Below are 461,373 nucleotides of genomic sequence, written 5' to 3'. Positions count from 1 at the left end.
TTCAGCTTTGCGGATGATGGCCTGTTGTAAGCCATCCCAAAACGCAAAGGACAGCGGGCCATTTTTATGGTTCGCTTTTTTTTTGCCCTTTGAAAAAAATATAGCGGTTTTCCAAAATCACTGGAAATTCCAAAAAAGTGAGGTTGGAATTTTCTTAAAAAATTCCTTTTGGTCCTTGCCAAAAAGCAATGCGTGTACCTTCAGGTACGAGGCTGTGGATTTTTATGCGCCGCATAAAAAGGAATAGCAAGAGGGCAACACGGCTGCGCCATGTTGCATTGATTTTATTGATTCAATCCTTTGAAATTCAATGGATTAAAAGTTGTATAAATCCAAAACATTCAATGAGCTTTACAGTAAAAACGCTCCAAGCCCCAGAAAACACAGTAAAATTTACAGTAACCTATGGGGGATGCACATCAAAAATACCGCTTCAGTGCCATAAGTATCAAAAAAGAGGTGGCCGACCGCTTTCGGGAATTTTCCCGTGAAGTATCCCCTACCCATACGGAGACCCTGGAGGCCATGCTCAACTTTTTCAAATGGAACCAACTCTCCCCCAACGATGATCTTGGGGTGAGGGAGGATGGGACCAAAAAGCGGATCAATGCCCTGATCTCCATTGTCAGGAGCATTGAAAGGGATGGCATCCTTCCCACCAAGGCCATGATGGAAATGCTCTTTGAGCTCCGGCCCAACCAGGATGAATTGGAAGAAAAGGGGAAATTGTCCATGCCCGAACCAGAAAAAATCAAATTGGACATGACCTTCGAACTCCTTCAGGAACGTGAGCGGCGCATCAATCTGGAGGAGGAACTGGATTGCACCAAGACGGCCTTCAATGAGCTGCTGTTCCACCGGATCAAATCGGTACGGACCACCTTGGGACCCAACCGTCTACAGGTGGAGATGACCCCGAAGGAATTTGAAAACCTCAAACAACAATTTAAAACCCAATAATATGTACATCACCATCACACGACAACATATGGGCCAGACCTTTTCACAAAGTTCCGGGGACTTTGTGGAATATCTAGAGAAAGAGAACCAGGGCGTACCCCATGAGCAGAGGGAACCCTTCTTTGATCAACAGCAGGACCGGATTGCCCCGGCGACCGTGGTCAAGGAAATCGATGCCAACACCGACCGTCTCAAGCAGCACGAACCCAAGTTCTATTCCCTGACCATCAACCCCAGTAAACGGGAACTGGCCGCCATCCAGAACAATCCCGCCAAACTCAAACAGTATGTTCGCGAGGTGATGAAGGACTATGCCTCAGCTTTTTACCGAAAACAGCCTGTCCAAGTGGACCAGCTCAAGTACTTTGCCAAGATAGAACATGAACGGACCTACTCTGGACGAGATCGCGAGATCCGGGAAAACCGTCCCTATCGGGGCCAAATCGCCAAACTCCATAATGACCTGGCCAAGGTGGACCGGGGGGAGATCCATGGCAATCCCAAACAAATCCAACGGGACATCGACCGCTTATACAGACAGATGCCACACCAACAAAATGGGAAGCCCATTGAAGAGGGGATGCAAAAACCAGGCTCCCAGATGCACGTGCATATCGTGATGAGCCGTAAGGATGTGACCAACAGACTCAGCCTATCGCCGGGGAGCAGCTATCGGGAATCCGAAGCTACACTCAATGGCCAAAAGGTAAAAAGGGGATTCCGTAGGGACGAGTTCTTTGAAAAAGCGGAAAAGACCTTTGACCGGCTCTTTAAGTACGACCGGAACTATGTGGAATCCTATAACGCCCGAAAGACCCTGGATAAGGATCCTAAACGCTATTTTGCCAACTTGGTGGGCCTACCCACGGGTCAACGCTCCCTGGCCCTCAAATTGTTAGCCAAGACCGGGGTGAAAGTGCCCATCCCGAAGATTCCGACCAGCAAGGCGGCCATGGCCCGGAAGACCATTGTACAGTTGCAAAAATCCCTGGCCCAGGCCAAGAAATCCAGTTCCATTGAAATCTGACCCCATGCCAACGGATACCCTTTCCCAAATGGATACCTTCATGACCGACCACTGGTGGGTCCTTTACCCTTTAATTACAGTGCTCATCTTTGGCTTTCAGTATTTCCACCGTTGGGCCTTTTGGGCGTTGACCGTTCTTTTCCTGGGGGAAGGAGCCACTTTATCGGCACAATTGGGCTGGCCCCGATCGGCACCACTTTGGTTATATGCCGTATTACCGGCCCAGTTCATCAATGCTGTAGTGGTATTGGGCCTGTCCCTACGGGAGGAACATGATCCCATCGATCCCAAATACAAGGTGAGGTTGGCCCTGCGCAACGGCTCCCTGACCCTCAGGAACATTAGACGTGGGGTGTCCATCATTGGGTCGGCCGGAAGCGGAAAGACGGAATCCGTGGTGCATGCCCTGTTGCACCATTTCCAGAAACACAAATTCTGTGGGGTCATCCACGATTACAAGCACTTTGAGATCACCGAACTGGCCTATCCCCTTTTCCATAACAAGGATATCCCCTTCCATATCGTATCCTTCGATACCATCCATAAACGGGTCAACCCCATCGCCCCCCGCTACCTGCCCGATGAGGAAAGCGTGAACGAGGTCTCCCGGGTCCTTTTGGAAAACCTGCTCGAACAACGGGAATCCATCGCCCATGGATCTTCCAAGTTCTTCAACGATGCGGTTGAAGGGCTGCTTGGGGGAATGATCTGGATGCTCAGGACCCATCACCCCCAGTATTGTACCCTTCCCCATCTTATTGCCATCTACCAATACCTCAACCCCTGGCAACTGATCAATTGGCTCAGTGAGGACCTCACCGCCAAGGCCATGGCGGATGCCTTCATTGCGGGAAAGGAATCGGAACGACAGACCGCAGGGGTACTGTCTACCTTGGCCAATGCCCTGAAAAAGATCAGTACCCGGAGAATCTTCATGGCATTGTCCGCCGACGAGATCGATCTGGATGTCAACAATCCCGAACATCCCTCCATTGTCGCCATTGTCAACCATCCCAAGTATGAGACCGCATTTTCGCCCATCATCGCCACCATTCTCCACACCATCACCAAACAGATGAGCATCAGGGGACAACGCCATGCATTTATGCTCATGGAAGAGGCCCCTACCATTCGGTTGCTCAATATGCACCGGATACCCGCCACCCTCCGCAGTTATGACATCACCACGGTCTATGTGATGCAGGACAAGGCCCAGAACGATATGATGTACGGGGAAAAGGCCAGTCGCGCCATTCTTTCCAACCTCTCTTACCAATTCTTTGGGAAGGTCAACGACCCCAGTACTGCACTTTATTATGAGCAGTTCTTTGAACGGATCAAGCGGCCCTTTCGGTCCGTGACACGAAAACAGGATCCCTTTGACCCCGATACCCGGGTGACCAAAGGGGAACGGGAGGTCAGTAAGGTCCGTTCCGATGTCTTTTTTCGGTTGCGCCAAGGCGAGTTCATTGCCTTCTCGGATGGACAGGACCAACGGGTCCGATTCCCCATCCCCCAATGGGAACGGGTACTACCAGTACCCAAATACCCTGGGAACAGTGAAAAGATCGCCCATAACTTCCAAAAGATCCATGCGGAGGCCCAGGCCCTATTTAAAATCGCAAAAGATTAGAAAATCTTTATCCCAACTTGATCCTTATGGAAAATATGGTTCGATGTTGGGTGTGTGCAGAAGCATTTGTTTGACATCAATGAAACATTGTTATCTTGTGGTGACCAAACGAAATTTTGAATGGGATGGTATTCCTGGACTGGAATAGGGCTAGAATCCAATGAATAAAAATCAAGAAAATGGATGACGAACAGAAACATCTTGGAATGGCTGGACATTTGCTTGTTTTAATGGTTTGGGTTCAAAATGTTATGTCCAATCTAATCATACTGAAACAAAACCCGGAAATGCTAAGGGATTTTCAGGAGAAAAAGGCCAATACTGATTATGGCGAGAAGCGCATTGAATATTGGCAGAAAAGTTTTGGGCAAGTAAAGAGAGCCTTTGTTCAAACTTTTCCTGAAATAGCCGAAACCTATGGCAATGACCTGAACCAATTACAACATTTAAGGGACTTTTTCGCCCATGCCAGATATAGCTTAAAGTCAGAAATAATATTCTACCAACCTTCGAAATCTAGACGGGATTTGCAAGAAAAAGTTGAAATACTGACCAAGCATCCTTTCGATGAAGACCAGACCTTTATGAAAGTGAAGATGAACGGTGAAAAGTATCATGAAATATTCCAAGAGCTGATGAAGTTCGAAAATGAAATATTTCCAAAAGTTGCCGAGCAGTTGGATATTGACCTGAATCGTCTCAAGTAAGAAGGAACCGGAGTCCATATCAATTTAGGTTGTATATTCCTACATTTGGATCAAATAATCCATTATCTTTAGGATGTTGAGTCTTCCCCCAGAAATTAATTGATCTTGAATACCACGTAGGACCACTATCATCCATCTGGTGTTAACCGTTTTGAGCATGAGTTTTCCAAAAATGACCATAGAGGACAGATTGGGCACGAAATACACTTCCCATAAAGTGCATGGTGAGTTGCAGAATTATTCCAATTTCTACGATTCATTGTCCTTTTCCATTATGAATTGGATGCCCCAAGGAATCAAAGCTTTCCTCAACCTGGATACCTATGCACTTTCCTCCATTAAGGGAACCGTGAATTCCATTGGTGAACTTTTGCAAAAAGGAAGGATCAATGATGCATATGCCTTGATTCGCAAGTATTACGATTCCACTATCATCAACATATATTCAAACCTATATCTCCAGGACCATTTCAGCATCCAAAACTTCATCGTTGAACAAATTGACAATTGGAGAAAAGGGGAGGAAACCATTCCTGATTTCCGAATAATCTCCAATTATATCAGGGAATCCGATAAGGTAAAATCCATAACCGGATTGCTGCATAAGGACAATCGGTACAAAAAGATCAGGAACAGATGTAATGACCATACCCATTACAATTTCTTTCACAACATGGTCCTGAACGATCCCTTGGTACACAATCCCCATAGGATTAAATATTTGGAGACTATTTCCTTTGACATGGAATCGCTTTTCATCCAACATTTCGCATACCTCTTTTATTTGAATGACCATTATTTCATGTCAAGTGACTATATGGATTACTTGGATGTCGGAATGACCCCAGAGGAAGGGTCCCAATACTGGGTAGCTCCCTTTATTCAGGAAATCTTTAAAGAAACCATATACAAAAAGCGGCCAGATATTGCCACGGAAATAAAGGACAGGTCTGAAATGAAATTGGAATAAATACTTATGATTTGGTCAGGGGAACATATATCCAAGGAAATGTAACCGTTTTTATGAAGTCCATTTGACATGGGAAGAATTTAAAATATACATAATATGGAAGATAGAGTCATGGTCGATGTCTCAATGCTGTTGCATCGAGATAGCTTAAACCAAATGATCGGATTGGCCCAGGCAGGTGCCCTGGGACAGATTGTAGTTTCGGATACCTTTGTCAGGATGTTCGGGGAGGCCTTCAACAATAACAGTGAATTTGGTGAAATTGCCCTATCCAGTCTCTCCTTTCATTTTGAAATTGATGAAAACTTGATTGACATCAATGGCATCCGAACGTTCTTATTTTCAAAAGAATATTCAGAGAACATTGTTAGATATTCAAGTGAAAACTTTAACGAAAATGAAATTTTCACAAACCTCCTGAACCAGACAGAGGATGATTGGATTGCAGAGATTTTATTTGAGGAATGGGAGTTTTTGACCACAAATTCATGGCTTGTCTGTAAATTCCGTGCTGCACTGGACAAAATTGTTGAGGCAGGGGGAACAGCAATCCATGTTTCTAAGAGGGCTTTTGAGACCTTTGTCCGTAAAACCATAAAAAAACCACAAGGTGATCTCAGTCCCAATGATAATATACGGGCGTTTGGCAAATGGATTGCCGTTGGGGGAAGCGTATTGGCCGGCTTTACAATGCCCGTTACCTCGGCAATATTAACCGGTGCCTCTGGAGTATTTTTGATATATGATCCCTAATTAATGGACGGTATTCTGTATTTTCCCTAAAATTCAAAAACAACAACCATTATTAAAATGGATTGACAACAACCCCAACACTAAGATACAATGCCATGGAAAGGTGTATATATCATTGAGAGTGGAACCAAACCCAATTTCCCCGTGGACTACCATTATTTTGTTTCTGTTTGAGGTGGGGCAGTGGCGACGATTGAAAGGGAAAATGATTCAATTCGTATTGGGTCTTACGAAAATCCTTTGATCGAATGGAAAAGGCCCTTTGTCAATAATGGTCACCAGCCTGTTATAATCTGGAAAATGCGGGTTGAGCACATAATTGAAATCACCTTCCACTACAACTGAAGGTACTTTAAGTGCCAAATGGGTATTATCGAGAATGAACTGATCACCGATTGCCTGGGTTTCAGGACCATGGGGCAGGGTCTTCCAGTCGATAGGGTCCAAAAGCTTCATGTCAAGCTCCAATATCTTATCGTCGGGAATCTCCATTTTGACGAAACTGTAATCCTTTGGCACTATTCCCAAGGGTAGATGTACCGAAAGTTCGGACATTGCCAAAGCTTTGGATTCAGAAGTATAGAGCATGTAAACACCCTTGTTGTTCCACCTGCCACCATTCATGTAGGCACCTGACCCGGATAGGTCTTCAATGAATCTTTGTTTTCCCAGACGGTAAACGATCATGCCAAGATACCGTGTTCTATCCTGCCCAGTTCATCCTTGACCATATGGATGCCCACCGAGGTATCCAATAAGGAAACCGGTCTAATGCGACCAAGAGATAAGTTTTCGGTTTCCAACCATGCGTCAAAATTATCTTTGTCCCCGAATACATCAACTCCCTTTTGATAAAGTTGCTTTATTTCAATGATGCGTTCAGTTTGCTGTGATTTAAACGACCTGTGCTCTTTCTTGTAACGGTCCAAGGTTCTGGTGGTGGTATTAAGAATCGTGGCCCACGCCTCCTGTTCAAAGGGCATTGGTTCTGCCATCTTTTCAAAAACACCATAGTCGATACCATGGCGTATGACACGGACCAGCGCATGGCCCCTATAGTCATCGTTCCAGTCAAAGGTGGCAAAATCACCGTGTAAGGCCTCAAGCTGCGGCTGTGCAATAAGAAGCCCATATCTTGCATCCTGTGGTTTTTCCAAAGCTTCCAAATTAGCACTTTTGAGCGCAGCGGCCTTAGTGCCCCGATGTCTGGCTTTTGGGGCTTTTCTAGATCTTGAGCCAGTTCTTGGGCTTGGGGAATCGGAACCCTTGTCCGCGCTCTTCCCCTGTTTTGTAGTGGTTTTTTTCTCCATGGGATATCATTCAATGACGTAATTTACCGTAAATATACAAAATGTCTTAATTATTTCGACAAATGTCCAAAACTTTGCACAAAGTTTTGGGATGGGGTGATGGCTCGTCCACTTTTGCTACATGGTCACACGACGGCTCCCATGCTTTTCCCGAAGCTCCACCAGCAGTTTTTCCCGGTCCCCCAAGGTGAACTTGGGCACCACATACACAAAGCGTTGTTTTTGTCCTATTTTGACGATAGTGGGCATACGATGTTTGTAAACGGGTTCCAAAGGCAGTTTCTGGTAAGAGGACTTTTTTCGCGGGTTCCCGTGTGCCTTGAAGAGCTGTACAAAATCAAGCTCAAAGTCGATAGCGGACCGGTTCTCGATCTCCAGAACGAGATAGGTTTCCCTGCCGTAATAGGCCACGTCCCGAAGCCGAAGGATAATCCCACCCTTCCGTTTGGAACGCAGTACCGTTTGGGCCTTTTCCAAAAAATACATGCTGGCCTTTTGGTACTTGAGGGTATCCGACCCCAAAGAGGGCACGGGATTTTGGACCAAAGAATCCATAGGTTTCTCAGGTGCGATAGTGCCGATACTTTCCCCCACCTTCACGAACCGATGGCCTTCCTGTAGCTTTTTTCGATATGCCAAGGCAAAGGAATAGGCCAATCCATCATCGGTCAAAACCAACAGATTGCTGTCCATACCGCGATGTCCCTGCAACAGTCCCAGCCTTCCAGGCGCAGTGGTATCATAGTCAAAGGAATAGTTGGGATGTCCCGTAACCGCCCGTGCAATGGGTTCGGGAAAGATCAGGGCTAGATTATGGGTGTCGTTGACATAGAGTGTGTCCACTTGGGCATACGTTGTCACATAGATCAAAAGACTGAAAATGAATAGATGGAATGGTTTCATAGGATGGAATGTTATGGTTTGAGTATCAATTGGTATTGGTCATGGATGGTCACTTGGACCGTGCGGTTGGAACGCCGGAACACCTGTTTGATCCCATTTAGCTGGGGCATTCCGGGCAGGTTCACATCTTGGACGGCATCGTCCAGCACTTCCCTCGTGGCCTCTTCCCGATAACTGTTCTCCACATAGATGCCCTCACCGCCGTCCAAAAGGTCATAGGCCATTAGGCTTACGGGATTGGAACCGATATGATCAATGGTCACAAAGACCCTATTGGCCCGAAAACTGACAAAGCCATAGAATAGGGTGTTCCGGCTGAAATAGCTCCCGTTGAGTTCCACCGCCTCCTTCAACCGCAGTTCCAGGCGGTTTTTGGAGCGGACCGTCTGCTCCCCATTGACCATCGCCACTGCCATGGGTGGTTTGGCATTGGTATGTGTTATGTTATGGCCAAAGAAGTCCCGATGGGCTTTGGAGAGATCGATAGGTTCGGTTTCCTGTTTTGGAAATGGATTGGGTTTGGTGTGGAATGCAGCTTCATTTTCCAATGGAATCTTTTTGGATTTTCGATATGTACCCTCCCCATAGTCAATCCGACCAACACGGTAGATGCTATCCACGATACGCTGTCGCTCCTTCTCTTCCCATAGGGAATCTAGATGGCCCTCCCCGTATAGGCTGGGCTTTGTGATATGCCGCTCCTCCTTGATATCATCCACCGCCTCCAGTTTGGAGCCGTACTCCTCAGGTTGATCCTTGAGTTCAGGGACGTTGGGCTGCTTCAGTTCTGGACCCTCCTTGTTTTGCTCCATGGAAACGGCATATAGCACGATAAAAGCGGTAATACAGACTATCAATCCAATAAATATAATTTTGTTTTTTTCCAGTTTCATGATAGTGTGGGTTTACGGTTGTGGTTCCAGTTTGCGCAAGGCATCCTCGAAAAAATGGGTGATCAACAGCCCGTGGGGATTGTTCGGAAAGTTCCTGTCCACCAGGACCAGCTCTCCTGAAGTATCCAGTCGGTAGCGGTCGGTGACAGTCCCCCGGTTAACCTCAAGTACCGTCCTTGCCCGAAATCCATAGGGCTCTTGGTCGAGGTCCAGTTCAATGTCCAATGTGACCACTTCCTGCCGAAGCGAAAACTGCAACAATCGGTTATAGACCCCATCCGATCGTTTTTGCCGATAAATGGCATCCACGGATGCGTCCGCCAGCCAAAGGGCCTTTTCCAAGCGGGTTCTATAGTTGGTACCATCAATCCCATAAAATAGCCGATGGAAGCGGTCAATATGGGCCAAGGCCTCTACTTCACGGTTTTCCTGTTGGTCAACCAGTTCCAAGGGAATAACAGTGCCATCTGTACTCACCACAAAGGCAGAGTTCAGGAATTTCTCCTGATTGTGGTAGAACAGTCCCAGGGAAAGCCCACTGCTCAATAGGCAAAGGACGACGGTGGCCAATACGATAAATCGGTTCAGCCGTAAAATTTCGGTTATGTTTTTATAGGTGTTTTTCATATGCGCTTTAGTCTTTGATAATGAGCTTTGATCCTTTCTAGTTGGTGAACAAGCGGAAGGTAAACGAGGTCGCCCGTTTGTACAGTTTGAACTTCAACAGCACGATGAACCCAATTCCAGCCAGTTCGATCAAGGGGGCGAAAAGTTCGCTCCCGTACCCCGTTCCAAAGAGGTTGGGCCAAAAGTTGACCGTCACCTCTTGGTACAGGGCATTGATGAACACATTGACCAAAAAGAAAGCGGGAACGATCATATACACTGCTGCATAAAGCCGAAAAAAACGATAGCCCATCTCCCTGAACTTTTCGAATACCGCCATGCTGATGACCAGTGGAAAAAATGCCTGCATGACCCCTAGGATAAAATAGCGTTCGGCCAAGAAAAGGGGATAGATGAACAGGTCCAGGACCCAAAGCATCAGTGCCCCGGCCCAGGCCAGGGTGCGGAGACCCAAAAACGGAGTGGCCAGCCATTCGTACAGCAGGGCCATGGCCTTGGTCGCGGCATCAAATAGGCCGGACTCCTCCTCTATCGGCACTTCCTGAAGTCCCAGGGGCAAAAGATTGGGGGCCGTTTCGCGGTACTGGCCCTCTATGGCCACCAAAACACTGTCAAAAGTAGCCAACACTTCCGTGGAGAAAAGCACCACCAGCACCACGGCAAAGTTCTTGATCAGGTCGGTGGGTGTCAATCCCCAGGTCAAGCCAGTCCGGGAGGCTCCGCCCTCATAATACTTTTTAAGGATGTTGACCAGAAAGAACAGCACGGCCAAGGCCTTCATGCCCCCGATGGTGTAGGTGGCAAAACTGCTGTCCTTAATGGTCTGGAAGACCGCGTCCACATATTCGAGTCCCATAACGTACCTTTAATAGTTCAGGTTCCTCTCCTTGATAAGGGCCTGCATTTTCCGGAAGGAAATGACCCTATCGTACCGCCGCTTCTTCAGTTGGATATCGGCCACCATCCCTTGGGATGCCTCCCGTTGGGCCTTCAATATCTCCAGACGTTCCGCATCGGTCATGTTCAAAACGTCGCTGCTGAGAACCTGGTCCATAAATTCCAGTTGGCCCAAGGAATGTTCGATCACACCGTTGAAGGTATTCGAGATGGTCTCCACTTCATCGCCATGGATGTAAGGAGAGTTCAAAATTTCCCTAAGATCATCCCGGACCATCTCAAAGAGTTGTTCGTTGTTGCGAGTGATGTCCCTAACGGCCTGGTACTGCTTGACGGCATTATTGACCTTCTCGATCTTTTCCCGGACAGCGTTCAGTTCGTCCACCATCTTCAACAGTTCCGCGGTCTGTTTGGCGGATTCGATGAGTTGTTTCCCGAGGGAAATAAAATTGGTATTATCATAAACGGGCATTCCCTGGGCCGCAGCACGTCCGTGCAGGTATAGGGCCAAGCCTAGGGTGATGATGAGCGTTTTGGTGATTTTTTTCCTCATGTCTTTTGATTTTGGATTGTTGATCTTTTGGTTGTAGCGATAAATTCCTTGATGGCCTGCTCCATATCCTGGGTTTCCTTAAAATGGTCCATTATAGCTTTATTTTGGGTGCCGTCAGTGAGGTAGGCCGCATAGACCTCCGGGGGCACTTCCAATCGGTAGATGTTGCTCTCAGCACCGATCTTGATAAAGATCTCCGTGTACTTGCGTTCACCCTTCAGGTCATTTTTGATGGAACGGAGTTGGTCCAGGTCATGGGCGCTCAGGTTGAGCCGATGTTTGAGGGCTTCATATCCTTTTTCGTTGCGCAGGCTGTAAATGACCTGGGTATTCTCCAAGATGGTGGCCGAAGCATGGTTTTCGGGCAATTGGTTTATGGACTGTAGAACAATGCCGATGGCACCGTTCTGCTTGCGGATGGCCTGATAATAGAACTCCACACTCTCCAGCACGTTGTCGAACTTGAGCTGCTTGGCAAACTCATCGAAAAGGATGATCCCCCGCTCCGAACGGTTGCGCCAGATGGTCCTTTGGATGGCCGATTTGATGAGCTTGAGCATCACCGAGAGCACCTCCCGGTTGTCCCTGACCTCGTCCAGTTCAATGACGATAAGGCGTTTGTCCTCCAAGCGATGGGATTGGTCTTCCCCGACCTTGAACAGGAAGCTGTAGAGGCCGTCCCCCACATATTCGGAAAGGATATGCAGAAAATGGGTCAGGTTAAAATAGCTCCGGTCGATGCCCAGTTCCCCCAACAGGGATTCCCGGTTTTCCTCGATAAAGGTATACAGCCCGTCCAGACTATGGTCATGCTTGATCTTTCCATAGTAACTGCGCAGGATTTTCTTTAACGCCACTTCCTGGGCCTTGTTCACTTTTTGATGGGAACCATAGAGTTCCATCAAAAAGACGGTCAGGTCCTCCAGCCACTCCGGGGCGATACCTTCGCCAGGGGTTTTATAAAAGGGGTTGATACCGAGATTTTTCCCTTGTTCGTATTTCAGGGTGGTATGTTGATTGGGATAGAGCTGGGCGAACTTGGCATAACTTCCCCCTAGGTCGATGATCACCAAACGGACCCCTTGTTCAAAATATTGTCGCAGGATGTTGTTGGCCAAAAAGGATTTACCCTCTCCGGTAGGTGCAAAAATGGCAAAGTTCCGGGCCTTGATGCGCTTTTTCCCCTCGTCCCATACATCCTTTCGGACCGGGATGTTGTTCAAACGGTCGTTGAAAAGTACCCCTTCATTATCGGAGCGGTAGTTGGTCACATTGACCATCAGGCAGAGGGCATGTTTCAGGTCGGCCACATACAGGTCACTGTCCGAAAAATTGGAGGAGAACAGGGGATAGCTGTTGAGCAGGTAATGGATTCGGGCCAGGCCTTCGGGACAATAGGGTCGGATATCCAGTTCCTTGAACCGCGCCACAAGTTCCGAGACGGTGGCATCCAGTTCCTTTTCTTCTTTTGACCAAAAGATTGTGTTCAACTGGCCTCGTATGATCCGGGAAGAATCGTCTTGGTTTATTGTATCCAAGGTGTCCGAGACCCTGTCGTACAGCACTTTGTTCTGGGAACCGAAATTGCTGCTCTTGGAAAGCTCCTCCAGACGTTTCTCCAACAGTTTCCGCCATTTATGCCGGTCATCGAGATGGATGATCTGGTTGACGATATGGTTCCCCGGAAAGGTCAGGCCAAGGCCATCGATAAAACCCTGGTGGAACAGGAACCCGTCGGCCGTGTATTTCTCATTGGGCCGACTTGTCTTTACCACATCCCCGAAACAGGTCTCATTGTTCACGGCCATGGCCCCGAACCAGTGCCCCCCTATTTGGACCTTGTCCTTGTCAAGCACCATATCGGTATCAAATCCCTTGTTGAACCCGTTGAAATAGTCATCGGTATATTGGATGACGGATGCCTGATTGAAGGGCTGGAGCGATAGATGGGGACCATTGTTCAGGAACATCACGGCATCCCGTACCGCTTTGCCAAACTCCTCTGCTTTTTCCCCAAGTGTCTCGGGCAGCTTTTTGGGGATATGGGCAAAGGGATTGGAAAAGCTTGAACTGTTGACCGTTTTGTTCTTGGGCCAAACAAAGAAGAGCAGGGATTCATGGGAGAGATGTTCCCGGCCCTGAAAATGCTTGGCGGTAGCTTTGGCCAAAAAGGAATCTCCATGTAAGTCCTTGGCATCAAAGGCTATTTTTTTATAAATGTCCTGTTTGTGGACCAGGGTGCCCGCGGGCAGGGATTTGAGTGCCTGGAACCAGAGCCCATGGAAGTCCTCGAAGTCTTTCTCCGAGAGGGAATGTATCTCGGGAAGTTCCAGACGGTAGGCATAGGCCAGGTTCCCATTGTTGGCCATGATCCGGTTTTGGTCCACATCCACGATGGGATATCGTTCATGGAAGTTCATCATATGCTTCATTTAAGGTGATTTTTTTGTTGGAGATCATATGGGGAAATACATTTCCCGTTCGTAACAATTCCGGTCGTTGGACCAATTTGAGGAGGAGACCGTAGAGGATGCCATTGCCCAACATCGCCCCAAAGAGCAATCTTAGGTCAAAGGAGAAGATGACCGCCATCAAGGAGCCGATGACGGAAAGCATCTGGAGGGCAAAAAAGGCCACGGGCAGCCCAAATATCAGGGCACGACTGCGGATATGGCGGTGGATTTTATACGGTTTCATAGCAAGAGGATAAAAACAGGCTCTTTTACGATTAGACCACAATACCGATGAGATAGGTAAATATGCCCACGACCGCCCCAGCGATAAGGACAAAGACCAGGACACGGGTGATCCCTTTTTTGAGATCGGCGTTCTCCCCGAAGAAATGGCCTGCATTGAACAGGAAACCGATAAGGAAGATAACCCCAAGAATGATGGGAAAGATGGTACGGATGGTGTCCGAGATATCGTTGACGGAATCCTCGATGCCCCCGATCTGGGGGTAGATGGGCAGGGATGCCAATAGGCAGGCCCATAGCAACAATGCTCTTTTTTGGTTTTTCATGACTGTTCGACTTTTGGCCTGATCAGGGCCGGTTATTGATGAATGTTTGATTTACGATATGGAATCTCCAACGATTTTATACAATCACTTTAACAATCATATTTTTTAACACTTAAAACTGTTAATTTTTGATGTATTCTCATCTAAAGAAAAGATTCACTGGAAATTGTTCAATCCGAAACATAATAATATGAAACGAAGCATCATCTTGATCCCATTGCTTTTGTCCCTCTCCATGGCCATGGCACAAAAACCCATAGTGGTCATCGATCCCGGTCATGGAGGGGTTGATTCCGGGGCCGTTGGAACGAATGGAATCTTGGAAAAAGAAGTGGTCATGGGGATAGCCACGGAATGTCTCCGCTTGAACCATACCTTGTTCCAGGACAGCTTGGAAATATATCTGACCCGTTATAAGGATACCTTGATATCCTTGGGGGACCGGAGCCGATTGGCCAAGATCCTTATGGCGGACGCCTTTGTATCCATCCACTGCAACCAGGCTCCAAATGACAAGGCACAGGGATTTGAGATATTTGTTGCTGACCGATCGGTGGATCCGATGGCCCAGGAATTGGCCGCTGCGATCGCGGACCGTTTTGGTACTTCTCTTGGAATCGTTGACCGTGGATTGAAACGGGCCAACTTCCAAGTACTACGGGAGACCCATGGGCATTTCCCTTCCCTCCTTTTGGAAACCGGTTTCATATCCAATAGTATTGAGGCGGAGCATACACGAAAAACGGAAAGCAGAACGGCAATCGCATTGGCCATTCTACAATCCCTGACAAAGACTCTGTACCATGATTGAAGTGCTCAAGCAGCTTGGCCAAGTCCTAAAGGAAATCATTAAAGAATCCTTCCTTTTTCTTTGTGCGGAAAGCAAACGTCTTTTTCGAAGAAACCCATGATACAACGGACCATATGGCTCACAATATGCCAAAAACCTAACGAAATCAATTAAACGGGGGATTCATGAAAGGAAATCATTCCTTTTTTCCAATACATCCCTGTCGGAAGGAGTATTGTCATCGCTTGATATGTGCTTTGAGGACATCAAACAACTTATTGAGTGCCACAGCATATTCATTCAGGATGATTGTCCAAGATATTGGATAATTCGTCAAGGGATATTCCAACCCAAAAGAATTTAAGGTTTCAATATAGTTATCCACCTTATCCGTATGGATGGGATATCCTTGACGTATGTGGTTTATGCTCTTAAGGGGAATGATAATCTCATCCGGGTTCGTAACAAGTGTACTGAGGAAGACTTCCAATTGTTTGATGGGTCCAATCTCCTTTTTGGGCAATCCCATCATGGCCAAGACACATTCCTTATTGATCTTTCCCGCAAGATTTGCTAGAGCTGCCATCCCATACCAAAATTCTTCCTTAGTCTTAGGTGACCTATAAAGGTCTTTGAGATTTTGTTCTTGTTCCAATTCCAATAACTGCATACCGGTCCTGTCACGGACCAATACATTGATATGGTCCCTTGTACTGATAATCGTGTCTGCAAGCAAGGTATGGGAAGTGTGTTGGTCACCGGAATCAACAGATATTGTGTTCTCTGCCAAGGTTTCTTCATAACCAACCACCTTAGGAAATTCATCCATATCAAATTCAGGTGCAGACGGTCCATGGATCAATTTGACCACCTCGCTTTCCTTTAAGTCGCCCAAGTCATATTTTTCTTTTACGTGTTCGATGGCATATGGCATAAGCAAGGGTGCCAAATCTTCATATTCTTCCGAGGGCCTCCAAATGGCAAACCCCCAGTCTGCGGCCAGTGTCCCAGAAATAATAACATGGACCACATGTGGAATCTTATGCTCCACTGGCTTTTTTCTTCCTTCCTTTGTTATTGTTACGACATCATAAAAAAATTTGATATCAATACCATCCAACGAGGATGGAACATGTCCTACACCTGTGATCTTAAGTATGGTCTTTTTCATATAATCGATTTTACATGCAATGGTATCACTAGGTCCTTGTCCACTTGATCTTGGGTGCCGTTATCCATCCAATAGCGTAAAGTCCATGGATACAAGGATTTTTCCCAAACAATCCCTTTCCAATGCGAAATAAACGATATCCGTGGTCACAGTATCCAATTTCAAACTGATTTCAGGATCAGGCCCTTCGGGATCATAGGCAAATCCCTTTCGCATCAAAATGCCTATTTCCTCTTTTAACTCCTGCTCTGGTATCCTCAATTTTCTTTTCAGTTCTTGATAATCTACAAGGTAATTGTCAAAGGGTCCATCGGAGCCTATTGAAATCATTATTTCAAGCAACTCCCTGGTGATCCTGGGGAGCTGTCCGAGTTTTTTAAAAGAGACTTCCAAATCCTCCAAGGAATACCCTCCCTCTGGAAACATCTTGAAAAAACCCTTGGCGTTCTCACAAAAGGTGGTCGGGGCAATTTCCAATTTATCAAACAATGAAGTCGGGTATACCCCTTCATTATTAGGGATTTCAAATTCAGTAAGCACAATCTGAAACTCACTTTCAAACAGCTTGTGCAAACTGTAAAGTCTTTCATAATCCAACGCAATCAGGTATTTACCCAAGTCAGCAATGTCCATGATGGCATCCAACTGAAAATTACATTTGTCCATCAAGTCCTGTTTGACCGCAACATAGGAATTCTGTTTTTTACCCAGAATAAATATCCGTATTTCATCATATTGGTCACATTGTATTTCGGTGATACGCTGCAAGGTATCATTGATTTTATCGGATTTGGCGGTCGAAGTTACCTGAAATGCCATCTTACTTTTCAAATCCCCCAAGTCCAGCCCCGGTTCATTGCTCCTTCCCTCATTGAGATTCTTCAATTGAATATCAAAAGTGATATTTAGGACTTCCTTGATAAAATCCTCACTGAATTTATTTAAATCTGTCAATCCTATTTGACACCTTAATTGGATTTGAGACTGTAAAACAGCTAGGTCATCAATCAATTTACCTATGATATGTCCTCTAGTAAGCATTGCCAGACAATTTTTAAGAGACTTGGAAATTCTATGAAGGCAGAACGACATCACGTTGGTTCCAGCGGTCTTTCTATTCCATGGGTACTCCCTTATCACCAAATATAATTGAATTCCCAGAAATCATACGTCAAACTCCGCCCATAGCATGGGATGCGCCATATTATCTGAGTAGCCTTTTGGATTCGAGAAAAGGGATGTGATTCCTTTTTGGCCCTTTTGCGGAAGAGGGACTTGTACCCCACATCGTTGCATCGCTCCATATAGTGCCGGGGAACTCAACAGATAATCGTGCTTGGCCGACCATCCCTTATACGGCTCCCCTCCCACCAAATCCTTCGGACCCTTTCCCATGGCAGCATCAAAATCCAGATGCTGGGGAATGTCCCGCATCCACTTGCCGCCCAACAACGGCCTAAGCGCATCCCCATAGGCCACTTCTCCCAAATATCCGCAAACAACGATCTTATCCTTGCCCTCAGCTTTCAAACGATTACAGTACCAGTGCACCCTTTGGGCCTGTTCCTTTCGTTTGGCATGGAAATCCGTGGAAAGGCCATCCCCTTGGAAACGGGCACTGATGATGGTGATCTCCGTCCCGTTCGGGGTCACAATCGTGAATTCCGGGCAATCCATTCCGAACAGGTCACCATCGGTCGCATCCCGTTCGTGGGCGTGGGTTTGGAAACCTGTGATCCGATAACCGTTACGGGCCAATATGGCATGGCCAAGCCCCCTGGGGTCATTCCCTTCGGCGAAGAGCCACTGATCGAAGGCCCCGCCCAATTTTGGGCCCAGATATTCCCTATTGAAATCGGAAAGGGAGGGTCTATCCTCTACTTCTTGGAGCACCAGGATATCCGGTGCGGCCTGGGCAATACACTCCACCTTGGGCTGGCGGCGCCCTTCATCCAAGGGATAGCTCCTAAGTTCCACCCAACCGTTCCAACCGACCCGTTCGGTGGCCTTGCTCTGGCGTTCACTCCCCAAGGGCTTTACATAAAGATGCCCTCCTTTCCTTCGAAGGGTCAAAAAGGGTTCGGTCGTCTGCGGACTGAAACCCATCAAAAAGGCGAGTTCCCTCATCCGGTTCAGCTCATGCTCCTCCTTTTTAGGGTTTCGCAACAAGTGTTGGAACTCCTCCATCCAATCTTGGAGGTTTTTGGAGGCATTTTGTTTTAAGAACGATAGGTCCCTGTGGAACAGGTTCTGGATGTTTAATGTGGCTATCTTCATTTTTTTTGATGTTTAGCGTTTTCTTTGTTTTTCCTTGACAGGGCCTTCTCCCTTGGGAGGGTGTCCCCTTTTATCCCGGGCATTCTGGTCAAAGGCGATAAGGTTGAACAGTTCGCGCATACGGCTCCGCACCCGTTTGCCATAGCGCTCCTCCAGTTCCTGGGCGTTCAGGTTGGTGGTCCCGTGGGTGCGGAGGCCCGATTCCAAAAAGAGATCGTACCGGGAGAGCAGGATCTCCCCCATTACATTGCAATCCTTGCCAAAGTGCCGACCCATGGGTTCCACCCCGATATCGTCAAAGCAGTAGAAATTGCCATTGCCGTAGTCCTCGATGATCCGATGCCCGATATGGTTGTACCCAAATACGACGTTTCGGGCCGGGATGATCTCATAGGGCCGGTAGTGCGGGGTGATGAACCGGATCAGTTTCATGAGACTGGTCTTGCCACAGCCCACTGGTCCTGACAAAAGAATGCCTTTGTTGGGATCGATGCCTTGTTTGCGACAACTGGCATGGTCCCGGACCATATAGTTGCAGAGCTTTAGCAACACTTCCCTGTCCTCTGGATGGATTTGGAATTTCCGTCCAAAGAGCAGTTTGCCCTTGGCGTCCAGGTAGGTCAGCACCTTGGAAAAGTCGTACCGGACCTGTTTCCCGTCAAAGTGGCCAAGGGAATAGACCACACCGCCTTCGGTTATCTTAGAGGGGTTCGCCATAGTCTTTCTTTGTTTTGACCATCAAGTGATCCGACTTCAGTTCTTTTGCCTTCAGCATCCAATTGTCCGCCGCTGCTTTCCAATCCACAATGGGCACCTTACCGCCCACTTTCCAACCTATGGCCTGGTAATGGTTGAAAAATTTGAAGGCCTCTTCAAGCCTGTATTCTTTTTCCTTAAAAAAATCGAGGACTTCCAGTTGGCTTTTAGGCTTGGCTCCCGTAGAGCGTTTGCTTGTTTGGTATGTTTTCTTATATATGGTAACCGGTACGGATATGGGACGGTAGGCCCCAAAAATGGTACGGGTCCGTTCCAAAAGTGTACCGCTGTCGTCCCAATTTTTGGACAGCTTGACCGTACTGGGCCGTGATGGGCTGTTAGAGGGCGAATAGGCCAGGTATCCCCAATCGTCCAGATTCCGCAACAATCGATGGTAGGTGGACTTGGAACCCATCTTGGCCATTCTCATAAGCTCTTTCCGGTTGACCGGGAACTGTTCTGGAAAGCGGTGCAAGTTCCAATAGAAGAAAAGGGCCAGGTAAAGGCTGACATGGCCGGGGGCCAACCGATCGTCCCCATGGATTTCCACAAGCACTGCATTGAGATGTTTGATATAGTTCATAGGCTCCCATCCATCAATTGGACCCTGTTCTCCAAGATGATCTGATCGATCTCGAGGGCATCATAGTAAAGGATGCCCTCCACCTTATAGCTTGGAATGATGTTCTTGTTACGAAGGTTCTGTAAGGTGCCATGGCTGATCTCCAACCGCTCCAGTACATCGCTGGAACGTAGCCAGGTCTTGGGCCGGGGATGGGTGTGTTCCACCATCAGGTTCTTGAATTCCTTGAGGAGTTCGTCCTTGAACTCCATAAGGTCCTCCGTGGTAATGATCGTTGCTCCCATAGTAATGTGGTTTAATGGATGGGGTGGACCCAATCGGTTTGTTCTTTGGGTCCGCCATCCGGGTTCTTGCCACAAAACTGAAGAGTCTTTTTGGAAAAAATTCCCAAGTTGGTACCAACTTGGGAACGATTTTTTTAAAATTTAATTTATGCTGCTTTGGGTTTGTTTGGCCTTATGCGGGGTTCAAAATTTTGATAAAATCCAAAAATATCGCATCAAAATTGGCCGAAAACCAAAATTCCCAAGTTGGTACCAACTTGGGAAAAATAAAAGCCTCATTCATCCAGGGATTCCATGCGCCGGTTGAGCATTTCGATGAGCTTGTCAAGAAACCTTGTCCGACTACTTTTCCGCGACCTGATATCGATAAAGGTGTGGTAGTAGTTGCCAAGGTCCACATTGTAAAAATGCTCAAAATGTGAGGCCATTTCCTTGATGTCAACGGTTCCGCTATTGATGGAACCACTGGAGTGAAGTGCGTACAAGAGTTCGATCAAATCGGTCTTGCTCCCGGTCCAGAACAGTTTTGAAGGTTTTTCCATAGGTATGTTTTTTTGGGGTTCCAACGTATTGGTCAAGTCATCCACTTCCTTTCTAAGGTAGACGATGAGCATGTCATAGGCCATAATGGTGGCCACGGTCCCATCCTGGCAGGTGGAGAACTGGTCATCGATCAAAAAGTGGAAGGATTCTAGCGGAAGCCGTAGATCTCGGTTGCCGCGCACAAAATACCGATCGTCAAGGGACATGGCCCCGCGTCGATAATAGTTGTAAAATTCCAGGTTGTCATTGAAAAAGGTCTGGAACTTGTCGATCTGGTGCTGTAAGTATTTGATCTGGGCGGCATTGTTTCCCCTTGGCCGCTTGCTCTCGATATTGAAGAGTTTGACATAATAGATCAGCTTGCTGAAAATCTGGGGCTTCACGTGCTTGAAGAAATAGATCTCATCGGCCTGGGTGGCAAACGTCTTGCCCGTGATCTGTTTTTGGAGTTTCCGGATACTCTTCTCCACCAGTGCGATCCCCTTCTCCGCCTTGAACAGTACATCCCCGTTCCCACTTTCCAGATGATCCAATTGACCCTCAAATTCCGATAGCAGTTTCTGATATTTCATGTCCATGATCTTTAATACATATCCAAGGTACCACTTGTGACTTTGGACGGATGGACAAAGGGGCGGTCTGCACCTGTTGGAAAAAACTTGTCCATTTTTTTTTTTTTTTCTTTGGTGAACAACTGGCAATTACCGATCCGATTCAAATGGAACCATTTTTTGACACCAAACCTTAGCTTTTCACCTCATAACCATTCAAATGTTACGGATTCAAACTAATCAAAATCAACAGTATAAGCTTTAAAAGGTGCTGTTGGTCTACAAAATAATCCCTATCAGATACATTTTTTTCCATTTTAGAGCTGATTCTGTTAAATATTAGGATTTTTCCTATTAATGTGAAATTGAAAAATCAGTAATTTAATCCCCGTTTGAAAAAAAAAACGGATGGAACGGCATGTGGAAACAGAGATTGCGACAATGTGGTTGAAGAACGGAATACTCTTCTTCATTTGGAAAGAGCATGCACATATCGACCTTCCCGGGGCAAAAACGGTCGTGGCCAGCCGGATACGTCTGCAGCAAGGAAAACCCAGTCCCATCCTGTGCAGTTTAAAAGGCCTTAAGCATGTGGAGAAGGATGCATGGCGGTATTTGGCAAGTGAAGGGACGGAACTTGTCGAGGTCCTGGCCCTTGTGGCCACCACGCCATTGGAACGGGCCTTCTCCAAATTCATCATGTCAAAAATGCCCACTGTCCCGGTCAGCATCTTTGCGGACCTGCACGAAGCGGAGCAATTCCTTTTGCACGATGGCTGAACCGGAATTGAGGATCACCAGACCATGGGACCAAAACAAATAGAGAACATATGGACCGACCGGAAAACAAAGAAAGACTCGACAGGATATATGCCCAATTGCTGAAGATAGCCAACGGGAACTTCTCTTACCAAATCGAACGATCCGATAAGAATGATGTTTTGGAGGCATTGACTTTCTTGGTCAACAGTGCCACAGAGGAAATCAAGGATGCCTTTATGCACCAAGGGTTCGTGAACATACATGATTCCTATAGGCACATTGTGCAAATGTTCTTTGAACTCGATGGTTCGGGCCGAATACAGCGAACGAACGATACGGTCGTGGAGATGTTGGATCATCCGATTGGCGAACTGGCCGGTCTCCCTTTTACGGCGCTTTTGTCCCCGGACTCGCAGAAGGGCTGGAGCAAGGTGATCAAGGTGTCCCAGAGCCATTCCATTTGGGAGATGACCGTGTCCTTGGACTTTGCAACTCCTTCGGGTCTTACCCTACCTACCCACTGCCACATCATTTGTTTCCCTAAGGCCAATGGGGAAAAACGGAGGATCATCGTGACCTGCTTTGATATGGTACAGAACAAAGGGGTACATGAAAAGCGTCTGAAAAATAACATTGAGCGCAAATTGAGGAGCCATAAACTCTTGCCTAAGACAACAAAAAAGGAGACCGCTATCCTCCATATCATGGATGTTGAGAACTTGAGGACCGCCGAACAGTACATCATGGACAATCTGGACAGGCCCCTACCCCCTATAAAAGTACTGGCCCTTATCTGTGGCACCAATGAATTCAAGTTCAAAAAAGGGTTCAAGGAACTCTACGGAATGACCGTCTTTCAATTTCAAAAAAACGAACGGCTGAGAAAAGCTCATATTCTGATCGAACACTCCAATAGGACCATCAGTGCCATTGCCAAGATGGTCGGGTTCAAAAAGGGCAACCATTTGGCCAGGGAGTTCAGAAAACGGTATGGATATAGTCCCACTGAACTCAGGATGCTCTCAAAATAATCCTTCCCAGAGCCCAAATAATCCCTCATAGAGCCATGGGCCTATGTAACTTTGTCGCTGTAAACCAAAGAATTACGGTTGGCATGAAATGGATAGAAAAATATACAAACACTATTGTGGAGACCGTCAGTCTTCTGTTTGTTGTGCTGTTCATATATGCGGCGACCAGTAAGGTGATGGATTTCCATGGGTTCAAGGTGCAGTTGGGGCAATCGCCCATATTGGAAGAACATGTGGTTTGGGTGGCCTGGTTGGTACCGGTTGTGGAATATGCGCTTGCCCTGCTCTTGTTGGTTGAAGGCTTCAGGACAATGGCTCTGTATGGGAGTTTTGCACTGATGGTAATGTTCACCACCTATATCACATTGCTGCTGAACTTCAGCGACCATATCCCCTGTTCCTGTGGCGGGGTCCTGGAAAGTCTTGGATGGAAGGAGCATCTCATTTTCAATATGTTCTTTGTCCTGGCGGCACTGTTTTCCATTTTGCTCAGTACCGACCGACCCAAAAAGATAAGATTCAAGTAGACAACGATATTTTATTGCGCGATAGGATCAGGGGAACCCGAAAACCTGATAAAAAGAGTAGGGGTAACCTATTAGTATTCATAATATGAAAAAGTCACGTTTAACGATAGCGCTTGCTGTCATCGTATTTGCCGTCGGAAGTGCATTTGTGGCCCAACCCGCAAGGGTCGGGGAATCCCAGATGGCCACTTTCGATACGGAGGAAATGTCACAGATCGGGTATTACAAGATCCCGAACCAGCCCTGTGGCCAGATGCAGGTTGCCTGCAATCCTGTTACACTTACTAATTTGTGCATAATGCCCGTTCCGGGACAATCCGGCCTACATCAAATCTATGATGCGGATTGTACGACCCCATTACGGAGGGATCCATGATCAGCGATTCTAGGCCCCATATCTTGGGGCCTATTCTTTTATCTACCAAAGCCTATTTGATATGAAGACCTATACAAAACAATTGTTGTTTCTTACGGTAAGTTTTCTGGTCGGGGCATCACTGCCTTTGATCTTATTTCTTCAGTCTAGAACGGTTGATTCCACCAAGAACGGTTTTGAACGGGAATATGGAGATTCACGTCCTGTACTTACTAGGTCCAATATCTTGGATTTGAAGTTTGAAGGCTATTATATCGCCGGAAATACCGATCATCACCTATTTTTGGGCCATAGGGAAGCTCCGGCACATCTGTTGATGACGGATACCGAATTGAGGGATACGGTCCATTTTAATTTAAAACTTAACGTTTCAACAGAAAACAAAAGGTTCGATGTAGACCGGCTGAGAGTGAATATTGACTCACCTATAGTATACATGAGCGATGGACCTGCGGGTATGGTGCTAAAGGGAAATTTGTTTTCCGATACCGTTGATGTCAGCGGATATGACAATTTTTCTTTTGACGGTTTCCATGGGATTTCAAAGCACTTGACCGTGTTCAGGACATTGGACGCGGTAAGGGGAAAAACCCAACTTATCCCAAGAAATGCACAGGGGGACACCCTTCCCTCCTACACCTTGCCAAAACAGGTGGATGGCATTTTCTGTTGTGACGGTATGCTTCTTTATGATAGGGCTTTTGAACAACTGTTGTATGTTTTCTATTATAGGAACCAGATCATCAGTTTGGATACCCTTCTTCGGGAACGCTATATGTCCCGTACGATAGATACCGTTTCCAAGGCCCAACTGGAATTGGTGGAAATCAATTCGGGCAGGGAAAGGACCTTTGGAAAAATTCCCACCAAGGTCAATAGGGGAAGCTGTGTCTTTGGCCCCGACCTTTATATCAACTCTTCTATAAGATCGGACAATGAAACGTGGGAGGTGTTCGGTAACAATTCAGTTGTTGACGTTTACCGTACAAAAGACGGAACGTATCGCCATAGTTTCTATCTCCCGAAATATCAGGGTCGGGAACTGCGCTATTTTCAAGTTGTTGGACAAACGGTGTTCGTGCTCTACCAAGATCATTTGGTCACGTATCGCCTAAGACCCTAAATTGATTCATACCCGCCCAGTAGCATTACAGTGAATGCACCGGACAGGTATTTAGCTAAATCAAATACTTATCTTTGATTCTCTCGGCCCTTTTTCATTGGCCCTTGCTCGGGTTTATGGACAACCCCGTTCTTTATCGTGGTTTGGATCGTCAGGGTATTCTTGATGTCCTGCATAGGGTCTTTCTCCAAGATCAACAGGTCCGCTATTTTTCCCTTTTCAAGGGAGCCCAGGTCATTTTGAAGCCCAAGGCCCTCAGCGGCATGGACAGTGGCCATGGAGAGTGCCTCATAGGGTGAAAGTCCACCTTGCTGTAGGAGCCATATTTCCCAATGCAACTGTATCCCGGGATAATCCCCATGCGAACCGGCCGTGATGCGCACACCTTTTTTGATGAGATTGGCAAAATTCCGGGCATAGTACATTCCCCTCGATTCCTTGTGCATCAAGTTTGTATTGGTACTGGCTTTTTTCAATGTACTATCCGGCACATGATCCAAAGATTTGATGGGCGGGTAGTTCAGATGCGATCTGTAGCGATGTTGTATCTCGGCAAATTTGCCCGATGAATTGATAAGGGTCGGGGTATGCCAGATCTTTGCGATTTTGGAAAGCTCCGCTACATCATTGTACAATCGGCCATTGCCAGTGATATGTTCCCGTCCGGTATAACCGTCCAAGATCATCGATAGATTATATATGCCATGAAGGTTTATCGAAGCGGTATGTCCCGTAATGTTCAAGCCCTCCTCTTTTGCGGCAATGGCCATATATTGTCTTTGCCTTCGGGAATATTCGTCATGTACCTTTAGGAACAGGGCTCCATGCGCCTTTTCGGCACGGGCCAAAAACCGGGCATCCTCTTGGGTATCTATTCGGAATTGGTCGGAAGCGTGGGCAATGGCACCAAAGGACCTGGGACCTATCAACTTGCCGGATTCGATCAATTGGACATACCCTAAATTGTTAAAGGTACAGGAAGGATCTCTGGCGGTGGTCACACCAAAGTTCAGGTTTTCCTTCAAGGACCACCATTGTTTTGGGAAATAAAGATCAGGCAAAAGGTTATGGGCGTGCATATCGATAAGGCCCGGAACTATGGTTCTACCCGTCACATCCATTATCCGGGCATCTTCGGGAATGGGGATTTCTCCCGCATGACCAATGTCCCTGATGCGTTTTCCCTCGATCACCAGGGTTCCTTTGCCAATGACCCCCTTTGGGCCCATGGTGATGATCTTTGCCCCTGTCAAGGCCAGTACGCCCTCGCCCTTCTGTTCTTTGAAGGGGAGCGTTATGTGTGCCAAGGTATCGGTGGGAACCACATTCCTGCTTTTTCGGCAGGATGGGTCCTGCAACGTCAATGTTATCGCTGCCAAGGAAACTTCCAGTATATTGGAATTGGATATGTAGTAAAGGCCCTTGCCATCTTTCGTCCAATCTGCCGTATGTCCCCCTTGTACGGGGTTGATCGTTATGATCTGGCCCATATTGGGACCATGGCTCAATATGGGGGTCGATTCCCGGTGAACTGTGATATCGGTCAGATAGATGCTGTTGCCGATACGGTAAAGTACATGTCTTCCATCGGGAGAAAGGGAAACTTCTTTGGCGTAGCGATCCACCAAGGCCAAGGTCGTGGTCTTTCCGGTTTCCAAATGCTTCTTTTGCAGTTTCTTATATTTTGATTTCCTTGGCCGGGTCAACAGGACCAGTTCTTTTCCACTGGGTGCAAACCCTCCGGAATCATCTATTTCCACACTATCCTGTACGTGCTTACTGGTTTTACCGTCACTTGAGATCAATAAAAGGTTGCCCAGATTGGAAAGTGCATTTTTCCATGTATGTGGTTCATGGGCCTTGACAACGGATATCCATTTGCCATTTGGTGACCATACCGGATGTTGGTAATAGCCTGGTGTAGCGGTCAGTTTTTTGGGCACGCCCCCATCCGCGGAAACCACCCAAAGGTTCCCGATGGTATCCCTTTCATAGGTGACATAGGCTATCTTGGAACCATCAGGGGAATACCGGGGTGCGAACTGGCCTGTGGATTGTTCCACCAATACCTTGGGTTTTCCATGGGGCAATTGCATTGTGTACAATTGGGAAAGTGCACTGAAGACATAGTTTATGCCATCCGGGGACAAGTGACCACTCTCCAAGTAGGAGACCTCTGGCACCTTGTCATCCATGGAGAAGGCATGGTATAGGGAAGGTCCCATTTCAACCTGGATGTCCGCGGTGAAGGGCATGATGGTATCCTCGTCCGTATCGATATCGATCTTGTGGACCTTTCCCCCGTATCCAATCCACAAGGACCTTGAGTCCTTAGAGAAGGTGAACTGCTCCCAGTTTTCCCGCCACTGGTCTATGGGGCATACCAAGCAACGCTCCTCACCGGTCCTTAGGTTCCGTAATTTGAGATGGTTGTCCCCATCCTTGCGCTGGTTCCATACTTTTAGGTTGATATGGGCCAACCATTGACCGTCCGGGGACAGAATGGCCTTGCTATAGGGAAGTTCCAAGTGCTTCACAATCGAATCCACGGCGTGAAGGTTGTTCCTTGCCATGGGTTCTTTGTGTCCTTTCAGGTCATGGACATGGCCATTGGCCTCAATCTTGTTTCCTATATCGGACCACCTGAAACCGTTGACAAAGGCATTCAGTCCCTCTTGGGAAATGGCCCTATTATGGGAACCATCGGCGTCCATGATCCAAATGTTCTCGGTTCCAGTACCATCGCTCAGATAGGCCAATTTCTTTCCGTCCGGGGACCATTTGGGGTGCCTGTCCCACGACATTCCCTTGGTCAGTTGCACTGCCTTGCCCCCTGTGGTGGACATGGTGAAAATATTGCCCAACAGTGTGAACACCAATTGCCTTCCGTTGGGTGAAATGTCCAAATCCATACAGGTCCCCTGATCGGTGTGGATGGTAAATGAACGTTCGGCCTTTAGTGGCAGGCCATCGTCTGTGGGATTTATGGAATCTGTCGGTGCACAATTGACGTTCAGAACTCCCAAAAGTAGTATCAGTGTGTGTATCGTTTTCATATGCTTGTCCATCATGGGGTTCAGTAACCTGGGTTTTGTACCAGATTGGGATTGGCTTGGATTTCCTTTTGGGGAATGGGAAATAAGACATCGGTCTGCTGCCAATCCGGTTTTATGGGTCCCAAGACCGCTCCCGCCCTATCTGTCCGCTTAAGGTCCAACCATCGGTGCCCCCATTCCGCGAAGAGTTCATGGTGTCTTTCCCTTATCAGTGCATCGATCACACTGTTTTGGTCGTTTCCTTGGATGTCGGAAAGCCCGGCACGCTCGCGTACGGTGTTCAGGTCCGCCATGGCACCGGAAAGGTTTCCCAGTCGGGCCCGGGCCTCAGCGCGTATCAAATATTGCTCCGCCAGTCGCAGGATCATGGAGTGTTCACTTCCCCCGCCACCTGATTTCAACTTGTATTTAAAGGAGTATTGGTATGATGCATTGCTACCGGTGATTTGGCCCGTCCATTGGAGCAGTCTGGCGTCGTCCACTTCAAAACCTTCCAGAAAATGGTCCGCCAAGGTAATCCCTGTTGGTGGCGTGGCGGTCAGGATAAAATTATTGCCCTCCCAGGTATCAAGGGTAGGCAATACGGGCGCCAGTTGCCAGATGGCCTCTTGACTGTCGGATAGAAAGACATCGTCCAAATTGCCCTCTAGGGAAAATACATCAGATCTCGCTATAAGTTCGGAGGCCTCCCTTTCGGCCAAGGTCCATTCTTCCAAAAAAAGGAAGGTACGTGCCAACATGGCCGAGGCTGCATAACGTGTCGGTCTTGTCCGCTGCCCTGAATAAGGGGCATAGTCCCTGGGCAGGTAGTTTTTTGCATCCCGTAGATCGGCCAAGATCTGTTGATATATCTCCTCGGTGGTGCTCCGGGTGATGGTGCTGTTGAATGCATAGTCCGTGCTGGCCACCAAGGGAATGTCCCCGAAGAGGTTGACGAGGTGGAAATTACAGAAGGCCCTTATAAATTTGGCCTCCCCTTCCAATCGTTGTCCGGTGTCCGTTGGGATGGCGGTGGAACCGGCCAATCCTTCCAGGACACTGTTCGCGGCATAGATATGGTTGTACCCTTGGTTCCACAGGTCCTGTCCCAATGTTGCGTTGGCCGCATTGAGGGCATTGGCGTAAAATTGGTTTTCATCGGCTCGGAAGGAATAATTGGTAAAGGTGTCGGCCGATAGTCCGCAGAGATAGGTGATGCTCTGCCTGCCGCCACTGGCAAAGGAGGTTCCGCCCATGATCTCGCCGTAGATGCCGATCAGTGCGGATTCCGCGGTGGCCCCATCCTGAAAAACGGCTTGGTCCGACAACAGATGGTTCGGTTCGTCCACGGCCACGGATTCACAGGAGGTACAAAGGAACAGGTGACTGGAAATCAGCAACAGTGTGGGTATCAAGGATCGTTTTGATAAAGCTCCCGGTATGGGGGGCACCCTTTCGGTACACTTTTTTTTCCGTAGGGAAGAAAAAGGAAGTTTATATGTGGTAGTCGATGTTTTTTTGAATGTTTTCATGGTCAAAGGATTAAAAGTTCAATTGAAGTCCCAGGGTGTACTGTTTGAGGTTGGGGATTTGGTTGGCCCCTGGGTTTTCCGGGTCAAGCCCCTTATAATTGGTGATGGTCACCAAGTTTTGGCCTTGCAGGTAACAGCGTACCCCAATTTTAGCTCTGCTCGGGAGCGGGATATCGTAGGAAAGGGAAACATTGCGCAACCTGAGGAAGGAAGCATCGACCAGCGGATAGTCGCTCACAAGGAGGTCGTAATAGGTAAAGGCGGCCGCATTGTAGGTGGAGGCATACCTTTGGACATTGGCCATATCCCCTTGTTCCTGCCATCGGTCCAGCACCTCAATGGGCTGGTTGGACAGAAATCCAGGTGGGTCAAAAGTTAACGCGGCGCTGGTGCCCGTCTGTTTGGCGCCTTGGACCAGGAATTCAAGGCCTAGGCCGCCCCATTGAAATGTGTTTTGGACGCCCCCGAAGAAATCGACCGATAGGTCCCCGAGAACCTGGACATCATCGGGAAAGGAAAGGAAACCGTCGCCGTTGACATCCTCGAATTCGTAGACTCCCGTTGTTGGATCTACGCCGGTGTACCTGTAACCGCTAGACACGCTCAGGGGCTCCCCGATGACGTAGGTGGAGGCATAAGGCGAATTCTCCAGGTCGGGGTATTCCAACAACCTGTTCCGTAAGATGGACAGGTTCAGGGAGGTGTTCCATTGAAAGATGTCCGTTTCCACGTTCTTGGTGGTCAACTGGAATTCCCACCCCGTATTTTCCACGGTGGCGGGCAGGTTGGCCTGCACGGAGGTAAACCCTGTGGTCCCGGGCAAGGGCAGTCCCACAAGCTGGTCACTGGACCTGTTTTGGAAATAACCGGTGCTCAGCATGAGCCGATCGTTAAAAAATCCCAGATCGAGTGCGGCTTCCAATTTGGTGTTGGTCTCCCATCCAAAATTGGGGTTGTACAACCGGGATGGGGCAAGCCCGCTTATGTTCTGGTAGGGCTGTGAAACGGGGCTCCAAAGGTTGAGGTATTGGTAGTTCCCGATTTGATCGTTGCCCGTGGTGCCATAACTTCCCCTGAGCTTTCCAAAACTCAGTACGGTGCCGTTGCGAAAGATCCTTTCATTGGTGAAGATCCAAGCGGCGCCAAGGGCCCCAAAGTTTCCGTACTGTCTGCCCGGTCCAAAACGAGAAGATCCGTCCCGTCTCCCGGTGAGATTGAAAAAGTAGGTGCCATCAATGCTCAGGTTGACCCGGGCAAAAATTGCTTGGTATTTGTATTCGGTCCCACTGTCCTCATAAATTTGGAAGGTGGTGGCCGCTTGGAAGTTTTCCATAAGGGCATCGCTGTTGAAGCCCTTGGCATTGACCACGTACCGCTGGGCGGTGGTCTTTTGGAGGGTGGCCCCTGCCATGGTGGTCAGTCGGAACTTTCCCAATGCCGTTTCGTATGTGATTTGTGGTTCCCATATCCAGGTGTCCACGGTACTTGTGTTCCGGTTGGCCGATCTTGGAGTGAAGGCCCTATAGGACGGCCGTATGGAGGCATGGGGGGTATATTGGGATTCCCGTGCGGAAAGGGTGTTGTAGCCCAGGGCGGAACTGAGTTCCAGTCCGGGAAGGGGCCGATAGGCGATGTGGGCATTGGTGATCAGGTTCGCGGTGCTGCTCTTGTATTTCTTTTCCAGCTCTGCCAGGGGATTGCTCCAGGTATTGTCCGCCCAATTAAGGTCTCCGTTCTCATCGTATGGTTCCGGGGCATTGGGGGCCAGCTTGAGTGCAGGGAACAGGAGCAGGCCGGAGAGCATGTCGGATCGGTCGTGGACAAAGTTTGCCGTGACCGTGGCATTGAACCTGCCATCAAGGGACCTATGGTTCAGGTTCAATGAGCCGTTGATCTTTTTGACCCCGAAGCTTCCCGGTAGTATGGTGGTCTCGTTTCGGAAACCGCCCGCCAACCGAAAGGTGGTCTGAGCATTGCCCCCGGAGGCGGACAATTGGACATTGTTCATGTGGGCCGTACCGCCGAGTAGCTCGTCCTGCCAGTCGGTATAACGGTCCCGGTCCCAGACGGTGAGGTCGGGGGCGTTCACCGATGTGGGCACACCGTTGTCGTTGGCAAAGGCCTCCTCGCGCATCTGTAGGTATTGTTGGGTGTCCAGTAGGTCCATCTTATGGGCGATACGTGCGGTTCCCGTCTGCATGTGCACATTGAAGCTCAGCTTTCCAGTGCTGCCCTTTTTTGTGGTGATCAGCACCACGCCATTGGCGCCCCGTGAACCATAGATGGCCGTGGCATCGGCATCCTTGAGGATTTCCATACTGGCGATGTCCATGGGGTTGATGTTGTTCAAGGGACTTGAGTTGACGCTTGCCGAGCCCACTCGGGAATCTGTGATGGAGGTGGATGGAAAGGGCACGCCGTCGATGATGTACAGGGGCTCATTCCCATTGGGGCGCAGGCTGTTGGTGCCGCGAATGCGTATCTTGAAGTCCCCTCCGGGAAGTCCCGTGCTCTGTTGTACATAGACCCCGGGCATGCGTCCCTGAAGGGCGGCAAGTGGGTTTGAAATGGGCTGTTTCTCGATGTCAGCGGAGGTCAGTTTTTCGATACTGCCCGTGCGTTCCCGCTCGGAGACCGTGTAGTAGCCTGCGTTGAGGACCACCTCACCGAGTTGGGTCACCTGCTCTTCCATTTGGACGATGATTCCATCCCTGCCCGCAATGGGAATGGTAAGGGGTTTAAGGCCCACCATGGTAAGGACCAGTGTATCGCTCGGGGTGGCTTGGACAGTGAAGGAGCCGTCCAGTTCGGAAATGGTCCCTTGGTTTGTGGATCCCACCTTGATGTTTACCCCTGCCAAGGGCTGTCCCCCGGTATCGGTGACCTTTCCATGGACCATGGATTGTGGCGGTTCGATGGGTTTGTGCGCGGTGGGTTCCGCTGCGGAAAGGGGCATTGATAATAGGTATAGGAGCAGGAACAATGGTGTCCTATATGTGCGTTTTGTTGATTTCTTCATAATGTTGGGTTCATTTGATTAAAGCGTTGGTCTTAATTGGATTTTCCTGGACATCTTTCATCCTGTCCGGGGTTTTTATGGTCGCTGCCTGCAAGTCACTGTAAAATTGTAACTTACCTAGGCCAAGGTTCGGACATAGGGTTCCCGGTCCAAGTGGCGTGGGCCGTTGGAAATGGGGTTCCTAGTTGGAAATGACTATGGATATGTACTGGGGCCGGATACCCCGTAATGGCTGTCGTCAGTTATGGGACAATTGGATTTCGTTGACCGGAAATAAGGCTTTTGTGCATCCCAAAACTATAGTCAATGGGTCTTTCAAATTGGGTTTTTGGGCTTTTTACGGAACAGGATATCGAACACCGAATGTGATGTCCCAAAAATAGGACAGGAACATGGTGTGAACCCTACGTGAAAAAGTTGCCAAGTGTTTCCCATAACCCTCTGGTTGGGCGAAACCTCGAAAAAATAAAGAAATCAAACGCTGAGAAGAAAGTTGAAAAATATCTAATCACCCAAAAAAAGGCGTGGAACTCAACTTACCCGCTAGCGGTACTGGTATACCTTGCACTGATAAGAGAGCCCACGCCCGGGTCGTGAGCCAATCCACTTATCATCTCTAGTGCAAAAATTACCAGTTTTCTAGCGAGAGATTCAAAGCGATTGCTTCAAATGTTTTATACGAAGAATCGCAAATATATTTCTAATGCCAAACATAGACAATTCAATTTTAAAGACAAAATTATATTATAAGTAATTTTTTGTCTTTTAATCTATTGCTCACTTTGACTTATGTCGAGATATAAGAAAACAAGTGCCCTTAAATCAATAGGTAAACGTTTAAAAAAACAAAGAGAAAGTCAAAAACTACAAATTGAAGATGTTGTTGAGATGACTGGGTTTACCTATAAAAAAATTTCAGATGTAGAGTCTGGTGAAGAAACTTCTTTGTCTTATTTCATCGAAATATGTCTCGCTATTAACATTCTTCCTAAAGAAATATTGGATTTTAATTTAGGAACTAAACCACGGTTTGAACTTTCTTCAACGAGAAAAGAAAAGCCCAGACTAACTCCAAGACTAAATGAATATATCAATGCTGGCTTTTTTAAAACTCCAAGATATACAGGTGAAATAGTAGAAAAGCTAAAAGTTGATTTTGGAATTGTATCTACATCTTCCAATGTTTCAGCAATTTTGAGAAGACTAGTAAATAATGGTTCACTGATAATTGTTAAAAAAAATAATCGCAACAATTATCGCGAAAAATAAGGGTAAATTTCTTGTTAGGTTTTATCTCCATACATTAATTTCTTTCCTGCAATTTTTTACAATGAGAATCTATTGCATAGCAAAAATCCAAACGTTTCATACCTTAGACCGTTAGATCTAACCAGATAATGAACTCATTTAGAAATAAATAAAAACTAAAATACAAATATGGTCTAACAAAGTCCGACTAAACAAATATTTGAGATTATAAAGGACTATAAATTCAGCCCAGAAATGATGTGTTTTTTGTTTACAAATTCTGGAAAAGAATAATCATTGGTTTTGAGGAATACTGGTGATATCTATTATTTTGGCAATTAAAATACACATAGGTGAAAGAAATAACTCATATTGACTGCTTCTCAGGCCCAGGTGGTATATGCACAGGGTTTAAAGCGGCCGGAATTAAAACTCTTGTTGCAATTGAAAAAGTAGAAAGCTGTGTAGAAACTTATTCTCACAATCATCCGGAAGTGCACATGGTCCATAAGGATATTCGGGATGTAACTGTTGAAGACTTAAAGGATAAGTTTTCTGGAGGAATTGACATAGTTACTTCTGGAATGCCTTGTGAAACGTTTAGTACCGCTGGGTCTAAATCAAGAAGCTTTTATGATCACAGACAGCAATTATATTCAGAAGCAATAAGGATTGCCAATATAGTAAACGCAAAGGTTATTCTCTTTGAAAATGTAATAGGTATAAAAAGTAAGAAAGTTGAAAAAGGAGGAAAAAGGCTGATAATTGATGACCTTCTTGATGAGCTTTCGGCAAATGGATATAAATATTATTTGCAAACAACATTACGAGCCGATGATTTTGGTATTCCTCAAAGGAGAGAAAGATTTTTCATAATTGCTACCAAAGATGAAAATTTGGAATTGTTTGTCCCTAGGGCAAAACATAATGGTATTGTAACTGTAAATGATGCTTTTGTCGGATTGCCAAGAGTAAAAGCAAATGAAAAGTCAAATAAAACCAAATACGGTAAAAGCGATAATGATTATACCAAGTTGCTGAAGAATAATCAGTTTTGGAAACTAGGAAATGGTCAAACCCAAAAACTGAGTTATCACATCCCGCCCAACCATAGAGAATCCACAATTGAAAGGTTTAAACTTATTGAGCCGGGCGAAAACTTAAAAGACCTTTTCTTCAAATTTGATGAAGATAGGGTCAAGGATTTGCAAAATAAAAGGATTCTTCCCAAAAAATGGTTCATTCAAAGAAACAACCGCTTGAAATCAAATGACGTCAGTAAAACCGTTACATCCCATTGTTTAGATGAATTGGTGCATCCAAAATTGGATAGGTCTTTGACTGTCAGAGAGGTGGCAAGGTTGCAGAGTTTTCCAGATGCCTATGAGTTTGTAGGAGGGCCCTTTATTTGCCCGCACATATATGAGACTCAGGACAAGTATGAACAGATAGGAGATGCGGTTCCTCCGCTATTGGCCTACAACTGGGGTTTGGTCATAAAAAGAATGCTAAAGAGTTAGTATATGGATGATTTCAAGTCTTTTTGTATAGAAGAATATAACAGGATTTTTACGGAGGAGTACGCTAATAGTGAACTCAAAAAACATAATGATAAAAGAAAGTTTGCTCAAAAGAAAGCAATAAAATTATCTTCAATTAATGCAATGAAGACTTATCCAGAAATTGAACCTTCAGATATTTGGAAAACAATTTATTTATCACACGTTAATAGCTATTCAGGAATATTTGATCAAGAAGTTATTAAGAAGGTTATTTCAGCAGATAATAGTTGGAAAAAGTCAAGTGGCCATGCATTTGAAGAAATGATAAGGGACATTGGTAATTTGCAACTTCATGGAAGCGGAATAAAAATTTTGCTTCAAAAAGAACTTAGCTTTCAATTGCATCAAAATAATATATTAAATGAGGTAAGGGATATAAGTTGGTTGAAAGAACAGATTGGCACTAGTATTTTTGACTTATACCTTGGTATAGAAACAGACTCTAAGTATTTGATTTATGGTTGTCTTCAAACAAAAACTTCAATTAGAGATAGGGTCACAAGGGATAGAGAACCATCCATAAATGCAATGAAAGCATTCTTTGTTTCCTTTGCGTTAGTATTAGATGGAGATTTTCTCAGGTTGCCTAAATTTCAAAACATGGTTAATGGAGATAGTGCCGAATTTGAAATAAATGGTTGGCACAATATGTATGTTTTGACCAACGAAGATATCACAAAGAATCGGATTAAAGCGATTGATATTTCAATGGATGCTTTTGTTGAGGATTGTAAAAAGGGAGCAGAATTTTGGAGCTCCCAAAGACAATGGCTTGATTACAAATGGAAACCATGAATTCAGGCAATTGATGAAAAAAGATTTTTTAAGTCATATTTCACAAGACGAACCTTATTTCAAAAAACTAGTTTCTGATTGTAGATACCCCGATATTTAAGACAGCCATTGATTTTATTATTTAGATTTGGCCAACTCCAATCAATCCCTTTTCTCAAATCTCAACCTTGGGAGAACGATCTTATACTCCTTTTCCTCGTCCTTGTTGTACCAATAGACAATATATTCTGCTGTGGCGCTGGTTATATCATAGCCCTTTTTGATCATTGGATTGTATTGTTCGGTGACGAACTTCTTTGAGAACAACATTAGATTGCCTTGATGTTCCTTGGCCAGTCCAGGGGCTTCGCTGTCTCTAAAGATCTTGATGTCCTTTACAAGTGGGTCGCCTGTTTGGATGGTCCTTAAAATTGATAAGGGTACTTGATATTTAAAGGAACTTAAACTTACGTCCTTGTGGCCCAAGATCATCTCGTATCCCTGTGGTTCGTTCAGTTCCCCTATATAGCTGTTTCTGGTGATGTTCTTGGATTCGATCTTGTCATAGAAGTGGATATTGGTGTGGATATGCAAGGTCTTCTTGGCCCTTGTGCTTGCTACGTATAACAATCTTCTGGATTCATCGGTGGTAGAATCATAATCTGCCAACAATATCAGAACATGGTCGTATTCCTTGCCCTTGGCCTTGTGCATGGTCGATACGACGATACTTTCGGAATCGGGGTTTATGGCGTCCTCCATATTGATTTCCCTACAGAATTCCCTCCAGTCCACGAGAAGTTTTTTGTCGGGGTTTGCATGGTCAAATTTCTTGATCAGGGCCATACAGGTTTCAAAGTGCAGACTCTGTTTGAAAGTTTTTCTGAACCAATCCAAGGCCAGCTCCCATGATGCCTCGAATATGATCCCTGATTCCGCGACCTCACTGTTCAATTTGTGGTCAAGACATCTGATCTCGTACAGATCGGAGATCCGGAACCCGTCAAAACCTGCCATTAGCTTTACCTTGTGTCCCAGCGCCTTCAGCATGGAGCTGACTTGCAGTGCCTCCATATTGGTTCGGGTCAAAACGGCTTTGTTTCCGGGCAGCTGGGTCCCAGTTATGTATTCAACCAAAGGTTTCTCCAAATAGTTACCATTGTATTTAACAATGTCAACACTTCCCCCACCCCTGATTAGACTGGCAATGAGCTTCTGGCTTTTTAATCGGTTTCTGAGATGGCCCAGGACCTGATTGTTGAACTCCACGATCTTGGGACAACTGCGGTAGTTTTTGGGAAGTGTATATAAGGTTGCGGTGTATTTGGTTCTGAACCTGGCCATGAATGCGTTTGAAGACCCTCTAAAGCTGTAGATGTTCTGGTCATCGTCCCCTACTGCGATTACCCGTGGCCTTTCTGCTTTCTCGATGATCAGTTCTATCAACTCCCACTCTTTTTGATTGATATCTTGGAACTCATCGAACATCAAGATACTCTTGTTCTCTAGGGATGAAATATCAATGTCCCCTTCCCTTATGGCCTTGATGCAGTCCTGTATCACGTTTTGGGACTTGTTCAGGTCTCCCAATTGACCCAACAATTGGAAACAGAAGCCATGGAAAGTGGTGATCTTGATGAGCCCGGCATATTCGGGCACGAGGTTTCTCACGCGTTGTTTGAATTCCAGGGAAGCTGCCTTTGAAAAGGTGAGCATCATGAATTGTTCCGGCTTTATGTCCTCGATCAGCAACAGACTCGCTATTTTATGGACCAGGACCTTGGTCTTGCCACTGCCTGGGCCGGCATAGACCAGGATATGGTCTGATTTGTTGTCCTCGATGACCTTGGTCTGGTCGGTGTCCAGGTCTTCGATGATCTCCATAAAGCGTTTGGGGGTAATTGCTCTTTGTATTTCTTTTTTCTTCCTCGGAAAATAGCGGGCCAGGAACTCCTCGTAATCCAATGTGAAGTAATCATTGACATAGGCCAAGGCCGACTCGTAGTTTTGGACACATTTCTTCGCATATTCCCCCACAATATGGATCTGCTCTGTTCTGTGCAGATAAAATTCTTTGATCTTGCTGTAATTATCGGCTGTAAATACTTTTTTGCTCGTATCCACGTCCGATATATTCAGTTTGTTGTAATAGACCATGAACCCTCCTTCCAAGGATATGGCTTTTATATCGTTTAGGAACAACAGGCAGGTTTCGTATTTTTTGGTGCTCTCTTCTACTAGGTTTCCCATGAACTGGTTGGATTCCCTTAACTCCAGCAGGGAGAAGGAAACCGGTACCTGTTCCTTGCCCCCCATATGGTCCTTGTTGTTAACGGCTAGGTTTTCAAGAAAGCCGAATGTTGACAAGGATAGGTCATGGCGCCATTTGATATCTTCAATGAGGTCTTCCCGTTTGATGAATACTATTTCATAAATATCCCTTTCTTTGTCAATTCTGCTCTTTTTGACAAATCGTCTTTTGTCCCAGTATGTCAACAAGGTTCTAATGGATGCTACATTTGACTCGATGACCCCGCTGTCCAACAGCTTTTGGTTCAATTCCCGCAAGGGGACCTGCAGCTTATTTGCCTTGATAATTTTGAGTATGCCCTTTTCGATTTTTAAATTGTCCTCCAATATTCTTTTTGAGCCATTTTTGGATTGGAGCAAGCTCAAGAAAGCGGTCAAATCCTTGGCATCGCCCAATAGTGTATGGTCCCTGAGCATTCGAATGACATCCTGTATCCTTTTCGCGCTCAACTGCGTGGTATCGGCAAGATAATCAACTCTGGTCTCGCCATCGGTGATCAATCGTTTTAAAACGATACCGCAGTCTTTTTTGTCTTGGTCCGTTATTTTTTTACTGTTCCTGAGGATTTCCTGCCCACTGCCAAAACTTTTGACCAATAAACTGTCGGCAAATACCCTGGGTGAATTCAAGGTTCTTACCAAGAACCCTTGGTCCTCCAAAGCTGAGATAGCTGTCTTTACTTTTGTTTCCAAGTCCAACATCTCTGCGTCCCAACCGGATTTCCTGGCAATCTCCAAAGCCGACTGACTGATCTTGTCCCTGAACTTGGCCTGACCTTTGATCGCTCTCCAGATATCCTTTATCTCCTTATGGTTCAATTTGGTCTGCTGTAGCAAACTGAAATGTTTGTTCAAGTCCTCCTCGCTGTACAATATATAGCACTTGGCGTTTATTTTTTCATCCCTGCCGGCCCTGCCCGCTTCTTGGACATAATTTTCGAGGGAATCTGAAATATTGTAATGGATGACGGTCTTAACATTGTCCTTGTCGACTCCCATCCCGAATGCCGAGGTGGCCACGATGATTTCATGATCCTCTCCCATGAAGGCATCCATGTTGGCCTTTTTGGTGTCCTTGTCCAGTTTTCCATGGAAAAAGGTGGTGTTAAAACCGGCTTCATTGAGCAAGGCATAGAGGTTTTCTACCTGTTTGGTCCTGGAGGCGTAGATAATTGTAGGTTTTTCACAGTCTTCAAGTACCCGTAGCAAATGACCCATTTTGCGCTCGGGTTCTTCAATATTGATCACTTCATAGGATAGATTTGACCTTCCCTTATTGGTGATGAACTCATCCAACTCCAGGCCCAATCTTTCTTGGAAATAAAATTTGATGTCCTTGATCACTTGGAGCTTTGCCGTGGCCGTAAAACAGGATACGGGTATCTGCGATACATTTTTTTCGGATTCTATTTTTTTTATAAAATCTGCAATGAACATATAATCGACCCTAAAGTCCTGCCCCCAACTTGAAAAGCAGTGTGCTTCATCAATGACGATCCGGCCCACGGACCGTGTCAATATCAATTTGAAGATTGACGGCGACCTCAATGATTCGGGCGATAGATATAATAGGTCTGCCCTTCCATCCGAAACCATTTCAAAGGCCTCCTGGCGTTCAAGGGGAGAGAGCAAACCATTGATAGCGACCGCCCTTGTGATCCCAAAACGTTCCCTCAAATTGTCTACCTGATCTTTCATCAGGGATATCAAAGGGGAAATAACAATGGTCAAGTGTCTTGTGGAAGCGCCTCGCATCAAGGCAGGCAATTGGAAGGTCAGTGACTTTCCCCCTCCTGTGGGAAATACGGCCACAAAGGATTTCCTTTGTAGTCCCGCCCTTACGGCTTCTTCTTGTAAACTGGTTGATCTGTGTTCTTCGAACTTTCTGAAATCTGTATAGTTAAAGAAGTCAAAGAGGGCTTTTTTTGGGTTCAATTTAGTTGAGCAGTATTCACAGCTCGCATCATTGCAGGTCTTGAAACGAATTTCATTGAGTATGCGCTCTGCTTCTGGGTACTCGTGCCTGACCCATGGAGGCAATACCGCATCGTTGTCCCCTAATTTCAGTAAGGTAAACACATAGGCCATACCAATGGGAAACTGCCTTGAATAGTTTTCAAGATCAACGTTGGAGCATATCTGCGCTCCGATCAACTGGCCAATAGGTGTATGGACTGATTTGGAACCATCGAACCCGGCCATTTCAAAAAAGGTGTTGAAACTGGGGTTGTTTTGAAGCAAGTGATAATATATGCTTCGTTCTTCAATACGCAATCCGTTGAACCTGTTCAATTCCTTGATCAAGTAGTCTTCCGTCAATTTACAGTCTGAAAGTGGGTTGTTGGCCTCTGATGCATTTACAATGCGGTAGCCTTTGGTAAGCTTATGGTTGGGCCGGTTTACAAATAAGATGGGGGACCATAGCAAGGTATCGATGAATTTCTTCCCTATGAAAATTTCTTCCCCTAACCTACTTTTCAGCTTTGGAACATCGTATTTGATAATGTTGTGGCCGCAAATGTATTTGGCCTCCTTTATCCATTGCTCCAGTCTGTTGCTGTTTCTTTCATGCAGTTCTTGGCCCTTGAAAGTTGCCCCATAATCTATGGTGTCGGTTTTTGGATTGACCTCAATGTCTAAAAACAGGATATTGTGCATACCATGGTTTGGTTTCACCTAGTCCGCCCTATCGTACTTGGAAGAATGAACGGGGTCATTTTTTTATCCGTACGTTGTCAAGCGGATTTGAACTGGCCGGTTCAAAACTAGGTCATAGTCTCAACTTTTTGGTTTTGTGCATTTTCCTTCTCTTTGACTTTATTTTTTTATCAATTTACGGTTTTCCAAAATCTTTTTATAATACCTATAAGAAATAGGAAACGAATGTCATGGCACGCCATCCTCTTTGGGGAAACAAGTCCTGTCTTCGGGTTTTGAATCTCTATAGGATGATACTGGGTGTCATTGGTACAGTTGAAGTCCGCCCTGACATTGGATTTTCATCTTGGAAGTTTTACGGTGTTGATTTCAAAGTTTGTCGATATGTGCTTTGATCGTTGTGAGCAATGTTTCAAATTCGGGCTGCCCCTTGTAATAAAGCGAAGCGGTACCAATATATCTTTTTTTGAAGGCTTCCCTTATCTGTGGATCGTTCAGTAGAAATGCTTCGTTCTCGGCGATGGGGATTTTTCGGTCAACTTTGGGGAAGCGTGCCATTTTGTGTGCGGTATAGGCCTCGGTTCCGATGAAATCCTGTACGTCTTTTTTGGCCAGTAGGCAATGGACATCATAGTACTGGCGCATTAAATTGGGCCGTGGGTCAGCGCCACCTTGTTCTTGTCTGTACTTTGTGGCTATGGTCTGTAGCTTTTCGACCAAGGTATGGCCTGGGTGATAACAGGCTATATCGATTGCCCTGTTGTCGATGATGGCCAGGTCGGGATTGCTGACCGCTCTGTCATAGGCCCATGAGCTGATTGTAATTGGTGCGTTGGGGGCAACGGTGTCAAATCCGGCTTCCAGCAATATGCCTTCTTTCATGCCCTCCGCATGGCCGGTCTTGGATTCATAGTGAAGGCGAATGCCCCCGCTTCGGTAATAATCCGTATCATCGAAAGCCGTATCCCTTTCAACGGTAACGATCCCATCGATATGGATATGGCCTGCAAGCCAATCATAGAATTCTTTTCGGGATTGGACGCTCTTGGGCTTGGTGTTCTTGGGGCTTTCGTTGACCTCCATATCTGCTGGGGGCTTGATATGGATATCAATGTCCTCTGAAAAACGGTCGATTATCCCATATCCCTTGGATAGGGAGGTACCGCCTTTGAGCTCGAAGTCCAGACCTTGTCCCTTGAGCCCGTGGAGTACGTGCATAATCCAGTAATCTTTCTCAATCAACTGCACTTGGATGCCGGTTTCCTGTTCCACGATGCGCAAGAGATCGGCAAAGTCGGGATGGTCATGGAGATAATTGGTGGACATGGTACTGTTCTTGCGTTAGTTGATCACGGGACCGAGGACCCGTTTTGCCCTGACCCCACCGTAGGCCTTGACCGCTTGTCCGAGCTTTTTCACATCCATTTCCCGTGCCCTGTCATCGACATTGGCCAATACTTCCTTGGGGTCTTCCGCCAACCCGTCTAGGTTGTTCACCAAATCTACCAATAAAAATTCAGGGGTCAATTTTTTGGGGAAACGGGGTTTGGTGTGAAAGTAGAATGTCCTGCCCCCCAGTTCAAAAACGCCATGGCGTTTGTGGTTGTACACGACCCGTTTGTTGTAAAGCTGGGTAGTGCCCACCCCCAGGGTGTTGTAGGCATTGGGGGATGTAAGGAGAAAGGCATCATCCTTGAGGAAGCTGCGCACCAAGGCTGCTTCGTCCGGTGGGGCATACCCAAATGCGGTTTCCTTTGGGTAATAGTATAGCCCGTGCGAAAGCTTTTGAAGGGTCCCTTCCCTTACAAGCTCCGCGAGATGACGGTCCACCGCATGGGACCATTGCTCAAGGTCGGCCCTGCGATATACCGCTCCCCGTCTGAGATGTTTCTTCAATTCCCTTAATTTGCCCATGTCCTTTGTTTTTATAGGGTATATGATAGCAAAAAATATATCAAATTGCAAGTATTTTCATTTAAAATTCATGCAAATATACAAATAAATGCTTTACATATAGTGTTTTATGGATTTTTAGGGCCATTCCGTCCTTTTTCTATGTGGCTTGGGGGAAGCGCCGGACCCAGTATGCCCACTCCCCTGGATAAAACTGAGCGTCCTTTCTTAAAAAACATTATACCGTTTCCGAATGATACAACCAACTGTGGGATGGCTCAAAATTTCCGTTTTAGGGGTCTCGACCATCCGGCTGATGCGGTCATTTCACATCATCCGGTTTCCTGCTATATGTATGTAATATGTCTGGAATCCCTCATGATTATCCTTTGCCATTTCTCAAGTTCCGTCCCTCCACAACTTGAGTGCATCAGATTGTTTGGATTGTCATGATGTTGCTTCCAATACAGGTAATTGGCATGACCGAGTTCATGGGCAAGACAACCAGAATTTCCAGCTTCAATGGTTACATAATCGGAAAACAGTCCTAACGAGCATCCTCGTTTTCCCTTGATGTCCCTTACTGCAAAAACCACAATGGGGGCGGCAAAGCCCAAAAGACGGCGTCCAACTCCGTCAAAGCAATAGGTGTTGGCAATCAGTTCAAAATTGCTGCCCGTGGCGAGTACATCATCTGTCCATGCACCTGTATCGCATTCCACATCTAGGTTTCTTTTCCGTAGTGCGCCTGGAATTACCGTATGGATATCCTCAACAATGAGTCTGACGTTGGCCGCGTCCCTCCACACATCTATGGCATCATCAATAGTTGGCTGGAGGTTTGCAGGGGTGGTAAGTTCCCTTCCATTTTCGTCCCGAAGGATGATGATGCAGATGCGCATTTTCTTTCTTATGTCAAGTCCGAATAGGTCCAGAATCACACCGACCAATCCTACTATCCGCCAAAATACTTCGATGATAAAGTTCCATAACTGTTTGATGAGCCTGCCAATGACCGGAATCATAAATAAGATACTGATAATTCCAGCCAGTGCGTCTATGATAATATTTACCGTCCAACAAACCACACGCAGCACCCATTTGCCCACCGTAATGACAATGAAGGTAACCACGGCCACCACGACAATTTCAATCCAGCAGAACCATTTGTTGCAGCAAAGGCACCATTTTTTGCATTTTCGTCGTTTGCATTTCTCCACACGTTCTTCCCGCCATTCCGTTACCGGTTTTTCAATTTCTTCTTCTACCCATTCGTGGAACTCGTCACATAGTTGAGCCATGGTTTTCAGTTGTTAAGGTTGATTTAAATGCCTCTGTGCGCTCCAATTGATCAAGGATATTTCCAAGTTTGATATGACTGAGGAGAAGGCCCGCTATCTTGGCCAATGCACTTGCCAAGATTGATGTTCCAAAGGCCCATGGAAGGAATTTCCATTGGAATGGGTACAAAATCGAAAGAACCATAATACTGCTGAAAAAGGTGACTATTAGGGCAATCGAACCCCACTTGCAACCGCACTCATTGAAAAGGTCGAGGATTTTGGCTTCAATTGTTCTTTTCTGTATAGGATTCAGTCCAAGTTCAAGGGCTACCTCTTCAACATAGGGTCTGTTGAAAAGCTTATTGAGCCTTTTTGCGTTCTGGATATCCTGTGTCTTTTTTAGCAGCAGTTTCATTATCAGAAGAATATGATAATTGGCTATACCAATAGTAGGAAATTACTTCCAAATCTTAAATGGATTTTGTATGGATTGCAGGTGAGACTGTTTTATTGGCTTGAAGTTCAGGGTATCTGCTTCCCAGAGGGCACTTTAATCAATGGTAACCAACACTTATAAGGCTTGAATTTGTACTGCAAGGAATACCTGAAAACTCTTTCAACGAAGTCGTGCACGCCCAGTTCTCTGCTTAGACTGGTGCTTGTGCATCTTTAAAAGGTGTCCTTGGCTCCATTTTCTTTTCCATTGGGGTCAACCTATCCGTTCCATCAAGTGCATCAACATATCCTCGCTCATAAAGTCGAGGTCATACTTTGGCGCCCATTGCCAATCGTTGGAGGCCGGGGCATCGTCGACTGCCCGGGGCCAGCCTTCGGCTATCGCCTGCCTGTGGTCCGGTTCATATATCACTTGGAAGTCCGGGCAGAACCGCTGGATGCTCCGCTGGATCTCTTTGGGGGTGACGCTCATCCCTTGGAGGTTGTAGCCTGAACGTACCCGTATCCGTTCTTTGGGGGCCTTCATGAGCTGTAGGGCGGCCTTGATGGCATCGGGCATATAGAGCATGGGCAAGCGGGTGTCGGGGGCCAGATAGCAGGTGTAGGGTTCGCCCCTTACAGCTCGGTGGTAGAAGTCCACGGCGTAGTCCGTGGTACCTCCCCCTGGCAGGGAACGGTGGCCGATAAGTCCGGGATAGCGGAGACAGCGCACGTCCAATCCGTAGCGCTCGTGGTAGTATTGGCACCAGAGTTCCCCGGCGGCCTTGGCGATGCCATAGATGGTCCGGGCATCCCGCATTCCATGCTGTGGGGTGTTTTCAAGGGGACTGTGTTTTCCAAAAACGGCGATGGAGGAGGGCCAAAAGACCCGTTCGACCTTCATTTTGTTGGATACCTCCAAGACCTGTAACAACCCGTCCAAATTCACTTGCCAGGTGGCCATGGGGTGCTTTTCTCCGTGGGCGGACAGTATGGCGGCCAGATGGTAGAGGTGCTTGATGTTGTAATGTTGGACAATCGTCTCCATGTGCTCCGTGGCAAAGACGTTCAGGGGCTCGAAGGGACATTGCTTGAAATATTGGGCCTTTGTACTGTCGATATCGGTGGCCACTACCCTGTCCTCTCCGAAGACGGCCGTCAGGGTGCGGACCAGTTCCTGTCCCAATTGCCCTCCTGCCCCGGTCACCAATATGCGCTGTTTGTCCTTTAACATGGGCTTTTGTTTAGGTGGTGTTGACCTTCAAATCAGGTAAAAATGGGCTCTCGAACCAGTCTTTGATAGGTATCTTTACTTGATCCGCTGGGTTTTTGGGGATATGATCGTCCTTGGTCTTTTTATAGCCCTTGGCCCATCCATGGCCTTTTTGGGCGATAAGCCGAATGGCGTGGCAGACCTGAGCCACCTCTTTATCGGTCTGGGTGGGATGGAAGGAGATCCGGACCCATCCGGGTCTGTCGAGGCTGCAGCCCAACCGGCTCTTTTTCTGGATTTTCTCGGAAGCGCTGGGATCGATGTCCATCAGATAGTGTCCATAGGTGCCCGCACAGGAACAGCCGCCGCGAGCCTGTATGCCGAAACGGTCACTTAGCATTCGGGTCACAAGATCGTAATGGAGCCCTTGGACGGTAAAGGAGAAGATGGAAAGCCGGTACTTGTGCCCGGATGCGAGTATCCTGAGCCCTTCAATTTTGTCCAAGTATGCAAAGACCCGCTGGTTGATCTCCTGTTCGCGCAGGCGCATATTTGCGGTACCCATGGCCTCTTTTAGCTTGATGGCCATTGCCGCGCGGATGGTCTGCAGAAAGCCCGGGGTGCCACCATCCTCCCGCTCTTCGATATTCGGTTTATAACTGTGGTTTCCCCAGGGGTCGGTAAAGGTGACCGTGCCTCCTCCGGGAATGTCCGGGACTTTCTTATGGTAGAGCTTTTTGTTGAAGATCAGGATTCCAGAGCTTCCCGGGCCGCCCAAAAACTTATGGGGGGAGAAGGTGATGGCATCCAGTGCATGGTGGTCCGAGGGATGCATGTCGATATCCACGTAGGGGGCGGAGGCAGCGAAGTCGACAAAACAGAGTCCGCCATGGGCATGGGCCATCCCGGCAATCGTATGGTAGGGGGTCTCCACCCCGGTGACATTGGAACAGGCCGTGATCGATACGATCAGGGGACGTCCCTTAAATTCTCCCAGATAGCGTCCCAGGGTTCTTAAATCCATTTCCCCATCATTGGTCTGGGGTATCAGCACGACGTCACAAATGGTCTCTAGCCAACTGGTGTGGTTGCTGTGGTGCTCCATTTGGCTGATAAATACCACGGGGCGAATGCTAGGGTCGAGTTTTGGGCGTTCCCCATGGTGTTCGGGAACCACCAGTCCCATGATCCGCTGGAGCTTGGCCAAGGCCCCTGTCATTCCAGTGCCGCAGGGTATGAGCACATCATCCCTGTTGGCATTCACATGTGCCTTGATCTGTTGTTTTGCCTCCTTGTAGGCCCTTGTCATAGTGGCGCCGCAGAGGGAGGCCTCGGTATGGGTGTTGGCTACCCATGGATGGACCTTGTAGAGCAGGGTCTCTTCAATGGGCCAGTACATCCGGCCGCTGGCGGTCCAATCGGCATATATCATGGTGGTTCTCCCGTTATTGGTGTGCACTTTCTGGGAACCACCTATAATGTTGCGGCGAAAGGATTCGAAATGGTGCTCCGGGGTCCTGAGGGTCGGGGTTCTATCTTTTTTCTGCCGTTTTATATTATCTGGATGGTCTTTCGCGCTGTTGTCGGGGTTCAATGTATTTGGCTGCATGGTCTTTCTTTGGTTTGCTTTGTTGGTCAAGGTATGCCTGTCAATGGGGCAGCACGTAGTGTTGCCGAGTCGTATGGATCGGAGCGTTGTCGCTTTCAAAAAAGGCCTGCCCTTGAGCAGGCCCTTTAACTCACTAAATCAAGCTAAAAATGAAAGCTTTCGGTTCCGTTGTCCGTGGGCAGTGGGGACCTGTCCGATACATGTCTTTGATGACAGGTCCCTTGCCCGACATTGCAAGGTCTTTGACTTCTTTATTCTTGTCCGTTCATATCTTCGTTCAGTGTTTTTTATGTTCTGTCCCCCATTGGGGCCGTACCCTTTTCTTTTTGGACTTTGCAGTAGGCGGGCCTATCCACTTCTGCCTTCGATAGGCCCTGACCCTACATGAAAGGAATACCTTTTAAATCAAACTAAACTAACTCAACCCTTCCCGATCCTGATCACAGGCGGCATTCCATGGGAATGGGCCATCTTCTTTTCCGCCTTGGGCGGTATATTCGCCTTGCACCTATCTGGGCCCTTACCTTTCTTCACTTCGCTTGTGAGGGCGTTGTGATTTGGGTTCTCTGGGCATCGAGCTCCACCACGGGCAGTCCCAGGTCCCTTAGGCTGTCCCCGTGCCGGGCCATATCGCCCACCACCAGAATAATCATCCCATCGGGACGGATGTACCGCTGGGCCATGCTGTCCAGCTCCCTTTCCGTTATGGACTGGAGCAGTTGACGTTGTTCTTCTTTGTAACCGGCATCCAAATCATAGGTGATGATCTTGTTCAGGAATCCGGCCTTTTGTCCGAGGGTCTCATACTCAAGGGCCTCTCTCCTGCCCATGGCCGCTTGGGTGAACTGTAGTTCATCGGGGTCTGGGCCTTCCTTTTGAAAGGTTTTTAGTTCATTGAGGAATTCCCGGACGGCATCTGCGGTGTGCTCTGCCTTCACACTGGCACTTGCGGTAAAAACTCCGGTCAATCGGTCACTGCTGAACCGTGAACCTGCCCCGTAGGTATAGCCCTTGTCCTCCCGGAGGTTCAGGTTGATACGGCTGTTGAAGGCCCCGCCCAAGGGATAGTTCAACAGGGTGGCCTTATAGTAATCGCCGGTCGGGCCATAGCGAAGGTCGGTCGGGTGGCCCATTCGGATCTCGGACTGTGGTGCCCCAGGCTTGTCCATGACATATAAGGTGGTCTGGCCCACTGTGGGCAGTTCGGGTATGTCCACTTTGGACACACCTTTGGGGGCCCAGTCCTTGAGGAACTGGAGCATCGGTATGATCTCTTTTTCCTTGATGTTGCCCACTACGACGAGCTCCGAGTGGTCAGGTGCATAGTAGTTGTTGTAATGGGCTTGTACGTCTTCCAGGCTGATGGCCTCCAGGGTCTCGGGCAACCCACTGCTGGGCGGTGCCAGGACATGGTCCTTTCCGTACAACAATTGGCCAAAGGCCGAACTTGCCATGCCGCGTGGTTGCTGCTGGCTGGCCCTTGCACTTTCGATGGCCTGCTTCTTCAACCGCTCAAAATCCGATGCTGAGAAAGCGGGGTGGAAGAGCTTTTCTTGTAGGAGGGACAATGTCGGTCCCAGGTTTTTGGTGAGGCTCCATAGTGATACCACTGTGGTTTGGTCGCCTGAGGAGATGGAGATGGAGCTTCCCAGCTTTTCCAGTTCCGCTGCCATTTCGGAGGCACTGTGGTCTTCCGTTGATTCGTTCAAAAGGGCGGCCGTCAGGCTGCCCAGCCCCACCTTGTGAGCGGGGTCGTACAATTGCCCGCCATGGAGTTCCAGACGGATGCTCACCGCTGGGATCTCATCGGTATCGGTGCCGATCAATTCGATGCCGTTGCTCCACTGGCCTTCCCAAAATTCGGGCACCTGTATTGACGGTGCCTCACCGACGGGCGGTAGTGCACTCCGGTCAAAATCGTCCTGTACCGTCCGGGTTTCCACTGGGGTCCTTTTGGTTGGGGTTTGTGCCGAGTCACCTTGCTCCAAAACGAAGTTGTCGGGTCTCGCGGGCTGGGCATCGGCCTGGGCGAGAATGCTCATCACCACGGCTGGCCTGTCCTTGATATACTCTTTGAACACGCGTACCACGTCTGCTTTGGTGATGTCACGGTAGCGCTTTAGCTCCTTTTGCAATTGATTGGGGTTCCCAAGAAAGGTCTCAAAGGCCGCCAGTTGGGATACCTTTCCGGAGACCTTGCCCAGACTCTGGACCACACCGGCCTCGTATTGGGTCTTGAAGGTCTCCAGTTGCTCCTCGGTGATGCTTTCGACATCAAAGGCGTTAAGGGCCGTATCCATCTCGTCCTTCAGCTCGGTGAGGGACGTGCCTGGATAGGGCAGCAGGAAGATGTTGAACTCCCCGGCCAGTTCGCTGCAGGGATGTGAGGTGCTCGCCTGCACTGCTTTTTGTGTTTCGACAAAGGTCTTGTAGAGGTAGCTTGTCTTCCCTTGTCCCAAGATCTTGGAAAGGGCGTCCAGTGCCGGTTCGTCGCTATGGTACCTTGGTACGGTGGGAAAGGCATGTACCAGTGCGGGGAAACGGATGTTCCTGTCATGATAGGACACATAGCGGTCTTCCTCCAGCACTACAGAATCTGTGTGCATCGGCTCCACCGCTGGTCCTTTGGGAATGGGACCGAAATACTTCTCGGACAGGGCCACCACTTGTTCTGGATCCACGTCCCCGCCCACGGTCAGAGTGGCATTGTTCGGTCCGTACCAGCGAAGGAAGAAGTTCTTTAGATCGTCAAGGTCCGCCCGGTCCAGGTCTTCCAGCCTTCCGATGGTGAGCCATGAATAGGGATGGCCCTGGGGGTAGAGCGTTTCCGCCATGAGTTCATAATGGGGTCCATAGGGCCTGTTGTCGTAGTTCTGCCCCTTTTCGTTCTTCACGGTGGCGCGCTGTACCTCGAATTTCTCCTGGGTCACCGCTTCGAGCAAAAAGCCCATCCGGTCGGCCTCGAGCCAGAGCATGCGCTCCAATTGGTCGGAGGGAACGGTCTCATAGTAATTGGTGCGGTCCCGGTTGGTGGTCCCGTTCAGGGTGCCCCCTGCTTCGCTGACGATCTTGAAATGTTGTTCGTCCGCTACGTGGCCTGATCCTTGGAACATCATGTGCTCAAAGAAATGGGCAAAGCCGGAGCGTCCCAACTCCTCCCGGGCGGAGCCGACATGGTAGGTGACGTCCACATGGACCAAGGGATCCGAGTGGTCTTCATGGACGATGACCGTCAGTCCATTGGGCAGTTGGTATTTCTGATAGGGTATGAGGGCACTGTCGTCCTTGGTGGTGTCCTCCACCAATCGGGTCTGTTGCCCGCAGGCCATGGCCAAAAGAAATGTTCCCAATAGGATTATGCTCTTTCCCATGGTCTGCATCTTTATGGCTTTGTGAATGTTCAATGTGTTTCTAAATTTCAAATCAGTTCGTTTTGTTAGTTGTGGTCCGGGACCGTTTTGTTCTTCTTCAAATAAGGGAACCTCCTCCTTCCCCTCTTTTTGGCCCAGTGGACCGCTATTACCCCTTAAGAGGGGAATTCGGAGTTTTTACTTGCCTTGGGACATATCTTGTTGGTCTTTTTTGGTCAATCGCTGCGGTCCTTTGCCCTATTTACTTTCACACATTAGGATAAATTGAAAAGATTCCCCTGCTCCCTAGGGGCAACAGGGGAATGGCCAACTCAAATAAAAATGTATGTATGATCATATGAATTCGGGGGGGTTGTACCGTTTTTTATCTTGTTATATACTCCTAAAACGATTGCGAAATTGGATTCCCTTACGCGGTGGACAAAAAATTAGGATTTGTTGTCAAAGAGGGTGTGTTTTAAATTTTACTCGCTCTTTTTTGGTTGATTTTGCCCATTTCGATATAAAGGAGATATGGCCGAATTGGATTTAAGTAACAACTAACCGTGCAAGGAAGCCGTATGCTTTGTAATAACAAAATTGTTATCTGTATTGAACTTCTCCTTATAGTATTTGGTTCAATTTGTTCAGGCACAATTGCCAATGGCCCAATGAACTGGAGTGTTTGTTCCTTTTTATCTCGTTTTCTATATCCTTTTTGAGGGACATCAATTGTTGTATCATTAAACCTTTTGTATAGGCATCATGAGACCAAGCTTTTTTGTTCGCTTCTGAAAAACCACTTTCTTGTACTATTTTTGAGGTGACTACATCTATGTATGTGAGTTGAATTTCTTGATTTCTCGGTTTTACTTTTGTTCCATTATACAACTCTCTAAACAGCCCTGACTGTAATTTTGATAAATATTTGTTTGCTATTTCCTCATATCCCGCTATAGTTTGCATATGCTCAAACCTTTTCATTCTTTGAGGGCGTAACAATTCCCGCAGCAATTTTTCTTGTAAAAAAACTATCTCATCTGGAAAAGTGGAGTATTTGATACCTGCCAAGAAGTTGGGATTTACAAGCCAGTTTGGTGGATTGAAAGCATTTTCAATTATATATTCAATTGCTTCTTCTTGGGATTCCAATGGAATAGGTGTGTACATGTTACCCTGTTGATCCATTGCTTTGTAGAATATTTCATAACCTCCTATCAAGGATATTACGTGTCTCATGTGTTGGTACCATAGATCGATGGTTTTTTCGTAAAGTCGTTCTAATCTAGCATTGTCTTTTTCCCCTTTGTTTACCTGTGGCAGTATTTTTATAACACGTTCTATATTTTTTAAAGCCAACTCAGTACTTTTTACAGGGTTATTGGATTCAACAACTTCATTGGTCATTGAAGGGCCAATAATTTCGTAGGGGCCATTGTTATATCGATACCAAGGTATGGTATCCTGCAATCGGATGATTTTTTCTAAAGCGGTCTCTTTTTCTTCGGATGATGTTTCGGGTAAGAATTCTGTATACCCCCATTGTATCATATATAGGTCAGCAGGCCCAACTTTTGGCATAAGTAATGAAGGAGGAATGCTATCCTCTGGTTGCGCGATATTGTTGTGACGTGCATAGTTCATAACGGTTGGGGTATGCCCCATTTCTTTTATCCAAGCCGTATCTCCCATTTTTTCAACTGGGTAGGTGTATTCACCAAAGTGCGCATCCTTAATTCCGAAAGCATGGCCAGATTCATGAGCTACAACGTATTGAAGAGTCTCGCCCAGCAGGGTTTCTGGATAAGGATAGCTTAGAGTCCTTTTGTCTAATGGAGCACAACGAATAAAGTATTTTTCTGCCCTACCTTCGTTGGAGGAAGAAATGAGAATATCTGATTTTATAATCTCACCAGACCTTACGTCTACTACTCTGGATACCGTTCCGCCGCCTCCTGAAACATCGTATGTTCTTATGTTATCGCTACCATTGCCCCACCTTACAATCGAGTTACCCATACCATAGTTATCCCAATCGCTTAAACTATCTACTTCCTTAACAACTATGGCATTTTTAAAACCTGCTGCTTCAAAAGCCGGCAACCATTCTTCGATACCTGCTTTAACATAAGGACGCCATTTTTTTGGGATTTTAGGAGATAGAATAAAAGTTATTGGTTTAATAGGTACGCTAACTTTTTGATTCGGGTATTTCTTTTTTAGCTTCCATCTACAAATACTGGCCAAATAGTTTTGGGTACGTGCACTGATTGAATTGACATTTTCATTGTGGTACCCCATTCGATAGTCAAATGGCCTTGGTTCCATTGGCTCTTGCAAATCATAAAAACTATAATAAACGTTCTCTAAATATTCATTATCTCTCCTTATGGAGCTAATTAACGTTTTTACAATATGTTCCTGATCTAAATCTTTGTTGCTTTCAATTCTGGATAAGCTTGCGTTTATGTTACCTGAATCCCATCGCCAAGATACCTTACTGCTTAAAAAAAAATTGGTTACATCAATACTGAAAAAGCCATCACCATACTCACTTTTCACCATTGGGAATATTCCAAGAGTCCTTTTTTCCAATCCAGTATCATCATCTAAAGGAATCCATATGCCAGTCTCAGACCAAGCCATGCGCTCTTCGATTATTATATTTTCATCAGATTTTATAAATACAATTTGCTTTGATTCATATTGATAAAATTTTGTATCTACTTTTGATAATAATATAGGTTTACCTATACTGGATTCCGGTATTTGGAAGTAGATATGACCATCAGAGATTGTGGAGGTGAGGAAGGGTATTTTTTCCGTATTGTATTTTGCTTTGGTATCATCCATTGGGATTGGGGTACCGAAAGTATAGCCCAAGGTGTATACTAGTAAAAGGCATACTGTAATAATATTTTTCATTTTAAATTTTTATTTCTTGTATATACTTTTGACTCTTTTCCAAAATCTAGGAAAAGAGTCAAAAGTGGTATATTATATGATTAGTAACCCGGATTTTGAGGTTTTAGGTTTGGATTGCGTTCTATTTCATTTTCAGGAATTGGAAATAATGTATCTGTGTCCCTCCAATTAGTTTTGATAGAGCTCAATACTTCACTGGCTTTGCCCGTTCTTTTTAAATCGAACCAACGATGGCCCTGCTCTGTAAATAATTCTACATGGCGTTCTTGAAGTATTGCCTCCAATAAATCATTTTCTGTAGCAGCAGTTGTATTCGCTAAACCAGCTCTATTTCTAATAGCATTTAAATCTTGTTGTGCGCCAAAAATATCACCTTGGTGCGCTCTGGCTTCAGCACGAATTAAGTATTGCTCGGCCAATCTAAAAATTATAGAATACTCTAAAGATAGCTCTGTCGTATTAGATAATTCCTTATACTTATATGCATATTGCAAGGTTGTCAACCCATCATCACTAGTTGCACTATTCACCCAATTTGATTGACGTAAGTCTCCAATTTCAAATGCATCCAATAAATTACTTGTTAATGCATAGTTATGACCAGGTAACATTCTAATTATTAGCCAAACGGCATCTCTAGTGTTATTGTTAGGATAGACCCCGGGCTTAAATTGCCATATGGTTTCGGGAGATTCTTTTAAAAAAACTTTAGCTATATCTGACTCCAAATTGTATTTGCCAATAACTTCTGAAGCTATGGCTTCTGCCATTTCCCAGTTTTCAGTATACAAATAGACTCTGGCCAACAAAGCTTCTGCCGCAGATCTATTGGGAATGACATTCTCCCCAGTTGCATCTGTATCATCCAATAGATTGATAGCATCATTCAAGTCTGTGATAATATTTTCATAGACCACATTTTGAGGCATACGCTCTACTACATTATTCTCTAAATAATTGGTTGTTGTTATATATGGTACATCTCCATAAATTGCTACCAATAAACTATGCATGTATCCTCTAACAAATAAGGCTTGACCCTTAAATTCTTCTTGCTCTTCAACCGTTAAAGCATTCGAATTATCTACTCCTTTTATAATATCGTTAACCGAATAAATAATATTATAAGCGTGATACCACCAACTTAATACTGTCTCATCAGAGCTTATTATACTATGATTATATATTCTCATAAAACTTGTATTATTTTGGTAATAATCTAGTTCATCACCATAGGAACTCATCAAAATACCTAGTCCGAAATTACCAGACACCATACCTTCTTCTCTCATTTTGAAATAAACATTGGCTAAAGCTGATTTTATGGTAGAGGCTTCTTTGAAAACGGTTTCTGAAACCAACGTGTTTTTAGGGGGGTCTATTTCTACAAAGTCAGAGCACCCAACAAACACTATAATACTATAAAAAAAGGTAAAGGCTCTCAAGACTTTAAGTTTATATTTTAAATGGCCATTTTGTGACCCTCTTGTACTATTAATATTTATATAGTTATTCATGATAATTTTTTTAAATTAAAAGCCTAATTGAAGCCCAAGCGTTATTTGTCTCAATTGGGGTAACCTAATATCGGTTGGTTGTTCAGGATCAGGACCTGTATAGTTTGTAAATGTTAACAGGTTTTGACCTTGCAAATACACATTAATATCAAGCCCATTATTTAAATTTGGAAGTTTATAATTCAAGGATATGTTACGTAAACGAATAAAAGAGGCATCTGTAAAAGCTGCATTGCTAGATCTTTGAAGACTATTTGTATCTACACCACCACGGATTAAACCAGTAGAAGCCATTTGAATTGGATTTGTGTCGCCAGGTTGCTGCCATCTATCCGATAAACTTACCGATGAATTTCCTTTATACCCTGGTGTAGCCCGAAAACGTAACTCATTATATGCCTTTTGCTTTTTAAATTGGAAGAAGAAATCAAGGCTTAAATTTTTGTAACTTAAGGTATTACCCAAGCCACCATAAAATTTAGGGGCTCTATCTTCAACCCATTGATTATCTTCTGGCCTACTCAACACACCATCGTCATTATAATCTTCAAACTCATATTTACCCGTTTCTGGGTTAACACCTAAAGAATTATACAATTTTATTATTGTTAAAGGTTTCCCAATAACATATTGATTTGCAAACGTGGATGTTTCCAAACCATCGAATTTCACCAATTTGTTTTTTGGCACCGTTATGTTAAAGGTAGTTGTCCATCCAAACTTTCCTTTTTGGATATTGATTGTGCGCAAATCTGCTTCAAACCCGGTGTTCTCAACGGTCGCATTAAAATTCCCTGTCAACTCCGAAAAGCCGGTAGTCACCGCCAATGGAATCCCAACCAACTGATTGGAAGATCGATTTTGATACCAACCGGTGTTGATTAAAATTCGATCATTTAAAAAGCCAAGTTCTAGACCTACTTCCAGTTTTTTGTTCTCTTCCCAAGCAAACAAAGGATTGAATATTCCGGTTGGCTCTAAAATGCTTATACCATCATAATCATCTCCAGTAATACTGTAAGTATCCAAAAACCTATAATCCCCAATATTATCGCTACCGGTAGTACCATAACTGGCCCGTAGCTTTCCAAAGCTGATAATAGAACTATCCTTAAAAAACCCTTCTTCTGAAAACAACCAAGCAAACCCAGCTGCACCAAAATTCCCGAACTGTTTACCTGGGCCAAATCTAGAAGACCCATCCCTTCGACCAGTTACATTCAATATATATTTACCATCCAAATTGAAGTTTAACCTTCCAAAAAAGGCCTGGTAGTTATACTCACTGTCTGTATCCCCAAGAATTTGTAATGTTGTCGCTGCTGACAAATTATTAATAAGATTGTTGCTAGGAAACCCTTGACCTCTTTGAACAAATTGTTGAGAAGTTTCACTTTGAAATGTAGTCCCCACCAATATATCCAGTTTAATATTACTCCATTCCTTTTTCCAATTTAATTGAGGTTCCACTATCCATGACTGACGATCAGCGTTATTTGTATTTATTGAGGAATAATCTTGAGGAGTGAAGTTAAACCTTGGGTTCCTTGCTGAACTTGGAAGTGTCCTATAGGAATCAAATTTGTAGGTGTTGAATCCTAAATTGGACTTTAACTCAAGATTGGGGAATACCATATAAGATACTACGGCATTGGCCATTAAAGTATTTATTTTTGAATGGTACTCTTCTTCTAAGGAGGCTAAAGGGTTATCCCAAGAATTGTTTTCCCAGTTTAAATTTCCTTCATCATCATATAATTCCGGTGCATTAGGTTCCAAAGTGTAAGACTTAAAAGCAAAGTCTGTTCTAGGCAGTTTATTTTTTTCATTACTATAAATTGTAGAAAGATTTATTCTGAACCTATTATCATTGGATTGATGATTGATATTACTATGCACCGTTATCTTTTTATAATTTGCATCACCAGGAAAAACCGTTGTTTCCTTTTGATACGAGCCGCTAATTAAGAATTGGGTTTGTGCATTGCCCCCAGTTACAGATAATTGGGCATTATTTCTGTAAGCCGTTCCTCCTATAAGTTCCTTTTGCCAATCTGTGTAGCGACTGTTATCCCAAACTAGATCAGGAAAATAAAAGTTCAATATACTAGGGTCTTCCAATAATGTACCGATTCCATCATTAGCAACTGCTTCTCTTCTTATTTCAAGGTATTGTTCAGTATTCATCAAATCTAAAAATTTGGATACCTGACCAAGTGTACTACTCAAATTGGCTTGAAACCTTGTCTTCCCTTCCTTACCTTTTTTTGTGGTAATCAACACCACACCATTTGCACCTCGCGATCCATAGATAGCGGTGGCATCGGCATCCTTTAATACTTCCATACTTTCGATATCATTTGGATTAATTGCATTTAAAGGGCTTATGTTTCCATTAAGTATATCCCGAGACACATTATCAGAACCCAATGATTGTGAACCAAACGGAACACCATCTATAATGAACAGGGGGTCGGTAGCACCATTTATAAAATTTTGACCTCGAATATCAATCTCAAAACCTCCACCTGGAACTCCGGTAACCTGCCTAATATTGACTCCCGGCAAATATCCTTGCATTGCTGCAATGGGATTGCTTACGGGCTGTTTTGCTATTGTTTTGGCATCTAGTTTAGCGATACTTCCAGTGGCCTGTCTCTGGGACGTTTTATAGTAACCGGCATTCAACACAACCTCATCCAGTTCCTGTACGCCTTCCTCGAGCTGGACATTGATTGTTGTCCGTTGTCCGGTTGTTATTTCTTGCGTGGCATAGCCAACGCTGGTAAAGACCAGTACATGGTCTGGACTGGGGACCGTGATCAGATAGTTGCCATCAAAGTCCGTTGCCGTGCCCAAGGTGGTCCCTTTTACCATTACGGTGACCCCGGGTATTGGAGTCCCTGCTTCGTCGGTAACGGTTCCAGATACCTGTTGTTGTTCGCTCTTTTTCCGTTCCTTGATCAGGATGGTGTTGTTCTTGGTCACAACTATGTTCAGGTTGGCCGTGGACAGGCTTTTGTTGATGAGCTTGTCCATCCGGATGCTGCCCTTTTTCAACTCAACTTTGGGAAGGTCCTGAAACAGGTCTGCCTTGTAAATGAACATATAGTCCTTGGTCTGGGACTTGATGATCCGAAAGACCTCGTCCACGGACACGGTCTTGTCGGTATCGATCGTGATCCGCTGGGACATGCTTTCCTTGGGGGTCAGGCCAAAGGTGGTGACACAAAACAATAGTATTATCGTTCGCATGATACATTTCAGTGCCCCATCTATATGGACATAAAGGGGAACTCTTTTATTAATTTCCATAAATTTGCGTGTTATTGGTTGGTAAATAATCTGATTAATGACGTTTTAAGGGGGGTATGGTTCGCACTTGTCAGGTAAAGGCCATATTCCTCCTTTTGCTTTTTTCTGAGTCTGAGAGTTCGTTTTTTTCTTTTACATATCGTTTTTGGTTTAATTTGACATTGGGCCAAGTTGTTTTTTGGAATTGGGACGTTTCATACAATTTTATTTCAGTACAATGGTCTTTTTGTCGATTTCATAGGTCCGTATGGTACCTGTTTCCATCAGGGCCGTGAGGATTTCCTCGATTTCATATTTTTTATTGATGGATCCGCTGTATTCCACTTGTTTCAAGTTAGCATCTTCAAAGACTACCTGCATGTCGTACCATCGCTCCAAGACTTTCATGATCTCTTCAAGGGTGGCATGGTCGAAACTGAACACCCCTTCCTTCCAGGAAACCACATCAAAGACGTTCACTTCGGATAGGGATGTAGTCTTATTTTCGGTATTGTACCGGAGTTGTTGGTTGGGTTTTAAGCCTTGGGTGTTCCCTTCGTAGGTCAGGGACACCTTTCCCTCGACCAAGGTGGTGTAGATAATTGATTCGTCCCTGTAGGCCTTGATGTTGAACTCGGTGCCGAGAACCTCCACGGTTTGTTGTGGATGGTCTACTTGGAACCGGGATCCGTTGTGCTCCGCACTGGGAGAGACCTCAAGAAAGGCTTCTCCGTAGATGAGTTCAATGCTCCGGGTCTTTCCTTCGACAAAGGCAATGGGATATTTTAATTGGGATTCCGAGTTAAGCCATACCTTGGTGCCGTCCGCTAGGGTAAGGAAAAATTGGCCTCCTCTGGGGACCGTAAGGTAATTGTATTGGGGTTCCTGGTCGTTGTCGTGGGTTTTTGAGTAGACCAGCTCCTCTCCGTTACTGGTGGCATGGTCGGACCGGAAGGTGGTTCCTTCTTCCAAGACAACCGTGGATCCATCCTCCAAGGTGAGGGTGGCTTTTTCCGATCCCGGTATGATGGCATTGTCCACGATGACCGGTTCGATCTGTATATCTTTGGATTTCTTGGACCAATCCAGCATAAAATATCCTGCTAGGAGCATTCCCGATACGACCAACACCGCTGCATATCGTAAATAAGGGGTTGTTCTGAACCGATGGGCCAATGATTTTGATCTTCGGATCCTTTTCAGGAGCTGCTCAACTTCTTGTTCAGTATCGGGGTCGTTCATAGTGTAATTGATGAAATAGTTCGTTTTTACATACTGCTGAAAGCGTGCCTTCCCTTCCGGGGTATCGATCCATTTTTCCAGGATGTCCATTTCCTCGGCTGTTGCACAATGGCTCAGGTATTTGACAAGGATGCTTTCTATTTTGGGGTCCATAATCCCTGGGTTCTTTATCTATATAACAGGGCAAAAAAGTGAACTACGGGCTTTTTTAATGTTTTTTTTTACATTTAGTTAAATTTTAATTGATGTCGGGGTAACTTGAGGTCAAGTTTTTTAGGTATATATGGATTATTCCCAGATGGACAATGAAAATTTGATAGGCCAGCTGCAACAGGGCTCGGAAGCGGCCTATGCGCACTTGGTACGGGAATACCACCATGTGCTATTCGGCTATGCGGTTTCCCTTTGCGGGGATGGTCACTCGGCGCAGGACATTGTCCAGAATGTATTTTTCAAGACTTGGGAGAAGCGGAAAAAACTCAAACCGCACCTATCGATCAAGAGTTTTTTGCTGAAACTGACCTATAATGAGTTCATCAATTTTTACCATAGGTCAAAGGCCACTTCAAAGCTGGAAATGGCCTATAGGGATGCCCTTGAGCAGGTGGTCGAGGATAGTGACCCCGAACTTTTACGGAAAAAAATGGTGATAGTGACCGAGGCGATTGCCCAATTGCCCCCTAAATGTAAGCAGACCTTCCTGCTCAGTAAAAAGGAGGGGCTCACCAATCTGGAGATAGCGGAATACCTCAATATTTCCCTGAGAACGGTGGAGTGGCACCTGGCCAAGGCCTATGACCTGCTCCGTACTGAGGTGGGCGACAAGCTCAGAACTTTTCTTTTTCTACTATTTCCAATACATCAAAATGTTGTTCCGAAGTATTTGCCTTAATCTGTAAAGTTGGTGCAGTTGGGACTTATGCATTACGCTTTTCGTGCAAAAGAGCATTTTTTGTAAGGAAACCCTGATTACTCATATCTGTCCTAACAATGATTAGGAAGTCTATTTCAAGATGTATTCTTCATTCAACTTGGCCATTGCATCTTCTTAAATGAAAATAAAACAATCAAATTCATAATTTAACTAACGGTCATTGTATTCTCCTAAGCCGCAAGTTCTTTTATAACCAATAGAAATTGCTCCGTTCGATATCACTCGGATACCTCGTTGTCAGCAGATGAACAATCTGGATTGTTATTTGAATGCACCATTAAATGTACAGACTTCCTAACGCTAAGGCGCATATTTGCCAACAAAAAAACCTTGATCTATCAATCAAAAAAAAAGAGCCTTGACTAGGCTCCTTTTTTAACTTCCCATACTCTGTTGCAACATGGCATTAAGCTGATTCAGACAGAGTTGTAAATGGGTGCTTTTTATTGAATCGAAATTTCCTTTATACCCTTTTTTCAATTGTTTTTGGATACGTCGGGCCTCCAAAAAAAATATACTCTTGGCATAACCACTGTATCCATAACTATCTATACTGTAAGTCCCATCAGTACTTAAGCTATTCTTTGGAAGGACTTTGGACAGCATGGATAGATATGCCCATTGAAGATCCATCCTTTTACGGTTCCCTTCTCCCATATCACCGAATAGTTTAGACCCTAGGGTCAGTACCAATCTATTGGTTATTCCTTTATGGATGCCGGAAAATTCCATTTGTTCCAATCGCTTGATGCGAAGTGGATCTATCATATCGGTCAACAGTTTCACTTGATATTCAAGCAATTTGTCAGGATTTGTCGAATAGTGTATTCTTGACAGGAATGATGGGTTGGAAAGCCAATCAGGTGCGTTCAATGCATTTTGCAAAAGAAAGTCCATGGCGTCCAGCTGATCTTCCATGGGAATCGGGTCATAAACAAGGCCTTTCTGACTTCCTGTTTTGTATTGAATCTTGTGCCCTCCTATCATAGATAACACATGAGACATTTGTTGGTACCACAGCTCCAAGCTCCGGTCATACAACCGTTTCAAAAGTTCATCATCCCTTTGGTCTTTGTTAAGGGTGGGCAAGAGTTCTAATACTCTACGGAGGTTTTTTAGGCTTAATTTCGTACTATTTATGGGGTCATCATTTCCCACTACTTCATTTGCACAGCCGGGCCCTAGGGTTTCAAAAGTCCCAAGATTGTAACGCAGCCAAGGCAGGCTATCCTGTTGAGCCACAATCATGTCCAAATAGGGCCTTTCGGCTTCAGGACCTTCCACCCTAGCAATCTGCTGGTACCCCCATTGTATGTGAAAAGCATCCATAGGTCCCACCTTTTGGATCAACAGATCGGGCGGTATGCCATCCTCCGGTTGGGCCACATGGTTATGTCGGCAATAACTCATGACACTTGGTGTATGCCCCATTGTTTCCAACCATTCGGCATCCCTCATTCGGTTAAGCGGATAGGCAAACTCCCCAAAGTTGGCATCCCGGATACCTAGAATATGACCCATTTCATGTGCTGTTACATATTGTATCAATTCTCCTTTAAGATCATCCGGCAAGGGGTATTGCTGTGCTCTTGGATCCAACGGGGCACAACGCACAATATAATCATCAGTAAGGCTGGGGAAGGGATTGGCCAAAAGGATATCCCCCTTCAAGATTTCCCCGGTGCGCTTATCGATAATCTTGCGTACCGAGGATCCTCCCCGCATCTGACTTCCCCTAACATCAACATACTTGGACCAACGGATCATGGAATAATTGACGCTGTTTTCCATGAGGTTACCTATGTCTTTCGGTAATTCACGGACTTCAATGGCATTGCTGAAACCAGCCCTTTCAAATGCGGGCAACCACTCCAGAACCCCCGCTTTGATATACGGTTTCCATTTATCGGGAATCTTGGGGTCAAAATACAGAACAATGGGCTTGATGGGGTTGCTTATGACTGCTCTCGTGTCGCTTTTTTCCAAGCGCCAACGTGCAATACTACCTTGCTCCGTTTTGACTTGTCCATTAAGAATATCATATTGGTCTTCATAGACAAAGGCCATTCTATGGTCGAACAGTCGTGGTTCCATGGTATTCGGCAACTTATAAAAACTAAAGTCCACCGCCTTGGTCCTTCTCGAAGTGCGATAAGCAGTGGTCCGTTTGGTCCGGATAATGGTTTCATTGTCCAAATAGGACACGTCACGTATGTATGATTGGTCGAGAAATACAGTTTCAGAATCATTCGAACCCCATTTTATCGGGGTTTGTAAGAACAGTTCCGTGGCATCGATAAAGACCGAACACCCATTGCTCCTTTCCTTTATGATTGGAAAACGGTCCAGGATATGGGACTCTATGGCATAATTATCATAAAGGGGAAGGGAAAACCCCAATTCAGAACGAATCTGCGACAATGTCAAAAGGACATGGTCCCCTTCCCTCGACCATACTACTTGATGTTGGCCGCTTCCATGCCTAACAAACAGTAACGGGACATCCAATATGTTGTAATCCAGCTCTAATAGGAGGCGATTATTCCCAAAATGGCCCTTGATGCCAAAATTGGTCTGCCCCCTTAGGTGACAGACTGATATCCAAAAAATACATAAAAACAAAAACCGATGCATCATGTGTTTTTTTATGGGATCTTTATATATATCAGTACCCTTCATTCTGTGGCAATAGATTGGGGTTCAACAACAGTTCCGATTCAGGGATGGGCAGTAATTGGTCCGAACTCTCCCACCCAGACTTGAGGTGTGCCAATACGGCATCGGCCCTCCCGGTGCGTTTGAGATCAAAGAACCTATGGCCCTGTTCCGAGAAAAATTCGACTCTTCTCTCCGCTTGAACGGCTTCCAAAAGGGAAGTCTTGTCCAAATTGCCAAGGAGAGGCAAGGAGGCTCTGCTGCGAACAGTGTTCAAAAAAACCAAGGCAGGACCAAGATTTCCCAATTGCGCGTTGGCTTCTGCCAAGATGAGATATTGCTCCGCCAATCGAAAGATGATGGAACATTCCTGGGTAGAAGCCGTCGGGACAAATTGGCGGTACTTGAACGGGAAATACCAAGTTTCCAAGCCATCTGTTGCGGATCCAATCCAATGATCGAAACGTGCATCACCCTCTTCAAAGCTGCCTATCAAGGTTGGCGTCAGTGCTGAATTGGGAGGTGGTCCGTTCACAATGACAAAAGTAAAAGCTTCCTTGGTATTGTTGCCCGGGAGTCCAGGTCCCAGTTGCCATAGGGTCTCTGGACTTTCCTTTAGGAATACCTTGTCCACATCAAGATTCAGGGAATACTCACTATCGCTCAGGATATTCGAAGCCTCATCGATGGCCATTTGCCATTCTTCTCGGTAAAGGTAAACCCGGGCCAACATGGCGGATGCGGTCCAATGATTAGGACGGAACCTTTCCAAATCAGTCGGTGATGAAGCCAGCATTCCTTTGGCCATTAGAAGGTCGTCCTCGATATGTCGGTAAACCTCGGCTATTTTCAATTTGTCAATATCCCTATTTTCATCATATTCCGTGGTCATTATATAGGGAACCTCCCCGAAGATATTAACCAAGTAGAAGTGCAGGAACGCCCTTATAAAGTAGGCCTCTCCAAGGAATCGTTCCTTCTCCACGTCCGATAGGGAACCCGAGCTGGATACACCCTCCAATAGCGCATTGGCCGCATAGATAAGTCCGTACCCTGTGTCCCATAGATTCTTAACGCTATTATCGGATGGCAGTACGGTGTTGTTGGTATAATTGAGCACACCGGGAAGTGTGGAACTATAAAGGTCAAATTCATCCGAATAATGGCCCATAAGGTAGGACAGCCCTTGTGTACCCCCTGTTGTGAAGCCATTTTCCCTCAGTTCCGCGTAAATATACGCAAACGCGGCATCTACCGTTGCGGCATCCTCAAAGACCACCTCCCCGGTCAATTGGTTTTTAGGTGGATCCACTTCCAAATACTGCTCACAGGAACACAGGGTCAAAAGTACCGTGCCTATAAATGCCCTTAGAAAGTTTAGTTGGCGAGTCGTTCTATTATTTGTATGCATATCGATTTGTTTAAAAAGTTATTCTTGTACCCAAGGTTATCACCCTTAAAGGGGGAACGGCCTGATTGCTTCTTGTTTCTGGATCTAGGCCATCATACCCGGTAAGTGTCAACAGGTTCTGTCCCCTGAGGTAGAGCTCACAACCGAATGCATGGTCTTTTGCTTCGGTCAATCGATACGATAGGGACAATGTCTTCAACCGGATATACGAGGCATCGGAAACCGAGGCATTGCTCTGTGTATATTGCCGAAAAGCTTGGGCCGATTCCTGTGATGCACCTGTGGAGAAACGTTGGACCGGTGCCACATCCCCTTCCTGTCGCCAACGCTGTAATACCGACTCTGGCTGATTGGCCAAACCTCCCACAACGATACTGCCAGGGGTCCAATAACCACTGCCTTTTTGTTCGGTAAATTGAAAGAGCATATCCAATGTGAGTTTACCTATGGTGATCGTATTGGTCAAACCGCCATAAAAAGAAGGATTCAGGTCCAACACCAATTGTCGGTCCTCTGGGCCAGAAATGATCCCATCACCATTAAAGTCCTCAAATTCATAAAGCCCTGTTTCGGAATTGACCCCGATTAACCGATATCCCTTGGATATGTTCAACGGTTCGCCTATCACCAATTGGTTGGCATAGGTAGAACCTTCGAGATTGGGAAATGAAACCAACCGGTTCCTTGGAATGGTGAGGTTCAGCCCGGTGGACCAAATAAATTTTTCCTTGTTAAAGTTGACCGTGTTCAGTTCAAACTCCCATCCCGTATTCTCTACCGTTGCATTCAGATTGGCGTTCACCGAAGAAAATCCCGTGGTCGCGGGAAGGGGTATCCCCACCAATTGGTTGGTGGACCGATTCCTATAATAATTGCCACTCAAAAAAATACGGTCCTTAAAAAAGCCGAGTTCCAGGGCCACTTCCAGTTTCTTGTTCGCCTCCCAACTAAAGTCCGGGTTGAACAAACGTGTAGGGAACAGGCCAATGGTATTCTGGTACTGCTGGGTCCCAAAGGAGTAGGTATCCAGATATTGGTAGTCCCCAATTTGGTCACTGCCAGAGGTGCCATAGCTCCCTCTTAGTTTTCCAAAGCTCAGCAAGGGTATGCCATGTTGGATGAACTCTTCCCTTGAAAAAATATAGGCAGCTCCAATGGCCCCAAAATTGGCATAGCGTTTATCGGGCCCAAACCTACTGGAGCCATCGCGACGCCCTGTGAAATTCAAAAAGTACCGGTCCTTTACCGCTAGGTTCACACGACCATAAAATGCCTGATATTGATATTCCTCGGTCAAATCCGCTATGGGAAACTGACTGGATGAAGCCGATAGATTGGCCATCAGGCTATTGTTGGTGAATCCAAAGGCAAATTGGGATAGTCTTTGGGTGGTTTGTCCCTGAAAGGTAAGCCCGGCCAAGGTGGTCAACCGAAGTAAACCAAAGTCATGATCATAGTGAAGTTGTGGCTCTATGATATAGGATGTCCTCTCCCCCGTATTGTGCACGGCATAGGAACTCTCTGGTCCTATGCCATAGGCAGGGTCATAGATAGTGGAAGGAACGGTTGTAAGCTCACGAAGATGGTTTTCTGTATAGCCCAGGTTGGCACTTGCCCTCAAACCATCAAGAACCCGATATTCCAATCGTGCATTTGAGATCAAGGTCGTCCCCTGTGAAGTGTAGTTGCTCTCAAGTTTGGCCAAGGGATTGCTCCAAGTTGAATTCTCCCAGTTCAAGGTACCATTGGTGGAATATAGGTCTGGTGCGTTGGGGGCCAAGTTTAGGGCGTCCAAGACCAACAGTCCATCCCCGGGAAGTCGGTTCTTGTTGGAACTGAAGGTGGTGGACAATTGTATGGAGAATCGTTCATCTGCTGTTTTATGGCTTAGATTACTCGCCACCCCGATCTTATCATTGTGGAAATCCCCATGGAAGACACTGGTCTGTCTATGGTAGTTTCCACTGACCAAGAACTGCGTGGATTCATTTCCTCCGAATATGGATCCCTGGACATCGGTCAGATAGGAGGTATTGCCGAACAATTCCTTTTGCCAATCCGTATTCCTGTCCAGGTCCCATGTCCCGTTCACATCATAGGCATAGGAAGGAATGGGGCCAATGCCGTCATTGGCAAAGGCCTCCCTCCTCATGGTCAAATACTCGGGTGTGTCCAAAAGATTGACCTTATTTGCTATTGTCCCAAGTCCCGTTTGCAAGCCGATCTCAATTTTAGTGGCTCCATGGTTCCCTTTCTTTGTGGTGATGAGCACCACCCCGTTGGCACCACGGGACCCATAGATGGCCGTAGCATCGGCATCCTTTAGGATTTCGATACTTTCAATACTGGAGGGATTGATGTTGTTCAAAGGGTTTATCCCGCCACCTGGCAAGGGTAATGAGGCCTGGGACTCCCCCAGACTTGTGGAGGCAAAGGGAACACCATCGATGATGTACAAGGGTTCGCTGGCCCCTGGACGGATACTGTTTCTGCCCCTGATCTGTATCCTAAAGTTGGAACCCGGCAGACCTGAAACCTGCTCAATGTCCACTCCGGCCACACGTCCTTGAAGCGAGGCAAGGGGATTGGAGATGGGTTGTTTTTCAATATCCACGGCGGACACTTTTTCGATATTACCTGTAAGCTCTTTTTCAGAGACCGTATAATATCCTGCGTTGAGCACCACTTCGTCGAGAGCACTGACACTTTCTTCCAACTGCACATTGATGGTGCTCTGGGTGCCCACTATGATCTCTTGGGGGGTGAAGCCCAGATAGGAGAAGGCCAGGACCTGTTCGGGGTCGACCACCTGTATGGTGTAGTTTCCTTCAAAATCGGTCAGGGTCCCCCGTGTGGTGCCCTTCAATACCACGGTCACGCCTTGGAGGGGTATCCCGTTGGCATCGGTCACGGTCCCGGTTATTTGGCGTTGGAGGGCCTGTTGTTTGGGTCGGATGATGATACGGTCGTTCCGGCCTAGGATAATGTTGAAGGCCTCTCTCTGAACGGCCTGTTGTAAGAGTTGTTCCACGCTGACCCTTCCCTTTTTAAGGTCGATTTTGGGTGCATTAGCGAACAGGTCCTGGGGATAGATGAATCGGTACTTGGTCTGTGTTTTGATCAGGTCGAACACTTCGTCCACGGTCAATGTCCGGTCTGTGGCCACGGTCACCTTCTCTTGGGAAAAGGTGGTCTTGGTCGTGAGTCCGAACATGGTGGTACAGAGCAAGAAGATAAAGGTTCTCATAAGGTACAGGAAAAGCCTTTGGGCCCTTCCATAGGGTTTGGTTGTTCCAATTTCCATAAATTTGTCTTGTGTTAGTTATACAATTCGTTGATTGGCACTGTAGGGACGAAGTCGGCCATCGGCAAAATGTTTGGCTTCGCTCCCTTTTTTTGTGCGTTTTGGGAAGGGGTTTTATCCCCTTGTGTGAAAAAATCCGTGCTTAGCTGCTGTCCATTTCGGTCTATTTTAAGGTTATGGTATTTCCTTTGATCGCATAGTTTTCGATCATATTAAAGTCTTTGATGTTGTCCAGTATCTCGGTGATCTCCTGTTCCCGGCCCAATGCCCCCGTAAATCCTTGTTGGGCCAGTTTGGGGTCTTCGAACACTACCTCCATATCGTACCAGCGTGAGAGCACTTTCATGATCTCCCCAAGGGCCATTCGGTTGAAACTGAACACACCTTCTTTCCAAGAAATCTGGTCGTAGACATCCACTTGGGCTGTGGAGAGAGTTCCCGCTTCCCGGTCCCATACCGCTTGAAAGCCCGGGGCCAATGTACTTGTTTGCCCTTGCGCTTCCAAGGCTACTTGACCCTCTACCAGGGTGGTTCTGACCTTGGTTTCGTCTTTATAGGCCTTGACATTGAACTGGGTGCCGAGGACCTCAATAGTTTGCTGGGAATGGCTGAGTTGGAACCGGGACCCGTTATGTTCCGTACTGGGGGACACCTCTAAATAGGCTTCGCCATAGACCAGTTCCACGGCCCGTACGTGGTCCGCTTGAAAGGATACCGGATATCGCAGTTGGGATTCGGCATTGAGCCATACCTTGGTCCCATCGGAGAGCTGGACAAAGAACTGCCCTCCCCTGGGTACGGTTATGGTGTTGAGGGCCGTTTCGGTCACGGTTTGTGCATAGACAATCTCCTCCCCATTGCTGGTTGCGTTTTGGGATTGGTAGTTGGCCCCTTTTTCAAGGGTGACCTTTGAACCATCTCCAAGGGTCAAGATTGCCCGTTCTCTACCAACTTGGATCTGGTTGTCCACGATCACGGGCTTGCTCTGTTTGCCATTTTCGTCAAACACCTGTTGTGTCAGCACATACCCGAGCCCAAGGGCCAGAATCAACAGGGCTGCATACTTTAAAATGCTCGTACGTTGTTTGCGACGGATGTGTGCCTGCTTCTGGTCGATATGATCCAATAGGACCGTTTTGGCGTGCTGGGTATCATAGCTGTCCATGATTCGGTTCACGGCCACATTGACCTTGATGTGCTCCACAAACTTGGGTGCATCGGGGTCCTTTTTCACCCATTCCTCCAGGGCAAGGAGTTCGTCCCTATTGGCCTCGTTGGCCAAGAATTTTACGATTAGGGTCTCGATAGCTGGATCCATCCGCTTTGTTTTATCCTAAGACGAACCCGGAAAAGGGACACCCTGACGCAAGGTTAAAAAAAATTGATATTTTTGTTAAGGACCTGTTATCGGACACGCCTATGGAAAAGCTTCCCCGACATGACACTGCACTCCTGCCCTCCCTTAGAAAAGGGGACCGGAGGGCCTATGCTACTTTGGTGGAACTGTACTATGTGGAACTCTGCCACTATGCGGCCAATCTATCGCGGGATGCCTATAAGGCGGAGGACATCGTGCAGAACGTATTGATCCGGCTCTGGGAAAAGCGGGAGCGGCTGCATCCGGATCTGGACCTGAAGCGCTACCTCTACCGTGCGGTCTATAATGAGTTCGTGGACCAGTACCGTAAGGAGATGGCCACCACGGCTTTGGAAAAAAAGTATATCGAGGAATTGGATACCTATTTGGAGAAAGAGGATCCTGAGCGAATTGAGCGGCTCATGGAGGTTGTCAATCGGGAAATAGATCGGTTGCCGGCCAAGTGCAGGGAGACCTTTCTATTGAGCCGAAAAGAAGGATTGACCTATGGGGAGATTGCCAAGCACATGGGCGTATCGGTCAAGACCGTGGAGACGCAGATGACCAAGGCCTTTGCCCTGCTGCGGAAAAAAGTGGGCGAAAAGCTCCAATCACTCTTGTTCCTGCTCTTTGGTGGTCAAGGAAGAGTGGCCCTATAATCGGGTTTATCGCTTTTCATTCCTATTCCTGAGAGTATTGGCTTATCTCGTAAAGCTCAAGATTTCCTTAAATAAATACATTCAAAATTATTAAGAATCCATTAAAAAATGAGGACCGAACTTAGTAGGAGCATAGGTTCCATAAAGTCCGGTCCTCATTATTAGCCCACACATTCAAACCAAAATGTAAACATCGAAGTATTATGATTTGGTTGGTGTGTGTTGTGGTTATGGTTGTCCTTTATTGTATTCCGTTCAATTTGTTCAAGCATAATTGCCAATGACCCCAAGTGACCATATCCCACTTCCTTTTCATTGCCTTCTCAATATCCCCTTTCAAAATCATCAATTCCTGTAACATTATTCCCTGGGCATATTCGGTTGGGGCAATAATCCTTTGCTGTGGGTCAAAAATGGGGCGTTCCCTGTTCAGGTTGTCAACCATGGCTTGGATATAAATCTGTTGTAACTCTTGTCGCCTCGGACCGACACCTTCACTCGGTCCTTCCAACTCTCTAAAAAGTCCAGATCGCAATTGGGCCAGATATTTTTGTAAGACGTCCTCAAAACCGGGTAACCGTTCCATATATTCCAACCGCCCGATTCTTAATGAGGACAGTAATTCCATTACCCAGACCCTTTGGTTTTCCATGACCACATCTGGAAAGGTGGAATATCTTGTACCTTCCAGAAAATTGGGATCGGTCAACCACCCTGGAGGATCTAGAGCTTCTGACAATATGAAATCAAGGGCTTCATGCTGCTTCACCCAAGGAATTGGGCTGTACAATTGTCCCGATTGATTGATCGATTTGTAATGGATATCATATCCTCCTATCAAGGTCAAGACATGCTTCATGTGGGCACTCCACAATCCCAAGGTCTTATCATATAAGCGTTCCAACCGGGAATTATCCTTTTGGTCTTTCGTTACTTCGGGCAGTAATCCCATAACCCTTTTTACATTTAGCAATGCCAATGTGGTACTGCGAACCGGGTCATTGGTCTCTACCACCTCATCAGAGTTTGCTGGGCCCGATATATCTGGTCGCGTGGCATTGAACCGATACCATGGCACGGAATCCTGCCATCGGATCATTCGTTCCAATACACTTTCTTCCAATGGGATTGAAGTACCATCAGGGAACTCCGTGTAGGCCCATTGTATTTGATATCTATCGGTTGGGCCTACCTTTTGTAATAATAAGGTTGGGGGAATACTATCCTCGGGTTGTGGAATATTGGAGGTCCTGGAATAGTTCATGATACTTGGGGTATGACCCATATCCTTTAACCAAAGACTATCGTTCATTTTGTCCCAAGGATAGGTGGCTTCCCCAAAGTTTCCATCCATGATCCCCAAAACATGGCCTGCTTCATGGGCAGCCAAAACTTGGTATAATCTTCCCGTAAGTACTTCAGGAAATGGAAATCCTTGCGCTTGTTTGTCCAAAGGAGCAGCCCTAATGAAGTACTGCTCCATTATGGTTTGTTCTGAGGATCCCATAATGATATCCCCCTTCAAGATTTCCCCTGTCCTCAAATCAATCACCTTGGCAACAGTACCGCCATAATCTTCCTCCTCTGATCCTCGAAGGTATTTGCGTTGTGACCATTTGATCAAACTGGAATGGATACTAAAGGGTTGCCACCGTTCTAGGCTATCCATTTCGCGAACCACAATGGCATCCTTGAATCCCGCGGATTCAAAAGCGGGCAACCACTCCTCTATCCCAGCCCTGATGTAGGGTCTCCACTGCTTGGGAACTTCAGGGGATATCCAAAAGGTAATTGGTTTTTTGGGCACACTAACAGTTTGATCCGGGAATTGTTTTTCCAAACGCCATTTGGATATGTTGGCCAGTTTGTTCTTTACCCCTGAATGCCCTGCTGATGTTTCTTCATCGTAGAATCCCATACGATAATCAAACTTCCTTGCTTTCATCGGTTCCGGCAGCACACTGAATCCATAGACCACGGGTACGGCTATTTTGGAATTTCCCAAGACCAATCCTTTTCGAACCTTGATGAGCACCTCATCCGCAAAGTCCTTTCTACCTATCAAAAAACTAAGGTCAGGAACCGGGGTTTCTGTAAAACCAGGTTCCCATGGAATGCCCCTATGAAGGACAAAATCGGTTATGTTTATGGTATACCCGGAACTATCCCTTTTTACCAAGGGAAAAATGGACAATATATTTTCATCTAGGGCCAGTCCCTTTTTGAAAGGCAGGATAATGCCCGAAGTTGAATGGATATTTCGCTGCTTCAATAGGAGCCTATCCCTTTGCAGTGACCAAACCACCTGAAGATACATGTACTGTACATCATGATCATTCCTTACAAATAACAGGGTTTGATCCAAAACTGCTTCGGGTATGTGCAAGTAGAGCTGATCACCTTCAATGTACGAAGTCAAAAAAGGCACAGAAAAGCCAAGAGAATTCCGGACATCGCCCATTCCCAAACCTGGGGGATCCTTCACCACACTCGATCCGAACAAGGCGATCATGTACAAATGAACCAATACTATTAATAGTCTCATTGCATAAAAGTTGTATGGGTATAACCTAGTACCCTTCGTTCTGGGGCAATAAATTAGGGTTGGTTTCCAGTTCGGACTCAGGAAGGGGAAGCAGCACATCCGTGGCCCTCCAATTGGATTTTATGGCACCCAGTACCCCATTGGCACGTCCAGTTCTTTTAAGATCGAACCAGCGATGTCCTTGTTCCGTAAATAGTTCAATCCGGCGTTCCCGCACAATTGCATCCAAAAGATCTCCTTCTGTTAAAGCAGGGGTATTCGGTAGTCCCGCCCTAGTTCGGATCATATTGAGATCGGCCTGCGCACCGCTGATATTTCCCATATGTGCCCTGGCCTCCGCCCGGATCAAAAATTGTTCCGTCAAACGAAAAAGAATGGAGTATTCCAAGGATTCGGATTCGTTGAGATCAGCCTTGTACTTATAAGGATAGTGCAAGGTGATGGTATTCTCTACATCCGATATGCTCCCGATCCAATGTTCAAATCGTAGGTCATCAGGTTCAAAAGCATTCAAAAAATCTTGGGTCAGGGCATAGGTTTGCCCCGGAATGCCCTGAATGATCAATTGAGCTGCTTCTTTGGTATTCTTAGGATTATCCTCATCGGCCTTTAGTTGCCAAATGGTTTCCGAAGATTCTTTGAGGAACACCTGGTCCAGATCCTCCTCCAATGGAAAAACCTCAATAAGTGCTGTAGCCAAGGATGCCGCCCTCTCCCAATTTTCGGTATATAGGTAAATCCTTGCCAATAAAGCATTCACGGTATGCATATCGGGCAAGACCCTTTGGTCCGATCGCGGTTCCATGTTCCTCAATAAATCCTGTGCCTCCAACAAGTCCACAATAATATCATCATATATCTCATTTTCTGTGGAACGAGTAACTTTGTTGTTCTCCATATAATCCGTTGTTTTGATATAGGGCACATCCCCGAATAGGGCTACCAATAGGCTATGGACATATGCCCTAACGAATAGGGCCTGACCCTTGAACCTTCTTTTCTCCACATCGGTCAGATTACCTGAACCTTCAACACCTTTGATAATATCATTGGAACTATAAATCAAATAGTACGCTTGGCTCCACCAACCCATGATAAGCCCGTTCCCGGCCAGCACATTATGTCGATAGATTTGGGAATAGTCCGCACTGGTCCCATAATAATCCAGTTCATCTGTATAAATTCCCAGGGCCGGTGTCACACCAGAGCTTCCCGAGATCATACCCTGTTCCCTCATTTCAAAATAGAGGTTCGCCAAAGCGGATTCCACGGTTGAAGGATTATCAAAAACGGTCTCCGAAATCAAAGTGTTCCTTGGCGGATCCACTTCAACAAAGTCAGAGCATCCTATAAATAACAGACCAAAAAGGATAAGCAAGGGGACAAACCCCAAATAACATGATTTAAACCGTTCGGTTCTTTGAAATAGTGGTTGGAAGTTTATTGAATTAAAAAGTTTCATTGCGCATTTTTTAAGGTTAAAAGCTGAATTGAAGTCCCAAGGTCATTTGCCTCAATGGAGGCAATCGTAGATCTGAGGGCTGCTCGGGATCCGGCCCCAGGTAATTGGACCAGGTCCACATATTCTGACCCTGTAGGTAGACGTTGATATCCAATCCATCACTTGAGATAGGTATCTGATAGTTCAAGGAAACATTGCGCAGGCGCAGAAATGAAGCATCCGATACAGCGGCATTACTTTCCCGTTGGAAGACACCTTGATTGTTATTGAGATCAAAGCCACTGGAAGCCCTTTGGATGGAATTGACATCCCCGGGCTCCTGCCATCTATCGTACAACTCCACTATGGCATTTCTCTGTATTCCTGGAGTGGCATTGAACCGAAATGCATTAAAGCCCTTTTGTTTTTTGAACTGGAAAAATACTTCCAAGGTGAAGTCCCCAACACTCAGGGAATTGCCCAAGCCCCCAAAGAAACTTGGTGAAAAGTCTTCGATCCATTCCCTATCACCAGTACTACTCGTATTCCCATCGCCGTCAAAGTCCTCAAACTGATAGAGCCCTGTTTCAGGGTCAACACCCAAGGACTTATATAGTTTCACGATGGAAAGGGGTTCCCCTATGACATATCTGTTGGCAAAAGTGGATTCTTCCAAGCCATCGAAGGCTACAAGTTTATTGTTCGGAATAGTCAAATTTAAGTTCGTGGACCAGCGGACCTTATCGGACTGAATGTTAACGGTAATGACATCGATCTCAACACCTGTGTTCTGCACAATGGCATCAAAATTCCCGGTGAGTTGGGAAAATCCGGTAGTTGCGGCCAGGGGTATTCCCACCAACTGGTTCGAGGAGCGGTTCCTGTACCATGCCGTATTGACCATCACCCTATCCTTGAAAAAGCCCAATTCGAGGGCTGCCTCCAACTTCCGATTCTCCTCCCAACCAAACTCTGGATTGAAAATACCCGTGGGTTCCACAATGGTGACACCATCGTAACTGTTTCCACTTACGGTATAGGTATCCAAAAACCGGTAATCCCCTATATTGTCACTTCCGGTCGTACCATAACTAGCCCGCAACTTTCCAAAGCTCAATGGGGAATTCTCCCCAAAAACGGATTCCCTTGAAAAAATCCAAGCCAATCCCATGGACCCAAAATTTCCAAACTGCTTGCCTGGACCAAAACGGGAAGAGCCATCCCTTCGTCCGGTAAGATTGATCAAATACCGATCCAAAAACTTCAAATGAAGACGTCCAAAAAGTGCATTGTAATTGTATTCTCCATCCGTATTGGAGTTGACCTCCAATGTTTCCGCAGCTCCCAGATTCCAGATCAGCCCATTATTTGGGAAACCCCTTCCCCGCAGTACCAATTGTTCAGTACTTTCCTTCTGAAAGGTGGTCCCCAAAAGAACATCCATGGACATCCAGCTCCACTTCTTCCGCCAGTTCAGCTGTGGCTCAATGATCCACGATTCCCTCTGTGAAGCATTGGTGAACAGACTGGAATAATTTTGCGGGGTGAGTCCTAAACTTGGATTCCTGGCCGAACTGGGCATGGCCCGATAGGTATCCAGACGATAGCTGGTGAATCCAAGACTTGTCTTCACCTCCAAATTGGGCAACACCGTGTACGAAACCATGGCATTGGATATCAAGGTCTTTGATTTGGATCCATAGGTATCCTCCAGAGCGGCCAATGGATTATCCCATGTATTGTCCTCCCAATTCAGGTTTCCTTCCCCGTCATATAGGGCAGGGGCATTTGGTGGCAACGTGTAGGCCATTCCCGTAAAATCCACACTGGGCATTTGGTTGTCCTCAATGCTGTAGCTCGTGGTGAGATTGAACTTGAAACGATCATTTTCAGATCGATGGTTCAGATTGCTATGTACCGTACCTCTCAAATATTTAAAATCCCCAGGGAACACCGTGGTCTGTTTTTGATAGGAACTGCTAACAAGGAACTGTGTTTGTTGACTTCCCCCAGAGACAGAAAGCTGCGCATTGTTCCGGTATGCCGTCCCCCCAATGAGTTCCTTCTGCCAATCGGTATATCGATTGTTGTCCCATAACGTAATATCGGGCCAAAAAGAATCGAACATCGGCTCATCCAAAAGGTTTTCCAATCCATCATTTGCGAATCCCTCCCTCCTCAGTTCTAAATACTGTTGTGTATTCAATAGGTCCATAAAATTGGAAACCTTGCCAAGGGAAGAACTTAGGTGTGCATCAAACCGGGTCTTACCGGCCTTCCCTTTCTTGGTAGTGATCAGTACCACACCGTTCGCCCCACGTGAACCATAGATGGCAGTGGCATCGGCATCTTTGAGCACCTCTATACTCTCGATGTCATTTGGATTGATGGCATTCAGTGGGCTGACATTCTCCCCTACGATCGCATCCGCCAGCCGTGCCGAACCCAACGATTGTGAACCAAAAGGAACACCATCAACAATGTAGAGTGGATCAGATACACCATTGATAAAATTTCGACCACGCACCTCTATGGAATATCCGCTACCTGGAACCCCAGTGGTCTGGACAATATTGACCCCGGACAAATACCCCTGCATGGCACTCAAGGGATTTGATACAGGCTGCTTTTCCATGGTCTTTCCATCGATCACGGCAATGCTTCCGGTCCTTTCTTTCTCGGATACCTTATAATAGCCCGCATTGAGCACCACTTCGTCTAGTTCCTGAACGCCTTCTTTGAGCTGAACATTAATCATTGTCCGCTGTCCGACTGTTATTTCTTGAGTATCATAACCAACACTGGTAAATACCAGTACATGGTCGGGGCTGGGGATGGTGATTTGATAGTTGCCGTCGAAATCCGTTGCCGTGCCCAAGGTGGTTCCCTTTACCAATACGGTGACCCCGGGTATGGGGGTTCCTGCTTCGTCGGTGACGGTTCCGCTTACCTGTTGTTGTTCGTTCTTTTTTCGCTCCTTGATCAAGATGGTGTTGTTCTTGGTCACTACCACATTGAGGTTGGCTTTGGACAGACTTTTGTTGATGAGCTTGTCCATTCGGATGGTGCCTTTCTTCAACTCGACTTTGGGCAGGTCCTTCAACAGTCCTTCATGGTAGATGAACATATACTGCTTGGTCTGGGACTTGATGATCCGAAAAACTTCCTCGACGGATACGGTCTTGTCGGCATCGATCATGATGCGTTGGGACATGCTTTCCTTGGGGGTCAATCCGAATGTGGCTACACAAAATAAGAGTACTAGTGTCCGCATAATGCATTTAAGTATCCCATCTATTTTATGATAGCGGGGATCTCTTTTATTAATTTCCATAAATTTGAGTGTTACTTGTTAGTTATTTAACTGATAATGACGTTAGGGGGGTATAGTCTGAACTGTCCAGGTGCCGGCTATATTCCTCCTTTTCCACTTGCCGTGGAGGCAATTATTTCTTACGCTGTTAGGTTTTTGGTTTCATACAGTTGTGGTTTTTAAAGGTTTTCATTATTAAAAGCTATGGTTGGGCAGTCATGTGCTGCTATTGTTGTTTTTCCGGTCATTTAAGGACAATCGTGTTCCCGTGAATCTCGTAGGTCTGGATGATGTTGGTTTCCATCAGGGCGGCTAAAACCTCCTCGATGGTATATTTTTTATTGATGGAGCCGATAAAGCGTTCTTTTCGCAAGGTGTTGTTTTCAAAGACCACCTGCATATCGTACCATCGTTCCAATACCTTCATGATATCTTCCAGCGGGGTGTAGTCAAAACTGAATATGCCTTCCTTCCAAGAAACTACATCCGATATGTTCACCTTGGTAATTGATACGGTTTTGTCTTGGACATTGTATTGGAACTGCTGGTCGGGCAACAGGTTTTGCCTGCCTACTGGCGAGGCAGGGGTGTTCCCCTCATAAGACAGGGTCACCGTTCCCTCAACAAGGGTCGTATATATAACAGTTTCACCTTTGTAGGCGTTGATGTTGAACTCGGTGCCCAGTACCTCCACGGTTTGGTGCTTGTTATGTACTTGAAACCGTGAACCTTCGTGTTCGTAACTTGGGGACACATCAAAATAGCCCTCGCCGTACACCAATTCAATTATCCTTGGTTCTCCATTTTTGAAGGTCACGGGATATTTCAATTGGGATTCCGAGTTGAGCCATACCTTGGTCCCGTCTGCTAGGGTCAGGAAGAATTGGCCTCCCCTTGGAACGGTCAGCGTGTTGGTCGCTGGTCTGTCATTTTTCGTTTTTGGTGCTGGGTTGGAACCATAGACGATTTCCTCTCCGTTACTTGTGGCATTCGCTGATTGGTAATTCATGCCTTTTTCGAGGATTATCGTACTACCGTCCTCCAGGGTCAGGGTGGCCTTGTCCGTACCGGGACGTATCGTGTTGTCCACGATAATAGGTGCTTTAGAAATTGGAGCTGTGCCCTTTTGGCCCATGTACAGACCGAGGGACACGATTACTAGGATAGAAGCGGCAGCGGCCGTTGTGCGTATCCATAATCTTCTGACCTTTTTTTGCTTTTCGGCTTTTCGGATGTTGATAAGGAGTTTTGTTTTCTCCTGCTCAGTGTCAAAATCTTTCATGATATGGTCAATGGCATAGTGGGTACGTACAAATGATTGGAACTCCTCGGTATGGCCCGGTGCTTTGATCCAATGTGTCAACTCGTCCATATCTTGGGATGAGGCTGATTGGTTCAGGTACTTTACAATGATTTGCCGTATTTGGGAGGTCATGGAACATGTATTTTACATAAGCTAATAAGAACCTCAAATCAAACTCCCCTAACAGTTTTATAATTTTTTTTTCATATTTACCTAACTATTGGGTGAAAATCTAGGTATATGCAAGGACTATCTGACAAAGATTATGGGAATGAGGCCGTTTTGGTGTCCGATTTGCAGCAAGGCGAGGAAGCGGCGTATGCTTTTTTGATGGATCGTTACCATCATAAACTATGTCTCTATGCCCATAGCCTGTGCAAGGACCATGACCTGGCCGCAGATATGGTCCAGAACGTGATGCTCCGCATTTGGAAAAAACGGGATCGACTTCGCACTGATTCCAGTGTCCGAAGCCTGCTCTATCGCTCGGTGTACAATGAGTTCCTGGACCAATACAAGCACCGCAAGTTCATCCTGAACCTGGAGAAGGAGTATATGACCGCTATAAATACCCTTGTGGAGGAGGATGAAACGAGTCTGGACCGCTTGATACAGCATGTCCGGCGGGAAATCGAGGACCTGAGCCCCAAGTGCAGGGAAATCTTTCTGCTGAGCAAAAAGGAGGGACTGACCAATAATGAGATCGCGGAACATCTTAACCTTTCGGTCAAGACGGTGGAGAGCCAGATGACCCGTGCTTATGCCCAGATCCGTAAAAAGGTGGGGGAAAAACTGCAGGGGATTTTGTTCTTTATGTTCGGTTTGCCTATCCGGGTACAGGCAACCTAGGGAAATTCCTTAAGGGTTCCCCGAAACCTGCCATCGGTGATCTTCAGAAAATATTCGATGCTTTTACCTCCCTGGGCTTTTGGAAACAGTTCTATCGCAAAATTTCCGCTCACCGTTCCGTTGGATTCGTTGTGGGATTCCACCACAAAAGTGGCTTTTTCCTGTTCCTGTAAAGTATATTGGGCCACGATGGCATCCCCGCCTAGGGTATCATAATAAAGCGCCTTTTCTTTTTCTACTGTATAGGTTCCCACCCCTTTAAATTTTGTCTTTACCATCAACACTCCATTGTCGAGTCCTTTTCCTACGGCAAGGAAGACGAGCGTATCGTTCTCCGTCAACTGTAGTTCAGTGGTCCCCTCCCAAAGGTATTCATCCTTTTGGGCCACAAAAGTGTTCTCCTGCAAAGGGGGTATGGAATTGTCGTCGGAATTACATCCAGTTATGACCAGAAGGGACAAAATGAACAGCTTTTGAAAACGTATGTGTTCCATGGGACTTTTCCCTTAAGATGGACAGGGCTCGAATGGGTTGCTTTGGAATCCCATAACCGGTGAAAAACGGATATATACGAATATTTTCCTACTTCCCGTGGTGTTTTGCTCAATTTGTCTACATGGCAAATTAGCCTGTTCAAAACATTTATTCCATGCTACAAAAAAAATCCGCCATCAAGGAATGGGGCTTTACCGAGCGGCCTCGGGAAAAAATGCTGCTCTTCGGGGCCGATGCTCTTACCAATGCGGAATTGCTTGCCATTTTCATAGGATCTGGAACACCAAGGGAATCTGCGGTCGGGCTGGCCCAACGTATCCTAGATCATTATAATGGTAATCTGAATCTATTGTCCCGGGTGCCTACACACGAGCTTTACCATTTCAACGGTATAGGTCCCGCCAAGGCCACGATTCTCAAGGCTGTCTTTGAACTGCAGCGTCGTAAAGGACTCCCGGTACAGGAAGATTATTCCCTGTTTGTATTGAACGGAAGTGAAGATTGTGTGCGTCTCTTCAGGGAATATCATAATGGGCGGAGCGATAGTACATCCTGGTTCCTCTTGGCCAATTCCAACAGACGGTTCCTTGGTCTTATTGAATTTGCCTCCTATGTCAATGGACCCGATATCCCAAATCTCGGAGACTTGCTCGATACCATTCAGGACCATTGTGCCTCCAAGTTAGTCTTTATCAGGAAAGTTAACCGAAGAGCTACCATTCCCACTATCAGTGACATCGAGTTTTATGAACAGCTTCACGTCACCTCCCAACAATTGGGTTTAGATCTGATGGATTTTCTGATGGTCTCAGAAACTTCACATTGCAGCTTTGCCGATTTAAATCTGGTCCCGAGCCTTCCGTACCGCTAGGTTTCGCTTTCCTGTAGGGGATGATTGTCCTTGATGACCAATAAGAAGGTATCATCATCTATTTTGAGATAGCCCATCTCGAAGCAGAATACATATTCGTCACCGGCTCGGGTTCGGTAGATGTTGGTATAATAATTGAAGTCAAATCCCTTTATCAAAAGCTCCTCCCGTTTTACTTTGGTGGTCCCGGAACTCCGCCAATTGAGTTCCTTGATAATCTGTCGGTTTTTTTTCAAAATGCTCACAATCTTGCGGACCAATTGGGAATGTCCTGCATTTTTGTTGTAGTTAAAGCTACTGCGGCAGTTGTCATCACAGAACTTTTTGTCCGAGCGTCCCCGTATGGGTTCGTTGCAATATAGACAATGCCTTTCCATAAAAATGCCTTCAACCAAAAATAGGGATTTTCAAGAACTGTGTCCCGTCCATTCCATTTGGACCGTTTTCTTTGGAAATAATAGCCTTGCAATGTCCTCAGAATTAACACTAGGTTGAATTCAATAGAAAATCGGCCAAAAAACCTAGATATCCACTCAAATATGTTAAAAATTGTTAAAATTAAGGCCTGTGTGCGTAAAGTGTGCGTTTTTGAAAAGAAAAAAGCCTCCAATTTCTTGGAGGCCCTATGTTTACTGGTGATCGCGGAAGGATTCGAACCTTCGACCGTCTGCTTAGAAGGCAGTTTTATTTTATTGTATTTCAGTTGTTTAAATACTTTTGTTTCGGAAATAATACGAAAAATATTGGTTTTTCTCCAGCCTTTTTTGTATTTTAGATGCATAATAGCCCGCCCCTGAATGCCGTCCAGTCGGTATGGGGTTCGACGTTTTCCGAAAGGAATCTGTTTCTTTAGGGTGATGCTTTTGGAATACTGGCAATCACGTGAAAGTCCAAAAGCTTGACATCTAAACCGCACAAGGAGTGCAAAACTTGCCCAATCTTTCGGGGTTGGGCTTTTTTAAATCAATATTTCCAAATAAATCAAAAATTAGGATAAAATGAAAAGAGATATTATTGCAAAAGGAGGTGGCGTTGATATGGATAAGGTCGGAGATCAAATTCTTTGGACAAAGACAGGGATTTAAGAGGTTGGTTATCTAGAATATCCCTTATTCTAACAAAAATGTCAAAATAAGGTCAAATGAATGACTCTATTTTTAAATCAAGGGTTGTGAAAAAAGATATTTATATTTTTGGTGAAGATGGATATTGGCAATGACGGTAAAAGACGTTAAATTATTGGAAGATGAGATACAAAAGGCACTTGCCTCGTGTGTAAATGCAGCGGTAGGAGATACTGATATTGTTGCTGTAAAACACTTTTCTAGAAAATATTTTTTACTTAAAAGTCTTTATGATGATTTCGCTAAAAAATATGCCAGCTAAGTTTAACCCCCACCATATACATAGATGAGATTATGGAAGATAATAAGTATGTTTATTTGGTTCAGTCAGACCATAATGGAGCTATATATGGCACTTTTTCGACAGAACAAAAAGCTGAACAATATAGAAACGGAAATAAAAGTTGCTCTGTATATAAATATAAAATAGACTAAAACAACTTCCTCCCCCTAGCCTTAAGATAAAGAACACCTATTAGGATGCCCCCTATTATTATCACCCATTGCCACCATAATACTTGTACTTTCTTTTCCTTGTCTATGTTCTTGGTCTTGGTTGAGCTATAAACCTCTCCTTTATCCTTCACCTTCACCGTACTTGAATCCCTGTTTATTACCGTTGAATCAGTCTTTTTTACACTTATCACCACCCTAGCGTTGCTTATGGAGGTGGAATCGTTTATTTTTATCGGTATAGCGGTATTTATTGGCTCGAACACAATCTGTGTGTCCAGTTTATTGACTAAAATACTGGACAAAATATCGTTCTGTTGGAACACGCTCAAGTCCTTGTTCTCCCTATAAGTGGATTTGCTCACTTCTACGGTTTTTTTCTTTGAGCCGCAACCAAAGAATATTAAAATAAGAAGTATGCTTAATAAAGTTTTCATCCTTTTTCTTAAATATGAATATCTGTAAATCAACCGATATTCTTAAATATCCCCGCTAGAACAGATATTAATTAGGAGTAAGTGTAGGAGTGAACTCTACCCCGTTTTTGGTGACATTGAACTCCGTGAAACACCCTCCTAAATATTTAGGCATAGCTATCCTTTCCACGGCCCAACCGCTACCGCTTCCAAATTCCTCCTTATACGTTCCAGTCTTAATGTGCCATTGGTTCACAACGTCAACAGTCTTCTTATGCGTATTCTTCCTTAACCTTGGATGCGTCACTATCCAACCATCATGGGTATGTCCTGAAAACATCAAATCGCAGTCTGGCATATAGCTTGCATAACGCACAACGGATAAAGTTCCCTTAGTTATTACACCTCCCCAATTACCGTGTGAATACCCTACATCAACACTGTGTCTATGCCCGGAAGTTGAATACTGAAAGGATAATGTATAATAACCCGTGTACCCCCCAACCTGTATTTTAGACCCTGCCAAAAGGTTAAGCCTCTCCACAAACCTTTCCATCACATCGGTTTCCATCCGTTTTGAAACGCTAGTTTCATGGTTTCCCCTGCTTATCAAAATGATGTTCTTGGCGTATGGGATGAACTTTTCTGCTGTGTCGTTAATGACCATATCAAGATAATTGTCCTTGTTATGTTCAGGCCTAACATTTGATTTACTCCCCCTGGGGTCGTACTTGCCCTGCATCAAACAGAACAGATCCCCGGTTATCGCTATCATTGCCCCTCTCTTTACCGCCAAGTCCATGTGTTTGAAGAACAGTTTGCGGTCACATTTAGGGTTGTCAAAATGGATGTCCGAACAAGTGAACAACCAAGCTTTTTTGTTTTCCGTGGGTTCTACCTCAAATCTGTGATAGTTCCCTTGGTACTTCTCTGCTTTTACAATCATTTTCCGTCCATTGCGTACAAAAGGCTGCAACCAAGTTGCCAATCTATTCCTTTTATAGCGTTGTATATCTTTCGTGAGGTCTTTTTGACCGTTTCCCTTTCCTTCTTTGTGGAATCCGTCCCAAGATTGGTGTAGTTGACCGCATCCATTTCAAGGAGCGAATCCACCTTTCTTTTGTTGGAATACGTCTTGTAGGAAAGTATCTTTTCAATCGATTCCATGTCAACTCTTCGTCATTATCTCATCAATAGCTATTTGAATGCAATAACCTCCTGCTTCATCACCCTCTAGGTAGGACTGCCATTTGATATCCTCAAGCTCTTCAATCATTCCACGTCCTATTTTGAAGAATATGATAAATTGTTCCCGATGATACGTTGTACATTTCTGCCACTTTATATCCAGAAATAGATCTGCCAATTTTTCTTATTTCTTCAACCTGTTCTTTTGAAAGCTTAGCGTTATTATTTTTACCGCCCTTCTTCCCTGTGTTCTTGGGTATGCTTATTATTCTTAAATTATCTATACAGTTATTAAAAGTATTTCCATCAATGTGGTCAACATGATGTGTTTTTGGAATTTCACCAATAAATGTTTCGGCCACCATCCTATGAATGTATTTATTAACGGTCTTACCATTAATTCTGACTGATGTTTTTAAATATCCGGGCTGCCCCTTTGTTGGATTTTGGCGATTGTTGAATTGCTTGATAATTTTATGCAATTTAAATCCTGTTCCGTCAACTCTTTTAGCGCTATTTGAAACCCCCTTTAATCTTCCTAGGTTGGACAACAGGTATTGCTTTGGATTTTTTGGATAAGGAAACCAAAACTCATCTTTGAGATTTTCAATTGAAGTGTTTTGCCAAATATTGGCTACTTTTGAAGAAGTATTCATATTACCTGTTTTAATTTGAATATTAGGAGTTTCTTTGGTCTGCAAACCATTGAAACTCCGTATTTTATATGAATTAAAGATAAGCATTTATTATTCTATTTCATATTGTCTTATCCACTTTCCATTAACATTTTTAAACATCCATCTCTCATCCGATAAAGCATAATCAACATGGTAAAATGTTTCATACTCGCATATTCTAGTGTACTCCGTTTCACTAATCAAAACCCCTAAAAGAGCGTCCTTGTTCGTTTTAAAATCATCGCACGTTACATCGGTCGCGCCTTTCCCGTAGAAACAATGCTGTGAATTGCCGCTCCTACCTTTATTGAGTTCCCACCACCTTGGCCTATACCCTGATTTTTGGGAAACGGATATTTTGAAGGAAACGCACTCCTGCACCCTCTCCAACGGCCTTAAATGATAATCCAATATCTTATCGGCCACATCCTGCGGAATGTCCTTTCCTGATATGTTGAAATCTGATATTTTCATCTACCAAAAAATTGCGTGAAGGGCAGCGCCCAACACCAACCAAAACAAAACCTTCATGGGTTCTGGAATCTTTCTGTACCAATTCATTTTCCTCTTTTTTTCTGCCTCCATTGCCAAAGTATAAACGCTATTGAAAGCAATCCGGGAAGCCATCTGAACCACTTAAAAAGGATATCGTTGTTATCCATCGCGAAACTGAACAAAGTCCCTAAAATGCCCGCCAATGCTATACTTAATTTGTGTTCCATTACTTAGCCTTTCTTTGCGCGAAAAAATTCTTTATGGTGTCGAAAATGTCCAAAAGAAGGGTCGGTTTGAAAATGAACGCAGAGAAGACGGAGCATATGCCCAACCATTCCCAAAAACCATATTTATCAGTTGCGAAAAACTGATAGGTGAACAATATCACCCCAACAAATCCGGCCACCAAAAAGAACCAGTACGCTATCTTTTTTCTTAAATCTGTGCTCATGTCAATTCCTTCCTTTTAATTTTCTTTGATCCTTAGTTGTCTGAACCTCTATTATCGTTCCGTCGGCTGTTGCATCGTCAGGCGTGTTGGTCTGGTCGGTCGGCTCGAACGTAATGGTAAAGTCCCCAAGTGCAACGGCCGTCACCAATCCACTTGAACTCACCGTTGCCACACTTTCATTTGAACTAGACCATGTTCCCGTTGTGTCGTCTGGGTTCAATGGGTCGAATGTCAATGTCAACTGAAGGGTACTGCCAAGTTCTATATCGAAGTTGTTCTGGTTTATGGAAACCCCGTCAACATTTACCGTTCCCGCATCATCGTCCTCGTTCACCAAACTCACCAACGTGTCCGCTAGTCCGTCAAAATCATCATCGGAGCTTGCATCGTCAACACTTACGGTAACCGTATAGGCATCGTCCCCGTCCGCTGCCCCGGCATCATCTACACCCGTTACCGTTATGGTCTGCGGTGTGTCCCAGTTACCAGTTGTGAAAGTAAGCGTGGCCGCACTTACTGTTCCCTCAAAAACGTTGTTGCTCGTTATATCGAAAACCACATTGGAAGATGGTTGGATATCCAGTACCACATCAAACGTATCGGAACCTCCCGCCTCCGTTGTCACAAGTCCAGAAGTTGGTGTAACGGTATATCCGGCCGCCTGTGTGTTCTCTGCACTTACTAGGTCTGCGGCCCACTCCTCAACGTTCAGATAACCGTCAGAATCATGGTCACCGTTCCAAGTCTCGTCCAGATCACCGAAATATGCCATTTCCCAATTATCGTCCATTCCGTCCGAATCCGTATCGGGCCAAGGCGTCCCCGCAGCGGCCTGTGTAAAGCCCCCGACCTCGTGTTGTGTGTCGATTATCCCGAAGTTCCCTATGCCGTAGTCATTGATGACCTGATTATGGATGGTGGCCTTATGGATTCTCGGCCCTACGTTGGCCAGTACCGAATCCTGCACCTGTGCGGATGTCCAAATAGGTGGGAATGTCGTAAAAGTGTCCGATTGGTTGTTTACTATCACCCCTTGGTTCGTATAATCCGTATCGTAAAAGGCATTTGTGCTGTGGTTACGCGTATTGTCATAGAAGTACACATCACCGCCGTAACCGTGTGTCGCGTCACTTGACTGCGCAACGGTCTGCCCGTTGTAAAGTTCTTGATTGGGGCTTTTCTCCCAATGGTTGCCGATAAGACTGAAAGATTGCCCTGAGCTGAACGTACATTGTCCAAAGAACCCGAAGAAAACATTGTTGACCATTTCATAAATGGATTTTGCACTTCTGTAGTTCCTGTCACGGCAATAAGCGACATAGTTCCTATAAAGGGAATATCTACCCCCGGACGGCGAACCGTCATCGGAACGGTCAAGTATCCCACCCATTGAGTGTACGCCCCCGTCGCCATGCCCTGCATCTGCCAAGGCGTGGTGTACCAAGTTGTATTGAAAAGTCACATTTGTAGCGTTGGAAGCGGTCATGGATTCATCGACCCCGAAAGCGACCCTGCAATGGTCGAATATCACATTATTGCCTAAATAAACACTTAATGCATCGGATTGTGTGTTCGGGTCAAATCCTGTCAATGACCCATCAGGGTTTCTATACCCCCTATCACCTGCCTCAAATTGCATATCTTGGCCGATTATATCATCCCCCCTCCAATCAGGTGTTCCATTGGATATAACAAAGCCACCGCTATCCGCAGGGGCCGTTTGTCCGAATATTGTAATATTGTCCCCGGTAAAGGCTGGATGGATTCCATTAAAACTAACAGTTCCACCTGTTTGGAATACCACAAAAACATCCCCACCAGAGGCGGTTGAAGAGGAACCGTCCCATCCAACAGAGTTTCCAATAGACCCCGCGCCTGTTGTGTTTGTGTTTGTGACCACATACAATGTAGGGGTGGTCGCCCCTCTTGCTCCTTCTGAATATTTTCCTGCACCTTCCGCGCCGGGGAAAGCCTTTAAAGCTGCCCCACCAACACAATCACGTCCAGTAGAGCCGCCGCAATCGATTCCCGTTTCATCGCCGTTCTGAATCCCGTCAAGGTCTGTGGGAAGTGTTGAAACGTCAGTTTGCCCGATTGCCATTATCGGAACTAGAAAAAGTATGTAGAATAGTCTTTTCATTGCGCTATAATTGATATGGATTCTATTTCCCCCCAATCCCCGGAGGTTTCACCGTTGAAATCAAACCAAACCCTATATGTCTCTGTCACGGAAGGGCTTACCGTTAAATTGTACGTGGCCCATGAGGTCGTTAGAAAGGGCTGCGAACTTATACTCGCGTAATCCCCTGTATTTGGTGATTGCCAGTCTATGAGCCTTACTTTAGATGCCGCCGATGCCCTGCCCCTTATCACCACGTCATAGGTCACCCCGCTCGAAAGGTCAACATACCACTCTGCCCTCGCCGCATTGGAGCCTGAAAGTTCCATGTGCATGGCGTAACTTGTGGCATCGCCCGCAACGGATGTAAAGGTTATATCAGCGCCGGAATTGTCGTGCCATCCCGTGGCCCCTGAGCCTTCCTGTACGGTGTTCGTCTCGCTGTTCGGGTCTGCCGCGTCCCCAAGGGTGTATAGTTCCGATGGTGTAACGGAATTTGCCGACTGCTGTATACTTGCGTACAATAAATGGTTGGCAATCGCCCCAGAGGGTGCGGCCCTGTCCAATTGTATCTTGCGCTGTGCATTAAGGCCAACGGAAACAAGAAGAAGTATGTAAAGTATCTTTCTCATTGCTTTTCCACGAACCAATAATGTACAAGGGTATCGGTTACCGCCCATACGCACATGTACATATCCTCATTGTTTATAAATGCCGTTGTATTGGGAAATTTCTCCACCGTTATCCCTGTTCCCGATACGGTCGGTTCACTCGCCGCATTTACATAGAAATAGGAAAATCCGCCCTCAACAACGTTCTGTATGGTGTATGATGTCCCTGAGCCTGCCGTTCCCGTATTGTAGCCCATGTAATCGTCCATGTCAGCGGTTGTCCCCGTTCCCAATATGGCAGGGGGAACTTCATATTCAAGTATAAGGGTTCCGGCGGGGGGAGCGCCGTCAGAAACGGAATCATCGTATGGCTGCCCGATTACATTACTGTATGTTTCCTCGTTTGTCCTGCTCGCTGAAATGGAGGCCAGTTTCTCTGATTCAAGTTCCGCTATTGCGTCATCAACGTTGGTGGCGGCAATGTTCCCTGTCGCGCTGGAGGTTACCTCTGCGGCTGTTTGGTCGCCATAATTTGCGTCTGCGTAACTTTTAGGAATTAAATCTGTTGATCCTGACGGGGTTCCGCTTTCGTCCAATGTATAAAAAGCCGTATATGTCCCTCCTGTTGAAGTTGTCTGGTCTGATTGTTGGTACGAAAAAACATACTTTTCCGTTGCTTGACTCTTTTCTACAGACCACCTTCTTCCGCTAACTCCTTCATCTTCGCCCATATAAAACCTTGAATCCCCTAAATTCATATTTCCAGCAGAGTAATATGTTCCTCCTGGAAATGTAACAAGATCAGTATCGCTTATGGTTATCCCGCTGGATTGCACCCCCTTACCTGTTCCATCAGACCTAATCAGAACATTGTCAGTACCAAAGTTGGAGGCCGCCGTTACGTCGCCGGAACCACTACTATAATTTGCATCTGCATATGATTTAGTTATCAAGTCCGTGGAGTTTGTTGGCGTTCCTGTGAAATTCAACGAATACAAAAGCTGCTGTGTTACCCCATCATGGGACGAAAATGAAAATGACGGCGATTCTCCAGCCGATATACCAGTTATCCAATAGTCGGATGTAAGTCCAATATACCGCGTCCCAAATTCAAAATCCACATACGTTGCGAAAGTATGTTGCCCACTGCCCCAATCATAGCTATCCTCTAAGTTGATTTCATCTGACCCAACAACGTTATCGTCTATCGTCCAAACGGCTCCTGATGAGGACACTGTAATATCCCCCTTATCCCCATCAGATACCCCGCTGCCCAAAACACCATCTACATATGATTTAGTTGCTACATCGGTGGAATTTACTGGCGCCCCTGTTTTATTAAATGTATACGAAGGGGTGAAAACAGCCGTTGGCCCTGATGAATGATCAATCCCAAAATGGTCATCAACAGTGGTGTCCATTATCCACCAATCTTCACTCGTAATATCTTGGGTCGCATATCTTTCAAAATGGGCTATATTGAATTGGGATGTTATACTTCCCAAATCATAGATTGAGTCAGTATCAACAAGTATATCGGAGTCTACTGTATCACTCCATAAATCACCGCTTACCCCCATCAATGATGAAAGGGAAACCCATCCAGTATTTTTGATGTTCACCTCAAACTGGCCCGTTGTCTCGTTCCATATAAATCCGGCCCTGTCGCTTGGAATGGTCATTGCGTTCCTTTCCGTGGATGTTATCGTATCATATAAAACGGCCCTTACCTTTTGTGATTGGGAAAACCCTAATGTTGCAAAAAGCAACATCCCTAATAAAACTACATTCTTCATCTTCATTATTTTACGGGGTGGCATCTATGAACTTTATGAATTTTGCTCCGTCATCCAAGTCTGTTGGCATACTGGCTATGTCGTCCTTTGCCTTTCCTATGACAAGTCTTGTGTCACTCATGAAAATCACCCAATCATTGAGTTGTGGCTCGGTGCTCAATGTTCCCGCGTTGGCAGGGGACTTAAACACCATTGCATTGGTACTGTATATAAAAGTCCGCTTCAACAGTAGGTTGAAAATTGTTGTCTTGAACGATGTCCCCGCCGCGTTACTGGTCGTGTCGCTCACATCGACAAGATGTAGTACATCCAATAAGCTTATGGTGCTTGCGTCAATAGCATCCTTGTCCGTTAATCTCTCTCCTGCCATCAGTTGAATAATATTTCGTTACCATCTTGGAACAGCATCACGGAACCGTCTTGGAACAGGTCGCCCTCCAATGTTATCACTATCGGCACACCGTACCCTCTTACATTTCCTGAAAACGAAAGGAACTCCCCAACCGAATTACCTTCACGTAAATCGGTGATATACCCTTCTCCTTGATCCCTTAAACTGCTGTTGTCGCTTATCTGCCACTCAATGCGTGTCCTTGCCCGTTTAAGGGTCTTTAGGTAATCATAGGAAAGCACGGAGGAATCGGTAAGCACTTGTATGCCCTCAAAAGGGATGTTGTATTCTTGAGTCGTCGGTACGCTTGTACGCCATCCGTTGGATGCCCTTGTGGTCGTGTTGAGCATTTCAACGCTTTCCTCTATGTCGTTGGAAATAAGACAGCCCACGGGAATGTAATCCTCATCTACCTTTATCGAAAAAATCCTGACATCCCCCTTGAAAAAACTCATAGAACAAATTTATGAAATTTTAATTTGACATAGATAAAATCTATTTAATGGTAGGTTTTACGGTTTCAGCATAGATATTCGAAGTTGAGACGGTTGCCGATACCGTGTCCGTGTTATTTTCCTCCAGCTTTACCGTGCCTTGGTTGGCGGCTGTGTCAAAAGAATATTCCAATACCCTGAAATCGTTCTCGTTCAGGTCTGGGATGTTCACTAACTGGTGCGGCTCGAAGAAGTTCCAGAAATCCCCTGTAAAGAATATCTTGAGCTTGTTGTTTATGATGTCGTTATGTGACTTTATGTAATTCAGTCGGAACCAAGAAGATGCATCATAAAGAACGTCCCTGACGTGGGTTATGGATGGACTGCCCGAAAACTCATGCCTCAATACGTTGTGAGTTACCGTATCCTCCCCCGTGTTAAGGTATGTTTCAGCCTTATCCGATTTGTAACCGTCAGTCCTTTCGGCTATTGCCGATGTTCCTGTTATTTCCTGCGTATTTGGAACTAGGTCAATGGAATGTATTGTTATATAGTCCGTTGTGTTCGCAGGGGAAACGCTAGGGCTCGCCTCGTACAGTTTTACCGTTACCGCCCAAGTTCCAGAACCGGGGATGGGTGGAAGCTCCTGCTCGAACAATATCTCCGAATCCAAAACGGGGTCGTCCCCTTGTGTTGGGAAGTTGAAGTTAACTGGGTCTGTAATGGATGGTAACCATGCAAATTCAATGGCCCCGCCACTTCCTGTATAGCTTAACGCCCAAACCGAGGCCGTGTTCACGTTCTCTATAAAAACCTGATACAGTATTATAGGGACACTTACTCCGCCTGGGTCATAGTTTGCTTCTGCCGAAATCTGTAGTTTGAGTGTTTGGTACTCGAACACAAACATATTTGTAAGGGATTCCGCAACTTCGTTGAAAGCCGTTGATGTAACGTTTCGATATATCCTAAAAGTACCATCGTTGTTGGGGTATGCATAAGAGGTATCTATATCCCAACTTGGTATGGAAACGCCAACTGTGCCACCGTCCAACTCCGCATTGTCCAATAAAGTGGATTTATAACTGTATTTATGATCTATTACCTTTTTCCCCAACGCATAATTATAATAATACTGTTGGTTCTCGTTACAATGCATTATGTCATCTGGGTCGTTGGTGGTCGAGTCCGTCTTTATCTCCGCAACCGTCCAAGGTGAAGTGACCGCCCCTGCGGTTGTTATCCAGTCACTATCGTAATGCTCTATGTATTTCGATGCAATGCCCGAAACATCGTATAGATAATGGCTTATGAGCCATGTATCCCCGTTTATCTGTGTTATGGTAAGCTGTAGCGATTCAAGTACCTTTTGAAGCACTTCTTGACAACTCAGAACCTCGTCGCTGTCCTCGTCTATGAAGTCATCCTGTGAAAGTGTTACCGCCGTCATAAAAGTGCCCGATGTGTACTCGTTGTACGTCACGGAGTCAATCCTAGTCCTAAAATCGTAAGGGATATATCCAAGTATATTGAAACGCTCCGAACTATCCTCGAAACCACGTTTAAGGCAGTTGGCGATCACCCTGCCAAGTCTCTCGTCACCGTTGTACTCGCTTCCGGCATTGTCCACATAGGCAAGGTCTTCAAGAAAAGCCAAAGGGTCTAGCGCATCAACGCTCAACGTCCATTTATCCTCCACGAAACTCTGCGGGGAGCTTTCACTGGTCAAGTACCCAAAGAAAATCTTGTTACTGTCCCTATAAAGCTCCACCCTCCAATATCTTTCACCTTGGGTAAGCAAATCCTCCAAAGGCTGCGCCAAGGTTGCTGTGACGTTTATATTTAGGTATTTGGAGCGTATGGGGTGGGATAATGAGTCAACGTTGTTGAGTCCGTATATAACATTCCCTTCAAGTTCTATGATGTCCCCTGAATAGTCAGGGTTTGAAATATCGCAACGGTATTCCACATCGTTAACAGAAGTGTAGTCTATCCTATATTTTACAGCCATTATCCTAGACTTATATTGCCCCCTAACCTTTGGTTTGCTGAAAGCGAATTATTAAGAACGCCTATCAGTTTCTGTCCGCTTATCTCAAACACCACCCTTCCGTTGAAGCCGCTACTACTGAACGACGAAACGCTGCTTCCTGAAAAACTCGAACCTCCCGAACCTGAAAATCCCCCTGCACCAGAAAACCCGCCGCGCAATGTTGATTGTAAGGCTGCGCCTGCCGCTGTCAATGCTATCCCTGCCGCTATTGCTGCCCCCGCTGCCGGGCCTGCGGTTATCGGATTGGTAAGGGCCTTTGTTACCTTTGAAAACGCCAAGGCAGCAATACCGTATGATATAAGCTGCTTACCAAACTGTGAAAGAAAACCTCCCATTGCGGACAATATCCCGCTTCCAACTGCACTTATGACGCTTGCTCCTTGACCCAACGCACTCCCCAATGTATCGGCGAATGTTGTAAGACCTTGTACAGGGCCTGTGGCGAACAGTTCGTTAAGGTTGCTCCTAAATCCCAACCACGCCTCGGTTATCCCTATTTGGGCCTCCGAAAGATTGGCCTGTACCCCCCTTGTTAATATGGGTGCGCTTACTATTGAATTGGACGGGGTGGCTGTTACTCCGCTTGTTGAAAGAACGTTCTGCGCTGCCCCACCCTGTCTAGCGGCAATCTCTTTTTTAGCTGCCTCTAATTGTTTGTCAGATTCTTTGGTCTGTTTCTTTTTTGTGCTTAAAATGTTGTTTTCAATCTCCAAAAGTTGCGCACGGAGATTGTTGAGCTTAGTTGTAAGTTCTTGCTCCTTTTGTTTGTCTTCTAGGGTTGCCGCTGAATATTTAGACCTATCGATTTCAATATTCAAAGCTTCGGCCAATGGCTGCTTCAATAACGAAAGGCCCCCACTTCCAACAATGTCGCCAATGGTCTTTCCTTGCCCAATCAAAAACTTCCAAAGGGTCAATGCCTCCTGTTTCAATATTTCCATATTGGAAACCCTCTGGTTCTCCAATTTCTGTATATTCAACAGTTCCTGCTGCTGCTGGATAAGCCCTTGCAAGTTCTTGACCTGTTCTCTTTGTAGTTCCCTCCTGCTTTCAAGGATGTCATCGGTGGATTGCCCTTGAAGGGTCAAACTCTTCTCTATTGCCTTTGATAGCCTTAATTCAGAGTCAAATAAGTCGTTTATCCCTTCTAAGCTCTTTGATAGTTCTTCGGCCTTATCTTTGGATTTACTTAGTTTGTCCCCAAACGCAACCAATAAGGATGTTATAGCGGAAATAGCGAACAGAATACCCGCAGGGCCACTCAAAGAACCCAATAAAAGCTTAAGGGCCGCCCTTGTTCCTCCGGCCTGTTGTCTTAAGTGTCCGAAGTTCTGCGTAAGTTGGGTAAGGTTGTTTGCGACACCTTGGATACCGAAAGGGGCATCCTGTATTACCCTGTTGAATTCCAACATTGTTGGTGTTACATTGGCCGCTCCTTTTTTAAATTTAGCGAACCCTCTGGCCCCACGACCGCCTTGTCTGTCGGTTTCATCTCCAAACCCTTTGATTAGCTTCTCCGCTTCTAGGATCTGCTTTTTCAGGTTCTTTATGTTTGCCGTCAACTGTACTTCTAACTGCGTCATTTCTTCACCTTGTTATATTCCTCCAATGCAGCTTTGAACGCTTCTATCTTAACTTCGTCAATAGTGGATTCGTTCTCGTCTATCTTCCAGAACGCATCCTTTGACTTCGGTTTTTCCTTTGACCATGCGAAAAGGTTGCAATACCCCATGTAAGCGACCTCTCTTACCAACCTCATTTCATGTTTACGGTCTTCCCAATACTGAAAAGAGCGGAGTTGAAAATCCGCCCAAGTCATATCCTTTACTTCTTCAACGGGCATCTTGAAGGCCCTTGCTCCGAAACCGATTATATCAATGTTCCAGTCTATTTTTTTTTTGCACCCTTCTTTACCTCCTGTTTTGGTAAATAGCTTGCCGTTGTTTCATTGAACTTGTTCCAAAGCCCCACAACATCTTCATGGTATATTCCTTTGTCCAAAAGCCATTGCTCCACATCGTCATAGGTGTAATCAATCCTTTTCCCTTCTTTCTCGACCTCCCTTTTGTTCCCTAAAAGGATAAGTGGTTTTATAAGTATGAAATAAAGACTGGTGTCCGATGTCCCTTCATTTAGGTTGGTAAGGTCGATTCCTGCCTCTGCTTGTATCCATCCCAAAACCTCTAGGCCGAAACTGAACTTTCTGACCTTTCCTCCTATCTCAAATTCAATCATATTAAGTTTATGCTTCTGGGTCAGTTGTTACGATTGCCCCATCGCCTGAAATAGTGAAAGAAAACGTGGCGTTTTGTCCAGCTTCCCCCGTAAGTTCCAAGGCGGTAATGTATCCATATCCATACTCCATTGTGGGAGATGTAATGCCTGTGGCCATTCTCCACGTGATACGGGTCTTCGCTCTCATATATCCTTTTAATGAATTGTGTGATTGCCTACCCGTATCCTCGGCCTCATCGATATAAATTCCTTCTCCGGTGATTTCATAGGAATACGCCCCTGCACTTTTTACTATATTTCCGGGGTCACACTTAGTCAACACCTCGTCGATTTCGACACTCTCGCTTATAGCACTTGTTGTGATGCATCCTATTGGCTCATACGCACTTGTGTCATACACGCTAAAAATGACAACATCCCCACTTATAAAAGTCTCATTAGCCATTATAAATAATTTCTATTGTTATTCAAATATACGATAAATAATATTTATGGTCACCTGATGCTGGTCTCCATGCGTATTATCTTTTGGTAAACTATCTCGCTGTCCCTTTCATCAACTATTTCGTTGGCTATGCTCAAGGCTACATTGTTCACTTTCAACCCCGTTGCACTAGGTAATGAAAAATCCTCCAATTCCGCCAAAACCTCCTGTGTTGCGTTGTTCATCAACACCTTTGAACCTTCGTTCTTCTTGAGCCTTACTATTACCTGTATCTCCGTGGAGTTTGTCCAGCCATTACCGCATTTATTATACTCCTGGTCGTTCAGTTGTGTGTTGATGAGAAAATACTGTTTAGGATTACCGTTGGTCACCCTTGACACGTACAAAGGGAACGTTTCCCCGTCAACCACAGAATTGTGGAGCCTATCATAGACTTCTTTGTTGATGTGGTTGTCCGGGAGTACTGCGTTCATGCCTTTGATAATTTTTTATATTCTGGATCACTTATGTTGTACCACATTTTATCTTGGCCACCAGATATATATGTTTTAATGCTATCGTCACTCAAACAATATCCATTATAAGAAAGGTTTGCCCTTCCTATCATAAAATCGGTTCCGTACCATCCGCTTGCGCCATCATAACAATCAATAGCTTGTACTTTTTTTCTTTTCCTTTTTAGGGACTTGCACAATTCATCTAATATCTTCGGGGATATTTTTATAAATCTTTCTTTTAGCAAATTTGCATCCCTCCACTCATATTCGATGTGCTTCAACTTCCTTCCTTTAACACTCCATTCTCTGATTAACCTCATATCTTATCAAATGTGTTGTCCAATAAATTTTCCAAGTCTTTTAAGAACCTCTTTCTTCCCTTAAAAAATGCAGGAAATAAAAATGGCTTAGGCCCACCATTAGGCCCTGTTCCGATTGGTTCTCCATACTCGACATGAACCGCATAAGGAGCGTTTGCCGTGATTACCCTTGATTTATTGGTTCCTTTGTCCGAAATGGGTACGGATGTTGCAATTGTCCTTGCTAAATAACCTGTATCTTTTGGGGCTTCTCTTTTAGCCTCCAACTCTATTTCTTGGGCATTTGCCTCAACAATAGCGGAAACATCCCCGTCCAACTTCTTTGGTATCTTCTCCAATGTCGATAACAGTTTCTTAAGACCTTTTACGCTTTCCATTACAGTTGGTTTCTGTGCGTCCTATGTATCACAAATCGAATATCGTACAGGTCTGCCGTTCCATTCGCCCTTACATAGACAGCCCCGCCATTTGAGGCCCATGTATCCAATGTATAGGCCATTGTGGTAAAGTTTATAGGTCTTTCAACACCATTTCCTTTGGGAAATGTGATTATACGTTTATAAAGGCTTGAAAGTGCGGCAGGCGTTCCTGTTCCGCCTGTAATATCCACCCACACCTCTATGTATGTTGTCGCGCCCTCTGTTGGCTTTGCCTTGAAGTCTATGGTAATGGCCAACCCGTCGCCTTGTCTTCCTGTTATCAATCCACCTGAATAAAGGGCAATATCAGTATCCCCGTTCTTTGGGGCGTGGTCATCTACAACTGTTCCGGCATTGTTCGGTAAAAGAGTGTCGGTGTCCGCTGAAAGTTCAAAAGGACTACCCTCTGAATATTGGGTGTCCACATAATCAATCCATCCAGTTCTGCCGGCCAAGGACTCCAATAGGCCCCCTACCCTCGCGGCCGTGTTCTGTGATGCTTCCGTTTCCGTCTTTATAACCTGTGCTTCTGAAATCTGGCTCATCTAAATGTCGTATCAAATGTTAAATCAAACGTGTCGACCAATGGTGTGACCACTTCGACCAATGAGGTGAAATGGGCGATTATCTCAACTTCCTGTTTGTCTATGTCAACAGGTGTGACGCTATCTGGATAGAACTCTTTTCCTTTGTACACGAAATAGATTCCCTCCTGTTCGTAGTCCAAATCTTCCCTGTATCTTGTCCGTATCCTTATGGCATTACTGCCCACATCAAGGCCGTAGTCCGTGTTTTTGTCTTTGGGTAGTGTCTTCACGTTGCACCAACTGGAAGCAAGCTGTTCGGATGAATTCAGGTTGCCCCCGAAACTGTCCGAAACGGATTCGTTCTTCCATACCGCTATCCTATTGATGTACCTCCTTCTCAAATCAAAAACCTTCTGTTGTTCTCTATAATGTTCATGGCCGCAATCGGAAACCTAGTGGTATCCAATGTATAGAGCCTGTTTCCTGTTTCCTTTTCATTGAAAAAGAACTCTATCAATAAAAACCCTGCCTGCTTCAAATCCTCTGGAATTGTCGTTGAGCCCACGTTCAATGTAATGGTCTTGTTCTCTGTATTGGAATCCTCATATACAGAGTATAGGTCATATTCCGTGCGAGTGACGGTACTTGCCAAACTTGAATCCAAGGTGTTTATAGGGTAATCATAGATGCGTTTGCACCCATCCCTGAAACGATAGGTTTTGTCCGCAGCCGTCATGATATAATTGGTATTCCTTTCGATTATGGAAAGGGCAGACTTTATCATTTGCGTGATCTCGCTGTCCCTACTGGAATCATCAACCCCTAGATATGCCTTTGCTGCGTCAAGTGATATTATATCGGTATAAGCCATCTAATGAGCCTAATCAGCTTTTTTTTTTGGATTTATCCTCTAAATCCTTTGGTCTTCCGTTCTTGGTGGAAATCTTGGCGACCACCTTGTCCGCTTTTTTTGCCGTCACCTTATCGCTTGTGACAAAGCTTTTAGGGGCGTGCTTCTGGTCATCGTTGAGCAATTCGTCACCCACATCGTACCATCTTCCACTTTTCCCGTAAAATCTCTTTACTGCTTTCATTCCTTATATTAAGAAAGCCCCGCCCGGTATGGGTCAGGGCTTAGTTCACTAACTCAAAAAACAACAACTATGCGGTTGCGTCGGTATCGCCTATGATGATACTGGCAGGCTGTTTTACCGCTAAACCAACTTGCGCCTCTACTCTAGCAACGATTTCGTTCTTAGAGAATCTTTCATCATAACTGAATTCCAAACTCAATCCTTCAGTGATCACTCGCTCAATCATGTTCCAATCGCCAACATAATATTTTGTGGCTGCTACCCAATCAGCTTTGAATACTGGAATACCCAAACACCTTAGCGTGTTGCTAGCGGTGTCGTAGGTAAACCCAAATGGCAAACCGTATCCGGCACCAGTTGATTTTTCAGTCTTTAGGATTGCATACCAATCAGAAATGTTCATCACAATGCCGTTGGCGGAATATTTTGCCACATCCAAAGACTCAACATCTGCCATGATAAGCTCTGAAATATTGTCAAAACTTGCAATGAAGTTTGTTGAAACTGTGGCTGCTGCGGCAATTGTGGAATTAAATTGAGAGTTTTCCGTTAGGAAATATTTTCTACGTAATGCCTCTGGCAAATATGACTGTAGGTACTGAAGATTGTTTCTCATCTTCTTGGAGTAAACGGTACGACCTGCAATAAAATCAGTATTAAGGTCGATATGGCTGAAATCAGCATCTACCAAAGCCTTATCACTTCCTTCCGTTTGGGTCGCAACAGCTCCCTCGCCCCCTGTTTCACGGATGTAGGTGTAAGTACCACCATCAATACTGATACTCGGTATCAGGTCTGCAACATTTATCCTATCCCCTGGCAACGTGATAACATTTCTGTTATAATCACGTATATAATCACCTGTTACATGGTCGCCAGTGGTCAACATATTTGCAACAGCCTTTGTTTCTTCGCCTGTAAAGGAGACTATCCCTGATTTTTCTACCTGACCAATGTTTTTTATGTTCTCAGAGATAAGGTCTCTCATGCTTTTATGATACCCTGCCCTATCCTGATTCTGAGTAAACTGCTTTTCATTCAGTTTAGCGGAATACTCATTAAAGTTCTTTTGAAGCTTCTCCTCGGCCTGCTCAATCAAATTGTTCACAAGCTGTTTTACTTCATCTGAAGAATCCTTCAATTTCTGATCAACTGCCAACCCTTCGATTGCCTTTTCTATCAATTCTTTGTTATCCGCCTTGATGTTCGTTTCTAAGGCTTCTAACTGCTCTTTTAATTCCATTTTGTCAAATACTCGTTTAAAATTTCGACTTCCTTTTCTTCTCCATCGGCTCCTTCATGAGTGTCGTTAAACGGCTCTTTGAGTGATATTTTTCCTAATTCAAAAGACTGCTTTTGCAACTGCTTTATGGCAATCTCCATCAATATAAATGTGTCGTCCGTATAATCTCCGTTTCGGTACGCTTTCAATAACTTCTTTGTTTCAGCCTCAAGCCTCTTCTGCTCTTTATCAAAATCCTCTATAGTGAGGGCCTTGAAGCCTGTGAACGGGGTGCTGCTGTTTGCTCCCAGCGTCACAACACTTCCCTCGTATAGTTTTATTTCCTTGATATGCCTGATGTCCGTGTCACGGTCATAATCCGCTTTTATGACATTGAAACCTATTGAGTGTTCGTTTAGGATTCCAGCCTCATAAAGCTTCATCACATCATTTGCGTAAGAAGTGTCTGGCAATGGCCTGCTCTCGAAGTAAAGCCCCTTTTCATCTTCTCGCAAGACTTGGAACTTTGTCAATGGCTGTTGCCAATTGTGTTGGTTAAGGAAAAAGATTTGGTTTTTCCTTTCGTTTATGGATTTTGTGAACGCTCCCTTCTCGATAATGTCCCCGTCAAAGTCCTTATTTCCAAAAGCGGAAAGATACCCGGTTATCACACGTCCTTTTGCGTCAACATCCTTTACACCACCCAAAAAATCCTTATACTCTATCATAGATAAAATCTATACAGTACAAATATAGTGATAATTTTTATTTATTGTTTGCATAGGTTTTGATAAGTGTCAGTTATTGAAAACTACCTGTCTGTTCGTGAAGATTATCCTTCCACTTTCGTCTCTCTTAGGGACTACGGCAACCGTACACCTACAATTGATTACGTTCCCTGGTTGTCCCTTTGGGTCGCCCGGATAATCGAGTAAATCCCCCTGTACATTGAACTTTTCTTCCTTGCCCACCCTAAGACCATCTATATCAAAGTGGTCGAATTGGTCTTCGGGCCTTCTCCGTGTCCTTGCGTCCTTGGAGCTTATCCACTCTTTTTCCCAGATTATATTCGAGGATTCCCCAGCCCTTATCGCTCCTTGATTGGCGGCTGCGGTGGTTTCCGTCCTTACGATGCGCTCAATCTGCCACCTGTAGAAGCCTCTTGATAGGATGTGTTTTTGTAGTTCACGGGATATTGTCCTTATATCCTTTCCTTCCTCAATTCCGTTGGCAATGAACTTTACCAGATATTCAATAAGTTCCTCCCTTACGCTTGTTATCCGTGTCCCTGCATTGTTTATGAGCCATCGGGCAATAAATTCCCTATAACTGCCCTCAAATCCATTGGGGTCGAAGTTCTTGAGTGTTTCTTCTTTGTTTATGGCCCTGCCCACTTTTTTGCCGTGCTGTACTCCTATTGCTGTGTAGAAATCAACATAGGTTTCCATTAGTTCACCCACATTGAAAGGAATTGAAATCGTGTACCCCTCTTTGGATAGTGAGTCGAATTTTATTTTAAGGGCTGCGGAGCGTATGCCCTTCCTGAACACCCTTAACCCTAAACGCTCATATCTTGCATGAAGTCTAAGCCACGCTTTCCTATATTGCCTGCGTGTCATTGAGTCCGAAATTTTCTTCTATTGCCTCTGATAGCGGTATCACGTCCTGTTGTACCGTGTAAGCCTCCATTTCAGGTGTTCCAAGTGCAGGGGCTTTTAGGTATACTCTTGATTCGTCCCTGTTGTACACGCCTTTATCGATTGCCATTCCCAGCCATTCCATCAATGACTTCATATCCTGTTGCATTTCTGGCAAATCACTTGGGTCGTGTTCCAATATGGTATTTTGATAGGTTTTGAACAATGGCAAAAACTGGTCGCTCATTGCCTCGTCGAACAGTTGTAACGATGGCATTGTGGTATTTACCACCACCCTTTGTTCTGCGGATGCCACGTTATCGTATTTCGCCCCGTCGTCATTGTTCAATAGCTTATCGTCCCAACCAAGTACATTGCAAATCTGCTTTTGGTCGAAACTGAAATAGCTGAACAATTCCATTTCTTTTGCGGACAATCTTATCTGCGTGAAGCCGAGTTCACCGCTTGCCCCGCTAATCTTCCCAAGAACATCTTTGGATGCCCTCATTTCCTTGAGCCTGTCCTTTATGGAGTCCGCTTGGTCATTGGTCAAAGGATTTGCGTTCTTACCGTGTATGAAGCCGAAAGCCCCGCCATTGAGCATGGTGTCGACGTTAAGGTCAAGACCTAGATTTGAACTCTGGATGTTTCTTAATGCAGAACGTAAAGGGGAAAGCCCGTAAAGGTGCGCTCCGTTCATGTCATACTCTGGATTGGGATATTTTATATGTATGACTTCCTCTACATTGAACTTCACGAACTTATCCCCTTGGATCAACATATAATAATCGATAGGGTTCTCCGTTCCCAATAGGCTTGCATCCTTCTTAAGTACAATCTCTATCATGTGGGACGGTAACACATACACCGCCAAAGGCTCTGGTTTGAACTCCCCTTTTAGCATATACAGATAGAAATTCCCGTTATAGGACATATTCGTCTCGTAAAGCCCTATGATGTCACCCCAAGTCTGTAACGGGTTGGGCCTTTCAAGCGGGAAATCAAGATATTCCTCGTCAAATGCCTTTTTCTTTAATGAAATCTGTCTTACGTACTGCTCCGGCCTTGGGTTCCACTTTACCGCCTTGGTGAAGGAATCGAATTGTTTCTTTGCCGTTTCGTCCTTTATCTTCTTGACATAGAAAGGTATCTGCCTTGCCTTTTCCGTTCTCTGCTTCACAACGGAATAGACCATCGGGTTCCTTAGAAATCCCTTCTCAAGATAAACGTCCTTGGAATTGGGGTCGTATGAAGTTGCGTGAGTCCCTATGGTTCCATAGAACGCCCTGTTGAATTGATTGAGAATAGCCCTTTCTATTTGCGGTCTGAACAACCTTTCTATAAGGTTCGCCATTATAAGATATATCTATTGTAGATAACAAATTTAATAAATAAAAATTATTGTTGTGGCTTTATTGATAAGTGGGGCTTATCAGAAGAAGAACATGGATGGTGCAATCTTAAAATAGTATCTCATCATAATGGTGTCCCAATCATCAGGGCTTCGTCCTAATTTCTCAACCATCAATTCTTTTGGGACTATTGCTAGTTTGCCGTCTTTATCAATATCCTTTATTTTGACCTGCTCCATTTCCTCAGAGGTCAAATCCTTTATATCTGCATCTTCACATATTTCACCCGCGCCACGCAATTGGATGAGTTTCCCCATTTCAATAGAACATTGGCTTTTAAGGTTGGCATAGTTCTCGCCGTTCAATGGTGATGAATTGTTCACAAACCCTTTACACCCGGGGAGATAATCTACAACGCCACCCCCTACACCATCCTCATCTACGGCTACATTGGATGTTGCGATTCCGTGTGCCTGTTGAATCCATTTTGCCTTATCCACAACCTCATTTACCTTGCTTTTTGGCATACTGTAACGCTTTGTGCATACCCATCCCTCCCAAACACGGAAAACCGTCTTATCCTTTCCTTTACGGGCAACATCTATAGTTAAATATTTATCCTCTCCCTTCTTAAGGTGTATGGGGCTAAAGTAATCTTGTATGGAATCATAGTCCATAATGGTTGCCGGGTCATCATCATATTCCCAATTACCATAGTAAAGCCGTTCCTTACTGTTCTTGTCAAGACTTAGAAGTGCCTGTAGGTATGATTCTGGTAAGTGGATATTATCCTTTGGTAGTGCTTGGATGAACTTTTTTGATTGTTCAAGTTCGCCTGATTTATGTTTTCTATAAAATTCTTTATAGACCCAATTCTTTGATGGGTTGCAGGTTCCAAGAATCTTAGGCTTTAGTCCGTTTTCCTTTAATTTGTAACGAATACGGGACTTTACAATCTGCCACGCTTTGTTTACTATTTGATTGCACTCATCAATGAAAGCCCCTGTTATTTCTAAAGAGCCTAAACTATCAAATTCAGGGTCAGAAGGATATAGGAAAAGGTCTTTTAATAATATTTGACTCCCGTTTGACCAAAGAATAGTGTTTGTCTGGGAATTGTACCTAAACTGCTCAAGAATATCAAGTTTCTTGGCGAGATCAAAAAAGGTGTTCAATGTTGTCTCACGGAGGTTCTTAAGTTTAGACCTTCCCATCAACCAACGTGTACCCGGATAGTTTTGGCATTGTTCGATAAGCCAAAGGCATCCTAAAGCAGACTTTCCACCCCCTGCCGCGCCCCCGTATATAAGCTCTTGGGTCGTGTCGTCCTTAAGGTAATAAACTGCGTTATTCTGCTTCGGGAGAAGTCTTATCTGGGTCGATTCCATTGCCCAATGATATTATCTTTAATGGCTTTCCGTCTGTGGTGTGGTCTTGGAAAACCTTATCCCCATATTTTTTAGGGTTCATTTTAGCAAGCATCCATTTACGGGCATCGACCTGTAGGCGTCTATGCTCAATCATATCGCCCTCCATTGTTTCAATTCCCTTTTCTGTGGTCTTGGTCTTTATGCCTATTTTAGGTGTGTCGGCTATATTTAGAATGTCCTCGAATATCAAATCTTGCCGATGCTCTGTCGCGCGCGCGTACTGTTGGAGTTTTTCCTCATCATCATCAATCCAAGAATAAAATGTTTTAGTATCAGGAAGTTCTTCATTCTCTTTAAAAACCTGCCTAAGCGATTTACCCTCCGCTATCTCGTTGCAGATAAAATCAACTATCTCCTTTTTATTTTCTTTGCTATAAGCCATACTTATCACAAAGATAGGGATTAATAAGTTTTGGTTATCGAACGCAGATGCTTAATAGCCTTCTTCATTTTATAGCGAATTGATTTTTCATTAAAGCACTCCATTGGGATAAGGTCAAGATCTCCCGGTATCAAAACTTCTTTTACTCCTTTTATCTTTTTTGCCATATCACTTATAATAATGTTCAAACTGTTCCTTCGTTACCTCTTCTATGCTTGTTATCGCAACGTATTTCAGTCCTAGTTCTTCCTTTAGTTCGGTTATGGTGGTTCTTTTGTTGGGGTAGGTCTTTGACCTTATTCCCTTGTCGTCGTTTATGAAAACGGATTCATCGGCGCTCCTGGATGAATACATTCCCCTGTAGTAGACTATGAAATATCGCATTCGCTAATTTAATCATTCCTTCTTGGTTTCCTTCTTTGGATGCACGTAGTCGTGTATCATGCTTTCAATGTCTTCATCTGAAAGTTTTTCCCCTCGTAGTTCCACCGCTACGAATTGTATCAGATCTCCAGTCTTTTTCATTTCTTTCTCCAACTCTTTTGACATTTGGTGTTTAGAATATCCCTGCATCAATTCAATTATATGTGAATATGGGATTTGTATGGTTTCGGTTAAATCATACTTTCTTGTAACCTCTCCATATTCCTTGAAAAATTGTTCCGCTGTCTTTACCTTATCGCTCATTGTGTTGGTTTTGATTGTTCTTCGTGATACTTTATTAGGGTGTTGGTGGCGTATAACAAGCCCTCTAATTTTGACCTTTCCATTATTAAGCTTTCAAGAAAGCTGTTTTTCACTTCCTTTACTTCTGGCTTATAATCTTTTAGAGTGAGATATACATTGGAATGTCCCCTGTTAAAAATCTTGCCAATCTTACCATATGTGAATCCATACCTTTGCCTAAGAAGATAGAACGCATGGTGTCTAGCCTCAACTATATGGCCTTCCCTTGAACGGCTTTTAAGTGCAGCATGATCAAGTCCGTACTTTTCATTAATCTCTTTCAGAACATTGTTGATTCTAATATCCATGATTTTTCATTTTTATTTCCCTGCTCATGTTATTAAATCTTTAGAATATTTCTGTTTGGGTTCAATTCTTTATATTCCTCTATCTCGATTTGATCCTTCAAAGTTTTCATGTCTTCCAATGATGATTTTAGCGTTTCTTCGCATTCGTCTAAATCTGCTCTTGCTGACTCAACTTGTGATAGTCCATCGTTGCATTGCCATATAATATGGTCGACATCTTTGATTGTGTTTAATGGGTTTTCTTTGTCTTGCCAATCCCACCCCAACGACTTAAGAGCCTTTTTTATAAGTCTGTGCCTTTTTGCCATTCCATCTTATACTTTGTTATTGGTTCTCTAAGTCACTATTTAGTTCGTTGATATACTTGTGTTTTTTTGAAATCATTTCTTGAATCCTGTCCTTAGTGAGATTCAAATACTCAAGTCTTTTGGGCCAGTTTTTTATTTCATTGTCAATCTTTGCCTGTTTCCTATTAAGATGTTCGATGTCAGATTCACACCTGCCGATTTGCTTTAATAAATCTTGAGGGTTGTTTCTATTTATGGGATTCTTTTCCATTATAAACCTCCTTTGCTGTTTTAAAACATGATTGTCTTGCTTCTTGACGGGTTAAAATCTTTCCCATGCATATCCTTTATAGGATGGTTTTTCATTTCTTATAGCTTTTCCAATACCTCTTTGTTCGAAGCCTAAAACTAAAGCAGCTTCTTTTGCGGATTTCCATATTTTCAATACAATACCATCCTTTGTTTTTTGTATCAGAGGTCTTGAATTATCTGGCACAACCACTTCTCTTAATCCATTTTCAATTGCGTGCTTATTGTTGTGGGAGTACGTACACCACTCCAAGTTGTCTAATGAATTATTCAGCTTATTTCCGTCCTTATGATTTATACATCTTAAGTTGTTTGGGTTAGGAATAAATGCCTTGGCTAAAAGTCTATGAACCAGAAAACAATGACTTATTCCTTCTTTGTAAAAACTAACAGATAAATATCCTGTGTTGGCAACAAATGGGGTGTAAATAAATCCATTTTTTAGAATCACGCCTTTGCGGCTTATTTCAAGATCTTCAAACCCTTTAACTGCCTTAAAATCTTTATCAAAGTCTCTCATTGCTCTTTCTTTCAACCCTATATTTACTTTAATTTACTGATTTTTAGTGATTTACACAAGTTTTTACACCTATTTCATCACATAATAATCAACATCTTTTCCCAACCATTCCACCAGTTTGAAGTAGGTGGAGATATGTATGTCGCAATAGCTTCTCACGCTGTTGAAGATGCTTGGGGCGACCCCTATTCTTTTCGCTTCCTTGGCCTGTGAACTTTCCCTGTCCCTTACCATTTTGTACATGTCGTTTTCCAGTTTTTCGTAGTCGAGTGTCATAGAATGTCCTTTATATGTTTTTTCTGTTCCTTTATTTTTTTGAAATACCTTGACAATAGTTCGCACTTCCCGTAGTTGATGACCCATTGCCTTTCCTCTTTTGTGTTCAATACCTTTCTGATGGCGTCCTTGAATTCCCTGCTCGTTGCGGATTCCCTCAACAACCTACTTTTGGCGAGTTCCATTATCCTGTCGGATTCATCCTTTTTAGGAACCTCCATCAATCCCCTGGATTTGAGTTCGTCATATGCGGTGTGGTACTCATAGGATACTTCTTGCCTTGGCAACCAATCGTCAAATGCATACACGCAGTTCAGAAATGCGTTCCTTTCCTTTTCGTCTTCGGATATTTCGGTATTGATTTCTTGCTTTATCGGTTTCTTCTGTTCCTTATATGCCGTTACCACCTTGTTGAAAAGAATAGGGGTCAGGTGGTTGTCCATCGGTTCAAGTCCGGGAAGTTTTCCTAGAACGTAAAGTTTGAACGCCTTTTCTATTTCCACAGGGCTTATCCTGTTTGCGGATTCCTTTATCATCATTTCGGTTGCCGCTATCCTTTCAGGGTTCTTTTCCAAGTTTATGGACAACATCATCATCAACCTAGGAATAAGGCCTTTGCAGATTGTTTCGTCCCAAGATGAATCGGGCAATGTATGGATGGGCATGTTGTACCCTTTTATTTCAACCAGTTCCATATCTTTTCTTTAAAAAGTCGGCTTGTATCACTTTTGGTTCGTTCACTTTAAAATCTTCGGCCCTCCAATAGCCTATTGCGGTGGTCAGTTTTCGTTTCCAGTTCTGTATTGGTTTTCCGTTTCCGTCCTCCCAATCCCCATCTTCCCAATAACCAAACTTGTTTATTATCCTTCTGCGACATTTTTCGGGATCTAACCCCTCGATTTCGCAGCGATAAAGCCCGTGGGACAAAAACTCTTCAAGTGTCGGTGGTGTCATTCCAAATCAATTTTTTGGGTCATTTGATATTCTCTGTGTATATCTACCATCTCTGCCATTGTCAGATAGGACTTGTCGCTTGTCTCGAATTTTACGAACCTTCCGTTACGGTTTATCTTTACCTCCACCTCCTGACCGTCATCCCGTATTATGAAGCACCTCTTGTCGGGCCTTATCAATGATTTTACTATCCATGATCTCATCCAATCTTATAACTATCGGTAAGTTCCCATAGCAATGGGCGGTTCTTGATGTTGGGGCACCTTCCTACTACCTTTACCATTCCTCGCTTCTCCATTTCGGGCAATCTTCTGGCCACTTGATATCTGTCCAAGGGGCAGGATTTCAAATTGCCTATCTGCTTGGATATTACAGGCATTCCTATAAGCCTCATCGCATCCACTATCTCGCTCCAATGTCTTTCCTTTGAGGGTTTGACTTCCTCGTGCGCCTCTAAACTCGATAGGGCGAACCTATTTTCTGTTCTTACTTGTGTGTTCATGATGCAGCGTGATATTGTTTTTTCTTTTTGGACTCTTCTTCTTCCTTGGCTCTCAACATGCCCTCCACCCTTGATTCAGTCCTACTGCTCAATTTGCCAATGTACTTTTGTGCGGAAGCATATTTAAAAGCCGTTTGCAAGGTGTAATAGGTATAACCTTTAAGTGAAGAGGGCCTTGACTCGATTATCTTTTCGATGGTAAATTCAGAAAACTGGATGTCCATTTTCAAGTCTCCAAGTATCACATCACCAACATTAATCTCAACCTTGGAGTTGACTTTTATGACATTGTTTTCGTTTCTTTTTCTAGGGTTCATCTCCCAGACCATCATGGTCACTTGATTGTAATTCTCGTATACTTTCATTGCTCAAATAGTTCTAGTTGTTCTACCAAATATTTTGTGTACTGTTCCGCTATTGCTTCTGCAATTCCTGGATATGTTTTGCTCCTTAATTTTTGTCTGTCACTTCCCGGGGGCATTTTCCATATTTTATTCTCCCTTCCATCAACAATATTGGTTGGCTCCAATTTTGGGAATCCCTTTAACCAAAGCCATGTTTCCTTTGTTTCTCCATGCCCAAACTGCCAAGGCTGTATGACCTGTGATTTAGGCCCAATATATCGTTGCATGATGGTCATTGGCTGCTCCAAAAGAACATTGTCGCATACGTTGCAGGATGTTTCCCATGCAGATTTACATAATTGCGCCCCTTCTTCTCTTAATGGGCTGTTGTAATACCATCGGTTGCCGGAAAGTGCCGTGTAGGTGCATGGGGGATGTATAATTATCCCATCCCACTTCCTACTATGAACCACATTGAAAAAATCATCTTGGAAATGTATCTCCGGGTGTCCACCAGAGCATGGCTGTAGGTCACAGCTATATGCATTATGGCCTCGCTTTCTAAACTCTAGAGTAGTTGCCTGGGATTCCTCAAACCCAAGTAAAATTTCCAACGGCTTCATCATCTTGGCTTTTTAAGTAGTCTTTGGTATTTCAAATCTCATAGGCGTATTGAGCCATTCTTTCTTCAAACCATTCATTATCAAATGGTACGTTGTTCATCTTCAAAAAAGACCTATGAACAGAAAGGAGCGTCCACATATACCGCTTCTTGTCACCATAATCAATATGCTCCTGTCTGCTCAAGGCCATTAAGTTTTCTATCCTGTCAAGGTTTTCTTTTGTGCCGCCCATTCCCCTGTTGAATATGTGGTGGATGTCGCACGCTTGGGCCGTTCCCAGTTCACTTGGTATTCTTTGGCTGTGGTCGTGGATGTCATAGCCTAAAGCCTGTAGATATATTTTCTTGTACTTCTTCAAAATGGGAGGTTGTCATCTTCTTCCATTAATTCAGCTTCATGTGTTTGGGTTTGTTGCGTAGCTTCGCTCTCCCAAAACACCTTTCCGTTGCCTAAATAATTTTTTTGCTGTCCACGTTCATCTGCGGATTGTTCCTCCCAACAGGAAACGTTGTTTCCAAAATCATCCGCGCTGTCATTGAGTGCCACGGTCAATTTTAGGTAAGTTCCCTTTTTGCCTTTGTAGAGTTTTCCTTTGGTGATTTTGTTCACGTCAATTGATAGACTGATTAACTTGCTCATTACTTTAATTTTTCGTTCTCGATTATTTCTAAAATTTTGTTCTTTACCTCCTTCATGACGGTTTCAATACCTTTGATCATTTCCTCGTCACGGCCCACTTCAATGATGTTCAATTGCAGTTCCTCAATCAAATCAGGGTCATAGGTGACGAAGTAGCATGTTTTCCTTCCCGTTATCCATAGATAGCCCTGCATTTGATACATGTGGTCGTCATTGTACACAACCCCGTTTAAAAGGCTGTAAAGGTGGTTTCCCCCATTCCAGGGACATTTTACCTCTACTATTGCATCTTCACCAACAAAGGCGTCTGGCGTGCCCCCAATCCATTCATCCAATTGATGAAATCCAGTGTTTGGGTTTACCTCCAATCCTGTTGATTCTTGGAACTTCAAAAGCGCAGCCCCTTCGTAGTCGTTGCCGTGCTGCATTTCACGGGAAGAAACATTGAGCCTGCCAAGTCCGTTGGATATGTTCCCTTTCTTCAAAAGCCTTTCCCATGCTATTTTGTAGATAAGGTCGCTTGCTGTCTTTGAATCGGATAGCTGATAACTTTTCTTGTCCCTTGACTTCTTAACAAGCTTTGAGAAGTTTGAACCAGTCACCATTCCAAGGCGTTGGGTTTCCCATTCATTGTCCTTGAACGGCTCCATTACGTCCATTGATTCATCGTATGGGGTGTCCGCCCCTATTTGCTCCATCCAGTCCATTAGTACATGCTTTCTTTAGAGTTCAAATGACTTCCGAACAATCGTCCTATTTTTTTTGCTGCGTTGTTCACGGCAAACGATAGTGCGGCCGGAACGTTCTTATGTAGCGCCTTTGGCTTTAGTTTTGTAAAATCGGTTGGTTCAGCCCCCTTTTCCAATTCTATTGGAACCGCACCCACTCCTGCATAACTCAACCATTGGTTTATAAGGGGGTTGAACACTCTCAACTGAACACTGATCACAACCGAATTGCCCAATATCTTTGGTTCGCCAATCTGCTCGACTTGCCAAAACGGGAACATTTCCGAAAGAAGTTCCTCGACTATCCTTATTGGAAGGTACTTGGCGTTATCGCTGAATTTGTTTATCGCTATCCATTCCTTTCTAGGATTGGTATTCAATATCTTTTTGAACTCACTTAATGAGTTGTATTTTGGATTCCCGTCTTTATCCAAAGGGATAATCTCGGTACTAGGTTCCAGGATTGCTATTTGTCCCATTCTATTTGGTTTTTAGTTTCACATACAACCACACCAACAAATCCAATAGTGCATATAAAAGCATTATCAATATTCCTTTGGTGTTGTAGTCCATTTTATACTATTTTACAGTTCAGCTTTTCCTCCGCTTCCTTCTTGGTCATTGTTTTGATGATTTCTGCCCATTTGCCTTTTTCGTAGACTATTTTACCACCACGCATTTCTGGATCTGAATAAAGTCTATCCTCACGTTTATCGTAGTACCATTCATGTACATCCTCAACATTTTGCTTAGAATCACAAATAATTGATTTAAAGCAATTTTTGTCATACCCCTTTTTCTTGGCTTCTTGGATAAGTACTTTCTCTTTTAAAGATGTATACTTTTGTTCGTCGTACCTTTTAAGTTCACCCAATAGCTGTATTTGTTTTTCAAATGTTTCCATATTTCCAGTTGTATTTTCTTGGTTTCACTTTGCCTTTTAACGCTCTTATAATAACAGACCTATCTATTCCCGTTGTTTCAGAGGCTTCTTTAATTGATGGGAACCACTTAATTTCATTTCCATCTAAATCAAGTTGAACAACCTCCTTTTTTTGTGTCTCTGACCTTGATGTGTATTTAGGGACATATCCTAGGTCATAATCCAATTTCTTAACCCATAAAAAACCATAAGCACTATTCTTATATCCGTTTATTACCGAAGAGATATTTCCCTGTGTCCCGTTTACGGATTCAGCCGCAGCACTAGAACTCTTAAAGGTGTTCAAGTACTTACCATTCTTTGTTAGCTGGACAACTTCTTCTGAAAGTGGATGCGGTGTAGTCCTTTGAAAAGGATGATCAAACCCAGAAATATTAACTGAATTTGGGGAGTAGTGGTTTATAACGGCATTTTCGACAACACTTGCGATTTCATTTAAGGCAACGGAACAAACAATTTCCTTTTCAATGTTATCCCAACCAAACTTTTCTATTAGTGATGTTAGATATTCAGGATGATTTTTTGAGCAATTCTTATGTTGTCTAAACCTGTCTTGTGGGTTGGATGTTTGTCCAACATACACTTTCCCGTCTGGATATTTTAATAGATATATGAATATCATTACATCAATCTTAAAATTTCAACCTCTAAATGAGAAACTATTTCTTTTGTGGTGGCTTTTCTAAACCAACTACTTCCGTTAGCACCAACTATGTGGTCTGGATTGCCAGATTCATTTGTAAACGCGCCTCTAATTATATAGTAGCACTTGCCTTTTTTAGCGTTAACAGTACCATCTGATTTCATTACTAAATCGGTATGACAATAAGCCCATCCATTTTCAGGGCATTTATAAACAAACTCTGGATAGTGTTCCAATATCCTTTCCTTCCATTCTTGGCACATGGTTCCGTGCTTTCCTTCGTAACAGTCCTTTATGAATTTTTTGTGCTTGTTCATCGTTTCTTGTGTTTATCGGTTTCTCTTTTCATTAAGTATACCATACAGGTGAGTAGGAAACTTGGTATCAATAAGATCATGGGAATACTGTTTGAAGTTCTTTCTTTACCCCTTTTTCGTCGTATTCAAAAAGACTTGAATAATCCATGACATTAGGTATGTTGTCAAGTTCGCATAGGTATTCCACTACTGCGCAGAGGCCTTTGAATTGAAGTTCTTTGTTGCGACCATCTGGATTTTTAGCATCTTCCCAAACGGTTAAAAATCTCAATTCAACTTGATATAGCGCACTTGGAGAATATTCTAGCCCTTCAGGATAATTATAATCGTCAATATCTCCCCCCTTATTCACTATCTGCATATAATCATGCTTTAGTACATTAACTCTTTCTGGAACAGCTAGGCCAGACCACCCCTTTCCACCAGCTATATTTCCTACGGCACAAGCTTCACAACTAAATGCGTTAAGCGTCCCTTCGTGAAAAGCCCTATAAAGCTTGGTCACCGCTTTTTCAAATCTTTCTGTACTCATTTCAAATGTTTTTTAGATGTTCTGATTCTATCTTAGATTGGCCTTGTGATTGAGTTTTGCCAATTTCCTTTCCTCCTTTGTAAAGTATGAATGCGCCTTGGTCAAATAGTTCGTGTTGTCATCGTTGATGAAATAGTTTCGGACTATCTTACCACCGTTTGCGAGTTTCTCTATTTCGTGGGTTATCAACCTTTCCATAATCACAGATTTTTAATGGTTTCTGATTCTATTGCTATCACTGTTCCGAAGTTCAATGATGTGTGTATCACTCCGAATTGGTTATTGTGCATCCACTTTACCAAGTTCTTTTTCCGTTTCGGTTTTACCACCGATTGTACTCTCGGTGTAGTCTTTTGTGAAGTCATATAAAAAGTCGATTTTGATTTTTTCGTTGGGCAATCTCTTCCTACAGATGTAGTTGGTGTAAAAGGAAAAACCGTCCATTGCATTGAATCCCTGCTCTTCCAAATAGGCCATTGCATCATTACAATAGGCCGCTTTGTTCTTCAACTTCCCTACCTTTCTCCATATCGATTTCTCCTTTTCCCTTCGTGTCATAGCTCCTTTATCATCAGTATTGTTTTCTCTTGGTAGTTCTTTTGCTCCAATTTTTCCTTGTCGCACGTTACCTCTACCCTTCCGTTCACCGTTTCAATCTTTAAGGGTATCATGCCGCTTCTGTTACTTTTGGTTCTTTCATGGCGTTTATGGCCTGACGGTAAAAACCTATTTGCCTGTAACACCCCTGTAGGTTCTTCTCAAGGCTCTTTATGTAAAAAATCTTGATATGCCCGTTTGTGGAGTTTACGGTACGCTTCTCGGCATCAATACTCTCTTTATAGTATTGGATGTCCTCGTTAAGCTCGTTTATCCTTTCGTTGAAAAATTCTATGGCTTCCATCTTATTTGGCGTTTAGTGATTTCCTTACTTTTTGCTCTATCATATAGGCCTGTTCATTTGTCAATTCGATTTCGTCCTCCAATCCCCATAACTCCAATCTCTCCACCGAAAAATCTGGCCTCTCGTCGTTCATTGCATCCAACTTGAACCCAAAACACCTTACCATATAGTCCCCGTAGTCGATGTCGTATACATCTGCATGAAGTTGATATTCGGTCCCGTCCTTTACATTGTCGAAATGGTCAAGCTCTATTTCCATTTGCGGAAACTCCAGCCCCGTTACTTCTTTTTCTGTGATTTGTGCTACTGTATTCATATCTTTGAATGTTACTGTAATAAAACAACAGTGTAAATATATGTACAATATTGTACACTTACAAATAAATATGTACATTTGTTGCAAATTTTAACATTTATAACGTCCAATAATGGATAAAAAGGAGTTTAGGGAATTGTTTGCTAAAAGCGGATTGACCAAGAAAGAGGCTATGATAGTTCTAGCTTGTAGTCGCCAGACCATATATAATTACCTCAAGGGAGGTGATATTCCGGAATCAAGGGTTGATTTTATACGGAGTATGCTTTCTAGGCCAAAAGAAGAACTTAAGAAAATGGCCAAAAGTGGTGATACTTATACGGTGGAATCAGTTATGCCGTTCGTCGTGAAGAATTTTGACGAGTTCATGACATTTGAGGATTTCCATAGGAAGGTATATATAAAGGGATATGATATTGCCCAAGAGATTATAGAAAAGAAAAAGCAGGAATGATCATATTGGGCCAAGCTTACTGACCATCCCCATCCGCTTTAAATCTTCAAAGCTTTTATTGAATCTGTTCTTTGCCTTTTCCAGTTCCTTTTTATCGTTGTCTACGATAAGGTCGTACAGTTCGTCCCTGACAGAATCCTTTAAAAGGCCATTGTCCCTTAATTTATCAAGTACCTCTTTTTTATCAATTTCATTTTTAGAATTCATCGCTCACCTTTTTTAATGTGGGCCAAACCACTTCTTCTTGATATACCTCTATCGATTTCGTGTCCAAATACTTTTCAGGGATGTTCAGGGCAATGACTTGGATAAGTTCCCTTACGGACACTTTAAGGCCCTTTAGGTAGGCCAATATGAATTTATACATTTCCATTGCGATCTTTGCGGAGAAAAGCCCCGTTGCGATGGAGAAGTATATTTCCAATGTGTTGGTTATTCCTGTGTCGTCAAATAAAATCCAGGATAGGAAAAAGAAACCTATTGCGACTAAGAAAAACGCCACCCGCCTAAACATCTTGACCACTTCCTTTTCCATAAAAAGCGTACCATAGTACATTAGGAATCCAATGTTGATGGTGAATATTTCAACGCCGGTGTTCCAAAAAGCGGTGGACAACCACCTGAAACCAAGGTATGGGCCTTCGGAATCAAAGAACTTGTCCACCACAATGTAAGTAAAACGGCTTATGCCGATAAGGATAATGTTAATTGTCACCGTTGTCGCAACCAGTGCATTCCTGTTTATCCTTGTCCGTTGCCAGAAAATCGAATTTGTCATCGTCTTGGTCATTAGTGCATGAGGCCAACGCTCCCATTGTCAATACGCCCACAAAAAGGGCAAAAAGTACTTTTTTCATCTTAAGATAATTTAACGTTATACACTATTAAATTACCTCATAATCAATGTTTTGAGTGTTGTTTTGGAGGGAACTTATCAAGGTTTTATCAACGTTGAAAGCCTTACAATATACACTACTTTTTCTTTAGAACATTGCATAAAAACCTTAAAAAATGTGCGGTTTTCGTGCAATTCTTGACATTTGTCAATTTTACCCCATCATTACCAATGTAAAAGATATGATAATGGAGAAAATAATACCTAGAACGATAAGGTTTATCAATTTCGAGGTATTCTGTCTAGTCCTTTCAGCGGTCTTATATCCTATGTAACAGGCATACAATATTTCCATCTGTATTTCCCTGTCGGATAAATCTTTCCTGTCTTCCTCAAATTTCAATTGTCCTTTTGATTTCATGTTTTTTGGTTTTTGGTTTGGACTACAAGATATGTTTTATTTAATTGATTTTCTGTAGTCCCTCCTTACTTCCATTTCCTTATCCCCTATATCAAAGTGCGTATAAAGCCCGGAGGCTTTCTGTTCCTGTAGTTCTTTTGGGCTTGCGTTCAAGAATTCAACCATTTGTGTCAACCTTCCCATTACACAGCTTCTTTATATGTTGCCAGTTCATCGGCTAGTTCATTTAATCTTTGTCCGGCATGGCCCTTTGTCCATTTTAGTTCGGTATTGTCCTTTAGGTCAAAAACCTCTTTCCATATCCCTAAGTTGGCAATCGGCCCTTTTTTCTTTTTCCAGCCTTTTTTTTGCCAATTATGCATCCATGAATTAAAACCGTCCACACAATATTTGGAATCACTCACTACCACGAGTTTTTTTTGTGGGTGGTATTTGTTCCTGTAAAGAATGGCATTTCTTATTGCCAGTAGTTCCATTTCGTTGTTCGTGGTCATTTTTTTTTGGCCCCTATAGTGTTCAATTTCACTTATCACTATTGACCAAGCCCCTTTCCCTGGGTTCGGGGAACATCCCCCATCTGTGTAAATTGTTAATTCATCCATATTATCAATATTACTGTTTCACGTACTCCTTAGCCCGCTAGGGCGTTAACTTCATTGCTCAGGAAATGGCTGGAAGGTGGGGAAAGCAAGTCAAAAAACCCCCTCCCCTAAAAAAAATGACCTGCCTTCCCACACCTTCAAAGCATACGAGGTATCCGTTTGTATGGCTCTGGATTCACACAGTCAGGCTATCCAGATTTAAGGGAAAGAAAAAACATCCGCTACATCCCCATAGCAGTCCTAGACCATCATCCGTTTACCGATGTACAATAAATGAAGGGTATTAAAAAAGCCCCTTAACAATGGATGAGATTGTCAGGGGCTTTCTATTTCGTGTGACCCGCACACCGTAGTATTTTCCCATCGCTCTCATCCAACGACAAAACAAATGTACATTATTATACTTTATATACAAACTTTTTTACATTTTTATTTGGATTGTATTGTACATTATTGTACATTAGCATCAGAATCAATCCTAAAAGGGGCCGTTAGGCGGGATTGTAATGAGGAAAAGTTTTTCATAGTAGTATTTGGTTAGTTTAATTGGTTTTGCCCCTTGCCGCCCTTTGGTAAGGGGTTTTTTATTGGAGTGGTGGCCTAAGCGCTAAAAAGCGAAAAGTAAGGCCCGGCCTTTTAAGCCGGAGAATGCAAGAATCGAACCTTGCCCGCTCCAATTTTTTTAACAGAAAAGATAAATACACCCGTACAGGTGCAAAACAAGAGAGCAATACAAGATTGCCACCGATAGGGTATAAGAATTTGATTTTTAAAGAAGTAAAACATAAAACTGAATATCATGGAAAAAATAAGTTTTCAATGGGTAAATCCAATTTCAAAAGATTTTGAGAATGTTCACCAAACAATAATGGCGCTCGGGAGTAGGGCTATTCCTGTTCCAGCTAAAGGCCGTTTTTGGAACACAGGCCCAACGGCATTTGACAAAAAAAAGGCATGGAAAATAATGGATCGTAGTGGGCGCTATTATGTTCAAGTAATTGAGATTTGGTACAGGAATGACGGATTCCATAACAGAGCTTTTAAATATGAATCAGAGGCTGCTTACAACAATTATGTCGGGGATGATACTACTCATCACGCAATTGCCAAAGAAATAGGGTATTAAAAACCTTTTTAAAATAACACCATGCCTGACATAAGCAAATGCGCAAATGAAAACTGCCCTAGCAAAATGAAGTGTTACAGGTATATGGTAAAACCTAATAAATATAGGCAGTCATACGCTGATTTTTCACCCAATGAAGGTGAGGACAGGTGCGAATATTTTTGGAACAATTAAAACCACATATCATGCCAAGAAGAAGATTTTTCACAAGCGAAAGGAATGCAAGAAGTTTTGCAAAGAAAGTTGATGGGCAAGTAAATGACCTTAGAAATGATGATGCAGCAAGGGCCGACTTTTCCGTAACGTACTCCCCAAGCGATAAGACAAGGGCGCACGGTCAAGCAGTCTCATTTCACGACATGGCGCCAGAAGAAAACAGGGATTTTGGATACCCGAACGAATTTGGAACTAAAAACAACAATACAATGGAAACCATAAAAAAGGAATTTAAGGGAACCAAAGACTGGGAGGTATCAAAATACGAAAATGATAGCTCTGGAAGAAGCTGTTACAGAATTAACGAATCAAAAGGTATGGCAACAATTGAGGAACTTGAAGCCAACGCGAAGTTAATAGAGGCAGCACCAGACTTATTGGAGGCTTTACAGCAGATTAACATCGACTTGAATATTTTAAAGAAAAACATTCTGTATGAGTCAGAAAGACTTGAGAACACAAGATTTGATGGTTATGCAGATGTTATTGGGTCTTGGATAAGCTTAAACGAACAAGCCATAGAAAAGGCACTTTAAAATGGAAAGGATAATACTCTTAACTGTAATAGTAACAGTTGTCATATGGGCCGCTAGGATACTATGGAAGAACAATAAGAACCAATAAAGGAATAGTGATGAAAACCCTTATATACATATTGATGGTGTTCCCTTTCATTGGGTTCTGCCAGTTCCATATCACAGGTGGGGTGGTCGATGTATCGGAAAGAAGGGATGGCAACACAATGGCATGGGAAGTGGGCTATACCCAAATCTTTGAATCCCAAATGGGGATAACTGGGAACTTTAGAAGCACCACAATGAACCTTGACAACTACTATACCGTAGAACTCCTTTTGAAGAACAGGATAGAACAGAAAGGGTATAGACTTGATTTGGGAGTGGGTGGCGGTTACAACTTTGACGACTACGACATACATCCCGTGGCAACGATTGAAAACCAGTTTAGATTGGACGAAGGGGTGTGGCTGATGGTGGCACTCGATGGGGCTTATAGGGATTCAAAGGATATTTTAAAGGAAGGATACAGATTCGAGACATATCTCATGGTAGGATTGGTCTTGGATGTGAAGTGGCAGAGGAAATTAAGGAAAATGAAAAGGTTTTTTTGATATGAAAAAGATATTCAAATACGAACTATGCATCAAAGAAAAGCAGGAAATAGAACTTCCTATATCGGCACAAATAATAAGAGTTGATGATGTCGATGGAAAATTCTTCTTATGGGCCATAGTGGATGTTTCCGAAGAAATTGAGATTGAAACCGAAACAAGGTTTTTAGAATTCTACAAGACAGGTCAGCCTATAGAAACTCCTATTGAACATTTGCAATATTTAGGGTTTTGTAAACTGTTTATTATGCAGGAACTAGGATTATATGTATTTGAAAATATTGCATCATGAAATACGGAAAACTCCCAAAATACATAGGTTTATTTGATGTTGACATAAATGAAATGATGTTTTATCAATATCTACCTATAAAGCTACAAGGCATGGTAGAGCCTGTTTTGGAGCAGCGATTAAAGCCATTCTCGGAATTGATTGGCGCTGCCCTTTGTGATTTTGTTGCAGACTATGGACTTGAAAGATTCCACAAAAGCTATGTGTATCTAACCGCTAAATATATGTATGAATCTAAAGGTTGTTCGTTTAACAGGAAGGGATACCATTCAGATGGGTTTTTAACAGACGACATCAACTATATATGGAGTGATTGCAAGCCTACAGTTTTTAATTTCTCAAAGTTCAATTTAACATTGGATGACCATTTATCCATGAAGGAAATGGACGAACAGGCCGATGAGGAAAAAATAGAAACCTATCCTGACAATTCACTTTTGCGGTTAGATCAATTTGTGATACATAGATGCTCAAACATAGAGCGTGAGGGAATGAGAAAGTTCCTTAAAATATCTGTGAGCAAGGATAGATATGATCTTAAAGGAAATGCTATAAACCCATTGTTAAAATACAAATGGGAATACAGGGATAGGAAAAAAGAAAGAAATATTCCTCAAAAACTAGAGGTTTAAAAAGACAATAACAGAAAGAGGATGAAGTTCACCACGGACATACCGCCACTTCATAGGGTCAGAATGGAAAAGATGTTCGTTTCCAGTTCTAGGGCCGCACGTATTATCGGAAAGTCAGAAAGGTGGATTCGTCTCAACAGGGAACTTTTCATAGTGGATGATTCCAAACGAAACCTTAAGTTCGAATTGTCATCCGTACTCGAATACCACTTTAAAGAGCTATTATCTTAGCATGGGCCTCGTCCTGAACACTTCTGGGAAACTCATTTGTGTATATACTTGTAGTTGTACGTATCTTATGCCCTACTATCTGTGCTGTTACCCTTTCATCGATTAAAAGCTGCTGTGCCCTATCTATGAACGTATGTCTTACGTTTTTAGGGGTCAACTGTGCCGTAAGGGCCATTTTCTTGCAAACCTCCTTAAAACGCCTTGAAAAGTTGCTCCTGAACTCCCTGTAATTGTATTTGTGGATGGGGACAAAATAATCTTCCATGTATTTGTCGATTATCTTTTGGGCCTCTGGAAGTATGATATTCGAGCAGAACGTTTCCGAATTTCCTTTTGACCTGTTGAAATTTACCCTATCCCCTACTATATTGTCTTTCTTCAATCTTGCCAATACCTCCAAATCTATCCCTCCTAAGTAGAACATCAAAAGCCAACAGTCACGATAAAAAGCTGCCATCCCCTCTAGTTTGGCCTTTTTCATTTTCTTTAAATCCTTCGTGGTGGCTACACGTTGTTCTTTGTCGGGAATGCTGATGGGGAACTTGAACGGGTTGGGCTCTGTGCTGAGTGTGTTCCACAGGGCTTTTAACGAACGTCTATATGAATCCACGCCTCCAGGGGAATGCTTTTTGATTCTTTGCGCCACGTATTTTTTGGCAAGTTTCATATCCAGCTCGTCCATTCGGATATTGGGTGCAAACTCATTGAATGAATTCAGGGCGCTCATTTTGGTGGAGAACTTTGGTAATCCCTCTTTTGCGAGGTCATAGAATCTATCGCTGTTTTTCCGAAACAACATATCCACGGAATCCTGTATGCTCAATCTTTTTTTGGTGGACTCGTATATCACATCGTTTATCCTTGACTTCAATTTTGTGATGTACCTATGGAGGTTTATGTAATCCGAGTGTTTTTTGGTGGGTTCTGACAGTTTTTCGTTCCACTCGTTTTTTTTGGCCCTATACTCGGTTCTTATCTTTTTTTCTCCGTAATTTGCAGTGATATAGACTATTACGGGATGGCCTTGGTTGTTCGACGCTCTTTTTGATTTGTCCAGTTTGATTGTGATGTTCATAGTGGTTTCGAAATTGTTTCGGAAAAGTTGCCGAAAAAGTACGGTTTTTAGAACATGGACGCAAAAACGGAAAGTGTTAAAAAAACAAAACCCCCGTAAATACAGGGGCTTCTGGCGGTGATCGCGGAAGGATTCGAACCTTCGACCGTCTGCTTAGAAGGCAGATGCTCTATCCAGCTGAGCTACGCGACCTAAGTTTGCGGGTGCAAAGATACTAATGTCTTCGGTTGTAAAAAATATTTTTTTGATTTCTTATACCCTTCACCCCCATTTCTGCCAATTCTCTAATGAAAGCCTATTTCTTTCAGTCCTTCATGGCTTATTTTTATGACTTCCATGGGTTTTTTGTCCCAGGTCATATCCTGTTCCACAAAATATTTCATCATCCCTGAAGCTTCTTTTTGAGCCAAAATCCGTTTAAAATCGATGGTACCTTCACCGACTGGGGCAAACTTTCCCTCTTTATCCATATCCTTGACATGCCATGCCTTAAATCGACCTGGGTATTTTTCAAAATAGGCAAGGGGGTCGGCACCGGCCTTGGTCACCCAATACAGGTCCATTTGAAAGTTTACATATTTTGGGTCTGTATGCTCCAAAAGATAGTCAATGGGTACAATACCCTCTTCATTTACTTTGTATTCAAAATCGTGGTTATGGTACAATAACTTTAAACCAACGGCCTGGCACTTTTTGCCCATTTGGGTAAGTATTTCAGCCAAATCGGATATAGGACCTTTCATTCCCATACTCTTGGTCTCCGAGTTATACGTGAAGAGTCCCATTGGAGGTATTGGAATGACAAAGTACTCAAATCCAGCTTTTTTTGCAGCTGCCAGTTCAGTGTCAATATTATCCAAAGTAGCCGAGGCTTGATGGGTACTTACGGGCTGTAGCCCCAGACCATTCAAATACACCTTAAAATCCTCAGGAGCCATTCCATAGTACTTCCCATCATTGTAACCAGCGGCCTCAACATAGGCGTAGCCTGCCTCCTTTACCTTCTCCAAGGTAGCCTTGGCATCATCTCCCATATTATCCCTGACCGTATACAGGGCCAACCCCCCAAAGTTCTCTTGGGCATTTACGGTTACCGCTAAAAACAGCACAAAAAACGTAGATAGAATACCTTTGGCTGATTTTAAATCTGTTTTCATCATTGTATGTATAGATTAATTTCTGTTCAATATAGGGTTTTCCTGGGATTATTCCTGCCCCTGAATACTACGGTTGATTACCCAGGGTTCCCAATGTTTTCAAACGCTAAATGTTATTCAAAAAGAAAGCCAATAACAAAATTCTTTGCTATTGGCCTTACAGACTTATAGTAAGCTTATCCCTAAATTCAGAGTCCGTTCCGGATTTCCTTGATGTTCTTTAAGGTATCACTGACCAATGCTTCCAGTCCGGCATAATCTTGGTTCGCCAAAATTTGTTTGCTTATCAGCTGAGATCCCATGCCCACGCAAGTGACCCCAGAAACAAACCATGCTTTCAGATTGTCGGTTTCCGTACTTACCCCTCCGGTAGGCATAATGCTGGTCCAAGGTTGTGGTCCCTTTATGGCCTTCACGAAGCCGGGGCCATAGGTTGATCCCGGGAACAGTTTAATGATTTCCACACCAAGCTCTTCAGCCCGGTTGATCTCCGTTAGACTTCCACAGCCTGGTGAATACATTATTTTTCTACGGTTACAGGTTACTGCAATGTCCTCTCGCAATGATGGGGTCACAATAAAGTTTGCCCCCATCTGTATAAAAAGTGAAGCTGCCGCTGCATCCGTAATAGACCCCACTCCCATAATCATACCCGGGAGTTCGGCCAAAGCGTACTTGTTGAGTTCTGAAAAGACCTCGTAAGCAAAATCGCCACGGGCCGTGAATTCCAATAAACGTGCGCCTCCATCATAACAGGCTTTGAGCACTTTTTTTCCAAGTTCCACATCTGGGTGATAGAACAACGGGACCATGCCGGTTTCCTGCATGACCTGTGCTACTTCCAATCTACTGTACCTTGCCATATATCTTCTATTCTAAATATTAATTATCGCGCAACTCGTCCGGAAGCATCTCCTCCCATGAGTTTTTCCACTTCATCTACGGTTACCAAGTTCGCATCTCCTTTAATAGTATGTTTAAGGCAAGAAGCCGCTACCGCAAAGTCCAATGCGTTCTGATCATCTTCAGGATACTTAAGGAGTCCATAAATAAGACCTCCCATAAACGAATCCCCACCCCCTACGCGGTCCACAATATGGGTAATCTGATACTCACTGGATTTGTACATGGTTTTTCCGTCGTACAAAACTCCTGCCCACGTGTTGTGCGAGGCAGATATTGATCCCCTTAGGGTAGTGATTACTTTTTTGGCATTGGGGAAACGCTCCATCATTTGCTTACAAACCGACAAAAAGGCTTCGGCCTTTACATGTTCGCCCTGGGTAGTGATGTCCAATCCTTCTGGTTTGATTCCAAAGTGCTTCTCGGCATCTTCCTCGTTGCCCAGTACAACATCGCAATATGAGGTCAGTTCGGACATGATTTCCTCACGCTTGGCATCGTCGCAGTACTTCCAAAGTTTTGCTCTGTAGTTCAAGTCTGTGGAAACCGTTAGTCCCAATTTTTTTGCGGCTTTAACGGCTTCAATACAAGCATCGGCAGCTCCTTGGGAAATAGCGGGGGTAATACCTGTCCAGTGAAACCATTCGGCTCCTTCAAAAACAGCATCCCAATCCACCATGCCTTTGGTAATCTCGGCCATGGCCGAATGGGCACGGTCATAGACCACTTTACTTCCCCTGCTCACCGCTCCGGTTTCCAAGAAGTAAATCCCAAGACGGTCTCCACCAAACACAATATGCTCGGTGCCAACGCCTCTTTTTCGCATCTCCATAAGGGCACATTCCCCTATATCGTTTTTGGGAAGCCGTGTCACAAAATCCACGGGCACCCCATAATTGGCCAAGGAAACGGCCACATTGGACTCTCCTCCACCATACACCACATCAAAACTACTTGCTTGCGAAAACCTTAAAAACCCTTCAGGGGCCAATCGCAGCATAATTTCACCAAATGTCACAACTCTTTTCATTCCTTCTACTAATCGTATTATTTGTTTGTTATTGTTTAATTTAATCTGATTTCTTACTCTTTATCTTCCTCAACTTCTTCACCTTCCGGAAGTCTTTTGTGCCAGTACGAGGCCAATATAGATCCCGTGATGTTCATTAACGGACCAAATACGGCAGGTGCAAGTCCCATGGTGGCAATTTTGCCCAAGGAGTTTGCAATACCCGAAGCCAGTCCGCCATTCTGCATTCCCACTTCTATGGATATGGTTCTGGAATCCCTCTCGGACATGCCCACAAGTCGTGCGAACCAATAGCCCAAGGTATATCCAAAAAGGTTATGCACCAATACCAATAGCATCAGCACACCACCTATATCCAATAGACTGTCCCTTCCGGCAGCAGTGATCACCACAATGATCAATCCTATACCCAACATGGAAATTATGGGCATGGCCTTATCCAACCATTTGGCTCCATCGCCTCTTAGTTTGTTGAACAACAAACCAGCCCCAATGGGCAAGATGATCATTTTAACAATGCTCCACATCATACCCAATACATCTATTTCGATGAATTCCCCTGCCAATAATTTCATCAACAAAGGAGTTACAAATGGGGCCAAAAGTGTAGCTATGGATGTAATAGTAATGGAAAGTGCCAAATTTGCTTTGGCCAAATAGGCCATTACATTGGATGCCACCCCACTGGGCGAACAGCCGATCAATACAATACCCGCGGCAATCTCAGGTGGAAAATCACTGATTGTGGCCAACAGGAAACCCATAACCGGCATAATGGCCAATTGGGCGGTTACCCCCACCAAAACCCCTTTTGGAGTTTTAATGATTCCCACAAAATCGTTGACGCTCATGGAGGTTCCCATACCAAACATGATTATCTGGATCAGAGGAATGATCAATCCTGTTAGCTTGAAGTCTCCTATATAAGTGAAATATTGGGGATAGTACAATGCCAATGTTACCCCGGCAAATATCAAGGCCGTGAACACATTGCCATTCAAAGATTCGTACCCGCTGAAACCATAGGCGCAAAAAACAAATACGCCAATGATCACGAGACCTGCACTAGGTAAATTACCCGTTGCGGCCATGCCTATGGCAATAACCAGCAAAAGCAGGGAAATCCCCAAGGAAATTGAGTGTTTATTTAATTTTTTCAAAAGTCAAGTTTGTTTTGGTTATTCTTATGTACAGTTGTTGTTCCCTTTGGGAACCTTTGGCTATAATTTAAAGGCCTGTCTGGCCAATAATTGCCATTCCCCGTTTTCGGAGAGTTCATAAATCTGCATGTTCCCTATCTTGATTTCCAAGGGTTCACCATCTTTGGTGGCACTGGCCAAAAAGATGTTCCGTACCACTGCGGTATTGCCCGATAAGGTTATGCTCTGCTCTGGTCCGGTCACTGATTGAAAATCGAAGGGGCCATTGAGCACATCATCGATAAAGGTTTCTTTGTCCTGTACCAATCCGCTGGAATGGCCATAGGTCATTTTATCTGAACAAAGCTTTTCCAACACTTCACGGGTTGGATTTTCCAATGCCTTGTTAAATTCCAAAACCACAGCTTCCACGTCCGATACTTTAGGCGCAGGGGCTGCGGATTCAACCACTGTTGTTGTCTCTTCCGGTTTCTGTTTGGCATCCCCGCAGGAAGCTAGGGATAGCAACAGGGCCATTGCCGAAAGGGCAATGGCCGTACTATTTTTTACAGTCATAAATGTTTATTAGTCTTTTATCTTCTCTACCAGGTCCTTTTGCTCAAGACCTTGTCCAGTTCTTCCCTGGTCATTTTGCCAAGTTCAGGTTTTCCTTTTAGCCATGTGATAAAATCATTTTTGATCTTATCAGTCCATTGGCTATCAATTTCACCTGTGGTGTATTTTTTGGTTTTTATCATCTCAAAACCGAATACATCCTTTAGGGCCACAAACTCTGCAGTGGCCACAACTTGTTCGGCCAAATGGGCGGGCACAAAAAGGACACCTTCTTGTTTGGCAATCACCAAATCACCGGGAAGTACTATGGCAGCTCCCATGCGGATGGGCACATTGAGTCCCATGGTCACCATTTCCTCCAAAAAGGAAGGATGGAAATCCCGTACAAAAGCATTGAAACCTTCCAATTCCTTGACAGTTTCCAAATCCCTTGCACTCCCGTTGAAGACCACACCATTGCCAGACTTGCTGAAAATTGAAGTGGCCAAGGTAGCTCCCATGAGCGTACCGGCATCAATTTTACCGAAGCCATCCGCAACATAAACGTCACCTTGGGAAAGCATTTCGATGGGCCAGGAATTGGTATTCCCTTTTCTGCCCTCGGCATGTCCACGCGCTTTGATGTTAGTTTCAACATCGGGTCGGCTTGGCATATACATGGCCGTTAGCGCACGGCCCACTACTGGAACATCGTCATGGATCATTTTCCAATTCCCTTCGAACTGGTTGGTATACCCCTCGTTATTGAGTACGGTCCAAGCGTCGTCTATGCCAATTTTTTTAGCACGTTCCAAAAGGCCATCCGGAATCCGTGGACGTCCGTCATCAAAACGTTCACCCTTCCATTCCGAAGTCAAGAAAATCAACTCCTGTTTTGGGATTGTCTGACCTTTCAGACCTATTGAGATAAAAAATAAAAATACTATGGCAATGTTCAGTTTGAACATATGTTTCATCATGTTTAAGTTAATCGTTTGTACTATTTGTTTAGTCCAAAGCAGCTATACAATCAATCTCCACCAAGGAATCCCCAGGAACACCACCATAGGTAGCGACAGTAGTTCTTACAGGAGGGTTTTTACCGAAACGTCCACGGTACACTTCATTCATGGCGTGGTAATCGTTAAGATCCGCCAAATATACATTCACTTTTAGCACTTTATCCATGGAGGAACCGTTCTTTTCCAATTCCTTTTGGATGTTGTCCAATACAATTTTGGTATGTGCTTTTATTTCGAAAGGTTCAACGTGAGCCCCTTTACCAGCAATATACAAAGTGTTTCCATGTTTTACGGCTCCAGAGAACAAAGGAACATCTTGGTCGGTCACAATATCTCCAACTATTTCCTTTTTGGCTTTTTCCCCACCGGTCATGGCTTTTGCCGCAGCAGTTGCCCCAACTCCAAATAGAGCTGCCAATCCTACTCCAATTCGTTTGAAAGATGATCTTCTTGATGTTTGATTTTCCATATTACAATGTTTAAAAATGATTTAAGGTTTGTTTATTTTTCTATTGTATACATTTTTTTGAAGACTAGGTAGCCAATGGTGGGCCTCCCGGTACATTCAATTTTTTACGATTTTGCCTGTAAGATACCTTTTTGGCAGAAAACTTGGCTGTTAAATATTCCCCAAGGAATACGGAACCGCTCAGCTCTCCATTGGAAATCTTACCAATGAACCAAAAATTGACACCATTTCCTGGAATCCTAAAACTGCTTCGGAGTACCACTTCGTCCCCTTCGATCATACCGATCATATCCTGACTGCCATTTTCACTGGTGTGCGTACCTGATATCCAGTTACCATCCTGCTCCAAATAAAATTTATGGGTACTATTGCTTGTAAAGTATTTTACGTCTGCTTCCCAATGACCAGAGATATCCTCACTTGGTGCTGCCATTTCATCAGAAATTGGCTCTCTCTTTTGCGAAAGGAAATCATACAATCTGTCCGCAACCACTTTTGCATTTCCAGGACGCATCTGGCTTGGGGTGATGGTGATGGAAGTACTGTCTCCCCTACTCCAACCTCCAATGGCTATCCTTGGTTTGTTACGGGCTACTTCCTCGGCCACTTCCTCCCCAGTAATGTGAAGTTTGTCCGGGTCCCATTTCAAGATTAACCTAGGGGTCCTGTTGTTCAAGCCTTTGGGCAAGGTCACTTCTGAAGTGATTCCATCAATTTTGGTCAACTTGGAAGAAATCTCATCCAACCAACCCAACCAGGTCTGCCACTCCTTATCGTGATCTCTGGTCGTCCAAGCCTCAACTGCGGCCAACATTCCCAACATCTCCTCTTTTCCTACTTTGTTGTCCCTTCCAGGTCCATGGTGTGGCGAACTGGCCTGCCATGCTGCCATAAGAAGGTCTTTGTCTCCCAATAACAATCCTGCACACTGTGGTCCACAAATGGCCTTTCCTCCACTATAGGCAACCACGGTGGCACCACGCTCCAAGTGAACGCAAGGGATGCTTAAATCTTCCGCGGCCGCATCGGCCAAGACCGGAATGTTCTTTGGCTTGGCAATTTCACTGATCACTTCCAATGAAAGTGGTTTTCCTGTTTCATTGTCATCCCCGGTCATGATATAGATCATGGCCGTTCTTGGGTTAATGGCCTCCCGCATTTCTTCGGGCGAATCCACGGTGATCACTTTTACCCCAATATTTCGGATAGCGTGATCGTAGTAGTTTCGTGAACTTCTTGGGATGATGACTTCGTTCTTCTCAAAATCATCAATATGGGGTATTCTGATCAGTTTTTCTGGGTTTCCACCGGTCACACAGGCAGCTGTAACGTGTTTCATGCCTGCGGCGCAACCTGCGGAGACCATTCCCCAATCCGCCTTGGTGATTTCCGCTAAACGACGGCCAATCCCTTCGGCCAACTCATCGTATTGTACAAAGTACCCAGACGCGGCTTCTATGGCCTCTATCACCTCGGGACGTTCTGTGGAGCCCCCCAATATGGTAAAGGTGCCTCTACAGTTTATAATGGTGTCTATCCCCAAGGATTCATAAATACTGGGGCCTTTGGATGACTTGGTCATCAATGGACCTGTAACACTTCCCAATGTACCACCAAGCATTGATTGGCTGGCCATTAGGCTTCCCGCTACAGGAACAACGCCCAATTGTTTGATTATTTCCCTTCGTTTCATGCTCATGTTTTTAAGTATTAGTTTGTTTTAGTTTGGTCATTTTTATTTGTCCCATTCTTTGCTGGACAATCCGTTAAGGTCATACACTACCCTACCGTCCTTCAGGGTAACCTCGCACTGAAACTTTTGATCTCCCATCATCTTTTCATTCTTGGTGTCCACAAAGCCAAATTCTCCTTTTTCAATGCTAAGAATGGCCACATCGGCAATGGCACCAACACTCAAATGCCCCAAATCGGTCCTCTTGATGTATTGGGCAGGGTTCCATGTGGAAATGGCAATTACTTCCGCTACGGACATGTCCATGTTCAAAAATTTGGACATGATGTTCGTCATATCCTTCATACCACCGTTCATACTTCCTATGTGCAGGTCTGTACTGATGGAATTGGGTTTAAATCCTTGCTGCATGGAAGGAACTGCTTGTGAAAAAGCAAAGCTTCCTCCTCCATGGCCTACATCAAAAACAATCCCTCTTTTTTGGGCTTCAAAAACAAAAGGCTTCACTTTTCCTTGGTCATCAACCACTCGCTCCCTGCTACCCAATGAGGCATAGGCATGTGTGAAGATATCCCCTGGCCTTAACTTTTCCATGAACAGGGTCTCTATGGACAACATAGGTCTACTTCCTCCAAAATCGATCATTACGGGGACTTCGGCCAATTTACCCGCTTCAACAGCTCTTTCTGTTGGGGTCCATTCGAATCCTGAATAGTGGGCCAACTTTACCCCTACCAACTCCTTGTATCTTCCTACGGTCAAGGCAGTCATTTTTGGATCCATATCGTTAACGTTCTGCTCGATCACACCACCTTTCATACCGGAGCCCACAATGTTCAAAAATGCCAATACCCGAGTCTTGGATTCATCGATCACGTTTTTCTTAAAAACCTGAAAATTACGCCATCCTGCACTACCGGCGTCCACGATGGTGGTCACACCACTTCGGAAGGTAAAGTTATCAGGGGCAACACTGTGCGACCCTCCGCTGTACATTGAATTCTCTTCAGTTCCGAAGAAAACGTGTCCGTGAAGGTCTATAAGTCCCGGAGTAACCAATTTATCTTGGGCGTCGATAACTTTCTTACCCTTCTTGGCCGATATGTTACTGGCAACCTCAGCAATTTTCCCTTCTGAAATGGCCACATCCATTTTCTTGTTAATGCCATTTTTGGCATCGATAAGTGTTCCGTTCTTGATCACCAAATCATATTCCTGTGCTTGAACGGCCTTTGAACAGAATAAGACTGCCAAAGCAATAAGTGCGTACTTTAATTTATGTATTTTCATTGTATTATGAGATTATGTTATTCTTTTCTTTCTTTTATCATTTGGAATGCCCTACCTGGACTCTCCACAGTGAAGGTCTCCACATTGCCATTATCCTGAAGGGTAATGAATGCCTGGGTTCCCTCCTCACCGCCAAATGCAATATTGGAAGCTTTTTTACCTGTTAAAGGAATCTCTTCAAGGATTTCCCCACTTGTTGTGGATATCTTGGCAATGGTTCCTTTTCCGTGACGGGTCACATACAAATTCCCATCCGCATCGGTACGCATACCGTCCATTCCAAAATCTTCAAATTTGGTCAGCAAACGTTTGTTGCTGATTTCCCCTTCGGGGGAAAGGTCGTAGGCCCATATATTGCGTTGGACGGATTCGTTCACATAAAGTGTTTTGTTGTCCGGGCTTACCTCTATACCGTTGGTGGTTCCCATATCTCCTTCGAGCAAGGTAAAGGTCCCCTCTTCCACTCTCCAAATCTGTCCTTTTGAATTGGCCCAATCAGGATCGCTGGCAAAGATGATATCATTGTCCATAATGGCGATATCATTGGGCTGGTTCAGTTCGTCATTGTGGGCATAAACACTGATTTCCTTGGTATCCATATCCACTTTTAGCACATTATGCATGGTATAATCCGCAATGAACATATCCCCATTGCTGTTAAACCGAATGCCGTTCCCAATACTTCCTTCGGGAAGGGTGACAAAGAGGGAGGCATTCCCCGCAGCATCCACTTGACCAATGGTACCCTGCTTTTCAAAATTCACCACATAAAGAATACCGTTTGCGTCAACAGCAGGTCCTTCTATTCCTCCGGTAAAACCTGATGGTTCAGTAAAAACGCTGCTCTGATACAAGGTGGATTCTTCTTTAGTGCTATTTTCCTGTGCTTCGGACGTTGACTGGTTGTTTGATTTTTGCTTGCATGCCGTGGACAGCAACACGAAGCATACGGTCATCAGCCTAAAGTTACGGAAGCAATTGCAAACGCCCATATTCTTAATAGCCATTGTTATACGATATACAGATTTCATAAAAAAAGTGGTTTAATTGGTTATCCCTATGGTGTTTCGTTCGCCTTTCTCACTTTAGCCACCTCTTCTGGGGTTATTTTTGAGCCCTTGTTTCCAAAATTTCCGCGCACATAGGTCAATATACCCGCTATCTCCTCATCTGTAAGTCTGTCCAACTTGGGCATTACGTTGTTATAGGACTTTTCGTGTACAAATATTTCTCCACTAAGACCTTGAAGCACTACATTGATCAAGCGTGTTTTATCACCCAATATCCACTCGGCATCGTCCAAGGGAGGGAAACGATCGTTGCCCAAACCATTTCGTTGATGACATACCGAACAATAGGTATTGAAAAGCTTTCCACCTTCACCTATATTTTCATCACTGTACTTGCTTTTTTCATCTTTATCCCGAACAACTATATCCTCAAACTCAACAGGGGTTTTAATGTTGGAAGCCGTTCTTTTGCGCTCTTCCATCCCAGCCAGTTCAGCTTCACCAAATTCGTCCTTATCCCCTTTGTACATGATTCTCCAAATCTTACCTTTTTCGGAATCCGACACATATAAAGAACCATCAGGCCCAACTGCCAATCCCATGGGACGGTACATTGCATCACTGGTGTTCTTGATGATTTCCTGCTCTGCGAAACCATCGGCAAATACTTCCCAAGGTCCTGTTGGAATTCCATTTTCCATTGGAACAAAACCTATAAAGTAGCCGGTTTGCGGGTATGGGGCACTACTGGTAGAACCATGAAAAGCTATAAAGGCCCCATTCTTATATCGCTCTGGGAATTGATCTCCTTCATAGAACATAATATCGTTGGGTGCAAAATGTCCAAGAAACCCAACAACGGGATCGGTCAATTTGTCCACATCCTCTCCTTGTTTTTCGCCATCACCACCATATTCGGGATTAAGGAAATAGTCTCCTTTGATTTGGTCATAGTAGTGGTATGGCCATCCGGCATCATCCCCATCCTTAAGCCTCACAAATACTTCCGAAGGCAATACGGAACCTTCCCAAGGTGTAAATTCGGTTGGCCATGTGGGATGCATATAATCCCTTCCGTGCACCACGGCATATAAGTTGTTGTCTTGGTCGTTCCAATCCATTCCCACAACGCTTCGTAGACCTGTAGCAAATTTCTCCCCATCTTCCTGAAACTGGTTCAGTTTGTTGGCATCAAACTTCCAAACCCCAGCCCTATCTTCCAATATGGGACAAGGGAACATTCCCGGGGACAATGGTGATCTATCATCCACTTGGCAAACATCGGAGGGAGCGCCATACACGGTATACAAATTTCCTTCATTATCAAAGGCTATAGGCTTGGTATCGTGCTGTCTTGGAGGTTGTCTGTCCGTCAAGATCAATTCCAGCTCGGTATCGGGCACCAATTGGTCCGTTAATTTTTGTCTGTAGATCCGTGTTACCGAACTGAAGTATAGATATCCATTGTGGATACGCATTTCGGTTCCGTAACTACTGCGGTCTATATAATCATCAAATGTTTCAATGATATCGGCCTTACCGTCATTATCGGTATCCCGAAGTGCTGCATTCCCGCCTTCATCATTTGGGAATCTCAACTTTACGTAAATATCGCCATTGGTATTCACGGTAAGGTGCCTGGCTCTTCCTTTCAAGCTGTCCACAACGGCCACAACCTCAAATCCATCTGGGACAAAAAGACCTGCGTTGTCCGGGTCTCCGGGGGGCAATCCATTGTCCTTTGAGGTACATTGTACAAGAAAAATTGCGGCAATCATACAAAGTAAGGGATACGTAAAAACACGCCTTAGGTTAGCGCATTTAAAGTTTGATTGGCTAGTTTGGTTCAAAAAATTACTCATTTTAGTCAAGGGTATTACTCTATTGTTTGGTTTTAGTTTAGTTCTTTATCTCTTGTGTTGCGGCAATCATTGCTTTTAGGGTATTTACCACTCCTGCGGTGGCCTCATCCGGTTTTTCACTGTAATAGTTCTCCATAAATGAATCAGCGGATGACCACACTGTATGCATTACCCCCAAATATTTTTCAGCCATTTCAGGGGTTGAATTTTCTTTGAAGGAGTGCATCATTTCCACTTGTTGTTCTGCTACATTGGGCCTACGCCATGGACAGGCAATAACCTGCAATCCGTTCATGGCAAAATAGGCTGGTGTGGGAATGGCCTTTTCATAATGCCAATCACAAATGACGACGGATTTTGAAATCATCCCCACTGCACTGGCGGTATCGTTATAGCTTCCCTCCCACATTCCTATTCCTGAATCCGTTCCATCTATGAGACGATCGCCCCAGATCCATAGTTCTTTACCATTCTTCTGTAAATGATCGCTTATTTTGTTCACTTCCCCTGCAAAAAGCATGGCAGGATCCTTTCCTTGGCATCGCGGGCAATCTGGATGGGCCAGATAAAACACCTCATCCATACCGGCATGAAAAGCGTTGGCCTCGAAAACCTCCATAATCTCATCCACTATATCAAAAACAACATCATGTACTTTGGGATGCAACGGACAATAGCTTTTACAATAAAGTCTATCGGCATTGGGCCATTCGTATGTTTCCGGAAGTTTTACATTTGGGGTCTCGTCAAAATCTGGGTAGGCCTCCAAAAGTTTGCTCAAATCACTATGCCAGGATTGGTGTCCCAAAAGATTGACCTGTGGAATCAAATTGATGTTGTGCTTTCTGCTCACCGCAAGCAATTTCTTTACATCTTCCTTGCTCAACGGATTCTCATCCCTAAGCTCTGGCCTGGACTCATAGGCATAATTGTAATCGACCCTCAGAACAAGGGTGTTGATTCCACCGGGAGCCAGTTCATTTTCAATGAATTTTACAAAATCGTTTACTTTGTCCTTGGATGGGGCGGCTATACAAAAGCCTCTCACCGCAAATGAAGATTGACCAAAACCTAAGGTGGTGGCAAGTAGCAAAATCAGCAATGTTATTTTTCTCCCCATAATCCTGTTTTTATAGCTTGAGTTTAATTCCTTTCTTCTCCAACCATCCCGTAATCGCAACTACGAGCAGGGCAAATACCATGGAACCCAAAAGCCCTATTACCCCGGTGTTCAGAACATCTGGCAATGTGAAGCCCACAAATGTTCGCATTGGGTAAATAATATACGGCAACATATAGCAGGTCAATGTAGCCGTTCCTGCCGGGGCGATGATCTTGGCCCATTTTGTAATTTTCTTCTTATCTGCGATAAAGTGCAGAAGGGCAAAAAGGAAAAAACCCATGGCAGAGCACACGGCCAGCCATGAGGGTGTTGCCCTTAACTTGGAGATTCCCCATAATGGGCGAGTCCCCAATGCATAAACAAGACATACAATCCCCAAAACCGCAAGAATACTATACACTTGCTTCAGGCTGATTTTGGCATATCTTTCAAAAATCAATGAAGCCAAAATCCCTGCCGAGGTCAATCCGGGTATAGTACCCCCGATCAAAGTTGAGAAGTATCTGAATGGACCATTCAATTCCAAAGAGAAATCGGTTTGGGCCAACACTGAAAGCAGATTGAAAAGAATCCAAACTACAATCATTATAGCAAAATTCCCCCTTGCATATAGAAAAATCAAGGCGTTTGCCAAATAGGCCCACCCAATCAATCCCAAAATACCCCACCATTGTGGACGCATCCAATGCTCTCCAGCAGCACCTCCTTTGTAGATCAAGGCCAAAAACAAGAATATGAGCATCCCCAAAACCTGAAGTGGGAGATGCCATTTTTTAGGAATTGGGCTTCTTTTATAATGGGTCCATATCAAAAATACAGCAAGGGCCATCAACAGACACCAAAGATATTTTCCAATCATCATGCCTTCACTAAATGCGGTTTCGTAGTTCACCATGAAGACCCCTATGAAAAGTAGGGAAAATGACCTTATCAAAATATGCTTTGCAATGGATGCACGCGTGTCCCCTTTTTCCAATCGATTTTTGATCGCAAAAGGAATACTGAGACCCACAATAAAAAGAAACAAGGGAAAAATAATATCGGAAAAGCCCAAATAGTCTTCACTTGCCTTGGCATGCAAAAGCCATTTTGGCACATTATCCAATGTCCAAAAGTCGTTTACCCATATCATAAAAACCATGGTCAACGCCCTCAGAATGTCTATTGAATTAAGCCGCATATCAGTTTCCGTTGGCCTTATATCCCTTTGAAAGATTCCCCAAGTTTATTACACTCATATTATAAGTACGCACGAAACTTTAATAACCCTATATTTTTTTGTGACTTTTAGTAAAAAATCTTCATATAGATAATACTGCAAGCTATTAAATTTTCGATTTCCTTGGGTTTAAATTGCAAACAATTGCTATTTTTTCAAAAGAAAGCCTTCAAAAAAAGAATACTCTTTGAAAGCTCTTAATATCTTATGAATCCATTTGCATTCCAATTGCATTATTTAGGGTATAAAGCAAAAAAGCGGGTGGAAAAACTGGCTTTCCCACCCGCGGCTTCAAACTTAACTCAACTTAAACATGTAAACCCTAAAAGTTAGGGGCGCCAGTATCCCACCAAAGTCTAGTGCCTCCATTGTCGGGGCCGCCCAATTTGGAAACGGCTCCGGCAACACCTTCGGCATTGGTAGAAAGTTCACTATCCACAAAAGGGATCCTTCGTATTTGAATATCCGTATCTATGGTTCCGGGGCTTTGATTGCTCACTACCGGGAAAATTTTGGGGTATCCCGTACGGCGGAACTCGCTCCACGCCTCTTGTCCATCAGGGAATACCGCTATCCATTTTTGAGTGATGATCTTTTCCAATTTGGTCTCATTGTCATCGACCCCATCCCAAGCAATGGTTGCATCGGTAAGGGCATTGATGTTGTTGGACGGGTATACGGGATCCACATAATCCGCAGGTACGGAAGTATTGTCCGATATATAATCGTCCGCACTGCCCACGCCTCTCTGTTCAAAAGAAAGTGCAATTCCCATTTCATAATTGGCCTGGGCATCACCAGCACCACTCCATCCCCTCAAAGCGGCTTCTGCTTTCAGGAAAGCTACCTCAGCAGCCGTCATTAGTTGTGCCGTGTACTGGGTCAAATCGTCATTGATTACCGCAAATCTCACATAGTCGGCCTTTTGGGCCGATGCATCTGCATATCCATCCAATAAGGGCAATCCATTCCTGATTCCTTTAAGTGTTCCGGGCACAATGGGCTCGGTTTCCGAATCCCCTGGGTTCACTTCCGAAAAATAAGCACTGATTCGAGGATCGTTATACCCTCCCATAATGGACTCCATGGATGCGTTCATACGGGTATCCCCCCAAGAATTATCAATCTGGGCCAATGGATGGCTGTTGGTACTGGTCACAAAGAATCCATCGTCATTGCTGGCCATCACACCCAGAGGATGACTCAAGGCCTTTTCACCTTGCAACTTGGCCTTTTCAGGGGCTACTTTGGAAATTCGGATAGCCAATCTCAATCGCAAGGAGTTGGCAAATCTAACCCACTTTGAATAATCCCCTCCGTAAGCGAGGTCGAACGCCGAAAATCTTGGGCTATCGATATCCGCCATAAGATTATCCACGGCGGTATCCAAATCAGCAAAAAATGCATCATAGGCCTCTTCTTGTGAGTCATATACCCCTGCGTTATCCAAATCACCAAAATTGGTGTATACAATAGGACCGAAAACATCTGAAACCCTATGCATGGCCTCCACTTTCAAAATCAGGGACACCGCATACAGGGTAGGATATTCCCCTTGGGTCAAACTCTCAATGTCTTTTACATTGTTCATGACATTGGAGTAAGGAACGGACCAGATGGTATTGTTCCAACCGCTCACCAAGTTATAGGTCGTGTTGTTGGATCCGTTCTGGAAAGGGTTTGGAGGGGTCAAATATCCTGCGTAGGCATCCGCGTTCAAGTTCTGCTGAAGTTGGTACTGCCATCCGGGATTGAAAATATAGATACTTTCAAACACGGGCTTATATTTGGATCCCACATGTTGAAAATCCCCTTCGAGCTGTTCTTGGGTGATTTCCCTTGGGTTTTTATTGAGTTCTTCAAAATTCTCAGTACAGGACGTTGCCAAAAACCCTAAAGTAGCTGCCAAAACGCCCAATCTATATATATTTTTCATGAGTTTTTTTTAAAAAGTTAGTTTTACGTTTAGACCTGTGCTCCTTGTGGAGGGAAGACCTAGAACATCCACTCCCTGTAGTGCATTGCCCGTACTTAAACTGACATTGGGGTCATGTGGGGCATCTTTGTAGAAGAAGAACAGATTGCTTCCCACCAAGGAGGCGCTCACATTGCTGAAGAAAGATTCTTCTCCCAAATCAAAGGTGTAGCCCAACGCCAATTCGGCCAACCGTACATTGGTGGCACTATAGACGTATTCACCCGTAAAACCATTCCTTCCTCCTGCTGCACCATAGTATTGTTGTGCCGTCCAAGTTTCCGGATTACCATTGATATCAACCACTTCGATGGCTCCATTGGCTGTCTCACGCGCTGTGTTGTTGCTCAAGCCTTCCACAGCGGCCTGGGTCATACTCATGGTCTCACCACCAAACTTACCATCGATCAAAAAGTCAACACTAAAATTTTTGTAGCTAAAGGAGTTGTTCCATCCCAAAGTAAAGTCTGGATTGGCATTACCCACTTTTTCCAAACCTTCGATAACATTGTCGGGGTTTTGGTCATTTTCCACCAAACCACCATCAACTACAACAGGTCTACCCTGCTCATCCCTTTTTACCACCCGGCCATAGATGTCCCCAAAGGAACCTCCTTCTACCAAATAGGAAGCAAAGGAATTGTTCCCTGCCCCGGAAAGAGTAAAGTATGTAGGCTCAATAAGTCCATCGGCAACCGTGCCATCATAGATGCTTTCCACTACGTTCTTGTTTCGTGCAAAGTTCAATGTGGTCTTCCAACGGAAATCCTCACTCTGGATAGGCGTGGCAAAAACCGTGGCCTCAATACCCCTGTTAACAATCTCCCCTGAGTTTAAACCTGCATTGGGTGCCCCAATAACCGCAACGGAAGTTGGGAAGGGGAAATACTGGTTAACCGTCTTGGTGTTGTAGTACCCTACATCAAAGCCCAAACGATTACTGAAAAACCTCCACTCGGTACCCAATTCAAAAGACTTCTGCTTTTCTGGCTTAGGTGTGGTTCCGGGGAAAGGTCTGATAGGATCGGTAGGACTGATTCCATTTCCAAACAGAATGGTTCTGTTGGGGTTGATCTGGTTCGGGGAGAAATCATTCCCCACCTCGGCGTAAGAACCTCGTACTTTGGCAAAAGAAATCTTCTCGCCAAAATCAAACATCTCTGTTAAAACCCCGGTTAGACCCACAGAAGGGTAGAAAAATGAGTTGTTCTCCGGTGGCAAGGTCGATGACCAGTCATTTCTGGCCGTAAGATCAATAAAAATCTTTTCATCATACCCAAAAGTAGTGCTCGCAAAAACAGAGTTTATCTGCCTGTTCAATGACGTTTGCGATAGTGCTACCTGTGAATTGGCATTAAAGTTTTGAAGGGTAAACACATTTGCAAATTGAAGCCCTCCCTGTGATCCAGAGTCCGCATTAAGGATTTCAGTGGTATTTCGCTTTACACTACCCCCAACATTCGCGGTAAAGGAAAGGGTTTCCGTGATATCGTAATTGATATTGGCGATAACATCACCATACAACTGACGGATATCTTGTTTATTAAAGGTGTAGCTCCCGTTCTCATGGGCCAACGTGGCTTGTGTGGAAGCATAGGCCTTACGCTCAAAATCCAATAAGGATTGATCATAGGTGCCCCTGGTCTGGATGGACAACCAATCATTCACCTTGAAATTCAAGTTCAAGGAGGCCAACAATTTTCTGTTCGTGTCCTCCCTTGGGTTCCTGTAGACAATCCAATACGGGTTTTGTTCAATATCGGACAATGGCCTTACCCAACGCTGCACCTGAATGTTCCTGTCTGGGTTGTACTCCTCAAAATCGGCGTAATCCGATAGGCGTCCATCGGCAGTTGGAAACACATAAGTCCCTACCAAAGGATTGAAATAAAATCCTGAAACAGCCCTATTGCGTATTTGCTGGGTAGATGCCATAATACTGGCATTCATGGTCAACACATCATCAAAAAACTTGGCAGTTTCCCTTAAGTTAATGGTATGCTGCTTTAGAGTATTATCTGGAAGAATCCCCGAAGCAAAGCTATTGCTATACGAGAAATACGTCTGTGCCTTTTCTGTTCCACCGGACAAGGACACGGAATTGATGTTGTTTACACCTGTTTCCAGAAAATCATCAACATTCTGCTGTGCCGCATCACTGAAATCAATCATGTAAGCAGCCCTATCCACCGTAATGTTGGATGAAAAATCCACTTTAAAGGTACCGTCTCGGCCTTTCTTGGTAGTAATCAATATTACCCCATTAAGACCGGCATTTCCATAAAGTGCCGATGCGGAAGCACCTTTCAATACGGTCAAGGATTCAATATCGTCCGGATTGATCAAGGAAAGGGCATCTCCACCGTCCCTACCTCCACCAAAGGTACTTGTGGGCTGTGACGCCGTTGGGTTGGATAAAGGCACACCATCTACCACATACAAGGGCTGGTTGTTGCCAAAAGAGTTGTTCCCTCGCAAGGTCACTTTTACCGAACCCCCTACACCAGATGAACTCCTGGTAATGGCCACACCGGCCACCTTACCGGACAAGCTGTTCATAGGGTTGGTCTGTTTTACCCGGTTCAATTCGTCAGAATCGATATCCTGGGCCGCATAAGTCAAAGACTTTCTGGTCTTTTGGATACCAAGGGCGGTTACGATCACTTCGCTAAGCTGATTGGCATCTTCCACCAAGGTAATATCGATGGTTGATTGTCCATTGACAGGAATCTCTTGGGTTTGAAAGCCAATATAGCTAATGACCAAAACGGCATTGTCATCCACTGAGATGGCATAATTCCCATCAAAATCGGTCTGGGTACCATTGGTCGTTCCTTTTTCAATAATATTCGCGCCGGCCAATGGAATTCCCTGTTGGTCCAGAATAGTACCGCTCACTTGCTGTTGCAAACGTTCTACGGTCTCTACTTTTGATTCCTCGGATTTTACCTCGGATTTCACCCTCTTTCTGACCACTATGGTATTGTTTGTGGTGAATTCATATGTGAAATCTATAGGGGTAAGCAGCATATCAAGAAGTTGTTTTGCTTTTACAACACCTTGTTTTACCGGAACTTCCGGCGCATCTTCCAACAAGTCGTTCCTATAAATAAATTTATAGTCGGCCTGTTTGTTCATAAGTTTAAAAACCTGTTTTGCACTGAGCACTCGATCCTTGGCGATCAAAATATCGGCATCTTGGGAAAACCCTTCTTTGGGTCCCAAGGCAAAAGCCAGCGTGCAAAATAAAAAGGTAAAAGTTTTCATCAGAAACTTTAGGAGCCGAAAACCTGTTTTAGATCGGCCCAAATTCAAGTTAATTTTCATAAATTAGCAATTGGTTTAGTTAGACATAGTTTTAATTAATCCGCTGAGGACAAAGGCTATTACGGTGGAATGTGTTAGCCTTTTCCTTTTTTTATGCAATCAGCATTTCCTTATTTACTGTCCTATTTTATATGTACAGTTTTATTTTTCACTTCAAATTTGACCTCGCCTTGGCTCGCCACACCAATCAATGCCAAAATATCGTCAAATGATTTGGTCCTTTCCAATATTCCGGTAAAATTAAAATCCTTACGTTGGGCCGACTCGAATATTACATCTATGTCATACCACCGTGAGAGCACTTTCATGATTTCGTCCAAGGACTCCCCATCAAAGATAAACACCCCATTTACCCAAGAGATGGCTTGGGAGGCATCTATATCAACGACCTCTATTTGGTCCATGTTCTTTAGGATTCGTGATTGTTGGTTGGGGCGAAGTGTTTTTCTGGAATTGCCTTTTTCCAATGCAATCCTGCCCCCTACCAAGGTGGTCACGATCGCATCGTCATCTTTGTAAGCACTCACATTGAATTCGGTGCCCAAGACACTTATCTTCTGATCATTGGATATTACACTAAAGTCCGTACCCTCGTTCTGGGTACTTGGTGTGACCTCAAAATAGGCCTCTCCGTACACAAGTTCTACCTCGCGGGTCTGTCCCTCGTAAAACGTTACCGGATATTTTAGCTTGGTCTCAGCGTTCAACCATACTTTTGTGCCATCGGACAATTGAAGGTAAAACTGACCTCCCCTAGGTATGGTCAGGTAATTGTATAAAACATCGACTTCATCGTCTGTGCGCCCATGGATGCCATAAACAATCTGCTCCCCATTGCTCCGGATGGTCCCTTTTTGAAAACTCTTGCCTTTCTCAAGCGCCACCTGATCACCATTTTCCAAAGTGAGCACCGCCTTATCGGAGCCGATGACAATTTTATTGGGGATACTTTCGGTATCCTTCTGAAAATAGCGGCCACCAAAAATCAACCCGATCACCAACAATATGGATGCGGCAATAGAGATCTTGGTGTACGTATGAAGTCTGCTCTTTCTTTTGTTGGACTTCACTTTCTGTTTTATGGATTCCTTGGCTTTATGTAGGTCGTAGTCTGCCATGCAACTCGTTGTTAGGTAGTGGATTCTAACTAAATTATTAAAGATCGTGATATTGTTTTGGTCACTCAACCAATCATCCAACTCCTCCAATTCCCTGCGATTGGCCTCCTTGTTGAGGAACTTGATGATTAGGTTATGCCCTTGGGTCGAATTCATACTTTGCAATTACTCTTAAATACGTGTGAAAGTTTTTTGACCCTGTATTTTTTTATGATTTTTTTTATAATTTTTCGGGCGAAAACGATAAAGTAGATGGAAAATCATCAACCTCTAAATGGACTATACCAACAATAATTACTTTTTGACCAAAAGGTTGATCAAGGGTGACGAAAAGGCTTATGAATACTTGATGGACGCCTATTACCAAAGACTTTGTGCCTATGCCTATACCCTGACCAGCGACCATGGTAAAGCAGAGGATATTGTACAAAACGTCTTTGTAAGGGTTTGGACAAAACGAAAAAAGCTCAATCCAAATTTTTTGATCAAAAACTTTTTATACAAATCCGTATACAACGAATTCATTGATGAATACCGCAAGAACAAATCTGTTCTATATCTGGAAAAAAAATATCTGGAGGCCATAGATATTGTCGTGGAAAAAGAGGAAGATAATCTTGAGGAAATCATTAGATTGGTAAATCTGGAAATCAATAATCTCCCCACAAAGTGTAGACATATTTTTCTGCTCAACAAAAAAGAAGGGCTCACACATACTGAAATTGCAGATCATCTTGGAATTTCCACCAAGACCATTGAGGCACATATGACCCGTGCCTTTAAAATCCTTGAGAAAAAACTGGGGCATAAATATGAGACCATTTTCTTTCTCATGTACAATGCCTAGAGTACACTTAAACAGCGAATATCCTGTTATCCCAGATTTTTCGATTCTGGAAAGCCGGGAACATCTGCACTACCGAACTTGAACCGAATAATTAATCAAAACCGAATAACATCCCTATAAACCATGAAAAACGCAAAACCCATTGCACTTCTGTTCTGCTCTCTTTTATACCTATCCTGTAACCAGAAGAAAAAGGAGGAGAAAAGTACCGTGCCAACTGAAACAATCCAAACCATGACTGAGAACAAAACTGAAGAATTACCAACACTTACCATAAACAAGGAATCCTTTACCCCATTGGGGGACCTTCATTTTAAACACAGCGTTGGAGGGGCGCCCATTGAAGAGGAAACCTTGGTCATGGTGAAATACGATGATGAATTTCTGGAAATAAAATTTGAATGCAGGGACAACCCTAGAATGGACCAGAACCATTTTACCGAAGATAACACCCCCATGTTCACGCAAGAGGTATTTGAGCTTTTTATCAGCAAAGGAAAAGAACCCATGGAAGACTACGTGGAGATTCAATTAAACCCCAACAACGCCATGTTTTTGGCCACCATACACAACAACTTTAAAGGTGACGGGAAATTCAGCTCGGAACATTTGGACCCCAACGCCATGGGTGTGGAACATAGCGCTTTTAAAGACCAAAACACCAATACATGGGGTGGACATATGAAACTCCCATTAAAGTTGCTACAATACCCTGAAAACACGCCGGACAATGTATATCGATTAAATTTTTACCGAATCATTTCCCAAGAAGACCATACCGAGAAAGATTGGAGGAACAATGCCGAAAACTCGACCTTTGCCTGTTGGAGTTCCACTATGGCAAAAAGACCAGCTTTCCACAGACCTGAATACTTTGGCTACATGGTTCTGGAATAAGATGGCGTAAAAATCTTAACACGCTCATTTTAAAACAAAAAAGGGGCGCTGGTTGTCACCTGCGCCCCATACAATCTAAAAAACTAACCAAACAATTCCAATGATTGCTCGATTTTACACGCCACTACAAGAGCGGCGGGGTCATTGCATTGGATATACAATGGCCAAATATCTTAAAGCCTTAAACGGCTTTACTCAATACGTCGGCCAAACGTTCGGCCACGTAGTCTACCTGTTCGGGTTTAAGTAGTACAACACCCACACTCAGTTGATCCTCGGCTCCATCTCTCCCACGTCTTACATTGGTAAATATGCAAGGGTTCTCTGCTTTTAGGGCATCGCTTACTTCTTTAGGGCTCATTTTCACTTTTTCTTGATCCCAGCTCACCAACATACTTGGAAAGGCATTTGCTGGTCCAGGACTGATATGGGTCTCTCCCTTAACCGTTTCAACGGCAGTTATCTTTGATTTAATGTTCTCAATACGATCCAACCAATCCTGCCATTCCTTTTCATGATCCATTTCCAAATAGGCCTTAAGGGCTGCGTACATTCCAAAAATCTCCTCTTTGTTGACCTTCATTGGCCTACCTATTGGAGCCTCATGGGGGCTATGGTTGAACTTGGCCGCTTCAATAAGGTCTTTTCTACCAAAAAGAAGTCCGGCGCTCTGAGGTCCCCTGATCATTTTTCCTCCTGAGAAAGTAATCAGGTCGAAACCTATTTTTTGAAACTTGAACAAGTTTTCCTTTGGGGGTACATCAGCAGCGGCATCAATAAACGTAGGTACATTATGGCGCTTGGCTATTGCTACAAACTCTTCGTGTGAAATGGGGCCTCTTGCCGCATTAAAGAACAAAGCCATCACTGTATTTTCATTGATAGCGGCTTCCATTTCTTCCGCGCCATCAACCTCTACAATCCGGGCCCCTGCCGTAGGGATTGCTTGATCAAATACGTATCTATGGCTTTTCTGCATAATAACTTCCGGACGTGGATCGGGAAGGTCCGGCAATTGCCTTCTCTTCTTCAGGTCCATACCTGTTATGGTCGCAGCGGTACCCAATACCATGGCGCAGGCTGCTCCCGAGGTCACCATAGCGGCTTCCACGTTAAGCATTTCGGCTATCTTTTCCCCTACCTTGTCCTGTAGTTGGTACATATTGGCAAAATCATGGGCGGTGGAGTTAATGGCTGCCATAACCTCTGGACGCATCAATGAGCCCGATAAAAAGGTCATGGTAACCCCCGCATTGATTACCGGGGTCACGCCCAGTTCCTCGAAAAAGTTCCTGGTCGGTTCCTCTGTTCCAGCTCCCGGGTCGGTCTTGTTGAATTCACAGGCCGATACCATTCCGGTACCTACCAATCCGCCTACTACCGGAACAGCCGATAAGTTTTTCAATAATTTTCTCCTTGTAATCATCTGTTATTGTTTTTGGGTTATTCCAATTCCATGATACCGTCCATTTCCTCCCAATTGTACTGAAAAGACAGTGACCGAGTGCCACAGAACTCACTCATGTGGCACCCTTCACTGTTCAACTTATTTTAAATTTCCCCTGTCATTAAAAATGAACCAATTACCATCCTTGTCTTTGAACAAGGTTTTCATTGGTATCTATTTCTTCCTGAGGTAATGGATAATATCTGTTTCGTTCTGCATAACCGTTGGGTCCCAAGACAGTTTGGGCCAATCCCCATCTTCTCAAATCATTGAAACGATGGTATTCAAAGGCCAACTCCACTTGTCTTTCGTGCACAATGGCATCGAACAAAGCTTCTTTGGTCCCTGTGGTTCCTGCATCCAACAAGGGCATTCCCACACGATCACGAACCTCGTTCACCGCATCACGGGCAACATCCCTCATATCCAATTCATTGGCAGCCTCTGCATACATCAACAATACATCTGCATATCTGATGGCCGGGAAGTTGGTACCTCTGTTGTTCACATACATTACGGGAAACAAGCCTTTCTTTAGGTTGTACCCTGTTGCGGACCATACGGATTGATAGGTGTCCAAGTTCAAACTCTCCGTGCTCAGTTCAGGAGCAAAAACTTCCCCATCAATAAAGATGGATTCATTGAGTCTTGGGTCACCATCTTCAAAAGCATCAACAATGGTCTGTGTGGGCAAATTGTTTCCAAAACCTCCATTTACCTGTGGGTTGTTGTAAGATACCCTTAAGGTACCAACGTCTCCTTCACCTACTTCGGCAAACTGGATTTCAAAAATGGACTCCACGTTGTTCTCACTGTTGATATTGATAACATCCCCAAAGTTCTCCACCAAATCATACAGCTCTGAATCGATTACCTCACCAAGCCAAGCTTCGGCCTGCTCATAGTTTTCATCATACAGATAGACTTTTCCCAAAAGGGCCTGTGCGGCTCCTTTGGTGGCCCTACCCAAATCTGAAGCTCCGTACACCTCTGGAAGCACTGCTTCCGCATCGATCAAATCCTGGATCATCACTTCATAGATGGCAGCTCTGGTGGATTTGGCCACAAGGGCATCAGAAGGTACCTCAAAAGGCTCTGTGAACAGGGGCACATCGCTCCACAAGGTGGTCAGGTGCCAATAATAGAATGCACGTAGGAACTTAGCTTCTCCCACCAACCTACTCTGAAGGCCAGCATCGATGTCTTCCATCAAAGGTACTTCCTTGATTACTGTATTGGCCCTAAATACGCCTTCATACAGTTTTCCGTACACATCCATTAGGATACCATCGGCAGCTGAATAGGTAAAATCATTGAATCCATAACCACCAGTATTGGTAAGCACCACCTCACCCGTGGGTGGAGTGTACAATTTTGACATGGTGTTTGAATACAATTCAGTGGTCTGTAGGGTTGCATAAATGGCATTTACCCCTTGCTCCGCACGCTCGGCCGAGTTAAAAAACCCGTCTACCGGAATGGCATCTGGCGGAGTTTTATCCAAAAAATCTTTGTCGCAACTGCCTAGAGATAAGGCCAAGCAGCTAAGAGTAAGTATTTTATATATATATTTCATGATCTCTATTTTTTTCGATTTATTTTCCTCGGTTTCCTACAATCCTATTTGCACGCCCATTTGTATGGTTCTTGGCAAAGGATAAGTTCCCGTATCAACCCCTACTGCTAGAGGATTCAAATCGTTGGTTGCCCAACCAGATCCACCAAGTACATCAGGGTTATATCCTGAGTAATCGGTAATGGTGAACACATTTTGGGCACTCACATAAACCCTGGCATTGGTCAGTCCAACAGAATCCAAGATCGTTTTTGGGAATCTATACCCTACTTGGATGTTACGCAATTTCAAGAAAGAAGCATTTTCAAGAAAACGTGTTGAAGGACGCGTGTTGTCGTTAGGATTTCCACGTACCGCTCTTGGGAACGTATTTGTGGAACCTTCCCCGGTCCAGCGGTTCAATGTAGTGGCCATTTGCTCGTGCTCACCGTCCATACTTTCCAAATAGGCTCTCTGGCTATTGTAAAGTTCCTTTCCGGCAACACCTTGGAAGCTCAAGCTCAAATCAAAGTTCTTGTAAGACATGCTTCCGTTGATTCCATAGCTGAAATCTGGGAATGGATCTCCTATCACCTTTCTATCTGCATCCGTGATGGCCCCATCTCCGTTAAGGTCTCTAAATCTTACGTCTCCAGGTGCGGCACCAGGCTGTGTGGCATGGCTGGCCACCTCTTGATCGTTCTGGAAGATCCCATCGGCAACATAACCATAGAAACTGGACATGCTCTCTCCTACTGTGGTACGGGTAAAGGTTCCGTAGTTATAGGCATTGTTCACCAAGTTGATGATGGATGCTGTTCCATCTCCCAAGCTAGTGACCTCGTTCTTAACCGTGGATAAGTTAACCGATACCTCATAGTTGAAATCCTCACGATCTTTTCTATATCCCAACAAGAACTCGAAACCTGAGTTTTTGATCCCTGCAGAGTTCTCGTATGGGCCCAAGGATCTTTCAATACCAGTGGCCACGGAAATCGGGGTACGCAATAAAACACCATCAGTATCCTTAACCCAGTAATCTGCGGTGAAGAATATAGATCCATCCAACAATCCTAGATCAACACCTACGTTGGTCTGTGTTGTGGATTCCCATTTCAAGGCAGGGTTACCCAAACTGGTTACCGCCGCAGCGGCAGCTATGCCTTGGCCTGACCCTAAAATATATCTTGGTGTGGTATTGATAGTGGTCTGGTTCACATAATTGTCATTGGTATCCTGGTTACCCAATTTACCCCAGCTTCCCCTTAACTTTAGGTTGCTGATGGCTGGTATGGCAGACATGAAGTTTTCCCTGGAAATGTTCCATCCCAAAGCTACGGATGGGAAATTACCATATCTGTTCTGGCTACCAAATCTTGAGGAACCGTCACGACGGAAGGTCGCTGTGAACAAGTACTTGTCCAAAACAGTAATATTGGCCCTTCCCAAGTAAGACCTCAAAGCCCACTCAGACTCATTTCCTTGAATGGTGAAGCTTCCTGTTCCCGCGTCAATTACCTGTAGCTCATTGCTAGGAAATTCACGAATGGATCCTCCTAGGTTGCTATAAAAAGCATTCTGCTCTGTATAACCTCCCAAAAGGGATAGGGAGAAATCTTCAAATTGCTTGTCGTAGGTCAAAATATTTTCAACCAAATATTCGTAAGACTCGTTCTTGCTCTCGGTCAATTGCTGAACAAGGTTGGTCCTGTTCTCCATCTCAAATTTGGGCACATACAATTTAGAGGTATTGAAACCGGCATTGATACCCAAGTTCAAACGATACTTCAAATTAGGAATGATCTGATACTCGGCATACAAGCTTCCCAAAATCTTATTGATCGTGGTATAGGTACGTCTAAAGTTCCTTCTACCCACAATATTTTCACGGTTGTTCCTTCCTGTTTCAGCCGCATTTGGACCGGCATACCCTCCAAGGTTTCCTTCCCTGAAAATGGGCATGGTTGGTGAAGCTCCCAATAGGTAGGCAAAATCCAAGTTGTTTCCTTGACCCATATTGAGTCCCAATCCCCTACTAAGGTTAATGGACTCCCCAATAGTCAATTTTTCCCCAATCTTGAATTCACTCTTAACACGTGCAGTATACCTTTTAAAGTTACTGAACACCATGATACCTTCCTGGTCAAAATAGCCCCCAGAAGCCGAGTACTTGGCATTTTCACTACCTCCTGAAATAGATACATTGTAGTTTTGGATAGGAGCCGCCTGATAGGCTGCCTTTTGCCAATCTGTATCTACTGTGATGCTTTCAGGATTTGCAAATGCGGGTTCTACCGTAGCTCCGGCCGCAGCAGAAGCATCAATGTTCAATTGTGCATATTCCCTAGAGTTCAACAAAGGAATGAAATCCGTAAACTCCTGAATACCGTAGTAGCTGTCTATCGTTACTTTAGGCTTGCCACTTTTCCCTGCTTTAGTGGTAATCAAAACCACCCCGTTGGCAGCTCTGGAACCATAAATGGCAGAAGCAGAGGCATCTTTCAAGATGTCCATGGACTCAATTGAATTTGGGTCAATGGAGTTCACATCGGTAACGTTTACCGGCATACCATCCACAACATATAGTGGACCGGTATTTCCAAAAGTACCCATACCACGAACCCTGATCTGTAGGGGGGCTCCAGGTTCACCTGAACTGGAAGTGATCTCTACACCGGGGATTCTTCCCTGAACGGCTTCGTTGATATTGGCAACAGGCTGTCCTTGTACGTCATCCGAAGAAACCGATGAAATGGCACCGGTCAAGTCACTTTTACGCTGGGTACCGTACCCCACAATGACCACTTCATCAAGACTCTGTGCATCTTCCATCAAGGTCACGTTTAAGGTAGTGGCGGTTCCTACGGCAATCTCTTGGGTAGAGAATCCCAATGAACTGAACACCAATACGGCGTCAGGACCGGAAACCTGTAGCACATAGTTCCCATCAAAGTCGGCCGCGGTACCATTAGTGGTTCCTTTTTCTATGACCGAGGCTCCAAGAATAGGGACTCCGTTGCTGTCCACAATGGTCCCGCTAATGGAAATCTGGGGAGCAGGTTGCTCCCTATCAGCCATAGGGGTTTTTCCAGAAAAGACAGGCTGTGCGGGTCTGTTGCTCTTCAGGACAATCTGGTTCTTTACGGTTACAAAAGAGATATTGTCCCCAACAAAGATTTTGTGTAACAAATCTTTTATAGGGATGTTCTTTACGTTGATGGTCACCTTTTTGTTCACATCAACTTCACCTGTTTTATAAAAGAATTTGAATTTGCTTTGGTTCTCTATCTGGCCCAATACCATTTCAATAGGGGCGTTGTTCACACTCACCGTCACTTTTGTGTTCTGGGAATATGAACTCGCATGGAGATTGAACAAGACACATATAAATAATAAGATCGAAACCTTCAATGTTCGGTTCTTGTTTAAAATGTTTTCCAAAAAACAGGAAAACCAATGGTTGTTTTTCATAATTTTGAGAGATTTTGATTGATTAACAATCCTTCAGTTAAAATCATTTGTTTAGGGGAACGTGGCCGCGTTCCCTTTTTTTGAGTCAGTTTGTTTTAATTCATTGGCAAGTGGTTTTTAGTTGGGTTGATTAATTATCACTTTATTATCTTCAATATAGTAGTCAAATCCGGCACTTTCCTTGAACGTATCCAATAGATCAATAATGGTTTCGTTTCCAAACTTACCATTGAACTTTATGGGATCTAGCTCTGTATAGGAGTTGTTGATCTCTACATTATATCTTCTTTCAATTTTGTAGACAATCTCTTGGAAAGACTCGTTATTGAATATCAATCTTCCTTGTCTCCATTCCAAGTAATCGTTCACATCCACTTCCTCAACAGCAAACCCATTCGAGGTCAACGATGCTTTTTGCCCGGGTACAATGACCTGGGAAGCCCTAGAGCTTTCTCCCTCATGTTTATCCGATACCGAAACACTCCCTTCCACCAATACAGCAAAAGGTTCGGTGCCTTTATAGGAACTTACATTAAAATGTGTTCCCAAAACCTGGACATCAATATTGTTGGCCTCGACCAAAAAGGGACGCTTTTTGTCCTTCGCTACCTCAAAATAGGCTTCTCCGTCCAAGTACACCCTTCTTTCTTGATCTGGTAAAAAGTTGACCGGGAATTTCATGGAAGTTCCCGAATTAAGATGCACCAAGGACCCATCCGAAAGTACCAACTGGAATGTTTTTCCATGGGGTACCTTTATCTCATTATATACCAACTCCTTTATAGACTCATTGGCGTTGTACACAATTTTGTTCCCCACTTGGGTAGCAAATACTTTTCCTCCTTGGGTCGAGAAGTTCTGCTCTGAGTTCACATTGAGTTTCTCTGTGGTATTGTCACCCGTACTAAGGACTACGGCACTGTCCTCAATGATCAATCCTGGATTTTCCACAGGTTCTTGGGACAACCAAACGTAGGCTCCCGCAACCAGTCCAATAAAGATGGCCGCATATTTAAGGATATTGGTTCTTTTTCTTCTACGCGAAATGATCTTGAGGCGCTCTTGGATTTCATACCAAGCTTTTTCAATGTCCTCATCGCCTTTGGTGCCCAAGGCCCAGATTTTCTTTATTTCCATGAAGGCCTCCTTGTTACTGGGAGAGGCTTCAATCCATTGGAAAATTTGCGCCACCTCGGCTTCGGAAGCTGCTTCTGATAGGTATTTGGTTATCAAACGATATTCCATTGAAAGTCTTTGGTGTTTGTAGTAGGTACACCTCAAAGACTTGCTACCCTATATGCGAGTTAAGTTTTTTTTAAAAAAGCGTTAAAAAAATTAAAATCAGGATGTAGGGAATGTAGCTGGCGAGTCTCAATTTGAGAAATTTGAGTGCCCGGGTCATGTTGGCCTCCACGGCTTTGAGAGTAATGTCCATTTCTTCGGCTATCTCCTTGTTCTTCTTGTTCTCCATGCGCTTCTTCATAAAGATCTGCCTACATTTTTCAGGCATCTCGGCAATGGATTTTTCCACCAATTCCTCAAGTTCGGAAAAGGTCATGGAATCAAACCTTAAAGAATCAAGGATTTCCATGTCCAATAATCTTTCTTTTTCCTGAAGTTTCAAGGATTCATATCTTCTCTTGACTTTTTTATGACGAAGCAGGTTCAAACAATCGGTTTTGGCCGAAGTGAACAAAAAAGAACGGATGCCTCCTATCTTACGGATTTTATCCCGGTTGGTCCATAATTTGATAAAAGCATCTTGGGATACGCTTCTGGCCTTATCCCGATCACCAATGAACTTTTGACTGAACCCTACGATATCATTGAAGTACTTATTGAAAAAAAACTCAAAAGCGCGGTTGTCCCCTTTTTTAAATTGGGAAAACTGAAAGTCCTCTGCGCTATAAAAATCTTTATTCATTTTCTGGCGATAGAAAAAATAGGGGGAAATACTTTTAATCTCGCTTACCCGAACTGTTGCCTTTGGATGCCTTCAAATGCGTTCCATACGCATCCATTTTTTTTCTATATTAAGCGTATCATCAAGTACATCACCGCCAATTCTTGAAAATTCCTGTAAATTTTCAAATTTTTAACGATATTCTTTGGGTAAAATCCTAAAATTACAATGTTTTTTTGTGATATTTCAAAACAGTCGTGTTTCTGGATTCCTCTTTAACCGCTTTTCTCTAATAAAATCAAGAATTTCGCTAATATAACTTATTGTTGACCATTTTTTTATCAATGAAGGTGCTAAATAATCTGTCACACTTTATTTATTTGATTTACAACAACATACAATATGTTAAAAGCAAGACATGCTCTGGATTCCAAAAAAAGTCTGGTTTGAAGAAGCGGTTCCAAACCATCCCGCCCCAATTAATTGTACATTATCATTATATCACCCTAGTGTTACCATCTTACGCTTTTGATGCTGGGCAAAGTGGCCTCTCCATCATCATAAACCCATCACAAATCAAGAAAGCCAAAGAAACGGCATAAGTGATATATCATGTAAAATCAGGAGCATTATGTGCTATTTTTACGGAAGACCTTTAATCCTAACGCTACATCAATATGATCATCAACCGTTTTGATACGTCCCCTTCTCTACTGAACGCCTTTATTGCTGAAATACGGGACGTAGAGATTCAGAAAGACGCCATGCGGTTCAGAAGGAACATTGAACGGATTGGTGAGGTCTTGGGCTATGAGATGAGCAAGACCCTTACCTATCAGGAAAAAGAGGTCACTACGCCATTGGGTTCCAAAAAAATCCGGAGCTGTACCGATCAATTGGTCCTTTGTTCTGTACTCAGAGCCGGTTTACCCTTACATCATGGTATCTTGAATTACTTTGATGCAGCTGAAAATGCGTTCATTTCCGCATACCGGCACCATCCCAACAATTCGGATGATTTTGAAGTGGTGGTCAAGTACTTTGCCGCGCCTTCCCTGGAGAACAAGATCTTGGTACTAACGGACCCCATGTTGGCCACAGGAAAGACCTTGGAAAATGTGCTCAATGTTTTAAAAGACCACGGTACACCCAAAAAAATCCATATCATTTCCGTAATCGGTTCCCAACCAGGGGTTGAAAAAGTACAAAAAGTATTTCCAGAGGACACACAGTTATGGATAGCGGCCGTAGACGATAAACTTTCCAGTAAGGGATACATTATTCCCGGTTTAGGTGATGCGGGTGATCTGAGTTATGGAATCAAATTATGATGTCCCCACCCAAGGCGTCAAAGTAAAATCTCAACGGTTTCATGGAGTTTAGGAATATGGGTGTGCCATCCGAACACCTCTTGAATCTTGTCCTTAAAAACGGCCATGGCCTCGGTTTCCCCATGTATAAGGAACACTTTTTCCGGTACGTTGTCCACACTTTCAAGCCAATACAATAGTTCCTTTTGGTCTGCATGGGCCGATAAACTTTCCAAGTGCTGTACATTGGCCTTGATCGGCACATACTTTCCGAACATTTTCAATTCCTGTGCGCCATCCAACAATTGTCTGCCCCGGGTCCCCTCGGCTTGGTAACCCACCAGTAATATGGAGGTGGATTCCATATCCGCCAGCTGCTTGATATAAGTGAGCACCCTCCCCCCTGTGACCATACCACTGCCCGCAATGACAATCTTGGGCCTGGGATCATCAATGGTTTCCCATGTTTCCCGGTACGAACTCACCAAAGTAACATGGTTGCACATATTATGGTATTCTTCCGGGGCGAGCTTATGCCATTTGGGAAATCGGCCAAAGACCTCCAGTACGTTTATTCCCATTGGACTGTCCACAAATATGGGAATGTTGGGGATTTTATTCTTACTGTAGAGCTTCCATAATAGATACATGAGCGATTGTAATCGTTCCACTGCAAAAGATGGGATAATCAAAGTGCCCCTTCTTTGAATGGTTCTTTGGGTAAGTTCCCGTAAAATGGACTCAAGGTCTTCTTCTGGATGCTCTCTATCCCCGTAGGTACTTTCCACAAAAAGATAGTCGGCCCATTGTGGCCGTTTGGGCGGATCTAGCAAATCGTCCTGTAGGCGCCCCACATCCCCAGAGAAAACCAACTTTTTACCAAAAAGGTCTATTTCAATAAAGGTTGAACCAATGATATGGCCATTATACCTAAAACGTACCGAACAATGGGGTGAAAGTCCTATATTTTCCTCTTCCTCTATACTTTTAAAGCGTTTCAAGGTGGTCACCACATCGTGTTGGTCAAACAGCGGAAGTGCCGGGTCGTGCTTACTGTATCCTTCCTTATTGGCCCTTTCGGCTTCTTCTTCCAGGATTTTGGCACTGTCCTCAAGAATGATCTTGGCAATCTCCAAGGTGGGTGCCGTTCCCATAATGCTTCCTTGAAACCCCTGTTTCACCAAAAGGGGAAGATATCCACAGTGATCTAAGTGACCATGGGTCAATAGGACCACATCAATCTGCGAAACCTCAATGGGCAAAGGTTCCCAGTTCTGTATCCGAAGTTCCTTGTTCCCTTGGAACATGCCACAGTCTACCAGTATCTTGACCTCATTGGTTTCCAGATAAAACTTGGAACCTGTTACCGTGCCCGCAGCACCCAAAAAATGAACTTTAAGTCTTTCCATACATCAAATCTGCATATGACACAGGGACTGCATTTCTTTAATGATCCTGCTCTTCCTACCATTGGAAACCCCCAAGTGGTCCAAATAGAAACTATCTTCCAACAATTGCCGGCACAGCACAACCTCCCTGTTCAACAAGAACTGTTTTTCCCTTCCCGATAGCAAAGTGGAGACCGTGATGGGATATAACCTCAACCTATCTATCCTATCCTTCAGCCCATTCCCGGAGGGATGGTCCCAACTCAACAAGTTCAATCCTGCACACTGTCCGTATTGAAGTGCATCCATGGTGAATCGGGTGTTGGTGACCACCCATCCTGCGGTCTTTTCATATTCCTTTTCCTTTTCCGATTCAAGCGGTCCTTTGACATCATTGTATCTCGAAGCAATATACAGCGGCACCTTTACATTGCACTTAAGGCCATCCTCACCATGAAACTTACATTCAATGATATTCAAGATCCCATCTTTACGGGCCAATACATCTATTTCGTGGGACACACAGGTGCCCTGCACCATCTGCCCCACTTGGGTGGTGTATCCCGAATAATACAAAATGCCACTTATAAAGCGCTCAAAGGGAAATCCCGTGGGACCCAGCTCATAAATGGCCTTCTTCAATTTATATTTTGAAGCACAAACCGATTTAGCCTTTTTGAGCATGGCAAATGCCCTGTTGTAGATTTCCTTGGTGGAAATTCCCGGATAGAGTTCATCCATGACCACATTGACGATTTTTTTCACCAAGGCATCGTCCGCTCCACTGGCTTTTAGTGAATTTTCCAGCTTTGTAACGGAAAACTTGGTCTTCTCCCCTGTGGATTTTATAATATCGAACTCCTGTTTTTGCATACTTTTTTTGATATGGGACAAGCTTCCATAAATATCTTGAAAATATCCGTATCCGTCAATGCAATTGGAGTCTAATTCCGTTACGAATTGGGCATCAATTTTTGGATCAGCTCTTCTTTCCGTCTCACAGCGACTTCAACCTTGTTGCCATCGGATAAGACCACATACCCCCCCTTGCCCTTGATATAATTGTCCACAAAAGAAAGGTTGACCAAATGGGACTTGTGGGTCCTGAAAAATGCATCCGTATCCAACAGCCCCTCAAAATGTTTCAGGGTCCTTGCCGCGGTTATCCGTTTGTTTGAGGTGGTATATATATGAGTATAATTGCCGTCTGACTGCAACCTTATGATATCTTTCACATCTACCATGGCGAACCCATCCATGGTGGGCACCGCTATTCTTTTGGATGTTCCGGCCCCGTCCTTGAAGTTATGGAAGAGCACATCGATTTTCTGGGAAGTCTCCTTTAGTTTTTTGGACTGCTGTACCCTTTTGACAGCTTCTTTCAAATCATCCTTGTCTATAGGTTTTAACAGATAATCCAATGCTGAAAATTTAAACGCTTGCAGGGCATAGCTATCGAAGGACGTGGTGAATATCAGTTCAAAATCTATGTGATCCAACTGGGAAAGTAGATCAAACCCCGTCACATCTCCCAAATGCACATCCAGAAACAGGATGTCGGGTCCAAGGTTCCCAATCTGCCTTTTGGCTTCCTCCAACGTTTTGCAACATGATACGATTTGGATTTGCTCTTTATGTTCCTGCAAAAGTTCTTCCAAACGGTTGATGCAATGTTGTTCGTCGTCAACGATAATGGCCTTTAGCATACTTTTTAAAATTGAAGTTCCAAGGGCAGTTTCAGCTCTACCCGAAGTCCCATTTCCTTATCAATCATGGCAATGGAACCCTTAGTGTTCTTAAGATGGTTGATAATATCGATACGGTTCTTGGTAATCTTCACCCCCAAAGAACTTTTATGCTCCTCTTGAGGCACCTTCTTGGAACGCCCTACTCCATTGTCCTCCACTACGCATAACAACATATCCCCCTCATTCTTGATCGTAATGTCAATGGTTCCGTCCGTGGTTCGCTTGGCAATCCCATGCCAAATACTGTTTTCCACAAAAGGCTGCAAAATCATTGGGGGTACCAAGGTATTGTCTGGGTCAATGCTTTCATCCACCACAATGCTGTAATGAAGTTTGTTTTCCAGTCGTAGCGACTCCAACTGCATGTACAGCTCCATCAATTCCAGATCTTCTTCAAGACTGATCCATTTTTTCTCTGAATTCTCCAAAATGGAACGGGTGAGCTTGGCAAATTTTACCAGATAGTCATCGGCTTGCTTCACATCCTTTTTTGAAATGAAATCACTTATGGAATTCAACGAATTGAAAATAAAATGTGGGTTCATTTGACTCCTCAGTGCTTTTAGCTCTGTTTCGGCCACCTTGGCATTGAATTCCGCCACCTTCTTTTTCTCAAGGGCGTCCCGTCTGCGCTTATAGACAAAATAACCCCCAACCGAAATCAGTGCCAAGATCAAAGCACCTGCTAGATACCCGTTCTTTACCAGTTGCTGACGCTTGATTTCCTCATCGGCCACCGCTTGCTGTCTTTCCATCTGAAACTGCATTTCCTTTCGGGTCAGTTCCATTTTCTTTTCCTCACTCAAAACACTGTCCTGTAACCGGACATGATTCTTGTATGCCCCCAAGGCCTCCTCCATTTTCCCTTCGTGTTCATAGATTTCGCTGAGCACCTTCCACGAATCGGCCTGCCATTCCACCGCCTCAATTTCCTGCGACAATTCCAACGCTTTCTGTCCCACCTCACTGGCCGCATCATAATTTCCCACGAGTATGTTCACTATCCCGATACTGTTCAAGGCAGACGCCTCAATATATTTATTGCCAATCGTATGGGCCAGGACAGCTGCATCTTGATAGTGCTCCAATGCCTTTGGGTACTGTTCCAATTTTTTATACGCCAAGGCCAAATTATTGGTAATGGCGGCTACAAAAAGTTCATTCCCTTCCTCTTTGGCCAATGCCAAGGCTTTTTCCAGATAAGCCACTCCTTCGGTGTATCGTTCCGTATCGTTATAGACGATGGCAATGTTGGAAAGTCCTTTGATCTGTTCATTGACATTCCCCGTGGATTCCGCAAAGGCAAGATAGCTTTCATAGTTTTCCAAGGCCTTGTCATACTGTTTCAAATCGGCATAAATGTTCCCAATATTGCTTATCAAAGTCGACTCCAACTCTTTGTCCTGCATAACATGACTCAACTGTAAAGCGCTTTGATAGGCATCCAAGGCATTGAGTTCATCGGCCATGACATAGTGTAGGTGTCCTTTTTGCCGAAGCGCCAAGGCTTCACCTTTGGTCCAATCCAGTGCCTTGGATATACTTATGGCCTCTTCCACATAGGGAAAAGCTCCTTGTGGTTCGGAATAGGTCATGCTCCCTGCAATTTTGATGAGCAAATTGGCCCTGACCGAATCTTTGACGGTATGGGAAGCCAATTCCTGTTGTAACGAATCCGCTGGGTTTTCTTGGGAAATTCCCCAAAGGGGAACAAAACAAATCAAAAAAAGGGTAATGGCTCTTTTGAAGGGTACTGGCATGTTTGGAAATTGGTGTAGTTCCAAATTTAACGGTTTTGCCCCATTATACCGCTTTAGTTTCCCCACAATACGAATATTGCACAAACCACAACGATAATCCTAACATATGTAACGATAACTAAATGGTCGTGGTGTATGGCCCGGGAATCCCATAGTTTAGAGGTTCATCAAGACCAAATCCTTGTTATAATGCTAAAAACACCTCTATTTTTTCTATTTGTCCTATCGATTTCCATTTTTGCCAACTGTGCTTCAGATGATGGCGATTCACCCGAAAATGAGTCTACAGGAAAAGCAAGCGGAACCATACAATTGTCCGGTGAAGAAACCTCTGAATTTGGAAACTCCCTTACCGTGGCCAACATAGCCGTGGCCCAAGTGGGACTTACGGGAACAGATAAATCCGTAATGCTGCTCTCCGAAAACATCCGAGTGGAAAACAACGAATTGGTCTATACCAATGACCAGAATGGTTTTGTAATCGTTGCTGCTGATTTTTCAACCGGGGGATCTCCGGATATTGAAAAGACCATCTCCATGACCATCGTGAAGAACGGTGAAGAATTCCGGCATGCCTGCTCATCACCCTACCAAGGCTTTTTTACCGCCTGCGGCGATGGATACAGCGTTGATTTCAATGCCAAGAAAGTTGTTTTTAATGGCACGACCGTAATCAACACGGACAGCGATGTGGTTTTGACCATGGATGGTGTCGTTACGTGGGAATAACTGCTCAACATGAAAAAACTATCACTAAAATACTACCTCTGGACCATCACCTTGGTTTTTGCTGTACATATCCATGCTCAGCAAGAATCTGATGGTTTATTGGTTTTTGACCCGCCATCGGACCAATTTATCCCCATTGTGCTGCAATCCCATAAAGGATTACCAAGATTTGGCGCAAGGGACAACTACAAAATCCAAAACAACACGGGGAAAGCTCCCGTGCGAACCGTAAGGCCGGTACGGGGCTCCTACGATACCGAAAAAAGCAAAGAGGTTGGTTTAGGCTACAGAAACTTCTCCCTCCTCCTAGGGCTCAAGTATAGGACACCCTTTATGGGTGATCTTGATCGGGAACGTTTGACCACGGTTTCGGGAAATATGTCGCAAGAGCAACGCAACTCGGCCTACCTGCAAAATTATCTCCGTAACCAAATAGCGCAAAGTGTTGGTACAGGTCAGGTTTGCGAAAATGCCAATCGTGGGGCCAACGAGTTTGAACGAATCCGGAATTATAAGGCTTTTATAGATCAATGCTTAGACCCCTTGGTGCAGTGGAGCCAAAGTTTCTTCAAAAATGATGAAATGGTGGGCTATCACGTTTCCACCCTGCACATTGGCAGGAACTACGATTTTGACCAAAAGGGGTATTGGTTGGTACATCCGCTCCAATTAAACGATATCTTTTCCTTAAAATCCAGTGATATCCATTCGGTGACCTTCCTGCCGTCAGCCTTCTTTGAAACCGAACTGATTAAAAAAAGTAACTCAAAAAACCATGTGGACTTCTTCCTTCAAATGGATGAAGGGACTGCAGAGCGATTAATGAAAGAAGGCATTAGTAAACTGTACTTGGTAAAGAAAATAAAGATGGTGTACTCGGGCAAGCCCTTATCTCGACCAAATGACCGCTTGGAATTCAGTTACTCCCATGTGAACAAGGAAATGGATGTGTATCTGGATGAAGCCCTGACCCAACACTTCACCACCTTGTCCATGGACAACCTTATTTTAAAAACGCCTTAGCAAATGAAAAAAATCGTATATGTGCTTCTGACCTTGGCCGTATTGCCCAGCTTAAAATCTCAAGAGGAGAAGGTCTTTACATCGCCATCGCCCAATTTTATATCCCTTTCATTGCAGACCCATAACAACAAGCTTCGCTTTGGGATACAGGACGAGTATTTTGTAAAATCCGATGGCACCTATGTAAGTTCCAAAGCTGAAAATTACTTTGAGGTGGACAAAAAATCCAGCCACAACCGGGCCAGTAGGCACGCTTTGCTGGAACTTTTGAAAATCCGTTTTAAAGCTGACATGTTCAGTGCCATGGACCGCGATCTTTTTACGGAACGCACCCAATCCATGTTTGAAAAGGATTTGAAATCCTACACGGCCCAACAACATGTGCTGGCCTTGGCCAATGCCCTATCCTCCAAGAGTGAACTAAAACGGTTTTTCTGCAATGAAAAGGAGGAAGATTGTGCTTCCATCTTCAAAGAAGATGGGTACTATAACGAACCGAGGAACATCCGCTCCTGGGGTGGTCGGGGAGCTTCCGAGTTCCAACAATTGAGGGCCTACACAGCTTTTGTGAATGAACTGTTCCCAAAATTGGAAAAATGGGGCAACTCACTATACCCCAACAACACCATTGACGGGTATTATGTGGCAAAGACACAACTTGGCACATACAGTTTTAAGGATGGCGGATATTGGTTACACACCCACCAAATGCACCAAAACGATTTTTTATTGCGATGGTGGGAGCTTCAACCTTCCAATTCCGCAGAGCGAAAACTGGTGCATCCCAACGGCTCATCGATCTTGCTTAAAATGGCACCGGAAAAAGCAGAAGCCTTTTCGGAAAACCATCAAACCATATTTCTGGTGCTTGATATTACTGCATCCCTCAACGGATTGGAAAACTATAGGGCAGACCAATTGAAAACCACATTTACCTTGAACAGCCCCACGATCATGATCTATTCCGATGACAGTCTCACCCAAAAAGTAGGTGAAATCGATATCAACACCATGGTATCCAAAACCAGATAATCCAAAAAAGCATGAAAAAGATGAACATCAAAATACACTATATCCTGTTCGTTATCCTGTTGGGGATGGCTGCCCCTACCCATGTGCAGGGACAGTTCCTGAAAAAATTAAAGAAAAGTGTTGAGGAAAAGATTGCCCAAAAAGCGGACGAAAAGACCGATGAGATCCTGAATGGCACAAACGGGAATACCTCATCAACCAAAAAAGAAACGGAAAAGTCCACCAATACCCAAAGTGAAACAAAGACACCGCCATCGGTACCCAATCAAAAGAAAGCCTCCACAACCTATCCTGTTGGCACGGAAGGTTCCGTAATCACCTATACATCGCCCAGTTCGGATTTTATTGATATCACCATACAGTCCCATAAGGGACTTCCTAGGTATGGGGCGCTTTATTTTGTGCGGGGGACTACAAAACCTACCGACAACAAAGCGTATGAAAAACTCATGGAACTTCAATTTCTAGAACAAACCTATGCCGATATCAATCGCTCCAAATTGACAAAGTCCAACTCTTCCCAACAAGAAAAGGGGCAGGAATTCAAAAATTCCGAGTTTGCCCAACACCATTTGCTACAACTTGCCGGATATGCTTCTTCGGATAAGGTGCTCAAGGAATATTTTTGCGATCCAGAGGCAAAATCGCCATGCAATTTCTATAATCCTGCCGGGGAAAGAAAACACATAGCCTATTGGGGCGGGGCCGGAAAAAATGAATTTGCCCAAAACCGTAGCTATACAAGTTTCGTCAAGAACTATTTGGAGCCTTTACAAGAATGGAGCCGAACGTTTTATGCCAACGGCAGTGAAACGGTCTATTATGTGAACAGGGCACTCGTTTCGGAGAAATACGATTTTAAAAACAAGGGGTACTGGATAAACAATATCTTCTCCTTGGTGGGTAGCAGTTTTATGCTCCATCATTCCGAGTTTTTACCCTTCACTGAAAATGAAAAGGCATTGGCCAACAATGCCAAGAAACACTTTGTACCCATTGATCCTTCCATGGCGAAGACCTTGAACCTTCAACAAAGGTCCCCAGTATTTGCCGTTCTTAAGGTAAAGGTATCCCCAAAACTCAGCAATCCAACCCATGTGGCTTGGGAGTATGAGCTGGAAGATTCGATCATTGAAATTTATCGCGATGCTGCCCTTACCAATAAAATGGGGGAAATCGACCTAAAGACATTGCAATCCAAATACTAGAAACCATGCGAACCACATATATTCTTCTTGTAATAATTCTCTGTTTCTTTTCCCAGACCACGGATGCAAATGCCCAATTTTTAAAAAAATTGAAGCAAAAAGCCGAAGAAAAACTATTGAAAAAGGCCGATGAGCAAGTGGATGCTGTTTTTGAGGGCACAGATCCACAACCCGAAAAACCAAATAAAGACAACGTGCCTTCAACTGGGAAAGAATCCTCCCAACAAAAACAGAGCACCCCAAAAAAACAGACATCTCCTTCTCCTGACATTTCTGAATTTATGGTATTGCCGTCCCCAAACCCTGCTTTCAAGGATATTGTCCTCCAAAAACATAAAGATCTTCCCCGGTTTGGGGCCATAGATTTTTATATGATGCGCGACAATCCGAAAAAAGTGGACCTTTCCAAAGAGGCAGCCGAGAAAAGAAATTTGACTGGTTTGGGATATACGGGTTTTGCCCATCTGGCCCGTATCCATATTTTAAAAGATCATTTTAAGGTAATGGACCGGACCGCCCTTACCCAAAGAACCAAAGGAACCATTGTGGAAGAGGAAGCCAAATCGAGTCTCGCCCAAAAAACCTTGTTGGAATTTGCATTCAGCATGGGGACCGATGCTTTGAAAAAAGAGTATTTTATGAACGATTGGAGTGGTGACGGTAAAAGTCCATTTGTAAGAAAATGGGGGGGACACCAATCTGATGACTTCACTGAAAATGAGCGATACGTGTCCTTTGTTGAGAAATACTTGGATATCATCCTAAAATGGAGCGAAGATTTTTTTGCTGATGGCACCCATGATTTCCAGCTTGTGTATGCTGTTAAATTTCAAGGTCAATATGATTTTGATCATGGAGGTTTTTGGTTACGACTTCCCATAAAGAGACCTCCTTTAGGGGTTTCAGCTTTGGAATACTTCAACACCTTTTCACCAGAAACCACATACGGGAATCAATTCTATGGTAAAACGGAGCAAGTGGACTACATCAATGCCGAAGTACTCTTCAAAATGAATCCGGAAAAGGCAGAGGCCCTTATCAATGACAAAAGTGTTCTGCTACAACTGACCATGAAGGTAAAGTCTGTTTTCAAGGACTTTGATACTGCCAACCCTTTTGTTTACAATCCAAACTTCACCTACCATTTCTTGGATCCCGTTATGGAGTTATATACAGACGCCCAATTGACCAGAAAACTGGGTGAAATCCGGTTGGACCAACTCATCTACAAGGGACCCCAATAAAATCCAACAGTGGATAATAGGTAGTTATTAAAACAAATTTTATAAGTTTGCTTCATGTCTGAACAAAAGAACATGGACAACCTTAAGTCCCTAAGCATAGACCATGACAGCCCTGTGCCCTTACATCTACAGGTTGAGGAGATACTCCGTGACATGATCAATGACCCGGAATACCAGAATGGAAAATTCTTGCCCAAAGAGGTAGATCTGTCCAAAAGGCTTGGTATTTCACGGAACACTATCCGGCAGGCCACCAATAGATTGGTCCAGGAAAAGCTTTTGATCAGAAAAAAAGGGGTTGGTACCAAAGTGGCCAAAAAACAGGTCGAGACCAAACTGTCCAATTGGGTAAGTTTCAGTCAGGAGATGCATGCCCAGGGGATTGATTTCAGAAATTATGAGATCAAGGTTTCCAAGATCATGGCCGATATTGAAATTGCCGGGGAACTGGAAATCAAGGAAGGCCAGGAAGTTTTTAAATTGGAAAGGCTCAGGGGATTGGACAATGGGCCCTTTGTGTATTTCATAAGTTATTTTCACCCCAGAATTGGCATCACGGGAAATGAGGATTTTGGACGCCACCTCTACGATATTTTGGAGCATGAATACCATACTGTTCCAGTACTTTCAAGGGAACAGATAAGTGCCATTTTAGCCAACAAACCCCTTTCAGAAAAATTGGGAGTACCCGTAAACTCGGCCATTCTCCAGAGAAAACGGGTAGTCTACGACCCCGGTAACAGGCCCATAGAATACAACATTGGGTATTACAGGGCCGATCAGTTCACCTACAGTATAGACATTAAACGTTGAGACCCTATTCCAAAGGAATCTCAAGGAATCTAGGTCGATAAAGGTTGGGGTCCTTTAAAATATCTGCCCAAAAATCGAATGAATTTACATTGTAACTGGCCAAGAGGCTTCCCGGTTTGGAAAGATGCGGGTAGGCCTTGGCATTATAGGTAAAATACGTTTTGTTCGTGTTGTTTTCAGTGGTGTTATAAACAATTTTGGGTTCGGCAAATGGTCCTACAAGGGACTCCCCAACTTGTATGGCAACTTCCGGTCCCATGGTGTAACGCTGGTAGGTAAGTATAATGCTGCCATCCGATAGCGGAGAAACACTCATTTCGTTGGAAACATCCCTGGCAATCAATGCCGCATCTGCCATATTGACCACCCAATCGGTCCCATTCCAAAATTTCCATTGTCCAAAATTGACAAAATCCTTCGGTAAGGCCCTGGCCACCAATAGTCCCTTTGTCCCGTCCTGGTTGGAAACTGCATAAGTATAGATATATCCATCAGGGTTAGGTGCTCCTGCCGACGCTGTATTCACGTAAATGGCACTACCAAATGAGGTTTGGGTTTCCGAATCAAAAAATGGGGTCTCCAATTGCTTATGCTCCACATATGGAGGTTGACTGCTCTTTGGAATTTGCAATAGGTTCACCCCTACCTGCTCAAACGTGAACCCACCAATCCCGGTGGTGTCTTTTTCCCTTACAGGATACGCGTAAATATACAGGTTGCCATCCCCTTCCGTATTGACAAAGCCATCCCCCAACCAATAATAATCATGTGGTCTTGCGTTTGGCGTATTGGGTTTGAAAAGGCCCTCGGCCTTACCTTCACTGCTTTGTTTCCAGTGAAAGGTGATCTTTTCCGAATCCGGTTCTTTTCCTGTAAGGATACCCACCGAATTATTGATCATCAAAAAGTCTTCCGGCAAGAGGGTTTCCCCATCATGGTGGCCAATCATAGTATCCCCAAAAGTAAACAGCGTCACCGTACTCTCCGTCGCCGGAACAAACTCCTTACCATCCATAGGAATTCCAAAAATGCCATCTCCTCCAAACCATCCTTCATTTTTAATGAAGAGTTCACTCCACTCTGTTGATTCGCCTGCCATGGCAATATTTACTTCCGGTGCACTGTCCTTGTCGTTCTTTTTTGTCTCTTTTTTGTCAACGCAGGAGGTGCACAACAATGTAATCGCCGCAACGCCCATCCATTGTTGCTTAAAAGAACGTATTGATTTTATGTATTCCATATGTCATCTTTTTAGGCTCCAAGACCCGTTATTTATTCATTTTACCATTACAATCCATCACTAAAATGCATGGGGATCGTAGCTATATCTATTCTTTTCTGTACTCAACTCAAAATCATCGGTTCTAAAAGGAAAGACCGGGAGTCCATCCGCATTTACCAAATCCAATGGTCCAGGGTTATCAGACCAAGCATACCTGACATACATTGGCTTTTTAATATCCCCATGATATACCGCCACTTGGGTATCATTCAAAACCTTGGCTTTGGCCCAATAAAACTTTCCATCTGCTCCCGCCATGGCAAAACCTCTTACATAGCCATGCTTATCCATACTTTTCAATGGACTGCCATAGGTCTCAAACTCAATGGTGATAATAGAATCCGACAGGGTGCTGCCTTTAAAAACAGGACTTTTTTTAAGGGTTTTACCATAGGTATGGTGTTGTGCCAAAAGGGCCAATCGCCTACCCACTTCTTTTTTGTTGTAAGGGTGGATATCATTGGCATCCCCAATGTCTATTGCATTCACTATATCCACATGCTCCAGTTCGGTGGCCTTCATTTGGGACTCCCGCAATTCGGCCCACTGACTATTCTTAGGTTCAGCATCCTCTTGCCTATAGTTTGCCAATTGAACAACCAAAAAAGGCATTTTAGGATTGTTCCATTGCTTCCGCCAATCTTGTATCATGGCCGGTAACAAGGAGCCATATTCCACAGCCCTGGATTCATTGGATTCCCCTTGATACCAGATTACTCCGGTTATGGGTATTTTATGCAATGGAGCTATGCTGGCATTATACAAGAGCATGGGGTGCGAAAATGGACTGCCATTGGCCACTTCGGGTTGGGGAAACCGACTGCTATCTATACGTACGCCTTTTTTATATTTCCAAGTCCCATTAAGGATGGAATTGCCCCAAAAAGCATTGGTATAGATTCCTCCTTTCCCGCCAACATCAAAGACACGTACCGTAAGTATATTCCCTTTTTCCCGAAGGATGTCCTTGGGTGCGGAATAATTCCTGAAATTACTTTTTCCAAAGGACTCCCCTATTTGCACCCCATTGACCCAAACCCTGTCGTAGTCATCAATTTGGTTGAGTACTATGTTGAAATCGTTTTCCATTTGAACGGAGTCCAAATCAAAGGTTCGCTTAAACCACATGCTGCCGTCATGTGAAGCGTACCCAAAATCATCCCAGAAAGCGGGCAAGGTACATTCTTCCCAATTGGAATAATCATACCCTTCTTCGTACCATTTTCCCTCAATTCCAGGTCCTTTTAAATAATATTTATCATCCCATTTCTTTCTGAACTTTTCCAATTCAGTATCCAGGGTTTTAAAACTTTTGTTGATTTTACCCACCTTCTGCGTAACCTCAGCAAACTGCGGAAATGTCTTGAGAACGTCCATACCCATCCAGGTTTCTATGGCCGTAGCCCCCAAATTACTACTGATGAGACCTATGGGAACTTCTTGTTCCCCAGCTAGGTTTTTCCCGAAAAAGTATCCAACGGCACTAAAGTTCCGGGCGGTTTCCTTGGACACCTCCTGCCATACAGCATTGCGTACATCCTTTCTTGGAAGATAATCCCGGTCTACCCATACCGAGCACAACCGAAGGTTGGGAGAATCATAGTTGTCATCCGGGGTTTCCTTATACCGCAGCATGTTCAGGGTGTACTGCATATTGGATTGCCCTGCACATAACCATAGGTCCCCGACCAATAGGTTGTCCAATGTCAATTCCCTCCCTTGATCATCTTCAATTTGAAGAACGAAAGGTCCTCCGGCAACCATGGGTTGCAGATTCACTTTCCAAACTCCATTTTTATCCGCTTTCGCCGTATGGCTTTGGCTTCCAATGGTAATGGTCAATGTAGTCCTTGGCTCTGCCTTCCCTTCAAGAGGAATTTGCTTATTCCTTGGCAATACCATATGGGAAGAAAAAATGGGAGGCAACTCTATCTGCCCGCACACCAACATGGGTACAAGTACTATAAAGGAACATAAGAGCTTTAAAGCTATTTTCTTCATGATTAGATTTATTTTTTCCATCCCATTTCAATTTCCTCCAAGGTCTTGCCCTTGGTCTCAGGAATCATCCTATACGTGAAAACCCACAGGAAAATGGCATTTAACATAAACAACCAAAATGTATAGGAGGGTCCAAGGTCACTCAATAATACGGGAGTGAATTGTGATATTAGCATAACCCCTACCCATAAGACCATGATGCATATGGACATGGCCACTCCCCGTACTTTTGTTGGAAAAATTTCAGAAATCAACACCCACGGAATAGGTCCTAAGGAAGAGGCAAAACAAGCCACAAATCCCAAGATGAAAATCAGTAGCCAAGGTCCTTCAAGGGCATCGAACTGATATAAGGCCCCAATGACCAACAGGCAAACGATCATTCCAAAAATTCCCCATAACAATAGTTTTTTCCGACCTGCCTTATCAATGTACTTAATGGCCACAAAGGTGAAAATTGAATTGATCACTCCTATCAGAACGGTCTGCATAAGGGCTGAATCCACCCCAAACCCTGCCGATTTCAAAATTTCAGGGGCGTAATACATGATGGCGTTGATACCTGTAATCTGTGAAAAAAGAGCCAATACCACCCCAATGATGATCGCAGTCCGGAACCCTTTTTCAAAGAGTTCGGATAGTTTGCCTTTTTCTTGCTGCAACGCTTTTTGGATGCCTTGATGGATTTCCATGGCTTTCTCCTTCGGATTCAGCTTTTCCAGAATGTGAAGGGCCGCCGCATTGTTCCCGTTCTTGGACAACCACCGAGGGCTCTCGGGAACCAAGAACAGGGCGCCCAAAAACAATAGGGCTGGCAAAGCCTCTGACCCTAACATATAGCGCCACCCATATGCAACGTTCCAAGCTTCATCCCCTGCCTGTGCCACCAAATAATTGCAGAAATACACAATAATTATCCCCAACACTATCCCTAATTGATATAGGGAGACCAGAGACCCTCTTTTTTCCGCCGGAGAAATCTCCGATATATACAATGGCGAAAGCATGGAAGCAGCACCAACACCTACACCCCCAATAATCCGCGCAATGACCAAAAGGGTAAAACTTGGGGCCAACAGACAACCAATGGCCGATATGGCGAACAGCAAAGCTGTTATGATGAGGGCCTTTTTCCGACCGATCCGGTCGGCCACATACCCAGCGGTCAGCGCGCCTAAGATGCAACCCAAAATGGCACTGGATACGGCCCAACCTTTTAGTGAAGGGGTCAAGGAAAACTTGGTTTCCATAAAACCAATGGCTCCCGAAATCACGGCTGTGTCGTAACCAAACAAAAATCCCCCCAATGCTCCAATGGCGGTAATCTTAAAAAGGTAGCTGTTCTTTTGTGCTTCCATGCTTTTATCAATGATTAAAATCCGGTTTTACAGAATTCTGGTTTTACATTGGATTGGATCACTTTTGCCTCTCCCTCACCCAAATTTTCAATCTTGTAACGTCCTACCGCGGCAGGGACCACAAAGGTTTCGGCGTAGTGGATGTCCATACTCCTGTTTTGGGCCACCACACGTATTTTAGTGCCTTCCACCAAATTGAGGATGTGGCATTGTTCTTCTGTATCAATGATCATTTCGTCAGTGAACTCAAATCTATGGATTTCATAAAAATGCTTTGGATGTGTGGGTAACTTTACCTTCTTCCAATGATTACCGGATTGGACCACTTGTGGTTTGGAAATATACTCCGCTTCTACCCTATCTCCCTGACATTCCATATTCAGGTTGGCCACTCCGCGTTCAATATTCAATGGTCTTGGTTTTCCATCCAGATCCATGCGCATCCAATCGTACATCTTAAAAGTGAATATGTAAGGAGTACTGCTAATTTCCAAGACCAAGTTCCCAATACCGGAACAATGCACAGTTCCATTTGGAATAAGAAAAAGGTCATGTTTTTTTGCATCGAACGTTTGCACATAATTCTCCACCTGCATGGGCTTTGCTTGGGCATGGCTCTGCTCCAAGGCCTCTTGGAATTCCTCTTTTTGCACCCCTTCCTTAAATCCAAGATACACCTGGGCACCGGCGTCGGCATCCAAAATATAATAGGTTTCATCTTGGGTAAAGTTTTCCCCAAAATTTTCCCGCATGTATTCCAAGGTGGGATGGCATTGTACGGATAGGTTCTGTCCATTCACGGTATCCAGATAATCGAACCGTATGGGAAAATCCGTTCCAAAAATATCTGCTGCTTTGCCCAGAATGGCCTGATTATCCTGGAACATCAAAAAATCAAAGGAAACCTCCAACCGTGCACCGTTCTTTGAAATCACAATCCCGTTTTCTGGTGCAATGAGCTCAAAGGACCATGCATAGTTGGGCACATTCTGTGCCAAGCCATCAAATTTTTCCTTCATCCAATCCCCTCCCCAAATCCCGGGTGAGAACCAAGGTCTTGGCCTAAAGGCATGGGCAGTCATTTCCTGAAGTGCTGTTCGCAAGGTATCTCCCGAACACCATGAGACATCACCTTCAAACTGCCCGTCCACAACATAGTCCATATCCTTCAGCAGTTGGTGTTTATGTCTGTTCAAGACTGGCCAATCAATAAAGTACATGCGCTTGTATTGATGTTTTTTATCAGCCACCATAATATCGCCCAAATTGGTAACCTGCCCTGCCCTGGAACGAAACTGTATCTCATTTTTTGGAATATCCATATAAATCACGGCCCCTTCCCAACCACTCAAGGCTGCCCCAGGTCCATAGATAATATTGAGGACGCCCTCCTCCGGTTTAATGGATTGCAATTTTTCCTCATCGAAAAAATCCTTTAGATCTCCGGGAAATATCTTTCCAAAGACAGGGTCGTCGCCTCCCAAATAGGGAGCCACCATCTCCTCTATGACCGAAACCTCCTTGTACGCAGAAGCCATAGCATAATTGATATGCTTTACATTTCTTTTTTGGAGTTCACTGGACAAACGGGCCATAAATTCTTCCCAGTATCCCCCCATATAACCGTCTATGAGAACACATCCTGTTTTGGGAAGTTCATCCACGAGGCTCTCCACGCCCATGGAAACAGTCCCCGTAGAAATCTCAAAAGAGGGGTACACCGTATAGCCTTCACCTGTTCTTGACCCATCTGCCTGCATTGGCATCACATACTGCTCCGTGTTTCTTTTTGTGCTCAATTTATTCTGTTTAATGGTTAAATGTATGACGGCACCTAAAATGGCCGCATGGGCCGTGCCTTTAGTAATATGAATATTGGGGAGGACGGGGAAACAAGCTTCAAAAGCTTCGTTGAAAAGGTGATAGCTCTTGGATATGCTTCCTCCAATAACAAGGGCATCTGGTTTGAACACTTCCGAAAGAGAAGTCATCACTTCACCCAAATGCTGTCCGTATTGTTCAAAAATTTCCTTGGCCTTTTCCAAGGTTTCCGCATGCTCGGCAATTTCCTTCACATTGCCCACAGTAATGCCCGTGGTCTTGGTAAAAGTTTCCAGAAACCATTGGGTGGAAATCCAATCCTCCACTCTTCTGTTTTTAAAGGGAAGGTTATAAATATTGCCTTCATTGGGTATGTTGGCATGTTCGGTGACCACATTTCCATCAATGACAAAGCCCGAGCCTATTCCGGTTCCCAAGGTTACCCCCAAAACCTTTCCCTTATCGAGATTGTTGGTATAGGCCTCCCCTAGAACAAAACTGTCCGCATCATTAATGAAGACAATGTTATCTGGGGACGCCAAGGCATCCTGTAAGTGAGTCCACAGAAAGAGTTTCAGGTTGACCCCAAACAGTGCATCGTATTTGTTGAGTCCACGGATATGGGAAACCCCATTGGCATAGTCAAATGGACCGGGCACGGACAGACCAATGCCCTTTATGGGCTTTTTGAACTTTTGAATGGATTCCCTTATGGCAGAAAGCAATTGGTCCAAAAAATCCTGAGCCGGCAGATTACCGTCCACTGGATAACGTTCCACCGTTTCCATGAGCAATCCCATTTGCGATGCATCCACCATACCAAGGGCAAAATGGCTACCTCCTATATCAATCCCCAGATAATATTTGTTTTGGTCCTGCATGGACTTTACTTCTGTTTTGTGTTAAACTTAATCTTGGCATTCTTGGGCAATTGCACCTTTCTGGTGGATTGGGACAAATACCCCTCGCCATTATAGAATTCCATTTTTCGTTGCTTTCCATTTTCCAAGGTGATGATGCCCGATTGCGCATCCTGTGGGACCATTATCATGTTTTCCAAACCTTGGTTTATTCGATGTATCTTAAGGCTATCATTGTTGATGGAAGAAACCAACAGTTCCCCCTCTTTCCCCAGTACCCGGACCAAGGCACGGGCATTTCCATTGACAATAAAGCCAGTATTTTTTTGATTTTTTGGTTTGAAGTTTCCCCTACCATCCCCTTTTAGGACAAGTCCCAAAAAGGCATCGTTCTGTCCATAGCCCACCTCGAACTCGTAAAAGTTGCCTATAAGGATGACGTCCAAGTTCCCATCCAAGTCCACATCTGTGATGGTAGTGCCCATAATTGGCGCCCATTGGGCCTCCATGGGCAAGGGCTTTACATTGAACTTGCCCCCTCCTTTGTTTTCAATATATAGGCTCTCCAAGTTTTCTACAGTTCTCTTGATAGGGTTATCGGCCATATTGTTCAAAAGGAGGTCCTCAATCTGGACATCGGCATAGGAACGATAATTTTTATATCTACTTTTAATGGAAACCATTTGTTCTGCCAATAAATCCCTTGATGCCAGCGGGTAGCTCATCATAGCCCCATCGGGACTTAGACCGTATTGCGTGATCAAGGGGTCCACTCTGCCATCCTTGTCAAAATCCCCAACATGCAGTTCCATGGGGTATTCCCCTGATGCCCTATACACGCTATTGGTTCCTTGGTTCCCGACGATATAGTCCATATCCCCGTCATTGTCAAAATCCCCACCATTGATGCTGTTCCACCAACCCGATGAATTGGGCAATACAACCCTTTGAAAACTTCCTTTTTGATTTTTGTACAGGGTTACCGGCATCCATTTCCCCACAACCACTAAATCTACCCAACCATCATTGTCCACATCGGTCCAAAGGGCAGCGGTAACCATTCCCAATTCCTGTTCACCCAATTTTGAGCGGGTGACATCGATGAACCTCCCTTGGTTGTTTTCCAATACATAGCTTTTAGGTGACACCCCATAGCTTCCGGGAACAACCATTCCGCCTACAAAAAGGTCCAAATCCCCATCTTGATCATAGTCCGAAGCAATTACACAACCCCCACTCGTGTTCATGTTGGGCAAAGCATCTTCGGCCATGGTTAAATTCCCCTGACCATCGTTTATATACAATCTATCCTGATAATGTCCTGGCTTCATCAGCGAGAATTCGGACCCTCCACTGACCACATATAAGTCATTGTCCCCATCGCCGTCCGCATCAAACCATATGGCCCCAACATCTTCATGCTCTGCATTACTTTCAAAGGTTTTATTTTCAAAGCGTCCATCTTTGCGTTGGATATACAACTGACCTGAAAAACCATGCGAGCCTCCAATGAAAAGGTCATCCAGACCATCACCATTGGCATCGGCAACTGCAAGGGAAGGTCCATTGCTGGAAAACTTTTGCGGAATGAGTGGCTCTATATCAAAATCTGAAAAAGGGATTTCCTGATGTTCAAAAGGAATCATCTTATCAACCTTGGAAAACATTTGATTTTTTTCAACCGTACGAATCCGCTCAGATACCTCAGAAGCATCGGAATACTCTAGTGTCAATGTAGTGTCCATCCCGCCATTGGAATAGGTCTTTCCTTTTCCATCTGGCCAAACTACGATAAGGCTGTCCATTTTTTGATTTTCCGGAAATGCAAAATATAGTGAGGGTGCCACGCTGGATTGAAACCCTCTGGTGGTATAGTTCTCTGAAAACTGAACCGTACTCCCGGCATAGGCCCATACTTTTGCCCCTATCCCATTTGGATTGGTCTTTGGGCCTTTAAAAATGAGTTTTAAGGAATGTCCTCCATTATGGGAAGAGGTGTTCTCCAGTACACTGCCCTTCTCATTGATGTTGTTGGTGACAATGTCAAGGTCTCCATCATTGTCCAGATCTGCGTACACCGCCCCATTTGAAAAACCTGGGGATTCAGGGGCCCATGTAGATGAAGTGTTCATGAACTTCAACCCGTCATTGTTCTTATAAAAATAGTTTTGGAGCTTTACCTCGGGTAGCTTATTGATACTGGCCAAGTATATACTGTCCGCTTCCTCCCTAGTCCTAAACTTGAACTGCTTTCTGCGATACACGATGAAATCTAAATCGGTCATATCCTTGAGGTAGCCCGTGGTGATGAACATATCCTTTAGACCATCGCGGTCATAATCAGCCATCAATCCACCCCAACTCCAGTCCGTACTGCTAATACCCATAAGTTGGCCCACCTCACTGAACGGGGCTTGGCTTCCATTGTTCAATTGGAAGGTGTTCCGCATATATTGGGGTTGATAGCCTACACTTTTGCTGAATTCAAAAAGGTTGTGGTTGGGTTTGTTCAGCATCAGTTTCCTACGACGATTATCCGAAGGCAGCATATCCAATACCAAAACATCGGTAAGACCGTCATTGTTGATATCGGCAATGTCATTGCCCATACCATTATGGCTTTGGTGATTGAGAAGCTCCTTGGATCTGTCCTTAAAAGTTCCGTCCCCTTGGTTGATATATAGGATATCATTGGAAATAAAATCGTTGGACACGTAAATATCCGGATACCCATCTTGATTAAGGTCGCTTATCCCTACCCCAAGACCAAACCCTTCAATCGTAATACCAGCTTCATCAGAAACATCCGTAAAGACCGGGTGCCCCAATGGACCAACACCATCGTTGCGGTACAGATTGTCATTGCTTTCGGATTCCCCATTCAGTTTTCGTGGCACAGGATTGTTCATCCCGGTCATTTGGTGCATATGGTTGAGCAGGTACATGTCCAAATCACCATCCTTGTCATAATCCAAAAAAGCGGATTGTGTGGAATACGAAGCATCTGCCAACCCGTATTCCTGGGCCATTTCCTCGAAGGTTCCATCACCTTGGTTAATGTAGAGTAGGTTTTTTCGTTGTTCTGGATCTAAATGTCCAGATCTGGACACATAAATATCCAACCAACCATCTGTATTGATATCCACCATGCTCACTCCAGAAGACCATCCTTTGGACTCCAAACCTGCTTCTTCGGTGATATCCTTGAACCTTAGATTGCCTTGGTTCAGGTATAATTTGTTGGAAACTTGGTTTCCCGTAAAGAAAAGATCGTCCCATCCGTCATTATTGATGTCGCCTACCGCAACACCTCCACCATTGAAGTAGTAGATGTAGTTGAGGATATTCAAATCGTCATCCAAGGGAAGGTCATTGGAAAAATGGATCCCAGAGGCTTTGGCCGCCACTGGCTGGAAGAGGTATTCCCCCCGCTTTGTACCCTCTGTGCACGACGCACCCAAAATCAAGAGTACAAAAGACCAAATCCCAGATGTTACAATCCCTTTTTTCATTGCTGATTCCTTCTGTTTATGGAAGGTTCCTTTTTGCTATACGTTCAATCTTGAATTCCCCAATTGGTATTGGGTTCAGGCCCAAGTTGCAGGATAAGCTCCCCTCCCTTTTGAAAAACATCATGGGTAAACCAAAATGTTTGGAGCGGCTCATTGTTCAACCTTGCCTTTTGGATATAACTGTTCTCTTTACTGTTGTCCAAGGTTTTGATGGTAAACTCTTTTCCTTGGTAATAGGTTGGGTTGAGTTTTATGGTTATCTCGTCAAAAACCGGACTGGTAATTTCATATTTGGGGGTGATGGAATTGTTCCCCGTCAAGCTAAAAAGTCCCATGGACATCAACGCACTTACGCCACTCATCTGGCCTTGATCTTCATCATGTCCGCCATAGCCTTGGTCCACGGTCGTGGCACCGTAAGCCTGTTCGTTCACCCTTCTCACCCAATATTGTGTAAGCCATGGCTTTTGCACATGGTTAAAGACATGGGCGTTGGAACAGCCCGGCTGGTTGGCATAACTGACATATCCATCCGAATATCCAAATACAAAATCCTGGGGAGCTGCTTGCTCAAAAGCAAAGTTGAGTTTGTCCGATAATACATCGTTTCCACCCATAAGCTTAGACAATTCCGTAATACCGTGGGACACCGACCAGGTTCCTTGCCACGCGTTGGATTCTACCCAACCCTGACCGGATAGCAAATCCGTATGAAGCCAATTCCCCGATCGGTCTTTGGGCAATACCAGCTTTAAGTCGGGATGGAACAATTTGGACCACCCTTCAGCTCTTTTTGAAAAATAGGCATAATCCTTTGTCTTCCCCATCTTCTTTGCCATTTGGGAAAGCGACCAATCCTGAAAAGCCCACTCTAGGGTCTTTCCGGCATTATCGGGGCAGTATCCATTGGCCATATAAAACTCAAGGTCCTCTGCTGAATCGCTCATCATGCCACCGGGCATGTGATTGCGTTTCATCACTTGGAAGGCATGTTTGGGATTTGTTTTTGTCATCAAATCCTTCATGTAGGTGCTCACCAACATATTCGTTGCCGGGTTTCCTGTCATGATATAGGAATATCCGCCTGCTATGGCACCTCTGGGCAACAGTCCGCCATTATCGGCATATTGTACCAAGGAAGCCGAGAAATCATCCAAAATTTCCGGCCAAGCCAACCCCCAAACAATGTTCAGGTTCCATTGGGTAAGCCAAAGTGCATCAAAATTGTACATATTGAACCTTGACTTGCCATCCTTATCCTTGGGTAGCGTTCTTACTTTCAGGCTGGCTTTTGTGAAGGTTCCTTGGCGCTCTCCCTGGGTATAATCGGGATAATCCCCGCTGACATCGTTCAGAATTCTTCTTCCCAACAAAATGTGCCATAGGTCTGTGTAGAATTTTACCCGTTGTTGTTCTGTTCCTCCCTTGACTTCAATCTTTCCCAACTGCTCTTCCCATACCTTAAAGGCATCTTCCTTATAGCGGTCAAAGTCCCAATGGGGTGCTTCGGTTTGAAGATTTTTACGGGCGTTTTCCACGGAGGTGTACGAAATAGCCACTTTCATCTGAACCTCATCCCCTGCATTTACATCATAGGTAGCAGCAACACCGGTAGTGGGCGCATTCCAATAACTCTGGGTGATTCCAGCAAAAACGACCGAATCCCTACGGGTCATGGTATCGGAGCCTTTCATAGTGGTAATATCGCTGAATCTCTCCTTATCCTTCCATCCGTCCAAGGTCTGGAAAGGTTTATCAAACTGGATAACAAAAAACACTTTGACTTTCTCCGGTCCGCCCCAAAACCTTCCAGCTGAATCAAACGAGCCTTCCAGTTCATTTTGGCTGACTTTACGGACATCTGCATTGATCATGGTTGAATTTCCCAAATACCCTCCCAAATTGGTCAATATACTGGCCTTTTCCGCTTGGGTATATGTAAAGCGATATAGGGTAGTACGCTTGGTACTGGTCAGTTCTGTCCAAACATGATGCTTCTTTAGATACAAACGTTGATATCCCGGCATGGCCACTTCATCGTCATGGCTAAAACTGGATTTCCAACCTTGATCTCCCAAGGTAGGGTCTATGTTCCCCAACGTGGGCATGATCTGTATTCCTGAAAGGCACCAACCGTGAATCTGTCCGAAACCCAATACTTCCGTGGAATTGTAACTGTACCCTCCACCATATTGATTTTTATTGCGGGTCACGGGTGCCGCAGCTACCATTCCCATGGGGTGTGCACCGGGAGTGAAGAAAAAATACCGGCCTTTGGCCGACTCCACAAACGGATTCACCCAATGCAATGGGTTTGTGCTATCAGTGGGCGAAGCAAACACTTCCATTTCGGATAGACCAAGATGTAGCCCTTCCCCATCGGTGACCTCAAAGCGGACCCATTCCACTGTTTTTGTTGGGAACTCCACTTTCTTGGCATCGCCATTGTTGGGAATGGTGTTTACCCGAATCAGGGAACCATCGCTGAACCTTAAAACCCCTCCAGCGGTGTGCTCCTCCAAACCGGGACGATCATAAATGACAATGCTGTTGATGCTCCGTGGTCCGTCCCAATCCATTTGCAGCCAAGGTAATGTATTGGCTCCCCATGCCTTGCGCTCCCCGATGCAGGCCCATTCGCCCTGCCCATCCAAGCGGATCAATCCATCAATTAAATTAGAGGCTTCATTTCCTTCCAACTGGGATGAGACTCTCACAGTGGCTTGCTTGGCAATGTTTTCAGACGCCCAGCCCGAAAAACCACCCAAGGTCACCAACATTATGCAAACTACCTTAAGGGCCTTAAAAAAAGTGTTGTTCATATCAATAGCCTGTGTTCTGTGTCAGGTTTTGGTTAATATCCCTTTCTCTTTGGGGTATGGGAAGCAGGTTATGTCTTGCTGCCACGGGAACCCCGGGCTTGGCCTCGGTAACCTTTTCTTCCAGTTTGCCAAATCGAACCAAATCGAACCAACGATGGCCTTCCCACGTAAGTTCTTTTTTTCGTTCTTCCAGTATGGCTTCTTTGAAAGCTTCGTATCCCATTGCGGATAAATCGGGAAGAATATTGCGCTCCACCCCATCGGCAAATCTTGCCCTTTTCCGCACTTCATTGATGGCATCCAATGCAGCGGGAGTGCTTCCATTGTTCTGCTCATTCAACACTTCGGCATACATAAGTAATATATCCGCATAACGGATGAGCTGAAGGTCATTGGCCGTATTGTTCACCAGAGGCTCGGCTACCCGGTCCCAATATTTTACGATATGGGGCGCATCAAATTCCACCAACTCCCCGTTGATGACATCTTCGGTCATAAAAGTCACTTCTTTTCTTCTATCCTCATCATCAAAGGAATTGTACAGGGCCATGGTAGGTATCTCCAAGCCTCCACCATTGGGCCTACCGCCATATACCCCGCCTGGGAGTGTCCTGTAGACCAAATGTCCACCTTCCCACAGGGTGGTGAACAAATCCGTACCCTCCAAAAAGCTTATGGCAAACAAGACTTCCTTGCCATTATTGTTGGCAATTTTGAAAACGTCCGCGTAGTCCTCCCAAAGCTCAAAACGTCCACTGGTCATGATTTCTTCCAGCTTACTTTTTGCCAATTGAAGGTTTTCCCCTTGCTGAAGGGCTGCTTTGGCCATATAAGCCTTGGCCGACCAGCTGGTGGGCCGACCATTGTCCACCCCAATCTGTTCGGAGGGAAGGCTGCTTTCTGCCATGGACAGATCTTCAAAAATCTGGGTGTAGACTTCGGAAACGGATGCCCTACCCAAGAAAGCACTTGAAGTAAATACTTTTTGGGGTTCCAATTGCAACGGTACATCGCCAAAGAAACGCACCAATTCAAAATAGAGAAGCCCTCTCAAGAAATGGGCTTCGCCCAACAAATCATCTTTGGTATCCCCATCCATCTCAACGTCCGGGATATTAACGATGGCCATGTTGGCCGCGTTGATGCCCAAGTAAAGATTGGACCAAATTTCCAATGCTATGGTATTCTCTGGTGTATGGGCCATTGCAGAGAGCTGGTTGTATCCATCCCCTCTATTGAAACTGGTTTCCCCTTCATCCGACAGCAAAGCATTTGCCGTCCAATAGTTGGCAAAATATAGCCCCTTGGCGTTCAATGTTTCATCAAAAGTGGCCCCCAAATGTCCATAAATCCCATTAATGGCCAATTTGACGTCCTGCTCTGTTTGGTAAAATGTATCCTCGGTATAAAAGGTCTTCACTTCCTCTTCCAAGGCACTTTCACAACCCAAGATCAAAATCAGGGCAGCGAAGTACATTCTATATTTTTTGAATTGTTTCATGATTTTGACTTTTAAAAGTTTACGTTAAGACCCAAGAGAAAGGTCCTTGAGGTAGGATATCCCCCAAAATCCGCTCCTGCACTAAGGTTGTTGTTCTGTCCTCCAAAGCTGACTTCAGGGTCCACTCCGCTATAATCGGTAAGGGTGAACAGGTTCTTTCCCGTGAGATAAAATCTAAGTTTGTTGATTTTCATCCTGGACAAAAATTTACCCGGTATGGAATACCCCAAAGTGGCCGATTTTAATCTCAAGTAAGAGCCATCCTCTACATAATGGTCGGAAAACACAATGTTCCGAGGACCATCCGCGGCCCTAGTGTAGGTATTGCTGGGGTTGTTCGGGGTCCATCTGTTTGAAAAAGCCTCCAACAATACATTTCCTTGACCATTTAAATTTTCAAGGTTGATCCTGTTGAAGTTGGCTATTTCATTGCCATATACCCCTTGCATGAATATATTAAGATCCCAGTTTTTCCAAGTAATGGTATTGTTTATCCCAAAGGTGTATTCTGGAATGGGATTTCCGATGAAGGTCCTGTCATTATCGGCATCGATGACCCCATCTCCATTTAAATCCTTATACTTTCGCTCTCCGGGGGTAAAGGTGTCCGTTGCAAACCTTGGGGTTGTAGCAGGGTCATCATCCAATTGAACGATGCCATCCGAAACATAACCGTAGAATGCTCCAATCTCGCCACCTTCCACAAGCAACTGCCAATTGGTAATACCCAGAATCCCAAAGCCTGTTGGAATATTATCCAAGCCGGCCAAATCCAAAATCTTGTTCTTGTTATAGGCCCCGGTCAGGTTAACGTCCCAATTGAACTTCCCCTTGAACATTTGTGCATTGATGCCCAATTCAATTCCTTCGTTACGCACACTTCCGGCATTGACCACACTTTGGATATATCCGGTTTGTGAGGGTACTTGGAGGTTCAGCAACAAATCTTCCGTATTTTTTCGGTATCCGTCAATAGTGAATCCCAATCGGTCATTGAAAAATCCAAGGTCCAGACCAATATTGTATTGCTCGGTACGCTCCCATTTAAGGGCACTGTTGGCCGGTGTACTGGGCAATTGCCCCACCACCTCATTATCATTAAAGGAATGATAGGTAGGCTTGAATGTGGATTGCGCGGAATAGGGTGCAATGGACTCATTACCTATGATTCCGTACCCCAAACGCAGTTTTAGATAGAGTCCCGAGTCCTGAAGAAAATCTTCTTCCGAAACATTCCATGCGAAAGCTCCTGATGGGAAAAATCCATATTTATTGCCATCCCCAAATTTGGAGGAGCCATCAACCCGCGAAGTGGCCGTAAAGATGTACTTGTTGTCCAAAATATAGTTGACCCTTCCAAAATAGGAAATCAATCTGGATTCTATGATGTTGGAACTGACCCCAGGGTTCAATCCAAGTCCCAAGTTGTTGGAACCAAAATTTTCCGTTGGGAATCCCAAGGCATTCCCTGAAAGGGATTCAATGGTGAAATCTTGCCACGAAGCCCCTACCAAGGCATTCACACGATGTCTATTGTTGAAGGTATTGGTGTAATTCAACGTGGATTCCGCCAAATAGCTGGTGGCCGTATTCTTGGCTTGGGCCGCAAAAGCCCCTGGTGAATTTCCAAAATCGATTTCCTCGGTCCTAAAATAAAACTGTTCGTTGATGTTTAAATCCACACCCAAAGTAGTCTTCAACTGTAGATTTTTGGCCACATCCCATTTAATGGCCAAATTGTCCAATATCCTTGTGGCCTTACCCTTGCTTTCCGATAGATTTTGATAAGCCACTGGGCTTGGAAAATTAGGAATCTGTTCTTGGATGTTGCTTACTTCGTTCACAAAGGTTCCATCGTCCTGAACAATGAAATTTCCTTTGGTATAATTCCCTTCGGGATCGAAAACAGGCAATAGGGGATTGAATTGATATGCCCCCGTAATGGCACTACTGGCAACCTCTACCCCTCCTGTGGTCTCGGTCCTGGCCGTATTGAAGTTGGTCCTGTTCAAACTCAAGGAGTTCTCAATGGACAATTTTTCCGTAGCCTTAAAATCGAGGTTTACCCGAAAATTGTACCGTTTAAAATCGGTTTCAATAACCACTCCTTCCTGATCTAAATACGACCCGGAAACAGCATACTTGATATCTTGGTTCCCTCCCTTTATGGAAAGGTCATGGCTTTTGGTAATGGCCGTCCTAAAAATTTCATCCTGCCAATCGGTACCCACTCCAAAAGAGGTTGGGTTTGTATAAAACCTAGGGTCTCCCGAACCATTGTACCTGGACTCATTCACGTAAAATGCAAATTGTGATGCATTGAGCACATCCAGCTTTTTTATAACCTCACTGACCCCTAAATAGGTGTCGTAATTGATTTGGGCATCCCCGTTCAATCCTCTTTTGGTGGTAATTATGATGACCCCATTGGCCCCACGGGAACCATAAATGGCGGTAGCGGAAGCATCCTTCAACACATCTATGGAGGCAATATCGTTGGCACTCAAGGTAGAAAGGGCATTGATGGAAGGCCCCTCGGCCACACCTGCTGAAAGGTTGTCACTGTTGTTGTCCACAGGAAAACCATCGATTACATATAAAGGTTCATTACTGGCATTGATGGAACTACTTCCTCGAATCCGGACAGAAGTGGCACCCCCGGGTTGACCCGAAGTTTGGGTCAATAACAGTCCCGAGACCCTTCCTTGTACAAAGTCATCGGCGGTAGTGGAACGTACCGACTCCAAATCCTCGGATTTAATGGTGGCAATAGACCCCGTAAGATCTTTCTTGGTCGTGCTTCCATAACCAATGATGACCACCTCGTCCAATTCGTTCACATCCGTTTTCAAGGCCACATTGATGGTTCGTTGTCCGCCCACCGGAACTTCTTGGGAACTAAACCCCTGATAGCTGAAAACCAAGGTTACATCCCCACTCGGGACTTCCAAGGTATATTCTCCATCAAAGTTGGCGGAGGCACCAATGGCCATTCCCTTCACCACTACATTGGCCCCGGGTAGCGGAAGACCATCGTCCTCTGCGGTGATCACCCCTTGAATGGTAATATTTTGTGCAAAGGCCATAAGATTGCCAAGCACCAAAAAAATGACAACAAGGCCTTTTGTTCTGTTTTTCATAATCGTCATGTTTTTAATTCGTACAGTTGGCTATTAGTTGAAAGTCTTCCCCGGTATCTGGATTCTTGACCTCGACATCTCCATTTTCATTGATAAAACTGAAGGTGATATCCGCAATTTCCTGACTTGGCAAAGCATTGAAAAGTTGTCTGGGCCATATGGATATTTCCCATTGGTCATTGCCGGTACTGCGCATTTTGGTGATACTGGCGTTATCGCACACCTCAACAGCTTGTCCGTCTATAACAGCTTTGGCACAGAGATATACATCAGTAGCCCCTGAAAGCGCTGTTGGTGATCCTTCGGGTCCCTTTGTGGCATCAAACCCAATATGGATAATGTCATCATACGTATATTCCGCCGGTTGAAAGGTCACTGGAAAGGGAAGTGGACCACAGAGGTCTATCAATGGATTGGACCCTCCGGTCACTTCCATGCAAGGGGTGAACCTTATATCGGTCTCTCCCGCAGTGATGCCGTACCCTGAAGTTCCCACAATATATCCCAGTTGTGTTTTAAGGTTATCGGTCCCGACATCCATGGAAAGTTGGATCTGTCCGGAAAAGTTTACGCCATTTGCACCGGATACCGTTTCATCGGAGATGAACACCACCCACTCTACCAGACCATAATTTTCACCGATTCCGGCAAGATCCATAATGGGAGTAGCATAATCCGGGTCGGCACCATTGGCCAGTCGCATGGTCCCATTGCCATTATCAGAAGTATAGGAAGCCGTGGCATTGGAAGCTATGTCCCAAGCCTCAGGAGCCAAAACGCCAAATATAATGTTGTGGGCCGCATCTTCGGCAGGGGCAACATCAACATCTATAGTGATGTCCATTCTCTCTCCAATACCCATGGAAGAGGGTTGATTTACATTATTGATGGTAATGCACATGCTCAACAACAAAAACAGTAGAAACAGTGCTTTTGGCTGAAACAGGATGCGTTTTAGTTTGTATAGTTTGTTTTTCATTTCAGTGCATGTTAGTTTCTGGTTATTTGCTCAATCGGTATGTATATGTATTAGAGGTACAGCCCATTGGAACTGTCACTGTAAGCTCATCCCCACCAGAAAGCACTGCTCCCTGAATATCCAGGCTTGTACCATCCGAAAAATTGATTTTGGTAGGATATACAGGATCATCAAATGACCAGCTCCCACTCGCCTGCTCCAAAGCAAAAGGTGTTGTTAGATTGGAAAGGGTATACGAAGATGGTATCCCGTTTTCATACGATAATTGCAGGGAAAAGGATTGAAAATCCATAAGATCGGTGATATCGTTCCCATTCTGGAGCACTTGGTCAATCTTCCAGTCACCATCAATGTTGGTGACGAACTCGGTAAACCCTTCGGGGTTTTGTTCTGGGTCGTCATCACAACTTAATACAGCCATGACCGACAGTAATAAAATCAATCGCAAACATTTCATAAATACATAGTTTGAAGGATAGTTTAGTTAACGGTACACTTTGTTGAACAAGTCATCAAATGAAAATGGGAAGACCGAAAGCATTGAATCGACACTTCCTTCTTCCCATCATCCATTTTTAGAACTAAACACAACAACTCAAATAATTCTATTAAAATATCATCTCTTTTACCCAACCCGGCCCATCTTTGGCCAATCAAAAATCAGGTACATTATGTTCATATGTTCATACATATATTCAAATATAGATATTTATTGCATGTTGCCAAAAAAAATGTTTCTTTTTTGTCAATTCATTATTATAGTAACCCTTGAATTATTGATAGCCCAAATATGGCACTTATAGCAAACTCTCGTTGGTACGCCCCAATAGAACCAATAAAACGTTTTCGTAAACCGTTTACTTATACACATGTTCATATGTTCATACATAAAAATAGTATATTTGAACAAAGTGAAATACGACCAACTTATGGATTTCTTGAATGCAGTTTTTGAGGAAATAATGAACTTTTTGGGCTTCACCAGCATACTGGAAGCCTTAAAAACAGAAAACTACGCCTTTTTCAAAAGTTTTGATGGTATCATGTCCTGTGTCTTCCTAGCGCTTCCCATTTTACTTTTTGTTGAGTTCTTCATTGTTTTTTTCAGGGAAAGGGAACAATTAAAGACGTACAAAGTAAACTTCTTCATCATTGTCTTTAATAGGGTGATTGGCCGTATTCTTTCATTGGGCACCATTGTGTGGTGTATCGGTTTCTTTCAAGAATATGCACCTTTTCAGACCTCTTACACTTGGTATTGGTTCATTTATGGATATGTAGTCTGGGAATTGGGCAGTTTTATCTATCACTATTTTGGCCACAAAGTTCGTTTGCTCTGGTGCCTCCACTCCCCGCACCATGCGGCGGAGACCATGAACTTATCCGTAAACCATGCGCATTTTTTTCTCGAGTTCCCGTATGCTGATTTTATCCGCACCGCAACATGCATGCTCCTTGGAGTTGACCCAAAGCTGTTCTTTTCCATTCTTTTGCTGGATATTACCTATGCCACTTTTATCCATGTTGGTGAGCATGTACTGCAAAAAGGACGTTTAGGGTTCCTTGGAAAACTTATTTTAACTCCTTCACATCATCGGGTTCACCACGGTAGAAATCCCCTGTATATGGACACCAACTTCTGTAATCTCTTGAACATTTGGGATAGGGTTTTTGGAACCTATCAAGATGAGGAAGACCATCTTCCCATCCAATATGGCATAACCCGTGAGATGGATTCAGGAAGTTTCTTTGATGTATATTTTGGTGAATTCAAAGCACTCTACAAAGATGTGATCAATGCTCCAGGCCTAAAAAACAAAATATTATATCTGTTCATGCCCCCGGGATGGAGTCATACGGGTGAACATCAAACCGCTAAACTCGTGCGCAAAAAATATTTGGACCTTCAAAAAGAAACCTTCCATATACGCTAAGCTATGAGAGGTTCAATTTTCCCCACCTTCGCTTTCAGGTAATGCAAAAGCCATGATATACCCTCCTGGCTCATCCTCGTTTCCTGCCAGGGAAATGACCAAATATTGCTTTCCATCCATCATATAGGTACTGGGAGTGGCCGTTCCCGATGCGGGAAGCAAGGTTTCCCAAAGCAGTTCCCCACTATCCTTGTCGAAAGCAAATAGTTTTTGATCGTGGGTTCCCGTCACAAACACAATTCCACCAGCGGTCACAATGGGTCCGGCCGAACCTCCCGTTCCCGTTATGGGTGCTCCTTCCTCTTGCAGGTCAGGATAGTTTCCCACCGGAATTTTCCACTCATACTCACCAGTGTTCAGGTTAATGGCGTTCAACATACCCCATGGTGGCTTAATCCCAGGTCTGCCTTCGCTGTCCCTGAAATACCCATAGGCCCGAATGTTCAAATATCTTGGTAGGGTATCCTGCTGTTCCTCAGTATTGGCCTTTTCATTGGCCTGCACTTCCTTAAGCCAACGATCCTCCCGTCTGGACCTTGCATTTTTTTGCTCGAACAGATACGCCAAAATAGCTTCTTCCTCTCCGGGAAGTACACTGGAAAACGAAGGCATTTTCCCGGCACCGTCCTCGATTTTTTTCAAGACTTCCCCACGATCCATCTTCATTTTCAAGCCCAAAAGTGATGGATAGTCGGGTTCCTGTCCATTTTTATCGGCTCCATGGCAACTCAAACAAAAATTCTTGTAAAACTGTTCCCCTTTTTCATACAGTGAAGCGTTTTCATCTTCGCTTTTCGTTTTTTCCACTCTTTTCAACATACTGATTTCAGGGGAATCATTGGATTTTACGTACAGTACACCCGTATTTGGGTCGTAAGCGCCACCGCCCCAGCTTGAACCTCCCCTGCTGCCCGGAAACATAAAGGTTCCTACGGTATCGGGCGGTGTGAAGAGTCCTTCATAACGATATGAATTGAATTCTTTCAACAAGGAATCGTGGGATGCTTGGGAGTAAAAACTTAAATCGTCCACGGTGATGGATTGCCTCGCATAGGGTGCGGGCTTAAGCGGAAAGGGCTGGGTGGGCCACGCGTATTCCCCCGGTATATTGGATGCCGGAACCTCCCTCTCTTCCACGGGATACAAAGGCTCTCCAGTTTCCCTATCCAACACATACAGAAACCCCACCTTGGAAGTTTGTGCTACGGCATCCACTTTTTTTCCGTCCCGCTCCAAGGTCACCAAATTTGGAGGTGCCGCCAAATCGTAATCCCATAGATCATGATGAATGGTCTGAAAGTGCCATATATACTCCCCAGTTCCCGCATCAAGGGCAACCACACAATTACCAAACAAGTTCATACCCACCCGGTCGGCACCATAATAATCATAGGTGGGAGATCCCAAGGAAACGAAGACCATGCCCCGCTTTTCATCCACACTCATACCGCCCCAATTGTTGGCACCGCCTGCATACTTATAGGCATCTTTGGGCCACGTATCATAGCCGACTTCTCCAGGCTTGGGAATGGTATGAAACTTCCATTTTAAAGCGCCAGTCCTGATATTATATGCCCTAATATATCCAGGTTCAGCGCCATACAGCTCAGAGACCTCGGTCCCCATGATCAACAGGTCACCATAGACAATTCCGGGCGATGTTGGGATAACCGAAATGGCGTCTGGGTCGCCCCTGAGTCCAACATTCATACTGGCCTTACCTTCTTCTCCAAAGGACAGAACAGGCTTTCCTGTCTTTGCATCCACAGCAAAAAGCTGGTCGCCCGCGGTAAACAATATCCTTTTATCGTCGCCATCTTCCCAATAGGTCACTCCCCTACTCACCCCTCCACCAGTTCCTCCATAGAAAGGGTCAAAAGACCACACCATTTTTCCCGTGTCAGCTGCGAGTGCATACAAACGGTGTCTGGCCGAAGTGGTATACATGACCCCATCCACTACAATAGGATTGGATTCATTCCTGGAGAATCTGGTACCCTCCTGGGCATCCATGGGTCTAAATGTCCATGCCGGGTTCAACTTTGAAACATTTTCCTTATGTATCTGTTTCAATGGAGAATAACTGGTACTGGCATTATCCGCCTTGTACATACTCCATGTCCTTTCCGTATTGGTGTTTTCCCCACATCCCACACCCAACAACTGCAAGAAAAGGGTAAATCCAATGATTTTTTTAGTTCTCAATTTTACGCTTGTTAAAATGGTTGCTTAAAGATAGAGTTCATATCTTCAACATTAGTTATTTTTTATGTACTGATGCCATTACGACCTTCAAATATGCATCTTGTTTCCAACGACATAGCAAAACAAGAGTATAGGGTAATGCCCTTTTCAAGTGTACTATTATATGAGCTGGAAAAGCAAAAGAACCTTTTTGTCCTCAAACGCTTTCCCAAGCTGCAAAGCCATATATCAACAGATTCACTAAACCAACTAAACCACATGAATTTCCACACCAACCTAAACCGACTGCGTTTCTTACTTCCCATATTTTTATTTGCCATCAGCTTGGGGCTGCATGCCCAAGAATATGATCTACTTCTGAAAGGAGGTCACCTTATTGATACGAAAAATAACATCAATACCCCTATGGATATAGGTATCAAGGATGGAAAAATAAAAAGTGTAACCAAGAGCATATCAGGGAAAAAGGCTGAAAAAACCATAGATATTTCGGGGTATTATGTCACTCCTGGCCTTATAGACATGCATGTCCATGTATTTATGGGCAACCAGTTGGATGACTATATTGCCAATGCCCAGACCAGTGTAATGCCAGATGGGTTTACCTTCAGGTCCGGGGTAACCACGGTCGTGGATGCAGGTTCATCAGGTTGGCGAAATTTCCCTTTGTTCAAAGAACAGACCATAGACAAGGCCAAAACACGGGTATTGGCGCTTCTCAACATTGTAGGCCATGGCATGAAAAGTAGGTTTGATGAGCAAAACTTAAGCGACATGAACCCTGAGATGACGGCTTATTCCATCACAAAACTCTATCCCGAAATTTTAGTTGGCATAAAAGCGGCCCACTATTGGGGCGGTTTTGATCAAGTGGATTTAGCGGTCGAAGCCGGTAAAAGGGCCAACGTCCCCGTAATGGTCGATTTTGGTGAGCATGACCCACCCAACTCCATAGAATCTCTGTTCATGGAGCATCTCCGTCCTGGGGATATCTTTACCCATACCTATTCGTATGGACCAACACAACGTGAAACCATAGTGGACGAAAATGACAAGGTGAAACCTTTTGTCTTTAAGGCTCAGGAGAGGGGTATTGTTTTTGACGTGGGCCATGGAGGCGGTGCATTTTCTTGGCGTCAGGCTGTACCTGCATCCCAACAAGGGTTTAAGGCCAATGTGATCAGTACCGACCTACATACCCAGAGTATGAATGCCGGGATGAAGGACCTCAGCAATGTTCTTTCTAAATTTATGGCCATGGGATTCTCATTGGAAGATGTTATTGCCCGAGCCACTTGGGCACCTGCCCAGGTCATCGGAAGGACAGACTTGGGGCATTTGGATGTTGGGGCCGAAGCCGATATAGCCGTGTTTAGCTTACGGGAGGGCGATTTTGGCTTTTTGGATGTGCGTAGAAATACCCTCAAAGGAAATAAGAAACTGGAGACCCAACTTACCCTTCGAGCAGGTAAAGTTGTTTGGGACCTTAACGGATTGGCTGGAACGGATTTTAGCAATAAGTAGTATGGACAGCTATTTCAAGGTCATCTTCGGGCTTATTACAACTCTGCTGATTTCCAACATATATGCCCAAGAGGTTGATTTACTACTTAAAAACGGACATGTTTTTGATCCAGCGAACCAGGTGGACACCATTGCCGATGTTTCCATTTTAAATGGACGAATCGCGGAAGTTTCCCAAAATATTTCCAGCGAAACGGCCAAAGTGGTCGTGGATGCGACTGGGCTGTTTGTAGTCCCTGGTTTGATTGATACGCACACCCACGTTTTTGTTGGCCCCGAGGCGAAAAAATTTGCCAATGGAATCTACAGTCTATCCCCTGACGATTTCAGTTTTAAGGCAGGGGTCACCACGGTAGTGGATGCCGGAACCTCCGGTTGGCGAAATTTCCCCCAATTCAAGCAACAGGTCATTGACCATGCGAAGACCCGCATACTGGCCTTTCTCAATATTGCAGGTCATGGTATGACCGGAGATGAACTTGAAAGCGACATCAGTGAAATGAATGTGGCCAAGACGGTGGAAATGATCAACCAATATCCCAACACCATCGTTGGCATCAAGATTGGGCATTACAATGGTAAGGATTGGACTCCCTTTGAACGTACTATTGAGGCTGGGGAAAAAACCAATCGCCCCATTTTTGTGGAGTGCCATCTCCCCGAATATACCTTGGAAGATCAGTTGGCCCATATGCGGCCCGGGGATATCATCACCCATACTTTTGAACACATCTCGGAACGTAAGCCCATTGTAGATCAAAATGGTACCGTTTTGCCTGTGGTAATGGAAGCCAAGGAACGCGGTATTCTCTTTGATGTGGGACACGGAGGTGCCGGCTTTTGGTTTGATCAAGGTATTCCGGCCATAGAACAGGGCTTTTGGCCCAATTCATTTGGTACGGACCTACACAGGTTCAGCATGAATGCAGGAATGAAGGATTTCCTCAACGTCATGTCCAAGTTCCTGAATATGGGGATTCCTTTAAAAGAAGTGTTTAAACGTGGGTCCTGGTACCCTGCCAAAGCCATTGGACGCAACGATTTGGGTCATTTGGGTGTGGGCGCTGTGGCCGATATAGCCGTACTCCGACTTAGAAAAGGCTCGTTTGGCTATATCGATGCCCGCAACAATTTGCTTAAAGGCGACCAAAAACTGGAAGCGGAACTCACCATAAAAGATGGCAAAATTGTATGGGATTTAAATGGACTGTCCGCAAAACCTATCGATTAGGTTATTGAAACCGTATACCATTCCATCATTTTAAAGTTACTTTCTACGGCTTTATTTTCCATTTTCAGCAGCAATGCCCAAAGCCTCCAAAATTTTATGATGGATGTCCGTATTCTCATAAACCCCGCTAAAATTTTGTGATTGGGGACCATATGCAAATAGAGGTACCAAGATTCCCGTATGATCAATGGTCAAGAAATCCCCTTGGACCCTTCCTTCTTTCATATTTCCTCCCACAATTCCAAGACCGGAGGTTTCATGATCCGCGGTGATGACCACCAAGGTGTTCCCATGGGTATCGGCAAACTCCAAGGCCTCGGCAATGGCTTGGTCAAAATCCAACATTTCCTCCACAATATCCCCAATATTGTTGGAGTGTCCGCCATTATCAATTTGGGCACCTTCCACCATTAGAAAAAAGGGCTGTTCCTTAGCACTTAATGCATCAAGAGCTTTTTTAACTGCCTTGGGAAAAATAGCTCCTCTGCCTGAGGTAGCAGAAGGTACTTTATTGCTTCCCAAATAGATTGCTGTTGGTTCATGCAGAGTTTCAAAACTTTCCAGGGATTGGGTCTTAAACTTTTTTTGGATGGTATTTTCTTGATTTTGCCCTCCAGAAATAAAGAGATCAAGTGGGCTCTCATTTAAATCAGCTACCAAACCTTCGGTATCGTCCCGCTCAACCCGATGGGCAAAAAAGGAAGACGGGGTTGCCCCATAAATGGCATCGGTAGTTACAATGGCTGTATTAAAACCTGCGGTACTTACCTTATCCACAAGATTGGTAAGAACATCTCCATTGGAATCGACCCCAATGGCCCTGTTATTTGTCTTTACCCCAGTTGCCATGGCTGTTGCCCCCGCCGCGGAATCGGTGATCAAATCGTCATGGGAAGCGGTCTTTACCAAGCCAATCTCCTTGATTCCTGTCAGTGTTAAGTTTCCTTGGTTAGCCACCATGGCGGCTGTTATTTGCGCCAATCCATTACCATCGCCAATCATCAAGATCACATTGGTGGGTTTTGCCCCTGTTGTGTACCCATACTTGGGTCGGTACACCGAAATGGGCGTTTTCTTGTTGTAGGTGTTGGCTTCCAGATTGGTCAAATATTGTTGGGCCAAAGCAGGTTGATCGGTGTTGATGTAATCCACCCCTAGTCTCGCCAATCGAGCCCAACCCGTCTTGGTATCGGGTGAAGCCCAAAAACGGAACGGTTTGCCCACTTTTTTGGCTTTATTGATGGCTGCTTTCACGGCTTCCAAATCAGGTTCTGTCATTCTTCCATACCCATTCCAAACCGAATAGTTCTTGAAGCTCGTGCTGACCAAGGCCACTTTATTTAAATCAATATGGTCCAATTCATCCAGATTCTGATGATCAAACCAAATGAAACTGGGATACTTCCCATAATCTTCTGGTTTGGGTCTATTCCCAGAAATCACAAAACGAACCTTGTCCGCTTTAAGGAGTTGCGGATAGCCCTCCAAGACTTCCACCAGTCTCTGCAAGGTGGCGTAGGCTTCAGATTTTAAATCGATGAGCAATTGAACATCTCTTAAATTCCCTGATTCCTGCAGTTTTTGAAGTCTATCCAGATAAAGTGTTTGAAAAGTTCTTCCTTCCACAATTTCAGCTTCGGCATGGGTCACGTAAAGGCTATTGTTCTTTAAGAACAAATCGGTCTCAATGGATGCCGCGCCGTTGGCATAGGCATACCAGAAAGGCAATTCTTGGGCATAATCGTTGTGCGAATGTACTTTGTAGGTGGTTTGGGCCTTTATCGTGGTGTTCAGAAACACCAAAATGAGAACAAGAATTGCCCGTGTTATTTTTTTCATTGCGTTATTGGTTTTTGGTGTAATGCCTGCTGAATCTTATGAAAAATCTCATTGTTTTCGTAGATGCCCTGAAAGTTTTCGGAACCCTTGCCCTTGGCAAATACGGGAATCAATTCCCCGCTATGTTGGTCCGAGTTGAAGTACACAGTGACTTTTTCGGGAACTTCTTTCTTTTCTCCTGTACTTTCGTCGATGTCATAAAACTTACCGATGCTTACTCCTCCAGTTTCATGGTCTGCGGTGACCACCAACAAGGTGTTGGGGTGCTTTTCCACAAAATCCAAAACGGTACCCAAGGTCTTATCAAAATCCAAAACTTCGGAAACCATCATTTCGGCATCTTTGGCGTGTCCTCCCCAATCAATGTACGATCCTTCCACCATCAGGAAAAAGGGTTTTTTCTTCTTTTCAAAATAGTCCAAAGCCATGGAAGTGGCATCGGTCAAAAACTCTTTCCGTCCTTCAATTTTGGATGGAATCCCTTCTTCGGCCAGAATATAGGCATTGGGTTGGTCCAGAACCACCTCCGAAAGTTGAAGGGTGTCCAAATGGTAACCTTGCTCCTCAAAAGCAGTAAAAAGCTCTTTTCCATCCACACGGTCACGGAAAAACTTCTTTCCTCCCCCTGCAATAAAATCCACCTTGGCCCCAACCAACTGTTCGGCAATTTCCTCATGCATATCCCGATCTTTTACATGGGCATAGAAACTGGCCGGAGTGGCATGGGTTATGGTGGTCAAACTGATAAGTCCGGTCTGGTAGCCTTGCTTTTGTAACTGTTCCAACAAGGTTTCCTGAGGAATGGTGTCAACAGAGACCCCAATGGCCCTTTTATAGGTTTTCTGCCCTATGGCAAAAGCAGTGGCCCCAGCTGCTGAATCGGTTATACGATAGCTCTTATCCGAGGTCTTATGAAAACCGATCTGCTTAAACCTAGAAAAATTAGGCGTGTCCTCCCCAAAATAATAGGCTGTGGATACTTGCGGAACTCCCATTCCATCACCAATCATTAAAATAACATTTAGGGGCTCTTCCTGTTCCGTACTCTTGGCTTCCTGTTTGTCCGTTTCTGTTTTGCAAGCCATGCCCATCATCAGCATGCCCAACAATACTCCTCCTTGAACTGAAAATCTCATCTTCACATTTTTTAATTCTTACAAAATGGGAGCGGCAAGAGGTAACCCATCTTGCCGCATTCCCTAAAAAACACTGCTGATATCAATAACCTTGGTTCTGTTCCAAATATCCGGGTGCATTGGATGCCCCATCTATGGCATCTTGTGGGATAGGGAACAATCTGTGATTCACATCACTATCTGTTTTCTCTGTCCAAGAATCCTCATAACGACCAAAGCGGATTTGATCGGTACGTCTAAATCCTTCCCAGTATAATTCAAAACCGCGCTCACGGAAAAGTATGTCCAAATCCATGGAGCCCAATGCTTCCGGTGTTTGCTCTGGGCGGGCAGTTCTGGAAGTCCTTACCATATTCACATCGGCCAGGGCACCGGCACTGTCACCTTTTCTCAATTTGGCCTCGGCGCGCATCAAATAGATCTCTGCCAAACGCATCAATACCAAATCCACGCTGCTGTAGTTGTTTCCATTGGGAGAAGTATGGCTAAATTGATACTTGGACACTCGATATCCATTACGGTGCAGTCTACCTTCGTTTGAAAAGTCGACCTCCAAGGTATGGCTTACGTAGTCCACATCCTTATCGGGTCCGTTTCCTTTGGTTTGGATGACGGGGTAGATCCTATAACCTTCATCGCAGGTATAAAACGAACCATTTTCATCTTTTCTTGGACCCCAAATCACACCGCGGACAATTCCTCGGTTGATTTCAAAATCCTCGGCAGAAATGCAATAATAATGATCTTCATCATTCTCTGGGCTAACCCCGGTAAGGTCTTGCAACGCTTCTGGAATCATCTGGTTCATTTGATAAAAACGTGCATCTGCCTCCGCAGGGTCGACATCTCCATAGGCATCTACCCAGGTTTGGTAAAAATCAGAGGTGATGGCCGGACCATCGGTACCATCTGCGCTGGGATGCTCCGGTCTTGGAAACCAAGATCCCGCCAACGACCAATAGGCCCATCTGCTGTGCTCATTCTTCATGACGCCTCTTTGGTCCAAGGCAAAAATCAACTCGGGATTATCATGGTTGTCATCATTGAAAAGATCAAAATATTCAGGTGACAATGAGAATGCCCCAGAATTGATGATATTGTTGGTATAGGTAATGACCTTGTCCATATCTTCATTCGTGAAGCTCGGGGTACCGTAAGGATCACGATATACGGCAGAATTGAGGTTCAAGCGGGCCAAAAATCCCCAAACGGCCGCTTGGGTAATGCGTCCCGGTCCTTTGCTAGTATCAATGACATCCACCACGGAAAGAAATTCACTCTCAATGTAGTCAAGGGCTTCCTGCCCCCTTAAAATCTCGGAAAGTTCCTCGGAGGTTTCTTTTTTGAACACCAATCCCCAGCTGTCCAGGGTAAGCATGTTCAAATACGCCCTTAGGGCGATCATCTCATTAAGGGCGCCTTGGGCCTCGGTATCTCCGGCTTCGGCAAGCGGGCGCAATACTTCCATAGCGGATAGGGTTCGTGAAATATTCTTGGTCACCTCGTTCCATGAGCTGCCCACCAAATCATTGCTCGGTGCAATATCATGGGCATGGGTCTCGATGAACTTCCCACCATCATACCAGTCGGTTCCACCACGGTATGGCAATATGGCCTCATCTGCAGCAATCAATTGTAGCCCATAGTAGTTGGTATGCCTCCAGGTCCAGGCAATTTGTCCATAGGCCGGTGCTATGGCCCCACTGATCAACTCTGCCTGTCCACTTCCCTCAAGGGATTCGTCAATGACATCTTCCTCCAAATCGGTGCAGTTCACATTGGCGAACAAGCCAATTCCAAAAAGTGCGATTATAATTTTATTCTTCATCTTGAAGTGTGTTTTTAAATTAGAATGATACGTTTAGGCCAAATACAAGAGTCCTTGCCTTGGGGTAATTGAAGTAATCTATCCCGAAAGTCTGGATGCCGTCAATGGTCAAGTTGGAATTGATTTCTGGGTCAAATCCACTGTAGTCCGTGATCACAAACAGATTCTGTCCTGTAATGGTGAAGCGGATGGAATTGATCAAGTGGTCCATTCCTATCAATCCAGGTTTTAGATTGTACCCCAAAGTGGCGTTGTTCAACCTAAGGAAATCACCATCTTCCAAGTATCTGGTAGATACCGTATTGGAGTTGGTAATGTCTTCATTGGAGAACTGGGCGGCCAAACTTGTTGTATTGAAGTTTGATGCCAACAAACCTTTTGTGAACATGGACATGGCCGTATGGTTGTACACCTTGTTCCCGGAAACTCCGTTGAAGTTCAACCCTAGATCAAAATCCTTGTATTGGAAGTTCAAGTAGAACGCATACACAATGTCTGGAAGGGCACTGCCCACAACGGTACGCTCATCGGACAAAATACTCAAACCATCAGCACCTATTCCCATAAACTCTTGCATATAAAATGATCCTATGGATTCCCCATTGATATTTCCATTGATTGTCGCATCGGTCTGCCCTGCACCTTGTGCAGCCCCTGTGGTCAACACTTTATAGGGCGAATTCTCCACTTTATTGTTGGTATAGGCAATGTTACCTCCAATGTTATAGGAGAAGTCCCTGTCCCTATCGCTGCTATAATCCAAGGCAAACTCCAAACCGTTGTTCTTGATTTCCATATCAGGAATATTGGTCCAGTATTTATCCGTAGGCTGTACTGGATCTGCAGGAGTTACCTCAAGCAAAATATTCTCAGAAACCTTATTGAAATAATCCAAGGTACCGGACAATCTGTTGTTAAACAGACCGAAATCTAGACCTATGTTGGTTTGGGCCGAAACTTCCCATTGAATATCCGGGTTGGCCAAACGGGTAAAGATGGTTCCATATGGATAATCCTCCAAGGAACCCTCATCCCCGTTGATGGGATAGGAATCATTATCATCCTTACTATCCGTATAGCTCAACTTGGTAATCTTGGAAGGAATCTCCTGATTTCCTGTTTTACCCCAACTGGCCCTTAGTTTTAGATTATTGATAGCGCTATTGGTACTCAAAAATTCCTCGTTCATGATGTTCCAACCCAAGGCTACCGAAGGGAAATAACCGTACTTGTTATTGCCCCCAAACTTGGAAGAACCGTCTGCCCTCATGGTCGCTGTCAATAAATATTTGTTGTCAAAACCATAATTGATACGACCAAAGAACGACTGGAGTTCATTCTTGGTGGCATACGTATATAAATAGGTCTGGGTGCTTTCCCCGCTGATTTGATCTTGGTATTTTGGATCAATGCCATTATCGGCAAAACCTTCCAAATCAAATCTTTTTTGATGAACAAAGGTTTCTTGATAGGTCTGCCCAGCCAAAAATGTTAGGTTATGCTTTTCCGTAGCATAGTTGTAGGTCAGGGTATTTTCCACCAAAACATTCTTGTTGGTGGTGTAATACGAGCTTAATCCTCCATTGATGTAATCTTCCAACAAGGAATATGGTCTTTGCTGCACATCCCTCTCAGTGGAAGAATAATCAACCCCCAAATTCAACTTATAGGTAAGTCCATCAATAATTTCAAACGATGGGGCAATATTGGTCAAGATACGGTGGTTGACCGCATCATCGCTATAGATTCTTTCGCGCGTCAGCGGATTCAACCTATTTTCCAACAACGTGGGTTCCCCATTGGTATATACGGGTAAAGTAGGGTTCAACTGGAGCATATCGCCCACAATTGACCTTGCATCGGGTCTTAGGTTTTCCGTTCTACTGGCGGTCATGTTGAATTCTATTTTCAACCGATCGTCCAATGCCCTTTGGGTAAGGTTCAAACGCCCAGAGTAGCGTTTAAGATTGCTGCCTCTCAAGATCCCTTCCTGATCGTTCACCCCAAGTGAAGTATGGTACGAAAACTTTTCATTGGCCCCACTCATGGAGAAATTGATGTTCTTGGAAACCCCGGTCCGGGTAAGCTCATCCTGCCAGTTGGTATTGGCTCCTCCATCATCCAAGTTTCCACCAGCAGCCACCACTTGTCTGCGGAACTCATCGGCCCCAAAGACGTCTACCTCGTTGGCCAATGTGGAGAATCCTGTGGATACACTCAAGTCCATTTGGGTTCTTCCCGCTTTTCCTTTTTTGGTGGTGATCACAATTACCCCATTGGCCGCCCTGGCACCGTAAATGGCCGCTGCGGAAGCATCTTTCAGTACATCAATGCTCTCAATATCTTGGGGGTTGATAAAGTTTAAAGGGTTAGAAGCAATTCCAGTTCCCGAATTGTCCAGCGCAAAACCATCGATTACATAAAGTGGTGTTGTACCGGAACGGAGACTACCCACACCTCGGATGATCACATCCTGCGCTGCACCGGGTTCGCCACTGGTGTTGGATACATTCACCCCTACCACCTTACCTTGTAGCAATTGCCCAGGGTTGGCTACGATTCCTTTATTGAATCCTTCGCTATCCACAGAGGCAATGGAGCCCGTAACATCCGTCTTTCTCTGGGTACCGTACCCTACCACCACCACGGCTTCCAACTCTGTGGCATCCGGGCTTAATTGAATATTGATGGCAGTACGGCCATTGACGGCCACCTCTTGGGGTTTGTACCCCAAATAGGAAACCTCTAGGGTGGCATCGCCCTCTACATCTATGGAATAGTTACCGTCAAAGTCTGTAATGGTACCATTGGCGGAACCTTTTTCAACCACGGAAGCCCCTGCCAAGGGAACTCCATTTTCATCCATGACCGTACCGGTTACCGTAATGAATTCCACCTCAATCACCCTCTTTGGGGCTTGGGGTTTCACATCAATGGAAATGGTATGGTTTATCCTTCTAAAGGTAAGGTTGGCGTCTTTCGCCATCAACTCCAGCACAGAACGCAACGAAACGCCCCGATAGGCAATATCATAGGTTTTTTGCAACCTTTTTACCTTTCTGTCGTACACAAAGGTAAATTGGGTCTGTTCCTCAATCTGTTTCAACACTTCAATGACCGATGCATTGTCTACAGCAAGGTCCACCTTAAAATCAGACAATTCTTGCCCTCTGGCATCCGCCGCCAGCACCGGATTCAACAGTGCCAGTACAATCAGAAAGCAAAATGTGTGGAATGTCAACTTGATAAATTGTTTAATAGTTAGTGAATTCATAATTTCACATCATGTTTAATGGTTATTAGTATTTGTAATTATTGAACTTCCGGCAGTCTGTCGCCGCTCGCCAAAGTGTTGCAGACTGCTTTTTTTATTTTTTATGTCATAGGCTTTTCATTTTTGGTTACGTCAGCTTTAGTCTGTGCATGTTCCGTTGATACGTATTTTTTTGTCTCCGAGGAAATCATATCGAAGTCCCTTTTTTGTATAGACAATACTTTCCAGTACCTCTCCCAGTGTTTCGTTTGTATAAGTGGCTGTTAAATGGCAATCCCCTAGACTGTCATTTTCAAACATAAGGGTTACCCCGTACCAACGCTCCAAAGAGGCAGTTACCTCTGTCAAGGCGGCATCTTCAAAGGATAGGATTCCTTCTTTCCAGTTGAGATAGGCGGATATATCCGTTTGTTCCTTGGAAATGGCTTTGGTGTTTCGATTAAAAACCCCTTGTTCATTTGGCCCCAAGAAAATCTTATCGTCCCTGGAGGCCACCTCAACCTTGCCGGTGGCAACGGTGACTGCAATATGTTGGTTGTGCGAATAGGTATTCACATTGAATGAGGTACCCAACACTGTGGTTCGTACTTCATCCGATTTAATGACAAAGGGCTTGTCTGGATTTCTGGCCACATCAAAAAAGGCTTCACCCTCAAGCTCCACCTCCCTCGTATTTCCCTCAAACCTATCCGGAAATTTTAAAGAACTGCCCGAGTTTAATCGGACCAAGGTGCCATCGGAAAGGGTCAACTCCAATTTTTGACCCCAATCCGTGGTGCGCACCACCTCCAGAACAGCTTCCTGGACCGGTTCTTGATCAAACTTGGTAAAAGCCAAATATCCAAACCCCAACAGTATCGCCACCGAAGCCGCTACCCGTATCCAACCAAAGTTTGTTCCTCTGTTCTTTGGTTTGTTTATCGCTTTGGACAATCTCTGTTCAATACGCCTTTTGTCCGATGGGTCCTTGAACACGCCATCCATATTTCTGTGCAAAAGATTCTTGTCAAATTCTTCCAATACAGATTCTTCCTTTTCGGTAATGGTACCGTCCAGGTATTTTTGCATCAATCTTTTGATCTTATTTTCAGTCATTGTACGCTCGTTACACTATAGAGTACCAAGAGCACACATGAACGCACATAAAAAATCAGGATGTTGACGTTTCCTTAATATGGTTAACCTTTTGGTAAAGAAAGAGAGGCTTAGAAAGAAAAAAACTTAACAATGGAGAGTTCCTTCCGAAGCTTTCGGAGGGCAAAAGAAATCTGATTTTCAACCGATCGTTGGGAAATATTGAGTTTTTCCGCTATCTCTTTATTGGTGATATTGTTGATCCGACTCAATCTAAATACTTCTTGACATCTACTGGGCAAACTGGACAGGGTATCGTGTATCCTATTGGTCAACTCGGTCACATCTTCTTCAAGTTCCATTTCCGAAACCACATAAACCGCATTGGCCGCTTCAATTTGTGTCTCGTTGAACTTTGTATTCCGTAATGCGTTATAGCATTTATAACGAACGGCTTTATACAGGTATGGTTTAATACTGACAATTTGCAGCTCTTCCCGGCGCTGCCAATAATCCATCCAGACTTCCTGGACCAAATCCTTTGCCACGGAATCGTCCATAACCACGGAAGCAGCATAGGTGTACATGGGTTCCCACAACAAACCGAACAGGGTGTTGAATGCATCCCTATTTGATTTTGCAATACGACTGGCGAGCTCCTCCAGGGAAGCTTTTTTGGTATGGCTTTCTCCCATCAGGGACAAATTTCATAAAAAACCTGCTTGGGAAATATTACCATATTGTAAACTTTACAAGCTATAAAACCTGTATCATGGAAATTATTTGGACTGTTCTGGACCGAAGTCCAATCGCGCAAATACCGGTAAGTGATCGGATGGATACCTAAGGTCTTTTGAATCGCTTAAAATGGCACTTTTGACCACCTTGATCCCGTCGGAAACAAAAATGTAATCGATTCTTTTGTCCACAGGTTTGCCAAAATCAAACCCATTGAAGGTGCCCTCGGGACCAAAGGCATTGGGACCAGCCTCAATATGGGTATCTTTCATCTGCTGAACAATCAGTTGGATGCCTTTACTGTTGCTTTCCAGGTTAAAATCACCCATCAACACTGTTGGATGATTCCCTGGATTCAACTCTTTTACCTTTTGCAGGATGAGTTTGGCACTTTCCTCCCGCGCCTGTACACCCACATGATCAAAGTGGGTATTGAACACGAAAAACCGGGCTCCACTCCCTTTATCTTTAAAAAAGCCGTAGGTACAAATTCTGGGCAAGGCCGCATCCCAATCCTTGGAAGGGACTTCTGGTGTAGTGGACAACCAAAATGTACCTTCTTTCAACAGTTCAATGTTCTTCTGATTGTAAAAAACAGCGGTAAACTCCCCTCTTTCGTCCCCATGGTCACGTCCTATACCAAAATAGGTGTAGTCTTCAAGGCCGCTATCCATATCCTTTAGTTGGTTGATAAGCCCTTCCTGTACCCCAAAAACATCAGGAGCATAAAAATTCAGTTGGGAAATGAGAAAATCCTTTCGGTTCTCCCAGTGGTTGGGGTTGTCATTGGGATTATCGTAGCGGATGTTATAGGAAATGACATCTATGGTCTGACCATGGCCCACATATATGGTGGCACAAAGGAAAAGGAAGAGAATGCTTTTTTTCATCGGAAAGGTTGTTCTTTATTTTTAGTTGGGTTTCTGTCCAAAAAATATTGTTCCGCAAGCTACCTATTTTTTCAGTGTATGGCATTATATTCCATGTTGCCAAAACGATAAGGTTGGCTCACAATCCTTTCAAAGTCTTATCCACTTCCTCAAAGATTTCAGGTCGATCGGCAAGGACCACCAATTTATCCCAAGCTTCAATTATTGTGGAACCATTGGGGGTTACATAACTATCATCCCGTTTGATCATGGCAATGATGGCATTTCTTGGAAAGCCCAACTCCACAATCTTTTTATCCGTGGCAAAACAGTCAGGGGTCACCAAAATCTCTTTCATTTCCGCTTTTGGATTTTCTGACAGCAGTAAATCGGTAGCACTTGCTTTCTTTACCTTTTCCGGTAATGCCACATGCAACCATTTCGCCACAATGGACAGTGTGGTCCCTTGGATGAGTATGGAGGTCACCGAAATAAAGAAAACAATGTTGAAAATCATATTGGCCTTATCGATTCCTGCTAGCAGCGGATACGTTGCGAACACAATGGGCACTGCTCCCCTTAGGCCCACCCATGAAATATAGAACCGCCTTCTGAGCTTCATTCTGTAGGGCAAAAGGCTCAGGAAAACTCCCACCGGACGGGCCACCAAAATCAAGAAAAGTGAAATAAGCAGACCTATACCCATAAAAGGAATCACCTGTTTTGGAAAAACAAGCAGTCCCAAGGTCAAGAAGAGTACAATTTCCATCAACCACGCCAAACCATCGTACATTTTTAAGATGGTCTTCTTGTGGATCAAATCTTGGTTACCCAAGTACACGGCACAGATATAAATAGCCAAAAACCCATTTCCGCCCACAAAATCCGTTGCGGAGAAGGTGGTGAACATCAAAGCGATGACCAACACGGGATACAACCCTTCAAAATCCAGCTTAATCTTATTGATGATGAACTTACTGAGCTTTCCAAAGGCAAAACCACCTAACCCACCCAAAACCATCTGTAGCAGGAACATGGGGACAACAGACATAAAGCTTTGGTCTTGGTTGACCACTAAGGTCAAAAAAGCGATGGTAAGCACATAGGCCATGGGGTCGTTACTTCCACTTTCCAACTCCAATGTGGGTCTCAGGTTGGCCTTTAATGCCAAGCTTTTGGACCTTAAGATGGAGAATACCGCAGCCGCATCGGTGGAGGACACAATGGAACCCAACAACATACTTTCATAAAATGTAAAATCGGTAATATACCATACGAACAGCCCCAAGGTCAGCGCAGTCAATAAAACTCCCAAGGTAGATAGGGTCACTCCTTCCTTGAGTATGGGTTTTACGGCTTTCCAATTGGTATCCAGCCCTCCGGAGAACAGAATGAAGTTAAGGGACACGATACCTATGAACTGGGCTATCTTGGGATCATCAAATTGAATTCCTCCTATCCCATCCGATCCAGCCAACATCCCCACGGCCAAAAAAAGCAACAAGGTGGGGACGCCAAATTTATAGGAGGTCTTTCCGGCAAATATGCTCAAAAGGAGCAATAGGGAGCCTACCAATAAAATGTTCTCAATGGTCAAGTTCATTTGCGATCATTCAAAAAAAACGTGCTTAACAAAGGTATTGCTTCATCCCCTGAAAACAGCTAGAGCAAACTATATTTTTTGGATAAAGTAGGTTTTTGAACAGCCTACAATATTTTAGGGTTGATGGCCAAGTTCTTGAACAATTTTGCCTTGGTATGGAAGAATTTGTTCTCCATTTCATTGCGTTTTAAATAGGTGTCGATGAGTTTACTCTCCCTTGAATTGATCAAGAAGAGGGAACTTTCCCCAAAACTGAACTTGCGCTCCTCTGCCTTTAACAAGGTAGTGTAGTCCGTTACGATATCGACAATCAATTGGTTTTGGACTTCGTAGGATTCCAATTCCCCATAAATGGCAATTATCTTGTTTTGAAGTGCCACCTGTGCATTGTCCCGCTCAAACTCTGCATCCATAAGCTTAAACTTGGCCAATTTTAAATCGCCCCTTTCCTTTCGTAAAAACAATGGAAACTGAAATGTAACACCTCCCTTAAAATTATCCACGATAAGGGAGTTTATCCGATCTGGCGTTTCTGTGATAAAATTATACTCTACATCCAGTTTAGGAAGCAGCTTATTGGCTTTGAGTCTTTTATCCACCAAAAGCTGTTCTATTTTAAATTCCAAGGAGCGTAGCTTGGGATGTTTCTCCATACTGAAACTATCCAGGGGCTTTCCCAAAATCTCCAGTGTACCATCTATTCGTCCTGCAGTATCCAAATCGGGTGTTACGCCGGGCTGTAACTCCACGGGCACATCATCTATCCATAAAAAATTGGACAGTTCAAGGGATTTCTTCAATACGTCCACCTTACTCTGCTCGTACCCCAACGCACGGTTTCTTACCGCTATTTTTGCTTCCACGGTATCGATCATGGCCACATCCCCAGCCAGAGCACTCTGCCTCACCCCTTGGAACCGGGTTTGGGCATTGCCCAAAAAATCCTTGAATACCAGTGCATCGCGATACGCCTTCAACCAATCAAAATAAGCCACAGACGCACGATACAGCACCTCATTGACCATTAGGTCTTGGTCCGCTTTGGTCTGTTCCCTATACAGTTTGGCCTTTCGCAAGGTGGCCATACGCTCATTTATCCAAAATCCTTTTCCCAAGGACATGGATATGCCCGCACTGTATAAGCCATCTTCAGGAAGAGACTCGTCTGGGTTGAGGTACGTACCTTCCCGTTGATCAAAACTCCCCTTTAACTCAATACCAAACCACGTAGGTATCTTGAAGGTTGTATTGAGGCGGTCCCAATATTCGGTTCCCTTGAACTCTTTTCGGTCATAATCTACCTCGATCTTTGGGTCAAAACCTCCCCTCGCCTTCATTAAATTAGCCTGACCTACGTTCAATGTCAATTGGGCCTGTTTTGCAATGGGATGGTACTTTTTCACATACCCTAAATATTCTTTAAACCCAAGCACCAAGCTATCCTGCTGCGCATAGGTTCCCCAAACCATGAAGAGACAAATACCTATAAAAGTCCGTATTTCACTTCTTTTTACCATCCGTGTTTGCGTTTTGGGGTTGATAGTAATTGGGCGGGAAGCCATTGAGCTGCCTCCACAGTTCAAACCAAATGGGAACGTCTTCCAAGAGTGCCATGGTCATAGCGCCTGATCCCACCCTAATGTCCTTGGGCCATGGAACATCTTCCTCATCCGGGGCCAATAACACGCGATACTTTCCATTGGTGCTTATAAAAGTCTCTATGGCCACTATTTTTCCCCCGAAAGTACCATAGGATACATTGGGCCATCCACTGAAAACCAAGGCGGGCCAACCATCAAACTGGATTCGTACTTTTTCTCCCAAATTGATCAAGGGCAAATCTATAGGGTTCACATAGGTTTCAACGGCCAAATCGTATTCCGAAGGCATGATTCCCACCAAATGATCACCTTCCTTGAAAGTTTCCCCGATTCCGGATTGAATGGCTTTGTTGATATACCCACTTTGTGGCGCCCGTATGTACAATAAACTGTTTCGCATCTCATAATTGGTGTAGGCATTTTCCAGTTTTGTCACTTGGGCCTCGGAGTCAAACTGATTGGACTGGGCCGTGAACAAATCACTTTGGGCCTTGGAAATCTTGTCGGTATACTCTGCCTGCACCCTATTGATCTCCACCTGGGCATTGATGACCTCGTTCTTGCTTGCCAGCCATTTATTTTCCTGTGAAACCAACTTTGCCTGGGTTTCTTGGAGCTTCAATCGCTTTTCCTCCAAGTCGGTCACCGCCTTTAAGCCTTCATTTTCCAATTGGACCACCCGATCATATTGCCGTTGGGCAATGGTGATATTGGTCTTGGCCGCTTCAAGGTCAATGCTATCGCTTTTCACCTTTAGTTTGGATTGCTCCCATTTGTTCTTGGCTTGTTGCAGTTTTAACCCCCGTTCCTGGGTCAAAGCCTTGATCTGTGTTTCCAACGCCTTTACTTTTTCTTGGTAGGAGGTCACGGCCATTGACTTTGCCTTGATCTGTTTTCCGGTGCGTTCCACCAAACTAGGGTCAAAATATTCGCTCTTCACTTCAGAAATGTGGAGGATCGTGTCTCCCTTTTCCACATAATCCCCTTCCCGAACATACCATTTTTCAATCCGTCCCGGGATTGGGGACTGAATGGTCTGCGGACGTTGATCCGGGGTCAATGTGGTTAAATACCCTCTACCCGATATATTCTGGGTCCATGGCAAAAAGAGGATCACCAAAAGGATTATGGAAAACGCTGCCAAAAACCGATTGAACTGTTTGTAATGGCGCTTTTGAAAAACCTTGGTGCCAGCCTTATAGCGGGAAAGATCCACTTTCTTATTTAGCTTGTTATGTGAGATGTTCAGCATGGTCTTTAACTTGGGTTAATCAATTTTCCTTTTTCTATGGTCAGTATTCTGTTGCAGCGATCTACCCATTTGCGGTTCTCACTGACAACTACTAAGGCCCATCCATTGGAAGAATCGGAAAGGAAATCCATTACTTCTTCCGCTTCTTTCTCCTCAAATTGATCTAACGGGTCCTTGAGGATCAAGAGCTTCGGACGGTGTACAACACTTCGGGCCAAAACAATTTTCTTGGATATGGTATAGGGAATCTTTTTCCCTTCGGGGTAAAGCATGGTCTGCAGTCCATGGGGCTGTTCCTTTACAAACTGTGTAAGGCCCGTTTTCTCCAATGCCCAGTACACATCTTCCATGGGAATGTTCTTGTCCCCAAAGGTCACATTCTCCAATATGGTGCCTTCAAATGGGTACTCCTCCGTCAACGATTGCCCCAAAAGTGAACGGTATTCGTTAAGGTATATCCCTTGGAGGGCCACATTATTTACATAGATCTTTCCCTCACTGGGCTCATGGATCCCCGCAATCAAGCGAAGTAAGGTAGATCGCCCTGAACCGCTTGTACCTTTCAATAAAATGGAGCATTGTGGAGTAATCGTAAATGTTATGTCTTCCAAAATCTTCTTGCCCCTTCCCGGCACCACATATGTCACATCCTGAAGCTCTATGGTCAATCCATTGGTTCCTTCAAAGGGTGTTTCCCCTTGTTGAGGTTCCATTTCCTTATCCACTACCTGTCCCATTTTTTCCAAGGAGGTCAAGAGGTCATAAAAGGTCTCCAGCCCCAAAATGAGTTTCTCCACGGAACCGATCACCAAAAGAATAATGATTTCCGCAGCAACAAACTGGCCTATGTTCATTTGTTGGTCCAATACCAAAAGTCCACCGATCAACAGTAAACCAGCCGTGACCAGTACCTTAAAGCCGATCATCTGGATAAACTGTATGACCAATACCCTAAAGTGTCCTTCCCTGGCATCCAAATAATGGGCCACCAGGTAATCATTCCTATCCATGGCATGTGAGGTCTTACCGGAAAGTTTAAAACTGATGATAGATCTGGAAATTTCCTGTATCCAATGGGCCACTTTATACTTGTTCTTGGATTCCTCCAAACTGGTCTCCAATCCCTTTTGGGCCGTAAACTTGAGCACCACATAGATCAAGAGCACCAACAGCAATCCATAAAGAATAAAGAATGGGTGATAAAAGGAAAGCAGCAAAAGTCCAAACACAATCTGCAACAAGGCCGCCGGAAAATCAATCAGTATTTTGGATAGCGACTTTTGGATTGTGAGGGTATCAAAAAAACGGTTGGCCAATTCTGGCGGATAATGGTTGCTGAATTGGCTCATCTTGATTTTTGGAAATCGATAGGCAAATTCAAACGAAGATCTTGTAAATATTTTTTGTTGGACATTTTCTATGATCCTGATCTGCATGAGTTGCAGCGCACCGGCAAAGGCCACCCCTACGGTCACCAAAACCACAAGGACCACCCATGAGGCGCTTATCTGCGCACCTTGAATAAGGTTAATGATCGCTTGGATACCCAAAGGAAGGGAAAGATTGACCAGTCCGGCAAAAATTGCATAGTAAAATACCTGAAAGATATCCTTCTTATCCAAGGTAAGCATGCCCATCAATCGTTGCCATGCCGTTAAAATGTTCTTAGCCATTGGGCTTTGTTTTTAAGGTTCGGAAAATTAAATCCACAAAATATTCGGCGGGAGCCACCTTATCATTGCAGTTGGTAAGGGCCGGGAAGTGCTCTTTTAAAAAAAACTGGTGCAGGGTCCCTTCCATGACCATACTGGCCAAGCTGAGTGGATATGGATATTTTGGGTCCACGGCCGCAATCATCTCGCTAAGCCTGTCCACCAACCGCTTGTAAATTGTGAAATACCCCTCTTTATTTTCATTATCCACTTCTTTGGTCAGGTATGATTTGGAATACTCACTGATTACAATCTTGTTCAATAGCACTTCATTGACGTGGGTAAAGGATTTATCCTCCTCAACGGTCTGGGCAAGTATTTCCACTGCTTTCTTCAGCTTTTCTTTACTGTCCGAAATACTATGGGTTGCAAATACCAACTTGTACTCGGTCCACCCCCAATACCAAGATGCCAAATACAGCAACATTTTGTGTTTGTTCTCAAAATAGCGATAGATTGAACTTTCATTGGAACCAATCTTTGTTCCCAGCTTTTTAAAGGTGAAGCATTCAAAACCTATCTCGTAAATCAAGAGAATGCCTTGCTCAACAATTTTTTTCCCCAATGTGGATGATTCAGGATCTTTCACATAGAGTTTTTCATTGATATCCATCTTAATGGACTGCATCAACCTATCCATAATCGAAGACTTTGAAATTAAGAATTGCAAAAATAATAGTATTACTATTATATTATAATAGTTTAACTTTCAATTAACGCAATATGACTTTAGGGGTGTGAACAAAATCTTAAACTATATTCATTCCTATCAAAGAAGATCATTATGATGACTTTTGCCAACATGAGAAGGGCTCTAAAGGTAATTTTGCATCAAAAACTGACCACTTTCTTCTCAATCAACAAGACAAAAACCCAATACACTTTTAAGTAGCATGTGCTCCTGTCATGGAAGGATTTACCTATTGGAAAATCGATAACAGCTCCCTGTTTCAATACCTTAAGGAGCAAAAATTCTGGAACCGTTCGGCAATACTACCTTACAACCCTCCCATTTGCCCCATTTTAATTTAAAACATCTTAATCGTTGATTAACTGATAGTTAAGTCCATTGTTGATAAAAGTGTTGAGAACCTAAATCGGTTAACATAAAATCAAACTAAAGAAAATGTGAATTTTACATGTAGTTCATCGAGAACAAATCCAAACACATTTTTTCATGCATATTTCTCATATTACTAAAAGGGATTTTAGTACACAGCCCTTCGATTTGCACAAAATAACCAACGCAATTTTAAAGGCCATGACCGCAGTGGACCATGGTCAGATAAATGATGCGCAGAGCATAGCCAATCGCGTCCATGAGACCCTATTGGAACGAATGCAAAAGGATACACATTACGTGCCCACTGTGGAGGAGGTACAGGATGTTGTGGAAAATGAGTTAATGGACAGTGAGTTCCATGATGTGGCCAAAGCCTACATCATTTACAGGAACAAGAGGGCCCAAATGCGCGAGACGGATATCTTTGAAAAGCGCATCAACCTAAAGCCCTACGAGTATCCACAATTGTATGAATATGTACCCGCCATTCGGCACTCGTATTGGATCCATACCGAATTCAACTTTACCAGTGACATCCAAGATTTCAAATCGGGATTGAGCGATGTGGAGCGCAGCGCCATTAAAAATACCATGTTGGCCATTTCCCAAATTGAAGTGGCGGTAAAAACGTTTTGGGGCGATATCTACCACCGCATGCCCAAGCCAGAAATAGGCTCTGTGGGCGCCACTTTTGCCGAAAGTGAGGTAAGGCACCACGACGCTTATTCGCACCTATTGGAAATTTTGGGGCTCAACCAAGAGTTTGAAAACCTGAAGAAAAAACCGGTGATCATGAAACGGGTGCAGTATTTGGAAACAGCTCTGAAAAATGCCAAGAGTGAAAACAATAAGGAGTATGCAGAGTCCATTCTACTCTTTTCCCTGTTTATAGAACACGTTTCACTCTTCTCCCAGTTTTTGATCATCATGGCCTTTAACAAGCATAAAAATGTGCTCAAGGGAATTTCCAACGTAGTGGAGGCCACTTCCAAGGAAGAACAGATCCACGGCGATTTTGGAATTGACGTGATCAATATCATCAAAAAAGAACATCCAGAGTGGTTTGACGAGGCTTACAAGAGCATGATCCAGGAAATCTGTGAAAAAGCCTTTGAAGCAGAGAGCAAAATTGTGGATTGGATCTTTGAGGAAGGGGAACTGGATTTCCTTCCCAAGGCAGTGGTGAACGAATTCATCAAGAACCGATTCAACAACTCTTTGGAAAGCATTGGCATTGCCAAAATATTCGATGTGGACCAAAAGCTCTTGGAGCAGACCGAATGGTTTGATGATGAGATCATTGGAACCAAACATGGTGACTTTTTTGTAAAACGATCCATCAACTATAGCAAAAGAACACAAAGTATAACCAGCGACGACCTTTTTTAAATTATGGAGAACAAAACCCAAGCCACCCACATTGTTGAACAAAGTCAAGACAACAGTACCCAAGAACTTGTAAATGCCAGAAAAAGCACCCTAACCAAGCTCAAGACCCAAGAAGAACAACAAGGGTTTGAATGGTTAAACGAATACAGTCGCCAGTTTTTGGCGTCGGGGTATCTTACGGAGGGCGTAACTCCTGAGGGCCGTATTCGGGAAATTGCCGAAAGGGCCGAGGATATCTTGGGTATTCCAGGCTATGCAGACAAGTTCTATAACTATATGTCCGAAGGGTTCTTCTCCTTGGCTTCTCCGGTTTGGTCCAATTTTGGAAAAAGACGGGGATTGCCCATAAGCTGTTTTGGTTCCCACATTGATGATGATATGGGGAATATCCTGTACACCCAGTCCGAAGTGGGCATGATGTCCAAATTGGGTGGTGGTACTTCGGGGTATTTTGGGAAGATCAGACACAGGGGTGCGCCGGTTAAGAACAATGGGCAGGCTTCGGGGGCCGTGCACATTATGCAATTGTTCGAGTCCATGGTGGATGTGGTAAGCCAAGGGTCGGTTCGTCGTGGGCGTTTTTCACCGTATTTGCCCATAGAGCATAATGATATCATGGAGTTTTTGGAAATCGGTACCGAAGGGAACCCTATCCAACAACTTACCCACGGGGTTACCGTTACCAACCAATGGATGCAGGAAATGATCGATGGTGATGTGGACAAAAGAACGGTTTGGGCCAAAGTATTGCAACGAAGGGGCGAAATGGGCTATCCGTATGTGTTCTTCTCCGACAATGCCAACAATGGTGCTGCAGATGTTTATAAGGACAAAGAGCACCGTATCCATGCCAGTAACCTTTGTACCGAAATCATGTTGCCTTCCAACGATGATTGGTCCTTTGTCTGTGTATTGTCCAGCATCAACGTATTGCATTACGACAAATGGAAGAACACCGATGCCGTGGAAACCATGGTCCACTTCTTGGATGCCGTGATCACGGAGTTTGTTGAAAAGTTGGAAGCCTATCGGGATTCATCCGATCGTGATGACCGCCAAACCTTCCTTTTTATGGAGCGGGCCTACAACTTTGCCAAGGAAAATAGGGCTTTGGGCTTGGGTGTGCTGGGATGGCACTCTCTGTTGCAATCCAAAAGATTGGCCTTTGACAGTCAAGAAGCCTATAACCTGAACAGTGAAATTTTCAAAACCATCAAAGAGCGTTCCTATAGCGCTTCCGAGGCATTGGCCGAACGTTTTGGAGAGCCCGAGGTACTGAAAGGCTACGGAAGGCGAAACGCCACATTGAACGCCATAGCGCCCACCACTTCCTCTGCGTTTATCTTGGGGCAGGTTTCCCAAGGAATTGAACCCATCTGGTCCAATTGCTACGTGAAGGATATCGCCAAGATCAAGGTGACCATTAAAAATCCATTTCTCATGGAACTTTTGGAAGAAAAAGGCCAAAATACCACTGAGGTGTGGAAAAGCATTAGGGATATGGATGGATCGGTACAGCACTTGGATTTCTTGTCCGAAGAAGAAAAAGCCGTATTCAAGACCTATTCCGAGTTGGACCAATTGGATATTATCTACCAAGCGGCCAACCGACAGAACCATATTGACCAAGGTCAGTCCGTGAACATCATCGTGCACCCGGACATGCCCACAAAGGAAATCAACAAAATCCATGTAACCGCCTGGAAATTGGGGCTAAAATCCCTGTATTACCAACATAGCATGAATGCTGCACAAAAATTCAAGCAGAAAAAAGAATGTGCCAGTTGTGAGGCGTAGTGGATACCTCCATATGACATAAACTTGTATGCAATCCCGTTTGGATTTTCCTTACAGTATTAAAAAAGCATTGTTAAAACAATGCTTTTTTTTATACGAAAACATCCCTATTATTGTATTTGTGTATTTTTAACACAAAACAACCAAACAAAACCATATGCATATAAAAAGCTTAACCAAGAAGAATATTTTAGGTGCTTTCAAACCTACCTTACTTAATGGAAAAAGAAGCGGATTGCTACTCTGCATGCTATGCTTTGCTCCCTTTTTGGTTTGGTGCCAAGATGCTCCTTCCAAAAAGTTACTTGTTTTCTCGAAGACCAAAGGGTTTCGACATGAGTCCATTGAGGTAGGCGTCGAGGCCTTAAAAAAACTAGGTGCCGAGAATGGCATTGAGGTAGAAACCACTGAAAAATCCAGATGGTTCAACACCAAAAAACTCAAGGAGTATGATGCCGTCCTTTTCCTGAGCACCAGCGGAAATGTATTTAACCGAAAACAAGAGGCCGCTTTCAAGAATTTCATACAATCCGGGGGAGGTTTTATGGGTATCCATGGGGCATCCACAACAGAGTATGAATGGGAATGGTATGGCAGAATGATCGGTGGTTATTTTGATGGACATCCAGAGCCGCAGGAAGCCACCCTCATTGTACACGATAACACGCATCTGTCCACCCAGCATTTGTCCCAACCCTGGAAACGTTTTGACGAGTGGTACAACTTTAGATGGATGGATGAGAATTTCAATCTTCTTATTTCTGTGGATGAGTCCACTTACAAAGGAGGAAAGCATAAGAACGGACATCCCATTTCGTGGTACAAACCTTTTGAGGGTGGACGAATGTTCTATACCGCTTTGGGCCACACCAAGGAGTCCTATTCCGATGAACGTTTTCTGAACCATGTTTTAGGAGGTATCCTTTACGTTTTGGACAGATCCAAAAGTGAATAACCAACACCCCCGTATGTCAATCCAAACGCATCCACTACGCAAAAAAGATAGACGCACCATTCCATGGATTGCTTTTGCAATGCTCATCGGAATCATTTTTGCCTCGGGGTGCCAAACCAAAAAAGAATCAAAATGGACCGGGGATGCCGTCCAAGGCAAAGCCTTATATAATCAATATTGTGCTTCGTGCCATGACCTAAAGATGAATGGCATGGGACCTAAATTGGGAGGAATCACAACTCAAATTGAAAAAGATTGGTTGCTTCAATTTGTACAGAATCCTGAAAAGCTGATCAAAGATAAAGATGAACGGGCAACTCTGCTTTTCGAGCAGTACAAAAGCTATATGCCCTCGTTTGCATTCCTGTCCCAAGAGGAGGTTGAATCCATATTCACCTATATCCATAAAACATCGGATAGTTTGGGATTATCATTTGACGACCATGAAACAGGGATTGGGAAAAGTAAGGATTCCATCGAAAGAACCAAACCGGACCTCAGCACGATTCCCAAGGTACATCACTCCCAATTATCCGTTGTGCTGGAGGACTTTATCAAGATGCCCAAAACCGGGGAAAACCCACCTTCCCGAGTGGCCAGCATGCGATCTGTTCCCTTAAAAAATGGCAAGTCGCTCCTCTTTGTCCACGATCAGAGAGGGAGTATCTACCAATTGCAAAACGGAAAGGCCAACGTTTTTCTCAATCTGAAGGAAAGAACGGAGAACTTTATCGATGGTCCGGGACTCGCATCGGGACTCGGTAACTTTATCTTTCATCCAGAGTATGTAAAAAATGGGAAAATCTATACCATCCATACTGAAAAACCACAAGGTATCGAGTCTGACTTTACTTTAGGGGAAGGTATTGAAGTGGCTATGCAATGGATTCTTACCGAATGGGTGAGCAGCGATCCCATGCAATCTGTTTTCAATGGGAGCAGGAAAGAACTTCTCCGAATTGATGTCCCTACCCGATTACATGGTATGCAGGATATCATCTTCTCAAACGTCACGGATAAAAACAACCCGGATTATGGCATGTTATATCTGGGTATCGGGGATGGCGGCTGCACCATTGCAGGGTATCCAGAGTTATGTCATAGTATCCAATCCCCACTTGGCACCATCCTTAGATTGGACCCCATGGGGAACAATTCCAGAAATGGGAAATATGGGATTCCCAAGAACAATCCTTATGCCACGAGTAGCGACAAAGGTGTGTGGAAAGAAATATATGCCTACGGGTTTAGAAATCCACATCGGATCACATGGGTCGGGAAGGGAGAAAATGCTCGCCTTGTCACGGGAGATGTGGGAGAACTGACCGTGGAAGAAATCAATCTGGTCAAGCCCGGCAGCGATTATGGATGGAATGAGCGCGAAGGGTACTTTGGAATCAATCCAAAACAACTAAAAGAAACCTACAGTCTCACCCCAAACGATATACCTTATGAACTTCCTTTTGCACTATTTGGCCATGAAACCGGGAATGCCATTTCTGGAGGATATGTCTATGAAGGCCCGATCAAGGAACTCAACCATCAATATGTTTTTGGGGACATTGTACGGGGGAAACTCTTTTTCCTAAACGGTTTTTCAATGGAACCACAGCCCGTTCCCATCCAAGAGCTTGGTGTTTTTTATAAGGGGGAACATACCGATATGAAAAAAATCGTCGGAAAATCCCGAACAGATCTTCGCATAGGAAAAGATGGCGAGGGAAATCTCTATACGATGAACAAGGCAGATGGCATCATCCGAAAAATTATTGGTATAATTCCTATTGAACAACCTTAATTCTTGAATCTGTAGGGTTCAACAAAATTAATTTAAGAAAAAAAATAGTTTAGGCAACTAAAAGGCGTCATTATAGATTCTTTCCATTCCGTCGATCATATCTCCATACTATCAATAACGACGTTTGGCCTGCCATTTTCCATTTCCGTATTCGCTAAAACTGACATCACCTCCCATCAACTGTCCATTCTGGATTTTCCCTTTGAAGGTAAAATTAAGACGAACCCCATCCAAGGTATGGGAACTGCGTATAAGCACTTCATCTCCATGAACACTACCCTGCAACGCCCGGGAAGCATAACTACCGTAATGGGTCCCTTTTACGTCTTCCCCGTTTTGTGCAATGACAAAGGTTTGATCCGAAGCGGTGGCTGCAAACTCTATGGCAACGTCCCACTCCCCACTTAAATCGAAAGAGGCAGCATCCAGGTTTTTCTCTATTTTGGGCGGATTGGACAAAACCTCGAATACGCGGTCGGCAATTATCTTTTCCTCGCCCTCCCTAAGCTGTGACGTATTGATTCGGATGTTGGGTTCCATATTGGGGGGAAAGGGCAAAAAGCTACCCGCTCCACTAACGGCTACTCTTGGTGTACCATCCCACAATATTTGCTCTACATCATATCCGGTCAAGGGTATTTTCTTCATATCCCACTGTACCTTAAGTGAGGGACTGGGATTGGATAGTTGCTCCGGTGGGGGTTGTCTGATGGAGGTCTCCAATCCGGGAATTTTGTTGAGTTTGTCCGCAATGTATTCCAAGGTACTGGTCCATATTTCCCTTTCCTTGGCATGGTCTCTTTTCATCCACATTTCAACGGCGGTAAGCATGCCCATGATTTCTTCCCGGCCAACCTTATATCCTCTTGCAAACCCATGATGGGGTGCACTGGTCACCCAGGCTGCCTTGATCAAATCTTTACGCCCGATCAACAATCCAGCACACTGGGGACCCCCTAAATATTTTCCTCCGCTATAGGCTACCAAATCGGCTCCTTGTGAAATATGGGGATTGGGTACCGGCAATCCTTCCGCTGCGGCATCCACCATAATTGGGACACCCAGTGGCTTGGTAACACTTGCTATCTCTTTTACGGAAAGTGGTCCGTTCATGGATTTCGACCCGGCCAAAACCAAAACCATTGCTGTACGGGGGCCCAAAGCGGCCTTAAGTTCTTCCTTATTGTCCACGGTGATCATGCGAACACCGACTCCCCTGACTGCAGACTCATATGCCGTCCATGAATATCGAGGGATAATGACCTCATCCTTCATTCCATCCAGGTTGGGGAGCTGCCACAATTTGTCCGGATCACCTCCGGTCACTATTCCAGTGGTTCCGATCATCATGGCCCCTGTGGCTCCTGTGGAGACCACGCCAAACTCTGTCCCTGTCAGTTCCCCCAGTCGTTGGCCCACACCATCCATCAATTCATCGAACTCAACATAATCCAAGGTGGCTTCTTGCATTGCCTGCTCTACCTCAGGAAGTACCCGGCAGCCTCCTATGACCGTGATGGTGCCCCGCCCATTGATTACCGGACGGACTCCCAACTTCTCATAAATACTCTTGCCTTTGGCGGCTTTCTTTAGTACATCTGCTTTGTCAATGGTTTTTTCCGTGCCCCATCCCGCATATACGCTGGACGGTAGCAATTGTGCAAAAACTCCGGTCAAGGGAACAAGTCCCAATTTTCTGATCAGTGCCCTTCTTTTCATATGGTATCCCCTAGGTTTTGTTTTTGGGCACACTCGTCAACCATGCCCCAATTTTATCGAATTGACTAAAGATAAACCGTTTGCACTGCATTTTCAATGAGTTCAAACAAAAATGTCCCACTTAAGCCTGTTTTTGGGGATATGAACAAAACCCATATGCTTTGTGATGTATTTTACAGAATCATCCACATAAATAGTATGCCATTAACCTCAGGCATAAAACGTCTGGACTGATCCGCATCATTTATCCCAAAGGGAAATCGGATTATTTTCACTTACAATATCTATTTTCGTGAAGTACGGTTTGTCCTGCCCATCATTATGGGCCTGCGAGCCCTCTATATTTGTATTGGTTTGGATATTTTTGATAACACCATGGTAGTGACCATACTCATAATCGCCTACATCATCATTGGATTGATCATCGTGGTGAGCCTACTTCTCAATGGGGTACGCCCCAGCAAAACACTGGCTTGGCTTTTGGCCATATTCACCATTCCCGTTGGAGGGGTCTTACTCTACCTCTTGCTTGGTAGAAATCGAAGAAAAAGTAAGTTGTTCTCCCTAAACAATCATGCTGGCGTTAGAAAGCATCCTCAAGATGGCACTGACATGGTAAAAGTCTCCGAATACTACAGAAAAATCTCTAAACTCATCTACAGGACTTCAAAATGTCCGGTCACCGACCATAATGAGCTGACCCTCCTAAAAGATGGCAAAAATACCTTTGAAAGTATTTTTGAGGCTTTGGAAAATGCCCAAGAACACATCCATTTGCAATATTACATCTATGAGGATGGTATTTTGGCGGAAAAACTTTTGGAAATCTTTGAACGAAAAGTCGCGGAAAACGTTACCGTTCGGGTACTGTACGATGGTATAGGCAGCTACTCCTTGAGCAAGCAATACCTTAACAGACTTCGAAAATGCAAGGTTGAAGTGGCCCAGTTCCTCCCTTTTCGATTTGGAAAATTTTTATCCTCCCTAAACTATAGAAACCATAGGAAAATCATTGTTGTCGATAATAAAATAGGCTTCACAGGGGGCATCAACATCTCGGACAAATATCTGAAGGGAGACCCCCAATTGGGCAAATGGCACGATACCCATTTAAGGATTGAAGGAGAGGCCGTGGATTATTTGAACGGACTTTTTATCTCCGATTGGTATTTGGCCAGCAATAAGAAAGTGGACACCACATCCTTTACCATCCATAAAACGGAAAAAAAAGGATCATCCATGCAAATAGTCCCCAGCGGGCCGGATGATGATTTTGCTGCCATAGAGCAGGTATATTTCTCCATTATGAACAATGCGGAAAACTATGTCTACATCGTAAACCCTTACGTGATCCCAAACCATGCCATCCTCCAAAGTATGCAAACAGCCGCCTTAAGCGGTGTAGATGTAAGGCTATTGATGTCCTCGACCACCGATATGAAATTGGTGGATTGGTGCGTCCGTTCCTACTTTGAATCATATCTGAAATCTGGCATCAAGGTATACCTGCATCCGGACGGGTTCCTTCACAGCAAGGTCATGCTATGTGATGACAAAGTCGCTAGTATTGGAACCGCCAACCTGGACAACCGTAGCCTACAGCAAAACTACGAGGCCAATGCCATTGTCTATGACGCTGCATTGTGCAAGAAAATGAAAAACAATTTTCTACGGGATTGCTCCAAGTCCATTATGCTGGACGATTATCAAGCTTTCAGCAATCGTCCTTGGATCAATAAATTGATCGAGGGCATGGCCAAACTCTTGAGCCCAATTTTATGAACAAAACACAGGAATGCCACTGATCAATCTATGGGCTTTCTTCTCTTCAACACCAACCCCGCATAACCGTATACATCGGCCTTGATCTTTTGGTAGTCCCCAAAATATTGTCCAACCTCGTTCCGCAACCGATCATGTTTCTTACAGTAGCCCGTGTCGTCCATTTTGGAAGTACACTCCGAAATACCTCCCAAATGCCTTTCTTGTTCCAAAACCTTTTTTTGAAGCTGTTCCTTTTTTTGATTTGATTCTGCGAACTCTTGCTTGAACTGTTCCAAGCGTTCAAACAGATTTGGTGTGGTAGGCTCAAAAACATAGGAGTTGAGTAATTTTTCAATGAAGGATATCTCATCATCAATGAACTGAAAATAGGATTTCCATCTTTGAAGCTCATACCGAAAGTCTTCTACTTTATTTTCGCTGCTCATGACCTATTCTATTTATGGTGTTTAATCAATCAGTCCTTTTTTGCATTTTTTCAATTATCATTCAGTTCCAAAATGGGTATCTTGGGATCATACCCTATTTCCTTGACCAAGGGATTGGACAAGATGCTTCCAAAAAACAGATGTTTTCTGTTCATAAAGGCGATCATATCACAATTTGTACTCTCAATAAAAAGGTTGATGCCCTTGCTTACTTTTACGGCAGACAAAAAATGCAGCTCATAATCGGTTCCTTCCAAGATATCCTGTAACAATTGCTTATGGGTTTCCTCTTGCTTGCTCAACTTTCCATCCTTGTCCTTATCAATATGGATCACATTTATTTTTGATCCGTGCAGTTTTGCAATTTCAACCAATTGGGTCATTTCAGATTTTTTAAAGTCTGTTTTGTAATCCGTTGGGAAAGCGATCTCTTTGGGCGGAACGTACATATAATCGCTGGGTACGGCTATAACGGGGCATTTTTTTACGCTTTCCATAACAGATACCGTGTTGGTGCCAAAAATGCGTGCCTTGGATTCGGTAAGGCCTTTGGTCCCCATAACGATTACATCGATATCTTTCTTCGCTATCTCATTCTTGATGGCTTCCACCAAACTGTTGAAGGTGGAAATGGTATGGAACCGATGTTTTGGGTTTTCAGGATGAAGCTTAACCATCCCCATAAGCCGTTCCATTCCTGCTTCCGATGCTTCCTTCGCCATATCATACAGGCGTTCACCGGGTTCGGGGACCATCATACTATCCAAGGTATAACCCGAAGCCTGAAAGGCATTCAGGATATAAAAATCGCACTGTACATTTTTATACAGGTCCAACGCATATCTAATGGCGTTCAATGCATTTTTTGAATAATCGGTAGGCAACAAGACTCTTTTGTCCATGGCTGTTCAGGTTTTTTCCTAAAATTACATGGGACTGTTGTCCTGTGCCATGATTTAGGTCAATTTGCCGTATGGGGCAACACCAAAAAAGGCACTTTGCAATGCAACCCAATATTCCTGATCACAGGTTCCACAAAAAGGCGCTCCAAAAACGAATGTTTATTTTTCACCATCACCAATAAGTCTACAGGCATCTCTTGCTGAAATGCGTTGATGGCTTCCACCAATTCTTGATCGGGGAGGTCATGAAACTGGCAGGGCTGGCCTTGCATCAGTTTTTCAAGCTTTGATTTGTTTTTCTTTTGCTGTGGTGTGAGTCCTTCTGGGGTTGAAACATGCATGATATGCACTATGGATTCCCCTGGTTTTGACAATTCCAACAAACACTCCAAATCCCTTTTTGAGAAGTCGATTTCATAATCGGTGGGGAACAATATATTCCGAAGTGGAATACTTTTCAAATTGGATGGAATGGCCATAACCGGAACGATGGCCTTATTGACAACATGTACCGTATGCGAACCAAACAAGATTTCCTTGGCCCCCGTTGCTCCTTGGGTGCCCATGATCACCAAATCTATATTTTCATTATTGACCACGGTATTGATTTCATCTTCCAAGGTATTAAAGGCGGCATGTACCACGTATTCGTGCTTTGGGATATCAAACTCTGCCTTGATTCGTTTTCTGGTTTTCTCCAATTCGGCCTCCGCACTGTATTTATAGTCATCGGGAAGTCCAAGTTCACCCGGACTGCCCAACGTATAGTCCACACGGTAAATGGGTGGTGTATAGGCATGCAGTAGATAAAATACACAGGTGGTGTCTTCCAATAACCTTGCCGCATAGGCAATGGCATTGAACGCGTTCCCTGAAAAATCCGTGGGCAATACTATCCGCATCATATCCTTCCAATTTAATCAAACCTACATGCTTTTACCATCTTAAACCATGATATCCATCAATTCCCAAAAAAATCGGATTTCATAAATTGCATCTTATAAATCAGTGCATCCATGAAAGGAAATTTTAACGCTTTGATAGACTCCGATCAATTGGTACTTATCGATTTTTCTGCGGAGTGGTGTGGTCCATGTAAAATGTTGGCCCCCATTCTTAAGGATGTCAAGGCCGAATTGGGGGATTCAGTGAAAATCGTAAAAATTGATGTGGACAAAAATCAGCCCTTGGCCAGCAAATACCAAGTAAGGGGCGTACCTACCATGCTGCTTTTCAAAAAAGGTCAACAATTGTGGCGGCAATCCGGTGTACTACAAAAGTCAGAGATTGTCCAAGTGGTGAAATCTTATATGTAAATTGATTTTACTCAAATAAGTGCACGACCAAAAAGGGTACTTGGGTGTTAAAGGAGACTTTTTTGATTACGGCTTCATGGGTAAGTTTTTCAAAAAAACCATGTGCATAATTGATCATGGCCACCATATCCACTCCTTTATTTTCTTCCACCGTTTTTTGAATGGCACTTTGTATGGAACTTCCCTTTTCCACTTCAAGGAACTTGTGCCTTGTGCCCAACAGATGTTTTTCCAAAGTGTCTTTCGATTCAATTTGTGAGGGAGTGAGCCCATCCGGATTTCCAGCATACGTCACCCATATTTCTGAATTATAAAGTTGGGCGAGCTTTAAAAGTGGATGGAGTTCGTAGGTCTCAAAAACATGTTCATATCCCGTAGCCAAGAGAATATCCCCAATGGAATCCTTGACGTTGTACTCCTCGGGAACGGCTATTACAGGGCAAAAATCAATCTCATTGATGATCTTATAGGTATTGCTCCCCATGAATACCTCTTTGAGTCCGGTAGCGCCTTTGGTCCCCATAATAATATAGTCTATCTCCTTATTGTATACAGTCTTACCAACCGCATTGATCAAATGGTCCGCAACGGATAAAGTCTTAAAATGATGCTTTGGATCAGTATCGATTTCAACTACCTTCTCCAAAACCTCCTGGAGTTCGCGCTCCGATTGTTCTTTCATCAACCGGAACAGGCGGGTATCATTGGCGCCGCCCATTTTGGTGGACAAACCGGACGCACCAACTTGGTAAGCATTCAGGATGACAAACTCACACTCCACATCCTTAAAGATGGAAAATGCATAAATAATGGCATTCCAAGCATTCTTGGAAAAGTCAGTGGGTAGTACTATCCGTATCATATTCGTTGTATTTCTATGCTATCCTTCAAAATCTGGAAGCACCATCAGTGGGATTTCGGTTCTAAAAGTTACTTTTTTTACCACGGGTTCCTGCGTCAATCCATCAAAAAAATCATGGGAATAGTTGGTGAGTACAATGAGGTCGGCCTTTTCCTCTTCAGCAAATTGCCGTATGGCCTCGGCCACCGTGGTCTTGATAATGACCCTATGAAATGAGGTGGTATCCCCTTCAAACCGTTTTTTTAGGATTTCCTTGTTGGCCTTCTGGATATCCAACAGACTGAACGTCTGTGCCACGTGGAAAATCTTGACCTCGGAGTTCCATAGTTTGATCAATTTCAATAAAGGCCTCAGTACATTCTTTGGAAAAAAGTGGGCATATTCGGTTGGAAAGACCAATGATCCCAACCTTTGGAAATCATACGATTCCGGAACCACTACAATAGCACAGTTCTTTATGTGCTTTATGACCTTTACCGCATTGCTGCCCATAAAAATTTCCTTGGCCCCTGTGGAACCTTTGGTTCCCATAAAAATAGTGTCAAGGTCATAGCGAGGTAAAAGGTCCTTGATGGTTTCCACCAGTCCTCCGGCTATGGACAGCTTTTCAAAACTATGTTTGGGGTTCTTATGATTTTCTTCCAAGTATTCCAGTACCTCCCCAAGCTGGCCCACAGATGCCTCCGATAGGGATTGGTAGACCACTCCCGCCCTAGTACTGCTTTTAAACCCAGTGATATTTTCTTGTTTGGGCTCATAGGTATGCAACACATAGAATTTGCATTCCATGTCTGCGTAGAGCTTAACCGCCATAAAAATGGCGTTCCAAGCATCCTTGGAAAAATCGGTAAGCAAGAGTACGTTTTTCATCGCCTTCTTTTTAAAATGTTCATCTATTGAGATTCTGCATCACCAAAAATGGAATCCCCATTTTTAGTCCAAGCAGGTCCACTGTGGAACGATAGAGCATGTCCTCAAAAAAGGAATGTCTTGAGTTTACCATGACCAGCATTCCAACCTCATTTTTCTCTACGTACTCCATGATACCTTCGGCCTTATTTTTGACCGAGGTGGTCCCAAAGGACAAATACGTACCGGAAAGGGAACCTTCCAGAAATTTCTTGTTGTCCATTTGTCTCATGCTGAGTTCTTCAAAATCCGTGAAGTAAAGACAATGCACCTCAGATTTGAACTTACGGGCCAAGTTCCCCAAAAGTTTGAGCTCCCTGCGTTTATAGGGCAGCATATAGTCCGTTGGGAAAAGAATTACCTTGGGTTGTCTGTATTCAAAACCTTCCGGAACGGCCAATACAGGGCATTTTAAATATTTGAACACTTCTATGGTATAGCTGCCAAAGGTGGTCTTGTGGTCACTGGTCTCCCCTTTGGTCCCCATGATGACCATGTCTATGTTCATCTCGTTCACAAAATCATTGATGCCATCCACAAGACTGTCAAAAACGGCAACGGTCTCAAAATTATGCAACGGGTTGGGCGGGTTTCCTAAAACGGTCCCTACCAAATGGTCCAACTGTTTTTCGGACTCTTCTTTCTTTATCTGTTTCCGTGCTTCCAAGTCTTCAGGAGAAGCGGTCTTGTATTCCCCATACACCTCATCCATATAGGCATGAAGGATAAAAAAACAGCTACGCTCACATTTATACAGTTCCTGGGCATACTGCAGTGCATGTAGGGCATTCTTAGAAAAATCGGTAGGAATAAGTATAGTGCGCATGGTAAGCTCTTTTCCCAAAGATAGGACAGCGAAAAAAGGTAGAATATGATTTTGGTCAATATCGGTATATGGATAAAACCTTATTCGTGGATAACGTAAAAGGGCACCCTTGTATGAAAGCTTATTTTTTCCACTATGGAATCGAACAGGATTTGTTGAATGAAGTTCAGGTTCTTGGCCACCATGACTATCATATTGACCGATTGGTTCTCTACAAAGGATTGTATGGCAGTTTTTACACTTTTGTTGGTAATGGTATGGAAACTGTATCGGTCAGGGAAGGTCTCCTCCATATAATCAAACAAGTATTCCTTGTTCGTTTTTTGTTCCAAAGTCAGCGTTTCCCCTTTTTTGATGACATTCATGATCCTGAGCTTGCTTGCGGACAAATTCAACATTTCTGCCATGGAGCTTAAAATTCCGTGGGTGTAGAAAATATTGAAATCGGTGGGAAAAGCAATTTCTTTGGGTTTGGATAACACAACCGCATCCGGAATCACCAATGTATTGCACTGTACCTTGGTGATCACATCACCTGCGTTGCTCCCTACAACCCTTTCCTTTAATCCGGAAGCACCTTTGGTGCCCATCACAATTAAATCGATTTGATGTTCCTCCAGGTTCTTTTTAATGCTCTGAATAAAAAAACCATAGTCTTGCAGTGTATAAAAGTGATGGTTGGCATCCCCAACATTCCCTCTACACCCATCCACAAAATCTGCCAGCATATGCTTTATATTGTCTATTGAAAGGTCTTTTCCAGTTGGACGGGAAACTCCAAAAGTGTCCGTTTGCGAATCCACCAATGCCCCTACATAGAGCACATAAAAGCTACACTCCATGGTACTGAACATTACTTGGGCATACCTAAGCGCGTTCTTGGAATTCTCTGAAAAATCGGTAGGGATTAAAATATTTTTCATAATCCACTCAATGACACTGCAAGTTTGCCATTCCACCAAAAAGATGGAATGATATATGTCATTTTCGGCTAGTGGACATGTTTTAAGGCCTCTTTGTCCAAGACCCTTATATCGCGGTTTTCTATAACGATAAGTCCTTCGTCCTTAAAATCGGATAAGGTTCTGATCAGACTTTCTGTAGCAATTCCCGCAACGCCTGCCAAGTCGCTCCGGGCAATTTTTAAAGGGGTATCCTTTCCTTTGTTCATCGCTTGGGAATACAGAAGCAGGGTTTGGGCCGTTTTTTTTCGTACCGAGCTATACGCCATCTGCAACAATTGCTTTTTGATCTGCACCAAATCTTCAGCCATAATATTGATGAGCTCCAAAGAAACGTTCTGGTTTTCTTCGAGTATGGCCTTTACCTGGGTTTTGGAAATTCCGGCCAGTTCCAGATTCTCCATGGCTATGGCATATTCGCGATAGGGATAGTTTTCCGTCAAAGAGGTAAACCCCAAAAAATCATCTTCCGAATATATAGAAGTAATGAGCTCTTTTCCTTCCTCATCCAAACCACAACACTTTACCACTCCTTTTAAAATAAGGTACACCATGTTGGAGTGTTCGCCCATGGCATAAACCGTCTCATCCTTTTTAAAGGAAAACAATTGACCATGATCATCAAAAAAGTTCTTCAGTTCGTGCAACGACCTAATGTCGTGCTCTTTGATATGCTCCCCCCGTTTCAAAAAAACACTCTCCAACTGTTTGGACTTCTCCAAACGGGAATGTATGGCATTCAAAAGCTCCTCTTCCTCAAAAGGTTTGGTCAAATAGTCATCCGCACCAAGTTCCATTCCCTTTCTTACCTCATGGCGCTCGGTTTTGGCCGAAACAAAAATAAAGGGGATGTGTTTGGTCTTCTCACAGGATGAAAACTGCTCCAGCACCTCATATCCGTCCACTTGGGGCATCATGATGTCGCACAATACAATATCCGGGCTTTCCTTTTTGGCTATTTCAATGGCCATCCTCCCATCTGGGGTTGAGTACACCTGAAACCCGGATAGATCCAAAAGCTCTTCTATATTTTCCCGTAATGAGGGGTCATCCTCAACCAACAGAATCTTCTTCATCCTTGTAGTTCTTAAGTGGTATGGTCAATGTAAATGTTGAGCCCTTGCCCAAGCTACTCTTAAAATCGATTTCAGCCCCAAGGTTGAACATATGCTGTTTTACAATGTTCAGTCCTATCCCGGTACCCTGGCTCGTCAACACATTACTGGCCCTAAAATACCGTTCAAAAATAAAGGGCTGGTCCTCATCTGGAATTCCCAGTCCCCCGTCCATGACCTCTATTAGGAGGTTCTCTTCCTGTTCCTTGACCCGAAGTTCTATCTGGGTACCTTCGTGGGAATATTTAATGGCATTATGCAATAAATTGGACAGGGCCAATGCTAAAATTTTTTCATCAAAAAATACGTTAATGCCATCAATATCCTTGGGGTATTGAATCCGCTGTCCTTCCTTTAAAAGTGTATTGGAGTTATAGACCACTTCATTGATGAGCTTGCTCAAGGGAAAAAAGGTAATGTTATACTTGACTTTCCCCGTGTCCAAACGTTCTATGGAGAGAAAATCAGTAAGGATATTATCCAAATACTTTACCTTTTCCCTAATGGTGTTGATATGTTTATCGCGTTTCTCCTGTTGCTCGGTCTCCGTATATTTTGAGAGCAAGGAAGCAGAGGTCAATATACTGGTCAATGGGGTCTTGAATTCATGCGAGACCAAGGACAGGAACTTTGTCTTTAATTCGTTCAGTTGCTTCTCCGCTTTCAAGGCCTCCCTAAGCTGCAGGGTACGTTCCTCAACCTTGTTCTCCAGATGTTGGGTATAATTTTTCCGCTCGGTTATGTCCAACACAATGGCCAAGCAGACCTCTTTTTTCCCTATGGATGACAGTTGCAAGTGTACCTCTACGGGATATATGGAACCGTCCTTTCTTCTATGGATGGTCTCAAAATCGACCTTTTCCCGTTTCTTGTTGACCAATGGAGCTATCAATCTCTTTAAACTTTTCTCGGAAAGGTCGGTCTTGATATCAAGAACGGACATCTGGTTCAATTCTTCCATGGTATATCCCAAATTGAGCTGGGCACCCCGGTTTACATTGATGAACACAAAGGTCTCCACATCAAAAACATAGATCTCGTTGAGCGACTCATTAAAAATCTGGAACCAGTGATCTATGGTCTGTTCCGTCCTTTTCCGTTCCGAAATGTCCACGATAATGGCCATTACGTAATTTTTCTGCAACAGGGTAAATGGGTTAAGTCCAATTTCAATGGGAAATTCACTACCATCTTTCAGAAGCCCCACAAGATCCAGACCTTGCCCCATACTTCTTTGGCGGCCTTTTTGAAGAAACGCCCCAGCATCCATCTTATGCTGCTCCCTCACGCTTTGGGGAAGCAAAGCTTCCAAGGGCATGCCGCTAAGCTCCCCTTTTTGATAGCCGAACATACGGTTGGCCACTACATTACTGGCCACAATGATCTGTTGATCGTTAACGATGAGAATCCCTTCCGAAATGACTTCCGTTAGGATCCTGAACACATTGTTTTTCTCGAACAGCTTCACCCACTAAAGTTAGCAAATAACTGATTTACATCATAAGCGATGGCCCCTTCCTTGTTTATCTTTATTCAAAGCATAAAAACAATCAAAATGATGGATTCAAAAAAGAAACTGGGAAATGAATTGTACCAAAACTTGGGAAGACTTTTCTATGCCGTGGCCATGGCGGACCATAGTATCCATGCAAAGGAGATGGATCGGTTAAAGGAAGTGGTACGTGACCATTGGCTGGAAGTGGACGATATTGAGGATGAGTATGGAACCGACGCGGCCTTTCAAATTGAGACCGTTTTTGATTGGTTGGTGGAATACGAAAAGGACAGTGATGAAATCTATGAAGAGTTCGAAGCTTTTTACACCGAACACACAATCCTGTTCCCCGACCGGATAAAACAGCTCATCATGTCAACGGCCCGAGCCATAACTTCGGCCTTTGCCGGCAGTAATAAGTCCGAACTGATTGTACTGGGACGAATTGAATTGCTTTTTAGGTCTTGATTCCCAAAAGTTTTGTGATAAGTACATATAGGGTACTTAAATAAATCGAATACTGACATTACTCATAGTACCCATACAATTTTTATTGGTAATTTGGAGATTGTTTGACAAAACCCACTATGAGAAAGACACTTCTGTTCATTTTTGGTTCCGCCCTTCTTTTTTCATGTAACCATACTTCAGATAAAACCTATCCCAAAAAAATGTCCCTCACCGAATCCGTATATGCATCGGCAACGGTACAGCCTGATAGTCTTTACCAAGCTTATTCCATTGTTATGGGGATCTTGGACAAGGTCTGGGTAGAAGAGGGTGACACTGTGGCCAAAGGGGACCGGATTCTTCAAATCACTAATACCTCTCCCGAACTCAATAGAAAAAATGCGGAGTTGTCATTGCGTCTGGCGCGTGAAAATTATAGCGGAAGTGCCGCGGTGCTCAACGGCATCAAGGACGAAATCCAAGCAGCCGAACTGAAATTGAAAAATGATTCCATAAATTATTTCAGGCAAAAAAACCTGTGGGACCAAAACATTGGCTCCAAAGTGGAATACGATAACCGCAAACTGGCCTATGAACTTTCCCAAAACAACTTGAGCTTGTTAAATCAAAAATACGACCGGACCAAAAATGAGCTCGCCACTCAAGTTCAACAAGCCGAAAACACCTATAAATCCTCCCTCACTACCTCTGAGGATTTTACCGTGGTGAGTAAAATAGACGGTAAAGTATATGCCATTTACAAAAACCCCGGTGAAATCATCAATACGGTTGAGCCTGTTGCTGCCGTGGGAAGAAGCGATAAATTTATGGTGGAACTATTGGTCGATGAAGTGGATATCGTAAAGGTGAAAAACGACCAAAAAGTCTATATTACCTTGGACTCCTATGGGGAGGATGTATTTGAGGCCAAAGTGGACAAAATATATCCCAGAAAGGATGAAAGTTCGCAAACCTTTATGGTCGAGGCCATTTTTGTGAATTCGCCACCCACTTTGTATCCTGGCCTTTCCGGCGAAGGAAACATTGTCATTGCCCAAAAGGAAGAAGCCCTTACCATTCCCAAGGAGTATCTCATTGGGGCCTCCAGTGTGCTTACCGATGATGGCGAAAAAGATATCACCATAGGCCTCCAAAACATGGAAATGGTTGAAGTCTTGGATGGAATTACTGAAAAAACGGCCATTTATATCCCTGAAGAATGACCAACTGGCCCGTAATACTTGGAATTGCCAAAACACATCTTATCTCCAAGATGAAATCCACCGTCACGGCCACCCTCGGTGTTACTTTTGGAATTGGGGCCTATATTACCTTGGTGAGTTTTATGACCGGGCTCAATGCCATGCTGGACGATTTGGTGTTGAACCAAACGCCACACATCCATCTGTACAATGAAATACGGCCTTCTGAAAAACAACCCGTTGACCTTTTTGGAGACTTCAAGAACTCTTTTAATGTGGTCCGTTCCATAAAACCAAAACAGAGCCAGAAAAAGATACACAATGCCCTGCCTATTTTGGATTATCTGAAAAAACATCCCAATGTAAAGGGTGCCACCCCCCAACTCAAGGCCCAAATATTTTATTTATCGGGCAATATTGAGCTTGGTGGCAACTTAGTGGGTGTGGACATCATGGAAGAGGTTCGGCTGTCCAACATTCAGGATAACATCATTGAGGGTTCTCCCAAAGCCTTAAAAAATAATGATAATGGGATTTTGCTCGGGGCCGGACTGGCCGAAAAAATGTCGTTGTCCCTGGGCGACCGGGTACAGATAAGCACCGTAACAGGGAACATTTTCCCCTTGAAGATCGTAGGGATATACCAAAGTGGAATCGCTGAAATTGATAACGTCCAGAGTTTTGCCAACCTTAAGACCGTACAGCGTATTTTGGGTGAGACGGAGAATTATGTTACGGACATCAACATTAAACTATTGAATCTGGACGAAGCAGCATTGATGGCGCAACGCTTGGAAAGACAGTTCAATACCAAGGCCGTGGATATCAATGAGGCCAATGCCCAATTTGAAACCGGTTCGGACATACGGAATTTGATCACGTATGCGGTATCCATAACCCTGCTCATTGTAGCCGGGTTCGGCATCTACAATATCCTGAACATGCTCATCTACGAAAAAATGAAGGATATTGCCATTCTCAAGGCCACCGGGTTTTCCGGTAAGGATGTACAATACATTTTTATGAGTCAGGCCATGATCATTGGCGCCGTTGGGGGTGTCTTTGGACTGCTGATTGGTCTTGCGCTATCAAAAATCATTGACCAAACCCCATTTCATACTGAAGCCCTGCCCACCATAAGCACGTTTCCTGTCAATTACAATATGGCCTATTATATCATTGGTATCACCTTTGCGTTGATTTCCACATTCATTGCAGGGTATCTTCCCTCAAAAAAAGCCAAGAAAATTGACCCGGTTCGAATCATAAGAGGTACTTAACCAAAAAAACACACTTGGTACTAGAAGCAAAAAATATCAATAAACACTTTCATTTGCCCAAGGATTTTCATGTGTTGAAAGACATTTCCTTTGGAGTGAAACAGGGAGAGTTCGCCTCGATCATGGGAAAATCGGGCTCTGGAAAATCAACCTTACTCTATATTCTGTCCACAATGGATACGGATTACACGGGAGAGTTGTATCTGAACAGACAACTGATCACGGGCAAATCGCACAACGAACTCTCCAGAATCCGAAACAAATCCATTGGTTTTGTGTTTCAGTTCCACTATTTGCTTTCCGAATTCAGTGTTTTGGAAAATGTGATGTTGCCCGCAAAAAAATTGGCGGAAAAGTCCTTGGCCGAAATAGAGCACGATGCCCATGAGAAATTGTCCATGCTCCATATTGGACATTTGGCCCAGCAAAAAGCATCCCGGATTTCAGGGGGCGAAAAGCAACGGGTGGCCATTGCGCGGGCATTGATCAATGACCCTGCCATATTAATGGGTGACGAACCCACCGGGAACCTGGACAGTCACAACTCGGAAAATGTGTTCAACATCTTTAAACGGTTGAAGGAAGAACAGGGGCTATCCTTATTGGTGGTAACCCATGATGAGGACTTTGCAAAGAGAACGGACCGTATCATTGAAATGGAAGACGGGATGATCATTAAGCATTGATACCTGCTTAGAAGTCAAACCTATCCAGCTTTCTTTTAAGTGCCGCCACTTCTTCTTGCAAACCTTCAACCTGTTGCAAAAGGTGGTATACTGCCTGCACTCCTTCAGGGTTGATGTCCAATTCCTTGTGAAGACGGACCATTTTTTCAAGAATCGGCAATTCGTCGGTTGAAAGCAAAGCTTCCTCTTTTGAGTCATCTATTTGCAACAGTTCAAACTCATACATGGAATACACAAAAGATTCCTTTACGCCATGATGTTGGCAAAATGTCTTTACTGATATGTAGTTTTCCTGTTTCATTTTACGCTAGGTTGGTTTTTTCCAAGGCCTCAAATAGGGATTTCTGCTCCTCAGTCAGATTTTTGGGGATGTCCACCGTATAGGTCAGAAACAAATCTCCAAATTCTCCTTCTTTTTTATACTTGGGAAAACCCTTTCCCTTCAATTTTACCTTGGTGCCATTGTTGGTTCCCGGGGCAACTTTCAGCTTGACCTTTCCGGTGAGGGTCTCCACCAAAATCTCACCTCCCAGAACGGCCTTGGTCAAGGGTATTTGAACAGCTTTGTACAAATCGGCTCCATCTCTTTTGAATGCCGTGTTGTTGGTAATGGAAAAGGTAATGTAGAGGTCTCCGGCCGGGCCACCTTGGATTCCCGGCCCACCATGTCCTTTTACTTTTATGGTCTGTTCATCTTCTATCCCTGCGGGAATGGTCAATCGGATGTTTTTCCCGTTCACGGTCAAGGTCTGCTTTTGGGTAGTATACACGTCCATCAAGGACAATTGTAACTTGGCATGATAATCCTCTCCCCTAAAACGAACTTTTTGCCCCCTTCCACCAAAACTGGAAGCACCACCGAACATGGATTCAAAAAAATCTGAAAAATCCTGTTCAGAGCCACCGGCATGGGAATAGGTATATCCGGAAGAACTTCTGGAACGACCTTGTGAATTGGCCCTTTTGGCCTTTTCAAACTCGTCGGCATGTTGCCAATCTTTTCCGTACTGATCGTACTTTTTCCTTTTTTCAGGGTCGGACAGTACTTCATTGGCCTCGTTCACCTTTTTAAAGTTGAGTTCGGCTTCCTTATCGTTGGGGTTAAGGTCAGGGTGATACTTTCTGGCCAATTTCCGATAGGCTTTTTTAATTGCATCTGCGGTTGCGCTTTTATCAATACCCAGAACTTTATAATAATCTATAAACTCCATGTGTCAATTCAATAAATATAGATTTATGACCTTTTGCAGTTTCCTGTTCAACCTAAATGGACAGGCACCTTCAAAATAAGCAAAAGTTGTTTAACAAATACATGATGTTTGTCATTGACCCGTCCCACGGTACCGTTTACATTATATTGAAGCCCATAGCTTCACTCCTTTTCTTTTTTCAAAACGGTAAGGGGTGAATTTCGGATCACTCCTATACTGTTACCCACTCCCAAAGCAAATACCAATAGGGTAATTGCCGGAAGAATAATGGCAAACGGTATCCATGAAGGTGCAAAGGTGGTATCAAACAGTATATAGGCCAATAGGGAACTGCCCAACACGGCCAACACCACACCCATAAAGGCTCCCAAAAATCCTAAAATGGCATATTCAATCGCAATCATTTGTAAAATCTGATGCCCTTGGGCCCCCAAGGTCCTGAGCAAGGCACTTTGTTTTACGCGTTGGTGCTTACTGCTATATATTGCTCCCATGAGCACGGCTACTCCCACAAAAATGCTAAAGAATGCCATGAAGTTGATTACCCAACCGATTTTACCCAAAATATCTTCCAATAGGTTTAGAATGCGCTTTAAATCCAAAATGGAAACATTGGGGAACTGGGCCACCAACTGTTGCTGTAGTTGTGCCGAGCCCAAATCGTCCTTTGTCCTGGTGGTCATTACCCCAAACTGCGGGGCCTTTTCCAACACTCCTGCTGGAAATACAACGGAAAAATTGGGTTGCAATCGATTCCAATCCACTTCCCGGACACTCTGCACAACAGTATTCATCAACCTTCCTTGCACATTGAATACAACAGGATCCCCAACGGTAACCTTGGCCATATCGGCAAAACTGTTACTCACGGAAATGGGCACGTCAGTATCCGAATCTACCTTGCCTACCCAATCCCCGGCAATAATCCGTTCGGACCGGATAAGACTGTCCCGGTACGTAACCCTGAACTCATGGTTCAAAATCCATCTACTTACTTGGGAGGTGGTATCTTTCCGAATGGCTTCTACTGGTTTGCCATTCAAGGCGGCAACGCGCATGGTCACAATCGGAATCTTATCGATTACGGGTATTCCCGATGCTTCAATGGTCTGGGAAACTGCCTCCACTTGTTGACTTTGGATGTCCATTAGGATCATATTGGCGCTATTGGCGCTATCCTCAATGGCAGCCTTTTCCAGCAGCATGTCTTTTGTAAAATAGAGTGTGCTGATCAGAAAGGTTCCTATTCCTACGGACAGTACCAATACCAAGGTCTGGTTTTGCGGTCGGAATAAATTCCGAAGACTTTGGCGTGGAATAAAGCTCCAAGAATGTGGGAAGAATTTTTTAAGCATTCCCATAAATAGTCGGGCAATTCCCGTAAGAACCAAAAAGACCACCAACAGCCCCAGTACAAAAAACAGGGACCGCATAAAATCCCCCAACAGCCAAAAGGAAAAACAGAACACGAACAGCACAATGCCCAATCCAACAGCTGTGGTGGCCCATTTGGAACGGGATTGGGGTTCTTGCACCACCCGTAAGGTCTGTAATGGTGAAACGTAAAGCGTTTTCATGAGAGGATATAGGGCAAACAAAATGGACATGGCCAATCCCAAGGAGATTCCCAATACCATACTTTGGAAAGACAGTGTGATTCCTACTTCAACGGGCAGCAAATCCCCCAATAAAAGGGGAAATAGCTGTTGTAGAAAATACGCCAGGGTCGTACCCAAAAGCCCGCCAATAATCCCCATGCAGGCAATTTGCACGAAAAATATCAAATAACTTTGCCGTTTGGTGGCACCCAAACATTTGAGCACTGCAATGGATTTTACTTTCATTTGGACATAGATTCCCATTCCGCTGGCAATCCCCACACAGCCTAAAAGCAGGGCAATAAATCCTACTAGATTGAGGAACTTTCCAAAGTTTTCATAACGTCGTCCCAAGCGTCTTGCTTCGGATAGGTGCGTATCCAAATCTGCATCTTCGGCATCAAGGACAGGCTCCAACGTTTCGTTCAACAAGGTCAAATCTTGACTTTCATCTGCTTTAAAATAGTACTTATAATCAATGCGACTCCCTGTCTGGACCAGTCCTGTAGCTTCAATATACCTAAATGGAATAAGCACCGGAGGGGCTATAGCCCCAAAGACCGAGGTACTCCCCGGCACATTCTCCAAGGCTCCTCCAATGGGCAGCGTTACAGCACCCAATTTTATACTGTCGCCCACCTTTAAATTGAATTGAAGCATGGTTGTGGCATCCACTAAGGCTCTTCCTGTACTAAGATTATGAGCAGCGGAAACTGGTTTGGTCTCCAACGCTCCATAAAAAGGGAAACCATCATCAACGCCCCTTACCTCTACCAGTTTGGTCCCATTATGTCCTGGAAAAGCAGCCATAGAGGAGAAATTGATTTCTCGCGCATCGGCTCCTCCCAAGGAGTCCATAATGCCCATGACCTTATCGTTGACAGGTTTATTGCTTTCAATCACGTAGTCGGCACCCAATAAGGCTTTGGATTGCGAGGCAATGTTTTCTTTCAACAACCTACTGAACGAATGCACACTGACCACAGCGGCCACACCCAAGGTTATGGAAAAGACAAACAACAACAGTTTGCCATAACTTGCCTTCCCATCCCGCCAGGCCATTTTTAACAGCCAAGAGAACCCAGTATTGTTCTTTCCCATGATCAAGCTACCGTTTCTTCTATTTTACCCGACCTTAACCGTATGCTCTTGTCCGTTTTTTTGGCCAAATCCAGATCATGGGTCACAATCACCAGTGCGGTACCTTGTTCCTTATTAAGTTCAAAAAGCAAATCCTCAATTTTGGTCCCGGTTTCATCATCCAGGTTCCCGGTAGGTTCGTCCGCAAAAAGTATGGATGGTTTATTGGCGAAAGCGCGTGCCAAGGCAACACGTTGTTGCTCTCCCCCAGACAATTGGGAGGGGTAATGCCCTGATCTTTCTTTCAGGCCTACTTTGGCCAATAGTTCCCTGCCCTGCTCCGATGCATTTTTAACTCCACGGAGTTCCAAGGGAACAATCACATTTTCCAAGGCCGTGAGTGTGGGCAACAATTGAAAGTCCTGAAAAACGAAGCCCACATTTTCATTTCTTAAGCGTGCCCTACCATCTTCGTCCAAATCGAACAAGTTGTGGTCACAGAGCCATATTTCACCCGCGTCTGTGGTGTCAAGTCCTGCACACAACCCCAATAAGGTCGTTTTTCCACTTCCCGAAGGCCCCACAATGGCAAAGGTTTCACCACGGTCGACTTCAAAAGAAACATTATTGAGTACATTGAGGTCATGTTCACCGCTCCGATAGGTTTTAGAGAGGTTTTGAACTTTTAATATCTTTGACATACACACTTTTGGTTAAAACTCTCAAAATACTAAAATTGACCATGACCAAGAAAACCCCATGCTCCCCCAGGTCGTTAATGTTTTGTTATTTTTTAGCGCTGTTATTGGTTGGCTGTGGAGGAAAGACCGCTGGCAACAAAACACAGGATGCCAATGCTGAAGTCGAATCCGAAACCCAAGCATCCGAAACCCCCAGTTCCAAAAAGAAGATTCTGTTTTTTGGCGATAGCCTCACTGCGGGCTATGGTCTGGAGGTAAGCCAAGCTTTTCCTGCCTTGATCCAACAAAGAATTGATTCACTTGGGTTGGACTATACCGTAATCAACGCCGGGTTGAGCGGTGAAACCACTGCAAGTGGCAAAAATCGATTGGAATGGGTCCTGGAGGATGATGTGGATATCGTTATCATAGAACTCGGTGCCAATGATGGACTGCGGGGCATTCCATTGACGGAAACAGAAGCCAATTTACAAACCATGGTAGACCATGTGCAAAGAGAATTACCTAATGCCAAAATCATTTTGGCCGGTATGATGATTCCACCCAACATGGGGCCCGAATACACCGGGACATTTGAGCGCATTTTTCCCAAGTTGGCAACATCCGAAGGCATCAATTTAATCCCTTTTCTATTGGAGAACGTGGCCGGAATCCCAGAACTCAACCAAGGTGATGGCATCCATCCTACCGTGAAAGGACAGAAATTGGTTGCCGACAATGTTTGGGAAGTACTAGCGCCCTTGCTCTAAATATATGCTTTTGATGGCAGAGGTACATTCCTCAAAACTGTTGAATATTTGGTTTTCGGAAACCAAGGATGGTATCAACTTTACCCGTTCCATCATGTATTTGGGTTGTTCCAAAACCCCGACAAAGAGTACTTTGATATCGGATTTTTTAAGATCCATCACAACATCTTCCAGGGTATAGAGCCCGGATTGGTCCAAATACTGCATACGATCCATGCGAATGACCACTGTTGAAGCGGTTTTGGGAATCTGTTTGGCCAATTGTTGAAATTCACTGGTAAACCCAAAAAACAAGGGACCTTTCAAATGTTTGATAAAAACTTCCTTTTTGAGATTTTCCGGAAAGTTGACTTCGTCCGCCCAACCTTTTTCTTCCTCCAAGGTTTTTACATCCGACCATTTGGCCGTGAGATCACCCATTTTCTTCATGAACATCAGTGAGGCAATCACCAGACCCACTCCCACTGCATATACGAGGTTCCAAATTGAGGACAATACCATTACCACCAACATGATAATCACCTCGGAGCTGACCTTAAAGGGACCAATTTTGGCATCCCTGGGCAAAAATGGTATGGCCCTTAGCCCTCTATAATCTATTACCCCAATACCGACAGTTACCAAGATTCCTGCCAATACTGCCGCCGGTATTTTTGAGGCTACTGGCCCCAAGGCCAACAATACCACCAACAAAAGAATCCCGGCCATCATTCCTGATAATTTGGTTTTACCTCCTGCATTGATGTTCACCACCGTACGAATGGTAGCACCTGCACCTGGAAGACCCCCAAATAGTGCTGCCACACTGTTTCCTACTCCTTGTCCGATCAATTCCTTGTTGGGCTTATGTTGGGTCTTGGTCATATTATCCGCGACCACAGAGGTCAAAAGGGAATCTATGGCCCCTAATAACGCCAGTGTCAATGCCGTGAAAATATAGGGAGTCACTGAATCTAATTTAAACTGCGTGAACATATCCAAATGAATCACAGGGAAACCTCCGGGTATCTGTTCAATGGGTCTATACTCCAAATCCATCCCATAGGCAAAACCCGAAACGACCAGCAAGGCCACCAAAGCACTGGGAATTGCTGTTGTAATCTTCTTAAAGCCATATATAATGGCAATTGTGGCCAAGGCCAAGGCCAATTCCAGCCAATTGATATTTTGAAGTGCCCTTGGGATTATTTTGAGGGTACCCATTACACCTGAGGTATCCTTACCCACCAAGGCCTTGGCCTCTTTTAAGATATGCTCCTCCGAGACTTCCCCTGATCGGTCAATGGTTTCCTGAAAATCATCAAGCACCAACATTCCTTCATCCGATTCCTCTTTGAGGATTTTTCTCAGCAGGGTTTCTTGGGCCGCAGGTCTATACTGATCAATAAGTCCTATGTCTTCCTTTGGGTAGTACCCTACTGAAGGTAAAATCTGCGTGACAAGGATGATCACCCCAATGGCTGTCATAAAACCGGAAACAACCGGATAAGGAATATACCTGATATACTTTCCGATACCTACAAGTCCCAATCCAATTTGGATGAGACCCGCCATTAAAAAGACCATCAATATGGCGGGCAAGGCTTTCTCTAAGTTACCATCATTCAATGCCAGAATCCCCGTAACCACCACCATACTCACTGCGGTCATAGGGGCCGTGGGACCTGAAATCTGGGTGTTGGTCCCACCAAAAAGTGCAGCAAAAAAACTGATGAAAATAGCACCATAGAGTCCGGCACTGGGTCCCATTCCAGAACTGACACCAAATGCCAGTGCCAAGGGAAGGGCCACTATCCCTGCGGTAACCCCGCCAAATATATCTCCTCTCAAATTGGAAAAAAATTTCCTCATAGTATTTTATATGTTTTTAGATCATCATGTTTAGGTTGATGGATTCGTTCTCCTGCTCCACATTTTCAATGGTCAGTTTCTGATTGCCCGATGGAAATTCCCATACGAGCGAATCGCCTTTGGCATATCCCATGACAGCGGACCCCATAGGGGTCAAAATTGAAATATGGGTGTTTTTTACATCACTTTTGCTGGGAACCACCAACTTGAACCTTTTATGCCATCCATTTTCGGAGAGTATGGTAACGGTTGTATTGAACCGAATGACATCATCCGGCATATTGGCTTCGTCCAAAATCTTAGCGGTTTCTAATTCACCCACGAGCTTCTGCACGGAACTCTTGAGTGTTGTGTCCTTATAATATCCCGAAACGTTCATCAACCTTTTCAAAAGGACATATTCTTTTTTTTCTATTACCAAACTCCTGTATTTCATTGCATTTCTTTTAAAACATTATAGGTACTTACATTTCTTCTCTCTATGGAAAAATACCTCTTTGGACATAGGTTTCTTCGAGTCGTTCAATAGCAATGACAAAGGCTGCTGTTCGCATATCCAAGTTTTTGGATTTTGCTTTATGGACCACCTTGGTGAAGGATTCCCTCATTTTTCTTTCCAGTTTTTCCATTACCTCATCCAAATGCCATATTTCACCATTTCTATTTTGCAACCATTCAAAATAACTTCCTATGACACCACCTGAATTACAGAGAATGTCGGGGATGATGTCCACCCCCCGTTTCAACAAAATTTCTTCGGCTTTTACATCCGTTGGGCCATTGGCACCCTCTGCAATCAGACTCGCTTTTATGTTCGGTGCATTTTCCACGGTGATTTGATTTCCTAGTGCGGCAGGAATACAGATATCGCAATCCAAATCAAAAAATTCGGCGTTCTCTATTGGGCGAGCATCCGCAAAACCCAAAATACTTCCTTTATTGGCCTTTGAATAGTCCAAAAGTTTTTCCGTGGAGATTCCTGTGTCATTATGTATGCTGCCGTAGGCATCCTGCACTGCAGTAAGTATGGCACCTTCTTTTTCCAGAAAGTAGGCCGCCCAATATCCCACATTACCAAAACCTTGAACGATAAACTTTTTATTCTTCAGGTTTACATTTTTATGTTCGGCCCAAAACTTGATGGTCAAGAAAACCCCATAACCGGTTGCCCTGTCCCTTCCTTCCGAACCTCCTGTACCAATAGGCTTTCCGGTAACCACATGCAAATTCTTTGAACGCTCGTTGGGAGATTTGGTAGACATGTAGGTATCCAAGATCCAAGCCATGGTCTGTGAATTGGTGTTCACATCCGGTGCCGGGATATCCAGTTCCGGACCAATATTGTCACCAAGCGCGTAGGTAAATCTTCTGGTGATGCGCTGCAGTTCGTCTTGGGAGTATTTTGTAGGGTCCAATTGAATACCTCCTTTGGCCCCGCCATAGGGCAATCCTGCCAAAGAAGTCTTCCAGGTCATCCACATGGCCAAGGCCCTTGCTGCATCAATATCCACAGTATGGTGGTACCGTAATCCTCCTTTGTAAGGACCAAGGGCATTGTTATGCTGTACGCGGTACCCTGTAAATATTTTCACCTCGCCATTATCCATTCGGACCGGGAAGTGGACAATGAACTCATTGTTGGTCACTTCCAGAATCTTACGAATGTTCTTGTTCAATTCTATAATGTCCGCAGCGTTGTTGAACTGCCTCATGACATTATCCAACATCCCTTGTTTCGGCTGCTTTTTTTTCGATGTTATTGTTGCTGTCATTTGATGAATTTTAATTGAGTGGGACACTCTTAACTATTACACATTTCATTTGTGACCGTAACGGTCAGTCCAGTGCCATTGCACCGATGGACGTATTCATTGCAGAGTTGGATATTGGCCCTATCCCGACTTAAGGAACAATAGACCGCATACCGACACGTAGAGCATAAACTCCTTGCCAATTCTTTCATGGATTATATAAACTTTGGTGATTTAAAGCTGGAATTTCAATGGATGGTATCCAAAACCTTGACCGGATAGAATACCAATATTAAAATGGACACGCCAATAATGGCCAAGAATGCTATCTCAAGGTTTGATAACATTCTATTGACCCGTAAGTTCTTTTCGGAAAGCTGGGTCAACACCCCGCCTTGTTCCAATTGAATCTTTTCAAGGCCATCCAAGGTGTTGTGTATTCGATCTAATTGATCCAATGCCTTGACTTTAGTGGCTTGCGAAACGTCTTTGGTAGCAATGGCCAGTTCCATGGGTTCCAATCCTGCGAATTGATGGTCCAATTGTTTCAGTAATCTAGCCTCATCCCGAGTTAACTTGGTTTTGGAAAAATCGTTCAACAAAACTTTGATGTCCTCATTCTCCTCTAAATTTTCCCCTTTTATAAAGGCTATTTCCTTTTCATGGGCCATATCCTGTAATTGATAGATATAGTCCTGCACCACTATCCGGTCATCATATATGGATTTAACAGTTTCCTGGATGGTGGAGAAATATTTCCTGTCCAACAAATTGGAAGCCAAGACCAGCAAAAAAGCGGTTGCCAGTACAAATCCCACCTGTATCCGTTGTCGTATTGAAAGTTTACCTACCATATTTCCATTTTAAGTTCCACTCCATATTTGTTCACTCCCTTGGAGTTTCTAGCATTGGCCATCGTCAGATTCCCATTTGGATATTATCGAAATTGTTTCTTCAAATCATCCAAAATTGCTGGAACAATCAGGCCTCGAAATGCTTGGTAGTCCAATGAGCAAAGTCTATGCCTTAAAAAGCTAAAAACGATAAATCAAATTAAAATACTGAAAATCAAACATATATGAAAAATAAAAAATATAGGGTTCAGAAGGATTCGGGGAGAAATTCCCCAGTTGGGAGAATTTTAACCTATTTAGTAACGCTTACCCAATTTCAAAATACATGTAGCTACCTAAAACTGGAGCTCTATTTTTTCGCTGTGGTTTCCTTTCGAACTTTTTCAACAACAAGGGCGCTCACCGGAGGTGATTCATTACCAAAAGCTTTACGCACGTAGGTAAGGATCGAGGCAATGGCATGATCGTCCAAATGACTATTGGCAGGCATGAGGCCATCGTATGATTTTCCGTTCACCTCTATTCTGCCTTGGATACCGTTGAGGACCACATCGATAAGTTTATGCTCGTCACCCATTACCCATTCCGAATCACGAAGGGGCGGAAAACGATTGTTATCCCCTTTGCCATCACCTTGGTGACAAGCGGCACAATAGGTATTGTACAGTATCCTTCCACTATGAAGGTCCCCTTGGGAAATAACATCCTTCACGGGGTCCGGGTCCCTGATGTAAGACTTGGTTTGCTTTATTTCTTCCATTGATGCCAACTGTTCTCTTCCAAAACCAGACTTGTCACCATGGTACATGATCCTCCAAATCTTTCCCTTGTTGGATTCACTTATATAAAGTGACCCATCAGGGCCTATGGAAAGTCCCATGGGTCTATATATGGCATCGCTGGTATTGGCAACCACTTCCAAATTGGCAAAACCATCTGCAAAAACCTCCCATTCTCCTGTTGATTCGCCATTTTCATCAAAGGGAACAAAACAAACCACAAACCCGGCTTGGGGATATGGGGCACGATCCGTAGAGCCGTGGAAAGCAATAAATGCCCCATTTTTATAGCGATCGGGAAATTGGTCCCCATCGTAGAACAAAACATCCATAGGGGCCCAGTGTCCCGGAAAACCTATTACGGGCTCATCAAACTGGGCGGCCCTACCAATGGTTTCCCCATCACCACCATATCCTGGTTGCAAGACGTTTTTTTTCTGAATATGATCATAGTAGGCATAGGGCCATCCATAATTAGATCCTTTAGTTACTCTCATAAGCTTTTCAGAAGGAAGCACAGCAGCCTGCCATTTGGAATAGATATCTGGGAACATGGTATGGAAGTTATCAATTCCATTGCCCACGGCATACAGACTTTTGTCTTTTGGGTTCCACTTCATGCCCACTACACTTCTGATCCCTGTGGCAAACTTTGTTCCGTCTTCTTGGGTGAGTCCTATTTTATTGGCATCGAATTGCCATATCCCGGCATGCTTTTCCAGTTCAGGGCAAGGTTCCAATCCTTTTCCATTGGGGATGCCTACCGGTCCGTAAAGTTCCATATCCTGACATGCGTCGGAGGGGCTTCCAAAAGGAACGTACATATGTCCCTCATCATCAAACGCGACCGGCTTGGTGGTATGCCAATTTCTTCCCACGTTAGGGTCCATATCCGTAAGTACCAGCTCGGTCTCACTTGTTGGAACCAATTCCCCTTCTCTAATCTTGTTTCTGTAAATGAATTTTCGTGTACTGGTATATAAATATCCGTCATGTATGGTAATCCCGGTAGCTCCCCTACCCTTTTCAATAAAATTCCCAAAGTGCACAATACTATCCGCTTTCCCATCTTGGTCCAGATCTCGCAAGGCAATGGTTCCCTTCCCGTCCTTGGAATTGCTCAATTGCGCATAAATGTCTCCCGTTTCATTGACTGTAATATGTCTTGTACGTCCAATACTATCAACCACTACCAATGCTTCAAATCCCTGCGGAAGGAACAGTCCACCATTATCCGGGTCTCCTTTTAGGGTAACTTCACTGGTTTTTGGTGTACACTGGAACAGGGTCAGTGAAAGAAATCCAAGGGCCGCCATCGGAGCCATCCTTCCCATCATTCTACTTTTCGAATTCATTTTAGTTTTGATGTTATATTAGTCATTTAGTCAATCCATTTTGCATGCAATCCACTAGTTAGCGCTCATTAACAAGGTAGTTTTGAAACCATCCGGGACAGGTTTATATTTCAATAGAAACAGGTTACCATAACAAAACCCCTTGCACTTACCATGTTGGAACAATCCACTTAACCACATATGCCTGTCCCAAAGTAATCAAGCAAATCAGTAGGAGCATTATCAAACTATGTTTTAGCGTATACCTAAAAAGTTGGGCTTCCTTACCGATCAATCCCACAGCAGCAGTACCTACAGCGATGGATTGCGGGGATATCATCTTTCCTACCACACCTCCGGAAGTATTTGAAGCTACGGTCACCAAGGGATCAACCCCGATTGTTTTTGCCGTTTCATACTGAAGCTTACCGAACAATGCGTTTGAAGATGTATCCGAACCGGTCACAAAAACACCCAACCAGCCAAGTATCGGCGCAAAGAATGGATATAAAAACCCGGTGTTCGCCAATACCAAGGCAATTGTGATCACAATCCCCGAATCATTCACCACATAGGCAAACCCCAAAATGGCCGAAACGGTAATGATGGGCAACTTTAATTGCTTTAGGGTTTCAACAAAAAGTTTTAGGCCCTCCCTGAATTTCATCCCCGATATGGGTATGGACAATAGTGCGGTGATCAAAATAGCGGTTCCGGCTGCCGATAAATAGTTGAATTTGTACGAATGGGGTATCCTGTTTCCCTGGTCATCCACAATTACATTATGCAATCCCTTGATATCAAACTTGAACGTACCGATCAAATCCAGTTTTTCCTTGACCGGGCCCAATCCCCAAATGATTATCAATATGGCCAGTATCACAAACGGCGACCAGGCCCTAGCAATCTGTTTCTTGGAAAAGATCCCTTCCTGAGCTTGTGTATCTGGGTCTTCATTGGCAAATCTCCATATATTCTTGGGCTTCCAAAACTTCAAAAAAACAATAAGACAGATAATGGAACCCAGTCCAGCAATAATATCTGGAAGTTCCGGACCCAGAAAATTGGAGGAGAACCATTGTAAAAAAGCAAAGGATACCCCGCAAACCAATATGGCAGGAAAAACCTCCTTGGATTTTTTAAACCCGCATACCAGCATCGTCAGATAAAATGGAAGCACCAAGGAAAGGATTGGCAACGTTCGCCCAACCATTTGGGAAATGGCCATTTCAGGTATCCCGGAAACCTGTGAAGCCACTGTTATGGGAATACCAATAGCGCCAAATGCAACCGGGGCTGTATTGGCAATCAAACAAATGCCTGCCGCATAGAAAGCATTGAACCCAAGACTTACCAACATGGCAGCCGTAATGGCCACTGGCGCACCAAATCCTGCAGTTCCCTCCAAAAAAGAACCAAAGGCAAAGGCTATCAACAAAGCCTGCAATCTCCGGTCCGAAGTAATCGAGGCCATGGAGTGTTTTATAATCTCAAACTGACCACTCTTTACAATGATGTTGAACAGGTATATCGTGGTCACCACGATCCAGCAAATGGGAAACAAGCCATATAAGACACCATGTCCAAAGGACAACAATGCCAACTTTACCGGCATGCCATATATGAACACCGCAACTAAGATTGCCATTAAGGCGGCATATAAACTGGCCTTATGCCCTTTCATCTTTTTCACGGCCAAAGCCCAAAAAATGGTGCCGATGGGTACGAGGGCAATTAACAAAGACCAAACAATATTGTCAAACGGGTCTACAACTTGGTTCCAGTTCATGGGTCAAAACTTAAGGTTATGGATCATTTTTCCAAGTTTTACATTCTTGGAACCCCACTGATCACCCTTGGAAGTGGTGAAGTAAGTCCGTTCAAGTCATAAAAGACCCTGCCACCTTTTATGGTCACTTCACATTCAAACTTTTTGGTGCCCGACATTTTTTTCCCTTGCTGATCGTAAAAGCCGAACTTACCCTCACGGATGTTGAAGATGGCCACATCGCCTTCAGACCCTACGGAAAGATTCCCCAATTGAGGTCTTTTTATGGTTTCTGCAGGTTTCCAGGTCACAGCGGTAATGATATCTTCCAGACCCATACCCAAAGCCATAAACTTTGACATAATACTCATGATATCCTTCATTGCGGCATTCATGCTCCCGCCATGGAGGTCGGTACTGATGACATCTGGGAAAAAGCCGTCCTTGGTTCCTGGAATGGCATTGGCGTACATGAAACTTGCACCTCCATACCCCACATCAAATATGAGACCTCTTTGGCGCGCTTCCCTCACAAAAGGTTTTACCTTGTTGGTCACAGTATCAATAATGGGCCGGCCATAGGTATGTGTGAAAATATCTCCGGGTCGGAAACGGCGTAAAACCTCATCTTCCAATTTACCATCCAACATCACGGGAATGTTTCCTGCCATGTTCCCAGCTTCAATGGCCCGATCTATGGGCACAAAATAATCTTCGCCATCCCCTCTAAAATGGGCCACCTTGAACCCCACGATCAAATCTGGATAGGTTTTGGCCATCAGGGCACTTAGTTTTGCATCCATATCATAGGTATCCTGTTCCCATGCCCCACCTTTCATTCCTTCTCCCACAATATTGAGAAAAGCCAGAACCCGTGTATGCGATCGATCAATGGTCTGTTCCTTGAACGTTTTAAAAGATTTCCATCCCGAACTTCCCGCATCGACCATGGTGGTCACCCCATTTCGAAAAGTAAATCCATCAGGAGATACTGCATAAAAGCTATTTCTAAGATAGTGGCCATCCTCCACACCAAAGAATCCATGCGCATGCATGTCCACAAGTCCCGGAACCACGTATAGTCCCTTGGCATCCACAGTTCTCTTGGCCCGCTTTCCATTGATCTTTTTGGAAACCATGGCAATCTTGCCATCTTTTATGGCAACATCCATTGGTTCGTCGATATCATTTTTTGGGTCGATCACATGCCCTCCAAGTACGGCAATATCAAATTCTTGGGCGTTGATACCATGGCTGGCATACATACAAAAAAGTAGAAGTACAATGATTTTTCCTCTCATTCTTAAATGGGTTGTTTGATGGGGTAACTTAAAATTCATTCCTGTTCAAGATACTACATGTCCTTGATCTACAGCATCTTTTTTTCCAATTCCATTCGTTTTGAAGAAGTCTTTTTTGAGGTTATGCCTCCCTGATAACATTTTTGGTCATCATTGTTGAAACCATAACCAAACTTTGGCCCGGACGGCTGTAATTTCCGTGGAATGAGATACAAATGTCATTATATTTATCACGCACATAAAATGACAACAGATTGGAAAACACGAAACCTGGGAGCAACCCCACCCGGAAAACCTCTATTATTTATAAACTTTGGGCCATCCTATTATCTGTAGGACCCGGTATTTTTTGCATTGGGTATACCATAGGAACAGGAAGTGTAACGGCCATGATCAAGGCTGGCAGCATGTATGGTATGCAATTGCTGTGGGTGTTATGCCTGAGTGCCTTTTTCTCATGGATATTGATGGATGCGTATGGCCGTTTTGCCGTTGTTACGGGGAAAACCGCCATAAATGCCTTTAAAAACTACCTGAAATGGGGTAAACCCCTTGCCATATTGACCATTGCAGGGGTTGTCATGGGGCAGTGGAGTTCCCTTTCCGGGATATTGGGACTCACCAGTAACGCCCTTTATGAATTTATGCGTATGTTTTTTCCCAGCTTGAACGAGGAAAACTATTGGGCCGTACTGGGCATATCCATTTTGATCATTATCATCATGTATATTTTTCTACTGGTTGGGAAATACTCATTCTTCGAAAAAATATTGGTCATTTTCGTGACCCTGATGGGCTTATCCTTCATCCTTTCCATGTTTATGGTCTTGCCATCCACGGAGGATATCGTAAAGGGACTGATTCCCCGAATTCCGCCTGGAGGAAATTTAATGGTGGCCGCCTTTGTTGGAACCACCATGGCTGCCCCAACATTTGTGGTACGTCCTATCTTATTGAAGGAAAAGGGATGGGGCATTTCCAATTTGAGTGACCAGCGTAAAGATGCCATGGTCTCTGCGATTTTTCTTTTGACCATTTCCGCAACCATAATGATCGCTGCCACAGGAGCCTTGTTCTATGATGGAAAAGTGGTTACCAATGTACTGGACATGGTTCAGGCCTTGGAACCGGTAGCGGGTAAAATGGCCGTGGCCGTTTTCATGATGGGCGCCATGAGCGCCGGGATATCTTCCATATTTCCAATTTTGATGGTACTGCCTCTATTGATCAGTGACTACAAGAGTGGAAAAATGGAGACCAATACCCCTACTTTTAAGATTTTGGTAGCGGTAGCCTGTTTGGTCGGACTGATTGTCCCTATACTGGGGGCCAATCCCATCATTGCCCAAATTACCACCCAAGTTGCCAACGTTTTTGTGCTTCCCTTGGTCATAGGTGGGATTATTGTATTGATCAATAGCAAAAAACTTATGGGAACACAACGTGCGAGTGTGTTGATGAACATCGGTCTGGTCACCGCATTCTGTTTTTCATTGATCATCTCCTATAAAGCGGTCATTGCACTGAACGATTTCTTTTGACATTATTCAGGGAAAGAGAGAATATATCATTGACAGGCTTCAATCTGCCGTATAAAGCTTTGGGCTTTTTCCGTTATTCCATTTGGGTTGTCTGGGTCGGCCATTTTGGTAAGCTCGCTGCCAATACCAAAACCATCGGCACCAGCCAACATCCATTCCTTGATGTTATCTGTGCTTATACCGCCCACCACAAAAAATTTCAGGGTACTCAATGGTCCTTTTATGGCCTTGAAATAATCCAGCCCAAAAATCCCTGCCGGGAATAGTTTAATAATGTCGGCTCCATGTTCATTGGCCATGCATATTTCTGAAGGCGTCAATGCCCCCATTATCACGGGAACACCATGGGAGTGTGCGAGTGGAATAATGGACACCTCTACGTTTGGCGTCACCAAAAACTGGGCTCCCGCCTCTATGGCTTCCTGGGCCAGCTTCTTATTCGTCACTGTTCCCGCCCCAATCAAAATATTGGGATATAAGGTTCTAGCATTCCGGATCTCCTCTAAAAAACCCGGGGTATTGGAGGTGATTTCCAATGCTTTGACGCCACCTTCCACCAATGCTCGTAGTATAGGTTGAATTTCTTGCTGATTTTTTTGCCGAATGATGGCTACCAATTTCACCTTTTCAAGAAAGGAAGTGATTTCTTCTTTGTTCATCGCAGTACGTGTCCTTGTATGTTCCCGTTCATTATGGAGGTTATTTCTGCCTCACTACTGGTGTGCTGGTCTCCCTTAATGGTATGTTTAAGGGCAAAGGCCGCTGTGGCAAAATCAAGGGATTTTTGGGCATCCCACTGATTCCCAAAACCATGTAAAAGTCCGGCAGCAAACGAGTCACCCGTACCAAAACGATCGGTAATGGCCACCTCATAGCTGGGTCCCGACAGTATTTCTCCATTATCCCTGCGCAGCAATCCCGATAAACGGTTTTTACTCGCAGAAAAATGATCCCGAACGGTAAAGGCAATATTGGAGACTCCCAACAGCCCCACAGCCTCTTCTATGGCATCCAAGGATTTTTCCATGGTATCCTTTCCTTTGGGTTGATATCCAAATACATCCTGTAACATGCCGTAATTGCCTAAAAGCAAATCGGTATTCTCCAGTATGGGCAAATACACTTTTCTGGCCTCTGAAGATGAAGACCAAAGCGTTCTTCTGAAATTAGGGTCGAAAGCAACTTTGACACCAAGTTTATGCGCCGTTTCTGCTACTTTGATGGTTTCCAATGCGCAGTTTTCGGAAAGTGCAGGTGTAATCCCTGAAATAAAGAGCCATTCTTTGTCTGTCAGGATTTGGGTCCAATCAAACTCCTGATTGGAAATTGTGCTGATTGCGGAATCCTTCCGGTCGTAAATGACCTTGGAAGGTCTAATGGAGCTTCCCACTTCTATAAAATAAATTCCTATCCTATTTCCCCCAAAGCGAATGTTGTCAACATTAACACCATAAGACAAGAGAGAGCCACTCGCAGCCCTTCCCAAATCGTTATCGGGCAGCTTGGTCACAAACTGGACAGAATTTCCCAAAACACCCAATGAAGAGGCTACATTGGACTCGGAACCTGCAAAGTTCATCTCCATATAATTGGAAGAACCTATTTTACATCCCCTTTCGGAAGGGGTAAGTCGTAATAAAATTTCACCAAATGTTACAAAACCCATAGTCTTGGTTTAATGGTCAGTACAAATCCCAATAAAAATGTTTCTGTGAAAGTAGCTTTAGTTTTAGTGTATCGCATAGAAATTACATTGAATGCTTAAAATTATGAATCTATCCCATAGATGCCAACAAATTAGGCACATCTAACACTCCTACAATTTTTGGTTATTGTTTCTTTACAAAAAACCTCAAAAATTTGGGTTCTCCATATCCAACTTCACATGGCACAAGGCCCACTAGAATACAATACAACCCCAAATCGTTAAATCTTTTTGGACATATTTCCGTACTGGTCAGTTTTGCATAATTTTAATGCGGATAAAATAAAATGATTCCAAAACTGTTTTATCCATGCGACAAGTATTTTTAATCGAGTTTGGTACCCTTGCCATTGCTCTTGACATCATCCAATCAATCCAAAAGATTTATTTGGCCAATCCATTCAAGTAATTCCACATAGAAACCAGCAACCAACTACAGATGAATCCAACACTAGAGCCATTCTTTAATCAGTCTTTGGATGGTCTTTGCATTGCCGATTACGATGGATATTTCGTAAAGGTAAACCCCTCGTTCAAATCGCTTTTGGGATATTCGGAAAAGGAATTGAAATCAAGGTTAATCTCCAGTTTCATCCATCCCAAGGATAGAGAGGCCACTGCCGGTCACCGAGAAAAATTACTGAAAAACAAACCCCTTACCAACTTTGAAAACAGATATATAACCAAATCAGGAGAACATATTTGGCTCCATTGGACCTCAATTCCCGTATCAAAAAAAGGGTTGATCTATGCCATAGCCAGGGATGTTACCCATACCAAGAAATTAGAGCAGGAGCGTATCAACCATCTGGAACAGCTTTCAAAAGTGAATAAGATCCTTAGGCAACAAAATTATGCCACACCCCATGATCTAAGATCTCCCCTCAACAATCTATTGTCCCTCCTTACCTTGATAGACCTTTCCAAAATTGATGATAAGGACACCGTTGAAATACTGGATTTGATATCACTTTCCGCGGAGGGTCTTAAGAACTCCCTCAACTCTTATTTGGATGCATTGAAGCAAAGGGAGGTCCCCACAGAAAAACTGGAAGAAGTTGACCTTGACCGAACACTCCAAAAGGTCAAAAGCTCCATTGGTTCATTGATACAAAAAGAAGGTGTGGTCTTCCATACCGATTTTTCAGAAATGGAACATGTTGCATTCAAGGAACGGTTCTTGGAAAGTATTTTTCTTAATCTCATAACCAATTCCATAAAATATACACAACCAAGTGTCTCCCCTATCATTTCAATTGTTGCCAAGGAAGTCCTTGGTAAAAAGACAATTACCTACACGGACAATGGCATAGGAATGGATTTGGAGAAGATGGGCGGTTCTATTTTTGAAATACGTGATAAGGATAGCGGCAACCAAGAAAGTAAGGGTGTGGGACTCTATTTGGTAAAAAGTCACATGACCAGCATTGGGGGCAGCATTGAAGTTAACAGCAAGGTCAACAAAGGCACTACTTTTACCCTGATTTTTAAATAATTGAATTTTCTTTGACAAATGCCTGTCAAGAAAAAACCACCAACTAAATTAAGTTGGTGGTTTTTATTTTTTTATCCATCCATTTCCCGGGAAGCTTGATGCCGGCAACACCTATATCGGTCGAGCAACCTATGGCACCATAGTATAGGTAAAGGTAATATCGGTCTGCACAGTGTTACCATCTACCTCGGTAACCGTATAGTTATCCGAAAAATAAAAAGTGGTCTCATCCGCACTGAAGTTGATCACTATATTTTGTAGTATGCAATTCCTTAACAAACCCAAAGTCTGCGAGCTCAATTGCCAAGTTCCCTCAGTTGTGAGCACGTTTTCACAATCTTCAAAACTTTGACTCTGCCCAATTTGATATGTCCGATCGGAATTAAAAGTATAGAAGGTACTCTTTTGACAATCCGAATACTGGGTATATATGTCATTGCTGGGATTGTCCTCGCCATCATCAGTTATATCAACTTCCTGCATTGCAACTATAGCTGAGAGCGTCCATGTCCCAATCAATTTTTGCTCATTTGCGGTAAGCGCACCCGTAAAATCCCCTGGGCAACTTGCCCCATCATCAGAATTGCAAGAAGTGATAAAAATTCCCGTAACCAGTGCCACAAGGCACCTAAAAGCATTCTTTTTCATAAAGTAAGGTTATATCATTTATAGATTGATGACATAAATGTATTAAGGTTGCATTAAAATGTGATGGAATTTAATATTTACCTTTTATCACATTCAATATTACTCTGGAAAATATGGGCCAAACTGAGTCCAAAAAAAATGATACTTTTCCAAAAGCAAACCTATCAGCCAAAATGGAAGTAAAACTTTCCGAAATCTTTATCTTCAAAACCAATGGGGCGCGCTACAGTAAAGAATCCTTGATGGCATTGGACATCAACATGGAACTTACCGAACGTTTGTCCGAATACTTGGGGTTAACCTATCTAGAAAGTAATGAAGTAGAAGGCAATCTGTGTTATGCCCAAAATAAAAATATCCGATCTGGCTATAGGATGGTGTTTTCAAAACCGGACATTCTAAATTATTTGGACCGTCAATTAAAACCCGGCACATATTACATTGAAACGGACACTATTGTTTTTCCTAGAACCATGGATTTTGGTAATATCGATTAGCTGTAGGGTCCTGACACAAAAAGGTCTTGAATGGATTGGCTGATTGAATATACCCATATCCAAAAATTATAATATAAACAGTTACGGGTGTTGATCTTTAGAGGCTGGATTTTACCAAAATCACTTTCAAAAATGTGGTTTGTGCCTCTCCATTCACCTGGCTTTACCCAACAATTCCCCATTGAATTAAAATAATTTCTCATACATCAAGGTTTCCCAAAAACTAGGTATCAAAATGATTTTAAATGTACCATTGAAAGGTCTAGAATGAAGCCGGGACCAAAACAAAACAGAAAGACAAGCATTAGTTATATCAATGTTACAGGCACTGCTGCCAATGCAAGGCTTGAAATAGCCTATCCCGATTTTCCTTTATCGATTATATGAATCTTCTTAAGGTAGATGGGGAATGGAAGATTGTAAGTAAAATATTTTATAAAAAGACAAAAGAAGAAAAATAGCTGTTAAGGCGTAGGTTCTTTTTTAAATTAGCCAGCCTTTGTTGTGCTTTGCATTGTAATGTAAGGCACAGCAAGTTTTATAAATCTCTTTATTATTTATGAAGGAACTGCCTGAGGTAATAAACGCTAGAATAAGAAGTTCTTGTTTTTCAAGCGATAATTAGTGTTAACCTCAAAAATTCTAATCTTTTCTGTTCCTTAGTTACGCTAAGCTAAACTAAGGAGAACGAGGATTTCCCGTACAGTGTTAGAAATGCTATTCCAATCAACTCTTGTTAGGTAAATGAGGACTAACTGGAACTTTTAACGTTAATAAACTTCAATTAATTGAACTCAATACCTAATACTCTTTCTGCATTTAATAATTCTTCCATAATGTTATAAATATCTTCACTTACATCTAAGAAATAAGAAAATTCACCTCCTTTATGTGAGTAATAGAGTTTTTTATCTTTAATATGAAAACTTTTTAATTTGATTCTTTTAAAAGGCTCGTATTCAATTAATATAAAACCATTATCTTCTTTAGTGATTGTGATGGAAGATTTATTACCTGATTGATATTCAGAAATAAAATCCAATTCTATAATTTTTCCTTTATCAAAAATCATATTGACCTTTGTAGCATCTTTTTTATTCAATTTTATGGTTTTAGTTTTGTTATTTATAGATGTAATAAATTGATAGGCTATTCTATTACATTCATAGATTGATTCTTCTTTTACAAAGTATCTATTACTTTTATGATCATCCCATGCTATGTATGTTACGTCTTCAGACATGTAGCGAGACGGATCATCAATAATGTGAAATGAAATTTCCTTACTATTTTCATTAATATGAATATCCAATATATCTTGGAGGCTTTCTTCTCTAAAAGGAGTGGTATTTAAAGAAAAACTTTTTTCAAAATCACTGTACCAAAAAGCTAATTTAGAAGTTATAGTTAATTTACTTGGATATGGACGATATTCAAAAACTAAATTAGTGGCAATAAATTCCTTTATTTTTTCCATAATATCTTTATTTTATTTTATGAGGGTTTTCAAGTACTTCCCAAATTTTATTAGAACGTTGTTTTAATTGATTACCATTTAATTTTTTACCTTGATTAATTTTTATTTTCTCAAAATCATCTAAGACTTTTTGAACTGCTTTTTGAACTTTTGAAAAGTCTTTAGGCCTAGATTTTTTCCTCCTACGGTTTTGGGTAATGTAATGCATTTTGCCTTGCCGTTTATTAAAATATCAAAAATGTTACCACGACATTCAGCACATACAGGGTCAGGAAAGTCAGTTTCTACCTTACTTCCTTTTTTTTGGTAATGTCCTTCGGAACTGCTATTCCCAATTGGAGGAATTTTACTTACTTTGATATTCCCATTAGCATAACAATCGAAGGCCAAAATCCATACCTTCAATTAGGAACCCATACATAAAGGCAATGAACCCGGATTTTTATAAAAGTCTAATTGAAAACAATAAAAAATGGGTAGAGTCCAAATTGGCCTTTGATCCAGAATTCTTCAAGAAACTCGAAAGTGGCCAGCAACCCCCGCTGCTGTGGATAGGTTGCTCGGACAGTCGGGTCCCTGCCAATGAGATTATCGGCGCACAGCCCGGCGAGGTCTTTGTTCACCGTAACATTGCCAATATGGTCGTACATTCGGATATGAACATGCTCAGCGTTCTTGATTACGCGGTCAATGCCCTTAAAATAACACATATCATCGTATGTGGCCATTATGGATGTGGGGGTGTAAAAGCCGCCATGGAAAACCACTCCTATGGATTAGTGGATAATTGGATCAGGCATATTCGAGATGTGTACAGGCTCCACCAAAAGGTCTTGGAGGAAATCCCTGAACCACAACAACGATTTGACCGTTTTGTTGAATTCAACACGAGGGAGCAGGTACTTGATCTAGCCAAAACCTCCATTGTGCAGACGGCATGGAAAAAAGGCCAGGTCCTTCACCTACATGGTTGGGTATATGGGGTAGGAACAGGAATCATCAAAGACCTCAACGTAAACATGAACTGTAATTCCCAATTGGAGGAATTCTATAGGTTGGAAATCAAAGATTAAAAGTTTTCCTATCGTTTGTGTTTAGGGTATAAAACCAATCAAAACATAAAAAACTCTTCCGTCTTTTGTTTTCCCTTGATAAGGTCCAAAATAGTTGTGATTTCCAATACCTTAATTAAGTTGGACTTGTTTACACCAACCAATGTATGGAGCGCACAAGGATTCTGCATATCTCAATTTTCAAGGCCCATAACACATAAATTTACCCTTCTTTCACCATCTATGACCTTTACAATATCCATTAATGTCCGGCTTCTGTCTTCAGCATTTAAATAGAATCCTCCTTTGGGACCTCTTGTGGACGAAATGATATTGTGACGGGAAAGTTCTTATAATAATTTGGCCAAATAAGCTTCCGGTACGTGAATCACTCTATAAATGTCCCTTATCATGATTTTATGATCCTCATTGGAATGTAAGGCCAGATACAGCACCCCCTTTGATTGCATATTTGAAAGAATTGGAAAACATATCTCATTTACACCAAACAAAGATTAAAGGGTATTTTTATCCTTTTTATGACTTATATCATGTTATGGGCGCGTGGCCCTATATACATTTGAACCAGAATTATAACCCATAATCATATGAAAACAATAGTTAAAAGTATAGCCCTGCTCTTTGCAATAATCATGATTGGATGTGGAGGAAAAAAAGAAGGGAAAAAAGAAGAGGGCTTTAGCGTACAACGGAAAAAAACTCCAACCGAACAGCCTGTTGAAACCAGCACCTCTAACGACAAAGCATCAGAGCGTGTGGATTTAACCTCAAAAGGTGTGGGCCCGATCAAATCCGTAACCTTGGACCCGGAAATTGATCGGACAATGGCCGCAAAGGGCAAGGAAGTGTATGATCAAATGTGTTTGGCCTGTCACAGGGTGGATAAAAAATTCATAGGACCGCCACCCAATGGAATATTGGATAGGAGAACCCCAGAGTGGGTCATGAATATGATTTTGAATCCTCAGGAAATGGTTCAACAAGACCCACTCGCAAAAGATTTATTGCAAGAGTTCAACGGATCACCCATGTCTAACCAAGGGTTGACCGAAGACCAGGCCCGGGCCATTTTAGAATACTTCAGGACGTTAAAATAAAATATATGAAATCAACCATCAAACTCAGTATGATGGGGCTAGTTTTATCACTCGCTCTCAACAGCAGTTGTAAAAACGGAGCCCAGAACGACACCACAGTTTCTGGCCAAAATGATACCGAGGCCATTCTGGAAAACAATAAAGGTCAGGCCTTTATTGAAGACGATGAATCCACCCCCAATGTATTACAGATAGCCATTGGATCATCTGACCACAGCACGTTGGTCGCCGCAGTACAGGCAGCAGAGCTTGAAAATGCCCTGGTCAACGCGGGGCCTCTTATGGTTTTTGCCCCCACAAACAGTGCTTTTGACGCCCTGCCCGAAGGTACCGTGGAAGACCTGTTAAAGCCCGAGAACAAGGGTGCCTTGGCCAATATTCTCAAGTATCATGTCACCCCGGGCAACTACTCCAAGGACTTTTTGAAAAACTTCAAAAAACTGGGGCAGGCCAATGACCAAAATGTCCCTGTGGAAATCAAAGGGGATGATGTCTTTGTTGGCGGTGCCAAAATAATCGCCAGTATCCCTGCAGGAAATGGGATTGTACATGTAGTGGACAAAGTCATCCTACCCCCTACTCAATGATATAATCAATAAAGAACGAATAAAACCTAATACAATGAAAATCTATAAACAATTGACCATGTGCCTGGGAGCCGTCTTAATACTGGTTTCCTGTGGCCAACAAAACAAGAGTTCCAATGGGGCGCTATCGTCGAGTGCCGCCGAAAAAGTGTATGTTGCCCCCGGGGAGCAAGATGAATACTATGCTTTCCTTTCTGGTGGATACAGCGGTAACCTTACCGTGTACGGATTGCCTTCTGGAAGGATGTTCAAGGAGATTCCGGTTTTCTCCCAGTTCCCAACATCAGGATATGGATATTCTGAAGAAACGAAGCCCATGCTGACCACCTCCCACGGTTTTGTGCCTTGGGACGATGCCCACCACCCTGATATTTCACAGACCAATGGCGAGTTGGATGGTCGTTGGATATTCATCAACGGTAACAACACCCCAAGGATTGCCCGTATCAGTTTGAGCACCTTTGAAACGGAAGAAATCATCGAGGTACCCAATAGTGCCGGGAATCACAGTTCTTCCTTCATCACCGAGAATACGGAGTATGTAGTGGCAGGAACCCGCTTCTCTGTTCCCATTCCACAAAGGGATATCCCCATCAATGAATACAAAAGCAATTTTAAGGGATCTCTATCCTTTATCAGCGTAGATCCAGAACACGGTCACATGGACCTAAAGTTTCAATTGTTGATGCCCGGGTTCAACTATGACCTTTCACACCCCGGTCGTGGAAAATCCCATGGATGGTTCTTCTTTACCACATACAATACGGAAGAGGCCCACACATTGCAAGAGGTGAACGCTTCACAAAATGACAAGGATTTTATTGCCGCGGTCAACTGGAAGAAAATCGAGGAATACGTAAACAATGGTGGGGGTACCAAAATGCCCACCAATTATGCCCATAATGTTTATGATGAAGGTACCCATATGGCAACCACCACCATGAAAAAAGAGGTGTTGACCGTTGATCCTTTAAAGGTGCCCGGTGCCGTATTCTTCTTGCCCACTCCAAAATCGCCACATGGTTGTGATGTGGACCCAACAGGACAGTACATCATTGGAAACGGGAAACTCTCTGCCGACTTGACCGTTCACTCTTTTGACAAGATGATAGCAGCCATTGAAGGCGAAAAATTTGATGGTGAGGCCTATGGCATTCCTATCCTTAAGTTTGAGGATGTATTGGCCGGACAGGTAAAAAGTGGTGGCCTTGGTCCATTGCATACCGAGTTCGACGGTAAAGGAAATGCCTATACCACTTTCTTTATCTCTTCTGAAGTAGTAAAATGGAAATTGGGCACATGGGAGGTCATCGACAGAAAACCCACCTACTATTCGGTAGGTCACTTGATGATTCCCGGAGGAAACTCCAGAAAACCCTTTGGCAAATACGTAGTGGCCATGAACAAGATCACCAAAGACCGTTATTTGCCCACTGGACCTGAGATGGAGCACTCCGCACAGATCTATGATATCTCCGGGGAGAAAATGGAACTGATCTATGATTTTCCAACACACGGTGAGCCCCACTACGCTGCGGGTTGCCCAGCTGAACTGTTGGCACCGAAATCAAAGAAAATCTATCGCTTGGATGAAAACAAACACCCATACGCTGTAACATCGCCCACTGGCTCAAAAGTGGTACGTGAAGGCAACGAGGTCCATGTGTATATGTCCACCATCCGAAGCCACTTTACCCCCGATAATATTGAAGGTGTTAAAGTGGGTGACAAAGTGTATTTCCACATCACCAACCACGAACAGGATTTTGATGTACCGCACGGTTTCTCTATCCTAGGTCAAAACACCTCCGAGCTTTTGATCATGCCCGGGCAGACCAAGACCTCGGTCTGGGAACCCAAACAAGTTGGGGTATGGCCGTTCTATTGCACGGATTTCTGTTCTGCATTGCACCAAGAAATGCAGGGATATGTTAGGGTCTCCCCTGCCAATTCCAACATAGAACTCAAATGGTCACTTGGTGAATAATTCGGATTGAGTCACCATTGAACAAAGCGGGCCGTGTCCGTGACCTGCCCGCTTTTCCTTACAAATTGAAGTTCATCAACCCTTCTGAAAAAACCACTCTCAGTTTGTAACCCTTAAATCAAAAAAATGAAAAAGGCGAGTATAATAATGATGGTTGGCCCTCTTTTCTTATTGGGATTGTACATTTTCCCACTTTGGAATATCATGTTGGGAGCCCCCCAGTATCCAGACCCCCTAGGTTTGAACATTCATATAAACGGTCTAAAAGGTGTCAATGAGTTTGACATTCAAAATATAGATGGCCTCAACCACTATATCGGTATGCACACACTCCCTAAAGCAGAGGATATGTGGGAGTTTGGAACATTCCCCACTATTATCGGAATCATGGTGGCGATTGGAGTGGTGATTGGTATGCTGGGATACTTCAACAAAGTGGGGCACAAATGGTTTTGGGGATGGTTTGTACTTATGTCCATTCTGGGTATGCTGGGCATGTACGATTTCAATGAATGGTTGATGGATTATGGCACCAATTTAGATCCTAATGCCATTATGAAATTATCCCACCCCGATGGTACCCCGATGACCTATAAACCACCCTTGTTGGGACATGTGAAAATGCTCAATTTTGATGTGACCTCCCTACCTTCCACCGGGGCCTGGCTCATGTTTGCAGGTATGATGCTCACCTTAGCTGCTGGCTTTTTGGGTTGGAAGAGTACAAAAAAACAATAATCCCTATCACTATGAAATACCTTATCATACCTTCATTTACCATCCTCTGTTTAATCATTGGATGTTCCGTAGGCCCCAAACCTATTGATTATGGCCACGTGGGCTGCCACTATTGCAGCATGACCATTGTAGACAAACAACACGCCGCACAATTGGTCACCAAGAAAGGGAAAGTCTTCAACTTTGATGCCATTGAGTGCATGATCAACCACTTGAAAGATGAGGATGAATCCACCATGGCCCTGTTCTTGGTCAATGATTTTGACCAACCCGGTGAACTGGCCGATGCCACAAAGACCTCCTACTTGATCAGCGAGAACATTCCCAGTCCCATGGGAGCTTTTCTGAGTGCATTCTCCGTAGAGCAAGCTGCCCAACATGCTTTGGATGAAAACGGCGGAGAACTTTACACATGGGCAGAAATAAAAGAAAGGTTTAAACATTAACACGAGTACAATGACAGATTTGGAGCCCTTAAAATGCGAACAGCTTTTGGCCGACAATTATGTGGGTCGTTTGGCGTACATAGCCAACAACGAACCGTATGTGGTCCCGTCTACCTATTATTTTCTCAAGGATGAAAAAAGTATTTTATGTTTCGCCTCCAATGGACATAGGATCAATGCCTTAAGAAAACACGACAAAGTCTCTTTTCAGGTTGATAGAATCGAGTCTTTCCGTCATTGGGAATCTGTGCAGGTACATGGTTGTTTTCATGAACTTACGGGTAATCGTGCCAAACAATATTTAAAATATTTTGCGGAAGGTGTACAGGAAACCATAGACCATAAAAATGCGGAGCGTCCCCATTTTTTAAGTCACTTTTCCGGTAGGTTGCAAGAAGAGGAAATGCCTGTGGTATACTGCATTGCAATAACTCAGATGACCGGAAAGTCAGTTAAGGATTTTACCTAAAACAGACCCAATTCAAATTAACAAAGAAGACGCTTTAAATCCCGCGGATCCCATGTTTTTATCCCATCCAAATCATAAATACATTTTAGGGTTACTCTTGTTCTTAATAGGGTTGCCCATCTGGGCAAGTACATGGAACATCTGCAGCGATTGCAAACACAGTTCCATCAAAAAAACCATAGCGATCGCCAATGCCTATGATACCTTGCTCATTCAAAAAGGGACATACCGGGAATTTGAAATATTGGTGGACAAACCCTTGGTGATAAAAGGAATTGATTATCCCATTGTTGATGGAGAAAAGAAAGGGGAAATCTTTAGGGTACAATCAGATGATGTAACCTTGGATGGTCTGTTCATCATCAATGTTGGGGTCAGTTACACCAAAGATAATGCGGCCATACGGGTGGTGCAGAGCAAGAACTTCCTCATTCAGAATATGGTACTGGAACAATTGTTTTTTGGCATCTATCTGGAAAAGTCTTCACACGGCAAGGTATACCATAATAGAATCATTGGCGATGCCGTGGACGAATACAATTCCGGCAATGGTATACAGCTTTGGTATTCTTCGGACATTGAAGTGCTCAAAAACCATGTCCAGGGTACCAGGGATGGTATCTATCTTGAGTTTTCCGACCGTATCACCATTACAGACAATGTAAGTATGGATAATCTCCGGTATGGACTCCACTTTATGTTCTCAAATAATGACCTGTACTCCAACAACACTTTTGAAAACAACGGTGCCGGAGTCGCGGTGATGTTCTCCAAGTTCATCACCATGAAGAACAATGTATTTCGAAAAAATTGGGGAACAGCCGCTTATGGGATGCTGCTGAAGGAAATCAACGATGCGGAGATTATTGGGAATACGTTTGAGGAAAACACCATCGGTATTAATATTGAAGGATCTAACCGCATCAAGTACAACAACAATGACTTTATTGGCAATGGTTGGGCCATTAGAGTTGTTGGGGCCTGCTACACCAATAGTTTTAAGGCCAATAATTTTTTGTACAACTCCTTTGATATCTCCTATAACAGTAAACTCAATGATAATGTCTTTGAGGGTAATTTTTGGAGCAGTTATACGGGCTACGATCTGGACAAAGACGGTATTGGTGATGTGCCTTATCGCCCTGTAAAACTATTTTCCTATGTGGTAAACCGCACTCCTGAGACCATTGTCCTGTTGCGAAGCCTATTTATGGATATCATTGATTTCTCTGAACGGGTCTCCCCTGTGTTCACGCCAGATAACTTAAAAGATGCCCAACCTCTAATGAAAACGCGACCATGACCATTGAAATAACAGATCTCTACAAGAAATTTGGAAAGAACCAAGTATTGAAAGGTGTGGACCTGACCATTGATGAAGGCCATATTTATGCGATTCTGGGACCCAATGGTTCGGGAAAGACCACCCTGATCAAGAGTATTCTGGGCATGGTTATTCCGGACAAGGGACACATTTCCATTCTGGATAAGCCCATAAAGAAGGATTGGAAGTATCGAAAACAAATCAATTACCTTCCGCAGATTGCCAACTTTCCCCCAAATATCAAGGTAAAGGAACTGATCCATATGATCAAGGACCTAAGGAACAGTCCCAGTGCAGAAAAAGAACTCATTGAACACTTTGGTCTGGAACCCTTTCTGAACAAAAAATTATCCACGCTATCGGGGGGTACCAAGCAAAAAGTGAACATTGTGTTGACCTTTATGTTCAACAGTCCCCTGATTATTCTGGACGAGCCCACAACAGGTCTAGACCCAAGGGCATTGATTCATTTAAAGGAATTGATACAAAAAGAAAAGGCAAGGGGAAAGACCATTTTGATTACCTCCCACATCATGCAGTTTGTTCAGGAGATGGCAGATGAAATCCTATATCTACTCGAAGGAGAAATCTATTTTAAAGGGAGCATTGAAAAGCTTTTGGAGCAGACCGGACAAAATAACTTTGAACACGCCATCGCGGCCATAACCACCACAGGGAACCATGTTTAAAATACTGAAATACAGCTTTTACGACCTCATACGCAGCCGCTGGAGCTACGTATACTTTTTGTTTTACCTTGCCCTTGGATTTGTGCTACTGTTCCTGAACAACGATGTTTCCAAGGCCGTGATCACCTTAATGAACGTCATCATTGTACTGATTCCATTGATAGGGACCATATTTGGGGTGATGTACTACTACAATTCCCGTGAATTCACCGAACTTTTATTGGCGCAGCCCATCAACCGAAGATCTATTTTTATGGGCCAATATTTTGGCGTGGCTGGTTCGTTGACCTTGAGTCTGGTGCTGGGCTTGGGTATTCCATTTGTTCTGTATGGTCTTTTGCGGAGCAATGCCATTTTTGATTTTACCTTACTACTGGTAACCGGGGCTTTCCTGACCTTCATATTTGTGGGGCTATCCTTTGTGATTGCCATATCCAACGAAAACAAGATAAAGGGGTTTGGCTACGCGGTACTGCTATGGCTTTTCTTGGCCGTGGTCTATGATGGGCTGTTCCTCATGTCCCTCATTATTTTTGAGGAGTACCCTTTGGATACGTTTTCTTTGGTGGCCACTGCCCTCAACCCTATTGATCTTTCCCGAATTTTGATTCTACTCAAATTGGACATCTCCGCCCTACTGGGGTACACAGGGGCCATTTTTAAAAAGTTCTTCGGTACCGATCTGGGCTTTTTGGTCTCCATGGCCATTCTTTTACTTTGGACTATATTGCCCATACTTGGTTTGGGCCATAAAGCAAAAAGAAAGGACTTTTAATAGGGCTGTAGCATAATTTCCATAAGAACATGAAAGAGAGCCTACACAAGCGGCAGCTTCAAATTGCCTTACTATATTTCTGCATAGCCGCAGTCTTGGGCCTATTGCTCCGCTCCTTTTCCATGCTCTCTTTTGATTTCAACTATAGGTACGTGGTCCATGCCCATTCACACATTGCCCTTTTGGGTTGGGTATATGTGGCCTTGACCACTTTACTCCACTATTGTTTTGCAAAGGATACATCCAAAAACACCTATAACTGGATTTTTTGGTGCACCCAGATTACTTTGGTAGGGATGCTGCTGACCTTCCCCTTCCAAGGTTATGCCTTGTTTTCCATTATTTTTTCCACGTTGTTCCTAATCGTATCCTATATTTTCACCTACCATTTCTGGAAGAACATTGCTCCTACCCATAAAAAAAGTAATGCTTTAAAATGCGTAAAAGCTTCACTGGTATATATGGTGGTTTCAAGTTTGGGGCCGTGGGCTTTGGGAGCCATCATGAGTACTTTGGGCACCCAATCCATCTGGTACCGTTTGTCCATATATTTTTACCTACACTTTCAGTATAATGGTTGGATGCTATTGGCGTTGCTAGGATTGTTCTTGTTTGTTTTGGAGCAACGGGGCCACATCATCCCCCAAAAAAGCTTTGTCCTTTTTTTTAAAGCAATCCATATAGGCATCATCCTTACATTCTTCCTATCCACCTTATGGACAGAACCATCACCATGGCTATATGTTCTTGGAGGCATTGGGGCGATGGTCCAGATTGGTGCTTTTCTATTTTTTTGGAAGCTCACCAAAAACGGGGTTGGCGCATTGTTTCTTTCAAATCTGCAAAACCGATTATTACGGACCGTCGTGGTGCTCATCAGTATTAAAATTGTATTGCAATTCCTTACCGTCATGCCTTATTTTGCCCAAATGGCGGCAAGATACCTCGACTTCACCATTGGCTACTTACATTTGACCTTTTTGGGGGTCGTAAGTCTTGGGTTGTTCTTTCTCTTGGACCATTTTGGTCAATTTCGCTTATCGCATACGTCTTATCTATTGTATTTTTTGGGATTCATACTCACGGAAGTCCTACTTTTCCTCAAAGGCCTTACTGCATGGCAGCAATGGGGAATTTTTAGCGGATATGCCACAGCATTGGTTCTTTGTTCCCTACTCATCTTTTTGGGCTTAATCATTATATTACATCAGAATCGAGGTAAACCTTGATTTTTTTAAAATAATCCATAGGGTTCCTATTGGTAATGGTTTAAATTTGATATGTCCTATGGCAAATTTCGACATAAAAATAATAAAGGACAATTTTGTCTTATTTAATGTTAAGCACTATCTTTGTGCTGATTCAAGTTCTCTATGATGTTTTCAAAAGCTTGTGAATACGGTATTCGGGCGGCGGTTTACATTACGCTGCAATCCTTGGAGGGCAGACGTGTAAGCGTTACTGAAATTGCCGAAGAAATTGATTCCCCCGTTGCCTTCACCGCGAAAATCCTGCAACAGCTCACCCGGAACAATATTGTCCATTCGGTAAAAGGACCAACGGGTGGATTTGAGATTGATCGTGAGGATATGGATGACGTAAAGCTGAATATGATCGTAAAAGCCATTGATGGAGATAAAATCTATGTAGGTTGTGGACTTGGCCTCAAGGAATGTAATGCAAACAAGCCCTGCCCTCTACATGACAAGTTTGTAGATATCCGAACCAATCTACGGACCATGTTACAAAGTACAAGCCTGTACGAACTTGCCACAGGTTTGGAAGTGGGACTGACCTATTTAAAACGTTAAAAAAATTTAACCAAATAAAGGACAATTTTATCCGAATTATAAAGCTAGATATTATGCACAATACCACAGAGAAAACAATTGGACAAATGGTGGCGGACGACTACCGTACCGCCCAAGTATTTAAAAACCATAGAATAGATTTTTGCTGCAAAGGCAACAGAACCCTCCAAGAGGTTGTGGACAAAAAGGGGCTGGATTTTGAAAGCTTGATAAAAGAGCTTGAGGAGGTCCAGAACCAGGACCAAAGTGAACAACCCAATTTCTCAACCTGGCCCTTGGACCTGTTGGTTGACTATATTGAGAAAAAGCATCATCGTTATGTGGAGCGGCAAATCCCCATACTGAACCAATATTTGGACAAGCTTTGCAGGGTACATGGAGAACGCCACCCAGAACTGCTTGAAATATCCGAACAGTTCAAAGCTTCCGGTGGTGAGTTGGCCATGCACATGAAAAAAGAAGAATTGGTGCTGTTTCCCTGGATCCGTAAAATGGTTGAAGGTATCGCTGATCGCGAAATATTGGAGCGACCTCATTTTGGGACGGTTCATAACCCCATTCAAATGATGATGAAGGAGCATGACCATGAAGGTGAACGATTTCGAAAAATTGCTGCATTGAGCAACGATTACACTCCCCCAGCAGATGCCTGCAACACCTATAGGGTAACATATTCCCTATTGCAGGAATTTGAGGAAGATCTCCATAGACATATCCATCTGGAGAACAATATTCTTTTTCCAAAAGCTGAAACGTTGGAAAAGCGAACTGTTCAATAATCAAAATTGCTATTTCGGAACAAAAGCCAAAATGAACAAAATGACACGTATATACAACACGCTGTTGATGGAATTCAAGAAAAGACAGCTGGGCTACTCCTCCATTGCCATAATCGGGCAGAGTTGTTTAGGGTCCGCAGCGGCAATGGTATTGTTAATGGGTGAAACGGCTGCGCTTCTTAAAATGACTTTGCTCTTTTTTGTCACCATTTTCTGCATGGCATTCAACGGAGCGGTACTGGCCCAACTGAAGCCTATAATCACGTTTAATCTTTTAATTTTGAGCATTGCCTTCAGTGCCATAGTCATTCTAGTCCATATTTTATAAGATATTATTCAGATACGACAACCCACATAAACCTTATAAGTAAGGAATGGAGAGTACAATTAAAGTAAATCCATGAGTTCTCGGGTTCAGGTTCCCCTTTGATTTAATTTTTTCCAATTCAAAGGATTTTGATACCGCTCTTTAAAATAGGGCGTAAAACAAAAAATGATGACCAGAGGACCATCGATGTTAAAATGTCAACGTTGGAGTTCCAGAATTAACGAATCACCTATATCAAACTATAAATCGGATAGATAGCGCCATTTTTTTTAAATTGGCAGCCTTTTTGGTCTCCTTTTTTAGGAGCTTTTAGCTTTCTTAAATTCAAAAGCAGCAAATAGAGACAAACAGGATGATAATAGATTTTTCTACAAAACCAAACCATAGGGTTACTTGTACCTAATGGATAACTGCCCCAATTGCCATATTATCTTGATAGAATCCTTCATGGATAATTTTGAACCATCAGCATGGATCCATCTTTTCAATGGTTGCTCGCAAATAAGGGAAGTAGCTTTTTCCTTACCATAGATCTTACCCATCCGGATAAAAATCTCAACATCGAACAGCCAGCGTGTCTTAAAAGGCTTATCAAAAACAGCAATTACAGTACTAGGTCTCATTACCTTAGCTCCACATTGGGTATCCTTAAACGGCATTCCCAATATTTTTTGGATAGCAAGGTTTATGATTTTGCTTATGATCTTTCTTGCTGATTCCTTTGTGATATCAGCTCCCATTCTGCTTATCCTGGAACCACTCACAATATCAAACGTTGATTTTTCGATGGTACGCACCAATTCATCAAAATCGGTGAAGTCGGTAGAAAGATCAGCATCTAAATACCCCATATAATCGAACTGTCCATCTTTGGCCAAGTGAAGGATACCCTGCCTTACCGCTTCCGCCTTGCCTCCATTTTTTTCGCAATCGTATATACTAATGCTATCTTCATTCCCTTTTCTAATCTCTTCAAGAACCTCTAGTGTATTATCCGTGCTACCATCATTTACAAAACACAGGTGATACCCTGGATGTTTCCGTGCAAAGTCCTGGAACTCCTTTCCGCTAAGACGATCAGCTTCATTATAACAAGGGATGACCACGCCTACACAATGTTTTTGAATCAGTCGTGTTTCTTTTTTTACGGACAACTTTTCCAAAATTGGGGGTCCAATGGTTCGTTTTACTCGGGCCACCACCTCATCCAAACCAATAGGCTTTTTCATGTAATCCGCAATTCCCAATTCAAATCCATGAAGAATAACATCTTCCTCATAGTTGCCAGACATGACCATAATAGGGGTTTGGGGGTTCTCTTCCTTTAATTTTTGAATGACTTGCAAGCCATTCATTTCGGGCATATTCATATCCATAATTACCAAGCTGGGCTTAAACTCTTTAAAGATTTCTATCCCCTCCCGTCCCTTGGTTGCAATTTTCACCAAATAGCCAATCTCTTTGAGTTTTCTCTGTACGGACAACAGTATCAACTGTTGGTCATCTATCACTAAAATTTTCATAGGTTAAGGTTTACGTTTTTGAACATCATTTGACACAAATCTAGACTCTCTTCGCACTCGTCTGTTCCCAAAAAAGTTGGAAATCAAGTAAGTGTAGACGAATGGTAAAACTGCATCGATGGATAGTACAGCATTTTTTTGACAATATTCCGACCTTTAAACTGTTATATTTTCTTACAGGATGTAATGCAAAAACAAACCAACATAACACTGGCAATCGCTTTGGTTTTTGGGCTGATTTTCCATGGGGCTACCATCTTTTTCACTTTGGAATCCACCTACGATGCGCTCATACACCTTTTCTTTGCCGATCATTATGCCAACAGCTGGTTTGAACCATGGGACTACCGCTGGTATACTGGGTTCACGGTTCAGGGGTATCCTCCATTGGTGCACCAGTGTATTGCACTTTTGTCATACATCGGTGGCTTAAAGTTTGGTCTGTTCTCCATGGCCCTTATCATCATTGCCCTGTTCATCACCGGAACATATCGATTTGCCCTGGTTATCACGGGAAATCAAAAAATAGCAGGATATACAGCGCTTCTTGCAGCTTTTTCCTCCATGTTTTTGGAAACCTTGCACATATTTGGGCAATTGCCGAGTTTAATGGGCATATCTATTTTGATGCATGCCCTTCCCGAGATCTATATGTGGATCAAGACAGGAAAAAAATATAAGCTGATATCGTCACTTTCCCTGATTGCGGTAACGGTGACCTCCCATCACGTCACCCCGATTTTTGGCATGGTGTTTTTTATCTTTCCCCTGATCGGTCTAGTCATCATGGATGCTTCCAAAGAAGCGGTGGAAACAAACACCAAGATTACCTTCAAGGTGTTCCTGTATCAATTCAAACGACTTTTTTGGCGCATTGTAGTGTTTGGGGGAGGTTCATTGGTAGCCATTGTGGGTTGTATTTTGCCCTATTGGATCAATTCCAAAAAAAATCCGATTACCCAAGTTCCCATTCCGCATGGTTCACGTGATAATTTTTTGGAAGTCACTTCTTCTGGTTTAGTGTTCTTTCTAATTCCTTGGGGGATATTACTTTTTTTACTACCCTATTTGTTCTACCGTTTTTATAGTAAACGATTGCTTTTCTTCGGCCTTTCGTTTTCCATGTTGACCTTATTGGGTTCTGGAGGCACAACTCCCTTACCCAAAATGATATTGGGTGATACTGCCTTCAACATACTTACCTTGGACCGATTTACGCTTTGGGCCACCATTATGGCATTGCCCATTTTTGGCGAGTTTGTCTACAGATTGGTGGAGGGCGATATACGGGAACAACTTCTTAAAGCGTTTAAGAAACCGCTACACTATATTTTGGCGGGTGGATTGGGAATCTGTTTTGTTGCCATGGCCATTTTTACAATGAGCCTTAACTATTTTAGACCTTCCCAGCCACAAAAAATCAACATGTTGCCCATCGTCAATTTTCTCAACAGGGATCAACATGACCAATGGCGTTATCTACCCTTGGGATTCGGCGATCAAATGGCATGGCTGTCCGCACAGACCAGGGCCATGACCGTGGACGGCAACTATCACTCAGCCCGAAGATTGCCAGAACTGACCACAAGAGCCATTGAACGCTTGGAAAACTCAAAGTTCAGGGGTGTGGAGGGCATTGGATCCCTGCAACAGTTTCTGACCGTTCCCGAAAAATACAATCTCAAATACATTTTTTCCAACGATAAGTTCTACGACCCCATCCTGTATTTCTGTGGATGGCAGCGCTTACAGCAATTGGAAAATGGCATCATGGTCTGGGAGCGACTCAACATTTCACCATTACCCAAGCTGATTCCCAAAGAGGACGTCCCCAATTTCTTGAAACTGATGTGGGGGTTGATTCCCGTTGGGACTTTAATTTTGGCCTTCATCGTAACCCTACAATTGCCTTGGTATTGGAAACTAAAGGGTAGGTCTGCTAAAATCGATGATTACCTTTATCACGCACCCAAGTTCAATGGAATTTCCAAGGGTCTTGCACTGACCAATGGGGCTTGGACTATTGGGATGATAGGCATTTTTATTTTTGGCATCTATCATTTTTATCTGGACAACGCCACCCAAATCAGCCCTGTAAATGTGGTGAAAGCGTATTATGATGCATTGGATTATAAAGAATTTGAACGTGCCCATTCCTACCTAGACCCAGAAGAAGGAGTAAGCCTCTCCCAATACATGCTGGAAGTATCGGTAACAGACGGGTTGTTGAGTTCCTATGCCAAAATGGATTCCATTGGCATTATCAAAATAAGGGAAACTGAAAGTACCATAGAAATGGAAGTGGCCACCAAATGGGTCACCCCTTTGGAAAAAGTGAACCGCAACTATCAACACACAGTGGTCAAAAAGAATGGGCAATGGTACATTAAACCCAAAAAGGTGGACAACGATATTCCGCCCAACCAATTGATTGCTTCCAACCAAACCCAATACTACAATCACGGTCGCAGGCGTATCACCACGCAGCAAACCTATCATGAGGATATTCTCCGACAGCCCCTTCTGGAAGTTTTGTCCGCAAAACTAGTCAAGTACCAAGGTAGTTATAGCATTGTTGGGGAGCTTCAGAACATTGACAACGTGCCTGCGGATGTATCCATAAAGGGTACGTTGTACAATCAAAATGACAAACAGCTGGCCCAACACGATGTTAAATTCCATACAAAGCACAAACTGATGCCCATGGAAACCACTACGTTCCGCATAGACTTTGAAGGAATTGCCTGGTCGTCCACCAAGGATACCTTACCACCAACTTTTAATCCCGATCAATTTACCCCGATCGGCTTGGAAGAACGGCCTTTTACTTTTGACCTGCAATGTGCCGGCAATGTAGCCACAACGGACCTTTATAAATCCATAGCACTCCAAAAGTGGAAGTTGGACCAAGAAGTTTTGACCGGAACCCTTTTTAACTATGGCACACAAGAGGTGACCGTTCCACAGATCTTGACATCCTACTACAATGAAGATGGGGACATTTTGTGGGTGCAGCACCATTTTATGTTGGATGGCATCCGAATTCAGCGCAAACAGACTTTTGAAATTCCAATGATGAATCTGCAGGAACTTGAAATCATTGCAGACGGATTGGAGAACTGCTATGTGAACGGCTTGCCCAATTCAGAAATTTCAGAACGATACTTTTCAGATAGGAACGAACAAATGAAATGGGAGTTGAGGCACCCCTTTGATGGAAAAGGATATCAATATTTTCAGGTAGAGTTGAACAATTATATCGGGAATCCCAAATAGATGAAATTAAGGCATTACATATGGTTTCTAGGTCTTGGAGTGATCGGTTGCGCCAAATCTGTTGATGCGCCTCAGGAAAAAACCACGGATACCGTAAAACTCATCTCAATGGCAACGGAGTTTAGCGCAGGCGAATCCATTACCCTTCTATTTGAGGAAAAGGCAGAGGACCAATTGCTATTGGTTCAAAATGGATGGGGGACCTTTGCCCTAAAGCCCGATTCCGCCAATACGGCCCTGTCCTTTACCTTGCCCCAATCCATTTCACAAAAAAGCGGTTTGGTACATTGGACTTTGCTCCATCAAAAAAACAAGGTCAATGAAGGTGACATTTCCATATTGCCCAGTAAAATGGTATCGGATACCATGGAATCCTATATTGGTCCTACCAGTATCTTTGCCAACAATCAAGATCAGGCAATGATCGTGTCACTTCCCCAAGATGAATTTGGAAATCCTTTGCCCGAAGAAACCATCATACAGCTGACCGAAAAATTCAAGGACTTCCAAAAAAGCAAATCGGTACCCATACACGATATGATCACTCATTCCTATGTAGGGGGAGTTCGTGTTGTTGGGGAAATTTTTTTGGGCACAAGCTTAGAAAATCAAGTGTCAAAAGAATTCACTGTAAGCGTTCTACCCACAAAATCGGCCGACTTCAACATAACAGCAGTTAGACAGCACCATTTTGCCGATGGCAATCAAACCGTATCCTTTACCACATCAACGATTAAAGATCAAAATGGAAATATAATTGCCGATGGTACTTTGGTCAATTTTGTAATTGGGGACAGTTCCGGAAACCGTTATCAGACCTACGGTCTAACCTTCCATGGAACTGCCGTTGGTAAAATGCTACATCCGGAAGAGCCAACGGAGTGGAACATAAAAGCACACATCAGTGGTGTATCACAAAGCAACAGTTTAAAATTGATTTTTGATGCAGCAGTCTTGGATTATGCGATCCAAATTTCCAAAGACGGAAAAACCATCACCATAGGCCCCATTCTTAGTTATATGAAACAATGGGTTCCCGATGGTATGGGCATCCATCTGGAGGTTCAAAGTCCAGAAGGTAGGTCATTGGTGAGGAACAATACTACTTCCCGAAAAGGTATGGGCAAGTTTGAGCTGCCCGAAGGTATCAATGCAAACCAAAATATTGTACGGATCACCGTAGCCGGTATTCAAAAAACCATAAATGGAGAATAGACCCATGGTACGAAAGAATTTATATCGTGCGTTGCTCTTATTGAGCTTTTTGGCCATAAATGCTGCCATCATTTATGGCTTGGCTGCGGCATGGGGCTTTCTGAATACCGGGGCCGACAAGTCTTCCATTCTTCATGTAGGTGGTACGCTGGAAAAGGCCTATCAACCTAGCATAACATGGACCACTGAAGGCCAACGCGGACGAAAAATATCCAAACAAGCTCTTGGGGAACTAGAAAAGGATTACCTGAATGCCTGGTATGTGAAAAATATTGCCCTTGCTAATTATGATCCGTTGGGTATAGAGGACTATTACACAGAAGATGCAAGAAAGCAATTGAAGATGCTGGTCAAAAACAATCAGGAAAACCATATACAAATTGAGGCCACTACCCTATCCCACCATCCCCGGTTGGAGTTCTATAGTTTGGATGGTAAATTGGCCGTGCTCACTGACAACAACGTAGTTCAGTTTGAAAACATTTATGTCAATGGGGAATTGATCCATCAAGAAAAAACGATTTATAGCTATCAGGTAATCCTGATGTTGGAAGATGGGTTTTGGCGTATCCGCCAAATAGTGAAAATCCCCAATCAACCTGAAGTGAAAAAACCATTACAACAGTTATCGTTTGATGTAAAAAACTGGAAGGGTATCAACTATTATCCAAAGGATAATCCTTGGGATATGTTTGGCGACACCTTTGATGAAACAGTTATCCATACTGATTTTGCAACCATTGCCGAAATGGGACTCAATTCTATCCGGGTATTTGTTCCGTATGAAAAATTTGGTGGTGCTTCGGTTGATGAAATGTATCTACAACAATTGGAAACACTCCTGGACATTGCCCAAAATAATGACCTGAAGGTTCTGGTAACTCTTTTTGACTTTTACGGTAATTATGACCTCTTGGATTGGACCTTGACCCAGCGACATGCCCAAACCATCGTTTCCCGTTTAAAAAACCAAGAAGCTTTGCTGGGCTGGGACGTTAAAAATGAACCTGATCTAGATTTTGAAAGTCGAGGTAAAGACCGTGTGCTGGCATGGTTGGCTGAAATGGCAAAACAAATTAAAGAACATGACAGCGTTCACCCTGTAACCATAGGTTGGTCAACCCCCGAAGCTGCGCTCGACTTATCCAATGAAGTAGATTTTGTTTCTTTCCATTACTATGAAGACCCGAAAGATTTGAAAAAACATTACTTGGCTTTGAAAGATGCAATCGGCAGCAAACCACTTGTTCTGGAAGAGTATGGAAAATCGAGCTATAGTGGTATTTGGAATTTGTTCTCCAATTCACAAAAGGCCCAAGCTTCCTATATTGAAGAAATCCAAACTGTTTTGGACGAGGAAGAGCTTCCCTCCTTTATTTGGACCCTACACGATTTTGAATTGGTTCCAACTCCTGTGGTAGGCAGAAAACCGTGGCGCAAAGCACCTCAAAAATATTTTGGTTTGATCGATACCGAGGGTACACAAAAGCCAGCCTATCAGAAAATCAACACAAAAGAAAAAGGGATAACCAACTAAAGTCATCCCCTTTTCACACTTAACCTAAAACCTATGCGATACTAGTTTCTTCAATACACTGCGGTTTTTGGGTTTTGGATGGTTTCACCCTCTTTTTTGAACGTATCGCATTAAAATGGTCCAGATACATTTCTGTTATTATGGACATTGGCAGCGAGCAGGCCGCTTTATAATTCTGTTTACCCAAATGGATTCGGTAGCTCCCATTGGTCAATATGTTTTCCAAAGCATTTGCCAATGACGATACGTTTTCGGGTTCAAAGAATTCGCCACGGTATCCTTCTTCCCTTACCAAGATGCCCAAGTCTCCCAAATCGGGCAGTACAACCGCTTTCCCATAACTCCCAGCTTGGTGCAATACCCCAGAGCTCCCCGTTGTGGAGGTATATGGAAAAACCACCACGGCACTATCACCAAAAATTTTTGGGACATCTTGCTCTGCTACATAACCGGTAAAGCGGATATTGCCAACATGGCTGTAGACTTCCTTGATATTTTCCAAATATCCAGGCGTATTCGGGCTATCGGTTCCGGCAATTACTATTTCAATATCCAAATTGGATTTTTTGCGCAATATCTCCACAGCCTCAATCATTGGTTCCACCTTTTTATAGGTCCCAAATTTTCCAAAGGCCATGACTTGCATGGGTCCTTTGGGCAAATCATAGTTGGGTGCAGGTGGTGTTTCAAAAGACCCATGAGGAACCAAAGCCACATTTTTGGCTTTATATTTTTTTTCCAGAATAGTTTTATACTTGCTTATGGTAACCGCCAACACATCAGAGGCCAACACAAAGCGGGTCAATGTGGTCCCAATTAGATTGTATATTCTCTGAAGGAATCCGTTTTGGGTGATTCCTGCCTTTTCCAAATCTACCTGCTCCAAAATATTGTGGAGCAAAGCAATGGTTGGAATCCCCATTATTCTACAAACAAAGGGTAACAACAAACCGAGTGCGGCAGGAATCTTTTTGTCCCCAAACTTCAAAAATTGAAGATTGAAAAATACCGCATCAGGTTTTTCTGCTTTAATGGCCTTGGCCACATTATAAAGATTCTTTAAATCGTTGAAGCTCCAACATTCCTTTACGGTGATGGGACATCCTTCTTCCTCAAAAGTTAGGTCCTTGGGCGCTTCTGTTCTGTCTGTAAGCAAACTGATTTCACTCACTTCTTCTTGAAGTCTAAAGTGCTTTACCAAATGGTACCCATACTCGGTCAGGGTGACCTTACTTGGCGGGTAAGCCGTTATAATTGCTAGTTTCATAAGGTTAAGTTTTATTCTGTTATTTATGACACAAATGTCCTCATAACATACTATAAAAAGGCTCTTTACAAGATGGTTGAACCTAAAGTGTAGATGAATGGAAAAGCTGTGGAGATAAGGTAAAACATCAAAAAGGGCCGGAAGACAATCATTGCTTCCGGCCCATTCGCCCACCCTCTATTTTTAGGAAACACTATACTTTCTTGGATAAAAAATAGAGTATTTGAACGGCGAGCAAAACCAACATCACCAAAATTTGTAACTGTACCACAAGGGCCAGACTACCATGAAAAAACACTATCAAAACTATTTGGGCCATCCCCAAAATGGCCGAAAACCATATGGGTCCATATTCATCTAAAGACAAAAAGTAATACGTGAAAATATTGGCAATCGCGAACAGGGAAGTAGCCAAGGCGTATTGCCACAACAACGTTGCCATGGAAAGATAGTCTGTGCCAAAAAGCAGTGCAATGATCCTTTGGGGGAACAACGCACAAGACGCCACAATCATCAAGGAAAGTAAACCAATATACCCTATATACTTAAAAAGGATATGTCGCGTAGGTTTCCCTTCTTTTTTTAACCGGACCACGGTGGGCAACAACAACATGACAAACATCCAAGCCACAAAATACACCACACGCCCGATTAGGGCCAAAGAAGCATAAAGCCCAGCCTCCCGCGCCTGAAAAAAGTGCTTTACCAAGATGATATCACTATTATTGATAATGATCTGGGTCAACTCATAACAGGCTGTGATCCACATGAAGGTTCTCACGTTCTTCCATTCTAAATCGGCCATTGTTGTGCCCAAGTTCAACCGCAACTTTTTATATGGAAACAATCCCAATGCCAATGAGACCAAAATTCCGAAAGAGACCAATGCCCCAAAATGGTCCCGTATGAGCAAAAAAGCCAAAAGGGTAATCCCCAAACGCCCCCACATCTCCAACTGATAAGAGATGGAAAGTTTCACAAAAGATGCCTCCCCTTGGTATTGGCCACGATTGACGCTCATTACAAAATAAACGGGTACTCCCAAGGCAAAGATTCGGAACATCAAAGCGTTTTCAGTTTGTAAAAGCGATTGTAAAAAAGGAGCTGCAAGGAATACCAATGCACCCAATACACTTCCTATCAAAAAGGCAAAAGTGCCAATTCGGTTTCTAAAAGACTCCCACTGCCCCGATGGTAACTCCGCAACAAATTTGGCCGTCACCAATTGGAAAGTCATGCCCAAAAAGGAAAGTACCAGCAATAGGGTCACCAACAAAGCTGCATCCGCAAAAGCCTCTGGCCCAAGAATTCTACCTAAAAGCAAATTGTAAATATAGTTTCCCCCATTCACCACCAATGCACTCAGCATAAATAGTTGTTGTGGTGAGACTCTTCTTTTTACAATACTAAGCACGGTCATTGCTAAGGATGTATGAGGTTTTTGTTTGTTTCAATACCTGTAGGACATTCCTGTTTTGCCACCCAACAATGGAAAGTATACTGTTGCCCTTTATTGCCCTAACGTACATCTTTTGTAAAACCCGTGCTGCCGTTGAATCCATGGATTTAACCCGTTCCAAGTTTAAAATTATTGGTCTTTTGGGGCTGATAAACCGATCCATATGACGCTCTAATATATTCACGTTCATACTGTTCAATTCTCCATTTACTGAAAAAACCCCTCTTACTTCTGTTATTTGTAAAGCCATGATTTGTAGATTTTTAAGGTTAAGATTTTGACTTGTCATAACAAATATCAGCTGGTCTGACGTCTTAAACAGCCCTGTGTAGGCGGATGGTAGGTTACTGTAGATGAACGGAAAGGTTCACCCTTCGGCTGCGGGTGAACTCGATTTAACTTTATAACATCAAAAAAACTTTAAAAGCTTAACCTATGAAACGCTTTATCAACATCATCATTCTTGGGGTAGTTGCAAATGGAATTTTTGCACAATCTTCCATGGATGCCGGATTCGAACTCCTGGAAAAGGGCGACTTTTCCAAAGCGGAAAATTATTTTGGGGATTTCCTCAAAGACAATCCAAACAACAAGACTGCACAAATCTGCTACGGTAGGGCGGTTGGTCTTAATGGAAACCCAAACAAGGCCAATACCCTATTTAATGGTATGATGATGAAAAATCCGGATGATTATGAAGTGCGCATCAATTACTATGAGTCGTTTTTATGGGAAAAGCGATACAAGGAGGCCGAAAAATTGTATGCCGGTCTGGTGATAGACCATCCCAATACGTTCGGGGCCATTTTGGGATATGCCAATACGTTGAGCAATCTTCAAAAATATAAAGAGGCTTTGGTCTGGATTGAAAAAGCATTGGCCATCCAACCTGAAAACCCAAGTGCCCTGATCTCCAAAAAATACATGAATCTTGGATTGGCCAACACTTTGGTCCAGGCTCAAAACTATGATGGGGCCAAAATGAAACTGAAATCCATTTTTAAAGATTTTCCAAATGACAGGGAAGCCCTACTCAATCTGGCCAATGTGTATTTGATCACCAAGGAGGTGGATAGTGCCAAAACTTCATACCGCGAACTTGCAATCAATGCAAAGGATTCCATTGTAGCCCTAAACGGCATAGCCCTGGCCGAACATATCGGGGAAAACGACAAGCAAGCTCTAAAAGTTTCCGTAAGTGCAAAAAGCAAGGTAAGTGCTTTTGACGATGATGAGCTAAAAGAAAGAACCTATGGGCGCTATGCCCAAGCCCTAATCTGGAACCGTAAGTTTGTGACCGCCAAAAAATACATTGATAGCCTTTCCAACCAATATGGGGATAGCGACTGGATCTTGGCCTTAAGAGCTACTTTGGGCATGTACACGGGAAACATCAAAAAAAGTTTACAACAGTACGGTGCCATTTTAGAAAGTGACAGTACTTCTTTCGATGGAAACTTGGGTAGAGCCAATGCTCTTTTTGCTCTTGGCAGAATTGAGGAGGCTTACAAAGCCACCTACAAGACCTTGGAAATTTTTACAAACCAAAAAGATGCTCAAGGACTTATTGAAAAAATCAATGGGCAGTACAGTCCATTCCTGCAGGAGAGGGCATCGTACAGTTTCGACAATGGGAACAATGTAGCGTACGCCACTACCACCACAATTCATTTGCCATTGTCCACCAAGTTTCAATCTACGTTCAATTACCAATACCGATTCACTGAAAATATGGTAACCTTGGCCAAGGCCAATACCCAAACAGCCACGACAGGGCTTACATATGCGATGTTACCAAAGTTAAAATTGATGGGGATGGTTGGTCTGAACAATGCCCAATTTGAAGGAAATGGGTATACCCAACCTATTTTGAGTACAAAATTGATTACCGAGCCTTATCGCTTACAGAATTTGGAATTGGGCTACCAACGTGAGGTACAGAACTTCAACACCGATTTGATAGAGCGTGAGATCGTAATGCAACATTATGGCCTCAACTATAATTTGGGATCCAATTTTGGTATGGGCTGGTACACCCAGCTCATCCATACCCAACAGAGCGATGACAACCAACGTGATCTCTTGTTCACTTCTTTGTACTATACGGCCCTGAGGAAACCTAATTTAAAGTTGGGGCTCAACTACCAATATTTGGCCTTCACGGAGCAAGTACCCACTATTTACTTTAGCCCTGAGCAGTACCAGGCAGGTGAATTCTTTACTGAATTGGGTGGGAGATTCGCCAAGGACTCCTCATACCGAATCCATGTAGCAACCGGATTACAACAAGTGGAAGAGGATGATATGACCTCCATTTTTAGGGTGGAAATGGACCTAAAGCATCAATTCTCCAAAAGATTGAGCGGTGGTTTCTATGGCAAGTACAGCAATATTGCCTCCGCAACGGCCACTGGCTTCCAGTTTACCGAAATGGGGATTCAGCTAAAATGGTCATTGAAAAAGCAGCCTTTTTTCTATGAAAAAGTGGCTTCGAGGTAACACCAACATCTTAACATTTACTCCTCTATACCAAAAATGTTTTTGATGATTCTTTCAACAGCCTTTCGTGTTCTTGGTACGTTATCCGTTTTTAAAAACTCTTGTAATCTTACAGCAATGGTACCCCTTTCGATATGTCCTTCCAATTGTGGTTGGAATTGCACATAAAACAATCCTATATTTGAACTTTGGTAACGGTTTCCACTATGGTTTCGGCCTTGAAAATCCGTTAGGATTTTTCGGTTAAGAAATCGGACCGTATGAAAAGTAGGAAATATTCTTTGTGTTGGATTGCCAAGGCTGAAATATAGCCATTGTTACCTTCTGGTTTTTTTCCATTAAAGCTGTAATCCTATGCATCAATTAACTTTATGAACTTATCAAATAAATCCTCTGATTCGAATTAGGTCGTTTTAGATAGGTCTCACTTGAAGGCTACCCTGTTAAGATTCTCTATTTTCTGCCGAAATAATGATTGAGTCATATTGACTCTTATCTTCCTCTTGCCTAAGAAACTTCACAGTTTGACTGTAGTTATTTTTTTTGACGTCTTGGTAAGTAATTATCAAATACATTTGGGCTTTTGGATAGCCTTCAATCTCAAAATATGATTTTTCGTTTCTTCTTGGAACTACTTCGTATCCTAGCTCTTTTTGCTGGATTAAATTTTGATTTTCATCCATAAGTCGTACGCTTTTCATAAATGCTGGTAGCGAGCTTGTAGAGATTAGAAAGGAAACCCTAGACATCGTTTTTGAGGGGTACCTATAGTTTGTAACTTCTAGTTTGATATTGTCGAAGTCTAGTTTTAGATTTGGAGCAAACTGGTTAAGCTGTAAGTCCTTTTCAAAATCAAATTGGTTTCGAAGAATTTCAGCTTGTAATTTTTGAGCTTGGACCATTTCTTCATATTGTTTTCTGGACTCCCTTAATTCTTCTCTTTGCAACTTTAATTCTTCCGTTTGCAATAGCGAAGTATAAATCAAAAAAGCAAAAGCCAATGCAGAGAAAAGTGCGTTGATTATTCCGAAAGCATCTCCTACTACTCCAGGATTATCCGGTGGTAGAAATATAAAAATCACAAATGTTAGAGCCCACAGAAATACTACTAGAACAAGTGAAAAAATGACAATTTTAGGCATGTTAAGCCTTTCTTTCCCCCTATCATCTTTTTTGGTGAATCGTTTAAACATTAGGCGGAATTATCAGAAATCTTTAGGAATAGCAACTAAAATGTAACTTGAAATTTGTTGATTGTAAAGTACAAAAAATAATATCCGGATTCCGCAGTTTAATTGTATTTATTCTTTTCCAATTAACAAAGAACTAGATATTATACATTTTTCTTTAATTCCTAATTAAATAGATTTGAATATGGCTCAGGAAGTGAAATAACAATTCGGTTGCCGTCCAATAAAAAATTGAAAATCCTTTTTTTGAACTTTAGTCGAAATCCCCCTTCTCAAAGTAATTCCACAAATCATTTCCAAGTACCACACCATTGTCTGAGTTAGTAAATTTGACATATCCCCAGGCTTGCACGAATAAATCCCAACTTATTTTGACTTTATCAATTCAATAAACTTTGATATGATTTGGCACAAAAAAACTCCCCTAAAAGGGGAGTCTCCATCAAAAAAACAACCTATCCAACCGCATTATTGCCGTATGATCTTTCCATCGTAAATCTTGTTGTTGATGATATCCCCTATCCGATAGAGGTACATTCCCTTGGGCAAATGGCCCAACTCCAAACGTATGCTGTTCCCGTAACCTGCTGGAGTCTGGGTAGCTGCATAAACCATCTGGCCACTTAAATTCACCACGCGCACATATACCATTCCCGTTTCTTCCGGAATTGAAATGTCTGTATAGTTCACAAAAGGATTGGGATAACATTTTAGTGTCAACACAGTTTCAACCTCATCAAAAGATGTCAACGCTTCTTCTTCCAAATCCGGGCCATTCACGTCTTCGGGAACTATCTCGGTTCTTGGTTCGGGTACTGCTGTTTCTGTCAAAACCATCTGGTTGACCGCCACTTCAAAAGGAATGTAGCTCTCATAATCACCTTGGACCGAAATCACTATCGTCCGGATTTCATCAAAAGTGATATGCTTGCCCTCATGATTTTTAAACGCTGAAAAGGCCAAACTATATGGTTTTGTTTCGGTATTGGCCTCCAATCTATACCGAAGTCTCTCGGACCACTCCTTGGTGGCATTGGTTACCAGACTTATCTCTACGGGGTTTTCATTTTTTATGTTGAATTGCAGGTACTCAAAGTCACCAACAGGCAGTTGAAGATCTCCTGCCATCAAGTTTCTAAAAATATTGATGGTTTCTTTCACCTGTCCTTTTGCCACAACACCCCGTTCCACAATGTGCCCCTTTATATCAATGGTTTCATGTGGGGTTATTTCAAACGTATCCAGACTATCCATTTGGGTATTAAAATCAACGCCCCAAGGACCATCGGCCAAATAAATGGCGTCGTATTGGTATGAGTTTTCCGCAATGATGGACAGTCCCACGTCAAAAATGTATCCGGAATCCACGATGATCTGTTGTTCCCATTCCCCATTTAGATCAATAACGGTATTGAGGTTCTGGAGCATTTCCTGTTCGGTAGTCTTATAATTGGCATCCAACAACAACCACCTTGCCTTACTCTTATTAATGATGTTCAAATGCAGTCTTCCATTTTGATAGTACCCATTTTGGATAAAAACAGTGGGCAGGACATCCTCAGCTTTATGGGACTGCAAAGACGTTTCTTCCTTCAAATTGGATAGAATTTGGTTGACCACGGTACTTACCTGCCCCATACTGTTGCCCCATACTTGAAAGTTCATATAATCGCCTGCGGGATATTCTTCCAGGTTCCAAAGACTGTAAACGGTTCTGTTCACTCCTTCCTCCCGTACTGAGAAAACTACAGCGTACTCCACACTCCCGTTTGCCCTTTCCAGTTCGGAATACACCAATTGGTGCCCTTGGAGCTCTATGGTTCTCAAATCCTTTAATTTGGAATTATTTAAACGATCGCAAATGGTCTTGGTATGGTTGTACACCTTGCCTTTTGTCTGCAATGCCAGGGCGGCTGAAACCCGTTCCCCTCCTTGGTAATAGTCAATCCCAAAAACCTTATCCGCATTGGTGATGCCCAATAAATCTTCAGGGCTTGATACGTACGGGATTTCATTACCAAACATCCCGGTATCTGGAAAATAGGCGTCCAAATTACCTGATTTGGCCATTACGGATTTGTAGCTCTTCTTGTCATATTTGCTCTGAAGGCCACGCTTGTTCTTGAACGAATTGGCCTTGTTCCGATCAAAATTGCGCTTGGCGATCAAACTGGCCAGGTCTCCGTTGCTTTCCAAACCTCCATCATTCCCGGAGCTTACAGGGGCATGATCGGTAATTTTATTGTAATTGGTGGTTTTTACCGCCGTATAAGGGTTAGCGGTAATGTAGAAGAGGGCATCGTTGAAATCATTGTCACAACTGGCATAATCCCTACGGATGTCCTCAAACCCCAAGATGATACGTTCGTTGTCCGGGTCGTTCAACAATACATTATGGTAGCGTAGGTACTGATCAGCTTCTGGATTAAAGTCAGGGTTGGAAAACAATTGCCAATTCCCAGGGGTTACATATCCTTTCCAACCGTTGGCCAGCAAAACCCAACCTATACCGGTTCCTGCTGGGAAATCCCCAATTTTCACCCGATGGCCCGTTTCCAAGCTTCCACCACTATTAAGGGCGGACACATTGGGAAATATAATGGTGATATCCTCTTCTTGTGGGATTCCGGTCATGGGTTGATCCGCTTCATAGGTGTAATAGCCCAAAATGTTCTTAAAACCAGCACCTTCAGCCACAAAGGTGACCCATACCTCAGCATCTTCCACAAGAATCACATCAGTGTCGTACCCTGAGGTTATGTATTGTGGATTATAGTCCGGTACCGGATACCCTTCGGGCAATGCATTATTGATCATATCCAAGGTTTCTTGGGACACATCGTCCTTGCCATCCAAATACAATGGAGTGCCATCAGAAGTATAATCCCCCAAGAATTTGTAATTGTATTGTTGGGAGCTTGCCCATGAAAAGGTAAGCATCGTTGCCAATAGAAGTAATAATTGTTTCATAATCGTAGGTTTGGAATACAGACCAAAATTGATGATTTCAGCCTTAAAATAGGAAGCAGCTTCGGTGAATGAATTTTTTCTGTAGACGGATGAATTCAACAAAGGGACAAGCATAAAAAAACACCCTTATAGGGTGTCTCTTTATCTATCCACGGCCAATTTCACAGTAAATTAAAATGGTATACGATACCCAATACCACCAAATACAATATGCCCATCTTGGCCAAGGTCAATGCTTTTAGTATATTACTTAAGTGTAAAGAATTTCTCATATTTAAAGATTTAGGATTAGTACTTCTACAAATCTATCCCTCACCTATCAAAGAAATTTATATGAGACGGCGAACCCAAAAAAAGTGTAGGCCAATTGAAACTTTGCAAAGGTCAACCTCATAGAAGGTTCAAACGCCGCATCAACTCAGGACGGTTGGATCTGCTAATGGGCACCACGCTCTTCTCGATAAGGACGCTGTTGTCCTCTATATCAATGATCTTACTGAAATTGATGATATAGGAACGATGGATCTGTAAAAACTTTTCCTCTGGGAGTTTGTCATGGATTTTCTTCAAGGTGGTGTGTACCAAATAATCCTTGTTCTCTGTTTTTATATTGATGTAGTCCCCTTTGGCCTCAATAAGCAATATTTCATTGTACTTTAGCTTGATGAGCCTGCGATCAATATTGATGTACAGGTCTTCGCCAACCGTATTTTCCGGGTCCACATTCTCCCCGCCTTGAGGCCGTACGGCGATACTGTTCTTCACTTTTTGAATACATTTCTCAAATCTTTCCGGAGTAATGGGCTTAACCAAATAATCCACAATAGCCTCGTATTCATAGGATGCAATGGCAAAATCCGTATCGGAGGTAGTCATTACAATTTTGGTCGGATTCTTCAGGGTCTGTACAAAATCTATTCCCGTAAAGCCCGGCATATGGATGTCCAAAAAAATAATGTCCACCTCATGTTGATTTAAAAACTTAATGGCCTCAATGGCGTTGTCAAATTCTTCAACAACATCCAATTCAGGAACCTTTGAGCACAGCTGGGACACAATAACCCTGGCTGCGGCTTCGTCATCAACTATGATACAATTCATATTCAAATGGTTTTTAGGTATGATTCTATGCCTTTAAGGGCCATCATGAATTCATCATGATGGAAGTTTTCCCCTTTACGAAGTTCCGCTTCATGTACAACGGCAAGTTGATGTGTGCCGTTAAGCCCAAGAACATTGATTTTGTGTTTGATTTTATGAACATCCAGAGAAGCTTCCTTAAAACATGATGCCTTAATATTACCTACATATTGATGAACTTCTCTAGGAAATTCTTCCTTCAATATACCAATAAATTTCTTACGAAAGATTTCATCATTGCCAGCCAGCTCATCCAAATACTTCAAGTTGGGTACCTCTTTCATTGTTTTGATTTTTTAAGGGTAAAGTGGAATGTGCTTCCCATTCCTTCCACACTTTCCACCCATATATTACCATTGTACTGCTCAATAATCTTCTTTACCAAGGCAAGGCCAATGCCTGTGGCCATGGCATCATTCTCCAGTTTATTGAACATTTCAAAAATGTCCGTTCGGTGTTTTGTTGGAATCCCCTTACCATTGTCCGCAACGGCAAAGTACCAGTAGTCTCCTTTATCGGTAAAGTCAATTCGAATGATCCCTTTTTTCCTCGCCTCTATGGCAGCAACCGCGTTGGTCATCAAATTCATGAAAAGCTGCTCAATTCTGTATTTGTCGTAGTACAGCTTTGGGAGGTCCTCAGGGATTTGAAATGCAATGTTATCGGGAACATAAATGGTCCTTTGAATATCATTTACCACTTCTCCCAAATCAAAAATCACCGAAGAGGCACTCTTGTTTTCCAGCGTTGCGTGTTTTAATATGCCCGAAATGAGTTTGTCCATCTTTTCCAAATTCTGAAGAGCCAACACAAGGTTTTGCTGGCTTTGCTTGGAAAGGGTTTCCTTTTCATCTTCACTGATCCAAGAAATCAGGGCACTAATATTTCTTATGGGGGACTTTAAGTCGTGGGATACCACATGGGCATAACTGTTCAACGACTCGTTCTGATTTTCAAGGCTTTTCAGCAATCTATCTTTTTCCATACCCATTTCGGTCACCTGTTGTGCCAGTTCACCGATATGCTTGGCCAATCTTTCGGCATCAAAGTCCTTGTCCGTTAAGTTGTTCGATTCTTCTCCTTCAAAGTTGGCCTGTAATGCGGTCAGGGCGTCTTCCAATGATTTTAGTACCTGTTGCTGCCTGAGGGTTTCCTTTTCCAGTTCGCGGTTGGCATCATAGAGTTCCTCGGAACTAATAGTAGTGGCCCGTTGGAGCATCTGTAACTTTTCATCATAATTCCCATACGACTTTCCAATGGCCTCAAAAAGTTCCTGCAAGGAGGTATCCCCGGATAAGGATTCCGGTAAAAATTTATTGAGTTGTCTTTTGAGGAGACTATGCATCATTCACTGAATAAGGTAAGTGTCATGGTTTGATTATGGAGTTTGCAGGAGCTTTGTCCTGCAAAAGGAGCCATTTCGCCATAGGAATAAAAGCCTGAGACCACCGCGGTATCCCCAATCACATGGACCACTTCCTCTATTTCTTCCTCGGTACGCTGATCCATCACCAATTTCCTTCCCACACAACTTATCAGTAATGCCAACTGGGTATCGGTATTTCTACCCTCTATGGCCAATTTTGCTGCTGATTTGGCGCCACTGGCAATATCATCCACGGTTGCCATCATCAACTGTACTTTGGAGCCTTCCGGTACATCACCAGCCAATATCATGGCATTCCTTTCCTCGTCAATGTTCAAAATGGTTCTAACAATGGCCTGTCCGTCATGGGTCCGCACACTTAAGGGATACAGTAGGGCGGACTTGGGCAGTTCGTCCGACTTATCCCCCAGATACCTTTTGTAGAGATCCAATGCCGGCTTTCCGTCCAACTCGAACAGCACATTTTTTTGTGATTTGGTAATCAGTCGCTCCGGTCCAAAAGGAATCCAACCCCCATAATTGGCACAGGTAACCTCCAAGGATTCCCCATAAAAGCCAATGGCGATCACTTCCCCTTCCTTTGGGGGTTCGTTGTAGGAGGACAGGGTAACTTCAAAACGGTCGTCATCCCCACAAAGCCCCCCGGAAAGTCCCGTGATACCACTTCCTCCTTCTTCCAAACCGGTTATAAGATCACTACCATTGACATTACTTCCTTCCGAAACCACAAAAATATGTTTTAACCCTTCGATTGGGAGCTCTTTGGAAAGGCTCTCACCCAAAGCAATAGCATTATTGTTGAATTCGGATACGTTTTTGTTTTTTATCAAAAAATGCCCTTTTTCAAATTCAATGGCCGTAAGTGTTACGGTTCCATCCAATACCCTATGTCCCATGATCTCCCCAGAGGTCGAACCAAAAACAATATGTCCGTCCGGGAATAAGTTCCTTATCTCATCAAACAGCTTTGTGTCCTCGAGCATAAACCTATTACCAAACACCAATACCAAAGGTTCTTTTAGGTCTTCCTTTTGGGAAGTGAAGACAAATTCAGCATCAACCGACTTTTTCGCTTGCAGTATCTTCATGATAATTGGTTTGTACGGTTTGTTTTTCTATGGTAAAGTAAAAATCGGTTCCCTTTCCTTCCTCACTCTCTATCCAAACATTGCCATTATAGCGATCAATGATCTTCTTGACAATGGATAGCCCAATTCCTGTTGATTTTTTGTCATTGCTGGCCGATTGGAAAATGTCAAAGATTTTCTCGTGATACTTTTTGGGAATCCCTACACCGTTATCCTTGATGCAAAATTCCCAATAGTCCATTCGATCATGGAACAAGACCTCCACAACTCCCTTTCTCTTTTCAATATGTACCGCTGCATTGGAGATGATATTCTGGAAGAGCTGGTGCATTTTGGTTCTATCCGCAATGATCTGTGGCAATCTTTTTGGTGACACTACTTTGACATGGTCGGGAATATAGATACTGTCCAAAACTTCCATAACCACCTCGTGTAGGTCTATTTTTGTATTGTTGAGTTCTGAAGTATTGGCTGTGGAATAAGCCAAAATTCCACTGATCAGGTTTTCCATGGATTCAATCTTATCTTGAATATGTCCCAAGTATTCCTTCCCTTGATCTCCCAAGGTATCGCCATAATCGTTGCTAAGCCAACTGGCCAAGGCCTCAATACTGCGCAATGGGGATTTTAAATCATGGGACACTACATAGGCATATTCCTTAAGACTTTGGTTGCTGGATTCTAATTTGGACAGCAATTTTTCCTTCTCGAGCTGTAACTTTTTGTGCTCGGTGATATCCAAATGGATGCCAATGGAACCAATATGTTCCTCTGTATCGTCAAACCTAGGGGCGGCACTGACCAACCAAAATCTAGGCTCCCCTTCTTTGCTCAAGACACATACCTCTGTTGATTCATGTCCCTTCTTTAATTCTTGCAAGCTTTTTTGGTCAATTACCGGTTCATTGTCCAGAGTCCTTAAATCCATGACACTTTTCCCCAGCAACTCGTTTTCACTGAACCCACTCATGGCACAAAAGCTTTGGTTTACCATTTGAATACGGTCATCGATGCCCACTTCAATGAGCCCAAGGTTCATATTGGCAATGATTCCACTGTATTTGTCTTTTTCTGCCTGAAGGTTCCTTTTAAATGTTCTTTTTAAGGTCACATCCCTGTAGGTCCATAAATGACCTTTGTAAACTCCTTCACTGACCACAGGTATATAATCACGTTCCAAAATTCTACCATCCACCATCTCGAGTTCATCGGCGAGTACGGTTTTCTTATTTTTCAGGACTTCGGCTATCCGCCCTACAAAGTGATCTGGGTTTTTAAAGTAACCTTTGGTCTGCTCCGCAGTATTGGCGCAATCCACTCCGATCATATCTTCGGGAGGAACTGGAATGCCAAACATCTCACAGAACTTTTTATTGGTGAGCGCTATGTTTCTATCCTCATCTTCCAATAAAACGGCCATCTCCAAATTTTTGATAAGGGTGGCCAGCCTATTTTCTGACTCTTTTAACTGGAGTTTGGCTTGGAGCTCTTTAGTGATATCCTCAACGATGGCCACTTGGTATGATATCTCACCTTCTGGTGTCCTTACGGCATTCACCGTGGTCTTTGCCATTAATTTGGTGCCATCTTTTCTCACATAACTTTTGTTCAGTGCATAATGATCCAGCTCCCCGGCATCCATTGCCTGCATCAACGATTTTGATTTTTCCACATCTTGCCAAAGCGATAAATCCTCCATCTTGAGATTTTTCAACTCTTCCAGATCGTACCCCAACATTTCCTGTATGGCCTTGTTGCACTTGACCACCTTTTCCTGCTCCAGAAGCACAATGCCCAAAGGAGAGTTCTCCACGATGATATCCAGTTGTTTTCGCTGTTTACCCAGCAGACTTTCTATTTCTTTTTCTTGCGTGATATCCCTAATGATTCCTTGGGCAGCTATGGGAGCACCTTTTCTATCATGGATAAGACTGGCATTGATCTGAACATACTTTTGGGTTCCATTGGGCAAAATTATTTTGGCCCTATAGTTTTTAAGCATCCCCGTTTCCAAAAGAGATTGTATAGACTCGGAGGTATATTGAAGAAAATCAGAATGCACAAAATTGGATAGGTTCACGTTTTCTTTAGTGTAATCGAAACCTAGAAAGTCCTTGGCGGATTCGTTGGTTCGGATAACGTTAAACTCCAAATCCATGACCACATAGGGATCAATGATGTTGAGAAAAGCAGTGTCAACATCGTCTACCTTTTCATCCAATAAATTTTCCAGTCTAGCATTGGCTCGTTTTAAATGCTCTGCGGTATCATACAGTTCCTTGGATTTTTCCTCCAGTATTTTTTCTGCCTGAACCCTTGCTTTTTTTTGACGCTCCAGTGCCCTTTTTAAAACTTCAATCTCATTATTCTCCATTTTGCACCACATCAAATTTGACTTCAGTTCCATCTTCTTTCAACAATTCAAACGCAACCGTTGAAGAAGCGTTGAAATGCTCGAAACACTTTTCAATAAGACCATGCGCCAATCGATAAAGCCCACGGGAAGAAACATAGACCATAGAGATAGAGGTATCTGTTTTGTCCAAAATCTTGAAAGTGGGCAATTCAGCATCTGGATAGAGTTTTTGCACATGCACATGGATATGATCCTCAATGGAGTACAATAAACCAATTGGGGAGGTATAACTTTTAATGACCTCAGGGTGTGCTTTTCCCAAACTATTGAACAGATAATGCCCAAAGGCATACAGAAGATCATCTATGGGTACATTGACTCTCCTGTTCAAGCTTTGTAACAACAAAACCATTTCATTGAATTCGTACGTCCCCACGGAGGTATAAATACCCTCAGAAGGCAAATCTGATGCTTCGATGATTGCATCAACCGTCTCGAGACCATATTGATCCTCGACCATTTCCAAAAACTCGGCAAAAACTATTCCCTTCATAATCTGGCTAATATGATTTAAAAGTAGGAAAATGTCTACCTAACTGGTAAGTTTTGTTGTGAAATACGGATTTTGGTTAGGCTTTCACCAATTCATTGATGTTCCAATACTCAAGAACTGTCTTGAGTTTTTCCTCATAATCTTCGTATTTCAAAGGCTTTATGATATAACCTGCTATCCCAATTTTGTAACATTCCAGCAAGTCGTCCCTATTTTCTGATGTGGTCAACACGATAGTGGGCAAATACTTTATCTTGTCGTGCTGTTTTAGGATTTCCAGAAACTCGATCCCATTCATTCTGGGCATATTCAAATCAAGTAATATGATATCGGGCAAAGATCTTCCGGATTGCAGAATTTCCAGGGCTTCTTCCCCATTTTTAGCTTCGATTAGGGTATGCTTGGATTCCAATTTAGCCAATGTTCGTTGAAACTTCATGGTCTCAATGGCATCATCCTCTATAAATAAAATGTACATTTCTATTCAATTTAGCAGTATACAAAAAAATGTATTTCAGCTTTGGAAAGATACAATCCATGGTCGAAATAAGGTTTAGTATAGACGAATGGAAAAAATGTGTCGGTGAGTATCCAAAAAAGGAGTCCGATTGATAGGGCAATAGAAAGTCTAAGGTCCATATGATCGTAAGGCCATCAATCTTAAAATGTCAACGTCGGAGTTCCAGAATCCACGAATCACCTCTAGCCAATTATAAATCAGACAGATAGTGCCATTTTTTTTAAATTGGGGCCTTGGAGGTCTCTTCGTATCATTCTTCGACCTTCATCTATTTGAAATCAATAAATTATATGATTTCTTGTAACAAAGTCAATCTTGGCCAGTAATCTTTACTTTAACCTTAAATGTGGACGCTGGTAGTTTTTCAGAATTGATAAGATTGGCTTCCGTCCACGGTTGCCAGCCATAGTACAAAAAATCCGGTCTTTCGGAAACTGGAACCACAATCTTATCATCCACAATAAAAGCTTCTATCGGGCTTTTTCCATCTACTGAAAAACCTTTAATGGTTTCACTGCCGCTTACAGAAAGTCCATGGCCATATTTGAACGACACGATAACCTGGCCATTTTTATAAATGGCTTTTTTGGGAAGCGGTCCCGAAGGTATTACATCATGGCCATACACATCTTTTAAGGCCCATCTGGCCAAACGCTCCCCCACATCTTTCTTATTGGTGGGATGAACATCGTTCCTCGCCCCAATGTCACTGGACACAGCCATTCCACCATGTTTAATTCGGACCAATAGGTTACGTTGCGCATCACGAAAATGGGGCCAGTATTGTGATCTGTACTGTATTGAATCTATGGAAGATAATTGAACCCAATAGAAGGGCAAATCGGGTATTCTCCATTTTTCCCGATAATCCAAAATCATTAGTTCTTGCAAATCGGCATATTCCTGAACCCGCTCAATTTCTTGGGCATTACTTTCTCCTTGATACCAAATTATGCCCTTTATGGGCATGCGCAACATGGGTTCTATTCCTGCGGAATACGCAAACCCTGGTTTGAAGGCATGGTTAGGCCCCAAACTATCGGAAGGTATATTTGCTGCGGTCTTGGTATTTTGAGTTGCCCTTTCCCGCACCCAAATAGGTAGGTTGTTGTTGTGTATCCAATCTTTTCTGGCCTTCCCGGAAAAGCGAACATCATTTTTTAAGGTCGTTAGGCTGATGAAGGTTTCCAAAGGGGCTCCCCCAATGGCCAAATTGATCAACCCAATGGGTATTTTTTCTTCTTTACCTATCTTTTTTCCAAAATAATAGCCTACCGCACTCATTGTTTTTACAGTGCTGCTGTTGCTCAATTGCCAGTTGCCCTCAAAAAACCTATCAATCTGTAACCTTTTTCCAATGGAATCGCTAAAAACCCTACCATAAACATTCTTCCCCGCATACGTAGGATTGTAGAACCGTAACGAAGTTTGGCCAATATTTTTGAGTTCTTCCTCAAAGTGCATCTCCTTTTCCATGGGCCATTCCATATTGGATTGTCCTATGCAAAGCCACACATCGCCAATCAACATATTGGATAGAACAATTTTCTCCTGTCCTTGGTAAAAATGAACGGTACCAGGTATACTGATTGCATCCCTTGCCTCAAAATGGACACTCCATGTTGAGTCCTTGGCCACTCGTACTTGTTTCACTTCACCGAAGAACTTTACACTCACCAACCTATCGGGTTTACCCTTGCCCCAAAAATGAATGGGTTTATCCCTTTGAAGGACCATATGGTCACTAAAGAAATGTGGTAAACTCAATTGGGCAACAATCAGGTTGATTCCAAAAAGACAATACACAAATGCCAACAAAAACTTCATCCTTCAATTCTCTTCTTTGAACACCAAACTAAAAATGTAGCCCAAAACGAAACAGGACACCATACCAAAAAAAGCATACATTAAGAAGCTGATTTCGGTATATGCGCTTATGTACCATATCAATACGGCGCTGGATACCAATCCAAGGAGGGTGCCAACACCATTGGCCCTTTTGGTAAGAATCCCCAAGAGAAACATCCCCCCTAAACCTCCAGTAAACAACCCTAGATAGCGATAGAATTCATCCCAAAGGGATTTGATATTGGAATTGGCCATCCAAAGGGCCAATACCATGCCCACAAGACCGGTGAGCACGGTTGCAATACGTGCAATCTTCAGTAGTTTTCTGTCAGGAACGTCATTGTTGAAACGTTTATAGAAATCATTACAAAAAGCAGTGGATACTGAATTAAGACTACTGCTTATGCTGCTCATTGCTGCAGAAAAAATACCTGCCACCAACAGCCCTGATACCCCAACGGGAAGTTCCCTGACAATATACCATGGAAAAATGGAGTCATTGTTTGAAATGCTAGGGGACAATCGTTCCGGGGCTTCCGAGTAAAAAATGAAGAGTAAGGTTCCCAATCCAAAGAAAATAATGGTTGCCGGAAGGGTCAATACCGCATTGGTATACAGGGTTTTCTTGGAATTTTTTACATCGCTACTGGTCAAATAGCGCTGTACTATGGTCTGATCGGTTCCTTGGGTGACCAAAGCCGACGCCAATCCACCAATGGTAACGACCCAAAAGGTAGCGGTCGTAAAATCAAAATCCATATTGGCTATATTGAACTTGTTCCTTTCCGAAGCATAGGAAACCATCTCCCCAAAAGAAGCCTCGGTATTCAGCAGTATCCAGACCACAGCCAAAATACTTCCCCCCAAAAGAACAATGACCTGCATCACATCCGTCCAAATCACAGCTTCGATACCTCCAAAAGCCGTATACACGATACAAAGCAAACTCATGATGAGAATACAGGTTTCCACAGGGATTCCCGTTACAATGGTTATCGCCAACGAAGGCAATAAAAGTACAATCCCTATTCTCCCAAACTGGAATAGAATGAACGATAGACTACCAAAGGCCCTTGCCAAGTAGTTAAAACGCTCTTCCAGAAATTCATAGGCCGTGGTAATCTTAAGTCGATTGAAAAAAGGAATGAACACCATTGCTATTACCGGTGTGATGATGATTGCTGTCATATTCAGCATAAAAAATGACCAATCCGTGACAAATGCTTTTGCCGGTATGGCCATAAACGTAATGGCGCTCAACAGCGTTCCAAAAACACTGAGTCCACTGGCCCACCAAGGAATACGTCCTCCACCAATAAAATAGTCGTTGGTCGACTTTTGTTTATAGGAAAAATACACCCCTATCAATAAGGATAACATTAAATAGGCTATCAGTACTATATAATTTGTGGTCCCAAATGGATTGGCAGCTTCGCCCAATCTCAGGGTTTGCACCTTTGGTGTCCTGATGCCCGGGGAAACTTCGCCCGAAACAATTCTAAGCCCCTGATTTTCGGTCATTGGGAAAGAAAGGGCCGTTACAGGAAGGGGTCGGGGCAACGTATCGTACACAAACCACGTTTGGGTTATGGTGTTATAGGCCAATATCTCTTTTGAAAATCCAGGGTGGTTGTTCAAAATGGAGTCTCTTTTTCGAATCATTCCTCTAGCAATGGAATCGTTTTGTTCCGAAGGAACCTGCAAGGCAATCTCTTCCAACTTGTTGAATAGGAGTTCATCCGACCCCCCATAGATCAAAAGATGCATGGAACCTATTGCTTGCCCTGATGCGCCCATGACAACCCTTGGCTTTCCATCAATGGCAATATTGCCTTCTTCCTGCCATGTACCACTACCAAGGTCATAAGAGACAAAAGAGGTCAATGGCGTTGATTTTTGACCTGAAATTTGGTTTCGGCCTCCAATGAGAAAGAGTTTTCGGGAGTGCTGGGTTTCTTGAACCAATGCCACATGCAGTGCACGTGGTTCCCCCGGAAAGTCAGGCAGCTTTTCCCACTTTTCTGATTCCAATGACATACGGTAAAAAGCATTGGTACTTCTGTCATCGTTTTTCCCTCCAGCTACATACACATATCCTCCTTCAAAGACTGCTGCGGTATAGGACAGGGGTTCAGGAAGAGGTGGATAATCCGCAAAAGTGATTTTTCTGCTATCTGGGTCATATCCCATCAGAAAAACCAAATTACTGGTATTACTTGCATTTTCGCCGCCAATGCATAAGATACCACTGGGCAATTGTACCGATGCCCCATATGCCAATGGTTTTGGCAATTTCTCTTCAGCAATATGCCAAACTCCGTTTTCAAAAAGGTAGATGTCATCGCTCCATACTTTCTCACCTCCCTCCCACGGTCGTCCATTGGGAAAATTGGCCCCACCAGCGGCCAAAATCACATCATCCAGTTGGCCTCCCAACATTCCAGCGTATCCCAAAGCGGTTTCACCTTGCAATGTTGAGGGCAATGCAACTCCTTCTTCAATTTTGACCTTATCCGCTAACTGCTGTGCCCTGACATTACTTCCAAACAATAAAACGGTTGCAATCAATACATGGACGACTATTCTTTTCATTCGGTAACCGGTTTAGTGGAAAATTTTATTCCTTGTTCCAATATGGCAAAAGTGAACATCCAGTTTTGATATGAATTGGTCCCAGGCACTTTTATCTTCACTTCGTTCCATCCTTTTTTTAAATGCACTTTGGTGGGCTCCCTAGTCCAATACAGTTCTTCTTTTTCCCATGGTGTTTCCTGATCTTGGGATGTGCCCCAACCTTCCGTCTTGGATGGTTTCCATCCGGGATTCTTCCATTCTGGTGATGGCAGAGGCTGTCCATTCAACAAAACTGTACCCCCATTCGCATCCCATTTTCCCCTTTGGGGAATACCCGAATATACCCTATTGGCCCTATATGGAGTTTCAAAACTTATCCAGGCATCTACTTCCTGTTCTTTACTGGAGTGAACATATGTTTTTGCAACATAGGTTTCCCCGGGTTGGGCCTCTGGAAACTGGCCTCCCTGTTTAAAACGATCGCGGATATAGACCGTATTTCCGGATGCCAGCTTCTTGACCTTACTTTTTTGGGCAGTCTCCATGGGTCCCGATAGTTCCCAAACCGTATTGGCCTGTGACACATAGGGAAAGGGCTTATCCTTAAAATAAGCTTCCTTGTGGTGCATCAAGAATTTCTCGAACGCATCAAAATACTCATTTTCAACCGTTCCTTTTGTAGGTACCATGGTCAAATACTCCTTTGAGGCTTTCTGTACATCGGAGGTCCAAGTGGTCCATGCGTAGGTGAGCAGGGAAGGATACAATGGATTGGTAGTGATGGCCTCTTGCTCTTCATTGAGATTGACATCGGGCCATAAGCAAATGATTCCTCCCAATATTTTATTTTTTGAACCATTTCCGATGGGCTTAAAGAAAAGTTTTGGGATATGGATGAACGGATCGCCATTATTGATGTAATTGTTCCAAGAATCTACTTCCCTGTATCCCTTTTCATCTACAAAATCAGGTTTCCAAGTTTGACGGATAACATCATTATCGGCTTCCAGTCCCGGGTTCCAAACCATGACCTCCCTGTCATGGTTCCGAACAAAGTTCACCATGTGGTCCATAAATCCTTTGGGGTCCTCTATCTCAACTTCATCAGAACCAATGTGTAGGATTGGACAGTAGCTTTTGGGAACCTCATTAAAGAATTCCTCCAAAATCCTTTCAAGAATTTTAATCCCTTCCCTTGACTCCATTTTATGTCCGGTAGCCGTTGTGAAGGCATCACTATGCCCAGGCATATCTATTTCCGGTATAACCTGTATCTGTCGTTCAGCGGCATATTCAATAAGATCTCGTATTTCAGCATAGGTATAGAACATGCCGGGGTCTCGCGAAGGTCTATGGTTTTTGGGGTCATTGAGTTCTGGATGGACCTTACTTTCAACGCGCCATGCCGGTCTATCGGTCAAATGCCATTGGAAGGTATTCAATTTGTACCTCGCCATCACATCCAATTGTTCCTTGAGCGATTGGATACTTTGAAAATTTCTACCCACATCCAACATATAGCCCCTTATGGAAAAGGCAGGCCAATCTGAGATAGCACATTGCTTGAGCAAAATGTCGCCATCGACATGGGAAATTAATTGTCTTAGGGTCTGTAGGGCATAAAACTGGCCTTTTTCTGTAGCAGCGGTAATATGAATTGCCTTTTCCGTAACAGTGAGATCATATCCTTCATCTGGAAGGGAAGGGTCTTTATGGAAATGTATTACGTTCTTGGCCTTGCTATCCCTCAGGATTCCCGTGTCATTACAAATAGATTCCAACTCTGACTGAATGGATTTAGGCAAAATCGAATCGGCCTCCACTCGAAAAGATGAAATCGTTCGTACTGCTTTACCCCATTCGACCTTCTGCGGAAAGGGAATCAATTTTACAGGAGCATTATTCAGTGTTTCAACGGTGAACTTAGACTGAAAACTCTGTGAACATACTACGTTGGTAGTCAATAAGGAAGTTAATATCCAACACAGGGTATAACCTTTTTTCAATCGCTCCATGGTTTATTGTATCAAATCCGAAATCGGAATCTTTTGGAAATACAGCTCCTTGACTCCTTCATAAAGAATTCCGATATGGTCTTCATCAACCATGGTAAGACAAGAATAACCATATGTTCCCTCTTCATAAAGCTCTAGTTGGTTCTTCTCGGGCCAGCTCATTCCTCCATCGAAACTGGTCTTTATGGTGATATGGTTCCGTTTGGTCTTTGAATTGGGGTTTGAAAAGAATAGGATTTTTCCCCGTTCAGGGTGTTCGTATGCCAAGATACTTGCCATACAATTGGGTTCAATCAATGCTTCTCGGGAAGTGGGGTGTTCTTCCCATGTTTTACCCATGTCAGTACTTATGGCCACGGAACGACCATTGATGGAATCGTTTCGATTGGCCCGATTTCTATCGTCCCTCATGTTCAGCATAAGAACCCCATTGGAGATTTCCACCACTTGCGCTTCGGTAGTTTCTGATTTTGCCCCTGTTCCAACAATCCAAGATTGACCACCATCTTCACTGTAGATGATAGTGGAATGCGGTATCCTATCCTTGTCCTTGTACTGTGCGGCAAAGACCAACGTCCCGTTCTCCATCGTTATACCAGAGCCCGGCCCATTGAAAAACAATTGCCATTCTGGTTTCTTGGTCATGGATGTGATATTGATGGGCTTGGACCAAGTAACCCCATCATCTTCACTTTTTACCAAAATCAATTGGCCTGTCTCCTTTGGTGACATTCCAGGCTGGGAAGCATTCCACGCACGCTCTCCCGGATGACCATGGAGCCAAAGGGCCGCCACCCAAATGGTATTTGTGTTTTTGTCTACAAGCACTGCGGGATCTCCAATACCGTTCTGATCTTCGGATAGACCTCCGTACTCTCCCATATCCATGATAACTTTCATAGGTTCCCACGTTTGCCCTCCATCCGTGCTTCGGCTCATACCAACATCAATATCTTCCTGAAGATCCACTGGGTCATTATACCTATTATCGTACACCGCAATCAAGGTTCCCTTATTCGTGGTGGCCAGACCGGGAATGCGGTAAGTGTCAATATTGTCCTCACCTGCTTGCTTAAGGGCAATTCCTATACGCTGGGGGCCCATCCCAGAAGTAATTTTAGGGCTTACCTCTGTTCCGTCGGCAAGCTTAATAGATACAAGCCCAGCATTTATTTTATGGGTCAATTCCGGGGTGTCCTTCAATTCAACAGATAACCAAAAATTATGTTCACCGGACCGTATGGGACTACTCCCGGTGATGGTAAATGTTGCTTTTGGTTTTGCGATCGTACCAAAAACAGTTTCCTCTTCCTTGTTACCGGTTTCACTGTATAAAACTCTTGCCTCGGCAATATCATTGATATCCGTGATACCTTCCAATGAAAATGTAAAGGCTTCCAGCTGCCTACTTTCCAAAGTATCGGTCAAGCTTATGCCCATACGTAAAATCGCATTCCGTTCCTTCTTGGCCAAGACAGGCATAGTTGGCTGCAGTGTTTCTATTTGGATTCCGGCATCCTTTTTTTGTCCACATGATATAATACCTGCCAATGCAAGGGCCGTAACTGTCATCCCGAGTTTATTCTTCACCAATCCCATTGATTATTTATTTTCTTTGTTTTCTATTCTTTCAAATGTTTTCCAGCATTGATACAGGGCCCTCGGTACATGAAAACAACCTTTCCACTTTCCTCCCTTGGGCATTATATGAGGTTTTCCCTGCCGGTTTAAATATCCGAACTACTCTCCAAAAAGTGCATTTTTATAAGTCTCTGAATATTTCATAATATGTATGACATAATACAAATATACAATATATTTTAAATATCTTTGCCACTATAGCGGGAAAAGATGTTATGTTTATATCGTGGCGAGTTATGGAAATTCGCCAATTGTTTGAATTCCCGTTACCGTTAACCAAAAGCTTTATGGAGCGATTAAAGAAGTTAAAGCCAGTAGACACCCTTTCATTAGTTGATAAGGTAGAACTAAGGCTTTTGGAATTTTTCAAAGAAAATAATCTTGGCCCTGGCGATCCCATTCCCAAGGAATTGGATTTTGCCACCAACCTTGGGGTCAGCAGAACCGTTGTTCGGGAAGCTCTGTTGCGATTACGAACCTTGGGATTGATCGAATCCAAAAAGCATCGGGGAATGATTTTAAAGCAACCCGATATCATCAACAATTTTGAGCGGATCATGGACCCTACCCTATTGGGCACGAAGACCTTAAAAAATCTGTTTGAGCTTCGGATGATCCTTGAAATGGGTATGGCCGACTTTCTTTTTGAGCACAAGACCCAGAAAGAACTTGATGAACTGGAGGAAATAGTGGAAGCGGAAGAAGCCACCAGTACAGGGAAGGCCAGATTTTCTTTGGACAAGGAAGTTGCCTTTCATGGGAAACTTTATCAGATTTCCAAAAATGATACGCTGCAAAGGTTCCAAGGTCTACTGTTACCTGTTTTTGAATATGTTTATTTGAAAGAGACCAAGGATCGCGATTTGGACGAGTATCACTACACAAAGGGTACATTCGTGACCCATAGAATGCTTTTGGACAATCTGAAAGTGGGTACTCCCGAAACGTTTAGAAATGCCATGCGAAGACATTTAGAGCCCCATTTTGACCATATTTTCAAAAACGGAAAAAAGTAACACCTCTTCTAAAAAACAGAGGGCCAAGAAAACTGGAGACCATTGATATCCCGTTGGGATTTAAATCATAAAACACAAAAAGGCCCGACTACTATCGGGCCTTTTCTCTTGAACTAAACTAACTAACTCAAAACAATCAATTAGATTTTACTGCCATCCAGGTGTTTGATCCAACAATGGATTCCTACCTATCATATCTTCAGAAATGGGCAATATTAATTTATACTCATCGCCAGAGTTAAGAAAACTTACATTGTCTATCACGAAGCTGTCTCCTGCTCGCCTTAGATCCCACCAACGTTTTCCCTCACCTATAAACTCCTTATAACGCTCGTTCAAAATAGCATTGGCATTATCGGTTTGGGAGCCATTCACATAGGCATGGGTACCAGGTTCATAATTTTCGCCATAAGCTCTTTGACGTATTTGGTTGATTTCCCCAGAGGGGTCTTCCCCAAGGAGGTTCTTGGCTTCGGCCAATAATAAGAGTACATCGGCATATCTGTACAATGGCACATCATTTTCAAAAATTCGTTCAGAGCCATCTACTTGGCCCAAAAACTTTTTAAATATGGACCCAAAATATGTTGGTTCGCTATAGGTGGGATAACCGGCTCCGCCATTGTCATCTGTATACAATCTAATGAACGTTGCATCCTTTCGGGCATCATCATTGTCATCCAACAACAAAATGGTTTTCTCGGATTGTCCATATCTATTGGCCCCAGCAATAATAAAATCGGCCATGGATTCTCCCGCAGCGTTGAACTGGGGGTTGATTTCCGTACTTCTCCCTGTAAAACTGTTATAAATGTTGGAGGCTTCATCGCGTTGGTACTGAACAGCAAAAATAAACTCACTGTTTCCTTCGTTTGGCACCCCCCACAGATTATCAATGCTGGGTTCCAGACTTATTCCAAAAGAGGCGATTTGCTGTAAAGCCGTTTTGGCCTCGGTAAGGTCGGCATTTCCACCTCCCATTAAATTCCCGGACCATATATACACATCGCCTTTGAGCGCCAAGGTGGCCGCCTTGCTCCAAAAATTCTTGTTGCCCGCCCAAAAACTATTGTCCGAACCAAAAGCGTTCAACGAAGCTTCAATATCGGATTTTATTTGGGCCATAACATCACTTTGAGACGACCTTTCCCTACTTAATCCGGCTGGATCAACGGTTGCCAAAGGTTCCAAAATGATAGGTACATCACCCCAGGCTTTCAATAAAGCATAGTAATACAATGCCCTTAATCCATAGGCTTGACCAATTAGATGATCTTTATCGGATTCATTGACAAAATCTATTCCCGGCACATTGATCAAAAAGTCATTGATCCGATGAATCTGGGTGTATAGCCCCGCCCAACCTCCAAAAGGAGCGGTTGAGACCGTAAAGCTCGATTCTATCAATGACACGTTTGCCGGTGACTCATAGGTCCTACCGCCCCAGACATCGCTTCGTATTTCTCCAAGCAACCATAGCGTTCCGGTCGCATCCCTTAAATCTGCAAACATTCCCGTATGGGCCGTTCTAGCACCTTCTTCGGTATCCCAAAATCCAGCCACTGTCAGTTCACTTGGTGCTACCAGTTCCAATTCGCTTTCACAAGCAAAGAGGCCCAACACCACTGTTAATATTATGATATACTTTTTCATTTCTGTCTTTTTTAAAATGTTACGTTAAGTCCAATGGTAATGGTTTTGGGTACTGGAAATTCACCGTACTGCACGCCACCAACCTCAGGGGTATCCCCGCTCATGCTCTTGAAATAATGTAGGTTGGTCCCTGTTACGTTGATGCTCAACCTTTTGATCACATCATTAAAATACTCAGTAGGGACATTGTACGTCAACGTTACCTCCCTTAAGGCCAAATAATCTCCTTTTTCCCAAAACTTTTCGTTGCCTTCGGTCTGTAAACTTCCTACGCTCTCGCTTCCTCTCCAAACGTTCTTGGTACCATTTACAAAAACAAAACGGGGCCAGTCGGTATCGGTATTGTTAGGTGTCCATGAATCCAAGACCTCGATGGGTTGTTCCAAGTTACCCTGCGTCTGTGCATACCCTTTGTTCCTGATATGGTTCCACACTAAGTGTCCTGTGGCAAAATCCGTTTGTACGAACAGGCTAAAGTTTTTGTAAGTAAGACTGGTGTTGAATCCTCCGATAAAATCTGGTGTGGTACGCCCTATTACCTTTCTGTCAAGGTTATTGATTACACCATCCCCATTTTGATCGACCCACTTTACATCACCTGCCCATCTTTGGTTGCGGCTGGCCCCGGGCACATACTCGTCGGTAATGCCATTATCGGCATCCGCCTCGGCCTGATTGGCGTAAATGGACTCCTGTTCGAAGGCCACTACCAAATCACCCCCATAACGTTGCCCTTCCTGAAGTCCACCGACCCATTCTTCCTGACCTGTTTCAGGATTCCAAATCAAGGTTCCTCCCTGTCTGTTCAGATCATTGTCATTTTCAGGTAACTCCACCACATAATTTTTGTTGGACGTGATGGTAGCCCCTAAATTCCAAGTAAAATCATCTTTTCTGATGACATCTCCATTTATCTGAAGCTCTATCCCTTTGTTTCTGTAAGTTCCATTGTTGGTTCTTATGGAACTGAAACCTGTATAATAGGGCAAGGTCAAGTTTGCAATCTTATCCTTGATATCCCTGGAATAGACATCCATGATCAAGTTTAAACGACTGTTGAACAAGGATAAATCCAAACCTGCGTTTAAAGTAGTGGAACGCTCCCAAGCTAAATCAAGGGTTGGCAAACCTGAATTGGCATAACCTGTTTGCCCATTGTAGACACCTTGGCCACTATATGACCCAAAAACCACATAGTTTCCTGTATAATCGCGTTGACCAGGAGGGGTCAGGGAGCTAACATTTCCATTGACACCATAGCTTAATCTTGGTTTTAATACAGATATGGTCTTGCCCAGTCCCGAATTTTGAAAGAAGTCTTCGTTGTGTACGTTCCAACCAAGGGATGCTCCAGGGAAGAACCCAAATTTATTGTTCCCCAATCTTGAGGCCCCATCATTTCTGAATGTAAAGCCGACCAAGTATTTATTGTCATAATCGTACAACAACCTTCCAAAAGTCGATACAATAACTTGCTCCGATTCAAAGGTTGAAGGTATTCCATTCGCCTCTGCCCCTGCATTGAGTGTTTGGATCAAATCCGTTGGGGAATTCCTTGTCCCCGCCCCGGAAAGGAAAATATTGTCCTTATAATATTCCGCCCCAACCAAAGCATTGACATTATGGTTCCCAAAGCTTTCGATATAGTTTAAAGTACCTGTCAGCTGATTCCTCAAGGTCCTATTCAAACTAACGCTGGCTTCTCTACCGGTACGTAAAGGTCCTGTGTTGCTACCAACCCTGTAGGCCTTGTTAAAACTCTCGTTGTGATCATTTATGGTAAAGTGGCTTCCGTTCAAAGAGAGCTTCAATTCATCCAAAGGATTCCAATCGAGGCCTACTGAAGCTGTTAAACGCTGTTCCAAGTTCTTTCTGACAAACTTATCCTGATAATACAAAGGGTTTCCAAAGCCTTGGTTCTGCCCTGGCGCATACTGATCAGACCAGGTTCCATCAGGGTTACTATCATAGGTCCTGGAAGTTGCAGCCTGTCCTTGGAACCTTCTGAACACGGTATCTTCATTACCTAATCCTCCTAGGCTTAAATTGGAGTGTGAATATAAAATGTTGGAGTTTATCTTTACCCTGTCACTGATCTTATAGGATCCACTAAACTTTCCGGAATACCTTTTAAAACCTGTGCCCAATGTAAGTCCATCGTTGTCCAAAAGACCCAATCCTAAATAGTATGTGCCCTTTTCGTTGCCTCCATCAAAGGATATATAATGATCCTTGGATTCACTGGTTTGATAAATCCGGTCCCCTACTTCCTTATTGTCATAAAACAGAATCTGTTGACCAGGATTTAAAATATCCGGAATGGATTGCCATCCTGGCTGATTAAGGAGGTATTGATTATCTGAGGTCAACAATTGTGTGGTAAAGGGGTCATTTGTGGCATTGTTCCCTGTGGCCGCACTATGGTTACCGTCCAAAAAGGCACTGAATGCCCCGGGATCACCCGTCGCCTCCCTATACCAAGCCACTGATTGCCTATTGTAATTGATATGATCTGCCGCACCAATATACTTTTGGTCGTTCCGCTCCTTGTTTATACTGTATCTGTACTTATAATTAATGGAGGACTTACCTGATTTACCCGACTTGGTGGTGATCAAAATAACCCCGTTGGCCGATCGTGCACCATAAATGGCCGTGGCCGCCGCATCTTTTAAGACCTCCATCGACTCAATATCATCTGAGTTTAAGGCATAAAAAGAACTGGGAACTCCATCGACCAAAATAAGTGGTGAGTCACTACCACTAAAATTGGTTCCTCCACGTAGTACAATTTCTGGAGTAGATCCAGGTTGCCCCGTGGTATTGGTCACCCGTAAACCGGCAATAGTTCCTTGTAAGGCCGTGGCCGGATTGGAACGTGTGGCACTTTCCAAAACTTGGGTGTCCAACTTTGCCACAGACGAGGTTAATGTAGACCTTGACTGGCTACCATATCCTGTCACCACCACTTCATCCAGCATAGCTGTGTTCTCCGCTAGAATCACATCGATGTTGGTTTGGTTGGCAACCGTAATTTCTTGGGTAGTAAACCCAATATAACTAAACACCAAAATATCACCAGAACTTGCTTCAATGACGTAATTTCCATCGAAGTCTGTTTGGGTACCATTTGAAGTGTTCTTCACCAAAACGGTGGCTCCCGGCAAGGGAACACCATCCGTACCTGTTACATTACCGGTTACCCGTACTTCCTGACCGTACATAGTGGACGAAAACAGGCTTAACAAAGTAAAAAGGAAAAAATGAGTAAGTCTTCCCTTTTTCCAAGGGCACTCCCACAAATTGCTCCTTGTGCATTTTTCTACATAGTTTGAGAGTTTCATAGATTTTAAAGTTTGATTATCTAAGTGTTATGAAGGCGAATATATTAATTTTTGTATTATGTATAACATAATTCATGAAAAAAAGTTTGACTAAAGTACTGGGTCATGGTAAAATGGCTTGGACATGTACCCAATAATGTCCATTTCTTCAAAAAGGTGCATTGCCTTGGAAAGCTTTTCTTCATTAAAGGCCTTATGTGGAAAACGACTGGGGCCCATATCCAATCCAAAGTGTTTCATAAAGCTCTTGCTTCCACCATGAAACCCGCCTAAGGATTCAAGGGTCTCTACAAAAGCGATTGCCTTTTTCTGCAGATGTTCCGCTCTTTCCATTTTACCCTGGGATACACTGGAAGCAATCTCAATATATAATGGAGCCAAATGATTATAGGTACTACCCACCCATCCTGTGGCTCCAGCTATCAGGCTATCCAAAAATTTTTCGTCTATCCCGAAGAAGAGTTTTATTTTTTGGGAATCAAACTTTAAGCATTTACCGAAATCTTGTATATGATCATTGGTGTATTTGATTCCTGCAAAATTTGGGATATTGGTCGTTGCCTTTTCCAAAAAATCGGCCATTAAAAAATCTACCCTTGTCAATACCGGTATGTGATAATAATAGAAGGGAATATTGGGAGCGGATAGTGCTACTTCTTCGCAATAATGAAGCAAATCATCCATTGTTTTAGGCCTAAAGTAAAAAGGAGGTAAAGCCGCAATGGCATCCACCATTTCAGATGAATGTTCGGCCAATTCCTTGGATTCACGTAAATTGGTATGCCCCACATGGTTGATCAGATAAAATCCTTCTGGCTTATTTTTGGCCCAGGCTTCTATTAATTGTTTGCGCTCCATGGTGCTCAATGATGTAAAATCACCGGTTGAACCATTGACAAATGCTCCGCTCACCCCATTATTCCTTAAATATTTTGCATACTCTTTTGTGATATCCAAGCTCAAAGATTTATCCTTCTGCATCGGAGCGTAAGTAGCTGCTATTAAATTCTTCATATGTATTATGTATTACATATGCTAAATAACGTAATTTTTATAATCTATCAAATAAAAAGTTAGATTATCTTACTACTCAGTTATTCAATTACCATACAGATATAGCGCAAAAATGGTCTATATGAATAAAGCCCCTGAAGAAAATCAGAGGCCCTACTCATTAAACTAACTCAAACAATTAAAAAATAAATCACCTTTTTTAAATTCTGTATATCAAGGGAGTTCCAAGTTTGAAAAGTCAATATTGGGAGCTTCTTGGGAAGAAGTACGGACAAATGATGTGCCCACTCCCACACTGCCATTAAAAAAGCCACAGTTCTTCAAGAAAAAATGGTCTCCTTGAGTTCCTCCAATATAGTCCAATCTATGGCCTTGGGAAGCTGTTGCATCTGCGGTAAAGGTTGCCTTAGCCAATTCAATCCAATCCCCTTCCGTGGTATATACCCATTGATTCCCAAACTGCACTTCCCTGGCAATGAACCCCGTACTGGGCACAAAGTTTTCCAAAAAAGAGTGTGGTCGTTTTAAGAAAGTTGATGTTTTGGGTCTTCGCAAGCTGGCAATCAATTGCCACTCCCCTATCTCCGGGGCATAAAAATATGCCGTGTAGTCCGTTGAATTATCCGTGGAGGGCTCCCCTTTCAACAAAAACTTGTAGGTAGTCCCTGCCTTCCAATCAAACGCCTTAAAACTTTGTTTTCCCGATCCTTCATTTCCAAAATCCTGAACAGTGACCCCACTACCGTTTCCAAGGTTTATCACCTTATAATCTTCCGGTATCTGGTTAGGGTCGTCGGTGCTGAAAGCACTCCATATAGAGAATAAAATCCTTCTTTCCGATTCTGAGTTCACCTGCATGCCAAAGTAGCCCTGGGCATGGCCATTGGCCATAAAAAACGACCCTAATATATCCTCTCCCTCTGGAACGGTAACCTCATTGTAGAACCACTGTATGTTCTTTCCCTCTGGTTCTTCATAACTCATATGCACCGATGGTCCTCTTCTGCCGAAGTATTGATTTTCCGTAGGAACAAAGGTTATGGAGCTTACCGCCGGACCTCCGATCAAAATGTCACTAATATCCCCAATATAAGTCCCTGATTTACTGATTCCCTGAATTTCTATGTAGTGGTATCCAGAAGACGCCAACTCAAACTTACCTACTTCAATGGTTTTGTATTCGTTATTGGAGATAACCACTTCTTTGGACTTGGTCCCGACTGTTACCTTTATCTTGGATTCGCCTTGGGGCGATTTTATGTTAAGCCCCAGATGCAACTCTCCTTGAGATTCCGTTTTAAAGTAGGTACGGATCACATCGTCAAGACTGGTCCAGTTATGTATTCCTGTATCATATATGACCTCAGCATCCCTTTCGGTATCATTGATCACCCAACTATTGGCACCTGCCGGAATGGTTACGGAAAAATCAAGGCCTTGTTCAGGTGGATCAACGGAGACTGCCCCATTATCTGATTGGCATGCAAAAACCGTCATTCCAAAAAATGAAAAAAGGCAGTAATAGATTAGGGTTATTTTTTTAGGGATGCTCACAATTAGTTACTTTTTATTTTATAATACTGATGGCCTGCATTGTTATTGGCAATTAGAATAGCTTCTTGGGTTCCATGGTGTATCAGTTGCACATCCTTAACATCACCACTTGCAAAGAATCCTGTTTTCAAATTGTTCCGATAGGCAAATTTGTTGTCTCCCAGTCCACTCAAAAACACTCCAATACCAGCATCTGCCCTAGTGGTTTCCACTTCCGACCCATAATTGTTCCCGGCCAGTAGCAAATCTTTGATGGAGTCCTTATTAAAATCATGGTAAACTATACTGTTGATCGGACTCAATTGAGCTTCAATAGGAAAGGGAACAAATTGGAACTGTTCATCATTATTGATAAAGTAGCCTGATCTAAACTCAATTGCTTGCAAATGCATTGCCTTGGTGATGTCTTCCCCTAAAATGTGCTGTAAATCGCTACTTGCAAACTCTTGGTAGGTCTTTATTCTTTCTTTCAAATAGGGCATTTGTTGAGAGGTACAGTTTTTACCCCGAACAGGTACCAGTTTTTCGTTGTAATACTTTGCCAGCATAATGTCTTCCACGCCATTCTCATCAAAATCGTTCGTGTAGACATGAAATGGCTTTTCCGAAGATGCATGAAACTTATAGTTAAGCCCCAAATTCCCGGCAATAATGTCCAAATCGCCATCATTGTCCAAATCTTCCAAGGCAATCTTGTTCCACCAACCTGTTTGACCTGAGAGGTTTGCGTATTTTTCGTTCTTGGAAAGTCGCCCTTGGTCATTTAAAAAGACTTCCAGACCCATCCATTCTCCCGACACCACTAAATCTTGGTCCCCATCATTATCAATATCTCCCCATTGGGCAGTGGTGACTAATCCTATTTCTTCCAAATCCGGGGCCAATTCCGAAATGGCATTCCTAAATTGCCCACCCTCATTGATCAGTAAAATACTCTTTGGGGCATAGGGATACTTTCCGGGAATTACCCGGCTGCCCACAAACAAATCCTCATCCCCATCCCCATCATAGTCCGAAGCAATAACCACAGCTGCGGCAGAACTTATTTTGGGGAGTTTTGAATTTGCTCGTTTAAAGTTGCCCTTATCATTTATATAGAGTCGGTCTTGCAGTTGTTCTGCATTTTCTGTGAACTCATAACTTCCACTTGCCACGTACAGGTCTTTGTCCCCATCATTATCGGCATCAAAAAAGCAAGCAGATACATCTTCATATGATCTATCCTCCACAAAATCTTGGATTCGCTGTGGAGTATACTTCCCTTCGGTATTGGAAATTAACAATTGTGCTATTTTGTTATGGGAAGCTCCCAGAAAAATATCATCAATACCATCCCCGTTCAAATCTGCTTTGGCAATCGCTGGCCCCAACTGTGAGAGTTTGTGTGGCAGCAACAATTGCACATCAAAATCATTGAACTCATTTTCCTCATGGGAATATGGAAAGGGTTCTTCAAGAAAAAATGTGTCATCATTCCCGGCCACAGGACTATGTGTAGGGTCTTTCGCATTGGTATAATCTACATGCAAGAGTTGATTGGCTTTAACTCCATCTATTTTTTGTTCCTTACCATCCAACCAAGTAATCTTAACGGAGTCCAACTCGGCAATCGGTCCAAGTCCAAAATGCAATTTGTTCGAGGTTGAAGAAAGATAACCCCTGGCATTAATGAGCTGTTTTACCCTATGCTTGCCATCTTGCCCATAAAGGGTCACCTTCGTTCCTGCTCCAAAACGGTTCTTGGGGGCTCCATTAAAAGTAACTTGTAGGTAGTTGCCCTTACCTTGCTCCCTGCTGTTATTTCTTAAAAGTGTGGCCTTCTCATCCAAGTTATTGGTCACAATATCCAAGTCCCCGTCATTGTCCAAATCTACATATACGGCACCGTTGGAGAATGTACCTTTCATATCCGACCAGTCTTCAGTTTTATTGTTGAAGGTTAAATTACCCTCATTTTTAAAGAGGTAATTGGTCAGTTTTTGTTGAGGCAGTTTTTGGGTAAACTTGTAAAAATCCTCTTCTTTTAGGTTTTGCCTGTTTTGGTTGATGTATTTGTTGATTTCATTGTTGACATCCCTATCAACCACATCCCTATAAATCCCATTTGTAACATAAAGGTCATCATACCCATCCAAGTCAAAGTCTGCAAACAAAGCGGACCAACTCCAATCTGTTTTGGCGACTCCGGATAGTTGTGCGATCTCACTGAAATTTCCTTTTCCGTTATTCAGCTGAAGTACATTGTGCATATATTGGTAATGATGGTCATTGGCTATCATGGTATAAAACCGATCTATGGACATCATTGACATGGTGGTCTTGGACCTTACATAATCTTCAGGGCTCATATCCAAAACCAAGAGGTCCTGCAAACCATCATTGTTGACATCTGCAATATCTGCCCCCATGCTGTAATAGGACATGTGTTTGAACAGTTCATCCTTTTTATCGGTAAAGGTGCCATCACCATTGTTGATGTATGCAAAATCGGGCATTATAAAGTCGTTGCTCACATAAATATCCAGCAAGCCATCATTGTTCAAATCTCCGACTTGGGCGTTAAGACCAAATCCAACTTCGGGCAGGATACCTGCCTCTTCGGATACATTGGTAAAATGACCATTCCCGTCATTATTGTATAATCTATCGCTACTTTTAAAGGTTTCCGTTTCCTTGCTCTTCTGTATTTTTTCCAAATCCAACACCTTACCTGTATGCCCTATTCCAGAAGGCGCATTGGCTATGTACACGTCCAAATCCCCATCATTGTCATAATCAAAAAACGTAGAGGAAATAGATCGGTTGGTATCTGCCAATCCAAACTCTTCAGCCTTTTCAGTGAAGGTGAGGTCTCCATTGTTTATGTAGAGCATATTGGCCAGTTTTTGCTCGCCATTGTACCAGCCTGCCCTATTGATATAGATATCCAAGAAACCATCGTTGTTCACATCCGCTACCGAAACTCCAGTGTCAAAACCGACTCTTTTTTCAATTCCTGCCTCAATGGTGATATCCTCAAACTTAAAATTCCCTTTATTAAGAAACAGTTTGTTGTGATAAATGTTGGAAGTGAAGAAAAGGTCTTGTAAGCCATCATTGTTGAAGTCTGCAGCGGCCACTCCTCCCCCAATATAGATATACAGGTATTTGTAGTAATGCAGTTTTTCCGACTCCATTACCTTATTGGTAAAGGTTATACCGGAAACTTCCGATGGGATTTCGGAAAAGAGTTTTCCTTGTGGTATATCCTTAATTGATTTGGAACAGGACAGTACTGTCATGAAACCAATGACCAGACCACAATATTTTAGACTTTTGACCTTCATGGGCTTTTAAAAAAACTCCTAGGAAAGGAGACAAGGTTCCTTTCCTGGGAGTTGCATTTTATCATGGATTTTGTTCCAATGATGGTTGTAGAATAATCTGTTGCTCGGGTATAAATTCGATTACCCTTGGGTGGGTCGCCGGTATTTCCAAAAATGGGTTTGCATTGTTCAAGTGTGTCCCTGGATATCTTCTATTGAGGGTACGTCCATTTCTGTACACATCGTATCTTCTATGGCCTTCAAAGGCCAATTCCAACCTACGTTCATCCAAAACCACATCCAATACGGTCTTGCCATCGGGAAGGTTGCCCAATGTATATTCCGGTACTCCGGCTCTTTGCCTTAAGATGTTGATGTTATCCAAAGCATCTTGATCGGCACTGCGCTTGGCCAAGGATTCCGCCTTGTTCAAGTACATTTCCGCAAATCTGGATACCGTAGGCGACCACATATGCAAATCGTCTTCCTGAAGGGAGGCTTTGAGAATAAAGAATTTGGGATGCCCGTTCCGTTTCTCCAAATCAAAATCAAAAATTACATCTTGACGACCACTTGGACCGTTAAAATAGTATACTGTCTCGCCATCTACATCCTCAGATTGCAAGGTGTAATTGCTGTCCTCATAATCAAATGTTATGGTTCCACCAGTATCCGTGGTCTGTGCAAATTGGTATACATAGTCTTCATTTACCCAATACACTGCCGGTATCCTGTCCTCTTCATCATCAGTTAGATATTGAGGTTCAATAAATGATTTTCTAGCATCTTCGGGATTTTCATCAATCAAGTCCAAGTATGATCTTGAGGCATACATTTCTCCCCAACCGGTACCTTCAACCGTGGCATAGAACGAACCAATGGTGTACCAATCGTCCCACTGTCCCAACAAATCGGACGAACTGCTCAAGGTAACCGCAAAAATTGCTTCCGGATTTTGGTCAGGTTTTAATCTGTTCATTTCGGAAAATTCCGATGTGGGCAATAGGGAATAGAATCCAGAGTTGATTACCTTATCGGCATATTCCTCTGCCTTGGCGTTGTCCTCCATATATAAATAGACTCTTGACAGTAGTGCTTGTGCCGCTTCCTTGGACGCAAAGGATGCTCCTTTGTTTTCGGTCATCAAGGATTCTGCTTTCAACAAATCGCTGATGACTTGGTCATAGACCTCTTGAACCGTACTCCTGTCAGGTCTATCTTCCGTATCGGATGTAAGTTTCAAAGGAATGGAAGGGTTTGCCCCACCTTGGTTATATGGTCTTCCAAAAACATTTCCCATTTGAAAGAACACCAATGCCCTCAAATAATAATTCTCGCCCAACAACTGATCTCCTTCAACAGATTCGCCTTCGGCTATTTTTTCAATCATTAGGTTTGTGCCCACAACAATCTTGTAGGAGTTTCTCCAAAACCTATCAACCCTGGAGTTTGTGGCAATGGATTGGTAGTTGTAGAGGAAAAACAGATGGTCTGTTGTACCTCCGCTCAAGGTTATATTATCACCGGCATATTCTGAGATCCTATGTAGGTCATCTACCCATCCATCGTAGCCAACATCACCTTTCAACAAGGCATAATTGCCTATTGTGGCGGTTGTAACGGACCCTGGGTCACTAAAAAGATCATCAACTGCTATTTGATCATATGGGTTTCGCTCTATATCGCAAGAGTAAAACACAAATGCGGTAACGGATAAAATAGTATATATTATTCTTTTCATTACGTTGCAATTAAGTTTTTTAAAAAGTTACGCTTAGTCCCAATACATATCTTCTTGGAACGGGGTAGGTTAAACTTACCGAGCCAGATAATCCTGGAATGGCATCATCGGGATTACCACGGACCACTGGATCTACCCCAGTAAAGTCAGTAATGGTAAATAGATTGTCCCCTGCCAAATAGATGTTGGCATTGCTTACACCCAACTTGGTCAGGATGTTTTGGGGCAAACTATACGAGAGCGTTACATTGTTCAGCCTTAGGTAGCTCGCATCTTCCAAATATCTGGAAGAGCGCTTATTGGAATTGTTGTTTCCTCCTTCTATGGCTTGGGGATGTGTTGCAATATCGCCCGGTTGTTGCCATCTGGACCAACCATCGGCCAGTACCATTTGATTGAACGTTGAATAAAATCCATCAGAATCAAACAGTTCACGGGAAGCATTGTACAAAGTTCCTCCTTTGGAGAAACTAAAGTTGGAGGTCAAAGACATATTCTTATACCTGAGACTGGTATTAAACCCTCCAATGAAATCGGGTGTTGAAGTGCCCACTGTTTGCAAGGTAGCCTCATTCCAATCGCTTGTTTCCGACTTTGCCCCAGTATCCGGGTCCACCACTTCCCATAATGGCTGACCATTATCCGGGTCTACACCCAACCATTTTCTGATGTACCAAGTGTCCGCATCTTCCCCTATCTTGAAGATTTTTGAACCTACCGGTATCTCTTCTTGTTCATCATAAAGCTCTGTAATCTCATTTCTATTGACCCCAATATTGAAACCAACATTGAAATTAAAGTCTTGTTTTGATACAATATCGGCAGAAACCGAAGCCTCAAAACCTTTATTGGTCAACCCCCCTACATTTTCCCAGAATCCTTGAAATCCGGTAAGATCGGGGAGACTCACAAAATAGAGTAGATCTGATGTATTCTTGTTGTAATATTCAAACGTTAGGCTTACAACATCCAAAATCCTTGTATCCAAGGCCAAGTTGGTCTCATAGGACTTCTCCCACCCCAAATCTGGATTTCCAAATTGGTCCAATATGGCCCCTGGGGTTCCAATATACTGGGTATTTACCCTATATGTTCCTTGGTAAGGGTATAATGATGATGGCCTGTTACCCACCGAACCATAACTGGCCCTAAGTTTTAACTGGTTGAAAACATCGGTATTAAAGAAATCCTCTTTATGAACGTTCCAACCCAAACCTATGGAAAAGAAATTACCGTATTGATTGTCCAATCCAAAGTTTGAGGCACCATCCCTTCTAATGGAAGCTTTTGCAAAATACTTGCTCTGGTAGTCATACTCTGCAGCCAAGAAAAAGGATTGCAGGGCATATTCATTCTTACGACCTTCTACCTCTCCTGTCTCACTGGCTGCATTGAGAATCTCACCTCCCGCAATGATTCCATTTCCAGAGGCGCCGAAGTCTTCGTATTCATAATCGTTGTATTCATATCCGCCCAAAACACTTACCGTATGGTTGTCATTGAAAACATTGCTGTATTTCAACATCTGTGTTGTTAATCGGGTATTTCTATTGGCCGAAAAATTTCGGATTGTACCGCCATTGGCCAAACCTGAATTGGACCTTGGGTCTGTATACTGAAGGTCTTTTCTTCTGTAAAGCGTAAAGTTGTTGGTCGAATGAAGGACTAAATTTGGTACAATCTGGTATTCAAAGTCAAAGTTTGTACTGAAGTTAAAGTCATTCCTGGAAGAGTAGTTCCACTGTTGGTCATAGAAGTAGTTTCTTTGGTCCCTTCCCAACCAGTCTTGGGAATCCTGCGCATTTACGGGAATTCCTTCACTATCAAAAGGTATATCCCAAGGTAAGTTTAGATATAGCTCATACAACGGAGCTTCAGCAATGCGGTCCCTATTATCAAAACTAAACGCCAACTTGGGTTTTATGGTCAGTTTTTTGTTGATTTTATAATCCAAATTAGTACGGAAGGTATACCTATCCAGTTCATTTCCTCTTACAGTGCCCTCTTCATTGTAATATCCCATGTTCAAGAACAAGTTCAAAGATTCTGTGGCAGAAGTGAAGGATACATTGGCATCCCTCACCAAGGCATTCCTTGTGCCCCCTTTTACCCAATCTGTGTCCCTGCCCAACAAGCTTTCATCAAACCATGGTTGTGAATTTTCAAATTGAGTGTGGTAATCATACAACTGCTGTGAGTCCATTACCTCAAACTGGCCGCTATTGAATTGATTGATGGCCAATTTGGTACTTACTTGAATCTGTGGTTTTTCTCCCAAAGGAGCCCTTCTGGTGGTTACCACTACCACACCGTTGGCACCTCTGGACCCATACAATGCCGTTGCCGAAGCATCCTTCAGCACGGATATGTTGGCCACATCATTTGGGTTTATAACAGGAACCCCATGCTGGATCACCCCATCCACAACCCATAAGGGAGTAATGTTTCCGTTCAAGGATGCAACACCCCGTATCAGTATATTTGGAGCAGAACCAGGAGACCCACTGGAGGCGGCCACTTGAACGCCCGCGGCTTTTCCTTGTAGCATGGAGGAAACCTCGGGAGTGGTTATATCTTTTAGTTTTTCAGAGTCAATACTGACCAAAGACGAAGTCACCGTCTCTCTTTTCTGTGTCCCATAAGCCACTACGACCACCTCTTCCAATTGACTCACATCTTCTTGTAGCGTAACAGTGATGTTGGTCCGGTTTCCTACTGGTGTTTCTTGAGTGGTAAATCCTATGGAAGATATTACCAAAACATCATCGGAGGTTACATTGTCTATAGTAAACATTCCATCAAAATCCGTTACGGCGCCTTTCGCTTGGTCCTTGACCAATACGTTGGCACCAACAACAGGCTGTCCTGTACCGTCAACAACAGTACCGGTAATTGGCTTCTCTTGTGACCATGAAACCATGGCAAAGAGAAATAGCGGAATTAATAAAATTAATTTGCGGTTTTTCATAAAGAGTTATTTAGTTAGTAAACAGATGATTGTTAAGTTCAAAAGGTTTCTTTAATCCAATTATAAGGTTTGCGCTTGATCCACATACCTCTGGTGAAATCAGGGAAATCCTGCGGTTCCCCGTTATTTTCAATTGATGCTTCAGATAATGGAGTCACTGCACTCCAAGCGGCTGCATCATAGGCATCCATTGGTGGTGCTATGTTTTGCTTTGCAGATTCAACAAAGGCATTCATTACAAAGAAATCCATCCCTCCGTGTCCTGATCCCATGGCATATTCCCCATATTTTTTCCAAAGCGGATGATCGTACTTCTTAAGCCAAGTATCCATCTCTTCCCAAGAATGACTTTTTGAGACTCCTTCTACATAAATTCTACGGGTGTGATAGTCAAAATCCGTGATTCCTTTAGACCCTTGGACTGTAAACCCTAATGAATAGGGTCTTGGTGAGTTTACATCGTGCGTTACAATAATCGTCTCTCCGTTTGCGGTCTCAATGGTGGAGGTTATCACATCTCCTTGTTTCCATTTTAATTTGGCATTTGGGTGGCTCTCCCCACCGTTGTCCACAATATATTTGTGAAGTCCAACACCTTTCGTTGCATGCGATGTCATGGACACAAAGCGGTTCCCTCGATTGACATCTGCCATTACGGCAATGGGACCCAAACCATGGGTTGGGTATACATCTGCATTTCTTAGCAAAGAGTGTTGTGTTCTCCATTTGGATTCAGATATACCCTTTTCCCCAAATTCAACACCCTTGCCATATGCAGTTTGACCATCATTGAATTTAACACCTCTAAGGTCGTGTTTGTAGCCACAGGTAAAGTGCAACATTTCTCCAAACACATCCTTTTTCACCATATTAAGAACCGCCAGAATATCTCTTCTATAGCACACATTTTCCAATATCATCAGATGGCTTCCTGTCCTTTCATGCGTGTTCACCAAATCCCAACATTCTTCAAGCGTATTGGCAGCCGATACTTCTAGGCCCGTATACTTACCCGCCTCCATGGCATCAACGGCCATTTTGGTGTGCCATAGCCACGGGGTTGAAATTATCACGGCATCCACTTCCTGTAATTCCAGTAAGTTTTTATAATCGAGTGTGTTTTCCCCAAAAACCTTTGGCTTTTTAAACCCTGCTTCAGACAATTTTCCCAATGCAATCTCAACACGCTTGGGGTCTATATCACAAATGGCGGTAATCTCAACATCTTTCCTCTGAAGGGCATTGTTCAAGTGGTTGGCACCCCTAAGGCCCACCCCAATGAAAGCCAGCCGTAATTTGCCGTCATAGATATTTAACTTTTTCCCAAAAACCGTCTCTGGAACCATGGCCATACCGGCCGAAGCCAAAGCAGCTGTCTTAACAAAGCCTCTTCTTGAATTCATGTTTTAATTTAGTTTGACCCAAATTTGGCGGTTTAAATGGATAAAGTTTTTATGGTTTTCAATCAAAAACAGGGTGTATTTCTTCCTTTTTATGGAGGATGACGAAATACTACACCTTTATGACTGATTTTACACAAGTGAGGGAAAGATCCCTTGATACACTGCAACTGCCTGATTGATAACAGTAAGAGCAAATGTGGTTATTCGACCAGGAAAAGCTTGACAACAAGGTGTTCTTATTTTATGTATATTTTTGAATATGTAATGACCCCTTGCATTGTATTGGGTTGGAAATGTACCCCTTGAAGCCCCATCTGATCATATTTTCCACCTTTTTAGTGGAAATGTCCAATCAATATTGAGGGGAAATGACAAAATTTGTGTCTATGTTGCTCATTTACCCTATAAAATGAATTGCGTGACGTGCTCCTATAAGAAAACGATTATCCTATTGACCCTTTTCCTATTTCATCTAGCAGGGGGGTATATTCTTGGGCAGGATCAGGTGTACTTTAAATCCTTGACCCCAACGCACAACAACAAACAGCAATTTGTCAGCAATGTCGCCCAAGATTCATTGGGCAATATCTGGATGTCTTCTTCCCAGGGAGTATTGATATACAATGGCTATACCTTTTCCCTGATTGACAAGGAGAGTATCTTTCCTATCATTGACGGGCAAGATAGGATTGAGTATATCATAAATGATGAATCAAAAAATATTTGGATCAATACACGCAACGGTCTTTTGGCAAAATATGAAACGAGGCGTGGCCAATTTGAAAGTTTTGATCACAAGTTGGGCAAAAAAATGATTCGGAGGGTTCGCCCCAATGGCAAGCAGGTATGGATGGCCACCAAAAGTGGTGACATTTACATCTACTCCAAGCAAAAGTTTGACAGTATCACCACCATCCCAAATATCAACATGGCGGACAACATGGTGAACAATTTGGATTTTGATAAGAATGACAATGTTTATGTAGGAACCACCCAAGGCAAAATCTACAAATACTCCGTACAGTCCGGAAGACAGACCGAAATCGTTGGGCCTTTCACTGACTATCCCGGTGGTATCGTGTTAAGAATGGACAAGGAAAATAGGCTTTGGATTGGAACTGAAGGGAATGGGTTGCACATTTATGATATTGCCCAACAAAAAATCATATCAAAAGACTTCTTAAAAGGTGATACAGGGAATATTGAATCCTCTCTTTTCTTAAGCCTATTTTTGGACAGTGATGAAAATATTTGGGCAGGAACCGATGGCAACGGGGTCTACAAGATAAACAGCAAGACAGGACATGTCCAAAGCTATAAAAAAAGATATCTTGATGAATTTTCCATTGAGAGCAACACCATATTGGATATCAACGAGGATGATCATAAAAATATATGGCTCACCAACAAGTATGGAACGTTGAATATTATCCCCAAAACCAACAAAGATGTAAATTATCATACTGGGTCTGACAATACCATTCCGATGAGGGTATTGAGTATTTTTAAAGCCTCGGACCAGACGCTTTGGATCGGGACCGATGGCAACGGACTAACCAGAATACTTGATAATGGTACATCAAAACAATATTTCAATGATGCAGAAAACTCGTTTTACGTCCAATCCATAATCGAAGATCAAGGGCACAATCTCTGGTTTGGAACCTACAGAAATGGTCTCTGGCACTACAACCCAGGAACAAAAACTTTCAAATCCCTATCCGTTGTAAACGAGAAAGGGCAGATGGCCCAGGACATTAGGGAATTGTTCAAAGATTCAAAAGGCAGGGTATGGGTTGGATCCAATGTATCACTCAATGTTTATAATTCCGAGCAAAAGCTATTGGCTTCATTCGGTAACAATAAAAATGGGCTACATGGTGTAATCGTTGAAAAAATAATAGAGGATTTTCAAGGAAACATTTGGGTTGGACAAATTGGTGGCGGTTTATTCAAGTTTGTGGAGAACAACCAAAACATCAACCATTCGCTTTTTGAAAATTATCCTTCCCCTTCAGGGGAAATCGTACCTCGCATCATTTCAATGATATGCAGTTCCGATGATAAGATTTGGCTCATCAATGAACAGTTTAAATTGAATGTCTTTGATATAAAAAACAAAACATTCACTGAGTTTGAAAATCTTAAAACCATCAAAGACTTAACTTTTAAGGCCATTAACCTAGTTGACAAGGACAATATTTGGGCCAGTACAGGAAATGCAATCGTTCATTTAAATGCAAAGACCTGTACAACCAAAATGTACTATTCTTCAGATGGCCTGCCAGATGGCTCCTTCATGTTAAAAAGTACATTTAAGGATAAGGATGGACAACTCTATTTTGGCAGCACAAAAGGAGTTGCCCATTTTTTCCCTGAAAAATTGAAAAAGGAACCTTTGAACCCCAAATTAGTGGTCCATGATGTCCAAGTTCTGAACAAACCTGCCAAAGACCTACTCCCCGATCAGATAAAATCTGAAGTGTTCAACCTTGACCACCTAAATCTGGGATACAACCAATCTTCTTTTTCGATTCGGTTTTCGGCCATCGACAATATTCTAAACCCCAATTATTTTTATTCGTATAGATTAATGGGTTTTGATGATGAATGGAAAAGTACTTATACAGAAGGCTTTGCATCATATACCAATGTGCCTCCAGGTGGCTATACCCTTGAGATAAAAGCACATGGGATGAACGATTTATCATCAAGCGTTGAAAAGAGGATAAACATTACGATTCAGCAACCCTTTTGGAACAAGCCATTGGCATATGTCATCTATTTTGCGCTTCTATCCTTATTGGTCTTTATCATCGTAAAATGGTATAGGGTTAGAAAGAAGCTATTTATCAATAGGGTCATTCATGCCAAGGAACATGATCTGCACAACACGAAAATGGACTTTTTCACCAAAATGTCCCATGAAATACAAACCCCTATCACCTTAATACTGGGGCCCATAGATGACATGCTCAAAAGAGCGGAGCTTAATGGGAACATGCTCCTGAAGGAAAGGCTGAACATTATAGCCAATAATGCAAAGAAACTTAGCCGGATTGCACGGGAACTTACCTTGGCCAGGAACAGTGATTCCAACAGGCTCAATCTGCTCGTTAGTCAGAATAACCTACACAGTGACATATTGGATATTTGTTCCTCGTTCAAGGAACTTGCACGAAATAAGCAAATCGACTTTTCCATAAGCTGCCCAAAAAACCTGGACCATACATGGTACGACAAAGAAAAATTGGAACACATCCTGTACAATCTACTTTCAAATGCCTTTAAATATACACCTACGGAAGGTAACGTTCAATTACACGTGTCGCCCATAAACAAAAAAAGTTTTGTGAAGATTTCTGTATCCGATTCTGGTCTTGGCATTGAAAAGGAGGAACTGGACAAGATTTTTGAAATTTTCTATCGGTCCAGTACCAACAAACAATTCAAAGGGGCAGGAATTGGTTTGGCCTTGACCAAGGACTTGGTGACGTTACATAAGGGAAAAATTAAAGTGAAAAGTGTTCCGCATGAAGGGACAACTTTTGCCGTAAAGATTCCTGTTGCCGAAAAATTCTATGATGATTCGGAAAAAATTGCAATAAATCATTTTACACCAAAGAAAGTACAGGTAGAAAGCATCCAACCACAAGAAGAACCCCAAAATACCCAACACAAGAAAAGTATCTTGGTGGTTGAGGACAACTATGAATTACAGCAACTTTTAAAGGATCTGTTGTCTCCCCAGTATAACATTTTGCTTGCAGATAATGGAGAAGAAGGCTTCTATCACGCAAAAAACAATATTCCCGATTTGATCATAAGTGATATTATGATGCCTCAAATGGATGGTATAGTCATGAGCAAAGAGCTTAAAAAGCATAATTTGACCAAACACATCCCCATTGTGTTGTTGACAGCAAAGAACTCCACCAAGGCCAAGATTGAGGGGCTCAAAACAGGGGCCATTGAGTTTATAAACAAACCATTCAATACCAATGAGTTACTATTGAAAGTAAATAACTTGCTTTTATCCAAAGAACATATCATTTCAAAATATCGGAAAGAACTGATCAATCGCCCCCAATTTGTCCAAAACCAGTCTCAAGACGAGATTTTTTTGGAGAATTTGGTGGACCATATCAACAGAAATATGGCAGATCCTGATTTTAAGGTGCAACAATTGGCGCAGTCATTGAATATGAGTTATTCCAGCTTGTACAGAAAATGTCTCAATGTTACAGGGTTGAGTGTAATTGATTTCACTAGGGATATGCGCTTAAAAAAAGGAGCCGTACTCTTGACCAAATTCGGGTATTCCATCTCGGAAGCGGCTCATTTGGTAGGATTTAACGACTCCAAATATTTTTCCAAAAGCTTTAAAGGACAATTTGGAACTACTCCAAAAGATTTTAAGAAGCGGGCCAATACAGCTGAAAACATAGAATACTATCTTTCAATTCACCAAATAAACAATACGGATTTTGATTTTGGATCTTAGGCTGGGTTTCATTCACAACCGAAACCCTTTTTAAGATCAATCAATTACAGACGGTAAGCTTACAACTCCAAAAACCTCTCCTTTTTGACAATTATGTAATGCCATTCAACTGTAGTGGAAGTAGAAAAGCCATAAATAAAAACTGTGTTTACAGGAGTTTTTAATTCATCGGGGCGGCAGGAATGCATCCATAACCCTTTATATACCAAGACTCTATAATCCAATATTTGAAATAGGACATCGTCTTGTGAAAATTGACTTTCACATAGTGATATAGCGGATTCAAAGCAAAACCAACCAATTATGTGTAAAAATCGCTCATCATCACCTTCTTTACAGAAACAAATAGATTCTAATTATTGCAGATGTAAAGATGGTTTTCACCGGTCTCCACGGTGTCAATATTTCCAAGTCCCAAGGTATTTACCGTACCACGGAATGTATTGGCCATCATGTTCTTTACCCCAGTAGTGTTCATCAAGCGTTTGGCTTGGGCTTCAACGGCACTCATGATCTGTCGTTCAAAATAGGTGGTAAGACCGGGTAAAAAAGCCTGTACGGGACCGTTTATGGTAAAATGCCCCTTCAATTCGGCCCCTGTGGCCTCAAAAGCAATGGAATTGTTGTGGACGATGGGCTTTAATTCAATGATAAGCTCCCGATTTCCCAACCAGTTGATATCAGGGGCGCGACTGTCCTCATATCGGTTTATACACCCTGGGCATTTTCCTTTTATCTCGCTACGATCCCCTTCAAAGGTGATCTTCAAATAAAACCTTCTGTTCTGTTCATCAAAGGTAGCAACAGCTTTGGTTGAGTTTACATCATTCATGAAGTATACCCAATCATGGGCTGGTTTTTTAACCTTGTAATCAGAGATTGACAGTCTTTGCGTTTGACCGTTAAAACGGATATACGAATCTTCCCTGTCCAATTTTACGCTGAGGGTATGGGCAAGGACCTTGGTAAGGATGGTATTGACACTGGCAGCCGCTAATGGCCTACAACCCTTCGTCTCCCTAATTTGTACCACTGCCGTTTGTGTATTGGCAGGAATTGCCCTTACCTCAGGGGTCTTCTTTACAGGCTTCTTAACCTTGGTGGTCGTAGCGGGTTTTTTGGGCACAAATTGGGCCTGAGCCAAACATGGACCAAGGAGCAGCATTTGTACAAAGAATATTTTTAGAGTTTTCATAATAAGCCCCTGTCCCAAGAAAGGAATACCTATCAGGGGTGAATAGGGTTTTTAATGGTTAATGTATGGCGATGATCCCCTTTCGTGGGAACCGTACCTTGATGATATTATTTTGAGAATGCCATTAACACAGTGGTACCCTGCAGTTTTCCATTGGCATTGTAATATTCGTTCTTTACCATTCCCACACCTTCGGCCAGCCAAGTTTTTTGAATTCCTTTTTGATTGGCCACCATCATTTTAACCTGTGAGGTCTGTGTAATGGCCACGCACTTAAATGTACCAGCAGGGGTGGTTATGGTTTCCATGCCGATTACCTTTCTATCGGTTATCCGGGTCTCCATGTTCATTTTCATGCCCCCCATGTCCATGGTAATGTTCACCGAAGCATCTGCTAGGGTCTGCTCAGGTGTTAGTGTATTGGGAATCTCAACATTGGTACCGGTAATCGTTGCTTCCCCGTTTTGAAACTGCTGCATCCTTGCAGAGTTCATCAACGATTTGAAGTCCATGGTCACAGTGGAACCGTCACATCCCATATCGAATTCGTTTGTCATTATGAGTTGTCCTTTCTTGTCAAACAGCTCTGAATTGACCGTTGCCGTTGTGGCCCCTCCAGTATGGGACACATTGTTCACGGTATACTTCATTTTGGCCTCTAACTTGCCCTTTCTGTCATAGGATTCAAATTCGGAGACAGTACCCTCACCAAAAGGGTAATATTTACTGCAATCGCCCTGCCCAAAAATGGTCAAAGCAAACAATAGCATTACTGTGGTAATCCAAGTTTTCATTTTTTCTGATTTTTTGATTTATACTATTTCAACCCTCTACCGGTCTATTTGGGCAAAACCAATAGTTCTACCCTACGATTTTTTTGCCGGTTTTCATCATTATCATTGGGAGCTATGGGTTGGGTATCTCCAAGGCCCCTTATTTCCCAGCTAAAATGGTCTGCCGATGCTGACATCAAACTTTTTAATAAGATACTTACGCTATTGGCCCGCTGTTCAGAAAGTTGTTTATTGGCTTGGGCACTGCCCACGTTGTCCGTGTGGCCCTCCACCACAATGGTTCCCTTGCCCATACCCTCTATCTGTGGAATCAGTTCCATAAGCAATGTTTCTGCTTCCGGTCTTAGGTCGTACTTCCCAAATTCAAACAATACAGAACTATCCAGATTCAACCGAAGCGCCCCGCCAATGGCTGCCACGGCATCCACATCCGCACCGGGAACGCCACTTCTGGTTTCCAAATCGGTCAGGCGGACGTAGGTAAAGGTTTCTCCTGGTCTTACAAAATCATGGATATCCACCATAGCCGTACCCCCCTCGATTTTGCCTACCTCAAGCCAATTACTTCCGTCTTTGGACAACTCCAGAACCGTAGGTTCTATGGCTCCGGCTTCAAATACATACAGGTCTGGGCCATTCACATCAGTAATGGCATTGTCCAAGAATTGCAACGTAAGCACTCCTTTCAATCCAATGCTGCACATTTCCGGCTTTGCTTGGTTAAGCCGGGCAAGTTCCACGGTCAAATCGGGTTCGTGTAGGGCCCCTTCTGGATATTGACCGCCATTTCCGGGGTCAAAATCAACCACCGCATCCGCAAAGGAACGCTTGCCCAAGGGCAGATATATTTGCTTGTTTCGGGTATCGGCATAAGTATTTCCAATTTCATCCGACGTCTCTGAGTACCATCCCGGATTAAGCTTGTAAAAGGCTTCACGGGCACTGGATGATTTTTTTAGGAACTTGTCCGCACTTCGTTTTTGCATTTCCTTGTTCTCGTTGATCAATGCCTTGAAGTTTGAAGATGTTTTCGGATCATCGAGTGCCATCTCCACTGCATTGCTATAAACAGGATCGGTAAGATTTTGGGCCTGCTTCTCATTCAGGATGCCAGATTGCTTTTCAATACTATTTAAGAGCTCTACTTCTTCAAGGTCAATGCCATAATGATCGGCCAATAGTTGTTTGGCCTCCTCCGGACTGGCATCCCTGAGATTTTGGTACAATCTTTTGTTCTCCACCCTTTTTTGTATGCTTCCACTGGAAATTTCCTTGAGGTCCTGCTCAAAAAAAGTACCGGCAAACGGATGATCCGGCCTCCCTGAACCAGCGGCTGCTGAACTTGTAATCTTGGGAAGGATGCCATTTAGTGTATTGAGGTCTTGTGGCTCCATTTCGGACATAGCCTCTAAAAGTTTTGAAAAGTCTACATCCACCGTGTTTTCTTCAATGGCGATGGCTTGGCTTAAGTTGGGATGCTGTTCCAAAAGGCTTTTTAAAGAGTCGATATCGGTTTGGATAAGCCTTTTTTTCTCAATGGAGACCGTTCCCATCATTTGGGAAAAGACCATGGCCGCACCTTCAATATCCACATCCCCTTTGAACATATCCTCTAGGTTCAAATCTGAAAGACCATCATCATTTTTTTTACTGTTGGTGATTTCAGCCTCTGATGCTCCTGTTCCCTTTTCATTGGATTGGGTGCCCTTTTTGTCCTGTTCTTGATCTTTACATGAAAAATTAAAGACCACCAAGACCATCGCTATGTAGATCCATCTTTCCATCACGGTATAATGCGTTTCATGTTTTTGCTGCAACCATCCGAGCTATCATCCTTGTAAGTATCTCCTTCAATCGTGATGGTCACTTTTTTCCAGGTCTCAGCACCTGTGGTACTACGCCATTTTACCGATCCTGTGTAAGTTCCCAAACCTTGTTTCACCACTTGATACCCTATTTCGTCTTGGGAGAAGTTGTATTTTTTAAGTCCGCCCAATTGGGTATAGCGACCATATATCTCGCCATTTTCTTCCTTGGTGAAGGTTACCACACGTCCATCGCATCCTTCCCAAGAACCAACAATGTCCGTGTTGATGTTGGAAATGCCCGTTCCCACAGATTGGGTTTTGCAGCCGGACCAAAGGGTTATGCAAAAGGCAAAAATCAGTATCGGCACAAAAGGTTTCATGGCTCAGTCTTTTCTTGCGTACTTCTCTTTCATGAATTCAAAATACATATAGCCAAAGCGATCGTACCAATCCTCCACGCCATATTTGGCCTCGCATACGTTGAGTTCCATCATGGCATCGGCTAGGTCCTGCAGCATTTCGGCATACTTGTTATCGTATGCTTTCTCAAGGTCTTCCACGGATTTTAGTATTTTGATGCGTTCGCCCTGCCAGGCCAAACCGGCCACACCGTGCACTCCAGAGGCATTGTCGCCAAATGCTATGGCCGCATTGGTGAACTTTTTAGTGCATTTATAGATGGTGGCCAAACGTTCAAAAAGATAGCGTCTCTCATTGAACTTCTGCCGAGCTTCCACAAAACAGCTCGCGCAGCCCTCGTCCTCATCCTCCAATATTTTACCATCTTCGCCCATTGAGATTTCGGTACAGATGGATGGAATACTAGGTGCGCCGGATGGGGGTGTGGAATTGATACAAGAACTCAATCCCGTATACGAGCTGTACAGGTTTTTAACCGTGGTCCATGTGGACCGTATATTGGAAAGGGTCTTATTTAGGTTTTCAATTCCCTTTTTCATACCGGCCCTTTCACTTTTGAGCACCTCCAATTCGGTTTTCAACATATCCTGATCATGCTCAAACTGGGTTTTCCAATTTTCAAATTGCTCCATGGTCATGACATTTCCTTCCCAATAGTTTTGGGCTTTTGTGCCAAGGGGAACCAAGAAGATGAAGAGCAATAGTATTGTAGTGTTCTTTCCCTTTTTACCCATTAATTTTCCAACAAGCACCCCAATGACCAGAAGTGCTACACCCAATGCAATGTAGAGCCAAGTACCACCGCCTTTGTCGCTGTTGTCATTTCCATCTGATGATATGGCCCCTGTACTTGTATTGACCTTTGCATCACCTCCTGATTTCATCTCACTCTGTTTGATTTTTCTAAAAGCGCTGCCCAGATAACTCTTTTCTTCAGGGCTTGCCAATACAGTAATATTGTAGAGTGAGTTGGTGGGATTGTCCGTCTCTATTTTGATACCGAACTTGCCCTCCGCCCGGAGTTGAAACCGGACCATTCCGTCCGGGGACGAGCCTGTACTTTTTTTGTTGTATTCATCGTTCCAAATGTCCTGGTTTAAACTGACCTCCAAAGGGCTTCCATCCAAGCTGGTGACCAAAACATCCAAAAACTGGAACATTGAATGTCCCGTCACGAAATGGTACATGGTGGAATCAGTCATACGATTGAAGAACACCATCCCTTTCTCCCCTTCATGCCCATCTCGGGTATCTTCCGAAAGCAATAATTCAATGGGCCTTATGGCTTTGTCCAAGGTGTAGGGTTGTGCAAATGCTTGAAGGCATCCCATGAAGATAAATCCGAACAACAATATGATCTTTGACTGTTTCATGATATTAGTTCTTGTATTTTTCGATTAAGTAATCAATTGCCTGAATACCTTTTTGTTCCAGATATTCGCTTTGGGTCTTGTCCACCTTGAACATGGTTCTATACCGGATTTGGATTCCATTGGCGTAGTTTGGATTTTGAAGGATGAAATAACCCTGATTGGGATGTTTCCAGATATAGTGATCGCCTGAATTGCTTATCCTTAGAAACTTTTTCTCATAGGAGCCCGACTGCCAGCTCGAGATTTCCGACTGTACATCGGACATAGGTTTTTGGAAGAATGTGAGGCCAAAAACGGATTGACTGCCATCCCTGAGCGTTAGATTGTAACTGCATAAATATCCTTGACCACTGGGACCATTGGAGGTCTCCTTCATGTCCGCAACGGTAATACCGTACAGGGTGGCCACTTCTTCAGCCGTTAACTTACATTGGGAGCTGGAGGCATAAAGGTTGGTGTAATCCCCATGTTGCTCAAGGTCAATTCCGTTTGTGTTTGCTTTACTCTTGGCGGTAGTCTCCACCTTTCCCTCCGAACTGGCCTCCCCTCTTTTTTTGTTTGACTGCCCGCAGGCCATCAAGAGCACTACTGCAAAAAAAATGATTGAAATCTTTTTGGTTTCCATACTGATTCTGATTGATTATTCCTTTTCCCTTACCAATGTCACCACAGCCCCACTCATATCATCTTTCATGACCAACCGGTTTTGGGTCTGTTCCATAATGGTCTGGGTGGTGGTTATCTTGGTTGTGCTCATCTCATCCTTTGCCTCGGCAGTAACTTTCATGATGTTGTCCTCCAACTCAAAAGTGCCTCCACTATCGGTAAGTAGATTACAGTCATTATCATAAAACTGGACATGATAGTTGTTGGCCGAATAGGTGATGTTGGATTTCTTGCCACAATCGTTCAGGTTTTCGTATCCGGGCACCCCTTCAAGGGATTCATAGTACCAAATACCCTCAAGGCCATCCCCCTCGTTATCTTCCTTTTTGTCCATCACACTTTTGGGAACGCCAAAAACGGTTTCAATGGCTTTTTCCGTACTCTCTTCAGCTTTTTGTTCCGCCTTGCGTTCCACGGTTCGTTCCACCCCACGTTCAGCACCTTCTTTGGCTTTTTTGCCCAACTTTTTAAGAAACTGCGCCTCGGTGTGCTGTAAAGGAATCAGCAATGTTCCTCCCAGAAGAATAAGCATGATTGTCTTTGTTTTCATGATTTCTTATTTTTTGTTGAAATGTATCTTCTTGATCAACTTGTGTTTGTTGATGATGTTCAGTTCATAATGGCCCTTCTCCAAATACTTTATGTTCAAATAGATCCTGGTATTGGGGAGATGGTCCATTTCCCCTCTATAGTGCAGGGGTTTGCCGTTGCGTGACTTCATTGTTCCAAAGCTATGGGATGCTTTTGGACAGCATCATGTAATTATGTAACAGATACCATGGGTATATGTAACATAGGGAACGCTCCCTTTAAAAGGGCATGCTATGGGATTAAGAAATAAGGGAAATCAGGTAGTCTTCCTAAAGTCGGATGGGGAAAGACCGTAAACATCCTTAAAGCATTTCGAGAAATAGGTGGCTTCGTTGAAACCTGAACTATAGGCCACCTCGGCAATACTGAGTTTAGGGTTTTTCAGAAGCTCCGCGGCTGCTTTCAATCGTTCGTTACGGACAAACTCTGTGGCGGAGACTCCCAATAGGGATTTTAGTTTTCTATGCAGTTGCATCCGGCTCAGGTTCATCCGCGAAGCAAAATCATCAGTGGTAAAATCGGGATTGGTCAATTCGGCATCCATAACGGTTTCCAATCGTTGTATAAATCTTTCATCAGCTGTATTGATGGCAATATCCACAGGTCTTAAAATGAGTTCTCGGCTATACCTTTCCTGTAGTTTTTTGCGTTCATGGAGAAGCTGATGAACCGTTGCCTTTACAATTTTGTGATTGAAGGGCTTGGTAAGATACCCATCGGCTTGGGTCAGTAAACCTTTCAATCTGGCTTCATCCCCTGCCTTGGCGGTGAGCAACACTATCGGAACAGAAGACGTGAGCTCATTTTCCTTTAGTGACTTTACCAATGCATACCCGTCCTTTTTGGGCATCATGATATCTGAAATTATCATATCAGGAATTTCCTTTTGGGCCAATTCAAAAGCTTCTTCCCCATTACTGGCTTCAAGTATGGTGAAATCTTCCTTGAAAATATCCTTGAGCACGGTCCGAATATCCGGATGATCGTCCGCAATGAGCAAAACGGGAACCTCATCACTTTCAATTTTAATGACCTGTTCCTGTTGATTGGAATGTGAATCATTGTTTTCCTCTATCAAAATGGCATCTTTCAAATCCTTTTTCAACGGCATTTCAACGGAGATCATCACTTTTCCATTATCCAAACCCGCATAGATGGAACCTTCACAAATAGTCACCAGATTCTTCACCAAGGCCAGCCCTATTCCAAAACCGACCGCAGTGCCATCCTTTTGGTAAAAGCGCTCAAAAAATTTAGGCAGGTCTTTCTCTTTCACTTGACCATTGTGGTTTTCAATTTCTAACTCAAGCCTTTCATTGTGTATCCTTGAAACAAAGGAAACAGGCCCACCTTCCCTATATTTAAAGGCATTGGAAAGTAAATTGACAACGATTTTCGCCAGAATATCCCTATCGAAGTAATGAGGCTCCTCTGAAACCTGTACATTAACTTCGAATGGGACCCCTTCTTCTTTGGCCCTAAACTGAAACGGCTCCAAAAGGGTATTTAAAAAAGAGGAAACATTCCCCTTTTTCAGGATGATCTTCAATTGGCCTCCCTCTATTTTTGAAAGCTCCAAAAGCTGGTCCACAAGTTCCAACATCCGATCGGCATTGTTGTCGATCAGGTCCAATTGTTTTTGGTTCGTTCCATCCGAAATGGACCTTAATTGCTGCACTGGACTCTTGATCAGGGTCAATGGGGTCCTAAATTCGTGTGAGACGTTGGCAAAGAAACGGGATTTGAGCGTGTCGAGTTCCTTTATCCTTTCGGCCGTCCTTAGCTTGTTCCTATATCCATAAAACAAAAGGCTCGCAATGGCCAAGAACAGCCCCAATAGTCCAATATATAGGATTTTTTGATTTTTCCTGCGTTGTTCAGAGAGTTTGTTCCGGGTAGAGAGCAGGCTTATCTCCTGCTCTTTTTTTTCGGTTTGGTATTTGGCTTCCAGTTCGTAGAACTTTTCGGCTTCCATCCTATCCGTAAGAATGGCTTCAAGGGAGTCTTTTTCCCTGAGCAAGGGAACGGCCTTTTCCAAAGCCCCATTTTCAATCAATACGTCAATATGGTTCTTTAAAACCTCTATCTGTATAGGGGAGAACTCCCGGTGCTTTATCAAATCATAAGCTTTGTCCGATTGGTCCAAAGCGGTCGTATTGTTTCCCAAGGCCAAGTTGTTGGTTGCCTTGGCCGAGAGTGTTTCGGCCAGACTGAGACTATCGCCCAATTCTGTATAAATGGTCTCGGCACTGTCCAAATAAACTATGGAGGATTGCAGACTATCCTGTTTCTGGAATCCGATTCCCAAGAACAGCGCGCTGCTTCCTTGGAAGTATTTCTCCCCAATATCCGTAAAGTACCCATATGTACTTTTCAAATGCCCTGTACCTTTCGATGGATCTCCCAAAACAACCTCGGTGATTCCCTTATTGAGCAACAGGTTCATCACATTAAAGGTATCTTTCTTCTTTCTGGCCATCTCCAGACCTGCATCAATGTACTCCAGTGAACTCCCATACTTTTTTAGTTCGCGGTAGCATTGCGCTATGTTGTTGTACACCTTGAACCTGTATACATCTGCAAGGGGATTATCCGGTTGTATGTTCTTTTCGACATTGATATAGTTCTCGATCGAGCGATTTAAAAAGCCTCTTTCGTAATCCAAAATGGCCAACAGGAAATAATTATCCTCTATTCCTGTTTTATCCTCGTCTTCCTCGACTTCTGCAATGAGGTTGGTAAGCACTTTCTCCGTCTCATCAAACATTTTGTTGCTCAGGTACTCCTGGGCAATCCATGCCCTGGATTTTCTATATAAAAAAGTATCCCCAGCTTTTTGGGCCAGTTCGGAAGCTTTCTCATAGTAAGCAATGGCATTTTTCAAGTCCCCACCAGATGCATGGTAATGCCCATAAAAAAAATGACCAAGCGCCAAGCATTCCAAACAATCCCCATCATTGTCCAGTGCCAGTACGCTTTCAATTTCAGTTTTTGCTTTTTGCCTATCGATGGTCAAGTAGATATCCACCATCTTTACCTTTATCCTTGCCTTTTCTTTGATATCTGTGGTGCCTTCATATACTTTGTTGAGCGAATCAAGTTTGGAATCGTACTGGGCAAAGACCAGAGCGGGTAAGAAAAATAATGTAGCTAATAACCTTTTCATCTCAAACTAAAGCTTAGGACAACCAATAGTACAATATTTTAACCGGGGGGCTGGATAGTGTGGTAACAACTAAAGTTACATAATTTAATCCATGTTCTATACTCCGGTAACCGTCATTTTATTCTCAAAAATGCGTTCTATATGTCCAATCTCACCAGAATAAAGGGTATTCTTGCGCATGGCGAAGTACAGGGTGTTCTCCAAGACATCAAATCCCTCCCATAGCAACTTTATATTTCCCTTGTACATTTCTTCCCTGCACAAGAAATCGGGAAGAACGGAAACCCCACTGGCATTTCTTAGGCACCGTACGATGGAAGTCTTGTTGGGAACGATATAGTTGCACTTAAAATCTGGATGCTTTTTAAAATTGGTCTGCCAAAACTTACGTAAATGCTCCATGTCCCCTGTGGTTCCATACCAAATCTGTTGTTTGAGCCAATGGAGCAGTTCTTTTTTATCCTTTCTTGGAAGTATTTCGTCAAAGGCGGACGTATCGGTATCCCTTCCGGCCACCAGTACGATCCTTTCCTTGGAAAATGCGCGGTAGTCAATGTTCTTTTCACTTCCCTTTTGAGAACTTATCACCAGGTCAAGGATACCCTTCTCCAAATCGGCAAGAGCCTCGGTATATTCCACAAACTTCACGACAATATCAAAAGGAAGGCTAGAGATATAGGGTTCCAAAGTATACTGGAAGGTTTCCATGCACATGCCCACATTGATCGTTGGTGTATTATTTAGGGCATTTTTCTTAAAACATTGTTCGGCATCCTCAAGTTTTGTGATAGCGTCCTTCACATGATTGTACAGCACCTTGCCCCTTTCCGTGGGTACCATTCTTCTGGAGGACCTATCAAAGAGCTTATAACCGGTATAGGTCTCCAAAGCCCCCAAGTGCAGGCTGACCCCAGGCTGTGAGACATACAGCGATTGGGCGGCACCAGTCAGGGTACCCGCCTCATAGATGGCGATAAATGTTCTGAACCATTCCAGATTGACCATAGCGAATCATTATAATATTTATACAAAGGTATGATTTATATTATTTTTATAATATTTCTATGCCCAATACTTTTGTACCAAACAAAATCATGATATGAAAAAAAGTTTGGTTGCATTGGCCCTTGGCGGATTGGGCATAGGGGTTGCGGAGTTTACCATAATGGGTATGCTGCCGGATGTCGCCCTAGATCTTGGCATCAACATTCCCGAGGCAGGCCATTTGATTTCGGCCTATGCCATTGGGGTGGTTATCGGGGCTCCGTTGTTTGTAACAGGTATGGCCAGAATGTCCCCCAATAGGACCTTGATGGCACTTATGGCACTCTTTACCATTTTCAACGCACTTTCCATTATAGCACCCTCTTATGGGTCATTGATGGTTTCCCGCTTCGTTTCGGGATTGCCTCATGGGGCCTTTTTTGGTGTTGGGGCGGTGGTGGCCAGCCAATTGGCCGATAAGGGAAAAGAAGCCCAGGCCGTGGCCTTTATGTTTTCAGGACTGACCATTGCCAATCTTCTGGGCGTACCCATCGGGACCTATATCGGTCATGCCTTCTCTTGGCGGTATACCTTTTTGTTGATTGCCCTAATCGGGGGACTAACCGTTTTGGTACTCCATCTCTGGGTCCCGAAAATGGCTTCCCGAAAACTTGTTGGAAGCCCATGGAGGGATTTCAGGATTTTCAAGGAACCCAACATCTGGTTCATGGTCCTAATCATTTCCATAGCGCCAGGGGCTCTTTTCGCATGGATCAGCTATATCGCTCCGTTAATGACCGAAGTATCGGGTATAGCCCCAAGTAATATGCCCTTCATCATGGTATTGGCGGGTCTTGGCATGGTGGTTGGCAACCTCGTCGGCGGTAAAATGTCCGATAAATTGGGGCCTTCCACCACGATCATTCTTGCCTTGGCATTCCAAGTAATCTGTATGCTCGTTATTTATTTTACGGCATCGCATACGGGCATGTCCATCCTTATGACATTTCTGACGGGAGCGGCCACCTTTGCAATCGTACCTCCACTACAGGTCCAACTCATCAACAGTGTTCAAAGTGACGCCAAAATGCTTGTCGCCTCCTTGGGCCCCTCATGCTTTAACATAGCCAATGCCCTTGGGGCCTTTCTGGGGGGTGTACCGATCGAGTTGGGTTATGGCTATACGTCCCCTGTATGGGTAGGTGCCATAATGGGCATCATCGGGGTCATTGTTTCCTTGTTGTTCATTCGAAGAAACAGAAAGATGGCCATGGCCAAATGTTAACACACATCATTTAAGCACTTTATAATGGAAGAAGAAAACAGACTATCCGAACCTCATATTCTGGGGAACCTTAGATTAAAAAACCGTATTGTAATGCCTCCAATGACACGCTCAAGGGCAGGAAAGGGAGATGTCCCCACAGAACTGATGGCCTCTTATTATGCGCAGCGGGCCAGTGCGGGACTGATCATCTCGGAAGGGACACAGATAAGCAGGCAGGGACAGGGATATGCATGGACCCCTGGGATTTACAGTAACGAACAGGTAGCAGGTTGGAAAAAAGTGACCGACGCCGTTCATCAAAACAAGGGTACCATATTTGCCCAATTGTGGCATGTAGGAAGGGTTTCCCATTTCTCTTTACAACCGGACCATCAAGCTCCCGTATCCTCTTCCGCACTGAGTGCAGAGGGGGTAAAGGTCTTTATAGACCCCAAAGGAAAAGGTCCTGAATCCGGTGTGGGGGAAATGGTGCAGCACTCACCTCCAAGGGCATTGACCACTTCGGAAATCAAAGCTGTGGTCACTGATTTTTTGCAGGCTGCCATAAATGCCATGAGGGCAGGTTTTGACGGAGTGGAACTCCATGGCGCCAATGGCTACCTGATCAATCAGTTTCTAGATTCTCAAGCGAACCTTCGGACCGATGCATATGGAGGTTCCTTGGAGAACCGTTTGCGTTTTCTCCAGGAAGTTACCGAAACCGTAACACAGGCCATCGGCGCCGACAGGGTCGGAGTGCGATTGGCACCCCTTACCACCCTGCAGGGAACGGTCGATGACTGTCCAGAGGAAACTTATTTGGCCGCTGCAAAGCTCTTGGACAACTTGGGAATTGCCTATATCCATATTGCGGAAGCAGATTGGGACGACGCCCCTAGCATGCCCATAGCGTTCAAACAACAATTGCGGGAAGCCTTTTCAGGAAGCCTTATCTACGCTGGTAAGTACGATAAGTACAAAGCGGAAAGAGCTATTAGGGAAGGATGGGCTGATATGATCGGGTTTGGAAGGCCCTTCATCGCAAATCCCGACCTACCATTTCGACTGGCCCATGGCCATCCACTGGCCGAAGGGGATGCAACCAAGTATTTTGGTGGCGGTGCCAAAGGATACACCGACTATCCAACGGTAGTACAGAACGGTCACATCAACCATAAAGAATCAAAAAAGTAACCTATGAGCCCAACACCAAACACATACCTAAGATGGGGTATTTTAACCCTTTTACTTGTTTTGTACAACCCTAACACCCTTTTGGGCCAGAACCTTCATGGTATGGACACTGAACGGCTTTCAAAGATCGATGGTCTTGTCGAAAGACATATCCAAGAGCAACATATCCCTGGAGCGGTGGCCTTGATCATTAGGGACGGAAAAACAGTTTTCAACAAAGCCTATGGTCATGCCGATAAAGAGAATGGAATCCCCATGAAAACCAATCACATTTTCAGGATTGCCTCCCAATCCAAAGCGATAACCAGTTTGGCCGTTATGATGCTTTGGGAAGAGGGAGAATTCCTTTTGGACGACCCGGTTTCCAGATACATTCCGGCATTCAAGGAGACAGGTGTCCTAGCAACTTTTAATGCTACCGATAGTACATTCACCACGGTCCCGGCACAAAGGGAGATTACCATTCGTGATCTGCTAAGACATACCTCGGGTATTGCCTATCCTGCCATATTCAGCGACCCCACAATGTGGGCCATTTATAAAAAGAACCATATCCCGAGCGGCATAGGAACCATGAACGGGACCCTAAAGGATAAGATGTCATTGTTGGGCAAAATGCCCTTGCAACATCAACCAGGAGAGGCCTTCACCTACGGCATTAACACTGACCTATTGGGCTACTTGGTGGAGTTATGGTCAGGTAGACCGTTTGATGTGTTTTTAAGAGAGCGCGTATTTGGTCCTCTGGAAATGGAGGATACCTATTTCCATGTACCCTCGGAGAAACACCATCGTGTGGTAGCTCTATATGAAAGTATTGAGGGTAGACTGAAAAAATTGGACCACCCCATATATGAAGGTGTGGAAGTGGATTTCCCTAAAAAAAAGGGCACCTATCTTTCGGGTGGGGCCGGTTTGAGCACGACGGTGTCCGATTATGCCAATTTCCTTTCCATGTTCCTGAATAAGGGCACCTATAAAAACAAGAGGATACTCGGTAGGATGACGGTAGAACTTATGTTAACCAATCAGTTGACGCCTGATATGGCCATATCCCCATATCCCCCTCAACCCGATGATTTTCAGTTCGGCCTGGGGTTTGCATTGGAAACCGAAAAAAATGATTATCTCTCCCCTTTTAGCACAGGTACCTTTAGTTGGGGCGGTGCTTTCAACACGCATTATTGGGCAGATCCCAAGGAGAAGTTGATAGGATTGTTGTTCACCCAAGAGTACTTGTCACCCTATTGGAGGATAGGCGATGAATTTGAAACATTGATCTATCAGGCTATAGATTAATGAGATAATAGGTCATAGTATACCACTCAGAATAGAAAAAAGTGAGTATGGTGAAATTACGAATATGTCACTACCCACTTTTATTTAAAGTAAAATACAAGAGGTTCAAATCCATGATCGATTTGAACCATAATACTTGATTCCTTTACTGACCGGCGCTATGAAGATATCCAATAAAAATAGGACACCTAACATTACGTTTTGGTGCGTTTTGAATTGATTTGGGGTTTTGCCCTAAAAACAAAAAACACTGTTAATCATATGATTGACAGTGTTTTGATTTTACTTAAATAAGTTAAGTCGGGGTGGCAGGATTCGAACCTGCGACCTCCTGCTCCCAAAGCAGGCGCGATAACCGGGCTACGCTACACCCCGAACATAATTTAATTCCAAATATCTTAGGAAAAAGCGGAGAGACTGGGACTCGAACCCAGGCAGCACTTACGCGCTGACAGATTAGCAATCTGCTCCGTTACCACTCCGGCACCTCTCCCAATACTTCTTATGAACTTGCACTTTAAAAATGCGGATGCAAATGTACCTTTTCATCCGAAAGAACGCAACTATTTTCCGTTTTTTTTAATTAGGAACTGATTTTATGAACCTTACTCCGGATACTCGACCCTTAGATGGTAGATATTGGTCAGTTTTTGCTTCAATACTTTCTTGACCATCTCAATTTCCTTTAGGGTGATATTGGCATTTAAAAACTGATTGGCCTGCATCTGCCCCTTCACAATTTTCTCCACAAACTCGTCTATGACCAAAAAAGTGGGGTTCTTTAAGCTTTTGGACGCGGCTTCAACTGCATCTGACATCATCAAGATCGCGGTTTCCTTCGAAAAGGGAATTGGGCCTGGATATCTGAAATCATTTTCATCAACCTCTGCTTCCAGTTCTTGTTGTTTCTTATAAAAATAGTACACCAATGTGGTACCATGATGGGTCCTAATAAAATCAATGATCCGATCCGGGAGATTATTCTTTCTCGCAATCTCTATTCCCTGAATCACGTGGTCTATTATAATCTTGGCACTCTCCCTTGGCGGTAGATCATCATGTGGATTTACATTGGTGACCTGATTCTCGGTAAAGAAGGTCGGTTTTTCCATTTTCCCAATATCATGGTACAGGGCTCCCACCCGAACCAACATGGCATTGGCCCCAATCTCATTTGCGGCGGCTTCGGCAAGGTTGGCCACCTGTAATGAATGATGGAACGTTCCCGGTGCCTTGTCCGATAGCTTCTTCAACAACTTGGAATTGGTATCTGAAAGTTCCAACAGGGATACATCGGATATCAACCCGAACAATTTCTCGAACATATAGATCAAAGGTTGGGCAAAAAGTGTCAAAAGTCCATTCAGAACAAATACCCCGAACAATATCCACTCAATGTTCTCTAGGTTTCCCTCATGGATGGCGTGGAAAGCAAAATAGCCTATAATGTATATCAAGGTAATCTGCCCTACCGAAATAAAGAGATTGGCCCGCTTATACAGTTCTGAGGCCGTTAAAATGGTAACAATACCCGCAATGATCTGTAGAAAAATATACTCAAAGCTGTTGGGTACCACAAAACCAAGGATCAATACGGTAAGCACATGGACGAAAAGCCCCAACCGGGCATCAAAAAAGTTCTTCAGTACCAAGGGTAGGATACACAGCGGAACCCCATACACATAACTCTCATTGTTCTTTACCATGAGTGTTGTGGCCAACACCATGAGCAATATGTTGAAAAAGATAAAGGTGACCTTATTGTTGTTTTTAAAAATTTCATTCCGATACCGCTTGAGAAAAAGAAACAGCATGATCAATACCAGTGCCACCAAAATGGTATAGCCCAACATGATGTAATAGTAATTGTTCCCTTGCCAAAGCTCGGATTCATATTCTTCCTTCAAAGAATTGAGAATCTTAAAGTTTTCAGCCTCTACCACTTCGCCCTTGGCAATGATCAATCTCCCCTCCGACACTTCCCCCCTTGTATAGGATATCTTGGATAGCTCTTGTTGCAGGGCGCTTTCCGTCAAGGTTTCATCATAGAAAAGATTGGGCTTTATATGGGATTGAACCGTATTTTCCAACCCTGCCTTATCCACCACATTGGAACGGGAAACATGTAACGACACCCGCCTTTTTGCTCCTTCCAAATCAATAAAATCATTGGGCGCCATGGGTATGGCCTCATTGTTCCGCACCAAAACAATGGTATTGGAACCCGGTTTATTTTCAAAAACACCTTTGGCATAAATGCTGTCGATTACCGCCATCCCTGTATTGAGCATGTTTCGTTGCTGCCGGGCAGAATACGCATTGGAAGTGGCCAACTGTTCCAGTTCCTTCTGTACATTGCTCTTTAGCGTAGCGACTATGGATGCATCAAAATTGTAATAGTCCGTTTTGGTATTGCGAATGGAGAGCTGTTCCTGGGCTATTTCATCTCCACTTTTTTGGATGGAAAAATCAATGGGAGCATATAAGTTTTCATACTGCCATGGCTTTCCTTTTTGAAACTCGTACTTGAATTTTCCGCCCTTAGGGAAAAAGAAAACGATGAGGGCTACAGATATCAGATAGAGAAAATACTTGTAGGCAAGTGATTGATGTTTATATACATTGTCTAAAGCTTTTCCCATATCGTATGCTGATATCCCAAAAATAGAAAATATATATTAAGGAGTATGGCACAATCACGTCTTACCCTTTGGATTTAATTTTAGTATTTTCGTAACCGTAAAAATGCACATATGAACAAAGTTGTCATCGTTTCAGCTGTTAGAACGCCCATAGGAAGTTTTATGGGAGCATTGTCCACCATACCGGCACCCAAATTGGGAGCTGTTGCCATTAAAGGGGCACTGGACAAAATCGGACTTTCTCCAGAAAAGGTCGAAGAAGTTTTAATGGGGAATGTAGTACAGGCCGGCACGGGTCAGGCTCCTGCCCGACAGGCCGCCATTTATGCCGGTATTCCCGACACGGTCCCATGTACAACGGTGAACAAAGTATGTGCATCTGGAATGAAAGCCATTATGCAAGGCGCCCAATCCATTGCATTGGGAGAAAACTCCATTGTAGTGGCGGGAGGCATGGAAAATATGAGCCTTATCCCACATTATGCCTATATGCGCAATGGGTTGAAATTTGGCCCCGCCACCCTGCTGGACGGAATGCAAAAAGATGGTTTGGTGGATGCCTATGATCAAAATGCCATGGGTGTCTGTGCCGATGCTTGTGCCGCAGAATATGAATTCAGTAGAGAGGACCAAGACGCCTTTGCCATACAATCCTACCAGCGTTCTGCAGAGGCGTGGAAAGCTGGAAAATTCAAAAATGAAGTAGTGCCCGTTGAAGTACCTCAACGTCGTGGAGAACCCATTGTGGTGAGCGAGGATGAAGAATACACCAATGTAAAAATCGATAAAATACCGGCATTGCGACCTGCCTTTACCAAAGAGGGCACGGTTACTGCTGCCAATGCCTCCACCATCAATGATGGAGCTGCCGCGGTGGTGCTGATGAGTGAGGATAAAGCAAAAGAGCTTGGATTGAAACCCTTGGCCTACATAAAAGGATATGCCGACGCGGCCCAAGAACCCAAATGGTTTACTACCGCACCTGCAAAAGCACTTCCCAAAGCATTGGACCGTGCAGGGGTATCTTTGGAGGACATCGACTTCTTTGAGTTCAACGAAGCCTTTTCTGTTGTGGGCCTTGCCAATATGAAGATTTTGGGACTACAGGATTCCAACGTGAATGTAAACGGTGGCGCGGTTTCTTTGGGACACCCATTGGGCTGTTCTGGTGCGCGGATTACCATAACGTTGCTCAATGTCCTTGAACAGAACAATGCCAAATTAGGTGCTGCCGCTATCTGCAATGGCGGTGGTGGTGCATCAGCCTTAATTTTGGAAAGAATTTAGCCATCCAATATCATCCGTAAATGCAATATGGAATTTGCCCACTGAGCATTGTGCCCATTAGAACACTTCCCGAGGATAGTTCCGAAATGACTTCCCAGCTCTTGTATGGAGAACATTTCAAGGTTTTGGAAAGTCGGAAAAAATGGAGCCGCATCAGGGTGGCGCATGACAAATGCGAAGGATGGGTTTCCAATCATCAATTTAAATTCATCACCGAGGAGGATTACGAACAGTTAGATCGTCCCGAAAACCAACAACTTTCCCCGGATATCGTTTCCCATGTCTGCAGCCAAGATGGTATGCTGCTCCCCATTGTTTTGGGTTCCATGGTTTCTTCATCAACATTTTTGGACCATACTTTTGAAGGCAGCTCTGTTACCGGTCATGCCCAAAAAAATGAACTGGTGGATGTGGCTTTTCTTTACCTAAAGGCCCCTTTTCTTTGGGGAGGCAAAACGCCTTTTGGTATAGACAGTGCAGGGTTCACCCAAATGGTCTATAAAATCAACGGGGTTGCCCTTTGCCGGGATGCGGAAGGACAATCCAAGCAAGGAGAGCCTTTAAGTTTTATTGAGGAAAGCGAACCGGGCGACCTTGCCTTTTTTGATAACAACGAAGGGGTCATAGACCATGTTGGCATTATTTTAAAGGACAATTACATTATCCATACCTACGGACATGTGCGAATTGACCGTTTGGACCACACGGGTATTTTCAATACCGAGGAAAAGTTGTATACCCATCAACTTAGGGTAATCAAGAAAATCATATGACAAAAAAAGGGACCAAAATGGTCCCTTTTTATTTATTCAAATTGGAGCGGTTTACTCTCCCAAAAGCTTTTTGATACGCATAAAGTTCTCGGTATCTCCCAAAGCTCCGTAAATGTTTTTCAATTGGGATAGGATACTTTGGTTATCAGGATTGGTCTTTACGGCATTTTCCAAAACCGTGGCACCTTCCTTAAACAAACTATCCTTCTTATCCTTCAACTCGTCGTATTTGGCAATATCGGCCTTTGAGCTTCCCAACGCATTCATTTCGTCGATAAGTCCGTTCCCCTCGTTCACATAGGTAGTGGAAAGGTTCAAAAGGGCATTGATATATCCTGGGTCGATGGCCAATGTCTTTTTGTAGGCATCCCGTGCATCTTCCAAGTTTCCTTGTTCCATATTGATCACTCCAATATTGTACAACAAGTCTGGGTTGTCTGGAGCCATTTCTGAGGCTTTTGCCATCAACTTCTTGAAATTTTCCTTATCTCCCATGGAGTAGTGAAGATTGGCCTCTCCCAAAACCAAGTTTACATCATCTGGGTTTTCTGCCCTAGCCTCGGAATATGCGGCAAGTGCTTTCTCATTATCTCCCAATTGTTGGTAGATCAAAGCGATATTTTTTACAATCTCTGGTTTTTTGGAAGGGCTTCTTTCCTCATTTGGATCTTTGTGCGTATTGGCCTTTACATATAGATCACGAGTTGCCTTATCCATAGTCTCCACTTCACCGGTCTCAATGTTTACCGCCGTATAGGTAACCCCGCTACCATCATAACCCATCTCTTTCAACTCATTGTAATAGTTCAATGCGTTGTCGTAGTCTTGACCGTTAACGGCACTACTGGCCGCATAATAAAGGTAAATGGTATCGGCTGGACTTAATTTGTAGCTCATGTACAATTTTTCCGCAGCTTCTTTAAACTTCTGGTTGTTGTTGTCCTCAACGGCAGCATTTACCAAATCACCTGTGATCTGTGCCAATTTCTGCTTCGCCACAGTGGTATATTTTTCCTTACCACTGGCCTCTTCAACTGAAATCACTTTGTTGTAGGCATCAATAGCGGGCTGAAATGCGGTTTCATCCCCTTTTTGGGCCAAATCGGAATACACATTTCCTTTTACGGCATAATACTGGGCCTGAAGTTTTTCATCAGCAGCATCAATCGTGGATGCAGCCGCTTCCAAAGCTGTCTTGGCCGCTGCGGCATCTCCGCCTTTCAGGGCTTTTTCCGCATCCTTGATCTCATTCTTTTGGGAGTAACCCATAACTGAAACCCCCATGGCAATTAGTATCAAAAATTTAGTCTTCATGTCAAAAATGTAATTATTTAGTGTTTATCGATTATTTATTTTCCTCGTTGTCATTATCAATAGCCGTGCCATCTTCCCCCTTGACCTCTATATCCATGATATTGGTTTCATCCAAGGGACCATCTTCTTTCATGACTTTGGCTACCGCAGCAATGGAGTCCGAATCCTTCAGGTTGATAAGACGCACACCTTGTGTTGCCCTTCCCATGACCCTAAGATCCTCGACACTCATTCGAATGGCAATTCCAGACTTGTTGATGATCATGAGATCATCCGTGTCCGAAACATTTTTAATGGCTACAAGCCCCCCGGTCTTATCGGTAATGGAGATTGTCTTGACCCCTTTACCACCTCTATTGGTAACCCTGTAATCCTCAAGAGAGGAACGTTTTCCGTATCCATTTTCAGAAACTACCAGAATATCGTCCTCAAAATTATGGACGGAGACCATTCCAATCACTTCATCATTGTCATCGGCCAAGGTAATACCTCGTACACCAGATGCGTTTCTTCCCATTGGGCGGGTCTTGCCTTCCTCGAATCGAATGGCTTTACCGGATTTCAACCCTAGGAATATCTGACTTGTCCCCGTAGTTAATTTAGCTTCAAGAAGCTCATCACCATCTTTTATGGTAATGGCATTGATTCCATTTTGACGAGGTCGTGAGTATTGCTCCAATGAGGTTTTCTTCACAGTTCCCTTCTTAGTGGCCATGATCACATAATGGCTGTTCACGTAATCTTCGTCCTTAAGGTCTTGGGTACAGATAAAGGCCTTTACCTTATCGTCCTGTTCTATATTGATCAAATTCTGGATAGCCCTACCTTTTGAGGTTCTAGATCCTTCCGGAATCTCAAAGACACGCATCCAGAAGCATTTTCCGTTTTGGGTAAAGAACAACATATACTGATGGTTGGTTCCCACAAATAGGTGCTCCAAAAAGTCTTCATTTCGGGTAGAGGACGCTTTCTGGCCAACACCTCCCCTATTTTGGGTCTTATATTCGGTGAGCGGTGTCCTCTTGATATAACCGGCATGTGAAATGGTAATGACCACTTGCTCATCGGGAATCATATCCTCAATGCTAAGGTCTCCCCCCGCAAAGTTGATTTCAGACCTTCTTTCGTCACCATATTTCTCCTTGACTTCAAGAAGCTCATCCTTGATGATCTGCATCCTGCGCTCTTTTTTGGCCAGAATGTCCTTCAAATCCTCAATGGTCTTCAACAGCTCGGCATGCTCATCACGCAATTTATCTTGCTCCAGACCGGTAAGTTGACGCAAACGCATCTCCACAATGGCCTTGGCTTGTATTTCAGTGAGTTTGAAACGCTCCATTAAACTGTTACGCGCTTCATCCACATTGGCAGAGCCTCGGATAATGGCAATTACCTCATCGATATTGTCCGATGCGATGATAAGTCCCTCCAAGATGTGGGCCCGATCTTCTGCTTTTTGCAGCTCGTACTTTGTACGGCGTACTACCACTTCGTGTCGGTGCTCCACAAAGTAATGTATGATTTCCTTAAGGTTCAACAACTGCGGTCTTCCATTGACCAAGGCAATGTTATTGACACTGAAGGAAGACTGCAATGCCGTATACTTGTACAGCATGTTCAGCACAATGTTGGGGATGGCATCCCGCTTAAGGATATAAACGATACGCATTCCCTTTCTATCCGATTCATCACGGATGGATGCGATGCCCTCAATTTTCTTTTCATTGACCAGATCGGCGGTCTTCTTGATCATGTCCGCCTTGTTCACCTGATAGGGAATCTCAGTGACAATGATACACTCCCTTCCTTGGACTTCCTCGAAAGAGGCCTTGGCCCTCATGACCACCCGACCTCTACCGGTATGGAATGCCTCCTTTACCCCATCATACCCATATATGATACCTCCAGTTGGAAAATCAGGGGCTTTGATGTGTGTTATAAGTTCATCGATTTCTATATCGCTGTTATCAATATAGGCCACGGTCCCGTCCACCACTTCAGAAAGGTTATGGGGTGGCATATTGGTGGCCATACCCACGGCAATACCGGAAGCCCCGTTCACCAAAAGATTGGGAACACGGGTGGGCAATACGGTTGGTTCTTGTAGTGAATCGTCAAAATTAAGCTGGTGATCAACGGTGTCCTTGTCAATATCGGCCAACATCTCATCTGCGATCTTGCGCATCCTTGCCTCGGTATAACGCATGGCCGCTGGACTATCACCGTCCACGGAACCAAAGTTACCCTGACCATCGATCAGCATGTACCTAAGACTCCACTCTTGGGCCATACGCACCATAGTATCATAAACCGAAGTATCCCCGTGCGGGTGATACTTACCCAAGACCTCCCCAACGATACGGGCCGATTTCTTGTGGGAACTGGTTGATCTAACTCCCAATTCATGCATTCCAAAAAGCACTCTTCTGTGAACTGGTTTGAGTCCATCACGAACATCTGGCAGGGCACGTGACACAATGACCGACATTGAATAATCAATGTAGGCAGATTTCATCTCATCCTCAATATTGATAGGAATTAACTTTTCTCCTTCCGCCATGCTAAAATCTTATAGTTTTTTTGTGGTTAAAATATCATGGCAATATACGGAAAATAGGCCCTTTCCAAACCATTGGATTCTACTTTATTAAAAAAATTATCAACAGTTATCCAAGTGCTCTTTTCTTTTGATAAAGCTTTGTTAAACTGTTAAAAAAAGACCTTTATTTCGACATTTACCACTAGTTTATCGATAATGGGTATGGTATTTGACCACAGTAACAATACTTTTATTAATTTTAGTTGCGAAAAAGAAAGGTATGGACGATAATTTTTCCCCCAGAGTAAAAGATGTTATAGCTTATAGCAAGGAGGAGGCCCTACGTTTGGGCCATGATTTTATTGGTACGGAACATCTGATGCTCGGTCTTTTAAGAGATGGAAACGGCAAGGCCATTAGTATTTTGGATGCCCTTGATGTGGATCTGGACCACCTACGCAGAAAAGTGGAAATTCTTAGTCCTGCAAATCCCACCTCGGGAACCATGCAAAAAGACAAGAAAAACCTGCATCTGACCCGTCAGGCGGAACGTGCATTGAAAACCACTTTCCTAGAGGCCAAACTGTTCCAGAGTTCCTCTATAAACACAGCACACCTGTTGCTCTGCATCCTTAGAAACGAAAACGACCCCACCACAAAATTGCTGCACAAGCTAAAGGTGGACTACGATAATGTAAAAGAGCAGTTCAAATCCATGATTACCAGCGATGATGATTACATAGATTCCCCACAGGCCGAATCCTTTCCCAGCGATCCTGATGAAGGAGGGGATTCCAAGGAAAGTACATTCGGTTCCAGCTCATCCCAAAAGGGAAGCAAAAAATCCAAAACCCCGGTTCTGGACAATTTTGGAAGGGACCTTACCCGTTTGGCCGAGGAAAATAAATTGGACCCGGTTGTGGGAAGGGAAAAGGAAATTGAGCGTGTATCCCAGATTTTGAGCCGTAGGAAAAAGAACAACCCCCTACTCATTGGAGAACCGGGAGTGGGAAAAAGTGCCATTGCCGAAGGTTTGGCCCTGCGCATCATCAACAAAAAAGTATCCCGTATCCTGTACAACAAGCGTGTTGTGACCTTGGATTTGGCATCATTGGTAGCAGGAACCAAATACCGCGGACAGTTTGAAGAACGTATGAAGGCGGTAATGAACGAGCTTGAAAAAAATGACGACATTATCCTCTTCATAGACGAGATCCACACCATTGTAGGTGCCGGTGGCGCTACAGGAAGTTTGGATGCCTCGAACATGTTCAAGCCTGCTTTGGCCCGAGGAGAAATTCAATGTATCGGGGCCACCACCCTTGATGAGTATAGACAATATATTGAAAAGGATGGCGCCTTAGAACGTCGTTTCCAAAAGGTAATGGTAGAGCCCACAAGCGTTGAGGAGACCATTGAAATCCTGATGAACATCAAAGGCAAGTACGAGGACCACCATAATGTAAACTATACCGATGAGGCCATTGTGGCCTGCGTTAAGTTGACCAATAGGTACATGACGGACCGTTTCTTGCCGGACAAGGCTATAGATGCCTTGGATGAGGCTGGTTCCCGTGTGCACATTGTAAATATGGATGTGCCCAAACAGATTTTGGAACTGGAAAGTCAACTGGAAGACGTTCGTGAGTTGAAGAACAGCGTCGTCAAAAAACAAAAATACGAAGAGGCCGCCAAGCTCCGGGATGACGAGAAACGTCTCGAAAAAGAATTGGCTTCTGCCCAAGAACGTTGGGAAGAAGAAAGCAAACTCCACAGAGAGACCGTAAGTGAGGACAATGTAGCCGATGTGGTTTCCATGATGAGTGGCATTCCCGTGAACCGAATAGCACAGACCGAGAGCAACAAATTGGCCAAATTGCCCGATTTGATCAAAGGTTTTGTTATTGGACAGGATGAGGCCGTTGCCAAAGTGGCCAAGGCCATCCAACGTAACCGCGCCGGGTTGAAAGACCCCAACAAACCCATTGGCTCATTTATTTTCTTGGGTCAGACAGGGGTTGGTAAAACCCAATTGGCCAAAATTCTTGCCAAGGAACTCTTTGATTCCGAGGATGCGCTTATCCGAATAGACATGAGCGAATACATGGAAAAATTCGCCATTTCCCGATTGGTGGGAGCACCTCCCGGGTATGTAGGATACGAAGAAGGTGGTCAGTTGACCGAAAAAGTACGTCGTAAGCCATATTCCGTTATTCTCTTGGATGAGGTTGAAAAGGCCCACCCAGATGTCTTTAATATGCTGTTGCAAGTATTGGACGATGGTTTCTTGACGGACAGTCTCGGTAGAAAAATCGATTTTAGGAATACCATCATCATCATGACCTCCAATATTGGCGCTCGCCAGTTGAAGGACTTTGGACAAGGTGTCGGTTTTGGTACTGCTGCCAAAAAAGCGCAGGAAGACAGCCATCAGAAAAGCGTTATCGAAAGCGCACTGAAAAAGGCTTTTGCCCCCGAGTTCCTTAACCGTATTGATGATGTAATTGTCTTCAATCCTTTGGAAAAAGAGGATATCCACAAAATCATTGATATTGAATTGGACAAGCTGTACAAGCGAATCAAGGATATTGGTTACGTATTGAGTCTTACGGACAAAGCCAAGGATTATATAGCCGATAAAGGTTTTGACAAGCAGTATGGGGCCAGACCTCTTAAACGGGCCATCCAAAAATATATTGAGGACGCCCTTGCAGAGGAAATCGTAAACTCCAAACTGGAAGAAGGAGACAGCATCTTTATGGATTTGGATGAAAAGAAAGAAGAACTCACCATCAAAATAAAGAAAACGGAAAAATCTCCGGAAGCCGAAAAATAAAATGAAAGTTACAAATCAAAAAAAGCTGACAATTGTCAGCTTTTTTTATACCCCAATATTACCATACAAACGATATTTGCGCTTTTAATCTAATATTTTTCACCCCCCCTCCCTTTCAATATATTTTCGCCTTGAGACACTATAACTTTTTGGGGAATGAAATTTACTTCTACAAAGAAGACCATAGTGGTACGAGAGTACCAATTGGACATAGGATCGGTACAGGTCTTTGACAACTACATGGTCGCAACCTTTGACGAAGGTGCCACGGTTACGCTGGAACGTGCCTATCAAATCATCGGGATTTCTGAAATACATTTCAGGGACAGGGAATTTGGCTATATCAGCCTTCGGAAAAATTCCTATGCCGTGGATCCCACCATCTACAATTACTTAAGGGGATTGGAAAACCTAAAGGCCTTTGCCATCGTTTCCAAAAAAGAGATAGATATGCACAACTTCAAAATAGAAAAGCTTTTCTATAAGAAGCCTATGGAGTTCTTCATTGAGTTTGAAAATGCCTTGGCATGGGTGAAGAAAAGAATCAAACCAAAAAAAATAAAGGATTCCTAATTTACCCTTGATCTTTTTCTTCCGCTTCTGGAGGGCTCAAAATTTCCACATAGGCCCTGCCAATTGAGTCTACCATATCCGATGCCTTTAGGGCCTCATACCCTTTTTGCGAAGCACTGATGTCGCCCGCCAAGCCATGCAGATAAACCCCAAAAATAGCGGCTTCCAACGATGTATAGCCCTGGGCCATTAGCCCTGTTACCATTCCCGTAAGGACATCTCCACTGCCCGCAGTGGCCATTCCCGGGTTGCCCGTAGTATTCACATACCCCTTCCCTTTGTACAGGGTTATGGTATGCGCCCCTTTGATTACCAGAACAATATCATGGTCGATTGAAAATGCCTTTGCTTTTTCCAATTTTTCAAAATCATCCTTCCAAGTACCGATCAACCGCTCCAACTCTTTGGGATGTGGTGTAAAGATGGACTGTGGGGGAACATCCTTTAACATGCCTGGGTTAACCGCCAAAATATTGAGCCCATCAGCATCCACCACCAAAGGAGCCTCCACTTTTTTCAAAAAATCTTTGAACGCCTTTACCGTCTGTTCCTGCGCTCCCAGCCCCATCCCTATTCCGATTACTTTAGGTGTAAATGGCATATTGATTTCGGTAATGCAATGCTCATCAATATCCGTTAAGACCATTACCTCGGGCACTGCCGTTTGAAGGGAATGATAACCACATTGCGGCACAAAGGCCGTTACCAATCCCGCACCAGAGGACAAACAAGCATTACTGGCCAATTGTACCGCTCCAATTTTACCATAACTACCTCCAATAATCATGGCATGACCATAAGTTCCCTTATGGGAAAATTTTAATCTAGGTCGATATAGCGACACTATTTGATGCCTCCCAACCAATTCATAATCAGCCTCTTCGCGGGTTAAAAATTCAGGATCCAATCCAATATCCAGAATTTCCCACTGGTTCAGATAAACACCCGTGTCTGGTAGAAAAAAAGCCAATTTAGGCACTTGAAAACTAAGGACATAACTCGCCTCTATAACATACTTTGGGTTCCATGGCGCCCTATCCATCGGTAATCCTGAAGGAACATCCACGGACAATACAAAGGCTTGGGACGCATTTATATGCCCAATCAATCGGCCTACCCAATCATCTGGTGAGCGATTCAAACCAATTCCAAAAATAGCATCCACCACAATGTCGTTTGGTGAGATTTCGGGCAAATCACTTTCTGCATTGATGAAATCCGGCCAAATCTTCCGGTCTTTTAACCGTTCCAAGTTCAACAGAAAATCCTTGGACCGTTTTTCACTGTAATTCACCACATGCACTGTAATGGCATATCCATGTTCTTGAAGATGCCTGGCCAAGGCTATTCCATCCCCTCCATTATTGCCTATCCCACAAAACAATTGAATGTTCACACTGGTGCCCCGTAATCGGGCATGTATCCATTCAAAAATTTTGGTGGCAGCCTGCTCCATGAGAACATCGCTGGTAATTTGCTGTTTTTCTATTGTGAATTTATCAGCTTGATAGATTTGCTGGGCAGAAAAAATTTTCATTCAACACAAAAATTTGATTATTTGTACGGATTTCGCAAAAACGACCAGAATCATTTGACGAAGTTCCCAAAAGTACTACTTTTATCACCTCATTATTGAACAATGCAAATTAAACAAACGGATAGTAATCTTATTACAATGGAAACCACTCCATCTATCTTCACTTTGATTACCACCACCCCTTTGGGGTAAATCTGCTATATATCATCCGTCCGTTTTTTTAATCCATTTTACAACGTTTTACATTTTTTTTCATCATGAAAGTCTTAAAATTTGGTGGCACTTCAGTAGCCAATCCAGAAAATATACGCAAGGTCAAGTCCATCGTACAGAACCTTGAGGGCCGTAATTCCGCAGTAGTGGTATCCGCATTTGGCGGGATTACAGACCTACTCCTAAATACCTTAAAATTGGCCTCGGACCAAGATGTGGCCTACAAGGAGTCCCTGCAAGAAATAGAAAACCGGCACCTCAATGCCATTAAGGAACTCATTCCCGTGCAACATCAAAGTGCGGTTTTGAGCAAGGTTAAAAGCGACCTCAACGTATTGGAAACGCTATTGGAAGGTTCCTTTTTAATTGGGGAGGTCACCCAAAAACTCTCTGATAAAATTGTAAGTTATGGCGAATTGCTTTCTGCTTACATCATCAGTGAATTCTTTAAGGCAGAGGGGCTGGATGCCATTTTTAAGGATAGCCGTGAGCTTATCATTACGGATGATAATTACGGTAAGGCCAATGTTGATTTTGAAAAGACCCATGCCAATTGCCACGCCTTCTTTAAAGCTAACAATCATAAGGTAGTTTTACTCCCTGGATTTGTGGCTTCAAGTGATTCTGGGGACTCAACTACTTTGGGCAGGGGTGGTTCGGATTATACCGCTGCCATCATTGCTGCGGCGGAACAAGTGGACCTTCTTGAAATCTGGACTGATGTGAGTGGAATGTATACCGCCAACCCAAAATTGGTGAAACAGGCCAAGTGCATTTCGCATATCAGTTATGAGGAGGCCATGGAACTTTCCCATTTTGGGGCAAAAGTCCTCTATCCCCCAACCATTCAACCCGTGTTGGGCAAGGGCATCCCTATTGCCATCAAAAACACGTTTGATCCTGAAAACCCTGGAACACTCATTGCCAAAAACAACAATGGCAATGGCAAGACGGTTCGGGGCATCAGCCATGTGGGCAATATTTGCCTGCTCTCTTTGGAGGGCTCCGGTATGATCGGTATCCCAGGAATCTCCAAACGCTTTTTTGAGACCCTGTCCCTTAAAAACATCAGTGTTGTCCTGATTACCCAAGCCTCATCGGAACATTCCATATGCGTGGGTATTTCGGACGAAGACGCCCAAAAAGCGGAAAAGGCCGTCAATGAAGCTTTTGAATATGAGATGGCCACCAAAAAGATAAAGCCCGTGATTGTTGAGAAAGACCTTACCATTGTGGCTTTGGTGGGCGACAATATGAAAAGTCATCAAGGGTTGAGCGGAAAAATGTTCAGCACTTTGGGCAAAAACAACGTAAATATCAGGGCGATTGCACAAGGTGCATCAGAACGAAATATTTCTGCGGTAATCCGAAAAGAAGATGTAAAAAAAGCCCTAAACTCTTTGCACGAGACCTTTTTCGAGGAAAACACCAAACAGCTCAATCTATTTGTCATGGGAGTGGGAAATGTAGGCTCCAAATTCCTGGAGCAAATCCAGCAACAGAAAAAATACCTGAAAGATGAGCTTAAACTCAATGTTCGGGTCATTGGTATCAGCAACTCCAGAAACATGGTTTTCGATGAAGGTGGAATTGCCCTAAAAGATTGGAAAAACCTTTTGGACCAAGGCGAGAAAGCGGACAAGCAAGCATTTTTTGACCGTGTAAAATCCCTGAACTATCGCAATAGTGTCTTTGTGGACAATACGGCCAATGCCGAGGTATCCAAAAGCTATCCCGACTATTTGCGGAACAGCATCTCCGTGGTTACCTGCAACAAGATTGCCTGTTCTTCCGACTATGCCTATTACAAGGATTTAAAACAGCTTGCCAAAAAGTATAACGCTCCATTTTTGTTTGAGACCAATGTAGGGGCCGGTCTTCCCATTATTGATACCCTAAAGCATTTAATTGCCTCTGGGGATAAAGTGAAAAAGATACAAGCCGTACTTTCAGGGAGTCTCAACTTTGTGTTCAACACCTTCAACGATACGGTCACGTTCCACGACGTAGTACTAGAGGCACAGGAACAAGGGTACACAGAGCCCGACCCTACCATTGACCTCAGCGGAATCGATGTAATGCGAAAAATCTTGATCTTGGCGCGGGAGAGTGGGTATCAATTGGATATTGAGGATATCGAAAACGAAGCCTTTTTGCCCAAGGAAAGCTTGGAGACCAATTCCAATGAGGCATTTTTTGAGTCCTTGAAAAAGTACGAAGCAGATTTTCAAAAAATGTATAAGGACGCAGCGGATGCGGACTGTAAGCTCAAATATGTGGCCCAGTTTGAAGAAGGTAAGGCCAAGGTAGGTCTTCAAAAAATACCAAAGGGACACGATTTTTATAATTTGGAAGGAAGTGACAACATTGTATTGTTCTTTACGGAACGATATCCCAACCAACCTTTGATCATAAAAGGGGCCGGAGCAGGTGCAGATGTTACCGCTTCAGGTATCTTTGCGGATATTATCAGAATTGGAAACTATTGATCATGGAAGAAATCAAAGTTTTTTGTCCGGCCACCATTGCCAATGTTTCCTGTGGTTTTGACGTACTTGGTCTGGCCCTGGATTCGGTTGGGGATGAAATGGTAGTTCGGAAAATCCCTGAAAAGGAAATCCGTATTACCAAGATCATCGGTCAGGATTTACCCTTGGAGACCGAGAAAAATGTTTCTGGTGTAGCGGGTTTGGCCCTTTTGGAGAAGAGTGATTATGAAGGTGGTTTTGAGATTGAAATCGACAAACGCATAAAACCGGGCAGTGGCATTGGAAGTAGTGCAGCCAGTTCGGCAGGTGCCGTTTGGGCCATGAACGAGCTCTTGGGAAGACCCTTTTCCAAATTGGAATTGGTACAATTTGCCATGGAAGGTGAAAAATTGGCCAGTGATGTGGCCCACGCAGACAATGTGGCTCCTGCCATTTATGGCGGTTTTACCTTGGTGCGGAGTTATGCCCCTTTGGACATTGTTCCCATTCCCACCCCGGATGAACTTTTTGCCACGGTGATCCATCCGCAGATTGAAATAAAGACTTCGGATTCCAGAAAAATATTGAAGACCACTATTTCCCTCGAAAAGGGAATCAAACAATGGGGCAATTTGGGCGGGTTGGTTGCCGGACTGTTTCAGAATGATTATGATCTCATCGGGCGTTCCCTTGAGGACCATATTGTGGAACCCATCCGATCTATATTGATCCCCGCTTTTGACGATATCAAAACCAATGCGATGGATGCCGGGGCATTGGGATGTGGTATCTCTGGATCGGGCCCTTCCATCTTTGCCTTGAGCCAAGGGGAAAACACTGCCCAAAATGTTGCAAAATCCATGGAGGAAACCTACCAAACCATTGGGGTTCCATTTGACATCCATATCTCAAAGGTCAATATCCATGGCGTAAAAAAATTAGGATAGAACATGAAATTTTATAGTTTAAACGACTCCCAAATAAAGGCCACTTTCAAAGAAGCCGTGATAGCAGGCATTGCCCCGGACAAAGGATTATACTTTCCGGAACGCATAACGCCCCTACCGACGGATTTTTTTGAACATATCGATGAACTTTCCCATCATGAAATCGCATTCCGGGCCATCCATCAATTTGTAAGTGATGATATTCCGGATACGATCTTAAAGGAAATCATTGCCAATACTTTGGATTTTGATTTTCCCGTGGTGGATATCGAAGAAAATGTGGGTACACTTGAACTGTTCCATGGCCCCACCATGGCTTTCAAGGATGTGGGTGCACGGTTCATGGCCAACTGTTTGGGGTATTTTTCCCAAGGTGAAACCACAGAAGTCACTGTATTGGTAGCTACCTCTGGGGATACCGGTGGAGCCGTGGCCAATGGCTTCTTGGGGGTTGATGGTGTAAACGTGGTCATCTTATACCCAAGCGGTAAGGTAAGTGACATTCAGGAAAAGCAATTGACCACTCTAGGGCAGAACATTGTAGCCATGGAAGTAAATGGCACTTTTGATGATTGCCAGCGTATGGTAAAGACAGCCTTTTTGGATGCTGGAATCACCGATCATAAAAAACTTACATCGGCCAATAGTATCAATATAGCCCGATGGTTGCCCCAACTGTTCTACTTCCTGTTTGCTTACAAAGAAGCCAAATCCAAAGGGAATGAAATTGTATTTTCAGTACCTTCTGGAAACTTTGGAAATATATGCGCAGGAATGGTCGCTCAAAAACTGGGGATGCCCGTTAAGCATTTTGTGGCCTCGACCAATGTGAACAATGTAGTGCCTAAATTCATGCAAAAAGGGGTATATGAACCCATGCCTTCCATTGCCACCATATCCAATGCCATGGATGTGGGAGACCCCAGCAATTTTGTCCGTATCCGGCATTTGTATCAAGACGATTTAGCCACGCTTCAGGAATATCTTTCTTCCTACTCCTTTACCGATCAAGAGACCAAAACAGCCATGAAAGAAGTGCATGCCCAAACGGGATATGTTATGGACCCGCATGGGGCCGTTGGCTATTTGGGATTGAAGGAATTTCAAAAAACCCATCCGAATACCTTTGGTATTTTCTTGGAAACGGCACACCCGGTAAAGTTCTTGGACGTAGTTGAGGAAACGCTTGGGTTAAGTCCAGAAATTCCTGCCCAAATCCAAAAAGTTATGGACAAGGAAAAGCATTCCATCCTCATAAAAACATACGAAGACCTTAAAAGCTATTTGTTGGGTGAAAACTAATCCAACTCCGGAAGTTTAAAATCATCCAAGGGACTGGGTTGTTTCATCATGGCCTCGATGGCCTCCGTGGTTCTTGGCGCCATTGCCGATAGATTGACCGGGCCATTTTCGGTGATCAGAATATCATCTTCTATGCGCACGGCGATGCCCCACCATTTTTTGTCGCACTTGCTTCCTTCTGGAATATAAACCCCGGGCTCAACCGTAATGACCGAGTTGGGCCTAAGGGCTCCGTAAGTGCCCGCATCGTGGACATCCAATCCAAGGTAATGTGATGTCCCATGCGGAAAATAAATCCTAGCTTCATTTTCGTCTTTGGTAATCCCCAAATCCATTAAGCGTTGCGCCACTACTTCATATGACGCCAAATGTGGTTCGCGAAAAGAAGCTCCCACCATACTGGCTTTTATGCCCGCTTCTTGGGCATCATAGACGATGTCATAAATTGCTTTTTGTTCCGGTGTGAATTTTCCATTGGCAGGAATGGTACGGGTCACATCGGCGGTATAGCCGTGATATTCCGCACCCAAATCCATCAACACCAAATCATTGCCCACCTTAGTCTTGTTGTTTTCAATATAATGAAGAATACAACCATTGTTTCCACCTCCCACGATGGAAGGATAGCCTTCGTACTCCGCACCGTACTTCTTGTACACGTACTCGTGAACGCCTTGAATCTCGGTTTCGGACATATTGGGGTGCATGGCCTTCATCACCTCAATTTGGCCCACCGATGAAATTTCAACGGCCTTCTTTAAAAGTTTGATCTCCTCAGGGGTCTTTACCTCCCTTAGTTTAGCCATGGCCATGGACAGTACCCTGGAATCCAAATTGCTTTCGCTTTGGACCACCAAAACCGTATTCTTGATTTCTTTACGTAAATCATCATTTGCGGCATTCACGTAACCATTCAACAAGGCATCATCCTTTAACTCGGGGTCCCGTGCCAAGGCCCTTTTAATGGTCGCAGCCAAATTTCTACTGTTGGCATCATCCGCATCAGATATCATGGCGTACAATTGATTTCTGGTAGGATTGTAATTGGAGGGATAATTGGCCTTTTCCTTGAAGGTCTTAATAAGGTCGAACAAATCCGCATTGCCCGATTTATCCCGATAATCGTTATGAAAATCTTCAAAGGAAACCATATCAAACTTTGAAAAATCCAACGGGAACTCCTCAAATTCCTTCCCATTAAAAACCATATCAAAACCCAGCTTTTCCTTTACACCTTCAACGCCCAAACGCTTTCCTGTCCATTGCTCGGCCTGCGGGTCCCGCTCCTGGACATAGATGATCTCATCAAACTTTTTTCCTGAGGCACCTGTCTGTGTTTCAGAAAAAAGCACGAGTACCGCATTGGGCTCGTGATATCCTGTGAGGTAGTAAAAGTTAGGGTCTTGGTGGTACACATAATCCACATCATTGGCCCGATTCCGCTCTGCATTGGCAAAAAGTACCACAGCTGTATTGGGCGGTAACAATTTCCTCAACTCATCCCTTCGTTGTTTATGAAAATCGGCCTGTAAAAAATCCTTGGGGGTATCCTGAGAGGTCATTCCCCACACAAATAGGAGTGCGGAGAGAAAAGTCAATACGGTCTTTTGCATGTAATTATGTTTCGTCCAAAATACAAATATTTATAAAAATCATAAGATTGGAATGCAAGAGTATCCCTAATTAATTCTATACATTTGCCATGCAAAAAATGACGTCCATGAAAAATACCGCACTTACCAAAACGCATGAAGCACTAGGGGCGAAAATGGTCCCTTTTGCGGGGTACAACATGCCTGTCTCTTACGAAGGAGTCAATATTGAACACCAAACCGTTCGGGAGAGCGTAGGGGTATTTGACGTCTCCCATATGGGTGAGTTTTTGATCGAAGGACCCAAAGCTTTGGACCTTATCCAAAAAGTAAGCTCCAATGATGCTTCCAAGCTCACCATTGGCAAAGCACAATATAGCTGTATGCCCAATGAGACCGGTGGCATTGTGGACGATTTGATCGTATACCGCATCAAGGAGGAAACCTATCTTTTGGTGGTCAATGCTTCCAATATTCAAAAGGATTGGAACCATATTTCAAAATACAACGAAGCCATAGGAGCGGATATGCGCGATCTTTCGGACGACTATTCGCTTTTGGCCATTCAAGGACCTAAAGCCGTGGAGGCCATGCAATCGCTATCTTCCGTAGACCTCTCTGCCATTAACTTTTACAATTTTGTGGTAGGTGACTTTGCCGGGATAGAACATGTGATCATTTCGGCTACGGGATATACCGGTTCCGGCGGATTTGAAATCTACTGCAAGAATTCCGAAGTACAACAGGTGTGGGACCAAGTGTTGGAAGCGGGAGCCGCTTATGGCATCAAACCCATAGGTTTGGCTGCACGTGATACCCTTCGGTTGGAAATGGGGTATTGCCTCTATGGCAATGATATTGATGACACCACCTCCCCACTCGAGGCCGGACTGGGCTGGATCACCAAATTCACCAAGGATTTTGTGAACAGCGAGGCCCTTGCCAAAGAAAAGGAAGAGGGGTCGAAACGAAAACTCATCGCTTTTCAAATGGAGGAAAGGGGAATTCCCAGAAACGGATACCCCATTTTGGATGCCGATGGCAATGAAATAGGAAAAGTGACCTCGGGCACCATGTCCCCTTCCCTATCCAAAGGAATAGGTTTGGGCTATGTTCCTGTTGAACATTCCAAAATAGACCAACCCATCCATATTCAAATCCGCATCAACAAGGTGCCGGCTACCATTGTAAAGTTGCCTTTTTATAAACCCTCATCATAACGTTTGGACAAAAAGAAGATACTCATATTGGGAGCAAGCGGTTTTGTGGGCAATGCCATCTATAAGGAACTCTGCTCCTATTTTGATACGTATGGCACCTATTGCTCCAATACTTCCTTTGCCTCCAACAAACAATTTTATAAGTATGATCTGCAGGAGGACGATATTTTCAGGGTGCTTGAGAAAGTACATCCAGATGTGATCATTTCCGCATTGAGAGGAAACTTTGGGGCACAGGTCCAAGCGCATCAACACCTCATGGAGTATCTGATGAACAGCAAGGCCAAGCTGTACTTTATTTCATCGGCCAATGTTTTTGATGCTTACAGTAAGTTTCCTTCCTATGAATTTGACAAGACGCTTTCCGTAAGTGTTTATGGCCGCCTTAAAATAAAGATCGAAAACATGATGATGCGATTGCCCAAACAGAAAACCGCCATATTGAGGGTTCCCATGGTGTTTGGCAATACCTCTCCCCGAGTCAGGGAAATTAAAACGAACTTGGAGAACCATGAGGCCATTGAAGTATTCCCCAACCTCATCATCAATGTGACCAATGACGACCGATTGACCCAACAAATCCATTATCTCATCAACAGGAACAAAACCGGGATTTTTCATTTGGGCAGTAGGGACCTTATCCACCATGAAGAATTCGTTAGGGACATTATAAAGCGTATGGGAAATTACCACCCGTTGATCAAGCGGGTGTACACCACCAATGAAGATCGCTATTTGGCCGCCCTTCCGAAGGACAATCCATTACCCAAGAATCTGATGGTGAGTTGTCAGGAAATCATTGACCACCACATTCCAGTGGACTGATAAAGCTTTCTTTTTCTTTGGTTATTTTTTGAATAAACTATAAAACGCAAAAAAATATGCTTATTTTTAAGTGCGTCAATAGTGACCTTCCAACCTAAATAACCAACACTGTGAGTAAACGTAATTTTTTTGCCGTTCTGGCCCTGATAGGGGTTTTCAGTGCTATTGGGCAGAAATCCAAAGAAAATAAAAAATACCCCCCTTGCGATGTATCAGAAATCCCAAGGTATACGGCACAAAAAATAAAAAGTCTAATTACACTGGACGGGAAGCCCGATGAGGAAGTCTGGCAAAAGGCAAAAAAATCAGGAAACTTCAAAGACCTTATTTATGGCAATGAGACCATCCATGAAACCAAAGCTGCAGTGGTTTGGGACGATGAGTATCTGTACGTGGCCTATTGGGTCACCGAACCGGATGTGACCGCCACCTTGACCGAAAGGGACTCGCCCATTTACCAAAATAATGACGTGGAACTATTCGTTGCCGGTGAGGATGCGTACTATGAGTTTGAAATAAATTCGTTCGGCACCATTTACGAGGTGTTCTTTGTTTGGGAAGATGCCTATCTCCCCCAAGGGTATGACAAAGTGCCCAACCTTGGCCCCAACGAAGAGAAAAAAAGGGATTTCAAAGGGGTTGGCTACAGACATCCCAGAGGCAATCGCTATGGCTTTTGGAACTGGGACCTCCAAGGGCTTAAAACTGCCGTGCATGTGGATGGGACCATCAACAAATCTGATGACAGGGACCGGGGATGGACCGTTGAGCTTGCGCTTCCGTGGAGCAGTCTGGACATTTTGACCCGGAACAGTGATAAGACCACCCCTCCAAAAAACGGTGATGAATGGCGAATGGATTTCTCACGCTTCAACCAGTATAAAGAGGCAGAACCGGCTGTGGACTCAGGGGGTTGGGCATGGAGCAGTCATGGTGTGTGGGACTCGCACGTCCCTGAATGTTTTACCTTTATTCAATTTTCAGATACCTATGTCGAAACGCCTTGAACCATCAGAAATTGAGGAACGTCTTGCACAGCTGCAGGGTTGGGAACTTGTGGACGGCTCTATCAGAAAATCGTTCACATTCAAGGATTTCAAAGAAGCCTTTGCAACCATGACCCGTATTGCTTTTGAGTGTGAAAAGATGAACCATCACCCTGATTGGGAAAATGTGTACAATACCCTTGTCATAAAATTGAATACCCATGATGCCGGTGGGGTCACCGAGAAGGATTTTAAACTGGCGCATGCCATTGAGGCTATTTTTGCTTCTTGATCACTGAACTACATTCAACTACTTGACAAGGCTTCTTTTTTTGCTAAATTTGCCACCATCCATAATCAAAATCATATATGGGAAGAGCATTTGAATTTAGAAAAGCACGAAAAATGAAACGTTGGGCAGCAATGTCCAAAGCATTTACCCGAATTGGAAAGGATATTGTCATGGCGGTCAAAGAAGGTGGCCCAGATCCCGATGCCAATTCAAAATTGCGTGCGGTAATTCAGAATGCCAAGGCAGTGAACATGCCCAAGGACAATATTGAACGGGCCATTAAAAGGGCTACCGATAAAAACCAAGGCGATTACAAAGAGGTTTTGTTCGAAGGCTATGCCCCCCATGGGATTGCAATATTGATAGAGACCGCTACGGACAACAATACCCGTACCGTGGCCAACATCCGAAGCTATTTTAATAAATGCAATGGTAGTCTTGGCACTTCGGGTTCGGTGGAGTTCATGTTTGACCACACCTGCAACTTTACCATCAATGGAGAGGGGCTAGATCCAGAGGAACTGGAACTGGAACTGATAGATTTTGGTGCCGAAGAGGTTTTTGTGGATGAGGACGGGATTCATATTTACGCTCCCTTTGAAAATTTTGGGTCCATTCAAAAAGAATTGGAGTCAAGGGAAATCGAAATAATTTCCTCGGGTTTTGAGCGTATTCCGCAAGTGACCAAGGAGCTTTCCGAGGAAGAAGTTGCCGATGTGGAAAAACTATTGGAGAAAATTGAGGAGGACGATGACGTACAGAACGTCTTCCACAGTATGCAGGAATAACTTCAAAAGCTATACTCAGGCACCTTGCCTGTTACTCCTTTGTAGAATTTATGGATTTTCTCAAAATCCTGTTCCTGATTTTCCGTTGGATGGAAGGGTTCGGCAATTTTCACTTCCTTTTTTCCAAAATCAAAGGCCACCATTAGAATCGGGACTTTAGCTTTCTGGGCTATGTGATAAAAACCTGTCCGTAATTTGTCCACTTTTTTTCGGGTGCCTTCCGGGGCAAGGGCAAATCTAAAAACACTTCTCTCGTTAAAAATCTGAACCACTGCGTCCACCGTATTGGAACTTTTGGAACGGTCCACGGGCGCACCTCCTGTCCACCTAAAAAACCATCCAAAAGGTGGCTTGAACAGACTTTTTTTTCCGATATAGTTGATTTCTTGGTTGACTACCTTTCGTACCAACAGTCCCAAGAAAAAGTCCAACCAATGGGTGTGTGGCACTACAATGACCACACATTTATCCAAATCTGGAAACGAACCGTTGAGTTTCCATCCCAAAATCTTGAAGTATATGAATTTGGACAGTTTATGCATTCTTCTTTTAAAGACCCTTGATAGGTATCCAAGGTGTCCTATATTTTTTGATACAAAGCCTGAAGACGTTCCGGGGTCATGATTTTTTTCCAGTCCTCCCCAAGTGCATTTTCCCATAGAGGTTCCATTCCCAAGGAAACATTTACCATGATATCAAAATCATCCTGGGTTAAGTTGGAACACACTCCTTGAGGAAGTTCTATTTGATGTTTTTCCAACATTTGCTTAAAAAGGGCCACTCCCTCTGGATAATATTCTTCCAAGTGTTGAAAGACCAAACAATTTCCTATACCGTGCTTGGTTCCCAAAAGATAGGATAGTCCATAGCTCATGGCATGTGCAATCCCCACTTGGGAGTAGGCAATACTCATTCCTCCGTGCCAAGAGGCCATCATTAACTTGTCCCGTGACTCAGTTTCTGGAATATCTCCCAAAAAGACCTCCTTGCAAAGTTCCATGGCCTTTTCGCCATAACTTTGGCTAAAGGCATTTAAATAGCTTCCGGTCAGCGATTCCACGCAATGAATAAAACAGTCCATCCCCGTATAGAACCATTGTTCCTTGGGTACGGTAACGGCAAGGTCTGGGTCCAAAATCACCTGATCATAGGTGGTATGATCCGAATTGATCCCCAACTTTTTCTCAGGGCCCAATAAAACCGTAGTCCTGGAAACTTCCGCTCCTGTTCCGCTAATGGTCGGAATGCCCACGTGGTAGACCGCTGGCCTACTCACCAAATCCCATCCTTGGTAATCCTTGGCCAATCCTGTATTGTTCAACAAGATGGCCACTGCCTTGGCCAAATCCAAAAGTGTACCCCCTCCTATTCCGATTATCCCGGAAGGAGATTCATCAAATTGTTCCTTTATCCGCGACACCAAGGCATCCACTTGGGCTGTTTTGGGTTCTTCATCCGCAGAAACAAAAATGACTTGGTCGTTGAACATCAAAGGAATGCGCGATACAAAATCCTTATCCTCAAAAAAATCATCCACTAAAAAGATAAAGGGTGCATCTGCATTTTTCCGTTTGGGCAATAAAATATCCTTCAACTGTGAAAAACTACCCTGCCCAAAAACAACCCGGGGTACCATGGGAAAATTTTTATAGGTCTTTATTTTATGTGTTGAAATCGCTTCTTTCTTCAAATCGCTGCTTATCTTCAATATTCTACAAATACTTTAAAATATCCTTGAGACCATTAAGCTTCAAATGGTCGTTCACCTGTTCCGTTTCCGATACCATCTCATGTATCCATGTGGTATGGAAAGGCACATGTACTGCCTTTGCCCCAATATTCAATATAGGCAATACATCGGATTTCAGGGAGTTCCCTATCATCAAAAATTCGTTGACATCAATGTTCAGATGCTCCAACAAATTGCTATAATTAGTTTCCTTTTTCTCACTCAACACCTCCACGTGATGAAAATATTTGGAGAGTCCGGATTTTTCCAATTTTCTTTCTTGATCCAAAAGGTCGCCCTTGGTCAAGACAATCAATCTATACCTTCCCGCGAGTTGGGAAAGCACTTCTTCCACCCCATCCAACAGTTCCACCGGTCTAGCAATCATATTTTTACCCAGATCCAATATTTCCGAAATCGTCCCTTGGGAAATCTTTCCGTTGGACAGGTCCAAAGCGGATTCTATCATGGAAAGCATAAATCCTTTTATACCATATCCGTACAACTCTAGATTATCCATTTCCATTTTGAACAATTCTTGATCCACCTTGTTCTTGGTCTCATACTCTTCCAACAACTCGGCAAAACGCTCCTCGGTTTCCCTAAAATAGGTTTCGTTCACCCAAAGGGTGTCATCCGCGTCAAAACCTATGACCTTTATATTGCTAAAATCTACTTCCATGCTTTATTGGCTCGCTCCAAGTCTTCAGGGGTATCAATTTCTATACCGGTTACATGGGTTTCCACCATTTTTATTTTTTTACCATATTCCAAAAATCGGATGGCCTCTATTTTTTCTTTGGCTTCCAAAGGCAACATGGGCAACCGTTGAAAATCCATCAAAGCTCTTTTTCTAAAGGCATAAATACCCTTGTGTTTGTAATAGGTGGCCTCCACCACTTGGTCCCTTGGATAGGGAATGGGGGAACGGGAAAAATACAGTGCACAATTTTGATTGTCCACAATGACCTTTACCGTGTTGGGGTTAGAAATTTCCTCCCAATCCGTGATTGGTGTCATTAGCGAAGCTAAATCTATTTCTTTTTTTTCATCCTTCCTGAACACGGCAATGATTTTTTCCAAGCTTTCCCCATCTATAAAGGGTTCATCGCCCTGCACATTGATCACGATGTCCACTTCCATATCCACCACAGCCTCTGCTATCCTATCGCTCCCACTTTCGTGCTTTTGTTTGCTCATGATGACCTTACCTCCTATCCCGGAGATAACCTTGGAGATAATGTCGCTATCGGTTACTACATACACTTCATCAAAAAGCCCTGTTTTCACCGCAGCTTCATAGGTTCTAACAATAACCGGCTTGCCCTGGAGGTCCTGCATTAGTTTTGCAGGGAATCTTGAGGCCTGGTACCGGGCCGGTATCATGGAAATTATCTTCACTTCTCTAAAAAATTATTGATTGAGGTTACTTTTTCGGTCGTATTCTTCGGTAGATCCTAAAAATGATCACCAAAATAATGATGACCAGAATGGCCGCAATGGGTGGTGCCAATATGGAGGCGGTTGAAACAGCCACTGCTGCCCCTGTTTCCACTGTGGAGACTACTGGGTTGGCCACTCCACCAGTCGTTGCGGTCGAGGTCATCCTACCGGCTGCATTGGCCCCTTTAATGGCCGTGGCGGTTCCACCTCCAGCAATGATGGCCAAGGTCCAAGTAGTCATTGGGTCCAAGTTGGCCACTGTGGATACCATTACCGCCGTACCGGCAATTCCGGCCAAGGGAACGGCCAAACTGTCCAAGGCATTGTCCACCCACGGAATGAAATATGCAAAAATTTCAACCAAGGTCGCCACCCCTAAGGTGATCAATGCCGCCAAACTGCCGATCCATTGCCAGCTGGCATTGAGTTCCCAAACGTCCAAATAGGCCGCCAAACTAAGGGCAAAAAGGGGTAAAAACACCCTAAACCCAACGGAAGCCGCCAAGCCTATGCCCAAGAAAATACTAATAATGGTATTCGGTTCAATATTCATGTTCTTGTCTAAAATAGGCTATTCCTAGTCAAGAAAAAAATCATCTTTGAATCCGATCAGATAGAGTTGTCGCTTGGCCCTAGTCACTGCCGTATACAACCATCTCAAATAATCTTTGTCCACCCCATTGGGCAAATAGGGTTGTTCCACAAAAACGGTCTCCCACTGCCCTCCTTGGGATTTATGACAGGTAATGGCATAGGAGAACTTTACTTGCAGCGCATTGAAAAACTTATTGTTCTTTACTCCCAAGAACTTTTTGTATTTGGACTTTTCATGGGCATAGTCCTTTAGTACTTCTTGATACAGTCTATTACCATCTTCATAGGAAAGTGATGGGGTTTCCGAATCGATGGTATCCAATAACAGAACAGTCTCAAAAGGTTTCTGATTGGGATAGTCCACCATCTTCACCTTTACTTCGGCAAACCTGAAACCGTAGAGTTCCTTTATGGCAAAAAGTTCCAGCACTTCAATGATATCGCCATTGGCGATAAATCCCGCTTCGGAATTGGGCCTAAGCCAAAAATAATTGTTCTTCACTACCATCATATAATCTCCCACGGCGATGTCATTGTCCAGAAAAAGAATGCGCTCCCGTATATTTTTGTTGTACAGATTGGCGCGTTTGTTGGAACGGACAATGATGGCGGTCTCTTCTTTTCCATTCTGATGGTACGAACTATCTATGGCCTCTTGTATTTCCGTTCCGTCGATAAGGCGAACGATATCGGTAAAAGAGCCCAGTTCAAATTTGAAGCCGTCAAAAAAATGGGTCTGTAATTGCTCCCTTAAATTGGTAGCGTTGTACAGGATTCCCGAATCATCGGTCTGGCGCATGACCTCGTCCAGTTCCATAAAATTTACTTCCTTATTATAATTAAGGGACAGTCGGTCTTCATCCAACGCCGGACTCAACTCCAATTTCACGGGAGGCAACTGGGCCGTATCCCCGATCAGTACCAGTTTACAATTATGCCCGGAATGCACATAAAAGATAAGGTCGTCCAGCAGGGAGCCATTTTCAAAAAGTTTGGAATCAGCAGGGCTATCCGGAATCATGGAAGCCTCATCCACAATAAATAGTGTGTTTCTATGCTTGTTCGGTGCCAGGACAAATTGTACCCCTCCCCCGGATTGTTTTTTGGGAAAGTAAATCTTCTTGTGGATCGTGAAGGCTTGGTTGCCAGAATAGACCGACATGACTTTGGCTGCTCTTCCGGTCGGGGCCATGAGCACTGCGCTCATCTTTACCTTCCAAAGACTGCTTACCAAGGTGGCCACAATAGTGGTCTTTCCTGTTCCGGCAAACCCCTTTAAGAGAAATATCTCGTCCTTTTTGCCATTCAATACAAATTGGGCCAATTTTGTTAAGGCCACCTCCTGTTTTTCGGTAGGGAGATGGGGAAACTTTTCGGCTAAAATGCTTAAAAATTTAGGTGCTGTGGGATGGTCCATGAGCCTCTAAAGTAAGCATGGATTTTTAAAGCAAAAAGTTTCGTGATTAAAAAAAAATTGTAGATTTGTCTGTAACCACTAAATTAACTTAGAAAGACAGTAGCAGATATGTTAAACTTAATCCTTATCGTTGTATTGATTGCCCTTTTGACCATAGGGCTTGTATTCCTGATTGACAGATTTTTACCTCAAAAAATAAAGCCTGTACTTGTAATTGCCTTTGGTCTTTTGAGCATTTTCCTTGGATATAAAATTTACCAATCCATCAATGCCCCTATAGAATTTAACAAAGTAAGAAAAGAAAGATTTTCACAAGTAATTGCCAAACTTAAAGACATTAGGGATTCACAAGAAGCCTATAAAACCGTAAATGGAAGGTACGCTGGCAATTTCAATAGCCTAATACAGTTTATCGATACTGGAAACTACACCATCACCTCTCAAAAGGATTCTTCTTTTATGAGATATGACAAAGTATACCAGATTGAACTCCAACAAGACACCGTCATCATTGATACCCTTGGACAGGTAAAAGTGAAAGATTCCTTGTTTGGAGCCGATAATCGTTACAAAACCATGATGAATGTTCCATATGCCCAGAATGGTGAGAAATTTGAAATGAAGGCAGACATTATCGATAAAAGCGGGTATAAAGCTCCTGTTTTTGAAGCCAAGGTGAAGAAGAACGTTGTTCTATATGACCAACCCAAAGATTTATTGGATAGGGAAAACGCACATCAAAGTGTGGAAGAGGTCAATGGGACCGAAATCAAAGTGGGCTCACTTACCGACGTAAGTACAAATGGTAACTGGCCTCCTATCTATGACAGAAAAAACAACTGATATAGCACAGTCAAAGACAAATAACACTTTTAGAAAATTGTCCATTCAAGTCGGCTTGAATGGACTTTCTTTTTGTGTACTGGACACGGTTTCCAATAAAATACTCGCTTTTGAGAAAATAGCGTTCAAGGCTCCTTCCACGCCTTATCTAATGCTCAAGGAACTCAAGAATATGTTGGGTCAAAAAAGCAATATTGGAAATGAGTTTTCAGAAGTTTTGGTCATTCATAAAAACAACATGTTCAGCTTGGTACCCAAGCCCCTCTTCAATGTCGAGGAACTTCCCAACTATTTAAAGTTCAATGCCAAGATCATGGCAAATGACCTTATTGCCCATGATGAAATACCCAATCAGGATATCATCAATGTATATGTACCCTATACCAATGTCAACAACTACATTTTTGATCTTTTTGGTGAATTTGAGTTCAAACATAGCGGCACGGTCCTCATCAGTACATTGTTGAACCAAAATAGGATTTCGGACCAAACTGTATGTTACATCCAAGTGTCTGAAAAAGATATGGAAATGATGGTGGTTTCCAACAAGAAACTGCTTTTCTACAACCAGTTTGAATATCAGACCAAGGAAGATTTCCTATACTACCTCCTTTTCAGTATGGAACAGTTGCAGTTGGATTCTCGAAAAGTACAACTAAAATTATTCGGGAACATAGAGGAAGGTGATGCCATCTATGAACTTTGTCGTGGATATATAGAGCATGTTTCCGTCTTTATTCCAGGTAACCTTCCTTTTCCTTATGAGGAGTTAGAGGACGAGACTATAGATTTTTCCATACTCAGTACCCTATAATGCGCATCATTTCTGGAAAATATAAGGGAAAGCGCATCACGGCACCCAAAAAACTTCCTGTACGTCCTACCACAGATATGGCCAAGGAGGGGCTCTTCAATATCCTCAACAACCGTTTTTACTTTGACGGACTCAAGGTGTTGGACCTATTTTCCGGAACGGGGAATATCAGCTTTGAATTTGCATCACGGGATGCAGGGGAAATCATGGCCGTGGACAGTTTTGCAGGCTGCGTGCATTTTATCTCCAAAATGGCCCAAGAAATGGATTTTCCCATCACCACGACCAAGTCCGATGTATTCAAATTTTTGGAGCGTAGCCCAGAAAAGTTCAACATTGTGTTTGCAGACCCTCCCTACAACTTTGATCAGAATCAATTTTTAAAAATTGCGGATTTGGTGTTTGAAAGGCAATTGCTGCTGGATGACGGTCTTTTGATCATTGAACATTCGGACAAGACCGACTTGTCCGAACACCCAAAATTTTCGGAAAACCGTAAATACGGCGGCAGTGTGTTCAGTTTTTTTGAAGCATAAAAAAGCAGGCCATAAGCCGGATTCTGTCGAGCCTTACCATTTATCTAGGCTTTTGGTTGCCCAAAAGCTCCAACCGCCTACCCTCCAATTTGGACGTGCAGTCCTCAAACATTGGTTTACGTGGCGTTTCACCGCATAGAGTTTACCTGATTTCACTACAGCCGAACTGTACTTGCTTTCTGTTGCACTGGTCCTCGCCTTTCAACGGACGGGCGTTACCCGCTATGCTGCACTATGGTGTCCGGACTTTCCTCCCTGTCCTGAACTTGATTCAGGATCCATAATGGATGCCGAAACTAGTTCGGCACACGGCGGTAAGGTGGCCTGCTGGCGGCAAAGGTAACGCAATTGTTAATAAAAAAAGGGTTACATCAGCACTCATGTACTACTTTCACGGCTCCTATTTTTATATTTGTAGGAACGCAATTGTATCATTGATTTTGGAACCCTTTATTGTATCGGCAAGGAAATATCGCCCACAGACTTTTAAGGATGTGGTGGGCCAGGGTGCCATTACCAATACATTGCTGAATGCCATAGAGAACAACCACCTGGCACAAGCGCTTTTATTCTGTGGACCAAGGGGTGTGGGTAAAACCACCTGTGCACGGATATTGGCTAAAAAAATCAATCAGGATGGCACCGAACGGGACGATGAGGATTTTGCCTTCAATATCTTTGAGCTCGATGCCGCCTCCAATAATTCCGTGGACGATATCCGGAGTCTGATCGACCAAGTACGGATACCTCCCCAAGTAGGCAAATACAAGGTCTACATCATTGACGAGGTACACATGCTCTCCCAATCGGCGTTCAATGCTTTTTTAAAGACGTTGGAAGAGCCACCAAAGCACGCCATCTTTATCTTGGCCACCACGGAAAAACACAAAATAATCCCAACCATTCTATCCCGATGCCAAATTTTTGATTTTAAGCGCATCACGGTAAAGGATGCTACGGAGTACCTTAAATACATCGCGGAGCAACAAGGGATTGAGGCAGAGGAAAGTGCCCTTCACATCATAGCCCAAAAGGCAGATGGTGCCATGCGCGATGCCCTCTCCATTTTTGACCGGGTAGTAAGTTTTTCGGGCAAGGAATTGACCCGTAAAGCCGTGACAGAAAATTTAAACGTGTTGGATTATGACACTTATTTTTCTGCAACGGACCTTATCTTGGAAAACAAGATTCCAGAGCTCCTGATACTTTTGAACGATACCTTGTCCTATGGATTTGATGGCCATCATTTTATCACAGGCCTAGCGTCCCATTTCAGGGATTTAATGGTATGCCAACATCCCGAGACCATAGCCCTTTTGGAAGTAGGCGAAGATGTCAAGAATCAATATAAGGAGCAGGCTGCAAAAGCCTCCAAGGATTTCCTTTTAAAAGCCATTGATTTGGCCAATGACTGCGACCTCAAGTACAAATCCAGTAAAAACCAACGCCTGTTGGTTGAACTTACCCTTATGAAATTGGCCTCCATCACTTATGATGGAGAAAAAAAAAAGTCTGATTTTATAATCCCTGCCTCATTTTTTTCTGGAAGGCCCAAAACCCATGGAGCTGCTCCCCCAAAAACCAACGGTTCACCCAAAACGGCGACCCATACGGTAACAGAAACTGTTCATGAGACAACCGAGCCTCAACCCGTATTGGCACAAGAGCCCCAGGAAGAATATCAACCCGCAAAAAAGATCCAGATAAAGTCTTCGGAGAAAAGGGTGTCCGGACTATCGCTATCCAGTATCAAGGCCAAAAAGGCCCACGAAAACACCAAAACGTCAGAGGTTGATCAAGAGGAACTCCCCAAAGAGCCGTTTACCGAAGCAGAAATGCAAACCCATTGGGACGATTTTGTAGATCAATTGGAAGACAAAGGCCGAAAAATCCTGGCCAGTAACCTCCAAACCGATGTTCCCAAATTAAAAAATGACCATACCATTTGGATAGAGCTTCCCAACAGTACCATGAAAAAGGAGGTGGAACGGGAACAAAGCCTAATGCTCAACTACCTCAAGGAAAAGCTGAACAACCATTCCATCACCCTTCACATTACCGTGAATGAGGAAGTAGCCAAAAAGTTTGCCTTTACCCCAGAAGAAAAGTATGAGAAATTACGGGAAAAGAATCCCGCCATAGATCTCTTGCGCAAGGAGTTCGACCTAGATTTTTAGTCATACCAACCCATTCCATTATCTTTGCACCTGAATCTTGAAAAGTACCATTATGCTAGGGCTTAAACTACCGACCGACCCCAGATGGGTGAACATTGTTGAAAAGAATATTGAGGAAATCCTTACCGATCATGCCTATTGTGAGCAAAAAGCGGCCAGTACCGCCATTTCACTGATTATTGGTTTTCCAGAAAAATCTGAATTGGTCAAGGAAATGACCGCCTTGGCGCGTGAGGAAATGGGGCACTTTAACATGGTCCATGACAAAATCTTGAAACGGGGTTGGGTCTTGGGTCGAGAGCGAAAAGACGAATATGTAATCGAGTTGATGAAGTTTTTCCCAAAGGGAGGTAGCAAAGAAACCCATTTGGTGCATAAGCTGCTCTATGCGGCTTTGATTGAAGCGCGAAGCTGTGAACGTTTCCGTTTACTTTCCGAAGAAATTGCAGATGAGGAACTCTCCGAATTCTACCGCAATCTTATGGTCAGTGAGGCCAACCATTATACCATGTTCCTAACTTTTGCCCGAAAATATGGCAAAAAGGAAGAGGTGGACCAAAAATGGCAGGACCTATTGGACTATGAGGCCAGTCTTATGAAAGACTTGGGCAAAAGGGAAACCATGCACGGATAATCAATGTTAACCGTTACAAGATTTCTTTTTTCACAACAAAAATAAAACCGCCAAGTTTTTTGATTTGGCGGTTTACTTCTTTATTAAAGTATATTTTTCTACAATGGACAGTTTGGATCAATGCCCTCATCATCGATGGTCCAACCATGGTCTGATTCCAATGTATTGATTATATCCGCTGACTCACATTGATAAATACCTGAAGCCCCTAGATCAACACCGTCCTGAAAATTTTCCGATTTGTACCATTCTATAAGGGTCTTGTCGAAATTGGCTGTAGAAAGCCCAGAAGCAGAAAACATGCCACTCATGGTGGTTACCTGGCCAATATTCCAATCACCAAGGTCTTTATCAAAGGATTCTGCGTCATAGAACATGTTGCTCATTGCTGTTACCTTCCCAACCTTCCAATCACCAATATCAACATTAAAAGCGGTAGCAAAAGCGAACATACCGCTCATGTTCTCCACATTATCCACCTCCCATTCACTGATATCTGAATTAAACTCAATAGCCTCACTGAACATATCCGACATATCGGTCACGCTTTTTACATCCCAGTTAGATAAATCTTCATTGAAAAGATAGATTCCTTGAAACATAGAACTCATATCGGTCACTTTGCTTACGTCCCAAGCATTGAAGTTGGTTTCATAAATATTTTCAGCATAAGAGAACATTTTGGACATATTCGTTACATCTCTAAGATCGGGAACATCTATAGCGTTATATACCATATTAAAACACCCTGAGAAAGCACTTTGGAAAGACCTCCACTCAATAGTCCCCCACTGGTCTAGACTGAAAAGCTCTTGAGTAGAGGCATATTCCCAACCCATACGTATCGCTGGGAATACATTGATAATCGATATTTGATAAGTCCCTGGATCATCATAAGTATGCGATATTGAGTACTCAATATCGGTTATGTCTTCAATGGTGCCATCACCCCAGTTAATCGTAAAATCATATGAATAATTATCGTCCAAAACCATTATCAAAGTTAAATCCTCCAAATCTATCCCTCCCATTATCCAAGTGGTCACAAAAGCGTTCTTATCGTTGGGGAAAGGTTCCGGAACGTCCGCAACAGTAATGGAAACAGTGGTTTCCGTAGTTTTGTCCCCATCACTTACGCTAATAGTGATGCTATGCTGTTCCAAGGTCTCAAAGTCCAGGGTCATACCATCCTTTACAGTCACTTCCCCATTTGATGATATATCAAACAGTTCACCGCTATTTCCGGTTATGGAATAGGTCAGATTATCTTGATCGGGATCGGTTGCCGAAACCTGCCCAATGGAACCACTGTCTTCGGATACCGTGAACGTATACCCTTCATTGTTGAATGTAGGGGCTTGATTTGAAGGTACCGGTGGTTCTGGGGTGTCCTCTTTGCTACAGGAAACCACTAAGAGAACTATCCCAATGATACTAAGAATTTTAATTAATTTCATGATAAGATGTCTTTTATTACATCTCAATTTCAACAATTAAAGACTTATAAGAGAGGGACAATTGACGAACGGCATATTTGGATTGACGGATATAGTATTATAATTGATGTATAGGGTTTAAAAGCCATAAGAACAGTGCTTCTATGGACCTTAAAAATGGAAAACGCATGAGCAACCTTACTGGTAGTACAACGTCTTGATCATACCATCGGCCAACCCTATCTTTGGCACATGGATTTTTTTGGCCTTGCTCCATTTGGCTGCATTCAAGAATATTTTGGTAGCGGGTATGATTACATCGGCCCGGTCTTGGTTAAGCCCCAGCTCGGCAATCCGGTCTTCATATTCCATACTGTTCAAAAAGTGGTATTGGGCATTCAACCAGATATAGGACAAAGGTTGTCCAATTTTCCGCCCCGACATTTTGTGTAGCTTATTGATGTTTCCTCCCGAGCCAATGATTTCCACCAACCTATCCTGCCCTACGTATGAGGCTATCCAAACTTTAATGTCGTCCCAAACGGTATCCTTGACCAAATTGTTGAGGATACGAACGGTCCCTATTTCAAAAGAACGGGACACTATAGGTGCTCCTTTGTCAAAAACGGTGAATTCGGTGCTTCCACCTCCTACATCGACATAGAGATAGAATCGGTCCGTTTTTATCACATCCTTTAAATCTGTGGATGCTATGATGGCCGCTTCACGTTTGCCATCAATAATTTCTATGTTGATGTTGGATTCTCGCTGTATTTTTTCAATGACCTCCTGACCATTTTTTGCATCGCGCAGCGCTGAAGTGGCACAGGCCATATATTTTTCCACGCCATAGACCTGCATCAACAGGTCAAAGGATTGCATAGTTTTAATGAGACGTTTAAGACTGGAGTCCGAGATTTCACCCCGCAAAAAAGAATCTTCCCCCAAACGAACGGGCACCCGTACCAGCTCACTCTTTTTGAACAAGGTAGGCTTGTCTTTCTGCTCAATCACGTTGTTGATGAGCAATCGTATGGCATTGGACCCAATGTCTATGGCCGCAAACTTTCGTATTAGCAAATGTGTAGGGTATTACGATTCCAACTTCTTCTGATAATAATGATAGAGCTCAAACTGCGATCTCAGCTCAGGCTCACCTTTGGCACGCTGCCGATAGGCATTGTCCTGCTTTTCCGAAAATACCCGGGCTTTTAGGTTATCCTTCCAAGATATCTCGAAAGTATCCAAAAGCTCCTGTTTGATTTCCGGGTCATAAATGGGGCACCCCACTTCAACCCTAAAATCAAGGTTTCGCGTCATCCAATCTGCAGAGGAGATATAAATCTTGGGATCACCATTATTTCCAAAGATGAACAATCTAGGATGCTCCAAAAACTTGTCCACAATACTAATGGCCTCAATATTCTCGCTCATGCCCGGTACTCCCGGAATAAGGCAACAGATTCCCCGGACCACCATCTGAATCTTTACGCCTGCCCTACTGGCTTCATACAGTTTGTCCACCATTTTGTACGAAGTGAGGCTGTTCATCTTTATTTTGATATAGGCCTCCCTACCCGCTTTGGCATTGACGATCTCCCTATCAATGAGCTTAATAAAGGTAGATTTGGTGTAGTGTGGCGAAACGATCAGGTGCTTGTACTTGTTGATCTTGTAATTGGTCTCAAAGAACCCAAAGACCTTGCTCATATCCTTTAGGATTCCTTGGTGGGCCGTAAAAAGGGTATAATCGGTGTAAATCTTTGCTGTGGATTCATTAAAGTTTCCGGTGCTTATAAAGCCATAGCGTTTGATTCCTTCGGCTTCTTCCCGCTCGATCATACAAATCTTACTGTGCACTTTTAGACCCGGAACGCCAAAAATCAAGTTGATGCCCTCCGCCTGTAATTGGTTGGCATACTCAATATTGGCCTGCTCATCAAATCGGGCCTGCAATTCTATCTGTACCGTGACATGCTTTCCATTTTTTACGGCATTGATCAATGAGGAGGCTATCTGACTATCATTGGCCAATCGGTATACCGTGATCAATATGGTCCTTACCTTGGGGTCCAGTGCGGCTTCCCTTAAAAATTTGGTGATATAGCTAAAGGTATGGTAGGGCGCATAGATCATATAATCCTTGTGCGCTATCATTTCCAATAGACTTCCTTCCATGCTGAGCCCTTTTACGGGAAGCGGATCTATCTTGTCATACATCAAATCATACCTTCCCAAGCTGGGAAAGCCCATATAGTCCCTTCTGTTATGGTAACGTCCTCCCGGAATCACACTATCCGTCCCCATAATGTCCATCTTTTCCTTGAGGAACTGAAGGGTGTCCTTATCAATATTCTTATCATATACAAAACGGACCGGATCACTGATCTTTCTATGCTCCACACTGGAGGATATCTTCTCGATGAAGCTTTTGCTCAGATCGTTATCAATGTCCAATTCGGCATCCCGGGTGATCTTGATCATGTGGGCCGAGATGGATTCAAACTCGAACATGGTGAAGACACTATCCAAACAGAACCGGATCAAGTCGTCCAGAATGATGATATAATTCTTGTCCCCCTCCTTGGGAAGCACCACAAAGCGGTCAATTCCCTTGGGAATCTCGATTAGGGCGTACCGGTTGTGCTTTCGTTCCCCTGAACCGTTTTTCATCACGATTTTCACGGCCAAATAGGCCGCGGTATCCTTCAACAACGGGAATTCGGTGAGGTCGTTCAGGATGATGGTCATCAGCTCTTGATTGACCTTATGAAAGAAATAATCCCGGATAAACTCGGCCTGGCTATCGTTTACTTCATTCTCATCAATAATGAAAATATTTTCTTCCTTGAGTTCCTTTTCAATCTCATTGAAAATTTCCAGACTCCGGGCCTGTTGGGCAATCACGATCTTGGTGATTTCTTCCAGCAAATCCTTCGCCCTTTCACCTCCCAATACGCTTTTTCCCGTTTTTCCAGCATCCACAATACGTTTTACCGTGGCATATCTCACCTTGAAAAACTCATCCAGGTTATTACTGAAAATTCCCAAAAACCGAAGTCGGTCAATCAGGGGTACTTTCTTGTCCGCACTCTCTTGAAGCACCCGGGCATTGAAATGTAACCAACTGATTTCCCTATTTATATATTCATTCTTTGTTTTGACCATTCTTTATTTTAAGTGTTTTGGAAAGATTGTTCGCTCAGTGGTTCCCTTGGAAACCTTGGACCAATCGTCCACATTGAATCTAATGTGCACAAGTCCTGCTGTGGGAACGTTTTCAATATACTGATCTCCCCAAGTATTTGCAAGCGAAGTGAAGGCATAATTATGTCCGAAAATCGCAACGGTTTGAAGGTCATTGTCCAGTTTGCCCACAAATCGTTGGACACTGTCACCGGAAAAGTCATAGAGTGCCTTATCCACCTTGAACCGATTCAAGTCAAAATCAAGGTTCCTTAGGCAAATCATACTGGTGTGCAAGGCCCTATTTGCCGGGCTGGAATAGGCAAAATCTATTTTCGGCGCGTGGTTCCCAAAGGTTTTGGACACCAGATGGGCATCGTTGATCCCTCTTTGAAGCAAGGGTCTATCCTTATCGGACACTTCGTAATCCCAAGAGGATTTTCCATGTCTCATGAGTATCAGTTGTTTCATGTTCAATTGCGTTATGGTGCCAATCGTTCTATCTTCCAGTCGTAATCTTCCTGAAGTGTATATCTGATCCTATCGTGCAGTCGGTTGGGCCTGCCCTGCCAAAATTCTATGGAGACGGGGCGTACCAAAAATCCTCCCCAATTGGAAGGTCTGGGGATTTCCTTCCCTTCATATTTTTTTTCCAAGGCTTCCAATTCCTTTTCCAGAACCTCGCGTGACCCTATGACCTCACTTTGGTTGGAAACCACGGCTCCCAATTGGCTGCCTACGGGTCTGGACTCAAAATACCCGTCCGAGAGGTTTTCGGGGAGTTTCTCGGCAGTACCCTTTATGATTACCTGTCTTTCCAAATTGGGCCAAAAAAAGGAGAGACATAAGGAAGGATTGGCCGCTATGGCCCTACCTTTTTCACTATCATAATTCGTATAAAAAATAAAGCCTTCATGGGTGTACTTTTTCATGAGGACCACCCTATTCTTGGGAAAACCATCCAACCCAATGGTGGAAACCGTCATGGCATTGGGTTCATCCAATCCATCCGTGGCCTCCACTTCATAGAACCATTTTTGGAATTGCTCCATGGGGTTTTCCTTGATGGTCGTTTCCAACAAGGCACTTTTCTCGTAGGATTTTCTGTAATCGCTCAAATCTTTCTGCATACTGTGAATTTCGTTAAAATTCAAATCTCAGCAAAGCATCGCGGTTGGAAAAGTTGTTTTATTTATGTTAAGGTCTCCCCTTAGATTTCAAAGGTTTTGCCATCATCGGCCAAAGCCACATTGGGAAACACCTCCATGGCCTCCTCCCTAAAAAGTTCCAAGGATTTATACCTTGTGGAATAATGCCCCAAGATCAATTTTCCCACGTTGGCCTGTTGGGCTATTTGGGCGGCTTGCTTGGCCGTGGAATGCTTGGTTTTGGCACAAAGATGGGATTCGGTCTCCAAAAAAGTGGATTCATGATAAAGGGCATCTACCCCCTCAATAAGAGGAACTATGGGCTCATGATAGCTTGTATCGCTGCAAAAGGCATAGCTTTTGGGTTTAGGCGGGTCCGAGGTAAGTTTGACATTGGGAATGGTATCCCCATTATTGGAAACGCCATCTGCACCATTTTTGATATGGTTGAATTGACTCCGATCCACACCCAGCCTTTTGGCCGCTTCCACATCCAAGGTCCTTGGGGCCGGTTTTTCTTCAAACACAAACCCGTTGGTGTACACGCGATGGTCTAATGGTACGGTACGGACACTGACCTTCTCATCCTCAAACAAGAGTTCCGATTCCTTGGATTCCAATTCATGGAAAATAAGTGGGAAATTGGTCCAGGAATCACCTAGTTTCAACAATAATGTCACGGCCTGCTTGATTCCTTTTGGGCCATATATGTGCATTTCGCTGTCCCTGCCTAAAAGCCTGAATGTTGAGATCAAGCCTGGCAAGCCAAAAAAATGGTCGCCATGCAAATGCGATATAAAAATGTGCTTGATCCTGGAGAATTTAAGTTTGTACTTTCTGAGTTGTACTTGGGTACCTTCCCCGCAATCGATTAAAAAAAGATGGTTCTTGATTTCCAGCACCTGCGAAGTTGGATTGGTAAACGTTCTTGGAGTTGCGGAATAACATCCTAGAATGGTCAACTTCATAGATCCAAGTCACGTTCAATTTCTTCCATTTCAATCAAATCCTTGGCTTCTTGAACGGTGGGCACCACACTGATTTCATCAGGAACATCGTCATACGATACGGTATTGGTGACCAGCACAAAAGACTTCCCTGAGCCTTTGTGTGTGTTGGATATCTCCAAAAACTCCAACACATCATCTGATGTCAAAGCACTGAAAGAAAACAGATTGACAATGATATTGTCGTGCTTGATCTTGGGGTACGCTTTGTTCAGATTGCCCATGAAGGTGGAAAGCGAGGTCTTTTCTTGAAAAACGATGGTAGTCGTACCTTCTTTGTCGAAAATCATCTTACTGAATTTTTGATGCCAATAAATATAATACTGCCATACGGATGGCCACTCCATTTTCTACTTGGTGCAGAATAATGGACTGATCGGAATCCGCTACATCACTTGTAATCTCAACACCTCTATTGATAGGTCCGGGGTGCATGATCACAATTTCTTTGTCCAAGCTGTTCAACAGCTGTTTATTTACCCCAAATTGTTGGGTGTATTCCCTGATGGAGGGGAAATAGCTAATATCCATACGCTCATGCTGTACACGAAGCATATTGGCCACATCGCACCACTCCAGTGCTTTCCTCAAATTGGTTTCCACAGACACTCCAAGCGATTCTATATACTTTGGAATCAAGGTCTTTGGGCCACATACTTTTACATTGGCCCCTTGCAATTTTAGGGCAAAAATATTGGAAAGGGCCACACGCGAATGGAGAATGTCCCCTACAATGACAATGTTCTTTCCGGCCACGTCACCCAATTTTTCCCGAATGGAATACGAATCCAAAAGGGCTTGGGTAGGATGTTCGTGTGCTCCATCACCGGCATTGACAATGGCTGCCTTCACATGTTTGGACAGAAAAATTCCCGCTCCCGGGTTGGGGTGGCGCATCACTACCAAGTCCACTTTCATGGATAGGATATTGTTTACGGTATCAATAAGGGTCTCCCCTTTCTTTACCGAAGATTGGCCCGCAGAAAAATTGACCACATCCGCTGAAAGTCGCTTTTCGGCCAATTCAAAAGATAGCCGGGTTCGGGTACTGTTTTCAAAAAAGATATTGGCAATGGTAGTATCCCGTAAGGTAGGAACTTTCTTTATCGATCGGTTGATCACTTCCTTAAAATGGTCCGCCGTTTCAAAAATGAGCGTTATATCTTTTTTGTTCAGATATTTTATTCCCAGCAAGTGATTTACACTCAGTTCACTCATTTTAATCTATTTGCTTACTAAATATACCATATCCTCCCCGTCATTTTCCTCCCACATCACCTTAACTTTTTCATCATTGATGGCATCTACCTGCCGTCCCCTATAATTGGGTTGTATGGGCAAGTGTCTGCTAAAACGCCTGTCGATCAACGTCAACAATTCAATACTCTGTGGCCTGCCAAAGGATTGGATGGCCGTTAATGCTGCCCGGATACTTCGTCCCGTATAGAGTACGTCGTCTATGAAGACCACTTTTTTGTCCTCTACCAAAAAGTTCATTTTGGTGGAATTGGCCTTAAGGATCTCCCCTCTTCCAAAATCATCCCGAAAAAATGTGATATCCAAGAAGCCCAAGGCGATATCCTTGATCTTGTATTCCTGTTTGAGGATCTTGGCCAAACGTTCGGCCAAAAAGACACCTCTAGGCTGAATGCCAATCAGGGCTGTATTCGTAAAATCCAAATGGTTTTCTAAAAGCTGACAGGCCAGCCGGTGCAGTATGATATTTATTTCCTTTGAAGTAAGCAGTACTTTTTGACTCATATGCTTTGCGACCGACTCATTTGTATGCAAAAGTAAGCAATTCTTTAAAATGCCAACACTATAAAAAAAGCCCCGCTGTTTCCAGCAGGGCTTTCGCTATATTCAGGATGGTCTGATTACTTCTTCTTGGAATCAGCTTCCATTTTATCCTTAAGTGCTTGCAATTGTGCGTTGGCATCACCAAGGGTTGGTGCAGCTTCGTCAGACGAAGTAGACCTTTTCTTGGCAGCTCTTACATTCTTCTCTTCTTGCTCTCTAAAGATAGCGGTGTGGCTGGCCACAACTCGTTTGAAATCTTTGTTGAACTCGATGATCTTGAATTCTGCCTCTTCACCTTTTACAAGTTTCTTACCATCTTCTTTCTCCAAGTGTCTTGATGGAACAAATCCAACAATATCCTCATTGAAGTCAATGGTTGCTCCTTTGTCCACGATCTCTGCAATGGCAGCTTTGTGAATTGTACCTTCAGCAAACTCCTCGGAGTACTTGTCCCAAGGGTTCTCTGTGGTCTGCTTGTGACCCAAGCTCAACTTGCGTCCTTCCACGTCCAATTCCAAAACTTCCACTTCCAAGGTATCACCAACGGCAACAAACTCGGATGGGTGCTTGATCTTCTTGGTCCAAGAAAGGTCGGAGATATAGATAAGTCCATCGATACCTTCTTCCATTTCCACAAATACACCAAAGTTGGTAAAGTTCCTTACAATTCCTTTGTGCTTGGAACCAACAGGATATTTGGTAGTGATATCGGTCCATGGGTCTGGAGTCAATTGCTTGATACCCAAAGACATTTTACGGTCTTCACGGTCCAAGGTAAGAACAACAGCCTCAACCTCATCACCAACGTTTACGAAATCCTGGGCAGAACGCAAGTGCGTAGACCAAGACATTTCAGAAACGTGGATCAATCCTTCCACACCTTCGGCTACTTCGATAAAGGCACCGTAATCAGCGATCACAACAACTTTACCTTTTACCTTGTCACCTACTTTGATCTCATCACCTAGGGCATCCCATGGGTGTTTCTCCAATTGTTTAAGACCCAATTGGATTCTTGATTTGTTATCATCAAAATCAAGGATAACCACGTTCAATTTCTGATCCAACTCCACAACTTCGTTGGGGTGGTTGATACGGCTCCAAGAAAGGTCGGTAATGTGGATCAATCCATCTACACCTCCAAGGTCGATAAATACCCCATAAGACGTGATGTTTTTCACTACACCTTCCAATACCTGGCCTTTTTCCAATTGACCAATGATCTCTTTTTTCTGCTCTTCAATATCCGCTTCGATCAAAGCTTTGTGCGAAACCACTACGTTCTTGAACTCGTGGTTGATCTTCACTACCTTGAACTCCATGGTCTTACCTACATACTGATCGTAATCACGGATAGGCTTCACATCGATTTGCGAACCGGGCAAGAACGCCTCAATTCCAAATACATCAACGATCATACCTCCTTTGGTACGACATTTAACAAAACCGGTAACGATTTCTTCTTTGTCGTGGGCCGCATTTACGCGATCCCAAGCCATGATGGTCCTGGCCTTTCTGTGAGAAAGTACCAATTGACCTGTCTTGTCCTCACGGATGTCTATAAGGACCTCAACCTTGTCACCTACTTTAAGGTCTGGGTTGTAACGGAACTCGTTCAACGAGATAACCCCTTCAGACTTCGCATTGATGTCGATGATGGCCTCGCGATCGGTCATGTGGACCACGGTTCCCTCTACAACTTCCTCATCTGCGGTGTCCACAAAGTTTTCCTCAACAAGCGTTTCAAATTCCTTGAGCTTTGTATCGTCTACGCGCTCAATTCCTTCTTCATACTTGTCCCAATCAAAATTCTCAAGGTACTCCTTGGGGTCCTGTTGGGTCTGAACTTCTTCTTTTACTTCTGGTGCCACGGTAGTTTCTTCTACGGCAGCGCTTGTTTTTTCTTCAGCCATGTGCTGATTTAAATTTGTATTCCACGTTTTACAGGAGCGGGGCGATTCCGTGAAAGTGATTTATACTTGTTTTTTCCTAATTCCTTTTATCTCCTGATATTCGCCAAAAAGGAGTGCAAAATTACAATTAATCTTTTGATTTACAAAGTATCCGGGCCAAAGGTTTGTCCTAAAAAAGTATTACAAAAATTTAATGGTAAAATGTTGGCATAATGGTTATCTTGAAACCTCTAATTGTTAACTAAAAAAATACCATTATGAGTGTAAAAGCAAAGTACCAACCGGTTTTGGACCTTGGTCTTAAATTGGGCATCAAGGACGGTGATGTTTCTGAGGAAAGCGGTATCCTTAAAATAAAGGGAATGGCCTCAACACAGTATGAAAAGAACATCCTTTGGGACAAAATAAAGGAGATCGGTGGGGAAAAACCTTCCGATATCAAGGCCAATATCACTGTGGAGGATGATTCCGTATACCACAGACATACGGTAAAGAGTGGGGAATCCTTGAGCAAGATAGCCAAGCACTATTACGGCGACCCCATGAAGTATACCAAGATCTTTGATGCAAACACCAATATTTTAAAAAATCCGGATGTGATCCACCCCGATCAAGTATTGGTGATTCCGAATTTGTAGAACAAGTGTCAGTTCGAGCGCAGTCGAGAACATACAACTAACCAAAAAAAGACGCCCAAAAGGGCGTCTTTTTTATTGATATCTGTTTTGTCCGTCAACTGAAAATCGTGTTCTATCAATCCAAAGTAGGTATCCATCCATTTCCAGTGGCATCTTCAATGAAAAAAGCCCAACTTCACTTACCTATGCCGAACTTGTTTCGGTATCGGTCGATATAATGCATTAAACGTTGGGTATAATTAAAACCTAAAAATGGCAGTCTGGCAATATCCATTGATCATTATTCCCAAAAAAGCAGTATTTGAAAAATTTGGTGATATCCCCGAACGTCTGTTCATTGACAATAAGGGATGGAAAAAATATTGGGAGAATATCAATTTAAGCAAAGCGTTTCCAGAGCCTGATTTTGAAGATGCCAAAACAATTACGTGGTGGAAAAACATTGACTTGAATATTCAGGAGACCGCAAATCAAATCGATAAATTAGTAAAAAGAGGTGACTGGAGCAATGACAAAGATTTCATTGGGTGGAAAGGTGATTCGGAAAAACAAGAAGACAATGATTGTCACATAGCGTATGACGAGAAAACAAATGAAATAACTGAATTTCAATTTCGGACTGACTTGCGAAATATGGAAAAAGCGACTAGATTTCTGATGGGAATGTTAGAAATTTGCTCGAATAACAACTTGCTCTTGATGAATACAGAGGGGCTTTTGTTTGAACCAAAAAAGGAATTGATTTTTAATGACTTGAAAGAATCAGATGCAATCAAGTTTCTTACTGAACCAGAAAAATTTTTGGAGGAAATATCCAATGATGAGGAATATAGAATTCAATTCTATCCTATAAAACAAAGTTTTTGGGATAGAATAAAAAATCTATTCAATTAACTATATCTACCAATGACTATAATCCATTGCTAAGATGGGAACAACAGGATAAATTTTTTCTCTTAAAATACTACAATTCCAACTCCAAAAATTGTTTTCTTACCCTTGCTTCGCGATCACACGTTGGGAAAATTCGAGAAATATTTTAACCTATGATGATTTACGTATCAATTGGAAACCGTGTTCTATCAATCCAAACAATAGATCCATCCATTTCCAATGGCATCTTCAATGAAAAAAGCCCAACTTCACTTACCTATGCCGAACTTGTTTCGGTATCGGTCGATATAATTCATTTTTAAACGAATCCTATCTTAAACGTTGTAAAACATTTGACCAAAAAATGAGAATATATTTAATATTCGCCTTTTTGACGTTGACACAAATGAGTTGTGCCCAAAAATCAGAAAAGTCCAAAAACGCAAACACTAATAACGAACCTGAAATGGGATATGCTTCAAGTTATAGACTTTCACTAGTAAATTTAATTGCAACACCAGAAAAATACCACGGAAAGAAGGTTCAAATAATCGGGTTTTTAAACATTGAATTTGAGGGGCATGGAATTTATCTGCATAAAGATGACTATGAACACGAAATTTATAGCAACGGATTTTGGATTTCTATTGACCCAAAAACCGGAAAAACAATAGCTGACGACAAGCTAAATAAAAGTTACGTCCTAATTGAAGGAACTTTCAATATGGAACAAAGAGGACATAGGGGGCTTTGGAGTGGAGAAATTGAAAATATTACTCGAATTATTAAATGGAATTAAAAAACGTTTTACAAAAATGGCTATAAGTGCCCCTCAAAAAATTGCTTTCTTACCCCTGCTTCGCAATCACGCGTTGGGAAAAATCATAAATACGTTCAAACTGTTCTTCCAAGCCCATATCGCTATTGTCAAACTCAATGGCATCCTTGGCTTTTTGTAGTGGGGATATGCTCCGGGTAGAGTCTATGCGGTCCCGTTCCTGTACATTTTTCAATACCTCCTCAAAGGTCACCTGCTCCCCTTTGTCCAATAATTCCTTGTAGCGTCGGGTGGCCCTGATCTCTGGAGAGGCGGTCATAAACAGTTTTAGCTCGGCATCCGGGAAGACCACGGTACCAATATCACGGCCATCCATAACAATGCCCTTGTCCTTGCCCATCTGCTGTTGCATTTCCACCAACTTGGCACGTACCTCACCAATGGCGGCCACTTTGCTTACCTGCCCGGATACCCTCATGGTCCGGATTTCCTCTTCCACATTTTGGCCGTTCAAGTACATATCGGATTTTCCAGAATCCGGGTTGGGCACAAACTTCAACTCCATTTCGGGCAAATGCGCAATCAATTCCGGGATATTGTCCTCCCCATCCACAAATCCATGGTCAAGGGCAAACAAGGCCACGGCCCGGTACATGGCACCAGTATCCACATAAATATAGTTCAAGGCTTTGGCCAAACGCTTGGCTAGGGTACTTTTCCCAGTGGAAGAATAGCCATCAATGGCTATGGTGATTTTTTTCATGCCGCAAAAATAGGTAGAAAAGGTTTTATGAGATCATGACATCCGTCATTCCATTATAGGGTTTTGGCATTTTTCACCTTTTGCTTGGTGATGGCAATGTCGATCACCTCGCTCATATCGGTTACATAATGGAATGTCAACCCCTTGAGATAGTCGGCTTTGATTTCCTCGATATCCTTTCGGTTATCCGCGCAAAGAATAATTTCCTTGATCCGTGCCCGTTTTGCCGCCAAAATCTTTTCTTTGATTCCGCCTACGGGCAACACTTTGCCCCTCAGGGTAATCTCGCCGGTCATGGCCAAACTTTTCTTCACCTTACGTTGGGTGAACAGCGACACCAAGGATGTTAACATGGTAATCCCCGCACTGGGGCCATCCTTTGGGGTTGCCCCTTCGGGAACGTGGATGTGCACATTGTACTTTTCAAATACATTGGGATCTATACCAAAGGCCTCGGCATTGGATTTTATGTATTCCATGGCAATGGTGGCCGATTCCTTCATCACCTTGCCCAGGTTCCCTGTAATGTTCAAGGCACCTTTTCCTTTGGACAAAATGGATTCTATAAAGAGGATATCGCCCCCAACACTGGTCCATGCCAATCCCGTGACCACCCCGGCCACATCGTTGTTCTCATATTTATCGCGTTCCAATCGTGCAGGGCCCAGAATTTTTTCCACATCCTCACTGGTGACCTTCACGTTGTATTCTTCCTCTATGGCGATGGACTTTGCGGCATACCGTACCATTTTGGCCAGTTGCTTTTCCAATCCACGCACCCCGGATTCGCGGGTATAGCCCTCCACGATTTTCTCCAACTGGCGTTTGCCGATTTTCAAATCGTTGGTGGATAACCCATGTTCCTTTAACTGTTTGGGTAGCAAATGCCTTTTGGCGATTTCCACCTTTTCTTCAATGGTATAACCAGTCACGTTGATGATCTCCATTCGGTCGCGCAACGCAGGCTGAATAGTGGATAAATTGTTCGCCGTGGCAATGAACATCACTTTGGATAGGTCATAGCCCATCTCCAAGAAATTATCGTGGAACTCGGCGTTCTGCTCCGGGTCCAATACCTCCAACATGGCAGAAGACGGGTCCCCCTGATGACTATTGGAAAGCTTATCGATCTCATCCAATATAAAAACTGGGTTCGATGTCCCGGCTTTCTTCAAGCTTTGGATGATACGACCGGGCATGGCCCCGATATAGGTTTTTCGGTGACCGCGAATCTCCGCTTCGTCCCGAAGTCCGCCCAAGGACATGCGCACATATTCCCGACCCAACGCCTCGGCCACGGATTTGCCCAAGGAGGTCTTTCCTACCCCGGGAGGGCCGTACAGACAAAGGATGGGCGATTTCATATCGTTTCTGAGTTTCAACACCGCCAAATACTCAATGATCCTACGTTTTACATCCTCAAGGCCGTAATGGTCGCGGTCCAAAATCTGTTGGGCACGCTTTAGGTCGAACTTATCCTTGGAGAATTCGTTCCAAGGCAGGTCCAATATCAAATCCAGATAATTCCGTTGGATGGAATACTCGGCTACCTGAGGGTTCATGCGTTGCATTTTGGCCAATTCCTTCTCAAAATGCTCCTTGACCTTTTTGCTCCATTTTTTCTTTTTGGCCTTAACCCGCATTTCCTCCACTTCCTCTTCATAGGACATGCCACCCAACTCTTCTTGAATGGTCTTCATTTGTTGGTGAAGGAAATATTCGCGCTGCTGTTGGTCCATATCGCTACGAACCTTGGACTGGATATCGTTCTTCAGCTCCAGTTTTTGAAGCTCCATGTTCATATAGCGCAAGGTGGCCAAGGCCCTATCCTGCAAATTCGGGATTTCCAGAAGTTGTTGTTTTTCGGCAACCGTTAAATTAAGGTTGGACGATACAAAATTGATCAAGAACGAATTACTCTGGATGTTCTTGATCGCAAAAGTGGCCTCGCTGGGAATATTGGGGTTGTCCTTAATGATCTTAAAGGCCAATTCCTTGATGGAATCAATGATGGCCCCAAACTCCTTATTGCCCTCTTCGGGCCGCACTTCCTCAGCCTCCTTTACCGTTGCGGTCATATAGGGCTTTTCAGAAATGACCTGCTCTATCTGAAAACGCTTTTTCCCTTGAATAATGACCGTGGTGTTGCCATCGGGCATTTGTAGTACACGCAATATGCGCGCAACTGTTCCCAAGGTATTGATGTCGTCCACCCCTGGGTTTTCGGTTTCCTCATCTTTTTGGGAAACCACCCCTATGGTCTTGGAGCCATTGTTGGCATCGCGGATCAGGCTAATGGATTTATCCCTACCGGCCGTTATTGGAATGACCACGCCAGGAAACAATACAGTATTCCGAAGCGGCAACACCGGTAAGGTTTCCGGTAGGCTCTCCCGGTTCATCTGCTCCTCGTCCTCTGGGGTGAGCAATGGAATCAATTCCGCATCCTCATCCAAGCCTTGAAAGTCTATATTGTCAAAATTTGAAATTTTCATCTCTCCCATATCATCTTTTCGGTCATTTTGTCATAATCAACAAAATGACAATGTCTTTTATTCTTTTGCAAAACTGTTTTAACTCTTTTAAAATCAATACTTATAGCCAACAAACAGCTTTTTTGTATTTGTTAAAAGGCAATTCCTGTGCCATTAAAAATTAAAAATTCCAAAAAAAGTGTAACAATTGATAAATTCATACCTCTATAAGACAAACCATTCATTTTTTGAGCCACCAAAATGAACATATTGACGCACTGCTGGAGCTGTGCCTAAAAGGCAAACAAAGTGCACAAATGGAGGTTTACAATCGGTATTACAGGGCCATGTTCAACACGGCCTACCGAATTGTAAAAGACTCGGCCGAAGCGGAAGATGTAATGCAGGAATCGTTCTTGAGCGCGTTCACGAAACTGCACACATTTAAAGGGGAGGTCACTTTTGGCGCATGGTTAAAGCGGATCGTGATCAATAACAGCATTTATCAGTACAAAAAGCAGCAGAAAACAAGGGCTGTGGACTTGGATGACATAATGTACAAGGTCGAAGATAATGATGAAGTTGCTCCAGACCACAATGGTTACACAGAACTGAAGGCTCAAAAAGTGATGGAGACCATGAAAAGTTTGAAAGACAATTACAGAGTTTCTTTGACCTTACATTTAATTGAAGGTTACGATTACGAAGAAATCAGTGATATTATGAATATAAGCTACGCTAATTGCAGGACCACCATATCACGGGCCAAGGAAAGCTTACGAAAAAAATTGAACCAAAACGTTTTGCCATGAAAGAGGATAATTTAGACCAACTGTTTGAGAGGCTGCACGGACAATTTGACCTTGAAGAGCCTCAAAGTGGGCACCAAGGGCGCTTTTTGGAGAAATTGAACCAAGACAAAGGCACAATTTCCCTCAACAAAAAGAAGATGAACTGGTGGAAGCCCTTATCCATTGCAGCATCCATTGCGCTGATCGGCGTACTGTCCTTCCAGGCATTGGGACCAAAACCCAGCTTGAAAGAACAAGTGGTCAAGATCGCTCCAGAGGTTTCCCAGACCGAGTTTTACTTTGCCAACCTTATTGAACAACAGGTACAGCAATTGGAGAGTGAAAAATCGCCCGAAACGGCACAATTGGTGGATGACACCTTATTTCAGTTGCAAAAACTAAAAAATGACTATGAATCCCTGGAAGAGGATTTGGTCAACGGCGGTGACAGTAAAATTATTTTGAATGCCATGATCACCAACTTCCAGACCCGAATAGATTTATTAAAAGAGGTATTGAACCAAATAGAAAACATCAAAAACTTAAAATCATTCAATGATGAAAACATTACGATATAAAATCACCCTTTTGGCCTTGGCCCTACTTCCCTTTGCACTAAGTGCAGGTACGGGGAAGATGGGAGGCAAATACACCAAGGAAAAGACCATTAAAAAAGAGTTCAACGTAAACTCCGATGCGCTCTTTAAAGTGAACAACAGTTATGGCAACCTCAACATTACCTCATGGAATGAAAACCGGGTGGTCATTGAGGTCAACATCAAGACCAATGGCAATGATGAGGACCGCGTACAGGAGCGCTTGGACGAGATTGATGTGGATTTTGAGAATAGCTCCAGCATGGTATCGGCCCGCACCCTTTTTGGGGATCGTGGCAGCAGCTGGGGATGGAACTGGGGCAAGCGCAGAAATGTAAATGTCCAAGTGAACTATACCATCAAGCTCCCTGTAAAGAACAGCGTAAACCTGAGCAATGACTATGGAAACATCTTCTTGGACCGCATAGACGGACACGCCAAGATAAAATGTGATTATGGAAAAATTGATGTGGGTGAATTGCGCGGCAGGAACAACGAACTTAAGTTCGACTATACTTCTAGATCTACCTTTGACTACATCAATAGTGGTGAAATTGTGGCCGATTACTCAGGGTTCACCATCCAAAAAGCCGGTAACTTGCGTGTCAGGGCCGACTATACCAACGCGATCATAGAAGAAATGGGAGATTTGGACTATTTCAGTGATTATGGCTCCATAGAAGTGAACAATGCCAAAAACGTAACCGGAAACGGGGATTATATTGGCGTTAAATTAGGAGAAATCCATGGTAACGTTTCCATAACCGGGGATTATGGCTCCTTAAAAATAAATCAACTGGCCCCTGATGCCGGTGATGTAACCATCAGAACGGACTACACCGGAATAAAAATAGGATACCATCCCGAGTATGCTTTTGATTTTGAGATCAGGACGGAATATGCCGGCGTAAGCGGCAAGGATGATTTTGAACTGAATATCAGCATAGAAAAATCACATGAAAAATATTTCAAGGGATATTACGGAAAAGAAAACTCCGGTAACATGGTAAACATTACCAGTGACTATGGAGGTATCACTTTCTATCAGAATTAATAAATCGAATCAAAAAACAAAACTAAAAACACGATCATGAAAAAACTCATCACACTAACACTGGCATTTTGTGCCGTAATCACCACCAACGCCCAATGGGGAAAACGCATCCATGGGGATGGCAATATCGTAACCATTGAACGTTCCGTGGGCGATTATGACGAAGTGGCCTTGGCCGGTTGGTTCGACGTGGACCTGGTATCCGGAAATGAGGGGGAACTTACCCTTGAAGGAGAATCCAATCTATTGGAACACATTAAAACCGAAGTCAAGAACGGAACTTTACTGATCAAAGTGGAAAAAGGAGTCAATCTTAAGCCATCTTCCTGGGGCAAGGGAATTCGTATCACCGTACCCGTTGAATCCATAAGCTCGGTATCCCTATCCGGTTCTGGGGATATTTCGGGTAAAACCACTTTGGTCGCCAATGATTTCAGTACTAGAATTTCGGGGTCTGGTGATGTTTCACTAACTGTTGATGCCAAAAGCGTGAACGCTGCACTATCCGGTTCTGGGGACATCAACCTATCCGGTAAAACCACTGATCTGGACATTCAAGTATCGGGTTCGGGGGATGTAAAGGCTTATGAACTTGATGCCGATTTTGTAACCATTGCCGTATCCGGTTCTGCCGATGTGAGGGTTACCGCCAATCAGTCCATTGATGCCCGGGTATCGGGCTCTGGGGATATCAGTTACCGAGGCAATCCCAAAAAAATCAATAGCAAATCATCAGGCTCCGGAGATATTTCAAAAGGATAACGGAGTTTAGCCATCAATCAAGAAACCAAAAGGCCCTGACATTGATCAGGGCCTTTTGTGTATGGTGTGGTGTTTTCTATTTTTTGATACTATTGACCCGGGTCAGTAAGTAAATCCCGATTAAAAAGAACAAGCCCAAAAAGATGGTACTGTTCCGCATACTTCCCGTGAGTTGGGCCACGGCCCCGTATAAAAAAGTACCTATGATGATCCCTATTTTTTCGGCCACGTCATAAAAACTGAAAAAGGAAGTGGTATCGGTGGTTTCGGGCAAAAACTTGGAATAGGTGGATCGGGACAGGGCTTGGATTCCACCCATGACCACCCCTACAAAACTTGCCGCTATGTAAAAATCCATCGGTGTTTGCAGGAAATAGGCGTACACACACAAGGCCACCCAAATGCAATTGATCACCATAAGGGTATTGATGTTTCCATACTTTTTTGATACCCTCGCCGTGATGGTAGCCCCAAAAATGGCCACAATTTGAATCACCAGAATACTGATGATCAACCCTGTGGTACGCTCACTATCGGTCCCCCAACTAATTTCCTCTTCCCCAAAATAGGTAGCGATGAGCATAATGGTCTGAACGGCCATGCTATAGACAAAAAAAGCACCCAAATACCGCTTTAGCCTTACATTCTCACCCAATTGGTGCCAAACACTCTTCAATTCCCTAAAACCGTTGAGTACTATATTTTTTCGTTCCCCTTCCCGTTTATATCCTTTTGGCAGGTGGGCAAAGGTGTACTGACTGAAAAGTATCCACCATATCCCTACAGAAATGAAGGAATATTTCATTGCCTTGATTTCGGCCACTTCGCCACCATTGTCCGTAATACCGAACACATCGGGTTGCATTACCATGGCCAAATTGAAGATCAACAAAATAACACTGCCCACATACCCCAATGAAAATCCTTTGGCACTGATTCCATCCTGTTGTTCAGGAAAGGCAATATCTGGCAAGTAGGAATTGTTGATGGCAAAACTCACCCAAAATCCGACCAAGCCAAAGAAATAGCATACCAGTCCGAAATAGATGTTCTCCAAGGAAAACCAGTACAATCCGATACACGACAAGGCACCGAGGTAACAGAAAAATTTTAGGAACAATCGCTTGTTCCCCAAATAATCCGCAATTCCCGAAACCAATGGGGTTACAATAGCAATGAACACAAAAGCGAGGGAGGTCACATAACTGATCAAGGGGGCTCTGGCTATCTCTCCACCGAATATGACCACTCTCTCTATGCCTGCCACTCGAAACAGGGCTCCGTAGAAAATGGGAAAAATGGCCGAGGAAATGACCAAACTGTATACCGAATTGGCCCAATCGTAGAAAGCCCAAGCGTTCAATAGTTTTTTACTTCCTTTTAATGCCAATGCTTGTGCCATGTATAGTGTGTCTAAAAAAAGAAGATGTCATCCCGAGGGTTAAGAGACCCATCGCAGATAAAAATAGGTCTTTTAACGAATTCGAAATGACATCTTTATGTTATCAATCAATTTACTTAAATGATGTTACCCCAAACTTCCTTGCTTCTTGCTTGGCTGCTGGTGCCCAAGCGGTCAAATTTTGGATTCTGGTATCGTTGGAGGGGTGTGTACTCATAAATTCCGGAGGGGCCTGTCCACCTGATTTTGCCTTCATCCGTCTCCAAAGATTGGCAGCCTCATCAGGATTATAACCCGCAATGGCCATAATCTGTAGTCCAATCCTATCGGCTTCGGTTTCATGGCCTCTACTAAAGGGGAGCATAACCCCCAAGGTAGACCCCAACCCATAGGCCTGGTTGAACATGTTTCGTTTTTCGGGGTCCTGTATGGCCACATTCCCAGCCACAGCTCCAATTTGCTGTAACATACCGGCACTCATCCGTTGGGCCCCATGGTCTGCCAAGGCATGCGCCACTTCGTGACCCATCACCACCGCCACTCCGGTTTCCCCTTGGGCTATGGGCAAAATTCCGGTATAGAATACAATTTTGCCTCCAGGCATACACCAGGCATTGACGGTTTCATCCTGTACTAAATTGTATTCCCATTTATAGTCTTTAAGGTATCCCGGATGGCCATTGGCATCCAACCAGCGCTCTGCAGCCGAAGCAATCCGCTGCCCTACCCTAATGATCATTTGGGCATCCGATGTTCCCGTAATCACTTTGTTCTCTCCCAGAAACTGATCGTACTGGGCAAAGGCCATGGGAAATATTTGACTATTGGGATAAAAGTTCAATGTGCTTTTTCCCGTAAATGGATTTGTCTTACATGCTGCTACCGCTAAAAAAATGGAGGCGGTAAGAATAAATCGTTTCATAATATATGATAGTGTTTAGTCTAGGGAAATTACAAAAAATTATTTTCCGATCAGGTGGAGTTCCGTGAAATCCTTGGTCACTTCTATGGAGTTGTTGCCGTTCAATTTTATTTCTGAAAAGTCAACTTCCTCATTATCCACCTCTACGGTTCCAATGGTAAAGGGCAGACCGTGAAAATTCAGTTTAAAGGTATCGTAGGAGGTCGTAAAGTTTCCATCCTTGAACTGTTGAATGATCAACTCGTTCTCTTTGCCCCTCAACCTGAACTTTCTAAGACTGAAACGTCCTTTCTTGTAATCATATCCGTCTTGCTGGTCCTCATACACACTGGAATTCTCTATCCCTTCCTTGTAATAGACATCAATCCTCAATTCTTTGATTTCCTTTTCGCCCACATATTGCTGCACCGGATATTTTGGAATCATGGCCCCTTCTTTTACGTAAAGAGGAATCTTATAGATTTCTGCAGGTACCCATCTTTCAACGCCCCCTTCAATCATTTCATCTGTCCAGTAGCTGTACCAATTTCCCCTTGGGAAGTACATTCTTCTACCTTGTGCATTGGGTTCCTGTACCGGACATACCAACATATGTTCCCCAAACAGGAACTCATCGGTTCTAAAATGGGTCTGGGAATCCTCTTGATCATAAAAAACCAAGGATTGCAGCATAGGCATACCATTATTGATATACTTATAGAACATGGTATAGAGATAGGGCAACAATTGATAGCGAAGCTCTATATACTTTCTAACAATATTGGTGATTTCCTCTCCAAAGGACCAAGGTTCCTGGTCTCCGTGGTCCCCGCTTGAATGCACCCGACAGAAGGGATGGAAAATGGCCAACTGTACCCATCGGGCAAACAATTCTCCATTGGGTTGTTCCGCAAAACCTCCAATATCCGACCCTACAAAGGAATACCCGCTCATACACATCCGTTGCATTTGCACGTTGGCGATCCATAAGTGTTCCCAAGTCGCCACATTGTCCCCGGTCCATGTAGCACAGTAACGCTGTGTTCCAGAATATGCGGCCCGCGTCAATACAAAAGGTCTTCTTGGAAAGGTATATTTCTTGATACCTTCATAGGTGGCCCTCACCATTTGCATACCATACACATTGTGTGCCTTTCTATGACTACAGGGATGGCCATCATAATCGTGGCGTACATCCAAATTGGCCGTTTTGGAAGGAACTTCCATAATGGCAGGTTCGTTCATATCGTTCCAAACCCCTCGAACCCCTATTTCAGAAATCATTTCCTTGTACAGACCTGCCCACCATTCCCTAACTTCTGGATTGGTGAAATCGGGAAATTTACATTCCCCCGGCCATACTTTCCCCTTAAAGTGGGGGCCATCTGCCCTTCGGCAGAAAAAGCCATGGTCCATGGCCTGTTGGTACACCCAATAATCCCGATCAATCTTGATTCCGGGGTCTATCATGGTAACTACCTTGAAACCATCCTTTTCCAAGTCTTGTACCATTTTTTTGGGATTGGGGAAATATCGGTTGTTCCAAGTAAAGCACCTGAATCCTTCCATATAATCAATATCCAGATAAATGGCATCGCAGGGAATATTGAGTTTTCTAAAGGTAGAGGCTATTTTTTTTACGTTTCGTTCCGGATAATAGCTCCATTTGGATTGATGGAAACCCAAGGCCCAAAGGGGAGGTAGTTCTGGAACACCGGTCAAGTCGGTATAGGCTTCCACCACTTGGCTCATTTTGGGACCGTAGAAAAAGTAATAGTTCATCTCTCCCCCATCGGCCCAAAAACTGGTCACGCTCCTTTTTTCATTGGCAAAATCAAAATAGGTACTGAAGGAGTTATCAAAAAAGATACCGTAAGCCATGCTTTCCTTGAGTCCCACATAAAAGGGAATGGCTTTGTACAAAGGCTCTTGGTCCTTACCATAGGCATAGGAATCCGTTACCCAATTGTTCAACCGCTTGCCTTTTAAATTGGTATGCGAGGCCTTGTCCCCCATGCCGTAATAGCTTTCACCGGAATGACATATTTTACTCATTTTGACCACGTTACCTCCGTAATCATAGTTCTCTTCCCAATGAAATCCCAGCTCATCCTCGTTGAGCACATTGTCTTCCAAATCTGTTATCTGGACCTTGAGATTGGATTTGTTGATGTAGATCTTGATTTTATTGGTGGTGACCACATATTCAGGAATCTCGTCCTGAACCTCAAGTTGATTGAATCCCGTGTTTACATCATCGCTAATGGCGTATGAAAAATCCGGCTCAAAAACATGCTCCGTGGCATACCGAAACCGTACCACACTATCCCGTAAAATGGATACTTCCAAAATAACCCCGTTCTGGGTGGTAAAAAGAAGTTTTCGGTTCTCCTGTTTAAAGTCTACTATATGATTGGGGTGCTGATTGCCCCGTTTCTCTATTTCCGTGTTGGTTATCATCTTCAGTTTGTTGAGACTAACAAAAGAAATACTTTAGACGGACAAAATAAAAAGATGTTTTGAACAACACGCCACTATATCGTTATAGTTTGGCCGCTATTTGTAGACAACGATGGATAAGGGCGGAAGTGTCATCAAAACGGATTGTAAATGTCCATTCCATGATGTTTTTCCCGGCTTAAGGGTTTTTTTGCCCATTCCACTGCCCGAATACTTGGCATCATCGCTATTGAAAACCAATTTCAATTGGGAGTTCTTGGGAACCCCAACCCTATAGTTTTCACGGGGAACAGGGGTAAAATTGCAGACCACGATCATATCGTCCTTGGGGTCGTTCCCTTTTCGGATGTAGCTCACCACCGTATTCTCCTGATCATTGTATTCTATCCATTGAAATCCATCACTGCTGAACTGTTTGTCGTACAGTGCAGGGTTGGTTTTGTACATTTTGTTCAAATCCTTGATAACTTTCTGTATTCCAGAGTGGAAATCGTATTGGGTAAGGTGCCAATCCAGACTTTCCTGAAAATTCCACTCCGAAGATTGCCCAAACTCACCACCCATGAACAGTAGATTTCCCCCGGGATGGGTGAACATGTATCCAAACAGCAACCTCAAATTGGCAAAACGCTGCCATTCGTCCCCCGGCATACGGTACAATAGGGACTGCTTGCCATAGACCACCTCATCATGGGAAAAGGGAAGCATAAAATTTTCGGTGAAGGCATAGGTCAAACTAAACGTAATCTCGTTAAGATCATAAGATCGGTGGATGGGGTCTTTTTTAAAAAACTCCAAGGTATCGTGCATCCAACCCATCATCCATTTCATACCAAAACCAAGTCCACCAAAATGTACCGGTTTGGTTACCCCGGAAAAGGCTGTGGACTCCTCGGCTATGGTCTGCACACCTTTAAAACTTCCGTATACTTCTTGGTTCATTTCCCGTAAAAAGGAAATCGCCTCCAAATTTTCATTGTTGCCATAGATATTGGGCTCCCACTCCCCATCTTCGCGGGAATAGTCCAAATACAGCATTGAGGCCACGGCATCCACCCGGAGCCCGTCCATATGGTATTGATCCAACCAAAAAACGGCATTACTGATCAAGAAGGCCCTGACCTCATTCCTTCCGTAATTGAAAATAAGGCTCTTCCAATCTGGGTGATAGCCGCGTCTACGGTCTGGGTGTTCGTATAGGTGGGAACCGTCAAAGAAGCCAAGCCCGTGCGCATCTTCAGGAAAATGGGACGGTACCCAATCCAAGATTACCCCAATGCCCTTCTGATGGAATTTATCTACCAACAGCTTAAAATCCTCTGGTTTTCCAAATCGGGAGGTCGGGGCAAAATACCCCGTTAATTGATACCCCCAAGAGGGATCATAGGGATATTCCATGACCGGCATGAACTCCACATGGGTAAACCCCATCTCGTCCACGTAGTCCACAAGCTCATCGGCCAATTCCATATAGGAAAGATACTCCCATCCATTCTTCTTCCTCCAAGACCCCAAATGCACTTCATACACGGAATAAGGTCTGTCCAACCCATTGTGTCTTTCCCGTTCGTCCATCCATTTTTTATCCTTCCAGCTGTGTTCTGCATTCCAGACCATGGAAGCCGTTTTGGGTGGTTGCTCACAATACCGGGCAAACGGATCGGCCTTTTCGGTCGAAATGTCATTGCTGTGCGATTGTATTTTGTATTTGTATTTGCTGCCTTGGTCAACCCCGGGAATAAACCCTTCCCAAATACCACTGGAATCCCAGCGGACATTGAGTTTATGCTCATCGGCATTCCAATGGTTGAAATCCCCGATTACGGATACTGATTTTGCCGAAGGTGCCCAAACCGCAAAGTAAGTACCCTTTTCACCACCCACCTCGGTAAGGTGAGATCCTAATTTTTCATACAATCGAAAATGTTTTCCCGCCTTAAAAAGGTCAATATCAAACTCCGTGAACAAACTATGGGCAACTACCTTGGACATATTTGTGTTTTAGTATTCACAATATAATACTTCTTGGCCAAGATTACGATTTTCATCAAATCCTTTCAAAGAAAATTGTACTTGGTAAAAAAATGGAATGCTTTTTGATTTTGATGAGAAAAGAAACCTGATGAATACAAATCAAAAACCAAGAATCATGAATAAATTCAACACAATTATCGGCGCTTTTACAGTCTTGTTCACCGTTGCCTGCGAAGGCCCAGAAGGCCCTCCTGGCCGGGATGGATTTGATGGACTGGACGGTTTGGACGGCCTTGATGGCATCCAAGGACAGGTAGTGGAAGTGGATGGGATAAATTTTGACTATGATGGCGATGCCAATCTCTTCAGCACCTTGATCAATTATGGTGATGTCACCGATTTTGAAACCATTCCTGAAGATGCTGTTTTGGTCTATCGATATACTGGAACCGTGGATTTGGATGATGGCAGCACTGCCGATGTTTGGAGCCAAATCCCTCAAAATTACTTTTTACCCGAAGGTACCATCCAATATGTTTTTGAACATACCTACGTAGATGTGGAACTGTTCATCGATGGAAATTTTGACCTTTCCACCCTGAGCACCGATTTTACAGACAACCAACTTTTCAGGATTGTCTTTGTCCCCAGCGAATATGCCGATGCCTCAAAAATGGATACCTCCAACATTGAAAACGTAATGTCTTCTTTGGGTATTGGCGAAGACCAGGTGAAGAAATTGGAACTGCAATAATTTTCCAGTCCACAATATGAACAAAAGTCCCTTTCCCTGAAGGGACTTTTTGTTTTTATGGTATTTTTGAAAGGATACTGCCAAAACTGCGTCTATTCATAAAAAGAGTCGAACAATGGGAAAAAAATTGTTTTTGATGGCCTTTCTTGCCTGTATAGGGTGTAATGGCATATCGCAGGAAAAGAAAAATGAATCTGAAAAAGAGGTGGCCTATAAGGTGACCAAAACCGATGCGGAGTGGAAAGCAGAACTTACTGAAGTGGAATATTACGTGCTCCGCAAAGCGGCTACCGAAAATCCGTTTACCAGTGATCTTCTGGAAAACAAAGAAAAAGGGACTTATGTCTGCGCAGGTTGCGGCACCCCGGTTTTCCGAAGCGAAAACAAATATAGGTCTGGCACCGGTTGGCCCAGTTTTGACCGTGAGATTGAAGGAAATGTGGCCTATGAAGAAGACAATTCATACGGCGTTACCCGTATAGAGGAACATTGTGCCACCTGTGGCGGACATTTAGGCCATGTTTTTAATGATGGACCTAAAAAGACCACGGGAAAAAGACACTGTATCAATGGAATTGCCCTGGATTTTATTCCTGATGGCAAGTAATCAACCTTATCCTATGGACCAGAAATACGGCATGGAAAAAACCGAAGAGGAATGGCAACAATCCCTTTCCCCTGAAGAATATTATGTTTTACGGCAAAAAGGCACCGAACGCCCATTTACTGGGCAATACAACCTCCATTTTGAAAATGGGGACTACCATTGCAAAGCATGCCATGCCAAACTGTTCGAGAGCGAACACAAGTTTGAAAGCGGCTGTGGATGGCCTTCTTTTGACCAAGCGGTGGAAGGGGCCATTGAATATATCCGTGACACTTCCCATGGTATGATCCGCACCGAAACCATCTGTGCCAATTGTGGTGGCCATTTGGGGCATGTGTTCAATGACGGCCCCCAAGAGACCACGGGGCAGCGGTACTGTATCAATTCCGTGAGCATTGGTTTCAATCCTTCTGAAGAATAATGGATTTTCAAGAAAACTATATCTCAAGCGTGTTGTTCGAATTCCATCGATACAAAACCATGGGCGACAAAACCTTTGCCCAACTTTCCGACAGTGACATTCTGTGGAAGTATAGCGAAACGGACAACTCCATTGCCATCATTGTAAAGCATATGGTGGGCAATATGTTGAGTAGATGGACCAATTTCCTGACCGAGGATGGTGAGAAAACTTGGCGTAACAGGGAACTGGAGTTTGAAGAGCCCTACACCTCCAAAGCTGAACTATTGGCCGCCTGGGAAAAAGGATGGCAGTGTTTGTTCCAAGCCCTGGAAAGCATCAACACTTCCAATTTCAACAGTAAAATAAAGATTCGTGACGAAGAGCATTCCATTCCAGCGGCCATTAACCGACAATTGGCCCATTATGCCAGTCATGTAGGACAGATTGTCTTTGTGGGAAGAATGATAAAAGGAGACGAATGGGTGTCACTTTCCATCCCAAAAGGGGGCTCCCAAGCCTTCAATCAAAAGATGTTCGGCAAGGACCCGAACTGATTTCACAAACAAAGCCAATTTTGCCTTTTTCAAGCTTGGGATTTGGGGATTGAATTCCGTACTTTTGCACCTGCCCGCCCAAAGGCTGGCTTCCAATTTAACAACTAAAATCAAGATCTAATGAGCAAGTTCGATGTAATTGTTCTGGGCAGTGGTCCCGGTGGATATGTTACCGCAATCAGGGCCTCACAGCTAGGATTCAAAACCGCCATTGTGGAAAAGGAAAGTTTGGGAGGCGTTTGTCTCAATTGGGGCTGTATCCCCACCAAAGCCCTTTTAAAGTCCGCCCAGGTCTTTGAGTATCTGAAGCATGCCGAAGACTACGGACTTAGTGCAAAGGATGTGGATTACGATTTTGGTGCCGTGGTAAAGCGAAGCCGTGGCGTAGCCGAAGGCATGAGCAAAGGCATCCAGTTCTTGATGAAAAAAAATAAAATCGAGGTCCTTAACGGATATGGCAAGGTGCAACCTGGCAAGAAAGTCTTGGTAAAAGGCGAACACGGTGATACTGCCGAATACTCCGCAGACCATATCATCATCGCCACAGGGGCCAGAAGCCGCGAATTGCCCAGCCTACCCCAAGATGGCAAAAAGGTGATCGGTTACCGTGAGGCCATGTCCTTGGAAAAACAACCTAAAAAAATGATTGTAGTAGGTAGTGGTGCCATTGGTATCGAGTTTGCCTATTTCTATAACTCCTTGGGCACGGAAGTGACCGTAGTGGAGTACTTACCCAATATTGTCCCTGTAGAGGACGAGGACGTATCCAAGCAGTTGGAGCGCAGCTTCAAAAAAGCCGGGGTGAAAATCAAGACTTCCGCGGAAGTGACCAAAGTGGACACTTCAGGCGATGGTGTAAAAGCCACCGTAAAAACGTCCAAAGGTGAAGAGGTTTTGGAAGCCGATATCGTTCTTTCGGCCGTGGGTATCAAAACGAATATTGAAAACATTGGTCTTGAAGATGTAGGAATCGCTGTGGACCGAGATAAAATCTTGGTGAACGATTATTACCAGACCAATATTCCAGGATATTATGCCATTGGCGATGTAACTCCCGGCCAGGCATTGGCCCACGTAGCCTCTGCCGAAGGTATTCTTTGTGTTGAAAAGATTGCAGGGATGCATGTAGAGCCCTTGGATTATGGAAACATCCCTGGATGTACCTACTGTATCCCCGAAGTGGCCTCAGTGGGTCTGACCGAAAAGCAGGCCAAGGAACAAGGGTACGACATCAAAATTGGAAAATTCCCATTTTCTGCCAGTGGTAAAGCCAAGGCCAGTGGAAATGCAGATGGGTTTGTAAAAGTCATTTTTGACGCCAAATATGGTGAATGGTTGGGTTGCCATATGATCGGGGTCGGCGTTACCGATATGATCGCCGAAGCGGTCGTGGCCCGAAAACTGGAAACCACAGGCCATGAAATCCTTAAGGCCGTTCACCCTCACCCCACCATGAGTGAAGCCGTTATGGAAGCTGTAGCGGCCGCCTATGATGAAGTGATCCACATTTAATCCAAAGAATATGCTTAAACTTTTTAGGGCCACGGCCATTCTGGAGGGCATTTCCTATATCGCTTTATTTGGGATGACCATGCCCTTGAAGTATTGGGCCGATATCATGGAACCCAATAAAATTGTAGGATATGCCCATGGGGTTCTCTTTATTCTGTATGTAGTCTTGGCCGTAGCATTTTGTTGGCAGCGCAAATGGGGCATCAAAAAATTTGTGATGCTCTTTATTGCCTCCCTATTGCCTTTTGGGACCTTTTATGCGGATGAAAAGTATCTGAAGGAACTAGCCTAGGAAACTCTGGATGGCCAAATCATAGCTTTGTAATCCAAAACCAAGGATAACTCCTTTGGCTCCCGGTGATATGTAGGAGACATGCCTGTATTCCTCCCGTTGATGGGTATTGGATATATGTACTTCGACCACTGGGGTGGAAACCGCTTTTACCGCATCCCCCATTCCCACCGAAGTATGGGTATATGCCGCAGCATTTAGGACAATTCCATCATAATCAAAACCCACTTCCTGTATTTTGCCAATAAGCTCCCCTTCAATATTGGACTGAAAATATTCCAGTTCCACTTGCGGAAATTTTTGTTGTAATTCGGCGAAATAGTCTTCAAAAGTGGTGCTGCCATACACTTCGGGCTCCCGTTTTCCCAACAGGTTTAGATTGGGCCCATTGATGATCATTAGTTTCATAATGTAAAAGTACCAATTATTTTAAGGCATAAAAAAAGCGGAAGTGAAGACTCCCGCTTTTTGTGCTTTGTTAGACTTGACTAGTTAAATCTATATCCAGCTCCAAAAGTTAGGGTGTTGATGTCCACGACATCACCAAAATCTCCTCCCCTGGATACTTGAAGACCATATCTTGCTTCAACAAACCAGTTGTCATCGATTTGGTATCCACCACCAAAGGCGATATCGAGACCAAACTCACCATCAGGAATATCTTCCAACAGATAATTGATTTGTGGGCCAGCCTGAATGTTGAAGTTGTTTATTTTGTACTTCGCCATAATAGGAATGTACAAAGAGGTCAAATCATCTACAAAACTAAAAAGGACGGAAGGCTCAATGTCAAACTCTTCGGATGCCACAAAATTATAGCTACCCCCTAGATAAAATCCAAGTTCACTGTCGCTTACACTTCCAAAGAAATCATCTCCCGTATCCACTTTCATGGATACATTGTTAAGACCTGCCTTGACCGCGAACCCTTCTTGCCCGTAGGTGTTTGAAACGATTACACTAGTAAAAAATACTGCTAAAACAATTAATTTTCTCACGATGTATAAATTTTAGTTGAGGGCACAAATATAGCAATGCCACAAGGTTAAGAATAGTAGGAAATTTAGAATGTTTTTGTTATATGAACATTGAAATCCTACATTTTATTGCAAAAGGAACAGGGTTTCACTGCTCCTTTTGCTTAATCATAAAAAATTGAATATCAATTAGTTGAATGCAAATTGCAATCCAAACCCGAAGGCACCCACTTCATTGTCCCCATCACTGAGCACAATGGCCGGTCTCCAATCAAAATTGGCCACAAAGGGCACCCCGTTCACTTTAAAATCCAGTCCTAAGTGGGGACGCAGCGCAAAAACATTGTCCACATTGTCCACTAGGATAATACTTGGTCCTGCTCCTGCATACCAGCGCAAGCCTCCAGCCCCAACGAATCTTTTGTGGTAGGAATACAGGATGGTGATCATGGTTGCCCCATCCTCAAATCCCAAATCGGCCTGACCCACATGGTGGCTGGTAAAGAAGTACTTTCCAGTGGCCCCAATAAAGGTTGCACTATCAACCGCATCAACACCAAGCCCCAAAGCCGCTTTGTAACTCGTTTGGGATTTCACAGTCACCGTACCCAAAAGGGCAAGGCCAAAAACAACTAGTAATTTTTTCATTTTTTTAAGTTTATGGTTCATACTAATTCAACTGTGCGATTTTGAGGCTGTGCCCAGTTTTTCTTTTGATCTCTTTTTGTATCAGAACAGGAATAGCACCCCGAGGGCCACTATGGAAAAATTCCCGTCATTGCTGATATTGATATAGGATACATTGAGTTCCGTGTTCCCGGTAATGTTATATCCCATTGAAGGTCTTACATAAAACCCTCCTTCGTTCCCTTCATTAATGCCCACGGCATAGCCCACATCGGCACCAAAATTAAAATCATATGTAGGATAAAGTCGTAATGCCCCGGCCAAAGGGACAAACTGAAAATCTTCAAACTCGTTTTCCACGACAACATTGCCCACGGTAACCGTAGTGGTTTCCCCAAAGGCATTAAAAAACCCAGTTGCCAATCCTGCATCAATAAGTTCCGATACACCCCAATGGTGGGCTATATCCAAACCAATGCTGAACTTTGATATATCAGCAGCGTCCGCAACGGGAATACCCGCATGCAATCCTGCTTTAATCCTACTTCGGTCTACCTGTTGTGCCATTGCTGAAAAAGTCAACACCAATAGCCCAAGTGTCAATAAAAATGTTTTCTTCATTATGGTTATTTTTTTGTACTGGCTAAAACGTAGCAATACGGGATATAGTGTATTTGCGTAGTAAAAACCCTACAAAAATATTTTTATATCAAACAAAAATTCTTTGTGAAAAATATCCAAACTTGCGGTAACACATGCCTCCCATTTGATCAAAGGCCCTTTTCAATTGACCAATCGTCCAATAGCATCCATATTTCCACTGATTATTGTTTTTATATTTAGACCATGAACTGGCAACAGGCAATACAGGATTACCAAAACTATCTGAAGATTGAGCGTGGTCTCAGTAAAAACTCCATAACCAATTATTCCCTTGACCTCCAAAAATTGGCCAACTATCTTCTTGACCATGACATGGAAATATCCCCTATCCAGATTGATATGGAGACCGTCCAAGGTTTTGTCTACGCCATTGCCAAAACGGTAAATCCAAGGACTCAGGCCAGGGTCATTTCGGGCTTAAAAGGTTTTTTTAACTACCTTATTTTTGAGGATTACAGGACAGACAATCCCATGGACCTCATCGAGACTCCCAAAATAGGCCGTAAACTCCCGGATACCTTATCCATTGATGAAATCAACACCCTTATCTCCAACATAGACCTGTCCAAACCTGAAGGGGAACGGAACCGTGCCATCCTCGAGACCCTTTATGGATGCGGCCTACGGGTTTCAGAATTGTTGAATCTAAAACTTTCCGACCTTTATTTTGATGAGGACTTTATCAAGGTCACAGGGAAGGGCAACAAACAGCGGTTCGTGCCCATCAGTGATATCAACAAAAAATACATAAATATTTACCGGAACGAAATACGGGTGCATCTACCCATTCAAAAAGAGCATGAGGACATTCTTTTTTTAAACCGAAGGGGAAAGCAACTTACCCGGGCCATGGTCTTTACCATAATTAAACGTTTGGCAGAAAAAACCGGACTGAAAAAGAGCATCAGTCCGCACACCTTTAGACATTCCTTTGCCACCCATCTTTTGGAAAATGGGGCTGATTTAAGGGCCATACAGCAAATGTTGGGTCATGAAAGCATTACCACCACAGAAGTGTATATGCACGTGAACCGTGCCCATTTGGCCAAGGTACTGAATGAGTATCACCCTAGAAAATAGGGTTTAAAAGAACAAGACAATCGTTAGTATCAACTCCCCTTTTTCAGCTGATTTTTCAATCCTTGGTTTTGCTTTTTATAGGGCCTGATGATCAATCGAGCTTCGCGGTCGAACCGGATATAATTATAGACCCAGTTGATGAATACCACTACCCTATTCCTAAAGCCAATGAGGAAATACAGATGCACGAACATCCACACAAACCAAGCAAACACACCTTGGAACCTGAACTTTGGAAGGTCTACCACAGCTTTATTCCGTCCAACTGTGGCCATACTGCCCTTGTCCTTGTAGACAAAGGGTTTCATAGGCTTCCCATCAATCAACCTCACTAAATTATCCCCTAAGTTCCTACCTTGTTGTATAGCAGGTTGGGCCATCATAGGGTGGCCATGGGGAAAGGTTTCGGTCTCCATCTGGGCCACATCACCAATGGCAAATATGTTCTGGAACCCTTCCAACTGGTGGAACTCATTCACTTTAAGTCTATTTCCCCTACACAATACCTCTTTGGCATCCAGCCCTTTGATACTGACTGCCTGAACACCTGCTGCCCAGACCAATGTGGCCGATTCAAAGGATGTTTCCGTGTTGGTGGTTACCTTATTTCCATCATAATCGGTTACCCTGATGTTCTTCCACACATTTACGCCCAAGCGTTCCAAAAAATGCTCCGCCTTTCGTGAGGCCTGCCCACTCATGGCCGGTAAAATACGCTCCCCACTCTGGATCAGGTTTATTTGGGCCCTTCGCGTATCCAAATCTGGATAATCCTTGGGCAAAATCCCTTTTTTTATCTCGGCCAGTGCCCCGGCCAGCTCAACCCCTGTAGGTCCTCCTCCCACTATCACAAAGTTCATAAGGGCATCCCTTTCATGAAGGTCATCCGTAAGCAAGGCCTGTTCAAAATTTTCCAAGATAAGGCTCCTGAGATTCAATGACTGTGGAATGGTTTTCATGGCCATACCCTTGGTCTCGATATTCTCATTTCCAAAAAAATTGGTCTCGGAACCCGCAGCCACTACCAAATAATCAAAATTGATCTCGCCAATATTGGTCTTTACCTTGCGTGACGTAGGGTCTATGGCCATGACCTTGGCCAAGCGGAAGTAAAAATTGGGATAGCCCTGCAATACTTTTCGAATGGGGTAGGCAATGGAATCCGGCTCCAGTCCTCCTGTGGAAACCTGATACAACAAAGGTTGAAAGTTGTGGTAATTGTGCTTGTCAAGCAAAACTACCTGCATTTCCTTTTTACTGAGTTTTTTAGCTAGCGCGATGCCCCCAAAACCGCCGCCAATGATTACGACCCTTGGGAAACTGGATTGTGGAATATTCATTGTGGACATGGATGTAAATGTACACATTCCCCTGCAGGCAACTCTCCATAAAAGAGGCTTTTTTTAGTATATTTAAAGCCTGACCAAAAACTTCAACAAAATGAAAAATGCGCTCCTTATCGGCATGGCACTTGTTCTTTGTGCTGCCATGGGCTTTTCCCAGAAAAGCCAAAAGACCATATTGAACGAACTGGACACAAAAACCCAGGAATACGGTGATATCGCCCATCAAATCTGGGACCTTGCCGAGATGGGGTATTTGGAAGAGAAAAGTTCCGCTTTACTGCAAAAAACGTTATCCGATGCCGGTTTTTCCATTGAGAAAGGAATCGCCGGTATACCCACGGCCTTTAAGGCAGAATATGGCTCCGGTTATCCAGTAATTGCCATTTTAGGGGAGTATGATGCCCTCCCTGGATTGTCCCAACAGGCCGTTCCAGAGAAAAAATCAGCCGATAAAGCCGCAGGGCATGCTTGCGGACACCACCTTTTTGGAACCGCTTCCACAGCAGCTGCCATTGCCGTAAAGGACTGGTTGCAATCCAACAAGATACAAGGAACCATTCGGTTTTATGGATGTCCTGCCGAGGAAGGCGGGTCAGGAAAAGTATATATGGTACGGGAAGGGGTCTTTAATGATGTGGATATTGCCCTTCACTGGCATCCAGGATCACAGAATGCCGCCAGTGCCGGAGCTGCCTTGGCCAATAAGTCGGCCAAATTCAGGTTTCATGGAATTTCGGCCCATGCCGCAGGAGCCCCGGAAAGAGGTCGGTCCGCATTGGATGGTGTTGAAGCCATGGACCATATGGTCAATATGATGCGGGAACACATTCCCCAAGATGCCCGTATCCATTACGTAATCACCAATGGTGGAAAGGCACCCAACGTGGTACCGGACTTTGCCGAAGTCTATTATTACGCCCGGCATGGTAAAAGAGATGTGGTCATTGATATTTTTGACCGGATTGTAAAGGCTGCCGAAGGAGCTGCATTGGGAACGGGTACTACTATGGATTATGAGATGATCGGGGGTACCCACGAGCTTTTGCCCAATCTGACCCTTCAAAAAATGATGTATGACAACCTCACCAAAGTGGGTGGGGTAACCTATACGGATGAAGAAAAAGCTTTTGCCGAAAAAATTTCCGAGACCTTGGGAGCAAAAACTTTGGATATGAAGACGGCGGAAGCCATACAGCCTTACCAAGAAGAAGCCAGGGCCTATGGCTCTACGGATGTGGGCGATGTGAGTTTTACCGTACCCACTGCAGGTCTGGGGACCGCCACTTGGGTTCCTGGAACCCCAGCGCACAGCTGGCAAGCCGTTGCGGCAGGGGGAACTTCCATAGGCACCAAAGGAATGATGGTCGCTGCAAAGACCCTTACCCTGACCGCCATGGACATTTTTAAAAACCCAAAAACCGTTGAAGCCGCCAAGGCCGAGCTTATTGAAAGACGTGGGGAAGATTTTAAATACATCCCTTTATTGGGCAACAGACCCCCAGCATTGGATTACCGAAAATAAACTCATTTTTGGGGTAGTGTAACAAAATCGGTTTTATTGCTACAAATAAGCAAATCACTTACCAACCATTGAACAAAGAACTGGAACATCGTTTTGTGACGGAGCTTGAGGACAATCAGAATATTGTCCACAAAGTATGCAGCCTCTATACCAACGACAGGGACTCCCACAATGATCTCTTTCAAGAGATTACCATACAACTGTGGAAAGCCTATCCGAAGTTTAGGGGAGACTCCAAATTCAGCACATGGATGTACCGAGTGGCCCTGAACACGGCCATTACCGTGTATCGAAAATCAAAAAGAAGGGTACAGACCCAAGATTATGATTCGGTCGTACACAAAATCAAGGCCGATGCCTATGATGATACGGAAGAACGACAGTTGAAATTGATGTATGATGCTGTGAAACAGCTTGGGGATATTGACAAAGCGTTGGTATTTCTGTACCTTGAAGACAAAGATTATTCCGAAATAGCGGAAACCTTGGGGATTACCGAGGTAAATGCAAGGGTTAAAATGAACCGGGTGAAAAACAAATTAAGAACCATATTAAATCCGTAGACCATGGTGGATGAATTGGAACTCTTGAAAAAAGACTGGCAAAAGAAGGAGGCTCAGCTTCCTAAACTTACCTATGACGAAATCTACAAGATGATATGGAAAAAATCATCTTCCATCGTAAAATGGATTTTTTACATCAGCCTAATAGAATTTGTATTCTGGGCCGGGCTCAACATCATGTTCAGTGATGCCGAGTCCATGGAGGAACTCAAGGCAATGCACATCCATACTGCCATCATCGTACTTAACCTGATCAATTACGGCATCATTTTATATTTTATCTATAAGTTCTATACCAACTACCGTAAAATATCCTTCACTGACTCTTCCAAAAAACTGATGAAGACCATCCTGGATGTCAAAAGAACCGTTACCCAGTATGTCTGGTTCAACCTGGCCATTTTTACCATATCCATGATCATCAGTATTTACGGAGTCCTTATCTATGACTCCAAGGGGCAACAAATTGTTGAAAATGCCGTGCAAAATGGGGACACCACCATTTTTTGGGTCATGGTCGTCATCATATCCATAGTGCTCATTGCACTACTCTTACTATTGATATGGTTGTTCTACAGACTGCTCTATGGCATTCTTTTAAAACGACTCAAACAAAATTATAGGGAACTGGAGCAATTGGAGGTTTAATCGCCCCGATAGCTGTATCTTCTTTTTTGATTTTCGGCTTCGTAGGCCGCCAACTCTTGTTTGGAGATGACCTTTAAGAAAGAAGGATGCTGCTCAATGGCGTATTCCAATTTTTCCAAGATGGAATCAATGGATTCGTTGTCATAATCAATATCCAAAGGTGGTTTGATCTGCATGGACTGCAAAATGCCTTTCTTTTTCACCCGAAGTCCTTTTTTATCGAACGAACGTCTAAACCCATCGATGACCACGGGTACCACCACTGGTTTATACCGCTTTATAATATGGGCCGTTCCCTTTCGTAAGGGTTTCCACGGGGTTGTGGTACCTTGGGGAAAGGTGATCACCCACCCATCATCCAAGGCCTTGGCAATATTGCTGATGTCACTGAACTTCACCTGTCGGTTCACATCCTGCCCATCGGCACGCCATGTACGCTCAATACTAATGGATCCCGCATAAGCCAAAATCTTGGTAAGCAGGCTTTTCTTCATGGTTTCCTTTGCCGCCACATAGTAGATATTGAGCTTGGGGTTCCAGAGATAGGCCAAATTTTTAATGGAATCGTCCCTTCCCTTCAAACTGGCATTGAACACATGGAACATAGCCACCACATCGGCAAAATAGGTCTGGTGATTGCTCACAAAAAGTACATTGGTCTCCGGTAGGTCCCGTATCACCTGGGACCCTTCTATTTCAAGGGTGTTGAATCCTTTATAGCGTTGATGGGTCATGGCACCTGCAACGCGTATCAACCAGCGTTTTAAAAACAGGATATGACCAAAAGGATTTTTCTTGAATAGACCCATAGTACAATTCTTGGGGGCAAATTTACAAAATCGCGGTCAAAGCACTTGCCGTAAAAGTTCCCTAATCTCGCTCAGCATCATGGCTGTGGCGCCCCATACGGTATAACCATTTAATTTATAAGCGGGTACACGTATGTTTTTTGCGTAAGAAGTGGTGAGGATTTCCTCAATCAGGTTGGCATCGTCCAAAAAATCCTTTACATACACCTCCACCAAACGTTCCACTTCGGTTTCCTGGAGTACAAAAGGTTTTGGTTCTGGATACATCCCAATGAAGGGTGTTACCATAAAATTGCTAGGGGGAATGTACACATTGCTGAGTTCCTTGATCACCTCAACAGCCGTGGGGACCACCCCAACCTCCTCATGGGTCTCGCGAAGTGCTGTGTCCAAAAGATTCCTGTCTGCCTGTTCCACCTTCCCTCCCGGAAATCCTATTTGGTTGGAATGCACTCCTTCATAGGCTTTTCGAAGAATGAGCAGCAACCTTGTCTCTTGTTCCATATCCGGGTAAAACAGGGCCATGACTCCTGCCTTCTTGGTATTCATTTCCTCTACCCGATTGGATTTTAACCATTGTACCCGAAGCTCTGGGGACATTTTATAGTGGGATTCCTCTCCGGGAAGGGGAAGATCTTTTATTTTTAGGGCTATTTCACTAAAATCGATAAAATTCATGGTATTGAAAGCATCGGCTTTGGCCACAAGTATACTATTATTTTTTCTGGTATCCTGTGGAGAAAACCCTAAAAAAGAAACCATAAAAACAACGGAAACCGTCTTAAAGAAGGATTCCATCCCTGCTGAAAGCAACAAACTCCCTGAGCCCGAAGAGGAAAAAGAAGAAGCCTTTGTACTGGATGAGGAAAATGCCATCGACTTCTTTTTTGACTATGCCAAAGAACTCAAAAAGAACAAGGTGAAACTCACCACCAACATGGGAAGCTTTACCATTGAGCTTTTTGACAATGTTCCTTATCACAAAGCAAACTTTATTTATCTGGCCCGCAAGAAGTATTTTGATAGCACCCAATTTCATAGAGTCGTGAAGGATTTTATTATCCAAGGAGGAAATTCCGATGATAAAAAAACGGCCCAAAAGCGAGGAAAAATAGGAAGATACCTGCTTCCGCCCGATACCCAAAAAGGGCACAGGCACCATAGAGGTACCATATCCATGCCCAGTAGCGAGCGGGACAATCCCCACAAACTGGCCTCCCCATATGAGTTTTTTATTGTGGTCACCAAACCGGGATCGTACCATTTGGATGGTTCCTACACGCCATTTGGCCACGTCATTGAAGGAATGGATGTAGTGGACGCCATAAACCAAGTCCCAGTTGGAGATGGGGACTGGCCTTGGAAAAGTGTGTATATCCTAAAAGCGGAAGTGCTGTAACCCTACACTGGAAAGATTAAAAGGCTGGCTTATATTTTTAGGTTGATTCCGAATATGATCTGCCGGAATCCTCCTGCAAAAACCCCTGAAGTAGCCCTGTTCAGCCGTGATGCCCGGTACACCCGATCCGTGATGTTCTTCCCGTTCACAAAAACTGTGGCGTCCGTTTTGTCGCCTATCTTAAAATCGTAGTTGACAAAGGCGTCCACTGTGGTAAACGATGGTAATTTTCCTATGGCGCCATCTGCCGATTCCCGCTCAAAATTGTGGAATTCGGTAAACTGTTCGCCTACATAATGCATGTTGATACCGCTTGACCATCCCTTCCAATCATGGTTTAGGCCAATGCTCATGTTGATTTTGGGTGTGTAAGGCGCTTCAGCATTTGTAATGCCCCCATCCCCAAAAGTGATGATGCTCTTGGTAATGTTGGGGAAATCTGAAGCCTCCAAAGTCGCATCCATCAGTAAGACCTCCCCTCCTCCATTATCCACATAAACCTCATAGGCATTCCGGTTCGCATTCACTTTTTGGATATACTCATTTTGGGTCGCCGTGCTATGCACCACTTGGGAAAAAAGATCCTTGTCTTCCAACCTACCTCCTTTTACCTTGGAATGCATATAGGTAAGGTTACCCAACAAATGGAGTTGATGTCCATCCTTATTGAAAACTTCGGCATTAAAGGCCATCTCAACTCCTTGCACATTGATCCTGCCCAACTCTTGGAACACCTCATTACGTCCCCCGGCATAAAAATTTCGACTGGCATTGTGGAAATAGGTCAGTTGCCCATTGATACAATTATCAAAAAGACTGCCACGCCATCCCACTTCCTTGTTCCAACTCAATTCCGGGTCAATGTTTATGCTCTGTCCCTCAAGCGGGTTGGTCACCACGCCATCCTGCTCCACCAAAAAACCAAATACTTTGGATGGGGCGATCATTCCCTGATAGATACTCCCGAAGAACTCTCCATTTTCATACTGATGATTGATGGTGAGTCCCGGTAAAAACTGATCATACACATTGGGTTCCCTACCTTCCGTTGTACCTTGAAGGGTTGGGTCCTGGGCCTGAGCAATCAAATCTTGACGGTACATGTCTACATGCTCAAAGCGCAAAATGGGAGTGATGCCTATTTTACCTATATGAAACTCATTCCGAACATAGCCATTGACCGACCATAGACGGTACCAAAGGTCCTTGGTTGCGGTGCCGTAGCGTGCCCAACGGGTATTATCAGCCTCTAGGAACACATCTTTAAAGGTTTCCCTGTGCAGGTTGATACTAGCTTCAAAATGACTCGGGGCATTGAAGGCCTCCCACGCAGTCTTGAAGGTTTCCTTAATTCCGGATACCTTGTAAATCCAACGGCTATCGGTTGTACTTTCCAATCCGTCCACCACACGGCCCACGATGACATAATCTTCATCATCAAAGGATTTTCCATTTAGATAGCCATACCGTTGGTTAAAAATATCCGGGCCCACATAATCTTGCACCTCAGAGGCCCTGACCTTGGTCGTGACCTGTCGCCACCAATCCCTTTCAAAATCGGAAGCATACACCTTGGTCGTAAAACTGGACTGCTCCGTGGGCAACCATTTGTGGATGATGTCCACCCCATACCGCCTCATGGTAAACTGATCGGCGTCCAATGGATTTTGGGTGGGGTCGGTTTCAAAGGTAAATGGGGTTTGTGAGCTCAAAGACGCCTGGTTATCTTCAAATTGCCCGCTCACCTTAAAATACAGGGATTGATTTTCGGATAATTTGGCAAAAATCTTGGCGTTCAGATTCAATATCTCCACAGAGGAATTGTCCGTAAATCCATCGAACTTCTTATAAACGCCTTCCACCAATCCGCCAATATTATTCCAAGTACCTCCGTAGGAGAACAGTCCTGAGGTATAATTGCGTTGGCCGCCCGTAAGCTTTAACCGCAATGTGGGTTTTTGGGGTGGCAATGCGGTAATATAGTTTACCGCCCCGTACATGTTATTGGGTCCGTATTTGAGCATGTCCGCCCCCTTGTACACCTCTATGGAAGCGATTCGGTCACTTACAGGATTATAATAAGCCCCTGGAGCTATATACGGTGCCGGGGCAGATGGCGTCCCGTCCTCCATGAGCAATACCTTTTTTGATCTTCGCCCCCATGATCCTCGAATACTGATGTTAGGTCTATTGGACAATCCCATGTCCCCAACAATGTTGACCCCGGGAATGGTACGCAATACCTCTTCCGTACTCAATGGGTTCATTCTTTTTAACACAACTGGATTAATCCTAAAATTGCTGCCTTTAAACTCCTTTTTAAAGTTTTCGGGCGAAGCGCTCACAATGACCTCATCCAAAGTGGTATTGGCCCTGTTCAGTTCCAGGGTTCCCAAATCACTGGTGGTAGAGGTTATGGCAATCTGCTTTTCTTCATATCCCAAATACTTTATCAGGATGCTTTGTGTTTCTGTATCGACATTGAATTCGAAGTATCCGCTTTCATTGGTGACACCTCCCAACTCCCCATCCTGCAAGATAATTTGTGCTCCGATCAAGGGTTGTGAATCGGTAGCATCGACCACCCTACCGGTGAGTTTGGTTTGTGAAAAAGATGAAATACTTATGAATAGAAAGCACAGGAGGGTTCCCAAAACCTGGGATGGCCTTTGTTGTATCATTTATTTTTTTTCAGATTTTTTTGATGGATCCTTTCACCGATCAAGCCTAATCGGTGTAGACCTACAGGTGATAGAATGGGATATTTAAGTTTGTTTTTGATGTTCTCCGCACTAAAATCAACAAGATTTAAAAGTGCCGCGATGATAATGAGGTTCTTAATAATGTACTGGCCCACCAAGGTTAGGTAGAGTGGCCCCTCACCAAAGGCTTGATCAGGAAAGAAAAGCAAGGGCGAAAAGGTGAATACCATATGCACCAAGGCCAATACCACTATGGTTCTGCGCCATAGGTTGAAAATTAGAAATACCCCAACAATGGTTTCCCAAAGGGCCAATACTATTATGGATACGGCATCTGGAATAAGCCCAAATGTGAGCATATGGATGGTACTCTTGGCCAAGCCTTCGGCCGGACTGAGATCCGGAAAAAACTTCAGGGCACCAAACCACAGATATACCACCCCTATGGCAATTGCCAGAACATTGTGCTTTGTGGTCTGCTTCATAACGTCTTCTAATTTTTGAATTCATTCATTAAGGCTGGATCTACCTTTACTTTTTTGTTGGAAAACCGGTAGGACACCCCAACATTGATCAAATAGTCCGCAAAAGCGGCGTCCCCGTTCCTCGGGTTTCCGGTGGCTTCCTCGGTTTGTTTATCGGTGACACTTTGGGGACGATCTCTCCGTACTGCAAAGGGTACATTCAGATTCAATGAGAAATTATCCTTCATGAAAGCAATTCCTGGGTCAATGGAAAGTACATTCCCTGGTCTCCTGAACCCTTCATTGCCACCTATAAGGTCTTTTACGGGAACGCCTTCATATCGGGCTCCCAAAGACCCAGAGATGGTGTTGGAGAAGCTCTGGCTCACACCGGCCCGTACCGAGAATTGGTCTGGAACCGCCATGATGGCCTCATTTTCAAGAATGGGGCTCAAGGTTTCCCGAAACGTTCGGGTTCCGTTGGTTTCCCTAGGGTTGAGCAAGTAAAACCCTCCCCCATAGGCAAAAAGTTTTTCGGCTATCTTTTGGTAAAATTGAAAATCCAAGGTAATCCCAAAGCCACCATCGCCGGGTTGGATACTTTGATCCACAGGCCTTACCTGAGGACTTTCTTCTGGGCCCACATTGTAAAATATATCCGAAGCGTTGTAATTTCCGGTGGGCAATTTCAATCCCAATCCCAAAGCCAAGTTTCCGTTCTGGTTTTTTTCCAAATCGAACAACCAATAGCCCACACCGACCCTTATGTCTGCCAGACCTCTGGAGTATGTGGTGTTCCGTTCCTCCCTGCCATGTTCGTACAAAGAAGACCTTGTATTGATCACCGTAGGAATGGTGATGCTGGTATACAACCGATCCGTAATGCCATACGTGAGGAAAAAATCCCATGAATGGGAATGGTTGATCACCTCGGACCCGTTGGCCACCCTATCCGGTTCTTCCTCTGTTCCCCTAAAATGCCTGAACGATTTAAAATAGCGATAGTTACTTCCAATTTGGATGTCACCCGGGCCCAACAAATTGCTTTCCAAAGTATTGCCCACACATGAGGAAAAGTGCCTAATGGCCACACATCCTTGCGCCTGAACGCTTTTTGTCCCTATCAAGAAAAGGAACGAACCACATAGGATGTAAAGTAGTTTTTGAGATTTCATAATACTGATTGATTGGTTGAAGGGTTAGCTAAAAAGGCCGACCTAAGTAGGACGGCCTTGCTAGTATTTATAAAGACAACTAAACTTGGCACCAAAGTAGGACTATATGGCACAAGGGAGGATTAACAAGAAAGTAAGAAAGCTTAACAAAGGGTTAATTCCATTAACCAAAGGTTAATGCTGGCAGACGATGGTACATCAATCTACAGAAATGTATTGGAACTATGCTTCCTTGCCATAGATGTTGGGCAAACGTATATCAAACTTAACGGCCAAGAGCCGTAGGCCTATCACGACCAAGATGGCCGCGATATAGGCATAGTCTTCTGGAATGGGAATACCAACAAATAAAAAATAACTTGCCCCACCCAAAATACAGGTAGTGGCATAAATTTCCTTTCGTCTAAAGATGATGGGGATCTCGTTACAAAGCATATCCCTGATAACTCCCCCAAAACAGGCGGTCATGGTTCCCAAAGCAATGCACATTACCGGTAAAAGTTCAGCTTGCAGCCCTTTTTCTATACCCAACATGGTGTAAAGCCCAATACCAATGGTATCAAACAAAAACAAGGAACGCCTTAAATATTTAAGTTGATTGACAAAAATAATGGCCAAGACCACCGTGATAAATATGGTGGTCACATAGGTGAGGTCGCGCATCCAGACCACTGGCGTATTTCCAATGAGAAGATCGCGCAAGGTCCCTCCTCCAATAGAGGTGACAAATGCGATGATGAGTACCCCAAAAAGGTCCAATTTCTTTTCCATGGCCACCAAGACCCCAGATATGGCAAAGGCCACCGTACCCAAAATATCTATCATCTGATACAGCATACTTACATGTTTTGGGTATAGTAGTTGTAATCCTTTAGAACGGTATCCAAATACGGAACATCATAGAGCTGCGAATTGGTTTGGAGGATGCTTTCCACTTTTACCCGAAGCGCCGTCAATGTCTTAAAATCCCCACTCTTTTTAGCGATGTGAAAGGTTTCCTTGATCAAACGCACATCTTTGTCCGTAAGCAAGGTAACATTAGTAAACTGGGGAATATATTCGTCATGGACCTCCTCTAAAATGGTATGGGAGACCTTGGTCTTCTTTTTGGTACTGATGACCACCGTGCCCGCTGCTGCATCCCCCACCCGCTGCCTTTTTTCTGAAAACAGGATACTCAATATGCCTATGGATCCCAAGAAAATCCAAATGTCCACCAATCGAAGCATCCATCGCACCAAAAGATTACTCCAGTGTACCGGGGTGCCATCTAAACGGACCACCCGCATTTTCATCAACATTTTGCCTACGGTCTGTCCGTTGAACAGACTGTGCATCAACAACGAATAAAACATGGCCGGTAAAAAAATAAGGGCGGCCAACCCACGCTGGGTCCAGGTATCCTCATAGATATAACCCAGGGCATCACTTACAAGGTTCACCAGAAACGCATACATGTACAGGATGAGTCCATCGATGAGGAAAGCCACGATTCTCTCTCCAATACCAACGATTTTATAATCTAAGTTGACATTTTGCGTTGTATTGATTTGGAGGTTATCCATATAACCGTAATTTTAACTGATAGGAATTTTCCACGTATGCGCGAGGCTGCTTTTGTGAAACAAAATAAGGAAAAATGGATTGCTTTTGAAAAAGCAATTTCCATGGGTTCCCATACCGACCCCGATGCCCTAGTGGATGGCTACATCCAACTCACAAACGATTTGGCCTACGCACAAACGTATTACGCTGAAAGCAAGACTTTATTGTACTTGAATTCCCTGGCCTCACAGGCGCATCAAAAAATTTATAGGAACAAAAAGGAATCCGGCAACCGCATCATCGAATTTTGGGCCAAGGAATTTCCGCTGTTCTTTAAACAATATCATGGCACTTTAGGGGTCGCTTTCTTGATTTTTGCAGTGGCCACGGCCATTGGATGTATTTCCGCCATCAATGATTCTTCCTTTCTACGGCTCATTTTAGGCGATGCCTACGTGAACGAAACCTTGAACAATATTGCCAAAGGGGAGCCAACCGCCATTTATAAAAGTGGAAGTGAAATCGGAACTTTTTTGGGCATTACCATCAATAATATCCGAGTAGCCTTTTTGGCCTTTGCCTTTGGAGTGATCACCAGTATTGGGACGGCCTATATTTTATTCAGCAATGGAGTTATGTTGGGGGCCTTTGTCACCTTTTTTTACACCAAAGGGGTGTTTTTTGAGGCCAACCGACAAATTTGGCTACATGGCACCATTGAGATTTCGGTTATCATTATTGCAGGTTGTGCCGGACTCATTATGGGCAACAGTATTTTGTTTCCCAAAACATTTTCCAGGCGGGTTTCCTTTATGAAAGGGGCCAAAGATGGTTTAAAGGTGGTGGTGAGTACCATTCCCTTCTTTATCATTGCTGGTTTCATTGAAGGCTTTATTACCCGCTACGCCCATATGCCGGACTGGCTGGCATTTTTGATCATTGGGGGATCGTTGTTCCTCATTGTGTATTACTATATCATTTATCCAATTGTACTTAACCGAACATATGAAAGACAAATACATAGAACTTAGGATCAACCGTGATTTTGGGGACATCCTTACCACCTACTTTGAATTTTTACGGCAGAACATCAAGAAATTCACCAATGTTTTTCTCAGTTATAATGGCGTGTTTCTTATCGGTCTTTTGATCACCAGTTATCTATTGGTTTCGGGTTTTGTGGGGTTGATTTCTGAAAGTTCCGGTATGTATGGAATCAGCAGTGGTCAAAGCTCTGACGACACCTACTGGTATTATATCATTGCCGGAGGTATCCTGTTCTTTTTGATTTTTTTAGTGGTGGGGGGGCTAAACTTTAGTTTAAGTTCTTCTTACTTGATCAAGTACGAGGAAAACAAGGGAATGCATTTTGACAAGACCGCGGTCTGGGAACTCACCAAAGACAAATTGGGCAATACCCTATTATTCATTTTGTTACTCATTCCCATTTACTTGGGCTTTATGATTGCCTCGGTAATCTTTGCCTTTATTCCGCTGTTGGGAATGTTTGCCCAGTATATCCTTCAGTTTTTTATCGCTGCTTGGGTGGGGGTTTCCTATTTCAGCATGCTTTCAGAAAACAAAGGGGTCACGGAAGGTTTTGGTGAGGGTTGGAACCTCATCAGCAAAAACTTTTGGAGGGCTATAGGGGTCAACTTTATTCTGGGACTGCTCAACGGTCTATTGTTTTTCATCATTTTGTTGATTCCCATGATCATAATTGGGGTATATACCTTCCATGTTGTGGAAAACAATGTTGATGTGGGAGCTTCCATAGTTTCGACCGTAGTGTACACCTTGGGGCTTTGCCTATTGCTCATCCTTATGATCTATGCGCAATGCCTATCGCAATTCGTGAATGGCATCCTTTTTTATGCCCTGCACGAGAAGACCTATAATGTGAATACCCGAAGTAAAATTGAACAAATAGGACAATCCGATCAGTGATCCAACGCATTGCCACCATATTCTTCTTGATATGGACCATGTTTTCCATGGCCCAAAATGACAGTATTCCCATTCCTGTTGATGAGGCATCGGTACTCACCGACCGGCAAATCGGCGAAGACCTTTCCCAAAAATATACGGGTGATGAGTTCAACTACGAAGTCAAAACAGGGGAATCTTCCAATTTATTGGCCCGATTCATCCGATGGGTCCTTAACAGCCTTGGGGAAACCTTTGGTCTTGATATTCCTCCAGAAACCCTATTGATTTTGGAATATATTATCTACGGCTTGATGGGGCTTTTGGCCATTTATCTGCTTGTCCGTATGTTCATCAACGAAAAGTTCAATGCCATTTTTTCCAAAAAGGCCAAATCCATTGTGGATATAGACCTTTCCGAACACCATATCGAGGCCATAGACCTGGATGCCCTGATGAATGCTGCCCTAAAACAAAAGGATTACCGATTGGCGGTGCGTTACCAATTCCTAAGAGTCCTGAAACTCCTCTCCCAAAAGAGCATTATTGAGTGGCATTTTGACAAGACCAATCTGGACTATGGCAGGGAGATTAAGGAAGTACGCCTGCAAGAAGAGTTCAAAAAAGCATCCTATCTCTATGAAAATATTTGGTATGGCGAGCAACCCATTGATGAACACGGTTACGCCAAGACCAGTTCCCGATTTGACACCCTGAACCTTTTAATCCCGCAATGACCATGGACCGGAAATCGAAAATAGTCATTGCTCTATTTGCCTTGGTGGTTCTGGGAATCATCATCACGGAAATGGTACGGCCCAAACCCATCAACTGGAGGCCTTCCTACACCGCTGTGGACAAAATTCCTTTTGGGTGCTACGTCCTTTATTCCGAACTGCCCAACATTTTTCCCAACAGCAGCATTGAAACCGTTCAGGAAAGTGTGTACGACGTCTTGGTGGAAAGGGATACCCTATTGTCGTCCAATTATATCCTCATCAACGAATATGTGGACTTGGACGAACAGGAAACCCATCAACTTTTGGACTACGTACACCAAGGGAACACGGTCTTTATGGCAGCCACGGGTTTTGGTTGGCCCTTGATGGATACCCTGAATATTGGCATTGGTTCCGATTACTCCCTCAAAGAGGGAACCGCTGTGCTCAATTTGACCCATTCCAACTTCAACACCAAGAAATTTGAATTGTCCAGAGGTATCTTCAATTCCCATTTTACCAGTGTGGATTCCATCAACACCACCATCTTGGGGCATATCACCTACACCAAGGAAAACTTTTTGGAAGGACAACCCGATGAAAAGGTCACCAAGCCTAATTTCATCAAAACCCAATTTGGGAAGGGCAACTTTATCATCAACACCACCCCGCAGGCCTACTCCAATTACTATATGCTAAAAGGGAACCAAGACTATGCCTCCTACACCTTCTCGTATTTGGGTGATAACGAGCAACTCTTTTGGGACAACTATAAAAAAGCAGGCCGTATCATCATTGATTCCCCCATGCGCTTTGTGCTGACACAGGCCTCGCTGAAATGGGCCTACTATTTGTCCATTTTGGGCATTTTGGTTTTTGTACTGTTTCGCGGAAAACGGGAACAACGCATCATTCCGGTCATTGAACCTTTAAAAAACTCCTCGGTGGAGTTTGCCCAAGCGATTGGGTCATTATATCATCAAAACAAGGATTACACGGACCTGGTCCACAAAAAAATAAACTATTTTCTAGCCCATTTGAGAAGTCGATACCATATCGATACAAGTACACTCAGCGAAAAAACCATTCAGGTTTTGGCATCCCGGGCCGGAAAAAGCATGGAGGAGACCAAGGGTTTGATTGAATTTATCCTCCATCTGAAACAAAAGAAAGCCCATACTGAGCAAGATAGCATAGAACTCAATAAAAAAATAAACGCATTTAAGCTGTAACCATGGAAGAAAACGAACAACAAGACGACGCCTTACAATTCAGCAATCGGGTAGATCTTACCCAGCTGCAGAAAGCCGTTTCTGGCATAAAATCCGAATTGGGTAAGGTCATCATCGGACAACAGGACATGATCGAACTGCTCATCATTTCCATTTTGGCCAATGGGCATTCCCTGATCGAGGGGGTTCCCGGCGTGGCCAAGACCGTTACCGCAAAACTGCTGGCCAAGACCATGGATGTGGATTTTAGCCGGATACAGTTTACCCCGGACCTTATGCCCAGTGATATTTTGGGGACTTCCATCTTTAACCTCAAATCCTCGGAGTTTGAGTTTAAAAAAGGGCCTTTGTTCTCCAACATCATCTTGATCGATGAAATCAACCGCGCCCCGGCCAAGACCCAAGCCGCCCTTTTTGAGGCCATGGCGGAGCGTCAGATTACCATGGACGGTGTGGAATATGCCATGGAACCTCCTTTTTTGGTATTCGCCACCCAAAATCCCATTGAGCAGGAAGGCACCTATCGCCTGCCCGAAGCCCAATTGGACCGTTTTCTATTTAAGATCAAGGTCAACTACCCATCCCTTGAGGAAGAAATACAGATTTTGGAAAGCAAGCACGAGCAAAAGACCCGAATTGAGGAAGACTTGGTCAGTGCCTTGCTATCGGCCCAACAGATAGCGGGTTACCAGAGCACCATCAAAGAGATTGTGGTGGAAAAGAACCTATTAAAATATATCGCCTCCATTGTGGACAATACCCGGACCAATGCCAACCTCTATTTAGGGGCATCGCCACGGGCTTCCATTGCCATTATGGATGCCTCCAAGGCCTTGGCCGCTATCAACGGTAGGGATTTTATTACCCCGGACGACATCAAAAAAGTGGCCGGTCCAGTATTGGGACACCGCATTATGCTTACCCCCGAACGGGAAATGGAAGGCCTGACTTCGGAACAGGTGGTGAAACAAATTGTGGACAGTATAGAAATCCCCAGATAGACGAATTGTGAGGAAACTTTTTAGGCCCATATACCTGCAAAAACGATTTTTTATAGCCTTGACCGCTATCATCGTTGGTTTTTTGGTATCCTTCATGGTACCCAATCTGTATGGCGCCGTAAAGGTTTTATTCTATCTATTGGTTCTCTTTGTTATTGTTGATGTATTGTTGCTGTTCGCTTCCAAAGGAAGAATTGAAGGGAAACGTGTGCTCCCCGATAAACTTTCCAATGGGGACGAAAACCCCATTCTTTTGAAAGTCACCAACACCTATCTTTTTCAGGTAGTGGTAAAAATCATTGATGAGATTCCCTTTCAGTTCCAGAAAAGGGATTTTGGGCTTGTCAGCAAAATAGCTTCCGGCAAAAGCAAGACATACGATTACCAACTACGACCTACCGAAAGGGGCGTATATGCCTTTGGTAGCCTGAATCTCTTTGCCAGTTCGCCTATTGGGTTGCTGGCCAGAAAATATGGTTTTGACCAAGCCCAAGAGGTACCGGTTTATCCCTCTTTTTTGCAACTGCAGAAATACGACCTTATTGCATTTACCAATCGACTTCATGAGTATGGGTTGAAAAAAATAAGACGTATCGGCCACACCATGGAGTTTGAACAGATCAAGGATTATGTCTTGGGTGATGATATACGCAACATCAATTGGAAAGCCACGGCGAAACGGGGACAGTTGATGGTGAACCAGTTCCAGGATGAAAAGTCGCAGCCCATTTATTCGGTCATCGATAAGGGAAGGGTAATGAAGATGCCCTTCAATGGATTAAGTCTTTTGGATTATGCCATCAATGCCACCTTGGTCATCAGCAATATTGCGTTAAAAAAACAGGACAAAGCAGGCATGTTCTCCTTTAGTAACAAGATAGAAAATCGAGTTGTGGCCGAACGGAGAAGCTCACAGATGAACCTCATCCTGGAAACGCTGTACAATCTGGAAACCAATTTTATTGAAAGTGATTTTAGCCGATTGTATGTGGATGTAAAACGAAACCTGAACCAGCGTAGCCTACTCTTACTTTACACCAATTTTGAAACGCTGGATGCCCTTCACCGACAATTGCCCTATTTGTTGGCCATGGCCAAGCAGCATTTATTGGTGGTCATTTTCTTTGAAAATACGGAGCTTAACGAATTTGCAGATAAAAAGGCGGAAACCGTCCGTCAAATTTTTGATAAGACCATGGCGGAAAAGTTTATCTACGAAAAAAAGTTGATCGTGAACGAGCTGCGCAAACACGGTATCCAAACCATTTTGACCAAACCTGAAAATTTGACCATCAGCACCATCAACAAATACTTGGAAATAAAAGCTCGGGGACTTATTTAATTTCAAATTCCTTACTCTTCCATTGCTGGAAAAAGGGCCAGGGAGTTCAGGGATAGTGGCATGGTCTGTAACACCAATGCCTCGGAATTCTTTGTACGGCTGGGGAAACTCAACTTTCTTTTGGGAGCGGATGCATAATTGCCCCTTAGCCTTTTCTTGTCACTCTTCTTGGAAAAAAGGTCGATGGTAACCCCTACCGTGACCCCTCCGAGTACGGTGGCGGCCAAGTCGTCATTGTCCCAACCGTTCTCGCGCTGTCCAGCATCCACAGCTTCTTTGGCCACCCCAACGAGGGCGCTTCCGGCTACGGAACCGACAAAGGTCCACACCCTGCTGCCCTCAGACATTTGTTTGGCTATACCGGCTCCTGCCAGACCAAATAGGTTACCTCCTAAAAAATGAAGTGCTTTGTCTCGCTCCACTTGACTATATCCATGCGAAACGAGCATAAAAAGGACCAATGTGGGGATTAGTGTTCTCATGAGCGGTTAAAAGTATGAAAAGTTGCGCATTTAAGCCGCTAAACTTCTAATACTCTTGTGTTTTTTGTTTGGCAAGGTTGAATTCCGCCATCATTTCCCGGACAATTTCCGCAGCGGGGGTAATGTCATGTATCAAACCGGACACTTGGCCTATTTCCAACTCCCCTTCCTCCATATCGCCTTCAAACATCCCTCGTTTGGCCCTAGCCCTACCCAACAGTGTTTTTAATTCCTCTGCCGAAGCCCCTTGGGCATACGCTTGTTGTACATCTTGGAAAAATTTGTTCTTCAACAGTCGTACCGGGGCCAGTTCCTTCAAGGTCAGTTGGGTATCACCTTCCTGCGCCTTTACCACCCATTGTTTAAAAAGTTCATGGGATGAGGCTTCAGGACTGGCTACAAAACGACTGCCTATCTGGACCCCATCCGCACCCAAAACCATGGCCGCCAACATGGCTTTTCCGCTAGCAATACCTCCGGCAGCAATGAGTGGAATCTCTATTTTCTCCTTGACCGAAGGAATCAGTACCATGGTCGTGGTCTCGTCCCTACCGTTGTGGCCTCCTGCTTCAAAGCCTTCGGCCACTATGGCGTCCACGCCAGCTTCTTGTGCCTTGAGGGCAAACTTCACACTGCTCACCACATGTACCACTGTAATTCCTCTTTCTTTGAGAAAACTGGTCCATGTCTTTGGGTTTCCTGCGGAAGTGAACACAATTTTCACCCCATGGTCCACAATGATCTGCATCAATCTGTCGATATCGGGGTACAGCATGGGAACATTGACCCCAAAAGGTTTATCTGTTGCCTTCTTACATTTTATGATGTGCTCTTCCAAAACATCAGGGTACATACTCCCGGCCCCCAATAACCCCAGACCTCCTGCATTGGAAACCGCGGAGGCCAAACGCCAACCGCTGGCCCAGACCATCCCTGCTTGGACGATTGGATATTCAATTCCGAAAAGTTCAGTGATTCTGTTGCTCATCCAATATTCGGTATTAGGGCTCTTTTCCAGTCAATCAAATAAAATCAATAGAGGGCGAATATACAAGAAATTCAAACCTATGAAATCACACCTGACCCCACCAATTCATCATTGATGTACCAAGCCACAAACTGACCTTCGGTAATGGCGGATTGTTTTTCTTCAAAATCTACGTAAAGTCCAGTTTCCGTTTTGTACAAAGTGGCCTTTTGCAGGGGTTGCCGGTACCGTATCCTCGCCATGACTTCCATGGTCCCATCTTCCTCCAAGGTCAAATCTGGGCGTACCCAATGCAATTCGTCCTCTTTTACAAACAAGGTATGACGGTACAATCCAGGATGGGTTTTCCCCTGCCCGGTGTAAATAATGTTCTTGTCCACATCGGTCTCAATCACAAACAAAGGTTCCTTGGTACCTCCCACATTTAAACCTTTTCGTTGTCCGATGGTAAAATAATGGGCGCCTTGATGTTCTCCCACTACCTTTCCATCAGTTTGGGCATATATGGGCTTTTCTGCATTAAATGCCAGCTCTTCTTGCTTGTTTTGAAAGCTTGGGGCCGTTACCGAAAACTGTGAGGCCGTATGGGGGACCTCAACGATTACCCCTTTTTTGGGTTTGAGTTTTTGTTGTAGAAATTCGGGCAGATGCACCTTGCCCACAAAGCAAAGGCCTTGGGAATCTTTTTTATCTGCCGTGATCAAATCGTTCTCATTGGCAATTTTTCGCACCTCGGGCTTGGTCAGTTCCCCAATGGGAAACAGGGTTTTGGAAAGTTGTTCCTGCGAAAGTTGACACAAAAAATAGGACTGGTCCTTGTTTGCGTCCTTCCCTGCCAATAATTGGTAAGTTTCGGTACCATCCGCATTTTTTAGAGTGCCCTTTCTGCAATAATGGCCCGTGGCCACATAGTCGGCACCCAACTGTAGTGCGATTTTCAGGAAGACATCAAACTTTATCTCGCGATTGCACAGCACATCAGGATTGGGAGTTCTTCCCTTTTCGTATTCACTGAACATATAATCCACAATACGCTCCTTGTACTCTGCACTCAAATCTACCGTTTGAAATGGAATCCCCAACTTTTCAGCAACAATGAGTGCATCATTGCTATCCTCTACCCATGGGCATTCCTCAGATAGGATTACGGAATCATCGACCCAATTCTTCATAAAAAGGCCAATAACCTCATAGCCTTGCTCTTTTAAGAGATAGGCCGAGACACTTGAATCCACTCCGCCGGAAAGTCCGATAACCACCTTTTTCATAGCATGATAATAAGATGCAAAATTACAAAATAACAGGCATTTAAACTACTGTAGGGTACGTTCACAAAATCCGAACAACAGTTTTCAAGCTAAAATCAAAATTCATTTTGTTAAACTTTTTATAAATATTGTTAAACGGAATTGATTTATTTTGTTTAACTTTATATTCGTAATGTTAAACACTTTTAAACAACAATCCCATGACAGCACTAATTAAACGCATTCGATTACCCTTAATGATTCTTACCTTATTGTTCGTATCCTGTTCGGACGATGATAATGGAATGACCCCTCCTGAAGAAACCACAACAACCATTGTGGAAGCCGCACAAGCCACCGCAGAACTGAGCAGCTTGGTAAGTGCCCTACAAAAAGCCGATGAAAGCGCCAACAATGACTTGGTTAGTGCTTTGAGTGGTGAAGGGCCTTTCACGGTCTTTGCACCTACCAATGCTGCTTTTTCAGATTTGCTGGCCCAACTGGACGGCTTTGATTCCTTGGATGACTTTAGCTCAGAGCAGCTCCAAGACTTATTGGCTGTGATTCTTACTTATCATGTAGTAAGTGGAACCGCAGCAATGTCCACCGACCTGAGCAATGGACAGACCATTACCACGCTTCAAGGGTCTACCTTGACCGTAAGCACCGATGGAGGTGTGTTCATCTCCGATGCCACCAGCACAGCTGCCCAAGTGACTACTGCAGATGTGGAGACTTCCAATGGAGTGGTACATATTATAGATAAGGTATTACTGCCTCAAGCCATCTTGGATGAATTGGCGGACATTATTTTGGTTCCCATCACGGATTTGGCCATAGGCAATGAAAATCTTGAAAATCTTGTGGCTGCCCTTATGGCGGCAGATGGTGATTTGCCCAATGCGCTTAGGGGAGACGGTCCTTTTACCGTACTCGCCCCAACCGATGAGGCCTTTGAAACTTTCTTGGATGGCGCTTCATTGGAAGATGTCCCTGTGGAAGTACTTACCCAGATATTATTGAACCACGTTATTGAGGGTACTTTGTACAGTACAGACCTCACAGGTCTTGGTTCTGGATACACCACCACCTTGGCAAGAGGAGCCCAAGATGCCAATATCAGTATTTTCTTTGACACATCGGATGGTGTAACCTTTAATGGGGTATCCTCCGTGGTCACTCCAGATGTGAAAGCCTTGAACGGAGTGGTTCATGTAGTGGATGCCGTTATTGATCTACCCAATATTGTAGACCATGCCGTGGCCAATCCAAACCTTACTTCTCTTGTGGCCGCCCTAACGGATGGTGGAAACACCACCTTTACGGATTTGCTGTCCGACGAAGAAGAAGAATTTACCGTTTTTGCACCGGTCAATGATGCTTTTGCAGCATTTACCAATCCCAACTCCAACGATTTGAACGCTATTCTTTCCAATCACGTGATTGTGGGAGCTTCGGCCTTCTCTTCCGGATTGACCAACTCCTATGTGAACACCGCTGCAGAATTTGATACGGATGAAAATTTAAGCTTGTACATCAATACGGATGATGGGGTGACCTTAAATGGAGTGAGTAATGTTGCTATCGCCGACATTGTGGCCACCAACGGGGTAATCCATGCCGTGGATGCGGTAATCGACCTTCCAACTGTGGTGACTTTTGCCGTGGCAGACCCTAATTTCTCTACTTTGGTACAGGCACTGACCGAGCTTACTCCCAGTACGGATTTTGTGAGTGTTCTCTCGGCACAAGATGGAGCTGGAGATGACCCCTTCACCGTATTTGCCCCAACCAATGATGCTTTTGCCGCACTACCAGCGATTCCGGCCGAAGCGGATTTGATTCCAATTCTACAGCACCACGTTGTTGCAGGCGCTAATGTACGTTCCGGGGATTTAACCGATGGTATCATGGCCACAACTCTGGAGGGTGATGCCATTACCATCAACCTGCCTGGAACAGGAGACAATATAGCCGATGTGACCGATGGTTCAGGAAATATGGGCATAGGTATTGATGCCGTTGACGTACAGGCCATCAATGGTGTGATCCATGTCTTGGACGGCGTACTTGTCCCAGATACGAGCAACTAATATTCAAGCAGGCTGGTTACTACGAAAAAGCTCCCAAGGAACTGTTCTTGGGAGCTTTTTATCGATACATATATACCGTTCATCGATGACACATCAAAAGGGATTCTTTTACCATACAAAACCCCCGTTTTTACAACTATTTATTTTTTTCCCGATAGCAATGCCGCATCTTTGAAGTCCCAAATCTTTCCAAACTACACCTACAAGTGGAAACTCCCCCAAAGTTTTTGAGGGAGTTTTTTTTTGACTTTCTCCAAAGCTCCAAAACTAATCTTGGCGCTCCTCTTCCAGAACATCGATTACTTCATAGCCATCTTCAATGGCCTTATAAACAGCCTCGTTAAGTTCATAGGCCGATACCCCATCAAAATCTATTTCCCGGGCATCTTCGGGTAATTCTTCCAAAACGGCACCAATGGGAGGTTGCGTCACCTCATATTCATCCTCGACCTTGCGGTAATAGACCCCATCCGCATAACTGTATGCCATACCTCTCACGGTAAGGGCCACAGCGGTTGCGGGCAACAACCGTAAGCGAAATCCACGAGGTGGAAAAGCCCTTACATACACTCCTTTTCGCTGGATGTAGTACATGCCCCGAACGGGATAATAGGTAACTTTTCTAAATACAATGGGGCGAGTGTTGGCGGGCAAACGTCTCAAAGTCCTTCGCACCACCCTGCGGTTATGCCTACGAATCTTTCGTTTGATGACACGCCTTTCCTGAGGGGTTCTTCGAACCTGGGCCTCTGCATATTCCACAGAACCCAAGGAGAACAATGCCAAGAAGAACAGAGCTACTCGAAAATATTTCATATGTACTAAAGTTTATGGTTAGATGTCTTTATGACTACCCTAAACCCAAAAGGTTTAATGGAGCATCCCATAAACTTCAATACGGATATCTATCGCTTTCCTGCCTTTTTCTGCTCTTCGGCCTGTTCCATCATTTCACGCATCTTGCGTTGGAACTTGTTTTCCTTTTTGGGCTTCTTTTTGTTTTCCTGAATCTGCGCATGGATCTTGTCCTCGTCCAAGATGTAGTTCTTAATGGCCAACATGATAAAGATGGTGATCAGGTTGGAAATAAAGTAATACAAACTCAAACCACTGGCGTAGTTGTTGAAGAAAATCAACATGATCAGTGGAGACAGATACATAATGAACTTCATGTTGGGCATACCGGGCTGCTGCTGCATCTGCATGCTCTGTCCCGTGGTCATCATCATATAGAAGAAGATGGCAATCGAGGCCAAAATCGGGAACAGACTCACATGGTTTCCATAAAAACTGGATATGACCGGAATATTCGTGGTCCATTCAAAAATGGAATCATAGGACGATAAATCCTCTGCCCATAGGAAAGATTTTTGCCTCAAGGTAAATGAGGTCGGGAAAAACATGAACAACGCATAGAAAATAGGCAACTGCAGCAACGCTGGAATACAGCCGCTCATAGGGCTGACCCCTGCCTTGTTGTACAGCTTCATGGTCTCTTGCTGCTTTTTCATGGCATTATCCTTGTACTTCTCGTTGATCTCCGTGATCTCTGGTTTCAAAACCTTCATCTTGGCCTGAGAGAGGTAGGACTTATAGGTAACGGGCGATAGAGCCAAACGCACCAAAATGGTCATTACGATTATCGCGATTCCAAACGGAAGGAACGAGCTTAAAAAGTCATAGAAAGGTGTAAAGACATATCGGTTGATCCATCCAAAAATTCCCCATCCAAAGGGTATGGAATCCACAAGTCCCAACTCTTTATAATCATCCAGCACCTTTACATCCGTTGGACCATAATACCAATACATGTTCTGTGAAAGCTCACCACCCTGCAACTCCAAAGGAGCCTTGGTACTGTATGCCTTGGTGAACATTACGTCCTTGCCCTCTTCCTCCACTAAGTTTTTGGAGCTGAGTTCCGCGGTCTTAAAATGGTCCTTTGTCGCTAAAATGGAGCTGAAAAAGTGCTGACGGTAGGAAAGCCACTTGATATCTTCCTCGGTCTCTTCATCCAAGTCACTGCTCTCGGAAAGTTTACTGATCTTACCATCTTCATGGTTGTACGTCAAACGGGTGTAACGGTTCTCGTATTTAACACTCTTATTGTGCCGAATCCCCTTCATGTCCCAATCCAAGGTAACCGGTTTACTGCTGTTGATTACCCCGTTCAACCCTTGGGAACGGATGGTGAAATCCACCAAATAATCATTGGGCTTTATTTCATACCGATATTCCAAAAAGCGGTTCTCGGCAACCTTGGCCTTCATGGAAAGCACCTGATTGTCCCCACTTTTGGAAAGGGAAGGTTCAAAATACAGGTCTGCCGTGTTGAGCACCCTATTGTCATTGGCCGAAAAGTTAAGCGCAAAACTGGCATTGCCATCCTTTACCAGATAAACGGGAACGGAGTCATATGTGACAAAGTTCTTCATTCTGGCCTCCACGATTTGTCCCCCTTTATTGGATACCTCCAAGTAAAGCACTTCATTCTCCAGCTTGGTGGTCCCTTCGGCAGCTTGGGTAAATCCAAACGCCCCAACAGAGCCCTTGTAATTGGCCACTGCGGTGGAATCGTTCAAATCCAAGGTCTGGGCTTGCTGTACAGGGGTTGTGGTGGTTTCGGCCTCTTCGGCTTGTTTTGCCGCAGCTTCAATCTGTTCTTGCTCTGCTTTCTGCGCTTCCAGCTCTTCTGGGGTAGGCTGATTTTGGTAAAACATAAAAATCAATATCCCAAAAATCAATACAAATCCAATTATGGAATTGATATCCAGCTTCTTTTCTTCCATGAAAATTATTTAGTAGAAATCTTCTTTATCGGTATTCAGCTCGCAAATATATGCCCAAAACCGCAGTTTATGCCAAACTGGCATTCTTTTGTTTCTGTTTCTGTTCCAGTACGGCCTTTACAAATCCTACGAACAAGGGATGTGGGCTGGCCACCGTACTCTTGTACTCTGGGTGGTACTGCACACCAATAAACCATGGATGCGAAGGTATTTCCACAACCTCCACCAAACCGGTCTTGGGGTTGAACCCGGTGGGTACCAATCCGGCTTCTTCCATTTGCTGTTTGTAAGCGTTGTTAAACTCGTAACGGTGACGGTGGCGTTCCGCTATATCCGAGGTACCATACACCTCATGTACTTGGCTCCCTTCGGTAAGATGGCAATCCCAGGCACCCAAACGCATGGTCCCGCCCATATCGGTCACGGATTTCTGTTCTTCCATCAAACTGATGACAGGATAGGCGGTTTCCTTGTCCATTTCGGTGGAGTTGGCGCCTTTCATATCCAAAACGTTGCGGGCAAACTCGATCACGGCCATCTGCATGCCTAGACAGATGCCCAAAAAGGGCATATCGTTCTCACGGGCATACCGCACGGCCATCACTTTCCCCTCAATACCACGTTCCCCAAATCCGGGTGCCACCAAAAGACCATCCAGTCCCATCAGTTTTTTGTCGATGTTCTTGGCGGTAAGGTGTTCCGAATGAATGGAACGTACCTCAACCTGCACTTCATTGGCCGCTCCGGCATGGATGAATGCCTCTTGAATGGACTTATAGGAATCCGGAAGCTCCACATATTTTCCGATCAACCCGATGACCACTTTGTGTTTCGGGTTTTTGTGTCGATTCAAGAACTCTTTCCACTGGTCCAGATTGGGCTGGGTATCATTGGGCAATGCCAATTTTTCCAAAGCCACGGTATCCAGACCTTCTTCCTGCATCAACAAGGGCACATCGTATATGGTACTGGCATCTATGGACTGTACCACGGCCTCTTTCCTCACATTACAGAAGAGGGCCAGTTTTTCTTTGATGTCCTCGGAAATATTGTGCTCGGTACGGCAGACCAAGATATCGGCCTTAATACCACTTTCCATCAAGGTTTTTACGGAGTGCTGCGTGGGCTTGGTCTTCAACTCACCAGCAGCCGACAAGAATGGCACCAAGGTAAGGTGTACCACAATACCGTTGTGCTCACCCAGTTCCCAAAGCAACTGACGCACGGCTTCGATATAAGGTAGGGACTCAATATCCCCCACGGTACCTCCAATTTCGGTGATGACGATATCATAATCGCCACTTTTACCCAAAATCTGGATACGCTCTTTGATTTCATTGGTAATATGGGGTACCACTTGAACGGTCTTCCCCAAAAACTCCCCTCTTCGCTCCTTCTCGATCACACTTTGGTAGATACGCCCCGTGGTAACATTATTGGCCTGGGAAGTGCGTACGTTCAAAAAACGCTCGTAGTGCCCCAAGTCCAAGTCGGTCTCTGCACCATCATCGGTCACATAACACTCGCCATGCTCGTAAGGATTCAGGGTCCCTGGATCTACGTTGATATAGGGATCTAATTTTTGAATGGTGGTCCGGTAACCCCTGGCCTGTAGCAATTTGGCCAAGGATGCGGCGATGATTCCTTTACCCAAGGATGAAGTTACGCCTCCCGTAACGAAAATGTACTTGGTCTGTGACATATTAATCTTTCTATTACGGGGCGTAAAGGTACAAATTGCAGCGCAGAAATCAGGAGGATTCCTTCGGAAATTCTTTTTGAAGTTTTCTGATAAGCGGTTCCAGGTTGTTGTCCTTGATTGTCAGCATGGTGTTCAGGTAGTTGCCCAGTTTCCCTTCGGGAAAGCCTTTTTGCCTGAACCACACCAAATAAGGCAGTGGCAAGTCCACCAAATACCGTCCCTTAAACTTACCAAAGGGCATTCTGTAATGGGCCATTTCCAACAGCTGTTCTCTATCCGGTCGCATTTCCATTTGTAGGGGCAATGTACTATCTTTCCCGGAACAATCACTCCGAAAACATGAAGCGAAGAAATTTTATTGCCACGGCGGCCGCTGGTTCAGCGGGTTTGGCATCGGTTTCCGGCCTTGCGCACGACCAAACGCCACAGAAAGAATTCAAACTGAAGAACAACATCAACCATAGTGTGTGCCACTGGTGTTTTTCCGATATTCCCTTGGAGGATTTTCTAAAGACCTTGAACAGTTTGGGCGTAAAAGCCGTTGACCTGATCGGTCCCAAGGATTGGCCCTTATTGAAAAAATACGACATCCACTGCTCCATGTGCAACGGGGCCGAGATAAGTCTTACCGAAGGGTGGAACGACCCCAAATACCACGAACAGCTCATTAAAAATTATACGGAGATGATCCCCAAGGTGGCCGAGGCCGGTTACACCAACCTCATCTGCTTTAGTGGCAACCGCAGGGGCATGAACGATTATGTGGGGCTGCAAAACTGTGTGGACGGACTGTCACAGATCATCCCCTTGGCCGAAGAGCACGGGGTGGTCATCCAGATGGAGCTGTTCAACCAAGTGGACCATAAGGATTATATGTGCGACAACTCCCTTTGGGGCGTGGAACTCTGCAAGCATTTGGGCAGCGACAACTTTAAGTTGTTGTTCGATATTTACCATATGCAGATCCAAGAAGGCGATATTATCCGAAGCATACGCAACTACCATCCCTATTTTGGGCACTACCATACCGCAGGGGTTCCCGGTCGTAATGAGATCGATGAGACCCAAGAGCTCTACTACCCCGCCATTATCAAGGCCATCCATGAAACCGGGTTTACAGGCTATGTGGCCCAAGAGTTCATCACCACTTGGGAGGACAAGATCGCCGCCTTGAAGGATGGGTTTTTGCGATGTGATATTTAGCAATACCAATTCATCGATACATGGAACTCAAACCTAAAATTGGGATAGACAATTTAAAATTTGGAATGACCCAAAAGGAAGTCATTGAAATTTTGGGCAACCCTGATCGGATTTTTCATTTGGATGACCATGGAGACAGTGAAACGATTTTTGAATGGCATGAAAAATTGCTTCGCTTAACTTTTTATAAAGACGAAAATGACCGCCTTGGATATATCCGAACAATGCACCCTGAACTAAATTATAAGGGCAATCCGATCATACGGGCAAAATCTGAACTTGTCATGGAACAGGGTTTCCCCGAAGTACAGGAATGGGAAAAAGACGAGTTTGAATTTCTGACCATGTACTTCAACGAAGCGTATTGGCTAAGCCTAAATTGTGAGTATGGTGTAGTTCTGGATGTGGAAATGGGAGTTCCATTTAAAGATGATGAAACCTATGATTGGCCATGAGCCTTGTAAACGTTCAACACTATCCATAAAAGCTTCTTTGTGGAAATGCCGCAAAAAAGTCGCAAACAGACCATCTGGTTTTTAAGCATGCGGACATACTTTTGACCTGAACTTCAAAAATTTAAAAATGGATGATCTAGGCCAGAGTATCTGCGTGCTCAGAAAATCAAAAGGATTGACCCAAGAAAAACTGGCAGACAGTGCCCAAATTAATCTACGGACGCTACAAAGGATAGAAAAAGGGCATACCAATCCCCATGGTGAAACCCTCAAAAGAATTGCGGACGCTCTAGAAGTTCCGATGGATGAGCTTATGGAACATGGGCCCAAAAGCAATATGGGATATATAAAGGCGATGCATTTTTCCACCTTGGCCTTTGTTGTACTGCCTCTGGGAAACATTATTCTCCCCTTGATTTTATGGTTGATGCGTAAGAACAACGTCAAACACATTGATTTTTATGCCAAAAACCTATTGAATTTTCAGATCACTTGGACCATAGTGTTTGCGCTCCCCTATGTTTGGTTCATCATAAACCGGTTTTTCGACTTTTCCATTTCAACCAGCAACACCTATCTTAGCCCTTGGACCGTATTGATCACTTATGTCCTTAGCCTCTATATGTTGAATATCATTTATGTATTGGTCGTGGCGATTACCCTAAAGGACAGGATGAAAAACCATTTCCCGATTGCATTGCAATTTATCCGATAGCACCTCTCTCTGATTCTAAGATTTCCGCAACACCCTAACCACACCCTTGAGGGCCGAAGCCACTTCCTGCAGTTCCCTTCGGGAAAAGGTGTCTTCTTCCACATAAAACAACATTTCCACCGCAAGATCTAACTGTTGGGCCAAAGCTTCGGGAGTACCATAGGCATCCTCTATAAAATCGGACAGTTGGATTATTGGATTGTTGGATGGCATATTTGTTCATATTGATTTGTTTCTGCAAGTTCTCGAATTGTTTTCAAAACAGTAGCCCTATCTATCGTACCAAACATGAACTTGGTATTTAATGATCCAAATCTTTCTCTATCTTTAAACCTCACGGATTGAAAAACTTCAGAACTAATCACAAACCAACCTTTGTCCACACCTTATGAAAAAAATATTATTTGTTTCAATACTACTTCTGACTTCATACCTGACCCAAGCACAATTCATCAAAGAAAAATCAATAAATGCCCAAATAGGATATGGAATCAGTGTACCATATAACAGTGTTGGAAATGTAGCGGATGGTGGTTTTTTCCTTCAAGGTGAACTCATATTGAAAGCAGCTTCTTGGGTGGAATTGAGACCCTATGCCGGTGTCATATTTACGAACTCAAACGGAAAGGACTTGAATAACAATCCAACCAGTGAAAAAGCAGAGTCCAAAGCCTTTAATCTTGGAGGAAAAGCAAGAGTTCGGGCACCAATTCCTTGGGTGGCTCCCTATTTAGAAGGAGGAATTGGGGTTTCCCTTGGAAAATTTGAAACATCCACCGTTTTTAAATATATCAGTAAAAGTGGGATTATTTACCATATACCTTTCTCCCTCGGATTGGAATTGGGTAGGAATAATAATGTTGATCTTGGATTGACCTATTTTTATCAGCCCACTGTTGAGCAGTATTCGGGCGCGTTTGCCGTTGGATTGACATTTCCATTGAATTGATATAGAAAGACATTGCATATCTGCCTTGACCTATGATAAAATTCTTTAGAAAAGAATTAACCGTAAAGGCGATTTTACCATAATAAGTAACCCATTCTATATAATACGCAAAGACATTCACAAAATGAATTTGCTACCTTTAAATTTTCAAACCCATCCAACACCATGAGGTCTAAACCAGTATTTATGTTACCCCTTCTCCTTATCTCCTTCCTTATTGGATGTAAGGACACCCCAAAAGAACAAGCAGAAACCACCAAGGCCCGGCCCAACATCCTGTTCATCATGAGCGATGACCATGCCTACCAAGCCATCAGCGCCTATGACACCACCTTGATACAGACCCCCAACATAGACCGTTTGGCCAAGGAAGGGATGTTGTTCACCAATGCCTCGGTCACCAACTCCATCTGTGCCCCTTCGCGGGCCACCATTTTAACTGGGAAGCATACCCATATCAATGGCAAAATAGACAACATCTCCCCTTTTGATACTACCCAAGTCACTTTTCCACAACTATTGCAAAAGGCGGGGTACCAAACGGCCATGTTCGGCAAGTTGCATTTTGGCAACAGTCCCAAGGGTTTTGATGAGTTTATGATCGTGCCCGGGCAGGGACGCTACATGAACCCGGACTTTATCACGCCCAAGGGTGATACCATCCAAAAAATAGGTTATGCCTCGGACATTATCACCGATATGACCTTGGAGTGGCTGAACCAAAAACGGGACCCTGAAAAGCCATTTTTGATGATGTACCTGCACAAGGCACCGCACCGCCCATGGTGGCCCAAAGCGGACAAGTTCAAGGCCTATCTGGAAAAGGAAATCCTGGAACCTGCCTCCCTTTTTGATGATTATTCAGGTAGGGGCACCGCGGCCCGTACCGCCGAGATGAACATTTTTAAGCACATGCTCCTCAGCTACGACTGCAAGGTCTATCCCGAGCTTGCCGATGAGCTGGGCATGAACACCGACCCTAGGAACGGACCGCTTTTTAGTCGTGGGGAAGTGGCACGCCTCACTGAGGAACAACAAGCAGAATACCTCCCCATTTTGGATGCCATTGCCGAAGATTTCAAGGCCAAGTGGCCAAACATGGACGATACCGAAAAGACCCGCTGGAAATACCAACGCTATATGCAGGATTATCTGGCCACCATCGCCTCCGTGGATGATAATGTGGGTCGGGTGCTGGACTATTTGGATGAAACCGATTTGGCCGAGAATACCTTGGTGGTCTATACCTCGGACCAAGGGTTTTACCTAGGTGAGCATGGTTGGTTCGATAAGCGGTTTATGTACCAAGAATCCTTTGGAACGCCCTTGTTGATTCGTTGGCCCAACACCATAAAACCGGGAATCACCAGTGATGAAATGGTACAGAACCTTGACTTTGCCCAAACCTTCTTGGAAGCTGCCGGGGCCGCTATCCCGGATGATATGCAAGGCGAAAGCCTAATGCCCATCTTGACCGGGAATTTGGAACAGTGGGATAGGGAAAATGTGTATTACCATTATTACGAATATCCTGCCGAGCATGCCGTAAAAAGGCATTATGGTATGGCCAATAAACAATATAAGTTGATTCATTTCTATCATGATGTGGACGAATGGGAGCTGTACGACCTTGACAAAGACCCGCATGAAATGCAAAATGTGTACGATGACCCGGCCTATGCCGAAATTCGGGAGGAATTGAAAGAAGAGTTAAAGGCCCTGCGGGTGAAGTACAAGGATTCCGAGGAACTGGACCAGAAGTTTATCGATAAATACAAGAAATAAAACCAAACGTTTGCTCGTCAGTTCGAGTGATTTTTGACGTGCAACGAAAAAATCGTATCGAGAATTGGAAACAAGTTCTCGATACATTTTCCTTCGGAAAATACTCGAACCCTCGTTGGGAAATTATTCCACTGCCTGAAGTTCCTTGGCGATTTTGGCGTTCCACTCCAATTGCTTTTCAACGTTTCGGGAAAAGTTGGTCTCCCAATCGTAGGCTTCCTGAAACTCTTTGAGTTCCTGTAAAATCTCTTGGTAGATTTTCCTAACCTCAGCCTTTACATTATCGGAAAAGGAAGTGCGATCCAATCGGTTGCGCATCTTGCGGGCAAAGAGCTCGGCAATATCAAAATGCAACTGTTCATGGCTTAATATGGTATCGTTGGCCAGCTCATGCTTATACCAAGATTCGTTGGGATAGAAATAGGCGGTTACTTCATAATCCAGTTCCACCTCATGGTGCATCAAATTGGCAGAGTAGGTATAACTAATGCCACTGGCCGTTGTGGCCGCAGGAACGGCTGCCGGGGGTACTTTCCCCTTAAAATCGGCCCAAACAAGGCGTTTACTGGCATCCCAAGGGACACCCTCCTCAATTTCCTGTGCAAAACCCAAAAAACCAAGGAGCAACAAACATCCTATGGCTGTTATTTTACCCAATGAAAATCGATTACACGTTCAATATCGGGATGCAGACTGTAATGTACAGGACATGTATTGGCGGTATGTACCAAAATTTTCCGATGTTTTTCCGAAACATGGGCAGGCAGCTCCAATTTCACCTCAATCTTTGAAATGCGCCTTGGATTGGCGGCCATATGCTTGGTCACCTCAGCCGTGGAACCTGTTAAATCCACCTCCATATCCCTAGCCTTGATGCCCATCATGGTCATCATACAATTGGCCAATCCCGTGGCTACGGTATCTGTGGGTGAAAAGGCCTCTCCCTTCCCATTATTGTCTATGGGAGCATCTGTAATATATTCACTTCCGGACCTGATGTGCGTACAAGTGGTCCGAAGATTTCCATTATAGGTTACTTTTGAGGTCATCCAACTTTACTTCTTTGATTTGTAGATTATTGTACTCCATGATATAACAGGCCCTGTTGAAATATCCGGAGGACCAATCATTGATATAATCAAAACTGTTCCCTGTATATTCCGTTTGGCCTATGATCTTGGAGGTTTCAAAAAGATTGTTCTTGTGCGCCAGTTTCAACAATACGTCATAGGTCACATCAAACCCACGGACCGCATAGCGATCGGGACGTAAACCATTATAGCGTTTCTGATAGGCCTTGGTAAAGAAATCGTTCCCTGCCTCCCTATAAAATGAAGGGTAGGTAAACCTTAAATTGGACAAATGGGTGTTGGACACTGCATCGTCCTCATAAGCATTGTTGTTATAGCTGGTGGTGAACATACGCACCTTAACGTCTTCCGTAATGGCCGAGTTAAGGATGGAGGTCACACTGGAAATCATATTGGGTTGGTCGGTTTCCAAGAACACCCAGTTTTCCTTGGTTTCAGATAATTTTAATAGAAACCTATCTAAATGCAAGGATTTATTGTCGATGATTTTTGCAATCTGTGCTGCTGGAAACTTGCTCAAAATAGAATCATGGGCTACCTGATGTTCTGCATCCGCGATAATGATGACATTTTCGTTGTTATGGATTTTCTTCATGTAGGAAAGCATCTTCTCTCGAAGTATTGCCTCCCTAGGCACTGAAAAGAACACATTACTATGGCTCAGCTCACTGTCTGAAGCTACTGGGGCGATCACCGGTATATTCTTGGCAGCGGCCACAACGGCAACTTCGTTCAGGGCACCAGAGGCCACTGGACCTATAATGGCATTTACGCCCTGTAGGTTTTCCCTAAAAAGGATTTCCTTTACCTTGGCTTGGCTCAGTTCGGTGTCATAGGTTTTCACATCCACGGAAATCCCCAACTTTTTAATGGAATCCAAGGCAACCAAGGCTCCCGTATAAAATCCATAGCTCAGGGCCATATCCCGTCTGGTCTTAATCTGACTTTCAGTTTTTTCCCTATTGTTCACATCAACCCGGTCCAATCGAAACGGCAACATAAAGACCAATTTGGGCTTGTTTTCAATGTTGATGCTGTCCAACAGGTTCACCTTATCCAATACCAGTGCATTTTTTACTTGGAGTCCAGCTGCTTTTTCCTTTGGAAGCTTAAGCACCATCCCGGCCTTTAGACCGTTCTCCAAATCTGGGTTCAAACGGAAAAGTTCCTCACGGGAAATCTTTAGGTTTTGGGTCAGTCTGAAAATATTTTGCTTGGGTTTTACCTCATAAAAAATGAAGTTATCCGTGTTCACCTCCCCAGAAGTATCCCGTTTTTTGGGAAGTCGGATGACCATTCCTTCTTTCAAGCCACCTTGCGCCATGATCTCTGGGTTCAACTTGACTATGGAATCCGAGGGAACTCCATACTCCCTGCCTAAACTGTACAAGGTCATTTTTGGTGGTACGGTATAGGATGTGAATAGTTCCACTTGTTGTTCCTTGAGGCTGTCCCCTTTGGGGCGGGGCAACTTTAATTCTTGCCCGGCAGCCAAATAATTGGACGTCTTGCTCAAATCGGGATTAAGGACCAATAAACTGTCCACAGTGATTCCGTATTTGTGGGCAATGCTCCATCGGGTCTCTTTGGGCTGAACGGTATAGGTCTCAAAATCCAATTCGCGTTCATCTTCCGGGTCCACTTCTGGAAACTCAGGAATCTGCAACACCATTCCTTTTTTTAAGGGCTCGGAATACAGCTCACGATTGTAGCGTTTCAACTGTTCCTCTGTGATCTCGTATTTCTGTGTGAGTCCAAAAAGGGTTTCTTTCCTTCGTACCCGGTGGCGGGTAAACCCTATGGGTTTAATTTCTTCCTGTTCCTCTTCCTTGGGTTTTTCTTTTTGAACAATAGGGCCCTTCAATGGTATCACCAAAATCGTATTCGGTTTTACATCGGAAGCACTCTTGATCTCCTTGTTGGCCTGTAAAATGCTATAGGGCGTAACCCTATATTGCTGGGAGATACTCTGTAAGGTCTCTCCTTCTTTTACGGCGTGTGTGGCATATTCTTGCGCGAAAGCTTGGAAAGAGGCCATAAAAATGACCGCCAAGCCCAATTGTAAGATATATTTTTTCATTCCCATTCTATAGTTGCAGGTGGCTTAGAGCTAATGTCATACACTACTCTATTAACGCCCTTGACCTTATTTATTATATCATTTGAGGTCTTTTGTAAAAATTCATAGGGTAAATTCACCCAATCTGCCGTCATTCCGTCCGTACTTTCCACCGCTCGTAAGGCCACACATTTTTCATAGGTACGCTCATCTCCCATGACCCCTACACTATCTACGGGCAAAAGCATGGCTCCGGCCTGCCAGACCTTATCATAAAGTCCCCATTTTTTGAGTCCATCAATAAAAATGGCATCCACTTCTTGTAGAATGGCCACTTTTTCGGCGGTAATGTCCCCCAAGATACGGATTCCCAATCCAGGGCCGGGGAAAGGGTGTCTCCCCAAAATAAAATCTTCCATTCCCATGCTCGCCCCCACTCTTCTTACCTCATCCTTGAACAACATCTTTAAGGGCTCCACAATCTTCAACTTCATGTAATCCGGCAGCCCCCCAACGTTATGGTGACTTTTTATGACCGCGGAGGGTCCACCACTGGCCGAAACAGATTCAATCCGATCGGGATAAATGGTCCCTTGGGCCAACCATTTTGCGTTTTCCACTTTGTGGGATTCATCATCAAAGACCTCAATAAAGACCCTTCCGATGATCTTTCGTTTCTTCTCTGGGTCCGATTCTCCTTTCAACGCCTCCAAAAAACGTGCCGAAGCATCCACTCCCTTCACATTGAGTCCCATGTGCTCGTATTGGTCCAACACACTTTCAAACTCATTTTTGCGCAACAATCCGTTGTTCACAAAAATGCAATGGAGGTGGCTACCAATGGCCTTGTGCAACAACATGGCCGCTACGCTGGAATCCACACCCCCAGAAAGTCCAAGGATTACCTTTTCGTCACCAATTTCTTTTTTTAGCTCTGCAACAGTGGTTTCTACAAAGGCATCGGGGGTCCAATCTTGTTTTAATCCTGCGATGTTCACCAAAAAGTTTTCCAACAGTTTGGCCCCATCAGTGGTATGGTATACCTCAGGATGGAATTGGATTCCGTAGGTGGTCTCCCCTTCAATTTTATAGGCGGCATTCTCCACATCATGGGTACTGGCCAATCGGATAGCCCCATCAGGGAGTTCCTTAATGGTATCACTATGGCTCATCCACACTTGGCTTCCTTCTCCCAGACCTTCCAAAAAGTCTTCCCCTTGCTTTACAAACGAAAGATTGGCCCTGCCATACTCCCGTGTAGCGGAAGGTGCCACATTTCCCCCATTGAAATGGGACAGGTATTGGGCCCCATAACAGATGCCCAACAATGGTTTCTTGCCCTTGATCTCTGATAAATCAGGGTGTGGGGCATTCTCTGCCCTCACGGATGATGGAGATCCCGATAGGATAACGGCCTTGTATCCCGATAAATCCTCGGGAAGCTTGTTATAGGGTTTTATTTCTGAGTAAATGTTGAGTTCCCTAACGCGTCTTGCGATCAATTGTGTGTACTGGGAACCAAAGTCTAGGATGAGTACGTTGTTATGCATGGGCAAAAATAGCAATTTGGTTTTTCTGGAAAAGGATCTTTTAAGGGATATTTATGACAACTTTTCAAAAGTTATGCAGAGCGAATCCTTTGTTACAGGTTTTCAGGAAAGTGGAGACCTACTTTTAAAATACAAACCTATTGTACCTCAAAAAATGAGTATCTTTTGAACTGAACATAACGTTTTGTAGTTTTTTTCTTAACACTTTTAGTCATTTCTTTGCGTTTGCAAAATAACCAAACCATGATCAAAGGATTCATTTTCGATTTGGATGGCGTGATCACCGACACTGCCGAGCTACATTTTGAAGCTTGGAAAAAACTAGCCGATGAAATGGGCTGGGAGTTTGATCGCGATGTCAATGATAAGCTTCGCGGAATATCGCGAATGGATTCCATCAAAGTCATTATGGACCATAACAAGGTTTCATTGGACGAGAAAACCATCATTGGCCTGGCCACCAAAAAAAACGACCTCTATGTAGCGAGTCTGGATCATATGACCCCTGAGGATTATTTGCCGGGGGCCAGGGAGCTATTGACACATCTGCGGACAGAAGGCTTTAGCGTTGCCTTGGGGAGTGCCAGCAAAAATGCCCTAAAAGTTTTACAGCAATTGAATGCCATGCCTTATTTTGATGTGATCGGTGATGGCAACAGTGTATCCAAAAGCAAACCTGAGCCTGATATTTTCCTTTATGCCGCCGAAAAACTACGGCTTCCCCCCAACAACTGCATCGTGGTAGAGGATGCCGAAAAAGGTGTTGATGCCGCTAAAACAGGAGGGTTCCATAGCGTAGGCATTGGACCAAAGGACCGTGTGGGCCATGCAGACCTCAGATTTGACACCATGAAGGAAGCAACCTTGTTTGAGATAAAGTCACACTTTGCAGACTTGTTCTGACCGTACAAAAGTATTGAAAAGCAAAAAGCCCCGGGAACCACTCCGGGGCTTTTCAATAAAATCAAAACCAACCTAAACATATGAGTTAACCAACTCATGTATTTAAATTCTTCATAGCAATTTTCAATAGTAAAACAACTACAAAGAAAAATACCCTACCCTCTTTTTGATTTTTTTACTAATTTCTAGATTCCCTCTGGGAACCACTAGTATTTCAAAATTGAAAATGCTCCAGAAAATGGATCAAGAGAATCCAAAAGGCTTGGTATGAGACCTTCACCTAGTTCCAGATATAGTTCAGAAAAATTAAGCTGCCGCTCCTGTAGGGACTTATTCGGAAACAACTCATTTTGAATATCGGTCATGCGTATGACCTGATCTTTCAGTTTTCGCTTTTGTGCCTTTAGAAGTCTTTTTTCCAAAGCGTCCAAGCCTTTTTTCTGCTTGACCTCCTGGGCCTTTACAGCTCCCAAGAAACTTTTATCGGTTTCGGCTGCCAACTGGTACAGGTGTTGGAACTGTTCTTCCAAGAGCTTTTTCTGTGGGGAAAAATCAATATCAATATTGGAGATTTCCCTGATCTTTTTGTTGATGAACGTATTCTGTTTTAGAAAAAGGTGGGCCACTTTCAGATCCAACCTTTTAATCTTCTCTGCTTGCTTTTCTGTGATGACCAAGGCCGAGTTGCGAAGCAACAACATGGGAAAAGTGATATCCATGGCATTAAAGTAAGATTTCAATTCCAGCCAGTAGGCCAATTCCCCTCCACCACCAATGTAGGTAAGGTTGGGCAGTATTACTTCTTGGTACAAAGGTCTTGCGATCACATTGGGGGAAAACCGTTCGGGGTGTGCGTGTAGCTCCTCAAGCAGTTCCTCTTCTGAAAACTTTAAGTCGGTGTTCAGCACTTGGTACGTGCCCCCTTCTTCCACGATTCGCTCGCGGAGTCCCTCCTTAAGATAAAAATAGTTGATTTCACGCGGATTCACCTGTACCTTATATGCTGTGGAAACTTGTTCCAAGGCCCCGATTGATTCGGCTACCTTTTGGAAGGGAATCTGCTCAAAAATATCTTTTTCCGCATAGGGAACCAGTAACCTCTTCAGGGCAACATCATCCCCATCAATAATCACCAAACCGTATTCCCCGAAAAGTTCGTTCACCAAATAGCGGGTAGCCTCCGTTAAATTGGAATGCTCCAGATACGCCTGTTTGAAAAGCGTTTTCAAGGTTTCCGCATTTCCTGTTTTTCCCAATTCGGCTGATAAGGTTTCAAAGACCACATCCAAGCCCTTGGTGTCCAACATACCCACGGCCCCGGATGCGGAGCGGTTCCATTGCACCTTTTTTCCGTTCAGGTTGAAATAATTGATCTCATCAAAATCATGGTCCTCGGTGGCCATCCAATACACCGGAACAAATTGATGATCGGGATATGTCCGACCCAATTCCTTGGTCAGATTAATGGTAGATACAATTTTGTGCAAAAAGTACAAAGGTCCCGTAAACAGGTTCAACTGATGCCCTGTCACCACGGTAAACGTATTTTTCGCTTCCAAAGCGGTCAGATTGGCATTGGTATGTTCAGAAATTGTGATGCCCTTATACTGCTTGCGCAAGGATTGCACCAAGGTTGCCCTATGGGCAAAAGCATAATTGGCTTCCTTTTCCTTGATCTGTTCCGCAAAATTTTCAGGTAGGGGAAATCGGTTATAGAATGGCTGCAAGTCTTTCCGTTGGTCCAAATAATCACAAATGAGCTTGGAGAAATAACCGGTTTCCTTAAAGGGTATACAATCTACTTCCATTAAAACTGAAATGAGGTGATCAAAGATAGCCCTCTTCTTTTTTTCTCATCCTAAAAATACGTTAATTACATTTTTTGCCCCTTCAAATCCCCAGGGCAACAAAAAAATATGACTGCCAATCAATTTATTGTTAGATTTGATTACGACTAATTGACCCTTACATGACAAGATTTTTATTTTCCCTCACTGTACTATTCACTTTTTCCGTAACGGCCCAACAACTAAAATCCCCTTCGGAATTCTTGGGGTATGAACTGGGCACGGAATTTACCCGTCACCACGAAGTGGTGGATTACTACCAATATCTGGCCAATGAGGCACCGGACCGGGTAAAGCTCACCGTTTATGGCCAAACCAATGAGCGAAGGCCGTTATTATTGGTCTATGTTTCATCGGCCCAGAATATGGCCGATCTGGAAAACATCAGACAAGAACATTTAAAGAGTACCCAAGGTTCGGGCAGCAATTCCAAGGCGATTGTTTGGTTGAGCTACAATGTACACGGTAATGAAAGTGTGAGCACGGAAGCTTCCATGAAGACCATTTATGAACTTTTGACCGTCAAAAGTGCTTATCTGGAAAATACCGTGGTGATCATGGACCCATGTATCAACCCAGATGGTCGTGATCGATACAGCAATTGGTACAATCAATATAAGAACACACCGCACCAGGTAGACCCCAATAGCAAGGAACACCATGAAGGTTGGTGGAATGGGAGAAGCAACCACTATATGTTCGATTTGAACCGTGATTGGGCTTGGTTGACGCAGGTTGAAAGTCAGCAGCGCATTAAAGTCTATAACGATTGGCTGCCCCACGTTCATGTGGATTTTCACGAACAGGGAGTGGACAACCCCTATTATTTTGCCCCGGCGGCAGAACCTTATCATGAAGTGATCACCGACTTTCAACGGAATTTTCAAACCATTTTGGGGCGAAACCATGCCAAATATTTTGATGCCAATGGTTGGTTTTATTTCACCAAGGAGGTTTTCGACCTTTTTTATCCAAGTTACGGCGACACCTATCCCACCTACAATGGCGCCATTGGCATGACCTATGAACAAGGAGGCAGTGGCCGTGCCGGACTGGGCATTATTACCCGGATCGGGGACACCCTGACCCTGAAAGACCGTATTGCCCATCACTTTACCACTGGGCTTTCCACCGTGGAGGTTTCTTCGCAAAATGCCGAAAAACTGAACTCCGAGTTTCAAAAGTTCTATCAAAATCAGAATTTCAAATACAAAAGTTACGTCCTCAATGGAAACAAGGACAAAATCGATGCCTTGAAAACGTTGCTGGACAAGCACAAGATTGCATATGGCCGTCCTTCCAACAGTTCGGTCAAAGGTTTTGACTACAATACCGGAAGCAATGGAAGTATGTCTACCTCAGGGAACAGTTTGGTAGTTTCAACCAATCAAACCAAGGGTACCTTGGTCAAAGTATTGTTTGAACCCAACGCCAAACTCAGCGATTCGCTTACCTATGATATTACTGCATGGTCCCTACCCTATGCTTACGGATTGGATGCCATCGCCTCCACTTCCTTGGTCAACACCACTCCCGCCAACCAAGCCCAAGATGCTGTGGTAAGCTCATCCATTGGAAAACCCAATGACCAGGCCTATGCCTATCTTTTTGATTGGAACAGCATGAAGGATGCCCGTTTTTTGGCCGAGCTTTTGACCCAAGGCATCCGTGTCAGGAAAGCAGATCATCCTTTTACCATGGAAGGAAAATCCTATGACCGCGGCACTTTGATTGTCACCAAAGGGGACAATGAGCACCAACCTGATTTTTACACTTCCTTATTGGATGTGGCCTACAAACATCAAATGGACTTTACCCCAGCACATACGGGTTTTGTGGACTCGGGCAAGGATTTTGGTTCGGGATATGTTACCATGATCTCCAAACCAAAGGTCGCCATTTTGTCCGGAGGGCCCACCTCTACCCTTCGCTTTGGGGAAATCTGGCATTTCTTTGAACAACAGTTACACTATCCTCTAACGGTAATTGATGACTCCTATGCCCAAACGGTGGATTTGGACGAGTACCATATTTTGATCTTGCCCGGTGGACGGTACAACGATCATTTTGATGGAAAACAGCTCAAAAAGCTTCGGGATTGGGTTAGAAAAGGAGGGAAACTCATTGCCATGGGGGGTTCCATTGACGCTATTGACGGAGAGGATGGATTCGGAATTGTAAAAAAAGAAGTTGAGGGCGATTCCACAGGAAATAGACCCAGCCCCCATAAGAATATGGAAAGGGAACGGATCAAAACGGCTATCACAGGAGCCATTTTCAAGACCAAGGTAGACAACACCCATCCTTTGGCCTATGGGTATGGCAATGACTATTTTACCTTAAAATTGGGCAATTCGGGTTATAACTATCTAAAAAATGGCAATGCCGTTTACATTGACCGATCTACCAAACCGTTTTCGGGATTCGCAGGAAGCAAAGCCCAGGAAAGTATAGGCGAATCTTTGGTATATGGTGTGGAAAATTTTGGCAGGGGCCAGGTCGTATACATGGTGGACAATCCTCTTTTTAGAGGGTTTTGGGAAAACGGAAAGTTGTTCTTCGCCAACGCCCTTTTTATGGTGGACTAAGCTGCTTTTTACCTGATTATCAAACTAAAAAGTCTATTATTTTAAGATTTTCCACCATTAGTGGAATTTCAAAATTTTGTACCTTTAAAAGTAAATCTTTAGGTAAATAGGTATGGCTTCCCAACACTTCACAAATGTTCTTTCCAAAGGAAAAATCATCATATCAGGAATGGTTTTACTATGGGCCTGCGTGTTATTGACTCCTTCAAAAGCACTGGCTTTTCAGGATGACCCTTCAGTCGATTTCAATCAGTATCAAGGCGAAGTGGTCGATGAATCCACCAACAGGCCTTTGGTATTTGCCACACTTTCCGTGGAGGGCACCAACATCAGTACCATTACCAATACGGAGGGAAACTTTCTGCTCAAGGTCCCCAAAGACATCACCAACGCCAATGTCATCGTATCTTTTTTGGGGTACAAGAGCAAGACCCTACCGCTTCCCACCCTTGAACCTGAAAAGAACAAGATTTCATTGCTGATTTCGATCACCGAGCTTTCCGAAATCAACATCAATGCACCCAAGGACGCTACCGCCCTGGTCAAGGAAACTTTGGCCAGAAAAGACGAAAACTATTTTGACGACCCCACATTGATGACCGCATTTTACAGGGAGACCATACGCAAACGCCGAAAAAATGTATCCCTTTCCGAAGCTGTTGTCAGTATCTATAAGTCGCCTTACAACTCCTTTCGCAAAGATGCCGTTGAACTCTACAAGGCTCGAAAAAGCACGGATTACAGTAAACTGGACACCGTGGCGTTAAAACTTCAGGGAGGGCCGTACAATGCCCTTTATGTGGATATCATGAAATATCCGGAATTTCTTTTTGACGATGGCTCTGTTTCAAATTATAAATTTTCATTTGACCGGTCCACCAGAATCAACGACCGTCTGATCTATGTTATCAAATTCGACCAACGGGAAACCGTTTTGGACCCTTTGTACTACGGGGAACTTTTTATTGATGTGGAAAACAAAACCCTGACCAGCGCCACCTATTCCCTGAATATTACGGATAGGGATTTGGCCTCCCAGCTTTTTGTCCGAAGAAAACCCGTAGGTGTGGATGTCTGGCCCACCGAAGTATCTTACCGGGTTGATTATCGTGAAAAAAACGGGAAATGGTATTATGGATACAGCAGTGTTATGCTAGAGTTTAAAGTAGATTGGGAAGACCGTCTGTTCAATTCCGTGTACAGCATGACCGCCGAAATGGCCGTTACCGACTGGGAACCCAATATTACCGGGAAATTGCCCAAAAATCGCGAACGCATCAGAAAATCCATAATTCTGAGCGATGAGGCCATTGGTTTTTCCGACCCTGACTTTTGGGGCGAATACAACATTATAGAACCTGAAAGATCCATTGAATCGGCCATCAAGAAAATCCAAAGACAGCTTCGTCGCATAGAGCGCCGGGGCAAATAGTTGGTAAAATCATACTTTCAGTTTATTTTTATGGCACATCCTTGGCCACGCCAAGGTTCCTTGTATACTTTAATCTGAACACATGTCCAAAAGAAGAACCTTCTTAAAATCGGCCTCTGCGGTAGGGGCTACATTGCTGCTGCCCAAAATTGGAATGGGAAATGAGATCCAGCCTACCCTGCCATTAAAAATCAAACCCAAAAAACTACGGAAAGGAGATACCATAGGTTTGGTGGCACCTGGTTATGCCATAAAGCCCGAAGTATTGCAAAGAGCACTGGACACGCTTCAAAAAATGGGTTTCAAAACCTATCATACTACAAGAATTCTCGGGAATTATGGGTATTTCAGCAATACGGATGAAGAGCGGGTAAAGGACCTGCACGAAATGTTCGCCAACCCAGAAATAGATGGTATTCTTTGTGCCCGGGGCGGATATGGGTGCACCCGAATCCTTAACCACTTGGACTACGATATCATTAGGAACAATCCCAAAGCCTTGATCGGCTTTAGTGACATTACCGCGTTGATTCAGGGCATTTACAAGGAAACCGGACTGATTTGCTTTCACGGACCCGTAGGCAGCACCATTGACGATTCGTATAGTCAAAAATACTTCCGAAAGGTGTTGATGAAAGGAAAGGATTCCCAGGTCATAGAAAATGTGAAACTGAAAGACCCCGAATTTCTGGACAATAGCGAGTACGAACGATACACCGTTACACCTGGCACATGCCAAGGGGAATTGGCAGGAGGAAGCCTTACTTTGGTCAATGCGTTGATAGGGACTCCCCACGAAATTGATTTTACGGACAAACTTGTTTTTTTGGAAGATGTGGAAGAAGCTCCTTACCGTATAGACCGTATGCTCACCCAACTCATAGAAGGACCAACTTTTTCAAAGGCCAAGGGAATTGTTTTTGGGGTATGCAAGGGCTGTGACAGGGAAAAGAAAACAGATAATTTGACGCTTAAAGAAGTCATCATGGACCGCATTGCACCATTGGGATTGCCCGCAGCCTATGGTATGAGCTTTGGGCATGTCCCCAATAATTTTACGGTTCCCGTGGGTATCCAAGCGGCATTCAATGCAACCGAAATGACCATGGAATTGTTGGAATCCGCAGTTTCTTGATTCCAATTACTTTTTAAACTCCTTGAACGTTTTGATGATGATGGAAACACACTCCATCAATTGTTCACGGTTCATGACCAAAGGTGGTGCAAACCGTATGATATTTCCGTGGGTGGGTTTGGCCAAAAGACCGTTTTCCTTCAGGGCCATACATAGGTCCCATGCGGTGGAGCTTTCTTCGGTATCATTAATCAAAATAGCATTCAAAAGTCCTTTTCCACGAACCTTCACCACCAAATCCGAAGTGAGGATAAACTTGTTGAGTTCTTCCCGGAACAACGCCCCCAATTCCTCCGCGTTCTGGGCCAGTCCCTCCTCTTTGACCACTTCCAAAGCAGCCATGCCCACTGCAGCGGCAACCGGATTGCCTCCAAAAGTACTTCCATGGCTTCCCGGGGTAATCACTTCCATGATGCCGTCATTGGCCAAAACAGCGGAAACCGGATAGGCACCCCCTGAAAGGGCCTTGCCTAAAATCAAGATATCGGGTTTTACATTTTCATGGTCAACGGCCAAAAGTTTTCCGGTACGCGCAATACCTGTCTGCACTTCATCAGCAATAAAAAGGACATTGTGCTTTTCGCAAAGGCTCTTGGCAGCGGCCAAATAGCCTTCTGAGGGTACATAAACCCCTGCTTCCCCTTGAATGGGTTCCACCAAAAAGCCCGCCACATGTGGATTGCTTTCCAAGGTGTTTTCCAGTGCGGTTAGGTTATCGTATTCAATTTTTATGAATCCCTCCGTGTATGGTCCGTAGTCCGTGTTGGCCACAGGGTCATTGGAGAATGAAATAATGGTCGTTGTCCTTCCGTGAAAATTGTTCTCACAGACCACGATCTTGGCTTGGTTCTCAGGGATACCTTTTTTCTGATAGGCCCATCTCCTACAAATCTTTAAGGCAGTTTCCACGGCTTCGGCCCCGGTATTCATGGGCAAAAGCTTGTCAAAACCAAATGTAGAGGTAGCATACTCCTCGAACCTTCCCAACATATCGTTATAAAACGCTCGTGAGGTCAAGGTAAGGGTCTTGGCCTGCTCCACCATGGCCCCAACGATCTTGGGGTGGCAGTGCCCTTGGTTCACCGCTGAGTAGGCCGATAAAAAATCGTAGTATTTTTTACCTTCCACATCCCAGACATAAACGCCCTCTCCCCTACTCAAAACCACCGGAAGCGGATGGTAGTTGTGGGCTCCGTACTTGTTTTCCAAATCTATCGCTTGCTGCGACGTTAAATGCTCTAAAACAGCCATTTTAGTTCTTATTAAAATTTATAAAACAACCATTCCTACAATACCTTTTTTCTTTCGAAGACTCGAAAAAGCAGCGTGGGAGAGAAATCATCCCTTGAAGTGCCCGCAAATTACAAATTATTGCGCAAAACAAGTGCTTGTCAAATCCAATTTCGCCATAAAGTTTAGGGGTAATTTAAGACCTTGGGCAATGTCAAATACCAAAAAGAAGTTACTTTTGCCCCATGCGTAGAAAAAGTAGGCGACAGACCTTTGAACAGGTCGAAGTAGTTGATGCGGGAGCCAAGGGAAAAACCGTGGGCAAGGCCCCGGACGGACGGGTGATTTTTTTGTCCAATGCCGTTCCCGGTGATGTGGTCGATGTAATGACCACCAAAAAACGAAAGGCTTATTTTGAGGGAGTGGCCACCCATTTCCATACACTTTCCAACAAACGAACAACGCCCCAATGTCAGCATTTTGGAGTCTGTGGAGGATGCAAATGGCAACACATGGGCTATGAGCACCAACTCCATTTTAAACAAAAGGAAGTGGAAAACAACCTCAAGCGCATTGGCCACCTTGAACTTCCCGAAATCAGTCCTATTCTAGGTTCGGAAAAACAGTATTTCTATCGGAACAAAATGGAATTTTCCTTTTCCAACAGCCGATGGCTCACCCAAGAAGAAATTGATTCCAACACGGATTTTGAGCATAGAAACGCCCTCGGATTCCATATTCCGGGCATGTGGGACAAGATTTTGGACATTGAAAAATGCCACCTGCAAGAAGACCCTTCCAACGCCATCCGATTGGAAGTAAAACACTTTGCCATTGCACATGATATGGCCTTTTTTAACCCCAGAAAACAAGAAGGTCTACTACGGACCATGATGATACGGACCGCCTCGACAGGGGAGATCATGGTGCTGTTCCAATTTTTCGAAGACGATTTGGAACAACGCGAACTGCTTTTGAACCACATCCAACAAAAATTTCCGGAAATCACCGCCCTACTCTACGTCATCAATTCCAAACAAAATGACACCATCTATGACCAAGAAGTCATTTGCTTTGCTGGCAGGGACCACATCTTTGAGGAAATGGAAGGGTTGCAATTTAAAATCAATGCAAAATCCTTCTACCAGACCAATTCGGAGCAGGCTTACGAACTTTATAAAGTAACCCGGGATTTTGCCAACCTGAGCGGAAATGAACTGATCTATGACCTGTATACCGGAACCGGAACCATTGCCCAGTTTGTGGCCAAGCAAGCCAAAAAGGTAATTGGAGTGGAGTCTGTTCCGGAAGCCATTGCAGACGCCAAGGCCAATGCAGCACACAACCAAATTTCCAATGTGGAATTCTTTGTGGGGGACATGAAAAATGTGTTCAATTCAGAGTTTATAGCACAGCATGGCCACCCTGATGTGATCATTACAGACCCACCAAGGGACGGAATGCACAAACTGGTCGTGGAGCAACTTTTGCAAGTAGCCCCAAAAAAGATTGTATATGTGAGCTGCAACAGCGCCACCCAAGCGCGTGACTTGGAATTGATGAAGGAAAAATACGAGCTTGTACAAGTTCAGCCCGTGGATATGTTCCCACAGACCCATCACGTTGAAAATGTTGTACTTTTGGAAAAACGGGTATAATCTTTGATGAAAAATCTGCTTTATACAGGAATGAAAAAAATTCTCCCCATTGCATTGATCACCGCCATGCTCGTTTATGTTTCCTCTTGTGAAAAGGATGATATTTGTGTGGAAGGCGACACACCCCTCCTAGTCGTTGGTTTTTTTGATATTGAGGATACCACCGAAACCAAGGATGTTCCCTCCCTTCGCATCAAGGAAGTGATTTTGGATGAATCAGTGAATACCTTTACCGACCGCTCCGACAATTTGGATTCCATAGGGATTCCACTTCGTGGGGATGCCGTCAGTACCCAATTTGCCTTCATCACCAACTCTGCAGATGATGGGGAGACCGGGGAAGAAATAGGCAGTATCGATACATTGACCGTTTCCTATACCACTAATGAGACTTTTGTCTCCAGAGCTTGTGGTTTTGTGATAAATTATGAAGGTATCTCCGTGACCTTGCCTGAAAGTGCCGAAAATTGGATTCAGGACATCCGTATTGTCCAACAAAACATAGAAAATTCCAACAACGTCCATGTCAAGATATTCCATTAGTCTTTTTATCATTCTGCTGCCCTTGCTGGTCATGGGGCAGAGCAAGCCCATAGACCTTCAGGCCAAGGATACTGTGGAGTACAAGCAGGAGTACGGTTTGCGTGTTGGTGCGGACCTCAGTAGACTTATTTTTTCCTTTGCGGACGAGGACTACACCGGATTGGAACTGGTGGGCGACTATCGACTTACCCAAAAACTTTACCTGGCTGCTGAAATAGGGAATGAGACCAAAACCCAAAACGAGGATTTGGGCGGTACGGACCTGTACAGCTATAAAACGGCAGGCAGCTATATCAAGGCAGGGCTAGATATAAACACCTATGAAAATTGGTTTGGAATGAACAATGCCATCACTATTGGGGGAAGGTATGCCGTAGCCAGTTTTAGCCAGACCTTGAACGACTACCAGATTTTTGACAGTAACCGTTACTACAATCCTGGGTTTTTGCCCGGTTCGGAACCCAATGTGGAATATAGTGGACTTAGTGCCTCTTGGTTGGAATTCGTAGTTGGGGTCAAAGCAGAGCTTTTTGCCAATATCTTCATTGGCATGAGTGCCCGTATGGGATTTTTGGTCACGAACAAAGAAGATGAGCGCTTCCCCAACCTTTGGATTCCCGGGTTCAACAAAGTGACCGACGGCAGCAACTTTGGGGTGAGCTACAGCTACACCCTTTCCTATTTTATTCCGCTCTACAAAAAGTCGAACAAGAAGAAAACCGATAACGAAATCCAAGAACCTTAAAAGAGGGGGTTACAAAATAAAAGAAGCCTGAATCATCAGGCTCCTTTTGGTAATTGAATTGAGTTAGTCTAGAATAATCCTTCTATTCTTTTGAGTCAATTAGCTTTGGTGTTAACAAAGACCTAAGCCAATGGTTAGGGTAAAGTTAATCAATTTATAATTGAGGTGGAAAAATCCTCATTTACACTCCCTGATCCTCTTTATTGTATTTTGCTTTTTTACTGCCTTCGTACATCTCGTAATACACCAATCTCGCTTCCAATTTTCCGTTAAAGGCCTTGATTTTTCTTGAAGGTCTTAGCCCCACATACTTCAATGCTTCCAAATTGGAGGTAATCATCCAGACATCCGTTCCCGGATATTGTTGTTTTAACGTATCCCCTATTTTGGCATAAAACTCATCCACCTCTATGGGCAACCGTTCGCCATAAGGGGGATTAAAGACCATATGCAATTTTGTGTCCACTGGTTTTTCCGTTCTAAAAAAGTCCTTTCGTTCCACAGTGATATATTCCGAGAGGTTGGCATTCTCTACATTTTCTTGGGTTTTCCGAACCGCAGAGGGGGCCTTGTCATACCCCAATATCTTATGACGGAACTCACGGACTTTGTTCAAGCTGGCATCAACAATTTTTTGGTGCAGTTCCGCATCATAATCCTTCCAATTCATAAAGGCATAGGATTCCCGATTGATGTTGGCCGGGATATTGCAGGCAATCATGGCGGCTTCGATCAAGAAAGTGCCACTCCCACACATGGGATCCAAAAAGTCGGTAAGGCCATCCCATCCGCTCTTCAGCAAAAGACCTGCCGCCAATACTTCATTGATGGGTGCAATATTGGTCAACATGCGATAGCCGCGTTGGTGCAATGAGTTTCCAGAGCTGTCCAAGGATACGGTACAGGTGTTATCATGAATATGGATATGGATCCGTACATCGGGGTCCTGGGTACTCACATTGGGCCGTTCGCGTTCCACCCGTCTGAACTTGTCCACGATGGCATCCTTCGCCTTGAGCGAAACAAACATGGAATTGTTGAAAATCTCGGTGTTCATGTTGGTATCCACCGCAAAAGTCTGGTCCGGGCCAAAGATGGAGGACCAGTTGATGTCATACACCGCTTTATACAGATCCTTCTCATTATACACCTTAAAGGTTTGCAAAGGCTTATAGATCTTCAATGCGGTCCTAAGGCACAGATTGGCCTTGTACATAAAACCCGTATCCCCTTCAAAGGATACATTGCGCACACCTTCCTCAACATTCCCCGCCCCCAAGTTCCGAAGCTCCTTGGCCAAAAGGGGCTCAAAGCCAAAAAGGGTCTTTGCCAACATTTTAAAATTTCCTGCCATATTTTCCTAAAATCTTTCCGCAAAAATAGGCTATTTTTGACCCTTCAACCCTATTTATGGATTTTCCCGTCTACGTCATTTACATTGTTCCCATATTGGCCGTTTGGGCTAGTTTTGCCTTTGCGTACATAGCACGGCCCAAGAATATCAAGAACATAAACCTCTTGCTCGCCTTTAGTGGGGCATTTTTGTTGTCGCTCACCTTCTTGGAACTGTTGCCCGAAGTGTACGAAGGACACGACCCCAAGACCATAGCGCTTTACATATTGGCCGGTATCCTGCTCCAGATTTTTTTGGAGTTTTTCTCGAAAGGAGCCGAACATGGGCACATGCATATCGACATTAAGGAAAACCGCTTTCCTATTCTACTATTTTTGAGCTTGTCCATCCATTCCTTGGTGGAGGGAGTACCCATCCATAACAATAATTCTATTTTGTATGGCATCATCATTCACAAAATTCCGGTTGCCATCATTCTCAGTATCTTTTTGATCAATTCCAAAATGAAACTGGCATGGGCCATTCTTTTTATGGTGGTCTTTTCCCTCATGACGCCTTTAGGCAGCTTTTTGTCCGCCCAATTGCCAAAACTCCAAGGATACGGGCATATGTTAACGGCCTTGGCCATTGGGGTGTTTTTTCATATTTCCACCATTATCCTTTTTGAAAGTTCAAAGGGACACTCCTTTAACCTTCAAAAACTGTTGGTGATCATCTTGGGAATTGCCACCGCCTACTTTACCCTCCATATGTAGTACTCCTGACAGCTTTTTAGACCCTATTTTCCTTTTTCCCCTGATTGCCCGTCAATCCATATCCCCATTCCATGAATCCAAACATGGCATTCGTCAATTGGGGATATTTTTCATGGTTCCCATACTATACTTTGGTCTTTACAACATAACTCCATAACACTAGAAATTATGAAAAAAGTAAGTATTGTATTGAGCGTTTTTTTGATAACGCTACATTTTGGATGTCGCAAGGATGATGGCCCTGAAGTTTTGGACCCAGAAATCACCATTTCCAATTTTGAGACCTCTGTTGAGGAAAATCCAGTGGAAAACCAAGTATTGGGCACTGTATCGGCCAGTACCAACACGGGCACCTTGGTCTTTAGCTTAACGGGGCAAACCCCATCAGGGGCCTTGAGCATCAATGCCAGTTCGGGGCAGTTGACCGTTGCCGACCCTTCTGTTTTTGTTTTTGAAACCAATCCCACAATCACAGCTACCGTACAGGCCAAGGTTGAGGATGTCACCAAAACGGCCAACATTACCATCAACGTGACCGAAGAAACTCTAGACGTGGCCAATGCTGTGATAGACAAGGCCGGATATACCGCCCCGGAAGATCTAATTTTTCTATACTCAACGGATGGGGGCGATTCCTATTCTGCGGACAAACCCACCAACCTTACCGAAGGCGATGAGATTTTGGTAAAGATCAGCAATGGCATCATGGACATTTCCAAGGATGATTTTTCATTTACTTGGATAACCTCCAATCCCGTGCCTCAAACCTCGGATATTGCCTTGGCCAAGTTTGTGGTGGGCAGTACCGATCTAGATATTAAGGTTGCTGTGGTGGATAAAGTGGAAATTTTGGTTTCCGATAGAAACACAGGGCAATTTTACTCCCTTGACCCCAGTACGGGTGATAAGACCGATGCCTTCAAGGTGCTCTTGGATGGGGAAGACCTTGTACGAGTGCGTGGTGCCATTTACAACTATGTAGATCGGAAATTGTACGTTTCCACCGCAAAATTTGCTGCCACAAAATCCATGCTCCACTCTGTGGATTTGGCTACACTTCAAGCAACCACCATCAACAGCAATCCCGATGACACTTGGGCTGGATTGGCCGATTTGATCATTACACCAGAAGGAAATATCTTGGCCACAATGTCACAAGGGCAATTAGAAGGAGAATCTTTAATAACCTTTGGTACGGATGGAACAGCTTCTGCTCCCGTTGCCTTTACAGGTGCTGATCTTTGCTGTGGTCTGGGTCTTACGTATGGGGATACAACCAATGAAGTATGGGTTGGTGATAGTGCTGCCACTATTCATAAATCCAGCTTTAATGGGGAAATCAGTGAGACCATCAATTTAACACTAGAGAATTTTGAATACAACATGCCCAATGCATATATAATCAAAAACTTGGTCCAAATTGATGGGGCCTTATATGCTCTTTGCTATGAAAATGACAATGCTATCACTCATATTGCCAAAGTAGATTTGGAAAACAACACCTTGGTCCATATTGCCCAACTTTCAAATAGTGATGCAACCCAAGTAAATGCTTTGGTATTTGTTCCAGCTTATCTGTTCTAAAAAAACAACCAACCTAACCATTAACTTTGGAGGGGGCGAACATGTTCGCCCCTTTTGTATTCTTTATTTGGTGTAAATCCGGGTAACGTGGTTTTCAAAAAGGGCTTTCTGTTCCTGTACCAAATGAAACTGTTCCAAGGCATCAAGATCTTCCTGATTTCGGGTATTGGTAATTACGTAGGTCTTGGGGTACTTTTCCAAATAGGTATTCAATTCGTCCACTGTATCAAATACTGGGAAGGTTTGCTTAAAGTTAATGGGGAATGCACTATCAAAGCGTTTAAAAGCAACTATGGTTGATTCTTCGGGTATGCGCTCCAAAGCCAAGGAAACAGGACTTTTCTGCGTCAAAATGGGATAAATCAACCCAAAAAGGCAAAATCCCATAACCATCCATCCTCCTGCCATACTCCAAAAGGCTTTGGCCAAAGCATCCTTCCTGTAAAAATAAAGCGCCAAAAATCCCGCCGCAGTGGTAATGAGCAACAAAAGACCCACAGAACGTACTTCCAAAAACTGCTGTTCCACCCCAAGGGCCACATATCCCCCTATGGGTAGGACGATTCCAACAACGGACAAAAAAACAAGGCTCCACAAGACTGATTTGGGCTTGGTCAGCGAATGATACAATTGGTAGAGATAAAAGGCAATCATAACACCGATAAACGGATAACACGGCATGGGGTAATTGGGCAATTTGGTGCTGGAGACACTAAAAAATAGAATGGTAATGGCAGAAACCAAAAATGAAAACAGCATAAAGTCGTTTATCTTTCGCACCTTCCAAGCCCGCTGAAATCCTTGGATGATAAACACGGAAAAGGGCAACATTCCCAAAACAACAAACAAAGGGGTGAGGATAAGCAAACCACCGTGCCCTTCCTTTTCTGAGCCAAAACGGGAAAGATTATGATCCAAAAAGAAACCTTTGGTCCACTCCCCATCGGTGGCCGTATGCACCAGATAGAACCACGGAGCGGAAATTAAAAAGAACAGTCCCAATCCCAAAAGGGGCCTAAGCTTTAGAATAGTGTTTCGATTAAAATCCGACCTAAACCACAAAAAGCAGGAAATAATCAGGCCTGGCAAAACCAATGCTATAGGACCTTTGGAAAGCACACCCAATGCCATTCCCCCATAAAAAGGGACAAGCCATCCCACACTTCCCATTTTGTAATGGTTGTAAAAAGAGAATAAAGAAAGTGTGAAAAAAAAGATAAGATAAGGGTCGGGTACGGCCAGATGAAACTCTTGAACAAAAAACAGTGACGAAGCCAAAATCACCACGGTCATCACAGCCAAGGTTTTATTCTGCCACTGTTTTACATTCCTATAGGTAAACCAAATGGTAAGTGCTCCAAAAACCCCAGAGAAAAAACGGGCTCCAAAGGCATTTACCCCAAACAGTTTATACCCCAACATCATAAAAAAATAATGCAACGGGGGCTTATCGGTACGTAATTGTCCGTTAAAATACGGTACTATGATATCTCCCGTGACGAACATTTCCCGAGCCGCTTCAGAATTTCTGGCCTCGTCCAAAATATAAATGGGGTATGCGCCAATGAAAGAGGTACAAATGGCCAATGCCAACAAAAATACCAAGAGAGCGTCATATTTTCTTAAAGCATCCATGAAACGGAACTATAATCAGCCATTAAAAATCTGTCTGAGGACATGTTGGGGGTTGAATTGAATTTGTTTGGCATGCCATTTTTTGGGAAACCTTCTCACAGTCAAATACGCAAAAATGGAAGAAGCTGTTCCAAAAAGAATCCCAAAATACACATCAATAAAAAAGTGTTGTACCAAGTATATACGGGAAAGGCCCACAAATACACCCAAAAACATTAAAACCCAGCTGGCCGTTGTGTTACGGGACAATAGGGCAAAGAAAGTCACCAAGAAAAAAATCGTTGCGGTATGCCCAGATGGAAATGAATTGACATATCTGATTTTGACTCCTTCCACCAAATGGATAAGCTCTCCCATACCCGAGCGATAGAAATACAGATAGGGTCGGAGCTCCCCACTATAAAATCCTTTTTTAAAAAGTAATACCAAAACCACTTGGACCGCAAAAGCCAGTAGGAATACGGCCAACCATTTTAACTTAAACCGGAGCACCAATAATAGGGCAAAAGGAACAATGATGGCATTGCCCAATGAGCTTGACCTAATAAAAAAAGCATCCCAAAAGGGAGTTCTAAGCCTATTGACCCACAAAAGCAATTCACCCTTGTGTGCAAATGTCAGGGGCAAAAGAAGAACAATAAGCAAGAAGAACGGTAGTAATCTTTTGAGTACGATACGCATGCCTGGAGGTTTATACTCAAAATTATTGAGATAACATTCTTTAAGAGTTAACTAAGGATTACCCATTCTTTATAAATTGCTTTACAAAATGTAAATAAAAATCCACCCCATCTTTAATGTAAAAGCAACACAGTTAGTATGCTTTTTTTATAAAACTATCTTAGGCTTTAAAAAATAATCTTTTTCTCACAAAAAAATCATTAGATTTATATTTACCAAACCTCCATTTATGAACAGATATTTACTCTGTGCCCTTTCTGGCCTAATGCTATTTCTTGTCATTTCATGCTCCTCGGATTCAGAAGACCCTACTCCAGAACTAGATGTTACTGCTCCAACAGCAAATTTCAACATAGCAGGAACATCTAGCGGAAGTTCAACTGAGCCTGTAGTGGTCAGTAATCAAATTCAAATCAACATCAACGCCCAAGATGCTGGGGGCATTGCCAAAGTTGAAGCTTTTATTGATGACCAAAAAGTTGGAGAGGATACCACGGCACCCTATCAAATTACCATTGACATTTCGGGCTATGCATCAAAAAACTCGTTGACGGGAAAGTTTACGGATTACGTACTCAAAGTTACCGTAACCGATACCTCTGGAAACAAGACTTCCAAAGAACAGGTAATCAATATTGACAATGAGCTTCCCACAATATCGGAGGTATCCCTGATACAAGGAACCATAATAAATGGTGATACCAATACCGTGACTTTTAACATTACGGAAAATGAGGGTCTAAATGGGGTAAAGGTCTATTTGGACAATGCATTGCTGTCTGAAATAACAGATGCCAATTATGAAGTCAACATCAATACCCTTAACCTATCGGATGGTGAAAATACCCTGAAAATTGAAGCTATAGACTTGGCCGAAAACCTCGCTATCCACGAGGTAGTGTTTATTTCAGATAATACCGGGCCAGAGATTGCCATAATGAATCCAGGGGCAAACGAGATTTTGGACGAACCTTTTCTATTTGCCCCCCAAGTCCAGGACGCTTTTTCCGAGGTGGTTTCCTTTGTGGCTAAATTGAATGATGAAACTATATTGGATTCTTCAATCAATGAAACATGGGAAATACTTCTCAACCCTGACCTATTTCCTGTTGGAGAGGCTAATTTTGAGCTCGTTGCGACTGATGCTGTAGGAAATGAAACCACATTAAATTTCACCAACCAGATTTTACGCAAACTTTTTGAAGTTCAAATGGAAAATGGCTTCTTCGAAAACAGTTGGTTTGGGTTCCATATTCTAATTTCCGAAATGGATGGGTCTTTTATTATGCTTGAAACGGTTGAAATTACCGATACAGAGTTGGTAATCTATGCTCCAGACGAATTTGCAGTAGATAAAGAATACATGGTCTCATTCATTGCAGAAGAAAACCAATCAAGTTGGGTCAAGACGCACATGACCATTGTACAAAACCTAACACGTTCTAATTTCACGCATATAAATTTTACTGCCGCTCTTGGAGAATCATTGAACCAACAGACCATTCCGATGTCAGGATTTTTTGGCGTAGAAAGTGTGATTAGCCGCGGAAATGGATTTCAAACCACACAACATGACCCAAATCTTGAGGAACTCGGTTTGGCATCTTATGAAGGAAACGGTTATAATCCATATGAAAATTATTACTTGATAGGATATCATATGGGTGAAGACCCATCTTTTTATGGGTATTTAAAAATTGACAATCCCTGGGATCCAGATTTCGTTATCAACAGATCTGACTTTAGCTTTGACGATATCAATCAAGGTACCACCACATTTAGCGGGAATAGTTTGCCCGGATATAATCATAATCTAAATATTTGGGGATTCGAGAAAGCTGAAGATGTTGGTAACAAACTCCCACACTTGATTTATGATTCCAACATTACATTTAGCCCAGAGGGATCGGATAATTATTATTATCCAACAGTTTTTGAAAAATACCAACATCGTTTTAAACTTAACAATTATAACACCTATAGAGATGGCCTACCGGCTACCGAATATTTGCTCCCGGATTGGACCATTGAGCACAATCAAAATGGAAACGAAGTCAATATTACCAAAACTGGTACTGGACATAATGTAGGTAGACTAATGGTTGAGATAGGAAGTGAAGGCCAAGGCAGTCAATTGATGCCAGTACTCTTTGATAGTTCGAAAGATGGACCAATTTATCTTCCCATATTGCCAGAAGAATTATCAAGTCTAAATGTATACTCAATTTTTGAGAATCAGACTTACTCTGTTGAGTATAGTGAATTGATTTCTTTTGATATCATATCCACCTATTCAGACTATCTCAATAAGGTAATAAGTGAATACAAAGAGCATACTGAAGTTTCCCCAATAATGGAGAGTATAACCAATCAAGATGCTTTTATATTCGATAATTGGAGCTTTAAATATCAATAAAGTGGGGTCATAAAGTTCCGGTTAAATAGGTGCATCCAACTTGGAAACCATCAACCAATGACTAACAGCTCCTCCAAGCACAAAAAAGTGCCAAATCAAATGGTTAAACGGTATTTTTTTAACGGCATAAAAGACAATGCCCAAGGTATAAAAGGCTCCACCAAGTGATAAATAAAGTAATCCAGTTCCCGATAAGTGCTCCACCAAATAAGAAACATCAATGACAATGAGCCAACCCATAACACCATAAAGCACTAAGGAGAACACTTCAAACTTGCCCGTAAAGAACAGTTTCAACACGGTTCCAAACAAGGCTATACCCCAAACCAAAAAGAATAGGAGCCACCCTTTTGAAGGTAAAAGTACAGTGAGACAAACTGGGGTATAGGTTCCAGCAATCAGATAGTAAATGCTGATATGGTCCAAAATCCTCAGCTTCTTTTTCAATCTGGGATCCTGTACGGAATGATATACCGTAGATGCTGTAAATAGTAATACCAGCGAAATACAATACACCAAAACACTTCCGAAAAGGTACGGTGTATCCTTGATATCTTTTTGAAGAAGAATTACACTCCCCAAAAGGGCCAGCACAATACCAATGGCATGCGAGTACGCATTCCATTTTTCCTCTAATAAAACCGGATTTGATTTTTGGGGCAAGAATAAACGCTTTACTGAAATTATAGTACAAATATAATCACCGAAGAAAATATACAATAAAAAAAGCCCTCTACATACGTAAAGGGCTTTGAGGAAGGCGGCGACCTACTCTCCCACCTGGTGTGGCAGTACCATCGGCGCAAACGGGCTTAACTTCCCTGTTCGGAATGGAAAGGGGTGGGCC

General features: G+C 43.9%; 401 protein-coding genes, 4 tRNA genes, 1 rRNA gene, 1 other RNA gene and 2 pseudogenes (1 of these 409 only partly in view). 136 read left to right on the top strand and 273 right to left on the bottom strand.

Features of this window, described 5'->3' with window-relative positions; translation table 11 throughout:
* The 7 genes from ACPD8L_RS02045 to ACPD8L_RS02015 all read left to right on the top strand — a co-directional run.
* A protein-coding gene (locus ACPD8L_RS02045; RefSeq protein ID WP_423941613.1) for a JAB domain-containing protein crosses the window boundary here: on the top strand, positions 1-30 show its end. Its footprint begins 420 nt before the window's first position; the window shows 30 of its 450 coding nt (coding positions 421-450); its start codon lies off the left edge, out of view; its stop codon occupies positions 28-30.
* Positions 31-405: 375 nt separating this feature from the next.
* On the top strand, positions 406-960 hold the full coding sequence (locus ACPD8L_RS02040; RefSeq protein WP_423941611.1) for a BfmA/BtgA family mobilization protein: 555 nt from the start codon (positions 406-408) through the stop codon (positions 958-960).
* A gap of 1 nt (position 961) precedes the next feature.
* The gene (gene mobB / locus ACPD8L_RS02035) at positions 962-1,987 is read left to right on the top strand and encodes a MobB family relaxase (protein WP_423941609.1); all 1,026 of its coding nucleotides are present in this window, start codon (positions 962-964) and stop codon (positions 1,985-1,987) included.
* 4 nt (positions 1,988-1,991) lie between these two features.
* Entirely contained in the window at positions 1,992-3,620 is a 1,629-nt protein-coding gene (locus ACPD8L_RS02030; protein ID WP_481129034.1) for a type IV secretory system conjugative DNA transfer family protein, read from the top strand.
* 251 nt (positions 3,621-3,871) lie between these two features.
* On the top strand, positions 3,872-4,327 hold the full coding sequence (locus tag ACPD8L_RS02025; protein WP_423941607.1) for a hypothetical protein: 456 nt from the start codon (positions 3,872-3,874) through the stop codon (positions 4,325-4,327).
* A 157-nt stretch (positions 4,328-4,484) separates the two neighbouring features.
* Positions 4,485-5,297, top strand: coding sequence for a hypothetical protein (locus ACPD8L_RS02020; RefSeq protein WP_423941606.1), 813 nt, complete (start codon positions 4,485-4,487; stop codon positions 5,295-5,297).
* 96 nt (positions 5,298-5,393) lie between these two features.
* Positions 5,394-6,050, top strand: a complete 657-nt coding sequence (locus tag ACPD8L_RS02015; RefSeq protein ID WP_129655994.1) for a hypothetical protein — start codon at positions 5,394-5,396, stop codon at positions 6,048-6,050.
* Between the two features lie 210 nt (positions 6,051-6,260).
* Here the strand turns inward: ACPD8L_RS02015 and ACPD8L_RS02010 are convergent, their stop codons facing one another.
* The 10 genes from ACPD8L_RS02010 to ACPD8L_RS01965 all read right to left on the bottom strand — a co-directional run bounded on the left by ACPD8L_RS02010 (position 6,261) and on the right by ACPD8L_RS01965 (position 14,255).
* Entirely contained in the window at positions 6,261-6,737 is a 477-nt protein-coding gene (locus tag ACPD8L_RS02010) for an RES family NAD+ phosphorylase (protein WP_129655993.1), read from the bottom strand.
* A complete protein-coding gene (gene parS, locus ACPD8L_RS02005) occupies positions 6,734-7,360 on the bottom strand; it encodes a type II RES/Xre toxin-antitoxin system antitoxin (RefSeq protein ID WP_423941605.1) in 627 nt (208 codons plus the stop codon). The genes ACPD8L_RS02010 and parS overlap by 4 nt, the downstream gene beginning before the upstream one ends.
* A gap of 117 nt (positions 7,361-7,477) precedes the next feature.
* Positions 7,478-8,263, bottom strand: coding sequence for a DUF4138 domain-containing protein (locus ACPD8L_RS02000; protein ID WP_423941604.1), 786 nt, complete (start codon positions 8,261-8,263; stop codon positions 7,478-7,480).
* Positions 8,264-8,274: 11 nt separating this feature from the next.
* On the bottom strand, positions 8,275-9,156 hold the full coding sequence (traM, locus tag ACPD8L_RS01995; RefSeq protein WP_129655990.1) for a conjugative transposon protein TraM: 882 nt from the start codon (positions 9,154-9,156) through the stop codon (positions 8,275-8,277).
* Positions 9,157-9,168: 12 nt separating this feature from the next.
* Positions 9,169-9,783 carry a conjugal transfer protein TraK gene (locus ACPD8L_RS01990; RefSeq protein WP_129655989.1) on the bottom strand — a complete coding sequence of 205 codons (615 nt, stop codon included), beginning with the start codon at positions 9,781-9,783 and terminating at the stop codon, positions 9,169-9,171.
* A 37-nt stretch (positions 9,784-9,820) separates the two neighbouring features.
* Positions 9,821-10,639, bottom strand: a complete 819-nt coding sequence (locus ACPD8L_RS01985; RefSeq protein WP_129655988.1) for a hypothetical protein — start codon at positions 10,637-10,639, stop codon at positions 9,821-9,823.
* 9 nt (positions 10,640-10,648) lie between these two features.
* Positions 10,649-11,233, bottom strand: a complete 585-nt coding sequence (locus ACPD8L_RS01980) for a conjugal transfer protein (protein ID WP_423941603.1) — start codon at positions 11,231-11,233, stop codon at positions 10,649-10,651.
* Complete coding sequence (locus ACPD8L_RS01975; RefSeq protein ID WP_423941602.1) at positions 11,230-13,665, bottom strand: TraG family conjugative transposon ATPase; 2,436 nt, start codon at positions 13,663-13,665, stop codon at positions 11,230-11,232. Before ACPD8L_RS01975 ends, ACPD8L_RS01980 begins: the two co-directional genes overlap by 4 nt.
* On the bottom strand, positions 13,640-13,930 hold the full coding sequence (locus tag ACPD8L_RS01970; RefSeq protein ID WP_423941600.1) for a hypothetical protein: 291 nt from the start codon (positions 13,928-13,930) through the stop codon (positions 13,640-13,642). The genes ACPD8L_RS01975 and ACPD8L_RS01970 overlap by 26 nt, the downstream gene beginning before the upstream one ends.
* A 31-nt stretch (positions 13,931-13,961) precedes the next feature.
* Complete coding sequence (locus ACPD8L_RS01965; protein WP_129655986.1) at positions 13,962-14,255, bottom strand: hypothetical protein; 294 nt, start codon at positions 14,253-14,255, stop codon at positions 13,962-13,964.
* Positions 14,256-14,445: 190 nt separating this feature from the next.
* Here ACPD8L_RS01965 and ACPD8L_RS01960 point away from each other — a divergent pair, with 190 nt between their 5' ends.
* Positions 14,446-15,066, top strand: a complete 621-nt coding sequence (locus ACPD8L_RS01960) for an N-acetylmuramoyl-L-alanine amidase family protein (RefSeq protein ID WP_423941598.1) — start codon at positions 14,446-14,448, stop codon at positions 15,064-15,066.
* Positions 15,067-15,283: 217 nt separating this feature from the next.
* On the opposite strand, the gene ACPD8L_RS01955 is transcribed toward ACPD8L_RS01960, so the two are convergent.
* From ACPD8L_RS01955 to ACPD8L_RS01925, 7 genes are all read right to left on the bottom strand, one after another.
* Entirely contained in the window at positions 15,284-16,216 is a 933-nt protein-coding gene (locus ACPD8L_RS01955) for a hypothetical protein (protein WP_423941597.1), read from the bottom strand.
* Positions 16,217-16,276: 60 nt separating this feature from the next.
* Complete coding sequence (locus ACPD8L_RS01950) at positions 16,277-17,257, bottom strand: SMEK domain-containing protein (protein ID WP_423941595.1); 981 nt, start codon at positions 17,255-17,257, stop codon at positions 16,277-16,279.
* Between the two features lie 123 nt (positions 17,258-17,380).
* A complete protein-coding gene (locus tag ACPD8L_RS01945) occupies positions 17,381-18,493 on the bottom strand; it encodes a hypothetical protein (RefSeq protein WP_423941593.1) in 1,113 nt (370 codons plus the stop codon).
* 12 nt (positions 18,494-18,505) lie between these two features.
* Entirely contained in the window at positions 18,506-19,210 is a 705-nt protein-coding gene (locus ACPD8L_RS01940; protein WP_423941591.1) for an ATPase, read from the bottom strand.
* Positions 19,194-19,832 (bottom strand): hypothetical protein, encoded by a 639-nt coding sequence (locus ACPD8L_RS01935; RefSeq protein WP_129655980.1) that lies wholly within the window; start codon positions 19,830-19,832, stop codon positions 19,194-19,196. The genes ACPD8L_RS01940 and ACPD8L_RS01935 overlap by 17 nt, the downstream gene beginning before the upstream one ends.
* Positions 19,829-20,116 (bottom strand): helix-turn-helix domain-containing protein, encoded by a 288-nt coding sequence (locus ACPD8L_RS01930; protein ID WP_129655979.1) that lies wholly within the window; start codon positions 20,114-20,116, stop codon positions 19,829-19,831. The genes ACPD8L_RS01935 and ACPD8L_RS01930 overlap by 4 nt, the downstream gene beginning before the upstream one ends.
* Before the next feature lie 275 nt (positions 20,117-20,391).
* Complete coding sequence (locus tag ACPD8L_RS01925) at positions 20,392-21,231, bottom strand: RteC domain-containing protein (RefSeq protein ID WP_129655978.1); 840 nt, start codon at positions 21,229-21,231, stop codon at positions 20,392-20,394.
* Between the two features lie 387 nt (positions 21,232-21,618).
* Here ACPD8L_RS01925 and ACPD8L_RS01920 point away from each other — a divergent pair, with 387 nt between their 5' ends.
* The 5 genes from ACPD8L_RS01920 to ACPD8L_RS01900 all read left to right on the top strand — a co-directional run bounded on the left by ACPD8L_RS01920 (position 21,619) and on the right by ACPD8L_RS01900 (position 25,029).
* On the top strand, positions 21,619-21,990 hold the full coding sequence (locus ACPD8L_RS01920; RefSeq protein ID WP_129655977.1) for a DUF7793 family protein: 372 nt from the start codon (positions 21,619-21,621) through the stop codon (positions 21,988-21,990).
* 50 nt (positions 21,991-22,040) lie between these two features.
* Complete coding sequence (locus ACPD8L_RS01915; protein ID WP_129655976.1) at positions 22,041-23,003, top strand: helix-turn-helix domain-containing protein; 963 nt, start codon at positions 22,041-22,043, stop codon at positions 23,001-23,003.
* 83 nt (positions 23,004-23,086) lie between these two features.
* Complete coding sequence (locus ACPD8L_RS01910; protein ID WP_242502202.1) at positions 23,087-23,530, top strand: MauE/DoxX family redox-associated membrane protein; 444 nt, start codon at positions 23,087-23,089, stop codon at positions 23,528-23,530.
* An 85-nt stretch (positions 23,531-23,615) separates the two neighbouring features.
* Complete coding sequence (locus ACPD8L_RS01905) at positions 23,616-23,906, top strand: DUF6520 family protein (protein WP_129655974.1); 291 nt, start codon at positions 23,616-23,618, stop codon at positions 23,904-23,906.
* 61 nt (positions 23,907-23,967) lie between these two features.
* Entirely contained in the window at positions 23,968-25,029 is a 1,062-nt protein-coding gene (locus ACPD8L_RS01900) for a hypothetical protein (protein WP_129655973.1), read from the top strand.
* A 68-nt stretch (positions 25,030-25,097) separates the two neighbouring features.
* Here ACPD8L_RS01900 and ACPD8L_RS01895 read toward each other — a convergent pair whose 3' ends face one another.
* The 3 genes from ACPD8L_RS01895 to ACPD8L_RS01885 are packed head-to-tail and all read right to left on the bottom strand — an operon-like array spanning position 25,098 to position 32,615.
* The gene (locus ACPD8L_RS01895; RefSeq protein ID WP_423941584.1) at positions 25,098-28,085 is read right to left on the bottom strand and encodes an amidohydrolase family protein; all 2,988 of its coding nucleotides are present in this window, start codon (positions 28,083-28,085) and stop codon (positions 25,098-25,100) included.
* A gap of 20 nt (positions 28,086-28,105) precedes the next feature.
* A complete protein-coding gene (locus tag ACPD8L_RS01890; RefSeq protein WP_423941581.1) occupies positions 28,106-29,596 on the bottom strand; it encodes a RagB/SusD family nutrient uptake outer membrane protein in 1,491 nt (496 codons plus the stop codon).
* A gap of 10 nt (positions 29,597-29,606) precedes the next feature.
* Positions 29,607-32,615, bottom strand: a complete 3,009-nt coding sequence (locus tag ACPD8L_RS01885; RefSeq protein ID WP_423941578.1) for a SusC/RagA family TonB-linked outer membrane protein — start codon at positions 32,613-32,615, stop codon at positions 29,607-29,609.
* A gap of 789 nt (positions 32,616-33,404) precedes the next feature.
* Here ACPD8L_RS01885 and ACPD8L_RS01880 point away from each other — a divergent pair.
* From ACPD8L_RS01880 to ACPD8L_RS01870, 3 genes are all read left to right on the top strand, one after another.
* Positions 33,405-33,884: a helix-turn-helix domain-containing protein gene (locus ACPD8L_RS01880; protein ID WP_423941576.1), complete on the top strand. Its 480-nt coding sequence runs from the start codon at positions 33,405-33,407 to the stop codon at positions 33,882-33,884.
* A 332-nt stretch (positions 33,885-34,216) separates the two neighbouring features.
* Positions 34,217-35,383, top strand: coding sequence for a DNA cytosine methyltransferase (locus ACPD8L_RS01875; RefSeq protein WP_423941573.1), 1,167 nt, complete (start codon positions 34,217-34,219; stop codon positions 35,381-35,383).
* Positions 35,384-35,386: 3 nt separating this feature from the next.
* Positions 35,387-36,220 carry a BsaWI family type II restriction enzyme gene (locus tag ACPD8L_RS01870; protein WP_423941571.1) on the top strand — a complete coding sequence of 278 codons (834 nt, stop codon included), beginning with the start codon at positions 35,387-35,389 and terminating at the stop codon, positions 36,218-36,220.
* Positions 36,221-36,361: 141 nt separating this feature from the next.
* On the opposite strand, the gene ACPD8L_RS01865 is transcribed toward ACPD8L_RS01870, so the two are convergent.
* The 12 genes from ACPD8L_RS01865 to ACPD8L_RS01810 all read right to left on the bottom strand — a co-directional run bounded on the left by ACPD8L_RS01865 (position 36,362) and on the right by ACPD8L_RS01810 (position 60,081).
* Positions 36,362-41,167 (bottom strand): RecQ family ATP-dependent DNA helicase, encoded by a 4,806-nt coding sequence (locus ACPD8L_RS01865; protein ID WP_423941568.1) that lies wholly within the window; start codon positions 41,165-41,167, stop codon positions 36,362-36,364.
* Positions 41,168-41,536: 369 nt separating this feature from the next.
* Positions 41,537-42,493, bottom strand: a complete 957-nt coding sequence (locus ACPD8L_RS01860) for a nucleotidyl transferase AbiEii/AbiGii toxin family protein (protein WP_423941565.1) — start codon at positions 42,491-42,493, stop codon at positions 41,537-41,539.
* Positions 42,494-42,508: 15 nt separating this feature from the next.
* Positions 42,509-43,081, bottom strand: a complete 573-nt coding sequence (locus tag ACPD8L_RS01855) for a hypothetical protein (RefSeq protein WP_423941562.1) — start codon at positions 43,079-43,081, stop codon at positions 42,509-42,511.
* A gap of 326 nt (positions 43,082-43,407) precedes the next feature.
* Positions 43,408-44,361 carry a hypothetical protein gene (locus ACPD8L_RS01850; protein WP_423941559.1) on the bottom strand — a complete coding sequence of 318 codons (954 nt, stop codon included), beginning with the start codon at positions 44,359-44,361 and terminating at the stop codon, positions 43,408-43,410.
* Positions 44,345-44,758, bottom strand: a complete 414-nt coding sequence (locus tag ACPD8L_RS01845) for a hypothetical protein (protein ID WP_423941557.1) — start codon at positions 44,756-44,758, stop codon at positions 44,345-44,347. Before ACPD8L_RS01845 ends, ACPD8L_RS01850 begins: the two co-directional genes overlap by 17 nt.
* Before the next feature lie 294 nt (positions 44,759-45,052).
* Positions 45,053-46,012 carry an NAD-dependent epimerase/dehydratase family protein gene (locus ACPD8L_RS01840; protein ID WP_423941554.1) on the bottom strand — a complete coding sequence of 320 codons (960 nt, stop codon included), beginning with the start codon at positions 46,010-46,012 and terminating at the stop codon, positions 45,053-45,055.
* A gap of 10 nt (positions 46,013-46,022) precedes the next feature.
* The gene (locus ACPD8L_RS01835) at positions 46,023-47,600 is read right to left on the bottom strand and encodes an aminotransferase class V-fold PLP-dependent enzyme (protein WP_423941552.1); all 1,578 of its coding nucleotides are present in this window, start codon (positions 47,598-47,600) and stop codon (positions 46,023-46,025) included.
* Positions 47,601-48,130: 530 nt separating this feature from the next.
* Positions 48,131-51,022, bottom strand: a complete 2,892-nt coding sequence (locus ACPD8L_RS01830; RefSeq protein WP_423941550.1) for a M16 family metallopeptidase — start codon at positions 51,020-51,022, stop codon at positions 48,131-48,133.
* A 552-nt stretch (positions 51,023-51,574) separates the two neighbouring features.
* Positions 51,575-53,875, bottom strand: coding sequence for a zinc-dependent metalloprotease (locus ACPD8L_RS01825; RefSeq protein ID WP_423941548.1), 2,301 nt, complete (start codon positions 53,873-53,875; stop codon positions 51,575-51,577).
* An 80-nt stretch (positions 53,876-53,955) separates the two neighbouring features.
* The gene (locus tag ACPD8L_RS01820; protein ID WP_423941545.1) at positions 53,956-55,392 is read right to left on the bottom strand and encodes a RagB/SusD family nutrient uptake outer membrane protein; all 1,437 of its coding nucleotides are present in this window, start codon (positions 55,390-55,392) and stop codon (positions 53,956-53,958) included.
* Between the two features lie 15 nt (positions 55,393-55,407).
* The gene (locus ACPD8L_RS01815) at positions 55,408-58,707 is read right to left on the bottom strand and encodes a SusC/RagA family TonB-linked outer membrane protein (RefSeq protein ID WP_423941543.1); all 3,300 of its coding nucleotides are present in this window, start codon (positions 58,705-58,707) and stop codon (positions 55,408-55,410) included.
* Between the two features lie 204 nt (positions 58,708-58,911).
* Positions 58,912-60,081 (bottom strand): FecR family protein, encoded by a 1,170-nt coding sequence (locus ACPD8L_RS01810; protein ID WP_423941541.1) that lies wholly within the window; start codon positions 60,079-60,081, stop codon positions 58,912-58,914.
* 130 nt (positions 60,082-60,211) lie between these two features.
* Here ACPD8L_RS01810 and ACPD8L_RS01805 point away from each other — a divergent pair, with 130 nt between their 5' ends.
* Entirely contained in the window at positions 60,212-60,820 is a 609-nt protein-coding gene (locus ACPD8L_RS01805; protein ID WP_423941539.1) for an RNA polymerase sigma factor, read from the top strand.
* A 417-nt stretch (positions 60,821-61,237) separates the two neighbouring features.
* Here ACPD8L_RS01805 and ACPD8L_RS01800 read toward each other — a convergent pair whose 3' ends face one another.
* The 4 genes from ACPD8L_RS01800 to ACPD8L_RS01785 all read right to left on the bottom strand — a co-directional run bounded on the left by ACPD8L_RS01800 (position 61,238) and on the right by ACPD8L_RS01785 (position 69,550).
* Positions 61,238-63,499 carry a zinc-dependent metalloprotease gene (locus tag ACPD8L_RS01800; protein ID WP_423941537.1) on the bottom strand — a complete coding sequence of 754 codons (2,262 nt, stop codon included), beginning with the start codon at positions 63,497-63,499 and terminating at the stop codon, positions 61,238-61,240.
* Positions 63,500-63,527: 28 nt separating this feature from the next.
* Positions 63,528-64,928, bottom strand: coding sequence for a RagB/SusD family nutrient uptake outer membrane protein (locus ACPD8L_RS01795; protein WP_423941535.1), 1,401 nt, complete (start codon positions 64,926-64,928; stop codon positions 63,528-63,530).
* A gap of 10 nt (positions 64,929-64,938) precedes the next feature.
* Positions 64,939-68,232 (bottom strand): SusC/RagA family TonB-linked outer membrane protein, encoded by a 3,294-nt coding sequence (locus ACPD8L_RS01790; protein ID WP_423941533.1) that lies wholly within the window; start codon positions 68,230-68,232, stop codon positions 64,939-64,941.
* 163 nt (positions 68,233-68,395) lie between these two features.
* Positions 68,396-69,550, bottom strand: a complete 1,155-nt coding sequence (locus ACPD8L_RS01785; RefSeq protein WP_423941530.1) for a FecR family protein — start codon at positions 69,548-69,550, stop codon at positions 68,396-68,398.
* Positions 69,551-69,651: 101 nt separating this feature from the next.
* On the opposite strand from ACPD8L_RS01785, the gene ACPD8L_RS01780 reads away from it, so the two are divergent.
* Complete coding sequence (locus ACPD8L_RS01780) at positions 69,652-70,248, top strand: RNA polymerase sigma-70 factor (RefSeq protein ID WP_423941527.1); 597 nt, start codon at positions 69,652-69,654, stop codon at positions 70,246-70,248.
* Between the two features lie 241 nt (positions 70,249-70,489).
* Here the strand turns inward: ACPD8L_RS01780 and ACPD8L_RS01775 are convergent, their stop codons facing one another.
* From ACPD8L_RS01775 to ACPD8L_RS01760, 4 genes are all read right to left on the bottom strand, one after another.
* Entirely contained in the window at positions 70,490-72,793 is a 2,304-nt protein-coding gene (locus ACPD8L_RS01775; protein WP_423941525.1) for a zinc-dependent metalloprotease, read from the bottom strand.
* Between the two features lie 25 nt (positions 72,794-72,818).
* Positions 72,819-74,255: a RagB/SusD family nutrient uptake outer membrane protein gene (locus ACPD8L_RS01770; RefSeq protein ID WP_423941523.1), complete on the bottom strand. Its 1,437-nt coding sequence runs from the start codon at positions 74,253-74,255 to the stop codon at positions 72,819-72,821.
* A 16-nt stretch (positions 74,256-74,271) separates the two neighbouring features.
* Positions 74,272-77,508 carry a SusC/RagA family TonB-linked outer membrane protein gene (locus tag ACPD8L_RS01765; RefSeq protein WP_423941522.1) on the bottom strand — a complete coding sequence of 1,079 codons (3,237 nt, stop codon included), beginning with the start codon at positions 77,506-77,508 and terminating at the stop codon, positions 74,272-74,274.
* Between the two features lie 283 nt (positions 77,509-77,791).
* Positions 77,792-78,982 carry a FecR family protein gene (locus ACPD8L_RS01760; RefSeq protein WP_423941520.1) on the bottom strand — a complete coding sequence of 397 codons (1,191 nt, stop codon included), beginning with the start codon at positions 78,980-78,982 and terminating at the stop codon, positions 77,792-77,794.
* 108 nt (positions 78,983-79,090) lie between these two features.
* Here ACPD8L_RS01760 and ACPD8L_RS01755 point away from each other — a divergent pair, with 108 nt between their 5' ends.
* Entirely contained in the window at positions 79,091-79,699 is a 609-nt protein-coding gene (locus ACPD8L_RS01755; protein WP_423941519.1) for an RNA polymerase sigma factor, read from the top strand.
* Here the strand turns inward: ACPD8L_RS01755 and ACPD8L_RS01750 are convergent.
* The gene (locus tag ACPD8L_RS01750; RefSeq protein ID WP_423941517.1) at positions 79,696-80,193 is read right to left on the bottom strand and encodes a hypothetical protein; all 498 of its coding nucleotides are present in this window, start codon (positions 80,191-80,193) and stop codon (positions 79,696-79,698) included. The genes ACPD8L_RS01755 and ACPD8L_RS01750 overlap by 4 nt on opposite strands.
* Before the next feature lie 155 nt (positions 80,194-80,348).
* Between ACPD8L_RS01750 and ACPD8L_RS01745 the strand changes: the two genes are divergently transcribed.
* The gene (locus tag ACPD8L_RS01745; protein ID WP_423941515.1) at positions 80,349-81,065 is read left to right on the top strand and encodes a UPF0758 domain-containing protein; all 717 of its coding nucleotides are present in this window, start codon (positions 80,349-80,351) and stop codon (positions 81,063-81,065) included.
* Here ACPD8L_RS01745 and ACPD8L_RS01740 read toward each other — a convergent pair.
* Complete coding sequence (locus ACPD8L_RS01740; RefSeq protein ID WP_423941513.1) at positions 81,062-81,442, bottom strand: DUF2116 family Zn-ribbon domain-containing protein; 381 nt, start codon at positions 81,440-81,442, stop codon at positions 81,062-81,064. The genes ACPD8L_RS01745 and ACPD8L_RS01740 overlap by 4 nt on opposite strands.
* An 838-nt stretch (positions 81,443-82,280) precedes the next feature.
* Here ACPD8L_RS01740 and ACPD8L_RS01735 point away from each other — a divergent pair.
* A complete protein-coding gene (locus tag ACPD8L_RS01735) occupies positions 82,281-82,451 on the top strand; it encodes a hypothetical protein (RefSeq protein ID WP_423941512.1) in 171 nt (56 codons plus the stop codon).
* A gap of 169 nt (positions 82,452-82,620) precedes the next feature.
* On the opposite strand, the gene ACPD8L_RS01730 is transcribed toward ACPD8L_RS01735, so the two are convergent.
* The 52 genes from ACPD8L_RS01730 to ACPD8L_RS01475 all read right to left on the bottom strand — a co-directional run bounded on the left by ACPD8L_RS01730 (position 82,621) and on the right by ACPD8L_RS01475 (position 114,701).
* Positions 82,621-83,007: a hypothetical protein gene (locus tag ACPD8L_RS01730; protein ID WP_423941510.1), complete on the bottom strand. Its 387-nt coding sequence runs from the start codon at positions 83,005-83,007 to the stop codon at positions 82,621-82,623.
* A 139-nt stretch (positions 83,008-83,146) separates the two neighbouring features.
* On the bottom strand, positions 83,147-84,004 hold the full coding sequence (locus tag ACPD8L_RS01725) for a metallophosphoesterase family protein (RefSeq protein ID WP_423941509.1): 858 nt from the start codon (positions 84,002-84,004) through the stop codon (positions 83,147-83,149).
* The gene (locus ACPD8L_RS01720; protein WP_423941507.1) at positions 84,001-84,225 is read right to left on the bottom strand and encodes a hypothetical protein; all 225 of its coding nucleotides are present in this window, start codon (positions 84,223-84,225) and stop codon (positions 84,001-84,003) included. Before ACPD8L_RS01720 ends, ACPD8L_RS01725 begins: the two co-directional genes overlap by 4 nt.
* 101 nt (positions 84,226-84,326) lie before the next feature.
* A complete protein-coding gene (locus ACPD8L_RS01715; protein WP_423941506.1) occupies positions 84,327-84,947 on the bottom strand; it encodes an HNH endonuclease in 621 nt (206 codons plus the stop codon).
* Between the two features lie 45 nt (positions 84,948-84,992).
* Positions 84,993-85,397 (bottom strand): hypothetical protein, encoded by a 405-nt coding sequence (locus tag ACPD8L_RS01710; RefSeq protein WP_423941504.1) that lies wholly within the window; start codon positions 85,395-85,397, stop codon positions 84,993-84,995.
* A gap of 247 nt (positions 85,398-85,644) precedes the next feature.
* Positions 85,645-85,869, bottom strand: a complete 225-nt coding sequence (locus tag ACPD8L_RS01705) for a hypothetical protein (protein WP_423941502.1) — start codon at positions 85,867-85,869, stop codon at positions 85,645-85,647.
* Between the two features lies 1 nt (position 85,870).
* Entirely contained in the window at positions 85,871-88,009 is a 2,139-nt protein-coding gene (locus ACPD8L_RS01700) for an Ig-like domain-containing protein (protein ID WP_423941500.1), read from the bottom strand.
* Positions 88,006-88,620 (bottom strand): hypothetical protein, encoded by a 615-nt coding sequence (locus tag ACPD8L_RS01695; RefSeq protein WP_423941498.1) that lies wholly within the window; start codon positions 88,618-88,620, stop codon positions 88,006-88,008. The genes ACPD8L_RS01700 and ACPD8L_RS01695 overlap by 4 nt, the downstream gene beginning before the upstream one ends.
* Complete coding sequence (locus tag ACPD8L_RS01690) at positions 88,617-90,395, bottom strand: hypothetical protein (RefSeq protein WP_423941497.1); 1,779 nt, start codon at positions 90,393-90,395, stop codon at positions 88,617-88,619. Before ACPD8L_RS01690 ends, ACPD8L_RS01695 begins: the two co-directional genes overlap by 4 nt.
* A gap of 10 nt (positions 90,396-90,405) precedes the next feature.
* Positions 90,406-90,765, bottom strand: a complete 360-nt coding sequence (locus ACPD8L_RS01685; protein WP_423941496.1) for a hypothetical protein — start codon at positions 90,763-90,765, stop codon at positions 90,406-90,408.
* Positions 90,765-91,241: a hypothetical protein gene (locus ACPD8L_RS01680; protein ID WP_423941495.1), complete on the bottom strand. Its 477-nt coding sequence runs from the start codon at positions 91,239-91,241 to the stop codon at positions 90,765-90,767. Before ACPD8L_RS01680 ends, ACPD8L_RS01685 begins: the two co-directional genes overlap by 1 nt.
* 40 nt (positions 91,242-91,281) lie before the next feature.
* On the bottom strand, positions 91,282-93,231 hold the full coding sequence (locus tag ACPD8L_RS01675; protein WP_423941494.1) for a hypothetical protein: 1,950 nt from the start codon (positions 93,229-93,231) through the stop codon (positions 91,282-91,284).
* Positions 93,231-94,856 carry a hypothetical protein gene (locus tag ACPD8L_RS01670; RefSeq protein ID WP_423941493.1) on the bottom strand — a complete coding sequence of 542 codons (1,626 nt, stop codon included), beginning with the start codon at positions 94,854-94,856 and terminating at the stop codon, positions 93,231-93,233. Before ACPD8L_RS01670 ends, ACPD8L_RS01675 begins: the two co-directional genes overlap by 1 nt.
* On the bottom strand, positions 94,853-95,116 hold the full coding sequence (locus ACPD8L_RS01665; RefSeq protein WP_423941492.1) for a hypothetical protein: 264 nt from the start codon (positions 95,114-95,116) through the stop codon (positions 94,853-94,855). Before ACPD8L_RS01665 ends, ACPD8L_RS01670 begins: the two co-directional genes overlap by 4 nt.
* Positions 95,117-95,160: 44 nt before the next feature.
* Positions 95,161-95,508 (bottom strand): hypothetical protein, encoded by a 348-nt coding sequence (locus ACPD8L_RS01660; protein ID WP_423941490.1) that lies wholly within the window; start codon positions 95,506-95,508, stop codon positions 95,161-95,163.
* Positions 95,509-95,515: 7 nt separating this feature from the next.
* Complete coding sequence (locus tag ACPD8L_RS01655) at positions 95,516-95,953, bottom strand: phage tail tube protein (protein WP_423941488.1); 438 nt, start codon at positions 95,951-95,953, stop codon at positions 95,516-95,518.
* 50 nt (positions 95,954-96,003) lie between these two features.
* Entirely contained in the window at positions 96,004-96,426 is a 423-nt protein-coding gene (locus tag ACPD8L_RS01650; RefSeq protein WP_423941487.1) for a hypothetical protein, read from the bottom strand.
* Positions 96,423-96,770 (bottom strand): hypothetical protein, encoded by a 348-nt coding sequence (locus tag ACPD8L_RS01645; protein WP_423941485.1) that lies wholly within the window; start codon positions 96,768-96,770, stop codon positions 96,423-96,425. Before ACPD8L_RS01645 ends, ACPD8L_RS01650 begins: the two co-directional genes overlap by 4 nt.
* Complete coding sequence (locus tag ACPD8L_RS01640) at positions 96,767-97,147, bottom strand: HK97-gp10 family putative phage morphogenesis protein (protein ID WP_423941484.1); 381 nt, start codon at positions 97,145-97,147, stop codon at positions 96,767-96,769. The genes ACPD8L_RS01645 and ACPD8L_RS01640 overlap by 4 nt, the downstream gene beginning before the upstream one ends.
* On the bottom strand, positions 97,147-97,734 hold the full coding sequence (locus ACPD8L_RS01635; RefSeq protein WP_423941483.1) for a hypothetical protein: 588 nt from the start codon (positions 97,732-97,734) through the stop codon (positions 97,147-97,149). The genes ACPD8L_RS01640 and ACPD8L_RS01635 overlap by 1 nt, the downstream gene beginning before the upstream one ends.
* The gene (locus tag ACPD8L_RS01630; RefSeq protein WP_423941481.1) at positions 97,731-98,117 is read right to left on the bottom strand and encodes a phage head completion protein; all 387 of its coding nucleotides are present in this window, start codon (positions 98,115-98,117) and stop codon (positions 97,731-97,733) included. The genes ACPD8L_RS01635 and ACPD8L_RS01630 overlap by 4 nt, the downstream gene beginning before the upstream one ends.
* Positions 98,114-98,587: a head-tail connector protein gene (locus ACPD8L_RS01625; RefSeq protein WP_423941479.1), complete on the bottom strand. Its 474-nt coding sequence runs from the start codon at positions 98,585-98,587 to the stop codon at positions 98,114-98,116. The genes ACPD8L_RS01630 and ACPD8L_RS01625 overlap by 4 nt, the downstream gene beginning before the upstream one ends.
* 13 nt (positions 98,588-98,600) lie before the next feature.
* Complete coding sequence (locus ACPD8L_RS01620; RefSeq protein WP_423941477.1) at positions 98,601-98,810, bottom strand: hypothetical protein; 210 nt, start codon at positions 98,808-98,810, stop codon at positions 98,601-98,603.
* Positions 98,811-98,877: 67 nt separating this feature from the next.
* A complete protein-coding gene (locus ACPD8L_RS01615) occupies positions 98,878-100,053 on the bottom strand; it encodes a phage major capsid protein (RefSeq protein WP_423941475.1) in 1,176 nt (391 codons plus the stop codon).
* Positions 100,044-100,760: an HK97 family phage prohead protease gene (locus tag ACPD8L_RS01610; RefSeq protein WP_423941472.1), complete on the bottom strand. Its 717-nt coding sequence runs from the start codon at positions 100,758-100,760 to the stop codon at positions 100,044-100,046. The genes ACPD8L_RS01615 and ACPD8L_RS01610 overlap by 10 nt, the downstream gene beginning before the upstream one ends.
* Positions 100,761-100,829: 69 nt before the next feature.
* On the bottom strand, positions 100,830-101,651 hold the full coding sequence (locus ACPD8L_RS01605) for a phage minor head protein (protein WP_423941469.1): 822 nt from the start codon (positions 101,649-101,651) through the stop codon (positions 100,830-100,832).
* Positions 101,632-103,023 (bottom strand): phage portal protein, encoded by a 1,392-nt coding sequence (locus tag ACPD8L_RS01600; RefSeq protein WP_423941467.1) that lies wholly within the window; start codon positions 103,021-103,023, stop codon positions 101,632-101,634. Before ACPD8L_RS01600 ends, ACPD8L_RS01605 begins: the two co-directional genes overlap by 20 nt.
* 78 nt (positions 103,024-103,101) lie before the next feature.
* Complete coding sequence (locus ACPD8L_RS01595) at positions 103,102-104,409, bottom strand: phage terminase large subunit (protein WP_423941464.1); 1,308 nt, start codon at positions 104,407-104,409, stop codon at positions 103,102-103,104.
* Positions 104,369-104,833, bottom strand: a complete 465-nt coding sequence (locus tag ACPD8L_RS01590; RefSeq protein ID WP_423941462.1) for a terminase small subunit-like protein — start codon at positions 104,831-104,833, stop codon at positions 104,369-104,371. The genes ACPD8L_RS01595 and ACPD8L_RS01590 overlap by 41 nt, the downstream gene beginning before the upstream one ends.
* 168 nt (positions 104,834-105,001) lie before the next feature.
* A complete protein-coding gene (locus ACPD8L_RS01585; protein ID WP_423941460.1) occupies positions 105,002-105,217 on the bottom strand; it encodes a hypothetical protein in 216 nt (71 codons plus the stop codon).
* Positions 105,218-105,229: 12 nt separating this feature from the next.
* Complete coding sequence (locus ACPD8L_RS01580; RefSeq protein WP_423941457.1) at positions 105,230-105,520, bottom strand: hypothetical protein; 291 nt, start codon at positions 105,518-105,520, stop codon at positions 105,230-105,232.
* Positions 105,517-105,867, bottom strand: coding sequence for a helix-turn-helix domain-containing protein (locus ACPD8L_RS01575; protein ID WP_423941454.1), 351 nt, complete (start codon positions 105,865-105,867; stop codon positions 105,517-105,519). Before ACPD8L_RS01575 ends, ACPD8L_RS01580 begins: the two co-directional genes overlap by 4 nt.
* 32 nt (positions 105,868-105,899) lie before the next feature.
* On the bottom strand, positions 105,900-106,175 hold the full coding sequence (locus ACPD8L_RS01570; RefSeq protein WP_423941452.1) for a hypothetical protein: 276 nt from the start codon (positions 106,173-106,175) through the stop codon (positions 105,900-105,902).
* 301 nt (positions 106,176-106,476) lie between these two features.
* On the bottom strand, positions 106,477-106,998 hold the full coding sequence (locus ACPD8L_RS01565; protein ID WP_423941449.1) for an HNH endonuclease: 522 nt from the start codon (positions 106,996-106,998) through the stop codon (positions 106,477-106,479).
* Between the two features lie 54 nt (positions 106,999-107,052).
* A complete protein-coding gene (locus ACPD8L_RS01560; RefSeq protein WP_423941447.1) occupies positions 107,053-107,259 on the bottom strand; it encodes a hypothetical protein in 207 nt (68 codons plus the stop codon).
* Entirely contained in the window at positions 107,256-107,954 is a 699-nt protein-coding gene (locus ACPD8L_RS01555) for a hypothetical protein (protein WP_423941444.1), read from the bottom strand. The genes ACPD8L_RS01560 and ACPD8L_RS01555 overlap by 4 nt, the downstream gene beginning before the upstream one ends.
* On the bottom strand, positions 107,941-108,213 hold the full coding sequence (locus ACPD8L_RS01550) for a hypothetical protein (protein ID WP_423941442.1): 273 nt from the start codon (positions 108,211-108,213) through the stop codon (positions 107,941-107,943). The genes ACPD8L_RS01555 and ACPD8L_RS01550 overlap by 14 nt, the downstream gene beginning before the upstream one ends.
* A 199-nt stretch (positions 108,214-108,412) precedes the next feature.
* Positions 108,413-108,715 (bottom strand): hypothetical protein, encoded by a 303-nt coding sequence (locus ACPD8L_RS01545; RefSeq protein ID WP_423941439.1) that lies wholly within the window; start codon positions 108,713-108,715, stop codon positions 108,413-108,415.
* Positions 108,712-109,080 (bottom strand): hypothetical protein, encoded by a 369-nt coding sequence (locus ACPD8L_RS01540; RefSeq protein WP_423941436.1) that lies wholly within the window; start codon positions 109,078-109,080, stop codon positions 108,712-108,714. Before ACPD8L_RS01540 ends, ACPD8L_RS01545 begins: the two co-directional genes overlap by 4 nt.
* Positions 109,077-109,685 (bottom strand): hypothetical protein, encoded by a 609-nt coding sequence (locus ACPD8L_RS01535; protein ID WP_423941434.1) that lies wholly within the window; start codon positions 109,683-109,685, stop codon positions 109,077-109,079. Before ACPD8L_RS01535 ends, ACPD8L_RS01540 begins: the two co-directional genes overlap by 4 nt.
* A gap of 28 nt (positions 109,686-109,713) precedes the next feature.
* A complete protein-coding gene (locus ACPD8L_RS01530) occupies positions 109,714-110,040 on the bottom strand; it encodes a hypothetical protein (protein WP_423941431.1) in 327 nt (108 codons plus the stop codon).
* Positions 110,037-110,321, bottom strand: a complete 285-nt coding sequence (locus ACPD8L_RS01525) for a hypothetical protein (RefSeq protein ID WP_423941428.1) — start codon at positions 110,319-110,321, stop codon at positions 110,037-110,039. Before ACPD8L_RS01525 ends, ACPD8L_RS01530 begins: the two co-directional genes overlap by 4 nt.
* Positions 110,321-111,028 (bottom strand): lambda exonuclease family protein, encoded by a 708-nt coding sequence (locus ACPD8L_RS01520; protein WP_423941426.1) that lies wholly within the window; start codon positions 111,026-111,028, stop codon positions 110,321-110,323. The genes ACPD8L_RS01525 and ACPD8L_RS01520 overlap by 1 nt, the downstream gene beginning before the upstream one ends.
* Positions 111,028-111,528 (bottom strand): hypothetical protein, encoded by a 501-nt coding sequence (locus ACPD8L_RS01515; RefSeq protein ID WP_423941423.1) that lies wholly within the window; start codon positions 111,526-111,528, stop codon positions 111,028-111,030. Before ACPD8L_RS01515 ends, ACPD8L_RS01520 begins: the two co-directional genes overlap by 1 nt.
* A 95-nt stretch (positions 111,529-111,623) precedes the next feature.
* Entirely contained in the window at positions 111,624-111,953 is a 330-nt protein-coding gene (locus ACPD8L_RS01510; protein ID WP_423941421.1) for a hypothetical protein, read from the bottom strand.
* Positions 111,940-112,614, bottom strand: coding sequence for an NUMOD1 domain-containing DNA-binding protein (locus tag ACPD8L_RS01505; RefSeq protein WP_423941418.1), 675 nt, complete (start codon positions 112,612-112,614; stop codon positions 111,940-111,942). The genes ACPD8L_RS01510 and ACPD8L_RS01505 overlap by 14 nt, the downstream gene beginning before the upstream one ends.
* A complete protein-coding gene (locus tag ACPD8L_RS01500; RefSeq protein ID WP_423941416.1) occupies positions 112,614-112,952 on the bottom strand; it encodes a hypothetical protein in 339 nt (112 codons plus the stop codon). The genes ACPD8L_RS01505 and ACPD8L_RS01500 overlap by 1 nt, the downstream gene beginning before the upstream one ends.
* A gap of 76 nt (positions 112,953-113,028) precedes the next feature.
* Positions 113,029-113,484 carry a Na(+)-translocating NADH-quinone reductase subunit F gene (locus ACPD8L_RS01495; protein ID WP_423941414.1) on the bottom strand — a complete coding sequence of 152 codons (456 nt, stop codon included), beginning with the start codon at positions 113,482-113,484 and terminating at the stop codon, positions 113,029-113,031.
* A gap of 27 nt (positions 113,485-113,511) precedes the next feature.
* Positions 113,512-113,682, bottom strand: coding sequence for a hypothetical protein (locus ACPD8L_RS01490; protein ID WP_423941412.1), 171 nt, complete (start codon positions 113,680-113,682; stop codon positions 113,512-113,514).
* Positions 113,683-113,763: 81 nt separating this feature from the next.
* A complete protein-coding gene (locus ACPD8L_RS01485) occupies positions 113,764-114,042 on the bottom strand; it encodes a hypothetical protein (RefSeq protein ID WP_423941411.1) in 279 nt (92 codons plus the stop codon).
* A 109-nt stretch (positions 114,043-114,151) separates the two neighbouring features.
* Positions 114,152-114,385 carry a hypothetical protein gene (locus ACPD8L_RS01480; protein WP_423941410.1) on the bottom strand — a complete coding sequence of 78 codons (234 nt, stop codon included), beginning with the start codon at positions 114,383-114,385 and terminating at the stop codon, positions 114,152-114,154.
* Position 114,386: 1 nt separating this feature from the next.
* Positions 114,387-114,701 carry a hypothetical protein gene (locus ACPD8L_RS01475; RefSeq protein ID WP_423941408.1) on the bottom strand — a complete coding sequence of 105 codons (315 nt, stop codon included), beginning with the start codon at positions 114,699-114,701 and terminating at the stop codon, positions 114,387-114,389.
* A gap of 112 nt (positions 114,702-114,813) precedes the next feature.
* Between ACPD8L_RS01475 and ACPD8L_RS01470 the strand changes: the two genes are divergently transcribed.
* Positions 114,814-115,155 (top strand): hypothetical protein, encoded by a 342-nt coding sequence (locus ACPD8L_RS01470; protein ID WP_423941407.1) that lies wholly within the window; start codon positions 114,814-114,816, stop codon positions 115,153-115,155.
* On the opposite strand, the gene ACPD8L_RS01465 is transcribed toward ACPD8L_RS01470, so the two are convergent.
* The 5 genes from ACPD8L_RS01465 to ACPD8L_RS01445 form a co-directional block, all read right to left on the bottom strand.
* Positions 115,156-115,362, bottom strand: a complete 207-nt coding sequence (locus ACPD8L_RS01465; protein WP_423941405.1) for a hypothetical protein — start codon at positions 115,360-115,362, stop codon at positions 115,156-115,158. It lies immediately after the preceding gene.
* Complete coding sequence (locus tag ACPD8L_RS01460; RefSeq protein WP_423941404.1) at positions 115,352-115,870, bottom strand: hypothetical protein; 519 nt, start codon at positions 115,868-115,870, stop codon at positions 115,352-115,354. Before ACPD8L_RS01460 ends, ACPD8L_RS01465 begins: the two co-directional genes overlap by 11 nt.
* Positions 115,860-116,012 (bottom strand): hypothetical protein, encoded by a 153-nt coding sequence (locus tag ACPD8L_RS01455; RefSeq protein WP_423941402.1) that lies wholly within the window; start codon positions 116,010-116,012, stop codon positions 115,860-115,862. The genes ACPD8L_RS01460 and ACPD8L_RS01455 overlap by 11 nt, the downstream gene beginning before the upstream one ends.
* A gap of 192 nt (positions 116,013-116,204) precedes the next feature.
* Positions 116,205-116,411 (bottom strand): hypothetical protein, encoded by a 207-nt coding sequence (locus tag ACPD8L_RS01450; protein WP_423941400.1) that lies wholly within the window; start codon positions 116,409-116,411, stop codon positions 116,205-116,207.
* A gap of 182 nt (positions 116,412-116,593) precedes the next feature.
* The gene (locus tag ACPD8L_RS01445) at positions 116,594-117,013 is read right to left on the bottom strand and encodes a ribonuclease H family protein (protein ID WP_423941399.1); all 420 of its coding nucleotides are present in this window, start codon (positions 117,011-117,013) and stop codon (positions 116,594-116,596) included.
* A gap of 589 nt (positions 117,014-117,602) precedes the next feature.
* Between ACPD8L_RS01445 and ACPD8L_RS01440 the strand changes: the two genes are divergently transcribed.
* The 7 genes from ACPD8L_RS01440 (at position 117,603) to ACPD8L_RS01410 (ending at position 120,639) form a co-directional block, all read left to right on the top strand.
* Positions 117,603-117,689: transfer RNA gene (locus ACPD8L_RS01440), tRNA-Lys, on the top strand.
* 123 nt (positions 117,690-117,812) lie between these two features.
* Positions 117,813-118,139, top strand: coding sequence for a hypothetical protein (locus ACPD8L_RS01435; protein WP_423941398.1), 327 nt, complete (start codon positions 117,813-117,815; stop codon positions 118,137-118,139).
* A 185-nt stretch (positions 118,140-118,324) separates the two neighbouring features.
* The gene (locus tag ACPD8L_RS01430) at positions 118,325-118,891 is read left to right on the top strand and encodes a hypothetical protein (protein WP_423941397.1); all 567 of its coding nucleotides are present in this window, start codon (positions 118,325-118,327) and stop codon (positions 118,889-118,891) included.
* Between the two features lie 98 nt (positions 118,892-118,989).
* Positions 118,990-119,484 (top strand): hypothetical protein, encoded by a 495-nt coding sequence (locus ACPD8L_RS01425; RefSeq protein WP_423941395.1) that lies wholly within the window; start codon positions 118,990-118,992, stop codon positions 119,482-119,484.
* 1 nt (position 119,485) lies between these two features.
* The gene (locus tag ACPD8L_RS01420; protein ID WP_423941394.1) at positions 119,486-119,776 is read left to right on the top strand and encodes a DUF7352 domain-containing protein; all 291 of its coding nucleotides are present in this window, start codon (positions 119,486-119,488) and stop codon (positions 119,774-119,776) included.
* Positions 119,773-120,408: a hypothetical protein gene (locus ACPD8L_RS01415; RefSeq protein ID WP_423941393.1), complete on the top strand. Its 636-nt coding sequence runs from the start codon at positions 119,773-119,775 to the stop codon at positions 120,406-120,408. Before ACPD8L_RS01420 ends, ACPD8L_RS01415 begins: the two co-directional genes overlap by 4 nt.
* A gap of 21 nt (positions 120,409-120,429) precedes the next feature.
* Positions 120,430-120,639 (top strand): hypothetical protein, encoded by a 210-nt coding sequence (locus tag ACPD8L_RS01410; protein WP_423941391.1) that lies wholly within the window; start codon positions 120,430-120,432, stop codon positions 120,637-120,639.
* On the opposite strand, the gene ACPD8L_RS01405 is transcribed toward ACPD8L_RS01410, so the two are convergent.
* The 18 genes from ACPD8L_RS01405 to ACPD8L_RS01320 all read right to left on the bottom strand — a co-directional run bounded on the left by ACPD8L_RS01405 (position 120,620) and on the right by ACPD8L_RS01320 (position 142,762).
* Entirely contained in the window at positions 120,620-121,714 is a 1,095-nt protein-coding gene (locus ACPD8L_RS01405; RefSeq protein ID WP_423941389.1) for a tyrosine-type recombinase/integrase, read from the bottom strand. The genes ACPD8L_RS01410 and ACPD8L_RS01405 overlap by 20 nt on opposite strands.
* Before the next feature lie 118 nt (positions 121,715-121,832).
* Positions 121,833-121,906, bottom strand: a tRNA-Arg gene (locus ACPD8L_RS01400).
* 92 nt (positions 121,907-121,998) lie between these two features.
* Positions 121,999-122,871 (bottom strand): sugar phosphate isomerase/epimerase family protein, encoded by an 873-nt coding sequence (locus tag ACPD8L_RS01395; RefSeq protein WP_423941387.1) that lies wholly within the window; start codon positions 122,869-122,871, stop codon positions 121,999-122,001.
* Between the two features lie 188 nt (positions 122,872-123,059).
* Positions 123,060-123,734, bottom strand: a complete 675-nt coding sequence (locus tag ACPD8L_RS01390) for a bifunctional 4-hydroxy-2-oxoglutarate aldolase/2-dehydro-3-deoxy-phosphogluconate aldolase (RefSeq protein WP_423941385.1) — start codon at positions 123,732-123,734, stop codon at positions 123,060-123,062.
* A gap of 23 nt (positions 123,735-123,757) precedes the next feature.
* Positions 123,758-124,804 carry a PfkB family carbohydrate kinase gene (locus ACPD8L_RS01385; RefSeq protein WP_421809185.1) on the bottom strand — a complete coding sequence of 349 codons (1,047 nt, stop codon included), beginning with the start codon at positions 124,802-124,804 and terminating at the stop codon, positions 123,758-123,760.
* Between the two features lie 53 nt (positions 124,805-124,857).
* Positions 124,858-125,964: a bile acid:sodium symporter family protein gene (locus ACPD8L_RS01380; RefSeq protein ID WP_423941383.1), complete on the bottom strand. Its 1,107-nt coding sequence runs from the start codon at positions 125,962-125,964 to the stop codon at positions 124,858-124,860.
* Positions 125,965-126,024: 60 nt separating this feature from the next.
* Positions 126,025-126,519 carry a nuclear transport factor 2 family protein gene (locus tag ACPD8L_RS01375; RefSeq protein ID WP_116219072.1) on the bottom strand — a complete coding sequence of 165 codons (495 nt, stop codon included), beginning with the start codon at positions 126,517-126,519 and terminating at the stop codon, positions 126,025-126,027.
* A gap of 26 nt (positions 126,520-126,545) precedes the next feature.
* On the bottom strand, positions 126,546-127,466 hold the full coding sequence (locus tag ACPD8L_RS01370; protein WP_423941381.1) for an RraA family protein: 921 nt from the start codon (positions 127,464-127,466) through the stop codon (positions 126,546-126,548).
* A 40-nt stretch (positions 127,467-127,506) separates the two neighbouring features.
* Entirely contained in the window at positions 127,507-127,989 is a 483-nt protein-coding gene (locus tag ACPD8L_RS01365) for a RidA family protein (RefSeq protein ID WP_116219073.1), read from the bottom strand.
* Between the two features lie 64 nt (positions 127,990-128,053).
* Positions 128,054-129,682: an aminotransferase class V-fold PLP-dependent enzyme gene (locus tag ACPD8L_RS01360; protein ID WP_116219346.1), complete on the bottom strand. Its 1,629-nt coding sequence runs from the start codon at positions 129,680-129,682 to the stop codon at positions 128,054-128,056.
* 42 nt (positions 129,683-129,724) lie between these two features.
* Positions 129,725-130,972: an amidohydrolase/deacetylase family metallohydrolase gene (locus ACPD8L_RS01355; protein ID WP_116219074.1), complete on the bottom strand. Its 1,248-nt coding sequence runs from the start codon at positions 130,970-130,972 to the stop codon at positions 129,725-129,727.
* Between the two features lie 17 nt (positions 130,973-130,989).
* Complete coding sequence (locus ACPD8L_RS01350; RefSeq protein WP_421809182.1) at positions 130,990-131,928, bottom strand: SMP-30/gluconolactonase/LRE family protein; 939 nt, start codon at positions 131,926-131,928, stop codon at positions 130,990-130,992.
* Positions 131,929-132,029: 101 nt separating this feature from the next.
* A complete protein-coding gene (locus tag ACPD8L_RS01345; protein ID WP_293299974.1) occupies positions 132,030-133,760 on the bottom strand; it encodes a PQQ-dependent sugar dehydrogenase in 1,731 nt (576 codons plus the stop codon).
* 121 nt (positions 133,761-133,881) lie between these two features.
* Positions 133,882-134,964, bottom strand: a complete 1,083-nt coding sequence (locus tag ACPD8L_RS01340; protein ID WP_116219077.1) for a family 20 glycosylhydrolase — start codon at positions 134,962-134,964, stop codon at positions 133,882-133,884.
* Between the two features lie 10 nt (positions 134,965-134,974).
* Positions 134,975-136,147 (bottom strand): heparan-alpha-glucosaminide N-acetyltransferase domain-containing protein, encoded by a 1,173-nt coding sequence (locus tag ACPD8L_RS01335; protein ID WP_421809179.1) that lies wholly within the window; start codon positions 136,145-136,147, stop codon positions 134,975-134,977.
* Between the two features lie 361 nt (positions 136,148-136,508).
* A complete protein-coding gene (locus tag ACPD8L_RS01330; RefSeq protein ID WP_421809178.1) occupies positions 136,509-138,122 on the bottom strand; it encodes a RagB/SusD family nutrient uptake outer membrane protein in 1,614 nt (537 codons plus the stop codon).
* A gap of 9 nt (positions 138,123-138,131) precedes the next feature.
* A complete protein-coding gene (locus tag ACPD8L_RS01325) occupies positions 138,132-141,428 on the bottom strand; it encodes a TonB-dependent receptor domain-containing protein (protein ID WP_423941377.1) in 3,297 nt (1,098 codons plus the stop codon).
* A gap of 182 nt (positions 141,429-141,610) precedes the next feature.
* On the bottom strand, positions 141,611-142,762 hold the full coding sequence (locus tag ACPD8L_RS01320; RefSeq protein WP_423941375.1) for a FecR family protein: 1,152 nt from the start codon (positions 142,760-142,762) through the stop codon (positions 141,611-141,613).
* Positions 142,763-142,880: 118 nt separating this feature from the next.
* Here ACPD8L_RS01320 and ACPD8L_RS01315 point away from each other — a divergent pair, with 118 nt between their 5' ends.
* Together ACPD8L_RS01315 and ACPD8L_RS01310 are read left to right on the top strand one after the other, a co-directional pair.
* A complete protein-coding gene (locus ACPD8L_RS01315) occupies positions 142,881-143,453 on the top strand; it encodes an RNA polymerase sigma factor (protein WP_116219081.1) in 573 nt (190 codons plus the stop codon).
* 123 nt (positions 143,454-143,576) lie between these two features.
* The gene (locus ACPD8L_RS01310) at positions 143,577-144,350 is read left to right on the top strand and encodes a carbohydrate-binding family 9-like protein (RefSeq protein WP_116219082.1); all 774 of its coding nucleotides are present in this window, start codon (positions 143,577-143,579) and stop codon (positions 144,348-144,350) included.
* A gap of 181 nt (positions 144,351-144,531) precedes the next feature.
* Here ACPD8L_RS01310 and ACPD8L_RS01305 read toward each other — a convergent pair whose 3' ends face one another.
* The 5 genes from ACPD8L_RS01305 to ACPD8L_RS01285 all read right to left on the bottom strand — a co-directional run bounded on the left by ACPD8L_RS01305 (position 144,532) and on the right by ACPD8L_RS01285 (position 152,747).
* The gene (locus ACPD8L_RS01305; RefSeq protein ID WP_116219083.1) at positions 144,532-145,776 is read right to left on the bottom strand and encodes an aminotransferase class V-fold PLP-dependent enzyme; all 1,245 of its coding nucleotides are present in this window, start codon (positions 145,774-145,776) and stop codon (positions 144,532-144,534) included.
* 157 nt (positions 145,777-145,933) lie between these two features.
* Positions 145,934-147,373 (bottom strand): RagB/SusD family nutrient uptake outer membrane protein, encoded by a 1,440-nt coding sequence (locus ACPD8L_RS01300; protein WP_293299961.1) that lies wholly within the window; start codon positions 147,371-147,373, stop codon positions 145,934-145,936.
* A 36-nt stretch (positions 147,374-147,409) separates the two neighbouring features.
* Positions 147,410-150,676: a TonB-dependent receptor gene (locus ACPD8L_RS01295; RefSeq protein WP_181898282.1), complete on the bottom strand. Its 3,267-nt coding sequence runs from the start codon at positions 150,674-150,676 to the stop codon at positions 147,410-147,412.
* A gap of 264 nt (positions 150,677-150,940) precedes the next feature.
* Positions 150,941-152,068 carry a FecR family protein gene (locus tag ACPD8L_RS01290; RefSeq protein WP_293299957.1) on the bottom strand — a complete coding sequence of 376 codons (1,128 nt, stop codon included), beginning with the start codon at positions 152,066-152,068 and terminating at the stop codon, positions 150,941-150,943.
* A 70-nt stretch (positions 152,069-152,138) separates the two neighbouring features.
* The gene (locus tag ACPD8L_RS01285) at positions 152,139-152,747 is read right to left on the bottom strand and encodes an RNA polymerase sigma-70 factor (RefSeq protein WP_116219087.1); all 609 of its coding nucleotides are present in this window, start codon (positions 152,745-152,747) and stop codon (positions 152,139-152,141) included.
* Between the two features lie 656 nt (positions 152,748-153,403).
* Between ACPD8L_RS01285 and upp the strand changes: the two genes are divergently transcribed.
* Entirely contained in the window at positions 153,404-154,057 is a 654-nt protein-coding gene (gene upp / locus ACPD8L_RS01280) for a uracil phosphoribosyltransferase (protein ID WP_293299955.1), read from the top strand.
* A gap of 17 nt (positions 154,058-154,074) precedes the next feature.
* On the opposite strand, the gene ACPD8L_RS01275 is transcribed toward upp, so the two are convergent.
* From ACPD8L_RS01275 to ACPD8L_RS01260, 4 genes are all read right to left on the bottom strand, one after another.
* Positions 154,075-155,445, bottom strand: coding sequence for an MBL fold metallo-hydrolase RNA specificity domain-containing protein (locus ACPD8L_RS01275; protein WP_423941373.1), 1,371 nt, complete (start codon positions 155,443-155,445; stop codon positions 154,075-154,077).
* Between the two features lie 3 nt (positions 155,446-155,448).
* Positions 155,449-156,297 (bottom strand): ATPase, encoded by an 849-nt coding sequence (locus ACPD8L_RS01270; protein ID WP_423941372.1) that lies wholly within the window; start codon positions 156,295-156,297, stop codon positions 155,449-155,451.
* Between the two features lie 80 nt (positions 156,298-156,377).
* Positions 156,378-157,130 (bottom strand): LytR/AlgR family response regulator transcription factor, encoded by a 753-nt coding sequence (locus ACPD8L_RS01265; RefSeq protein ID WP_423941371.1) that lies wholly within the window; start codon positions 157,128-157,130, stop codon positions 156,378-156,380.
* 5 nt (positions 157,131-157,135) lie between these two features.
* Positions 157,136-158,932, bottom strand: coding sequence for a tetratricopeptide repeat-containing sensor histidine kinase (locus ACPD8L_RS01260; RefSeq protein ID WP_423941369.1), 1,797 nt, complete (start codon positions 158,930-158,932; stop codon positions 157,136-157,138).
* A 189-nt stretch (positions 158,933-159,121) separates the two neighbouring features.
* Here ACPD8L_RS01260 and ACPD8L_RS01255 point away from each other — a divergent pair, with 189 nt between their 5' ends.
* Genes ACPD8L_RS01255 through ACPD8L_RS01230 form a run of 6 tightly spaced genes read left to right on the top strand, consistent with a single transcriptional unit; the run spans position 159,122 to position 164,981 of the window.
* Complete coding sequence (locus tag ACPD8L_RS01255) at positions 159,122-159,661, top strand: hypothetical protein (RefSeq protein ID WP_423941367.1); 540 nt, start codon at positions 159,122-159,124, stop codon at positions 159,659-159,661.
* Positions 159,662-159,670: 9 nt separating this feature from the next.
* Positions 159,671-160,684, top strand: coding sequence for a hypothetical protein (locus tag ACPD8L_RS01250; RefSeq protein WP_423941366.1), 1,014 nt, complete (start codon positions 159,671-159,673; stop codon positions 160,682-160,684).
* 3 nt (positions 160,685-160,687) lie between these two features.
* Complete coding sequence (locus tag ACPD8L_RS01245; protein ID WP_423941365.1) at positions 160,688-161,716, top strand: hypothetical protein; 1,029 nt, start codon at positions 160,688-160,690, stop codon at positions 161,714-161,716.
* An 11-nt stretch (positions 161,717-161,727) separates the two neighbouring features.
* Complete coding sequence (locus ACPD8L_RS01240; protein WP_423941364.1) at positions 161,728-162,924, top strand: hypothetical protein; 1,197 nt, start codon at positions 161,728-161,730, stop codon at positions 162,922-162,924.
* A 5-nt stretch (positions 162,925-162,929) separates the two neighbouring features.
* A complete protein-coding gene (locus tag ACPD8L_RS01235; protein ID WP_423941363.1) occupies positions 162,930-164,168 on the top strand; it encodes a hypothetical protein in 1,239 nt (412 codons plus the stop codon).
* Positions 164,169-164,222: 54 nt separating this feature from the next.
* The gene (locus ACPD8L_RS01230) at positions 164,223-164,981 is read left to right on the top strand and encodes a GntR family transcriptional regulator (RefSeq protein ID WP_293299938.1); all 759 of its coding nucleotides are present in this window, start codon (positions 164,223-164,225) and stop codon (positions 164,979-164,981) included.
* A gap of 4 nt (positions 164,982-164,985) precedes the next feature.
* Here ACPD8L_RS01230 and ACPD8L_RS01225 read toward each other — a convergent pair whose 3' ends face one another.
* The 10 genes from ACPD8L_RS01225 to ACPD8L_RS01180 are packed head-to-tail and all read right to left on the bottom strand — an operon-like array spanning position 164,986 to position 184,714.
* Positions 164,986-166,221: a DUF4185 domain-containing protein gene (locus tag ACPD8L_RS01225; protein WP_423941361.1), complete on the bottom strand. Its 1,236-nt coding sequence runs from the start codon at positions 166,219-166,221 to the stop codon at positions 164,986-164,988.
* Between the two features lie 60 nt (positions 166,222-166,281).
* The gene (locus ACPD8L_RS01220; protein WP_423941360.1) at positions 166,282-168,264 is read right to left on the bottom strand and encodes a sialate O-acetylesterase; all 1,983 of its coding nucleotides are present in this window, start codon (positions 168,262-168,264) and stop codon (positions 166,282-166,284) included.
* Between the two features lie 8 nt (positions 168,265-168,272).
* Complete coding sequence (locus ACPD8L_RS01215) at positions 168,273-169,622, bottom strand: sugar porter family MFS transporter (protein ID WP_116219100.1); 1,350 nt, start codon at positions 169,620-169,622, stop codon at positions 168,273-168,275.
* Positions 169,623-169,636: 14 nt separating this feature from the next.
* A complete protein-coding gene (locus tag ACPD8L_RS01210; protein ID WP_423941358.1) occupies positions 169,637-172,324 on the bottom strand; it encodes an ROK family protein in 2,688 nt (895 codons plus the stop codon).
* A 5-nt stretch (positions 172,325-172,329) separates the two neighbouring features.
* Positions 172,330-175,815, bottom strand: a complete 3,486-nt coding sequence (locus ACPD8L_RS01205; RefSeq protein WP_423941356.1) for a VCBS repeat-containing protein — start codon at positions 175,813-175,815, stop codon at positions 172,330-172,332.
* Between the two features lie 44 nt (positions 175,816-175,859).
* Entirely contained in the window at positions 175,860-178,637 is a 2,778-nt protein-coding gene (locus ACPD8L_RS01200; RefSeq protein WP_423941355.1) for a GH92 family glycosyl hydrolase, read from the bottom strand.
* Position 178,638: 1 nt separating this feature from the next.
* Positions 178,639-180,138, bottom strand: coding sequence for a RagB/SusD family nutrient uptake outer membrane protein (locus ACPD8L_RS01195; protein WP_423941353.1), 1,500 nt, complete (start codon positions 180,136-180,138; stop codon positions 178,639-178,641).
* 11 nt (positions 180,139-180,149) lie between these two features.
* Positions 180,150-183,278, bottom strand: a complete 3,129-nt coding sequence (locus tag ACPD8L_RS01190; RefSeq protein WP_423941351.1) for a SusC/RagA family TonB-linked outer membrane protein — start codon at positions 183,276-183,278, stop codon at positions 180,150-180,152.
* A gap of 13 nt (positions 183,279-183,291) precedes the next feature.
* Complete coding sequence (locus tag ACPD8L_RS01185) at positions 183,292-184,257, bottom strand: DUF4961 domain-containing protein (protein WP_423941350.1); 966 nt, start codon at positions 184,255-184,257, stop codon at positions 183,292-183,294.
* Positions 184,258-184,279: 22 nt separating this feature from the next.
* Entirely contained in the window at positions 184,280-184,714 is a 435-nt protein-coding gene (locus ACPD8L_RS01180) for a DUF5004 domain-containing protein (protein WP_293299920.1), read from the bottom strand.
* A 454-nt stretch (positions 184,715-185,168) separates the two neighbouring features.
* Here ACPD8L_RS01180 and ACPD8L_RS01175 point away from each other — a divergent pair, with 454 nt between their 5' ends.
* Positions 185,169-186,191, top strand: coding sequence for a sterol desaturase family protein (locus tag ACPD8L_RS01175; RefSeq protein ID WP_423942960.1), 1,023 nt, complete (start codon positions 185,169-185,171; stop codon positions 186,189-186,191).
* Positions 186,192-186,203: 12 nt separating this feature from the next.
* Here ACPD8L_RS01175 and ACPD8L_RS01170 read toward each other — a convergent pair whose 3' ends face one another.
* Entirely contained in the window at positions 186,204-188,396 is a 2,193-nt protein-coding gene (locus ACPD8L_RS01170; protein WP_423941348.1) for an outer membrane protein assembly factor BamB family protein, read from the bottom strand.
* Positions 188,397-188,654: 258 nt separating this feature from the next.
* Between ACPD8L_RS01170 and ACPD8L_RS01165 the strand changes: the two genes are divergently transcribed.
* Positions 188,655-189,920: an amidohydrolase/deacetylase family metallohydrolase gene (locus tag ACPD8L_RS01165; protein WP_423941346.1), complete on the top strand. Its 1,266-nt coding sequence runs from the start codon at positions 188,655-188,657 to the stop codon at positions 189,918-189,920.
* Position 189,921: 1 nt separating this feature from the next.
* Positions 189,922-191,151 carry an amidohydrolase/deacetylase family metallohydrolase gene (locus ACPD8L_RS01160; RefSeq protein WP_116219111.1) on the top strand — a complete coding sequence of 410 codons (1,230 nt, stop codon included), beginning with the start codon at positions 189,922-189,924 and terminating at the stop codon, positions 191,149-191,151.
* Positions 191,152-191,202: 51 nt separating this feature from the next.
* Here ACPD8L_RS01160 and ACPD8L_RS01155 read toward each other — a convergent pair whose 3' ends face one another.
* The 12 genes from ACPD8L_RS01155 to ACPD8L_RS01100 form a co-directional block, all read right to left on the bottom strand.
* A complete protein-coding gene (locus tag ACPD8L_RS01155) occupies positions 191,203-192,990 on the bottom strand; it encodes an alkaline phosphatase (protein ID WP_116219112.1) in 1,788 nt (595 codons plus the stop codon).
* Positions 192,987-194,126, bottom strand: a complete 1,140-nt coding sequence (locus ACPD8L_RS01150) for an alkaline phosphatase (RefSeq protein ID WP_423941343.1) — start codon at positions 194,124-194,126, stop codon at positions 192,987-192,989. Before ACPD8L_RS01150 ends, ACPD8L_RS01155 begins: the two co-directional genes overlap by 4 nt.
* Before the next feature lie 82 nt (positions 194,127-194,208).
* Complete coding sequence (locus tag ACPD8L_RS01145) at positions 194,209-195,954, bottom strand: RagB/SusD family nutrient uptake outer membrane protein (RefSeq protein ID WP_423941341.1); 1,746 nt, start codon at positions 195,952-195,954, stop codon at positions 194,209-194,211.
* A 19-nt stretch (positions 195,955-195,973) separates the two neighbouring features.
* Positions 195,974-199,228 (bottom strand): SusC/RagA family TonB-linked outer membrane protein, encoded by a 3,255-nt coding sequence (locus tag ACPD8L_RS01140; RefSeq protein WP_423941338.1) that lies wholly within the window; start codon positions 199,226-199,228, stop codon positions 195,974-195,976.
* A gap of 138 nt (positions 199,229-199,366) precedes the next feature.
* Entirely contained in the window at positions 199,367-200,323 is a 957-nt protein-coding gene (locus tag ACPD8L_RS01135) for a FecR family protein (protein ID WP_423941335.1), read from the bottom strand.
* 110 nt (positions 200,324-200,433) lie between these two features.
* Positions 200,434-200,997 (bottom strand): RNA polymerase sigma-70 factor, encoded by a 564-nt coding sequence (locus ACPD8L_RS01130; RefSeq protein ID WP_423941332.1) that lies wholly within the window; start codon positions 200,995-200,997, stop codon positions 200,434-200,436.
* 84 nt (positions 200,998-201,081) lie between these two features.
* Positions 201,082-201,930, bottom strand: a complete 849-nt coding sequence (locus tag ACPD8L_RS01125; RefSeq protein ID WP_421809149.1) for an endonuclease/exonuclease/phosphatase family protein — start codon at positions 201,928-201,930, stop codon at positions 201,082-201,084.
* Between the two features lie 118 nt (positions 201,931-202,048).
* Positions 202,049-203,512 carry a potassium/proton antiporter gene (locus ACPD8L_RS01120; RefSeq protein WP_421809148.1) on the bottom strand — a complete coding sequence of 488 codons (1,464 nt, stop codon included), beginning with the start codon at positions 203,510-203,512 and terminating at the stop codon, positions 202,049-202,051.
* 104 nt (positions 203,513-203,616) lie between these two features.
* Positions 203,617-205,029 (bottom strand): TolC family protein, encoded by a 1,413-nt coding sequence (locus ACPD8L_RS01115; RefSeq protein WP_423941328.1) that lies wholly within the window; start codon positions 205,027-205,029, stop codon positions 203,617-203,619.
* A complete protein-coding gene (locus ACPD8L_RS01110; protein ID WP_116219121.1) occupies positions 205,013-206,365 on the bottom strand; it encodes an HlyD family secretion protein in 1,353 nt (450 codons plus the stop codon). Before ACPD8L_RS01110 ends, ACPD8L_RS01115 begins: the two co-directional genes overlap by 17 nt.
* A 5-nt stretch (positions 206,366-206,370) precedes the next feature.
* Positions 206,371-208,038 (bottom strand): peptidase domain-containing ABC transporter, encoded by a 1,668-nt coding sequence (locus tag ACPD8L_RS01105; protein ID WP_293299894.1) that lies wholly within the window; start codon positions 208,036-208,038, stop codon positions 206,371-206,373.
* Positions 208,031-208,717, bottom strand: coding sequence for a TetR/AcrR family transcriptional regulator (locus ACPD8L_RS01100; protein WP_423941324.1), 687 nt, complete (start codon positions 208,715-208,717; stop codon positions 208,031-208,033). The genes ACPD8L_RS01105 and ACPD8L_RS01100 overlap by 8 nt, the downstream gene beginning before the upstream one ends.
* A 537-nt stretch (positions 208,718-209,254) precedes the next feature.
* Between ACPD8L_RS01100 and ACPD8L_RS01095 the strand changes: the two genes are divergently transcribed.
* The 4 genes from ACPD8L_RS01095 to ACPD8L_RS01080 all read left to right on the top strand — a co-directional run bounded on the left by ACPD8L_RS01095 (position 209,255) and on the right by ACPD8L_RS01080 (position 215,079).
* Entirely contained in the window at positions 209,255-210,529 is a 1,275-nt protein-coding gene (locus ACPD8L_RS01095; protein ID WP_421809145.1) for a ribonucleotide-diphosphate reductase subunit beta, read from the top strand.
* Positions 210,530-210,532: 3 nt separating this feature from the next.
* Positions 210,533-212,326 carry a ribonucleoside-diphosphate reductase subunit alpha gene (locus tag ACPD8L_RS01090; RefSeq protein ID WP_421809144.1) on the top strand — a complete coding sequence of 598 codons (1,794 nt, stop codon included), beginning with the start codon at positions 210,533-210,535 and terminating at the stop codon, positions 212,324-212,326.
* A gap of 157 nt (positions 212,327-212,483) precedes the next feature.
* Positions 212,484-213,281 carry a ThuA domain-containing protein gene (locus tag ACPD8L_RS01085; RefSeq protein ID WP_293299887.1) on the top strand — a complete coding sequence of 266 codons (798 nt, stop codon included), beginning with the start codon at positions 212,484-212,486 and terminating at the stop codon, positions 213,279-213,281.
* Positions 213,282-213,294: 13 nt separating this feature from the next.
* A complete protein-coding gene (locus ACPD8L_RS01080) occupies positions 213,295-215,079 on the top strand; it encodes a PQQ-dependent sugar dehydrogenase (protein ID WP_423941322.1) in 1,785 nt (594 codons plus the stop codon).
* A 111-nt stretch (positions 215,080-215,190) separates the two neighbouring features.
* Here ACPD8L_RS01080 and ACPD8L_RS01075 read toward each other — a convergent pair whose 3' ends face one another.
* Positions 215,191-216,798 (bottom strand): aminotransferase class V-fold PLP-dependent enzyme, encoded by a 1,608-nt coding sequence (locus ACPD8L_RS01075; RefSeq protein ID WP_423941321.1) that lies wholly within the window; start codon positions 216,796-216,798, stop codon positions 215,191-215,193.
* 375 nt (positions 216,799-217,173) lie between these two features.
* Between ACPD8L_RS01075 and cls the strand changes: the two genes are divergently transcribed.
* The gene (gene cls / locus ACPD8L_RS01070) at positions 217,174-218,580 is read left to right on the top strand and encodes a cardiolipin synthase (RefSeq protein ID WP_423941318.1); all 1,407 of its coding nucleotides are present in this window, start codon (positions 217,174-217,176) and stop codon (positions 218,578-218,580) included.
* Between the two features lie 23 nt (positions 218,581-218,603).
* On the opposite strand, the gene ACPD8L_RS01065 is transcribed toward cls, so the two are convergent.
* The 3 genes from ACPD8L_RS01065 to ACPD8L_RS01055 are packed head-to-tail and all read right to left on the bottom strand — an operon-like array spanning position 218,604 to position 220,815.
* The gene (locus tag ACPD8L_RS01065) at positions 218,604-219,008 is read right to left on the bottom strand and encodes a hypothetical protein (RefSeq protein WP_423941315.1); all 405 of its coding nucleotides are present in this window, start codon (positions 219,006-219,008) and stop codon (positions 218,604-218,606) included.
* Between the two features lie 50 nt (positions 219,009-219,058).
* Positions 219,059-219,910, bottom strand: coding sequence for a universal stress protein (locus ACPD8L_RS01060; protein ID WP_423941312.1), 852 nt, complete (start codon positions 219,908-219,910; stop codon positions 219,059-219,061).
* Between the two features lie 59 nt (positions 219,911-219,969).
* The gene (locus tag ACPD8L_RS01055; protein ID WP_423941309.1) at positions 219,970-220,815 is read right to left on the bottom strand and encodes a universal stress protein; all 846 of its coding nucleotides are present in this window, start codon (positions 220,813-220,815) and stop codon (positions 219,970-219,972) included.
* A gap of 111 nt (positions 220,816-220,926) precedes the next feature.
* Between ACPD8L_RS01055 and trxA the strand changes: the two genes are divergently transcribed.
* On the top strand, positions 220,927-221,226 hold the full coding sequence (gene trxA / locus ACPD8L_RS01050; protein WP_116219132.1) for a thioredoxin: 300 nt from the start codon (positions 220,927-220,929) through the stop codon (positions 221,224-221,226).
* A 7-nt stretch (positions 221,227-221,233) separates the two neighbouring features.
* On the opposite strand, the gene ACPD8L_RS01045 is transcribed toward trxA, so the two are convergent.
* The 6 genes from ACPD8L_RS01045 to ACPD8L_RS01020 all read right to left on the bottom strand — a co-directional run bounded on the left by ACPD8L_RS01045 (position 221,234) and on the right by ACPD8L_RS01020 (position 227,368).
* The gene (locus ACPD8L_RS01045; protein ID WP_423941305.1) at positions 221,234-222,088 is read right to left on the bottom strand and encodes a universal stress protein; all 855 of its coding nucleotides are present in this window, start codon (positions 222,086-222,088) and stop codon (positions 221,234-221,236) included.
* Between the two features lie 18 nt (positions 222,089-222,106).
* Positions 222,107-222,958, bottom strand: coding sequence for a universal stress protein (locus ACPD8L_RS01040; protein ID WP_423941303.1), 852 nt, complete (start codon positions 222,956-222,958; stop codon positions 222,107-222,109).
* Between the two features lie 19 nt (positions 222,959-222,977).
* The gene (locus tag ACPD8L_RS01035; RefSeq protein WP_423941302.1) at positions 222,978-223,823 is read right to left on the bottom strand and encodes a universal stress protein; all 846 of its coding nucleotides are present in this window, start codon (positions 223,821-223,823) and stop codon (positions 222,978-222,980) included.
* Positions 223,824-223,903: 80 nt separating this feature from the next.
* Positions 223,904-224,746, bottom strand: a complete 843-nt coding sequence (locus ACPD8L_RS01030; protein ID WP_116219135.1) for a universal stress protein — start codon at positions 224,744-224,746, stop codon at positions 223,904-223,906.
* A 68-nt stretch (positions 224,747-224,814) separates the two neighbouring features.
* A complete protein-coding gene (locus tag ACPD8L_RS01025; RefSeq protein WP_423941298.1) occupies positions 224,815-225,861 on the bottom strand; it encodes a response regulator in 1,047 nt (348 codons plus the stop codon).
* Positions 225,839-227,368: a sensor histidine kinase gene (locus ACPD8L_RS01020; protein ID WP_423941295.1), complete on the bottom strand. Its 1,530-nt coding sequence runs from the start codon at positions 227,366-227,368 to the stop codon at positions 225,839-225,841. The genes ACPD8L_RS01025 and ACPD8L_RS01020 overlap by 23 nt, the downstream gene beginning before the upstream one ends.
* Positions 227,369-227,455: 87 nt before the next feature.
* Here ACPD8L_RS01020 and ACPD8L_RS01015 point away from each other — a divergent pair, with 87 nt between their 5' ends.
* The 4 genes from ACPD8L_RS01015 (at position 227,456) to ACPD8L_RS01000 (ending at position 231,013) form a co-directional block, all read left to right on the top strand.
* Positions 227,456-227,863 (top strand): hypothetical protein, encoded by a 408-nt coding sequence (locus ACPD8L_RS01015; protein WP_423941293.1) that lies wholly within the window; start codon positions 227,456-227,458, stop codon positions 227,861-227,863.
* A gap of 119 nt (positions 227,864-227,982) precedes the next feature.
* Positions 227,983-229,068: an efflux RND transporter periplasmic adaptor subunit gene (locus tag ACPD8L_RS01010; RefSeq protein WP_421809133.1), complete on the top strand. Its 1,086-nt coding sequence runs from the start codon at positions 227,983-227,985 to the stop codon at positions 229,066-229,068.
* Positions 229,065-230,327 carry an ABC transporter permease gene (locus tag ACPD8L_RS01005; protein ID WP_423941290.1) on the top strand — a complete coding sequence of 421 codons (1,263 nt, stop codon included), beginning with the start codon at positions 229,065-229,067 and terminating at the stop codon, positions 230,325-230,327. Before ACPD8L_RS01010 ends, ACPD8L_RS01005 begins: the two co-directional genes overlap by 4 nt.
* 14 nt (positions 230,328-230,341) lie before the next feature.
* The gene (locus ACPD8L_RS01000) at positions 230,342-231,013 is read left to right on the top strand and encodes an ABC transporter ATP-binding protein (RefSeq protein WP_116219140.1); all 672 of its coding nucleotides are present in this window, start codon (positions 230,342-230,344) and stop codon (positions 231,011-231,013) included.
* Positions 231,014-231,020: 7 nt separating this feature from the next.
* Here ACPD8L_RS01000 and ACPD8L_RS00995 read toward each other — a convergent pair whose 3' ends face one another.
* The 4 genes from ACPD8L_RS00995 to ACPD8L_RS00980 all read right to left on the bottom strand — a co-directional run bounded on the left by ACPD8L_RS00995 (position 231,021) and on the right by ACPD8L_RS00980 (position 235,603).
* A complete protein-coding gene (locus ACPD8L_RS00995) occupies positions 231,021-231,314 on the bottom strand; it encodes a chaperone modulator CbpM (RefSeq protein WP_421809132.1) in 294 nt (97 codons plus the stop codon).
* 1 nt (position 231,315) lies between these two features.
* On the bottom strand, positions 231,316-232,224 hold the full coding sequence (locus tag ACPD8L_RS00990; RefSeq protein WP_423941287.1) for a DnaJ C-terminal domain-containing protein: 909 nt from the start codon (positions 232,222-232,224) through the stop codon (positions 231,316-231,318).
* Positions 232,225-232,385: 161 nt separating this feature from the next.
* A complete protein-coding gene (locus tag ACPD8L_RS00985; RefSeq protein WP_293299850.1) occupies positions 232,386-234,923 on the bottom strand; it encodes an ABC transporter permease in 2,538 nt (845 codons plus the stop codon).
* Between the two features lie 2 nt (positions 234,924-234,925).
* Positions 234,926-235,603, bottom strand: coding sequence for an ABC transporter ATP-binding protein (locus ACPD8L_RS00980; RefSeq protein WP_423941284.1), 678 nt, complete (start codon positions 235,601-235,603; stop codon positions 234,926-234,928).
* A gap of 41 nt (positions 235,604-235,644) precedes the next feature.
* On the opposite strand from ACPD8L_RS00980, the gene ACPD8L_RS00975 reads away from it, so the two are divergent.
* On the top strand, positions 235,645-236,352 hold the full coding sequence (locus ACPD8L_RS00975) for an arylesterase (RefSeq protein ID WP_423941281.1): 708 nt from the start codon (positions 235,645-235,647) through the stop codon (positions 236,350-236,352).
* Here the strand turns inward: ACPD8L_RS00975 and ACPD8L_RS00970 are convergent.
* The 7 genes from ACPD8L_RS00970 to ACPD8L_RS00940 all read right to left on the bottom strand — a co-directional run bounded on the left by ACPD8L_RS00970 (position 236,335) and on the right by ACPD8L_RS00940 (position 245,990).
* Entirely contained in the window at positions 236,335-238,203 is a 1,869-nt protein-coding gene (locus ACPD8L_RS00970) for a SulP family inorganic anion transporter (RefSeq protein ID WP_423941278.1), read from the bottom strand. The two genes, ACPD8L_RS00975 and ACPD8L_RS00970, sit on opposite strands and share 18 nt — an antisense overlap.
* Positions 238,204-238,219: 16 nt before the next feature.
* The gene (locus ACPD8L_RS00965; protein WP_423941275.1) at positions 238,220-238,639 is read right to left on the bottom strand and encodes a GreA/GreB family elongation factor; all 420 of its coding nucleotides are present in this window, start codon (positions 238,637-238,639) and stop codon (positions 238,220-238,222) included.
* Between the two features lie 43 nt (positions 238,640-238,682).
* Complete coding sequence (locus ACPD8L_RS00960) at positions 238,683-239,975, bottom strand: Glu/Leu/Phe/Val family dehydrogenase (protein WP_423941273.1); 1,293 nt, start codon at positions 239,973-239,975, stop codon at positions 238,683-238,685.
* A gap of 227 nt (positions 239,976-240,202) precedes the next feature.
* On the bottom strand, positions 240,203-240,808 hold the full coding sequence (locus tag ACPD8L_RS00955; protein WP_147300881.1) for an MCP four helix bundle domain-containing protein: 606 nt from the start codon (positions 240,806-240,808) through the stop codon (positions 240,203-240,205).
* A 349-nt stretch (positions 240,809-241,157) separates the two neighbouring features.
* Positions 241,158-242,942, bottom strand: coding sequence for a PQQ-dependent sugar dehydrogenase (locus tag ACPD8L_RS00950; protein WP_423941270.1), 1,785 nt, complete (start codon positions 242,940-242,942; stop codon positions 241,158-241,160).
* A gap of 148 nt (positions 242,943-243,090) precedes the next feature.
* Positions 243,091-244,710, bottom strand: a complete 1,620-nt coding sequence (locus tag ACPD8L_RS00945; RefSeq protein WP_423941267.1) for an L-lactate permease — start codon at positions 244,708-244,710, stop codon at positions 243,091-243,093.
* Positions 244,711-244,748: 38 nt separating this feature from the next.
* A complete protein-coding gene (locus ACPD8L_RS00940) occupies positions 244,749-245,990 on the bottom strand; it encodes an amidohydrolase/deacetylase family metallohydrolase (RefSeq protein ID WP_423941265.1) in 1,242 nt (413 codons plus the stop codon).
* 254 nt (positions 245,991-246,244) lie between these two features.
* Between ACPD8L_RS00940 and ACPD8L_RS00935 the strand changes: the two genes are divergently transcribed.
* A complete protein-coding gene (locus tag ACPD8L_RS00935; RefSeq protein ID WP_423941262.1) occupies positions 246,245-247,531 on the top strand; it encodes an Nramp family divalent metal transporter in 1,287 nt (428 codons plus the stop codon).
* A 26-nt stretch (positions 247,532-247,557) separates the two neighbouring features.
* Here ACPD8L_RS00935 and ACPD8L_RS00930 read toward each other — a convergent pair whose 3' ends face one another.
* Entirely contained in the window at positions 247,558-248,190 is a 633-nt protein-coding gene (locus tag ACPD8L_RS00930; RefSeq protein WP_423941259.1) for a bifunctional 4-hydroxy-2-oxoglutarate aldolase/2-dehydro-3-deoxy-phosphogluconate aldolase, read from the bottom strand.
* A complete protein-coding gene (locus tag ACPD8L_RS00925; RefSeq protein WP_423941257.1) occupies positions 248,187-249,197 on the bottom strand; it encodes a PfkB family carbohydrate kinase in 1,011 nt (336 codons plus the stop codon). Before ACPD8L_RS00925 ends, ACPD8L_RS00930 begins: the two co-directional genes overlap by 4 nt.
* A 478-nt stretch (positions 249,198-249,675) precedes the next feature.
* Here ACPD8L_RS00925 and ACPD8L_RS00920 point away from each other — a divergent pair, with 478 nt between their 5' ends.
* A complete protein-coding gene (locus ACPD8L_RS00920; protein ID WP_423941256.1) occupies positions 249,676-250,731 on the top strand; it encodes a PAS domain-containing sensor histidine kinase in 1,056 nt (351 codons plus the stop codon).
* A 129-nt stretch (positions 250,732-250,860) separates the two neighbouring features.
* On the opposite strand, the gene ACPD8L_RS00915 is transcribed toward ACPD8L_RS00920, so the two are convergent.
* Positions 250,861-251,379: a DUF5004 domain-containing protein gene (locus ACPD8L_RS00915; protein ID WP_423941253.1), complete on the bottom strand. Its 519-nt coding sequence runs from the start codon at positions 251,377-251,379 to the stop codon at positions 250,861-250,863.
* A 173-nt stretch (positions 251,380-251,552) separates the two neighbouring features.
* Between ACPD8L_RS00915 and ACPD8L_RS00910 the strand changes: the two genes are divergently transcribed.
* Positions 251,553-251,876, top strand: a complete 324-nt coding sequence (locus ACPD8L_RS00910) for a hypothetical protein (protein WP_423941251.1) — start codon at positions 251,553-251,555, stop codon at positions 251,874-251,876.
* Positions 251,877-252,247: 371 nt separating this feature from the next.
* A pseudogene (locus tag ACPD8L_RS00905) lies at positions 252,248-252,337 on the top strand (nuclear transport factor 2 family protein); the annotation flags it as partial.
* Between the two features lie 323 nt (positions 252,338-252,660).
* Here the strand turns inward: ACPD8L_RS00905 and ACPD8L_RS00900 are convergent.
* The gene (locus tag ACPD8L_RS00900; protein WP_423941248.1) at positions 252,661-253,353 is read right to left on the bottom strand and encodes a DUF8184 family protein; all 693 of its coding nucleotides are present in this window, start codon (positions 253,351-253,353) and stop codon (positions 252,661-252,663) included.
* 7 nt (positions 253,354-253,360) lie between these two features.
* On the bottom strand, positions 253,361-253,561 hold the full coding sequence (locus tag ACPD8L_RS00895; RefSeq protein ID WP_421809118.1) for a hypothetical protein: 201 nt from the start codon (positions 253,559-253,561) through the stop codon (positions 253,361-253,363).
* 220 nt (positions 253,562-253,781) lie between these two features.
* On the opposite strand from ACPD8L_RS00895, the gene can reads away from it, so the two are divergent.
* Positions 253,782-254,426: a carbonate dehydratase gene (gene can, locus ACPD8L_RS00890; RefSeq protein ID WP_293299817.1), complete on the top strand. Its 645-nt coding sequence runs from the start codon at positions 253,782-253,784 to the stop codon at positions 254,424-254,426.
* Between the two features lie 173 nt (positions 254,427-254,599).
* Here can and ACPD8L_RS00885 read toward each other — a convergent pair whose 3' ends face one another.
* Positions 254,600-254,734 (bottom strand): hypothetical protein, encoded by a 135-nt coding sequence (locus ACPD8L_RS00885; protein WP_421810982.1) that lies wholly within the window; start codon positions 254,732-254,734, stop codon positions 254,600-254,602.
* 279 nt (positions 254,735-255,013) lie between these two features.
* On the opposite strand from ACPD8L_RS00885, the gene ACPD8L_RS00880 reads away from it, so the two are divergent.
* The 13 genes from ACPD8L_RS00880 to ACPD8L_RS00820 all read left to right on the top strand — a co-directional run bounded on the left by ACPD8L_RS00880 (position 255,014) and on the right by ACPD8L_RS00820 (position 265,456).
* Positions 255,014-255,523: a c-type cytochrome gene (locus ACPD8L_RS00880; RefSeq protein WP_421809117.1), complete on the top strand. Its 510-nt coding sequence runs from the start codon at positions 255,014-255,016 to the stop codon at positions 255,521-255,523.
* Between the two features lie 5 nt (positions 255,524-255,528).
* Complete coding sequence (locus ACPD8L_RS00875) at positions 255,529-256,110, top strand: fasciclin domain-containing protein (RefSeq protein ID WP_116219165.1); 582 nt, start codon at positions 255,529-255,531, stop codon at positions 256,108-256,110.
* A gap of 58 nt (positions 256,111-256,168) precedes the next feature.
* Positions 256,169-258,097: a Sec-dependent nitrous-oxide reductase gene (gene nosZ, locus ACPD8L_RS00870; protein ID WP_423942959.1), complete on the top strand. Its 1,929-nt coding sequence runs from the start codon at positions 256,169-256,171 to the stop codon at positions 258,095-258,097.
* 126 nt (positions 258,098-258,223) lie between these two features.
* A complete protein-coding gene (locus tag ACPD8L_RS00865; RefSeq protein WP_116219167.1) occupies positions 258,224-258,835 on the top strand; it encodes an LPXTG cell wall anchor domain-containing protein in 612 nt (203 codons plus the stop codon).
* An 11-nt stretch (positions 258,836-258,846) separates the two neighbouring features.
* Positions 258,847-259,281 carry a nitrous oxide reductase accessory protein NosL gene (locus ACPD8L_RS00860; RefSeq protein WP_116219356.1) on the top strand — a complete coding sequence of 145 codons (435 nt, stop codon included), beginning with the start codon at positions 258,847-258,849 and terminating at the stop codon, positions 259,279-259,281.
* Positions 259,282-259,291: 10 nt separating this feature from the next.
* Positions 259,292-259,750 carry a pyridoxamine 5'-phosphate oxidase family protein gene (locus ACPD8L_RS00855; protein WP_423941243.1) on the top strand — a complete coding sequence of 153 codons (459 nt, stop codon included), beginning with the start codon at positions 259,292-259,294 and terminating at the stop codon, positions 259,748-259,750.
* Between the two features lie 52 nt (positions 259,751-259,802).
* Entirely contained in the window at positions 259,803-261,053 is a 1,251-nt protein-coding gene (locus ACPD8L_RS00850) for a nitrous oxide reductase family maturation protein NosD (RefSeq protein WP_421809113.1), read from the top strand.
* Positions 261,050-261,763, top strand: a complete 714-nt coding sequence (locus ACPD8L_RS00845; protein ID WP_421809112.1) for an ABC transporter ATP-binding protein — start codon at positions 261,050-261,052, stop codon at positions 261,761-261,763. Before ACPD8L_RS00850 ends, ACPD8L_RS00845 begins: the two co-directional genes overlap by 4 nt.
* Positions 261,756-262,538, top strand: coding sequence for an ABC transporter permease (locus ACPD8L_RS00840; RefSeq protein WP_116219171.1), 783 nt, complete (start codon positions 261,756-261,758; stop codon positions 262,536-262,538). The genes ACPD8L_RS00845 and ACPD8L_RS00840 overlap by 8 nt, the downstream gene beginning before the upstream one ends.
* Before the next feature lie 29 nt (positions 262,539-262,567).
* On the top strand, positions 262,568-263,767 hold the full coding sequence (locus ACPD8L_RS00835; RefSeq protein ID WP_423941238.1) for a hypothetical protein: 1,200 nt from the start codon (positions 262,568-262,570) through the stop codon (positions 263,765-263,767).
* A 147-nt stretch (positions 263,768-263,914) separates the two neighbouring features.
* Positions 263,915-264,349, top strand: coding sequence for an RrF2 family transcriptional regulator (locus ACPD8L_RS00830; protein WP_293304768.1), 435 nt, complete (start codon positions 263,915-263,917; stop codon positions 264,347-264,349).
* 53 nt (positions 264,350-264,402) lie between these two features.
* Positions 264,403-265,128, top strand: coding sequence for an iron-sulfur cluster repair di-iron protein (gene ric / locus ACPD8L_RS00825; protein ID WP_421809110.1), 726 nt, complete (start codon positions 264,403-264,405; stop codon positions 265,126-265,128).
* 40 nt (positions 265,129-265,168) lie between these two features.
* A complete protein-coding gene (locus tag ACPD8L_RS00820; protein ID WP_293299798.1) occupies positions 265,169-265,456 on the top strand; it encodes a hypothetical protein in 288 nt (95 codons plus the stop codon).
* Between the two features lie 389 nt (positions 265,457-265,845).
* On the opposite strand, the gene ACPD8L_RS00815 is transcribed toward ACPD8L_RS00820, so the two are convergent.
* The gene (locus tag ACPD8L_RS00815) at positions 265,846-266,979 is read right to left on the bottom strand and encodes a response regulator (RefSeq protein WP_423941235.1); all 1,134 of its coding nucleotides are present in this window, start codon (positions 266,977-266,979) and stop codon (positions 265,846-265,848) included.
* Positions 266,980-267,165: 186 nt separating this feature from the next.
* Here ACPD8L_RS00815 and ACPD8L_RS00810 point away from each other — a divergent pair, with 186 nt between their 5' ends.
* The 3 genes from ACPD8L_RS00810 to ACPD8L_RS00800 are packed head-to-tail and all read left to right on the top strand — an operon-like array spanning position 267,166 to position 273,007.
* A complete protein-coding gene (locus ACPD8L_RS00810; RefSeq protein ID WP_423941233.1) occupies positions 267,166-270,255 on the top strand; it encodes a hypothetical protein in 3,090 nt (1,029 codons plus the stop codon).
* Complete coding sequence (locus ACPD8L_RS00805) at positions 270,256-271,470, top strand: hypothetical protein (protein WP_423941231.1); 1,215 nt, start codon at positions 270,256-270,258, stop codon at positions 271,468-271,470.
* A complete protein-coding gene (locus ACPD8L_RS00800) occupies positions 271,460-273,007 on the top strand; it encodes a cellulase family glycosylhydrolase (RefSeq protein ID WP_423941228.1) in 1,548 nt (515 codons plus the stop codon). The genes ACPD8L_RS00805 and ACPD8L_RS00800 overlap by 11 nt, the downstream gene beginning before the upstream one ends.
* Positions 273,008-273,038: 31 nt before the next feature.
* Here ACPD8L_RS00800 and ACPD8L_RS00795 read toward each other — a convergent pair whose 3' ends face one another.
* The 3 genes from ACPD8L_RS00795 to ACPD8L_RS00785 form a co-directional block, all read right to left on the bottom strand.
* The gene (locus ACPD8L_RS00795) at positions 273,039-274,274 is read right to left on the bottom strand and encodes a glycosyltransferase (RefSeq protein ID WP_423941225.1); all 1,236 of its coding nucleotides are present in this window, start codon (positions 274,272-274,274) and stop codon (positions 273,039-273,041) included.
* Between the two features lie 193 nt (positions 274,275-274,467).
* Positions 274,468-275,694: an oligosaccharide flippase family protein gene (locus ACPD8L_RS00790; RefSeq protein WP_116219179.1), complete on the bottom strand. Its 1,227-nt coding sequence runs from the start codon at positions 275,692-275,694 to the stop codon at positions 274,468-274,470.
* Complete coding sequence (locus ACPD8L_RS00785) at positions 275,681-275,983, bottom strand: STAS domain-containing protein (RefSeq protein WP_116219180.1); 303 nt, start codon at positions 275,981-275,983, stop codon at positions 275,681-275,683. Before ACPD8L_RS00785 ends, ACPD8L_RS00790 begins: the two co-directional genes overlap by 14 nt.
* A 185-nt stretch (positions 275,984-276,168) precedes the next feature.
* Between ACPD8L_RS00785 and ACPD8L_RS00780 the strand changes: the two genes are divergently transcribed.
* Positions 276,169-278,232: a tetratricopeptide repeat protein gene (locus ACPD8L_RS00780; RefSeq protein WP_423941221.1), complete on the top strand. Its 2,064-nt coding sequence runs from the start codon at positions 276,169-276,171 to the stop codon at positions 278,230-278,232.
* A 443-nt stretch (positions 278,233-278,675) separates the two neighbouring features.
* On the opposite strand, the gene ACPD8L_RS00775 is transcribed toward ACPD8L_RS00780, so the two are convergent.
* From ACPD8L_RS00775 to ACPD8L_RS00710, 14 genes and pseudogenes are all read right to left on the bottom strand, one after another.
* Positions 278,676-279,425, bottom strand: coding sequence for a hypothetical protein (locus ACPD8L_RS00775; protein ID WP_116219182.1), 750 nt, complete (start codon positions 279,423-279,425; stop codon positions 278,676-278,678).
* 465 nt (positions 279,426-279,890) lie between these two features.
* The gene (locus ACPD8L_RS00770) at positions 279,891-282,392 is read right to left on the bottom strand and encodes a DUF4114 domain-containing protein (protein ID WP_423941218.1); all 2,502 of its coding nucleotides are present in this window, start codon (positions 282,390-282,392) and stop codon (positions 279,891-279,893) included.
* A 390-nt stretch (positions 282,393-282,782) separates the two neighbouring features.
* Positions 282,783-283,493: a LytR/AlgR family response regulator transcription factor gene (locus tag ACPD8L_RS00765; protein WP_116219183.1), complete on the bottom strand. Its 711-nt coding sequence runs from the start codon at positions 283,491-283,493 to the stop codon at positions 282,783-282,785.
* A 2-nt stretch (positions 283,494-283,495) separates the two neighbouring features.
* Positions 283,496-283,816, bottom strand: coding sequence for an Hpt domain-containing protein (locus tag ACPD8L_RS00760; protein WP_116219184.1), 321 nt, complete (start codon positions 283,814-283,816; stop codon positions 283,496-283,498).
* Positions 283,813-284,880, bottom strand: a complete 1,068-nt coding sequence (locus tag ACPD8L_RS00755) for a sensor histidine kinase (protein WP_423941214.1) — start codon at positions 284,878-284,880, stop codon at positions 283,813-283,815. The genes ACPD8L_RS00760 and ACPD8L_RS00755 overlap by 4 nt, the downstream gene beginning before the upstream one ends.
* Complete coding sequence (locus ACPD8L_RS00750) at positions 284,877-286,007, bottom strand: FIST signal transduction protein (RefSeq protein ID WP_116219185.1); 1,131 nt, start codon at positions 286,005-286,007, stop codon at positions 284,877-284,879. The genes ACPD8L_RS00755 and ACPD8L_RS00750 overlap by 4 nt, the downstream gene beginning before the upstream one ends.
* On the bottom strand, positions 285,976-288,381 hold the full coding sequence (locus ACPD8L_RS00745; RefSeq protein WP_116219186.1) for a PAS domain S-box protein: 2,406 nt from the start codon (positions 288,379-288,381) through the stop codon (positions 285,976-285,978). Before ACPD8L_RS00745 ends, ACPD8L_RS00750 begins: the two co-directional genes overlap by 32 nt.
* Complete coding sequence (locus ACPD8L_RS00740; RefSeq protein ID WP_423941210.1) at positions 288,371-288,916, bottom strand: heme NO-binding domain-containing protein; 546 nt, start codon at positions 288,914-288,916, stop codon at positions 288,371-288,373. Before ACPD8L_RS00740 ends, ACPD8L_RS00745 begins: the two co-directional genes overlap by 11 nt.
* Positions 288,917-288,992: 76 nt before the next feature.
* On the bottom strand, positions 288,993-289,394 hold the full coding sequence (locus ACPD8L_RS00735) for a response regulator (RefSeq protein WP_116219188.1): 402 nt from the start codon (positions 289,392-289,394) through the stop codon (positions 288,993-288,995).
* Positions 289,395-289,745: 351 nt separating this feature from the next.
* Positions 289,746-291,263 carry a sialate O-acetylesterase gene (locus tag ACPD8L_RS00730; RefSeq protein ID WP_423941207.1) on the bottom strand — a complete coding sequence of 506 codons (1,518 nt, stop codon included), beginning with the start codon at positions 291,261-291,263 and terminating at the stop codon, positions 289,746-289,748.
* A gap of 3 nt (positions 291,264-291,266) precedes the next feature.
* Positions 291,267-293,876 (bottom strand): sodium:solute symporter family protein, encoded by a 2,610-nt coding sequence (locus ACPD8L_RS00725; RefSeq protein ID WP_423941204.1) that lies wholly within the window; start codon positions 293,874-293,876, stop codon positions 291,267-291,269.
* Positions 293,873-295,873 carry a family 20 glycosylhydrolase gene (locus ACPD8L_RS00720; RefSeq protein ID WP_423941202.1) on the bottom strand — a complete coding sequence of 667 codons (2,001 nt, stop codon included), beginning with the start codon at positions 295,871-295,873 and terminating at the stop codon, positions 293,873-293,875. The genes ACPD8L_RS00725 and ACPD8L_RS00720 overlap by 4 nt, the downstream gene beginning before the upstream one ends.
* A 3-nt stretch (positions 295,874-295,876) precedes the next feature.
* The gene (locus ACPD8L_RS00715; RefSeq protein ID WP_423942957.1) at positions 295,877-297,445 is read right to left on the bottom strand and encodes an exo-alpha-sialidase; all 1,569 of its coding nucleotides are present in this window, start codon (positions 297,443-297,445) and stop codon (positions 295,877-295,879) included.
* A 30-nt stretch (positions 297,446-297,475) separates the two neighbouring features.
* A pseudogene (locus ACPD8L_RS00710) lies at positions 297,476-297,613 on the bottom strand (n-acyl-d-glucosamine 2-epimerase); the annotation flags it as partial.
* A 188-nt stretch (positions 297,614-297,801) separates the two neighbouring features.
* Between ACPD8L_RS00710 and ACPD8L_RS00705 the strand changes: the two are divergent.
* Positions 297,802-298,530, top strand: a complete 729-nt coding sequence (locus ACPD8L_RS00705) for a FadR/GntR family transcriptional regulator (RefSeq protein WP_116219192.1) — start codon at positions 297,802-297,804, stop codon at positions 298,528-298,530.
* A gap of 147 nt (positions 298,531-298,677) precedes the next feature.
* On the opposite strand, the gene ACPD8L_RS00700 is transcribed toward ACPD8L_RS00705, so the two are convergent.
* The 8 genes from ACPD8L_RS00700 to ACPD8L_RS00665 all read right to left on the bottom strand — a co-directional run bounded on the left by ACPD8L_RS00700 (position 298,678) and on the right by ACPD8L_RS00665 (position 315,512).
* Positions 298,678-300,183 carry a RagB/SusD family nutrient uptake outer membrane protein gene (locus tag ACPD8L_RS00700; RefSeq protein WP_423941199.1) on the bottom strand — a complete coding sequence of 502 codons (1,506 nt, stop codon included), beginning with the start codon at positions 300,181-300,183 and terminating at the stop codon, positions 298,678-298,680.
* Between the two features lie 11 nt (positions 300,184-300,194).
* Positions 300,195-303,527: a SusC/RagA family TonB-linked outer membrane protein gene (locus tag ACPD8L_RS00695; RefSeq protein WP_423941197.1), complete on the bottom strand. Its 3,333-nt coding sequence runs from the start codon at positions 303,525-303,527 to the stop codon at positions 300,195-300,197.
* A gap of 90 nt (positions 303,528-303,617) precedes the next feature.
* Positions 303,618-304,541 (bottom strand): dihydrodipicolinate synthase family protein, encoded by a 924-nt coding sequence (locus tag ACPD8L_RS00690; protein WP_423941194.1) that lies wholly within the window; start codon positions 304,539-304,541, stop codon positions 303,618-303,620.
* A gap of 213 nt (positions 304,542-304,754) precedes the next feature.
* Positions 304,755-306,038, bottom strand: a complete 1,284-nt coding sequence (locus tag ACPD8L_RS00685; RefSeq protein ID WP_423941191.1) for a DUF3472 domain-containing protein — start codon at positions 306,036-306,038, stop codon at positions 304,755-304,757.
* A gap of 59 nt (positions 306,039-306,097) precedes the next feature.
* Positions 306,098-309,421: a VCBS repeat-containing protein gene (locus ACPD8L_RS00680; RefSeq protein WP_423941188.1), complete on the bottom strand. Its 3,324-nt coding sequence runs from the start codon at positions 309,419-309,421 to the stop codon at positions 306,098-306,100.
* A 61-nt stretch (positions 309,422-309,482) separates the two neighbouring features.
* Positions 309,483-311,141 carry a RagB/SusD family nutrient uptake outer membrane protein gene (locus ACPD8L_RS00675; protein WP_293299753.1) on the bottom strand — a complete coding sequence of 553 codons (1,659 nt, stop codon included), beginning with the start codon at positions 311,139-311,141 and terminating at the stop codon, positions 309,483-309,485.
* Positions 311,142-311,160: 19 nt separating this feature from the next.
* Positions 311,161-314,109 (bottom strand): SusC/RagA family TonB-linked outer membrane protein, encoded by a 2,949-nt coding sequence (locus ACPD8L_RS00670; RefSeq protein WP_423941186.1) that lies wholly within the window; start codon positions 314,107-314,109, stop codon positions 311,161-311,163.
* A 38-nt stretch (positions 314,110-314,147) separates the two neighbouring features.
* Positions 314,148-315,512: a Gfo/Idh/MocA family protein gene (locus ACPD8L_RS00665; RefSeq protein ID WP_423941184.1), complete on the bottom strand. Its 1,365-nt coding sequence runs from the start codon at positions 315,510-315,512 to the stop codon at positions 314,148-314,150.
* A 418-nt stretch (positions 315,513-315,930) separates the two neighbouring features.
* Between ACPD8L_RS00665 and ACPD8L_RS00660 the strand changes: the two genes are divergently transcribed.
* Positions 315,931-320,016, top strand: a complete 4,086-nt coding sequence (locus ACPD8L_RS00660; protein WP_423941182.1) for an ATP-binding protein — start codon at positions 315,931-315,933, stop codon at positions 320,014-320,016.
* A 352-nt stretch (positions 320,017-320,368) separates the two neighbouring features.
* On the opposite strand, the gene ACPD8L_RS00655 is transcribed toward ACPD8L_RS00660, so the two are convergent.
* The 10 genes from ACPD8L_RS00655 to ACPD8L_RS00610 form a co-directional block, all read right to left on the bottom strand.
* Positions 320,369-321,211: a hypothetical protein gene (locus tag ACPD8L_RS00655; RefSeq protein WP_423941180.1), complete on the bottom strand. Its 843-nt coding sequence runs from the start codon at positions 321,209-321,211 to the stop codon at positions 320,369-320,371.
* A gap of 107 nt (positions 321,212-321,318) precedes the next feature.
* Positions 321,319-322,005 carry a TapB family protein gene (locus ACPD8L_RS00650; protein WP_423941179.1) on the bottom strand — a complete coding sequence of 229 codons (687 nt, stop codon included), beginning with the start codon at positions 322,003-322,005 and terminating at the stop codon, positions 321,319-321,321.
* 44 nt (positions 322,006-322,049) lie between these two features.
* The gene (locus ACPD8L_RS00645) at positions 322,050-323,789 is read right to left on the bottom strand and encodes an OmpA family protein (RefSeq protein WP_423941176.1); all 1,740 of its coding nucleotides are present in this window, start codon (positions 323,787-323,789) and stop codon (positions 322,050-322,052) included.
* A complete protein-coding gene (locus tag ACPD8L_RS00640; RefSeq protein WP_423941174.1) occupies positions 323,789-324,193 on the bottom strand; it encodes a hypothetical protein in 405 nt (134 codons plus the stop codon). The genes ACPD8L_RS00645 and ACPD8L_RS00640 overlap by 1 nt, the downstream gene beginning before the upstream one ends.
* Before the next feature lie 3 nt (positions 324,194-324,196).
* Entirely contained in the window at positions 324,197-325,606 is a 1,410-nt protein-coding gene (locus ACPD8L_RS00635; RefSeq protein ID WP_423941171.1) for a hypothetical protein, read from the bottom strand.
* Positions 325,607-325,610: 4 nt separating this feature from the next.
* Entirely contained in the window at positions 325,611-326,231 is a 621-nt protein-coding gene (locus ACPD8L_RS00630) for a hypothetical protein (protein ID WP_423941168.1), read from the bottom strand.
* 15 nt (positions 326,232-326,246) lie between these two features.
* Positions 326,247-326,822 (bottom strand): lipocalin-like domain-containing protein, encoded by a 576-nt coding sequence (locus ACPD8L_RS00625; protein WP_421809084.1) that lies wholly within the window; start codon positions 326,820-326,822, stop codon positions 326,247-326,249.
* A 6-nt stretch (positions 326,823-326,828) separates the two neighbouring features.
* Complete coding sequence (locus ACPD8L_RS00620; protein ID WP_156102226.1) at positions 326,829-326,993, bottom strand: hypothetical protein; 165 nt, start codon at positions 326,991-326,993, stop codon at positions 326,829-326,831.
* Positions 326,994-327,119: 126 nt separating this feature from the next.
* On the bottom strand, positions 327,120-330,029 hold the full coding sequence (locus ACPD8L_RS00615) for a hybrid sensor histidine kinase/response regulator transcription factor (protein ID WP_423941164.1): 2,910 nt from the start codon (positions 330,027-330,029) through the stop codon (positions 327,120-327,122).
* Between the two features lie 96 nt (positions 330,030-330,125).
* The gene (locus tag ACPD8L_RS00610) at positions 330,126-331,034 is read right to left on the bottom strand and encodes a LysR family transcriptional regulator (protein WP_116219210.1); all 909 of its coding nucleotides are present in this window, start codon (positions 331,032-331,034) and stop codon (positions 330,126-330,128) included.
* Between the two features lie 94 nt (positions 331,035-331,128).
* On the opposite strand from ACPD8L_RS00610, the gene ACPD8L_RS00605 reads away from it, so the two are divergent.
* From ACPD8L_RS00605 to ACPD8L_RS00595, 3 genes are read left to right on the top strand one after another with little or no spacing between them, the layout of a single operon-like run.
* Positions 331,129-332,298 (top strand): MFS transporter, encoded by a 1,170-nt coding sequence (locus ACPD8L_RS00605; protein ID WP_423941161.1) that lies wholly within the window; start codon positions 331,129-331,131, stop codon positions 332,296-332,298.
* A 24-nt stretch (positions 332,299-332,322) separates the two neighbouring features.
* Positions 332,323-333,474: an alkene reductase gene (locus ACPD8L_RS00600; protein WP_423941159.1), complete on the top strand. Its 1,152-nt coding sequence runs from the start codon at positions 332,323-332,325 to the stop codon at positions 333,472-333,474.
* 3 nt (positions 333,475-333,477) lie between these two features.
* Positions 333,478-334,773 (top strand): serine hydrolase domain-containing protein, encoded by a 1,296-nt coding sequence (locus ACPD8L_RS00595; protein ID WP_423941156.1) that lies wholly within the window; start codon positions 333,478-333,480, stop codon positions 334,771-334,773.
* A 300-nt stretch (positions 334,774-335,073) separates the two neighbouring features.
* On the opposite strand, the gene ACPD8L_RS00590 is transcribed toward ACPD8L_RS00595, so the two are convergent.
* From ACPD8L_RS00590 to ACPD8L_RS00580, 3 genes are all read right to left on the bottom strand, one after another.
* Positions 335,074-335,148, bottom strand: a tRNA-Pro gene (locus ACPD8L_RS00590).
* A gap of 34 nt (positions 335,149-335,182) precedes the next feature.
* A tRNA-Ser gene (locus ACPD8L_RS00585) sits at positions 335,183-335,266 on the bottom strand.
* Positions 335,267-335,378: 112 nt separating this feature from the next.
* Positions 335,379-337,415 (bottom strand): HD family phosphohydrolase, encoded by a 2,037-nt coding sequence (locus ACPD8L_RS00580; protein ID WP_423941153.1) that lies wholly within the window; start codon positions 337,413-337,415, stop codon positions 335,379-335,381.
* Positions 337,416-337,526: 111 nt separating this feature from the next.
* Between ACPD8L_RS00580 and ACPD8L_RS00575 the strand changes: the two genes are divergently transcribed.
* Together ACPD8L_RS00575 and ACPD8L_RS00570 are read left to right on the top strand one after the other, a co-directional pair.
* A complete protein-coding gene (locus ACPD8L_RS00575) occupies positions 337,527-338,702 on the top strand; it encodes an acetyl-CoA C-acyltransferase (protein ID WP_423941150.1) in 1,176 nt (391 codons plus the stop codon).
* A 20-nt stretch (positions 338,703-338,722) separates the two neighbouring features.
* A complete protein-coding gene (locus ACPD8L_RS00570; RefSeq protein ID WP_423941147.1) occupies positions 338,723-339,475 on the top strand; it encodes a C40 family peptidase in 753 nt (250 codons plus the stop codon).
* 51 nt (positions 339,476-339,526) lie between these two features.
* Here the strand turns inward: ACPD8L_RS00570 and ACPD8L_RS00565 are convergent, their stop codons facing one another.
* A complete protein-coding gene (locus ACPD8L_RS00565; protein ID WP_293299715.1) occupies positions 339,527-340,789 on the bottom strand; it encodes a tetratricopeptide repeat protein in 1,263 nt (420 codons plus the stop codon).
* Between the two features lie 31 nt (positions 340,790-340,820).
* Complete coding sequence (gyrA, locus tag ACPD8L_RS00560) at positions 340,821-343,349, bottom strand: DNA gyrase subunit A (RefSeq protein ID WP_116219218.1); 2,529 nt, start codon at positions 343,347-343,349, stop codon at positions 340,821-340,823.
* 259 nt (positions 343,350-343,608) lie between these two features.
* Between gyrA and ACPD8L_RS00555 the strand changes: the two genes are divergently transcribed.
* Together ACPD8L_RS00555 and ACPD8L_RS00550 are read left to right on the top strand one after the other, a co-directional pair.
* Positions 343,609-346,164 carry an ATP-dependent Clp protease ATP-binding subunit gene (locus ACPD8L_RS00555; RefSeq protein ID WP_116219219.1) on the top strand — a complete coding sequence of 852 codons (2,556 nt, stop codon included), beginning with the start codon at positions 343,609-343,611 and terminating at the stop codon, positions 346,162-346,164.
* 156 nt (positions 346,165-346,320) lie between these two features.
* On the top strand, positions 346,321-346,737 hold the full coding sequence (locus ACPD8L_RS00550) for an STAS/SEC14 domain-containing protein (protein ID WP_116219220.1): 417 nt from the start codon (positions 346,321-346,323) through the stop codon (positions 346,735-346,737).
* Position 346,738: 1 nt separating this feature from the next.
* On the opposite strand, the gene ACPD8L_RS00545 is transcribed toward ACPD8L_RS00550, so the two are convergent.
* Positions 346,739-348,274 carry an NAD(P)H-hydrate dehydratase gene (locus tag ACPD8L_RS00545; protein ID WP_423941143.1) on the bottom strand — a complete coding sequence of 512 codons (1,536 nt, stop codon included), beginning with the start codon at positions 348,272-348,274 and terminating at the stop codon, positions 346,739-346,741.
* Between the two features lie 257 nt (positions 348,275-348,531).
* Here ACPD8L_RS00545 and thrA point away from each other — a divergent pair, with 257 nt between their 5' ends.
* Genes thrA through thrC form a run of 3 tightly spaced genes read left to right on the top strand, consistent with a single transcriptional unit; the run spans position 348,532 to position 353,204 of the window.
* A complete protein-coding gene (gene thrA, locus ACPD8L_RS00540; RefSeq protein ID WP_423941141.1) occupies positions 348,532-350,976 on the top strand; it encodes a bifunctional aspartate kinase/homoserine dehydrogenase I in 2,445 nt (814 codons plus the stop codon).
* A gap of 2 nt (positions 350,977-350,978) precedes the next feature.
* On the top strand, positions 350,979-351,902 hold the full coding sequence (locus ACPD8L_RS00535) for a homoserine kinase (RefSeq protein WP_293299705.1): 924 nt from the start codon (positions 350,979-350,981) through the stop codon (positions 351,900-351,902).
* Between the two features lie 3 nt (positions 351,903-351,905).
* Positions 351,906-353,204, top strand: coding sequence for a threonine synthase (gene thrC / locus ACPD8L_RS00530; RefSeq protein WP_293299703.1), 1,299 nt, complete (start codon positions 351,906-351,908; stop codon positions 353,202-353,204).
* On the opposite strand, the gene ACPD8L_RS00525 is transcribed toward thrC, so the two are convergent.
* Entirely contained in the window at positions 353,201-354,817 is a 1,617-nt protein-coding gene (locus tag ACPD8L_RS00525; RefSeq protein ID WP_423941138.1) for an aminopeptidase P family protein, read from the bottom strand. The two genes, thrC and ACPD8L_RS00525, sit on opposite strands and share 4 nt — an antisense overlap.
* Before the next feature lie 107 nt (positions 354,818-354,924).
* Between ACPD8L_RS00525 and gcvT the strand changes: the two genes are divergently transcribed.
* From gcvT to ACPD8L_RS00500, 5 genes are all read left to right on the top strand, one after another.
* Complete coding sequence (gene gcvT / locus ACPD8L_RS00520; protein WP_423941136.1) at positions 354,925-356,016, top strand: glycine cleavage system aminomethyltransferase GcvT; 1,092 nt, start codon at positions 354,925-354,927, stop codon at positions 356,014-356,016.
* 3 nt (positions 356,017-356,019) lie between these two features.
* Positions 356,020-356,841 (top strand): sugar nucleotide-binding protein, encoded by an 822-nt coding sequence (locus tag ACPD8L_RS00515; protein ID WP_421809034.1) that lies wholly within the window; start codon positions 356,020-356,022, stop codon positions 356,839-356,841.
* A gap of 110 nt (positions 356,842-356,951) precedes the next feature.
* Positions 356,952-357,848, top strand: a complete 897-nt coding sequence (locus tag ACPD8L_RS00510; protein ID WP_423941133.1) for a carbohydrate-binding family 9-like protein — start codon at positions 356,952-356,954, stop codon at positions 357,846-357,848.
* On the top strand, positions 357,832-358,119 hold the full coding sequence (locus ACPD8L_RS00505) for a 4a-hydroxytetrahydrobiopterin dehydratase (protein WP_421809033.1): 288 nt from the start codon (positions 357,832-357,834) through the stop codon (positions 358,117-358,119). Before ACPD8L_RS00510 ends, ACPD8L_RS00505 begins: the two co-directional genes overlap by 17 nt.
* Before the next feature lie 77 nt (positions 358,120-358,196).
* Complete coding sequence (locus ACPD8L_RS00500; protein ID WP_293299691.1) at positions 358,197-358,907, top strand: YebC/PmpR family DNA-binding transcriptional regulator; 711 nt, start codon at positions 358,197-358,199, stop codon at positions 358,905-358,907.
* A 2-nt stretch (positions 358,908-358,909) separates the two neighbouring features.
* Here ACPD8L_RS00500 and ACPD8L_RS00495 read toward each other — a convergent pair whose 3' ends face one another.
* The 6 genes from ACPD8L_RS00495 to ACPD8L_RS00470 all read right to left on the bottom strand — a co-directional run bounded on the left by ACPD8L_RS00495 (position 358,910) and on the right by ACPD8L_RS00470 (position 364,090).
* A complete protein-coding gene (locus ACPD8L_RS00495; RefSeq protein ID WP_293299689.1) occupies positions 358,910-359,449 on the bottom strand; it encodes a lysophospholipid acyltransferase family protein in 540 nt (179 codons plus the stop codon).
* Positions 359,450-359,487: 38 nt separating this feature from the next.
* Positions 359,488-360,543, bottom strand: coding sequence for an iron-containing alcohol dehydrogenase family protein (locus tag ACPD8L_RS00490; RefSeq protein ID WP_423941129.1), 1,056 nt, complete (start codon positions 360,541-360,543; stop codon positions 359,488-359,490).
* Positions 360,544-360,619: 76 nt separating this feature from the next.
* Positions 360,620-361,318 (bottom strand): HAD family hydrolase, encoded by a 699-nt coding sequence (locus tag ACPD8L_RS00485; RefSeq protein ID WP_116219230.1) that lies wholly within the window; start codon positions 361,316-361,318, stop codon positions 360,620-360,622.
* Positions 361,309-362,022, bottom strand: a complete 714-nt coding sequence (gene kdsB, locus ACPD8L_RS00480; RefSeq protein WP_293304764.1) for a 3-deoxy-manno-octulosonate cytidylyltransferase — start codon at positions 362,020-362,022, stop codon at positions 361,309-361,311. The genes ACPD8L_RS00485 and kdsB overlap by 10 nt, the downstream gene beginning before the upstream one ends.
* A 40-nt stretch (positions 362,023-362,062) precedes the next feature.
* Positions 362,063-362,632 carry a DUF4126 domain-containing protein gene (locus ACPD8L_RS00475; protein ID WP_116219232.1) on the bottom strand — a complete coding sequence of 190 codons (570 nt, stop codon included), beginning with the start codon at positions 362,630-362,632 and terminating at the stop codon, positions 362,063-362,065.
* A gap of 24 nt (positions 362,633-362,656) precedes the next feature.
* Positions 362,657-364,090, bottom strand: a complete 1,434-nt coding sequence (locus tag ACPD8L_RS00470; protein WP_293299685.1) for an ATP-dependent DNA helicase — start codon at positions 364,088-364,090, stop codon at positions 362,657-362,659.
* Positions 364,091-364,285: 195 nt separating this feature from the next.
* On the opposite strand from ACPD8L_RS00470, the gene ACPD8L_RS00465 reads away from it, so the two are divergent.
* From ACPD8L_RS00465 to ACPD8L_RS00455, 3 genes are read left to right on the top strand one after another with little or no spacing between them, the layout of a single operon-like run.
* Positions 364,286-364,933, top strand: a complete 648-nt coding sequence (locus ACPD8L_RS00465; RefSeq protein ID WP_421810978.1) for a hypothetical protein — start codon at positions 364,286-364,288, stop codon at positions 364,931-364,933.
* The gene (locus ACPD8L_RS00460; protein WP_423941126.1) at positions 364,893-365,747 is read left to right on the top strand and encodes a DUF3822 family protein; all 855 of its coding nucleotides are present in this window, start codon (positions 364,893-364,895) and stop codon (positions 365,745-365,747) included. The genes ACPD8L_RS00465 and ACPD8L_RS00460 overlap by 41 nt, the downstream gene beginning before the upstream one ends.
* Positions 365,747-366,283, top strand: coding sequence for an RsmD family RNA methyltransferase (locus ACPD8L_RS00455; RefSeq protein WP_423941123.1), 537 nt, complete (start codon positions 365,747-365,749; stop codon positions 366,281-366,283). Before ACPD8L_RS00460 ends, ACPD8L_RS00455 begins: the two co-directional genes overlap by 1 nt.
* Here ACPD8L_RS00455 and rnpB read toward each other — a convergent pair.
* Positions 366,281-366,614: RNase P RNA component class A (gene rnpB, locus ACPD8L_RS00450), an RNA gene on the bottom strand. The two genes, ACPD8L_RS00455 and rnpB, sit on opposite strands and share 3 nt — an antisense overlap.
* Positions 366,615-366,723: 109 nt before the next feature.
* Between rnpB and ACPD8L_RS00445 the strand changes: the two genes are divergently transcribed.
* The gene (locus ACPD8L_RS00445) at positions 366,724-368,460 is read left to right on the top strand and encodes a DNA polymerase III subunit gamma/tau (RefSeq protein WP_423942955.1); all 1,737 of its coding nucleotides are present in this window, start codon (positions 366,724-366,726) and stop codon (positions 368,458-368,460) included.
* 52 nt (positions 368,461-368,512) lie between these two features.
* Positions 368,513-369,094, top strand: coding sequence for a MiaE family protein (locus ACPD8L_RS00440; protein ID WP_423942954.1), 582 nt, complete (start codon positions 368,513-368,515; stop codon positions 369,092-369,094).
* 98 nt (positions 369,095-369,192) lie between these two features.
* Here the strand turns inward: ACPD8L_RS00440 and ACPD8L_RS00435 are convergent, their stop codons facing one another.
* The 10 genes from ACPD8L_RS00435 to rpsA form a co-directional block, all read right to left on the bottom strand.
* Positions 369,193-370,551 carry a BspA family leucine-rich repeat surface protein gene (locus tag ACPD8L_RS00435; protein WP_423941121.1) on the bottom strand — a complete coding sequence of 453 codons (1,359 nt, stop codon included), beginning with the start codon at positions 370,549-370,551 and terminating at the stop codon, positions 369,193-369,195.
* 177 nt (positions 370,552-370,728) lie between these two features.
* On the bottom strand, positions 370,729-371,610 hold the full coding sequence (locus tag ACPD8L_RS00430) for a Ppx/GppA phosphatase family protein (RefSeq protein WP_293299675.1): 882 nt from the start codon (positions 371,608-371,610) through the stop codon (positions 370,729-370,731).
* Between the two features lie 12 nt (positions 371,611-371,622).
* On the bottom strand, positions 371,623-373,698 hold the full coding sequence (gene ppk1 / locus ACPD8L_RS00425) for a polyphosphate kinase 1 (protein ID WP_293299673.1): 2,076 nt from the start codon (positions 373,696-373,698) through the stop codon (positions 371,623-371,625).
* Positions 373,699-373,701: 3 nt separating this feature from the next.
* Entirely contained in the window at positions 373,702-374,187 is a 486-nt protein-coding gene (locus ACPD8L_RS00420; RefSeq protein ID WP_293299671.1) for a SixA phosphatase family protein, read from the bottom strand.
* Between the two features lie 11 nt (positions 374,188-374,198).
* Entirely contained in the window at positions 374,199-374,846 is a 648-nt protein-coding gene (pdxH, locus tag ACPD8L_RS00415; protein WP_116219242.1) for a pyridoxamine 5'-phosphate oxidase, read from the bottom strand.
* An 80-nt stretch (positions 374,847-374,926) separates the two neighbouring features.
* On the bottom strand, positions 374,927-375,832 hold the full coding sequence (locus tag ACPD8L_RS00410; RefSeq protein ID WP_421809027.1) for a ribonuclease Z: 906 nt from the start codon (positions 375,830-375,832) through the stop codon (positions 374,927-374,929).
* Complete coding sequence (locus ACPD8L_RS00405) at positions 375,829-376,161, bottom strand: ribonuclease Z (RefSeq protein WP_116219244.1); 333 nt, start codon at positions 376,159-376,161, stop codon at positions 375,829-375,831. Before ACPD8L_RS00405 ends, ACPD8L_RS00410 begins: the two co-directional genes overlap by 4 nt.
* Before the next feature lies 1 nt (position 376,162).
* On the bottom strand, positions 376,163-377,089 hold the full coding sequence (locus ACPD8L_RS00400) for an aspartate carbamoyltransferase catalytic subunit (RefSeq protein WP_423941116.1): 927 nt from the start codon (positions 377,087-377,089) through the stop codon (positions 376,163-376,165).
* 6 nt (positions 377,090-377,095) lie between these two features.
* Positions 377,096-377,632, bottom strand: coding sequence for a bifunctional pyr operon transcriptional regulator/uracil phosphoribosyltransferase PyrR (gene pyrR, locus ACPD8L_RS00395; protein WP_116219246.1), 537 nt, complete (start codon positions 377,630-377,632; stop codon positions 377,096-377,098).
* 116 nt (positions 377,633-377,748) lie between these two features.
* Positions 377,749-379,584 carry a 30S ribosomal protein S1 gene (gene rpsA / locus ACPD8L_RS00390; protein WP_116219247.1) on the bottom strand — a complete coding sequence of 612 codons (1,836 nt, stop codon included), beginning with the start codon at positions 379,582-379,584 and terminating at the stop codon, positions 377,749-377,751.
* 257 nt (positions 379,585-379,841) lie between these two features.
* Here rpsA and ACPD8L_RS00385 point away from each other — a divergent pair, with 257 nt between their 5' ends.
* The 3 genes from ACPD8L_RS00385 (at position 379,842) to ACPD8L_RS00375 (ending at position 381,894) form a co-directional block, all read left to right on the top strand.
* Positions 379,842-380,222 carry a LysM peptidoglycan-binding domain-containing protein gene (locus tag ACPD8L_RS00385; protein ID WP_116219248.1) on the top strand — a complete coding sequence of 127 codons (381 nt, stop codon included), beginning with the start codon at positions 379,842-379,844 and terminating at the stop codon, positions 380,220-380,222.
* 252 nt (positions 380,223-380,474) lie between these two features.
* Complete coding sequence (locus ACPD8L_RS00380; protein WP_423941112.1) at positions 380,475-381,116, top strand: hypothetical protein; 642 nt, start codon at positions 380,475-380,477, stop codon at positions 381,114-381,116.
* Between the two features lie 343 nt (positions 381,117-381,459).
* On the top strand, positions 381,460-381,894 hold the full coding sequence (locus tag ACPD8L_RS00375) for a hypothetical protein (protein WP_423941111.1): 435 nt from the start codon (positions 381,460-381,462) through the stop codon (positions 381,892-381,894).
* A gap of 49 nt (positions 381,895-381,943) precedes the next feature.
* Here ACPD8L_RS00375 and cmk read toward each other — a convergent pair whose 3' ends face one another.
* Both cmk and lon read right to left on the bottom strand, forming a co-directional pair.
* Positions 381,944-382,636 carry a (d)CMP kinase gene (cmk, locus tag ACPD8L_RS00370; protein WP_293299658.1) on the bottom strand — a complete coding sequence of 231 codons (693 nt, stop codon included), beginning with the start codon at positions 382,634-382,636 and terminating at the stop codon, positions 381,944-381,946.
* Positions 382,637-382,689: 53 nt separating this feature from the next.
* Positions 382,690-385,140 carry an endopeptidase La gene (lon, locus tag ACPD8L_RS00365; protein WP_421809023.1) on the bottom strand — a complete coding sequence of 817 codons (2,451 nt, stop codon included), beginning with the start codon at positions 385,138-385,140 and terminating at the stop codon, positions 382,690-382,692.
* Positions 385,141-385,358: 218 nt separating this feature from the next.
* On the opposite strand from lon, the gene ACPD8L_RS00360 reads away from it, so the two are divergent.
* From ACPD8L_RS00360 to ACPD8L_RS00345, 4 genes are read left to right on the top strand one after another with little or no spacing between them, the layout of a single operon-like run.
* Entirely contained in the window at positions 385,359-385,922 is a 564-nt protein-coding gene (locus tag ACPD8L_RS00360) for an RNA polymerase sigma factor (protein WP_116219254.1), read from the top strand.
* Entirely contained in the window at positions 385,919-386,479 is a 561-nt protein-coding gene (locus tag ACPD8L_RS00355; RefSeq protein ID WP_116219255.1) for a hypothetical protein, read from the top strand. Before ACPD8L_RS00360 ends, ACPD8L_RS00355 begins: the two co-directional genes overlap by 4 nt.
* The gene (locus tag ACPD8L_RS00350) at positions 386,460-387,551 is read left to right on the top strand and encodes a DUF4097 family beta strand repeat-containing protein (protein WP_423941107.1); all 1,092 of its coding nucleotides are present in this window, start codon (positions 386,460-386,462) and stop codon (positions 387,549-387,551) included. The genes ACPD8L_RS00355 and ACPD8L_RS00350 overlap by 20 nt, the downstream gene beginning before the upstream one ends.
* 36 nt (positions 387,552-387,587) lie before the next feature.
* Positions 387,588-388,313: a head GIN domain-containing protein gene (locus ACPD8L_RS00345; protein ID WP_116219257.1), complete on the top strand. Its 726-nt coding sequence runs from the start codon at positions 387,588-387,590 to the stop codon at positions 388,311-388,313.
* Positions 388,314-388,389: 76 nt separating this feature from the next.
* On the opposite strand, the gene ACPD8L_RS00340 is transcribed toward ACPD8L_RS00345, so the two are convergent.
* The 4 genes from ACPD8L_RS00340 to glgB form a co-directional block, all read right to left on the bottom strand.
* Positions 388,390-389,715, bottom strand: coding sequence for an MFS transporter (locus tag ACPD8L_RS00340; protein ID WP_423941105.1), 1,326 nt, complete (start codon positions 389,713-389,715; stop codon positions 388,390-388,392).
* A gap of 112 nt (positions 389,716-389,827) precedes the next feature.
* Positions 389,828-390,637 carry a M48 family metallopeptidase gene (locus ACPD8L_RS00335; RefSeq protein WP_423941103.1) on the bottom strand — a complete coding sequence of 270 codons (810 nt, stop codon included), beginning with the start codon at positions 390,635-390,637 and terminating at the stop codon, positions 389,828-389,830.
* Between the two features lie 39 nt (positions 390,638-390,676).
* Entirely contained in the window at positions 390,677-393,076 is a 2,400-nt protein-coding gene (locus ACPD8L_RS00330) for a glycoside hydrolase family 31 protein (RefSeq protein ID WP_116219260.1), read from the bottom strand.
* Between the two features lie 96 nt (positions 393,077-393,172).
* Positions 393,173-395,068, bottom strand: coding sequence for a 1,4-alpha-glucan branching protein GlgB (gene glgB, locus ACPD8L_RS00325; RefSeq protein WP_423941101.1), 1,896 nt, complete (start codon positions 395,066-395,068; stop codon positions 393,173-393,175).
* Between the two features lie 157 nt (positions 395,069-395,225).
* On the opposite strand from glgB, the gene ACPD8L_RS00320 reads away from it, so the two are divergent.
* From ACPD8L_RS00320 to ACPD8L_RS00295, 6 genes are all read left to right on the top strand, one after another.
* The gene (locus ACPD8L_RS00320) at positions 395,226-395,804 is read left to right on the top strand and encodes a collagen-like protein (protein WP_423941098.1); all 579 of its coding nucleotides are present in this window, start codon (positions 395,226-395,228) and stop codon (positions 395,802-395,804) included.
* A gap of 115 nt (positions 395,805-395,919) precedes the next feature.
* Entirely contained in the window at positions 395,920-396,411 is a 492-nt protein-coding gene (msrB, locus tag ACPD8L_RS00315; protein ID WP_421809018.1) for a peptide-methionine (R)-S-oxide reductase MsrB, read from the top strand.
* A gap of 13 nt (positions 396,412-396,424) precedes the next feature.
* On the top strand, positions 396,425-396,832 hold the full coding sequence (gene msrB, locus ACPD8L_RS00310; protein WP_293299639.1) for a peptide-methionine (R)-S-oxide reductase MsrB: 408 nt from the start codon (positions 396,425-396,427) through the stop codon (positions 396,830-396,832).
* Positions 396,832-397,368, top strand: a complete 537-nt coding sequence (locus tag ACPD8L_RS00305) for a DUF1572 family protein (protein WP_293299637.1) — start codon at positions 396,832-396,834, stop codon at positions 397,366-397,368. Before msrB (ACPD8L_RS00310) ends, ACPD8L_RS00305 begins: the two co-directional genes overlap by 1 nt.
* A gap of 120 nt (positions 397,369-397,488) precedes the next feature.
* Positions 397,489-398,880 (top strand): dihydrolipoyl dehydrogenase, encoded by a 1,392-nt coding sequence (gene lpdA / locus ACPD8L_RS00300; RefSeq protein WP_116219264.1) that lies wholly within the window; start codon positions 397,489-397,491, stop codon positions 398,878-398,880.
* Between the two features lie 10 nt (positions 398,881-398,890).
* Positions 398,891-399,172 (top strand): DUF3817 domain-containing protein, encoded by a 282-nt coding sequence (locus ACPD8L_RS00295; protein WP_116219265.1) that lies wholly within the window; start codon positions 398,891-398,893, stop codon positions 399,170-399,172.
* Here the strand turns inward: ACPD8L_RS00295 and aroQ are convergent.
* The 4 genes from aroQ to ACPD8L_RS00275 form a co-directional block, all read right to left on the bottom strand.
* Complete coding sequence (gene aroQ, locus ACPD8L_RS00290) at positions 399,164-399,580, bottom strand: type II 3-dehydroquinate dehydratase (protein WP_116219266.1); 417 nt, start codon at positions 399,578-399,580, stop codon at positions 399,164-399,166. The genes ACPD8L_RS00295 and aroQ overlap by 9 nt on opposite strands.
* Before the next feature lie 80 nt (positions 399,581-399,660).
* Entirely contained in the window at positions 399,661-400,170 is a 510-nt protein-coding gene (locus ACPD8L_RS00285; RefSeq protein WP_116219267.1) for an outer membrane beta-barrel protein, read from the bottom strand.
* A gap of 168 nt (positions 400,171-400,338) precedes the next feature.
* Positions 400,339-400,797: a hypothetical protein gene (locus ACPD8L_RS00280; RefSeq protein ID WP_147300885.1), complete on the bottom strand. Its 459-nt coding sequence runs from the start codon at positions 400,795-400,797 to the stop codon at positions 400,339-400,341.
* An 81-nt stretch (positions 400,798-400,878) separates the two neighbouring features.
* Positions 400,879-401,397: a hypothetical protein gene (locus ACPD8L_RS00275; RefSeq protein ID WP_116219269.1), complete on the bottom strand. Its 519-nt coding sequence runs from the start codon at positions 401,395-401,397 to the stop codon at positions 400,879-400,881.
* A 225-nt stretch (positions 401,398-401,622) separates the two neighbouring features.
* Here ACPD8L_RS00275 and xerD point away from each other — a divergent pair, with 225 nt between their 5' ends.
* Positions 401,623-402,519 carry a site-specific tyrosine recombinase XerD gene (gene xerD, locus ACPD8L_RS00270; RefSeq protein ID WP_116219270.1) on the top strand — a complete coding sequence of 299 codons (897 nt, stop codon included), beginning with the start codon at positions 401,623-401,625 and terminating at the stop codon, positions 402,517-402,519.
* A gap of 29 nt (positions 402,520-402,548) precedes the next feature.
* Here xerD and ACPD8L_RS00265 read toward each other — a convergent pair whose 3' ends face one another.
* A complete protein-coding gene (locus ACPD8L_RS00265; protein ID WP_293304759.1) occupies positions 402,549-403,859 on the bottom strand; it encodes an NAD(P)/FAD-dependent oxidoreductase in 1,311 nt (436 codons plus the stop codon).
* A gap of 148 nt (positions 403,860-404,007) precedes the next feature.
* Between ACPD8L_RS00265 and ACPD8L_RS00260 the strand changes: the two genes are divergently transcribed.
* The 3 genes from ACPD8L_RS00260 (at position 404,008) to ACPD8L_RS00250 (ending at position 406,598) form a co-directional block, all read left to right on the top strand.
* Positions 404,008-405,387: an amidohydrolase gene (locus tag ACPD8L_RS00260; protein ID WP_423942952.1), complete on the top strand. Its 1,380-nt coding sequence runs from the start codon at positions 404,008-404,010 to the stop codon at positions 405,385-405,387.
* Between the two features lie 68 nt (positions 405,388-405,455).
* A complete protein-coding gene (locus ACPD8L_RS00255) occupies positions 405,456-405,950 on the top strand; it encodes an RNA polymerase sigma factor (protein WP_293299625.1) in 495 nt (164 codons plus the stop codon).
* Positions 405,951-405,956: 6 nt separating this feature from the next.
* Complete coding sequence (locus tag ACPD8L_RS00250) at positions 405,957-406,598, top strand: hypothetical protein (RefSeq protein ID WP_421810975.1); 642 nt, start codon at positions 405,957-405,959, stop codon at positions 406,596-406,598.
* On the opposite strand, the gene ACPD8L_RS00245 is transcribed toward ACPD8L_RS00250, so the two are convergent.
* Together ACPD8L_RS00245 and ACPD8L_RS00240 are read right to left on the bottom strand one after the other, a co-directional pair.
* Complete coding sequence (locus ACPD8L_RS00245; RefSeq protein WP_116219275.1) at positions 406,595-407,407, bottom strand: lysophospholipid acyltransferase family protein; 813 nt, start codon at positions 407,405-407,407, stop codon at positions 406,595-406,597. The genes ACPD8L_RS00250 and ACPD8L_RS00245 overlap by 4 nt on opposite strands.
* A 36-nt stretch (positions 407,408-407,443) precedes the next feature.
* Positions 407,444-408,085 carry an NUDIX hydrolase gene (locus tag ACPD8L_RS00240; protein ID WP_423942950.1) on the bottom strand — a complete coding sequence of 214 codons (642 nt, stop codon included), beginning with the start codon at positions 408,083-408,085 and terminating at the stop codon, positions 407,444-407,446.
* Between ACPD8L_RS00240 and ACPD8L_RS00235 the strand changes: the two genes are divergently transcribed.
* Positions 408,084-408,806, top strand: coding sequence for a peptidylprolyl isomerase (locus tag ACPD8L_RS00235; protein ID WP_423941089.1), 723 nt, complete (start codon positions 408,084-408,086; stop codon positions 408,804-408,806). The two genes, ACPD8L_RS00240 and ACPD8L_RS00235, sit on opposite strands and share 2 nt — an antisense overlap.
* A 29-nt stretch (positions 408,807-408,835) precedes the next feature.
* Here ACPD8L_RS00235 and ACPD8L_RS00230 read toward each other — a convergent pair whose 3' ends face one another.
* The 5 genes from ACPD8L_RS00230 to ACPD8L_RS00210 form a co-directional block, all read right to left on the bottom strand.
* Entirely contained in the window at positions 408,836-411,487 is a 2,652-nt protein-coding gene (locus ACPD8L_RS00230; protein WP_423941088.1) for a carboxypeptidase-like regulatory domain-containing protein, read from the bottom strand.
* The gene (locus tag ACPD8L_RS00225) at positions 411,484-411,993 is read right to left on the bottom strand and encodes a DoxX family membrane protein (protein WP_116219278.1); all 510 of its coding nucleotides are present in this window, start codon (positions 411,991-411,993) and stop codon (positions 411,484-411,486) included. Before ACPD8L_RS00225 ends, ACPD8L_RS00230 begins: the two co-directional genes overlap by 4 nt.
* An 8-nt stretch (positions 411,994-412,001) precedes the next feature.
* Positions 412,002-413,147: a hypothetical protein gene (locus ACPD8L_RS00220; RefSeq protein WP_423941085.1), complete on the bottom strand. Its 1,146-nt coding sequence runs from the start codon at positions 413,145-413,147 to the stop codon at positions 412,002-412,004.
* Between the two features lie 222 nt (positions 413,148-413,369).
* Positions 413,370-413,984 (bottom strand): trimeric intracellular cation channel family protein, encoded by a 615-nt coding sequence (locus ACPD8L_RS00215; protein WP_116219280.1) that lies wholly within the window; start codon positions 413,982-413,984, stop codon positions 413,370-413,372.
* 2 nt (positions 413,985-413,986) lie between these two features.
* A complete protein-coding gene (locus ACPD8L_RS00210; protein WP_423941082.1) occupies positions 413,987-414,712 on the bottom strand; it encodes an RDD family protein in 726 nt (241 codons plus the stop codon).
* A 36-nt stretch (positions 414,713-414,748) separates the two neighbouring features.
* Here ACPD8L_RS00210 and ACPD8L_RS00205 point away from each other — a divergent pair, with 36 nt between their 5' ends.
* Genes ACPD8L_RS00205 through ACPD8L_RS00180 form a run of 6 tightly spaced genes read left to right on the top strand, consistent with a single transcriptional unit; the run spans position 414,749 to position 420,912 of the window.
* On the top strand, positions 414,749-415,723 hold the full coding sequence (locus ACPD8L_RS00205; RefSeq protein WP_116219282.1) for a stage II sporulation protein M: 975 nt from the start codon (positions 414,749-414,751) through the stop codon (positions 415,721-415,723).
* On the top strand, positions 415,698-416,639 hold the full coding sequence (locus tag ACPD8L_RS00200) for a hypothetical protein (protein ID WP_116219283.1): 942 nt from the start codon (positions 415,698-415,700) through the stop codon (positions 416,637-416,639). The genes ACPD8L_RS00205 and ACPD8L_RS00200 overlap by 26 nt, the downstream gene beginning before the upstream one ends.
* On the top strand, positions 416,636-417,355 hold the full coding sequence (locus ACPD8L_RS00195) for a DUF4129 domain-containing protein (RefSeq protein ID WP_116219284.1): 720 nt from the start codon (positions 416,636-416,638) through the stop codon (positions 417,353-417,355). The genes ACPD8L_RS00200 and ACPD8L_RS00195 overlap by 4 nt, the downstream gene beginning before the upstream one ends.
* Before the next feature lie 2 nt (positions 417,356-417,357).
* The gene (locus tag ACPD8L_RS00190; RefSeq protein WP_423941078.1) at positions 417,358-418,569 is read left to right on the top strand and encodes a DUF4350 domain-containing protein; all 1,212 of its coding nucleotides are present in this window, start codon (positions 417,358-417,360) and stop codon (positions 418,567-418,569) included.
* A 2-nt stretch (positions 418,570-418,571) separates the two neighbouring features.
* On the top strand, positions 418,572-419,570 hold the full coding sequence (locus ACPD8L_RS00185) for an AAA family ATPase (RefSeq protein WP_421809009.1): 999 nt from the start codon (positions 418,572-418,574) through the stop codon (positions 419,568-419,570).
* A gap of 7 nt (positions 419,571-419,577) precedes the next feature.
* Positions 419,578-420,912, top strand: a complete 1,335-nt coding sequence (locus ACPD8L_RS00180; protein WP_423941075.1) for a DUF58 domain-containing protein — start codon at positions 419,578-419,580, stop codon at positions 420,910-420,912.
* 11 nt (positions 420,913-420,923) lie between these two features.
* On the opposite strand, the gene ACPD8L_RS00175 is transcribed toward ACPD8L_RS00180, so the two are convergent.
* The 3 genes from ACPD8L_RS00175 to mnmA form a co-directional block, all read right to left on the bottom strand.
* Positions 420,924-421,394, bottom strand: a complete 471-nt coding sequence (locus ACPD8L_RS00175) for a hypothetical protein (protein WP_423941072.1) — start codon at positions 421,392-421,394, stop codon at positions 420,924-420,926.
* Positions 421,395-421,440: 46 nt separating this feature from the next.
* On the bottom strand, positions 421,441-422,382 hold the full coding sequence (locus tag ACPD8L_RS00170; protein WP_423941070.1) for an NAD(P)H-dependent flavin oxidoreductase: 942 nt from the start codon (positions 422,380-422,382) through the stop codon (positions 421,441-421,443).
* Between the two features lie 77 nt (positions 422,383-422,459).
* A complete protein-coding gene (mnmA, locus tag ACPD8L_RS00165; RefSeq protein WP_423941068.1) occupies positions 422,460-423,650 on the bottom strand; it encodes a tRNA 2-thiouridine(34) synthase MnmA in 1,191 nt (396 codons plus the stop codon).
* 200 nt (positions 423,651-423,850) lie between these two features.
* Between mnmA and ACPD8L_RS00160 the strand changes: the two genes are divergently transcribed.
* Entirely contained in the window at positions 423,851-425,722 is a 1,872-nt protein-coding gene (locus ACPD8L_RS00160; protein ID WP_423941066.1) for a fasciclin domain-containing protein, read from the top strand.
* A 267-nt stretch (positions 425,723-425,989) separates the two neighbouring features.
* On the opposite strand, the gene ACPD8L_RS00155 is transcribed toward ACPD8L_RS00160, so the two are convergent.
* The 4 genes from ACPD8L_RS00155 to ACPD8L_RS00140 form a co-directional block, all read right to left on the bottom strand.
* Entirely contained in the window at positions 425,990-426,538 is a 549-nt protein-coding gene (locus ACPD8L_RS00155; protein ID WP_423941063.1) for a DUF6515 family protein, read from the bottom strand.
* Positions 426,539-426,627: 89 nt separating this feature from the next.
* Positions 426,628-428,511, bottom strand: coding sequence for a membrane protein insertase YidC (gene yidC / locus ACPD8L_RS00150; protein WP_423941060.1), 1,884 nt, complete (start codon positions 428,509-428,511; stop codon positions 426,628-426,630).
* A gap of 67 nt (positions 428,512-428,578) precedes the next feature.
* Entirely contained in the window at positions 428,579-430,213 is a 1,635-nt protein-coding gene (locus tag ACPD8L_RS00145) for a CTP synthase (RefSeq protein ID WP_423941057.1), read from the bottom strand.
* Between the two features lie 49 nt (positions 430,214-430,262).
* Positions 430,263-430,505: a DUF3820 family protein gene (locus tag ACPD8L_RS00140; protein WP_152131413.1), complete on the bottom strand. Its 243-nt coding sequence runs from the start codon at positions 430,503-430,505 to the stop codon at positions 430,263-430,265.
* A 47-nt stretch (positions 430,506-430,552) separates the two neighbouring features.
* On the opposite strand from ACPD8L_RS00140, the gene ACPD8L_RS00135 reads away from it, so the two are divergent.
* From ACPD8L_RS00135 to ACPD8L_RS00125, 3 genes are all read left to right on the top strand, one after another.
* Positions 430,553-431,416 carry a hydroxypyruvate isomerase family protein gene (locus ACPD8L_RS00135; protein WP_423941054.1) on the top strand — a complete coding sequence of 288 codons (864 nt, stop codon included), beginning with the start codon at positions 430,553-430,555 and terminating at the stop codon, positions 431,414-431,416.
* Between the two features lie 20 nt (positions 431,417-431,436).
* Complete coding sequence (locus ACPD8L_RS00130; RefSeq protein WP_293299584.1) at positions 431,437-431,871, top strand: hypothetical protein; 435 nt, start codon at positions 431,437-431,439, stop codon at positions 431,869-431,871.
* A gap of 127 nt (positions 431,872-431,998) precedes the next feature.
* Positions 431,999-432,586 carry a magnetosome magnetite crystal formation protein family gene (locus ACPD8L_RS00125; protein WP_423941051.1) on the top strand — a complete coding sequence of 196 codons (588 nt, stop codon included), beginning with the start codon at positions 431,999-432,001 and terminating at the stop codon, positions 432,584-432,586.
* Positions 432,587-432,601: 15 nt separating this feature from the next.
* On the opposite strand, the gene ACPD8L_RS00120 is transcribed toward ACPD8L_RS00125, so the two are convergent.
* Positions 432,602-432,799, bottom strand: a complete 198-nt coding sequence (locus ACPD8L_RS00120) for a hypothetical protein (protein ID WP_423941049.1) — start codon at positions 432,797-432,799, stop codon at positions 432,602-432,604.
* A 175-nt stretch (positions 432,800-432,974) separates the two neighbouring features.
* Between ACPD8L_RS00120 and ACPD8L_RS00115 the strand changes: the two genes are divergently transcribed.
* Both ACPD8L_RS00115 and ACPD8L_RS00110 read left to right on the top strand, forming a co-directional pair.
* Complete coding sequence (locus ACPD8L_RS00115) at positions 432,975-433,535, top strand: hypothetical protein (protein WP_421808998.1); 561 nt, start codon at positions 432,975-432,977, stop codon at positions 433,533-433,535.
* A gap of 186 nt (positions 433,536-433,721) precedes the next feature.
* On the top strand, positions 433,722-435,320 hold the full coding sequence (locus tag ACPD8L_RS00110) for a sulfatase family protein (RefSeq protein WP_423941047.1): 1,599 nt from the start codon (positions 433,722-433,724) through the stop codon (positions 435,318-435,320).
* 123 nt (positions 435,321-435,443) lie between these two features.
* On the opposite strand, the gene ACPD8L_RS00105 is transcribed toward ACPD8L_RS00110, so the two are convergent.
* The 4 genes from ACPD8L_RS00105 to guaA are packed head-to-tail and all read right to left on the bottom strand — an operon-like array spanning position 435,444 to position 440,020.
* Positions 435,444-435,977: a DUF922 domain-containing protein gene (locus ACPD8L_RS00105; protein ID WP_116219298.1), complete on the bottom strand. Its 534-nt coding sequence runs from the start codon at positions 435,975-435,977 to the stop codon at positions 435,444-435,446.
* Positions 435,965-436,369 carry an OsmC family protein gene (locus tag ACPD8L_RS00100; protein WP_116219299.1) on the bottom strand — a complete coding sequence of 135 codons (405 nt, stop codon included), beginning with the start codon at positions 436,367-436,369 and terminating at the stop codon, positions 435,965-435,967. Before ACPD8L_RS00100 ends, ACPD8L_RS00105 begins: the two co-directional genes overlap by 13 nt.
* Positions 436,347-438,491 (bottom strand): LysM peptidoglycan-binding domain-containing protein, encoded by a 2,145-nt coding sequence (locus ACPD8L_RS00095; protein WP_423941044.1) that lies wholly within the window; start codon positions 438,489-438,491, stop codon positions 436,347-436,349. Before ACPD8L_RS00095 ends, ACPD8L_RS00100 begins: the two co-directional genes overlap by 23 nt.
* On the bottom strand, positions 438,488-440,020 hold the full coding sequence (gene guaA, locus ACPD8L_RS00090) for a glutamine-hydrolyzing GMP synthase (protein WP_421808993.1): 1,533 nt from the start codon (positions 440,018-440,020) through the stop codon (positions 438,488-438,490). The genes ACPD8L_RS00095 and guaA overlap by 4 nt, the downstream gene beginning before the upstream one ends.
* A 243-nt stretch (positions 440,021-440,263) precedes the next feature.
* Here guaA and pgmB point away from each other — a divergent pair, with 243 nt between their 5' ends.
* Positions 440,264-440,923: a beta-phosphoglucomutase gene (pgmB, locus tag ACPD8L_RS00085; protein WP_293299568.1), complete on the top strand. Its 660-nt coding sequence runs from the start codon at positions 440,264-440,266 to the stop codon at positions 440,921-440,923.
* A 206-nt stretch (positions 440,924-441,129) separates the two neighbouring features.
* Here the strand turns inward: pgmB and bshC are convergent, their stop codons facing one another.
* Positions 441,130-442,731 (bottom strand): bacillithiol biosynthesis cysteine-adding enzyme BshC, encoded by a 1,602-nt coding sequence (gene bshC / locus ACPD8L_RS00080; RefSeq protein WP_421808992.1) that lies wholly within the window; start codon positions 442,729-442,731, stop codon positions 441,130-441,132.
* Positions 442,732-442,892: 161 nt separating this feature from the next.
* Between bshC and ACPD8L_RS00075 the strand changes: the two genes are divergently transcribed.
* The 3 genes from ACPD8L_RS00075 to ACPD8L_RS00065 all read left to right on the top strand — a co-directional run bounded on the left by ACPD8L_RS00075 (position 442,893) and on the right by ACPD8L_RS00065 (position 447,925).
* Complete coding sequence (locus ACPD8L_RS00075; protein WP_423941041.1) at positions 442,893-445,358, top strand: M14 family metallopeptidase; 2,466 nt, start codon at positions 442,893-442,895, stop codon at positions 445,356-445,358.
* 169 nt (positions 445,359-445,527) lie between these two features.
* Positions 445,528-446,790 carry a carboxypeptidase-like regulatory domain-containing protein gene (locus tag ACPD8L_RS00070; RefSeq protein ID WP_423941039.1) on the top strand — a complete coding sequence of 421 codons (1,263 nt, stop codon included), beginning with the start codon at positions 445,528-445,530 and terminating at the stop codon, positions 446,788-446,790.
* Between the two features lie 82 nt (positions 446,791-446,872).
* Positions 446,873-447,925 (top strand): S66 peptidase family protein, encoded by a 1,053-nt coding sequence (locus ACPD8L_RS00065; protein WP_423941036.1) that lies wholly within the window; start codon positions 446,873-446,875, stop codon positions 447,923-447,925.
* 6 nt (positions 447,926-447,931) lie between these two features.
* Here the strand turns inward: ACPD8L_RS00065 and rocD are convergent, their stop codons facing one another.
* Positions 447,932-449,176 carry an ornithine--oxo-acid transaminase gene (gene rocD, locus ACPD8L_RS00060; protein ID WP_423941034.1) on the bottom strand — a complete coding sequence of 415 codons (1,245 nt, stop codon included), beginning with the start codon at positions 449,174-449,176 and terminating at the stop codon, positions 447,932-447,934.
* A gap of 224 nt (positions 449,177-449,400) precedes the next feature.
* Here rocD and rlmD point away from each other — a divergent pair, with 224 nt between their 5' ends.
* The 3 genes from rlmD to ACPD8L_RS00045 are packed head-to-tail and all read left to right on the top strand — an operon-like array spanning position 449,401 to position 452,101.
* Positions 449,401-450,813 (top strand): 23S rRNA (uracil(1939)-C(5))-methyltransferase RlmD, encoded by a 1,413-nt coding sequence (gene rlmD, locus ACPD8L_RS00055; RefSeq protein ID WP_423941032.1) that lies wholly within the window; start codon positions 449,401-449,403, stop codon positions 450,811-450,813.
* 30 nt (positions 450,814-450,843) lie between these two features.
* Complete coding sequence (locus ACPD8L_RS00050) at positions 450,844-451,356, top strand: DUF6452 family protein (protein ID WP_421808988.1); 513 nt, start codon at positions 450,844-450,846, stop codon at positions 451,354-451,356.
* Positions 451,337-452,101, top strand: a complete 765-nt coding sequence (locus tag ACPD8L_RS00045; RefSeq protein WP_421808987.1) for a DUF6048 family protein — start codon at positions 451,337-451,339, stop codon at positions 452,099-452,101. Before ACPD8L_RS00050 ends, ACPD8L_RS00045 begins: the two co-directional genes overlap by 20 nt.
* A gap of 181 nt (positions 452,102-452,282) precedes the next feature.
* Here the strand turns inward: ACPD8L_RS00045 and ACPD8L_RS00040 are convergent, their stop codons facing one another.
* Positions 452,283-453,455 carry a THUMP domain-containing class I SAM-dependent RNA methyltransferase gene (locus ACPD8L_RS00040; RefSeq protein WP_423941029.1) on the bottom strand — a complete coding sequence of 391 codons (1,173 nt, stop codon included), beginning with the start codon at positions 453,453-453,455 and terminating at the stop codon, positions 452,283-452,285.
* 56 nt (positions 453,456-453,511) lie between these two features.
* Here ACPD8L_RS00040 and ACPD8L_RS00035 point away from each other — a divergent pair, with 56 nt between their 5' ends.
* Positions 453,512-454,210 (top strand): ZIP family metal transporter, encoded by a 699-nt coding sequence (locus tag ACPD8L_RS00035; protein WP_116219309.1) that lies wholly within the window; start codon positions 453,512-453,514, stop codon positions 454,208-454,210.
* Positions 454,211-454,378: 168 nt separating this feature from the next.
* Complete coding sequence (locus ACPD8L_RS00030; protein WP_423941025.1) at positions 454,379-455,794, top strand: cadherin repeat domain-containing protein; 1,416 nt, start codon at positions 454,379-454,381, stop codon at positions 455,792-455,794.
* 63 nt (positions 455,795-455,857) lie between these two features.
* Here the strand turns inward: ACPD8L_RS00030 and ACPD8L_RS00025 are convergent, their stop codons facing one another.
* Positions 455,858-457,429 (bottom strand): ArnT family glycosyltransferase, encoded by a 1,572-nt coding sequence (locus ACPD8L_RS00025; protein WP_423941023.1) that lies wholly within the window; start codon positions 457,427-457,429, stop codon positions 455,858-455,860.
* Between the two features lie 15 nt (positions 457,430-457,444).
* A complete protein-coding gene (locus ACPD8L_RS00020; RefSeq protein WP_421808983.1) occupies positions 457,445-458,110 on the bottom strand; it encodes a phosphatase PAP2 family protein in 666 nt (221 codons plus the stop codon).
* 229 nt (positions 458,111-458,339) lie between these two features.
* Here ACPD8L_RS00020 and ACPD8L_RS00015 point away from each other — a divergent pair, with 229 nt between their 5' ends.
* Positions 458,340-460,526: an Ig-like domain-containing protein gene (locus ACPD8L_RS00015; protein ID WP_421808981.1), complete on the top strand. Its 2,187-nt coding sequence runs from the start codon at positions 458,340-458,342 to the stop codon at positions 460,524-460,526.
* A gap of 21 nt (positions 460,527-460,547) precedes the next feature.
* On the opposite strand, the gene trhA is transcribed toward ACPD8L_RS00015, so the two are convergent.
* Positions 460,548-461,189 (bottom strand): PAQR family membrane homeostasis protein TrhA, encoded by a 642-nt coding sequence (trhA, locus tag ACPD8L_RS00010; RefSeq protein WP_421808980.1) that lies wholly within the window; start codon positions 461,187-461,189, stop codon positions 460,548-460,550.
* A gap of 92 nt (positions 461,190-461,281) precedes the next feature.
* A 5S ribosomal RNA gene (gene rrf / locus ACPD8L_RS00005) occupies positions 461,282-461,373 on the bottom strand; the annotation flags it as partial.

The sequence above is a fragment of the Flagellimonas algicida genome (assembly GCF_049629585.1).
GTDB lineage: Bacteria > Bacteroidota > Bacteroidia > Flavobacteriales > Flavobacteriaceae > Flagellimonas.
The sequence above is the reverse complement of the archived record's forward strand: the minus strand, read 5'-3'. Positions and strand labels throughout refer to the sequence as shown.

Coding starts and splice junctions, on each gene's coding strand:
- gyrA (WP_116219218.1), bottom strand. CDS start 343,349: ATGGCGGAAGGAGAAAAGTTAATTCCTATCAATATTGAGGATGAGATG.
- ACPD8L_RS01490 (WP_423941412.1), bottom strand. CDS start 113,682: ATGGAAAGGTTGATAACCCACGAAATAGAGAAACTCGCAAACGGTGGT.
- ACPD8L_RS01580 (WP_423941457.1), bottom strand. CDS start 105,520: ATGAGCGATAAGGTAAAGACAGCGGAACAATTTTTCAAGGAATATGGA.
- ACPD8L_RS01850 (WP_423941559.1), bottom strand. CDS start 44,361: ATGGCTCAACTATGTGACGAGTTCCACGAATGGGTAGAAGAAGAAATT.
- ACPD8L_RS01190 (WP_423941351.1), bottom strand. CDS start 183,278: ATGAAAAACAGAACAAAAGGCCTTGTTGTCATTTTTTTGGTGCTTGGC.
- ACPD8L_RS00200 (WP_116219283.1), top strand. CDS start 415,698: ATGAAAGACAAATACATAGAACTTAGGATCAACCGTGATTTTGGGGAC.
- ACPD8L_RS00550 (WP_116219220.1), top strand. CDS start 346,321: ATGAAATTTACTTCTACAAAGAAGACCATAGTGGTACGAGAGTACCAA.
- ACPD8L_RS01950 (WP_423941595.1), bottom strand. CDS start 17,257: ATGCTTACTAGAGGACATATCATAGGTAAATTGATTGATGACCTAGCT.
- ACPD8L_RS00385 (WP_116219248.1), top strand. CDS start 379,842: ATGAGTGTAAAAGCAAAGTACCAACCGGTTTTGGACCTTGGTCTTAAA.
- ACPD8L_RS01545 (WP_423941439.1), bottom strand. CDS start 108,715: ATGAACACACAAGTAAGAACAGAAAATAGGTTCGCCCTATCGAGTTTA.
- ACPD8L_RS00785 (WP_116219180.1), bottom strand. CDS start 275,983: ATGGCTTTACAAATAACAGAAGTAAGAGGGGTTTTTTCAGTAAATGGA.
- ACPD8L_RS01055 (WP_423941309.1), bottom strand. CDS start 220,815: ATGATGCGGATAGTATTGCCCACGGATTTTTCAGGGAACGCGTTCAAT.
- ACPD8L_RS01140 (WP_423941338.1), bottom strand. CDS start 199,228: ATGAATTCACTAACTATTAAACAATTTATCAAGTTGACATTCCACACA.
- ACPD8L_RS01405 (WP_423941389.1), bottom strand. CDS start 121,714: ATGAACATCACAATCAAACTGGACAAATCAAAAAGAGCGTCGAACAAC.
- ACPD8L_RS00470 (WP_293299685.1), bottom strand. CDS start 364,090: ATGGACCATCCCACAGCACCTAAATTTTTAAGCATTTTAGCCGAAAAG.
- ACPD8L_RS01470 (WP_423941407.1), top strand. CDS start 114,814: ATGGATAAAAAGGAGTTTAGGGAATTGTTTGCTAAAAGCGGATTGACC.
- ACPD8L_RS00975 (WP_423941281.1), top strand. CDS start 235,645: ATGACCAAGAAAACCCCATGCTCCCCCAGGTCGTTAATGTTTTGTTAT.
- ACPD8L_RS00970 (WP_423941278.1), bottom strand. CDS start 238,203: ATGAGGAAATTTTTTTCCAATTTGAGAGGAGATATATTTGGCGGGGTT.
- ACPD8L_RS01800 (WP_423941537.1), bottom strand. CDS start 63,499: ATGATGCATCGGTTTTTGTTTTTATGTATTTTTTGGATATCAGTCTGT.
- ACPD8L_RS01770 (WP_423941523.1), bottom strand. CDS start 74,255: ATGAAACTTTTTAATTCAATAAACTTCCAACCACTATTTCAAAGAACC.
- ACPD8L_RS01880 (WP_423941576.1), top strand. CDS start 33,405: ATGTCGAGATATAAGAAAACAAGTGCCCTTAAATCAATAGGTAAACGT.
- ACPD8L_RS00845 (WP_421809112.1), top strand. CDS start 261,050: ATGACCATTGAAATAACAGATCTCTACAAGAAATTTGGAAAGAACCAA.
- ACPD8L_RS01155 (WP_116219112.1), bottom strand. CDS start 192,990: ATGAAAAAAATAACACGGGCAATTCTTGTTCTCATTTTGGTGTTTCTG.
- ACPD8L_RS01390 (WP_423941385.1), bottom strand. CDS start 123,734: ATGGCAAGGTACAGTAGATTGGAAGTAGCACAGGTCATGCAGGAAACC.
- ACPD8L_RS02010 (WP_129655993.1), bottom strand. CDS start 6,737: ATGATCGTTTACCGTCTGGGAAAACAAAGATTCATTGAAGACCTATCC.
- ACPD8L_RS00930 (WP_423941259.1), bottom strand. CDS start 248,190: ATGAACAAAGAAGAAATCACTTCCTTTCTTGAAAAGGTGAAATTGGTA.
- ACPD8L_RS01165 (WP_423941346.1), top strand. CDS start 188,655: ATGAATTTCCACACCAACCTAAACCGACTGCGTTTCTTACTTCCCATA.
- ACPD8L_RS01075 (WP_423941321.1), bottom strand. CDS start 216,798: ATGAAAAGAAGGGCACTGATCAGAAAATTGGGACTTGTTCCCTTGACC.
- ACPD8L_RS00545 (WP_423941143.1), bottom strand. CDS start 348,274: ATGAAAATTTTTTCTGCCCAGCAAATCTATCAAGCTGATAAATTCACA.
- ACPD8L_RS00335 (WP_423941103.1), bottom strand. CDS start 390,637: ATGAAACGATTTATTCTTACCGCCTCCATTTTTTTAGCGGTAGCAGCA.
- ACPD8L_RS01475 (WP_423941408.1), bottom strand. CDS start 114,701: ATGAATACAGTAGCACAAATCACAGAAAAAGAAGTAACGGGGCTGGAG.
- ACPD8L_RS00990 (WP_423941287.1), bottom strand. CDS start 232,224: ATGGAGTTTATAGATTATTATAAAGTTCTGGGTATTGATAAAAGCGCA.
- ACPD8L_RS01865 (WP_423941568.1), bottom strand. CDS start 41,167: ATGCACAATATCCTGTTTTTAGACATTGAGGTCAATCCAAAAACCGAC.
- ACPD8L_RS00040 (WP_423941029.1), bottom strand. CDS start 453,455: ATGGCAGGAAATTTTAAAATGTTGGCAAAGACCCTTTTTGGCTTTGAG.
- ACPD8L_RS01095 (WP_421809145.1), top strand. CDS start 209,255: ATGCATATTTCTCATATTACTAAAAGGGATTTTAGTACACAGCCCTTC.
- ppk1 (WP_293299673.1), bottom strand. CDS start 373,698: ATGGTCAAAACAAAGAATGAATATATAAATAGGGAAATCAGTTGGTTA.
- ACPD8L_RS00865 (WP_116219167.1), top strand. CDS start 258,224: ATGAAAAAGGCGAGTATAATAATGATGGTTGGCCCTCTTTTCTTATTG.
- ACPD8L_RS00340 (WP_423941105.1), bottom strand. CDS start 389,715: ATGGCACAAGCATTGGCATTAAAAGGAAGTAAAAAACTATTGAACGCT.
- ACPD8L_RS00900 (WP_423941248.1), bottom strand. CDS start 253,353: ATGGAAAAAATAAAGGAATTTATTGCCACTAATTTAGTTTTTGAATAT.
- ACPD8L_RS00095 (WP_423941044.1), bottom strand. CDS start 438,491: ATGAAAAAATATATCTTACAATTGGGCTTGGCGGTCATTTTTATGGCC.
- parS (WP_423941605.1), bottom strand. CDS start 7,360: ATGGAGAAAAAAACCACTACAAAACAGGGGAAGAGCGCGGACAAGGGT.
- ACPD8L_RS00830 (WP_293304768.1), top strand. CDS start 263,915: ATGTTTTCAAAAGCTTGTGAATACGGTATTCGGGCGGCGGTTTACATT.
- ACPD8L_RS01080 (WP_423941322.1), top strand. CDS start 213,295: ATGTCAATCCAAACGCATCCACTACGCAAAAAAGATAGACGCACCATT.
- ACPD8L_RS00630 (WP_423941168.1), bottom strand. CDS start 326,231: ATGGAAACCAAAAAGATTTCAATCATTTTTTTTGCAGTAGTGCTCTTG.
- msrB (WP_293299639.1), top strand. CDS start 396,425: ATGGACCAGAAATACGGCATGGAAAAAACCGAAGAGGAATGGCAACAA.
- ACPD8L_RS01670 (WP_423941493.1), bottom strand. CDS start 94,856: ATGACGCAGTTAGAAGTACAGTTGACGGCAAACATAAAGAACCTGAAA.
- ACPD8L_RS00330 (WP_116219260.1), bottom strand. CDS start 393,076: ATGATAACCAACACGGAAATAGAGAAACGGGGCAATCAGCACCCCAAT.
- ACPD8L_RS00790 (WP_116219179.1), bottom strand. CDS start 275,694: ATGACCGTGCTTAGTATTGTAAAAAGAAGAGTCTCACCACAACAACTA.
- ACPD8L_RS01275 (WP_423941373.1), bottom strand. CDS start 155,445: ATGGAAAGACTTAAAGTTCATTTTTTGGGTGCTGCGGGCACGGTAACA.
- ACPD8L_RS01700 (WP_423941500.1), bottom strand. CDS start 88,009: ATGAAAAGACTATTCTACATACTTTTTCTAGTTCCGATAATGGCAATC.
- ACPD8L_RS01125 (WP_421809149.1), bottom strand. CDS start 201,930: ATGAAAAAAAGCATTCTCTTCCTTTTCCTTTGTGCCACCATATATGTG.
- ACPD8L_RS00685 (WP_423941191.1), bottom strand. CDS start 306,038: ATGACGGTTTTTGCATGCCAATCAGATAATGGGGCAGTCTCCGTTGAT.
- ACPD8L_RS01710 (WP_423941504.1), bottom strand. CDS start 85,397: ATGAAAATATCAGATTTCAACATATCAGGAAAGGACATTCCGCAGGAT.
- ACPD8L_RS01990 (WP_129655989.1), bottom strand. CDS start 9,783: ATGAAAAACACCTATAAAAACATAACCGAAATTTTACGGCTGAACCGA.
- ACPD8L_RS00690 (WP_423941194.1), bottom strand. CDS start 304,541: ATGAAGAATTTAATAGCAGCTACTTACGCTCCGATGCAGAAGGATAAA.
- ACPD8L_RS00500 (WP_293299691.1), top strand. CDS start 358,197: ATGGGAAGAGCATTTGAATTTAGAAAAGCACGAAAAATGAAACGTTGG.
- ACPD8L_RS01285 (WP_116219087.1), bottom strand. CDS start 152,747: ATGAATAAAGATTTTTATAGCGCAGAGGACTTTCAGTTTTCCCAATTT.
- ACPD8L_RS01265 (WP_423941371.1), bottom strand. CDS start 157,130: ATGCTAAAGGCCATTATCGTTGACGACGAACAACATTGCATCAACCGT.
- ACPD8L_RS01315 (WP_116219081.1), top strand. CDS start 142,881: ATGGACTATACCAACAATAATTACTTTTTGACCAAAAGGTTGATCAAG.
- ACPD8L_RS01480 (WP_423941410.1), bottom strand. CDS start 114,385: ATGGAAGCCATAGAATTTTTCAACGAAAGGATAAACGAGCTTAACGAG.
- cmk (WP_293299658.1), bottom strand. CDS start 382,636: ATGAAAAAAATCACCATAGCCATTGATGGCTATTCTTCCACTGGGAAA.
- gcvT (WP_423941136.1), top strand. CDS start 354,925: ATGAAAAATACCGCACTTACCAAAACGCATGAAGCACTAGGGGCGAAA.
- ACPD8L_RS02025 (WP_423941607.1), top strand. CDS start 3,872: ATGTCCAATCTAATCATACTGAAACAAAACCCGGAAATGCTAAGGGAT.
- ACPD8L_RS00015 (WP_421808981.1), top strand. CDS start 458,340: ATGAACAGATATTTACTCTGTGCCCTTTCTGGCCTAATGCTATTTCTT.
- ACPD8L_RS01220 (WP_423941360.1), bottom strand. CDS start 168,264: ATGAAGAAAATAGCTTTAAAGCTCTTATGTTCCTTTATAGTACTTGTA.
- ACPD8L_RS00035 (WP_116219309.1), top strand. CDS start 453,512: ATGGATTTTCCCGTCTACGTCATTTACATTGTTCCCATATTGGCCGTT.
- ACPD8L_RS02040 (WP_423941611.1), top strand. CDS start 406: ATGGGGGATGCACATCAAAAATACCGCTTCAGTGCCATAAGTATCAAA.
- ACPD8L_RS01640 (WP_423941484.1), bottom strand. CDS start 97,147: ATGGAAAGCGTAAAAGGTCTTAAGAAACTGTTATCGACATTGGAGAAG.
- thrC (WP_293299703.1), top strand. CDS start 351,906: ATGAAATTTTATAGTTTAAACGACTCCCAAATAAAGGCCACTTTCAAA.
- ACPD8L_RS01915 (WP_129655976.1), top strand. CDS start 22,041: ATGGACCGACCGGAAAACAAAGAAAGACTCGACAGGATATATGCCCAA.
- ACPD8L_RS00025 (WP_423941023.1), bottom strand. CDS start 457,429: ATGGATGCTTTAAGAAAATATGACGCTCTCTTGGTATTTTTGTTGGCA.
- ACPD8L_RS01215 (WP_116219100.1), bottom strand. CDS start 169,622: ATGGAAGCACAAAAGAACAGCTACCTTTTTAAGATTACCGCCATTGGA.
- ACPD8L_RS00245 (WP_116219275.1), bottom strand. CDS start 407,407: ATGGGTCTATTCAAGAAAAATCCTTTTGGTCATATCCTGTTTTTAAAA.
- ACPD8L_RS00070 (WP_423941039.1), top strand. CDS start 445,528: ATGGTTTTACTATGGGCCTGCGTGTTATTGACTCCTTCAAAAGCACTG.
- ACPD8L_RS01690 (WP_423941497.1), bottom strand. CDS start 90,395: ATGAAGAATGTAGTTTTATTAGGGATGTTGCTTTTTGCAACATTAGGG.
- ACPD8L_RS01870 (WP_423941571.1), top strand. CDS start 35,387: ATGGATGATTTCAAGTCTTTTTGTATAGAAGAATATAACAGGATTTTT.
- ACPD8L_RS01535 (WP_423941434.1), bottom strand. CDS start 109,685: ATGATGAAGCCGTTGGAAATTTTACTTGGGTTTGAGGAATCCCAGGCA.
- ACPD8L_RS01860 (WP_423941565.1), bottom strand. CDS start 42,493: ATGTCCACCAATTATCTCCATGACCATCCCGACTTTGCCGATCTCTTG.
- mobB (WP_423941609.1), top strand. CDS start 962: ATGTACATCACCATCACACGACAACATATGGGCCAGACCTTTTCACAA.
- ACPD8L_RS00940 (WP_423941265.1), bottom strand. CDS start 245,990: ATGAGAGGAAAAATCATTGTACTTCTACTTTTTTGTATGTATGCCAGC.
- ACPD8L_RS00810 (WP_423941233.1), top strand. CDS start 267,166: ATGCAAAAACAAACCAACATAACACTGGCAATCGCTTTGGTTTTTGGG.
- ACPD8L_RS00260 (WP_423942952.1), top strand. CDS start 404,008: ATGGGCTTTTCCCAGAAAAGCCAAAAGACCATATTGAACGAACTGGAC.
- ACPD8L_RS01645 (WP_423941485.1), bottom strand. CDS start 96,770: ATGAGGTTAATCAGAGAATGGAGTGTTAAAGGAAGGAAGTTGAAGCAC.
- ACPD8L_RS00525 (WP_423941138.1), bottom strand. CDS start 354,817: ATGCAAAAGACCGTATTGACTTTTCTCTCCGCACTCCTATTTGTGTGG.
- ACPD8L_RS01975 (WP_423941602.1), bottom strand. CDS start 13,665: ATGAAGCATATGATGAACTTCCATGAACGATATCCCATCGTGGATGTG.
- ACPD8L_RS00475 (WP_116219232.1), bottom strand. CDS start 362,632: ATGAATATTGAACCGAATACCATTATTAGTATTTTCTTGGGCATAGGC.
- ACPD8L_RS00440 (WP_423942954.1), top strand. CDS start 368,513: ATGCTAGGGCTTAAACTACCGACCGACCCCAGATGGGTGAACATTGTT.
- ACPD8L_RS00715 (WP_423942957.1), bottom strand. CDS start 297,445: ATGACAGTTACGGCCCTTGCATTGGCAGGTATTATATCATGTGGACAA.
- ACPD8L_RS01495 (WP_423941414.1), bottom strand. CDS start 113,484: ATGAGTACAGAAAGATTTGAAAAAGCGGTGACCAAGCTTTATAGGGCT.
- ACPD8L_RS00030 (WP_423941025.1), top strand. CDS start 454,379: ATGAAAAAAGTAAGTATTGTATTGAGCGTTTTTTTGATAACGCTACAT.
- ACPD8L_RS01505 (WP_423941418.1), bottom strand. CDS start 112,614: ATGATATTCATATATCTATTAAAATATCCAGACGGGAAAGTGTATGTT.
- ACPD8L_RS00985 (WP_293299850.1), bottom strand. CDS start 234,923: ATGGGAAAGAACAATACTGGGTTCTCTTGGCTGTTAAAAATGGCCTGG.
- ACPD8L_RS01650 (WP_423941487.1), bottom strand. CDS start 96,426: ATGAACGCAGTACTCCCGGACAACCACATCAACAAAGAAGTCTATGAT.
- ACPD8L_RS01360 (WP_116219346.1), bottom strand. CDS start 129,682: ATGAAACGAAGGGAAATAATCAAACAATTGGGCGTTGTTCCTGTAGCG.
- upp (WP_293299955.1), top strand. CDS start 153,404: ATGATCATCAACCGTTTTGATACGTCCCCTTCTCTACTGAACGCCTTT.
- ACPD8L_RS01970 (WP_423941600.1), bottom strand. CDS start 13,930: ATGAAACCGTATAAAATCCACCGCCATATCCGCAGTCGTGCCCTGATA.
- ACPD8L_RS01985 (WP_129655988.1), bottom strand. CDS start 10,639: ATGGGACTCGAATATGTGGACGCGGTCTTCCAGACCATTAAGGACAGC.
- ACPD8L_RS01450 (WP_423941400.1), bottom strand. CDS start 116,411: ATGAAATCAAAAGGACAATTGAAATTTGAGGAAGACAGGAAAGATTTA.
- ACPD8L_RS01775 (WP_423941525.1), bottom strand. CDS start 72,793: ATGAGACTATTAATAGTATTGGTTCATTTGTACATGATCGCCTTGTTC.
- ACPD8L_RS01965 (WP_129655986.1), bottom strand. CDS start 14,255: ATGAAAAACCAAAAAAGAGCATTGTTGCTATGGGCCTGCCTATTGGCA.
- ACPD8L_RS01885 (WP_423941578.1), bottom strand. CDS start 32,615: ATGAAGAAATCAACAAAACGCACATATAGGACACCATTGTTCCTGCTC.
- ACPD8L_RS00855 (WP_423941243.1), top strand. CDS start 259,292: ATGACAGATTTGGAGCCCTTAAAATGCGAACAGCTTTTGGCCGACAAT.
- ACPD8L_RS01980 (WP_423941603.1), bottom strand. CDS start 11,233: ATGAGGAAAAAAATCACCAAAACGCTCATCATCACCCTAGGCTTGGCC.
- ACPD8L_RS01185 (WP_423941350.1), bottom strand. CDS start 184,257: ATGAAAAACAAACTATACAAACTAAAACGCATCCTGTTTCAGCCAAAA.
- ACPD8L_RS00380 (WP_423941112.1), top strand. CDS start 380,475: ATGGCAGTCTGGCAATATCCATTGATCATTATTCCCAAAAAAGCAGTA.
- ACPD8L_RS00650 (WP_423941179.1), bottom strand. CDS start 322,005: ATGAAAACTTGGATTACCACAGTAATGCTATTGTTTGCTTTGACCATT.
- rpsA (WP_116219247.1), bottom strand. CDS start 379,584: ATGGCTGAAGAAAAAACAAGCGCTGCCGTAGAAGAAACTACCGTGGCA.
- ACPD8L_RS00795 (WP_423941225.1), bottom strand. CDS start 274,274: ATGAAACTAGCAATTATAACGGCTTACCCGCCAAGTAAGGTCACCCTG.
- ACPD8L_RS00125 (WP_423941051.1), top strand. CDS start 431,999: ATGGATGATCTAGGCCAGAGTATCTGCGTGCTCAGAAAATCAAAAGGA.
- ACPD8L_RS01525 (WP_423941428.1), bottom strand. CDS start 110,321: ATGAGCAAGTTAATCAGTCTATCAATTGACGTGAACAAAATCACCAAA.
- ACPD8L_RS00190 (WP_423941078.1), top strand. CDS start 417,358: ATGGACCGGAAATCGAAAATAGTCATTGCTCTATTTGCCTTGGTGGTT.
- ACPD8L_RS01430 (WP_423941397.1), top strand. CDS start 118,325: ATGCCAAGAAGAAGATTTTTCACAAGCGAAAGGAATGCAAGAAGTTTT.
- ACPD8L_RS01300 (WP_293299961.1), bottom strand. CDS start 147,373: ATGAAATATATATATAAAATACTTACTCTTAGCTGCTTGGCCTTATCT.
- ACPD8L_RS00130 (WP_293299584.1), top strand. CDS start 431,437: ATGGAACTCAAACCTAAAATTGGGATAGACAATTTAAAATTTGGAATG.
- ACPD8L_RS00175 (WP_423941072.1), bottom strand. CDS start 421,394: ATGAGAACACTAATCCCCACATTGGTCCTTTTTATGCTCGTTTCGCAT.
- ACPD8L_RS00610 (WP_116219210.1), bottom strand. CDS start 331,034: ATGGTCAATCTGGAATGGTTCAGAACATTTATCGCCATCTATGAGGCG.
- ACPD8L_RS00220 (WP_423941085.1), bottom strand. CDS start 413,147: ATGAAATCTCAAAAACTACTTTACATCCTATGTGGTTCGTTCCTTTTC.
- ACPD8L_RS01550 (WP_423941442.1), bottom strand. CDS start 108,213: ATGACACCACCGACACTTGAAGAGTTTTTGTCCCACGGGCTTTATCGC.
- ACPD8L_RS00835 (WP_423941238.1), top strand. CDS start 262,568: ATGAAAGAGAGCCTACACAAGCGGCAGCTTCAAATTGCCTTACTATAT.
- ACPD8L_RS01375 (WP_116219072.1), bottom strand. CDS start 126,519: ATGACTGTAAAAAATAGTACGGCCATTGCCCTTTCGGCAATGGCCCTG.
- ACPD8L_RS01100 (WP_423941324.1), bottom strand. CDS start 208,717: ATGGATAGGTTGATGCAGTCCATTAAGATGGATATCAATGAAAAACTC.
- ACPD8L_RS00965 (WP_423941275.1), bottom strand. CDS start 238,639: ATGAAATACAGGAGTTTGGTAATAGAAAAAAAAGAATATGTCCTTTTG.
- ACPD8L_RS00950 (WP_423941270.1), bottom strand. CDS start 242,942: ATGAATTCGAAAAGTAGAATGATGGGAAGGATGGCTCCGATGGCGGCC.
- ACPD8L_RS01815 (WP_423941543.1), bottom strand. CDS start 58,707: ATGGAAATTAATAAAAGAGTTCCCCTTTATGTCCATATAGATGGGGCA.
- ACPD8L_RS00235 (WP_423941089.1), top strand. CDS start 408,084: ATGGTATTGAAAGCATCGGCTTTGGCCACAAGTATACTATTATTTTTT.
- ACPD8L_RS00170 (WP_423941070.1), bottom strand. CDS start 422,382: ATGAGCAACAGAATCACTGAACTTTTCGGAATTGAATATCCAATCGTC.
- ACPD8L_RS01925 (WP_129655978.1), bottom strand. CDS start 21,231: ATGAAATATCAGAAACTGCTATCGGAATTTGAGGGTCAATTGGATCAT.
- ACPD8L_RS00640 (WP_423941174.1), bottom strand. CDS start 324,193: ATGAAACCTTTTGTGCCGATACTGATTTTTGCCTTTTGCATAACCCTT.
- ACPD8L_RS01135 (WP_423941335.1), bottom strand. CDS start 200,323: ATGACTGAAAATAAGATCAAAAGATTGATGCAAAAATACCTGGACGGT.
- ACPD8L_RS01130 (WP_423941332.1), bottom strand. CDS start 200,997: ATGGGAGAAAGCCATACCAAAAAAGCTTCCCTGGAGGAGCTCGCCAGT.
- ACPD8L_RS01595 (WP_423941464.1), bottom strand. CDS start 104,409: ATGGAATCGACCCAGATAAGACTTCTCCCGAAGCAGAATAACGCAGTT.
- rocD (WP_423941034.1), bottom strand. CDS start 449,176: ATGGCTGTTTTAGAGCATTTAACGTCGCAGCAAGCGATAGATTTGGAA.
- ACPD8L_RS00320 (WP_423941098.1), top strand. CDS start 395,226: ATGAATAAATTCAACACAATTATCGGCGCTTTTACAGTCTTGTTCACC.
- ACPD8L_RS01485 (WP_423941411.1), bottom strand. CDS start 114,042: ATGACACGAAGGGAAAAGGAGAAATCGATATGGAGAAAGGTAGGGAAG.
- ACPD8L_RS00605 (WP_423941161.1), top strand. CDS start 331,129: ATGAAAAAAAGTTTGGTTGCATTGGCCCTTGGCGGATTGGGCATAGGG.
- ACPD8L_RS01665 (WP_423941492.1), bottom strand. CDS start 95,116: ATGCCCGTTGAAGAAGTAAAGGATATGACTTGGGCGGATTTTCAACTC.
- ACPD8L_RS01085 (WP_293299887.1), top strand. CDS start 212,484: ATGCATATAAAAAGCTTAACCAAGAAGAATATTTTAGGTGCTTTCAAA.
- pyrR (WP_116219246.1), bottom strand. CDS start 377,632: ATGAGTCAAAAAGTACTGCTTACTTCAAAGGAAATAAATATCATACTG.
- ACPD8L_RS00280 (WP_147300885.1), bottom strand. CDS start 400,797: ATGAAAAAATTACTAGTTGTTTTTGGCCTTGCCCTTTTGGGTACGGTG.
- ACPD8L_RS00120 (WP_423941049.1), bottom strand. CDS start 432,799: ATGCCATCCAACAATCCAATAATCCAACTGTCCGATTTTATAGAGGAT.
- ACPD8L_RS00210 (WP_423941082.1), bottom strand. CDS start 414,712: ATGGATAACCTCCAAATCAATACAACGCAAAATGTCAACTTAGATTAT.
- ACPD8L_RS00230 (WP_423941088.1), bottom strand. CDS start 411,487: ATGATACAACAAAGGCCATCCCAGGTTTTGGGAACCCTCCTGTGCTTT.
- ACPD8L_RS00775 (WP_116219182.1), bottom strand. CDS start 279,425: ATGTTTAAACGATTCACCAAAAAAGATGATAGGGGGAAAGAAAGGCTT.
- ACPD8L_RS01575 (WP_423941454.1), bottom strand. CDS start 105,867: ATGGATATTAGAATCAACAATGTTCTGAAAGAGATTAATGAAAAGTAC.
- ACPD8L_RS01735 (WP_423941512.1), top strand. CDS start 82,281: ATGACGGTAAAAGACGTTAAATTATTGGAAGATGAGATACAAAAGGCA.
- ACPD8L_RS01270 (WP_423941372.1), bottom strand. CDS start 156,297: ATGCAAAAACAGGAGTTCGATATTATAAAATCCACAGGGGAGAAGACC.
- ACPD8L_RS01570 (WP_423941452.1), bottom strand. CDS start 106,175: ATGGCAAAAAGGCACAGACTTATAAAAAAGGCTCTTAAGTCGTTGGGG.
- ACPD8L_RS00225 (WP_116219278.1), bottom strand. CDS start 411,993: ATGAAGCAGACCACAAAGCACAATGTTCTGGCAATTGCCATAGGGGTG.
- ACPD8L_RS00780 (WP_423941221.1), top strand. CDS start 276,169: ATGAAACGCTTTATCAACATCATCATTCTTGGGGTAGTTGCAAATGGA.
- ACPD8L_RS00410 (WP_421809027.1), bottom strand. CDS start 375,832: ATGAAGTTGACCATTCTAGGATGTTATTCCGCAACTCCAAGAACGTTT.
- ACPD8L_RS01585 (WP_423941460.1), bottom strand. CDS start 105,217: ATGCGATATTTCATAGTCTACTACAGGGGAATGTATTCATCCAGGAGC.
- ACPD8L_RS01755 (WP_423941519.1), top strand. CDS start 79,091: ATGCAAGGACTATCTGACAAAGATTATGGGAATGAGGCCGTTTTGGTG.
- ACPD8L_RS00925 (WP_423941257.1), bottom strand. CDS start 249,197: ATGGGTTTTGTAACATTTGGTGAAATTTTATTACGACTTACCCCTTCC.
- ACPD8L_RS00735 (WP_116219188.1), bottom strand. CDS start 289,394: ATGTACATTTTATTTATAGAGGATGATGCCATTGAGACCATGAAGTTT.
- ACPD8L_RS01615 (WP_423941475.1), bottom strand. CDS start 100,053: ATGGAATTAAAAGAGCAGTTAGAAGCCTTAGAAACGAACATCAAGGCG.
- ACPD8L_RS01340 (WP_116219077.1), bottom strand. CDS start 134,964: ATGGGGAGAAAAATAACATTGCTGATTTTGCTACTTGCCACCACCTTA.
- ACPD8L_RS00215 (WP_116219280.1), bottom strand. CDS start 413,984: ATGCTGTATCAGATGATAGATATTTTGGGTACGGTGGCCTTTGCCATA.
- ACPD8L_RS01920 (WP_129655977.1), top strand. CDS start 21,619: ATGGAACGGCATGTGGAAACAGAGATTGCGACAATGTGGTTGAAGAAC.
- ACPD8L_RS01945 (WP_423941593.1), bottom strand. CDS start 18,493: ATGAAGATAGCCACATTAAACATCCAGAACCTGTTCCACAGGGACCTA.
- ACPD8L_RS00155 (WP_423941063.1), bottom strand. CDS start 426,538: ATGAAATATTTTCGAGTAGCTCTGTTCTTCTTGGCATTGTTCTCCTTG.
- ACPD8L_RS01795 (WP_423941535.1), bottom strand. CDS start 64,928: ATGCATACAAATAATAGAACGACTCGCCAACTAAACTTTCTAAGGGCA.
- ACPD8L_RS01015 (WP_423941293.1), top strand. CDS start 227,456: ATGATGGATTCAAAAAAGAAACTGGGAAATGAATTGTACCAAAACTTG.
- ACPD8L_RS00420 (WP_293299671.1), bottom strand. CDS start 374,187: ATGAAACAACTGATACTCATGAGACATGGAAAATCCTCTTGGGATTAC.
- aroQ (WP_116219266.1), bottom strand. CDS start 399,580: ATGAAACTAATGATCATCAATGGGCCCAATCTAAACCTGTTGGGAAAA.
- ACPD8L_RS01605 (WP_423941469.1), bottom strand. CDS start 101,651: ATGACACGCAGGCAATATAGGAAAGCGTGGCTTAGACTTCATGCAAGA.
- ACPD8L_RS00045 (WP_421808987.1), top strand. CDS start 451,337: ATGTCAAGATATTCCATTAGTCTTTTTATCATTCTGCTGCCCTTGCTG.
- ACPD8L_RS01355 (WP_116219074.1), bottom strand. CDS start 130,972: ATGAAAATACATAAATTAAAGTACGCACTTATTGCTTTGGCAGTCTTA.
- ACPD8L_RS01750 (WP_423941517.1), bottom strand. CDS start 80,193: ATGGAACACATACGTTTTCAAAAGCTGTTCATTTTGTCCCTTCTGGTC.
- ACPD8L_RS01415 (WP_423941393.1), top strand. CDS start 119,773: ATGAAATACGGAAAACTCCCAAAATACATAGGTTTATTTGATGTTGAC.
- ACPD8L_RS01555 (WP_423941444.1), bottom strand. CDS start 107,954: ATGGAACTGGTTGAAATAAAAGGGTACAACATGCCCATCCATACATTG.
- ACPD8L_RS01810 (WP_423941541.1), bottom strand. CDS start 60,081: ATGGACCCCAAAATAGAAAGCATCCTTGTCAAATACCTGAGCCATTGT.
- nosZ (WP_423942959.1), top strand. CDS start 256,169: ATGTGCCTGGGAGCCGTCTTAATACTGGTTTCCTGTGGCCAACAAAAC.
- ACPD8L_RS00485 (WP_116219230.1), bottom strand. CDS start 361,318: ATGGAAGTAGATTTTAGCAATATAAAGGTCATAGGTTTTGACGCGGAT.
- ACPD8L_RS01335 (WP_421809179.1), bottom strand. CDS start 136,147: ATGCGGCTTAATTCAATAGACATTCTGAGGGCGTTGACCATGGTTTTT.
- ACPD8L_RS02000 (WP_423941604.1), bottom strand. CDS start 8,263: ATGAAACCATTCCATCTATTCATTTTCAGTCTTTTGATCTATGTGACA.
- ACPD8L_RS00400 (WP_423941116.1), bottom strand. CDS start 377,089: ATGAGTGAACTGAGTGTAAATCACTTGCTGGGAATAAAATATCTGAAC.
- ACPD8L_RS00755 (WP_423941214.1), bottom strand. CDS start 284,880: ATGATGCATAGTCTCCTCAAAAGACAACTCAATAAATTTTTACCGGAA.
- ACPD8L_RS01895 (WP_423941584.1), bottom strand. CDS start 28,085: ATGAAAACGATACACACACTGATACTACTTTTGGGAGTTCTGAACGTC.
- ACPD8L_RS00720 (WP_423941202.1), bottom strand. CDS start 295,873: ATGGAGCGATTGAAAAAAGGTTATACCCTGTGTTGGATATTAACTTCC.
- ACPD8L_RS00145 (WP_423941057.1), bottom strand. CDS start 430,213: ATGTCACAGACCAAGTACATTTTCGTTACGGGAGGCGTAACTTCATCC.
- ACPD8L_RS00345 (WP_116219257.1), top strand. CDS start 387,588: ATGAAAAAACTCATCACACTAACACTGGCATTTTGTGCCGTAATCACC.
- ACPD8L_RS01090 (WP_421809144.1), top strand. CDS start 210,533: ATGGAGAACAAAACCCAAGCCACCCACATTGTTGAACAAAGTCAAGAC.
- ACPD8L_RS00140 (WP_152131413.1), bottom strand. CDS start 430,505: ATGGAAATGCGACCGGATAGAGAACAGCTGTTGGAAATGGCCCATTAC.
- ACPD8L_RS00100 (WP_116219299.1), bottom strand. CDS start 436,369: ATGACCTCAAAAGTAACCTATAATGGAAATCTTCGGACCACTTGTACG.
- ACPD8L_RS01395 (WP_423941387.1), bottom strand. CDS start 122,871: ATGAAAACAGATTTAAAATCAGCCAAAGGTATTCTATCTACGTTTTTT.
- ACPD8L_RS01210 (WP_423941358.1), bottom strand. CDS start 172,324: ATGCAGGACCAAAACAAATATTATCTGGGGATTGATATAGGAGGTAGC.
- ACPD8L_RS01225 (WP_423941361.1), bottom strand. CDS start 166,221: ATGGAATACATAAAATCAATACGTTCTTTTAAGCAACAATGGATGGGC.
- ACPD8L_RS01500 (WP_423941416.1), bottom strand. CDS start 112,952: ATGAACAAGCACAAAAAATTCATAAAGGACTGTTACGAAGGAAAGCAC.
- ACPD8L_RS01250 (WP_423941366.1), top strand. CDS start 159,671: ATGAAAAAACTATCACTAAAATACTACCTCTGGACCATCACCTTGGTT.
- ACPD8L_RS01685 (WP_423941496.1), bottom strand. CDS start 90,765: ATGGCAGGAGAGAGATTAACGGACAAGGATGCTATTGACGCAAGCACC.
- ACPD8L_RS01110 (WP_116219121.1), bottom strand. CDS start 206,365: ATGCTGAACATCTCACATAACAAGCTAAATAAGAAAGTGGATCTTTCC.
- thrA (WP_423941141.1), top strand. CDS start 348,532: ATGAAAGTCTTAAAATTTGGTGGCACTTCAGTAGCCAATCCAGAAAAT.
- ACPD8L_RS00750 (WP_116219185.1), bottom strand. CDS start 286,007: ATGAAGATACTGCAAGCGAAAAAGTCGGTTGATGCTGAATTTGTCTTC.
- ACPD8L_RS01235 (WP_423941363.1), top strand. CDS start 162,930: ATGCGAACCACATATATTCTTCTTGTAATAATTCTCTGTTTCTTTTCC.
- ACPD8L_RS00455 (WP_423941123.1), top strand. CDS start 365,747: ATGCGCATCATTTCTGGAAAATATAAGGGAAAGCGCATCACGGCACCC.
- ACPD8L_RS00065 (WP_423941036.1), top strand. CDS start 446,873: ATGTCCAAAAGAAGAACCTTCTTAAAATCGGCCTCTGCGGTAGGGGCT.
- ACPD8L_RS01890 (WP_423941581.1), bottom strand. CDS start 29,596: ATGAAAACATTCAAAAAAACATCGACTACCACATATAAACTTCCTTTT.
- trxA (WP_116219132.1), top strand. CDS start 220,927: ATGAAAGGAAATTTTAACGCTTTGATAGACTCCGATCAATTGGTACTT.
- glgB (WP_423941101.1), bottom strand. CDS start 395,068: ATGTCCAAGGTAGTTGCCCATAGTTTGTTCACGGAGTTTGATATTGAC.
- ACPD8L_RS01600 (WP_423941467.1), bottom strand. CDS start 103,023: ATGGCGAACCTTATAGAAAGGTTGTTCAGACCGCAAATAGAAAGGGCT.
- lpdA (WP_116219264.1), top strand. CDS start 397,489: ATGAGCAAGTTCGATGTAATTGTTCTGGGCAGTGGTCCCGGTGGATAT.
- ACPD8L_RS01425 (WP_423941395.1), top strand. CDS start 118,990: ATGAAAACCCTTATATACATATTGATGGTGTTCCCTTTCATTGGGTTC.
- ACPD8L_RS00460 (WP_423941126.1), top strand. CDS start 364,893: ATGGTAACTGGCCTCCTATCTATGACAGAAAAAACAACTGATATAGCA.
- ACPD8L_RS01540 (WP_423941436.1), bottom strand. CDS start 109,080: ATGAAAGTATACGAGAATTACAATCAAGTGACCATGATGGTCTGGGAG.
- ACPD8L_RS00820 (WP_293299798.1), top strand. CDS start 265,169: ATGACACGTATATACAACACGCTGTTGATGGAATTCAAGAAAAGACAG.
- ACPD8L_RS01445 (WP_423941399.1), bottom strand. CDS start 117,013: ATGGATGAATTAACAATTTACACAGATGGGGGATGTTCCCCGAACCCA.
- pgmB (WP_293299568.1), top strand. CDS start 440,264: ATGATCAAAGGATTCATTTTCGATTTGGATGGCGTGATCACCGACACT.
- ACPD8L_RS00350 (WP_423941107.1), top strand. CDS start 386,460: ATGAAAACATTACGATATAAAATCACCCTTTTGGCCTTGGCCCTACTT.
- ACPD8L_RS01855 (WP_423941562.1), bottom strand. CDS start 43,081: ATGGGCAAATTAAGGGAATTGAAGAAACATCTCAGACGGGGAGCGGTA.
- ACPD8L_RS01900 (WP_129655973.1), top strand. CDS start 23,968: ATGAAGACCTATACAAAACAATTGTTGTTTCTTACGGTAAGTTTTCTG.
- ACPD8L_RS00595 (WP_423941156.1), top strand. CDS start 333,478: ATGAGCCCAACACCAAACACATACCTAAGATGGGGTATTTTAACCCTT.
- ACPD8L_RS00600 (WP_423941159.1), top strand. CDS start 332,323: ATGGAAGAAGAAAACAGACTATCCGAACCTCATATTCTGGGGAACCTT.
- ACPD8L_RS00050 (WP_421808988.1), top strand. CDS start 450,844: ATGAAAAAAATTCTCCCCATTGCATTGATCACCGCCATGCTCGTTTAT.
- ACPD8L_RS01365 (WP_116219073.1), bottom strand. CDS start 127,989: ATGGAAAATCAAACATCAAGAAGATCATCTTTCAAACGAATTGGAGTA.
- ACPD8L_RS01825 (WP_423941548.1), bottom strand. CDS start 53,875: ATGAAAAATATTATTACAGTATGCCTTTTACTAGTATACACCTTGGGC.
- ric (WP_421809110.1), top strand. CDS start 264,403: ATGCACAATACCACAGAGAAAACAATTGGACAAATGGTGGCGGACGAC.
- ACPD8L_RS00565 (WP_293299715.1), bottom strand. CDS start 340,789: ATGAAGACTAAATTTTTGATACTAATTGCCATGGGGGTTTCAGTTATG.
- ACPD8L_RS01745 (WP_423941515.1), top strand. CDS start 80,349: ATGCTACAAAAAAAATCCGCCATCAAGGAATGGGGCTTTACCGAGCGG.
- ACPD8L_RS01305 (WP_116219083.1), bottom strand. CDS start 145,776: ATGATTACAAGGAGAAAATTATTGAAAAACTTATCGGCTGTTCCGGTA.
- ACPD8L_RS00305 (WP_293299637.1), top strand. CDS start 396,832: ATGGATTTTCAAGAAAACTATATCTCAAGCGTGTTGTTCGAATTCCAT.
- ACPD8L_RS01025 (WP_423941298.1), bottom strand. CDS start 225,861: ATGAAGAAGATTCTGTTGGTTGAGGATGACCCCTCATTACGGGAAAAT.
- ACPD8L_RS01935 (WP_129655980.1), bottom strand. CDS start 19,832: ATGAACTATATCAAACATCTCAATGCAGTGCTTGTGGAAATCCATGGG.
- ACPD8L_RS01660 (WP_423941490.1), bottom strand. CDS start 95,508: ATGATTGAATTTGAGATAGGAGGAAAGGTCAGAAAGTTCAGTTTCGGC.
- ACPD8L_RS01115 (WP_423941328.1), bottom strand. CDS start 205,029: ATGGTAAAAAGAAGTGAAATACGGACTTTTATAGGTATTTGTCTCTTC.
- ACPD8L_RS00895 (WP_421809118.1), bottom strand. CDS start 253,561: ATGCATTACATTACCCAAAACCGTAGGAGGAAAAAATCTAGGCCTAAA.
- ACPD8L_RS00745 (WP_116219186.1), bottom strand. CDS start 288,381: ATGGAGAATAATGAGATTGAAGTTTTAAAAAGGGCACTGGAGCGTCAA.
- ACPD8L_RS01310 (WP_116219082.1), top strand. CDS start 143,577: ATGAAAAACGCAAAACCCATTGCACTTCTGTTCTGCTCTCTTTTATAC.
- ACPD8L_RS00405 (WP_116219244.1), bottom strand. CDS start 376,161: ATGATTTTCGACAAAGAAGGTACGACTACCATCGTTTTTCAAGAAAAG.
- ACPD8L_RS00375 (WP_423941111.1), top strand. CDS start 381,460: ATGAGAATATATTTAATATTCGCCTTTTTGACGTTGACACAAATGAGT.
- ACPD8L_RS00570 (WP_423941147.1), top strand. CDS start 338,723: ATGCAATATGGAATTTGCCCACTGAGCATTGTGCCCATTAGAACACTT.
- ACPD8L_RS02015 (WP_129655994.1), top strand. CDS start 5,394: ATGGAAGATAGAGTCATGGTCGATGTCTCAATGCTGTTGCATCGAGAT.
- ACPD8L_RS01620 (WP_423941477.1), bottom strand. CDS start 98,810: ATGAAAGCAGTAAAGAGATTTTACGGGAAAAGTGGAAGATGGTACGAT.
- ACPD8L_RS00695 (WP_423941197.1), bottom strand. CDS start 303,527: ATGAAACTCTCAAACTATGTAGAAAAATGCACAAGGAGCAATTTGTGG.
- ACPD8L_RS00815 (WP_423941235.1), bottom strand. CDS start 266,979: ATGAAAATTTTAGTGATAGATGACCAACAGTTGATACTGTTGTCCGTA.
- ACPD8L_RS00910 (WP_423941251.1), top strand. CDS start 251,553: ATGGAAGTAAAACTTTCCGAAATCTTTATCTTCAAAACCAATGGGGCG.
- ACPD8L_RS00730 (WP_423941207.1), bottom strand. CDS start 291,263: ATGAAGTTTTTGTTGGCATTTGTGTATTGTCTTTTTGGAATCAACCTG.
- ACPD8L_RS00580 (WP_423941153.1), bottom strand. CDS start 337,415: ATGGGAAAAGCTTTAGACAATGTATATAAACATCAATCACTTGCCTAC.
- yidC (WP_423941060.1), bottom strand. CDS start 428,511: ATGGAAGAAAAGAAGCTGGATATCAATTCCATAATTGGATTTGTATTG.
- ACPD8L_RS00185 (WP_421809009.1), top strand. CDS start 418,572: ATGGAAGAAAACGAACAACAAGACGACGCCTTACAATTCAGCAATCGG.
- ACPD8L_RS01330 (WP_421809178.1), bottom strand. CDS start 138,122: ATGAAAAATATATATAGATTGGGCGTTTTGGCAGCTACTTTAGGGTTT.
- ACPD8L_RS01245 (WP_423941365.1), top strand. CDS start 160,688: ATGAAAAAAATCGTATATGTGCTTCTGACCTTGGCCGTATTGCCCAGC.
- ACPD8L_RS00675 (WP_293299753.1), bottom strand. CDS start 311,141: ATGAAAAGAATAATATATACTATTTTATCCGTTACCGCATTTGTGTTT.
- kdsB (WP_293304764.1), bottom strand. CDS start 362,022: ATGATACCGGCCCGGTACCAGGCCTCAAGATTCCCTGCAAAACTAATG.
- xerD (WP_116219270.1), top strand. CDS start 401,623: ATGAACTGGCAACAGGCAATACAGGATTACCAAAACTATCTGAAGATT.
- ACPD8L_RS01940 (WP_423941591.1), bottom strand. CDS start 19,210: ATGGCGAACCCCTCTAAGATAACCGAAGGCGGTGTGGTCTATTCCCTT.
- ACPD8L_RS01145 (WP_423941341.1), bottom strand. CDS start 195,954: ATGAAGAATAAAATTATAATCGCACTTTTTGGAATTGGCTTGTTCGCC.
- ACPD8L_RS01325 (WP_423941377.1), bottom strand. CDS start 141,428: ATGAAAACTTTTACCTTTTTATTTTGCACGCTGGCTTTTGCCTTGGGA.
- ACPD8L_RS01610 (WP_423941472.1), bottom strand. CDS start 100,760: ATGATAGAGTATAAGGATTTTTTGGGTGGTGTAAAGGATGTTGACGCA.
- ACPD8L_RS01960 (WP_423941598.1), top strand. CDS start 14,446: ATGAAACGAAGCATCATCTTGATCCCATTGCTTTTGTCCCTCTCCATG.
- ACPD8L_RS01695 (WP_423941498.1), bottom strand. CDS start 88,620: ATGAGAAAGATACTTTACATACTTCTTCTTGTTTCCGTTGGCCTTAAT.
- ACPD8L_RS00740 (WP_423941210.1), bottom strand. CDS start 288,916: ATGAAGGGAATAGTTTTTGCCGAGTTTTTGGAAATGGTCGAGGATCAA.
- ACPD8L_RS00880 (WP_421809117.1), top strand. CDS start 255,014: ATGAAAACAATAGTTAAAAGTATAGCCCTGCTCTTTGCAATAATCATG.
- ACPD8L_RS00625 (WP_421809084.1), bottom strand. CDS start 326,822: ATGAAAACAAAGACAATCATGCTTATTCTTCTGGGAGGAACATTGCTG.
- ACPD8L_RS01760 (WP_423941520.1), bottom strand. CDS start 78,982: ATGACCTCCCAAATACGGCAAATCATTGTAAAGTACCTGAACCAATCA.
- ACPD8L_RS00355 (WP_116219255.1), top strand. CDS start 385,919: ATGAAAGAGGATAATTTAGACCAACTGTTTGAGAGGCTGCACGGACAA.
- ACPD8L_RS01740 (WP_423941513.1), bottom strand. CDS start 81,442: ATGGAAAGGCATTGTCTATATTGCAACGAACCCATACGGGGACGCTCG.
- ACPD8L_RS00945 (WP_423941267.1), bottom strand. CDS start 244,710: ATGAACTGGAACCAAGTTGTAGACCCGTTTGACAATATTGTTTGGTCT.
- ACPD8L_RS01805 (WP_423941539.1), top strand. CDS start 60,212: ATGGATTATTCCCAGATGGACAATGAAAATTTGATAGGCCAGCTGCAA.
- ACPD8L_RS01345 (WP_293299974.1), bottom strand. CDS start 133,760: ATGATTGCCGCAATTTTTCTTGTACAATGTACCTCAAAGGACAATGGA.
- ACPD8L_RS01005 (WP_423941290.1), top strand. CDS start 229,065: ATGACCAACTGGCCCGTAATACTTGGAATTGCCAAAACACATCTTATC.
- ACPD8L_RS00620 (WP_156102226.1), bottom strand. CDS start 326,993: ATGAAGTCACGCAACGGCAAACCCCTGCACTATAGAGGGGAAATGGAC.
- ACPD8L_RS01515 (WP_423941423.1), bottom strand. CDS start 111,528: ATGGGACAAATAGCAATCCTGGAACCTAGTACCGAGATTATCCCTTTG.
- ACPD8L_RS00135 (WP_423941054.1), top strand. CDS start 430,553: ATGAAGCGAAGAAATTTTATTGCCACGGCGGCCGCTGGTTCAGCGGGT.
- ACPD8L_RS00700 (WP_423941199.1), bottom strand. CDS start 300,183: ATGAAAAAGTATATCATAATATTAACAGTGGTGTTGGGCCTCTTTGCT.
- ACPD8L_RS00635 (WP_423941171.1), bottom strand. CDS start 325,606: ATGAAACAGTCAAAGATCATATTGTTGTTCGGATTTATCTTCATGGGA.
- ACPD8L_RS00960 (WP_423941273.1), bottom strand. CDS start 239,975: ATGACAGCAACAATAACATCGAAAAAAAAGCAGCCGAAACAAGGGATG.
- lon (WP_421809023.1), bottom strand. CDS start 385,140: ATGGGAGAGATGAAAATTTCAAATTTTGACAATATAGACTTTCAAGGC.
- ACPD8L_RS01205 (WP_423941356.1), bottom strand. CDS start 175,815: ATGAAAAAAGGGATTGTAACATCTGGGATTTGGTCTTTTGTACTCTTG.
- ACPD8L_RS01240 (WP_423941364.1), top strand. CDS start 161,728: ATGAAAAAGATGAACATCAAAATACACTATATCCTGTTCGTTATCCTG.
- traM (WP_129655990.1), bottom strand. CDS start 9,156: ATGAAACTGGAAAAAAACAAAATTATATTTATTGGATTGATAGTCTGT.
- ACPD8L_RS00575 (WP_423941150.1), top strand. CDS start 337,527: ATGAACAAAGTTGTCATCGTTTCAGCTGTTAGAACGCCCATAGGAAGT.
- ACPD8L_RS01705 (WP_423941502.1), bottom strand. CDS start 85,869: ATGAGCACAGATTTAAGAAAAAAGATAGCGTACTGGTTCTTTTTGGTG.
- ACPD8L_RS01590 (WP_423941462.1), bottom strand. CDS start 104,833: ATGGCTTATAGCAAAGAAAATAAAAAGGAGATAGTTGATTTTATCTGC.
- ACPD8L_RS01230 (WP_293299938.1), top strand. CDS start 164,223: ATGTCTGAACAAAAGAACATGGACAACCTTAAGTCCCTAAGCATAGAC.
- ACPD8L_RS01785 (WP_423941530.1), bottom strand. CDS start 69,550: ATGGATCCAGCTATCGAGACCCTAATCGTAAAATTCTTGGCCAACGAG.
- ACPD8L_RS01765 (WP_423941522.1), bottom strand. CDS start 77,508: ATGCGGACACTAGTACTCTTATTTTGTGTAGCCACATTCGGATTGACC.
- ACPD8L_RS00770 (WP_423941218.1), bottom strand. CDS start 282,392: ATGAAACAATTATTACTTCTATTGGCAACGATGCTTACCTTTTCATGG.
- ACPD8L_RS01905 (WP_129655974.1), top strand. CDS start 23,616: ATGAAAAAGTCACGTTTAACGATAGCGCTTGCTGTCATCGTATTTGCC.
- ACPD8L_RS00760 (WP_116219184.1), bottom strand. CDS start 283,816: ATGAAAGAGGTACCCAACTTGAAGTATTTGGATGAGCTGGCTGGCAAT.
- ACPD8L_RS01725 (WP_423941509.1), bottom strand. CDS start 84,004: ATGATTGTAAAAGCAGAGAAGTACCAAGGGAACTATCACAGATTTGAG.
- ACPD8L_RS00765 (WP_116219183.1), bottom strand. CDS start 283,493: ATGAATTGTATCATAGTTGATGACGAAGCCGCAGCCAGGGTTATTGTG.
- ACPD8L_RS01060 (WP_423941312.1), bottom strand. CDS start 219,910: ATGGACAAAAGAGTCTTGTTGCCTACCGATTATTCAAAAAATGCATTG.
- ACPD8L_RS00490 (WP_423941129.1), bottom strand. CDS start 360,543: ATGGTACCCCGGGTTGTTTTTGGGCAGGGTAGTTTTTCACAGTTGAAG.
- ACPD8L_RS00875 (WP_116219165.1), top strand. CDS start 255,529: ATGAAATCAACCATCAAACTCAGTATGATGGGGCTAGTTTTATCACTC.
- ACPD8L_RS01680 (WP_423941495.1), bottom strand. CDS start 91,241: ATGAGTTTTTTCAAGGGGGATGTCAGGATTTTTTCGATAAAGGTAGAT.
- ACPD8L_RS01720 (WP_423941507.1), bottom strand. CDS start 84,225: ATGGAATCGATTGAAAAGATACTTTCCTACAAGACGTATTCCAACAAA.
- ACPD8L_RS01320 (WP_423941375.1), bottom strand. CDS start 142,762: ATGAATTCGACCCAAGGGCATAACCTAATCATCAAGTTCCTCAACAAG.
- ACPD8L_RS01910 (WP_242502202.1), top strand. CDS start 23,087: ATGAAATGGATAGAAAAATATACAAACACTATTGTGGAGACCGTCAGT.
- ACPD8L_RS00840 (WP_116219171.1), top strand. CDS start 261,756: ATGTTTAAAATACTGAAATACAGCTTTTACGACCTCATACGCAGCCGC.
- ACPD8L_RS00725 (WP_423941204.1), bottom strand. CDS start 293,876: ATGAAAAGAATAGTCGTCCATGTATTGATTGCAACCGTTTTATTGTTT.
- ACPD8L_RS01385 (WP_421809185.1), bottom strand. CDS start 124,804: ATGAAAAGAGTTGTGACATTTGGTGAAATTATGCTGCGATTGGCCCCT.
- ACPD8L_RS00435 (WP_423941121.1), bottom strand. CDS start 370,551: ATGAAATTAATTAAAATTCTTAGTATCATTGGGATAGTTCTCTTAGTG.
- ACPD8L_RS01150 (WP_423941343.1), bottom strand. CDS start 194,126: ATGAGATTTTCAGTTCAAGGAGGAGTATTGTTGGGCATGCTGATGATG.
- ACPD8L_RS00645 (WP_423941176.1), bottom strand. CDS start 323,789: ATGGAAAGATGGATCTACATAGCGATGGTCTTGGTGGTCTTTAATTTT.
- ACPD8L_RS00495 (WP_293299689.1), bottom strand. CDS start 359,449: ATGCATAAACTGTCCAAATTCATATACTTCAAGATTTTGGGATGGAAA.
- ACPD8L_RS01120 (WP_421809148.1), bottom strand. CDS start 203,512: ATGAACTTGACCATTGAGAACATTTTATTGGTAGGCTCCCTATTGCTC.
- ACPD8L_RS01160 (WP_116219111.1), top strand. CDS start 189,922: ATGGACAGCTATTTCAAGGTCATCTTCGGGCTTATTACAACTCTGCTG.
- ACPD8L_RS01930 (WP_129655979.1), bottom strand. CDS start 20,116: ATGGGAGCAACGATCATTACCACGGAGGACCTTATGGAGTTCAAGGAC.
- ACPD8L_RS01105 (WP_293299894.1), bottom strand. CDS start 208,038: ATGGCTAAGAACATTTTAACGGCATGGCAACGATTGATGGGCATGCTT.
- ACPD8L_RS01635 (WP_423941483.1), bottom strand. CDS start 97,734: ATGAGCCAGATTTCAGAAGCACAGGTTATAAAGACGGAAACGGAAGCA.
- ACPD8L_RS01065 (WP_423941315.1), bottom strand. CDS start 219,008: ATGAGCAGCGAAAATAAAGTAGAAGACTTTCGGTATGAGCTTCAAAGA.
- pdxH (WP_116219242.1), bottom strand. CDS start 374,846: ATGCAGAAAGATTTGAGCGATTACAGAAAATCCTACGAGAAAAGTGCC.
- ACPD8L_RS00655 (WP_423941180.1), bottom strand. CDS start 321,211: ATGAAAACTCTAAAAATATTCTTTGTACAAATGCTGCTCCTTGGTCCA.
- ACPD8L_RS00705 (WP_116219192.1), top strand. CDS start 297,802: ATGGAGCGATTAAAGAAGTTAAAGCCAGTAGACACCCTTTCATTAGTT.
- ACPD8L_RS01455 (WP_423941402.1), bottom strand. CDS start 116,012: ATGAAAAAAGTACTTTTTGCCCTTTTTGTGGGCGTATTGACAATGGGA.
- ACPD8L_RS01655 (WP_423941488.1), bottom strand. CDS start 95,953: ATGGCTAATGAGACTTTTATAAGTGGGGATGTTGTCATTTTTAGCGTG.
- ACPD8L_RS00110 (WP_423941047.1), top strand. CDS start 433,722: ATGTTACCCCTTCTCCTTATCTCCTTCCTTATTGGATGTAAGGACACC.
- ACPD8L_RS01200 (WP_423941355.1), bottom strand. CDS start 178,637: ATGAACAACACTTTTTTTAAGGCCCTTAAGGTAGTTTGCATAATGTTG.
- ACPD8L_RS01510 (WP_423941421.1), bottom strand. CDS start 111,953: ATGGAAACATTTGAAAAACAAATACAGCTATTGGGTGAACTTAAAAGG.
- ACPD8L_RS01625 (WP_423941479.1), bottom strand. CDS start 98,587: ATGGCTTATACCGATATAATATCACTTGACGCAGCAAAGGCATATCTA.
- ACPD8L_RS01040 (WP_423941303.1), bottom strand. CDS start 222,958: ATGAAAAACGTACTCTTGCTTACCGATTTTTCCAAGGATGCTTGGAAC.
- ACPD8L_RS00535 (WP_293299705.1), top strand. CDS start 350,979: ATGGAAGAAATCAAAGTTTTTTGTCCGGCCACCATTGCCAATGTTTCC.
- ACPD8L_RS00115 (WP_421808998.1), top strand. CDS start 432,975: ATGAAAAAAATATTATTTGTTTCAATACTACTTCTGACTTCATACCTG.
- msrB (WP_421809018.1), top strand. CDS start 395,920: ATGGGAAAAAAATTGTTTTTGATGGCCTTTCTTGCCTGTATAGGGTGT.
- ACPD8L_RS01180 (WP_293299920.1), bottom strand. CDS start 184,714: ATGAAATGTTTGCGATTGATTTTATTACTGTCGGTCATGGCTGTATTA.
- ACPD8L_RS00240 (WP_423942950.1), bottom strand. CDS start 408,085: ATGAATTTTATCGATTTTAGTGAAATAGCCCTAAAAATAAAAGATCTT.
- can (WP_293299817.1), top strand. CDS start 253,782: ATGAACCCGGATTTTTATAAAAGTCTAATTGAAAACAATAAAAAATGG.
- ACPD8L_RS01835 (WP_423941552.1), bottom strand. CDS start 47,600: ATGCAGCCAAATACATTGAACCCCGACAACAGCGCGAAAGACCATCCA.
- ACPD8L_RS01820 (WP_423941545.1), bottom strand. CDS start 55,392: ATGAATAACTATATAAATATTAATAGTACAAGAGGGTCACAAAATGGC.
- guaA (WP_421808993.1), bottom strand. CDS start 440,020: ATGCATAACAACGTACTCATCCTAGACTTTGGTTCCCAGTACACACAA.
- ACPD8L_RS00955 (WP_147300881.1), bottom strand. CDS start 240,808: ATGGTAGGTAAACTTTCAATACGACAACGGATACAGGTGGGATTTGTA.
- rlmD (WP_423941032.1), top strand. CDS start 449,401: ATGCGTAGAAAAAGTAGGCGACAGACCTTTGAACAGGTCGAAGTAGTT.
- ACPD8L_RS00665 (WP_423941184.1), bottom strand. CDS start 315,512: ATGAATTCAAGAAGAGGCTTTGTTAAGACAGCTGCTTTGGCTTCGGCC.
- ACPD8L_RS01410 (WP_423941391.1), top strand. CDS start 120,430: ATGAAGTTCACCACGGACATACCGCCACTTCATAGGGTCAGAATGGAA.
- ACPD8L_RS01035 (WP_423941302.1), bottom strand. CDS start 223,823: ATGCGCACTATACTTATTCCTACCGATTTTTCTAAGAATGCCCTACAT.
- ACPD8L_RS01030 (WP_116219135.1), bottom strand. CDS start 224,746: ATGAAAAATATTTTAATCCCTACCGATTTTTCAGAGAATTCCAAGAAC.
- ACPD8L_RS00995 (WP_421809132.1), bottom strand. CDS start 231,314: ATGAAACAGGAAAACTACATATCAGTAAAGACATTTTGCCAACATCAT.
- ACPD8L_RS00020 (WP_421808983.1), bottom strand. CDS start 458,110: ATGCGTATCGTACTCAAAAGATTACTACCGTTCTTCTTGCTTATTGTT.
- ACPD8L_RS00800 (WP_423941228.1), top strand. CDS start 271,460: ATGGAGAATAGACCCATGGTACGAAAGAATTTATATCGTGCGTTGCTC.
- ACPD8L_RS00920 (WP_423941256.1), top strand. CDS start 249,676: ATGAATCCAACACTAGAGCCATTCTTTAATCAGTCTTTGGATGGTCTT.
- ACPD8L_RS01370 (WP_423941381.1), bottom strand. CDS start 127,466: ATGTTCAAACTGAACATTGCCATAGTATTTTTATTTTTTATCTCAATA.
- ACPD8L_RS00075 (WP_423941041.1), top strand. CDS start 442,893: ATGACAAGATTTTTATTTTCCCTCACTGTACTATTCACTTTTTCCGTA.
- ACPD8L_RS00805 (WP_423941231.1), top strand. CDS start 270,256: ATGAAATTAAGGCATTACATATGGTTTCTAGGTCTTGGAGTGATCGGT.
- ACPD8L_RS02020 (WP_423941606.1), top strand. CDS start 4,485: ATGAGTTTTCCAAAAATGACCATAGAGGACAGATTGGGCACGAAATAC.
- ACPD8L_RS01290 (WP_293299957.1), bottom strand. CDS start 152,068: ATGGAATATCGTTTGATAACCAAATACCTATCAGAAGCAGCTTCCGAA.
- ACPD8L_RS01790 (WP_423941533.1), bottom strand. CDS start 68,232: ATGGAAATTGGAACAACCAAACCCTATGGAAGGGCCCAAAGGCTTTTC.
- ACPD8L_RS00275 (WP_116219269.1), bottom strand. CDS start 401,397: ATGAAGAAAACATTTTTATTGACACTTGGGCTATTGGTGTTGACTTTT.
- ACPD8L_RS01465 (WP_423941405.1), bottom strand. CDS start 115,362: ATGAATTCTAAAAATGAAATTGATAAAAAAGAGGTACTTGATAAATTA.
- ACPD8L_RS01955 (WP_423941597.1), bottom strand. CDS start 16,216: ATGAAAAAGACCATACTTAAGATCACAGGTGTAGGACATGTTCCATCC.
- ACPD8L_RS00850 (WP_421809113.1), top strand. CDS start 259,803: ATGTTTTTATCCCATCCAAATCATAAATACATTTTAGGGTTACTCTTG.
- ACPD8L_RS02030 (WP_481129034.1), top strand. CDS start 1,992: ATGCCAACGGATACCCTTTCCCAAATGGATACCTTCATGACCGACCAC.
- ACPD8L_RS01520 (WP_423941426.1), bottom strand. CDS start 111,028: ATGGACTGGATGGAGCAAATAGGGGCGGACACCCCATACGATGAATCA.
- ACPD8L_RS01675 (WP_423941494.1), bottom strand. CDS start 93,231: ATGGCTGTAAAATATAGGATAGACTACACTTCTGTTAACGATGTGGAA.
- ACPD8L_RS00670 (WP_423941186.1), bottom strand. CDS start 314,109: ATGAAAAACCGCAAATTAATTTTATTAATTCCGCTATTTCTCTTTGCC.
- ACPD8L_RS01260 (WP_423941369.1), bottom strand. CDS start 158,932: ATGCCAGTACCCTTCAAAAGAGCCATTACCCTTTTTTTGATTTGTTTT.
- ACPD8L_RS01255 (WP_423941367.1), top strand. CDS start 159,122: ATGCTAAAAACACCTCTATTTTTTCTATTTGTCCTATCGATTTCCATT.
- bshC (WP_421808992.1), bottom strand. CDS start 442,731: ATGGAAGTAGATTGTATACCCTTTAAGGAAACCGGTTATTTCTCCAAG.
- ACPD8L_RS01780 (WP_423941527.1), top strand. CDS start 69,652: ATGGAAAAGCTTCCCCGACATGACACTGCACTCCTGCCCTCCCTTAGA.
- ACPD8L_RS00915 (WP_423941253.1), bottom strand. CDS start 251,379: ATGAAAAAGAATGCTTTTAGGTGCCTTGTGGCACTGGTTACGGGAATT.
- ACPD8L_RS00680 (WP_423941188.1), bottom strand. CDS start 309,421: ATGAAGGTCAAAAGTCTAAAATATTGTGGTCTGGTCATTGGTTTCATG.
- ACPD8L_RS00265 (WP_293304759.1), bottom strand. CDS start 403,859: ATGAATATTCCACAATCCAGTTTCCCAAGGGTCGTAATCATTGGCGGC.
- ACPD8L_RS00555 (WP_116219219.1), top strand. CDS start 343,609: ATGGACGATAATTTTTCCCCCAGAGTAAAAGATGTTATAGCTTATAGC.
- ACPD8L_RS01840 (WP_423941554.1), bottom strand. CDS start 46,012: ATGTTAAAGGACAAACAGCGCATATTGGTGACCGGGGCAGGAGGGCAA.
- ACPD8L_RS00505 (WP_421809033.1), top strand. CDS start 357,832: ATGTCGAAACGCCTTGAACCATCAGAAATTGAGGAACGTCTTGCACAG.
- ACPD8L_RS00160 (WP_423941066.1), top strand. CDS start 423,851: ATGACAGCACTAATTAAACGCATTCGATTACCCTTAATGATTCTTACC.
- cls (WP_423941318.1), top strand. CDS start 217,174: ATGGTAGTGACCATACTCATAATCGCCTACATCATCATTGGATTGATC.
- ACPD8L_RS01010 (WP_421809133.1), top strand. CDS start 227,983: ATGAGAAAGACACTTCTGTTCATTTTTGGTTCCGCCCTTCTTTTTTCA.
- ACPD8L_RS00295 (WP_116219265.1), top strand. CDS start 398,891: ATGCTTAAACTTTTTAGGGCCACGGCCATTCTGGAGGGCATTTCCTAT.
- ACPD8L_RS00205 (WP_116219282.1), top strand. CDS start 414,749: ATGCGCGAGGCTGCTTTTGTGAAACAAAATAAGGAAAAATGGATTGCT.
- mnmA (WP_423941068.1), bottom strand. CDS start 423,650: ATGAAAAAGGTGGTTATCGGACTTTCCGGCGGAGTGGATTCAAGTGTC.
- ACPD8L_RS01560 (WP_423941447.1), bottom strand. CDS start 107,259: ATGACACTCGACTACGAAAAACTGGAAAACGACATGTACAAAATGGTA.
- ACPD8L_RS01350 (WP_421809182.1), bottom strand. CDS start 131,928: ATGACCGTATGCTTCGTGTTGCTGTCCACGGCATGCAAGCAAAAATCA.
- ACPD8L_RS01420 (WP_423941394.1), top strand. CDS start 119,486: ATGAAAAAGATATTCAAATACGAACTATGCATCAAAGAAAAGCAGGAA.
- ACPD8L_RS00980 (WP_423941284.1), bottom strand. CDS start 235,603: ATGTCAAAGATATTAAAAGTTCAAAACCTCTCTAAAACCTATCGGAGC.
- ACPD8L_RS01845 (WP_423941557.1), bottom strand. CDS start 44,758: ATGAAACTGCTGCTAAAAAAGACACAGGATATCCAGAACGCAAAAAGG.
- ACPD8L_RS01045 (WP_423941305.1), bottom strand. CDS start 222,088: ATGATACGGATAGTACTACCCACTGACTTTTCCAAGAATGCTTGGAAT.
- ACPD8L_RS01435 (WP_423941398.1), top strand. CDS start 117,813: ATGGAAAAAATAAGTTTTCAATGGGTAAATCCAATTTCAAAAGATTTT.
- ACPD8L_RS01195 (WP_423941353.1), bottom strand. CDS start 180,138: ATGAAACAATTCAAAAAATATAGAATGTACTTCGCTGCCCTGATTTTG.
- ACPD8L_RS00615 (WP_423941164.1), bottom strand. CDS start 330,029: ATGAAAAGGTTATTAGCTACATTATTTTTCTTACCCGCTCTGGTCTTT.
- ACPD8L_RS00860 (WP_116219356.1), top strand. CDS start 258,847: ATGAAATACCTTATCATACCTTCATTTACCATCCTCTGTTTAATCATT.